Raw genomic sequence first — 422361 nt, 5'->3', positions numbered from 1 at the left:
GCCTTCAATGGCCACAGAACCCTGATCAACCTGAAAACGATCCAGCCGCCCCGCGCCATCCAGCACCGGTTTGCCGGTGGTCAGCGTCACGCGCGGTGCGTTGATGAAGCCGCAGCCATTACAGGTGATGCCATACGGGTTGGCGACGATCACTCGCGCTGACTGCCCTGCCACTTCGGTGTAACCGCGCAACTGGCTCGGGTTGCCGCTGATGACTTCGTTGAGAATCGCTTGCGCCGAGCCGCTGTTTTTCAGGTTCGGGTTGCCAATGATGTGCCCGGCCAACTGGGTGTTCGAGGTCTGCGCCGAGCCGTTGTTGAGGATGACACCCTGCGCGCCGACGTTGTAATCGTGGAACTGGTTATGCGACAGCCCGCTGCCGTTGGGCGTGGCGATGTTGATGATCGGCACGCCATTGCCGGCCCGATCCAGCGCGGTGTTCGGGTTGGCCACGACAATGCCGTCGGCCTGCGCCCACATCGGTTGCCAGAACATGACGTTCGCCAGCAGGAACGCCAGCCCGCGCTTGGGCATGCCCCAGAAATGCTCACGGGTTTTCACGTCAGCAGAAGGCTGACCAGCGAGGAAGGCGTATTGGCGAACGTCCATGTTTGAGCTCTCGTTGCGACAGGCGAGTGAGGTCTGGGTAATCAACAGGCAAAGCGATCCCTGCCTGGCCAAAACACGGGGCCAGGTGAGAGAACAAGCAAAAAGGGGGATAAATGCGCGCCTCGGTCAGAACGTCCAAAGCGTGGCAAAAACGATCGCAGAACCGCTGGCGAATAGTTTGTTCGATCCCTCGAAATCACAATTTGATATCAATGTGATGGCGCGATGGTAGATTGCCATCATTCTGGCGTCAATAAGTCGTACAGCGTCTTTTACAACAACCGCTCTAACCCGTGGCTTTTCCTCAAGAGGTCTGCTTTTCAGGGGAAGATCGCGACCGTTCGGTCACTCTAAATGGACTGGTAAAAACACTGGAACTGAACTTTTCACCGCCCGAAACCCTCCACCGATCAACCCGCCCTACCCGGAACGGAGGCCTACCCCCATGAAAACCCTGCTCAAGCTCACCCTCGCCGCCACCCTGGCCTGCGCTCTGCCGGTCTGGGCCTGCACACCAGAAGAGGCCACCGCCAAACGCGAACAACTGGCCAAGGAAGTGGCCAAGCTCACCGAACAGAATCCGGCCAAGGCCAAGGAAATCAATGCCGAGTTGCAGAAGATGGACTTGGGCACGGCCAGCGCCGATCTGCCGGACAAGTGCCAGTTGATTGATCAGCGCTTGAAGGAACTGGACTCGGCTGAGAAAAAAGCCGACAGCTAAAAGCAAGATCAAAAGATCGCAGCCTGCGGCAGCTCCTATACCAGACCCTGTAGGAGCTGCCGCAGGCTGCGATCTTTTGATCTTAAAAATGCATTTGTGCATTTATTTTCTTGCATAAACGCATATCCAGACTAAGGTTACATCGAGCAAGGAGATCGGCACCGTTCATCGCAGATGAAAACCGTTACCCACCGATCGCTCGGCAATACCGCAACACAATCACAAGCTGGACGCTTGTTTTCATTCATGGAGGACTGAAAAAATGTTAACCACTCAAGCAACATCGTTCACCGGCGAGAGCCTGCCAAGGTGCCTTGTTGGCCACCTGATCGACCCGCAACTGGTCGAGGTTGAAGCCACTGCGCAAACGGCGGCACTGGCCGCTGCCAACCTTAACTTCACGATGCAGAAACAGACTCAGACCAACTGGTGCTGGGCCGCCGTTTCCGCCTCGGTCGGCAATTATTACGGCACCGGCAACTGGACCCAGTGCGGCGTCGCCAGCACCCAACTGGACCGCAATTGCTGCAGCCAGCCGGGGCCGTGCAACGTCTACGGCTATCTGGATTCGGCCCTGCAGACCACCCGCAGCTATAACGGGATGAATCAGGGTTCGCTGCAGATGTCGGCCATTCAGAACCAGATCAACATGGGCCGCCCGGTCGGCCTGCGTTGTGCCTGGTATGGTGGCGGTGCGCACTTCCTGGCGATCTACGGCACCAACGGCAACTACGTGCTGATCGCCGACTCGATCTACGGTTACTCGACCCGCGCGCTGAACTCATTCCCCGGTTCGTACAACGGCGGCGGCAACTGGACTCACACTTACTTCACCGCGAAAAACTAGGAGGGCGACATCATGCAACTGACTTATCCAAAGGCGCCTTCCAACGGCGTACAGACTTTGCGTCCGGTGCTGCAAGCCGCGCTGCAAAACCAGGGCTTCGGCATCAACCGCCAGTTCGCCAACGCGACACCGGCCAAAGTCAGCCTCAGCGAAGCCTATCGCGGCTACTCGCTGACACTCGACGACCTGAGCCAGGGCAAGGGTCTGAAAGACGCACGTATCGGCGACTGGCATTACCTGGTGTTTGCCGACGGCGTAAGCATTGCCGATGCGCAACTGGCCGAGGTGCGTGGCCATGTCGAGTTCGCTTCGCTGAACCACGGCACCCGGGCCGCCGACACCGTGGGCGCGTTGAAACTGGCGGAACAGGCGCCGCAATTGCAGGGCAAGAGCGTTGAACTGCGGCTGCTGTTTGTCTCGGCACTGCACGTCGTGGCGATCTGGCTGCACGCTGACGGTGAAGATGTACTGATCCCGATCGAGCCGACGCCGAAAGAGCTCGGGAACTCGCGGCTGTACAGCGAAGCCGCGTTGCTCGCGCAGCTCAAACCGGCGGCAGGTCGCGCAAAACAGCGCTTTGACGCAGACACCAGCGGAGAGTTGGGGAGCTGACAAACCCTGCGCAAAAAAAACCCGGACACTGTCCGGGTTTTTATTGGCCATTTGTGGCGATTTATTCAGCCGCAGGCTCGGCCGGCTTGCGGCGCTTGAGCGGGGCCATGCCGTCGCTGCTCACCAGAGAATCCGGCTTCGGACGGTTGGCGCTCTTGCGCTTGGTCGGGGTCTTGGCGGCGGTTTTCTTCTTGTCGCCCTTGGCGTCGGTCTTTTTCTTCTTCACGCCGACGGCTTTGCCCGAGGCCTTGACCTTTTTCGGCCCGCCGTAGGTGCCTTTGACTTCCTTGATGGTGCGGCGCTCGAAGCTCTGCTTGAGGTAGCGCTCGATGCTCGACATCAGGTTCCAGTCGCCGTGGCAGATCAGCGAGATCGCCAGACCGTCGTTGCCTGCGCGGCCGGTACGACCGATGCGGTGCACGTATTCGTCGCCGCTGCGTGGCATGTCGAAGTTGATCACCAGATCCAGGCCATCAACGTCCAGACCACGGGCCGCGACGTCGGTAGCGACCAGAATCTTCACGCCGCCCTGCTTCAGACGATCGATCGCCAGTTTGCGATCCTTCTGGTCTTTCTCGCCGTGCAGCACGAACGCCTTGTATTCCTGAGCCACGAGGCGGCCGTAGATGCGGTCGGCCATGGCACGGGTGTTGGTGAAGACGATGGCCTTCTGGTAGGTCTCGTTGGCCAGCAGCCAGTTCACAATCTGCTCTTTGTGCTGATTGTGGTCGGCGGTGATGATTTGCTGGCGGGTGGTCGAGTTCAGCTGGCTGACCGCGTTGAGCTGCAGGTGCTCTGGGTTGTTCAGCACCTTGGCGATCATCTCGCGCAGGCCGGAACCACCGGTGGTGGCGGAGAACAGCATGGTCTGCTGACGGTTCGGGCATTCGTCGACCAGACGTTGCACGTCTTCAGCGAAACCCATGTCGAGCATGCGGTCGGCTTCGTCGAGCACCAGCACTTCGACTTCTTTGAGGTCGAGGTTGCCGGCGTTGAGTTGCTCGATCATCCGGCCCGGCGTACCGATGAGGATGTCTGGCACCTTGCGCAGCATCGCGGCCTGGACCTTGAAGTCTTCACCGCCGGTGATCAGACCGGACTTGATGAAAGTGAACTGCGAAAAGCGCTCGACTTCCTTCAGGGTCTGCTGGGCCAGTTCGCGGGTCGGCAGCAGGATCAGGGTCTTGATGCTGACGCGAATCTTCGCCGGGCCGATCAGGCGGTTGAGGATCGGCAGGACAAAAGCGGCGGTCTTGCCGCTACCGGTTTGCGCCGTCACCCGCAGGTCACGCCCCTGGAGCGCCAGCGGAATGGCCGCTGCTTGCACAGGCGTTGGCTCGACAAATTTCAGCTCGGCCACGGCTTTGAGCAGGCGTTCGTGCAGGGCGAATTGGGAAAACACGGGTGCTACCTCGAAGATATGCAAAAAAACAGCTGCATAGGTTACCGGTTTCGAGCGCTCAGGCCGAGTTTCTTTATACAAACGGGCGTAATCAGTGGCTTTTTTGTTGCTCGATTTGTCTCCAACGGTAATACACAGCGTCTTAAATGCTCTAATCGCCCATCGCGTCTTACAGAAGAATCGTTGCTCACATGGATTTCAAACAGCTCTGGCTCAACGCCCAAGACCTCTGGGGTGCCCTCGAAAAGCACCCATTCCTGCAATCCGGCCTGGCGCTGATGCTGCTATTGGTGATCGCGCTGGTGCTCGGACGAGTGGCACGCTATCTGATCCTGCATGCCAGCCGCATGCTCGGGCGCCAGCCGGCCTTGCACTGGATCAACGACTTTCGCCACAACAAGGTGTTTCAGCGCCTGGCGCAGATGACGCCGTCGCTGGTGATCCAGTTCGGCCTGCACCTGGTGCCGGAACTGAGCAAAACCGCGATGACCTTCCTCGGCAACGTGGCGCTGTCCTTCACCATCCTGTTCCTGCTGCTGTCGGTCAGCGCCCTGCTCAATGCGCTGCTGGACATCTACGCCCGCACCGAACACGCCCGCACCCGTTCGATCAAGGGCTATGTGCAACTGGCGAAAATGGTCTTGTACGTGTTTGGTGCGATCATCATCGTCGCCACCCTCATCGACCGTTCGCCGCTGTTGCTGCTCTCCGGTCTGGGTGCGATGTCGGCGGTGATTCTGTTGGTCTACAAGGACACGTTGCTGTCGTTCGTTGCCAGCGTGCAACTGACCAGCAACGACATGCTGCGGGTCGGCGACTGGATCGAAATGCCGCAAGTCGGCGCCGATGGCGATGTGGTCGACATCACCTTGCACACGGTCAAGGTGCAGAACTTCGACAAGACCATCGTCTCGATCCCGACCTGGCGCCTGATGTCCGAATCGTTCCGCAACTGGCGCGGCATGCAGCAGTCTGGCGGGCGGCGGATCAAGCGCAGCCTGTTCATCGACGCCAGCGGCGTGCGCTTCATTCGTGACGATGAGGAAGAAAAGCTCTCCCAGGTGCACCTGCTGACCGGCTACATGGGCCGCAAGAAAGCCGAGCTCAAGGCATGGAACGAGGCGCAAGGAAACGTCGCGGCGATGTCGGCCAACCGCCGGCGCATGACCAACATCGGCACCTTCCGCGCTTATGCGCTGGCGTATTTGAAGAGTCACCCGGAGGTGCAGCCGAACATGACCTGCATGGTGCGCCAGATGCAGACCACGGCGCAGGGCATTCCACTGGAAATCTACTGCTTCACGACCACCACGGTGTGGGCCGATTACGAGCGGATTCAGGGGGATATTTTCGACTATCTGCTGGCGGTGCTGCCGGAGTTTGGCTTGAGCCTGTATCAGCAGCCGAGTGGCGGGGATTTGCGTACCGGGTTGCTGCCGGCGGTGCTGGGTTCGGCGCACATTCCGGAACCGCAAAAACACCTCATGTAACGCCACCGATCAAAACTGTAGGAGTGAGCCTGCTCGCGATAGCGGTGTATCCGTCAAATCAAAGTTGACTGTCACACCGCTATCGCGAGCAGGCTCACTCCTACGAGGGTTACGCGGTGTGTCTGATACCCAACCGGCTGATCCACACTGCCGCCAGAATCACACTCCCGCCAAGCAACAACCTTCCCAGCTCCTCATGCTGATTCCAGATCAGCAGATTCAGCAGCAAGCCCACTGGCACATGCAGGTTGTTCATCACCGCCAGCGTGCCGCCGTTGACCATGCACGCGCCTTTGTTCCACCAGTATATGCCCAGCGCCGTCGAGACCAGACCGAGGAACAGCAACACGCCCCACTGCAACGGCGCTTCGGGCAGGAAGTTGGACTTGCCGAACAGCAGAAACGCCGGCAATACCACCGCCAGTGCCCCGAGGTAGAAGAAGCCGAAACGCCGGTAATGCGGCAGATCGCTCGGGTGTTTCGCCACCAGATGCTTGTACATCACCTGCCCCGCCGCGTAGGTGAAGTTGGCCAGTTGCAGCAACAGGAAGCCCATGAAGAAGTCCGGACTGACGCTGTCGAAACGAATCACCGCCGCACCGCCCACCGCTACCAACGCGGCGATCAGCGCCCACGGATTGAAGCGGCGGTTCAGCGCATCTTCGATCAACGTCACGTGCAGCGGCGTGAGGATGGTGAACAGCAGCACTTCCGGCACCGTCAACACGCGAAAGCTCAGGTACAGACAGACGTAGGTGATGCCGAACTGCAACGCACCGATCAGCAGCATGCCGCGCATGAACGCCGGTTCCACCGAGCGCCAGCGGGTCAACGGAATGAACACCAGCCCGGCCAGCACCACGCGCACCAGCACTGCAAAGTAGCTGTCGACATGCCCGGCGAGGTATTCGCCGATCAGACTGAAGGAAAACGCCTGGATCAGCGTGACAAAAAGTAGATAGCCCATGGTCGCCTCTGTTTCGAATGGCGGCGACGATAGCGGTTTTCTGGTCTCACTGCGAATAGCCCGAAACACAAAATCCCCCTGTGGGAGCGAGCCTGCTCGCGAAGGCGGAGTGTCAGACGGCAGATACTTGTCTGATGCACCGCTTTCGCGAGCAGGCTCGCTCCCACAAGGAGTTTTGTGTTGTTCAAAAAACACAGGCAAAAAAAAGCCCGATCTCGCTAAAGCGTTCAATCGGGCTACAGCACTCAGGAGCAACAAGTGCAAAGGGAGGTTCGATGCGCGTAGAGCCTTGAAGGGGTTGCGCCAGGTCACTTAAACAAGCGGCGATTATCTGGCGATTAACATATCAAGCGACCTGGGACAGTTTGGCGTTGGCCTGATTCAGGCCCTTCTCCTGGAAGTCGCCGCCCAGGTTCATGCCTTCGGCGTGAATGAAGGTCACGTCGTGGATGCCGATGAAACCCATGACCTGACGCAGGTACGGTTCCTGATGGTCGGCCGGGCCGCCGGCGTAGATCCCGCCGCGAGCGGTCAGCACGTAGGCACGTTTGCCGCTGAGCAGGCCTTGCGGGCCGGTTTCGGTGTACTTGAAGGTCACGCCGGCACGCAGCACGTGGTCGAGCCAGGCCTTGAGGGTGCTCGGGATCGCGAAGTTGTACATCGGCGCAGCCATCACCAGTACGTCGGCAGCGAGCAGCTCGTCGGTCAATTCGTTGGAGCGCTCCAGCGACGATTGTTCGCTGGCGTTGCGCTGCTCGGCAGGCTTCATCCAGCCGCCCAGCAGGTTGGCGTCCAGGTGTGGAACGGGATTCACGGCGAGGTCACGCACGGTGATCTGATCGTTGGGATGCGCCGCTTTCCACTGACCAATGAAGGTCTGGGTCAGTTGACGGGAAACCGAATCTTGCTGGCGGGCGCTGCTTTCGATGATCAGAACGCGGGACATGGTGTGTAGTCTCCATCCGAGAATGTTGTAGGTCGATGGAGTGAAGGTTAAACAGGGTCGTATCGATGAAAAAGCGCAAATAATTGCTGCAAAGGATCGAATAATTCGTTTAGATGCAGTTTGTACCTTGTGGGAGCGAGCCTGCTCGCGAAGGCGGTGCATCAGTCAGAGCAGGTATCGACTGACACGACGCCTTCGCGAGCAGGCTCGCTCCCACAGGGATCGCCGTTATTTCGGGCTGCAGCTCAGGTCGATGCGCAGCCTGATGATCTCGCGGGAGAACTTGGCCGTGGCATTCGTATGCTTGCGGGCCGGGATTTCGATGTTGCGCGTACGCGGTGCTTCCGGGCCATTGTTGAAAACGACTTTGCAGATTGCATCGACATCACCGTAGTTGGCGACCCGGATGGAGCCGATGTCTTTGTCGGTGTCGAAGGTCTCGTAGTCGATCTTCAAGCCATTGAGGTTCTTCTGCACATCGATCGGGTAAGCAAACGCAGTCAGCGGCAGCAACGCGAGCACCACACAACAGAATTTTTTCATTCGCCAGTCTCCATGAGGGACGGCCAGCTTAGGACAAGAGGAGCTATTGATGAAAGCGCCCCGCGTGACCCTTGATCAATGGCGAACATTGCAGGCCGTGGTCGACCACGGTGGTTTCGCCCAGGCCGCCGAGGTTCTGCACCGTTCGCAATCGTCGGTGAGTTATACCGTCGCCCGCATGCAGGACCAGCTCGGCGTGCCGTTGCTGCGCATCGACGGACGTAAAGCGGTGCTCACCGAAGCCGGCGGCGTACTGCTGCGCCGCTCGCGACAACTGGTGAAACAGGCCAGCCAACTGGAAGACCTCGCCCACCACATGGAGCAAGGTTGGGAAGCCGAGGTGCGGCTGGTGGTCGATGCGGCTTACCCAAGCGCACGCATCGTGCGCGCGCTGACCGCGTTCATGCCGCAGAGTCGCGGCTGCCGCGTGCGTCTGCGCGAGGAGGTGTTGTCGGGGGTCGAGGAGGTCTTGCTCGAAGGCGTGGCCGATCTGGCAATCACCGGCCTGAGCATCCCCGGCTACCTCGGCGCGGAATTGAGCGACGTCGAATTTGTCGCGGTCGCCCACCCTGATCACGCGCTGCATCGGCTCAACCGCGAACTGAGCTTCCAGGACCTGGAAACCCAGATGCAGGTGGTGATTCGCGACTCCGGCCGCCAGCAACCACGCGACGTTGGCTGGCTCGGCGCCGAACAGCGCTGGACCGTCGGCAGCCTCGCCACGGCTGCCACGTTCGTCAGCAGCGGCCTGGGCTTTGCCTGGCTGCCACGACACATGATCGAACGGGAATTGAAGGAAGGCACGCTCAAGCTGCTACCGTTGGATCAGGGCGGCAGCCGCAACCCGAGCTTCTATCTGTATTCGAACAAGGACAAACCGCTGGGCCCGGCCACACAAATCCTCATCGAACTGTTGCGCACCTTCGACACTTTGCCGCTTGACGCACCGTTCGCCGCCCCCGAGCAAGCCTGACACGGAGTTCACCGATGGCCTATTTCGAACATGAAGGTTGCAACCTGCACTACGAGGAATATGGCCACGGCACCCCGTTGCTACTGGTTCACGGACTGGGTTCGAGCACCCTGGACTGGGAAATGCAGATCCCGGCGCTGTCGGCGCACTACCGGGTAATCGTTCCGGATATACGTGGTCACGGTCGCTCGGACAAACCTCGCGAGCGCTACAGCATCGCCGGGTTCAGCGCCGATCTGCTGGCGTTGATCGAACACCTGAAACTCGGCCCGGTACATTACGTCGGGCTGTCGATGGGCGGGATGATCGGCTTTCAGTTCGGCGTCGATCAGCCGCACATGCTGAAAAGCCTGACCATCGTCAACAGCGCCCCCGAGGTCAAACTGCGCAGCCGCGACGATTACTGGCAGTGGTTCAAGCGCTGGAGCCTGATGCGCGTGCTCAGCCTCGCGACCATTGGCAAGGCATTAGGCGGCAAACTGTTCCCGAAACCCGAGCAGGCTGATCTGCGACAGAAAATGGCCGAACGCTGGGCAAAAAACGACAAACGTGCTTATCTCGCCAGCTTCGATGCGATTGTTGGCTGGGGCGTTCAGGAACGACTTTCCCGGGTGACCTGTCCAACCCTCATCGTGACTGCCGACCGTGACTACACACCGGTAGCACTGAAAGAAACCTATGTAAAACTGCTGCCCGATGCGCGGCTGGTGGTCATCGCCGATTCGCGCCACGCCACCCCGCTCGATCAACCCGAACGCTTCAATCAAACGCTGCTGGAGTTTCTCGCCGCAGCCGACATTCAATCTCAGGATCACTGACCCATGCTGAAAAAACTCGCCCTCGCCGCCGGCACCGTGCTGTTTGCTGCCAACCTGATGGCTGCCACGCCTGCAAAAGCACCGCACGTGCTGCTGGACACTACCAACGGCCAGATCGAAATCGAACTGGATCCGGTCAAGGCGCCAATCAGTACCAAAAACTTTCTGGATTACGTCAACAGCGGCTTTTACACCAACACCATTTTCCACCGGGTGATCCCGGGTTTCATGGCTCAGGGCGGCGGTTTCACCCAGCAGATGCAACAGAAAGAGACCAAGGCACCGATCAAGAACGAAGCCAGCAACGGTCTGCATAACGTTCGCGGCACTTTGTCGATGGCGCGCACCTCCAACCCGGATTCGGCCACCAGCCAGTTCTTCATCAACGTCGCCGACAACGCCTTCCTCGATCCGGGCCGTGATGCCGGTTACGCGGTATTCGCCAAAGTGGTCAAAGGCATGGACGTGGTCGACATCATCGTCAACTCGCAGACCACCACCAAACAGGGCATGCAAAACGTGCCTGTCGACCCTGTGATCATCAAGTCGGCCAAAGTCATCGACTAAGCTGTACAGGGCATTTCGAGCGGCGCTGGCCTGAAGCCACGCCGCTCACACCGATAAAAGGAGAGCCCGGCATCCGGGCGGTTATCTGATGCTCTATCGCCGTTTCGAACAACTGATCGACATATTCCGAGACGCCCCCACGGCGTCCCCGCCGGATCGTGTCTGGCCCTTCTATACCTATTACCTGAAGCAGGTCTGGCCGAGTTTTGCCGCCCTGCTCGTCGTCGGCCTGTTCGCCGCGTTGATCGAAGTGGCGCTGTTCAGCTACCTGAGCCGCATCATCGACCTGGCCCAGGGCACGCCCAACCCGAATTTCTTCAGCGACCACGCCCTCGAACTGACGTGGATGGTGGTGGTTGCGCTGGTGCTGCGGCCGATCTTTTTCGGCCTGCACGATCTGCTGGTGCATCAGACCCTGAGCCCGGGGATGACCAGCATGATCCGCTGGCAGAACCACAGTTACGTGCTCAAGCAGAGCCTGAATTTCTTCCAGAACGACTTCGCCGGGCGCATCGCCCAACGCATCATGCAGACCGGCAACTCGCTGCGCGATTCGGCGGTGCAAGCGGTGGATGCGCTGTGGCACGTGGTGATCTACGCGATCAGTTCGCTGGTGCTGTTCGCCGAAGCCGACTGGCGCCTGATGATCCCGCTGCTGACGTGGATCGTCGCCTACATCGGTGCGCTGTATTACTTCGTGCCACGGGTGAAAGAGCGTTCGGTGGAAGCTTCCGACGCGCGCTCGAAACTGATGGGACGGATCGTCGACGGCTACACCAACATCGCCACCCTCAAGCTGTTCGCCCACACCAACTTCGAACAGCACTACGCCAAGGAAGCCATCGAAGAACAGACGGTCAAGGCGCAGATGGCCGGCCGCGTGGTGACCAGCATGGACGTGGCGATCACCACCATGAACGGTCTGCTGATCGTTGGCACCACCGCGCTGGCGCTGTGGCTGTGGACGCAGTCGCTGATCACCGTCGGCGCGATCGCCCTGGCCACCGGTCTGGTGATTCGTATCGTCAATATGTCCGGCTGGATCATGTGGGTAGTCACCGGCATCTTCGAAAACATCGGCATGGTGCAGGACGGTCTGCAGACCATCTCGCAACCGGTCAGCGTCACTGATCGCGAGCAGGCCAAACCGCTGGCCGTGGCTCGTGGCGAAGTGCGTTTCGAGCACGTGGATTTTCACTACGGCAAGAAGAAAGGCATCATCGGCGACCTCAACCTGACCATTAAACCCGGCGAAAAAATCGGCCTGATCGGGCCGTCCGGCGCCGGTAAATCGACCTTGGTCAACCTGCTGCTGCGCCTGTATGACGTAGAGGGCGGACGCATCCTGATCGATGGGCAGAACATCGCCGAAGTCGGCCAGGAAAGCCTGCGCGCACGCATCGGCATGATCACGCAGGACACCTCCCTGCTGCACCGCTCGATCCGCGACAACTTGCTGTATGGCAAGCCTGACGCCACCGACGCCGAGCTCTGGGACGCGGTGCACAAGGCTCGCGCCGACGAGTTCATTCCGCTGCTGTCGGACGCTGAGGGCCGTACCGGTTTCGACGCGCACGTCGGCGAACGCGGGGTGAAACTGTCCGGCGGTCAGCGCCAGCGCATTGCGATTGCCCGGGTGCTGCTCAAGGACGCGCCGATCCTGATCATGGACGAAGCGACCTCGGCACTCGACTCGGAAGTCGAAGCGGCGATCCAGGAAAGCCTGGAAACCCTGATGCAAGGCAAAACCGTGATCGCCATTGCTCACCGTCTCTCGACCATCGCTCGCATGGATCGGCTGGTAGTGCTGGAAAACGGCAAGATCGCCGAGAGCGGTACCCACGCCGAACTGCTGGCGCATCGTGGGTTGTATGCGCGGTTGTGGGCGCACCAGACCGGGGGATTTGTCGGGATCGATTGATCATTGAATCAATACAACTCCAATGTGGGAGGGGGCTTGCTCCCGAAAGCGGGGTGTCAGTACCGAACATTTGTCTGACACACCGCATTCGGGAGCAAGCCCCCTCCCACAATATATTGAGAACCGCCACAGCCCTCTAACCACGGGCTCTGGCGGTTTTTTGATGGCTGCTGGAAATCCATCCAAAGCGTGCTGTACTCAGCCAAGGTTCCAGCACGGAACCTGTCGTAAATCTGCAGGGAAGCACAACTCGATACAGTCTCGATAGCACGCCTATCAAGGACTCTCTCATGTCTCTGTTCAAACGTTCAGTTACTGAGTTGTTGGGTACGTTCTGGCTGGTTCTGGGTGGTTGTGGCAGTGCGGTGCTCGCCGCGTCTTCGCCTCTGGGCATCGGAGTGCTGGGGGTGGCCCTGGCGTTTGGTCTGACGGTGCTGACCATGGCGTTCGCCATCGGCCACATCAGCGGATGTCATCTCAATCCGGCGGTATCGGTCGGGTTGGTGGTCGGCGGACGGTTTCCAGCAAAAGAGCTACCCGCCTACATCATCGCCCAGGTGCTCGGCGGGATACTCGCCGCCGCGCTGCTCTACTACATCGCCAGCGGCAAGGAAGGTTTCGACATCGCAGCAGGTCTGGCGTCCAATGGGTACGGCGAGCACTCGCCCGGCAAATACTCGATGGCGGCAGGCTTTGTCACCGAGCTGGTGATGACCGGGATGTTCGTGATCATCATCCTCGGCGCCACCGACAAACGCGCCCCGGCGGGCCTCGCACCGATTGCCATCGGCCTGGGGCTGACGCTGATTCACCTGATCTCGATTCCGGTCACCAACACTTCGGTCAACCCGGCTCGTAGCACCGGGCCGGCGCTGATGGTCGGCGGCTGGGCGATCGCGCAGTTGTGGATGTTCTGGGTCGCGCCGCTGATTGGCGCGATAGTGGGCGGGACGATTTATCGCTGGCTGGGCAAAGAGCAATCCTGAACCCACTGGAAATCCCCTGTGGGAGGGGGCTTGCTCCCGAAGGCGTCGTGTCAGTCATAGCTACCGTACTGACACACCGCATTCGGGAGCAAGCCCCCTCCCACAGTAATAAATCAACCACGCCCGAGAATCGATGTCGGCCCCGTTTAAAGGCAAGCTCAGGCCTGGCGGTATGGCAAGGCTGTTCTGGCTTCCTCGGCGTACGCAAGGACGCCAGCACGTTCCTGTTGCAGGAAGTCTTTGACTGCGGCTTTCAGACCGGGATGACGCAGGTAGTGCCACGAGTGGGTGATCACCGGTTCAAAGCCGCGAATCAGCTTGTGCTCGCCCTGAGCGCCGGCATCAAAGCGCTGATACCCCTGAGCAATCGCATAGTCCATGCCCTGATAGAAACACGTCTCGAAATGCAGCCGGTCAAACTCGGCCAGACAGCCCCAATAGCGCCCATAGAAGCTGTCGCCCCCGACCAGACTGAAGGCCATCGCCACCGGCCGTGAACCCTGTCTGGCGAAGACCACCCGAATCGCCTCCGGCATCCGCGCAGCCAGCAGACTGAAAAACTCGCGCGTCAGGTACGGCGCCTGGCGGCGCACGGCGTAGGTGTTGGCATAGCAGGCGTAGACAAAATCCCATTGCGCCTCGTCCAGCTCACGCCCTTCCAGCCATTCGAATTCGAAGCCCTGCCCCGCCACTTGCTCGCGCTCTTTACGCATTTGCTTGCGCTTGCGCGAACTGAGCGCGTCGAGAAAATCCTGGAAGTCCCGATAACCGCGATTCTGCCAGTGATACTGACAGCCGATACGTTGCAGCCAGCCCGGCTGCTCGGCCATGGCGGCATCGGTGAACGGGTCGGTGAAATTGATGTGCGCGCTGGAAAGCTCTTCGATTTCCAGATAACCCGGCAGGCTCTTGAGCAGTTCGAAACCGTCCTCGACCCGGGCGGCCAGCAAGCGTGGTCCGCTGACCGGGCTGAACGGCACCGCCGTCAGCAGTTTGGGGTAGTAATCGATGCCGGCCCGGGCACAGGCATCGGCCCAGCCGTGATCGAACACGTACTCGCCATAGGAATGCCACTTGCGATAACTGGGCAGCGCCGCGATCAGCCGATCGTCTTCGACGTGCAGCAGATGCTCGGCTTGCCAACCCGTATGCGGGCCAACGCTGCCGCTGTCTTCAAGGGCCGAGAGAAAGGCGTGCCGCAAAAACGGCTGGTTCTCGGGCACCAGTGCATCCCAGGTCGCCGGGGCGATTTCTGACAGGCTTTGCAGGCGTTGCAACGGCATCAACTGACTCTCCACTTCCGGGCTTCAAAGCCCCGCGAGTATCGCTTATCGCTGCCCTTTGCACACGAGCAATCGGACGACAGTGCTCTAGCTCAATAGTTCACGAGGACTTTGTATCGTCATCGACATGACATCACTTAGCCACTGCTCTGTCATAAACCATCGCGATACTCGCTCCTGTTTTTAGAGCGCCGGGTTCTACCCGGACACTGTTTTCCGACGTGCGCGTCGGTGTGCCCCGGATGGTTCTGCCATCCCTCTCATCTTCGGAGATTGCTATGCGTCTTGCTTCCACGAAAACTGCGGCGGCCTTGTGCGGTGGCCTGTTGCTGGCCATGAGCGTTCCGGCCAGTGCTGCAGTCGACGCCAAACTGCTCGACATGCTCAAGGCCAACGGTTCCATTTCCCAGGCGCAGTACATCGAACTGCAAACTGAACTGGCCAAGGATCAGAAGGCTCAGCAAATCGCGCAGCAGGCGCAGCAAGAGACCAACGAGCAAATCGCGGCAACCGCGAAGAAAACCAACGAGCTGAGCTCCTTCGACCAGAAACTCGCCTGGGCCGCCAAGACCCAGTTCAAGGGCGACGTGCGTATTCGTCAGGAGACCGTCAAGATCGACGGCGAATCCAACAATGGTGGCCGTGACAAGGATCGCCAGCGTATCCGCGCACGTCTGGGGGCTTACACCGAGATCAACCCGCAAGTCGACACCGGCATCCGTATTGCCACCGGCGGCGGCGACGATGCCCGTTCGACCAACCAGGACATGGACAACTACTTCGACAAGAAGCAGATCTGGCTCGACCTCGGCTACATCGACTACCACCCCGATGCCATCAAGAACCTGCACGTGATCGGCGGCAAGATGCTGCAACCGTGGGTCAGCATGGGCGACGTGATCTGGGACAGCGACATCAACCCGGAAGGTCTGGCCGTCACCTACAAATATCCACTGGGCAGCAGCGCCGAACTGTTCGGCAGCCTGGGTAACTACACCCTCAAAGACAACGTCGACGGCGAAGGCGTGCAATTCCGTCACGACCTGCGTCTGACTGCCGGGCAGTTGGGCAGCCGCTTCAGCATCACCGACAACCTGAAACTGACCCTGGGCGGCAGCGTCTACGCCTACCAGAACGACGAAGACAGCCGCTGCACCGGGACATCCACACCGTGCGCGCTGTCGGTCAACGGCAACTCGGCCAACAACGAGTTCCGCCTGTACGAAGGTTTCAGCCAGATCGACATTGGCGGTCTGCCGATGCCGCTGTCGTTCTACGGTCAATACGTGAAGAACAACGATGCCGTGACCGACGCCGATACCGCGTGGCTGGTCGGCGCCAAGTCGAAAGTCTTCGGTCTGAACCTGGATTACAACTATCGTGACGTACAGCGTGACGCCGTGGTCGGCGCGTTCACCGACTCCGACTTCGCCAACGGCACCACCGGTTCCCGTGGGCACAAGTTCAAGGTCGGTTACGACATCGACAAGAACTTCGCCATCGGCGCCACGTACTTCCTGACCAAGGCCGACTTCTCCAGCCGTACCCAGCGTGACGCAGACACCAACACTCTGCAGCTGGATGCCGAAGCCAAGTTCTAAAAAGCGTCACCCTATAGCCTGATGCGGGCGGAACGATCCCCATCATCCGTTCGTTTCGTCTGCGTCGGGCTATTTCTGCAGGATGCAAAAACACTGTAGGAGCTGCCGGAGGCTGCGATCTTTTGATCTTGTTTTTGAGGATCAAAAGATCGCAGCCTTCGGCAGCTCCTACAAGTGAGATTCTATTTTTCCTTACGGCGTTGCTCGGCCAAGCGTTCGGCCAGCGCATCCACACCCTCTTGCGGCCTCTCCGGCATCGCCTTCAACGTGGCCTGCATCAAACGCATCTGACGAATGAACCGCCGACAGTTGGGGCAGAACATCAGGTGATGGCGCACCAGCAGTTTCTCGCGAAAGCTCAATTGGCCATCGAGATAATCGCTGGAGCGCGCTACTTGTTCCTTGCAGGTCAGCATTCGCCGGTCTCCTCAAAATGCTCCACCGTGGCGAAGACTTTCAGCCGCGCCCGATGCAGCAGCACACGGACATTGGAGAGCGAGATCTCCAGAAGATTACAGATCTCTTCCAGCTCCAGGCCCTGACGCTCGCGTAGCAGCAACACGCTGCTTTGCAGTTCCGACAGACTGAGCAAGGTGTGCTCCAGGCAGTCACGCAACTCGCTTTCGGTGAGCAAGGCTTCCGGGGTGTCCTGATGCCAGGCGAATGGCGCCACCAGCCAATGGCCGTCACCGGGCGAAAAACGGTCGTCATCGATGGTGCCGTGGGGTGACGGCAGATCATCCATCAACACTTCGCGGCGGTTTTGTTTGTAGCGGCTCTTGGCCGAGTTGGCGGTGATGGTCAGCAGCCAGGTCTTGAGACTGGAACGACCCTCGAAGCTGCCGATGTGGCGCACCACCGAAAGCCAGGCGTCCTGCACCACTTCTTCGACATGGCGCTGGCCGACGATGGCATACGCCACGGCGCGCATGGCGCTCTGGTAGGTGCTGACCAGCTCCTTGAAAGCCTTTTGCTCACCCGCGAGCAGACGTTCGAGCAGTTGGGTGTCGTCGGTTGCGGCCATGCACGCCTCGTTTTCAGATGGTCGAAAGCAAAAGATCGCAGCCTGCGGCAGCTCCTACAGAGATCAGTGTAGGAGCTGCCGCAGGCTGCGATCTTTTCAGGCGCACTCAGCGCTTGCGCAGAATCACGCTGCCGATCGAGTAACCGGCGCCGAACGAGCTCAATACCGCCAGCGATCCACTGGCCAGATCGTCCTGATATTTGTGAAAGGCAATCACCGAGCCGGCAGAGCTGGTGTTGGCGTAGGTGTCGAGAATCACCGGGGCTTCTTCTTCAGTGGCTTCACGGCCCAGCAGCTTGCGCACGATCAGGTGGTTCATGCTCAGGTTGGCCTGGTGCAGCCAGAAGCGCTTGACGTCGCCGACGTTGAGTTTGTTCTCCTCCAGGTGCTCACCGATCAGCTCGGCGACCATCGGGCAGACGTCCTTGAACACCTTGCGACCTTCCTGCACGAACAGCTTATCGCGGGCGCCGATGCCCTCTTCCGCGGCGCGGTTGAGGAAGCCGAAGTTGTTGCGGATGTTGTTGGAGAACTTGGTCAGCAGTTTGGTGCTGACCACGTCGAACTGGTACTTGGACGTCGCCAGGTCAGCGCGCTCGATGATCACCGCCGTCGCGGCGTCACCGAAGATGAAGTGGCTGTCGCGGTCACGGAAGTTCAGGTGACCGGTGCAGACTTCCGGGTTGACCATCAGAATCGCCCGGGCCTGGCCCAGTTGCACGCTGTTGGCCGCGGCCTGAATGCCGAAGGTCGCCGAGGAGCAGGCGACGTTCATGTCGAAACCGAAACCCTGAATGCCCAGTGCTTCCTGGACTTCGATGGCGATGGCCGGGTAGGCGCGTTGCAGATTGGAGCAGGCAACGATCACGCCGTCGATGTCGGCGGCGGTCTTGCCGGCACGTTGCAGCGCCTGTTCAGCGGCGCCGATGGCCATCTGGCACAGCACCGACCATTCGTCGTTGGAACGCTCCGGCAGGCGCGGGGCCATGCGCGCAGGATCAAGGATGCCGTCCTTGTCCATGACAAAGCGGCTCTTGATGCCCGAGGCTTTTTCGATGAATGCAGCACTGGATTCGGTCAGTGCCTGGACTTCACCGCTAGCGATGGCGTCGGCGTTGTCGGCGTTGAACTGCGCGACGTAGGTATTGAAAGACTGCACCAGCTCTTCGTTGGAGATGCTGTTGGCCGGGGTGTACAGGCCGGTGCCGCTGATGACGACGTTATGCATGGTCGTTTCTCTAATCTGTTCAGGCAGAAAGCGCTGGCACCGACGTACCAACACACAAAGGGTCTGTTCCCGTCTGCGGGACGCTGACCTGGCATCGCTTTATTCCGATCACGACCTCACCGAAGGCTCTGGGTCGCGAAAACGGCGTTTATGGTCGCGAAGTTTGCCATAAACCCGAGGTTTTGGCGCCTTTCTCAAGCACCACCCAGATCCAATGTGGGAGCGAGCCTGCTCGCGAAGGCAGTGTGTCAGTCACGAGGATGGTGTCTGATATACCGCTTTCGCGAGCAGGCTCGCTCCCACACGGGATCGTGTACGACTCAAGATCAGGCCTCGACCTGACTCCATTGCTTGCTCAACCGTTTGTCCGAGATCGGCGCTTTCGTCCCCAACTGCTGGGCGAACAGCGACACCCGGTATTCCTCCAGCCACCAACGGTACAGTTCAAGCTGCGGATCGCGTTTGCCTTCCTGGGCATGCTTGGCGGCGCGGGTCTGGTATTGCGCCCAGAGGCCGGCCAGTTCACCGCTCCAGACTCGATCCTTCTGCACCTGCGCGCCGAGCTTCTCGAAACGCTGCTCGACCGCCTTCAGATAACGCGGCAACTCCTTGAGCCATTGCATCGGTGTTTCCCGGACGAAACCCGGATACACCAGATGGCTGATTTGCTGCTTGATGTCATTCAGCGCCACAGCCTGCGCCAGATCGATCTTGCCCTTGAAGCGTTTTTGCAGGCTGTGCCACAGCTTGAGAATCTCCAGCGTCAACCGCGCGACGCGCTCGGCGTGTTCGGTCCAGCTGCCGCGTTTGCGTTCGGCCAATGCCGCCAGCCCGGCGCCATCACGGGGCAACGGGTCTTCGCCTTCCAGAATGCAGCTGTCGAGACTGGCCAGCAGAATGTCTTCGACCAGCGCATCCACTCGGCCCAGCTCGCGATAGAGCAGGCCCAACTCGGTGATACCCGGCAGTTTGCTGCGCAGGAACTTCGCCGGCTCCGCCAGTTGCTGCAGCAGCAGCCGCTGCAAGGCGCGGCGATGCTGGAACTCGGCTTCGGCCGGGGTCGAGAACCGCCCTTCCTTGACCGTGCCGCCCTCTTCCACCAGCGCCGGATAGACCGTCATCGACAGTCCGGCGATCTTCTGCTGAGTCTTTTCCGCCACCGGGGCGAAGACCTTGGCCTCCACCGGTTGCTGACTTTTCGCACTCTGCGGCACGGCCAAAGCCGCCTGGCTGGCTTCGGCAAAACGCGCGGTCAGCTCGGCCAGGTCGCGGCCCTCGCCGAGGAACTTGCCCTGGCCGTCGACGATTTCCAGGTTCATCCGCAGATGGCTTTCGACCTGCTGCGCGGCTTCCGCCCATGCTTCATCGCTGACGCGCGCACCGGTCATGCGCAGCAACTCGCGACCGAGCGCTTGCGGCAATGAGCCTTCAGCGAAGGTCATGCGCTGCAACGCCGCCTTGATGAAATCCGGCACCGGCACGAAGTTCTTGCGCAAGGCTTTCGGCAGATTGCGCACCAGCGCAATGCACTTGGCCTCGATCAGCCCCGGCACCAGCCATTCCAGGCGCTCCGGCGGCAGCATCGGCAGCAGCGGTGCCGGCACGCGCAGGGTCACGCCGTCGCGCGGGTGATTGGGTTCGAAGTGATAACTGAGCGCCAGTTCCAGATCACCGATGTGCAGCGTGTCCGGGTAGTCGCGCGCGGTGACCTCACTGGCCTCGCGGGCCAGCACGTCTTCTTCGCGCATGATCAGCAATTGCGGGTCTTTCTGGCTGTTGACCCGATACCAGCTGTCGAACGTCGCGGTCTGATGAATCTCCGCCGGCAAGCGCGCATCGTAGAACGCGTACAGGGTTTCTTCGTCAGCGAGAATGTCGCGGCGCCGAGCCTTGGCTTCCAGCTCGTCGAGCTGTTCGAGCAACTGCTTGTTGGCGGTCAGGCACTTGGCTTTCGACTGAATCTCGCCACGCACCAGACCTTCACGGATAAACAGCTCACGCGAGACCAGCGGATCCACCGGGCCGTAATGCACCGGGCGGCGACCGACCACGATCAGCCCGAACAGGGTGATCTGCTCGTAAGCCACGACCTGGCCGCGCTTCTTCTCCCAGTGCGGTTCGAAATGGTTTTTCTTGATCAGGTGCCCGGCCAGCGGCTCGATCCAGTCGGCATCGATCTTGGCGACCATCCGCGCGTAAAGCTTGGTGGTTTCCACCAGTTCGGCGGTCATCAGCCACTGCGGACGTTTCTTGCCGATGCCCGACGACGGATGAATCCAGAAGCGCCGCTGACGGGCACCGAGGTAATCGCCGTCCTCGGTTTTCTGGCCGATCTGGCTGAGCAGACCGACCAATACCGCTTTGTGCAGTTTCGGGTAATCCGCCGGCTCTTTATTGAGGCTCAACTGCATGTCGCGGCAGATCAGACTCAGTTGGCGATGGGAATCACGCCACTCGCGCAGACGCAGGTAGTTGAGGAAATTCTTCCGGCACCAGTTGCGCAGCGGACTGGCGGTCAGCGCCTGACGCTGCTCTTCAAAACCGCGCCACAGATTGACCAGTCCGGCGAAGTCCGAATCGCTGTCTTTCCATTGTGCGTGGGCCTGATCGGCTGCTTGCTGACGCTCCGGCGGACGCTCGCGCGGGTCCTGAATCGACATGGCGCTGGCGACGATCAGCACTTCCTGCAAGCTGCCGAGCTTCGCCGCTTCGAGCAGCATGCGGCCCATGCGCGGGTCCACCGGCAGACGCGCCAGTTGGCGACCGAGCGGGGTCAGCTGGCTGTTGCGATCCACCGCCGAGAGCTCTTGCAGCAGGTTGAAACCGTCGCTGATCGCCTTGCCATCGGGCGGTTCGATGAACGGGAACGCAGTGATTTCGCCGAGGCGCAAATGCAGCATCTGCAAGATCACGGCGGCAAGGTTGGTGCGCAGAATTTCCGGATCGGTGAATTCCGGGCGACCGAGAAAATCCTCTTCGCTGTACAAGCGCACGCAAATACCCGGCTCGACCCGGCCGCAACGACCCTTACGCTGATTGGCGCTGGCCTGGGAAATCGCTTCGATCGGCAACCGCTGGACCTTGGCGCGATAGCTGTAGCGACTGATGCGCGCGGTGCCGCTGTCGATCACGTAGCGGATGCCCGGCACGGTCAGCGAGGTCTCGGCGACGTTGGTCGCCAGCACTACGCGGCGCCCCGGATGCGACTGGAAAATCCGCTGCTGTTCGGCCGGCGACAGGCGCGCGTACAGCGGCAGGATTTCGGTGTGTTTGAGCTGGGCCTTGCGCAGCATGTCGGCGGCATCGCGGATCTCGCGCTCGCCGGGCAGGAACACCAGCACATCGCCGGGACTGCGGCGTTCGCTACGCTCGTAGGCGGCAATTTCATCGAGGGTGGCGAGGATCGCCTGATCCACGGTCAGGTCGTCTTCGACACGGTTGCCCTCTTCATCCTGCTCCAGGGTCAGCGGGCGATACCAGGTGTCTACCGGGAAGGTGCGACCGGACACCTCGACGATCGGCGCATCATCGAAATGCTTGGAGAAGCGCTCCAGATCGATGGTCGCCGAAGTGATGATGACCTTCAGGTCCGGGCGACGCGGCAGCAGAGTTTTCAGGTAACCGAGCAGGAAGTCGATGTTGAGACTGCGCTCGTGGGCTTCGTCGACGATGATCGTGTCGTAGCGTTCCAGATAACGATCATTCTGGGTTTCCGCCAGCAAAATACCGTCGGTCATCAGCTTGATCAGGGTGTTGGAATCACTTTGATCCTCGAAGCGCACCTGATAGCCAACCAGCGAACCGAGCGGCGTACCGAGTTCTTCGGCCACCCGGCTGGCGACACTGCGCGCAGCGATTCGGCGTGGCTGGGTGTGGCCGATCAAGCCATGCTGGCCGCGACCGATTTCCAGACAGATTTTCGGCAACTGGGTGGTTTTACCCGAGCCGGTTTCGCCAGCGATGATCAGCACTTGATGCTTCTCCAGCGCCGCCTTGATTTCGTCGCGCTTGGCGGCGATCGGCAGGCTGTCGTCGTAACGAATCACTGGCAGGCTGGCACGGCGCGCCAGCACCTGATCACAGGACGCCTGCATGCGCGCCACCCACTGGACCAGTTTGGCCTCGTCGGGTTTCTTGCGCAGCTCGAGTAACTGCCGCCGCAGCCGGTGACGGTCGGCGAGCATGGCGTGATCGAGGTTTTTCAGCAGTTTGTCGATGGAGGGCGATTCGTCGGTCATCGGGTACGCAATTCGGTCGTCTGTTTATGCAGGGGAGCGATTGTCGCAGATTTGCCTCCTACTGTGGCGAGGGAGCTTGCTCCCGCTCGGTTGCGCAGCAATCGTAATCCGGTTGTCGGGAGGTCACTGTCAGGACGCGGCGGATGGTTTCGGGGCCGCTTCGCAGCCCAGCGGGAGCAAGCTCCCTCGCCACAAATTCGTCATGCTCCGGGATTATTCGTTATCGAGGCCTTTGCGGCGATAGGGGAAGACGTCGATGACTTTGCCGGCGCGAATCGCCTCCTGCAAACCCTTCCAGTAATCGGCGTTGTACAACTCGCCGTGCAGTTGATCGAACAGTTTGCGCTGCCCGGCATCGGCAAACAGAAACGGCGGAAACTCTTCCGGGAACACATCCAGCGGCCCGATCGAGTACCAGGGTTCGGACGCCATTTCGTCCTCGGGGGTGCGCGGCGCGGGGATGTGGCGGAAGTTGGCTTCGGTCAGGAAGCAGATCTCGTCGTAGTCGTAGAACACCACTCGGCCGTGACGAGTGACGCCGAAGTTCTTCAGCAACATGTCGCCGGGAAAGATGTTGGCCGCCGCCAGTTGTTTGATCGCCAGGCCGTAATCCTCCAGTGCCTCGCGCACCTGTGCTTCATTGGCGTTTTCCAGATAGAGGTTGAGCGGGGTCATGCGGCGCTCGGTCCAGCAGTGGCGGATCAGCACCGTGTCGCCCTCGACCGAGACCGTCGACGGCGCGACCTCGAGCAGCTCTTCCAGACACGCCGGATCGAACTTGCTCAGCGGAAAACGGAAGTCGGCGAACTCCTGGGTATCGGCCATGCGCCCGACCCGGTCGACACTTTTCACCAGACGGTATTTTTCGATCACCGTCGCCCGGTCGACGTTTTTCGACGGCGAGAAACGGTCCTTGATGATCTTGAACACGGTGTTGAAGCCCGGCAGGGTAAACACGCTCATGACCATGCCGCGCACGCCGGGGGCCATGATGAACTGGTCGTCGGTGTTGGCCAGGTGATTGATCAGCGCCCGGTAGAACTCGGATTTGCCGTGCTTGTAGAAACCGATCGAGGTGTAAAGCTCGGCGATGTGCTTACCCGGCAGAATGCGCCGCAGGAAGCCGATGAACTCCGCCGGCACCGGCACATCCACCATGAAATACGAACGGGTGAAAGAGAAAATGATCGACACGTCGGCTTCGTCGGTGATCAGCGCGTCGATCTGAATCCCGCGGCCCTCGCGGTGCAGCAATGGAATCACCAGCGGCCACTGCTCGTCGCGGGTGTAGATACGCCCGACCAGATACGCGCCCTTGTTGCGGTACAACACCGAGGAAAACAGCTCGACGCTCAGCTCCGGGTCCTTGCACACCCAGTCCGGCAAATTCTCGCGCAACTGTGCTTCGAGGCGCTGCAGGTCACCGGGCAGATCGGCGTAATCCTCGCTGAAGCGATAGTCGGCAAAGATGCTCGCGAGCATCGACGACAACCGCCCTTGCGGCTTGTAGGTGCGGGTTTGCGCAGCCCGGGCGCGGCGCAGGCTCGGCCGGGTGGTGTGGATGAACATGCAGCCGTCGCTGATCAGGTCGTGACTGAACAGCCCGCAGAAGATCGAGTTGTACCAGGTCTCGGACAATTCATCGTCGAAACGCAGGTCAATGACACTGATGTAAGCGCTCTTCACCAGCGGCCAACTGCCGACATTCATCAGCGTCTCGTCGTCGAAATGCTCGCGCAGGCGGGCGATGGTTTCGCCGACCTTTTCTTCGTAGAGATTGATCCGCGCCGCCGACGCGGTCTGCGTCTCCTGCCAGCGCGCCTGCTCGAAGCGCTCGCGCGCACCGTCGGTGATCCGCCGGAAGTGCTCGCGGTAATCGTCAAAGCCATCGAGGATCATGCGGGCGATGTCGGTGGCTGGCCATTGCTGCGGCATAGAGGAGACCTCGGCGTGCAAGTGGAAATCTGTGCCTGAGCTTAGCCACGGATGCGTGCGCAGGAGAAGTGCAATTTCTGCCAAAAGCGCGGCAGGGTTGTACAGCGACACAGTTTTTATCAAAGTTTTTTGAGTCGACCGTTCGGTCAATTAACCGCCCTCTCAGTCTCGTCTGCCGCCCCGCGCCAGCCCGCGAATTCCCTGGGATTCGGATCCAATCCCTGCCCCACCGCTCTGGCTCGCGGTTTTACCGCTGCGTTCCCGCCTGTCGATGAAAGAGAAGAACTGCTCACAGATTGGTCTTACCAAAATAGTGGCACTTTGATATACAGCCCGCCAGTACCCGCCTCACAACAAGATCCTCGGCCCACGAGGACGACCTCTTCCTCATAGATCAAGGAGCACATTGATGTCTATCCGCAATCTGCGCATCGGTTTGCGCGCCAGTTTGAGTTTTGCCGTATTGGCCGCCCTGCTGGTGGTGGTCGGCCTGTTCGGCCTGGGCCAGATGAAAAATCTGCGTGAGAGCGCAACGGTGATCGAGGAGTCGTGGATGCCCAGCATCGAGAGCATTCACGATGCGGCGGCGAACATCGCCAACATCCGCCTCGAATCCCTGCGCCTGATCACCAGCACCCAGCCGGCGGTACGCGACACAAGCAAAGGCATCATCAAGGTGCAGCGCGAAGAATTGTCGAAGCGCCTGAAGGACCACACCGCTCTGCTGGCCAGCGATGCGGAACGGGCGATGCTCGACGGTTTGAATAGCGACGTCGCCAAGTACATGAGCATCCTGGACCAGATCATCGCTCAGATCGACGCCGGGCAAAGTGAACAGGCCTATGCCCGTCTGAACAATGAACTGGCGCCACAGGGCCGGATCCTCGACAAAGCGCTGGAGCAGATGATCAGCTTCAACCAGCAAGGCGCCGACAGCGCCGCCGAAGCTGCTGCCGGGGTTTATCAGCAGGCGCTGTGGATTGTCGCGACGATCATCATTGTCGCCCTGATCGCTACCCTGCTGCTGGCCTGGCTGCTGACCCGCAGCATCACCGCACCGATCAATCAGGCCCTGTCCGTCGCGCAAAAAATTGCCGCCGGCGACCTCAGCGGCCAGATTGCCGATCACGGTAGCGATGAGGCGGCGCAGTTGCTCAGCGCCCTCGCCGAGATGCAGAACAACCTGCGCTCGACCATCCGTGGCATCAGCGAATCGGCGCAGCAACTGGCCTCCGCCGCCGAAGAAATGAGCTCGGTGATGGAGCAAAGCACCCGTGGCCTGCAACAGCAGAACGATCAAATCGAACAGGCCGCCACCGCCGTCACCGAGATGAGCACGGCGGTGGATGAAGTTGCGGCCAACGCGGTATCCAGCGCCGAGGCCTCCGAAGCCTCGAACGAGGACAGCAAACACGGGCATGTGCAGGTCAGCGAGACCATCAACTCGATTCAGGAACTGGTCAGCGCAGTGCTCGGTGCGTCGGAGCAGGCCGAAGGCCTCGCCACTCAGGCTCAGGACATCAGCAAGGTGCTCGAGGTGATTCGCGGCATCGCCGGGCAAACCAACCTGCTGGCGCTCAACGCCGCCATCGAAGCGGCGCGCGCGGGTGAGGCCGGACGCGGTTTTGCGGTGGTCGCCGATGAAGTGCGTTCGCTGGCGCAACGCACGCAGAACTCCACCGAAGAAATCGAGCTGATGATCAGCAGCATCCAGCAAGGCACCGGCGCCACCGTCGGCGCCTTGCAAAGCAGTGCCGAGCAGGCCAGCCACACGTTGCGCCGGGCGAACAGTGCCGGTCAGGCACTGGAGAAAATCACCGCGTCGATCTCGCAGATCAACCAGCGCAACCTGGTGATCGCCAGCGCGGCCGAGCAGCAAGCGCTGGTCGCGCGCGAGGTTGATCAGAATCTGGTGACCATCCGCGATCTCTCGACCCAGACCGCCGCCGGCGCTACCCAGACCTCCGCTGCCAGTCAGGAACTGTCGCGCCTGGCGATCGACCTCAACGGGTTGGTGACGCGCTTCGTGCTCTGAATGAAAAATTAAATGCCCGATTGACGGTTGCCATCGACAGGGCGCTCGGCAACACTCTCGTCCCGATCAAGGAAGGAGTGCCATCGTGAGCGCTGTCGATATTTTCCGCATGCTGTCGCTGGCAGCCATCTGGGGCGCGAGCTTCCTGTTCATGCGCATTATTGCGCCGGTGATCGGCACCATTCCGACCGCGTTCTTTCGGGTGTCGATTGCTGCCGTCGGTCTGCTGGTGATTCTCGGGCTGATGCGCATCAGCTGGGATTTCAAGGGCAAACTGAAAACCGTGATGTTGCTGGGCGTGATCAACTCGGGGATTCCGGCGACGTTGTATTCGGTGGCGGCGCAAGTGTTGCCGGCCGGTTACTCGGCAATCTTCAACGCCACCACGCCGTTGATGGGCGTGTTGATTGGCGGGCTGTTTTTCAGCGAAAAACTCACTGTCGCGAAACTGACCGGGGTGTTTCTCGGCTTGTTCGGTGTCGGCGTGCTGACGCGCGCAGGTCCGGTCGCGTTCGATCTGCAATTGCTGATGGGCGCCCTCGCCTGCCTGCTCGCTACCACTTGCTACGGCTTCGCCGGGTTCCTCACGCGGCGCTGGCTGGATCACAGCGGCGGGCTCGACAGTCGTCTCTCGGCCGTGGGCAGCATGCTCGGTGCCTCGCTGTTTCTGTTGCCACTGTTCGGCTACAGCGTGATCACCGCCCCTCCGGCAAGCTGGGGTGGGTGGAATGTCTGGCTGTCGCTGCTGGGCCTGGGGCTGGGTTGCACCGCGTTCGCCTACATCATCTATTTCCGCCTGCTCAGTTCCATCGGCCCGGTCAAATCGATGACCGTGACCTTCATGATCCCGGCGTTCGGCGTGTTGTGGGGCGCATTGTTGCTGGATGAGCCGTTGTCGATGGCGCACCTGTATGGCGGGGTGTTGATTGCGCTGGCGTTGTGGCTGGTGTTGAAGCCGGCTGTAGCAACAGCCCGCTGATGTTGCGGCGCTGATAAGTCAGTCTTCGCGAGCAAGCCCGCTCCCACAGGTGAATGCATTCCCCCCTGTGGGAGCGGGCTTGCTCGCGAAGGCGGCCGAACAGCCGCCATCGGTTTACGGATCAGCCGGTTTTACGGAACACAAACGCCAGCCCGACGATGATCAACAGCATCCCCAGCACACTCAACGCCGCCAGACGATTGCCGAAAATCACGTAGTCCATCACCGCCGTCACCGCCGGCACCAGATAGAACAGACTGGTGACATTCACCAGATTGCCCCGGGCGATCAGGCGATAGAGCAACAGTGTCGCCAACACCGACACCACCAGTCCCATCCACAACACCGGCACGATGAAACCCGTGCTCTGTTCAAAGTGGAACGGCTGAAATGGCACAAATATCCCGCACAACAACAGCCCGGCCAGATACTGCACCGGCAATGTGCCGAGGGGATTGTCGGTGATGCGTTTCTGCATGATCGAGCCCACTGTCATGCTCGCCAGCGCCAACAGACCGAACAGCATCCCTGCCCAGGACATCCCCGCCAGTCCGATACCCTGATAAACCACCATAATCAACCCGGCCAGGCCCAGCGCCAGACCGAACATCCGGCTCGCCGAGCGCTGGCGCTCCATCAGCACCACGGTCAGGATCGGCTGCACGCCCATGATGGTCGCCATCACCCCCGGCGTGACTTTGGTGTTGAGTGCCAGCAGATAGAAAATCTGATACGCGCCCAACAACACCACGCCCGTTGCAATCGCAAACAGCATCGGCCGACCGCCCTTGGGCAGCTTCAACTTGAGCAGCGGCGTCAACAGCAGCAGCCCGCACAGTGCGATCACAAAGCGAATCAGCAGAAAGGCAAAGGGCGAGGCATGGGCCAGCCCCCATTTGGAGAAGATCGCTCCGCTGCTCCACAGCAGAACGAACAGGCTCGTGGACGTCGCCGCGAGCGCGGATTTTTTCGAAAGGACAAACATGAATACCACCTGTAGTCAGGCAAATAGCCAACTCAGCCGAGACTGAAATTCAGTAGGTTTTTCTGGCGGGCGCAGGGGTCAGCAAAGAATGCCGATCAGCCCGAAACGCCAACGCCCGGCGGTGATACGACGGCGCACACCGGCGTGCTACTGACAGGTGGAGGGTAATGACTGATCTGCCCAGGCTGCTGATTCCCGCACGGCACGACGCCAGCGTTGACCGCTGAATCGACTACCGCGTTGATGAGGAATGCAGGCATTGGGGCTGATCTTTTTTGAAGGGTTTGGAGAGTGAATCAGATGATTCACGAGCGCCGACTATAACCAGCGTGGGACATGGATTGCAATGATTTGGACAAAGGGCCAGCAGGGACAGCTCGATGGCAGGCGCATAGGCTGATGAGCAACGGATAGGCCCATTGATGGGGAGACAGGGAATGCTCGGGATCACATGCCAAGGGAACGGACGAATTTGCGGTATCAGTTGTACAAATCGCAGGCCAGGAAACAGGCAAGCATCGCCAAAGCTCTATTGCAGCTACCAGCGCGACAAGACTTGTCGAAAGTACGCTTCGAACCCATCGACGCCATAGCACTGAGCGCGTTCGAGCTCTGGGAGAATCCACTTTTTTGCTGGCGAGAGGTTGCCGCATGGAAATCACGAGAACCCCTGTCCCTGGATATCGCGATCTGGTTCGAAGAACAGCTCTGCGGACTGTGCTTCGTCAATCCGAACAAAAGCCGCCAACGTATTCGAATCGTACGATTGGAAGGGCGACCCGGAGATTCTCACCCGCTGAAAAATCGTATCGGGACCTTGGCAATGATGGTCATCGATGAGTTCGCCCAAATAGTCGGCAGCAAGTTCATTGAAGTCCAGGAGCCAATGCAGGGAGCAATTCCTGTTTATACAAAGCTCGGCTTCAAATTTGATTTGGAAGGTCGTCTTGTCCTAGCAGTGGAGAGTAAAGTATCGTGAAAACAGTTCAAGTAATGATCAATGAGGGAGGGAGCATGCGCAAATCAGTCAAGAAATCCCCCGCTAAGAAAAGATCAATCAAAACAGAAGAAAAGATTGTGTCATCCGGGCTATCAGCCAATCAGCAGCGCTTTCTGCAGTTACTGATTACAGGCATTGAAGACGAACCCAACGTTCTCGCCGGGCGCCGCTGACTCACAGACAATAAAAAACCGCTCACAAGGAGCGGTTTTTTCATTTCAACATCCGGCCTCAACCAAACAGCCAATACCCCAGCAGAGTCAGCACCACCACCGCCAATACCGGACGCAGGATGCGGTAGGCCTTGGGATTGCGGCGTTTCCACTGTTTGACCACGCCGCTGAACCGGTCGCTGAAGTTCTTGCTCCAGGCGTAGGCCTGGTTGATGCCGCCGACACGTTCATCATCAAGGTTCTGCGGCGCGGTGGCGCGGCCCAGCCAGGCGCTGATGGCGCGGTTGATGCGGGTCATCAGGCGGTTGCTCAGCGGGCGTTCGACATCGCAGAACAGGATGACGCGGGTTTGTTCGGTCTCGTTCTTGACCCAGTGCACGTAGGTCTCATCGAACATCACGTCTTCACCGTCGCGCCAGGCGTAGACCTGACCATCAACGAAGATCCGGCAATCGTCGGAGTTCGGTGTCGACAGGCCCAGGTGATAACGCAGCGAGCCGGCAAACGGGTCACGGTGCGGGTTCAGATGGCTGCCACCTGGCAACAGCGCGAACATCGCGCCTTTGACGTTAGGGATCGCACTGACCAGCGCCACGGTCTTCGGGCACAGGGTTTCGGCCGACGGCAGCGGTTTGTCGTACCACTTGAGGTAGAAACGTTTCCAGCCCTTCTTGAAGAACGAGCCGAAACCGGCGTCATTGTTCTTTTCGGCGGCGCGGATGTAGCCCTCGTCGAACAGGTGCATGGCTTCGTCGCGAATGGTTTCCCAGTTATCGCGCAACACATCCAGCTCCGGAAACTTGCTGCGATCCAGATACGGTTTGGAGGGAACGCCGGAGAACAGGTACATCAGCGCGTTGTACGGGGCGAACAGCGCCGAGTGGTTGACGAACTGGCGCAGAACCGGCAAACGCGCCTTGCCGCGCAAATGCACATAGAGGATGCTGCCCACAAACAGCAGCAGCACCAATACCTTGGCGGCTAACGAAAAGGTCATCAACGACTCCTTGAATAAAGACAACGCTGCGCAATGCCCTATAGCCGGCATGGCAGCCGGCCATGATAAACACTACCGGCCTCGGGAAAAACCCGCTGAACCCAAGATTCAGTGTTAAGAATTGCGCAACAAAGCATTTATTAGCATAACGATCCTGAACCCTGGCTGATCTGAGTCAATTCGACTACTGCTGATTCTCCTGCTCGGTGAACAGATCGCTGAACAGCATGCTCGACAGATAGCGTTCACCGGAGTCCGGCAAAATCACCACGATGGTCTTGCCCTGCATTTCAGGCTTCTCGGCTAAACGCACTGCCACGGCCATGGCCGCGCCGCAAGAGATACCGCACAAAATCCCTTCTTCCTGCATCAGGCGCAGCGCCATGGCCTTGGACTCGTCGTCAGTGACCTGCTCCACCCGGTCGACCATCGACAGATCGAGGTTCTTCGGCACGAAACCCGCGCCAATCCCCTGAATCTTGTGTGGGCTCGGCTTGATCTCTTCACCCGCCAGCGCCTGGCTGATGACCGGCGAAGACACCGGCTCCACTGCCACCGACAGAATCGGTTTGCCCTGGGTATTCTTGATATACCGCGAAACGCCGGTGATGGTTCCGCCGGTCCCGACGCCAGCCACCAGCACATCGACGGCGCCATCGGTGTCGTTCCAGATTTCCGGGCCGGTGGTTTTTTCGTGGATCGCCGGGTTGGCCGGGTTATCGAACTGCGACGGCATGAAGTATTTGCCGGTGTCGCTGGCAACAATTTCGGCAGCCTTCTCGATCGCGCCTTTCATGCCCTTGGCCGGTTCGGTCAGGACCAGCTCTGCGCCGAGGGCCTTGAGCACCTTGCGCCGCTCGATACTCATTGATGCCGGCATGGTCAGCATCAATTTGTAACCACGGGCGGCGGCGACGAAGGCCAGACCGATGCCGGTATTGCCCGACGTCGGTTCGACGATGGTCATGCCCGGCTTGAGTTTGCCGCTGCTTTCGGCGTCCCAGATCATGTTCGCGCCGATCCGGCACTTGACCGAATAACCGGGGTTGCGCCCCTCGATCTTGGCCAGAATGGTCACGCCGCGCGGCGCGATGCGGTTGATCTGCACCAGCGGCGTGTTGCCGATGGAATGGGCGTTGTCAGCGAAAATACGGCTCATGGCTGGGTCCTTATGCAGCGTTGAATTCAGCCTTTCAAGGTATGCCTGTTGCCGGGCGCAGTCCAGTCGGGTCGAACGTCTGCGCCGCGCCACAGTCAATCGCTTACATCGTTCGGGAATTGTTGTCATGAAGCGTCGTTATAGCTGGCCAATAGGGATTTTTGCCGTCGTGGTTGTGCTGCTGATCGCCCTGCACATCGCCCTGCCCTACGTGGTGCGCGATTACCTGAACGGCAAACTGGCCGACATGGGTGACTACCGCGGCCAGGTCACCGACGTCGATCTGGCCCTGTGGCGCGGCGCCTACCGGATCAACGGCCTGAAGATCGTCAAGGTCGACGGCAAGGTGCCGGTGCCGTTTGTCAACGCGCCCGTGATCGATCTGGCGGTCAGCTGGCATTCGCTGTGGTACGACCATGCCGTGGTGGCGCAGGTGCAATTCTTCAATCCCGAGGTCAACTTCGTCGATGGCGGCCCCAACAAGCAGAACTCGCAGACTGGTAAAGGCACCGACTGGCGGGCGCAACTGGGCAAGTTGCTGCCGATCACTCTCGACGAGGTGCAGATCCACGACGGCAAGATCACTTTCCGCAATTTCAACTCCAAACCGCCGGTCAATATGAACGCCAGCAACGTCGAGGCGAGCATCTACAACCTGACCAACGTGGTCGACAAACAGGGCAAGCGCGATGCCCGCTTCGAAGGCAAGGCCAAGCTGCTCGGCCACGCACCACTGGAAACCACGGCCACTTTCGATCCGCTGAGCAATTTCGAGGACTTCCAGTTCCGCCTGCGCGCCCGCGACATCGAACTCAAGCGCATGAACGACTTCGCCTCGGCCTACGGCAAGTTCGACTTCAACGCCGGCCACGGCGACGTGGTCATCGAGGCCCAGGCGAAAAAAGCCCAGGTCACTGGCTACATCAAACCGCTGCTGCGCGACGTCGAAGTGTTCAACTGGCAGCAGGACGTGGAGAACAAGGACAAGAGCATCTTCCGCTCAGTCTGGGAGGCCATCGTCGGCGGCACGGAAACCGTGCTGAAGAACCAGGCCAAGAATCAGTTCGCCACCAAGGTCGAACTCAGTGGCAACGTGCATCAGCAAAACATCAGTGCGTTCGAAGCGTTTTTGCAGATTTTGCGTAATGGCTTCATTCAGGCTTTCAATGCGCGGTATGAGCGGCCGAAGCCGGATGCGGGCTAATTCTTACGATTAACGACATATCGACCAGATTCTTCAGCCGCCAGCGTGGACTTTTGCTGCAATGAGTCCCAACCAAGACAAGCCAAGGCTAATGACCTTGGCACCGCCTCCCGCCCATTACTGTATCGGCTGATGCTGCGGGCACTGACACCCAGCGCCTCGGCTGCCAGATTCAGTGAGAGTCCGGTACGTGCACGCCAATCGATGAAAATCCGAGTGTTTTCATCGACAGTGTTTTGGGCCAGCGCATCCATATAAAGCGTGTCTGCGCCAATCTGTATATCGGGCTCAAGCCATTCGACCGTCCAGCCATTGTCGTCAAGGGTCGCAGCCGCAAACACTTCGGGATCAAGCAATGGTTGCAGACCTGGATAAGCGTGGATGTCTCGGCTCAGGTCAAGGGTCAGATCCTGACCATCAATAAAGGTCAGTTTCAATCGAAAACCTGACAGTGCCTGCACAGCCGTCAGACGAGGCCTTTTCATGGGTAACATCGTTTCCAGTCCTCCAGCAGTTGCACTTGATGAGCCGCAACCCAAGCCAGCGCTTCCTTGATAATCAGCGGCGGTGCCTTGCCCGTCATGACTTCGACGGTTTCAAGGCTCAGCATCACGTCCACTCCGCCACCGATCAAGTGGACATGGGGTGGCGGGTGATCCTTCTCACGTAACTGAATGCGATATTTGTCGCGAAATCGGTATTTAGTCGTCATGCCCGACAGGCTATCGCCAAATCGGCGATACCTGAATACTGGCCTCTGGCCGAAACCGAGTCAACATGTGACGCCCCATTCAGAGACTGAATAAGCCGTCTGCGTTCACAGTCGACCGGGCTGCGCGTTATAGTCGGGGCATCCGATTTTTTCGCCCCCGCCCTGCCCGTGCAGGTCGGCGTTACCGTTCGAGGATTAGCAGATGAAGTTCGAAGGCACCCAGGCCTACGTCGCCACCGATGACCTGAAGCTGGCGGTCAATGCCGCCATCACCCTGGAGCGGCCGCTGCTGGTCAAGGGCGAACCGGGCACCGGCAAGACCATGCTCGCCGAGCAACTGGCCGAATCGTTCGGCGCCAAGCTGATCACCTGGCACATCAAGTCCACCACCAAGGCCCATCAGGGTCTGTACGAGTACGATGCGGTCAGCCGTCTGCGCGACTCGCAACTGGGCAACGAAAAAGTCCACGACGTGCGCAACTACCTGAAGAAGGGCAAGCTGTGGGAGGCTTTCGAGTCCGAAGAACGGGTGATTCTGCTGATCGACGAAATCGACAAGGCCGACATCGAGTTCCCCAACGACTTGCTGCAAGAACTCGACAAGATGGAGTTCTACGTTTACGAGATCGACGAGACCATCAAGGCCAAGAAACGCCCGATCATCATCATTACCTCCAACAACGAGAAAGAGCTGCCGGACGCCTTCCTGCGCCGCTGCTTCTTCCACTACATCGCCTTCCCGGATCGCAGCACCCTGCAGAAAATCGTCGACGTGCACTACCCGGACATCAAGAAGGATCTGGTCAGCGAAGCGCTGGACGTGTTCTTCGACGTGCGCAAGGTGCCGGGCCTGAAGAAGAAGCCGTCAACCTCGGAACTGGTAGACTGGCTGAAGCTGCTGATGGCCGACAACATTGGCGAAGCAGTGCTGCGCGAGCGCGATCCGACCAAGGCCATTCCGCCATTGGCCGGTGCGCTGGTGAAGAACGAACAGGATGTGCAGTTGCTTGAGCGCCTGGCGTTCATGAGCCGTCGCGGTTCTCGCTAAGAGGCTGATGCCATGTTGCTCAACCTGTTCAATGAAATGCGTGCAGCCAAGGTGCCAGTGTCGGTGCGCGAGTTGCTCGACCTGATCAACGCGCTGAAACAGCGCGTCACCTTCGCCGACATGGACGAGTTCTACTACTTGTCGCGGGCGATTCTGGTGAAGGACGAACGGCATTTCGACAAATTCGACCGTGCGTTCGGCGCCTACTTCAATGGCCTGGAAAAACTCGACGATCACTTGCAGGCGCTGATTCCCGAAGACTGGTTGCGCAAGGAATTCGAGCGTTCGCTGACTGATGAGGAACGCGCGCAGATCCAGTCCCTCGGCGGTCTGGACAAGCTGATCGAAGAATTCAAGAAACGTCTGGAAGAACAGAAGGAACGCCACGCCGGCGGCAACAAATGGATCGGCACCGGCGGCACCAGTCCGTTCGGCTCCGGCGGCTTCAACCCGGAAGGCATCCGCGTCGGCGATGCCGGCAAGCGTCAGGGCAAAGCGGTCAAGGTCTGGGATCAGCGCGAGTACAAGAACCTCGACGATTCGGTGGAGCTGGGTACGCGCAACATCAAGGTCGCCCTGCGTCGTCTGCGCAAATTTGCCCGTCAGGGTGCGGCTGAAGAGCTGGACATCGACGGCACCATCGACCACACCGCCAAGGACGCCGGCCTGCTGAATATCCAGATGCGTCCGGAGCGGCGCAACACGGTGAAGCTGTTGCTGCTGTTCGACATCGGCGGCTCGATGGACGCGCACGTGAAGATCTGCGAGGAACTGTTTTCGGCCTGCAAGACCGAGTTCAAGCATCTGGAGTACTTCTACTTCCACAACTTCATTTATGAGTCGGTGTGGAAGAACAACATGCGCCGCACGTCCGAGCGTTTCTCGACCCAGGATCTGCTGCACAAATACGGCGCCGACTACAAAGTGATCTTCATCGGTGACGCCGCCATGGCGCCCTACGAAATCACCCAGGCCGGCGGCAGCGTCGAGCACTGGAACGAAGAGCCGGGCTACCTGTGGATGCAGCGCTTCATGGAGAAGTACAAGAAGCTCATCTGGATCAATCCGTATCCGAAGGACACCTGGGGCTACACCTCGTCGACCAATATCGTGCGCGATTTGATCGAGGATCAGATGTATCCGCTGACGTTGCGTGGGCTTGAGGAAGGGATGCGATTTCTGTCCAAGTAATCTTTGTTGTCAGTGATGCCCTCTTCGCGAGCAGGCTCGCTCCCACAGGTGAAATGCATTCCAATGTGGGAGTGAGCCTGCTCGCGAAGCCCTTAGCTAATTATGAAACGCTGCAAATACTCGACATGCTCGCGATGTGCGACTTCCTGCACCACCGGCCTAAACCGCACCTGCGCCCCCGGCAAACACTGCGCCAGTCGCGCCAGCGCCAACGGCGTCAACGCTCCCAAGCGCGGATAGCCACCAATCGTCTGCCGATCATTGAGCAGCACAATCGGCTGTCCATCCGGCGGCACCTGCACCGCACCCAGCGGAATACCCTCGGAAATCATCGGCCGGCCCTGATACTGCAACGCCTTGCCCAGCAACCGAATGCCCATGCGATCAGCGCGACTGTCGAGCGTCCACGGACTGTTGAACACATCGAACAGACTCTGCCCGCTGAACTGGCCGATCTGTGCGCCAAGCACCAGATCCAGCGGCGCATTGAGGCGCAGATCAGGTCGATGCGCCTGCGGCACTTCACGCACCTGCAGAACCGCACCGCGATAACTCAGTCTCGCGCCCTTGGTCAGCGGTAACCCCATACCATCCAATCCACCGAGTTCTTCGCGTACCACCGTGGCACTGCTGCCCAGCACCTGCGGCGCATCGAAACCACCGGGCGCCGCCAGATAAGCCCGGGCGCCGAGCAGCGGTTGAGTGAACTTCAATGTCTGGCCTTTGCCCAGTTTGAAACTGCGCCACGGCGCCAGCGCCTGCCCATCGATCTGCGCACCAAGATCAGCGCCGGCCAGCGCCAGCAGGCAATCCTCCTGCGCCACCACGGCAAACCCGCCGAGGGTGATTTCGATCACCGGCAGATCCAGCGCATTACCGAGCAACCAATTGCCCCAACTCATCGAACTCCAATCCGCGGCACCGCCCTGGGTCACGCCCAAATGGCGCACGCCGAAGCGCCCGGCGTCCTGCAACAGGCACAGCGGCGTGCTCGCTTCAATTGTCAGTCGGCTCATGCCAGCGCCTCCAGTGGCGTGTCATCGCCGCCCAGGTTGATGAACTCGGCGTGGCTCACCGCTTCGAAACGCACGGTGTCGCCGGGTTGCATCAGGCTGTAGCCGTCGCGATGACGGTCGAACAGTTTCGCCGTGGTGCGGCCGATCAGGTTCCAGCCACCGGGGGACACCACCGGATAAGCCGCGGTCTGCCGCTCGGCAATCCCGACGCTGCCAGCCGCGACTTTCTTGCGTGGGGTGTCCAGGCGTGGCGCCGCGAGGATTTCTTCCACCAGCCCCATGAAGGCGAATCCCGGCGCGAAGCCGAGGGCGAACACCTGATATTCACGCGCGCTGTGACGGAGGATCACCTCTTGCACCGCCAATCCACTGCGCTGCGCCAACAGACTCAGTTCGGGACCGACACTCAGGTCGTACCAGACCGGCAACACATGGCACTGGCCGCCGGTGCGCGCATTCGGCGACAGGTCGATCAAGGCTTCAGCGATCAATTCACGCGCCTGACTCGGGCTCAGCGCGGTCAGATCGTAATGCACCATCAACGTGGTGTAGGACGGCACCAGGTCGATCAACTGCGCGCCAAACACCGCGCGCAAGCGCTCACTGGCGGCGAGCATCCACGGCATGTTGGATTCGGCAATTTCATCGAACAGGCGCAGCATCAGGCAGTCGAGGGCCACCACTTCAATCCGTGGACTCATGGCGCGCTCTGCTGATTCAGGGCCTCGCGAATGCGCTGCACGGCGGCCACCGAACTGGTGTTGTCGCCATGCACGCACAAGGTGTTGGCCTGCAGGTGCAGCGCGCTGCCGTCGCTGGCGACGAGCTCGCCGCCACGGGCGATGGTCAGCGCCTGTTCGATGATTTTTTCTGCTTCGTGATGCACTGCGCCCGGCAGTTGCCGCGAGACCAGTCGACCTGCGCTGTCGTAGGCGCGGTCGGCGAAGGCTTCGAACCACAGGGTCACGCCGTATTCATCACCAAGCTGTTGCGCCGCCGCGTTATCGCGGGTGGCCATCAGCATCAGCGGCAACGTGCGATCGTAAGCCGCCACAGCTTGAATCACCGCCCGCAATTGCGCCGGGTTGGCCATCATGTCGTTGTACATCGCGCCGTGGGGTTTGACGTAACTGACTCGCCCGCCCTGCGCCTTGCAGATGCCGTCGAGCGCGCCGATCTGGTAATGCAGGATGTCTTGCAGTTCCTGGGCGGAATAGGCCATGGAGCGCCGGCCGAAACCGACCAGATCCTGATAGGCCGGGTGCGCGCCGATCTGCACGCCGTGGCTCAGGGCCAGGCTGACGGTCTTGCGCATGATGCTCGGGTCACCGGCATGGAAGCCGCAGGCCACGTTGGCGCAGTCGATGAAGGGCATGACCTCGGCGTCCAGACCCATGGTCCAGCTGCCGAAACTCTCGCCGATATCACAATTCAATAGCAGGCGGCTCACGGTGAACACTCCTGTAGCTTCTGGTCTTTTTATCTGTAGGACGCTTGCCCGGCAGGTTATCAGTTACTGCGCATCCAGTTGCTTGCCACGGGTCTCCGGCAGGCTCAGTGCGGCGAGAATCACCACGCCGTAGGACACCGCAGCAAACGCGCCGATCCCAACGCTCAACGGCACCTTCTGGCTGAGCAAGCCGATCAGCAGCGGAAACAATGCCGCCAGCGCCCGACCGATGTTGTAGCAGAAGCCCTGCCCCGAGCCGCGAATTCGCGTTGGAAACAGCTCGGTGAGAAACGCGCCCATGCCGCTGAAAATTCCCGAAGCGAAGAAGCCCAGCGGAAAGCCCAGCCACAGCATCACCCCGTTGCTGACCGGCATCTGCGTGTACAGCAGAACGATGGTGAACGAGCCGACCGCGAACAGGATGAAATTCTTTTTACGTCCCAGCAGATCGGTCAGATAAGCGCTGATCACATAGCCGACGTAGGAGCCGACAATTACCATCGCCAGATACCCGCCAGTGCCGAGCACACTCAAGCCGCGTTCATTCTTGAGGAAGGTCGGCAGCCACGAGGTGATCGCGTAGTAACCGCCGAGCGCACCGGTGGTCAGCAAGGAAGCACGGAACGTGGTGAACAGCATGGCGGGGGCAAAGATCTCGTAGAACTTCGCCGGATTCTGCGGAGTTTGTGCAGCCTTGGCTTCGCGATAGATCTCCGGGTCTTTCACCAGCCGCCGCACGAAGATCACGAAAATCGCCGGGACGATGCCGAGAATGAACAGCGCACGCCAGGCATCCTCCGGCGGCAACACCGAGAACAGCAGCGCATAGAGAATCGCCGTCAGCCCCCAGCCCAAAGCCCAACCGCTCTGCACCATGCCCACCGCCTTGCCGCGATCCTTGGCGCGGATCACTTCACCGATCAACACCGCGCCGGCGGTCCATTCGCCACCGAAACCGAAGCCCATCAGGGTGCGGGCGATCAGCAGCTGTTCGTAGCTCTGCGCAAAACCACAGAGGAAGGTGAAGAAGGTGAACCACAGCACCGTCAGTTGCAGGGTGCGCACGCGGCCAATGCGGTCGGAGAGAATCCCCGCCACCCAGCCACCAATGGCCGAGGCGATCAGGGTGCTGGTGTGAATCAGCCCGGCCTGCCCGGTGGTGATGCCCCACATGGCGATCAGGGTCGGCACCACGAAACTGAGCATTTGCGTGTCCATGCCATCCAGGCCATAGCCGATCTTGCAGCTCCAGAAGGTACGACGCTCTTGCTGATTGATGTTGCGATACCAGTCGAACGGTCCGGGGCGGGCCGTGTTCTTGGGGAGGTCGAGGGTGTCGGGCGCACGCATGGCAAGTCTCCGCAGGCTTTTATTGGTCTTGTTCGAAGTTCCGACGACGCCTATCGTGGGAACCGGATGCGCCGATTTTTCGTCGCCCGGCCCTGCTGCGTCCAACGAATAAAAACCCGCCTTAGGCATAAGAAAAATTTGTCACCCGAGCCGTTGCCATGAACCTGAAGTTTCTCGAGACCTTTGTCTGGGTCGCCCGGCTGAAGAGTTTTCGCCTGACCGCCGACAAGCTGTTCACCACCCAGGCGTCGATTTCCAGCCGCATCGCAGTGCTCGAAGGCGAGCTGGGGGTGAAGCTGTTTCTGCGCGATTCACGCGGCGTCAGCCTGACACCCGAAGGCCTGAAAGTGCTGGATTATGCCGAGCAGATGCTTGATACGATGTCGGCGCTGAAGCAATCGATCGAGACCCGTTCGAGCAAGGTCGGGCGAGTGCGCATCGGCGTGATGGACACGGTGATCCACACCTGGCTCAGCCCGTTGGTGGCGCAGATGACCGATCTGTATCCACGGGTAGAAATCGAGCTGGTGGCGGATACTTCGCTTAACCTCTGCGATCAGCTGCAAAAAGGCTTTCTCGACATCGTTCTGCAAACCGATCTGGTGCGCCACGAAAGCGTGCGCAGCCTCGAGCTGGCCAGCCATCCGCTGGGCTGGATCGTTGCGAGCAATTCGATCTACAACCGTGACTACGCCGACCTCGGCGAACTCGCGCAGGAGCGGATCATCACCTACTCGAAGAACTCCCGACCGCATCAGGATCTGCTGGCATTGATGCAGGCCAACGGTGTGTTGGCGCCGCGCCTGAACTGCGTGAATTCGGTGTCGGCGATTACCCGGCTGTTGCGTGATGGTTTTGGGATTGGCGTGCTGCCGCCGGTGCTGGTGGCCGAGGAACTGGCGCGGGGTGAACTGACCTTGCTCGACATCGACCAACGACCGCCGAATCTGCAGGTGGTGGTGTCGTGGCGAGTTGGCGTGGAGTGGGTCGAGGAGATGGTGACGTTGTGTCAGCAGGTGCTGGCGGGGTATGCGCGCAAGGTCGGTGAAAAGTACATCACCCTTACTCAGTAATCACACCTGTGGTGAGGGGATTTATCCCCGATGGGCTGCGCAGCAGTCCTGAAACCTGAGCAATCAGGTTGATCTGACACACCATTGAGGGCCGCTTCGCGCCCCATCGGGGATAAATCCCCTCGCCACGGGGTTTGGCCAGCCTTACAAGCCGCGCACGTCGCGGTCTTCTATCGGTCGGCTCTGGCGCAAACGCCGGCCGCCGAGCACCACCCAGTCAATCAGACGAATCAGGCACTCGATGCCGAACGACAGCAGCAACGCGCCGCTCATGCCCCAGATCATTGCTTCCGGGGTCAGCAGGATCTGGTAGCTGTAGCCGTTCCAGGTTTCCTTGCGAATGTCCGGGTCGGCGGCCAGCACCACTTGCAGGAAGCGGATGTACCACGGCCCCTGCATCGCCTGGAACTGTTTATCCAGCGCCAACTGCCGGTTGAGCAAAGTGCTCAGGCTGTCGGCATCGCTGCGAAACACCGGGTCGTCACTGGCGCGGTAATGCGCGACCAGCGCCTGCAAGTCGCCCTTGAAGAACTGCTCGGCGGTGCCCTGAAAACCGCGCAGACCGGTCTGCGCTTCGATCAGATGGGCTTCGACGCGTTTGGCGTAATCGTTGATGAAACCCGGCACCTGGACACCGATCAACAGGCCCGCCGCAAACAACACCAGCCGTAGATAACTGAGCAACATCGAGGAAAGATCCTTTATTCGGTCGTGCCCTGGCTGACGCATTCGCCGCGTCGCCACAGGCTCCATTGGCCCGGTTGGTAACGGGTCCAGGTTTCGTTTTCGGTCAAAGGCTCGGTGGCGATCACCGTGACCACGTCGTTGGGCGTGGTTTCCGCCTGGAAATCGACGATCACATCGACATCCTTGAGCCGCGCCGGGCCGAACGGTGCGCGCCGGGTGATCTGTGCCAGTTTGGTCGAGCAATAGCAGAACAGCCAGTCGCCGTCGCTGAGCAGACAGTTGAACACGCCTTTGCTGCGGTATTCGGCACATGCAGCGACCAGATCCGGCAGCAGCACTTCTATATCGACCGGTTCCGGGAATGCTGCACGCACGCGGTTGAGCAAATCGCAGAACGCCGCTTCGCTGTCGGTATCGCCCACCGGGCGGTAGAAACTCTTGATCGGGGTGAAATCGGCGAGCTGGCCGTTGTGCGCGAAACACCAGTTGCGCCCCCACAGTTCGCGGACGAACGGGTGGGTGTTGGACAGGCAGACCTTGCCGACGTTGGCCTGGCGGATGTGGCCGATGACCACTTCGCTCTTGATCGGATAGCGCTGCACCAGATTGGCGACTTCCGATTCGCTGCTCGCGGCCGGGTCCTGAAACAGGCGCAAGCCACGACCTTCATAGAAGGCGATGCCCCAGCCGTCGCGGTGCGGGCCGGTACGCCCGCCGCGCTGCATCAGGCCGGTGAAGCTGAACACGATATCGGTCGGCACGTTGGCACTCATGCCCAGTAGTTCACACATGTGCTGACTCTCGTGATTACAGACGCGGCTCGACGCGCATGCGCTGCGGATTGTTCGGCAATGGCGGGCGACCGTAGCGGTCATCACCGGCAGCGCCGAACGGCTGATCGTCGTCGCGATCATCGGCACGCGCCGCCGCTTTGGCCGCCTCGGCCTGCTCGCGGCGGGCGCGCGAGGCGCGTTCGATCGGGAAGCGGATCAGCACGAAAATCAGGTAGATGCCGAACGCAATCATGCCGTACATGAACAGATCGGAAATCGCCCGCCAGGCGTTGTTGCCGACCTTGAAGGCCAGGTCCAGCGCGGTAATGGCGATCGACGGCGCAACCTTGGCTTTCACCGGGTCAATGATGGTCGGGCTGAACAGCAACACTGCCATCAGCACCCGCAGCGGCTCGCGCAGCCAGCGCCACATCCAGCGGGTCAGGCGCATCCATACCAACAGGCAGCCCACAGCGGCAAAGGCGTAGAGGCCCCAGGCGATCAGATAGTCGTTCTCGGTCATGGTGTCCATGGCAAGGCAGGCAAAGAGGCGCTTATAGTAACGACTTTTCGCCCGTCAGGCTTGTCCCAATGCCAGACGGCCCGCAGCATACCCTGTGGGAGCGAGCCAGCTCGCGAAAGCGCCGGGTCAGTGAAACAAATGTCATCTGACAGAACGCTTTCGCGAGCAGGCTCGCTCCCACAGGGGCTGAGGCGGTTTCAACAACCGCGAACACCATTATTCCGAATACTGTCCGAGAGCCTTCCATGCCCGAATCCGCCCACGTCATCCGCGCCCCGATCGCCCGCAAGGCTGCCGGTGCCGACCCGTATGCCTGGCTGCAGGAACGCGACACCGACGCGGTGCTCGACTACCTCAAGGCCGAAAATGCCTATCAGGAAGCACAGACCGCCGATCAGGCCGGCCTGCGCGAAAGCCTGTTCGAGGAAATCAAGGGCCGGATCCTCGAAACCGACCTGTCCCTGCCCTCGCCCTGGGGCCCGTATCTGTATTACACGCGCACCACGGCGGGTGACGAGTACGCCCGCCATTACCGTTGCCCGCGTCCGGCCGACGACAGCCTGATCCTCGACGAAAGCCGCGAGCAACTGCTGCTCGACCCGAACGTTTTGGCCAACGGCGGCTTCTTCTCGCTCGGCGCGTTCAGCATCAGCCCCGACCACCAGCGTCTGGCCTACAGCGTCGATGCCTCGGGCGACGAGATCTACACGCTGTTCGTCAAGGAGCTGGCCAATGACAAGGTCAGCGAACTGGAATTTCAGGACTGCGACGGCAGCATGACCTGGGCCAACGACAGCCTGACGCTATTCTTCAGTGTGCTCGACGACACCCATCGCCCGCACAAACTGTTTCGCTATCGCCTCGACGGCACCGCCGCCGAAGAGGTGTTCCACGAGCCGGACGGGCGTTTCTTCCTGCATTGCTACCGCTCCAGTTCCGAGCAGCAATTGCTGCTGACCCTGGGCAGCAAGACCACCAGCGAAGTCTGGGCGCTGGACGCGCATCAGCCGCACCTGCCCTTCACTTGCCTGGCGCCACGGGTCGAGGATCACGAATACGATGTCGACCACGGCGCGCTGGATGGCGTGTGGACCTGGTTCATCCGCACCAACCGTGACGGCATCAATTTCGCCCTGTATCAGGCGCCGGACACCGGTGTGGTACCGAGCGAAGCCGACTGGCAGAAGCTGATCCCGCACAGCGACACGGTGATGCTCGACGGCGTGACGCTGAACACCGCGGCCATGACCCTGAGCCTGCGCGAAGGCGGTCTGCCGATCATCGAAGTTCATCCGCAAGGCCAGACGGCGTACCGCGTGCAATTGCCGGACGCGGCTTACAGCCTCTATGTGCAGAACAGCCTGGAGTTCGAGAGCGACCGCATCCGTCTGCGTTACGAGGCGCTGAATCGTCCGGCACAGGTGCGCCAATTGCTGCTGGCCAGCGGCGAGCAAACCGTCCTGAAAGAAACCCCGGTGCTCGGCCCGTTCGACGCCGACGCCTACGTCAGCCAACGCCTGTGGGCCACCGCGCCGGACGGCACGCAGGTGCCGATCAGTCTGGTGATGAAACGCGAAATGGTCGGCAAACCAGTGCCGCTGTACCTGTACGGTTATGGCGCCTACGGTTCCAGCCTCGACCCGTGGTTCTCCCACGCACGCCTGAGCCTGCTGGATCGCGGCATGGCCTTCGCCATCGCCCACGTGCGTGGCGGTGGTGAGCTGGGCGAGGCGTGGTATCGCGCCGGCAAACAGGAACACAAGCACAACACCTTCAGCGACTTCATTGCCTGCGCCGAATTCCTGATCCTCAACGGCATCACCACCGCCGAGAAACTGGCGATCAGCGGCGGCAGCGCTGGCGGCCTGTTGATTGGCGCGGTGCTCAATCAGCGCCCGGACCTGTTCGGCGTGGCGATTGCCGAAGTGCCGTTCGTCGACGTGCTCAACACCATGCTCGACCCGGACTTGCCGTTGACCGTCACCGAGTACGACGAGTGGGGCAACCCTGAAGAGCCGGAGGTCTACGAGCGGATCAAGGCGTACGCGCCGTACGAAAATGTCACAGCGCAGGATTACCCGGCAACCCTGGTCATCGCCGGCTACAACGACAGCCGCGTGCAGTACTGGGAAGCGGCCAAGTGGGTGGCGAAACTGCGCGCGACCAAGACCGACGACAACCTGCTGCTGCTCAAGACCGAACTCGGCGCCGGGCATGGCGGAATGAGCGGGCGTTATCAGGGATTACGTGACGTAGCGCTCGAATATGCATTTGTGTTCAAGGTTTTGGGCCTGGCCTGAGGAACTCCGTCGGTCACTTGGGTCTTAACTCCAGACCCCGGTGGTCGATACACCACAGATCCCATTGTGGGAGCGGGCTTGCTCGCGAATGCGGTGGGTCAGTCGACACTGATATTGACTGAACCACCGCATTCGCGAGCAAGCCCGCTCCCACAGGGGTCCGTGTAGTGCCTGAAAACCGTGAAAACAATAAAGACCGCAACGACATGTCAGAACCGACCTTACTGAACAACGAAATTCGCGACTGGCTGATGGATTGTGGCCTGTTCGATCAATTGCAACTGGCGGACTTTGCCGCAGCCTCGGGCTACTTCAGCATCAGCACCGTGGCGGAGGGCGAAGCGATCTTCCGAGAGGGTGATGCCGGCAGTTTCATGTGCATCCTCCACAGCGGCCAGGTCGCCGTGCAAAAGACTGGCCCCGACGGCCAGGTCATCACCATGGCCACCCTGCGCAGCGGTCGGGCGTTCGGCGAAATGGCGGTGCTGGATGGTGAGCGCCGTTCGGCGACCTGCGTCGCGGCGAGCAACTGTCAGTTGCTCAACCTGGGCAAGGACTCGCTGGAAAAAATGCTCAACGACGCACCGAAGATCGCCGCCAAGATCATCCGCGCCCTCGCCGTGTCCCTCTCCAAACGCCTGCGCATGGCCGACGGCCAACTGGCGGCGCAACAGGTTTAACCGCCGGGAGATTTGGTCTTGGTGCTGCCCGGTTCGATGCCCGGCACCGGTTGATCCTTGCTCGGCGGGCTGGGCATTTCGATCGGCACCAGCGGCGGGCTACCACTGCCGGCACCGGCCTTCGGTGCGCTGATCGGGGTGATTTGCGGATACGGGGTCGGCGTGGCGGTTCCCGGCGAGCCGGGTTGCGGCGTCGGGCTGACCGGAATGGTCTGCTGCGCCTGCACTGCAGTAATCGAGAGCGCGGCCAGGGCAATGGCCGTTAGAATGGTGCGCTTCATCAAGGGCTCCGTTTGGCCTTAAGTCTGCGCTCAGGCTACTCCCAACGGGCCTGCTTGCCTTCCCCCTTGTAGAGATTTCCATGAAACGTTTCGTTCTGCTCGACACCACGCCGATCCCTGACAACGGTGGCGCCCTGTGCCTGTTCGAGTATGGCGAGGATTTCGTCATCAAGATCCAGGGTGGCGACGGCGGGCAATTGATGAACACGCGCATGCACGGTTCGGAAGATGCGCTGGCCGAGATCCCTTGCCGCAAGGTCGCCGGCCGGCCGAATTCGCGGGTGCTGATTGGCGGTCTGGGCATGGGCTTCACGCTTGCCTCGGCGCTCAAGCACCTGGGCAAGGGTGCCGAAGTGGTGGTCGCCGAACTGGTGCCCGGCGTGGTCGAGTGGAACCGTGGGCCGCTCGGTGAAAAATCCGGGCGACCGTTGCTCGATCCGCGCACGGTGATCCGTCAGGACGACGTGGCCAATGTGCTGCAAAGCGAGCCAAATGGCTTCGACGCGATCATGCTCGACGTCGACAACGGTCCCGAAGGTTTGACGCAGAAGGCCAACAGCTGGCTGTACTCGGCCGCTGGTCTGAACGCCTGCGCCAAGGCGCTGCGCCCCAAGGGTGTGCTGGCGGTGTGGTCGGCCAGCGCTGACCGGCAGTTTTCCGACAAATTGAAGAAGGCCGGGTTCAAGGCCGAAGAAGTCCAGGTCTTCGCCCACGGCAACAAGGGCACCCGCCACACGATCTGGATTGCCGAGAAGCTCAAGGGCTGAGCTAAACTCTGCACATAACCGTCATTAGTCTTTTTACAAAGGTGAACCCATGAGTTCGTCCATCCCGACCAACACGTCGAAGCTCGATCGCATCCTTGCCGACAACCAGCGCGACAAGGAAATGGGCTACCGCGACAAGGCCCTGAAGATGTACCCGCACGTCTGCGGCCGCTGCGCCCGTGAGTTTTCCGGCAAGCGCCTGAGCGAACTGACCGTGCACCACCGCGACCACAACCACGACAACAACCCGCAGGACGGCTCGAACTGGGAGCTGTTGTGCCTGTACTGCCACGACAACGAACACTCGCGCTACACCGACCAGCAATATTTCGGCGACGGCTCGCTGAGCACGCCAAAAATCGCCAAGGCCACGCATAACCCGTTTGCCGCCCTCGCCGGGTTGATGAAAAAAGAAGACTGAAGATCTTCAGCGCCGGAACCGGCCCTTTCGCGAGCAGGCTCGCTCCCACATTTGATCGGTGGTGTACACAAAATCAATGTGGGAGCGAGCCTGCTCGCGAAGGCGGCCGGCCAGACACAACAGATCTCGAATCTGCCCGCCCTCCCCCAATCCCCGTATAATCGCCCTCTTTTTCCCGAAGGCACCCCGCTCGTGGCAGACAAACGTTACAGCTGCATTGGTTTGTACAACCCCAAATCACCGGAGAACGTCGGTTCGGTGATGCGCGCCGCAGGCTGTTACGGCGTGGCGTCGGTGTTCTACACCGGCAAGCGTTATGAACGCGCCGCCGATTTCGTCACCGACACCAAGCGCGTGCATTACGACATTCCGCTGATCGGCATCGACGACCTGAAAAAGATCCTCCCGCTCAACTGCGTCCCGGTCGCCGTGGAACTGGTCGAGGGCGCCCGCCCGCTGCCGGAATACACCCATCCAGATCGTGCGCTGTACATCTTCGGCCCGGAAGACGGCTCGCTGGATAAAGAGATCCGCGACTGGTGCGAAGACGTCGTGTACATCCCGACCACCGGCTGCATGAACCTCGCAGCCACGGTCAACGTCGTGCTCTACGACCGCATGGCCAAGGGCCTGAATACCCGCTCCGGGCCGAAATTCCGCTGAAACGTCGCACATCCGATGGAACGAGCCGGCCGCTGCGGCAGTCAGCTTATCTATCTATATGCACATTGCCTGGGAGACAGATCATGACCGAACTCAAACGCGTCCAACGTATCGATTCCACCCCGTTCCAGAGCCCGACCGAGCAGAACGTCCAGGGCTGGGAGCGCATCGGCTCCCTGGCCGGTGGCGTGATCATGGTCGGCAAAGGCCTGCGCCGTGGCGGCGTGTTCGGTCTGATTCAGGTGGCGATTGGCGGCGTGGCGATGGCCCGTGGCATCACCGGCCACAGCTCGGTGAAAAGCCTGCTGGAGAAAAGCCGTCAGGACATAAACAACGTGCGGGCGAAGATCGAGCGCGCCGGGGAAGAGCTGAGCCAGCTCAAGGCCAATGCCGAGGCGGCGACCAGCACCGCGACGGTGACTGGCAATGATTCGGTGAAATCGCCGAAGGCCGGGGTTTGAGCCTGAATTTTTGTTGAGGCTTCTGGCCTCTTCGCGAGCAAGCCCGCTCCCACATCGAAAGCTGGAATGCGATCAAAAGTGGGAGCGGGCTTGCTCGCGAAGGCGGTATTACTGAAGTAATGCGCTATCGAGGACTTTGGAAGACTCGCCCAGAACACTCTCGGCCAGTTGCACAAACTCCTTGGTACTCACCGTCCCCAGATGCATCGCCCCGCGCAACACATCATCCAGCGAACGCTTGTTACGGGTCTTCAGGCGAATCTCGCGATCCAGTTCCTGCAAGACAATCACCGCTTTTGCAAGCTGCGCCGGGCTGATCTGTTCGCCGCGCAGGGTCGTGACTTTCTGACTGTCCTTGGTCAATTTCGCCTGCAACGCCTGATAGCGTTCATCGCTCATGCCCCCGGCGCGGCGCACCAGTTCGATCGCGTAGTACTCGGCAAAGCCTTCGCTGATCCAGTCACTGCGCTGCTCGTCATTGATCCGCCCGAACACCTGCGCCAGCTCACGTACCAGCGCACTGCTGCCGCTCTCGCTGACCAGCGGCAGACGCGTGTTCAAGTAGATCGATTCATGTGCGCCCAGACTGCCGCGCCACATCGGGTCGTTGGCGCCGACGATCAGCAGTTTTTTCGGATGCCGGGGATAGACCGCTTGCACCTGCGGCCAGACGAACGTCAGCAGCGTCAGCACATCCATGCGACGCATGCCCTGCCCTTGCGGTGAGGCCACGGTGACTTCGGTTTCGCCCAGGCGCGTGCGGCGGCTGCCAAGGTGACCGGCGAGCATCCAGCCGGTCGGGCGGTCGAACAGGCGTGACGGGTTGTCGATGCGGAATTTGTTCTTGCCGATGCGCGGCCAGGCGGTTTCAACGCTTTGCCAGCCATTGGGCAGTTCGAATTGCAGACGCGACACCAACTCGATGCCATCCTGCTGATCGAGCCTGGCCGGCGGCACCAGATCATCACCTCGCAGCAGCGCCCAGCTCGGGGTCATGCGCGTGTCGAAGCTGCCGCTCTTGCGGCCGTGGCTGATACTGACGCGATAAGTCAGGCTGGGCTTGTCGCCGATCGGGCGCCAGAGGCCCCGGGTCTGTTTGCCCGGGGTCAGTTGCCACTGGCCGTCGGCCTTGAAGTCGCTGTAATGGCTGCCGTCACCGAGGTCAAAGTCGAGACTGCGCACCGCTTCGCCTTTGGCCAGGGTCAGGCGTACTTCGGCCTGATCGCTTTGCGGCAGCAGGCGTACGTGGTAATCGAGGTCGACTTTTTTCGCCGCCCACACTGGTGCGCTTAGCGCCAGCAGGCCGATCAGCGATGCCCGCAGCAATCCCCCAGCCATACACACTCCTTGTTGAATCCTGGAAACCCTTGGTGCTTAACCAGCCCGGAAAATCAGGTGATCTTCCCAGTCGTCCTCCGGCACGCTGCCTTCGGCGAGCATGCGCCCGGACTGGGAAATCCGTTCGTGGTGCACGGCGTCACGATCGCCGCACACCAGGTGGTGCCACAGCGGCAGATCCTTGCCTTCACTGACCAGACGATAACCGCAAGTCGGCGGCAGCCATTTGAATTCTTCGGCCTGGCCAGGAGTGAGCTGGATACAGTCCGGGACAAACTTGATGCGATTCGGGTAGTCGCTGCACTGGCAGGTTTTCAGGTCCAGCAGTTTGCAGGCGATGCGCGTGTAATAGACGCTGTTGTCTTCTTCATCTTCGAGTTTCTGCAGGCAGCACAGACCGCAGCCGTCGCACAGCGATTCCCATTCCTCGTGATCCAGTTGCTCGAGGGTTTTGCGTTTCCAGAACGGTTCGACTTTGGCGGCCATGGCTCAAGCATCAACATCAGGTGGTGAAAAGGCCGCCAGTCTAGTGCCCAAGGCCTTGCGGGCCAAGCGCTGGCGACTGTCGGTAAATCGCGCTTGTCAGCCGAATCGCCGCCCAGTAGGGTTTTGCCACGAATTCATGACTCAAACACAGCAAGGAATCTTTCGATGAGTGCCAACCCTCGCGTCGCCGATTACGCCATTCACCCGCAGTTCACCGACCGCTGGTCGCCCCGCGCCTTCACCGGCGAAGCGATCCCGGAAGAAACCCTGCTGAGCTTTTTCGAAGCCGCACGCTGGGCGCCGTCGGCCTACAACTCGCAGCCATGGCGCTTTCTGTATGCGCGCCGTGACACGCCGAACTGGGAACGCTTCCTGGGTCTGCTGAATGAATTCAACCGCAGCTGGGCGCAACACGCTTCGGCGCTGGTGATCGTGATTTCGAAAACCACCTTCACCGCACCCGGTGCCAGCGAAGAGTCCCCGGCGCTGTGGCACACCTTCGACACCGGCTCGGCCTGGGGCCACCTGGCGCTGCAAGCGAGCATCAGCGGCTGGCACACTCACGGCATGGCCGGTTTCGATCAGGAGCTGACCCGCAAGGAGCTGAACATCCCTGAAGGTTATGCACTGCACGCAGCGGTCGCGATCGGCAAGCTGGGTGACAAGGCGACCCTGGCCGAATACCTGCAGGCTCGTGAAGTGCCGAGCCCGCGTCGCCCGCTGAGCGAGCTGGTGGCGGAAGGCGACTTCACCCTCTAAGCCACCATGCAAAAACCACTGTAGGAGTGAGCCTGCTCGCGATGGCGTAGTGTCAGACAACATCAATGTCGACTGACACACCCTGATCGCGAGCAGGCTCACTCCTACAGGTATCGCGGTGGATTTAATATCCGCGGTTGAAATCCACTTCCCCGCGCAACGCTTCTCCCGCCTGATACGCCTTCAGGTTCTCGACAAACAACTGCACCATCAACGCCGGCGACGTCGGTGCCGAGCTGTGCCCGGTCAGCAGCAGGCCCCAGGCAGTCCAGAACGGATGGCGTTGCGGCAATGGCTCCTGACGGCAAACGTCGATCACCGCACCGGCCAGATGCCCTTCCTTCAGGGCTTCCACCAGATCCGCATCAACCACTGCCACGCCGCGCCCGACGTTGATGAACAACCCGGTCGGCTTGAATTGCTTGAACAGCGCCGCGTCATAAATGTCGTGGGTGTGCTCGGTATTCGGCAGCAGATTGACCACGTAATCGACCGCGCCCACCAGCCGTGGCAAATCCGCCATCGAGCCGACTTCGACGAACGGCGCCTGCTCGCGCGCGCTGCTGGCGATGCCGTACAGCTCGACGCCAAACGGCAGCAGAAACTGCGCCACGCTCTGGCCGATATCGCCGGTGCCAACGATCAATACCTTGCGCCCGACCAGACTCTGGCCGGTGCGGTTGTCCCACTTGCGCTCGACCTGGCTGACCAGGCGCGCCAGCACTTCACGCTCGTGGCCAAGCATGTAGGTCAGCACGTATTCGGCCATCACCTGACCGAAGATTCCCACCGCGCGGGTCAGGCGATAATCGCGGCGCAAGCCGTCAGCGAGCAGCGGCGTGATGCCGGCCCAGGTCGATTGCAGCCATTGCGGCTCATGGCCCTGACGCAGCAGGGTCGCCAGCAGATCCGGCTGCCCCAGCCACACCGGGCAATCGGCCGCCTGCCGGGCCAGTTCGGCGGAGTCGCCACTGGTCAGTACTTCAAGCTCGGGGGCCGCCTGACGCAGCAGCCGGGCGTACACCGCGTGGTCGTGTTCAGCAATCAGAACGCGCATCTTCAAACCTTTCGCAAACCGTGCAGGCAACCGCCGAAGGAGTCGCGCTCCTTCGTGGCGGTCGTCGCCGTAAAATCAGTTCCAGGGTGGCAAGAGGCCCAGAACAGGGCCTCGCAGATCAGACCGGGTCGTTGCGTCGCAGCAATTCTTCGGGCAGGTGTTCGATGTACTCGTCCTCGGCCGGTGGCATCTGCAGGTGATAGCCCTGCTTGTCGAGGTTTTCCAGGACCACGACGATGTCCTCGCTGGCCAGCTTGCGCTCAGGCGACAGCACCAGATCGAAGGCATGTTTCGGCTTGCCGAACGCCAGCATCAGGGGCTCCGGCACACGCTCCAGAGCATCGCTCTTGAGCACATAAAGGTACATTCCGCTTCGCTTGGAGCTTTGATAAATGGAGCAAATACGTTTCAAGGCTGTTCTCCGGCGGTGGCCAGGCTGTCGAGCAGCTTCTGGCCCATGAGTTCGCGGCGCCAGCCACGCAGCGACTCAGGCAATTGATAAGGACCCTCGGGGAAGCCGCTTTTGACCAGCGCTTCGAGGGTTTTCTTGCGCAGCATCAGTTCCGGGGCGATGCCCAGGCGTTCGGCTTCGACCTGGCCGAGGGCGCGCAGTTGCTTGATCAGCGCAGCCGCTTCGACCGGCAATGGCTCCGGCACCGCCGGCGGCCATTGATCAGGCCCCACACTGCCAGAGCGCTTGATCAGATCAAGCAGAAATTGGCCGTCCTGACGCACGGTACGCGGGTGCATGTCTTCGATCTTGCCCAGCGCGGCGAGGTTGTCCGGCTGCGTGCGGGCCAGCGGCCACAGCGAATGCTCACGGACGATGCGGTTGCGCGGCAGATCACGGGCACGCGCTTCTTTTTCACGCCAGGCGCACAGTTCACGCAGCACCGCCAGTTGCGCACGGGACAGTTTCCACGCCAACTTGGCTTCGCGATAGACCTCGTACGGATCGGTCTCGCGGCGCAGGTTGGCGACCAGTTCGGCGCCGTCCTCCAGCACCCAGGCGAATTTGTCGTCGGACAGCTTCGGCCGCAGCTGTACGAAAACTTCCGCCAGATGCACTGCGTCTTCAGCGGCGTAGCTGATTTGTGTGTCGGAAAGTGGACGCTGCAACCAGTCGGAACGGGTTTCACCCTTCGGCAACTCAATGCCCAGCACTTCCTGCACCAGCCGCGAATAGCCCATCGAGAACCCGAGGTTCAGGTAGGCCGCCGCCAGTTGCGTGTCGAACAACGGCGCCGGCAGGCTGCCGGTCAGGCGCAGCAACACTTCGAGGTCTTCGCTGCAGGCGTGCAGGACTTTGAGCACCGCCGGGTTTTCCAGCAACGCCGCCAGCGGCTGCCAGGCGTCGATGCTCAGCGGATCGATCAGGTAGGCGCGTTTGCCGTCGCCGACCTGCAGTAAACCGGCAATCGGGTAGAAGGTGTCGACCCGCATGAATTCGGTGTCGAGGGCAACGAACGGCAGTTGCTGCCACTCGGCGCAAAACTGCGCGAGGCTTTCGTTGTCGCGAATCCAGTGAATATCGATGGCCACACGGCTCTCCCTTGAAGAATGGCGCGCAGTATATATCGCCGCCGGCGTTTTACGCGCCTGCGCTGGGCCAGAGCTGTAACGAAATGTCCTGCCAGAAAGAAAGAATAGTCTTACAGCGTGGTCAGCAAGAGGAATCCGAACCTCCCCATGTAGGAGAGCCATATCTAATTTTTAAATAATGCTCGGGAAATCTGATTTGCCGATAAGTGCTGCGCGCCGCCTAATCGACAGCCTCCGCAATCCAGAGTTTGCCGATGGAACACGTCCGCGCCCCCGCTCGCCCCGCTGCCTGGCTGATGTTCGGGATCATTCTCGTCGCACTCAATCTGCGCCCATCCATGGCCGCCGTCGGGCCGTTGCTGTCGGCAATTCGTGGCGATATCCCGCTGAGTTTCAGCGTGGCATCGCTGCTGACCATGCTGCCGGTGATGGCAATGGGGCTGGCAATGTTTTTCGGTATCGGCATCAGCCGGCGCCTGGGCGAGCAACCCACCGTGATCCTGTCGTTGTTGATCATCGGCCTGGCGACGCTGTCGCGGCTGGTGCTCGATTCGGCACCGCAGTTGATTGGCAGCGCGGTGCTGGCCGGGATGGGTATCGCCCTGATTCAGGCGCTGATGCCGGTGCTGATCAAGTCGCGCTTCCCCGAACATGTGGCGCTGTGCATGGGCTTGTATGTCACATCGATCATGGGCGGCGCCGCGTTGGCCGCCTCATTTTCGCCGCTGGTGCTGGGGCAGACCGGCAGCTGGCGCATCGGGCTGGCAATCTGGGCGGCACTGGCCTTGCTCGCGTTGCTGGTCTGGTGGACACAGTCGATCCCGTCATCCATCCAAAACACGCCTGTAGGAAAAGAGTCCTTCACGCGTAATTCCCGCGCCTGGCTGCTGGCCCTCTTCTTCGGGCTCGGCACGGCGTCCTACACCTGCGTACTCGCCTGGCTGGCGCCGTACTACGTGGAGCAAGGCTGGAGCGAACAGCAGGCCGGGCTGCTGCTGGGTTTTCTGACCGCCATGGAGGTGATTTCCGGGCTGCTGACGCCGGCCATCGCCAACCGCAGCCGTGATCGCCGTGCCGTCCTCGCAGCGTTGCTGTTGCTGATCATCGGCGGCTTCTGCGGATTGATCCTCAGCCCGCAACACCTCAGCCTGCTGTGGCCGTGCCTGTTGGGGCTGGGGATTGGCGGCTTGTTTCCGATGAGCCTTATTGTCTCCCTCGATCACCTCGACAACCCGCAGCGCGCCGGCAGCCTGACCGCGTTCGTGCAAGGCATCGGCTACTTGATCGCCGGGCTTTCGCCGCTGCTGGCCGGAATCATCCGCGACCGTCTCGGCAGCTTCGAATGGGCCTGGTGGTCGCTGACCGCAGTGATGGTGGTGATGCTGCTGATAGTGCTGCGCTTCGACCCTCGGCTGTACGCCCGACACATCCGTTGAAGTCGAATGCCGCCGCCGAGCTAGAGGCCTGTTGCCATATTTTTGCGGTTTATTTGCCGACGTCGTGTTGCTAAAAGTTTCTGTCCCACTGGCGACATTGAAACGTCCTACAGGGCTTTGTCCTGGCACCATCGTTCCGCTACGATCATGCGCACACGTTTGCGCGGATTCAGCGCAAGGAGCACAGCGGGACGGAACGGATGCTGAACAGTAACTTGCTTCGAAAGCTCGACATGCAGGACCTCATGGTGTTTATCGCCGTGTATGAGCAAAGCAGCGTCACGGATGTCTCGGAGACGCTGTGCGTCAGCCAGTCCACTGTCAGCTATTGCCTGAAAAAATTGCGCACCAGTTTTGAAGACGAGTTGTTCATCAACACCCGCACGGGCATGCGTCCCACCTACAAGGCCGGCACCATGTACGGCCATGTGCAGAAGATCCTCGAAAGCATCAACCTGTGCCACGCCGGCGCCCCGGCCTTCGATCCGACCCGGCAAGCGGTGACCTTCAATATCTGTGCCCCGGAATACTTCGAGCAACTGGTGCTGCCACGGCTGTTGAAGCGTTTCGACTTCGACGATTTGCCGGTGGTGGTCAACATGCACAAGTTCGAGACCGATGTGCCCGCCGACGAACTGCGCGACGGCAGCCTCGACCTGGTGATCTGTTTCGGCCCCAACTTCCACCGCAGCCACACCGACCTGAAATCGCGGATGCTGCTGGAGGACGATCTGGTCTGTGTCTTCGACAAACGCGCCACGCCGCTGGAACCGCGCCTGAGCCTGCAGGCCTTCACCGAGCGGCGCCATGTGTTCCCGACACCGTGGACTTCCACCACCAACATGGTCGATGGCTGGCTGGCGCGTCAGGCGCAGAAACGGCAGATCGTCGCGCGCTCCAACAGCTACAGCGCGGCATTGAAGATGATCACCGGCACCGACTTCATCCTCACCCTGCCCCGGCGCATCCAGCGCCTGCTGACCAACGACGCGGTGTTCAATCACTGCGAAGCGCCGAACGGCCTGCCGGGATTCACCCTCGACATGCAATGGAGCCAGAGCGCCGATCAGGACAGCGCCAACGTCTGGCTGCGCGAGCAGGTGATCAAAGTGTGCAGTGAGCTGGAAGCGGCCTGAGTCCTACACGCCGATGGCAGTCTTGGTGTAGGAATCGCGGTCGATATCGAGCAACTCCACACACAACTGCACTTCGACCCCGGCAGGCCACTCGCACAGATCCTGCAACACCGCCAGCAGGCTCTCCGAAAGCTGCTTCTTGATCTGCGGCGAACGACCGCTGAGCAGCGCCAGCTTCACATGAATGAAAGCACGCTCACCCATGCCGGTACCGACCTTGAAGGTCTCGACCTTCACCGCCCGGCTCTTGATATCGAACTCCGCAGCGAACTGACCGGAACCCACCAGGGCGTTGTTGAGCCGGATCAACGCCACATCAGCGTTCAACTGCGGCAGGTTGGCGGTGTATTCCATGTGCAGGTGTGGCATGGGGTGCTCCAGTCAATCGGCAGAAAGGTCGTACATATACCACAGCGTTGCCCTACTCTCCTGTGGCTTTTTCCGAGGTTATCGAGGCCGACGCCTGACGCAATGCCAGGCTTTCCCACAGCGCCACCAGCACCACGATCGACGTGGTCAAAGCCCCGAGCATCAGCGCCGAAAACCAGTGGTTCAACGCCAGCGGCAGCGCCAGCGTGAGCAACATCAGCCCCGCCAGATGCGACAACGGCGGCAGCGCCCGGTCGGACATGACCCACTTGAACAGCGCATTGCCCAACAGAAACAGCCATGGCCCGCCCACGATCACCAGGATCCCGGCGTCACTGGCGTGATCCGGATGCACCAGCACCAGTTCGTCGGCCACCGCACTGACAATCACCCCGGCAACAATCAGCACATGCAGGTAGGTGTAGGCGATGCGCGCCTGGCGCCCGGGATCGCTCGAATGCGCGATGCGGTGATGCGCGCGCTCAGCGCCGCTGTCGAAGTACACCCACCACATGCCGATGCTGCCCAGCACCGCCACCAGAAACGCCATGACTCCGGTGGCGCTCAGCGTCAGTTCAGCGAACGTCGCACCGGTGACCAGCAACGATTCGCCCAGGGCGATGATCACGAACAGCGCGCAGCGCTCGGCCATGTGATTGCCTTCGACGTTCCAGTCACTCAATGACGAACGCCCCAGCCCCGGCACCCAGAAATACAGCGAAGGCGAGATCAGCTCGATCAGCAGCGCCAGCGCCCAACACAGCAGACGTTGCTGCCCGTCAAGAAAGGCCCCGGCGATCCAGAACACGCCGGAGCACATCAACCACGCCAGAATTCGCTGGAAGTTGCGGGTCATGCTCAGCGACTCGCCACGCACCGCCCAGATCGCAAACAGCGTGCGCCCGACCTGCATGAACACGAACGCCGAGGCAAACATCAGCCCGCGCTCGGTGAAAGCCTTGGGGATCGAGGACGACAGCAACAGACCGGCGATCATCAGTCCGAACAGGCCGAGACGGATCGGCAATTTTTCCGGGTCGAGCCAGTTGGTGATCCACGAAGTGAAAATCCACACCCACCACACCGCGACCATCAACAGCGCCACCTGCACCGCGCCCAGAATCGACAACTGCGCAAGCAGCGAATGCGAGAGCTGAGTCACGGCAAACACGAACACCAGATCGAAAAACAGTTCGACCATGCCGACCTTGCCACTGTCGAAACTGCCGCGCCCACGCAGCAACGATCGGGAAATGCTCATCGGGACAGGCCTCCGCCAAGGTTACTGCCATTGAGCAAAGCAGCCAGACCAGACGAACGCAAACCCTTGTAGGAGTGAGCCTGCTCGCGATGGCGTCGTGTCAGACAACATCAATGTCGACTGACACACCCTCATCGCGAGCAGGCTCACTCCTACAGGGGAGATTTGTGGTGGGATTCAGGGGGCGGTCAGTGGCCGCTCACTCATGAACGCCTCAAGCCGCGAACGCAGCCAGCGCTCGGCCGGGTCGCTGTCGACGTGGCTGAGCCAGACCATCGACAGATCCAGCATCGGCGTCTTGAACGGAAACGGTTCCTTGAACAACAGCCCGGAGGCAGCCATGGCTTCGGCGGTGTAGTCCGGCAGGCTGGCGATCAGGTCGGTGCCGGCCAGCAATGCCGGCAGCGCACTGTATTGCGGCACCGACAACACCACATGCCGGGTGCGGCCGATTTCCGCCAGCCACTCATCGGCATAGCCGCTGATGTTGGCGGTGTGCGACACCAGTACGTGTGGGCGCGAACAGTATTCATCGAGGGTCAGCGGCGAATCCGAGGCGTCGGCGCGCAGAATGCTTGGCTGGATATGCCGCAGCAGTTTGCGCTTGGCATTTGCCGGCAGGCCCCGGGTCTGACTGATGCCGACGGTGATGTCGCCGGCGGCCAGCAGGTCGGGTATGCGCCAGTAGTCGACGTGTTGCACCACGAACACTACGCTGGGTGCTTCCTGGCGCAGCGCCCGCAGCAACGGTGGCAGCAGGCCGAATTCGACGTCATCGGACAGGCCGATCCGGAACGTCATGTTGCTCACGGCCGGGTCGAAATCGTGAGTCAGGCTCAGCGCCACCGACAGCGAGTCGAGGGCCGGCGACAGGTACTTGAACAGCTCTTCGGCCCGGGCTGTCGGCTCCATGCGATGGCCGACGCGAATGAACAGCGGATCGTTGAACATCGCGCGCAAGCGATTGAGCGCCGAACTGATGGTCGGCTGGCCGAGAAACAGCTTCTCCGCCGCACGAGTGACGTTGCGTTCGAGCATCAAGGTCTCGAACACCACCATCAGATTGATGTCGGCCTTGCGTAATTCATTTCGATTCATCCATTGCCCCTACTCCCCGGTCTGCGGGCAGTTTAGAAAGGCCCATGGACAGCGTCTATGGGCGAAAGGAACAACACCGGCTCAATTCACCGTCAACGCCTGTATCCCGATCGCCAGCTTGCGCATGTCCTTGCCCATGCCCAACTCCCCCGGACTGATAGCGTTGGCGTATTTGAAACGAATATTCAGCACACCTTGTTGCTCGACACGCTGCTGCACTTCGACCGGCAACTCGACATTCAGGCGATTCGCTTCAGGCTTGACCAGCCGGGTGGACAGCACGCGTACATCGTTGACGAAAATTTCCACTGCTTGCTCGGTGTGTGAAGGGGCCAGCAGCGCAGTGGTTTCCAGCAAGAACGAGTGCACCCGAGCAGTCGGCCGCAGGGCAATTTGCGACTCATTCCCCTCGGACCAGGTGCCCCACGGTTCATTGTTCGCCCACCCTTTACCGAGGAAAAACGTCGCCAGACTGCTGGGATTGAACACGACTCTCTCGCCCGACTTGAGTGGCGGGATCAGCGTCAATGGGTCCGGGGCCGATATCGGCAGGCAGTCGGCGCAACGCTTCCAGCCCGGCGCCAACACGTTCAACCCGTCAATTCTGGCGAGCACATCGGTGTCGCGATTCACGGTCAGAGCTGCTTCCAGCACAGTGCGGTTACTGAGCACGTACAGGGTATCGGCTGCATAGTTTCCAGAACTGACCATTCGATCCGACACCGCTTGAGCGGCTTCAGTGGCAACCGTACTGACGCGCCCAAGGTAGACCGCGTTGGTCGGCAAGTGATGGCGACCCGAGTAGTCGGCCAAGGTCATCCACTGTTCCGGATAATTCTCCGGGCGCAGCCAGCGCACTGCCTGATAACGCTTCGCCGCCTGCTCCCAGAACGGGTCGACCAATGGCGTCTTCCATGTGGGCGACGGCGTGGCCATGAATAAACCGCGCGACACCGCCCAACCGGCGCGCGTGTCTGCCACCTGAACCACCAGCGCCACACTCAGCAGCATCAACGCCACGCGCGAGGAGTGCCCGCGAATCACCACATAAAGGATCGCAAAAATGGCCATGTACATGAGCGGCCAGATCATTCGCCCCGAGCCACGAAAAATCGTGGCCACGGCAACCACCGCATCCGGCAGCGGAATCCTGAATTCGAATGGCCCTACGCCGATATTGTTGGAAACGGCGAATATCGCCAGCCCTGCCAGTGCGAGCAAAACCAACGGGTAACGGCGAGCCTTGGCTCCCAGGTCAGTCGTCCCTTGCAGCACCGGCACCAAGGCAAAGATCCCCAGGCAGATCACGCCCAGGCCCAGAAATGCGAACCCGTCGCCGTCGCCCAGTACACCCGGCATGTCCTGCAAGGTATAGGACCAGACACCCGCATCGAAAAAGGTCAGCACATTAGCCCGGAACAGGCCATACCCCATCAACGCCAGACCGCTGTCGCCTATGCTGAAATAACCCGCCTGCCAGCAGCAGACACTGACCAGCAGAAACAGACCGATCAACTCGATCAAGGCCTTACCCGGCGTCTGGCGCCGCTGAAGGGTTTTGGCGGCAAGGTCGGCAAGCCAGATCAACGCAACCATCGCCAGCAAATAAGCGTGCACCAGCGCAGCCGCCGCCAGCAGCGCGCCCCAGGCGAGGCGGCGTTTCGGCGTAAAGGGGCGCAATGCCAGATATAACCCTGCCAGCAACAGAAAATGCCCAGCCAGGGACAGATGTACGCTCATGCGGACGATCATCGCCGGAATGAACAAAAACATTCCTGCACCAAGCAAACGCAACGCCACGTCGCGACTGAACAGGCCAATCAGCTTCCAGGCAAACCAGCTCTGCAGAATGAAACACGTCAGTAGCCACAGGCCGAAATACTGGAAGGGTTCAGGCAACAGGGCTGAGAACGGTTTGAAGATAAAGGCGAACAACGGATTGGAATCCGAGAAAATTATCCCGTTACCCAACTCCAGCCCATAGCTCGGGTTAAGCCCCAGTGGAAACGTCCAGGGCGAATGACGAAAAAAAACCCAACCCTGATAGTGCGTGGCGGGGTCGCCGTCGCCCAGCCATGCAATGTTCATCGGGTTCAAGGCACGTGGGCCGACCACAATGAAAAACGCCAGAATTCCCAAGAGCACGGGCAGCAGCGCAGTCGCCCGATGGGTTGCGGAGAGCTTCATCGATACGTCCAGAAGTTGTGCAAGACAAACGTGAATGCCGGAATCGTCAGCGCCACCGCGACAATGCCCAACAGATAATTCAACCCGGCAACCTGCGCGGCCCAGGCGACAAACATCGCCAAGAGAAAACCGCACGCCGATACCGATAAAAATCGCAGCAATGTTCTGCCGTGCAGTCGGGCGGAGAAACTCCAGGTGGTGTTGATCACGTAAGACACCACCGTCGCCACGGCAAACGCCACTCCGTTGGCCAGCGGCGGTTGCGGCGCAACGAAATTGATGAACAGTACAGCCACCAGCGCATGCAGCGCGGTGACGAACAGACCGGTCACGGCAAAGCGCAGACCGCGCTGGATCAGCGTTTTCCTTTCAACTGAAGTCACGGTTTTTGCGCCAGCACGAACACGCTCAGCCCGGCCAGACGGTTGTGGCTCATCAGCGGCAGTTCGAGGCTGCACAACGTCTTGAGCACGCCGTTGACCAAGGGATGATGGCGTTTGAGCTGAGACTGCGGCGCTGCGGCCTGCGGCCCTTTGGGCAGCAAACGCAACGCCGCCGCGATCGGAAACACCGCGCCGAAATAGTAGGCACCGCGTTGCACGCTCAAACCGGCATCACGGGCCAGGGTTTCAAACTGCGGCAGGGTGTAGCGGCGCTTGTGTTCGAGGAAGTCGTCGTGACCGCTCCACAGGAACTGAAACGCCGGCACGGTCATCAGGAAACGGCTGCCGGACGGCACCTTGTCAACGTAAGCCTTGAGCAGACCGAGGTCATCGTCGACATGCTCCAGCACATCCATGAGCAGCACCAGATCGGCGTCGATGGCGTCGATATCGCGGCGATAATGCACCGGTTTGCCGGCGGTGGTCGCATCGGAGTCGGCGGGGTAACTGATGTCGACGCACCACGCTTCGCGCGCATCGGTTTGAGTCAGCAGGTGATGGGAGAAGAAACCCGAGCCGGCGCCCACGTCGAGAATCCGCGTGATCGGTACATCACCGAGCAGACGACGAGTCGCCGCCGCTTTGGAGCAGTAATACCAATGCTCACCGATGCTGTCGCCGAGGATATCGGTTTCCTTGAGATCCATGTTTCAGTCCTTGGGGTCGTAGACGCGACGCACCAGAAAAACCGGCCGGCGTTTGGATTCGATATAAGTGCGGCCCAGGTACTCGCCGAGTACGCCGATGCCAATCAATTGCAGGCCACCGAGGAACGTCACGGCCACCATCAGCGAGGCATAACCGGGCATGTCGACGCCGTGGATCAGCGTGCGCAACACGATAAAAATGGCAAAGGCAAAGGACACCAGCGACACCGCGGCGCCGATGTAAGTCCAGATTCGCAACGGTTCGGTACTGAAACTGGTGATGCCTTCCAGGGCAAAATTCCACAGCCGCCAGCCGTTGAATTTACTCTGCCCCGCCACGCGCTCGGGCCGCTCGTAATCAACGTGGGTAGTCCGAAAACCGACCCAGGCGAACAGGCCCTTCATGAAGCGCCGGGACTCGGGCAAAGTCAGCAAGGCATCGACTACACAACGGTCCATCAGGCGGAAATCGCCGACGTTTTCCGGCAGCGGTTGCTCGGCGATCTTGTTGTGCAGGCGGTAAAACCAATGCGCCGACGCCTGCTTGGCCCAGGTGTCGCTGCGGCGGCTGACGCGATGACCGAGCACCACTTCATAGCCCTCGCGCCATCGCTCGATCATTTGCAGAATGACTTCGGGTGGGTCCTGCAGATCGGCATCGATAGGCACCACAATCTGCCCGTTGGCGATTTGCAATCCCGCAGACAACGCCGCCTCTTTGCCGAAGTTACGGCTCAGATCGACGATGCGCAGCCGCGAGTCGTGCCGCTGACGATCCAGCAGCCGCTCAAGTGTGGCATCAGTGCTGCCGTCATTGATGAACACCAGCTCCAAAGCAATTGAGGCTTGGTGCTGGAAGACTTCATCGATGCGCAGAATGAACGCGTCGAGACTGTCCTCCTCGTTAAAAACCGGGACAACCAGCGATAACGTGACCCGTGTGGCCTGTGCCGTTCCATGCTCAGTCAATGGAGTGCTCTTTTTATAGTGTTTGTCGGTCGTCGAAGCATTTTCAACGCCATGAGCCGTCCCGTATTAAGCAGTAGCGTCGATAGCCTTGCAAGGTGCAAAGGGCGACATTCTGGCCAATCCAGACGCCGATGCGTGCGCTCTAGCCCGCACTCTTCAGAAACATCTGCCAACGATTGGAAACAAATACCCGATAGCGAAAAAAACTCGCTCCGCTAGGCTTGCGACGATGCGCCACACAGGTTGTCGCAAACACCATCGCAAGGAGCGAACTGAATGTATTTCGAGATCTACAGGCAATCCCGAGGCACCCCGAGCACCGGCAAAGGCCAATGGCGCTGGAGACTGCGGGCGGGGAACCACGAGACGATTGCCAGTGGCGAGTCGTATGTGAACAAGGCCGATTGTTTACACGTGATCGAGTTGATCAAGGGTGTGCAGGGGGAGACGCCGGTGAAGGAAATCTGATGGCGCCGCGTCCTACAGCCTCTTCCTTTTTCGTCTGAAGCACTGGCAAAGCACTTTTGCGCCCCTACGCTGTTCAGCGTACGGGGCCATCCAGCCCTGTTTCGCCAAATGATGTTCAAACTCAAAAGGAGCCGCACCATGGCTAGAGACAAAGCGAAAGACGACAAGCACTTCAACTGCACCCAAACACACGAAGCCGACTACGTCGCCAGCCTCTATCCGCACGCCAAGGACGAAGTGAAAACCTTCCTGGCCTCGGCTTGCAAGGACAACACCCTGCGCAACTCGACGCACAAGGAAGTGTATGACCTGATCAAACAGAAGCTCGGGCATCCGCAGCCGTGAGTGGCTGAGGCGGGTGCTCGGTAAAACCCGCAGATACAAAAAAGCCCCGTAGCTTCTCAGCTACGGGGCTATTTGCTCTGCTCGGGAACGACGTACATAAGATCTTGTAGTTCCACATCAGAATCAAGCTAGGCATGGGCCTCTCGGTCAAGAACATCCGCAACCCACTGATTAATGCTTTTTTGAGCCAATTGCGCTTTTACGGCAACAGTCGCATGAAGAGCTGGCGCCAAACGCAGACTGAGATTGCCCGAATAAGGCCTTTGCGGGGCACGACCCAGTTTTGCGCAAGTCTCCAGATAGTCAGTAACAGCCTCTTCGAACGCTGACCGAAGCTCTTTCACAGATTCGCCATGAAAACCTACTACGTCCTTGATCCCAGCGATATGACCAACAAAAAGACCATCTTCATCACTGTATTCAATTCGGGCTGCATACCCGTTGTAATTCATCACGTTCATGGAGTGACTCCTGCTTGTTCAAGGAAAGCCCGAGCATCACGAACCTGATAGGGCTTTGCTTCTTTATCCGGGTGAGGTCGGTGGAACGTAGCAACCACACCTCTTAATTCAAACCGAACTCGCGAACCATTGCCTTCCACGGTTCTGGCCCCGACCGCATTGAACAGAGACTCGATGCGCGACCATTCCAACGTGGCGGGTGTGGGTCGTGAAAATATAGCTGCGAGCGTACCGAGTTGTTTGTTGTTCATAGTATTACACCATGATACCGCGCAGGAAAAATTGACAATCGCGATTCATATCGCTGATCCATGAAGCGCCCCCTTGAACAAGCGGACAACGCCACCCTCCAAGCTTGAAAACGGCGTCTTTTTATCCGAATCCGGTCAATATTGGGCACATAGGTCAGGATAAGGAGTGATTGGAAATAGAGCTGTAGGTAGACTCCGAGAGTTACGTACGAACCGGCATCAATCGAGTCACATCCGATTATCGAGTTTTCAACCTCGGGTTCCGGCGACAGGATTTGCTGATTACTCAAGCGAGCAGAAACAAAAAAGCCCCGTAGCTTCTCAGCTACGGGGCTTTTTCTATATATGGCGGAGAGATAGGGATTCGAACCCCTGCCACATCACACTCATGCCGCCTCAGGCCACGAAAGCATTGCCTTGGAGCCATCTGGGTTGGTCTAGAGAGGCCCGGATAGGCCCATGATATGTCCTAAATTTGCCCTAAAAAACGCTGAATAGCGCTCAGCTTTTTTTAGAGTGTGCAGCTCAGGTTAGATCCTAGTGCGAAACACCGCTAGCTAAAGAAAATCCAGGAGGCTACCCTAAGCACTGTCTATTCATACAGTTAAGGACCACCATGATGAGTGCTGAAATTATCGATTTCTATAGAGTTAAATCCGACTCCGAGGCGGCCGAGGACGCCGACCTGTTAGCTTTTTTTCAAAGGCTACCGCTCACCTTTTCTGCAGATCACAGTTCTGTAGCGAGAAAAATGCTGGGCTGGAGCATTGAGGCATTAGCCTTTCGTTCCTCCGTTTCCGTGAAAGCCATCAAAGATCTTGAGAGCGGCACAAGGAAGTTGAATCAGGTAACGATGCAAGCCTTGGCTTACGCCTTCGAGAACGAAGGGCTAATTTTTATGCCAGGTCACCCACCGTCTAAAGGCGAGAACTGCCGAGGCGCGACATCCAATCCCAAGCATCGCGACGATTTCCACTTAATCGAATAACGAACCAATGAAAAGCAGCAGCCAAGGGCGGTGAGTAACAGCCCCGTCGCCAGCCCAGTCGCCCTGTCATTAGCCAAACGGCAGCTAACGGCCAGAAGCGGACATTGGCAAGCCGCCTTTGGCCAAGAGCAGCCCGTCAGGGTCATGGCAAGCACAGCTGAACAATTGAGGCGTCGGGGCTCACTGTCCGACTATACAGGGAAAATTTTTCCCGCCGTTCGGGTACCGACACCTGCAGATGCGGCCGACAGCCATGCGGCAGCCCTTTAGAACACCATACTTTTCGATGGCTTGTTTCGCATAGTTTGAACAGGAAGGCTCAAAGCGGCAGGCATTTCGCAATCGAGAGGAAGCAACTCGCTGATAGCAACGAATTGCTGAGACGGCGCAAAGCTTGATCACCGGGGCTTGCGCATAGAAATCACGTAATATTGGTTCAGAACGTTTTTCTTCCCCATTAACGCGTCGAAACATCCCGATTTGACTGAAACGCCAATCGTGTCTATCCGATAAAACTCCCCCCCATCTTCAGCATGAGTGTTGACCACATTTTATAGATAAACTGCGGCCTCGTTCACTCGGTGCTCCTTCGCACGAACTTCAATGGTTGGCGGCACTTGAACCATTTTGTAGATGTACATCCGTGATCACCTTGTGAATGCTTGTATTCCCATGACGACATCGTCACGCTCACCAAAAGCAAGCAGCGGGAATTACTTGATTGGGTCAGCCTGGGTATCAACCTGATCGGTGTTTTACCAGCCCCTCCGACCATGGCTGCTGCTCGTATGAGTTTGCGCCCTACCTTGTTTTTAGTACATCAGGACTGCGTAACAGCGCCAAGATGTTGTTGGGCGATTCAATGACCGAAGTGCTGGTCGGGCACTTGAACGCCACCATCGTCGGCACGATCGATGACTTCGTAAAACAGGCCCAAGGCAAACTTTCGGGCATTCTTGCCGATGCCGGGAACTTGGGGGCAAGCGCGGTAAAAGAAATTGCGAAAGGGCTTGAAGCCGTCGTCAACGGCAAGCTCGACGCAAAAGGCGATGCGCGCCGCGGGTCAGAAAATCACTGCTGCCGGCAATCAATTGCTTAGCGATCCCAAGGCGGCCATCAGCAATATCTTTGGGGCTGCATTTAGCGCCTACAAAGCCGTAGGTAAAGGAGTTGCCAATAGCGCAGCGAAAAACCTTCTGCCGGACCAGGCTAAAAAACTGGTGATGACGCACACCGGCACATTGAGAGCGATGGGGCCAGAAATCAAAACCCAACTGAGTAAGTTGGTTGATCCGGGAACGCGACACTCCGTCGGTTGGTTGTTGCAAAGGCTCAGCGGCGCTGTGGTGACTTGGCGTAAACGCCGAGGACATGGACAGAGCGCTAGTGTTAAACCTAATGCCACCAGTAAGGCGCAGAGCAGAGCAGGTGAAGGCCGGCTCGAAGCCAGCAGCCGTCAGGCTCCTGCGAATGCTAACGCCAAACCGCCAGGCAGCTTGGGATGAGCCGCTCGACGGTAGGCTTTCTATGAGCTCGCTCCCCTACCACCGAAAACTAGGGGAATGGTGCTCAGGGCAATCAGGTATCCCTACCCCGTTTTTTAGCTTCGGTTATCGGTGGCCCTATCAGACTGAAGAGCTTGTAGCAGGTAAATTTCCAGAGCGGAAACGTTAGCTCAGCTACCCCACTTATACTGAAGAGGTTGTCAGGTTTGCCTGGGCCCAGTTCTCAGCGGTCGTGAGTTGAATCGACTGCTGCTCGTTGAAGGTGCCTGCTTTAGGCCATGACACACCTTTGCCCTGAGCAAATACGGCACGGTACTTCTTGATGTGATGGGTGGGGTCTTTTTCCAATTCTTGGAGCAGGTACGGAACAGTCCACACGTTTCGTTTGAACGGGCGACCCAGCACACGTTCAAGGAGGCTGGCGACCTCTCCGTACGTCACAGTGTCTCCAGATAGATAAACAATTTCATTGCGAAAGCGGGGTTCGAAGAAAACGATTTCCGCTGTCAAGGCGCCGATGTCGTCTGGAGTCGTAAGCGTCACGCTGGTTTCGAGACTGCCTAGTGCGTTCACGGTGTCGTTTTCGAAATCGACCACCTCGAATACAGGCTCGAACAAAAAGCTGGTGAACATACCAGTCGAGATGATTACCCATTCAGTTTTATCCTGGGCGCGAAGCAATTCGCGAACATCAAGCTGAGCATCGAACAGATCCTGAGGACTGCCCCGACCGATTGCCTCGAAGTCGGCACCAAACTGCCACGGGAAGTAGCGCTTCACACCTGACTTCAGAGCAGCGGTAGCCAGTTTCATCGGGGTTTCCCGGCCTGCAACCATGCCTGCACAGCCGATTACGGTATCGTAACGTGCGAATACTTCCGCCAACTGATCGATTGAGTCATTCACGAGGTCTGCGGCTACCATCTGGATGCCTAGGGCCCGAAGCTCATCGATTTCAACCTTTTTCTCAGGAATTTGAGTGTTGATGGTCGAGTCCCTGAGGAGGACGCTGATTGTGGAACCTGGCGCACGCTTTGCTACCCGCGCCAGGTTGCGCAAAACCGGCAGTCCAAGCTCACCGGCGCCTAGAACGAGAATGGATTGGGGGGAAAGCTGGGTCACTTCGGTCATGATTTCTCCTGAGCCCTGTTGCCTGTAAGATGAACAAATGCTTGCACGATTAGGCAACGCTTGTAAGAAGGCACACCGGTGATACCAGACAAAGAAATGTCCAGTCAGGAGGCTCTCAGCCAAGCTGAGACAATCTGCCGAACGCTTAGAGAAGACGATGATGGCGTCAGAAGGGAAGTGCTTGCTCACGCAGGCAGCCGCTGGTCATTAGGCATTCTGCATGCCCTAGGGGTGTACGGCACAATGCGCCATGCCGAAATAAAACGGCAGATGACCGGAGTGACTCAGCGGATGTTGACTAAGACATTGCGCGCCATGGAGCGGGATGGCTTAGTGAATCGGCGGGAGTTTGATGAAATTCCACCACGTGTCGAGTATGAGCTCACGCCGCTAGGCATGGAACTATTGATCCGCATGTCCCCCATCTGGACGTGGGTTGTCGAAAACGTTGAGGATTTCCGCAAGGCGCGGCGTAATTTCGACAATCAGAATGATAAAAAGCCTGTATGGCAAATACCCACGTCGACACCATTAGGCTCAGAAGCGTCTGACTGATTTACTCGCAGCGTACTAGAAGCCCGGTGCTGAGGAATAGCGTAGTAATTAATCAATCGCACTGACGCTCTTTATTGGGCCATCAGCATGACCATGCATTGCACATAGTGACACCAGCACAGGCGACGCCTGCGCTGGCTGTTAATGTTGGGCCCCAATGCTGCTGCTCAGTCGACACTAAAAGGCCAAAGCATCGAAAAAATCAATAGTCTGATTTATTGCCAATAAATTGACTCGATTAGTCTCAGCAGGGTTATCTTCGCAGATGAAGCTGTGTCCTACTTCCTCATATATATAAAAAAGATTTGGCACACCCACACGATCAAGCGCGTCCTTCATTTGCACGCTTTGGAGATATGGAACCTTCCGATCCTTTTTCCCGGCTAAAATCAGCATCGGCGAAGTTCGAGATGTGGGGTGAAAAGCGGGACTGGCTGAGCGAAAACGAGCAGTGCGATCCTGGCCAGGCTCTGCCCCTATAAGCCTCCACTCCGGCGCATCATCTGGAATGTCAATTCCCAGCTGTAGCGCTTGATCACCGAGAGTGGTGAAGTCGAAAACTCCATACCAAGCCGCTACGCCATGAACGCTTGCCGTGACCGGACAATGCTGATCCTGACTACTTACCGATTCAGTTGGATTGCCCAGCGAGGCAGCCAACTGAGCTCCGGCTGACACGCCCCAAGCGTAGACCCTTTGCGGATCTATACCGAATGCATCAGCTTGGTTCAGCAGAAAACTGACAGCAGTTCGAACATCGTCGATTTGCGCTGGCCATTTCGCCTCTGAGCTAAGTCGGTAATTCACCGCTGCGACGACATAACCTCTGCTCGCAATATCGCCCAATAATCTCGGAAAGTCAGTGAAAACACCGCATCGGTGACTGTCACCACGCCTCCAACCTCCTCCGTGGATATAGATCAGCAGGGGTAACTGCCTTGGGTGAGGCTGCCCTTTCTTCAACGGGGAGTAGAGGTCGAGCGTCAGGGGACGGTAGCCATCAACTCTATGATATTGCAGCCCCCCAAGAAGCGTAACGCCGCTCGCAAGCACTGTCTCCATCACAGGGAAAAGATCTTTATAGACCATTGAAGGCTCAGTCACGGGGTTCAGCCAAGTTGTTGATCTGAGCAATTAGATTCATCCTCGGGTAGCGGAGATTGCCAATTGAGGCGGCCATAGCAGAGACGTCCAAGAACGGCATAGGCTCATGAGAGAGGTTATCGCCTCATTCAGCCAGTGCAGATCTGGTTTTTTTCATGAGGATTCAAGCGGGCATGGCGACATGGGCGTCGAACTCGCCACTGTCACCAAGAGCCTTAGCTACGAATCCACTTCGCAATTGGCGGTTAACGAAGCCCTGGACATACTCCGCCGCAATATCGCGGCCTTTAGGCACTGCCAGTGCCTGACGGATTTCTGTGAAGTTATCCATTAACACCCTCACGCCAGTAGTCGACTTGGCGAAACGCTCCAATGGTTGGCGAACACCAGCGGCTGCATCCAGGCCCAACTCCAGGAAGGTGTGGACAGCTTCAGACGAGGTTTCCGCTCGGACGAGGTTAGCATTCTTGAGTGTGCGGGACAGGAACAAGTCGTAGGCGGCACCCTTTCCTACGGCGATACGGTTTCCGCCTGTATCCAGAGCAGAGGCTCGATGGAATTTGCTATCGGTCTTCACAAGATAGGTTCCGTCGATACAAACGTAGGGGTTCGAGAACGCGATTTTCTCGGCCCGAACTGGCTCGATTGCCAGAAATGCAAGATCCCAAGCCTGTTCTTCTAAAGCAGCGAACACCTTGCCGGCAGCATCGTACGTCGCCATCGAAATTTGGATGCCAAGCTCATCGGCAAGGGCCTTTGCCAACGCAACTGACACTCCGGAAAGAACTCCAGTTTGCTCATCTCGCTTCGCCAAGACAGGATTGCCAAGGTTAATGGCCACCCGCAGTGTCCCGTGAGGAGCCAAATCCCTACACACGTTGGCAAGTTCAAATTTCACGATCGCTCGCTCCTTTCCGCTTCTGACTGGCTAGCGCCTGCCCCTTTCCAATGGATAATCATTTTTCCGATAATCAAAATCATGAGCGCACCTAATGCTCCAGCGGCGTAATGAGACCATGTCGGCACTGCCGGCACGCTAATGTCGGTGATCGCCATCCTACCCGCGATCCAGCCCAGCAGTGCCGCTCCCAGCGTGATGACTATCGGGTACCGATCCATGAAGTGCAGCACCAACTTGCTGCCCCAAATGATGATGGGAATGCTGATGACGATGCCGAAGATCACGAGTTCCAGTTGGCCGTTGGATGCTCCCGCCACAGCAACGACGTTATCCAGGCTCATCACCGCGTCGGCGACGATGATCGTTTTGATTGCCCCCAGAAGCTTGGGGCTCGCAGCCAAGTTGTCGTGAGCGTCCTCGCCTTCGGGAACGATCAGTTTGATCCCGATCCACAGAAGGAGCACGGCGCCAACTAGCTTTAGGTACGGCAGCTCCAGCAATTGCAGAGCGAAGAAGATCATGGCGATCCGGAGAAGGATCGCCCCCAACGCGCCACCAATGATGGCGCGATTGCGCTGAGCTTCTGGGAGCTTGCGGCAAGCCAGCGCGATGACCACCGCGTTGTCGCCACCCAGCAAAATATCGATGGCGATGATTTGCATCACCGCCAGCCAGAACCCTGGCGAGTTTATGAGTTCGATCAAAATGAGCTCTCCAAGCCAGGGGGCCGGTTAATCAGACAGTTTTGAAGATCATGCAGACCGGGCTGCCGGTCTTGATCACCTGACCGTTCGAGGTAAGCACCCCGGAAGCCTGATCAACATCAAAGCCGACAATGGTGTCTGTCTCTTCGTTGGCGACAAACAGACGCGTGCCATCCGGCGTCAGGTTCATGAAGCGAGGCTTACGTCCTTGAGACGAAGTGTGAGCCTTGGCAGCAAATGCCCCACTCTCTTCCAGCGCGAAAGTCGTCACACTGTCATGGCCCCGGTTCGACACGTAGAGGTATTTTCCAGACGGCGCCATCACGATGGCCGCGGCACGGCTATTGCCTGTGAAGTTCGACGGCAGAGTGGAGACAATTTCCTGAGGCTTTAGCGAGCCTTGCTCAGGATCGTAGGCGTACCCGGTGACGCTGCTGTCGAGTTCGTTTACGACGTAAGCGCTCTTCCCTACCGGCGTAAATACCACGTGGCGCGGGCCCGAGCCTTCGCGTGCTTTGACCATGCTGACCTGGGTGGCGCCATATTTCGCGTTGTTCTGCTGCACCCGGTAGACGAAGACGCCATCCAATCCTTTGTCGGGAATGACCAAGAATCGTCCGGACGGATCGAAAGGAATCATGTGTGGATGAGAGCTGCGTTGCTCCACTTTATGCGGCCCAGGCTCGCCAGGCAGCGACTCCAGATGAGCCAGCGCGCCGAGGCTACCATCATCCTGAATCGGGAAGATCGCAAAACCGCCAGTGGCATAGTTCGCAACAGCCAGGAACTTACCGGAAGGATCGACGCTGAGATGAACGGGGTTCTTGCCTTGGGTGCCAACTGTATTGAGCTTGGTCAGCTCACCGCTCTTCGCATCAATAGCGAACGAGCTCACCTCGCTGAGATCACCATGTACGCAGTAAAGATGAGTCTGCGAGTGGTCGAAGGTCAGAAACGATGGATTCACAAGATCATTGAGCGCCTGAACCAACGTGCACGCACCCGTTTCAGGCGCATAACGGTATACAGTAATGCCTACGCCACGGGCATTGCGCTCTTTGGTTGTGCGTGATCCAACATAAGCAAACCGAGGGGTATGCGACCGTTTGTTATTGGTCATCTTGCTTTTATCACTGGTAGCAGCAGCGTGTGCCGGGAGGGTGAAGCCACCAGCCAATACACCGCCTGCCGCGAGCGCAGAAAGCTGAATGAATTGGCGGCGGAGCATCGAGTGACGCGGGAATTCGGATGAACTCATGGTGTGGTTCTCTGTTGTTTTTATTATTGATCAGGGTTGTGCTCATGCCGGACGGAAGCCGACATGAGCACGGGCTGGATCAGAGGACTTCAGGAATCCGTACCCAGCCCTCCATCAGCCGGCGAGCACTGCGGCTCATCACAGCCTTGTCCACACTCCAGGCACCGTCCTCCAGCACAGTTTTTGCGCCTACTGCCACACTGCCAGCGGTATGCCCCATACGAACTTGACGATCCCCGATGTCACCCACGATACGATTCACCAGCGTGCCGTCGAGAGCTGCCGCGACGGCGACAGCGACTGCACCCGTACCCGTAATCGCATGGTGAAGTTTGCCCATCGACAAGATCCGGGCGATCACATCGATATCACCAGGCTCAACGAGCTTGCCGCCTGCCGCCTGATAGGCCTGAGGCTTGGCCACGAAGCACAGCTTCGGCGTGTGCGGACGCAGACGAGTTGCCTCTTCGGCGGTGGCGGCCAGTCCCATGGCAACGGTGCAGTGGGCACGGATGGTTTCGCAGCGTGCCAGCAGCTCAGCATCCCCATTGACCTGATCCTGAGTTTCGGTGCCCTTCAGGCCCACTCGGTCAGCTTCAACGAAGATGGTAGGGTTACCAGCGTTCAACAACGTGACGGGCATATTGCCAATGCCTGGAATATTTAGTTCGTCGATGGCGTTACCCGTCGGCAGGATGCTGCCCCCCGAGCCGCCTGGTTTAAGAAACTCCAGCACGACTTCAGCAGCGGGGAACGCCACACCGTCGAGCACGAAATCACCTTCTTCCAGAACCTCGCCGTTGCGCATAGGCACATGCGCGATGATGCGTTTCTGGATATTGGCCTGCCATATACGGACGACGGCGATGCCATCGCGAGGCGCATCTACCAGACCTTCAGAGATGGCGTATGGGCCGACAGCCGAGCTCAGGTTGCCGCAGTTGCCCGACCAGTCGATCACTGGCGTCTCGATGGCCGGAGCCCCGAACAGGTAATCCACGTCACAATCTTCGCGACTAGATTTACCGATGATCACCACCTTGCTGGTACTGGAGGTCGCACCACCCACCCCGTCGATCTGCTTGCCGTACACATCCGGGCTACCGATCACGCGGAGCAGGATGGCATCTCGCTCTTGGCCTGCAGGCGGCAGATCCTTGTCGAGAAAGAACACACCCTTGCTGGAGCCGCCACGCATGTAAACGGCTGGAATACGTCTTTGAGTCATTTGATATCTCCTGCGACAAATCAGCGGCACATCAGTTAGCGGATGCGTTCTTCATGCTTTCGATCAGCAACTGCGGCAACAGACCACCATTGCGGAAGTAACGAACGTCCTCGAAGGTATCCAGACGACTCACCACAGTGACGCGCTCGGTTTCGCCGTTTTCGCGCTCGATCACCAGAGTGACCTTGGCGCCTGGCTGGAAGTCATCGGTGATGCCTTCCACGCTGAACGTTTCGCGGCCATTCAGACCCAGGCTTTGGCGCGAGACACCCTGCTCGAACTGCAGCGGAAGAATGCCGAGACCCGCCAGGTTGGTACGGTGGATACGCTCGAAGCTCTCAGCTACTACCACGCGCACACCCAACAGGCGTGGGCCTTTAGCCGCCCAGTCACGAGACGAACCACTGCCATATTCTTTGCCGGCGACAACGATCAGGGACTGCTTGCGATCTGCGTAGATCTCGGCAGCCTGAAAGATCGTGGTGACCTCTTTCTCAGGCAGCAGCAGCGTCCATGGGCCTTCACGACCATCTTCGAGCAACTCGTTCTTGAGGCGCGGGCTGGCGAAGGTGGCGCGCTGCGCAGCCTCGTGGTTGCCGCGACGTGTGCCATAGGAGTTGAAGTCAGGCACCGCGATGCCGTGCGATTGCAGGTATTGGCCCGCATCGCTTTCCGGCAGGATCGCACCCGATGGAGAAATGTGGTCGGTGGTGATGTTGTCCGACAGCATGGCGAGGACGCGCATGTTGCTCAAGTCTTTGCTGATGTCAGTGGCCGTCACCGCATCGCTCCAGTAGGGAGGTTTGCGAATGTAGGTGCTGTTCGCTTGCCATGCGTATTGGTCGCTGACACCGGCGCGCAGGTCGCTGGCAATCAGTCCGGCTTCGCGCGGGACGTCTTCGTACGCCTTGTCGAACAGGTCGGCGGTGAGGTTTTCAGTCTCGATTGAGGTGAGTTCCTCGTCGCTTGGCCACAGCTCGTGCAGGTAAACAGGCACACCGTTGTCATCCACGCCCAGCGCGTCTTTTTCCGGATCGATCAGATAGGTACCGGCGATGGCGTAAGCAACGATCAGCGGCGGCGACATGATGAAAACTTCGCGAGCCAGCGGATGAACACGGCCTTCGAAGTTACGGTTGCCCGAGGTCGCAGCCACGGTTTCCAGCTTGCGGGTGCGGATCTCCTCTTCGATCTCAGGGCTCAGCAATGGCCCCGACATACCGTTACAAGTGGTACAGCCGTAACCGACCAGGTTGAAGCCCAGTGCATCCAGATCATTGTTCAGACCCGAACGCTCCAGGTAACCAGCAACCACCATCGAACCTGGCGCAAACGAAGTTTTTACCCATGGAGCGCGCTTCAGACCACGCTTGCGGGCGTTGCGTGCTACCAGACCAGCGGCGATCACACCACGGGGGTTGGAGGTGTTGGTGCAACTGGTGATTGCAGCCAATACGACCGAACCATTGTCCAGGCCAGTTGGTAGATTGGTTGCCGGTGCCTTCTGACCCAGCACGATACGCTGGTGAGGCTGTTTCGGGCCGGCGATGGAACGCTCCACGGTGCCGAGATCCAGGGTTACAACGCGGTTGTATTCAACCGCGCCGAGGCTGTCATGCCACAGGCCTTGAGCACGAGCATAGGCTTCAGTCAGCCCCGAGATCTGACCGCCACGACCGGTAATGCGCAGGTAATGCAGCGTGCGGTCGTCGATGGCAAACATGGCAGCGGTAGCGCCGAACTCAGGCGCCATGTTCGACAGGGTGCCTCGGTCAGCAAGAGACAACTGTGGAACACCTGGGCCGAAGAACTCCAGGAAGGAGCCGATCACGCCAGCCTTACGCAGCAGCTCGGTCAGAGCCAATGCGATGTCCGTTGCCAGGTAGCCTTGGGGCAAGGTGCCTTCCAGACGCACACCGACAATTTCAGGCAGACGAAGCATCAGGGATTTACCCAGCATAGCTGCCTCAGCCTCGATACCACCGACACCCCAACCCAGCACGCCGATGGCATTGATCATGGTGGTGTGGCTGTCGGTGCCGACCAGCGTATCCGGGAACGCCCACAGCTCACCATCACGGCGCTGAGTGCCAATTACGGTAGTCAAGCGTTCCAAGTTGATCTGATGAAGGATGCCTTTGCCCGAAGGGATGATCGACAAATTGCTGAACGCCTTGTTGCACCAGTCCAGAAACTGGAAACGTTCGGCGTTGCGCTCACGCTCAATGGCTTCGTTATCGGCGAGTGCACTGGCGTCACCCCAACGCTCTACGTTGAGCGAATGATCCACTACCAAGTGGGTCGGTGTAACAGGGTTAACCAGCCTCGGGTTGCCGCCTTGAGCAGCGACGGCATCGCGCAGACCCGCGAGGTCGACCAGCGCCGGCGTACCGAGCAGATCCTGCAGAACGACGCGAGCTGGACGGAAAGGAATGTCGAATTCTTTAGAGCGGGCGCAGATGACTTTGAGCGCGGCTTCAGGGTCAGCCTCTCCACGCAAAACGTTCTCGGCAAGGATTCGCAAGCTGTAGGGCAGCTTCGCGTAATCACCACCCAGGTCGGTCACGACCCCCCGGATGTCGCTGACACGGTACTCGATTCCGTTGGCGGAAACGATTTGACCCTTTGACTTAGGCATTGACTATTCCTCACAAACAACACGGGTAACGTTCTTGTGGGACGCATATTGCACTTTGTGATGATATAGGTCAATGTTGGGTCATCCGATTCATCTTGTTTGAGTGTCGGACGTACCCAACCAACGATTTCTACTGCGCATGCTCGCTCCTTCGACGTAGCGCCCAGTCAGGTACGGTAGAAAAAATAAAGATAAGAAAAATCGAGGCCCGCCATGATCAAGCTCTTTTGCCCCCGCTCCCCCACCACTCCCATTTGGATCGAGCCGGTCTCGACCTGAGACCTATTGCGCTATCCAGGCCATATGGCCGACCAGAGCCACATAGATCTGAAAAATGGGAGTTCGACCGTGCTAACAGTCCTTGGCTTTTCAATGGTTATCTGTTTCATGTACTTGATCATGACGAAGCGCCTTTCTGCGCTCATCGCGTTGATCTTGATACCTATCGTTTTCGCGCTGATCGGAGGCCATTACGTAGGCCTCGGTGCCATGATGCTCGACGGCGTCAAAACACTTGCTCCAACCGGCGTGATGCTGACCTTCTCGATTCTCTACTTCGGCATAATGATCGACGCTGGGCTGTTCGACGGGCTCGTCCGCTTCATCTTGAAAGTGGTGAAAGGCGACCCTCTCAAGGTCTCGGTAGGCACTGCGGTGCTGACGATGCTGGTGTCGCTGGATGGTGACAGCTCGACTACCTACATGATTGCCTGCGCTGCATTCCTGCCGCTGTATCAGCGACTGGGGATGAGCGTGCTGGGCATGACATGCCTGGTGAACATTGCCAGCGGGATCATGAATATCTCGCCGTGGGGTGGGCCAACTGCTCGCGCAGCAGCAGCGCTGCATGTGGATGCAATGGAGATTTTCCTGCCCATGATTCCTGGCATGCTGCTAGGTTGCGCCTGCCTCATCTTTACTGCCGTAGTCATTGGGCGCAAAGAGCGTGCGCGCATTGGCATTCTTGATATGGACGGTCTTCATCACGGCCCTGTGTCGCTGGGCAATGGATCAGCAGAGCAATGTGATGAAAATCGTCGTCCGAAAATGTTTTGGCCGAATTTGATCTTGACACTAGGCCTCATCACTTGCCTGATCATTGGCGCAATGCCTATCCAGATCCTGTTCATGGTCGGCTTCGCCATTGCCATCATGCTCAACTACCCGAACATTGAGCAGCAAAAAGCACGTATTGCCGCTCATGCGACGAATGTGTTGGCCGTTACAGCAGTCATTTTTGCTGCGGGCATTTTCACGGGGATCCTTTCCGGAACCGGCATGGTGGACTCAATGGCGAAAAGCTTGCTGCATGTAATCCCACCAAGCTTCGGCCCGTTCCTGGCTGTCTTCACCGCCCTCGTTAGCCTGCCGTTTACATTCTTCATGTCTAACGACGCGTTCTACTTTGGCATCCTTCCGGTGATCGCACAGACTGCAGCCCAATACGGGATAACTCCACTGGAAATCGCGCGGGCTTCGGTTGTGGGTCAACCCGTCCACCTACTCAGCCCGCTGGTGCCATCACTCTATCTGCTCGTTGCCTTGGCCAAAGTAGATCTCGGAGATCATCAACGCTTCGCGCTCAAATGGGCTATTTTGGCCAGCCTCGGCCTGTTGGTGGGCGGCCTTCTGTTTGGGGCATTTCCCTTCTATCAGGTTCGGTAAGCCCCGCTGGACGTCATAATTGAGGCGGAGGCCAAACGGTCTCTGCCACAGCGTAAAATGACGCGCTAGAATGGGCTTTCTTCGGTTCAGATCTCTGTGGTTTCCGACCTAATGCCTCTAAGCCCGCTGCAAGCACGCATCGCGCGTGACATCGTTTCCCACGTCCGACGTGAACGCTTCCCTGTTGGCCATCATCTGGTTGAATCACAGCTAGCGAACACACTGAATGTGTCGCGCACGCCTGTGAAGTTTGCCCTGGGCCATTTGGTTGAAAAGGGTATGCTGACCTACGACCGCAACAGGGGATTTTTCCTCGCGCGATCCAGTGACGACTTGAGCGACCTTGTCTCTGAAGTCATGGAGAAGAGCGACGATCCTCTGTACCTGACGCTTGCAGAACTTCGCCTCAGTCGGCAGCTTCCTGAACTGTTTACCGAGATCGAATTCATGCGGCAGTTCGATGTGTCCAGAGCAGCTCTGAGGGCCGTGCTGTCTCGGATGCAGCAAGAAGGGTGGGTTGAACAGCGTGCAGGCCAAGGGTGGCGTCTGCTTCCCATGATCGACTCTGTTGAGGCTTACGAAGAAAGCTACTCCTTCCGAGCGACCGTCGAACCTTCTGGCCTTTTGTCACCGACTTTTCAGATTGATCGCGAGACGTTGGCGGCATGTCGTAAGCAGCAGGAATTCATCGCGAACGGCGGCTACCTGACCATGACGCCTCAGGAGCTTTTTGAGGCCAATTCCCAGTTCCACGAGACATTGGCAGCGTGCTCGGGTAACCGTTTCCTGCAGCAGACTGTCCGCCGTCTCGACCAGTTACGACGCCTGGTGGAATACCGCCAGGCCAGCGCACGCACACCCCGTAAAGGCCAAGCGGAAGAGCACTTAGCGATTCTCGATTGCCTGGAACGTGGCGACCGCTTGGCTGCTGCTGACCAGATGCGGCGCCACCTTGAACAAGCTCGCCGACACAAAGTCGATCCTGCTTTGTTTGAATAAGATTTCCACTCCCTAGCCCCTAGAGCATTGACGCGATCAACCTGGTCGCATGCGCTCACTCCTGGCGCTTGGACGACGCTCTGCCAGCTAGCGGTATCGTCGTAGTCCCATAACGCGCTGATTGACTTATATTTCCATATAAAACATTCGAACTAAGACATCCGAGTGCGCGCTTTCGTGTCATTTTGCACCCAGCTCGATCACGCTGTTAGACGAGGTCGACCTCAAGTTTTGTAACCGTCCGGCAAACATATCTTCCTCGAACGACTGCTAAAGGCCATGGTTTCCACCTAATTTAAGTAGACACCATCTCTGGCCCAGAGAGCGGATTTCCCATGATCCATGGCGACCCGCAACATGTCGCTCATGTGACGGTACAGGCTGTTCGATGCAGCCAGGCCGGCATACAAAAGCCTCTCTCTGGTGCAAAGGCATGAGTAACCTACCGACTGATCGGACATAGACGCGCCCCACATCCCAAAATACGCATTAAGGCTTTTATTGAGTGGCCAAGTGCTATCCTGCCAATCTCCACCTGCCGTCTCACTGGGAGCATGACGTCGGCCAGTGAAACTGAGCAAAACCGATACGTTCCGCATGTCGACGCTCGCTGCTCACCAAGGCCTTTGACTCGCTATGACTTCAGATTACGGCAAAACCTGTTTTCACAGCATGCAAGGAGTGCAAGATGCAGTACGTGGCTTGTTTACGAGTTGGTCAGAATGACGTTAAGGCGCTGATAAATCTGGAAGACCACAGGCGGGAAGTAGTGGCTCCGCTGTTGGACATGCGAGGTGACGACGACAGACACCTTCAAACATTCCTAGCGAGTTGGACTGAGCATCCTTTTTTCCTGGACGTTTCAAGAATAGCTAAGGACGTTGGTGAAGAATTCATTACTACCAATGACCTGCACAATCCTCATGGCGCGTTTGAGAACAAACGTCGCTTCTTTTCCGATGTGGCAGCCATCAACCAGAATGTTATACCGGTGGTCTCCTGGGTTGATGACGATCCCCAACGAGCAGTCATCCAAAGTGCACTTGCTCTCCAGGGCGATTTCCCCCATATAGCCATAAGGGTTACCTGCCCGGAAAACCCCACCTCGACTTCGTGGAGCAGATTGCTATCAATCCTGGATGCTCTTGAACGCCCGGACACCGCGACGGTGATTTTAGACTTCGGTGCCACCGCTCCGGCCAACACCGCCTCAGGGTCAGATTTCAACGTATCCCTGAGACAACTGAACAGCTATCAGATACGAAATCTGATCCTCATGAGCACTTCCTTCCCTATCGATAAGCCGGCTTCAAACACTTCACGTTCCTCCGCCTGTTACGACGTTGCGTGGCAAGCAAGGGTCGATACCAGTGGCATAGAGTTGGATATCGTCTACGGGGATTACGCCGCCACCAATCCGACCGCCTCGATGGAATACATACGAGGCATGCCTGTGCTTCCTTTTGCCTGCTATTACACGCCAACAGAATGGTGGCAACGACGCAAAGGTTCGGACAAGGAGTTTGTACGGTACGTTGAAATCGCCCAAGAAATCAGAGGCCTGCCGGGTTACCACGGTGATGACTTTTGCTGGGCTACTCGTGAGTACAGCAGAATTGTCGCCACATCTACAGGTTACGGGAACAATGGCACATGGAATGGGTACAGGATCAATCAGCATATCTGCGCCATGATCGAGTCCATCGTAGATACGGATAACAGTTTCGATGACTTTGATGCCGACGACTTACTCTAGCGAGCGATAGCGTTGTTTCAAGCTTGCTAGTACATGCGATCTGATCACGTTCATGGGGAGGGCGTCGCATAGCTGGCGACGCACCTCTTTTATGAGGTTGCGACTTTTCGTTGGCACCCCATACTGGGCCGCGAGTGCGTCCAACTCGCTACGCCACAAGAATCCCGTAAGGTGAAATTTATCCTGGAGCTTGTTGGGCTTCGCCCTTCGAATCATCGCCATGCCCGAATAGTCATCGACTACGAGCACTCCAACATGCGGTAGACAGGACTCAAGAGCCTTCACCAAGTGCTTCGAATGGCAGCATAGCCAGACTTCGTCAAAGCATGCCATATAGGCCTGCTGCTGGCCTTCCCAGCGAGCCAAGGTATCAGCATGCGATTTGATTTCGAACGCGGTTAGCTTTCCATTGGCGTGAACGAGATCGGCGCGTCTGGCCTTATCAATGAAGCACAGCTCCTCGATGAAAACGTCACTCTCTTCATGGGACATCGCTTTCGCGACCCACTGCTTGAGGATTGGGCGGATTTCGGTTGGATTCAGCATGCGCGGATTATAGACAGACAGTTGAGGCTTCTCACGCTAAAAAAGCATCCGGTCGTCTAAGGCCACAGAGCCCGCATCTGTATGATAGCCATCTTGCACGAAGTGGGGATGCGCCCGGTAGAAGCTTGGTGGGTTCATTCCGATGCGGCTAGAAATTGGCATTTAGAGCGACGCCCGAGGCTAGAACCCAGTACTCAGCTCAGTAGCCCTGAAAATCGCTCTTCAGAAAGTCCCGCAGCGACAACGGCTTCGGCTTTTATCAGCGCACCATCGGAACATGTCGGCTTGTCCAGGCCTATCAGCGCGCTGGTGCTGTACAGCGTGGTATAAGCGGCGCCCGCTAACACTGGGCAAGTGGTCTGAATACACGGGGAGTCGATTACGCGATCGACTTTTCCATCCGGCGCATAACGCACCACCCTGCTGCCGCCCCATTCGGCATTCCAGAGAAACCCCTGCGCATCAATGCAAGAGCCATCTGGAGCGCCTTGACCGTCAACCGTCGTGAACACACGCTGGTTTTCCAGTGAGGGGTAATCGCAGCAGAAAATACGTCCCTGCAGGGAGTCCGCGTAATACAGAGTGAAGCCGTCCGGGCTGAAACAGATGCTATTCGGGATCGCCACTGCGGGAATGTCCAACGTTTCTGTTTCGAGCGTCGACGCATTGAGGCGGTGAAATCTGCCGATGGTTTGCACCTGCTCACTGGCGTCCATCGTGCTGAACACAAAGTTGCCCATACGGTCGCAGCGGCCATCATTGATTCGGGTTCCGGGTACACCAGGCGTGACTGCAATTCTGCTGAAACGGCCTGTGCTCAGCTGATAGTAGCCCAGGCAGGATGCCAGTCCCATTAGCAATACGTCTTCGTCTGCCGTGAGGGCAAATGAGCCTAGCGACTCGGGCAGCGGCCAGCACTGCACTTCACCGCTTACGAGATCTATAGCACGTAACTCGCAGCTTGGAATGTCCGTCCAGAACAGGCGTTCGGTTCTTTCACACCAGACAGGGCACTCGCCAAGCATGCTGGTGGTGTCGGTTAGAGTTTTAAACATGGTTGCTTCCTACGAAACAGAATGGGGTAAACAAGGTAGTCAGTTGGAGAAAAGCGCTGACCAACGGTCACCGAACAACGCGATAGCCAAACCTGCGAGCATCACCACCGTCCCGACCAACTTGATGGAAGACACCGGCCTCTCCAATGCCCCCATCAATCCGAAGTGATCGATCGCCAGTGACGAAATGATCTGCCCAGCGATAGCGAGGCCAAGCAGTGCTGACAGACCGATTTTCGGTGCCAGCACTACATAACTGAGCAACGCGCTGGCACCCAGCAAACCACCCAACAGGCTCCACCAAGGCTGTGCAGGTATGGCCGCCAGTGAGGCTGCTATCCCCCCGCGCATCAATGAAAAAATGCCCAGGCATACCGCGCCAGCAGTAAAAGAGAACAGCGCCGCCGCTACGGAGTCTCCACCCACACCTTTAGCGAGTTGGCCATTCAGTGTGGTCTGCAGGGTGATGCCAAGCCCCGCGCAGATGGCCAGCAGGTAGTAGGCTGCATTCATCTCACACCTCCTTACTTGGCTGACTCAAGCGGCAGGAATTTCTCGGCAAAGATATCCGGCTGATAGCCTGCAGCAGCAAACAGATGCTCACGGGACTCGTTGATCGCCGCACGCAGCCTTTCGCTATCCACACCTAAAACCTTGCCACCGCGCTTGACGATACGCCCGCCAATCATGACGGTGTCGACATTGCTGCGCTCTGCCGCATGTACCACGGTACCGAAGGCATTGCCTGACGGATAAAGGTTGATGTCCCGCGCGTTTATCAGGATCAGGTCAGCCTGCTTGCCGGGACTCAGGCTGCCGATTTTGTCCTGTAAACCGGCACAGACCGCGCCGTCGACGGTGGCGGATTTGAGCAAACCATGGGCGGGCAGGGTCACCACCGGATGATGGTCTTCACCGCAGCAGCGCTGGTGGTGCATGCCCATGACGCGCTGCAGGTAGAACGCCACCCGCATCTCCATGAACATGTCACCGCTGTAGGAGGTTTCGTTATCGACACTCAGGCCTGGACTGATACCGTGACGTTGGGCCGACTGCATGGCGAACATTCCATCTTCAATGCCGTAGTGGGCATCTGAACGCGGGCATACGTTGACCCGAACGCCAGCCTCGCGAAGGATTTTCCAGCCGGCGTCCGGCAGCGCGGTGCAGTGGTTGAAGATGTTGTCGGAACGCAGCAGCCCCTCGCGATGCAATCCTTCCAACTCAGCCGCCATGTCACCGCCAAAGAACTCGGTGATGATAGGCAGCCCTAGGCGTCGGGCCTCAGCCCACAGCTCAGGCTCCAACTGCGCCATCACCGCCAGAGAGAGCAGCGGGTTGTCGCCTTTCTTGATGTATTTTTCCTGCAGACGCTCCAGATTGCCCGGCCAGTGGGCTTTGTCCCACTCACCCGCAACCGGCGCCCCCGAGGCGTGTACGGCGCGTATGCCTGCATCGAGCAGCGCTTCGACAGCGGCATCGGAGTGCTCACCCGTGCGGCTGTTATGCGAGTTGTCCACCAAGGTCGTTATACCGGCATCGATGCAGCCCAATGCGCTCAGGAGGTTGCCGATATACATGTCCGCCGGGCGATAGTATTTGGCGAACGAGAAGTGGGTTGCGTTGCAGTAGTCCTCCAGGGTTGCGGCGTTCGGATTTATTCGCCGTAGTTGCCCCTCCCAGGAGTGACGGTGGGTATCGACCATGCCCGGCATAGCGATCATGCCGGATGCCTCAATCACGACAGAGTCGCCGGCTTCGAGATTTTCACCGATTGCCGTGATGGTGGTGCCTTCGATAAGAATATCGCCACGCGCCAGATTGCCGATGTCGCCATCCATGCTCAGTACAGTGGCGCCGCGGATAAGTGTGCGTGCGGCCGGAGCGACTGGGGCCTGCACAATGCTGCGGTTGTATTCAGCCATTTCAGTACACCTCTTCCAATTTCGTTGGAAGAAATGTACGCAAGGCGATACTGCGGGAAAAAGATGATTAAACTGTTTTTATTATTCAAGAATGACGAATAATAATGCTTTCCCCGGTCACTGCTTTGAGGCTGCTAACAGTCATGGATCGTATTCAAGCGATGCAGGTATTCGTCCGTGTGGCTGAGGCAGGAAGCTTTATCCAGGCGGCGCAGACGCTCTCTTTGCCGGCCTCGACGGTTACCAGCACCGTCAAGAATCTTGAGAAGTACCTGCAGGTGCGCTTGCTCAACAGAACCACGCGGCGGGTTAGTCTGACGCCTGAGGGCGCACAGTATCTGGCGCAATGCCGGGAAATATTGGAGCTGATAGAACACACAGAGACTAGTCTGACGGATTCCGTAAAACGGCCACAGGGACGTTTGCGGGTTGATATGCCGGGCGGCATTGCACACTTCATCGTCATGCCAAATCTGCAAGCTTTTTACATGCGCTACCCAGATATCTACCTAATGATCGGCGTCAGCGATCGGCAGGTTGACCTTGTTCAAGAGGGTGTAGATTGCGTCATTCGCACAGGCGAGCTCGACGATTCAACGCTTGTTGCGCGCCCCCTTGGCCGATTTCGCTGGGTGACCTGTGCATCTGTTGCCTATCTCGAAGAAAACGGTACTCCGCAAACACCACTGGATTTGTCACACCACCGGGCCATCCATTACTTTTCGGGCCACGCAAGGCACGCGGGCGAAATGCGCTTCGCCAGTGGCTCTGAAAAGCTCTCGGTTCAGGTGAACGGAACAACAGCCGTCAACGAGACTGGGCTCTACATAAAATTGTGCCTTGAAGGCTTTGGGCTGGCGCAACTCGCCGAGAACGTGGTTTCCGAGCACCTGCGAGAAGGGCGGTTGGTGGAAGTACTTGCTGACTGGCAACCGGCTTCGATTCCTGTGCACCTGTTATACCCGCATCAGCGCTTTCTTTCGCCAGCCGTGAGCGCATTCGCTGACTGGATCTCCGAGCTCGTTCGTGACGGGGATTCAGCCTGAGTTCAGTGGCTGCAGGGCTGAACAAACAGGCTCGAATATTCAGCTGGTGCGCCAATAGCGACGAGTAGCCAAGCGCAGCGAAGTGCTCGGCGGCCAGTGTGGCGAACGTATTGTTTAGTTCTCCCTTGGAGATGAGAAATGGCTTGGCACCGTTGATGATCAGTACGTTGCTCGCGAGGCTTAATCACCGACGATGAGGATCGTGATAGGGCCGCTCGGTGGCGATCGACACGTATTTGCCATGTTTGCTGGCCTAGCTGTGTTGCATGGGCGTGCTTCTGTAATGAGTGGGTTCGAGTTGAACATTGCGCCCGGCCAGCATGCCGGTGGATGCGCCGGCAACGGCGATTGCCGCTGTGATCAACAGCGGTGCTGTCCAGCCATCAGTCCAGTCGTGCAGTTGGCCCAGTAGCAATGGGCCTGTGGCCGCCATCAGATAACCCACACACTGCGCCATTCCTGATAGTGCCGCCGTGTCGCCGGCATTTTTTGTACGCAAGCCAATGAACGTCAGGCCAAGCATCATGCTAGCGCCAGAGCCGAAGCCCAGGAAAGCTGCCCACAACATGGCGTAGCTTGGTGCGTAAATGAGCCCGATCAAAGATGAGGCGGTTAACAGGCTAACGGTAGCGGCTGCCAGTTTCTGGTCTTTGAGACGGCGAAGCGTGGCCGCCAGAATCAAGCCGGGAATGGCGGTGGTCAATTGCAGCGTGCCGTGTACCATGCCAGCTTGCTCCGGGGATATACCATGATCCATCAGCATGGTCGGCAGCCAGCCTACGGCGACGTAAAAAGGCATCGCGTTCAGGCCCATAAACAGTGTGACCTGCCACGCCAGCGGTGAACTCCAGACGTTCACGGTTGCCGCTTGTTTGGGGCCGGACAGAACAATATGTTCGTGTTTTTTCAACTGGGGTAGCCACACAATCAGCGCCAACAGCGGGGCTGCTATCAACAAACTCAGGGCAATCGGCCATCCCCATGATTGGGTCAGCGGAATGATAACGGCGGAACCGGCAGCACCTGCTGCCCCCATCGTGATGGAGTAAGCGCCCGTCACAGACGCCATCTTCGTCGAGAAGTCGCGTTTGATCAGGCCAGGCAATAGCACGTTGCCCAGTGCGATCCCGGTGCCTATCAATACCGTACCGGCATACAACGCCCATGCGCTGCCTGCCGAGCGCAGCAGGATGCCTGCTGAAATGACCAACAGTGCACCGAAAAGCGTGCGTTCAATGCCGAACCTGCGGGCAACCGAAGCGCTAAGCGGGGAAAAGGCGGCAAAAGCCAGAAGTGGTAGTGAAGTAAGCAGGCCTAGAGCTGAGGCGCTTAAGCCAAAGTCATTCTGAATGAGCGGTAAAACAGGGGCGATGCCCGTAAAGGGAGCGCGTAGGTTTACGGCAATGAGCAGAATGCCCGCGACGAGCGCGATGGCATGCCACTTGTTTTTTGTATCTGACATATTCTGTAGCTGTCCTCTGAAAAGAAGACCACTGTAGAGAGCTTCAGAATTATCTAATATAGATATCAAGACACCTGATACCTAAATTATGCCAAGCTCAAAAAATGTCGTTACCTCGCCGGAAGATTTCGATTCAAATCTCTTCGCTCAGGCTGCGATTGCGCTCAAGGTTGCGCCTGCCCCCAATGATTCGGTTGCCCGCGCCCATGATCATCGAAAAGGCCAGCTAGTCCTGTCTTTGCACGGAGCGGTGAGCTGTGAGGTGCAGAACGCACTTTGGCTTGTGCCTCCCCAACATGCGGTATGGATTCCCGGCGGCACGCCGCACAGTTGCCGCATGACCGAAAACGCCCGCACTTGTTTTTTGTTTGTTGAACCCGATGCAGCAGAGATGCCTGACGCCTGCTGTACGGTTGCCATTACCCCCATTGTCCGCGAGATGATCCTTCACCTCGCAGAGCAGGAACCCTCCTGTCTTTGCGAGGGTAAAACTGCGCGGCTGGTTGCAGTACTGCTTGAGCAGCTTTCCGATGCTCCGCTGAAAGAGCTGCATTTGCCGATATCCGACCACCCCAAGATCAAACAAATCGCGGATACGCTCTTTGCAGACCCCGGTGACCGAACCACGTTGCGCGAGTGGGCCAATCGGCTTGCAACGAGTGAGCGAACGCTAGCCAGACTTGTGGAAAGTACGACTGGGCTGAGCTTCGGACGCTGGCGCCAGCAACTGCATCTGATGATCGCACTGAGTCATCTGGCAGAAGGCGTATCCGTGCAGCATGTGGCAGGCATCCTGGGCTATGACTCTGTTAACGCCTTTATCACGATGTTCAAGAAAGCTTTGGGAAAACCGCCCACTCTGTACTTTTCCTCTCTGCGATAGTGCTTTGCTTGTTAAATATCCGACCCATTGAGTCGTCGAGCCACCTGCACGATTCTGGGGATCACCCCCTGCTCAGCTTCTCCATCTGGAGTCCTCGTCGCAGACACCCACTGACCATCGGCATCACTAAATTCTGTAAAATGGGAAAGTGCGGTTCTGACACGGCCAGTCGTGAAGTGAGAATGGAGCCATCAAATAGTTAAGGATTGCTGACATGTCACGTTTCAAGGGCCGCCGCCTCAGGCAATACAGGTCGAGTTCGACCATCATAAAGATTTCAACATAGCTCACCCGACCATAGGCCTGTAATCCTAGGGATTGGTGAAGGCACCAGCCAGTTGCTACAACAGCCTGGCGGGAATATCCACCTCAGTGCGGGCACCTATGCCAAGAGCATGGGTACAAATGCTCTGAAGTGTGAACGGTGCGACGCAACAGTAATTCATGTCAATTCCTTCACTCGGGGCTGCTACTACAAAACCTCTAAGGTTCGGGCCTGCTTCCGCCCGCAAGCGAATGGAACGCATGGCCCCAACTGTCGTTTCGGTGTTGATAAGCAAATCGTTGAGCTCGCCAGCACCTCTAACTGCCTGGTCGAAAGCGTCCAGAAAAACCGCTTCCGCATGCGTCGGTCGCGGTGACAGAAGAGTTGAAAGCAAATGCTAGACGACTCAAGAAAGATGACGGTGGTGAGACATCCTCTACTGCCATCTGAACCTACACACCATCATCCAATCGGTTGTCCTCCTATATCAATACCGCACAAAGCGTCCTCAGACTGCGCGCAATGTGCGACGAAGACGCTGACATCGACGAGCACCTAGAACCAGTGTTTGCAGGCAATACCGTTGGCTGGAATCAGTTCTACTTCGACCATGCCCGGCAAATGGAGGCCCACTACGCCGTCTCAAAGAGTTCGACTCAATACCCGATCGCGATCCAAGGACGCGTGGGTAAGATCAAGCGGCGTGTCAACGGCGATACCACGCTCAATGTCATGAATCTCGAACGACTCAGGGTGACCCAGGATCCCAACGAACCCCACATATGGTATTAGCCTAGAAGTGGGTGTATGGGCGGCCTAGGCAAGCTGGTTTGATGGGCTAAGCGAAAACGACGAGTTCATAAAATCTGTCTGTGGAAAGCACCTCCCCCGGCCCGGAGCAAGGCCACCAAGGCGGGGTCTCTTGCATTACCGAATTGGCAAGTGCGTCAGTGTGCCGTGCCGGTTTCGCCAGGGTGGGCAGTCGCTTCTATTTTCTACCAATTGGTGGTCCCAAATGGGATGTCGGTGAGCTGCATGGGATTATCTCGGACGAGGGCGGGGTGGAATCGTACCAAGGTAACAAGGAAGCCAATAGATACAGATCCGGTTGATTTCATCAATGCTCGAGGGAAGTTGTTGCTCTCCCGTCGATTTACGTCCGTGTCCGCCCCCCCTTGACTGGCCGCTTCGGCCGATAGCTGCCGCTCACGAACGGCGGCTTTCGGCCAAAAGCGGACACTCAAAGATGCTAACGAAGCCAGGGAACGCAATCCTCCTGGACGCCAGTAGGATCCCTGGGCAGGAATGCGTTTTCTCCACTACCTACCTATCATCGCCTTCTCGGCTCTGATGGCCAGCTATGCCTAACTGTGGCTGATTATACCGACGTCTCTTTTAAATGATTTGGCTTAAACCAGTAATTACAGGTCATGGCAATCAACGCATCACTTAGAGCAAATGGCTTCTTCGCCGGCCTTTTGGAGTCAGAATTGTTGCTCGCTGCATCGCTCGAGTTACGGCTACTGGTACAAAAGGAAATAAATGAGAAAACAAAGAATGAACTGAGACAAAGATTTCTTTGGTTCGTGGTGGTGATTGCTGAACCCACTTTGGGATTTCGAATAGATAAGGCGTTCTCGATATTAATGGGACTGACTGAGATGAGCGCCTTAATGTCCGTAAAAGCAATTTTAAGAAAGGGCGAACTCTGTCCTATGGAAAACTTCCTCTTCTCCACATCTAAAGCAGGTTGCCTGTCGCCGCACTACAGTATTTCCATACTTAATGTGAGCGACATGACGGCTTGAGAGAGCACCGGTTCAGTTCAACGATGGGCTGCCCCACCTCAGGCCGATAAAAAATAACGTCATGCCCGGGATTACTTAAACGCTACAGACACCATTCCCCTTAATGCTGGAGTTGGAAGGCGAGTTCGCCGGACGCTTACACTAAAAATCTAAAAAAATAGCGAGGGGGGGGCTGCCAACCGGCTAGAAAATGCAAATTTATTTTTATCTCCCTATATAATCAACGTCTGATGTTCGTACAGTTGACTATTCAGAAATGCCATCTTGCGTATCCTAGCTTACTGGTTTTTCTCGGACGAACTGGACGGACAGCTCTCCACTGGTCCAGCGTACAGATAAAACTATTTTATTCACTATGGTGGGTTCTTGTTGATTTTCAAATAGTATTTTTCGACCGGTCGTGAAGTTTAATTTCAGTACCAATGTTGGGTAATCGGTAAGATCTTTTTGTCCGACAGATTTATTAGATTTATTAGATTTATTTTTCGTGGATACGGGGGATGGTTCTTTTATGAGGTTTTCCGCAGCGAGTACATCAGAACGGGCTTTTTGGGATGCCTTGTCGTTTTTTCGTAATAACTTATTAGGCATTGAACCGGAAAGCGCGGTGGGAGTACCGACATCCGAATCAAACAAACCAGCAGTATGAAAAGTTTCGCCAGGAATATAGAGCTCGCTAAATGCGCGCTTTGCTTTTTTGCATTGAAGCTCAATATCTCTTTTCTCTTTGGCTTCGGCGTAATTTTTTTTATAATCATCAAGAAGCAAGTGATTGGTAATTCTTATTTTAACTTTCTCTACGAACTGGGATATTAAAAACGGATAATTGTGGGCAATCCATGTTTCCCCATCAGTTGTCCCGCTCCTGTCAAGTGGCCATGCGTTGTTCGGACTTGCAATGAAAATATCCGCAATTAAAATGTCGTCTGCTAATGGCATTTCACCTTTTTGGCCGGATAATTGAGTGAACGCATCTCTGATGGCATTATTTACTGCTGATGGTGTATCGCAAATGGTATGTTTCAGCTGAATAACCTTTCCTTGGCTTTTTCCCTCCTCGTTGTATTTATTGGTTGTTGTTGTAATGTCACCGCGGTTTTTTTTGACGACCTTGTTATTAACTTTTTCAGAAAAGCCTCCTGCGAAATTTTTTTTCTTAAGATGTTTTAGGCCTTTTGCGGATTCTAAGTAATACCCCATTGCTATGCCAGTTATCGAATTTTCCCAACCATTGTGTTTGTCCAACAGCCAGTCTCGTGACTTTTTGTTTGCCGGCGTTTCCGGGAGTTCCTGCGTAGAAATTAGCATTTTCTCCAGAAGGTTGAGAGCGTTTTTGGCTCCGGGGTAATAAACTGAATCTGGCATTTCACCGACTCCATTACAGAATGGCGTTCAATAAATAATGAACGCCATTCCAAATATTAGTTTCTATAGATTGCTTTGGGCGATAAGACACCGGATGCAGCATCGAAGTGAAGCCCGATGGCCAGAAGGCCCTGATTATCCGGTGACTCTATATTGGAAAGGAAGGTACTGGAAACACTCAGCTGTTGAGGCTCGTCCGATGCATCATCTGCCACAAAGGTCCAAGCACTATCCGGCTTCAATTTGTATTGAAAGCAAAGTCGCTTGCTTTTGGGCTTTACATCGAGCTTGATTGCGTGTATCGGCTCCTCGGGTAAGTATAGAAACTGAGTGTCGATACCCGTGACAGAATCGGAAGTGATTTCTAACACTTGATCATCATCCGGCTCATTATGGGTTTCATAGGCGGGCTTAGCATTTTCCCGCGAAACACCTATCGTCAGCTGAACGGCATAGCCTTCATTGATTGACCAAAAACCACCACGTTTGATGAGCTTAAGCGCAAGCGAAGTCAGATTTCCCGCGATAATTAACTCTCGCCGATCTATCATCTTCGCCCATTCATTACTTCGCTGCGAATTGGCTACTATTTGCTTGTAGCTGGTGTATCCCAGGCTCTTCCCAACTGTGACTTTCGTCCACTTCTGTTTAGAAGCTGTACCACTGACCCTCATGGCTAAAGGGTTACCAGTTTTCGCGTTGTTGGAGTCATTACCGGCCGCGATTACCAAATCCGCCAGCTCTGAATGACGTGACACGATTAGCTGGTCGTTTTGCAATGTCCATCGCTGGGCAAAATTGGGTGACTCTGGGCTCACAACCAGGGCTTTGGTTTTAAGGTCGGCTGACAATAGTAGATCCATGAAGCTCCCAGCATCCTGCGCTTTTACAGCTGAGATCAACCGTCCTTTCGCATCCAGTTGCCATATTTGATGTGCACCATTGATGTCAGGTTGTGTAACTACCGAACATTGTGAAGTCGAAAGCACAGACTCCAGGCCTTCGCCGCCATTGATCGAAAGAACCGGACCGCCGTCGGCTAGCCGAAGTTTGAACCAGAGTGGAGCAGTGTCTTCGTTAGCGGCTTTGATTAGGTTGTCGACAAAATAGAGGGGTATCTCGTCCAGTTGCCATAGTCGATCATTACGGGTGTTATCTGTTCGTGCTTTCAGTAGAATTTTATTTTCCGCTGCAGCAAGCAGTGCGTGGTTTTTCCCAATCCCGACATTGGTGATTTCACCGGAGCCTGCTGATTCCCAGATTTGGTTATCTGCTTTACCAAGCTGATGGGCGATTAGCGTATAAACGGCATCTTGGGTACCAGAGGCCTTTTCGGGAGTGATGGCGAAAGTGATATCCCCGCGGGCGCCCCACGCGCCAGCCTTACGTGTGACCAGGCTCACTATGTGGCCTTCGGCAGTCATACGCCACAGCTGTGATCGCTCTGGCGCATCTTCACTTTTTTTCCAGACGATGGCAGTTCCTTCAAGCTCGGTGTCGGATGCCAAGCTCAATAGTGCGTCGTTATTTTTGTTGCCAATCGTGAAGTAGATATCCTTGGCCAGGCAGCCTACGGAATCTCCATATTCGCCATAAAAAAGGAACCACGCGTTTTCCTCAAATAGCAGAGCGCGTTTCGTTTGAGTTTTTGCATAGCGCTTCAACATTGCCCAGCACTTGCTGGATAACTCATCCGGTAACACGTTGATGCTCGGAATCAGGTTCTCTCTTTGAACTGCTGCCCAGCGTTTGTAATCGTAAAGCGATTCGGCCCATCGAGCCGCATCTTGAACCACGATGCCTTCACCGCCGACGGCATGGAAGGTTGATGATTGCGATTCGTTGCTGGACTTGTTCTTTTCGTCCGCCTGAGTGCTTTTTTCCGCAGATGCGGACAACTGCACATCAACTGTCGGTGCGCTGAGGCTAGCTTGAACCTTCGCTGCGAAACGTTCAGTCAGGCTGGATTTATCTTCCTTTCCGTCAAATACCTTCGACTGCGTTGCGAAAAGGCGTCCTCCTACTAGGGTCCGCGTCGAGACGAAATGCCCGTAATACCCGAGCACCTTTTTCAGAGCTTTGAACTGTTCGGTGTCGTCTTCTTTGTCCATGGCAGCCTGGCATTTTTCGAAAAAGCTCTGACTGGCGCATGGTTTATGTTCGTCGAACGACAATTCGATGCGGGGTAGGAAGAAGTTGGCCGTGGTGTACGACCTCTTTCCAATCATTCCAGCACTCGATTGCTCTTGGCTGGCATAGCTGGCTGCCATCCCGACGCCGACGGTCGTCATAGCTCCGCCCGCGACTGCTAGCGAAAAGGAGAGGTTGGATATTCCGCTTTTTTGCGTTTGATGCACCGCTTCAGAAAAGGTGAATTGGTTCTCAAAATAACCGGAAAACAGCGGTTTCCTGTACAGCACTGTGGCTGGAGACAGTTCATTGTTATCGACCTGTGTCGCACTGAAGTCCGGGCGACGGAGCACTTCTCGAAAGCTGGCATCTATAGACGTCGACGGATCGAGGACGATACCGCGGTAAAAACCAACACGATCGAGTAAGTCATCACGTTGAGCCACTGTCAGGTCAAAAAAATCCTGCGCATCCTTTAGAGGAGCCAATTGCGCCTGAAGCAATGCGACCTTTTCTTGAGGAGAGAACTCGTGTCCTTCGTGCTCAAGGCTTTCCATCTTCTCGAACAGCTTCGCGCTCAAATCCGGCGTTGATGCCTCGACGGCCTTCAACAACTGCGCACGCCTGTCTTTCGCTTCTTTCCGGAACTTCTCCGCTTCGGCCTCGCTTTCTTTCTCCATCTTGCGCACATCCAAAGCATGCTTGCGCAGCAAGATACGGTCGAGTCGTTTATCGATGTCGTCAGCGGAGATAGCATCCAGATCATCCGGTTCTTTGAATCCGTTGCTCTTCCGTTGCGGCGGTTCGTTGGAGAGGGGCCTTCCTCCCTCTGGGTTTTCCGAACCTTCGCCATCTTCAAGTACGTCGTCGACCATGAGCGCTTCTCTACGGATTGAGATTTGCGACTGACAGTGCCATATTGCCATTATCAGGTTCAAGACCCTTGGTGCAATGCCTCGACGTGAATGCGAAACCCGCTTTACTAAATTTCTGCAGATTCGAGCCACATTGCCGATACACGCTGATCCCAGAATAAATTGCAGTCTGAACAGCCCCCTTCACTTGGCTGGCAATTGCGCTTGAAACAGGTTTGTCGGAATGTCCCTGACACGGAAGCTAATTTTCACTGCGGTTGCCAGAAATCTTGCGCTAACTTTGCTAGCGACGGCGTCCCTTTTTGGTTTCTCTCCATCGGTATATGCCCTCTCCGCAGGGTGTACAACCTTGAACGCCCAAAGCGGTACGACGTCTTTCTCGCGATCATTTGCTGCAGGATCTTTCGATCCTGGTGATACCTTGACTGTCTCGTTTTCGGATAACGGTTCAAACGTCGGAAATTCCAATCCCAGTTCTGCAGATTCGGTCATTCTTCGTAATCCGACGACGTTTACCGCCTACTATGATTACCGAAGCAACACCGGTAGCGGAGGTAGTCACACTGGTGGTGCGACATCCTCACAGTTGACCGGTGGCGCGTTCGTCAGCATCAAAGCTGGGACATACTTGAGTGCAGTGTCGATTTCCTGTGGGTCGGCAGTATCCAGTGACGCCACGCTTTCCAATCTCATTCCGTCGACTGGCACGTTGTCTCCATCATTTTCTCCAGGTACCACCAGTTACAGTATTTCTGTTGCTAACAGCGTTTCTTCGATTGGCTTCACGCCGATTGCCAGCAGTGGCAATGCTACGATTAATGTAGGCAGCAATACGGTTGTATCTGGTGCGGCATCTCCCACGATCGGTCTAAGTGAAGGCACAAATCCGATCAGCATTTCCGTCACAGCCCAAGACGGCACCACCACGAATCTCTATTCAGTAAGCGTCTTGCGAGCAGTCGCAGTCCCAATTTCGAATGCAGTGACGGCGACTGTCTCGGCCAACAGTTCGAATAACATTGTCACGCTGTCCAACTCAGGAGGCGCTTATACGTCGGCTGCGGTGTCCGTAAATGCGTCTCATGGCAACGCAGTAGCGACAGGTACATCGATTTATTACACACCTACAGCCGGCTATTCAGGGGTAGATAGCTTCCAGTACACCCTTAGCAATGGAGCTGGTAACTCACAGTCTGCCACGGTGACAGTTACAGTGACGGCGCCACTGTTAGCGCTGTCGCCGGCGGCCGGAACACTAAACTCTGGTCAGATGGGTGTTGCGTACAATCAGTTCTTCAGTGCTTCGAGCGGTACAGCACCCTACAGTTATGTGGCTACGGGAGTTCCGCCAGGTCTTATTTTTGATCCCTCCAATGGGCACCTCAGCGGCATCCCGAGCAGCAGCGGTACCTATAATTTGTCTGTTACCGCTACCGATCATTTCGGTGCCACCGGTAGTGCCAACTACACGTTGAATGTTGCTGCTGCTGCGTTACCTGTCGCCAATCCAGTCTCCGCCACCGTTTCGGCCAATACCAGTAATGCTGTTTCCGTCGCGTTGTCGGGAGGCACAGCGACATTTGTAACGGTAGCGTCTGCACCGATGCATGGCATTGCCGTGGCTAGCGGTACTTCAATCACCTATACGCCGAATGCAGGTTATTCAGGCGTCGACAGTTTTACCTATACAGCAAGCAATGGTTCTGGCACATCTGCGCCGGCAGTGGTCACTTTGACCGTCACATCGCCGACACTTGTTCTGACACCGACTTCAGGCACGTTGACGTCGGCGCAGGTCGGCGGCACTTACAGCCAATCTTTCAGCGCATCCGGCGGTTCGGCTCCCTACAGTTACGTCGGTTCGGGCCTTCCCGTAGGTATGAACCTGGACTCAATCAGTGGACTGCTCAGTGGCTCGCCTACTGGTACAGGCACTTTCAATTTGTCTGTTACGGTGACAGATAGCCATGGCGCAACCGGAAGTGCGAACTACACGTTGAATGTTGCGGCTGGAGCACTACCCGTTGCGAATCCAGTCTCAACCACCGTTGTTGCCAACAGCAGCGGCGCGGTCGCATTGTCGATCAGTGGTGGGACGGCAACTGCTGTGGCGGTAGTAACACCGCCATCACACGGTTCGACGGCAGTCAGTGGAACTTCGATTTTCTACACACCGGTAGTAGGTTTCGCCGGCACAGATAGCTTCCGATACACAGCCAGTAATGCCTCGGGGACATCACCAGCAGCGACGGTCAGCATTACTGTCGCTCCGTCAGTGCTTACAGTTTCGCCGGCGGGGTCGGAGTTACCCAGTGCAACAGTTGGTGTCGCTTATTCGCAGCTCATTAGTGTTTCAGGCGGAGCCACCCCCTATCATTTTGTAGCGGCAGGCCTGCCAGCAGGGCTTATTATCGATGCATCCTCAGGCGTCATCAGTGGCATGCCGACCACCTCTGGTACGGCCAATGTTTTGGTAACAGTGAGCGATAATACGGGCACATCTGCGAAGGTTCCCTATAGCCTGACGGTGAATGGCTCGGTGCCAAGTGGCGCGGATCGTAGTACGTCTTTGTTGGCAGGTCAGTCACTAACGGTTGATCTCACCGATAACATCAGCGGCGGTCCATTTACTCAAGCCTCATTGCTTGATATCCCACCCAGAGCAATGGGACAGGTCAGTCTGAACGGTATGAACCTCACTTTTCTTGCGGCCGCTCAGGCCTCGGGAGCGACAGTGATCCATTACACGTTGAGCAACCGTTGGGGGACTTCTCAACCTATTGCGCTGAGCGTGCAGATTACCGGGCGATCCGATCCAAGCAAGGATCCAGAGGTTATCGGTATGGTCGGCGCTCAAGCACAGAGCTCCACGCGCTTTGCTCGCGCGCAGATCGACAACTTCAATGATCGGCTTGAACAGTTGCACGACGACGAAAGCCGGCGGAATAGAGGCTTCAATTTACAGTTGGGTCTACCGCAGTCCCGCCCATCTCGCACCGGAAATACCAGTGCTGCCGAGATGTATCAGGCACTGTCGTCGCTGAGCGGTAACGATGCTCCGGCAATTGAGCGGCACGCTGCAGCAGGTGAGCAGGATGGTTGGTTGGGAGACGATAACCTCGCGTTGTGGAGCGGCGGTTACGTGAATGTTAGTGATACTCATCGAGATGACGTCAAGTTCGACAGCACGATGGTGGGGGTTAGTGCGGGTGCTGACTATCGTTTCTTCGATACCTTCACCGCCGGCATCGGCTTCGGTTATGGAAGTGATTCGAGCGATATTGGTTCCCGGGATAGTCGCAGTAAGGGGCGCTCATTCAGCACCGCGTTGTATGGCAGCTTGCATCCTGGACGGATATTCGTCGACGGCTTACTCGGCTACAGCAGCTTGTCATTCGATAGTCGGCGCTACGTTACCGATAACGGAGGCCGCGCCAAGGGCAGCCGCGATGGAGATCAAATATTCGGCTCCCTGAGTTCTGGCTATGAGTTCCGGGACGAGAATTGGAAGGTCGCGCCTTATGGCCGCATGGATATTTCTTCGACCAAGCTGGACGGATTTCGCGAGAGCGGTAGCGGCATCTATGACCTGGCTTACGCGGAGCAGCGTATGACAGTGTTTTCTGGCGTTGGTGGGGTGCGCGGGCAATATGGCATACCGTTGACGCAGTCAGCCGTTACTCTGAGAGGTCGAGTCGAATACAGCCATACGTTTAGCGGCGATAGTACTGCACGTGTTGGCTATGCCGATGTCAGCGATTCTACCTATGCCATCTCAACGGTAGGGCAGAGCGAGAACATCATGACGGTGGCGCTGGGATTAGACTTCCTTCTGTCATCGGGCGTGAGTACTGGACTGACGTACCAGGGCTCATATGGACTCGGCGATGACTCAAGATCGAATGCGTTGATGTTTCGGGTCGGCAGCCGTTTCTAACCGCCGACCCAAGCGTCCTGCACACCCCATTACTCGCAGCCCGGCCATCTCTCCAGACAAATTATGTTTTTTTGCATAATTGCGCATAAAGCTAGTCTTTTAGATTTTGCCCGCCCGTTCACCAACCGGATCTCAAAGATCTAACCACATCAAGCGACGCTTTCATTGGCGAGCATGCTAATGCTTCATAGCGTGCTTGCCTCTGTTTCTTTGGCCCCACACTGAGGGTAGAACTGGGGGCCTTGGGCATTATCGCGACTACAAGGCCGCTCGTTGCCGGGCCTCTTCTCGTGCCTGAAGCTGCAACTGAAGCTGGGCTTGAATCTCGGTGTAGAGCTGAGCCTGCTCGTTATCACGGTCGGCTAAGTAACATCACTCAGGAGGATTGTGATCTGATAGACGACTTGATGACACGATACTCTGTGTATGAGCATTCTCAGGCAGACGATCTTCCAGCGGTCCCCCCCGAACTCGCCCAACTCGAAACAGATGTGCGATCGCTTGCGGACTGGATAGAGGGGTACTCGAAGCGAGTGGCCTGACCCACATTGAAACGCCGACTGCTTGTTACCTGTAGCGGTCGCTAGTGAGCGTCCGCTTTTGGCCGAAAGCGGACCATTTGGCTCACCCTGTGAACTCCTCTCGCCTTAGCACTCGTCCGATAAAAGTCCAAAGTCGTCGCTGGACACTTGAGCTGCTTCATTAAGCCGTTGACGTAGCGCAGCGGTCAGCTCCCGCTCCACTTCCCACGGGTCCGATAGCGCAGCAAGTTGAGGCGCCAACTGTGGCGACAGGCTCATCAGGGACTGATTGAGCGAACGCGCCGTTTCATAAGCGGCCTTCTGCACGAAGCTGACTTCCACCAGTTCACCTTGGGCCTTGCGAAACTCCATCTCCGCCATCCGCGCCAAGTAGTGCTCGCGATGCGCTCGTGCTTTCTGAAAGTCCGGGGACTGCCCTTGCGCGGGATCAGCGGGCGGCGGCGCAGCCATGTTAGTCGGCTCGGATTGTGCAGCGACGTGGCTGTACACATCACGCTGAATCCGCTCCTGTTGATGGCGAGCAGCGACGGCAGCCTTGCTCGGGTCGGCGGTATCGCGGATCAACGCTTCAGTGGCCAGCACGTCGACCTGCTTGCCATTGGGAGACAGGACCAGTCGGCCGTTTTCCTTAAGCCAGGTGATGTAACTCGGTGACCGGCCGATGTGCGCAGCGAAGGCGCTCTTGGATAGGTAGGTGGCTACGGTCATAAGCCCTCCTTTTCAGCGGCTTTTCAATGAATCCTTTCAAGATTTCAGTGGATTGAAATTTCAGTAAGCTGGCGGGCCTCCCACTAACAAGATCCCGCGGGTTTCCGACCCCGTGTCCTTTGAAAGTCCCCAGGGTCCCCGGCGGGTTTCTGCCGGGTCCGGCCGGTCGAGCCAGCATCCGAGTGCCATGCCCTGCCCCAATTCCGTTGGAAAGACGGACATCCCTGCAACCATTTCAGCTAGAGAGATTCCGCGAGTTCGATAACCCGTGTAGGAGGCGGCCCTTGGGGAGGACCCGTGAAATCTGCGCCCTACCCGGCCCGCCCGGCTCATGCTTTCGGCTCGGCCTCGCTCAGGTCCAGCCGCTTGGCCACCCAGCGCTCGTACAAGCCGATGGCGACATCGGCGCCGGCCATCGCGGTCAGGCAACCCAGGGCGCCCGCTGTCCAGATCGACAGGCCCGCACCGAACAGCAACATCATCGCCGACACGCCGCACACGATGCAGGCACCGGAGCGAAGTACTAGCCGGCGCAGTAACGCCCAACCTCGTGCCCCGTCCTTGTCGGCGCGCCACATCTCGCCGGACACACCGCCAACCAGGGAAAGAGCAATCACCAACCAGATCGGCATCTCTGCCAGTGCCTGTTGCTCGTTCGTCATTGCCCTGCCCCTTAAACAAAAAGACCCGGCGCAATGGTCGGGTCAGGTGGTGGGTGGCCTGCCGCGCTTTGCGGTCGCACCCATCGAAGATGGCCCCTTTTTACAGGTCGATTCTGGTGGCAGCAAGACCGTTTTAATGCCACCCGGTGAATGTGTGGGTGACACCCGGTGAACGGCTGGCGAATGTCGGTGAATATCTGTCCCGGCTGTCTTTTGCTTTTCTGGCGTCCCATGCGTCCCACCTCTTTAAAACGAGGTGGGACGTCTGAAAGCCCCGCAGATTGGGGCTCTGCCCCACCGTCCTACTTTTATCTCTCTTTTCTCGTGTATAGAAAGAAATTTAAAAAGCACGCGTGCGCGTAAACGCGCGTACCTGTACCCGCTACGCACACACGGGCGGGAGGCATGAAAAAGGTGGGACGGTGGGACAGCCCAACAACGACGCGGCCTGCGCCCGTCCCACCACCGCAAAAAGCGGTGGGACGGAGGCAGGCCAGTGGGACGGCATGAGCCAGAGAGATGCCCACGATCAAGCCGCTTCCCCCAGGAGGAAGTGCTCGACCACGATGTGGGCGTCGTGCAGGCGCTGGTAGTAGACGTTGCGCGTGCAGCCACTGCGGGTCAGACGTGCGGCTAAGGGCGCGTCAGGCTGGAAGTAATGCACCTTGACCACGGTCATCAGCTCGGGGTCGAGGCGTTTCTTGACGATGCGCTCAATGTCCAGCGAGGCTTCCAGCGGCACCCGGCTCCCGCGCCGGCCGCGCACCAGTTGACCACCGCTCTCCATCATCATGGCGACCATGTTGCCGCCCGAATAACCGGCGGCCACTTCGTCGCTGTGCAGCTCCTGGGCCCATTGTTTGAGGGCCATATCGATCGCTTTAATCATCGAAGCACGGCTCCTCGAATTCTTCCTTCTGAAGTGCAGGCGCCCTGCCCCAGTGCTCGGGTTTCTTGTACGCCCATGGCCGCTGACCGCTCTTGTTCAAAGCCCCCAGACGGAACCGTCGCCACCCCAGTCGATGCAGAATCGCACCGACGCGCATCTGCTCGGGTTTGCCCCAATGACCGGGATCGAGCTTGAGCGCCTGACTCATCACCTCACTGCCGGTGGTGGTCTCGCCAATCTGCGACTCTTCGAGCCAGTTCAGAATCGGTGTTTCCCATTCGTCCACCACAAAGCGTTCGTCCTGCTCCTCGCTGAACATCGGTGCTTCCTCTCGTGTCACCCACCAGAGATCGCCGGCCTCGAAGCAGAACACCGCTTCGGCCCACAGCTGGTCGCGGATCTCGCGCAGCAACGGCACATCGACCTTGGTACAGGCCACCGGCCAATAACGCCGGTTGCCGGTGGCGTCCTTGAGGTACTCGTCCTGGTTGGTGGTCCCGACGAAAACACACTGGCGTGGCACGTCCAACGTTCTGCGGCCATAGCTTTCGCGGTAGGTGTCGGTCGACGCCGAGAAGAACTGCTTGGCCTTGGTGCTCTCGGCCTTGTTGAAGCTGTCCAGTTCGCCCAGCTCGACAATCCACTTGCCACGAATCGCCTGAAAGCCGTCCTTGTCGCCGAGGGCAAACGGCGTGTCCATGAACCACTCGCCACCGAGCACGCTCATCGCGGTCGACTTACCGGCGCCTTGTACGCCTTCGAGGATCATCACCGAGTCCGCCTTGCAGCCCGGCTTCATCACCCGCGCCACGGCGGAGATCATCCAGCGCTTGCCGACCTTGGAGGTGTAATCCGTTGCCTTCACCCCCATCACATCCGTCAACCAACGCTCCAGGCGCGGCACACGATCCCATTCGAGTTTTTTCAGGTACTCGCGCACCGGGTGAAAGGCGTGGTCGTGGGCCACGACACTCACCGCCTCGATCACGTGCGACGACTTCACGCGCAGGTTGTACTGCTGCGCGAGCCACTTCATCACCCGCACGTCGTCGATGTCGGCCCACTCGCCGGTACCACCCCCATAAGGAGCAGCCCGCAGCTTGACGATCTTCGAGCTGAAGGCGCAGTAGCTGATCACCCCGGCCCAGCGTTCGTCATGCGCGAGGATCAGTTCGACGTTCTGCATGTGCGCGATCAGGGCCCCGCTCTCGCTGCGAGCCAGCTGATCTTTCCAGCCACCGGCGGCCGGTGGACGCACAACCGCGAGCACTTGTCGGCGAACCGCATCCAAACCTTCGGCGACGTGCAGGTCGTTGAAGTCGGTCCACTTGTCGTGGCGCTCGAGCGCGAAGGTCGGCGCAACCACCTGGGCACCGACAATCAGCGCGGCGTTGCCGGCCTTCTCTTCGCCGGGGTTCCACGCATCACCGTTGGGCTTGGTGGTCTTCCAGTCATCGTCGCGGCAGATGATCAGCGGGCATCCGGCAAAACGCTCACGCATGGCTTTGCACACCGCGAGCAGGTTGCCCGCATCGAAGGCCACCGCCACAGTGAGCGAGGTCGCCATGTGCAGGCTGGCGCCGGTGGCGTAACCCTCACACACCAGCACCGGTTCACCCGGCTCCGGGTGCGGACCGAGCAGGTGAAAGGTGCCCTCCTTCGCCATGCCGTAAGGCCAGTAGGATTTGTCGCGGCCAGTGTCTTCCTGCTTGCTGGGGAAGATCACCTGCAGGCCCATGATTTGATCACGGGCATTTTTCATCGGGACCAGCACGGCGCCGGTGCGCGGCGCGTAACGCACATTGATCCCGACGATCTGTTTGCGGTCCAGGTAGTCGCTGCGTCCGGTGGTCGGCATGCGCTCGAACAAACCCTGCGCCCTTTTCGCCGCCCGCCGCGCAGCGTTGTTCGCGATTTCGGCGGCACGGCGCTTGGCTTCCTCCTGGCGAGCGCGCATCACTTCGCGCTCTTCCGGCGACATGCGCCCGGCCTTGACCTTGATCTTCTGCGTCTCGCCCGAACGCCAATCACCGAAGGCGCCGAAGATCAGCGTGTCGCCCTTCTCCGTGCGCTGCTCGTGAACCACGTACCAGCCGTTCTTTTCCTTGCCCTTGTCCTGCGCTGTCTTGCAGCGGGTCAGCTTGCCGAACACCAGCGGTTGCGCTGGCTCCAGACCGTAGTCGGCGAATTGGCCCAATACCTCATCGAGCATGCTGAATCCCCCGCTCAGACAGGGACTGGCAGCTGATGCACTGCGAGCAACCCGGTTGGGCCAGTCGGCGTGCTTCCGGAATCGGATCGTCACAGGCTTCACAGAACAGCAAGGAATGGGCAGCACTCTCGGCCTTGGCAGCGCTGCGCGCTGCCATGGCCTGATCGATGCGTTCCTGCACCAGATCGTTGGCGAAATCGGCGATGTCAGCCACGGTCGGCACCTCGCGTCGTCTGGTTGACGTAGGTGGCGCGGTTGAACAACCCGAGCAGCCCTTGAATGCCGCGGAACACCTGCAGGCGAATCGCCGCCAGTTCCTGATCAGTCACCACACCGTCGCCAATGCTCTTGGCCCAGGTCTCGGCCAGATCGGCGACCTGACGGAAGTATTCGGCGATACCCGTGGTCAGGGTCTCGGGCATGTCGTTGGTGTAGGTGTCGGCTAGCTCCTGCCAGATCGTATCGCCGACCAGCGCATGCACCGCATCCAGAATGCGGCGATCCTTGGTCAGTTCGAGGATTTCGCCAAACTCCTGAATGTTGATGGAGTGGCTCGGATGGGTTGGCGACAGCTTGTGCTGCAGCGTGGTCGGGTTACGACCGGTCGTGGCAGCGATGGCAGCAGCGCCGCCTGGGTATTCGCGAGCGGCGTGGTACAGCGCTAAATCGAGCGGCAGGATTTCCCGCTGCGCCCGTTCCAGAGAACTGAGAGCGATTCGGCTCATGGCATTAATCCTAAAAGTTGCCAGTGCCATGCGACAGATGTTGGTGATACATTTGCCGCGTGGTCTGGAGAGGCCCAAACGCCGGTAACCCTTGCAGGGGACAACCGGCACCGTGCCGGGGCGAACAATCCGTTGTTCCCCCCTGGCGCAACAGCTGCCAGCTCTGTGGTAAGAACGGCAGCAACACCAAGGCTTCCGAGCCTTGGAAACGCGATGGAGGTCGGCGGCATGTGGTGTGCGCACCTACCGACATCGCGCCCCGGCAGCATGTGATGATGCTAACGGGAGGAACTGGGCGGCCCTTGGGTCGCCTTTTTTCTAGGTTTTATGCAGCGACAGCGGAAATAGCTGGAGCTGGAGCTGGAGCTGGAAAAAGATCAGGTAAATCAGGACGCAATTCGTGGGGTAACACTTTTCCTTCCGATGCCTTAGCAACCGAATGCACACGTTCGGTGGGAACCCGCCCCGCCCTGACCCATTTCCAGACATGCGGTTGCTTGACGTTGCAGCGGCGAGCAAGCTCTGACTGGTTGTTACCGCAAATCTTGATGACCTTTTCTAAGGCCTGCCGACATAGCTCGGCGTCTTTAACGCAGTAAGTCACTGATTAAGCTCTCCCTGATGAACGACGAAGCGAATCTACAACCTTCGTAATAGACAAGTCAACACCCAATAGTTTAGGACGCCCTATAACCGAGGTCGTAGAATTACCCCATGAAATACTTACCGATCGATCTCCTCCCCACGCTCTCCGATCGGCTGAAATATGCCATGGAGCAACTCAACCTCAGTCAAACTGATGTGGCGAAGCTTTCGGGATGCTCTCAAGCGACGATTTTCAAAATCGTAGATGGCCAAACACGAGAAAGCCGCAAAACAGGCGCTATAGCTCGCGGACTTAACCTTTCGTTACCGTGGCTTGAGAATGGCGATATGCCAGCCAGCATAGTGCCCATCACTCGTCGTCAGGAAAAATCACCCCCGCCTCTTATTCTTGAACCGGTATCCGCGTGGGATAACGACACCCCCTTGAATGATGACGAGGTGGAGATACCACTTTTTAAGCAAGTTGAGATTTCAGCTGGGGCAGGGAGAACAGCTGTTCAGGCTGAATATGGCCGTGTGCTTCGTTTTTCCCTTGCAACACTTCGGCAGTGCGGCGTCCACCCTGCTAATGCGTTATGTGCGCCAGTCACAGGTAGGAGCCAGGAACCGTTAATCCTTCACGGTGCGACGGTCGGAATAGACCGCGGCATGACCAAAATCATTTCTGACCATCTCTATGCCATTGAGCAAGAGGGCGCGCTGAGGATTAAATTCCTGGAACGTTTGGAGGGTGGTGGACTGAAGCTCGTGAGCTATAACAGAGCTGAACATCCAGATGAATCCTATACATTTGACCAGTTTGTAGAGCAGCAAATGAAAGTTTTAGGTCGAGTATTTTGGTGGTCGACAATCCGCCCCGTGAATGCTCCTCCTCTTCCAAGAAATTGAAGATCTAAAACCAAAGTAATTGCATCATGCTAACACCTAGGTTATTTTCGCCTCACTCTCCTACCACAGTGAGGCTTCACCATGCGTACCACCGCATCCCTGCATGTCCATCCGGCATGCGTCAGCAATCGAAAACTGATCGAACAGCTGCAGCTCGCCACGGGCTGCCTGGTCGTCATTCATAACAGCAAACCCAAGCTTGTCGCCAAGTCCTGTCAGCCCTCTCCTGTTCATCCGAACGGCGGAGGGCACGCGGCATGATCAAGTTCAAGATCGACAACCGTACCCTGCAGTTGCTCAATGCCCAGGTCAACCTGAGCGAGACCTTCAACCATGTTCTGCGCACAGCGCCGAAGCGCGAGTGCCTGGCATTCCGTCTCAAGGCTGAGCGCGGCCCCGTGGAAAGCACTTTTGTCATCGAGCTGGGCAGTGAACGCCACACGCTGACCCTGCCGAACGACAAGAAGATGCACCTCAAGCTAGCCGACTTCATCGAAGAGATTGCCAACGGCCCGCTTGATCCGAGCAACACCAGCGACCCGGCGCATCGCGCGCATGCCGATCGCCAATACGGCCGCTTTGACGTCCAGGACAAGCAACGGGTGTTCGAGCTGATTCGTACCGGCGGCGTGCTGAGCCTCGACATGGGTTTCGATCTGCCGCTGCACGTGGCTGTTCATCGCCCGCACACTCTCTCCTGCATCACCGCCATCCTCAGCATCGGCAAAAAGAGCCCGCGTACCCGGTGTTTTACCGCGTGCGGTACCGATGTCGAGATCTACGGCAAAGTCAGCGAATCCATCAGCCAAATTGCTGCAGCGGCCACTCCTGCTGCACACGCGGCTTAAGGTGGGCGACATGGAACGTACCCTCGCCCAAACAGCTGCTCATCTCGGCCTGACCCGCCCCAAGCTCATCGCCCGCATGCGCGAAAAGGGTCTGCTCAAGGGAAACCTGCCGGCGGATCTCAACCGTGACGATGATTATCTGCGGATCAAAAGCAGTCCCTGGTACGACGAGAAATACGGCATGCAGTACAGCCAGTCGACTCGGGTCAAGCAGGCCGGAATCCGCTGGCTGGCTGACCAGTTGGGTATCGACCTCCCCGCCATTCCGGCAGGCCGCCGTGACGTGGCCTAGGGAATACGCCCGACAGATCATCGCAATGCGAACACGTGAGGAGCGCAATGCCGCGCTCCAGGAGGTGCCTGAACATCTGCGGGAATTGACCAAACGCCATTGCCTGAACGCCTGGAACCACCCATCACGATCCAAACGCAAGGAGGCTCAATAGCCACATGAACAACGCGAACCAAACACCGCTTCGCCTTCATCCGGCGCCTGAATCGACCACCGTTGAAATGCTCTATCGCACTTTCGGGAATGTGCTGATCCCGCTGGAAAAAATTCGGGAGGCCTATTTTCGCAACCTGAATTCGCAGTTGTTCGTGACTGAGATCTACAACGGCCGGATTCAGCTTCCGATCACCACGATCGACGCCAGTCGCAAGGCACTTAAATACGTCCACATCCGGCACATGGCCTCGTTGATCGACATCTGCGCCTACAAGGCCGATGAAGACATGCAGCGACAGCAGGAAGACCAACCCGATGCTGCACCCACTCCATTAACGGCAGTTACCACTACCCCACGACAACCCCAGGAGCACACCAAATGATGACTCCAATACAAATAGTTGCACTCGTCATCCTGACGGCGCTCGCCGCTCTCCTTATTTGGGGCGATTACATCATGGGCCGCAGAGATGGTCTGGAGGTCGGCCTGCGCGAGAGTGAAGACATTCAGCGCGCCGTGAGCGCCAAAACCATACGCGAGCTTCAGGCCTCCCTGCAGTTCATCAGGGCTGATCACGCGCGCCTGGCACAAACTTGCAAACTTCTTGAAGCAAGTCCGCAGTTCGGCCCGACAGAAAAGCAGACGCTGGTCGCCATCGGCGACCTACTGCGAATTGCCGCCGAAACCTTCAGCGTATTTCGTACTGGCAAGAAGCTCGAGCGCGACGCCAGACCTCTACGAGAACAAGCGCTTCAATTAGCAAAACGCGTAGTAACCCAAAAAAGGACCGATCACATGAAAGGCATTCAGCCAAAAGGAGTGAGAGCATGAGCGCCGCAGAAAAAATTGATTTCCACATAACTCCAGGCGCCTGGTTTCGGCAGGATCTGCTGTATCCAGTTTTTGGATTAAGCACGGAAGCAGTCCGCAAATACCGATCCCGCGGGATCTGGCTAGAAGGGAAGCACTATCGAACCGACCCAGCGAACGTGCTTGTTTATAACAAGGAGGCCATTGAAAAGTGGATGGCAGGCCAACCATGACTGACAAGATGCCCACAGGCGTCGAGATGAATGGCAAGCAATTACGCATCTGGTTCATTTTCAACGGCCAACGTTGCCGAGAACCTCTCGAAGGAATCTCGAAAGTAAACAAAGCCGCAATTGCATACGCCGACAACAAACGGCGCACCATCTTAGCGGAGATTAGAGAGGGCCGTTTCGATTATGCGGCTCACTTTCCCAACTCACCAAGGGCCGCCATGTTCACGGACACCGGCGGCCCGTCCCTAAAGCGTACAGTCAAAGAAGGTATCGACCGATGGCTGGAGGTTCAAAGGGCGCTTAAAGCATCAAGTACCGTCGTTAACTATGTCAGCAAGGCCAAGCACGTCGATAACAAATTTGGCAAACGCCGAATCGTCGACATCAGCAAGAGCGATATAGAGCTATTCCAAGCTCAATTGCTAAAGCAAGGGCTATCCCCTAAGACAGTAAACGACATCTTCACCGTCGTTCGTGGCGTCTGGGCTGACGCCTTTGGCGACGGCATTTTGAAAGCCAACGCACTGGACCGAATCAGTAACGTCGGTTCGGACGTAGACCTTGAGCACGCCGATCCCTTCAGCCGCACCGAGATCGAGCTGATCGGCAAAGCGGATCCGGACAGACGACATGATAGCAGGATGATTGAGTTCAACTGCTGGGCCGGACTTTCGCTATCCGAGCTCATCGCGCTCGCTGTCGAAGATATCGATCTCGATGCCGGCCTAGTGCAGGTTCGTCGTGCGCTGGTCGTTGGTGAGTTCAAAGTCCCGAAAGAGCGCTCCAGGGTTAGGGTGATAGAGCTGATCGATCCTGCACTTGTACTGATGCGAGAGATCGTAGCTGCTGCAAGAGAGGTCCCCGCGGAAGAGATCACCGTTATCCAGCGTGACAACATCACGTCGAAGAAGATGAAAGTCAGGTTTCTTTTCCGCAGCTCCACCAGCGGGCTGCTATGGAGCGGAAAGACCTTGAGCAATTGGTTCACGGCTCACCTGAAGAAGGCAGAGGTCCGACACCGAGGCGCCAACCAATGCCGTCATACCTTCGCGAGCCAGATGCTGTCGAGCTATGTACCAGTGGAATGGGTAGCGAGACAGCTTGGACATGCTGACACCACGATGGTGAGAAAACATTATGGGAGGTGGATACCCAAAGACACCAAGAGCATGGCCGGTGTCGTGTCGAAAATGCTGGGGTTTAGGACGGACTAGAGCGGCATAACGGGCAAGGTTTATGCCCTAGAAATGCCCTAAATGGATCGACAGAAACGAAAAAGCCCCTGTAATCATCAATGATTACAGGGGCTTAGTCTTATTCGATAATGGCGGAGAGATAGGGATTCGAACCCTAGGTACCGGTGAAGGTACAACGGATTTCGAATCCGTCCCATTCGGCCACTCTGGCATCTCTCCAACGGCGCGCATCATAACAACACTTCTGCCGAAAGCAAACCCTCTTTCGAAAATTTTCTTCGTGCTATCAGATGCTTGCGTCGATTAAAGCGGTACACCCAGACGATTGGCGACTTCTTCGTAGGCTTCGATGACGTCACCGAGGCCCTGGCGGAAGCGGTCTTTGTCCATCTTCTTCTTGGTGTCCTTGTCCCACAGGCGGCAGCCGTCCGGGCTGAACTCGTCGCCGAGGACGATCGAGCCGTCGCTGAACACGCCGAATTCAAGCTTGAAGTCCACCAGCAGCAGGCCTGCGTCGTCGAACAGTTTGCTCAGGACTTCGTTGACCTTGAGCGACAGTTCTTTCATGCGTGCCAGTTGCTCGGCGGTGCCCCAACCGAATGCCACGACGTGGGATTCGTTGATGAACGGGTCGCCCTTGGCGTCGTCCTTGAGGAACAGTTCGAAGGTGTACGGGTTGAGCTTCATCCCCTCTTCGACGCCCAGACGTTTTACCAGGCTGCCGGCGGCGTAGTTACGCACGACGCACTCGACCGGGATCATGTCCAGCTTCTTCACCAGGCACTCGTTGTCGCCCAGCAGTTTGTCGAATTGGGTCGGAATGCCGGCCGCTTCGAGTTTCTGCATGATGAAAGCGTTGAACTTGTTGTTCACCATGCCTTTGCGGTCGAGCTGCTCGATGCGCTTGCCGTCGAACGCCGAGGTGTCGTTGCGAAACAGCAGGATCAAACGGTCAGCGTCGTCGGTCTTGTAAACCGATTTGGCTTTGCCGCGGTAGAGTTCTTCACGTTTTTCCATGATGGGCTCCGCTTGCTAAGTAGATGGGCTAGGCGATATGGCGCCAGTCGAGCCCTGAATCTTGATCGGCCAGTTGCAGCCAGTCCGGGTCGCACCCGAGGGTGTCGACGAAACATTGCCGGGCCAGCTGCGGCAGGTTGTTCTTGCTGCTCAGGTGGGCGAGAACCAGATGCTGCAAGCCCTGCCACCCCAACTCGGCCACCAGGAATGCCGCCTGATGGTTGTTCAAATGTCCCAGCTCGCCGCCCACCCGTTGCTTGAGAAAGTACGGATAGTGACCACGGGCCAGCATGTCGCGGCAATGGTTGGACTCGATCATCAACGCATCGAGATCCCGATAGCCGTCCAGCACCCGCTCGCAATAGGAACCCAGGTCGGTCAGCAGGCCGAAGCGCCGCTGCTCGTTATCACTGAATACGTACTGGGTCGGCTCCTGCGCATCATGGGCCACGGCAATGACCCCGATGTTCAGTGCGCCGATCTGCAGTTGCTCGCCGCCGGCCAGAAAGCCTGCGGGTTCGATCGGTTTGCGCATCCCGCGCAGTGTGCCGCGACTGAGGTAGACCGGCAGATTGTAGCGCCGAGACAGCAAACCCACGCCATGCACGTGGTCGGCATGTTCGTGGGTTACGAGTATCGCGCTCAGTTGCGCCGGGTGAACCCCCAGACGCAACAGGCGTTTTTCGGTTTCCCGCAGGGAAAAACCACAATCCACCAGCACATAGGTATCAGCACTGGCAATCAGCGTGCCGTTCCCTTGGCTACCGCTGCCGAGAACGGCAAAGCGCATGTGATCAGCCCAGGTTGTCCTGAATCACGCTCAACACTTTGCGCGCCACATCGGCCGGCGCAACGGTGTTGATGTTCTTCTCGACAGTCACCTGAACGTTCTCACCGACCTTGCTCAGGCGAACCTGATAACGCTCGGCGCGGGCTTCAACTTCTTCCTTGGTCGGCGCACTGCCGAACAGGCTGCTGAAGAAACCAGGCTTGTCGTCTTTCTTCTCGGCTTTTTCGGCCAGGTTGATGTAGTACAGGCCCAGGCTGCGGTTGATGTCTTCAACGCGCCACTGACCTTGCTCCAGTGCACGACCGACGCTCGACCAGGCACGATCCAGGTCGGGACCGACGTTCAATACCGGGTTGCCGCTGCCGTCTTCGCTGAGGCTGACACGGCTCGGAGTATCGAAGTCACGCGAAGCCAGCATCGACACCGAACCACCCTTCTCGGAGATCCGGCTCATGCTCGCAAGCATGTCGTCGACCAGCGCTGCATCCAGGCCAGTGTTGACCGAACGGTTGGTGAAATCGACGTCGGCGGTGCTGCCGGCAGGACGCTCGGCGCTGACCACGTAGATTTCACTGGTGTTGCGCTGCACGCCTGGCTCGATACGCACCCGCACGCGGGTTTCGCTGTCGGCACCGACACCGGCGGCGCTCAGGCGCTTGGCCATGGCGGCGGACAGTTCGTCGGAATGCTGCCAGGTGGTGGTGAATTCGCCGGTTTGCGGACGCTGTTCATCCAGCCGGAAACCATTGTCCTGGAAGAACTGTACCGCCACTGGCCAGACTTCGGCCGGAGGGTGCTGGGCCACGACCCAACGCGAGTCACCGCTCTTCTGCAGCGAGTAGTCGGTCGCCTCGGCAACCGCCGTCAGCGGTTGCGGGCGCGGTACCACGTATTCGCCCTTCGCCGTGTCATCAGCCACGTTGCGCGGGATCGGCAACAGCGGATCCAGACGCTTGGAGGTGCTGACATTCGGTGGCAGTTGCATCGGTGCAGTCTGTTGCGCTTCCAGGTAATCGCTACCACGGTCACGGAAATAACCTTCCGGGCCCCAGACCCATCCGCAGCCACTGGTGCTGGAGATAATCAAGGCAAGTGCGGAAAGTCCGGCCATTCGCTTCATGCGTTGTACTTCCTCAATTAAACCAGGACGCTGCACTGGCGCAGGGCCGTGCGAAGCGTTTCATGACAAGGAGCGCTCAGCCAGGTCAACGGCAGGCGGATGCCTTCGTGCATCAGGCCCATTTCAACCAAAGCCCACTTCACCGGAATCGGGTTGGCTTCGATGAACAGGTCCTTGTGCAGCGGCATCAATTTTTCGTTGATCGCCCGTGCGGTCTCGGCGTCGCCTTTCAGCGCGGCCTCGCACAGGTCAGCCATTTCGCGCGGGGCGACGTTGGCCGTTACGGAGATGTTGCCTTTGCCGCCCAGCAGGATCAGCTCAACCGCGGTCGGATCATCGCCGGACAGCACGATGAAGTCCTTGCTCACGCCGTCGATGATGGCTTTGGCGCGTTTCAGGTCGCCGGTGGCTTCCTTGATGCCGATGATGTTCGGCACGCTGGACAGGCGAATTACGGTCTCGGCCTGCATGTCGCAGGAGGTGCGGCCGGGAACGTTGTAGAGAATCTGTGGAATGTCGACGGCTTCGGCAATGTGCTTGAAGTGCTGGTACAGGCCTTCCTGGGTCGGCTTGTTGTAGTACGGAACTACCAGCAGGCAGGCGTCGGCGCCGGCTTCCTTGGCGTTGCGGGTCAGCTCGACGGCTTCGCGGGTCGAGTTGGCGCCGGTACCGGCGATCACCGGAATGCGCCCGGCTACCTGTTTGACCACGGCTTTGATGACGGCGATGTGTTCTTCTACATCAAGGGTCGCCGACTCGCCGGTAGTACCGACCGCGACAATGGCATGGGTGCCGTTCTTGAGATGGAAGTCCACGAGTTTGCTGAGGCTGTCCCAGTCAAGACGCCCTTGTGCATCCATGGGAGTGACCAGTGCCACCATACTGCCCGCAATCATGAAACCGCTCCTGCCGGAAAAAGAGAGCGGTAATGGTACTGGCGCCAAGATGCTTGCACAAGCGAAGTACTGCGCCGCCATTCCCCTTGGCGTCGGTTTTCGCTACCCTTCAGACTTTGATCGGTACAGATCAGCTTGTACGCCGGGTTCCAGCCTCCCCTTTCGGCCTCCCAGGCCCCGTTCCAGTGTCGCTGCTGCACGCTCCGCCTTTATTGGAGCGAATTGCGAGCCACGGCCCGGGGCTTTCTGAACGGGCACTCGCAGACGCTTCCCGACGGCCAACGCCCATCGACCTACCGACCGCTCATCGCTTTAGGAATGATGCATGTCCACCCCCACAGTTCGCGAACAATTCCTTGTCATCAGTGCCCTTGGCGCCAACCCCATGGAGCTGACTAACGTCCTGTGCCGCGCCAGCCATGAAAATCGCTGCGCCGTCGTCACCTCCCGCCTGACTCGCCATGGCGAATGCAGCGCCCTGGTGCTGGAAATCTCCGGCAGCTGGGACGCGCTGGCCCGCCTCGAAGGCAGCCTGCCGACCCTGGCCAAGCGCCACGCATTCACCGTCAACGTGGTACGCAGCGCGGCTCTGGAAAACCGTCCGCAGGCCCTGCCGTACGTGGCTTATGTCAGCTCGGCGTATCGCCCGGACATCATCAATGAGCTGTGCCAGTTCTTCATGGATCACAACGTCGAGCTGGAAAACCTGACCTGCGATACCTATCAGGCCCCGCAGACTGGCGGCACCATGCTCAACGCCACGTTCACCGTAACGCTGCCGGCCGGCACCCAGATCAGCTGGCTGCGCGACCAGTTCCTGGACTTCGCCGACGCGATGAACCTGGATGCGCTGATCGAACCTTGGCGCCCACAAAACCCAATGTAAGGAAGCTTTCATGGCCGTTGTCATCGACCAACTGGTTGCGGATTTCGAAGCACCTGCCACCAGCGGGCAGACCGTCAGCTTGTCCGCCCTGAAGGGCAAGCAAGTGGTGATCTACTTCTATCCGAAGGACAGCACCCCCGGCTGCACCACCGAAGGCCAGGGTTTTCGTGACCAGTACGCGGCGTTCCAGGCCGCTAATACCGAGATTTTCGGTATCTCCCGCGACAGCCTGAAGTCTCACGAGAACTTCAAATGCAAGCAGGAATTTCCGTTCGAGCTGATCAGCGACAAGGACGAAGCCGTCTGCCAGCTGTTCGACGTGATCAAGCTGAAGAAACTGTATGGCAAGGAATATCTGGGCGTTGATCGCAGCACGTTCCTGATCGACAAGAACGGTGTACTGCGTCAGGAATGGCGCGGCGTGAAAGTGCCGGGGCATGTGGATGCGGTGCTGGCTGCGGCTCAGGCCTTGAATAAAGCCTGAAGGTTTTGCGTCGCCCTCATTGACGCCTTCGCGAGCAGGCTCGCTCCCACATTGAACTTGTGAACGCCACAGATCCAATGTGGGAGCGAGCCTGCTCGCGAATAGCCTTCATCTAAAATCTGGCTCAACCGCTACAGCAGCGGAGCGACAACCGGCTCCTTGCGCGGCCACGCATCCAGCACGGCCTTGAACAGCGTCGCCAGCGGAATCGCGAAGAACACGCCCCAGAACCCCCACAACCCGCCAAACAACAGCACCGCGCAGATGATGGCCACCGGGTGCAGGTTGACTGCCTCGGAAAACAGCAACGGCACCAGCACGTTGCCATCCAGCGTTTGAATGATCCCGTAGACCGCCATCAGATAGATGAACTGATCGCTCCAACCCCACTGGAACAGCGCGATCAGTAACACCGGCACGGTCACCACCACCGCGCCGACGTACGGCACCACCACCGATACCCCGACCAGCAACGCCAGCAGCGCCGCATAGTTGAGGCCAAGCGCGACGAAGGCGATGTAGGTCACGCCGCCACAGATCACGATCTCGATGACCTTGCCGCGAATGTAGTTGGCGATCTGCCGGTTCATTTCCTGCGCCACGCGGGTGATCAGCGCCCGCTCACGGGGCAGATAGCCGCGCACCCACTCGCCGATCATGGCCCGATCCTTGAGAAAGAAGAACACCAGAATCGGCACCAGCACCAGATAGATCATGATATTGACCAGCAGCGGCAGGCTCGACAGCGAAAAGGTCAGCGCCCATTGGCCGAACTTGCCGATTTCGCCACGCGCCGCTTCGATAGCCTGCAGCACCTGCTCGTCAGAGACCAGATGCGGATAGCGCTCCGGCAGCAACAGCAACAGCGACTGCCATTTGGCCAGCATCCCCGGCAGCTCGTTGAACAGCGTGATCAACTGATGCCACAGCAACGGCAACACTACCACGATGAACACTAGCAACACGCCCATGAACAGCGCAAATACCAGCCCCACCGCCGCCGCACCAGGCACGCGCATACGCTCCAGTGCGAGTACCAGCCCCTGCATCAGATACGCCAGCACCATCCCGGCCAATACCGGCGCGAGCATGCCACCGAGCGTGAGCACCGCGGTGAAGGCGAGAAACAGCAGCACCGCCAGCACCACCGCTTCTTCGTCGGAAAAGTAGCGCTGAATCCAGTCGCGTAACACTTTGAACATCAATAATCCTTAGGTCTTTTACGCTGTCGGTTCAGGCTTTTTTCAACCAGTAACGGTAGACGCCCGCTTCGTCTTCTTCGCGCAGCAGCGTATGACCGGCCAGACGGGCAAAGGTGCGGAAGTCGCGCTGCGAACCCGCGTCCGTGGCGATCACCTTGAGCACCGCGCCGCTGGGCAGCTTGTTGAGTTCCATCTTGGCCTTGAGCAACGGCAACGGGCAATTCAGGCCACTGGCGTCCAATTCACAGTCATGGGCTACAGCGTCAGTCATTGCGTCACTCCGGTTCAGGTGGTTGAGGTGCCTAGAATATCTGGTCGCAAGCCCGGTGTCCGGCTACAGTAAGGTCTTTGTCTTCTAAGGCTTTGTGCATGACATTTCTGCGCCCTACCCTGCTGACGCTCGCTTGCCTGCTCGCCTCACCGGGCTTTGCCGACGATCTGCCGTCACTTGGCGACGCCAGTTCTGCCATTGTCTCTCCGCAACAGGAATATCAGCTGGGCCGCGCCTGGCTGGCGATGTTGCGCAGTCAGGTTGCACAGCTCAACGATCCGCAGCTCAAAGACTACGTCGAATCCAGCGTCTACAAGCTGGTGGAAACCAGCCAGGTGACCGATCGTCGCCTGGAATTCATTCTGATCAACAGCCCGCAACTCAACGCTTTTGCGGCGCCGGGTGGCGTGGTCGGGGTCAACGGCGGCCTGTTCCTCAACGCGCAGACCGAAGGCGAATACGCCTCGGTACTGGCCCACGAACTGGCGCACTTGTCGCAACGCCACTTCGCGCGCGGCGTCGAAGCTTCGCAGCGGATGCAGGTACCGATGATGGCGGCGCTGCTCGCGGGGATCGTGATTGCCGCCGCCGGTGGCGGTGATGCCGGGATCGCGACCATCGCCGGCACTCAGGCCGCAGCCATTCAGTCGCAGCGTACCTTCTCGCGCCAGAACGAGCAGGAAGCCGACCGTATCGGCATCCTCAACCTGGAAAAGGCCGGATACGACCCGCGCTCGATGCCGACCATGTTCGAACGTCTGATGCGCCAATACCGCTTCGACGCCAAGCCGCCAGAATTTCTGCTGACTCACCCGGTGACCGAATCGCGTATCGCCGACACCCGTAACCGCGCAGAACAAGCGCCAGCGGGCGGCATTGAAGACAGCATGCGCTATCAGTTGATCCGCGCCCGCGTACAGCTGATCTACGAAGAAACCCCGGGACTGGGCGCCAAGCGCTTTCGTGCACAACTGGACGAGAACCCGAAGAACGACGTGGCGCGTTACGGCCTGGCGATCGCTCAGATCAAGGGCGGCCAGCTCAATGAAGCCAGGGAGAATCTCAAACAGCTGCTGGCCAAGTCACCCAACGAGATCATCTACAACCTCGCGCAGATCGACCTGGACATTACCAACAACCGCCTGCCGGATGCGCAAACGCGGGTTGACCGGATGCTCACCCAGTATCCGGGCAACTACCCACTGAATCAGGTTCGGGTCGATCTGTTGCTGAAACAGAATCGCACCGCCGACGCCGAGAAAGCCCTCGACAGCTTGCTCAAATCCCGTCCGAATGATCCTGACGTGTGGTATCAGGTCGCGGAAACCCGTGGTCTGTCCGGCAATATCATCGGTCTGCATCAGGCTCGCGCCGAGTACTTCGCACTGGTCGGCGATTATCGTCAGGCGATCCAGCAGCTTGATTTTGCCAAGCGCAAGGCGGGCAGCAACTTCCCGCTGTCCTCGCGGATCGATGCACGCCAGCGCGAGCTGATGGAGCAGGAGCGCATGATCAAGGACATGATGGGCTGAGTTTTCATCAGCGACAAAAAATTCAGGTATAAAAAACCGCCTCTTTCGAGGCGGTTTTTATTTCACCGCAACCGGGTTATTCAGCCAGTTTGAAGGTGATGAAGCTCGCGCGACCTTCACGCAGGACGCGCATCGACACCGAACGATTCTTCGGCAGCGCCTTGGCGATCTCGGTGAACTCCTTGGTGGAGCCGATGGCCTGGTTGTTCAGGTGAGTGATCACGTCACCCGGTTGCAGACCGATCAAAGCCGCAGGACCGTCCTGAACTTCCTTGATCACCACTCCGCCCTTGAGGTCGTAGGTTTTCTTCTGCTCAGCGGTCAGTTCCGCCACCGAAACGCCGAGACGGTTGCTGCTGCTTTCCGCACCCGACTTCGGCAGTGCAGCCAGCTCTTTGTCCTCATCCGGAATCGCACCGACAGTCAGCTCGACATTCTTGCGCTTGCCGTCACGGATCACTTCGAGGTTGGCCTTGGCGCCCGCTTTCAGCGCACCCACCAGGTGTGGCAGGTCGGCGGACATGACGATCGGCTGACCGTTCATGCTCAGGATCACGTCGCCCACTTGCAGGCCACCCTTGGCTGCCGGACCGTCATCCTGAATCTGCGCAACCAGCGCACCGGCCGGCTTATCAAGACCGAACGACTCGGCCAGATCCTTGTTCACTTCCTGGATGACCACGCCCAGCCAGCCGCGGCTGACTTTGCCACCGCTTTTCAGCTGATTGGAAACGTCCATCGCCACGTCGATCGGAATGGCGAACGACACACCCATGAAGCCACCGGAACGGGTGTAGATCTGCGAGTTGATCCCGACCACTTCACCGTTCAGGTTGAACAGCGGGCCACCGGAGTTACCCGGGTTGATTGGCACGTCGGTCTGGATGAACGGCACGTAGTTTTCGTTCGGCAGGCTACGGCCGACGGCGCTGACAATGCCTTGGGTCACAGTGTGGTCAAAGCCGAACGGCGAACCGATCGCCACGACCCACTGACCCGCCTTCAGGTCCTGGGACTTGCCGAGCTTGAGCACCGGCAGATCCTTGCCATCGATTTTCAGCAGGGCCACGTCGGAGCGAGGGTCGGTACCGATCAGCTTGGCTTTCATTTCACTGCGATCAGCCAGACGCACGAGGATTTCGTCGGCATCGGCAATCACATGGTTGTTGGTCAGGATGTAGCCATCGGAGGAAATGATGAAGCCCGAACCGAGCGATTGCGCTTCACGCTGACGATCGCCGCGCGGCGAACGCTGCTGAGGCGGCATGCCGCGCTCGAAGAACTCGCGCAACATCGGCGGCAAGCCTTCCAGGTCAGGCATCTGCTGGTTCACCTTGCGGTCCGGCAGCTTCTGCGTGGTACTGATGTTCACCACTGCAGGCGAGGCCTGTTCAACCAGTTGGGTGAAATCCGGCAGGTCGGCCGCCTGGACAGCGGGGACAGCCTGACCCAGCACCAGCACGGTGGCGAAAATGGAGAGATAAGACTTCAAGCTAAGTATCGACATACAGCTCCCGTTACGACGAGCAGGGTTAAGCGATATGGAGCAAGGAACACCGGGAACCGCGGGCCGGTATTTTTGTTCCGGGAACAACAGACAAGGCCAGAGCCGTGAGGCTCTGACCTATAAAAAACTTTCGGGTGATTTGCAAATGAAAATGCTGAGCAAACATTTCATCTACGTCTCGAAGAAGAAGTGGAAATGACTGAAATCAGCTCACTGCTTGCTGGTTGCAGCGCCATCGTTGCGCATCGAAAGGGCAATCCTCTCGGCCGTGCCGATTGGAATTTCGCCGACCACCGTCACCATCATCTCGCCCTCAGGCGTAGTGAGGCGGCGGGAAACAGCGACAGTTGGCCCCAACTGCGTGCGGGTATCGGTCACTGTTGCACCGTTCAACGGCTCAAGAAATACCGAAAACCGTGCCAGCCCGTCGTCATACATCAGGCTACTGACTTGAGTCTTGGTTTCAGAATCTTTGTGTGAAGTGCTGCTGGTCAGCACAAAACCCGGAGGCAGCCAGTCGGAATGCCAGACCTGAGCCGTTTTCACGGCAGAGGCCTTGTCACTATCAATAGTGACGGCCTTGCACTCGGTGCCAGCTTGCAGATCTTTGTCCGACGGGACATCAGCGGTATCGAGGCTGGTGAACTGGAAACGCTCGAGTAGCTGCCCCTTGTCGTTGAGCAACAACGACTTCAGTGGCAAACCGGTCTGTTTATCCAGATGCAGCTCGAAACCATAACGATGCTGGTCGCGGGGCGTCAGCGATACAATGACCGCATCACGCCCGGCCACGCGCGACTTGCCGATGACGGCAAGCTCATACCAGTTTTTCAGCTTTTGGGGATCAAGCGAACGAGCGGTCGAGTTGGGAGAGTCTCCCAACCCCGCAATCAGAGTGCCGCTGACGCATTGAGTATGCCCATCAACACGCACGACTTCCTGAGCCGAGCCGTCGAGCTGAAGCAAACGCTCGCGGACCTGACCGTTCTGGACACGATGCCAGATATTGTGGGTAGAAAAACTACCGTTACGCTCGTATACGAAAGTGCCTTGGAAGCTTTGCTGCTGCTCCGCCTGACCCAGGCGGATCAGCCAGTCCTGGGCCTCGTCGGCATGGGCTGGAACAATGAACCAGCCGCTAAGCAGAAGCGAAAGTAGAGGTATGGCGCGCATGATCCTCCTTAACGGTTTTCCATGCTTGCTGCACGCGCATAAGGCAGAGCGCTTTCAGTACCTTTCAACGCAGCTTGCTGGGCATGCTGACGCAGATAGCCTGGCAGACGCTGATCGTGCCAGCCTGGCTGACCTTGCAGGACGCCGTTGGCCATCGGACCGGTAGTTTCCGAGCTTTCCTTGTAGCCTGCCAGAACAGCCGGGCCTTTGACCTGCGGCGCAACCAGCGAAGGCTGATTGGACTGCTGGGCCAGTTCGACGCCAGCGATTTCGTCCTGGTTGTACAGGCGCACACCAGCCAGTACCGCAACGGTCACCGAAGCCGCAACGGCCAGACGACCCAGGTTGCGCCAAGGGCCGCGGGATACTTTGGCTGGAGCCGTTTCGTCTTCCAGCGCAGCAGAAACTGCCGCAGCAATGTCCAGACGCGGAAGCAGCAGATCCTTGTGCATGGCTGCCCGAGCGATCTGATAACGAGCCCAGGTCTCACGGGTTTCAACATCGTCCAGTGCATTGATCACTCGACGCAATTCCAGTTCGTCCGCTTCGTTATCCATCACTGCGGACAGCGATTCCTGCAGGGCTTCACGACTCATGGCGTTCCTCTCTTGGCTGTCGCCGCTGTCTCAGTTTTCCTGCAACAACGGCTGCAGGGCTTTATCGATGGCCTCCCGGGCGCGGAAAATCCGGGAGCGCACGGTACCCACCGGACACTGCATGACGCTCGCAATGTCCTCGTAACTCAGACCATCGAATTCACGTAAAGTTAAAGCCGTACGTAAATCCTCTGGCAGTTGCTGAATGGTTCGATGGACGGTGCCTTCGATCTCATCCCGCAGCAACGCGCGTTCCGGCGATTCGAGATCCTTCAGGCCGTGATCGCCGTCGTAGAACTCTGCGTCTTCAGAACTTACATCGCTATCCGGCGGCCGGCGGCCGCGTGAAACCAGATAGTTCTTTGCCGTGTTGATGGCGATGCGGTAAAGCCACGTATAGAACGCGCTGTCTCCGCGAAAGTTTCCTAGCGCTCGGTAGGCCTTGATAAAGGCTTCCTGAGCCACATCCTGGGCTTCATGGGTGTCGTGCACGAAACGCACGATCAACCCGAGAATTTTGTGCTGATATTTCAGCACCAGCAGATCGAAAGCTCGCTTGTCGCCACGCTGAACGCGCTCGACCAGCTGCTGATCCTCTTCCTGGGTTAGCATGAACACTCCTCGATAAGCATGGAGGAGGCTTGCATAACTAAACGACCAGACTTGCAAACATAGACTCGGGCTTTTCGCAAAAGTTCTCCCCCTCCAGGCAAGTTTCCTGCGGGCTCTGATTTGGCACGCACGAAAAACGCAGCGCGGGATAAACCGGCTGCGCGAATAATCTTGTCATCGGTTCGCCGGCAAAAACCCAATCGCAGGTTCTGCATTGAAGCCGACACTGTCCCGTGCTTCTGGCAACTGACTATTGATCTTGGGCCTCTGGCAAAAGTTCCAATTATTTATAGCCGTGCTGAAGCGACATTGAGCAACCGCGTGCTGAAAAAGCCTGTTTCATCCTCGATACAGTCGCCTTTTCCCAAAACGACAGAAAAAAACGTCCGACGAAACGTCAAGCTTTTGTCGTCACAGTAGTTTCACAATGCCATACGGGCCCGGCTATTGTGCCGCTCCACCCCTCTATATACTAGTGGGCTGTGTGGCTGTCTTGACTCGCCGATCCAGCTGTCCTGCGCCACCCCCGATCCGGGTCGCTTTGAGCGGAATCCTGAAATGAGCCAACAGTTTCAACACGATGTTCTGGTGATTGGCAGCGGCGCTGCCGGTTTGAGTCTCGCGCTGACCCTGCCGGGTCATTTGCGCATTGCCGTATTGAGCAAAGGTGATCTGGCCAACGGCTCGACTTATTGGGCCCAGGGCGGCGTCGCTGCCGTGCTGGACGATACCGATACTGTCGAATCCCACGTCGACGACACCCTGAATGCCGGCGGCGGTCTGTGCCATGAAGACGCGGTGCGTTTTACCGTCGAGCACAGCCGCGAAGCCATCCAGTGGCTGATCGACCAGGGGGTGCCGTTCACCCGCGACGAACAGTCCGGCACCGAAGACGGCGGTTTCGAATTCCACCTGACTCGCGAAGGCGGCCACAGCCATCGGCGCATCATCCATGCCGCGGACGCAACCGGCGCAGCGATTTTCACCACCCTCCTCGCCCAGGCCAGAGAGCGCAGCAACATCGAACTGCTGGAGCAGCGAGTTGCCGTTGATCTGATCACCGAACGCCGTCTGGGCATGAATGGCGAGCGCTGCCTCGGCGCCTATGTGCTGAATCGCGCGACCGGCGAAGTCGACACCTACGGCGCACGCTTCGTGATCCTCGCGTCCGGCGGCGCCGCCAAGGTCTACCTCTATACCAGTAACCCCGACGGCGCTTGCGGTGACGGCATCGCCATGGCCTGGCGCTCGGGCTGCCGAGTGGCGAACCTGGAATTCAACCAGTTCCACCCTACGTGCCTGTATCACCCGCAGGCCAAGAGTTTCCTGATCACTGAAGCCTTGCGTGGCGAAGGCGCGCACCTGAAGCTGCCCAACGGCGAACGGTTCATGCCGCGTTTCGACAAACGTGCCGAACTGGCGCCACGCGACATCGTCGCCCGCGCCATCGACCATGAAATGAAGCGCCTGGGCGTCGACTGCGTGTATCTCGACATCAGCCACAAGCCTGAAGCCTTCATCAAAAGCCACTTTCCGACGGTTTACGAGCGCTGCCTGGGTTTCGGCATCGACATCACCAGGCAGCCGATCCCGGTCGTACCGGCGGCGCACTACACCTGTGGCGGGGTGATGGTTGACCAGCACGGTCGCACCGACGTGCCGGGGCTGTACGCCATCGGCGAAACCAGCTTCACCGGCCTGCACGGGGCCAACCGCATGGCCAGCAACTCGCTGCTCGAATGCTTCGTTTATGCCCGCTCGGCGGCAGCGGACATTCTTGCACAACTGGATGAGGTCACCGCGCCAACCGCCCTGCCCGAGTGGGACGCCAGCCAGGTGACCGATTCCGACGAAGACGTGATCATCGCCCACAACTGGGACGAGCTGCGCCGCTTCATGTGGGACTACGTGGGGATCGTGCGCACCAACAAGCGTCTGCAACGGGCGCAGCACCGCGTGCGTCTGTTGCTGGACGAGATCGACGAGTTCTACAGCAACTATAAAGTCAGCCGCGACCTGATCGAGCTACGCAATCTGGCGCAAGTCGCCGAACTGATGATCTGCTCAGCCATGGAGCGCAAGGAAAGTCGCGGCCTGCATTACACCCTCGACTACCCGAACCTGCTGCCCGAGGCGCTCGACACTATTCTGGTGCCGCCCACCTACGCCGGCTGAACTTGAGCCGCACTCGCAGGCGTCGGTGCACATCCGCTGCCTGCGAGTCTCGCGGTACACAGATCGAGCGCACCCGCCGCTCCCCGCGCAAACGAAAGCGCAGCACCACGATCAACGGCAACGCCAGGCTGTCAGGGCGCAGCTGGACTGCTTGCCAGCCGCCCGCCTGATTCCACAATTGCCAGCCATCGGCATCGCGGCGCAATCGGCAAAAAGCCTGCGGATGCGTCAGCAGAATCTGCCGTGGCAACACCCACACGGCGTGCAGCAGACAGGCGAACGCCCCGAGCAGACAGGCCCAGAGTGGAATCGACAGGAGAAACAACACACCCAGCGCGAACGCCTGGGTCAACAGATACGCCGCCAGCAACTGCCGAGAGGCATGCCAGCGGCATTCGAACGTATTACTTGGGCTGAACACGGTCCAGGATCATCCGGACCATGCGCTGCAGCTCAGGGTCTTCGGACTCACTGCGCTCCATGAACCAGCCGAACATGTCCTGATCCTCACAGGTCAGCAGACGGACATACAAGTCGCGATCGACCTGGTTGAGGTGCGGATAGACCTCTTTCACGAACGGCACCAGCAGCACGTCAAGTTCCAGCATGCCGCGGCGGCTGTGCCAGAAGAGGCGATTGAGTTCAACTTGTTCGACCATGGAGCCCTCCTCAAATAGGCGCGCAGTATACAGCCCCGGCGCGGGTCGCACAGTCGGCTTTGGTCGGGCACCACCGATCCTTTATCAACTACCCATTTCAACAACGCGCCCTTATGATGTGCCCCAGACTTTTTTACCCTGCGATGACCCATGGCCGATTCTGCTTTTTTCTGCACCCTGTCTCATGAAGGCGTACTCGCGGTTCGCGGCGTGGATGCCGGCAAATTCCTGCAAGGCCAATTGACCTGCAACATCAATTACCTCAGCGACAGCCAGGCCAGCCTGGGCGCGCGCTGCACGCAAAAAGGCCGGATGCAGTCGAGCTTCCGCATTCTGCTCGAAGGTGACGGCGTGCTGCTGGCAATGGCCAGTGAACTGCTGGAGCCGCAACTGGCGGATCTAAAAAAGTACGCGGTGTTCTCCAAATCCAAATTGACCGACGAAAGCGCCGCCTGGGTGCGTTTTGGCCTGGAGCACGGCGACGCCGCGTTGGCCAGCCTGGGTCTGAACCTGCCAGGCGAAACCGACAGCGTGGTGCGCAACGCAAGCCTGATCGCGATTCGCGTCTCGCCGGATCGCGCCGAACTCTGGGTACCGGCCGATCAAGCCGATGCCATCAAAGCCAAGTTGGCCACCGCCCTGCCTGAAGGCAAATTGAACCAATGGCTGCTGGGGCAGATTCGCGCCGGTATCGGTCAGGTCATGCCGACCACCCGCGAGTTGTTCATCCCGCAGATGCTCAACCTGCAGGCCGTCGGTGGCGTGAGTTTCAAGAAAGGTTGCTACACCGGCCAGGAAATCGTCGCGCGCATGCAGTACTTGGGCAAGCTCAAGCGTCGCCTCTATCGCGTAGAACTTGACGCGACTGAACTGCCAGAGCCGGGCACCCCGCTGTTCGCCCCAAGCCACAGCAGCGCCATCGGCGAAGTGGTGATTGCCGCCCGCGCCGCAGAAAAGATTGAACTGTTGGCGGTGTTGCAGGCCGAAGCTGCCGAAGCGGGTGATCTGCACCTGGGCGACCTCGAAGGGCCAGCCCTGCATTTGCTCGACCTGCCCTACGAACTGGATCGCGACCGCGAAATCCAGCGCTGATCGCAGCTTTTGTTGCAACACCCTAGAGAATCTACATGAGCGAGCTGGCGGATAAGGTCCAACAGGATTTGGTTGAGGCCATCGATAACGATGACCTGGTTCTGCCAACGTTACCGGAAGTGGCCCTGCAAATTCGCAAGGCCGCCGAAGACCCGGAGATCAGTGTCAGCGACCTGAGCAAAGTGATTGGCCGCGACACGGCGTTGTCGGCGCGACTGATCAAAGTGGTCAACAGCCCGTTGCTGCGCGCGACCCAGGAAGTCACCGACCTGCACACCGCGATCACCCGACTGGGGGTGAACTACAGCAGCAACCTGGCGATCGGCCTGGTGATGGAACAGATCTTCCACGCCCGCTCCGAGGTGGTCGAACAGAAGATGCGCGAAGTCTGGCGCAAGAGCCTGGAGATCGCCGGCGTCAGCTACGCCCTGTGCCGTCGGCACACCCAACTCAAACCTGATCAGGCGGCGTTGGGCGGACTGGTGCATCAGATCGGCGTATTGCCGATCCTCACATACGCCGAAGATCACTACGAACTGCTGTCGGACCCGGTCAGCCTCAACCATGTGATCGACCACATTCACCCGCTGCTGGGCGACAAGCTGTTGCGGGTCTGGGAATTTCCCGAACAACTGGTGGCGTTGCCGGGGCTGTACCTGGATTTCAAACGCGACTCGGCGCACCTCGATTACGTCGATCTGGTGCAGGTGGCGAGTCTGTATTGTCACAAGGACAGCGATCATCCGATTGCGCGGATTGACCCGCTCAGCGTGCCGGCGTTCAGGAAGCTTGGGATCGATCCGGAGAACAAGGAGTTGTGCGCGGATCTGCAAGAATCGCGGACGATGTTTTACTGATCCGGAACCGCGGCGCGGCCTTCGCGAGCAAGCCCGCTCCCACAGGGGATTTGTGTACCGCGTGGATTCCCTGTGGGAGCGGGCTTGCTCGCGAAGAGGCCCGCACCAAAACCACATTTATCCGGCAATAAAACTCACCCGGACCTTCAAACCGGCCTGCTCTCCATCGTGCAAGGTGATCTGCGCCAGATGCGCCCGGCAGATCTCTCCGACAATCGCCAGCCCCAACCCTGAACCCGCGACCTGCTGATTGCGCCGATAGAAGCGTTCAAACACCCGATCACGCTCTTCCAGCGGAATCCCCGGCCCGTCATCTTCAACCTCAAGCACCGCCGGCGCCGCGACCCGCAGAATCACGTTGCCGCCCGGTGGCGTATGCGCCAGTGCGTTGTCCACCAGATTGCTCAGCAGCTCATTGAGCAACGTCGGCTCACCGCGCAGCCACACCGGCTCATCCGCCTCCAGAGCCAGCGCGACCCCGCGCGCATGAGCCAACGGCGCCATGGCCATGCCCAGCTCGCGGGCCAACTGACTCAGATCGAGCAGTTGCGCGCCGCCCTCGGCAATCGCCCGGGCACCGTTTTCCACCCGCGCCAGCGACAGCAGTTGATTGGCCAGATGGGTCAGGCGATCAGTGCTTTGCGCAGAGGATTCCAGGGTTGTGCGCCAGGTTTCCGCTTCAGTCGAACGCAGCCCAAGTTCCAGCCGCGCCTTCAACGCCGCCAGTGGCGTGCGCAGTTCGTGGGCGGCATCGGCGATGAACTGCGCCTGCCGCTCGAACTGCCCGCGCAAGCGTTCGGTGAAGTGATTGAGCGCGCGCACCAGCGGCCACAATTCATGTTGCACTTCCACCAGCGGCAGCGGCCGCAAATCATCGGGCTGACGCTCCTCCACCGCCGTGCGCAAACGCTCCAGCGGGCGCAGCGCGGCACTCACCGCAAACCACACCAGCAACAAGGCGCCGATCGCGAGCATGCCCAGACGCAGCAGCGTATCGGCCGCCAGACTGCGGGCCATGCTGACTCGCGCCTCATCGGTTTCGGCGACACGGATTTCCGCCATACCGTTCATGTTCGGTTCGGTGACCGCTTTGAGCAGGCTGACCACGCGCACGTTCTGCCCGCGATAGGTCGCGTTATAGAAGCGCGCGAGCGCTGGATAATCGTCGGTTCTCGGCGTACCGGGTGGTGGTCCGGGCAGGTTTTCATAGCCGGAAATCAGCTTCTGATGGATGTCGTTGACCTGGTAGTAAATCCGCCCGGCGCTGTCGTAAGCGAAGGTGTCCAGCGCCACGTAGGGCACGTCGGCGCTGAGCGTGCCGTCGCGCTGCGACAGGCCGGCGGCAATGGTTCGCGCCGAGGCCAACAGGGTTCGGTCATAAGCCGTGTCGGCAGCTTCGCGCCCGTTCCAGTACGCGCTCAGACCACTGGCGAGCATCAACACCACCAGCAACAACGCGAGGTTCCACAGCAACCGCCAGCGCAGGCTGCTGGGCTTATGCATCGCGACTTTCCAGCAGGTAACCGAGGCCACGGAAGGTCACGATCGCCACCGGTTGGCCGTCGAGTTTCTTGCGCAGGCGATGCACGTAGATTTCGATGGCGTCGGGGCTGGCCTCCTCGTCGAGACCGAACACCTGTGCCGCCAGTTGCTCCTTGCTCATCACTCGTCCCGGGCGGGCGATCAACGCTTCGAGCACGGCTTGTTCGCGAGAGGTCAGAGTCAGCAGTTCTTCGCCGAGGCTGAAGCGCCGGGTGTCGAGATCGTAGGCCAGCACGCCACAGCGCTGTTGGCGCTCGCCGCCGAGCACACTGCGCCGCAACAGCGCTTTGACCCGTGCTTCGAGCTCGGTCAGTTCGAACGGTTTGGCCAGGTAATCGTCAGCACCCAGATTCAAGCCGTGCACGCGGTCCTTCACATCGCTGCGCGCCGTCAGCATCAACACCGGCAGGTTTTTGCCGCGTGCGCGCAGGCGTGCCAGCACCTCGAAACCGTCCATGCGCGGCAGGCCGACATCGAGGATCGCCATCGCGTATTCCTCGCTGCCCAGCGCAAGGTCGGCGGCCACGCCATCGTGCAACACGTCCACGGTCAGACCGGTGCTCTTGAGCGCCTGGGCGACGCTTTCGGCCAGTTGCAAATGGTCTTCGACGAGCAGAACACGCATGGATCTCTACCTCATTCAGGGATGGCCGACGCCACTCTTTGCCGCGGAGTTTACAGCCGCAACCGCCGCTGTGAAGCCCGAAACCCGCGAAATCCAGCTGAAAGGTTAGTGAAAGGTTAGCCCGTTAGAGTCCGGTCACGGGCAGTTTCGACTGCCGTCGCTGCTGCCACACAGCGATACGAAAAACGCCTCGAAGCGTTTTCGACCAATAAGAACAATAAACGGAGTACACCCGCATGCCGTCCTTGCAGACCAAGGCTTCTACGCCTGTTCGTCCTTCTCGTTTGCGCCACGCCACCCTCGCCAGCACCGCTGCCCTCGCCGGTTTTTCGCCGCTGAGCTACGCCGACTTCATCAAAGACAGTTCCGCCACCTTCGAAACCCGCAACATGTACTTCAACCGCGACTTTCGCGACGGCACCAGTGCCCAGCAAAGCAAGCGTGATGAATGGGCGCAGGGTTTCATGCTCAACCTGCAATCGGGTTACACCGACGGCACCGTGGGCTTCGGTGTCGATGCGCTGGGCATGCTCGGGGTCAAACTTGATTCGAGTCCGGATCGTACCGGCACCGGCCTGCTGCCGACCCACGATGACGGGCGCGCCGCCAACGAATACTCGAAAGTCGGCCTGACCGGCAAAGTGAAAATCTCCGCCACCGAACTGAAAATCGGCAGCCTGATTCCCGAACTGCCGATTCTCAAACCGAATGACGGGCGCATCCTGCCGCAGACGTTTGAAGGTGGTTTGCTGACCTCCAAAGAGATCAAGAACCTGACCTTCACCGGCGGGCGCCTAGAGAAAGCCAAGGATCGCGACAGCACCGATTTCGAGGACATCGCCCTTAACAACAAGAACAGCCGCTTCGCGGGCACCGTGGCCGGCAAGCATTTCGATTTCGCCGGCGTGGACTACAAGTTCACCGACAAGATCACCGGCAGTTACCATTTCGCCCAACTCGACGAAGTCTATAACCAGCACTTCTTCGGTCTGGTCGCCTCGCGGCCGATGGGCCCGGGCACCTTCGCCACCGACCTGCGCTTTGCCGTCAGTGACGATCAGGGCGCGGCCCGTGGTGGCGAGATCGACAACCGCTCGCTCAACGGTCTGGTCAGCTATGCCCTGAGCGGCCACAAGTTCAGCGCCGGTTATCAGCACATGTCCGGCGACAGCGCGTTCCCGTATGTCGATGGCAGCGACCCGTACCTGGTCAACTTCGTGCAGATCAACGACTTTGCCGGCGCCGAAGAACGCTCCTGGCAGGCGCGTTACGATTTCGACTTCGCCCGCCTCGGCATCCCTGGCCTGTCGTTCATGAGCCGTTACCTGAGCGGTGACAACATCAAGCTCAAGAATGGCGAAGAAGGCAAAGAGTGGGAGCGCAACACCGAGATCAAATATGTAGTACAAAGCGGCGCCCTGAAGGACGTTGCCGTACGCCTGCGTAATGCCACCTACCGTTCCAACTACTCCGCTCGCGATGCCGATGAAGTGCGTCTGCTGGTGAGCTATAGCGTTGCCCTTTGGTAATTCAGTACGTCCATAACAACAACTCCCAAGGAGACATAGATGAACTTATCACTGCGTAAAGTTGCTCTGGCCGCTGGCGTCATGTTGTTCGCCGGCCAACTGATGGCCGAACCGAAACGTCCGGAATGCATCGCCCCGGCCTCCCCCGGCGGTGGTTTCGACCTGACCTGCAAACTGGCGCAGAGCGCGCTGGTCAACGAAAAACTGCTGACCAAACCGATGCGCGTGACCTACATGCCCGGCGGTGTCGGCGCGGTGGCGTACAACGCGGTCGTCGCCCAGCGCCCGGCCGACGCCGGCACGCTGGTGGCGTGGTCCAGCGGTTCGCTGCTGAATCTGGCGCAAGGCAAGTTTGGTCGTTTCGATGAAACCAATGTGCGCTGGCTGGCCGCCGTCGGCACCAGTTACGGTGCCATCGCGGTGAAAAGCGATTCGCCTTACAAGACCCTCGACGATCTGGTCAAAGCCCTGAAGAAAGATCCGAGCTCCGTGGTGATCGGTTCCGGCGGCACCGTCGGCAGCCAGGACTGGATGCAGACCGCACTGATCGCCAAGGCTGCCGGGATCAACCCGCGTGACCTGCGTTACGTCGCCCTCGAAGGCGGCGGCGAAATCGCTACTGCACTGCTCGGCGGTCACATCCAGGTGGGTAGTACCGACATCTCCGACTCCATGCCGCATATCCAGAGCGGTGACATGCGGCTGCTCGCGGTGTTCGCCGATAAACGCATCGACGAACCGGAAATGAAAGACATCCCGACCGCGCGCGAGCAGGGCTACGACATCGTCTGGCCGGTGGTGCGTGGTTTCTACCTTGGGCCAAAAGTCAGCGACGAAGACTACGCCTGGTGGAAAGACGCCTTCGACAAACTGCTGGCCTCCGATGAGTTCGCCAAGCTGCGCGATCAGCGTGAACTGTTTCCGTTCGCTATGACCGGCCCGGAGCTGGACACCTACGTGAAGAAGCAGGTCGCGGACTACAAAGTGCTGGCCAAAGAGTTCGGCCTGATTCAGTGATCGTCTCTGTCTAGCGGCTGCGGCCTCGCGCATCGAGGCCTCGGCACAGGAGTTTCCCATGCTCTTACAACGCATTTTCGCCTCGGTGCTGTTGCTGGCCTGCGTCGGCCTGGCGCTGATGGCGTGGCCGTATCAAGCGGCTTTTTCTTATGAACCGGTCGGCCCACGCGCCTTTCCTCTGCTGATGCTCGGCCTGATGGGCGTGGCGCTGCTGTACATGGTGTTCCGCCCGGCACCGATCAAACACAGCGAAGACGAGCCGCCGCTGGATCGCGAAACCCTGACCAAGATCGGCATCTGCGTGCTGTTGCTGCTGGTCTTCGCCGGCCTGTTCGAACCGCTGGGCTTCATCCTCAGCAGCATCCTGATCGGCATCCCGATGGCGCGCCTGTATGGCGGTCGCTGGTTGCCAAGCATTGTGGTCACGACATTGATGGCCATCGGTCTGTACCTGCTGTTCGACCGTCTGATGGACGTTCCGCTGCCTTTGGGCCTGCTCGACGTTCTGGAGAACTGATATGGATACTCTCGGTTATTTGGGTCAGGGCTTCGGCGTCGCGCTGAGCCCGTACAACCTGGTCACGGCCTTGACCGGCACGCTGATCGGCACCGTGGTCGGGCTGTTGCCGGGCCTGGGTCCGATCAATGGCGTGGCCCTGCTGATCCCGATCGCCTTCGCCCTCGGCCTGCCGCCGGAGTCGGCATTGATTCTGCTGGCGGCGGTGTATCTGGGTTGCGAATACGGCGGGCGGATCAGCTCGATCCTGCTGAACATTCCGGGCGAAGCCTCCACCGTGATGACCACCCTCGACGGCTATCCGATGGCGCGTCAGGGTCTGGCCGGTGTCGCGCTGTCGTTGTCGGCATGGAGTTCGTTCATCGGTGCGTTCATCGCCACCTGCGGCATGGTGCTGTTCGCCCCGCTGCTGGCGAAATGGGCGATTGCCTTCGGTCCGGCGGAATACTTCGTGTTGATGGTGTTCGCGATTGTCTGCCTTGGCGGCATGGCCGGTGATCGACCGCTGAAGACTTTTATTGCGGCGCTGATCGGGCTGTTTCTGTCGACCGTGGGCATCGACGCCAACAGCGGTGTGTACCGTTTCACTGGCGACAACATTCACCTGACCGACGGCATCCAGTTCGTGGTGCTGGTACTGGGTCTGTTCTCGGTCAGTGAAATCCTCCTGCTGCTGGAAAAAACCCATCGTGGCCAGGAAGCGGTGAAAGCCACCGGACGCATGATGTTCAACTTCAAGGAAGCGGCGTCGGTGTTCGTGGTGAACATCCGTTGCGGCCTGCTGGGTTTCATCATGGGCGTGTTGCCGGGTGCCGGCGCAACGCTCGCCAGTGCCGTGGCCTACATGACCGAAAAACGCATCGCCGGTGCCGGCGGCAAATTCGGTCAGGGTGACGCCCGTGGCCTCGCTGCTCCGGAGACCGCAATCGGTGCTTCGGCGTGTGGCGCGCTGGTGCCGATGCTGACCCTCGGCGTACCCGGTTCGGGCACCACCGCCGTGATGATCGGCGCGTTGTCGCTGTACAACATCACCCCGGGGCCGCTGCTGTTCCAACAGCAACCGGACATCGTCTGGGGCCTGATCGCGTCGTTGTTCATCGCCAACATCATGCTGGTGATCCTCAACATCCCGATGATCCGCATCTTCACCCGCATCCTCGCCGTGCCGAACTGGGCACTGGTGCCGGTGATCGCGATCATCACCGGGATCGGCGTCTACGCCGTGCATGCGACCACTTTCGACCTGTTCCTGATGGTCGGCATCGGCATCTTCGGCTACATCCTGCGCAAGCTGGATTTCCCGCTGTCGCCCGTGCTGCTCGGGTTCATCCTCGGTGGGCTGATGGAACAGAACCTGCGTCGTGCACTGTCGATCTCCAACGGTGCGCTGGAAATCCTCTGGTCGAGCCCGATCACTTTCGGCGTGTGGATCCTGACCGCGATCATGTTGCTGATGCCGCTGCTGCGCATCTGGCGCAAACGCTCGGCGGCGCAACGCGCCATCGCCGATGTCTGATCGCTCCTCCCTCCGAAGCTGGTGGGCGACCCCGCTGGTCGGTCTGCTTGGCGGTTTTATCGCCAGCCAGATCGGCTGGCCACTGCCGTGGATGGTCGGCTCGCTGCTGGCGATTATCCTGGTGCGCTGCCTGACACCCTGGCAATTGACCGAGATCCCCGGCGGGCGCAAATGCGGCCAATGGATCGTCGGCATCGGCATCGGCCTGCACTTCACGCCGCTGGTGATGGAGCAGGTACTGAGTCATTTCGGTTTGATTTTCTTCGGCGCGCTGGTCACCAGCCTGTCGGCGGTGGTCGGCGTGTGGTTGATGCGGCGTACCGGCGAAGATCGCGCCACGGCATTTTTCTCGAGCATGCCCGGCGGTTCCGGGGAGATGGTCAACCTCGGCGCGCGCAATGGCGCGCTGCTCAGCCATGTCGCGGCGGGGCAGAGTCTGCGGGTGCTGGTGGTGGTGCTGTGCGTGCCGGCCGCGTTCAAGTATCTGCTGGGCGACGGCACACCGATTTCCCACGCCGGCAACGTCGATTGGCGCTGGCTGGCGATTCTGTTTCCCACGGGCGCCCTGCTCGCCTGGCTCTGGCAGCGTTTGCGTCAACCCAATCCGTGGCTGTTCGGGCCGTTGCTGGTCAGTGCCACGGTGAGCATTGCCTGGGATTTGCACATCGGCCTGCCGGACGGCGGCAGCCAGATCGGTCAGTGGCTGATCGGCAGCGGGCTGGGCTGTCACTTCAATCGACAGTTCTTCCGCCGCGCGCCGTCATTCATGGGGCGTACGCTGATCGGCACGGCGCTGACCATGTTGATCGCCACATTGGCCGCGCTGGGCTTGAGTGCGCTGACCCATCTGGATCTGCGTTCGCTGACGTTGGGCATGATGCCCGGTGGGATTGCCGAGATGAGTCTGACGGCGGAGACCCTGCAACTGTCGGTGCCGCTGGTGACGGCGATGCAGGTGATGCGGCTGCTGTTTGTACTGTTTCTGGCGGAGCCGTTGTTCAAATACTGGAACCGTAATCCCGAGTAATACCGCGCCGCCCTTTTCGCGAGCAGGCTCGCTCCCACAGGGTTTTGAGGTGTTCACACAATCTGTGGCAACCACAGGAACCTGTGGGAGCGAGCCTGCTCGCGAAGGGGCCCGCCCATTCAACCCATCAAATCGGCGGCAGACGCCACTCAATTGGCGCTTCGCCATTCTGCTCGAGAAACTTGTTGGTCCGACTGAAATGCCCGCAGCCGAGGAAGCCACGATAAGCCGACAACGGCGATGGATGCACCGACGTCAGCACCAAATGCTTGGTCGCATCGATCAGCTTCTGCTTACTCTGCGCGTGCGCACCCCACAGCATGAACACCAGATGCGGCTGGCGTTCGCTGACCACCTCAATGATCCGGTCGGTGAAGAACTGCCAGCCCTTGTCCTTGTGCGCGTTGGCATTGGCGCGCTCGACAGTCATGGTGGTGTTGAGCATCAACACGCCCTGATCGGCCCAGCTCTGCAGGTAGCCGTGGTTGGGAATGTCGATGTTCAAGTCGCGCTTCAACTCTTTGTAGATATTGACCAGCGACGGCGGCGCCGGCACGCCGGGTTGCACCGAAAAGCACAAGCCATGGGCCTGGCCCGGGCCGTGATACGGGTCCTGGCCGAGGATCACCACTTTGACTTTATCCAGCGGCGTCGAATTCAGCGCGTTGAAAATCAGCGGGCCCGGCGGGTAGATTTCCTTGCCGGCAGCCCGCTCCTGCTGCAGAAAATTGCGCAACTCTGCCATGTATGGCTGGTCGAACTCAGCACGCAGTGCCTCCTTCCAGCTCGGTTCGAGTTTGATACGGTCGTCAGCAGTCATGGTCATACCCGGCAAAAACAATGGGGCGAACCCTAGGAAAGCCGACCACGCTTGTCAATTGATCTGACACAGATCCGGCACTTTCCCACACAACGATCATACTGAACGCTCAATTTCCCGATCGAGGTCACGATGAATCTGCACTTCGAAGAACTCACCGGCACCGACGGCGCCCGTCTCGGGATCGCCAGCCTGGATGCTGAAAAGTCGCTCAACGCGCTGTCCTTGCCGATGATCAACGCCCTGAGCGACAAACTGAACGCCTGGGCCAAAGATCCACAAATCGTCTGCGTGCTATTGCGCGGCAACGGCGCCAAAGCGTTCTGCGCCGGCGGCGAAGTGCGCAGCCTGGTGGAGGCCTGCCGGACCCATCCCGGTGAAGTCCCACCACTGGCCGCGCAGTTTTTCGCCGCCGAATATCGCCTGGACTACAGCCTGCACACCTACCCCAAACCGCTGATCTGCTGGGGCCACGGTTACGTGCTCGGCGGCGGCATGGGCCTGTTGCAAGGCGCCAGCACGCGGATCGTCACGCCGAGCAGTCGCCTGGCGATGCCGGAGATCACCATCGGTCTGTATCCGGACGTCGGGGCCAGTTGGTTTTTGTCACGGTTGCCGGGCAAGCTCGGCTTGTTCCTCGGTCTGACGGGTGCACATATGAATGGCCGCGATGCGATCGATCTGGATCTGGCCGACCGTTTCCTGCTTGAAGAGCAGCAACCGCAGCTGATCGAAGGCCTGCTGCAACTCAACTGGCAGGAACAGACCGACATGCAGCTCAACAGTCTGTTCAAGGCCCTGCAACAGGAAGCCGTCGGGCAGATGCCCGAGGCGCAGTGGTTACCCCGCCGTCAGCGGATCGACGAACTGCTCGACGTCAGCGACGTCACCTGTGCCTGGAAAGCCATCAGCCTGCAACGCGACAGCAGCGACCCGCTGATCGCCCGCGCCGCGAAAACCCTGAGCGAAGGCTCGCCGCTGACCGCGCATCTGGTCTGGGAACAGATCCTCCGCGCCCGCTATCTGTCGCTGGCTGAAGTGTTTCAGATGGAATACACCCTGAGCCTCAACTGCTGCAGGCACCCGGAATTCAGCGAAGGGGTGCGGGCGCGATTGATCGACAAGGATCAGAAGCCGCACTGGCATTGGCCGGATATCAGCAATGTTCCGGATGCGGTGGTCGAGGCGCATTTTCACAAGGTCTGGGAAGGTCGGCATCCGTTGGCGGATCTGACGCAATACTGAACGCCCGGTAAATCGCAGGCACAAAAAAAGCGGCGCTCAATGCGCCGCTTTTTTGTTTGCGGATGATTACCAGCGACCGCCTCGCCCGCCGTGGTCACCGCGGTTACCGTGATGATCACGGCCGCCACGGTCACGATCCCAACCACCACCGCGGTGCCCGTCCCAGCGCCCGCGATCGTTGTCGTGCCAGCGGCGGCTCTCGTAGTAGCGCGGCGCTGGTTGGTAGTAGCGTGGCGCCGAGTAGTAACGCGGAGCCGGTTGGTAGTAACGCGGGGCCGCCTGATAGTAGCGCGGGGCCGAGTAATAGGTGCTGCCACCGCTGTAATAGGTGCCGCCAGTGTTGTAGTAAGCCGGAGCGGGTGAGGTGTAGACCTCCGAGCTGTAATAACTGTCTGCGTAGGAGTAGGGAGCGCAACCGGCAACGGAAAACATCATCGCAGCAAGTAGAAGAATTCGTCGATACATGGCGGCCTCCTGGACCGCGGGTAGCCACACCAGCGACGCTGGCAGGCATCAGTCGTTTATTCGGTGACTGACGAAACATCTGACAGCGTTTTCCGAATCTGGTGCGCTTCCGTAACAAGTTGAAACATGTGATTGATGAAATCCTGTTCATTTGGAAAACACTGTCATTCAGCCGCTGATCAGTGGTGCCCACCGTGATAGCCGCCGCCGTGATAACCGCGTCCGTAACCGCCGCGATAGCCGTAGCCGCCGTAGTAATAATGAGCACCGCCGTAGTAACGCGGTCCGTAATATCCGCCGTAGTAATAGGGCGAGTAGTAGCCGGGATAATAAGACGTGGCAGGATAAGCATCGTAGGGACCGGCATAGTAGTAACACCCGGACAGGCCTGAACCGAGCACCGCTCCCAGCAGCACTCGACTTAACAGTTTTGAAATACCCATGACGGCCTCCTGAAAGACCCACGGCCGCAGCAGGACAGCGCAGCCGACACAGTTTTTGACTGTCATGTCTGGGGCAAGTGCCGGGCGCGGAAAAGCTTCAGATCAGCGGTGTCAGTCACACTGCCCCCCTGTGGTAGCGAGCCTGCTCGCGAAGAAGGAGTGTCAGACGACATTTACGTTGGCCGACCCACCGCTTTCGCGAGCAGGCTCGCTCCCACAGTTAGCCTGCGTAATGTCCAGGAATACATCGGTGCCACCACCGTACATGCTGATGACACCTTGCATACCCTGCTGTCTCGGGCCGATCATGCGATGTAGCAGGCCAGACAAACTGGTCGTAACCGCAATTGCGTGGAAATGCCTTACTCGTCCTATGCCTGATTCCGACATCAAACCCGACCTCTGCCCAGCCTGTGGCGCGCGCAACGACTGCACCCTGGCCGACCCGCGCACTGCCGACCAGGCCTGCTGGTGCTTTGGCGTGAGCATCGACCCCTCAGTGCTCGAAGCCCTGCCGGCCGAACTGCGCAATCAATCCTGCCTATGCCCGCGCTGCGCTCAGGTCGAAGCGCAACTGCAAGCAGCGGTGCGACCGATCCCGTAAGATACGCGCCCCTTTATCCGCCGATTCCTGACCATGCGCGTCGACCGTTTCCTCAGCAACCTGCCCCGCTACAACCGTCAGCAGGTTCGCCTGTTGCTGGTGGAAAAGCGCGTGCGGATCGACGGAAAAGTCGTCAGCGACCCGCACAGCGAAGTGCTGGAATTCAGCCGCGTCGAAGTCGACGAAGAAGTCCTGCAACTCGGCAAACCGGCACGCTACTTCATGCTGCACAAGCCGCCGGGGTGCGTCAGTGCCACTCGCGATCCGCAGCACCCGACCGTGCTTGATCTGATCGATGAACCGGACAAAGACGACCTGCACATCGCCGGTCGCCTCGACTTCAACACCACCGGGCTGATGCTGATCACCAACGATGGCAGCTGGTCGCGACGCCTGACCCAACCGCAGACCAAACTGCCGAAGGTCTATTACGTCGAGACCGAACAGGAGATCGGGCCGCAATACGCGCTGACGTTTGCCGATGGCATCTACTTCGCCTTTGAAAACCTGACCACGCAACCGGCGCAACTCGAAGTGCTCGGCCCAAGAGCGGCGCGTCTGAGCATCGTCGAGGGTCGCTACCATCAGGTGAAGCGCATGTTTGGTCACTTCAACAACAAAGTGTTGCGCCTGCACCGCGAATCCATGGGCCCGCTGTCGCTGGATAACGCTCTAAAACCGGGCGAGTACCGCGCTTTGCGCACCGAAGAGATCCATTTGTTCTAAGCCGGCGACCGCTCAGCAGAAGTTGTCGAACAATTTACCAACGGCACTTGCGCGATCCCCATCCCACTGCTTGAATCAGGACGTCGGCCAAATTGTGACCGATGAGTCACCACATACTTCCAAGAAACTTTTTGCCGGTCGTCAGCCCCTTGGGTTGCGCCTCAGCCGGCAGACTGCCCGCCAATAACAACACCCGTCGACCGCAGTCATGGATCGACATGGGCCAAGCAAATTCCAGGCGTATGCCTACCTGTCACAAAGCTCGTGCAATCTCTATTTGCGCGCATACCCGCTTGCTTGCCAGGAGTCTTATGACATGAGGCCAGAAATCGCTGTGCTGGATATACAGGGTCAGTATCGGGTTTACACGGAGTTCTATCGCGCAGACGCCGCAGAAAAGACCATCATCCTGGTCAACGGCTCGATGGCCACGACTGCGTCGTTTGCACAGACTGTGAAAAACCTGCACCCGCAATTCAACGTGGTTTGCTACGACCAGCCCTACGCGGGCCGGTCGAAAATCCACAACCGTCACGAGAAACATCTGACCAAGGAAGTCGAAGGGCAGAACCTGCTGGAGCTGATCGACCACTTCGGCGCCGAACACGTGCTGTCGTTTTCCTGGGGCGGCACAGCCACCCTGGTTGCCCTGGCCCATCAGCCGCGGCGTATCGAGAAAGCCGTGATCAGCTCGTTCTCGCCGGTAATCAACGCACACATGCTTGATTACCTGGAGCGCGGTGTCGATTACCTCGGCCAGCGCGATGGCGACCGCGTCGGGCACCTGGTCAACAGCACTATCGGCAAACACCTGCCGTCACTGTTCAAGCGCTTCAACTATCGCCACGTCAGCAGCCTGGCCGAACACGAATACGGGCAGATGCACTTCCACATCAGTGACGTGCTGCACAGCGATCGCCAGTGCTATTTGAATGCGGCGAAAAAGATCAACGTGCCGGTGCTGTTTCTCAACGGCGAATGGGATGAATACACCGCCGCCGAAGACGCCCGGATATTCGGCAACCATGTGGCGCACAGCACCTTCACCACGCTGCAGGCCACCGGCCACTTCCTCGACATGGAACACAAGGCTGCGTGCCGCGATAGCCAGAACGCCCTGCTCGGTTTCCTGAAACCCTCACCGCAGTCGAGCCGAACGCGTTACGCGTTCGTTCAGGATCACCATGCATTGGCCATTTGAAAAAGCGTCGTCGCGAGCGAGTCTGTGGGGCTGAAAGACCAGCATTGATTGTCCTGCAGATTTGCCCGCGAATGACCGTTTTCAATGCTGTAACGCGCTGCGGGCAAAAGAAAAACTTCAAATCCGCGCCCGACTCTGGTACAAAGTCAGCCGCTCTGAGCGGGTATAGTTTAGTGGCAAAACGAAAGCTTCCCAAGCTTTAGTTGAGGGTTCGATTCCCTCTACCCGCTCCACTCATTCAGGTCTCACGTCGTGTTACGACGGGAGATGCAGGAACAGAAAAAACCGGCCTACAGGGCCGGTTTTTTTGTGTCTGCGATTTGAGAAAAAGCAATGCAAGGAGTAATCCTCCTCACAGGAAGCCCCCCTTAATCGAATATGCATAACTCCACTTCTCTGTGTTTTATTGCGATTTCTGAGAGATAAGCCACAATACTCAGGAATAATGTATTGATACCGATCCTCTCACTAATCCAGAATTACCAGCTTTAAAGTAGTTTTTGAGGTGTAAAACCCATTATGTTGGATTTAATCCTTAGCAAACCGAATGAGATCGTCAAGCGGATCTGCGAACGCCTGCGCAATGACCGGCTCGCTCTGGAAATGACACAAGCGGATGTGGCTGCACGTGCCGGCATCGGAACCAACACGGTGTCCAATCTGGAAGCCGGGCGTAATGTGGGTTTCGAAAATCTGGTGCGCGTCGCCATGGTACTTGGACGCAGCAAGGAACTCGAAAATCTGTTCCTGCCAAAGCTTGAAACTCTGGACGACATCCTGCGCTACGAAAACAGCGCCAAGCGTCAACGCATCAAAAGGAAATCCGAAAATGCTTGAGCGAGTGGACGTCTACTACGAAGGCTGGGGTGAACATTGGCAGTGGGGCACGCTGGCTTCCACCACAGCTCTGACCGGTCGGCCGCTGGTGGTGTTTGAGTACAGCGACGAAGCGAAAAAAAGAGGACTCGAACTTTCGTCCCTGAAACTTCCTTTACAAGGCGCAAAATTAAGCCGGGATTTCCCGCAACATCAGTTGGGATTACCAGGCCCCGTCTATGACTCGCTGCCCGACGGTTGGGGCATGCTGCTGATGGATCGTCTATTCAAACGTCGCGGCCTGAATCCCGCACGCATCGGCCCCTTGGAACGACTGGCCTACATTGGCAACAATGCCATGGGATCCATGTCGTTCAAGCCTGTGGCGCCTGACGTACTAGAACCGCAGATGCATGTTCCCATTGAATTGCTTGCAGCCGAAGTGCAGCAAGTGCTCAAAGGTGAAGGGGGTGAGCTTCTTCAGAAGTTGTTGCTGGTGGGAGGATCTCCGCAAGGTGCCAGACCAAAAGCTCTGGTCTATCGCGATCCTGATACCGGGACGTTCACCACTGCCGCCACTCCGGATTTTGAAGCATGGCTGGTGAAATTCCCGGCCCAGCACGAACACCCCGAAGTGTGCGCTATCGAAATGGTCTATGCCGAGTGCTTGCGCCTCTGCGGCATTCAAACACCAGACACGCAATACTTTAGTCTGTCAGACGGAATGGCTGCCTTCGCCAGCAAACGCTTTGATCGACAGGACGGGCTGCGCGTCCCCATGCAAAGTCTCGCAGCTTTCACCGGAGCAGATTTTCGATCCCCTGGAGCATTGGACTACGTCAACTTCCTGCGCGCGACGCAGAGATGCACCAATGATGTACGAGAAAAAGCTCGAGCGTTCGAGCGAGCTGTATTCAACGTTGCGTTCCACAATCGAGACGATCACCCCAAAAACTTTGCCTACACCATGTCACGAACTGGCGACTGGAAATTAGCCCCGGCTTACGATGTGACCTTTTGCGAGGGGCCGGGTGGGTATCACCAGATGGATGTGATGGGCGAAGCGCTGGAAATCGACCGAAAGGCCATGCTTGGACTGGCAGAAGAGGCGGAGGTTGGTGCCTATGAGGCAGGAGTTATAATTGAGCGCTTTTGCGACGTATCCAGCCAATTCTCGACTGTGGCAAATGATCTTTATCCTGGCGTGATCACTCAGGAAACCCTGCGTACCATTCAAAGCCGAATTGATCACAACATCAAGTTGTTGCGATGACTGCATATCCTTGCAAATCACACTTTTTGAAACCCTGAAGATTTTTCCGACATTACAGATCCACAACAAACCACGGTTCTCACCATCCCCACGACCCGCTAGCATTTCCACTTCACCCACCAACCCTCCCCCCTGCGCGGCCATCGACGAATACGCGTTTTGACTTTCGAGGGACTCCATGGCGCGGCCCCTGCGCCGCTGATGACCGAACTCAAAAGAGCACTTTCCCATGACGCAAAACATTTACGACGACCCCGAATTTTTTCACGGTTACAGCCAAATGAACCGTTCAATCGGCGGCCTCGATGCCGCGCCGGAGTGGCCGGCGCTCAAGGCGTTGCTGCCATCGATGCACGACTTGAATGTGGTCGACCTCGGCTGCGGCTATGGCTGGTTCAGCCGTTGGGCCAGTGAACATGGCGCCGCCCATGTGCTGGGGCTGGATGTCTCGGAAAAGATGCTGGAGCGCGCGCGCGAAACCACAGCGGCGGCGAACATCCGCTATGAACGCGCCGATCTCGAACATCTCGACTTGCCGGCCTGCAGTTTCGATCTGGCCTACAGTTCGCTGGCGCTGCACTACATCAAGGATCTGGCCGGACTGTTCGCCCATCTGTACGCGGCGCTGAAACCGGGTTCGCATTTTGTGTTCTCCATCGAGCACCCGATCTTCATGGCCCCGCGCAATCCAGGCTGGCTGGTCGACAGCGACGGTCGCAAGCGCTGGCCGCTGGACAGTTATCAGATGGAAGGCGAGCGAGTGACCCACTGGCTGGCCGACGGGGTGATCAAGCAGCACCGCACGATGGGCACGCTGTTGAATTCGTTGATCACAGCGGGCTTTGCCGTTCGCCATGTCAACGAATGGGGGCCGAGCGATGCGGAGGTGGCCGCGCAACCAGCGCTGGCTGAAGAGCGGGAGCGGCCGATGATGTTGTTGGTGGCGGTGCAGCGCTAATTCGCGGCATATGCATTGTGGCGAGGGAGCTTGCTCCCTCGCCACAGAATGGGTGTTTGCCGTTACCGAGTCGCGACGATAAATAGCCGTGGAAACGGCAACAGCACCGAACCATCCGGCAACGCCGGATACGCCTCGGCAACCGCCGCCAGATACTGCTGCAGATACTGCGCCCGCTCCTCTTCAGTCAGCGGGCTCAGAAACGGAATCAAGCCACTGCCCTTGAACCACTCCACCACCCCCGCCGCTCCACCGGACAACTGATGGTGATAGGTGGTGCGCCACACATCGACCCGCGAACAGTGCAGACGCAACATCGAGAAGTAATCGCTGGCACTCGCCATGTCTGTGCGCTGTCCGGCGGCGCCTGCCAGTTTCGCGGCCCACGGGCCGTTGGCGGCAACTTCGCGCATCAGTCGATGGGAAGGTTCGTTGAGGTTGTCCGGCATCTGGATCGCCAGACTGCCACCGTCCGAAAGTTTAGCCGCCAACGCCGACAGCAATGTCGCGTGATCCGGCACCCATTGCAGCACTGCATTGGCGAAGATCACATCGAACGGGCCTTGATCCCCCCAACTATCGATTTCTGCGACCTCGAACTGCAACTGCGGCAGCCGCTTGAGCGCCGCGTCAATCATGTCCGCCGAGCTGTCCAGGCCCCGGACCTGCGCCTGCTCAAAACGCTGCACCAGCAGCTCGGTGGAGTTACCCGGACCGCAACCGATATCGACCACCGATCGCGCCTGAACCGTGGGAATCGCCGCCAGCAGATCACGGGCCGGGCGAGTGCGTTCATCTTCGAAAGCGACGTATTGTCTGGCGGACCAACTCATTGCGTTCTCCTGTCGGGACATTCCTGCGGTTCGTCACAATACAGGCAGCGCTGCGCGCAGTTCCAGACAGGCTTATTGCAAGGGATGTCTTCACCCTCACAATTATTGGCAGACGTCATTTGTAAGTAGAATTTTCATCGCGCCCCGGATGTCTGAATTTCAAGTTCTCCCAATAAGGAACACGGCAATGAAATTCGCGAAAATCTCCCAGACCCTGGCCCTCTGGGCCGGCAGCCCGAAAACCTTCATGGGCGCGTTGATCCTGATTTTTCTGTGGGGGTTGAGTGGGCCGATTTTTGATTTCAATGACACCTGGCAACTGATCATCAACACCTCGACCACGATCATCACTTTTCTGATGGTATTCCTGATCCAGAATACGCAGAACCGTGATACCGACATCCTGCATCTGAAGCTCGATGAGTTATTGCGGGTGAACAAGGAAGCGCAGAACGCAATGCTCGGGCTGGAATCGCTGGATCTCAAACAACTCGAGGCGCTGCGCAAGCATTACCGTAGCCTGGGGGAAAGCGAGGTGTTCAATCTTGAGGGGCTGGGGGAGAAGAGCAAGCCGAAGCAGGATTTGAATGACTGCTAAGTAGAGTTAAAAAAGCAAAAGATCGCAGCCTGCGGCAGCTCCTACATTGAACGGTGTAGGAGCTGCCGCAGGCTGCGATCTTTTGCTTGGCAGTTGGTATCAGCGACTGGCTTGCAGCGCTCGGGCCATTTCCAGATGGCTTTGCAGTTTTGGCAGCGTCTCGTCGGCAAATGCCTTGATTTCCGGCACGTCGGTCGACTGCGCTTCCTGCTGGATCTGCTGGATGGCCTCTTCGGTCGCTTTCACTTGGCTCGCGGCGTAGGCCTGGTCGAAGGTTTCACCGTCCTTGACCTGAGGGATCATGGTCTTGGCCTTGTCGGCAATTTCTTCACGGGGAGCGACCGGCAGATCGAGTTTCTTCGCGATCTTCGCCAGATGCTGGTTGGCCGTGGTGCGGTCATTGATCACGACAATGGTGTAATCCTTGACCTCTTTGGATTCGGATTTCTGGTGCGCCAGCCGGCTGGCTTCAATGTCGGCCATGCCTTTGGCGGACGCATCGTTGATGAAGTCGGCAGGCGACTGGGCGAATGCTGTGCCCGCGAACAAACCCAACAGCGTGGCAAAACTGAAACGACGTATCTGGGTGGCCATCCGGCTCATGGTCGCGCCCTCCTATCTCTGCAAATTCAAGCGGGGGCTTGCGCCCCCGCCTCTCAATCAAAACTACCTCACCGACTACTTCGACTTCTGAGCTGGCTTGCGGCCCATTTCGGTTTTCGCAGGCTCTTTGTCGACTGTCGTGGTGGTGGTTTTCCCACCTTTGCGACCGGCTTCAGACGCCTTGGTTCGATCGTTGGCGAAGTTTCCCGAGTTCGAGTTTCTTGAATTAGGCATGATTCTCTTCCTCTTGGTGTTGATCGTTGGCGAGCAGATGCCCGCCTAGATTGAGAATTGCCGGACTGCCAAAGGTTTAGAAAAGTTGCCCGCGCCGCGACGAACGGCGCGCACTGTTTCAGCTATCCACCGCCCGATGATTGAGGCGTTTGGCGGCGTACATCGCTTGGTCGGCATGCCGGAACAATTGTTGCTCCTCACTGCCATGTTCGGGATAACGGGCCACGCCGATGCTCGGTTCGATGTACAGGTTGTGACCGTCCAGGCGCATCGGCTGCACCAGCACCTGGCGGATTTTTCCGGCCACGATGTCGGCGTCTTCAGCGGCGTGAACGCTGTGCAACAGCACCACGAATTCGTCGCCACCGATGCGCGCGACGGTATCGGTGTCGCGTACGCAGCCCTTGAGCCGACTCGCCACCGTTTGCAGCAGCATGTCGCCGACCGCATGGCCAAAGGTGTCGTTGACCTGTTTGAAGCGATCCAGATCGACGTACAGCAGCGCCATGTTTCCCGAGGTATCACGGGCAGCGGCCAGCGCAGCCTTGAGGCGGTCTTTGAGCAACCCGCGATTGGGCAACTGGGTCAGTTGATCGTATTGCGCCATGCGCTTGAGCCGCGCGTGCAACTGCTGGCGCTCGATGGCGGTGGCGACCTGGGCGCAGACGTATTGCAGCAGTTCCTTGTCCTGCTCGGTGTAACGCTCGCCGCCCGGCAGGCTTTTGACAATCAGCGCACCGATGGTGCCGTTCTTCGAATTCAGCGGCACACCGAGCCAGCACGGTGAGTCCTGCCCCGCCACCAGCGCGGCGAAGTCGGGCGAGGCGTCGGGGCTGTCCGGCGTCAGCAGAATCGGCTGACCGCTGCGGATGACCTCCGCACACAAACGCCCGGTAACGGTGCCAGGTTGCTCGGGCTGCAATTCGAGATCGTCGACGTGATAGGGAAAATTCAGCTGCGCACAGTGCTCGTCGTACAGCGCCACGGAGAAATTCAGCGCCGGCAGCCATTCGCCGATGATCAGGTGGATGCGTTTGAACAGCGCCAGCAAGTCTTCGGCGACATGCGCCGCCTCGGAAATCGCGTACAGCGCAGCCTGACGCGATTCCGCCTGCTTGCGCTCGGTGATGTCGCGGGCCACGGCGATGCGCAGTTGATCGACCTCCGACCAGCGCGCCGACCAGAGGATGTTGACGATGCGGCCATCCTTGCGCACGTAACGGTTTTCGAAATTGTGCTTGGGTTCGCCGCCCATGATGTCGTGGGCGGCGGCGAGCGTGCGCTGGCGATCTGCGGGATGCACCAGCTCGATCATCGACCGACCGATCAACTCGTCAGGCGTATAACCAAAAATACGCTCGCAGGCAGCACTGACAAAAACGAAACGGCCCTGCCTGTCCACCGCGCAGACGGCATCGAGCAACAGGTCCATATAACTCGCCAACGGCGCGGAATTTCGGCTTTCCATGGTTCAGCGTGGGTGTCCGGACAATGCAGCACTGTTCAACCATCCCTGACCCTTTGTTCACGCATCCCTGCACACAAATTCAAGCCTTGTTCGGCAGCAATCCCGGTAGTGCGTGCATCAGTGCGTTGATCGCAAAACCGATGAACATCACGCCACACAAACGCGTGATCATCAGCTCGTGGCGCTGATACAGCGTGCGCACCCGTCGGGCGCCGACAACGCCGATCAAGATAGCGTAAGCCAGCAATCCGCCGAGAAAGCTCAGGGCGATCAGCCCCGGCAGCATCGACCAGTTGAGCAGTTCGGCGCGGCTCGACAGCAGCGCCGTAAACGTCGCCACCGCCACCGGATACGCCTTGGGATTGGTCAGGCCGAACAGGATGCCGTGCCAGAACGGCTGACGCGCCGCGCCCTGTGGCTGATCAGCGCTGCGCCGCTGGGCTCGCACTGCGCGCCAGCCAAGCCAGAACAGGTACAAGCCGCTGAGCACACCCAGCACATCGAATGCGGTGCTGCCGATCTCGCGGGCACCGACGATGGCGATCAGCGCGGTGCTGCACCAGACCACATCGCCAAGCAAATGCCCACAAAGAAACCCGGCCCCGGCCCGTCGCCCATGCGCCGCACCGATGCCGAACACCGCCAGAACACCCGGCCCGGGCGTGATGCCGTATATGAAACCCGAGGCCAGAACGGCCATTAGCAGCGATGGAGTCATGGAAAACCTGCTGGCGCCAGTACAAATGATGGCCAGTCTATATCAGCCCAATGTGTCTGATCACGACGCGTCGTAAAAACGCATGCCCGTGTACGGTTTCAACCGACAGGCTGCCAGTCGCGAAGCCAGATCACCGACGTGAACCTCAAGCTTGTGGCCATCAGGGTCAAGAAAGTAGAACGACGCACCTTCGCTGCGGTTGTCGCGCCATTCCTTCACATTCGCCGCTTTTAGCGTCTGCACAAACAACGGAAAATCTGCCTCGGCGAGGCTGAACGCGTAATGGGTGTAGTCGACGGACGGCTCGGTGGTGCGCTGCGCATCCAGCGACAGACACAACCACAGCCCCGGCAGCGACAGATAGGCACCGGCGTCCCACGAGGCTTCGACGCGCAGACCCAATACATCGCGATAGAACGCCAGGCTGCGGGGCAAATCACTGACGGCGAGGGTCAGGTGGTTGAGGCCGGTAAGCATGGGGTCAGTAACCTCTGAGGTCTTCAGGGATGTTGTACTGCTGGCCATCGTACGTCAGGGTGATCTGTTTTTTCTTCAGGTCGGTGTTTGTCGAAACGCACTGATTGCCGGACTTGGTGTTTTTCATTTTGCTGCCGGTGGTGGTGACGATCAGATCGGCGAAACCATTGTGGCTCGTTGGAGCGATCTCGAGGGTCCGGCGGATTTTTTTGCTGTAGCCCTCGCAGTCATTCACGAACTCACCGTTGTCCTTGAAGACCACCAGGCCTTCAAGCACCGGACGTAACTCGTCACCCTCGCGCACATACAGCGCCAGATCGGTTTTCTCGTAGGGCATGGCCTGGGAACTGTGCGCAAATTTCGCTCGCAACCCAAAAGCGCGGATATCCGGCGTCAGTCGGTAGCGCGCCGTATCAATGCGCACATCGTCCAACTGCACGGCATCGGAGTTGTAGGCGCCCGGTTTACGGTAGGTGGCGATGGGTTTGGCGTTGCTCGCATTGAGCAGCGCCAACTCCAGATCGAACGCCCCGGCATCGTCGCCACCGGAATCGGCAAGATAGGTGGACTTGACCGAAATCGCCTGACTCGGGAACGCCGGCCAGACGTTGCAGCGTGACATGGATTTGCCGTCGAAACTCTTGGTGGTGCAGGCGGCGTGGGCTTGGGTGGTGATGGCCAGCAAACCGAGGGCGATCAGGAGTCTGGTGGGGTTAAGCATGGTTCTTCCTTGATAAGTGTCGTGTTGGGCTGGCGAGTTACAGGCCTTGGAAACCGTTTGGCAAAACGTAGGATTTTCCGTCGTAGTGCAATGTTGTCAAAACGGGTTTGTTGTCAGTGGTTTCAGTTTTACATGCGTCTCCCGTCCCCACACTTGTTGTGTCTTTCTCCAAGGTTTTGACAATCAGATCTGCATAGCCGTGAGAGCTCGTTTTAGCGATTTCTACCGTTCTTGAAATCTCATATCGCTCGCCTTCGCAGTCACCATCCCACTCGCCGCCATACCGATAAACCACTAATTTATCCAATACCGGGCGCAATTTTTCGCCCTCTTTCACGTAGAGCGAAAGCAGGTTTTCTTCCATCGGATTGATTCGGGATCCGTTAGTGGATAACGCACGTACGCCAAAGGCACGAAGTTCGGCAGTCAGTGCGTAGCGAGCCGTATCGAGCGTTATTTCTCGCAAACTGACGCCATCCAATACAAATGCAGCCGCTTTGTAATAAGTCGCAATGGGTTTCGATTGAGCGGTGTCCAGAACGGACAAGTCGAAATCGTAGGTACTCAGCGCTTCTGGGTCATCAGATGGGGATCCGCGCTTAAACTGTGCAGTGGCGTTGATGGTTAATCCTGGATATGCAGGCCACTCCTTGCAGACAGAAAGATCCAGATCTTCTGCCATCGGTGTTGGCACGCAACCAGCCAACACCTGCCCCGCCATCAACCACCCACTCAGGGCCACCCACCCGATCCATCCAGACTTCACTGTCACATCCCACTCCTTGATAACGTTTTCAGCCGCGCACTATCCCCTCCTCAATCCGGCGATTCAACCAGTTCAACGCCTGACCCCCACCCCGGCGCTTATGCCACGCCAGCACAAACGTGAACGGCGCAATCTCGAACGGTGGCGGCAGCACAATCAGCTCCTGCTGATCAATCTCGCGCACGCTGCGTGACGACACCGTGAGAATCAGATCGGTACCGCTGATCAACTGCGGCGCGACGTTCCAGTGCGGCAGGCTGATGGCGACGCGGCGGCGTTCGCGCAATGAGGTCAGCGCCCGCTCGATTTCCGGGGTGCCGCTGCCGCGCATTTCCAGCAGAACATGCGGGCGCGACAGGTAGGTCGGCAAATCCAGTACGCCGTCGGCCGGCAAGCTGCGGCGATCCAGCAGGCAGACGTAGCGCTCTTCGAACAGCAGCGTGCTGCGCAACTCGTTGGGCATTTCCGGAAACACCCCGGCGGCTACGTCGATGTCACCGTTGAGCACACCCTCCAGCATGCCCTCGCGGCTCGCATGGCTGATCTGCAGGTCGATGCCCGGCGCCTCGCGGCGCAAGATGCGGATCAGCCCGGGCAGGATGATGGCCGCGCCGTAGTCGGACATCGCCACACGAAAGGTTCGCCGCGCAGTGGCCGAATCGAAAGCATTGGGCGCCAGCAGCGATTGCACCTGGGACAATGCTTCGGCGAGCGGTGCGACCAGTTCCAGCGCCCGCGCCGTAGGCACCAGCGTCGAACCGGCGCGCACCAGCAGCGGATCGCCGAGCAAGTCACGCAGCCGCGCCAGCGCATGACTGACCGCCGGTTGACTCAGGTGCAGCCGCTCGGCAGCGCGAGTGACGTGTTGCTCGCTGAGCAAGGCATCGAGGACCACCAGCAGGTTCAAATCAATACGGCGTAGATCATTCATCTCGTGCATGTTCTGGATGACAAAACGGAATTTAAATCTGCTCGACGAATACTCTAGAGTCCAGAAAAACCTGTTGGAGAGTGAGCATGAGTACGTTGCAGTGGGTTGGCTTGTTGCTGCTGGCCGCGTTTGCCGGGGCGGTGGTGCCGTTTCAAAGTGCGATCAACAGCAACCTGGCGCGGGGGCTTGGCCATCCGCTATGGGCAACCTTGGCCTCATTGCTGGTGAGTGTGTTGGTGCTGTTGCCGGTGATTCTAGCGTTGCGCCTGCCGCTGCCGTCGCTGGGTTTTATCAGCAAGGCGCCGTTGTGGATGTGGGCTGGCGGTGCGTTCGGCGTGTGCTTTGTGGCGCTGGCGGTGATGTTGCTGCCGAAGCTCGGCGCGTCGGGGTTTGTTGCGCTGGCCTTGGCCGGCCAGGTGATTGCGTCGATGCTACTGGATCACTTCGGGTTGTTTGGGCTGGTGGAGAAACAGCTGACGGCGTCGCGGGTATTGGGCGCGTTGTTGCTGATTGGCGGGGTGGTGTTGATTCAGTTTGGTGGGGTGTTTGAGCGGAATGTGGCGGCGGTTGGCTGATCTGAGAGCTCATGGTTTTGTGGTGTTGACGAGTCAGTCTTCGCGAGCAGGCTCGCTCCCACAGTTGATCGCATTTCAACTGTAGGAGCGGGCTTGCTCGCGAAAGGGCCGGTGAGTTCGGCTAAAAAATATCAGGACGGCGCATCTCAAAACGCATTACGGAAAATCTCCTCGATCTGCCGCTGATCCGCCGCCCGTGGGTTGGTCAGACCGCACGCGTCTTTCAATGCGTTGGTGGCGAGCACTGGAATATCGCTGAGCTTGGCGCCGAGTTCACGCAGGCCGCCGGGAATATCGACGTCCCTGGCCAGACAACGGATCGCATTGATCGCCGCCTGAGCGCCCTCTTCCGGGCTGAAACCACGGATGTCCGCGCCCATGGCGTGGGCGACGTCAGTCAGGCGTTCGGCGCAGACCAGCGCGTTGAAGGTCTGCACGTGCGGCAGCAACACTGCATTGCACACGCCATGGGGCAAGTCGTAGAAACCACCCAACTGGTGCGCCATCGCATGCACGTAGCCAAGCGACGCATTGTTGAACGCCATGCCGGCGAGGAACTGCGCGTAAGCCATGTTTTCCCGCGCCGCGAGGTCGCTGCCGTCACGCACGGCCAGGCGCAGGTTGTTGCTGATCAGGGTCATGGCCTTCAGCGCGCAGGCGTCGGTGATCGGGTTGGCCGCAGTCGAAACGTAGGCTTCGATGGCGTGGGTCAGCGCGTCCATGCCGGTGGCGGCAGTCAGGCTTTTCGGCATCGCGACCATCAGGGCCGGGTCGTTGACCGACAGCAGCGGCGTGACGTTGCGGTCGACGATGGCCATTTTCACGTGGCGCGATTCGTCGGTGATGATGCAGAAACGGGTCATCTCGCTGGCGGTGCCGGCGGTGGTGTTGATGGCGATCAGCGGCAATTGCGGCTTGCTCGATTGATCGACGCCTTCGTAGTCGCGGATCTGCCCGCCGTTGGTCGCACACAGAGCAATGCCCTTGGCGCAGTCATGGGGCGAACCGCCGCCCAGCGACACCACGAAATCGCAACGACTGTCCTTAAGCAGCGCCAGCCCGGCCTCGACATTGGCAATGCTCGGATTCGGTTTGGCGCCATCGAAGATCACCGAATCGATGTCCTGCATCGCCAGTTTCTCGGCGAGCATGGTCGCCACGCCAGCCTTGGCCAGCCCCGCGTCGGTGACGATCAGCGCCTTGCGAAAACCGTAGTTGCGGATCGCAACCATGGCTTCGTCGAGGCATCCGTTGCCCATGATGTTTACCGCCGGAATGAAAAAGGTGCTGCTCATGCGCGTCTCCTGACTGGGGCCGAATCGACTGCTCCGATCCGGCGGATGTGCACAGGATCGACCGATCGGTCACCACCGATGTTGATCTGGCTCAATGCCCGCTCGTGATAAAGTCGCCGTCCATCCGCCCTTTGTTTTGAGACCGCCCACGCAATGACCGATTTTCTGGACGTCGATGCCACCCTCGAAGACTGGAGCGCCCTGCGCGCCACCGCCGACTTCAACGGTCTGCTGGTGGGCAATGGCGCCAGTCGCGCGGTGTGGGACGATTTCGGCTACGACTCGCTGTTCGAAAACGCGCGCACCGTGGAGGAGAAACCGCTGAGCCCATCGGAGCTGAGCGTGTTCGACGCGATGCAGACGCGCAGCTTCGAGCAGGTGCTCGGTGCGTTGAAAACCACCAGCCGGGTCAACAAGGCCCTGGCCGTCAGTTCGGCGGCACCGCGCAATCGCTACTACGCGATCAAGGAAGCGCTGATCAACACCGTACACGCCGTGCACATTCCCTGGCGCCTGGTGCAGGCCTCGACTCTGGCCACGCTCAATGAAGAACTGGCGCGTTATCGCACGGTGTTCACCACCAATTACGACCTGCTCAGCTACTGGGCGATCCAGCACCGCAGCGAGGCGATCGACGACCTGTTCAACGGTCCCGATGCCAGTTTCGATCTGAGCGCAAGCGCCAGCGCCAAACCGCTTCTGTTGTATCTGCACGGCGGGCTGCACCTGGTGCGCAATCAGGACGGCACCGCGCGCAAACTGACCTCGACCGAGGGCACCCTGCTCGGCAGTTTCGCGATCAACAACACAATCAAGACCCTCGACGACGTGCCGCTGTTCGTCAACGAAGGGCCGAGCGCAGACAAGCTCAAGACCATCCGCAGTTCGGATTATCTGTCGTTCTGTTATGAGCAGTTATTGGGACACGCGCAGAACCTGTGCATCTTCGGTCATGCCTTGGGCGAGCAGGATGCTCACATCGTCAGGGCGCTGCGTCTGGCGAAACCGGCGAGCGTGGCGATCTCGATTTATCCGCGCAGTGCGGCGTTCATTCAGCATCAGAAACGCCATTACGCCAAGGTGTTCGAGGGCACCGGGATTGAGTTGCGGTTTTTTGATGCGAAGACGCATGCGTTGGGTAATCCGAAGTTGTCGGTGCCGGTCGAGGTTTGATGTAAACCGGACTGACGCTTTCGCGAGCAAGCCCGCTCCCACAGGGGGAATGCATTCTAAATGTGGGAGCGGGCTTGCTTGCGAAGCTTTTTCTGGCGGCTCATTCTTCGCTGCTGTGCACCACCACCAGCAACTGCGCCTGCACCTCGCCCACCGATCTGATCCGGTGCGGCTTCTGCGCATTGAAGTGCAGCGCATCGCCACGCTCCAGCAGCACCCGCTCGTTCATGAAATCCACTTCCACCTGCCCTTCGTGGACGAACAGAAACTCCTCGCCCAAGTGTTCTTTGAAGGTTTTGTCGGTGAATTCGCGCGGCGGGTAGATGATGAACGGCAGCAGGTTGCGTTCGCTGACCTGATGCGCCAGCACCGCATACCCCGGGCTCTGATCGTTGGCCGCCAGTGACTGGCGTTCGTGGCTGCGTACCAGGCTATAGCTGTCGAGGCTGACGTTGTCTTCGGAGAACAATTCCTCGACCTTCACGTTCAGTGCCTTCGCCAGTTTCAGCGCGGCCGCAATCGACGGGGTGTTCAGCCCGCGCTCGACCTTCGACAGATAACTCTTGGTCATGCCGGATTTTTCCGCCAGCGCCTCAAGTGTCACGCCAAGTTTTTTTCTCAACAATTTCAAACGGATAGACATGCGCAGCAGTTATTCCATCAAGGAAACGACGATTGATGCTTGCTTATGACACTTTGTGTCATATAGGCTCTTTAGTGTCATTTGCAATCACCCAAAGGACACAGACATGGCCAAGACATTAGCACTACCCAAAGAGCAACTGGTCAAGCAAGCGCTGACCCAGATGCAAAACACCCTGGCGGATAATACGTGGACTGAACGGCAAAAGCTGGCGCTGACCTGCCGGATCCTGTTCGAGAGCGGTCACGACTCCGGTCTGGCCGGACAAATCACCGCTCGCGGCCCACAACCGGGGACCTATTACACTCAACAACTGGGCCTGGGTTTCGATGAAATCACCGCGAGCAACCTGCTGCTGGTTAACGAAGATCTGGAAGTGCTCGAAGGCCACGGCATGGCCAACCCGGCCAACCGTTTCCACAGCTGGGTCTACCGCGCCCGGCCGGACGTGAACTGCATCATCCACACGCACCCGACGCACATTGCCGCGCTGTCGATGCTGGAGGTGCCGCTGCAGATTTCCCACATGGACCTGTGCCCGCTGTACGACGACTGCGCGTTTCTCGAAGGCTGGCCGGGCGTGCCGGTGGGTAACGAAGAGGGCGAACTGATTGCCGGTGCACTGGGCGACAAGCGCGCGATTCTACTGTCGCACCACGGCCAACTGTCGACCGGCAGCACGATCGAAGAAGCCTGTGTCATCGCCCAACTGATCGAGCGCGCCGCCAAACTGCAGCTGCTGGCGATGGCCGCCGGCACGATCAAACCGATCATTCCGGCGCTGGGGCGCGAGGCCCATGACTGGGTGTCGAAACCCAAACGCCACGCCGCCGCCTTCAACTACTACGCCCGGCAGAACCTGCGCCAACACGCCGATTGCCTGAACTGATTTCAGCTTTTTCCGGAGACTCATCATGTCCAATATTCACGGCATCATCGGCTACACCATCACCCCGTTCAGCACCCACGGCGAAGGCCTCGATCTGCCGGCGCTCGGCCAATCGATCGATCGTCTGATCGACAGCGGCGTCCATGCCATCGCTCCGCTGGGCAGCACCGGCGAAGGCGCCTACCTGAGCGACGCCGAATGGGATCAGGTCGCCGAGTTCAGCATCAAGCACGTGGGCAAACGGGTGCCGACCATCGTCAGCGTGTCCGACCTGACCACCGCCAAAGCCGTACGCCGCGCACGCTTCGCTGAAGCCCACGGCGCCGACGTGGTGATGGTGCTGCCGGCGTCGTACTGGAAGCTGACTGAAGCGGAAATCCTCGCGCACTACCGCGCCATCGGCGACAGCGTCGGTGTGCCGATCATGCTCTACAACAACCCGGCCACCAGCGGCACCGACATGTCGGTCGAGCTGATTCTGCGCATCGTCAATGGCGTGGAAAACGTGACCATGGTCAAGGAGAGCACCGGCGACATTCAGCGCATGCACAAGTTGCAATTACTCGGTGAAGGTCAGGTGCCGTTCTACAACGGCTGCAATCCGCTGGCACTGGAAGCGTTTGCCGCCGGCGCCAAGGGTTGGTGCACCGCCGCGCCGAACCTGATTCCGCAGCTGAATCTGGATCTGTATGCGGCTGCGCTGGCCGGTGATCTGGAACGGGCACGGGAGTTGTTCTATCGCCAGTTGCCGCTGCTGGACTTCATTCTCAAGGGCGGTTTGCCAGCGACGATCAAGGCCGGACTGCGCGAGACGGGGCTGGAGGTTGGTGATCCGCGCTTGCCGGTGTTTCCGTTGAGCGAAGCTGGGCAAGCTCAGCTAAAAGCAATCCTCAACACCCTGCGCTAACACACACAACCCCATGTGGGAGCGGGCTTGCTCGCGAGGCGGTGGATCAGTCACTGGAGATGTCGACTGACACGACGCCTTCGCGAGCAAGCCCGCTCCCACATTTTGCTCTTCTGTGTTCTTCAGAGCACCGGCAAGGTCTTGTCCTTGATCACTTTGCTCGGCCCATTGGCCTTGACGCTCGCGATGCCTTTGGCACACGCGGCATCGTTGGAGTACGACTCGCTGCTGCCGATGATCTGGTGGTTGGCGGCCTTGAGGTTGAAGTAAGGATGACCATCCTTGGTGGTCTTTTTCTCATAGCGTTCATCCAGCGGGCTATTGGTCTGCACCGAAGCGATGCCGCTGTCGGCAGCCGCGCGGGTGGTGTAGAGCTCGCTGGTGAGAATGGTTTCGGCGTTGGCGGCTTTCAGCACAAACCTGAACTGGCCGTTGCTGCTTTTGCTCACTTCGTACCATCCGGACATGCGCGTTTCTCCTTGGCGGTTGAGAGGTTTTGCGCTTCAGAGTAAAGACCAGCCCAAGACTTCTGTCGCCTGTAGTGGCCTCTTCGCGAGCAAGCCCGCTCCCACAGTAGATCTCCAGTGATCACAAAAATAGGTGAGCACTCGGCAATCAATGTGGGAGCGAGCCTGCTCGCGAAGGCATCACCCCGGTGTTGGCTATTTCACCCCCGCCCGCACCACCGACAACTCCGGCGCACTCACCCGTCGCTGACTCAGATACCGCGTGCAACTCACCCGCAGGAACGAGGCAAAATTCACCACCTCCCCGCGATAATCCATCACCTCTTCATACAGTCTGGCGATCAGTTGATTGGTGGTCATGCCATCGACTTCGGCGATTTCGCTGAGGATGTCCCAGAACTGGTTTTCCAGGCGCAGCGTCGTCACCACGCCGCAGATGCGCAGCGAGCGCGAGCGGGATTCGTAGAGAATCGGGTCGGCCTTGACGTAGAGCTCGCACATCGGCGAATCCTCGTTACAGGGTGATCTTGGTGCCGAGCAGGCCGAGGAAACCGGCCAGCCAGTTCGGATGCGCCGGCCAGGCTGGCGCAGTTGCCAGATTGCCTTGAACGTGGCCGTCGGTCACCGGGATATCGATGAACGTGCCACCGGCCAGGCGCACTTCCGGGGCGCAGGCCGGATAGGCGCTGCATTCGCGACCTTCGAGAACGCCGGCCGCTGCCAGCAATTGCGCACCGTGGCAGACCGCAGCAATCGGCTTGCCGGCCTTGTCGAAGGCGCGCACCAGCTCCAGGACTTTTTCGTTCAGGCGCAGGTATTCCGGCGCACGACCGCCGGGGATCAGCAGCGCGTCGTAATCGGCCTCGGTGACCTTGGCAAAGTCGAAATTGAGGGCGAACAGGTGACCGGGTTTCTCGCTGTAAGTCTGGTCGCCTTCGAAGTCATGGATCGCGGTGCGCACGGTCTTGCCCGCAACCTTGTCCGGGCACACGGCGTGCACAGTGTGACCGACCATTTGCAGGGCCTGGAACGGCACCATCACTTCGTAGTCTTCGACGTAATCGCCGACCAGCATCAGGATTTTTTTTGCGGCCATGGGAGGACTCCTCTGGGAATGGGCTTGCAGGAGTATTCAAGGTAGACCTTATCCGTTGGGCCGGGTAACAACCGGCTACTACCTCGAAGACCGCGTTATCGTTTTTCGCGAGCAGGCTCACTCCTACAGGGGAATGCATTCCAATTGTAGGAGTGAGCCTGCTCGCGATAGCGTCCGCAAACTGTACGCCTAAGTCTGTGCCTAGCTGTAACAGCCCGAGCCGCCCGGTTTATGGCTTGATTAAGGCAATCCCCTGCCACCTTCTATCTGGTCCCCCATCATGTCCTCGCGCGAAAACACCGGCATGGCCCTCGGCCTGCTCGGGGTTGTGATTTTCAGCCTGACCCTGCCCTTCACCCGGATTGTGGTGCAGGAACTGCATCCGCTGCTCAACGGCCTCGGCCGCGCGCTGTTCGCGGCGATTCCCGCGGCAGCGTTGTTGCTCTGGCGGCGCGAGAAGTGGCCGAGCTGGCAGCAGATCAAAGGCCTGAGCCTGGTGATCGCCGGGGTGATTCTTGGCTTCCCGGTGCTGTCGGCGTGGGCCATGCAGACCTTGCCGGCGTCCCACGGCGCGCTGGTCAACGGTTTGCAGCCGCTGTGCGTGGCGCTGTATGCGGCGTGGCTGTCCCACGAGCGGCCGTCGAAAGCCTTCTGGGCCTGCGCCGCGCTGGGCAGTGCGCTGGTGCTCGGCTACGCGTTGTACACCGGCGACGGGAGCATTCAGGCCGGTGACTTGTTGATGCTCGGCGCAATTGCCGTCGGTGGTCTGGGCTATGCCGAGGGTGGCCGGTTGGCCAGGGAAATGGGCGGCTGGCAAGTGATCTGCTGGGCGCTGGTGCTGTCGACGCCGCTGCTGATCGGCCCGGTGTTGTACCTGGCGCTGCAGCATCACGGTGCAGTGTCAGCCAAGGCCTGGTGGGCGTTCGGCTACGTGGCGCTGTTTTCGCAGTTTCTCGGCTTCTTCGCCTGGTACGCCGGGTTGGCGATGGGCGGGATTGCGCGGGTCAGTCAGATCCAGTTGCTGCAGATCTTTTTCACCATCGCGTTTTCGGCGCTGTTCTTTGGTGAACATGTCGAGCCGATTACCTGGGTGTTTGCCTGCGGGGTAATTGCCACTGTGATGCTCGGGCGCAAGACCGCCATCAAACCCCATGTGGGAGCGAGCCTGCTCGCGAAGGGGCCATAACAGCCAGCAGCATCCTTGGCTGGCAGTCTGCCTTCGCGAGCAGGCTCGCTCCCACAAGGTCAGGCGAGAAAGCCGTCGGCGCGCAGCAGGGTTTCCAGACAGTGCTCGCTGATGTTGTAGAAATCCTTGAGCTCCTGAATCTTCACCAGCAACTGAGCCGGGTCCACCGGCTCGGCGCGTTTCACCGCGAGAATCATCTTGTTCTTGTTGGTGTGTTCCAGCGAGATGAATTCGAACACTTTGGTCTCGTAACCGCAGGCTTCGAGGAACAGCGCGCGCAGGCTGTCGGTGACCATCTCCGCCTGTTGGCCCAGGTGCAGACCGTATTGCAGCATCGGCTTGAGCAGCGCCGGACTCTGGATCTGCAGGCGGATCTGTTTGTGGCAGCACGGCGAGCACATGATGATCGACGCACCCGAGCGAATGCCGGTGTGAATCGCGTAGTCGGTGGCGATGTCGCAGGCATGCAGGGCGATCATCACGTCCAGTTCGCTCGGCGCCACGCTGCGCACGTCACCGCACTTGAACACCAGGCCCGGGTGTTCCAACTTGGCCGCGGCGGCGTTGCACAGGTTGACCATCTCTTCGCGCAGCTCGACGCCGGTGACTTCGCCTTCGGCCTTGAGCGTGTTGCGCAGGTAATCGTGGATGGCGAACGTCAGATAGCCCTTGCCCGAACCGAAGTCCGCCACCCGCACCGGTTTGTCCAGCGCCAGCGGTGACGAGGTCAGCGCGTGGCTGAAGACTTCGATGAACTTGTTGATCTGCTTCCACTTGCGCGACATCGCCGGGATCAGCTCATGCTGCGCGTTGGTCACTCCCAGATCCTTGAGGAACGGTCGGCTCAAGTCCAGAAAACGGTTTTTCTCACGGTTGTGCTCGGCGGACGGTGCTTCACGCAATTGCTGAGGTTTGCTCTTGAACAGTGAACTCTTGCCCTTTTTGCTGTATTCGAGCTGGGCTTCGTCGGTCACGGTCAGCAAATGCGCATTCTTGAACGCCGCCGGCAACAGCTCGGCAATCACCGCCACGCCTTCGCTCAGCGGCAGATTCTTGGTGATGTCGCGGGTCTTGTAGCGATAGACAAACGACAGGTTTGGCTGCGCCTTGACCGTCACCGCTTTGATGATGATCCGCTGCAGATCCGCCTCTTCACCCATGTACTTGGCCAGCACCAGTTTGATGAAGCCGTTGTGTTCGAGGCTGGTTTGCAGCAGCTCGATGAACTCGGCGTGATGATCGGGCGCGGGTTTGGCAGACGGCGCGGATGGGGCGGTAACGGACATGAACAAGCGGCCTCGGGCGGGGCGAAACGGGAATGGCGGGTATTTTAAGGGGGGATGGGAGTTGGGGACACGTTCTTATTTACCCAACGGCTTTAAAAGCGCCCTCACCCTAACCCTCTCCCGGAGGGAGAGGGGACTGATTGGGGGATATTGAAGAGGTTCACCGACTTGAAAGAGTGCCTTTGAATCCATAATCGACTCGGCTTCTGAGGCCGATGTCGAGCGCAAGACATCTCGGTCGGCTCCCTCTCCCTCCGGGAGAGGGCTGGGGTGAGGGGCTTCTAGGCCAGCACCACCAACCGATTGGGCAATTCATTCCTCACCTGCGTCACCGGCACGTGCACCTTGAGCAGTTCCCCACAGGCCTCGATGCAGGTGACAAAGCCCTCGAGCGTGCGTCCCTGCCGCACCTGCTCGGTGAACGCGGCGACGATCGCGTCCCAGCTCTTGTTGTCCAGCCGCCGGGAAATCCCCTCGTCCACCAGAATCTCCACGTAGCGCTCGGCCTCGCAGACAAAGATCAGCATCCCGGTGCTGCCGACGGTGTGGTGCAGGTTCTGTTCGAGGAACTGCCGCCGCGCCAGATTAGATGCCCGCCAGTGGCGCACGCGGCGCGGGATCAGATGGGTGGTGATCTTCGGCAGGCGAAACAGCAGGCACAGGACGATGAACAGCCCCCATTGCACCAGCAACAGGCTGTGCATGGTCAGCCAGCCAGTCAGGTAATGGACGATGCCCGGCACCAGCAGCGCCAGCAGGCTGGCCCACAACAGCGGAATGTACGCGTAGTCATCGGCGCGGGCCGCCAGCACGGTGACCAGTTCGGCGTCGGTGTCGCGCTCGACCCGGGCAATCGCCTCGGCGACTTTGCGTTGTTCGTGTTCAGTCAGTAATGCCATGTCGAAAAGTGCCTGATCATTATTGTTGTGTGTTCACCAGCCGCCGGACGAACCGCCGCCGCCGAAACTGCCCCCGCCGCCGCTGAAGCCCCCGCCTCCACCGCCACCGCCAAATCCACCACCGCCGAAACCGCCCCCGCCTCCGGAGCCGCCACGGCCGGCGGGAAGGATACCGAGCATCTGGCAGACAAACACGGTCAGGATGAACAACACCACCAGAAAAACGAACAACAGCGGATGACGCGAGACAAAATCGCTCTGCGGATCGCCGCTCGACTCGTACACCGTCGATGGTTCGTCCAGAGGATTGCCGCCGAGCACCACCAGCATCGCCGCCACGCCGTCGCTGATGCCCTTGCTGAAATTGCCGGCCTTGAACGCCGGGGTGATCACTTGATGAATGATCACCGAACTCTGCGCATCGGTCAGCCGATCCTCCAGACCGTAACCGACTTCGATGCGCAGTTTGCGCTCGTCCCGGGCGACGATCAGCAGCGCGCCGTTGTTCTTGTCTTTCTGGCCGATGCCCCAGTGCCGGCCCAGTTGCACGCCGTAATCCTCGATGGTGGTGCCCTGCAGATCAGGCACCGTGACCACCACCAGTTGCTCGCCGGTAGCTTGCTCGTGAGCCTGCAATTGCTGGCTCAACTGGGCGCGCACCGACGGCTCGAGCATCTGCGCCTCGTCCACCACCCGCCCGCTCAGCGCCGGGAACGTCAACTCGGCCCGGGCGCTGACGGCGAACAGCCAGAGCATCAGCACCAGGCCTATCTTCAACACACGCATGGGCAACCTCGAATCAGAACTTCACTTCCGGGGCCTTTTCCGCACCGGGGGTGGTGGCTTCGAAGGTTTCGCGAATCGGCAGGTCGCTGTACATCACGCTGTGCCAGAGGCGCCCGGGAAACGTGCGGATCTCGGTGTTGTATTTCTGCACCGCCAGAATGAAATCGCGCCGCGCCACGGCAATCCGGTTTTCCGTGCCTTCGAGCTGCGATTGCAGGGCGAGGAAGTTCTGGTTGGCCTTCAGGTCCGGATAACGCTCGGAGACCACCATCAAACGGCTGAGCGCGCCACTCAACTGATCCTGAGCCTGCTGGAACTGCTTGAGTTTTTCCGGATTGTCGAGGGTGCTGGCATCGACCTGGATCGACGTCGCCTTGGCCCGCGCCTCGACCACCGCGGTCAGGGTCGCCTCCTCGTGCCTGGCGTAGCCTCGGACGGTTTCCACTAGATTGGGGATCAGGTCGGCACGGCGCTGGTACTGGTTCTGGACCTGGCCCCAGGCCGCCTTGGCCTGTTCATCGAGGGTCGGGATATTGTTGATGCCGCACGCGGTCAACAACGTGGCAAGCACCAGCAGCGTGGCGACCTGCAGACGCGAGCGGTAGGTTGGACTGACATTCATCAAAGTGATGCTCCCTGGCATATTTCATAAAAAACCGACCGTGAAACCTTCTGCATCAGCGGTTGGGGCATAATCGGCCGCGCCACTGGATTGCAACGGGCCGATGGGCTAAAAAGAGGCCCTGCGCAAACGCAGCCGAGTGTCGGCGGGCGTTTTTGGCTCGGTCATTTTGAGCCTGCACCCGAACAACAATAGTCGCTCCCTAACTTTTGGCTGGCCGGCATTGCATTGCCGCTTGGGCCCTTGAGAAAAATATTCATGAAGAAGCTGTGTTTGCTGGGCCTGTTCGTCAGCCTGGCCAGTCATCAAGTATTGGCCGCCACGACCCCGGTACCCCTGGAAAACAAGGACGCGTTCATCAGCAATCTGATGAAACAAATGACCCTCGATGAAAAGATCGGCCAGTTGCGCCTGATCAGCATCGGCCCGGAAATGCCCCGTGAGTTGATCCGCAAAGAGATCGCCGCCGGCAACATCGGCGGTACGTTCAACTCGATCACCCGCCCGGAAAACCGTCCGATGCAGGACGCGGCGATGCGCAGTCGCCTGAAGATTCCGATGTTTTTTGCGTACGACGTGATCCACGGTCACCGTACGATTTTCCCGATTCCGCTGGCCCTGGCATCGAGCTGGGACATGGACGCCATCGGTCAGTCCGGGCGCGTTGCCGCCAAGGAAGCCGCGGCCGACAGCCTCGACATCACCTTCGCGCCGATGGTCGACATCTCCCGCGATCCGCGCTGGGGCCGCAGCTCCGAAGGGTTCGGTGAAGACACCTACCTGACCTCGCGCATTGCCAAAGTGATGGTCAAGGCCTATCAGGGCGACACGCCGAGCGCAGCCGACAGCATCATGGCCAGCGTCAAGCACTTCGCCCTGTATGGCGCGGTCGAGGGCGGTCGTGACTACAACACCGTCGACATGAGCCCGGTGAAGATGTACCAGGACTACCTGCCACCGTACCGCGCGGCGATCGACGCCGGTGCCGGCGGGGTGATGGTGGCGTTGAACTCGATCAACGGCATCCCGGCCACCGCCAATACCTGGCTGATGAACGACCTGCTGCGTAAGGACTGGGGCTTCAAGGGCCTGGCCGTCAGCGACCACGGGGCGATCTTCGAGCTGATCAAGCACGGCGTGGCCGCCGACGGTCGTGAAGCGGCGAAGCTGGCGATCAAGGCCGGCATCGACATGAGCATGAACGACACCCTGTACGGCAAAGAGCTGCCGGGGCTGCTCAAGTCCGGCGAGATCGAGCAGAAAGACATCGACAACGCCGTGCGCGAAGTGCTCGCCGCCAAGTACGACATGGGCCTGTTCAAGGACCCATACCTGCGCATCGGCAAGGCCGAGGATGATCCGGCCGACACTTACGCCGAAAGCCGCCTGCACCGCGCCGAGGCCCGTGACGTGGCACGCCGCAGCCTGGTGTTGCTGAAGAACCAGAACGACACCCTGCCGCTGAAGAAAGACGCGAAAGTCATGCTGGTCGGTCCATTGGCCAAGGCGCCGATCGACATGATGGGCAGTTGGGCGGCGGCCGGTAAGCCGGCGCAATCGGTGACGCTGTTCGACGGCATGAGCTCGGTGATTGGCGACAAGGCCAACCTGATCTACGCCCGTGGCGCGAACATCACCAGCGACAAGAAGGTGCTGGATTACCTGAACTTCCTCAATTTCGATGCTCCGGAAGTGGTCGATGACCCGCGCCCGGCCAACGTGCTGATCGACGAGGCGGTGAAAGCAGCCAAGGACGCTGACGTGATCGTCGCCGCCGTTGGCGAGTCCCGTGGCATGTCCCACGAATCCTCCAGCCGCACCGACCTGAACATCCCGGAAAATCAGCGCGAGCTGATCCGTGCCCTGAAAGCCACCGGCAAACCACTGGTACTGGTACTGATGAACGGCCGTCCGCTGACCATCCTCGAAGAGAACCAGTCGGCTGATGCGATTCTGGAAACCTGGTTCAGCGGCACCGAGGGCGGTAACGCCATCGCCGACGTGCTGTTCGGCGACTACAACCCGTCGGGCAAACTGCCGGTGACCTTCCCGCGTTCCGTGGGCCAGATCCCGACCTACTACAACCACCTGAGCATTGGCCGGCCGTTCACGCCGGGCAAACCGGGCAACTACACCTCGCAGTATTTCGATGACACCACCGGTCCCCTGTTCCCGTTCGGTTACGGCCTGAGCTACACCCAGTTCACGCTGAGCGACATGGCGCTGTCGTCAACCACGCTGAACAAGACCGGCAAGCTCGATGCCAGTGTCACCCTGAAAAATACCGGCAAACGTGACGGCGAAACCGTGGTGCAGCTGTACATCCAGGACGTCGCCGGTTCGATGATTCGCCCGGTGAAAGAACTGAAGAACTTCCAGAAAGTCATGCTCAAGGCCGGCGAACAGAAAGTCGTGCACTTCACCATCACCGAGGATGACCTGAAGTTCTACAACGCCCAGCTCAAGTACGCGGCCGAGCCTGGCAAGTTCAACGTGCAGATCGGCCTGGATTCGCAGGATGTGACGCAGCAGAGCTTTGAGTTGCTGTAATTATTCAGTAACCAATCCCCGTGTGAGAGGGGCCTTTGTGGGAGGGAGCTTGCTCCCGAATGCGATGTATCAGCTAAATAAATGCTGAATGACATGCCGCCTTCGGGAGCAAGCCCCCTCCCACATTGGAATCCACTGGTTTCGAAATTGGCGTTAACCGCGTCTGTCGAGGATATTGACCACCAACCGATCCACCCAGCCCCAAACCCGCTGCTTCACCCGCCGCCACAACGGCCGGCGCTGCCACTCCTCCAGACTGACCTGCTGGCTCAGACCGAAATCCTTCTCGAAACTCTGCACCACCGCTGCCGTCAACGACGGGTCCAGTGCCTCCAGATTCGCCTCCAGATTGAAGCGCAAGTTCCAGTGATCGAAGTTGCACGAACCGATGCTCACCCACTCGTCCACCAAGACCATTTTCAGGTGCAGGAAGCACGGCTGATATTCAAAGATCTGCACCCCGGCCTTGAGCAGGCGCGGGTAATAGCGATGGCCGGCGTAACGCACCGATGGGTGATCGGTGCGCGGCCCGGTGAGCAGTAACCGGACGTCGACACCGCGAGCAGCAGCCTTGCGCAGCGAGCGGCGGATTTTCCAGGTCGGCAGGAAATACGGGGTGGCCATCCAGATGCGCTTCTGCCCGCTGTTCAAGGCGCGGAACAGCGACTGCAGAATGTCGCGATGCTGACGGGCATCGGCATAGGCCACGCGGCCCATGCCCTCGCCCATGTCCGGGACCTTGGGCAAGCGTGGCAGGCCGACATGCGCCGAAGGTTTCCACGCCCGGCGATGGCGGTTGGCGATCCATTGACGGTCGAACAGCACTTGCCAGTCGAGCACCAGCGGGCCGCTGATTTCCACCATCACCTCGTGCCATTCGCTGCTGTCCTGCCCCGGCGTCCAGAACTCATCGGTGACACCGGTGCCACCGACCACCGCCAGACGCTGATCGACCAGCAGCAATTTGCGGTGATCGCGATAGAAGTTGCCGACCCAGCGCCGCCAGTTCAGGCGATTGTAGAAACGCAGTTCGACCCCGGCCTTGGTCAGGCGCTGACGCAAGTGCAGGGTAAACGCGAGGCTGCCGTAGTCATCGAACAGGCAGCGTACCCGCACGCCGCGCTCGGCGGCCTGGACCAGCGCCTGAACCACGGCCTCGGCACAAGCGCCCGCCTCCACCAGATACAACTCCAGTTCGACCTGCTCCTCGGCGCGGGCAATTTCCACCAGCATGCGCGGGAAGAATTGCGGGCCGTCAATCAACAGTTCGAACCGGTTGCCGTCACGCCACGGAAACACCGCGCCGCGCATGTCAGCGCGCCGTGAAAATCAGCACCGCACCCACCGGCACCGACAGACTGATGGCCGACAGGCCGGCCAGGTTGCGCAGGGTTTCCAGCCCCGGCGCCAGATCGAAATCCTCGGCGTTGATCACCAACGGCTCCAGGGTCACCACTTGAAAACGCCGGTCGTCGAGACGGGTGGCCAGCAACTCTGCCGGGTATTCATATTGCTTGCCGTGCAGGTTGACGGTCAGCGGCAGACGCAATTCCAGCTGCGCACCGGGGGCCAGATCGTTGATCGGGCGCAGGTCGATCCGGGTGCTGATGGTCGCTTCGGGGAATTGCTCGATCTGGAACAGCTCCTTGCGCATGCGCTCGTCGCGCAGCGGGATGCCGCTGTTGATCGAATCCAGTTCGACTTCGACTTCAGCGCGGCCATCCGGATCGACCTTGCCGTGCAGCACCAGAAAGCGCTGCACTTCAGAAATGTGGGCGTTTTTCGTGCTGACGAACGACAGCCGCGACGACTCGCCATCCAGATACCAGTTGGCCTGCGCCGGCAGCGCGGCGGCAGTCAGCAGCAGACTGGCGAAGGCTGTATAGAGGGAGCGGTTGAACATTGAATACTCGTGGGGGCGATAAACCTGCACGAACCTTAACCGCCCACGCCGTTATTGCAAACTGATCGCCGCAAATCTATCGATTGGTGAAACCTCCTGTGGGAGCTGGCTTGCTCGCGAAGGCGGTGAGTCAGTCAACACAAATACTGAATGGCACACCACATTCGCGAGCAAGCCCGCTCCCACAGGGTTATCTATTGACTTGAGGATTGAGGCGGCAGCCCTGGCGTTCGCCCAGCCACTGGGCACGATTGCTGCGGCCCATGCCGCTGACGGTGATGGTTTTGCTCGCGCTGTCATCGCTAAAGTGGCTGGTTGGCAGCCACTGTTTCACATAACCCCGGCAGTATTCGGCATCGTTGTTCATCACGTAACGACACGAACAATATTCCTTGGCCGTGTACGCGCTGATGATGTCGGGGAACGCCCAGAGGTTTTCCCGTTCGAGCCAGATCCAGCCGAGCAGCACGATCAGCGCCAACAGCAACACCCGCTTCAACAGCTTCATGGCTGCACCGCCTTGAGCACGCGTTTGAGCAGCTCGTTGTGGCGATAGCTGCCGTCGCGGTCATCGGCGTAACGCACGATCACCAGTTTCTCGCTGGGGATCACATACAGCGCCTGGCCCCAGTGGCCGAGGGCGGCGAAGGTGTCGGGCGGCGCGTCGGGCCACGGCGCGGCGGCGCCATCCGCCGGGCGATTGAGCCACCACTGACCACCGGGCACCGCTTCGTCCTGATGCACCTTGTAGCCGGCAAAGGCAGTGCGGTTGAAAGCGACCCAATCCTTGGGCAGCAATTGCCGGTCGTGCCAACGTCCGTCGCGAGCCATCAGCAGACCGACCCGCGCCAGATCCCGCGCCGTGAGATAGGCATAAGAGGACGCGACAAACGTACCGCCGGCATCGGTTTCCCACACGGCGTGGCGGATGCCCAGCGGCTCGAACAACGCGGTCCATGGATAGTCGGGATAACGCTGCGGGCCAACCATGTTCTTCAGCGCCGCCGCCAGCAGATTGCTGTCGCCACTGGAGTAACGGAACGTCTGCCCCGGCGGCGCATAAGCGTCGTGATTGGCAGTGAACGCGGGCATGTCGCGATGCCCACGGGTGTAGAGCATCGCCACCACCGAGGATTTCAGCGGCGCGTATTCGTAGTCTTCCTGCCAGTCCAGCCCGGAAGCCCAGTGCAGCAGATCCGCCACGGTGATCGCCGGATGTTTTTCCAGCGCCGGATAAAACTTCGAAACCGGATCATCCAGTTTGAACAGGTCTTCGCCATACGCCACGCCGAGTACCGTGGCCATCAGGCTTTTGCTGATCGACCAGGTCAGGTGCGGGGTCTCGGCACGGGTCGGGCCGGCGTAGCGTTCGTAGATCAACTGGCTGTCGCGGATGATCAGCAGCGCGTCCGTGCGGATGCCCTGGCGGGTAGTGTCGTCGCGGGGTGGGAAGGCGTAGGTCTCTAATGCCTCGACCGCTGCGCCGCTGATTTTTGCGCCAGTCGGCCATTGCTCACCGGGCCATTGCTCGGCCTGGACCGTGAAGCTGATCAGCAGCAGAAACAGGGAAAGGCTTTTGCGCATGGTGAGGGCTCTTGGGGAGAACCTGCTGAGGGTAGTCTTGCCACATGACAGATGTGTGGTGTTTTTGCCGCCGCCTTCGCGAGCAAGCCCGCTCCCACATTTGAAACGCATTCCAAGGGTGGGAGCGGGCTTGCTCGCGAAGAGGCCAGTCAGCCCACCGCCAAAGCCTTGGCCAAGCGTTTGGCCCGCGCGCCGGCCGCCAACTGCATCACTCCCTGATCACGCTGCCACATCTGCGCCCACTCCGGACTACCCTCGGCCAACGCCTGATCGATCTCGCCCTTCAGCGCATCAAACTGCGCAAACAACCCGCCCAACAGCACATGCCCGGCCGGATTGTTCGGCGGCTGGCGACTCGCCTCCGCGCACCCGGCCAACAGAGCCAGCAAGCGCAGTTGCAGCGGCTGCGACCAGCCGCTGTCCTGACCGACACCGTACAGCCACGCGGTCATCGCGCTCAGCACGTAGACATCTTCCAGGCTACGAAACGGCTTCACATAAGCGTCCCAGCCATCGCCCGCGAGCAACTCGCACAACGCGCCGTCCAGATGCAGCCGACCGTGACTGATGTCCGGCATCAGCGGCAGCGCCGGGAGTTTTTCCACGCGCACGCCGGGCTCGCCGGGATAGACCACCGCCAGACTCAGGCGCGGCGTTTCGCCGGGTTCTTCACTGCGCGCGGCAACGAGCAGCCAGTCCGCCGCGTCCCCGGCGGTGACGAAATCCTTGCGCCCGTTGAGGCGCAAATCCGTCATGCGCGTCTGCATGTCCGCCGGGCGCAGGCTGCGCTGTTCGGTCGCACACAACGCGCCAAGACTCGGCGGCGCGCTCGGCCAGAGCATGCGCAACGCCGCCTGATACCCCACCAGAAATGCCAGCCCCGGCGTCGCCATCCGCCGCCCTCCGGCCACCGCCAGTTCGAACGGCGTCACGTTGCCCAATTGATGCAGCAAGGTAGCGAAACCTTCCGCCAGATCAGTCACGGCGGGCAGGCGTTCATGGCTTTCGAGCAGGCTGGGCCAGGGCATAAGAGGCTCCTTGAGGGCTGTCATACAAGCATCACCAAACGTTCACGGTGATGACACCGGGGCTACATAGCCTGACTTTGCACAACATGGCTGCATAAAGAAAGTCGATCGGCTGCAACCCACGACGGGTTCAAGGCCCGTACGGAGATTCAAATGACTCAGATCGCCCGCATCAGCGACACCGGCAATGAACGCCGCCTGCAAGCCGAACGCCTGATCGGCGCCGAGGCCTTGCAGCAAGCCCAGGCCTTGCGCTTCAGCGTATTCAGCGGCGAGTTCAACGCCAAGCTGAAAGGCGCGGAACTGGGTCTGGACATGGATGACTATGATGTTCACTGCAGCCACATCGGCGTGCGTGACCTGAACACCGGGCGTCTGGTCGCCACCACCCGTTTGCTCGATCACACCGCCGCCAGCAGCCTGGGCAAGTTCTACAGCGAAGAAGAATTCAGTCTGCATGGCCTCGCCCATCTGCAAGGCCCGATCCTCGAAATCGGCCGCACCTGCGTCGACCCGGCCTACCGCAACGGCGGCACCATCGCCGTGCTCTGGGGTGAACTGGCCGAAGTGTTGAATCAGGGCGGCTACAGCTACCTGATGGGTTGCGCGAGCATTCCGATGCAGGATGGCGGCGTGCAGGCCCACGCGATCATGCAGCGTCTGCGCGAGCGTTATCTGTGCACCGAACACTTGCGCGCCGAACCGAAGAAGCCGCTGCCGTCGCTGGATATTCCATCGAACGTGATCGCCGAAATGCCACCGCTGCTCAAGGCCTACATGCGCCTGGGTGCGAAGATCTGCGGCGAGCCGTGCTGGGACGAAGACTTCCAGGTCGCCGACGTGTTCATCCTGCTCAAGCGCGACGAACTCTGCCCACGCTACGCCAAGCACTTCAAGGCGGCCGTGTGATGAGCCGGTTGCGCGTGTACGCGCGGATCACGCGGGTGCTGCTGGTGGTGGCGCTGGGCTTGACCATGGCCAGCGTCTTCGGCGTGTTCGAACGTCTGGGCCTGGCGCACTCGATGCAACGTCGGCAGCGCTGGTCGCGGTTTTTCATGGCGCGTTTGAGCCATGCCCTGCCCTTTCGCGTGACCGTGCACGGCGAGCTGCCGCAGCAGCCGATGCTGTGGGTCAGCAATCATGTGTCATGGACTGACATTCCGCTGCTGGGCATGCTCACGCCGCTGTCGTTTCTGTCCAAGGCCGAAGTACGCACCTGGCCGGTGGCCGGCTGGCTGGCGGCGAAGGCCGGCAGTCTGTTCATCCGTCGCGGTTCGGGTGACAGCCAGTTGATCCGCAAACAGATGACCCGTCACCTGCAAACGCAACATCCGTTGCTGATGTTCCCGGAAGGCACCACCACCGATGGCCGCTCGCTGCGCACCTTTCATGGTCGCCTGCTGTCGGCGGCAATCGATTCGGAGGTGATGCTGCAACCGGTGGCGATCCGTTATCTGCGCAATGGCGAAATCGACGCGCTGGCGCCGTTCATTGGTGACGATGATCTGCTGTCGCACCTGATGCGTCTGTTCAGCCACGACTGCGGCGATGTCGAAGTGCATCTGCTCAAGCCGATCGCCTGTCAGGGCCGCGAACGTGCGGCGCTGGCGTTCGAAGCGCAGCAGGCGGTGCAGAAGGCGTTGTTTGGTGATATCGCCAAAGCGGCCGAACCGCGTCGCGCCGGCGAATTGATCGCTGCCTGAAATACAGGTTCCCCCCCCTGTGGGAGCGAGCCTGCTCGCGAAAGCGGTGGATCAACAACATGAATGTTGAATGGCACTGCGCTTTCGCGAGCAGGCTCGCTCCCACATTTAGATCTTCAGTGGCTCAGCTTTTTGGGCGAAGTCCTGAAGTTGCGGATAGAACAAGCGGAAATCCTCACTCAGCGGCTCATACAAACGCCGCAACTCCTGCATCGCCCCCGCCAGCTCCTCAGGCCGGGTCAGGCGGCGGGAGATCCCGCGCAGCACCTGCTCCAACACTTCAAACTCTTGATACGAACCCAGCCAGTCATTGGCAACCATGTGCGGGGCGATTTTCGCCAGGCGTTCTGGCAATTGCCGTTCATTCGACAGCACCCGGTAAACAGCGCGGGTGAAATGTTCCAGCGGCTGATCGGCGTACAGCGTCCAGTCGCGGGCCAGGCAATGGTCGAAAAACACATCGAGGACAATCCCCGCGTAACGCCGCCGGGTCTCGGTGAAACGCCCGAGGGCGATGTCCACCAATGGGTGGCGATCGGTGAACACATCAATCCGCCGATGCAACTGAATCGCCGCTTCAATCTGCGGCGCAAACTGCCCCTGCAGGCGTCCTTTGACGAAATCGCCATACAGACTGCCGAGTAATTGCTCGGGGTGCTGGCCTCCGAGGTGTAAATGTGCGAGATAGTTCATGGGCGCAGCTTAGCACTGCGCGCTTTCATCGTTACAGCACACGTATCGTTATAACCCGATATACCGATTTATGCGGTCGCCAGATCAAATTCATATTGGTATATCGCGAAATACCGATTTAAAGTTCGCCTCATCGCGATATAGCGCTACACATCACGAGCATAAAGCCATGAACCTCGACCTCGACGAAATAATAAAAGCCCTGGCACACCCAGTACGGCGAGACATTCTCATCTGGCTGAAAGACCCCAAAGCCCAGTTTCCTGAGCAGATTCACAACCACGAGTACGGCATCTGCGCCGGGCAGATCGATCAACGCTGCGGCCTGTCGCAGTCGACCGTCTCCGCCCACCTGGCGACCCTGCAACGCGCAGGTCTGATCAGCAGCCAGAAAGCCGGACAGTGGCACTTCTTCAAACGCAACGAGGACGTGATCCAGGCGTTCCTCGACGCCATCGTCAAAGAGCTCAGCGCTCCCACAAGGAATTGATTCAAATGCCCCTCTCGCTACTCATTCTGGCCTTGAGCGCCTTCGCCATCGGCACCACCGAGTTCGTCATCATGGGCCTGCTGCCCGATGTGGCGGCCGACCTCGGTGTGTCGATTCCCGGCGCCGGCTGGCTGGTGACCGGTTACGCCCTGGGCGTGGCCATCGGTGCGCCGTTCATGGCACTGGCCACTGCCAGACTGCCGCGCAAGGCCGCACTGGTAGCGCTGATGGGCATTTTTATCGTCGGTAACCTGCTGTGTGCCATCGCCAGTGACTACAACGTGCTGATGTTTGCCCGTGTCGTCACGGCGCTGTGCCACGGTGCGTTTTTCGGTATCGGTTCTGTGGTAGCTGCCGGGCTGGTGGCGCCGAACAAACGGGCGTCGGCTGTGGCGCTGATGTTCACCGGCCTGACCCTGGCCAACGTGCTCGGTGTACCGCTGGGCACGGCGCTGGGCCAGGAAGCCGGCTGGCGCTCGACCTTCTGGGCGGTGACCGTGATTGGTGTAGTGGCGCTGATCGGTCTGATCCGCTTCCTGCCGGCCAAGCGTGACGAGGAAAAACTCGACATGCGCGCCGAACTCGCCGCCCTCAAAGGCGCCGGCATCTGGCTCTCGCTGAGCATGACCGCACTGTTCGCCGCGTCGATGTTCACCCTCTTCACCTATGTCGCGCCGCTGCTCGGTGATGTCACCGGTGTCTCGCCAAAAGGCGTGACCTGGACCCTGCTGCTGATCGGCCTCGGTCTGACGGTGGGCAACATCATCGGCGGCAAACTGGCGGACAAGCGTCTCGGCGCGACCCTGATCGGCGTGTTCGTGGCGATGGCGGTGGTTTCCACCGTGCTGAGCTGGACCAGCGTTGCGCTGATCCCGACGGAGATCACCCTGTTCCTCTGGGCCACCGCTTCGTTTGCCGCCGTCCCGGCGCTGCAAGTCAACGTGGTGACCTTCGGCAAGGCCGCACCGAACCTGGTGTCGACCCTGAACATCGGCGCTTTCAACATCGGCAACGCCCTGGGCGCCTGGGTCGGCGGCAGCGTCATCGCCCACGGTTTCGGCCTGACCAGCGTGCCCCTGGCCGCCGCCGCGCTGGCCGTGCTCGCGCTGCTGGTGACCCTGATCACTTTCCGTCAGAACGGCGACGCCGGTCTGGCCCCCGCTACCCACTGATTAACCACTTCACTGACGAGGGTTGTACACATGGCAACTATTTTCGATCCGATCAAACTGGGCGACCTCGAGCTGTCCAACCGCATCATCATGGCTCCGCTGACCCGCTGCCGCGCCGACGAAGGCCGCGTACCGAACGCGCTGATGGCCGAGTACTACGTGCAACGTGCCTCCGCCGGTCTGATCCTCTCCGAAGCCACTTCGGTGACGCCGATGGGCGTCGGCTACCCGGACACCCCGGGCATCTGGTCCAACGACCAGGTGCGCGGCTGGACCAACGTGACCAAAGCCGTGCACGCTGCCGGCGGCAAGATCGTCCTGCAACTGTGGCACGTCGGCCGCATCTCGCATCCGTCGTACCTCAACGGCGAAACCCCGGTCGCGCCGAGCGCCATCCAGCCTAAAGGTCACGTCAGCCTGGTGCGTCCATTGGCCGACTATCCGACCCCGCGAGCTCTGGAAACCGCTGAAATCGCCGAGATCGTCGAGGCCTACCGCACCGGTGCCGAAAACGCCAAAGCCGCCGGTTTCGACGGCGTGGAAATCCACGGCGCCAACGGCTACCTGCTCGACCAGTTCCTGCAAAGCAGCACCAACCAGCGCACCGACAACTACGGTGGCTCCCTGGAAAACCGTGCGCGTCTCCTGCTGGAAGTGACTGACGCAGCGATCGACGTCTGGGGCGCCGGCCGTGTCGGCGTGCACTTGGCACCCCGCGCCGATTCCCATGACATGGGCGACGACAATCTGGCCGAGACTTTCACTTATGTGGCTCGCGAGCTGGGTAAGCGCGGCATCGCCTTCATCTGCTCCCGCGAGAAAGAAGGCGCCGACAGCCTCGGCCCACAGCTGAAAGAAGCTTTCGGCGGCGCGTACATCGCCAACGAACGCTTCACCAAGGACAGCGCCAATGCGTGGCTGGCTGAAGGCAAGGCTGACGCGGTGGCGTTCGGCGTACCGTTCATTGCCAACCCGGATCTGCCGGCACGCCTGAAGGCCGACGCATCGCTAAACGACGCACGTCCTGAGTTGTTCTACGCGAAAGGCCCGGTCGGTTATATCGATTATCCAACGCTGTAAACAACAACTAACAAGCAAGCCCCGCCTCGAAAGAGGCGGGGCTTTTTTTATTTTCATACATTTAAAGATTCGCCATCAGAACAATATAAACCTAAGCTCCGCCCAGCAACTCATCAATTACAACCCACCAACTTAATCTAACAAGGCAATATAAAGATGAATGATATAGATCCAAACAAACTTACATTCCTCCTGCAAATCACCAATGCCACGGACTCTACTTTCTGGCTTGAGGATTCCTCTGCAAAGCACCCACCCTTGACGCGTATCGACAAGATCCTCCCCTACCAGACCGTCTTTATGATGTTTGAAGGAGATCCTCATCTGAAGCAGGACATCGTTATTGATTACGATATCAAAAAGGAGGTATTCAGCACTTACGTCTGCTACACCAACTACAAACAGAAAGTACAATTCGACACTACGCTCAGTTATTGCTACCGACAAATGGCGGGACACCGAGCTCCAAAGGTCGAACTCTTCTGGGATACCAACGCGTTCTCTATTGGCGCCGAACCCATCACCTGCGGCGCGGCATTGGAAAATGAAAACCCGGTTTACCCTTACAGCTATAAGATGATCGCATTCATGACGCCATCGGCCTGATAGAGAGTTACCTGCTCATGCAGTAACGGTACGGACAACGCTGACATTATAGAGGCGCGAGCAAACTAAAGTCCGTGGCTCAAGCCCATCGGAAGTAACGCAGCCTAGTGGTGAGGATCGGGCAAAGGGAACCCGGAAACGAAACGGATCGGTTGGTGCGTATCGGCTGCTCGGCGCCCTTTTAGCCCGAGTCGTTAACATTCATTCACACAGTCGACACAAAACCCCTACAAAATACGTAGCTCGCTACCTATCAACCCGGCCAACGTACGTATATAAAAGCACCCCATTACAAAAAGACTTGAAGCAGGGACATTTCCCCGCTTCAAGTCTTGACACGGATAGATTCAATTACGCATTTTGTTTCATTTGCGCAGGCTGGGGCTCAGGCGCAGCATATCAAGCCCTGTATCGACCCAGCGCTCGGCTTCGGCATGCAATTGAAAGCTGTCCGGCGCCAACAGCCATCCATACAGGAGGCCATCGATATACGCATGAATGCTGATGGCCGCCCGGGCAGTGTCGAGATCTTCCGGCAACTGGCCGCGATTGACCGCATTACGCAGGGTCAGACCGATGCGCAGGTTGCAATCGAGACTGGCCGTGCGGCGCTGCTGGCGCAGATCGCACATTTCATCGGTGAATTCGCACTTATGAAACAGAATCTCGTTGATGCGACGGGTCTTCGGATCCAAGGCTACCTGATGAAACAGATGGATCAACAGCTTGCGCATGCACCCCAACGGGTCGAGTTCGTCCTCGCTCTCGCTGGCCTTGGCCAATTCATCCAGCGGTTCATGCAGGCTGTCGAGCATCGCCTGCACCAGATCGGCCTTGTTGCTGAAATGCCAATAGATGGCACCGCGCGTCACGCCGGCCATCGTCGCGATATCCGCCAGGGTCGTGCGGGCCACACCCCTTTCATAAAACGCTTTCTCGGCCGCTTCGAGAATCTGGCTGCGCGTTTCCTGAGCTTCCTCTTTGGTACGACGGACCATGGCAGTAAAACCTCAAACAGGATGTTTCAGGGATGGCTGAATATCCGCTGAATAAAGAGGGGGCTGATCTCTCACGAATCGGCTCCCCGGCCTACAATTTCAAACCTTGCGACGCATTTTGTAACAGGGTGGGTACGACGCCAAGCTATTTACAAACAACCATGAACGTAAGTATATTCCTTAGCAAGCTACTTATCCACTCGACCCGATTTTTTTACCCTTTCACACTTCTTGTGCGCAATGCGCGCGCCTGACCCGAGGATTTTCATGCAATTCAAGCCAGCTGTTACCGCTCTGGTCACTGCCGTCGCCCTGGCATCGCTGCTCAGCGGATGTAAAAAGGAAGAAGCGGCCCCAGCCGCTCCGCCTCCTCAGGTCGGCGTCGTCACCCTGCAACCACAAGCGTTCACCCTCACGTCGGAACTGCCGGGGCGCACCAGTGCGTACCGCATCGCTGAAGTTCGACCACAGGTCAACGGCATCATTCTCAAACGTCTGTTCAAGGAGGGCGGCGACGTCAAAGCCGGCCAGCAGCTGTATCAGATCGATCCGGCAGTCTATGAAGCGACCCTGAAAAGCGCCGAAGCCAACCTGCGTTCGACCAAGTCGATCTCCGACCGCTACAAGCAACTGGTCGACGAGCAGGCCGTGAGCCGCCAGGAATACGACACCGCCGTGGCCAATCGCATGGAATCGGAAGCGTCGTTGCAGAGTGCGCAGATCAACGTGAAATACACCAAGGTCTACGCGCCGATCTCCGGCCGTATCGGCCGTTCTTCGGTGACCGAAGGCGCACTGGTCAGCAATGGTCAGGCCGACGCGATGGCGACGATCCAGCAACTGGACCCGATCTACGTCGACGTTACCCAGTCCTCGGTTGAGCTGCTGGAACTGCGCCGCGAGCTGGAAAGCGGTCGCCTGCAGAAGGCCGGCGACAACTCGGCAGCGGTCAAGCTGACCCTTGAGGACGGCAGCCAGTACAAGCTCGACGGTAAGCTGGAATTCTCCGAAGTATCGGTTGATCCGACTACCGGTTCCGTGACCTTGCGTGCGGTGTTCCCGAACCCGGATCACACCCTGTTGCCAGGCATGTTCGTCCGCGCCCAGTTGCAGGCCGGGGTCAACGCCGCGGCCATTCTGGCGCCGCAACAAGGCGTGACCCGTGACCTCAAGGGCACTCCGACCGCACTGGTCGTCGGCCCGGACAACAAGGTTGAACTGCGTCAGCTCAAGGCCAGCCGTACCGTTGGCAGCCAGTGGCTGATCGAAGATGGCCTGAAAGCCGGCGATCGTCTGATCACCGAAGGCCTGCAATACGTTCGCCCAGGTGCTCAGGTCAACCCGACCGAAGCGACCAACGTAGCCAAGAACCCGGCCCCCGCTCAAGCAGCTGACAAAGCCGCTGGCGGCAAAGGGGAGTAACTCATGTCGAAATTTTTTATCGACCGTCCGATTTTCGCCTGGGTAATTGCCCTGGTGATCATGTTGGTCGGGGCACTATCGATCCTGAAATTGCCAATCAACCAGTACCCGAGCATTGCACCGCCAGCCATCGCGATCTCCGTGACCTACCCGGGCGCTTCGGCGCAAACCGTGCAGGACACTGTGGTCCAGGTGATCGAGCAGCAGCTCAACGGTATCGACAACCTGCGTTATGTGTCCTCGGAAAGTAACTCCGACGGCAGCATGACCATCACCGCGACCTTCGAGCAAGGCACCAACTCCGACACCGCGCAGGTTCAGGTCCAGAACAAGCTGAACCTGGCCACCCCGCTGCTGCCGCAGGAAGTGCAGCAACAGGGTATCCGCGTGACCAAGGCAGTGAAGAACTTCCTGCTGGTGATCGGCGTGGTGTCGCGTGACGGCAGCATGACCAAGGACGACCTGTCCAACTACATCGTGTCGAACATGCAGGACCCGATCTCGCGGACTGCCGGTGTCGGCGACTTCCAGGTCTTCGGTGCCCAGTACGCGATGCGCATCTGGCTCGATCCGGCCAAGCTGAACAAGTACAACCTGACGCCGTCGGATGTCAGCGCCGCGATCTCGGCGCAGAACGTCCAGGTGTCTTCCGGTCAGCTCGGCGGTTTGCCGGCGCTGCCTGGCCAGCAACTGAACGCCACGATCATCGGCAAGACCCGTCTGCAGACTGCCGAGCAATTCAAGGCGATCCTGCTGAAGGTCAATCAGGACGGCTCCCAGGTCCGTGTCGGCGATGTGGCCGATGTCGGTCTGGGCGGTGAAAACTCGAGTATTTCCGCCCAGTTCAACGGTAGCCCGGCGTCCGGTCTGGCGGTAAAACTGGCCAACGGTGCCAACGCCCTCGACACGGCCAAAGCGCTGCGCAAGACGATTGACGACCTCAAGCCGTTCTTCCCGCAAGGCATGGAAGTGGTGTTCCCGTATGACACCACTCCGGTCGTGACCGAGTCGATCAAGGGTGTGGTTGAAACCCTGGTCGAAGCGATCGTGCTGGTGTTCCTGGTGATGTTCCTGTTCCTGCAGAACTTCCGCGCCACCGTCATCACCACGATGACCGTGCCGGTGGTATTGCTCGGTACGTTCGGCATCCTCGCCGCCGCCGGTTTCAGCATCAACACCCTGACCATGTTCGGTATGGTGCTGGCCATCGGCTTGCTGGTGGACGACGCCATCGTCGTGGTGGAAAACGTCGAGCGGGTGATGGCCGAAGAAGGCCTGTCACCGAAGGAAGCGACCAAGAAGTCGATGGGTCAGATCCAGGGTGCCCTGGTCGGTATCGCCCTGGTGCTGTCGGCGGTACTGCTGCCGATGGCGTTCTTCAGCGGTTCCACCGGTGTGATCTACAAGCAGTTCTCGATCACCATCGTCTCGGCCATGGCCCTGTCGGTAATGGTTGCACTGATCTTCACCCCGGCACTCTGCGCGACCATGCTCAAGCCGATTGCCAAGGGTGACCACGGCACGCCGAAAAAAGGTTTCTTCGGCTGGTTCAACCGCAATTTCGATCGCGGTGTCAGAAGTTATGAGCGCGGTGTCGGCAACATGCTGTCGCGCAAAGCCCCGTACCTGCTGGCGTACCTGCTGATCGTCGTCGGCATGATCTGGCTGTTCACCCGCATTCCAACCGCGTTCCTGCCGGAAGAAGACCAGGGCGTACTGTTCGCCCAGGTGCAAACCCCGGCCGGTTCCAGTGCGGAACGTACTCAAGTCGTGATCGACGAGATGCGTACCTACCTGCTGGATAAAGAAGCGGGTGCGGTGTCTTCGGTGTTCACCGTGAACGGCTTCAACTTTGCCGGTCGTGGTCAGAGCTCGGGTCTGGCGTTCATCATGCTCAAGCCGTGGCACGAGCGTGATTCGGGCAACAGCGTGTTTGCCCTGGCACAGCGGGCGCAGCAACACTTCTTCAGTTTCCGCGATGCGATGGTGTTTGCGTTCGCCCCGCCTGCGGTACTGGAATTGGGTAACGCCACCGGTTTCGACGTGTTCCTGCAGGACCGCGCCGGCATCGGTCACGAAAAACTGATGGAAGCCCGTAACCAGTTCCTCGGCATGGCCGCGCAGAGCAAGGTGCTCTACCAGGTGCGTCCGAACGGTCTGAACGACGAGCCGCAATACCATCTGGAAATCGACGATGAGAAAGCCCAGGCCCTGGGTCTGAGCCTCTCCGACATCAACAGCACCCTGTCGATCTCCTTCGGTAGTAGCTACGTCAACGACTTCATCGACCGTGGTCGGGTGAAGAAGGTGTATGTGCAAGGTCAGGCCGGTGCGCGCATGAGCCCTGAAGACCTGAAAAAGTGGTACGTGCGCAACAGCGCCGGGACCATGGTGCCGTTCTCCGCGTTCGCCAAGGGCGAGTGGATCTACGGTTCGCCGAAACTGGCCCGTTACAACGGCGTCGAAGCGATGGAAGTGCTCGGTTCTCCGGCGCCGGGTTACTCCACCGGTGAAGCGATGGCCGAAGTCGAAGCGATTGCCAAGAAGCTGCCGGCCGGTGTCGGTATCTCCTGGACCGGTCTGTCCTACGAGGAACGTCTGTCGGGCTCGCAAGCGCCAGCGCTGTACGCCCTGTCGCTGCTGATGGTGTTCCTGTGTCTGGCGGCGTTGTATGAAAGCTGGTCGATTCCGATCGCGGTCATGCTCGTGGTACCGCTGGGGATCATCGGTGCGCTGATGGCCACCAGCCTGCGCGGGCTGTCCAACGACGTGTACTTCCAGGTGGGCCTGTTGACGACCATCGGTCTTGCGGCTAAAAACGCCATTCTGATCGTCGAGTTCGCCAAGGAGCTGCATGAACAAGGGCGCAGTCTGCGCGATGCGGCGATCGAAGCGTGCCGCATGCGTCTGCGACCGATCATCATGACCTCGCTGGCGTTCGTCCTCGGTGTAGTACCGCTGGCGATCTCCACCGGTGCCGGTTCGGGTAGCCAGCACGCGATCGGTACTGGCGTGATTGGCGGTATGCTCACGGCCACGATCCTGGCGATCTTCTGGGTCCCACTGTTCTTCGTCACGGTTTCGTCCATCGGCCAGCGTAAAATCGCCGACCCGGACGAGACGACTGAAACTCCTAAAGAGGCTGGCCAATGAGCAAGTCGCTACTCTCCATCGCAGTCGCCGCCTTCGTGCTGAGCGGTTGCTCGCTGATCCCCGATTATCAGCAGCCTGAAGCACCGGTCGCGGGCCAGTACCCGCAGGGGCCGGCGTACTCGCCGGCCCAGGCTCCGGCGCAAGCCGCTGCCGAACAGGGCTGGAAGCAGTTTTTCCATGACCCGGCCCTGCAACAGCTGATCCAGGTATCACTGGAAAACAACCGCGACCTGCGTGTCGCGGCGCTGAACATCGACGCCTATGCGGCTCAATACCGCATCCAGCGTGCCGACCTGTTCCCGGCGGTTTCGGCCAATGCCAGCGGCAGCCGTCAGCGGGTTCCGGCCCGTGCCTCGCAGACCGGTGAAGCGAACATCAGCAGCTCCTACACCGCGACCGTCGGCATCAGCGCCTACGAACTCGACCTGTTCGGTCGGGTGCGCAGCCTGAGCGAACAAGCGCTGCAACAATATTTCGCCACCGAAGAAGCGCGCCGCAGCACGCAGATCAGTCTGGTGGCCAGTGTCGCCAACGCGTACATGACCTGGCAGGCCGACAAGGAACTGCTCAAGCTGACGCAAGACACCCTCGGTGCCTTTGAAGAAAGCTACAAGCTGACCAGCCGCAGCAACGAAGTCGGTGTGGCTTCGGCGCTGGACCTGGCGCAGTCGCGCACCTCGGTGGAAAACGCCCGGGCGCAATTGGCCAAGTACACCCGTCAGGTGGCTCAGGACGAAAACAGCCTGACGCTGCTGCTCGGCACCGGCATCCCGGCCAATCTGCAAGCGGCCAAACCGCTGTCGGATGATCTGCTCAGCGACGTACCGGCCGGTCTGCCTTCGGACCTGCTGCAGCGTCGTCCGGACATCCTCCAGGCCGAGTACAACCTGAAAGCGGCCAACGCCAACATCGGCGCCGCCCGTGCAGCGTTCTTCCCGAGCATCAGCCTGACCGCCAACGCGGGCAGCCTGAGCCCGGACCTGTCCGGTCTGTTCAAGGGCGGTTCGGGGACCTGGCTGTTCCAGCCGCAGATCAACCTGCCGATCTTCAACGCCGGCAGCCTGCGTGCCAGCCTCGACTATGCCAAGATCCAGAAGGACATTGGCGTGGCGAACTACGAGAAGTCGATTCAAACCGCCTTCCAGGAAGTCGCCGACGGCCTGGCTGCCCGCCAGACCTACACCGAGCAGCTGCAAGCGCAGCGTGACTTCGTCGCGGCCAACCAGGATTACTACCGCCTGGCCGAGCGTCGTTACCGCATCGGTGTCGACAGCAACCTGACCTTCCTCGACGCCCAGCGTCAGCTGTTCAGTGCGCAACAGGCACTGATCACCGACCGCCTCGCGCAGCTGACCAGTGCGGTCAACCTGTACAAGGCCCTGGGTGGTGGCTGGAATGCGCAGACCGCGCAGAACGAACCGCTGAAAGAAGAAGCACCGAAGATGAAGCTGTTCTGATCATCCGGTGAACACAAGGAGCCCGCCATTTGGCGGGCTTTTTGTTGCCTGAAACAAATGTGTTGTCTGGAATGGCGCTATCGCGAGCAGGCTCACTCCTACAGGGGAACGCATTCCAATTGTAGGAGTGAGCCTGCTCGCGATAGCGCCTTATCGACCACCACAAAACCCGGCTCAATCTTGCGTTCGATAATCGCCCAAAACCCGCTTTCCCCGATTGAATCCCGCCCATCGCCCCCCGCACCATTCGCTCCACAAAACCAATAACAACAGGTTCGACACCATGCTCCCGCGCCCTGTCCCGTCCGGCTGATCGCCGCCGCTTCATCCCTGATTCTGCAAGCTCGTGCCCGCCCCGAAAATGGCAGTAAGGGCTCCGTTCGACCTAAAAAAAATAACAAGAGACCCTGCGATGACTCATCCAACTGCGCCGTACGCACTCCCCGGCCTGATCGCCCTGGCCCTGACCGGCGTCGCCCTCCCCGCCGCAGCCGAAGAAGCCGGTTTCGTCGAAGGTGCCAAGGTCAACCTCAACCTGCGCAACTTCTACATCAACCGCAACTTCACCAACCCGACCAAGGCTCAGGGCAAGGCTGAAGAGTGGACGCAGAACTTCATCCTCGACGCCAAATCCGGCTTCACCCAAGGCACCGTTGGCTTCGGCATGGACGTGCTCGGCCTGTACTCGGTGAAACTCGATGGCGGCAAAGGCACCGGTGGCACGCAACTGCTGCCGCTGGATCACGACGGACGGCCGGCGGACAACTTCGGTCGCACCAACGTCGCGTTCAAGGCCAAGCTCTCTCAGACCGAAATCAAGGTTGGCGAATGGATGCCGGTGCTGCCGATCCTGCGCTCGGACGACGGCCGTTCGCTGCCGCAAACCTTCCGTGGCGGGCAGATCACTTCGAAGGAAATCAACGGGCTGACCCTGTACGGCGGGCAGTTCCGCGCCAACAGCCCGCGCGACGACAGCAGCATGAGCGACATGTCGATGACCGGCAAAGCGGCGTTCACCTCTGATCGCTTCAACTTTCAGGGCGGCGAGTACGTTTTCAACGAAAAACGCACGCAGATCGGCCTGTGGAACGCCGAGCTCAAGGACATCTACAGCCAGCAATACCTCAACCTGACTCACAGCCAGCCACTGGGCGACTGGACGCTGGGCGCCAACCTCGGCTTCTTCTACGGCAAGGACGACGGCAGCGCCCGCGCCGGCGAACTCGACAACAAGACCTGGTCGGGGATGTTCTCGGCCCGCTACGGCGGCAACACCTTCTACGTCGGCCTGCAAAAACTCACCGGCGACAGCGCCTGGATGCGGGTCAACGGCACCAGCGGCGGCACCCTGGCCAACGACAGTTACAACGCCAGCTACGACAACGCTCAGGAACGCTCCTGGCAGGTGCGCCACGACTACAACTTCGCCGCCCTGGGCATCCCCGGCCTGACCCTGATGAACCGCTACATCAGCGGCGACAACGTGCACACCGGAACCATCACCGACGGCAAGGAATGGGGCCGCGAATCGGAACTGGGCTACACCGTGCAGAGCGGCGCCCTGCGCGACCTCAACGTGCGCTGGCGCAACTCGACCATGCGCCGCGATTTCAGCAACAACGAGTTCGACGAAAACCGTCTGATCATCAGCTATCCGATCAGCCTGCTCTGAACCCGCACGCCGGCGCTGCACAAGCGGCGCCGGCATCAACCACTGGTCAGCCCGGACTGGCGATTTGTCGAGGCGCAGATACAGTCAACAGAGTGTGTAAATTCTCCAGCCTGCTGTAGGAGCCCTTAGTTTTCTTCCGTTATCTCCGGATGCTGTACGCGAAGCTGCCTTGGCCACGGAGGTCAGGTATGAGCAAGCGAATAGTTATCGTCGGTGGCGGTGTAGGTGGAACCATGCTGGCCAATCAACTGGTCGGCAAGCTGTATCCCGAAGTTCTACGCGGCGACGTCTCGATTACATTGCTGTCCAGTTCTCCCGATCATTACTACAAACCTGCGTTCATGTACGTGGCGTTCAGTCAGTTCTTCGAAGAGGAACTCAAACGTGCGGAACGCTCATTGTTGCGCCCGGAAATCCGTTTCCATGTCGAAGAAGTCACCCGTTTCGACTTTTCCGGGCAGCAATTGCGCACCCGAACCGGCAAGCGCTTCGACTATGATTTTCTGGTGATCGCCACCGGCTGCGTGCCGGCGCCGGAACGCATCGAGGGTCTGCAAGAAGCCGGCGACCACTTCTATCAATACCTTCCTGCCCGGCAGCTGGCGCAACGCCTGAACACCATCGAAAAAGGCCGGATCTTCATTACCGTGTCCTTCCCGCAGACACCGAACGTCCCGCACCAATGCGGAATCGCGCCCGTGGAAACGACATTGATGCTGGATGATCTGTTGCGTCGCCGGGGCGTTCGCGAGCAAGTGGAAATCATCTACACCTACCCGACGGTTGCCCAGCTATTGCGCAATTGTCTGTTCTTGCAGCGTCCCACCGGTGAAATTCTGCCGAGCATCTTTGCCCAGAAAAACATTCAATTTCAGCGCGGCTTCACCCTGAGCCATGTGGATCCTGATGCAAAAATCGCCTACTCAATCGAGGGCGATGCGCAACCCTTCGACATCTTGATGGCTACCCCGCCAATCCAGGCCGTCGAGGTGGTGCGTGAGTGCGGCATCTCACAAGCCGCCAATGATGAAGGATGGCTGCCGACCAATCACGAAACGCTGCAGGTCTACGGTCTGGAGAATGTCTACGTGATCGGCGACACCGTCGACCTGCCGGTCAGCAAGGCCGGCGGCGCCTGTCACAACCAGGCGCCGGTGATCGCCAACAACATCACGGCCCAGATCCGTCTTGGCGCACCCAACTCGGTATACGACGGTCGGGTACAGGCGGTAGCACAAATGGGCCTGAATGCCGGGATGCCACTCTGGTACGACTACGCCCACGATGTATTGCCGACACCCCCGACCAAATTGGGCGGTCTGCTCAGAAACGGCTTCAATCGCGGTCTTTACTGGGCAGTGGCCCGGGGAATGCTTTGACCCTGCACAGGGAGGAGTGATTGCTCATGAACATGCCCGAGGAAATGTCAGCCACGCCCGGGTTCACTGCACTGATGGCGAAACTGCAGCCGTTAATCGATGGCGGACGCCTGGAGAATATTGTCGACCTGCTTTCCCTGGTTTCCGATATTGCCGATCTGCTCGACGCGGCCATGGTGGAAAAACTCGCGCAATTGTTCGAGAGCAGCACAGCCGCCACCTGGACAGTCAGTAATGCAGTGCGCGTAGCCAAAGCCGAAGTATCGGCACAGTCAGCGGCGCCGGGCACTCTGGCGTTGCTCAAACTGCTGAATGAAGAGGACACACGCAAAGGCGTGGCCGTTGTCCTGAAAACCCTCAACGTCATTGGACGACAACTGTAATCCGCCAGAGAGGACCTCCTCATGAGCGCCAAACTCGAAACGGCAGGGAACGCCTGCACCCACTGGGACGCCAAGGCGTACCAGCAGTTTTCCCGTCTCAGGCAACGCCCGGTCAACGAATTGCTCGACCGTATCGATCTGCTCGACCCCAGACGAATTTATGACCTGGGCTGCGGCACCGGCATCGCCACTCAACGGCTGGCCGAGCGCTGGCCGCGTGCGCAGTTGCTGGGTGTCGACAGCTCGCGGCAGATGCTTGATCAGGCCCGGTGCCTGCCGATCAACGCCCAATGGCAAGAGTGCGACCTGCTCGACTGGCAACCTGAACAACCGGCCGATCTGCTGCTCGCGGCGGCGGTGCTGCATTTCATTGGCGATCATCAACACCTGCTGCCGCGCCTGCTGGGGTATCTGCGCCCGGGCGGCTGTCTGGCGGTGCACATGCCGGACTGGCGCGATGCCTTGTGGTATCGATTGATGCTCGACACCCTCGACGACGCGGGACCGGGACACACCCCCATCGGCACACCGCAACTGCGCCAGTGCATGGCTGCGCGGTCATTGTTGACACTGGAGGACTATTACCGCGTGCTGGCGCCGCTGACCACGTCGCTGGAGATCTGGGAAACCGAGCAATTGCAGGTGGTTGGCGGCAAATCGCCGGTGTACGACTGGGTGAAGGTCTCGGCGCTGCGGCCGGTGATGCAAACGCTGACGTCTCAGGAACAGGCGCGGTTTATCTATCGCTTCCTGATGCGGGTGCATAAACATTACCCGCCGGAGAAAAACGGGCAGACTCTGTTTCCGTTCAAGCGGATTTTCATTGTAGCCAGGGTGTGATGTGTCACGACAAATATCGCCATCGCGAGCAGGCTCACTCCTACAGATGAACGCGTTCCATTGTAGGAGTGAGCCTGCTCGCGATGGCGTCAGTTCAGACACCATCACTCCCGGGATTCGACTCCCAGTTCATCCCACACCGACTCCGCCAGATGGAACGTTGCATTCGCCGCCGGGATCCCGCAATAAATCGCACTCTGCATGATCACTTCCTTGATCTCGCCCCGGCTCACACCGTTGTTGGCCGCCGCACGCAGATGCAATTTCAGTTCGGCCTCGCGGTTCATCCCGATCAGCATAGCGATGGTGATCAGGCTGCGCGTGTGCCGAGGCAGGCCCGGGCGGGTCCAGATGTCGCCCCAGGCGTGACGAGTGATCATCTCCTGGAATTCCGAGTTGAACTCGGTCAGCGCATTCAGGCTGCGATCAACGTGGGCATCACCCAATACCGCGCGGCGTACTTGCAGGCCTTCGTCGTAACGTTGCTTCTCGTCCACAAAAATTTCCTCACTGAGCGTTCAGAAACGCCAACACACGATCACTGAAAGCGGCACCGGCCTGCACGTTGGACAGGTGCGCGGCATAGAACTCGGCGTACTCGGCGCCGCGCACATGCTCCTGAATGAAATGCCCACCGGACGGTGGCGTCACCGCATCTTCAGTACCGGCAATCACCAACAACGGCAGGTTGATCGAGGCCAGTTGCTCACGGAAATCGGCATCGCGCACTGCCGCGCAATTGGCCGCATAACCTTCAGGCGAAGTCGCCGCGAGCATGTCGGTGATCTTCTTCGCCGCGGCCGGATTGGCCGCGGAAAAATCAGGCGTGAACCAACGGGCAATCGACGCATCACGCAATGCGACCATCGCTGCCGGGCCATCACGCAACACGGTTTCGATGCGCGGGTTCCACACCGATGGATCACCGATCTTCGCGGCGGTGTTGCACACGATCAATTTGTGCAGACGATGACCGGCATTGATCCCCAGCCACTGGCCGATCAAGCCACCCATCGACAGTCCGCAGAAATGCGCGCGTTCGATGTGCAGCGCATCCAGCAAGCCGAGCACGTCGCGGCCCAGTTGCTCGATGCTGTAAGGCCCCGGCGTCACCAGCGACTGGCCGTGACCACGGGTGTCGAAACGCAGCACCCGGAAATACTCGGTGAATGCCGACATCTGCGCGTCCCACATGTGCAGGTCGGTGCCCAGCGAGTTGGACAGCACCAGCACCGGTGCGTCGACCGGACCTTCAATAACGTAATGCAGTTCGCCATCGGCGAGTTGAACGAAAGCCACAGCTCTCTCCTATCAGACAGACAATGCGTTATGTTCGGCCACCGCGCGCTCGACCCAGACTTGCGCCTGGCCGAGGTAATGCGCGGGGTCGAGCAGATGATCGAGTTCGGTGCTGCTCAGTTCGGCGGTCACTTGCGGCACGTCGCCGAGTACCGCACGCAGGTGGCGCTGTTCGGCCACCGCGCGTTTGCAACATTGTTCGAGCAGGTGATGCGCAGTGTCGCGGCCGACCCGCTGCGCGAGGACGATGCTCACCGCTTCGGCCAGAACCAGCCCTTGGGTCAATTCGAGGTTGCGCGCCATGCGCTCGGCATCGACCTCCAGACCATCGGCCAGCAAGCGCGCTTGATGCAGCGCACCGGACACCAGGCAGCATATCTCCGGCAGGGTTTCCCATTCGGCATGCCACAGCCCGAGGCTGCGTTCATGCTCCTGAGGCATGGCGCTGAACAGCGTCGAAACCAGCCCTGGCACCCGCGTCGCCGCGCCGATCAACACCGCCGCGCCGACCGGATTGCGCTTGTGCGGCATGGTCGACGAACCGCCCTTGCCCGGCGCCGACGGCTCGAACACTTCCGCCGCTTCGGTCTGCATCAACAGACTGACGTCGCGCCCGAGTTTGCCGAGGCTGCCGGCGATCAAACCGAGCACCGCGCCGAACTCGACGATGCGATCCCGCTGGGTGTGCCACGGTTGCTCAGGCAAAGTCAGTTGCAGCTCTTCGGCCAGCGCCTGAGCGATCGGCAATGCTTGCTCGCCGAGCGCCGCGAGGGTGCCGGAAGCACCGCCGAATTGCAGCACCAGCAGCCGCGGCTTGAGTTCGCGCAGACGCTGACGGCTGCGGGTTACCGCGCCGAGCCAACCGGCAATCTTCATCCCGAGGGTGACGGGCGTGGCGTGCTGCAGCCAGGTGCGCCCGGCCAATGGCGTCGCCGCATGCCGCTGCGCTTGGGTGGCGAGCGAATCGGCCAGCGCTGCCAGATCGCTTTCAATCAGCTCCAGCGCCTGCCGCAATTGCAGGACCAGCCCGGAATCCATCACGTCCTGACTGGTGGCGCCCAGATGCACATAGCGCTCGGCCTCGGCACTGCTTGCGGCGATCTGCTTGCCCAACGCCTTGACCAGTGGAATCGCCGAGTTGCCGGCCGTGGCAATCGCCTCGCCCAGCGCCGCGAAGTCATACAGACCGGCATTGCAAGCGGCGGCAATCGGCGCCACGGCAGACGCCGGAATCACCCCGACCCGCGCCTCGGCCCGGGCCAGCGCCGCTTCGAAATCGAGCATGGCCTGCACCCGGCCCTGATCGCAGAACACCTCGCGCATATCGCGGGCCGTGAAGTAGGCATCGAACAATTGATTGCCCGGTCGCTGAGTCATAAACAGTCCTTGCCGGCGCGGGCCATCGCGGCCCGCGCTCATCGGTTTACAGATCGTGGTGCAAGTACGCCGCCTGTTTCGGCAGGCGCAGGCTGAACAGGAACGCCACCGCCATCATCACCGTGACGTACCAGTAGAAGGCGTTTTCCATGCCCCCGGCTTTCAGGCTCAGGGCCACGTATTCCGCCGAACCGCCGAAGATCGCGTTGGCCACCGCATAGGCCAGACCGACGCCGAGGGCGCGGACTTCCGGCGGGAACATTTCGGCTTTCACCAGGCCGCTGATCGAGGTGTAGAAACTGACAATCGCCAGCGCCACGGTGATCAGCACAAAGGCCAGAATCGGGCTGCTGATGCTTTTCAGGCTCAACAGGATCGGCACAGTGAACAGCGTGCCGAGCGCGCCGAACCAGAGCATCGAATTACGTCGGCCGATCTTGTCGGCGAGCATGCCGAACAGCGGCTGCATGCACATGTACAGGAACAGCGCGCCGGTCATGATGTAGCTGGCGGTCTTGGCGTGCATGCCGGCGGTGTTCACCAGGTACTTCTGCATGTACGTGGTGAAGGTGTAGAAAATCAGCGAGCCACCGGCGGTGTAACCGAGCACGGTGATGAACGCGGCTTTGTGATCACGGAACAGCGCGCGGATGCTGCCGGCGTCCTTGTTCTCGCGCATTTCCTTGCTGGTGGTTTCTTTCAGGGAGCGACGCAGGAACAGCGAAATCACCGCCGCCACCGCACCGACCACAAACGGAATCCGCCAACCGTAAGCACGCAGTTCATCTTCACTGAGGAACTGTTGCAGGATCACCACCAGCGACACCGCCAGCAGTTGCCCGCCAATCAGCGTCACGTACTGGAACGAGGCAAAAAAGCCGCGCTGGCCCTTGAGCGCGACTTCACTCATGTAGGTGGCGGTGGTGCCATATTCGCCACCCACCGACAGGCCTTGCAACAGCCGCGCGAACAGCAACAGCAGCGGAGCCCAGACGCCGATGCTGGCGTAAGTCGGCAGACAGGCGATGAGCAGGGAGCCGAAGCACATCATCAGCACCGAAATCATCATCGAAGTCTTGCGGCCCTTCTTGTCCGCCAGCCGCCCGAAAATCCAGCCGCCAATCGGGCGCATCAGAAACCCGGCAGCGAACACCCCGGCCGTGTTGACCAGTTGCACCGTGGGGTTGTCGGAGGGGAAAAACGCCGGGGCGAAATAGATCGCGCAGAAGGCATAGACGTAGAAGTCGAACCATTCGACGAGGTTGCCGGACGAGGCACCGACAATGGCGAAGATGCGCTTGCTGCGCTCCTCGCCGGTGTAATGAGCGGTGGTAGTGGTCATTGTTTTTTACTCTGAAGGGACAGGTGAGAGTCTAGACACACTTCGCAACAGTCCCGTTCCACAGATACATCCACGAGGCATTACACAACCCCTCCTCTGAAAGAGGGCTTTTGTGGCGAGGGGATTCATCCCCGATCGAGTGCGCAGCACTCGCAAATCCAGCAGACGCGGCGTGTCAGTTTCACCGTGAACTCCGGTCTTGGGGCTGCTTCGCAGCCCATCGGGGATAAATCCCCTCACCACAAACTCACTCCAATGGAACGAGGTGCGATCAATAATCGAAGAACACCGTCTCAGCCTCAGTGCCCTGCAAAATCACATTCCACTGATAAACCCCCGCCGCATCCGGCTTCGTCAGCAACGTCCCGCGGCGCTCCGCCGGCACACATTCCAGCAGCGGATCATCGACGTTCGCCGGGTCGCCTTCGAAGTAGATGCGTGTCAGCAAGTGCTTGACCAGACCACGGGCAAACACCAGCACCACCAGATGCGGGGCCTGGGTCGAGCCCTTCAGGCCTTCGACCGTGCCCGGTTTGATCGTGGTGAAACGGAAGCGCCCTTCGGCGTCCACCGGCACCCGGCCAAAACCTTCGAAGTGCGGATCCAGCGGTTTGTCCTGCTCGTCTTCCGGGTGCGCGTACTTGCCGGCGGCATTGGCCTGCCAGACTTCGAGCATCGCGTCGTTGACAACATCGCCGTTGCCGTCAACGACTTGGCCGGTGATCGCCACGCGCTCGCCGAGGGTTTGTTCGACCGCGAGGTTTTCGCGGTTCAGCCAGGTCAGGCCGATGTGGTAGTACGGCCCGACGGTGTGGGACGTGGTGGCAGTCAGCGTCATCTTATTTCTCCATCGGCGTGGCGTCGCGGCCGCGCAAGACGATGTCCCAGCGATAGCCGAGGGCGTAGGACGGAATGGTTTTTTCCAGATCGAAAGCGGCGATCAGACGTTCTTTCGCGGAGGTGTCCGGCACGCAGTTGTAGATTGGGTCATAGGCCAGCAGCGGGTCGCCGGGGAAATACATCTGCGTCACCAGACGGGTGAGGATGCTCGGCCCGAACAGCGAGAAATGGATGTGCGCCGGGCGCCACGCGTTGTGGTGGTTACCCCACGGATAGGCGCCGGGCTTGATGGTCTGGAACTGATACCAGCCATCGGCGTCGGTCACGGTGCGGCCGGTGCCGGTGAAGTTCGGGTCCAGCGGCGCGTCGTGCAGGTCGCGCTTGTGGTTGTAGCGGCCGGCGGCGTTGGCCTGCCAGATCTCCACCAGAATCCCCGGCACCGGCAAACCGTTTTCGTCGAGCACACGGCCGTGAATGATGATGCGCTCGCCCAACGGCTCGCCGTCGTGCTGCGCGGTCAGGTCGTTGTCTTTCTCGGCGACGCGTTCGGCACCGATGGTCGGGCCGGTGATCTCCGACAACGAATGCGGCAGAAACACCAACGGCTTGGACGGCGAGCGCAGGTTGGTGGATTGATACGTCGGGTGCAGGTATTCAGGCTGGGTGCCTTCCTGCGGACGACGGTAGCCAGGCTTGTCAGTCATTTCGCTTTCCTCTGTTCTTATCAGTCGACGCGCTGCGTCAGACGCGTTCGATGGCCAGGGCCAGACCCTGCCCTACGCCGACGCACATGGTCGCCAGACCTTTCTTGCCGCCGGTCTTTTCCAGCTGATGCAACGCAGTCAGCACCAGTCGCGCCCCGCTCATGCCCAACGGGTGGCCCAAGGCAATCGCGCCACCGTTCGGGTTGACCTGCGGCGCATCGTCGGCCAGACCCAATTCACGCAGCACTGCCAGGCCTTGGCTGGCGAAGGCTTCGTTGAGTTCGATCACATCGAAATCGCTGACCGCCACGCCGAGACGCTCGATCAGTTTGCGCACCGCCGGCACCGGGCCGATACCCATCACCCTAGGTGCAACACCGGCGCTGGCCATACCCAGCACTTTGGCCCGTGCTGTCAGGCCGTGTTTTTTCACCGCTTCCGCCGACGCGAGAATCAGCGCGGCGGCGCCGTCGTTGACCCCGGACGCGTTGCCGGCGGTGACAGTCTTGTCCGGGCCGTTGACCGGTTTGAGTTTGGTCAGCGCTTCAAGCGTGGTGTCGGCGCGGGGATGCTCGTCCTGGCTGACCACGGTTTCGCCCTTCTTGTGGGCGATCCGTACTTCGACGATCTCCTCGGCGAAATAGCCCGCCGCTTGTGCAGCGGCCGTGCGTTGCTGACTGCGCAGGGCGAAAGCGTCCTGGTCGGCGCGCGACACTTTATAGTCGTCGGCGACGTTGTCGGCGGTCTGCGGCATCGCGTCGACGCCGTACTGGGCTTTCATCAGCGGGTTGATGAAACGCCAGCCAATGGTGGTGTCTTCCAGTTTCATGTTGCGCGAGAACGCTGCGTCCGCCTTGCCCATCACGAACGGCGCGCGGGACATCGACTCGACGCCGCCGGCAATCGCCAGCTCCATCTCGCCGCTGGCGATCGCACGGAAAGCAGTTCCGATCGCGTCCATGCCCGAAGCGCAGAGACGGTTGAGGGTCACGCCCGGCACGCTGTCCGGCAGCCCCGCCAGCAGCAGCGCCATGCGCGCCACGTTGCGGTTGTCTTCACCAGCCTGGTTGGCGCAGCCGAGGAACACTTCGTCGATCGCGTTCCAGTCCACCGAGGGATTGCGTTCCATCAGCGCCTTGATCGGCACGGCGGCCAGATCGTCGGCGCGCACGGCGGACAAACCGCCGCCAAAACGGCCGATGGGGGTGCGAATCGCGTCGCAGATATACACGTCACGCATCATGCTTCTCCCGGTGCCTGGCCGTGGGCGGCGGCGGTGCGCGCTTCGAGATCGCGCAGTGCAGTGAGTTCGACTTCGGTCGGTGCCGCCGTGGTTTCAACGTTGTCGGCAAAGCGGATCGCCCAACCGGTGGCGGCGACCACTTGCTCGCGGGTCACGCCCGGATGCAGGGCGGTGACCACGAATTCGTGGGTGCCCTGCTCCGGTTCCATGATGCACAGGTCGGTAATGATCCCGACCGGGCCGGCACCCGGCAGGCCCAGACGCTTGCGCGAATCGCCGCCCTCGCCATGACCGACCGAGGTAATGAAGTCGAGCTTGTCGACGAACGAACGCGCCGACTGCTTGAGGATGATCAACACGCTCTTCGCCGAACCGGCGATTTCCGGCGCGCCACCGGCACCCGGCAGGCGCACTTTCGGCGCGTGATAGTCGCCGACCACAGTGGTGTTGATGTTGCCGAAACGGTCGACCTGCGCGGCGCCGAGAAAACCGACGTCGATGCGCCCACCCTGCAGCCAATAGCGAAAAATCTCACCGGTCGGCACGACGGTGTCGGCGGTCTCCGCCAGTTCACCATCACCGATCGACAGCGGCAGCACGCTAGGCTTGGCGCCAATCGGGCCGGATTCGTAGATCAGCACCACGTCCGGCGACGAAGTCAGGCGCGCGAGGTTGGCGGCTTTCGACGGCAGGCCGATACCGACGAAGCACACCGAGCCGTTCTTCAGGCGACGGGCCGCCGCGACGGTCATCATTTCATTGGTGGTGTAAGTCATTACTTGGCCTCCGAAGCAGCGGCCAGCTTGGCCTGAAACTCGCTGAAGTCAGCGCAGCCATGGATGTATTCGTTGATCCACGCGGTAAACGTCTCACGGTCGCGGGCGATCGGATCCCACGCCTGATAGAAGCGATTGTCACGCTCGGTGTAACCGTGGGCGTAGGACGGATGCGCGCCGCCGGGTACGTGGCAAACCGCGCTCAAGGCCCAGGTCGGCAGCACGCAAGCGTTCATCGGGGCGTTGAGGTTGTCGACGATTTCCTCGACGGTGACGATGCAGCGCTTGGCCGCCAGTGCCGCTTCTTTCTGCACGCCGAGAATGCCCCACAGCAGCACGTTGCCCTGACGGTCGGCTTTCTGCGCGTGGATCACGGTCACGTCCGGACGCACCGACGGCACGGCCGCCAGCACTTCACCGGTGAACGGGCAGGTCACGGACTTGATCAGCGGGTTGACCTTCGGCAGGTCGGAACCGGCGTAGGCCCGCAGTACGGCGAACGGTAGGCCGGAAGCGCCGGCGACGTAGGCGTTGGCCAGGTCGGCGTGGCTGTGCTCTTCGATTTCCAGGGCATGCGGCCACTGCTTCTCGACCGCATCGCGCAGACGGTGCAGCGAACCCACACCCGGATTGCCGCCCCAGGAAAAGATCAGCTTGCGTGCACAACCGGCACCGATCAGTTGGTCGTAGATCAGGTCAGGCGTCATCCGCACCAGGGTCAGATCTTTCTTGCCCTGCCGAATGATTTCATGACCTGCCGCCGTAGGGATCAGGTGAGTGAAGCCTTCGAGCGCGACGGTGTCGCCGTCGTTGACGAATTGCTTCACCGCGTCGTGCAGCGAAAGGATCTCAGCCATGGAGCAGGCTCCCGTTTTTGTAGTGAATCGCCAGTGATAAAAAGGCGCGAGGTTCAGCGCCGGAGTCACTGAAGATTAAGCCGCTGAAAATCGCCAAACAATCCGATAATCGACTGAGTGTTCGTTTATCGAACGGATTGTTACTCCCCTAACTATCTCCTCATTCGCGAGCAGGCTCGCTTCCACATTGGAATGCATTTCAAAATGTGGGAGCGAGCCTGCTCGCGAAAGGGCCGGAACATTCAACAAATATTCCGACGCTTAAACTCAAGTCGCATCCGCATGACTGACCATGCCTTTGATCACCACCGCAGTCGTCGCCAACGCCGCCGGAATCACCAGCGCCGTCAACACCTGCTCAAAGTTCCAGCCCAACCCCAGCAACGTCGCGCCCATCCACGCCCCGAGAATCGCGCCAAAGCGACCAATCCCGAGCATCCACGAGACCCCGGTCGCGCGCCCCTGGGTCGGATAAAACCGTGCCGCCAGAGACGGCATCGCCGATTGCGCGCCGTTGACACACATACCCGCCACCAACACCAAGGTCGCGAGCAATGTGATATTGCCCAGGCTCTGCCCTACCGCGTAGGCAAACACCCCGGCCAGCAGGTAGAAAGTGCCGATGACCTTGTGCGGATTGAAGCGATCCATCGCCCAACCCACAGCGACCGCACTCAACACCCCGCCAAACTGGAACAACGCGCCAATGAACGCCGCCTGCTCCATGCTCGCGCCGCTGTCACGCATCAGGGTCGGCAGCCAACTGGTCAGCAGATAAACGATGACCAGGCCCATGAAGTAGGTCAGCCACAGCAGCAAGGTACCGACGCTGTAGGTGCCGGAGAAAATCACCGCGAACACATTGCGCGCCTTGACGGTTTTCTGTTCCGGCACGCTGAAACTCGAGGCCTGCGCGACGGTGACCGGATCGATCGGCGACAAGGTCTTGCGTACTTTGTCGGTGCCGCGATTGCGCACTACCAGAAAACGCGCCGACTCCGGCAGCCAGAACAGCAGCACCACCGCGAGGATCAGCGGCAGGATCCCGCCGATCAGCAGCAGGCTGTGCCAGCCGAACGCCGGGATGAGCTTCGCCGAAATGAAACCGCCACCGGCCATGCCAAGGTTGAAGCCGCAGAACATGCTGGTCACCAGCAAGGATTTCTTGCGCTCCGGGGTGTATTCCGAGAGCAGCGTGGTGGCGTTGGGCATGCCGGCGCCCAGACCGAGGCCGGTGAGGAAGCGCAGCACCAGCAATTGTTCGACGTTGGTGCTGTAGGCCGAGGCCAGGCTGAAAGCGCCGAACAGCAGCACCGCGCCAACCAGCACCACTTTGCGTCCGAAGCGGTCAGCCAGCGGGCCGGAACCCAGTGCGCCGAAGACCATGCCGATCAACGCGGCGCTCATTACCGGGCCAAGGCTGGCGCGGTCGATGCCCCAGTCCTGGGACAGTGCCGGCGCGATAAAACCCATCGCCGCGGTGTCGAGACCATCGAGAAATACAATCAGGAAACACAGGATCACCACCCGCCACTGATAGCGCGAGATCGGTTGGGCATTGATGAAGGTCTGCACGTCGAGGCAGTTACCTACAGCGGACTGAGGCTGGTTCATTATTTTTATTCCACGCAAAAAACGCAGTCGAACGGCGGCCGGCCAAAGAGCGGCACGGTCACAAGAATAGAAGATCGAAATCAGGCGTTGCGGTGAATCCGGCAACAGGGAATGGAGCTGAGACAGTCGGGGAGCATGCGCATGGTGAATTGCCTCTTGTCATTATTATGGGAGTCGACAGTCCGGGCTGAGACCTGTGCTCAGCGCGGGATGACGCTGCCGCGACATTAATGATCCGGGGCTTTTAGCGTCAATTCGATAAACGCAACACTGTGCGTTTATCGAACAGCTTCATCAGGCGAACAACTGCGCGCTGAGGTCGCGGCTGGCACTGAGCAGGCCCGGCAGGAAGCGTTGTTCCAGTTCGGTACGGCTGACGCGGCCGGCGTGGGTGCTGACATTAAGCGCCGCCACCACCTGGCCCGACGCATCGTAAACCGGCACGGCAATCGAACGCAGGCCTTGTTCGAGTTCCTGATCGACGATGCACCATCCCTGCTGCCGTACCTCCTGCAGGCATTCGAGCAGACTTTCGGGGGTGTGCAGCGTGCGGCTGGTCTTGGCCACCAGTTCGGCATGGTCGAGGTATTCGCGCAGCGAGGTGTCGTCCAGCGCCGCCAGCAGGATGCGGCCCATCGATGTGCAATAGGCCGGCAGACGCCCGCCCACCGACAGGTCCACCGAGATCAGCCGTTGCGTGGTCGCCGAGCGGGCGATGTACAAAATGTCGTCACCTTCGAGCGTGGCCATGTTGCAGGCTTCGTGCAGTTGCTCGCTCATGCGGTCGAGGTACGGCTGGGCCGACACCGCCAGCGGCGTCGACGACAGATACGCGTGCCCGAGAGTCAGCACTTTGGGCAGCAACGAGTAAGTACGGCCATCAGTGGTGGCGTAACCCAGTTTGATCAGTGTGTGCAGGCAACGGCGCACGGCAGCGCGGGGAATTTCCGTGCGGTGGCTGATCTGGGCGATGGTCAGGTGCCGCTTGCGCTCCTGAAACGCCTGCACCACCGCCAGGCCACGGGCCAGCGAGGTCATGAAATCCGGATCGCCGGTCAGCGCCTGGATGCGTTTGGCCGGCGAAGCGACGATCGGCGGCGCCACGGAGGTGAAGGAGTTGCGCATTTGATCGTTCATTTCTTGTCCTTGTTTCCGGCACGAATCAATGGCTATACAAGCGGCTCGCCAGCAGATGCACAAGAGTCGAGACGCCAAGATTGGGCGATTATCGAACCGCCGACCGATTATCGCAATCCATCAGCCGCTGTCCTTCTTGGCTTCTTCATTCATTCACCTGCCTGTTCATCCAACTTCGCATGCCTCATTAGTTGATCGACTTAATGGCGCCAGAAACTGAACGCGAGTGCTTAAAAGGTTTCGGCGAATTTCAACTAGCGATAAAACTTGTCAGTAACAAAACGATCACACATCCCGAACCGTTTTTAACTTGGCAAAGATAGTCATTCCCGAATCGACCGCTATAATGCACCTCAGTGGCGCCACGTTTTCACTGGCCGAGGGTGCCGCCCGCTGACCCGATGCCTATTGCCGTCAGCCCGGCCAGCGCCTGACGCTCATTATTCATGCACCGCCAGCGCGCTTGCTGAAACAGGAAACTGATGCTGCGTCAGTTTTAATCTGGTGCCGTAGCCGCCTGCAACATGGAAGTCTTGATCGCCTTGCCGATAACGCCAATGCCTGAACCGGCATGGCCCTTTGGTGGACGTGTTCAATCGACTCGTTGCCGTGCGTTTCACCAGATATTTATCTCAACTCAAACAGGTAGCACTGTGACGAAAGACGAACTGCGCGCGGAACTTGAGCGCCAGGAACAACGTTACAAGGAAGTTTACGGCGGGGAAGTCACCACCTACGCCGCGCAACCCGAACCGGAACGCAAGGCATGGCGCAAACGCCCCACCGTTCAGGATCAGGTTTTCCAGCAAGAACTGAAAAAGATGGAAGAAGAACTCAAAACCGAAGAGCCCTGAACGGGCGATCCTGAGATTTTCGAGGGTCTGCGTCGCCACCGGCTAAAAGCACGGTGACCCGACCATGCCTTGCGCGCCCGCTATCCGCGGGCAGCGGCCTACCTCCCCCGGCCTGCACGGGAAAGGAGCGTGTCTGACTCGTTTCAGAGATATTTCACACAGGCGTTTGAGGCTCGCGCGCGCTCGACAAATTGCTTGCTGCCCAAATGTTTTTACAAGCTAATCAATGACTTAAAAAACCCTGCGTCACGCTAGGGCTTTGCACCTTGCAACAATTTAATTCGACATTGATTGCTACCGATGAGCAGGTAGGGGATCGATTTCCAGTCTTTTCTGGCATAATCGCGCCCCCTTATGACCGGGTCAGAAAACCTTCATGATCGATTTATTCAGCGGACTGGATGCTTGGGTGCTTGTGAGCCTCTTGCTCGCCCTGACGTTTGTCCTCGCCTTCGAGTTCATCAATGGATTTCATGACACCGCTAACGCGGTAGCCACTGTTATCTACACCAAAGCCATGCCGCCTCACCTGGCGGTGTTCTTCTCCGGTGTGTTCAACTTCCTCGGCGTGTTGCTGGGCGGCGTTGGCGTGGCGTATGCCATTGTTCACCTGCTGCCGGTAGAACTGCTGATCAATGTGAATACCGGCCATGGCCTGGCGATGGTGTTCTCGTTGCTCGCCGCGGCGATCACCTGGAACCTGGGCACCTGGTACTTCGGTATCCCGGCCTCCAGTTCCCACACCCTGATCGGCTCGATCCTCGGTGTCGGCCTGGCCAACGCCCTGATCAACAACATCCCGTTGGCCGACGGCGTGAACTGGCAGAAAGCGATCGACATCGGCGCCTCGCTGGTGTTTTCGCCAATGGCTGGCTTCCTGATTGCCGCGCTGATCCTGATCGGCCTGAAGTGGTGGCGCCCGCTGTCGAAGATGCACAAGACCCCGGAACAGCGCCGCAAGATCGACGACAAGAAGCACCCGCCGTTCTGGAACCGCCTGGTCCTGGTAATCTCGGCCATGGCCGTGAGCTTCGTGCACGGTTCCAACGATGGTCAGAAAGGCATCGGCCTGATCATGCTGGTACTGATCGGTATCGTGCCTGCGCAGTTCGTCCTCGACCTGAGCAGCACCACCTACCAGATCGAGCGCACCCGCGACGCGACCTTGCACCTGAGCCAGTTCTACAAGCGCAATGCCGATTCTCTGGGCGAATTCCTGGCCCTGGGCAAAAGTGTTGAAGGCGATCTGCCGGAAAAATTCCGCTGCAACCCGCAGCAGACCGAACCGACCATCAACGCCCTGCTTGGCACCCTTAAAGGTGTAGCGGACTACCATTCGCTGTCCTCGGAAAGCCGCATCGAAGTCCGTCGCTACTTGCTGTGCCTAGACGACACCGCGAAGAAAGTCGGCAAGCTGCCAGGCCTGGAAGCGCGTGAGAAGGCTGACCTGGACAAACTGCGCAAAGACCTGACCACCACCACCGAATACGCCCCGTTCTGGGTGATTCTCGCGGTGGCCCTGGCCCTCGGCCTGGGTACCATGGTCGGCTGGAAACGCGTGGTACTGACCATCGGCGAGAAGATCGGCAAGCAGGGCATGACCTACTCTCAAGGCATGTCGGCGCAGATCACTACCGCCAGCTTGATCGGTATGGCCAACATCTTCAGCCTGCCAGTGTCCACCACTCACGTGCTGTCCTCGGGCGTGGCCGGTACCATGGTCGCCAACAAGAGCGGCCTGCAGGGTGGGACTGTTCGCACTATCCTGCTGGCGTGGGTTCTGACCTTGCCGGCGACTGTGGCGCTGTCGGCTGGGTTGTTCTGGTTGGCGTCCAAAGCGTTGGGTAGCTGATAGACCGCAGCACATGAGAAAGGCGCGATTCTTGAGGATCGCGCCTTTTTTTTGGGTTTGGTTTTGTGAGCATATCCGTTGCTGCGGTAACGGCCTCCTATGGTTCCGCCCTTACGGCGGGTCACTTTTTCCAAACGCCGAAAAAGTAACCAAAAAGGCTTCCCCCGGCGTACGGCACTTCGCTTAGGCTCAGTGTTCCCTCGCTACGGTGTCCATCAGGGGGCATCGCCTCCGGTTTGCTTCGCTGCACCTCCTCTCGATGTATGCGGCTTCGCCGCATGGCGCTGCGCGCCTAACCCCCTGATGGACACCTACGCTCGGCCTGCCGAAGGGGCTGAAGATCAAAAGCCATATCAAGAGCCAGAGCAAGAGCCAGAGCCAGAGCCAGAGCCAGAGCCAGAGCCAGATCCAGATCCAGATCCAGATCCAGATCCAGATCCAGATCCAGATCAAAAGATCGCAGCCTTCGGCAGCTCCTACATGGGGTTGGGTGTATTCAGTTAGAGATTGGTCGGCTGTCAGGCCGCCTTCGCGAGCAAGCCCGCTCCCACAGTGGGATTGGGTGTGTTCAGTTAGAGATTGGTCGGCTGGCAGGCCGCCTTCGCGAGCAAGCGCACAACCCATGCGGCAAAGCCGCCCCACTCAACAGGATGAGCGCAAGCTCGGCTGCAGCTCTTGATCTTGATCCACGGGCGACATCGGAAGGCTGAGTGGAGGGATTGATCCGGGGGTGGGAGCGCAGCGACCGTTTGGCGCAGCCAAACACAGCGAGAGGAGGTGCAGCGAAGCAAACCGGAGGCGCTGCGCCCGGATCGATCCCGGAGCGAAGGGACCCCGAGCCCCAGCGAGCGGGCCGAACGTAGGAGCAAGCCTTTTGGGTTACCTTTTCGGCGTTTGGAAAAGGTGACCCGCCGTAAGGGCGGAACCCTAAGCCGCCGTTACCGCAGCAACGGATATTCACAAAGCACACCCAAAGTCTGGTCGGCCCAAAGGCCGCCAAGACACAAAAAAAAGGGCAACCGAAGTTGCCCAAAATGCCTTGCGTGCTCATCAAACCCGGAAAGACCTACTTCTTGCGCTTATTCGCATCCTTCCAGATAAAAAATCCAAACCCTGCAAAAAACAGAACCATGAGACCTACGGTCAGAACCCCGGCAAACACCACGTTATCGAAAAACATGACTGTGGCCTCCTGGCCCCTGCTTTGCTGCGATGGAGCTAAGTTAACCAATCGCGCAGGCGCAGAAATTGACCAGGATCAAGTCCGGTCAACACAGAAGGCAAAGGCGGGAAAATAACTGACCTGCATCAAAGGATGCAGGGGAAGATCAACGCTTTTTCGGTTTCTTTTTCGGCTTTTTCTGGGCTTTTCCCAACGGCATGGCTTGCTCGAAGGCCTTGCGCACTTCGTTCAGCCGCTTTTCGTTGAGATCATGCACACGCTTGGCGCGCTCGGTGCCGAGGTCGATCAGTTTTTCATCTTGGCTCATGACGTTCAGCGCATCACTTGAAGAAAACACAACTGCCGCATCAGAGGCAGGACTGCGCCAATCATGCAGCCTGACGCCAGCGCTCGACAACAATTGATGTAAACAAGCAGACTCAGATCTCGATATCGACCCACAAGCCCTGACGCGGCTGATCTTCCATCAGCGGCACCACCGGCACGGTGTTGTCGGCATTCAGCTCGGTGCCCGGCACGGCGAGGTGTTCTTCCGGATCTTCGTCGGCTTCGCGACGGCGACGATCACGCTCCTGCTGGCGACGCTGTTCTTCGCGCGCCAGCAGTCGATCCTCTTCCGGATCGCGCTTTTGCAGATCGATCGTGCTTTCGTTGGAGCTCTCCTGCACCGGCACCACCGGAGGAATGTCCGGCCGCTGGCGAATCGGATCCTGCTGGGAAGTGATCGGCACAGCGCTCAGGGGGAGCATCGGTGGCAGCATATAAAGGGTCTCCTGTCAGCAGGCTATCGGCTGCGGCAAAGGCGCCTTGAGCCATCCGTCGCAAATCTGTGACGCATTTGGCACCTGTAGGAGCTGCCGCAGGCTGCGATCTTTAATGGAACACCGTAGAACGCAAGCGTTCCCGAAGATCGAAAGATCGCAGCCTTCGGCAGCTCCTACACTCGTAAACCTTTGGTCTGGAGGCCTGCATTCCGTTAAGATAGCCCGCTTTTTCAAGGTGGGAGTCAGGCAGCATGGCGCAGCAGTATCAACCGGGGCAACGCTGGATCAGTGACAGCGAAGCAGAGCTTGGTTTAGGCACCGTTCTGGCACAGGACGGCCGCTTGTTGACCGTGCTTTACCCGGCCACTGGCGAAACCCGCCAGTACGCGCTACGGAATGCGCCCCTCACCCGCGTGCGGTTCTCGCCGGGTGACACCATTACTCACTTCGAAGGCTGGAAGATGACCGTGCGCGAAGTCGACGACGTCGACGGGCTGATGGTCTATCACGGCCTCAACGGGCAGAACGAAGCCGTCACCCTGCCGGAAACCCAGCTGTCGAACTTCATTCAGTTCCGTCTGGCCAGCGACCGTCTGTTCGCCGGGCAGATCGACCCGCTGTCGTGGTTCTCCCTGCGCTACAACACCTTGGAACACACCAGCCGCCAGTTGCAGTCCTCGCTCTGGGGCCTGGGCGGCGTGCGTGCGCAACCGATCGCGCACCAACTGCACATCGCCCGTGAAGTCGCCGACCGCATTGCGCCACGGGTTCTGCTGGCGGACGAAGTGGGTCTGGGGAAAACCATCGAAGCCGGTCTGGTGATCCATCGCCAACTGCTCTCGGGCCGCGCTAACCGTGTGCTGATCCTGGTGCCGGAAAACCTGCAGCACCAGTGGCTGGTGGAAATGCGCCGCCGTTTCAACCTGCAGGTCGCGCTGTTCGACGAAGAACGCTTCATCGAAAGCGATGCCACCAACCCGTTCGAAGACACCCAGCTGGCATTGGTTGCCCTGGAGTGGCTGGTCGAAGACGAGAAGGCGCAGGACGCCTTGTTCGCCGCCGGCTGGGATCTGATGGTGGTCGACGAAGCCCACCACCTGGTGTGGCACGAAGACAAGGCCAGCCCCGAGTACTCGCTGGTCGAACAATTGGCTGAAGTGATTCCCGGCGTGCTGCTGCTCACCGCGACCCCGGAACAACTCGGTCAGGACAGCCACTTCGCCCGTCTGCGCCTGCTCGACCCGAACCGTTTCCATGACCTGGCCGCGTTCCGCGCCGAGAGCGAGAACTATCGCCCGGTGGCCGAAGCCGTTCAGGAACTGCTCGACAAAGGGCGCCTGTCGCCTGCAGCACACAAGACCATCCACGGTTTCCTCGGCAACGAAGGCGAAGCCTTGCTGACCGCGGTCAACGATGGCGATAGCGAAGCCAGCGCGCGTCTGGTGCGCGAGCTGCTCGACCGCCACGGCACCGGCCGCGTGCTGTTCCGTAACACCCGCGCCGCGGTGCAGGGTTTCCCCGAGCGCAAACTGCACCCGTACCCGCTGCCATGCCCGGACGAATACCTCGAACTGCCGCTGGGTGATCACGCCGAGCTGTACCCGGAAGTCAGCTTCCAGGCCCAGCCGGACGCCAGCGAAGAAGAGCGCTGGTGGAAATTCGACCCGCGCGTCGAGTGGCTGATCGATCAGCTGAAAATGCTCAAGCGCACCAAAGTGCTGGTGATCTGCGCCCACGCCGAAACCGCGATGGACCTGGAAGACGCGCTGCGCGTGCGCTCCGGCATCCCGGCCACGGTGTTCCACGAAGGCATGAACATCCTTGAGCGTGACCGCGCCGCCGCCTACTTTGCCGACGAAGAGTTCGGCGCGCAGGTGCTGATCTGCTCGGAAATCGGCAGTGAAGGTCGCAACTTCCAGTTCGCCCATCACTTGGTGCTGTTCGATCTGCCGTCGCACCCGGACCTGCTTGAGCAGCGTATCGGTCGTCTCGACCGGATCGGCCAGAAGCACATCATCGAACTGCACGTGCCGTACCTGGAAACCAGCCCGCAAGAGCGCCTGTTCCAGTGGTACCACGAAGCCCTGAACGCGTTCCTCAACACCTGCCCGACCGGCAACGCCTTGCAGCATCAGTTCGGCCCGCGCCTGCTGCCGCTGCTTGAAGAAGCCGACGACGGTGAGTGGCAAGCGCTGATTGACGAAGCGCGCACCGAGCGCGAGCGTCTGGAAGCCGAGCTGCACACCGGCCGCGACCGTCTGCTGGAGCTGAACTCCGGAGGTTCGGGCGAAGGCGATCAGTTGGTCGAGGACATCCTTGAGCAAGACGATCAGTTCGCCCTGCCGATCTATATGGAAACCCTGTTCGACGCCTTCGGCATCGACAGCGAAGACCATTCGGAAAACGCCCTGATCCTCAAGCCGAGCGAGAAGATGCTCGACGCCAGCTTCCCGCTGGGCGATGACGAAGGCGTGACCATCACCTATGACCGCAACCAGGCGCTGTCGCGCGAAGACATGCAGTTCATCACCTGGGAACACCCGATGGTGCAGGGCGGCATGGACCTGGTGCTGTCCGGTTCGATGGGCAACACCGCCGTCGCCCTGATCAAGAACAAGGCGCTGAAACCGGGCACGGTGTTGCTGGAACTGCTCTACGTCAGCGAAGTGGTTGCACCGCGCTCGCTGCAACTGGGCCGCTACCTGCCGCCGGCCGCCCTGCGCTGCCTGCTCGACGCCAACGGCAACGATCTGTCGGCCCGCGTCTCGTTCGAAACCTTGAACGATCAACTGGAAAGCGTGCCACGCGCCAGCGCCAACAAGTTCATCCAGGCCCAGCGCGATCAGCTGACGCCACGGATCAACGCCGGTGAAGACAAGATCACCCCGCGTCACGCCGAGCGCGTGGCCGAGGCCCGTCGTCGTCTGGCGGCGGACACCGACGAAGAACTGGCGCGCCTGACCGCGTTGCAAGCGGTCAACCCGACTGTACGCGACAGCGAACTGGATGCGTTGCGCAAGCAGCGTGAACTGGGTCTGGCGATGCTGGATAAAGCGGCATTGCGCCTGGAAGCGATCCGGGTGCTGGTGGCGGGTTAAGTCCCCTGCTCTACCGCTATAAATGAAGAGGCCCGCAGCGATGCGGGCCTTTTTGTTTGTCTGTTATTTATCCGGTGATGCTACTGGCCCTTTCGCGAGCAGGCTCGCTCCCACAGGGATTGTGTTCACGCTGGAGATCCAATGTGGGAGCGAGCCTGCTCGCGAAGGCGGTTATGCAGTCGCCACAGAAACATCAGGCTCAACCACCGCAACCAACCCCTCCTTCATCCGCTGCGCATCGCGCACAAAACAGCGCGCCGCCAGAAACAGAAACACCATGGTCAAGAACAGCGCCACCGGAATCAGGTACATCGCGTCATGCAGCCCCACAGCCTTGAACGCCTCAGTCATCTGTTCGGCGCCTGCCGAAATCATCGCCGATTTGGCGAAATGGTCGGACAAGGCCCCCACCACCACTGGCCCCAAGCCGCCGCCGAGCAGGTACAACCCGGCAAAGAACAGCGCCATCGCCGTGGCCCGCAGGCGTGGTTCGACCACGTCCTGAATCGCCGTGTACACGCAGGTGTAGAAGTTATAGGCAAACAGCCAGCCGACGCTGAACACCGCGACGAACACGCCGATCTCGACCCGTCCGGCGTGCAGCGCCCACGCGGTGCACAGGGTCGAGATGATCAGGCTGAAGCCGGCAAACAGCAGCCGACCGTTGGCGACTCGTTGATGAATCTTGTCAGCGATCCAGCCGCCGAGGGTCAGACCGATCAACCCGGTGAAACCGACGATCACGCCGGTCGCCACCGCCGCCTCCTGCAACGGCATCAGGAAGTAGCGCTGCAGCATCGGCACCAGAAACGAGTTGCAGGCATAGGTGGCGAAGTTGAAGCACAAACCGGCCATCACCAGCCACAGGAATGTCGGCACCGCCAGCACCCGGCGGATAGGCTTGTCGACTCTCTCTTGGGACACCTGCACGGTTTCCGCCGCGCCGCGTTTGGGTTCCTTGATGAAGAACATGAACACCGCGAGGATCAGCCCCGGCACCGCCGCGATAAAGAACGGCGCGCGCCAGCTGTCGAAGGCCTTGACCATCGCGCCGATGGTGAAGAACGCCAGCAGCAGGCCCAACGGCAAGCCGAGCATGAAAATACCCATGGCCCGCGCCCGACGGTGCGCCGGGAACAGGTCACCGATCAACGAGTTGGCGGCCGGCGCGTAACTGGCCTCGCCAATGCCGATGCCCATGCGCACCAGCAGAAAACTCCAGAAACTGCCGACCAGCCCGTTGACCGCGGTCAGCGCGCTCCAGGTCGCCAGGCCCCAGCCCATCAATTTGCTGCGCGAACCGGTATCGGCCATGCGCCCCAGCGGCAGGCCGGCGATCGCATAAACCAGGGTGAACGCGGTGCCGACGATTCCCAGTTGAAAATCGCTGAGGTGCCATTCCATGCGGATCGGCTCGATGATGATCGCCGGAATGGTGCGGTCGAAGAAATTGAACAGGTTGGCAAGGAATAACAGGAACAGAATGCGCCAGGCATTCGCCGCTTGGGTCGAGTTCTGCATGGGTCCGTCTCTTTATTGTTATGTGGGCTTCACTGCCGACGCATCCGAGCCCGGAACCTGCAATCTAGACAGGCCTGCCGGGGCTGTCTGTGATCATTCGTCAGCCTGATAACGGGCCATGGCACTGTAACGAAACGTAAGCCCTTGATAACACTGAAATCCCCTATAAACCGGGGGTTTCGCGGCAAAACCCGGCTACAAAAAAATACTTTCGCGCCCCCCTTCCCAAGTTCATGGCGAAGCCTAGAATAGCCGCCGGATCCGTCCGGATTCGCCGATCAACCCCTTTGATACCCTCCCCATGTCCGAAGTCAGTCCGTGTCTGAATTGCGGTGCCTGCTGTTCCCATTTTCGCGTGTCTTTTTTCTGGGGTGAATGCGCCTCCTCCGGCGGTACGGTGCCCGATGAACTGGTGACGCAGATCAGTCCCAGTCGGGTAGCGATGAACGGCACCGACTGCAAATCGCCGCGGTGTACGGCGTTGATCGGTGAAGTGGGCAGTAACGTGCAGTGCTCGATTTACGAGCAACGCTCCAGTCCCTGCCGCGAATTCGATGCTTCCTGGGAATACGGCGAACAGAATGTCGATTGCGACAAGGCGCGCGCCCGCTTCGGCTTGCCGCCGCTCGAACCGGAATGGAATCAGATCCCTTACGACCAAACCGCCTGATGGTTTAGCGCCAATCGCTATAAGGCTCATGCCGAAATGGTTGGCGCCAATGTGCCACTACCGCTTGCATGGCAAAAACCGCCTCTATACTCCTCTCATTCGCCTGCGTTGCTGACGCAGCAGGGACGACTTCACAGACGGGGATGCTATGGAGTGGCTTGGTTTGCAGTTTGTTACCGAGCTGCCGCAGAGCGGGCAGGTCATTCTCGATTGCACACACAATCCCTTGCTGGTGCTGGTGGCCTATCTGGTCGCCTGCGCCGCGAGTTTTGCCACCCTCGACATGGCCGAGCGGGTTGGCCACGCCGAAGATCCGGGATCGCAACGGGTCTGGCGCTGGATCGGCGCCACCTGCCTGGCTGGCGGCATCTGGGCCATGCACTTCATCGCCATGCTGGCATTCCAGGCGCCGCTGGAAATCCATTACGAACTGGCCACCACTCTGTTTTCCCTGGTGATCGCCCTGCTCGCCTCATGGCTGGCGATGCACACCCTGAGCGTGCCTCAACCCTCGCTGATGCAATACCTGAAAACCGCCATCGTTATTGGCCTGGGCATCGCCGGCATGCATTACGTCGGCATGGCGGCGATGCACTCGGTGGCCACTGCGTATTACCAACCGCTGCTGTTCTGCCTGTCGATCGTGATTGCCATCGGCGCCAGCTTCGCCGCGCTGTGGGTCGCCGGTTATCTGCGTGAAGGCAGCGGCCGTTTTCATCAGTTGCTCAAATACACCGCCGCAGTGATCCTCGGCGCCGGCATCATCAGCATGCACTTCACCGGCATGGCCGCGTTGCATCTGGTGGTGCCCGAGGGCGCAGTGCCGCCCCTGAATGGCGAAACCAATTACCTGCAACTGGGCCTGACCGTCGCATTGATCATCCTGCTGATTCTCGGCAGCGCGATCAGCGCGGCACTCGCCGACAAGAAACTGCAGAACAAGGAGCAGGATCTGCGCCGGGTCAACGCCCTGCTCGGCCAGCTCGATCAGGCGCGGATGTCATTGCAGCAAGTGGCCAATTACGACGCGCTGACCAACCTGATCAACCGCCGCGGTTTCAACCAGCTTTTCGCCGAGAAACTCAACCAGAAAACCAGCGAGGGCGGCATGCTCGCGGTGATGTTTCTCGACATCGACCACTTCAAGCGAATCAACGACAGCCTCGGCCATGACGCCGGCGACGCCCTGCTCAAAGTCATCGCCAATCACATCAAAGGCTCGGTGCGCAGCCATGAAGACGTGGTCGCCCGCTTCGGCGGTGACGAGTTCTGCATCCTGATCAGCCTGCGTGAACGTGAGGAAGCGCGCAACATGGCGCAACGGATCATGCTGAAAATGAAGGAGCCGATCGAACTGGCCGGCCGCCGTATGGTGATGACCACCAGCATCGGCATTAGCCTGTTCCCCGACGACGGCACCACCTGCGAAGAACTGCTCAAGCACGCGGATCTGGCGCTGTATCAATCCAAGGGCGCCGGGCGTAACGGCCTGCATTTTTTCAGTGCCAACATGAAGACCCGCGCCAGCCTCGAACTGCAACTGGAAGAAGAACTGCGCCAGGCCCTGCGCGAAGAAAACGGGCTGACGCTGTATTACCAACCGATCTTCGAACTGAAAACCGGTCGAGTGACCAAACTCGAAGCGCTGATCCGCTGGCAGCATCCGGTGCATGGCTTGCTGGCCCCGGATCGCTTCATCGCGATCGCCGAAACCAATGGCCTGATCGCCGAACTGGATAACTGGGTGTTGCGCCGGGCCTGCACTGACCTTGGCGAACTGACGCGGCATGGCTGCAACGACCTGAAAATCGCCTGGAACTGCTCGCCGCTCAACCTTGCCCGGGAAGAGCTGGCCGATGAGATCGAAAGCGCACTGCGCAGCGCTGGCGTTGCGCCGGAACGGCTGGAACTGGAAGTCACCGAAAACGCGCTGATGGGCAACATCGCCAACACCCTGGTGCTACTGCGGCAGATCCGCGCCCTCGGGGTGTCGCTGTCGATCGACGACTTCGGCACTGGCTATTCGTCGCTGGCCTACCTCAAGCGCCTGCCGCTCAATACGCTGAAAATCGACCGTTCCTTCATCCTCGACATTCCCACGGCGACCGCCGACATGGAGATCGTCCAGGCGATCATCGTCATGGCCCACACCCTGCATTTGCAGGTGGTGACCGAAGGCGTGGAGAGCCTGGAACAGTACGAATTCCTCGAGCGCTCAGGCTGCGATTTCATTCAGGGCTACCTGCTCAGCCGCCCGGTGCCGCTGGACGAGTTACGCCCGGTGCTGGAAGAAATCAATCAGCGCAAACACTCGCATGCAGTCAATCCGTTGAGTCTGGCGCGCGGTACATTTGTACCAGTGTCGCTGGATCCTTCTGCAAAAAGCCCTGCGCCCCATGCAGGCGCATCAATTGTGCGGCCAATCCGCTGATCGGCGTGGCCGAGCCTTGTTCGCGGGAGAATTTCACTGCGGTATCGAGGTCCTTGAGCAGCGTGCGCACGTGCCATTTCACCGGTTCAAAACGGCTCTCGGCCATTTGCGGGGCGAGGATCTGCAACGGTTTCGAATCGGCAAAACCACCGGCCAGCGCTTCGGCAATCAGGCTCGCATCGACTCCGGCCTGTTCGGCCAGCGCCACTACTTCGGCGATCACCAGCGCATTACAGGCGACGATCATCTGGTTGCAAGCCTTGGTGACCTGCCCGGCGCCGATGCCACCCATGTGCGTGACCCGTTGACCAAGGTTGAGCAGCACCGGGTGCACCCGCTCCAGATCCGCCACCGCGCCGCCGACCATGATCGCCAGACTGCCGGCCTCGGCACCCACCACGCCGCCGGACACCGGTGAGTCGAGCCAGCTCATCCCGGTCTTGTCGGCCAACTCGGTTGCCATCTCGCGGGTAGCGGTCGGTTCGAGGCTGGAAAAGTCCACCAGCAACTGGCCGCTTTTCGCACCTTCAGCGACACCCCCGGCGCCAAACACCACCTCGCGCACCACCGCCGTGTCGGCCAGACAGAGCATCACCACGTCCGCGTGTTCGCACAGTTCAGCGGGGCTTGCCACCTGCCGGGCGCCGGCTTCGACCAGTGGCGCGCACTTGGCCGGGTTGCGATTCCACACGGTCAACGGGTAGCCGGCAGCCAGCAAACGGCGGCACATCGGCAGGCCCATCAGGCCGATTCCGGCAAAACCCAACGAAGGGAGCGTTGACATCATTTCGCCTCTTTTTGATTAAAGATCACTGAATAATGGCCGATTCATGAGCGATCAGGAAAGGATTCCCCCGTGCGACGATCAGGCCAAGCCCCTGACGCCCGGGCCAAATTCGCGCAATAAAAGACGCGAGATCTTATTCCGTGAGGCTCGCTGACACTGGTCAGCGGACCAACCAGTCCAGGTATATGGCGCACAATGACTTCTAAAAACAATCCCGCCACTGCGGTATCCGATCTGACCCTGAGCCCTGCCGCAAACAGCCCGTCATCATCGAAGCCATTGCCTCCCTCGCGCCCGCTGGGCACTCAGCAATATCTGTACTACACCGAAACCAACACCGACCGCATCCTCGACAACCTCGATGGCCTGCGTGATCTGGTGTTCCCGCGTCCACCGCATCTGGAAGGCGACAACGAACAGCACAACGATCAGGAGTTTCCGTCGGTGTGCCTGATCGGCCTCGGTCGCTGCGGCTCGAACATCGCACTCGACGTCGCGGAGCTGGTGTACAACGCGCGCAAGTTCTACCTCAACGAATTCAACAACGAAGACCGCGCTGCTGACCGCCGTCTGGCCGACAAGGGCTACAGCCCGGCGCAGTGGATCAAAAACAACCTGCGGATCGGCACCAACAAGTCGAGCAAACCGGTGTTCCTCGTCGAACCGCTGGTGATGCTCGGCGACCTCGACAAGGACATCGCCGGGCGCATCCGCTTCTCGCGCAAGGGCGAGAAAAGCGGCTTCCTGCGCGATTACAGCAAAATGAAGATCATGGACTTGTCCGAAGTCCACGCCGGTGGCGCCGGTAACGCGCCGATCCTCGGCCAGTATCTGGCGAAGATCATCCTCAACAAGGACACCCAACGCTTCTCCAGCCCTGACTGGAAAATGATCCACTCGTACCTGATCGACAGCTGCGGCATCAAAGCCAACCAGTCGCGCCTGTACTTCTCGATCTTCAGTGCCGGCGGCGGTACCGGTTCGGGCATGGCCTCGGAATTCGGCCTGGCCCAGCAGCACTCGTACATGAACAAGACGTTCGACACCAAGCCGATGGACGAACACGACGGCAAGAGCGGACATTCGTTCGTGTTCGAGCCGATCTTCACCAGCGGCATCTGCGTGCTGCCGAACATTTCCGATCACCGCAGTGAAATGTCCGAGGCGCTGCACATCAACGCCGGACGCCTGCTGTGCAAATACCTGTCGGAGGAATGGGATTTCTCCTACAACTTCGCCAATGAAGACAGCAGCGAAGCCAGCGTCATGGGCCGTATCCGCCCATGGAACGCGATGATGCTGATCTCCAACGACATCATGCGTTACGCCGAAGAGAGCGATGACGGCAACATCCAGAACATTGATGTCAATGCGATGGAGAAGCACGCCAACCAGTACATCTCGCAGCAGATTTTCAACATTCTGACGGCGCAGGCGGTGACCACCGACTACGACCAGAACTACTTCCGCCGCGCCGGCATCGACATCGGCGAAACCATTCGCCTGGATGCCAACGACCTGTTCATGAGTCTGGCCGGCCCGGTGGCGATTGCCTACGCCGAATCGGTGGTGCCGGAAACCCCGCCGCCGAGCAGCGACAAGTTCAAGGTGTTCGACAAAGAGCCACAGCGCCTGAACATCGACGACCTGTTCTTCCGCTCGATCGACCTGCCGCACTTCAACAAGGTCACCCAGGCCATCGAAGGCATCAGCCTGCTGCCGATCGAATCCAAGCGCTATCGCGCCTCGCTCGAGCAGTACAAGAATTCCGGCTACGACGCCGCGGCGCTGCACGACCTGCACTTCTTCAAGAACTGCTCGTCGGTGGTCTCGATCGTCTCGTTGCCCAAAGACTACAAACTGTCGTACATGGACCTGAACCGGTTGAAGACCCACCTCAACAGCCTGTTCCCCAACACCACGCTCAAGCGTTATGCGCTGGTGATCGGTGCCTCGGCCAACCTGTCGCTGACCACCCTGATCGCCAAGAGCCCGTGCCTGTCGGACGACTTCCTGACGTTGATCGTGGCGTTCATCAAGCGCTGCTTCGCCAAGACCCCGTTCCGTTTTGACGAGACTTTGGACAACTCGATCCTCGACTTCATCATTAATGAAGAGTTCGACGAAGACCGCATCGACGATCTGCTCAACGAGTTCGAGAACCCGGCGAAGATCCTCGACACCAACTGGTACGCGATCAAGCCGATGTACGAGAAGAAGTACCGCGAGCTGATCAACGACAAGGACAAGTTCGTCTCGATCAACGACATTCGCCTGTCGCGCGATTGCGTGAAGAAGTCGATCAAGTACCTGCGCGAGATCTACCGTCACCGGATCGGCAAGACCAAGGTTATTTCGCTGAATAACCATACGGGCAAGACTTACTCGGTCTGATCCCAGACCGAGTTGTCCTACTCGCGAGCAGGCTCACTCCTACAGTTGAAATGCGTTCCCCTGTAGGAGTGAGCCTGCTCGCGATGGGGCCCTCAAATTCCCTGAAAATCTCAGCCCTTCCAATATCCAGAAACAATTAAGCAGCCCTCAGGCTGCTCAATAAACTGTTCCCGTTACGTTTACGTCACCGTGAGGCCACCCACGCTTGTGGCCTTTCTCTACGGCAACGTGCCATCACGCTACTCGGCTACACACTTTTCGCCGCTGGCCAGGCGCACCATAAAGGTGCACAGCCTCAGATGGCCGCCCTTTCCTGGATCATAATCCACGGACTCACCACCACCGCCCACAGCTGTGGATCACGCTCGAAAATATCCAGCGCCCGCGTTTCAGACAGCTTGGCGACCTTGTCCTCGGCCAGCCAGGCGGCGACTTTCTCGCCATCATCCGAGGCCACGGCCTCGGCGGCGGCGATCAAATCCAGAGCCGGGTCGACCCACAATAGGGCACCCTTGGCGAAGAACGGCTCCAGCTCTTTCCAGGTAATAGATGCGGTTTCACCAAGCAGCTTGGCATAGAGGGTGCTAGGTTCTTGATTCATGGGACTGTCCGGAAAAGAAATCGACGCGAATGATAACGTCGGTGGTCCGGCAGAAAAACCCGGTTGCAAATGGCTTCACCGAACGAAAAGAGCAGGAACGCCAAGGAATGCTGGTGTTTGGGATATATGCCCGCGAAAACCCCGCCGCAATTCTGTCTTTTTCATTCAAAAATGCGACACCCCCAAGTTTTGTCCCTCGGCGCCTGCTTCCCAGGCCAACAACCGGCGCTCTACACTGTACCGGTACAGTTGCCGGGGGCATTTCCGGAGGGTATCGCAAAGATATCTGACCCGGTTCTGCTGCTACGGCGCCAGAACTCAAAAAAATTACAACAGTAAGAGTGGAGCACTATGACTAAGGCTACTAAGCAGATTTCCAAACTGTTTGCCGCTATGGTTCTGGCCGGGGTTGCCAGCCATTCGTTCGCCGCTGACACCATCAAGATCGGTATCGCCGGCCCTAAAACCGGTCCTGTAGCCCAATACGGCGACATGCAGTTCAGTGGCGCGAAAATGGCCATCGAGCAGATCAACGCCAAGGGCGGCGTCGACGGCAAGAAACTCGAAGCCGTTGAATACGATGACGCGTGCGATCCGAAACAAGCGGTAGCGGTGGCGAACAAGGTCGTCAACGACGGCGTCAAGTTCGTGGTCGGTCACCTGTGCTCCAGCTCCACTCAGCCTGCTTCGGACATCTACGAAGACGAAGGCGTCGTGATGATCACCCCGGCTGCCACCAGCCCGGACATTACCGCCCGTGGTTACAAAATGGTCTTCCGTACCATCGGTCTGGACAGCGCCCAGGGCCCTGCCGCCGGTAACTACATCGCCGACCACGTGAAGCCGAAAATCGTCGCCGTACTGCACGACAAGCAGCAATACGGTGAAGGCATCGCCACCGCCGTCAAGGCGACTCTTGAGAAGAAAGGCGTGAAAGTCGCTGTGTTCGAAGGCGTCAACGCCGGCGACAAAGACTTCTCCTCGATGATCGCCAAGCTCAAACAAGCCAACGTCGACTTCGTCTACTACGGCGGCTACCACCCGGAGCTGGGTCTGATCCTGCGTCAATCCCAGGAAAAAGGCCTGAAAGCCAAGTTCATGGGTCCGGAAGGCGTGGGTAACGACTCCATTTCGCAGATCGCCAAAGAGTCCTCCGAAGGCCTGCTGGTGACCCTGCCGAAATCCTTCGACCAGGATCCCGCCAACGTTGCCCTGGCTGATGCCTTCAAGGCGAAGAAAGAAGACCCGAGCGGCCCGTTCGTGTTCCCTTCCTACTCGGCGGTTGAAGTGATTGCCGAAGGCATCAAGGCAGCCAAATCCGAAGACGCGGCCAAAGTGGCCGAAGCCATCCACGCCGGCACCTTCAAGACCCCTACCGGCGACCTGAGCTTCGACGCCAAGGGCGACCTGAAGGACTTCAAATTTGTGGTTTACGAGTGGCACTTCGGCAAACCGAAAACTGAAGTTTCGCCTCAGTAAGGCGCGCCCTGACTGACTGCCAATAAAGCCCACGGCGTGCCGTGGGCTTTGTTTTACGAATGTATGGGCCGCGCTGGCGTGATCCGCCAGTCTCCCCACCTGAAAATCTCAAAACCGTCATCAGCGGTTCGCTGGCAAAACCCGGATTCGAAGTGGATAAAGATCCACGGGGCCGGGCGGGAAAATGACTCCACCAGTGAAATGCGTATCAGGTTTTTAGGAGCGTTGTAATGCCTGACATCTATCACTTCTTCCAACAGCTGGTTAATGGCCTGACCATTGGCAGCACGTATGCCCTGATCGCCATCGGCTATACGATGGTTTACGGCATCATTGGAATGATCAACTTCGCCCACGGCGAGGTGTACATGATCGGTTCCTACGTGGCGTTCATCGCTATCGCCGGGCTGGCCATGATGGGAATCGACAACGTCCCGCTGTTGATGACCGCCGCGTTCATCGCGAGCATCGTCGTCACCAGTTCCTACGGTTACAGCATCGAACGGATCGCCTACCGCCCCCTGCGCGGCAGCAACCGTCTGATCCCGCTGATTTCCGCAATCGGTATGTCGATCTTCCTGCAGAACACGGTTCTGCTCGCGCAAGACTCCAAGGACAAATCCATCCCCAACCTGATCCCCGGCAACTTCTCCATCGGGCCAGGTGGTGCACATGAAGTGCTGATTTCCTACATGCAAATCGTGGTGTTCGTGGTGACCCTGATCGCCATGCTCGGCCTCACGCTGTTCATCTCCCGCTCTCGCCTGGGGCGCGCCTGCCGCGCCTGCGCCGAAGACATCAAGATGGCCAACCTGCTGGGCATCAACACCAACAACATCATCGCCCTGACCTTCGTCATCGGTGCTGCGCTGGCAGCCGTCGCCGCTGTGCTGCTGAGCATGCAGTACGGCGTGATCAACCCCAACGCCGGTTTCCTCGTCGGCCTCAAGGCCTTCACCGCTGCGGTACTCGGCGGGATCGGCAGCATCCCCGGCGCCATGCTGGGCGGGCTGGTGCTTGGGGTGGCGGAAGCCTTTGGCGCCGATATCTTCGGCGACCAGTACAAGGACGTCGTGGCTTTCGGCTTGTTGGTTCTGGTGCTGTTGTTCCGTCCGACCGGCATTCTGGGCCGTCCGGAGGTTGAGAAGGTATGACTAAAAATCTTAAGCAAGCACTCTTCAGTGCGCTCTTGGTTTGGGCGGTTGCGTATCCGGTACTCGGTCTGAAACTGACCATCGTCGGCATCAACCTCGAAGTGCACGGCACCAGCCCGGCCATTCTGGCGACCATCGCCGTGTGCTCGGTGCTGATGTTCCTGCGCGTGCTGTTCAACCAGCAGATCAGCAAGGCGTGGAAATCCTCGCCGGGCCTGCCGTTGATCCCGGCCAAAGCCAGCAACTTCCTGACCCTGCCGACCACGCAACGCTACATCATCATTGCGCTGATCCTCGGTGCACTGGTGTGGCCGTTCTTCGGCTCCCGTGGTGCGGTGGACATCGCCACGCTGATCCTGATCTACGTGATGCTCGGCCTCGGTCTGAACATCGTCGTCGGTCTGGCCGGTCTGCTTGACCTGGGTTACGTCGGCTTCTACGCCGTCGGCGCCTACAGCTACGCGCTGCTGTCGCACTACTACGGCCTGAGCTTCTGGATCTGCCTGCCGATTGCCGGCCTGATGGCGGCGACGTTCGGCTTCCTGCTGGGCTTCCCCGTGTTGCGTCTGCGCGGTGACTATCTGGCGATCGTGACCCTGGGTTTCGGCGAAATCATTCGTCTGTTCCTGCGTAACCTGACCGACATCACCGGTGGCCCGAACGGCATTAGCAACATCGAGAAACCGACGTTCTTCGGCCTGACCTTCGAACGTAAAGCGGCGGAAGGCATGCAAACCTTCCACGAGTATTTCGGCCTCGAATACAACTCGATCAACAAGGTGATCTTCCTCTACCTGGTTGCCCTGTTGCTGGCACTGGCAGCGCTGTTCATCATCAACCGCCTGCTGCGCATGCCGATCGGCCGTGCGTGGGAAGCGCTGCGTGAAGACGAAATCGCCTGCCGTGCACTGGGTCTGAATCCGACGATCATCAAGCTGTCGGCGTTCACCCTGGGTGCGAGCTTCGCCGGTTTCGCTGGTAGCTTCTTCGCTGCCCGTCAGGGTCTGGTGACGCCGGAATCGTTCACCTTCATCGAGTCGGCGATCATCCTCGCCATCGTCGTGCTGGGTGGCATGGGCTCGCAACTGGGCGTGATTCTCGCGGCCGTGGTGATGATCCTGTTGCCGGAAATGATGCGTGAGTTCAGCGAATACCGGATGTTGATGTTCGGTGCGCTGATGGTGTTGATGATGATCTGGCGTCCACAAGGTCTGCTGCCGATGCAACGCCCACACATGGAGTTGCGAAAATGAGCCGCGAGATCCTTAAAGTCGAAAACCTGAGCATGCGCTTCGGCGGCTTGCTGGCGGTCAATGGCGTGGCCCTGACCGTCAAGGAAAAACAAGTGGTGGCGCTGATCGGGCCGAACGGCGCGGGCAAGACCACCGTGTTCAACTGCCTGACCGGTTTCTACCAGCCATCGGGCGGCAGCATCCTGCTGGACGGCGAGCCGATCCAGGGCCTGCCGGGGCACAAGATCGCCCTCAAGGGCGTGGTGCGCACCTTCCAGAACGTGCGGTTGTTCAAGGACATGACGGCGGTCGAGAACCTGTTGATCGCCCAGCACCGTCACCTGAACACCAACTTCCTGTCCGGCCTGTTCAAGACCCCGGCGTTCCGCAAGAGCGAACGCGAGGCCATGGAATACGCCGAATACTGGCTGGAAAAGGTCAACCTGAAAGAGTTCGCCAACCGTACCGCCGGCACCCTGGCCTACGGTCAGCAACGACGTCTGGAAATCGCCCGCTGCATGATGACCCGTCCGCGGATCCTCATGCTCGACGAACCGGCCGCCGGTCTGAACCCGAAGGAAACCGAAGACCTCAAGGCGCTGATCAGCGTACTGCGTGAAGAGCACAACGTCACCGTGCTGCTGATCGAACACGACATGAAACTGGTCATGAGCATTTCCGACCACATCGTCGTGATCAACCAGGGCACACCTCTGGCTGACGGTACGCCGGAACAGATCCGCGACAATCCTGAAGTGATCAAAGCCTACCTGGGGGAAGCGTAAATGCTGCAGTTCGAAAACGTTTCCACCTTTTACGGCAAGATCCAGGCCCTGCACAGCGTCAACGTCGAAGTCCGCCAGGGCGAGATCGTGACCCTGATCGGTGCCAACGGTGCCGGCAAGTCCACGCTGCTGATGACGCTTTGCGGTTCGCCGCAGGCGCACAGCGGCAGCATCCGCTACATGGGTGAGGAGCTGGTCGGCCAGGACTCGTCGCAGATCATGCGCAAGAGCATCGCCGTGGTGCCGGAAGGTCGTCGGGTATTCGCCCGGCTGACCGTCGAAGAGAACCTGTCCATGGGCGGCTTCTTCACCGACAAGGGCGACTATCAGGAGCAGATGGACAAGGTCCTCGGCCTGTTCCCGCGCCTGAAAGAACGCTTCAACCAGCGCGGCGGCACCATGTCCGGCGGCGAACAGCAGATGCTCGCCATCGGCCGAGCGCTGATGAGCAAGCCGAAACTGCTGCTGCTCGACGAGCCATCGCTGGGCCTGGCACCGATCATCATCCAGCAGATCTTCGACATCATCGAACAGCTGCGCAAGGACGGTGTAACGGTGTTCCTGGTCGAGCAGAACGCCAACCAGGCGCTGAAAATCGCTGACCGTGCGTACGTTCTGGAGAACGGTCGCGTGGTCATGCAAGGCACCGGTGAAGCGCTGCTGACCGACCCGAAAGTGCGCGAGGCGTACCTCGGCGGTTGATCCTTTTCGCTGAACAAAAAACGGCCTTCGGGCCGTTTTTTTTGTGCCTGGCAGATAGATTGAATCCAACACAGATCCCCTGTGGGAGCGGGCTTGCTCGCGAAAGCGGTGCGTCATTCAGCAAATGGGCTGACTGAAACTCCCTCTTCGCGAGCAGGCTCGCTCCCACAGGGAAGATTTATAGCAACCGCTTAGTACGGGTTGCAGTGTTGGGCTACAGCGGTGGCCTGATCGACATAAGGCCGTGCCGGCTCAAGGTTCCACTCAGGCTTGTTCCTCACAGGCTTGCCCTCGTAGGTAGCTGCCAGATGGCAGACCATCTGCCGCCGCAATGACCCGCCATTGACGCTGTACTCACGCCATTGCGCATCGTCCTTGTGCTTGTTGTACAGCTCGGCAAACATCCGGTCGGTCTGGTCGTCCTTGATCGCCCGACCACACGCGGTCGGTACTACCGAGAGCGACCAGGTCTTCGGCCCCAGTTTCGGATCGGGACGCTGTACCCAGGTGCTGGACTCGATGTACTTGTCGCAGAATTTCGGTTCTGTCGGCGTCGAGGTCTGGATGCACGAGAAAGAGGCCTTGGCCACCGGCGTTCTCGGGAAGTCGATCTTGATGATGTTGCGATCCTTGCCGGTCTTGGCCTTGTAATCCTTTTGATTGGCCAAGGCATCATTCAAGCCGCGCTGATCGCTGTAGAAAAACGCCAGAATCGGCAGTTCATCGGTTTTCGGATTGCCCAGGCGCAGCTCCGTCTGAGTCTGAAACTCGCGACTGTTGATGACTTTGCGCGCGCCCATGAAGTTACGAAAGGCGTCGACCCGCTCCTTGCTGCTCATCGGATTGCGCATGTTGAAACCGCACTGCAACTGGTCCTGCTGGCGATTGTTGTTGTACTGGGTGAAGTGCGCCACCCAGGCATTCGGACTCGTGATAGGTGGCTTCATGGCCTGGCAGACTGCCTCGGTCGGGGCGGTGTTCTTGTTGTCGCCACAGCCACGATCGTTGCGAAAGTCGGTCCAGGCATCGTTGGGAAACGCGCAATAGACATGCACCGGCGTCTCGGGGTCTTTCACCAGATCCCGTGGCGTAATCAGGTAGCCGTTCTGCGTGCTCATGCCAGGGTCTTCATAACTGATGCCGTCGGCGCGCATGAACGAGGCGGCAAACGTGCCCAGCTCCACGGCTTTCGGGCTGGGGTTCCAGACGTCCCACTTTTGCCCCTTGGCCGGATCGGCCCGGTGCGTGCCGCGCACCAGCAGCCCCGAGCAGTCCGAGGCGGGGTCCTGACCGCAACTGTCGACGGTATTGTTGTAGAGTTTTTCAACCTTCCTCAGCGTTTCCTCGCATGACTCGGCATTGGCCCATGCCGCATGCACCAACAGCGGCAACACGAGCAACGGGGCGATCCTGTTCAGACGTTTCTTCATGGCTTGCATCTCCTTGATTAGCCAACACACTCAACGCGGGACCGGGTTGCAACCCGCGGCGCGAGTCTCGCTGTCCGACAACGCTGGCCTGAACGGTTCCAGATTCCATGGCGTCTTGTTGCGGTAATTGACCAGCACGCAGCGCAGTTGCTGACGCATGCTGCCAGCGGACTTTTCGTTGTCGCGCCAGTTGCTGTCCGGCCCCTTGAGGGCGAACAACTGATCGTACAGAGCGCCGACCTGCTCACCGGGCAAGGCGCGCCCCGCCGCGGTGGGCACGATGCTCAGGCTCCATTCATCCTTGCGGGTGCCGGGGTCGTAACGTTTGATCCAGTCGGCGGAGGCGATGTATTGCGGCACCGGGGCCCCACCCACCACCATTTCGGCGATCGCCTGATCGGCAGCGACATAGCTGAAACGCTGTTCGGCTGGCTTGGTGAAGTCCAGACGCAGGATCGGCACGCTGTAGCCCTGGGCCTGGAGTTTTTTCTGGAAATTGCGCGCGCTGTTCAGACCGTTCTCCGGTTTCGGCGGCGCCTGATCACCGCGGGTGGCGAAATTCTGCGTGCTGTTGACGTTGTAGATGAAGGCATCGATGTACTTCATGTTTTCGCTGCCATCGTTGCTCGCGGTGGCGTTCTTCAACATGAATTCGTTGACCTGGGCACTGAAGGCAAAGGGGTCCTTGTTGGTGGTGTTCGGGCGCGACTCGTGCACGCGGATCATCGCGTGCCAGTCGCTGGGTTTTTCCGCGTTCCACGAACATTGGCTGTACTGAATCGGCCCCTTCATCAGCCCGGTGTATTTCTGCGTCCACTGCTCGGCGGTGGTGACACCGGCCTCGTCACAGGTGCCGTATGCCAGCGCGGCATTGCGATTGTTCAGCGTGCCTTGCGCCGCACGCGGCGGTTCGCGGCTGTCGAAGAAACCGCAGCCATACCATTTGCGCTCCGGCCCGGTGCCGCCATCAAACGCATAGATGCAGGTGAAACCCTGCTCTTTGACCGGCAGCTTCAACGCCGCCGCATCGGTGGGTGTGCGCAGGATGAAACCGGCCGGATGAATCAGAATCCGCGTGCTCAGATCCTTGCGGATCCACGAGTAGGACGTCGCGCCGATCTTGATCGCATAGGGGCTGTAATCCCACGGATTGAACGGCCCGTCATTGACCATGCGCAAGGTCACGCCGCTGCAGTAATACAGCCCGCGCGCAGCACCGGTATCGGGTTCCTGGCAGCTGTTCTTGAGGGTGTTGTAATTACTGTTGATGCGTTTGAGCGTGTCCAGCGGATCAACCTGCGTCTGGGCGCAAACCGTGCCAAACAGCAAGGGCAGCGTGCAGGCGAGCGCAAAAGATGAAGTCCTGCGCAATAGCGCAGCGCGGGCTGAGCGATCCTTCGTCATGAGATACCGTCCTGGTAAATCGGCCTGTCAGAGTGGCCGTTGAAATGACTATAGAACAGGCGAGAGTGAACACAATCCAGTGTGGGAGCGGGCTTGCTCGCGAAGGCGTAGTGTCAGACGCCATTGATGTTTGATGACACACCGCCTTCGCGAGCAAGCCCGCTCCCACAGTGGATTGCAGTGTTCGAAAATCTTTTCGAAAAAACTTTGCACTGCGCTGTAACGCATCGCCATGAGCGTTCTCTAGTGGGGTAAGCAAGCGCACTTCGCTTGTAAAACCCAAGCTCAAATCTGGAGAAACATCATGACTGCTACCACTCGCACCCTGTCCGCCGCGGCACTGGTTCTGGCTCTTGGTTCCGCCCTGAGCATGACTGCCGTTTCCAGCGCCAATGCCGCCGACAACAGCAACATGGAAAAATGCTTCGGCGTGGCCATGAAGGGTCACAACGATTGCGCCGCGGGCGCGGGCACTACCTGTGCCGGCACAGCGAAGATGGACTACCAGGCCAATTCGTGGAAGTTCGTGCCGAAAGGCACCTGCACCACCACCGAGAGCAAGACCTCGCCGACCGGTTTCGGTCAGATGGAAGCCTTCAAAGCCAAGTCCTGATCCATTGCCTGCCCGAGTGACGCCCATGTTCACCACCAACGAACCTGTCCCACCGCGCACTCGGGCAGCCCTCTGCGGGCTCCCGCCCCGCGCGGGGCTGGGGCTCAAGACCGGGCACTTTGTTGAAGTGCTCGGCACCCAACCGGACATCGGTTTCTTTGAAGTCCACGCCGAAAACTACATGGTCGACGGCGGTCCGTTTCATCATTTTCTCGGCTTGATCCGCGAGCAGTATCCGCTGTCGCTGCACGGTGTCGGGCTGTCCATCGGGGCCGAAGGGCCACTGGACGTTCAGCACCTGCAACGCCTGCAAACACTGATCGAGCGCTATCAACCGCAAGCCTTTTCCGAACACCTGGCCTGGTCGAGCCACGGCCCGGTGTTCCTCAATGACCTGCTGCCGCTGGCGTATGACACGCCGACGCTGAACCGCGTCTGCGAACACATCGATCAAGTGCAGAACAGCCTCAAGCGGCCGATGCTGCTGGAGAATCCAGCGACCTATCTCGGCTTCGAACGCTCGACCATCGATGAGCCGGAGTTCATTACCGAGGTGATCCGCCGCAGCGGCTGCGGTTTGCTGCTCGACGTCAACAACGTCTACGTCTCGTGCGTCAATCATCAACGCGATCCACTGACCTACCTCGACGCGCTGCCGTTGCACGCGGTTGGCGAGATTCATCTGGCCGGGTTCGCCGAAGACGCCGACAGCCTCGGCGACCGCTTGCTGATCGATGATCACGGCGCGCCGATTGATGACGCGGTCTGGGCGCTATACCGACAGGCGCTCGAACGCGTTGGCCCGGTGGCAACCTTGATCGAGCGGGACAATCAGGTCCCGGCGTTCAATGTGCTGCTGGCCGAGGCGCAGCAGGCCGAAGCGTTGTTGCTGCACGCTGGGAGTCGGCCATGAGCACGCAAGCCGACTTCAGCGCCGCCCTGCTCGACACTCGCCTACCCTGCCCCGCCGGCCTGTGCAGCGCCAACGGTGCCGATCCTGCCAGCCGATTCTCGGTGTATCGCAATAACGTGCAAGGTTCGTTGATCAACGCGCTGGCCGACAGTTATCCGGTGGTGCAGCAGTTGGTCGGCGAGGAATTCTTCCGTGGCATGGCCGGCATATTCATCCAGCAGCAGCCGCCGCACAGTCCGTTGATGAGCCGTTACGGCGACGGTCTGGCGGACTTCATTGACGCATTCGAAGCGGCGGCCGAGGTGCCGTATCTGGCCGATGTCGCACGGCTCGAACGCTTGCGCACCCGCGCTTATCACGCCGCCGATGCCGCGACGGTCAGTGCGCAACAGATCAGCGCTGCACTGGCCGATCCGCAAACACTCGCCGAACTGGACATCCCCCTGCATCCCTCGCTGCACCTGCTCGATTCGGCTTACGCGGTGGTTTCGATCTGGGCGGCGCATCAAGGAGAAGCGACGCTGGCAGGCATCGACATCCATCAAGGGCAACACGCACTGGTGCTGCGCAACACTCTGGAGGTCGAGGTGTTTGCCCTCGATCACGGCGCCAGCGTGTTCATCCGCCATCTGCTCAACCACCGACCGCTGCTGCAAGCGGCGCAAGACAGTCCACCTTTCGATCTGCCGCAGACCCTCGCCCTGCTGATCGGCCACAACGCCATCACCGACCTGAACACCAAGGTATCGCCATGAACAACCTCATCACTCGCGCCATCGGATTAATGGAAAAAATCCCCCACAGCCTGATCGCCTTCATCGCGCGGTTCTCGATTGCCGCGGTGTTCTGGAAGTCCGGGCAGACCAAGGTCGAGGGGCTGGCCATCGACTTGATCGACGGCACCTTGCAACTCGGCTGGCCACATTTGGCGGACTCGACGATTCCGTTGTTCCAGAGCGAATACCACGTACCGCTGCTGTCACCGGAAATCACCGCGCACATGGCGGCGTTTGCCGAACACTTCTTTCCGGTGCTGATATTGATCGGCTTCGCCACGAGGTTTTCGGCGCTGGCGCTGCTGGGCATGACGCTGGTCATCGAGGTGTTCGTCTATCCCGATGCCTACCCGACCCACGGCACCTGGGCGGCAGTGTTGCTGTACCTGATGGCGACCGGGCCGGGGAAATTGTCGATCGATCACATGATCGCTCACCGCTTCGTAAAATAAAAAATCCATGTGGGAGCGAGCCTGCTCGCGAATGCGGTTTCACAGTCACTCCATGTGTTGACTGAACCAACGCATTCGCGAGCAGGCTCGCTCCCACAGAAGAATTAGACTCAGCGCTGAAGGCGATCCAGCGCCTCGCCGCTGCGTTTGAACCAGCCAATCAGATAATCCGCCAGCACCTGCGTGCGCTTGGGCAAGCCGCCCTGATAGGGATGCACCAGATACATCGGCATCCGCCGCGTCTGAAAATCGCGCAGCAGCCAGCGCAACCGGCCATCAGCCAACTCCGTTTGCAGCAGGTACGACGGCAACCGAGCGATACCGGCGCCGGCCAGTGCGGCTTTCTTCAGCAGGTTGTAATGGTTGCTGGCGAACGGCCCCGACACCCGCACCCGCAGCAATTCGTGCTGTTGGTGATACAGCCATTCCTCGCGGCCACTGTAGTGGCTGTTGAGCAGGCAACGGTGTTCGGCCAGCTCCTGCGGGGTCAGCGGTTCGCCGAACTGCGCTAGATAGGCCGGGCTGGCGCAGGTCATTTCCTGCCAAGCCAGCAGCGGCTTGGCCACCAGCCGCTCGTCATTGGCCACCTCGGAGCGAATCGCCAGATCGAAGCCATCCCGGGACAGGTCGCGATAGTGGTTGTTCAGCTCCAGCTCGATCTGCACCTCGGGGTATTGCTGCGAGAACTCCACCAGCACGCCATCGAAAAACGTTTCCCCCAGCGACACCGGCACCGTCATCCGCACCGGCCCGGCCATGTCGTCTTTCAAACGCGCCAATGCCTGCCGCGCGCGCTCCACCTGAACGACCAGCGCTTGCGCCTGCGGCAGCAAAGCGGCGCCGGCGGCAGTCAGGCTCAGACGGCGCGTCGTGCGTTGCAGCAGCACCACGGAAAACTGTGCTTCCAACTGGCTGATGCGCTTGGACAACTGGCCCTTGCTGCAACCCAGTTGCTGCGCCGCCAGGGTAAAGCTGCCGGCCTCGATCAACACCGCAAACGCCGCCAGATCATCCATTTCACTCATGGATTGTTTCCATTTGAAAACCAAAGGTTGCCTATTAGTGCGCTTATCCGCAGAAAAAACCACTCTAGACTGAACCTCGTTCAACCCATTGAGGAACAGTCCCATGAAGATTCTGTTGATCGGTGCTGCCGGCACCATCGGTTCGGCCGTGGATAAAGAGCTGAGCCAGCGTCACGAAGTGATTCGCATCGGTCGCAGCAGCGGCGACTTCCAGGTGGACATCAGCGACAGCGCCTCGATTCGCAAACTGTTCGAGCAGACCGGCAAGTTCGACGCGCTGATCTGCGCCGCCGGTAACGTGACCTTCGCCCCACTCGGCGAGATGAACGCTGACAGTTTCGCTTTGGGCCTGAAAGACAAGCTGATGGGCCAGGTCAACCTGCTGCTGATCGGCCGCGAATACGCCAACGACGGTGCCTCGTTCACCTTCACCACCGGCGTGCTCAGCCACGACCCGATCCGTACCGGCGCCTCGGCGGCACTGGTCAACGGCGCTCTGGACAGCTTCGTCAAAGCCGTCGCCATCGAATTGCCGCGTGGCCTGCGCATCAACTCGATCAGCCCGACCGTGCTGCTGGAAGCGATGGGCAGCTATGCCGCGTACTTCCGCGGCTACAAGCCGGTTCCGGCAGCCGATGTGGCATTGGCCTACGCGAAAAGTGTCGAAGGCCTGCAAACCGGTCAGACCTTTCACGTGGGCTAAACCCTTGTGATCAACGGTCAGCCTGCGTAACGTGGCGGCACTTGTCTGGAGAGCCGAAGATGCGTGTTGCCCGTTCGTTGATCGTTGTTGCCCTGCTGCCGTTGTTCGCCGCCTGCCAATTTCTCGATGGCCCGCGTGAAAGCGCGTCCCACGTCGGGCAATCCCGAATGCAGGGGCAGTTGACGGCAGCCGACGGCAAACTGGTGTTCCAGCCGTGTGGCGAACAGCGTCAGTACGTGGTCAACGACATCGGCGGCACCAGCGTGCTGCAAGAGGCTGCGACCCTCGCCGATCAGCAGGGCAAGCTGTTTGCCGATGTGCGCGGCAAGCTCGTCGGTGACCGCCTCGACCTCGGCCAGTTGTATCGCGTCGAGCGTTCCGGCACCGCGTGCGATGACCCGAATTTCAAACTGTTGATCCTGCGTGCCGCCGGCCACGGTCCCGAATGGAACGTCAAAGTCAGCGGCAAGGGCATGGTCATCGACCGCGAAGGCCAGCCGGCACTGGCCGTGCCGTATGTCGAGGAGCAACTGGGCGACGGCCGCTTCAACCTGAGCAGCGAAGCCAACAACCAGCGCATCGAGTTGTGGGTCGCGCCGCAGCGCTGCGTCGACAGCAGCACCGGCAGCGTGCAGCACATGAGCGCCGAGCTGCGCATCGACGGCAAGGTCGAGCGTGGTTGCGGGTATTTCGGCGGATCGCGCAACGACTGAGCGTTTTAGCCTCACCGGATCCGGCCTTTGCGGCTTATAATCGCGGCCTTCAAACGCCTTGGCGCAGTTGTGCGCCCCGCGAATCCGGATCCTCGCCATGTTACGAATCACCGAACTCAAGCTGCCAATCGACCATCCCGAAGAAGACCTGCGTGCCGCCATCGTGCAGCGCCTGGGCATCGCCAGCGATGACTTGCTCGATTTCACCTTGTTCAAGCGCAGCTACGACGCGCGCAAAAAGTCCTCCGAACTGTGCTTCATCTACACCATCGACCTCACCGTACGCGACGAGGCCAAGGTGCTGGGCAAGTTCGCCGACGACCGTAACGTCAACGTGGCGCCGGATGTCAGCTACAAATTCGTCGGTCAGGCGCCGAGCGACCTGAGCCAGCGCCCGATCGTGGTCGGTTTCGGCCCGTGCGGGATTTTCGCCGGCCTGCTGCTGGCGCAGATGGGCTTCAAACCGATCATCCTTGAACGCGGCACCGAAGTTCGTCAGCGCACCAAGGACACCTGGGGCCTGTGGCGTAAAAGCGTGCTCAACCCCGAGTCCAACGTGCAGTTCGGCGAAGGCGGCGCGGGCACGTTCTCCGACGGCAAGCTGTACAGCCAGATCAAGGATCCGAAGTTCCTTGGCCGCAAAGTCCTGCACGAGTTCGTCAAGGCCGGTGCGCCGGAAGAGATTCTCTACGTCAGCAAACCGCACATCGGTACGTTCCGTCTGACCGGCATGGTCGAGACCATGCGTGAAGAGATCCGCGCCCTGGGTGGCGAAGTACGCTTCCAGGAACGCGTCACCGACGTGCTGATCGAAGACGGTCAACTGGTCGGCGTCGAGCTGGCGAGCGGTGAAACCCTGCATTCGAAACACGTGGTTCTGGCCCTCGGCCACAGTGCCCGCGACACCTTCCGCATGCTTCACAGCCGTGGCGTGTTCATGGAAGCCAAGCCGTTCTCGGTGGGTTTCCGCATCGAGCACCCGCAATCGCTGATCGACCGTGCGCGGCTGGGCAAGTACGCCGGCCACCCGAAGCTGGGCGCCGCCGACTACAAACTGGTGCACCACGCCAAGAACGGCCGTTCGGTCTACAGCTTCTGCATGTGCCCGGGCGGCACCGTGGTGGCGGCGACTTCCGAGCCGAACCGCGTGGTCACCAACGGCATGAGCCAGTACTCGCGTAACGAGCGCAACGCCAACTCCGGGATCGTCGTCGGCATCACCCCGGAAGTCGATTACCCGGGCGGCCCGCTGGCCGGGATCGAGTTGCAGGAGCGTCTGGAATCCCACGCGTTCATCCTCGGCGGCAGCGACTACAAGGCCCCGGCGCAACTGGTCGGCGACTTCATCAACGGCACCCCGTCCACCGAACTGGGCGAAGTCGAGCCGTCGTACAAACCGGGCGTGGCCCTGGGCGACCTGGCCTTGGCGCTGCCGGACTTTGCCATCGAAGCGATTCGTGAAGCGTTGCCGGCGTTCGAGAAACAGATTCGCGGCTACTCGCTGCACGACGCGGTGTTGACCGGGATCGAAACCCGTACCTCGTCGCCGCTGCGCATCACGCGTAACGAATCGCTGCAGAGCATGAACGTCAAAGGTCTGTTCCCGGCGGGTGAAGGTGCGGGTTATGCCGGTGGCATTCTGTCGGCGGGTGTGGACGGGATTCGGATTGCGGAAGCTGTGGCGCGCGATATTCTCGGTTTGGAAGCCTGATACCTCTGTTTTGAAGTAACACCAACCTCCTGTGGGAGCGGGCTTGCTCGCGAATGCGGTGGGTCAGTCGACGACAATGTTGACTGACCCACCGCATTCGCGAGCAAGCCCGCTCCCACATTGGTTTCCGAGTCTGGCTTTAGATATTTGCCCGCAGCACTGTGGTTGGCAGCGCCTCACCCCGTTCGGCACTCGCCGCCACCGCCGCAATCAATCCCTCCAGCTCATAGCCCTGCGCCTTGAGCCACGTCTGATCGTAATAGGTGTCGGCATAACGCTCGCCGCCATCGCACAGAATCGCCACGATCGACCCCGACTCCCCCGCCGCTTTCATCTGCTGCGCCGCCATCAGCGCGCCGATCAGGTTGGTGCCGCTCGACCCGCCGACATGCCGTCCCAGACGCTGCGCCAGATAATGCATGGCCGCCAGCGACAAGGCGTCCGGCACCTTGACCATCGCATCGATGACCTTCGGCAGGAACGACGCCTCGACCCGTGGCCGGCCGATGCCTTCAATTCGTGAACCGCAGTCCAGACGCAGACTGGCGTCGCCAGTCTGGTAGTAATCGAAGAACACCGAGCGCTCGGCGTCGGCGCACAACACCCGGGTGCAATGCTGGCGATAACGCACGTAACGACCGAGGGTAGCGGTGGTGCCGCCGGTGCCGGGGCTGGAAATCAGCCAGCTCGGTTCCGGGTGTTTCTCGAAACGCATCTGCTGGAAGATCGACTCGGCGATGTTGTTGTTCGCCCGCCAGTCGGTGGCCCGCTCGGCGTAGGTGAACTGGTCAATGAAGTGGCCGCCATGCTCGCGGGCCAGACGTTCGGATTCGGCGTAAATCTGCGTCGGATCCTTCACCAGATGGCTCTGGCCACCGTAGAAGGCGATCTGCGCGATCTTCTCTTTCGAGGTGGTCGCCGGCATCACCGCAATGAACGGCAAACCGAGCATGCGCGCGAAATACGCTTCGGAAATCGCCGTCGAACCGCTGGACGCCTCGATCACCGGCGCGCCGGGTTTGAGCCAGCCGTTACACAATGCATACAGGAACAGCGAACGTGCCAGACGATGTTTGAGGCTGCCGGTGGGATGGCTCGACTCGTCCTTGAAATACAACTCGATGCCTGCAAACCCCGGCAGCGGCAAGGGGATCAGATGGGTGTCGGCGCTGCGCTGGAAGTCCGCTTCGATGATGCGGATGGCTTCGCGGGCCCACTGGCGGTTGTCGCTCATGGTCATGCTCTCGTTGAGTCGGGCAGGAGTAGCCTTGTCACAGGCTCAGTCCCCCAGCATAGGAAAAAACCGGCAAGGCTCACAGATACAGCTGAGGCTCAATTCATCCACCAACTGCCAGGTTCTGGGCAAATGGGTATCAGGCTTTTGCAGTAATTGCGCAGAACCCATCTCCCCGTTCTTTGAACTGAAGCGGCCTGCTCGCCCCCCTGCCAGACAAATAGCGAACAATCCGCACTTAATCAAAGATCCGTCCTACAGCCAGCAATTGTCCGCTTCGTTAACGTCGTGCAGCCCTTTCGAAGGGTTGTCGATGGATGAACGAAAGGACGCTCAGTGGCTCGCAACAAGGACATTCCCCGGGTTCCCAACCCGCCGGCGGGCGACGGTCATCACGTCACCTGGCGCTACATGACGGCCACTGAACTGGCCGAGCGCGACGCCCGACAAAATGCATACGACGCCATGCTGGCGCGGCAGGAGGCTTTCGAGCGCAGTCGAGAGGTTGCGGCGAAAAAGCCTGATCCCGTACGCGCCGGGTGCGTGTTCGCCAAGTCCTGCAAATTGCCGGACGCGATCATCGACTACGCGAATCCTTCGGGGATGGTACCCACCGACAGCCTGAAAGATTACGGAGATCTGGTCCTGCTCGGCGGCCGTGAAGCCGATGACAGCGGCGGCGTTCCACTCAAGAAAATCAGCGGCACTGCCATCCCGGCAGGCCTGGGCACCTTCGCCTTTGCGGGTGAGGCGTTCAAGGCATTGCCCGCCATCGCTTCCGCCGCCGTTGTGACACCTTTGGTCGGGCTGGTGGCGTTGCTCATGCCATCGAACCTGGGCGACAGCGCCCTCTACACCGAAGACCAGTTGCTCGCCCTCAGACAGGCACGCACCCGCGTGCGCCTGCACGTCGAACAACAGGCCGACGGCAGCCTGCGGGGCTACGGCTTCTACACCGGCAGGAATCGCGATTGGGAAATGGTCGATGTCGTGCAGTTCACCGCGCGCGGCAACCGGTTCGTCGCCGACCTGGGTGAAGGGGTCGAACTGCTCTGGACGCCGGCGGTGAATGGCTCGGACGTTCTCGGTATTCCGGCGCTGGAGGCTGCACCGCAAGCACCGCACATCTGGGTGTATCCGCCGACGAAAGCGGCGGACGGGATTCTGGTGAATCCGGTTTATCCGCCGGAGTATCGGGATTTCATTCTGGTGTTTCCGGCGGATTCGGGGGTTCGGCCTCTATACATCGTGGTCAACACCTCGCGCAAAGGCTTACCACCAGCAGGACACAGCTATCATAAACCTCCGAAAGCAGAGGAAATTACCGCGTTTCCCGGCCTGAAAAAGGCACAGAAAATGAATCCCGTACAAGGAGGTGGCGGACTTCGGGAGCGATGGAAGGATGCAAAAGGCAGGAGAATTTATGAGTGGGACTCGATGCACGGCGAGTTGGAAGTTTACCGTGCAAGTGACGGAACTCACCTAGGCGCTTTTGACCCTTTTACAGGAGAGCGACGAGAAGACCCGAAAGATGAAAGAAGCATCAGAAAAAAATACTTGTGAGGGTGATGATGGGATTAAAACTAAGGCTGGAGTGGTACGACAAGCAAACCCATCTATGCGAGGGCGAAGAATATTCCGAGGATTTAGGCGACGATGAAACCGTTTTGAATGCCTTGGGTATACCGGTGGAAAACAACATTAATAATGGCGGCTTCAACGTACTCGAAAGTTGGAAACCTGTCCTTCAACCTTACTTTCAAAATAATATTTCCCTAACGACTTACGACTATCAAATTTCGTTCGACTACAGCGACGTCTGGTAAGCGGCACCTCAGATCATAAAAAACCCCGACCAGTCACCTGATCGGGGTTTTTCTTTACCGCTCGTTGTCGCTTAGTGCGAAACGCGGCTGGTGCCACCGACGGTGGAGATGCGCACGCGCTCACCGACACGGAACACTTCGTTTTCCTGAACCTGTTGCACGTAGGCGCGCATGCTGCCGTCGTCTTCGCGCACGGTGATTTCCACGCCCTGGGTGCGGGTCAGGCCTTCTTCGGTGGCCGAACCGATCAGACCACCGGCCACAGCACCGATGACCGCCGCGACGATGCTGCCTTTGCCGCCACCGATGGCGCTGCCGCCTACACCGCCGACCACTGCGCCTGCAGCGCCGCCGATCGGGGTCTTGGTGCCTTCGATTTTCACCGGACGCAGGGATTCGATGGTGCCCATGCGAATCGTCTGCACACGACGCGCTTCGTCACGGGAGTAGGAGTCACCGGTCAGGCTCGACTGGCAGCCGGTCAGCAACATCGCCATCGTGGAAAAGGAAGCAACCAGCAGAACAGACTTACGCATAGCATCAACTCCAAAAGAACATGTGTTCATTAAACCCCGCTGCTTGACGCCTGTCACGACGCAGCCCGGATAAACTTGATTTTATTCAGGCCCGGTACAGGCACCTGCAAACTCACCCAACAGTAGCGCCAAATCGCCTAATCCGCCCTGCCGACCCAAGGATTTTCATGGATTACCTGATCATTTTCGTCACCACCGTCGCCGGTCTGTACTTCCATTGGTGGCTGTACGTGCGGATCAAACGCTGGATGGATCGTGATCTGGCCCTGTCGCTGGCGGGCAAGGATGAAGACAAACGCGTCTTCATGCTGGAACGACTGGCCGATGCCCGCTTGCAGAAGATCAAGCGTCGGGACCTGCCGAAGTGGCTTGAGGCCGCTGCGGCAGGCTATCCCGCTCGGTAGACTGCTCAGGGCGCCAGACGTTCAAGAATCCAGTTGGCGCCCTGCTGACGGTAGTTCAGGCGATCGTGCAGACGACTTGGACGGCCCTGCCAGAACTCGATGCGCTCAGGCAGCAGGCGATAACCGCCCCAATGTTCCGGGCAATCCGGCTGAGTGTCGCTGAAGCGCTGCTCGGTGGCCTTGAGCAGATCTTCCAGCTCGCCGCGCCCGTTGATCACCCGGCTCTGCGGTGAGGCCCAGGCGCCGAGCCGGCTGCCCAGCGGTCGCACCTGATAATACGCGTCGGACTCTTGCGGCGTGACCTTGACCACCCGCCCTTCGATGCGCACCTGGCGCTCCAGGGTTGGCCAGAAAAATGTCATGGCCGCGAAAGGATTCGCTGCCAGATGCTGGCCCTTGGCGCTGTCGTAGTTGGTGAAAAAGGTGAAGCCCTGCGCGTCCAGGCCCTTGAGCAGCAGAATGCGGCAATGCGGTCGACCGTCCGCATCGACCGTGGCCAGGGTCATGGCGTTGGCCTCCACCGGTGCCTGTTCGGTTTTTACCGCGTCGGCAAACCACTGGTGGAACAACGCAAAGGGTTCAGCCGGGGCTTGCGCCTCGGTCAGTCCGTCCCGGGTGTAATCACGACGCATATCTGCCAGAGCCTGGGTCATGGCGCATTCCTTTTCGTTAGCGGATCACTGCTTGGAAGTATCGCTTGCAGCAACTTTCTTGTCAGTCGCTGCGGCTTTGGCCGGGGCGGTTTTCTTGGCAGGGGTTTTTGCCGGTGCCTTGGTCGCCGCTTTTTTCGCAGGCGCCTTGGCGGCGGCTTTCTTCGCTGGAGCCTTTTTGGTTGCAGGTACGGCGGCCTTCGAAGCAGCCGGCGCCGGAGTTACCGGTTTGGCTGCAGGCTTGACGTCCTGTGCCGCGATCATCGTGGTCGGTGCCGGCGCCGGCATGTTGTACTTGCTCAGCAGCGCAACCATGGTGTTCTGCGGGGTCACCAGCAGTTCGACGCGACGGTTGAGGGCACGGCCTTCGGCGCTGTCGTTGGCCGCACGCGGGGCATCGCCACCCATGCCACGCAGCATCAGGCGATCACGCTGCAAGCCGCTCAGGCGGAAGATCGCCGCTACGGACTGGGCGCGCTCTTGGCTGAGTTTGACGTTGGCCGGCGCGGCACCGGTGTTGTCGCTGTGACCGAGTACCAGGACTGCGGTTTTCGGGTCAGCTTCGAGGATTTTCGCGACGTTGGTGAACGGGCTGAGGGTCACCGGCAGCAGCATCGCTGGACGCTTCGGGTTGAACGAGCCTTCAACCGGCGCGATCACCACCAGCACGTTGTCACGGCGCTCGAGTTGCAGGTTGCTGTCCTTGATCGCCGCACGCAGGCGCGGTTCGTAGTCATCCAGCCAGGCCTGGGTGACTTTCGGGTCAGGCATCGGCACCACTTTGGCAGTCGATTGATCCTTGCCGCCGAACGGCCACCACCACTTCGTGCCGGTGTCGGCATCGGCCTTGGCCACTACCGCCGGTTTGGCTTCTGGTTTGACTTCGGGTTTCACCTCGGCTTTGGCCGCCGCATCATCGGAACCGCCGAACGGCCAGTACCAGTGGCTGCTGCTTTCAGTCTTGGCCACCGGTGCGGTCGCGGCAGGTTTGAGCGGCGCCGGGGCTACGGCAGGAGCCGGAGCCGGGGCCGGCTCTTTGGCCGCCACTTTGTCGGAGGACCCGAACGGCCACCAGCTACCGCCGTCCGCATCGTTTTTAGGAGTCTGTGCACAACCGGTGATCGCAACACACAGGGCCAGGGCGAGAGTTTTTTTGGATGACATTGAAAATCCACAAAGTGAAGTAATGAAAAATCAGAGCTCTTTTGCCCGGATAAACTGACGCTTTGAATCGAAAAACCGGATCTGGTTCCAACCCTGGAACCTCATGTAAAGCTTTACAGACAAGTGGCAAGTACCCGCGCCAGTTGCTGCGCGCGCGGATCCATCAAGACGTACGGCCCAAGGGTATTTGTCACAAAACCGAACGCGACATCGTGCTCGGGATCAGCAAAACCCACTGAACCGCCCGCCCCCGGATGACCAAACGCCCGCGGGCCGAGGCCGTAGGTGGCGTTCGCCATGTCCGGTTGATCGAGCATGCAGCCCAGACCGAAGCGGGTGCGGGTCAGCAGGGTCTTGTCCTCGCCGTAGCTGTGTTCGCGGGTCAGCTCTTCGAGCATTTCGCTTTCAAGCAGGCTGCCGTCGAGCAAACCGGCGTAGAAACCGGCCAGGCTGCGCGCGTTGCCGTGACCGTTGGCGGCCGGCTGCTGCATGCGGCGCCATTCCGGTTTGTTGGTGCTGGTGAGCACCGACGGCGGATTGGTGAAGGCGCGAGTGGTCATGGCGGTCGGTTCGCGCATGGTCACTTGCAACAGGCGCTGGGCCGCGGCATCGCCGACGTTGCCCTTGCCCCGTGCAATATGCGCCACGCGGTGGAACTCTTCGTCAGGCAGGCCGACGTGGAAATCCAGCCCCAGCGGCTTGGCGACGCGGGCGACAATCGACTCGCCCGGCCCACAACCGTCAGCGCGACGCAGCAACTCCCCGACCAGCCAGCCATAGGTGATGGCGGCATAGCCGTGGCCGGTGCCCGGCGTCCACCACGGCGCTTCGGCCGCAAGGGCGTCGACCATGGTCTGCCATTCGTAGAGGGCGGCAGGCGCCAGCAACTCGCGCAGGGCCGGCAGACCGGCCTGATGGCAGAGCAGTTGGCGCAGGGTGACGGATTCTTTACCGGCGGCAGCGAATTCCGGCCAGTAGCGGGCAACCGGTGCATCCAGTTGCAGTTTGCCTTCGGCCACCAGTTGCAGCGCCGTGACCGCGGTGAAGGTCTTGGTGCAGGAAAACAGGTTGGCGATGGTGTCGCTGTGCCAGGCTTCGGTACCATCCTTGTCGGCCGTACCGGACCAGAGGTCGAGGACGGTTTCTCCGCCGACCTTGATGCACAGGGCTGCGCCGCGTTCCTGGGGATCGTCGAACAGTGCCGCGAAAGCCTCGCGCACCGCTTCGAATTGAAGCTCGTAATGTCCCTGAATCTGCACCCGCAACTCCCCCGCGAAAACGCTCTACAAAGTGGCCCGCATTGTTCCAGCCCTTGAGGGATTTGGGAACAGCTGCGGGCCGGACGGTTGAATGCTGTAGTGAGGCGGCTGACGCCTTCGCGAGCAGGCTCGCTCCCACACTGGATCGATGGTGTTCACAAATCCGATGTGGGAGCGAGCCTGCTCGCGAAGAACGATGACGCGGTCTAAACCTTAATGACCATTGCCCGAGTGCCCACCGGCATGCCCGCCCCCCGGGCCTTTGCCGGCTTCAGCCTTGCGCCCGCCTTCGGCTTCATGACCGGCGGCGGCCGCTTTCTCAGCCTCCTTGCCCAACTGATCGATCGCCTGCAAATTGCTCTTGCGCACCGCCTCGACAAAGCCCTGATACGGCAGATCGGTAATCCCCACCAGGCCGAAGTGCCCGTTCTCGCCATCGAGCAGACGCCCGGTCACCGGTTGATCCAGATACTGGAACCAGTGCACGCCGACAATCGACGGTTCACTCAGCGCCTGTTTGAGGAAATTGGCGTACGCCGGGCCACGATCTTCTTCCCGCGCCAGTTGCGTCACGCCACCCCAGAACGGGCCACGATCACTGGAGCCGAAGTTGAATTCGGTGATCAGTACCGGTTTGTCGAGGGCGCGCAGAGCGGCGAAGTCATAGCCGTCCTGTGGTTTCAGCGTGTACATGTTGAAACTCAACACGTCGCAATACTGCGCGCAGGACGCAACCGCTTCCGGAGTGCTGGTGGCGAAACGGCCACCGAGCAGCAACTGATTCGGCGCGTGCCACTTCAGCGAATCGGAGATGGTTTTGAAGTAAGTGTCGGCGAACACTTTCTGGAAGTATTTGAAGTCGTTTTCGATTTCCGGGTGCTCCGGATTCGGCATCGGTGGCACGAAACCCGGGTCTTCCATCAATTCCCACGCCGGCAGATCAATGCCCCACGCTTTCGACAGCCCCGCCTGGTTGCGGTACTTGTCGCGCAGTTGCTTGAGGAATGCGCGCTTGGCCGGCACGTCGGTGGTCATTTTCAATGTGCCGTAGGCCAGAGCGTAGCGCGACTGCGGGTCGTCGCCGGGGCCGGCCCAGGCCAGTTCGTTGTCGGCGTAGTAGCCGATCAACCACGGATCATCACGATGATCGCGGGCAGCAATGGCCACGGCACGCTCGGTGGCCATGGCGAAACGCGGGTCGAACGGGTCAGGCATGCCGCCCCACCAGTCGCTGCCGGTGCTGATGCTGGTGTAGTCGCCGACGATCGACAGCGGCAAGGTGTACGGCACCCGCTCGGCGTCGGCGAGCGAGTCGGCACTCCAGTTGCCGACGGTGTTGAAACCCCAGGCCTGCAGGCGTTCGAGGGTGTGCGTGGCCCACTTCTGCTGATCGACCGTGGCCTTGCACGGCGCAGCGACGGGTTGATCGGCAGCCTTTTCAGCAGTCGTCGCTACGGCGTCTGTTTTCGCCGCTGCGGCGACACCGGCCTTCGCCTCGTTTGACTTTGGCACAGGCTCGGCAGCTTTTAATGCTGTTTCTTCAACCGCACCAGCCTTGGCCGCTTCAGCAATTCCGGCCTTGGTATCGCTGTCCGGTTTGCAGGGCTCGCCGTAAACCCGCTGCAGGTTGGCGCCATAGAAGTCATACCAGCGCCCGTTGCCATAGCCGCGGCCCTGATCGGCGCCGTTGCCGCCACGGTTATCGCCTTCGCCGAAATGGCTGGCGAGCGGCTCGTCGGCCTTGGGCAGGGATTCGAACATCCACTCACGCCCGGCCACGTAAGTCTGGTTGACCTGCGGGCTGACGGTGTTCACCCCCAGCGAATAGAACGGATGCCCTTCCGGCGTCACCAGATACCAGCGACCGTCACGCTTTTCGGTGCGGAAAAAACCGCTGGCCTTGAACGCCGGGCCTTTATTCCAGCCACCGAACTTGTCCAGCGAGGACTTTTCGCGCTCGGCCAGCCAGGTTTTCAGCTGTTGCTGTTCCTTGGCGGCGGCGGATTTCAGTTGTTCGTCGTTGCTGATTTTTTCCGGCCATTTGCTGCGGGTCGATTGACCGTAGGCGTCCACCAGATTGCCGTAGACGGCCTGGGTCACAGCATCGCCGTCCTGCACGCCGAATCGCTCGAGCAGCAGGCTCTGCGCGGCTTTCGGCTGATCCATCCACAGACTCACCGACACCACCTGGCTGCGATCCAGTTCACCGCTGCTGCTGGCCAGCAGAATTCGCTGGCCATCGACAGTCATCGGCATCGGCGGCCCGGCCTTCATGCCCTGGCTCAGTGGCGAAGTCGCCACCAGCGGCACCAAAAGGGTTTGCGCGGGTCCGGCCGGCAGGTCGACGCGGCTGGTCAGGGTCTGGCCGTTGTTACTCTGGATTTGCACATAGACCGTCACGGCCCAGTTCATTGCGCTTTGCAGACGCAGGCTCATCATGCCCGACTGCGACCAGTCCCAGGCGCCGGTTTGCGGAGTCAGACGCAGGGTCGGGCGAGCCACCGGGTTGAACGTCACCCGGCGCAGCACTTCACCTTCGGGGGTTTGCTCGGCGTTGGCTTGTGGCAGGTCAGTGTTTTCGGTGACGACTTTCACCACGTCGGCAGGACGGACGAAGTTGAACAGGGTCTGCTGACCCGCAGGCGCCGCCAGTAACGGGGCAGCGAAAATCAAGGCGAATACGGCAGGCAACGAACGGCGAATCATAAGAACGGAGTTCTCCCTAACGACCAACTAAGGCCAATGGAAAAGCATGGCAGAGAGATAGACAGCGCGGCGGGCAAAACTGCCCACCGTTGTCTCAGGATATTTCACGACGGAATGGCGGCAACGCATTGAGGATCGCCTTGCCGTAGCGCTGGGTGACCAGGCGCCGATCGAGCAAGGTGATGGTGCCGCGGTCCTCTTCGGTACGCAGCAGACGCCCGCAGGCCTGAACCAGTTTCAGCGAGGCATCGGGCACCGAGATTTCCATGAACGGATTGCCGCCCCGGGCCTCGATCCACTCCGACAGCGCCGCCTCGACCGGATCGTCCGGCACCGAGAACGGGATCTTGGCGATCACCACGTGTTCGCAGTACGCCCCCGGCAAGTCCACCCCTTCGGCGAAACTGGCAAGACCGAACAGCACGCTGGAATCGCCGCCATCGACCCGCGCCTTGTGCTTGTTCAGGGTTTCCTGTTTCGACAGGTTGCCTTGAATGAACACTTGCTTGCGCCAGTCGCGGTCGAGGCCGTCGAACACGTCCTGCATCTGTTTGCGCGAGGAGAACAGCACCAGCGTGCCGCGCGAGCCTTCGACCAGATCCGGCAACTCGCGGATGATCGCCGCGGTGTGAGCCGCGGCGTCGCGTGGGTCGGCCTTCAGATCCGGCACCCGCAGCACACCGGCGTCGGCGTGATGGAACGGGCTCGGCACCACGGCGGTGACGGCTTTTTTCGGCAGACCGGCGCGCATGCGGAAACGGTCGAAGGTGCCCAGTGCCGTCAAGGTTGCCGAGGTCACCAGGCAGCCGTAAGCCACGTTCCACAGGCTGCGACGCAGGGTTTCTGCGGCGAGAATCGGGCTGGCGTTGACCTCGATGTCGAACAGCGAACCGCTTTCCGCCAGCGTCAGCCAGCGCGCCATCGGCGGGCTGTCTTCCGGGTCTTCGGCGGTGAACGCGGTCCACAACTCCCAATTGCCCGACGCCCGCGACAACAGGCTGCCGAACAGCGGATACCACTCCTCGGCCTGATTGCTGGCGATGCCGATGTTGACCTCGCCGTCCATGCCTTCCTTGAGCAGGTCGGTCAGGCGGGTGAACAGATCGTTGAGCCGCGAATAACCCTTTTTCAGCTCAATGCCCATTTCGCGCATGTGCTCGGGAATCACCCCGCCGACGAAACGATGGCGGGGCCGCTCGCGACCTTCGACGTCTTCGCCGGGCTTGAAATCGGCAATCTGCTCGCACGCGGTGAACATGAACTGCTGCTGGGTCTTGATCTCGCGCGCCAGCTCGGGCACTTGCTCGATCAGCTTGCCGAGGTCGCCCGGCAACGGATGCTGGGCCAACAGTTTGGTGAGGTTCTTCGCGGTGGTTTCCAGCCAGTCGGCAGTGGAACGCAGACGCGTGTAGTGGGCGAAGTGGCCGATGGCCTTGTCCGGCAGGTGGTGACCTTCGTCGAATACGTAAATGGTGTCACGCGGATCCGGTAGTACCGCGCCGCCGCCCAAAGCGAGGTCAGCCAGCACCATGTCGTGGTTGGTGACGATCACGTCGACCTTGCCCATGCCTTCGCGCGCCTTGTAGAAAGCGCATTGGCCGAAGTTCGGGCAGTGGCGATTGGTGCACTGGCTGTGATCGGTGGTCAGGCGCGCCCAATCGGCGTCTTCCAGCGCGTTGGGCCAGCTGTCGCGGTCGCCGTCCCATTTATTGCCGGCGAGCTTCTCGATCATGCTGGTGAACAGCTTCTGACTGGCCTCGTCGACCTCGATCTTGAAACCTTCCTCTTCGAACAACTGGGCGGTGGCAGTTTGCGCGTGGCCTTCCTGCAGCAGCATGTCGAGCTTGGACAGGCACATGTAGCGGCCACGGCCCTTGGCCAGCGCGAAGCTGAAGTTCAGCCCGCTGTTGCGCATCAGGTCGGGCAAGTCCTTGTAGACGATCTGCTCTTGCAGAGCCACGGTCGCGGTGGCGATCACCAAGCGTTTGCCGGCCAGCTTCGCCGTCGGAATCGCGGCCAGGCTGTAGGCCACTGTCTTGCCGGTACCGGTGCCGGCTTCCACCGCGACAATCGCGGGGTCGCCACTGCGCCGGCCTTCGTCGTCGGTGTCGATATCCCCGAGGACTTTGGCGATTTCAGCGATCATCAGGCGCTGGCCGTAACGCGGTTTGAGGCTCTTGGCTTCAAGAAAACGCGAATAGGCGCCCTGGATCGTGGTTTTGAGTTCAGTGCTGATCATTGATTGTCGGGCGCTAAAAACGCTGGATAAATTTTCAGTGGTTTCGGATGGCGGCTATCATACCCCGCTAATTAATCCTGCGCAGAACGGAGTGCCCCAATGACACCTTTTAGCCTCGTTTATCCGCTGCATGTCCTGTCCGCCCTGGTCTGGGTCGGCGGCATGTTTTTCGCCTGGATGGTCCTGCGCCCGGCGGCGGTAAAGGCTCTCGACGGCCCTGGCCGCCTGACCTTGTGGGTGGAAGTGTTTCAAGGTTTTTTCCGCTGGGTCCGGGTCGCGGTGATTCTGCTGCCGATCAGCGGCGTCGGCATGCTGCATCTGCAGCAGGTCGGTTTCGAGACCGCGCCGAAGTACGTGCAGGTGATGATCGGGCTATACGTGGTGATGACGGCGCTGTTTATCCGGATTCAGGGTTTGATGCTGCCGGAATTGCGTAAAGCGGTGGAAGCCAAGGACTGGCCGGCGGGTGCGGCGGTATTGGGGCGGATTCGCCGAGTGGTGGGGATCAACCTGATCGTCGGGTTGGTGCTGGTGGCGATTGCGGCGGCGCGGCCGATGTTCTGACCCACCCTATTTTTTTGCGCTGTGAACACTGTTGTGGTGAGGGGATTTAACCCCTCACCTCAATTGTGAACAGTGCTGTTATTCAGAGGCGCTGTACGGTCACAGCCCCCGCCGCACCCACCGGCCCAGGCTGACCATCCGCCCCGGCCTTGCCGTTCTTGCCGCCATCGGCGCGATACACCAGGCAGCCCTTGGACTGGCCGCCCTTGCCCGCCTTACCGCCAACACCCGCTGGACCACCGGCGCCGCCCGCAACGTTGACCTTGATCAGCTCGGCCGGAAACTCGCGCGGCACTTCCAGACGCACCAACGCACCCGGTGCACCCGGCTGGCCGTCACTACCATTGCTGCCGTCAAAACCATGACCGGCCGCGCCCCAGGTGCAGCCCGGATCTTCGCCGTTGCCGCCATCCAGGCCGACGAAACCCGGTGCGCCGGTGCCGCCACGGGCATCGACAAACAGTTTTGGCGCGTTCAGTGCCTTGAACTGCAAATTCAGATTGCGCCCGGCACGGGCAGCTTTTTCATAGGTGCCCGGCGCGCCGCGTGCGGTGATCAGGCTGCCTTCGGACAGTTCGGCACGAATGACTTTCATGTCCAGCGCCTGTTCACTCGGGACGATCGCGATGCGCGCTTCATGGCCCAGACGCAATTCACCGACGGTCAGCTCGGTCACATTGGCAGGAATCAGCAAGGTGCCGTAGTCCGCCACTTCCAGGCGTTCCAGCTGCAAGGTGCTGGCGGTGTTGGGCAAACGCATCAGGGAGTTGGTTTCGACGCTGACCACCTGGGCGCAGGCCAGAGGACTGATGAGTGCAGCGAGCAGGCAAAGTTTACGCATGGGAAGAAGCCTCCGGAGCGGCCGGGGCCGGGATGGTTTGCAGGTGAAAAACGCCGAACAGCAGGATGCGCAGACGGTCGCGCCACGGGTTGGGACGCCCTTTGAGGCGCGAGAAAAGCAACTCCAGCACATGCAGCGCCAGCAGCGAGGCACCGGCCAGATTGACCAGCGCATGCAGCGGATGCACAAACGGCAGCAGCAGATTGACCACCACCACGCACCAGAACAGCAGGGTCAGCAAACGCCCCAGCCCCCAGAAAACCTTCATACGCTCCCCCGTGTCGGAATTATTCTTTGGGCGCACAGTAACGGCTTACGCGGGGGATAAGCCAGAGGGGCAAAAGAAAAAACATTTGTCAGTCGTCGGATCGCCGCCGGTTCGACGACGATCGTCGACCGGCAGCTCTAGCCTGCGGACTACAGACAAGTCCTAGCGATTGATATGCAACTCCACCCGACGGTTTTTTGCCCGTCCCTCGTCCGTTGCGTTGTCAGCCACCGGCTCGCTCTCGCCGCGCCCTTCACTGGTCAGTTTGTCCGGCGCCAGGCCCTGACTCAGCAGGTACGCCGCCACGCTGCTGGCGCGTCGTTCCGACAGTGCCTGGTTGTAGGCGTCCGAACCTTTGCTGTCGGTATGGCCGATAACCTTGATGCTGACCACGTCGGCATTGCGCAATTTGTCCATCAGCGTATCGAGCTGGGCCTTGGCGGCCGGGGTCAGATCCGACTTGTCGAAATCGAACAACACATTGCCGGCATCGCTGAGGGTGATGACTTCCGATTGCGGCGCAGGCTCGGGGGCTTTTGCAGTGACCGGATATTGCGGCAGCGGACAGCCGCGATGATCGACCGGGGTATTGGCCGGGGTGTCAGGGCAACGGTCGCGGCGGTCGAACACGCCATCGCCGTCTTCATCGCCATCCTGGGCATAACAGATCAGCCCGCCAGTCAGAATCCCCAGCGCCGCACCGCCACCGGCCCAGCCGCCACTTTCAATGGCGCCAAGACCGCCACCGACCAGCCCGCCGATCAGGCTGCAGATCGGCCACGTACGTTGATTGAGGGGGGCATCGCCATCGCTATGAGTGGCGCAACCGGTGAGCAGGCTGCCCAGCAGCAGCACCGGCAAGACGGACCTTGAGAAAACAGTCATTGTGAAAGCTCCTGTGTCACCGGCCCATACCGGTTACACAGGAGTAAAGACCCGCATCCGCGACTGCACAAGCCGCGGATGCGAGAGGGGCTAGCGGACGATTTTGATTTCGGTACGACGGTTCTGTGCGCGACCGTCTGCGGTTTTGTTATCCGCCACTGGCTGGCTTTCACCCATGCCCGAGACCGAAACGAAGCTGGCACGCGGCACACCCTGCTGGATCAGGTATTCCACCACCGAGTGCGCACGGCGATCCGACAGTTTCTTGTTGTAGGCATCGCTGCCGACGCTGTCGGTGTGGCCGGTCACGGTCAGTTGCGCCGTGGACGACTCTTGTTTCAGGCGCGTGGCGACTTTATCCAGCACCTGTTTGTCGGAGCCGGTCAGGGTGGCTTTGTCGAACTGGAAGTGCACATCGCGAATGACGATAGTTTCTTCCTTGACCACAACCGCCTCTTCTACCACTGGCGCAGGGGCAGGTGGTGGGCAGCCGTCAGCATCGACCTGCACGCCTTTAGGCGTGTGCGGGCACTTGTCGCGACTGTCCGGCACACCATCTCCGTCTTCGTCGCCATCACCGTGCACCCAGCAATAGGCCGCTGCCGTACCACCGACAATCAGCGCGCCGTAGCCGGCCCACGACGAACTCTCCGTCGCGCCGAGACCGGCACCGACCACACCACCGACCGCCGCACAGGTCGGCCAGTCGGTTTTCTGCAAACCTGCGCAACCAGTCAACACACTGGTTAGCAGAATCAAAGGTAATGCTGTCCGAACTATGCTCATCTGGTTTTCTCCTGAGGGATCGGCTTAGAACCGATTCACGGAGTAAAGACCGGAGTTTTAATCTCCGCCAGCAATAGGCCACTGGCATTTGGGACCGTGTTCACAGGGATTCGGCACTTTTGCCGCCCGCGGCAAATCGGGGTCTAGGCCGGATCCGTCTGGCGCGCTAGTCTTGGCGATCTGATTGAGGAGCTTCGATGAACGTCGCCATTTCTTCGCGCACGCCGCAACAGGCGCTGGCTGCTTTACTGGATCGCTATGCCCCGGCGCGCTTGCTGCTGATCGGCGCCAGCGAATTTCCGGCGCTCGCCGCTTTCAAGCAGGCACATCCGGACACCTGCGTGGCCCACGCCGCACCCGGTGCATTGCCCGCCGAACTGGCGGCGCGACGCTTCGACCTGGCGCTGGTGGTCGATTGCCTGGAGCACCTGCCCAAGCGTGACGGCTTGAATCTGCTGGGCGGGATTCGCAACCTCAACGCCAGTCGCATTGCAGTGCTGGCGGATCTGCCGGCCAGCGGCTGGCAGGAAACCGATTTCTACTCGCTGGCGCTGCAGGCCAGTGAACGCTTCCAGCGTGACGATCAGGTACTGACCCTGTTCACCTATGATCTGCTTGACTACAAACAAGTCCCCGACTGGCTCAACTCGCGATTCTGGGCCAATCCGGAAAACTTCGGCAAATACTGGTGGTAATGCAATGAGTACAGCCATTTGCCCGTGCGGCAGCGGCAACCTGCTGGAGGCCTGCTGCGGCCACTATCACGAAGGCCACCCGGCGCCTTGCGCCGAAGCGCTGATGCGTTCGCGCTACAGCGCCTACGTGCTGGGGCTGATCGATTATCTGGTGGCCACCACCCTGCCCGCCCAGCAGGCCGGTCTGGATCGCCAGTCGATCAGCGCCTGGAGCGCGCAGAGCACCTGGCTCGGCCTTGAGGTCGAAAGCTCGGAAGTGTTCGGCGGCCAACCCGAGCATGCCTTCGTCACCTTTACCGCACGCTGGCACGACAGCCAGGGCGAACACAGCCACCGCGAGCGCTCCTCGTTCGTGCAAAACGCCGGGCGCTGGTACTTCATCGACCCGACCGTGCAGTTGAAGCTGGGGCGCAATGACGCGTGCCCGTGTGCCAGCGGGCAGAAGTTCAAGAAGTGCTGTGCGGGGTATTTCGGCGCATAAAGGGAAGTGCCGACTAGACTGGGCACAAAGGGAGTTTTTTCGATGCTCGGTCACTGTCGCACACTGCATGGCTTGTTATTGATGCTGATCCTGAACCTCGGCGGTTGCGCCTCATGGTTCAGCGACGACAGCGTCGACCCCGCCGTGCACCTGGTAAAAGTCGAGGTGGTGCGGGCCAAGCTGCTCGAACAGAAATTCATCCTGCACTTTCGCATCGACAACCCCAACGACAGCGACCTGACGGTGCGCGGCATGGAATATCGCATTCATCTGGCAGACCTGTTGCTGGCCGAAGGCGAGCATGAACACTGGATCACGGTAGGGCCGAAAAGCAGCGCGTTCTATCGGATACCGATTCGCACCAACCTGTGGCCGCGGGTCAAGGACGTGGTGAAAATGCTGAAAAGTCAGCACCAGCAGGTGCCCTATCGATTGCAGGGCGAGATGGAAACCGGTTTATTCATCGCCCACTACGTGCACCTGGAGCGCAATGGCGTGATAATCCCCGCCGATTTAATTCCGGAGCACAACCGATGACTCAGCAACCTCATGTCCATGGCCCTGACTGCAACCACGATCATGACCATCATCACGATCACGACCATGGCCATGTCCACGGCCCGAACTGCGGCCACGCCCACCAGGAACCGGTGCGCAACGCCCTGAAAGACGTCGGCCGCAACGACCCTTGCCCATGCGGCAACGGCAAGAAATTCAAGAAGTGCCACGGCGCTTGATGCTTCAGGTGAAGATATTCTTCGCCTGACACATTGCCTTCGCGAGCAAGCCCGCTCCCACATTCGACCGCATTCCTACTGACTGAACGCGGTCGACTGTGGGAGCGGGCTTGCTCGCGAAAGGGCCGGCACATTCACCCCAAACTGTTCAGACAGCCGCCAGAATCTGCTTCGCACTGACCACCGTCGCATACTCCCCCTGCAAATTCCCCAGCGACATCCCGTGCACTTCTTCGGCTGAACGCGGTGTGCCGAAATAATCGGCCTTGTCGAAGGTGAAACACGCATCCTCCGCCACCCACGCCTCAAACCCCAGATTGCCCGCCGTGCGCGCTGTGGATTCCACCGAGTTGTTGGTCGCTACACCAACAATGATCAATTGCCCGATCCCCGCCTCATGCAGCTGCGCTTCCAGCCCCGTGGCACAAAACGCATCCGGTACCTGTTTCTGGATCAGCCATTCACCGTCCTGCGGCATGAATCGCTGCTGAAATTCCACCCCTGACTGCCCGGGCCAGAACACCGAATCCGGTTCACGCGACAGATGCTGCACATGAATCACCGGCCGCCCGCTACTGCGCCACGCCCTCAGTAAATCGAGCATGCGCTCTTCAGCCTGCGGATTATTCCGCCGCCCCAGGCGCGGCTGCAGAATGCCTTGTTGCTGGTCGATGATGATCAGTGCAGCGTTGGCCTTGAGCTCCATGGCGTCTTCTCACGAGAGTCATTTGATTCCCGCACTTCATCACCCACCCCTGCAAATAAGCAAGCCATCAGACAATCATCGATCAATGGCAAGAAATAACCACTCGCCCCGCTTGCGCGGCCATCTCCTGCTCACTAACGTAGCGGCTTTATTGCGCCCCCAGCCTCTACACCCCCGCAGGAGCTTTGCCATGGCCTCGCCAGCCCTTACACATTTTCTACCCCGGTTCGGCGTTGCCGCAGCAGTGACCGGTGTCTTGAGCCTGTCCGGTTGCCAGACCTGGAACGCGCAGGACACCGTTCCTCCCACCTCCGGCGTGCAACCGCTCAAGGGTCTGGCACAGAACGTCTCGGTACGACGCAATGCCATGGGCATGCCGTTGATCGAAAGCAACAGCTTCCACGACGCGCTGTTCACCCTCGGTTACGTGCATGCCAGCGACCGCATCAACCAAATGGTCACCCTGCGCCTGCTGGCCCAGGGCCGACTGGCGGAAATGTCCGGCGCCTCGATGCTCGACGCCGACCGCTACATGCGCGCGGTCAACCTGAAGAAAAGCGCCGACGAGCTGTACAAGGCCTCGTCGCCACGCCTCAAGCGTTTCTTCGAAGTCTATGCGCGGGGCGTCAACGCCTACCTGTTCCGCTACGCCGACAAACTGCCGGGCGATCTCGCCGCCAGTGGCTACAAGCCGGAATACTGGAAACCGGAAGATTCGGCACTGATGTTCGCGTTGCTGAACTTCAGCCAGTCGGCCAACCTGCCGGAAGAGATTGCCTCGCTGGTGCTGGCGCAAACCGTGAGCAGCGACAAACTCGCCTGGCTGACCCCGTCCGCACCGGATGAAAACCTGCCACTGGCCGAGGCTGACAAGCTGCAAGGCCTCAAGCTCAACGGGCAGATTCCCGGCCTGACGGAGCTGAGCAACGCCAGCCAACAACTGGCGGCAGTGAATCTGCTCGGCGCCAGCACCTCGAACAACTGGGCCATCGCCCCGCAACGCAGCCGCAGCGGCAAGAGCATTCTCGCCAGTGACAGCCACGGCCCACTGGCGGCACCGTCGCTGTGGACCTTCGTGCAGATCCGCGCGCCGAAGTATCAGGCTGCCGGTGTCACCGTTGCCGGTTTGCCGATGGTCCTCGGTGGCTTCAACGGCAAAGTCGCGTGGAGCGCCACCAGCGTGCTCGGCGACAATCAGGACCTGTTCCTGGAAAAAATCCGCCGTCAGGGCAACAGCCTGACCTATGAGGTCAATGGCAAATGGCAGCCGCTGGGCGTGCGCAACGAAACCTATTTCGTCAAAGGCCAGCGACCAATTCGCGAAGCGGTGTACGAAACCCGCCACGGCGCGCTGCTCAACAGTGCTCAGGCCATACAGGGCAACGGTTTTGGCCTGGCCCTGCAAACCCCGAGCTTCACCGACGACAAATCACTGGACGCATTTTTTGACCTGACCCGCGCGCAGAACGTTGAACGCGCGTCAGACGCCAGTCGCGAGATCCGCGCCATCGCCCTGAACATGGTATTCGCCGACGCCAGCAACATCGGCTGGCAGGTCACCGGGCGTTTCCCCAACCGTCGCGAAGGCGAAGGTTTGCTGCCATCGCCGGGGTGGGAAGGTCGTTACGACTGGGACGGTTACGCCGACCCGATGTTGCACCCGTACGATCAGGACCCGACCCAGGGCTGGCTCGGCACCGCCAACCAGCGGGTCATTCCTCACGGCTACGGCATGCAGTTGTCCAACTCGTGGGCGGCGCCGGAGCGCGGTGAGCGCTTGGCGGAACTGGCCAACAGCGGCAAACAGGACGGTCGCAGCGTGATCGCCATGCAGTACGACCAGACCACCACCTTCGCTGCCAAGCTGAAGAAAATGTTTGAAGCGCCGGGCATGAAGCAGCCGCTGAAACAGGCGATCGACGCCCTGCCGGAAGCCGATCGCAGCAAGGCGCGCGAGGCCTTCACCCGGTTGATGGCGTTCGACGGCAAGCTCAACCCGACCTCGGCGGATGCGGCGATCTATGAACTGTTCCTGCAAGAAAGCATGAAGCAGATCTTCCTCGATGAGCTCGGCCCGGAGTCGAGCCCGGCGTGGAAAGCCTTTGTTGCCAATGGCGACTTGTCCTACGCGGCGCAGGCCGATCACCTGCTCGGGCGCGAAGACAGCCCGTTCTGGGATGACTTGCGTACACCGCAGAAAGAAGACAAAGCCGTGATTCTGGCGCGCAGTCTGGCCGCCGCGATCAACGCTGGCGACAGTCAGTTGGGTGGCGATCGCAAGGCCTGGCAGTGGGGCAAACTGCACAGCTACACGTGGAAAAACGCCAACGACCAGACCGTTCGTGGCCCGCTGGCAGCCGGTGGCGATCACACCACGCTCAATACCGCGGCGTTTGCCTGGGGCAAGGACTTCAACACCACGCGGGCGCCGTCGATGCGTTTCATCGTCGATTTCAGCCAGGCTGAGCCGCTGATGGGGCAGAACGGCACCGGCCAGTCCGGCAACCCGGCCAGCCCGAACTACCTCAACGGCATCGACGCTTGGCTCAAGGGTCAGTACATCGGCTTGCCGATGCAGCCGCAGAACTTTGACCGGGTGTATGGCAAGACGCGTTTGACCCTGACCCCGGGCAAATAATGGCCGTCCCTTTGTAGGAGTGAGCCTGCTCGCGATCACGGTCTGACCTTCAAAATTGAAGCGTCTGACACACCGCGATCGCGAGCAGGCTCACTCCTACAGGGGCTTTGTGTCGCCCCGGAAAATAATCGATAGAACTTCCGGACTCGCGCCAACCTCATAGCTAACAAGCCCCCCATTTTGGTAACGACATGGACCTTGTTATCGCCCGCCCCGAAGGTTTGTATTGCCCTGCCGGGGATTTCTACATTGATCCGTGGCGCCCGGTCGAGCGCTCGGTGATCACCCATGCCCACGGCGATCACGCCCGTAACGGCAATCAGCACTACCTTGCCAGCAGCGCCAGCGAAGGGATTTTGCGTGCGCGTCTGGGTCAGGACATCAACCTGCAAACCCTCGCCTACGGTCAGAGGCTGACCCATCACGGCGTGACCTTGAGTTTCCATCCCGCCGGGCATGTGCTCGGTTCGGCCCAGGTGCGTCTGGAATACGGCGGCGAAGTCTGGGTCGCATCGGGAGATTACAAGATCGAACCCGACGGCACCTGTGCGCCGTTCGAACCCGTGCGCTGCCACACCTTCATCACCGAATCGACTTTCGGCCTGCCGATCTACCGCTGGCAACCACAGGCGCAGGTGTTCAGCGAGATCAACCAGTGGTGGCAGGCGAACATCGCGGCGGGCAAGGCCAGCGTGCTGTTCTGTTATTCGTTCGGCAAGGCTCAGCGGATTCTGCACGGCATCGACGCCAGCCTCGGCCCGATCCTCAGTCACGGCGCCGTCGAGCCGTTGAACCGGGTCTACCGCGAGGCCGGCGTGTACCTGCCGCCGACGATCTACGCCGGCGACATCAAAAAATCCGACCCGATCATGCGTCAGGCGCTGGTCATCGCCCCGCCCTCGGCCGGTGGCAGCACCTGGATGCGCCGGTTCGGTGACTACAGCGACGCCTTCGCCAGCGGCTGGATGCGCCTGCGCGGCACTCGCCGGCGGCGTGGCGTGGACCGTGGTTTCGTGCTGTCGGATCACGCCGACTGGCCCGGCCTGCTCTGGGCCATCGAACAGACCGGCGCCGAACGGGTGATGGTCACCCACGGCTCGATCGGCGTGCTGGTCCGGCATCTGCGCGAACAAGGCCTGGACGCGCAGGGTTTCAACACCGAATACGGCGACGACGAAGAGGAGAACATTGGCGCCGAGCCGGTTATCGCCGAGGTGCAAGCATGAAAGCCTTCGCCGAGCTGTACGCCGAACTCGACGCCACCACGTCGAGCAACGCCAAACTGGCAGCGATGCAAACCTACTTCGCTCAAGCAGCACCGCAGGACGCGGCGTGGGCGGTGTACTTTCTGTCTGGTGGACGTCCGCGGCAACTGGTGCCGGTGCGCATCCTGCGCGAACTGGCGGTGGAAGTCTCGGGACTGCAACCGTGGCTGTTCGAGGAAAGCTATCAATCCGTTGGCGATCTGGCGGAAACCATTTCCCTGGTGCTGCCGGAAAATTCGCACAGCTCCGAGGCCGGTCTTGCCGAATGGATTGAAGACAAGCTGCTGCCGCTGCGCGGTGAAACCCCGGAGTACCTCGCCCGCCACCTGCCAGCGCTGTGGGCGCAACTGGATCGGCCGAGCCTGATGCTGTGCATCAAGCTGATCACCGGCAGTTTCCGCGTCGGCGTGTCGAAATTGCTGGTCACCCGCGCATTGGCGTCGATGGCCGGCCTCGACAGCAAACGCGTGGCGCAGCGGTTGGTGGGGTACACCGACCTGTCAAACCGGCCGAACGCGGCCAGCTACCTGAAACTGATCGCGCCGGAATCCGCCGATGAACATGCGCAACGTGGCGGCCAACCCTACCCGTTCTTCCTTGCGCATGGCTTGTCACAACCGGTGGAGGAGTTTGAAGCGCTGCTAGGGCCGGCGAGCAACTGGCAAGTGGAATGGAAGTGGGATGGCATCCGCGCGCAGGTGGTCAAGCGCGAGGGTCGGCTGTGGGTCTGGTCGCGGGGTGAAGAACTGGTGACCGAGCGTTTCCCCGAGTTCGACACACTGGTCCACGCGTTACCCGACGGCACGGTAATCGACGGCGAAATCGTGGTCTGGAAAAGCACCCATCCGAGCACCGAAGACGCCTTCGATCCGCAATCGAGCGCACCGCCGGCGGTGCAACCGTTCGCGCTGCTGCAGCAGCGCATCGGGCGCAAAACCCTCGACAAGAAAATCCTTGAAGAAGTGCCGGTGGTGGTGCTCGCCTACGATTTGCTGGAGTGGCAGGGCGAAGACTGGCGCAACCGTCCGCAGGCCGAACGACGCGCACAACTGGAGCAGGTCATCGCTCACGGTAACAACCCGGTGTTACTGGCCTCGCCGATTCTCACTGGCAGTGACTGGTTCGACCTCGCCCAGCAGCGCGAAGCCTCACGGCGCCTCGGTGTCGAGGGCATGATGCTCAAGGCCCGCGACGCCCTGTATGGCGTAGGCCGGACCAAGGACATGGGCGTGTGGTGGAAGTGGAAGGTCGACCCATTCAGCGTCGATGCGGTGTTGATTTATGCCCAGCGCGGACATGGCCGGCGCGCCAGTCTGTACAGCGATTACACCTTCGCCGTGTGGGACGGCCCGCCCGAGTCCAGCCAACGAGCGCTGGTGCCGTTCGCCAAGGCCTATTCGGGGCTGACCGACGAGGAAATGCGCCAGGTCGACAGCATCGTGCGCAAGACCACCGTGGAAAAGTTCGGCCCGGTCAGCAGCGTCAAGCCGAGTCTGGTGTTCGAACTGGGTTTCGAAGGCATCGCCCTGTCGCGGCGACACAAGAGCGGGATCGCCGTGCGTTTTCCAAGGATGCTGCGCTGGCGGCAGGACAAGACGGTGGATGAGGCCGATAGCCTGGCAACGTTGCAGGATTTGCTGGCCTGACCCGGTTTCCGGGGACAAACCTCCAATCATCCTGAATGAACATCCTGTAGTGAGTGGATTTTCTGGTGAGGAGATCTTGTGGTGAGGGGATTTATCCCCGATGGGCCGCGAAGCGGCCCCCCATCATTCTTTCAGTAAACCGCGTGTACCGGATTTGCGACTGCTGCGCAGCCGATCGGGGATAAATCCCCTCTCTACAAGTATTCTGAATCACTTAAAAATGCGTGCATCGACCCAACTTGGTGCAGCTCATTCCCCGCGCCCATTCCCGTGCACCAATCCCTCTCCCTCCTCCCTCCCCCAACCTTTTAAAACACTTGTTCGGGACTCTGGTTCGGAAATTGCTACTTTCTATAGGTCGTACGCGTTCCAGTAACAATAATTCTGCGCCACAAGCGCTCATATTGGTTCTTAGGGATTGAATAATGAAAAAAGCATTGCTGACCCTTTCTGCACTGGCGTTGTGCATGGCTGCCGGCTCCGCGCTGGCCAAGGAATACAAAGAGCTGCGTTTTGGCGTTGATCCTTCCTACGCACCGTTCGAGTCGAAAGCGGCCGACGGCAGCCTGGTGGGCTTCGACATCGACCTGGGCAACGCAATCTGCGCCGAGCTGAAGGTCAAGTGCAAATGGGTTGAAAGTGACTTCGACGGCATGATTCCGGGCCTCAACGCCAACAAATTCGACGGTGTGATCTCGTCGATGACCGTGACCCCGGCCCGTGAAAAGGCGATCGACTTCTCCAGCGAGCTGTTCTCCGGCCCGACTTCCTACGTGTTCAAGAAGGGTTCCGGCCTGAGCGATGACGTCGCGTCCCTCAAGGGCAAGTCCGTCGGTTACGAGCAAGGCACCATCCAGGAAGCCTACGCCAAGGCCGTACTGGAGAAGGCCGGGGTGAAAATCCAGGCGTACGCCAACCAGGATCAGGTCTACGCCGACCTGAAAAACGGCCGTCTCGACGCCTCGATCCAGGACATGCTGCAAGCCGAACTGGGCTTTTTGAAGTCGCCGGATGGCGCCAACTACGAAGTCAGCAAGCCGGTCGACAGCGAATTGCTGCCAGCCAAAACCGCTGTCGGTATTAAGAAAGGTAACAAAGAGCTGAAGGCGCTTTTAGATAAAGGTATCAAAGCGTTACACGATGACGGCAAATACGCCGAGATTCAAAAGAAACACTTTGGCGATCTGAATCTGTACAGCGGTAAATAATGCCCTGGCGCCCATCAGTCGATGGGCGCCTTTTCCATCCGCTCAGGTTGCTGATTTATGTTCGAAAACCTCTTACAAAATCTGGGGCTCTCCGCCTTCAGCCTCAAGGGCTTCGGCCCGTTGCTGTTGGAAGGCACCTGGATGACCATCAAATTGTCCGCGTTATCGCTGCTGGTGGCCGTGTTGCTCGGTCTCTTGGGCGCCAGTGCCAAACTGTCGAAATCCAAACTGCTGCGCCTGCCTGCCCAGCTTTACACCACGCTGATTCGCGGGGTGCCGGATCTGGTGCTGATGCTGCTGATTTTCTACAGCCTGCAAACCTGGCTGACCGCCCTGACCGACGTCATGGAGTGGGACTACATCGAAATCGACTCCTTTACCGCCGGGGTGATCACCCTGGGCTTCATCTATGGCGCGTATTTCACCGAAACCTTCCGTGGGGCAATCCTCGCCGTACCACGCGGTCAGGTCGAAGCGGCCACCGCCTACGGTCTCAAACGTGGCCAGCGTTTTCGCTTTGTGGTGTTCCCGCAAATGATGCGCTTCGCCTTGCCGGGCATCGGCAACAACTGGATGGTGATGCTCAAGGCCACCGCACTGGTGTCGATCATCGGTCTGGCGGATCTGGTCAAAGCCGCGCAGGACGCCGGTAAAAGCACCTATCAACTGTTCTACTTCCTGGTACTCGCCGCCTTGATCTATCTGCTGATCACCAGTGCATCCAACGTCATCCTGCGCTGGCTTGAGCGTCGCTACGCCGCCGGTGCCCGGGAGGCCGTACGATGATCGAACTCCTGCAGGAATACTGGAAACCCTTCCTTTATACCGACGGCACCAACATCACCGGTCTGGCGATGACCCTGTGGCTGCTCAGCGCCTCGATCTTCATTGGCTTTCTGGTGTCGATCCCGTTGTCGATCGCCCGTGTGTCTTCGCATTTCTATGTGCGCTGGCCGGTGCAGTTCTACACCTACCTGTTCCGTGGCACGCCGCTCTACATCCAGTTGCTGATCTGCTACACCGGGATCTACAGCCTGGCCGCCGTGCGCGCGCAGCCGTTGCTCGACAGTTTCTTTCGCGATGCGATGAACTGCACGATCCTCGCGTTCGCCCTCAACACCTGCGCCTACACCACGGAGATTTTCGCCGGGGCGATCCGCAGCATGAACCATGGCGAAGTCGAAGCGGCCAAGGCCTACGGCCTGACCGGCTGGAAGCTGTACGCCTACGTGATCATGCCGTCGGCGCTGCGCCGGTCGTTGCCGTATTACAGCAACGAAGTGATCCTGATGCTGCACTCGACCACCGTGGCCTTCACCGCGACCATCCCCGACATCCTGAAAGTTGCGCGGGACGCCAACTCGGCGACCTACCTGACCTTTCAATCGTTCGGCATCGCCGCGCTGATCTACCTGACCATTACCTTCGCGCTGGTCGGCCTGTTCCGCCTCGCCGAACGCCGATGGCTGGCATTCCTCGGGCCGACCCACTAGGAAAACCTGTAATGCGACACCAGATCCATGACCTGTTGGCCCCGGTGCCGGGGACCGCACGACAGATCCACAGCTTCCACTTCGGCCCGGAGCAGGCCCAAGGCAAGATCTACATCCAGTCCTCGCTGCATGCCGACGAAATGCCCGGCATGCTCGTGGCCTGGCACCTCAAGCAGCGACTGGCGGAGCTGGAAGCCGCCGGGCGCCTGCGCAGCCAGATTGTGCTGGTGCCGGTGGCCAACCCGGTCGGCCTCGAACAAGTGCTGATGGACGTGCCGCTGGGCCGGTACGAGATGGAGAGCGGGCAGAATTTCAATCGCTGGTTCGTCGACCTCAGCGAAGAAATCGGCAACGACATCGAGGGCAAACTGGGCGACGACCCGCAGCGTAACCTTGAGCTGATCCGCGCCAGCCTGCGCAACGCCCTCGCCCGTCAAACGCCCGGCACACAACTGCAATCCCAGCGCCTGACCTTGCAACGGCTAGCGTGCGATGCCGACATGGTGCTGGATCTGCACTGCGATTTCGAATCCGTGGTTCATCTCTACACCACGCCCGAAGCGTGGCCGCAGGTCGAGCCGCTGGCGCGTTACATCGAAGCTCAGGCCAGTCTGCTGGCCACCGATTCCGGCGGCCAGTCATTCGACGAATGCTTCACCCTGTTGTGGTGGCAACTGCAGGAGCGCTTTGGCGAACACTTCGAGATTCCGCTGGGCAGCTTTTCGGTGACCGTGGAATTGCGCGGCCAGGGTGACGTCAATCACCCAATGGCCAGTCGTGACTGCCAGGCCTTGATCGATTACCTGATCCAGTTCGACGCAATCGTCGGCGAGACCAAGCCGCAGCCGCCCCTGCCGTTCCCCGCCACACCGCTGGCCGGCGTCGAACCGGTGACCACGCCGGTGGGCGGCTTGCTGGTGTACACCGCTACGGCCGGGCAATACCTGCAAGCCGGGCAACAGATTGCCGAAATCATCGACCCGATCCACGACCGGGTCACCCCCATTCATTGCACTGCCGCCGGCCTGCTGTACGCCCGCTCGCTGCGGCGCATGGCTACTGCCGGCATGGTGATCGCCCACGTGGCGGGCGCCGAAGCCTATCGCAGCGGCTACCTACTTTCGCCTTGAGGATGTCTGTCCCATGTACAAATTGACTGTTGAAGGTCTGCACAAAAGCTATGGCGACCATCAGGTACTCAAAGGCGTTTCGCTCAAGGCCAAAACCGGCGACGTGATCAGCCTGATCGGCGCCAGCGGCTCGGGTAAAAGCACCTTTTTGCGCTGCATCAACTTCCTCGAACAACCCAACGACGGCGCCATGAGCCTCGATGGCCAAGCGATCCGCATGGTCACCGACCGCCACGGCATGCACGTCGCCGACCCGAATGAACTGCAACGCCTGCGCACGCGACTGGCCATGGTGTTCCAGCACTTCAACCTGTGGAGCCACATGACCGTGCTGGAAAACATCACCATGGCCCCGCGCCGGGTGCTGGGTTGCAGCAAGCAGGAAGCTGAAGACCGCGCCCGCCGTTATCTGGATAAAGTGGGCCTGCCGGCGCGGGTTGCCGATCAGTACCCGGCGTTTCTCTCCGGCGGCCAGCAACAGCGGGTGGCAATTGCCCGGGCGCTGGCGATGGAGCCGGAAGTGATGCTGTTCGACGAACCGACCTCGGCACTCGACCCGGAGTTGGTGGGTGAGGTGTTGCGGGTGATTCAGGGTCTGGCTGAAGAAGGTCGGACGATGATCATGGTGACCCATGAAATGAGCTTCGCCCGCAAGGTCTCCAGCCAGGTGTTGTTCCTGCATCAAGGGCTGGTGGAAGAAGAAGGCGCGCCGGAAGATGTGCTGGGCAATCCGAAGAGCGAACGGCTGAAGCAGTTCCTCAGCGGGAACCTCAAGTAACAGACGCAGATAAAAACCTGTGGGAGCGGGCTTGCTCGCGAAAGCGGTGTGTCAGTCAAAACTGTTCTAACTGGCACACCGCTTTCGCGAGCAAGCCCGCTCCCACAATGGTGTAGGTAATCGCACAAAATTAAACTTGTCCCGCAACGGCGCGGTCACTGAAGGAACACTTTCAGAGCGCACGCCGCCGGTATGCCCACCTCCACCGACTTCGCAAAACTCTGGTTCAGCGCACGCAACTGGAAGCCGTTCGCCTTTCAAAAGCAGGTGTGGGCCGCCGTCAAACAAGGTCAGTCGGGGTTGCTCCACGCCAGCACCGGCGCCGGTAAAACCTATGCGGTGTGGTTCGCCGCGCTCAACCGCTTCGCCCGCATCAAACCCAGCGTTGCAGACAGCAAAAAACGCAAAGCACCAGCCGAACCACTGACCGTGCTGTGGATCACGCCGATGCGTGCCCTCGCCGCCGACACCGCACGCGCCTTGCAAACGCCGGTCAGCGATTTGCAGATTCCGTGGAGCATCGGTCTGCGCACCGGCGACACCAGCAGCGCCGAACGCGCGCGACAGGGCCGACGCCTGCCGACCACGCTGATCACCACCCCGGAAAGCCTGACCCTGCTGCTCGCCCGTGCCGATGCCAGGACTGCGTTGTCGAGCCTGCGGATGATCGTTGTCGATGAATGGCACGAACTGCTCGGCAACAAACGCGGCGTACAACTGCAACTGGCCCTCGCCCGTCTGCGCCATTGGCAACCCGAACTGATCGTCTGGGGCGTGTCCGCCACCCTCGGCAATCAAGCCCACGCCGAACAGGTGCTGATCCCACAGGGCGGCGGGATCAGCGTGCAGGGCCAGAGCGAAAAATCACTCAAGGTCGACACCTTGATCCCACCGGCCATCGAGCGGTTTCCGTGGGCCGGGCACATCGGTCTGAAGATGCTGCCGCAGGTGGTCGCCGAACTGGACGCCTGCGCCAGTAGCCTGGTGTTCACCAACACCCGGGCGCAGTCGGAAATCTGGTATCAGGCATTGCTCGAAGCGCGGCCGGACTGGGCCGGGCTGATCGCGTTGCACCACAGCTCGCTGTCCCGCGAGACCCGCGACTGGGTCGAGCAAGCGTTGAAGGACGGGAATTTGAAAGCCGTGGTCTGTACCTCGAGTCTGGATCTGGGCGTGGACTTTTTACCGGTGGAACGGGTGCTGCAAATCGGCTCGGCCAAAGGCGTAGCGCGGCTGATGCAACGCGCCGGGCGCTCCGGTCACGCGCCGGGGCGCACCTCACGAGTAACGCTGGTGCCGACCCACAGCCTGGAACTGATCGAAGCCGCCGCCGCAGGTGACGCGGTGGAGCAACGACTCATCGAACCGCGTCTGTCGCCGCACAAACCGCTGGATGTGCTGGTGCAGCATCTGGTCAGCATGGCGCTGGGCGGTGGCTTTATTCCCGAAGAGCTGTACGAAGAAGTGCGTGGTGCCTGGGCTTATCGTGATCTGACACGGGCAGATTGGGCCTGGGCGCTGGCTTTCGTACGTCACGGCGGGCTTTCTCTGACGGCCTATCCGGATTACCGCCGGGTCGAACCGGATGAACACGGTGTCTGGCGCGTGCCCGATGCGCGATTGGCGCGCCGTCATCGCATGAGCATCGGCACCATCGTCAGCGACGCGAGCATTAATCTGAAATTCTGGAGCAAGGGTGGCGGCGGCAAGCAGTTAGGCAGTGTCGAGGAAGGTTTTATCGCGCGGCTGAAACCGGGCGATGGCTTTCTCTTTGCCGGGCGCCTGCTGGAGTTGGTGCGGGTGGAAAACATGACCGCGTACGTCAAACGCAGCACCGCGAAAAAAGCCGCCGTGCCGCGCTGGAATGGCGGGCGGATGCCGCTTTCCAACGAATTGGCCGCCGCTGTGGTCAGCCGCTTCACGGCGGCAGCGCGCGGTGAGTTCGTCGGCCCGGAAATGCAGGCGCTGCAACCGTTGCTGCAAACCCAGGCGCGCTGGTCGGGTCTGCCCACCTCCGACAGTCTGTTGGCCGAAGCGCTGAAATCCCGGGAAGGCTGGCACCTTTTCCTTTATCCGTTTGCCGGGCGCCAGGTGCATCTGGGGCTCGCCAGCCTGTTGGCGTGGCGCGTGAGTCAGCGCCAGCCGCTGACGTTCTCGATTGCGGTGAATGATTACGGGCTGGAGTTGCTCAGCGCCACGCCGGTCGATTGGTTCGAGCAACTCGATACGGCGCTGCTCAGCCCCGAGCATCTGCTGCGCGACGTGCTGGCCAGCCTCAATGCCGGGGAGTTGGCGTTGCGGCGCTTTCGCGAGATCGCGCGGATCGCCGGGCTGGTGTTCGCCGGCTATCCCGGCGCGCCGAAAAGTACCCGACAGGTACAGGCCTCCAGCGGATTGTTCTTCGAGGTGTTCAAGCAGTACGACGCCGACAACCTGCTGCTGGCCCAGGCCGGGGAAGAAGTCCTGCGCGAAGAACTGGATATTCGTCGTCTGGAACAGACATTGGAGCGGATCAACCGGATGAAACTGGACATGCACCTGATCAAACGTCCTACACCGCTAGGCTTTCCGTTGCTGGTGGAGCGCATGCGCGAAAGCATGAGTTCGGAAAAACTCGCTGACCGCATCCGGCGCATGGTCGGCGATCTGGAGAAATCCGCCGACAAGGGTCAAGCCTCATGAGTGCAGCGTATCCCGTGCGCCTGGCTGGTGAAGAACTCTGGCTGCTGCCGGAAAAGGCCCTGTACTGGCCGGCGCAGCAAGCACTGCTGATCGCCGATGTGCATTTCGGCAAGGCCGCGGCCTATCGCAGCCTCGGCCAGCCGGTACCACAAGGCACCACGACGGCGAATATCGAAGTGCTCGACCGCTTGCTGGCCAGACTGCCCTGTCGGCAATTGATTTTCCTCGGTGACTTTCTGCACGGCCCCGGTTCGCATGCGGCGGGCACGCTGAATGCACTGGCCGAATGGCGTGCACGGCACGCGGATCTGCCGATGACGCTGATTCGCGGCAACCACGACAAACGTGCCGGCGATCCACCGGCGGCGCTGAATATCCGCGTGGTTCCGGAGCCCCTGCTGCTCGGGCCGTTTGCCCTGCAACACGAACCCGACCCGCATCCCGAACGACACGTGCTGGCCGGGCATGTGCATCCGGTCTATCGGCTCAACGGCAAGGGGCGGCAGCGTTTGCGGCTGGCATGTTTTCGACTGGGTGAGCGATTGAGCCTGCTGCCGGCCTTTGGTGCCTTTACCGGTGGTTATCAGGTCGAGAAAGACGCTCAGTGCAGGATTTTCGTCATCGGCGACAACGAAATATGGCCCGTCAGTTGAGGTCTTGGGCAAACCTCAGCCGACTGGCCATTCATGGAGTAGCGACTCAGGCCACTGGCGCGGGTGGCGGCTCGTCCGGCAGCGTCGGCTCGCCGGGTTCGGTCGGTTGTTCGTTAGGGGTGTCGGGATCAGGCTGACCGGGAATGCCGCCTGCCATATGGAAAGCCGGGTGTGCCAACAATGACCAGGCCAAAACGCCAACCTGATTGGGCTCAAGCCTTGCCAGTTGGGCGGTGATATGCGGATCGATCTTCATGCAACCTCCTCGGCGAAGGCCCGCTTTGCCAGAAGCAAAAACGGGCAGTACACCCCATAGAGTGTCTGCCCGCCAAAGAATTCCCGCGAACTGCCGGATGGATCAGGTACGCGGCAGGGTCACGCCACGCTGGCCCTGATATTTGCCGCCGCGATCCTTGTACGAAACTTCGCATTGCTCGTCGGATTCGAGGAACAGCATCTGCGCCACGCCCTCGTTGGCGTAGATTTTCGCCGGCAGGTTGGTGGTGTTGGAGAATTCCAGGGTCACGTGGCCTTCCCACTCAGGCTCGAGCGGGGTGACGTTAACGATGATACCGCAGCGCGCGTAGGTGCTTTTACCCAGGCAGATGGTCAATACGTTGCGCGGAATGCGGAAGTATTCGACGGTGCTGGCCAGGGCGAAGGAGTTCGGCGGGATGATGCAGACGTCGCTGTGGATGTCGACAAAGCTGCCGGCATCGAAGTTCTTCGGATCGACGATCGCCGAATTGATGTTGGTGAACACCTTGAAATGGTTGGTGCAGCGCACATCGTAGCCGTAGCTCGACACACCGTAGGAAATCACACGGCTGTCGTCGCTGCCGCGCACCTGGCGCTCGACGAAGGGCTCGATCATGCCGTGTTCCTGCGCCATGCGGCGAATCCACTTGTCCGATTTGATGCTCATGGCGGGTGTCCTGAATAGCGAGGTGGAAAAAATCTGTCCGGCATCTTACCGGGCGCGCCGCCGGGTTCAAAGTCCGCGCTGCAATTCTCGCCGAACACCCTGGAAATACAGGCCCTGGCGACGAACCGTCACACCGTCGATCCCTAAAACAGAGAAACCTTCGCAAGAAACATTGGCACGTTCCGGAAAAAGGGTTAAGGTGGCGCCACTGTGTTGCTTGTGTCACTGAGAATCTCTACACGATATGTTGAATTTCGATCCAACCATCTACAAGAATTTTTCCTGCTCTTTGCACTCAGTCTCGGCCAGGGTTCTTCCTGAGTCGCAGTTATCTTTGTTCAAGGAGTTACACCATGTCTAATCGCCAAACCGGTACCGTTAAGTGGTTCAACGATGAAAAAGGCTTCGGCTTCATCACTCCACAATCCGGTGACGACCTGTTCGTTCACTTCAAAGCTATCCAATCCGACGGCTTCAAAAGCCTGAAAGAAGGCCAACAGGTTTCTTTCATCGCTACCCGCGGTCAGAAAGGCATGCAAGCTGAAGAAGTACAAGTTATCTAACTTGTAGCTTCTTTAGAAAAGAGCCCCGCCCTCAAAGCGGGGCTTTTTTGTGGGCGTGTGTTTTTTAACGGCCACAAAAAAGCAGCCCTCACGGCTGCTTTTTTTTCGACTTGCCTTACCAGGCCACGCCAAACCCTGCGGTGTAGCGGGTTTTGTTCAAGTCCGCATCCTTGGTACCACTGATGATGTCGCGTTCGGCCTTGAGGTTGAGCGAGGCCCAGTCGGTGACCTTGTAGCGCAAGCCCATCTCGGCATCGAGCGCATAGTTGGCTACGTCAGACAGCGGCTTTCCCAGTTCGCCATTGGTGAAGAACTCGACTTTTTTGCCGATCAGGTAACGGTTGTAATCCCACTTCATGGCGACCGAATAGAAGTTATCCTTGCCGCCATCGCTGTACTCGTAATCGGTGCGGTTGAGCAGCGAACCGAGCGAGAACGCGCCCAGCTCGTCGTCCCAGAACTGGTAACCCGGACCGGTACCGACCACACGCTGACGCGACAGCTCTTCAACGTAGTCGCGCTTGTAGTTCAGACGGCCCTGCCAGAACCATTTGTCGGTGAGGAAGCGGTCAAGTGCGTATTCGGCGCGCCAGTTATTGGTGGTGACCTGCTCGTCCTGCACTTCGCGGTTGTATTCGCCCTCGGCGGTGTGCCGCCAGCGGCCATGACGCGCGGTGGTCTTGAAGTCGATGTCGTAATCGTCGGTGTCCTTTTCCGCCCGTTGATAATCCATCGCCAGGCCTATATTGCCTTTCCATACCAGATCCTCGACCACCGGTTTGGGTTTGAGAATCTGCTGAATGCTCGCCAGCTCGACGGTCTTCGGCGCCTCGCCGTTGGCCAGGGTGACCTTGCCGTCATCGGCAGCGGTCAGCGACTTGGCTTTTTCACCATTGTAGGCGTCCTGTTTGACCAGCAGTTCCTGATCGCTTTGCAGGGTCTTGACCTCTTTCCAGTCGATGCTGACCGCACCCGCATACTGGGTCTGAATCAGCAATTTGCCGCCATCGAAAACGGAGATCTTACCGCTCAGCTTGTCACCGTTCTTTAACCAGACGGTATCGGCAAGCAGCGGCGTGGAGGCACTGAAAACAGCAAGGCACAGCAAGGTTCTGGACAACATAAGCGGATCGAGGGCTCAAGTTTGCGAAAAAGGTCGGCATTATCCGTAGGAATAAGACCCTGACAAGGACTGACCGAGCGATTTCCATTGAGTTCATTTCTCATCTGGCCAACGAGCGATTACGCTTGAGCCCATCGATACGACTATTGTTCAGGAACCGCGCAGGTGAAAGAGCCGAATCATCCCGAGGAAAGCCAAGCGCAAATCCGACGCACGGCGCTTTATTCCACCCTTGCCCAAGTGCCTGAGGGCAAGGTGGTCAGCTATGGTCAGTTAGCTGAACTCGCAGGGTTGGGGCGCGCCGCCCGCTGGGTCGGTCGGACCCTGAGCCAATTGCCCGGCGATACCAAACTGCCGTGGCACCGGGTATTGGGTGCCGGCGGTCGGATCAGCCTGCCGCCGGGCAGCCCTTCGGGGGACGAACAACGGGCACGATTGCGTTCTGAAGGCGTCACCGTCCTGAACAATCGTGTGGATATTCAGCGCCACGGCTGGCGTCCGGTAGAGCACAGCGGTTAGAGTGCGCGCTTTGTTTTCGCAATCTTGAGGCAGACTTCAGCCCATGCCCCGTAAAACCTGGCGCGCCGCGCTCGCCGCCTATGCCAGTCCCTCGACGCTCGTACTGTTGTTGCTCGGTTTTGCTGCCGGCCTGCCGTACATGCTGGTGTTTTCGACGCTTTCCGTCTGGCTGCGTGAGGCCGGCGTTGCCCGTGAAACCATCGGCTACGCCAGCCTGATCGGTCTGGCGTACGCCTTCAAATGGGTCTGGTCACCGCTGCTCGACCAATGGCGCCTGCCTTTATTGGGCAAGCTGGGCCGCCGCCGTTCGTGGCTGGTGCTCTCGCAGACGCTGGTGATTCTGGGCCTGATCGGCATGGGCTTCTGTGATCCACAGAAACACCTGTCCTGGCTGATCGCCATTGCCGTTATCGTCGCTTTCGCTTCCGCCACCCAGGACATTGCGGTAGACGCCTATCGCCTGGAAATCGCCGACGACAGCCGCCAGGCCGCGCTGGCCGCCAGTTACATGTCCGGCTATCGCGTCGCCGCCCTGCTGGCCACCGCGGGCGCACTGTTCTTCGCCGAAGGCTTCGGCTCCACCGGCTTCAACTATCAACATTCGGCCTGGACCGGCACCTACGCGCTGTTCGGCGTGTTGATGGTGCCTGCCCTGCTGACTTCGCTGCTGATGCGCGAGCCGCCAGTGCCACTGCGCACGCAGCTGCAGGCCGGCCGCTACAGCTTCGCGCATCAACTGGCCTCGGTATTCGTACTGATCGTGTTGCTGGTGTCGGTTCCGGCGATGTTCACCCAGCTCTACAACACCGATTTCGCCAGCGTATTGTTCGGCCAGATGAGTCCGCTCGACCTGCTGCTCGAAGACCGCGCTTTCCTGCGCGCGATCCTCTATACCCTGCTCACCGGCCTGTGCCTGTCGACCATGGGCCGTCGCGGCCTGGCGCCGGTGCTGACCCCGGTCAACGATTTCATCCTGCGCTACCGCTGGCAGGCGTTGTTGTTGCTCGGACTGATCGCCACCTACCGGATGTCCGACACGGTGATGGGCGTAATGGCCAACGTGTTCTATATCGATCAGGGCTTCACCAAAGACCAGATCGCCAGCGTCAGCAAGATCTTTGGCCTGATCATGACCCTGGTCGGCGCCGGGATGGGCGGCCTGCTGATCGTGCGCTTCGGCATCCTGCCGATCCTGTTCATCGGTGGCGCGGCGTCGGCGGCGACCAACTTGCTGTTCGTGATGCTCGCCGATATGGGGCCGAACCTGAAGATGCTGGTGGTCACCATTTCGCTCGACAACTTCAGTTCCGGGCTTGCGACCTCGGCGTTCGTCGCCTATCTGTCGAGCCTGACCAACCTCAAGTTTTCGGCCACCCAGTACGCCCTGCTCAGTTCGATCATGCTGTTGCTGCCACGCCTGATGGGTGGTTACTCCGGAGTGATGGTCGAGAAGTTCGGCTACCACAGCTTCTTCATGATCACGGCGCTGCTCGGCGTGCCGACACTGCTGCTGATCGCCCTGCACTGGTTCCAGGAAAATCGCCGTGCGGGCCCGACGCCAACGCCAAAGCCTGCACCAACCTCCGTCGTCGAGGAGTCGTAGGACATTTCAGCAACGGCGGGAGGATTCCCGCCGTTGAGCCTCACCGCCGAGCGCAATCCTGTACGTCGGCAAATCTCGCCGGTACACTGCTCCGTCATTTCCAGTCATAGCAACCGACAACGGCCAACCATGCGCACCAGTCAATTTTTGCTCGCCACACAGAAAGAAACGCCTTCCGATGCGGTCGTCGTCAGCCACCAGCTGATGCTGCGCGCCGGCATGATCCGCAAACTTGCTTCGGGCCTGTACACCTGGCTGCCAATGGGCTTGCGGGTAATGCGCAAGGTTGAAGCCATCGTTCGCGAAGAAATGAACGCTGCCGGTTCTCTTGAAGTGTTGATGCCGAGCACCCAACCGGCCGAGCTGTGGCAGGAATCGGGGCGCTGGGAAGAATACGGCCCTGAGCTGCTGCGCATCAAAGACCGCCACGGTCGCGACTTCTGCGCGGGCCCGACCCACGAAGAAGTGATCACCGATCTGATGCGCAACGAGTTGAGCAGCTACAAACAGCTGCCAATCAACCTGTACCAGATCCAGACCAAATTCCGTGACGAAATCCGCCCACGCTTCGGTTTGATGCGCGGCCGCGAATTCATCATGAAGGACGCCTACTCGTTCCACGCCGATCAGGCGTCGCTGCAGGTCACCTACGACCGCATGCATCAGGCGTACTGCAACGTGTTCACCCGTCTGGGCCTGAAATTCCGTCCGGTTGAAGCCGACAACGGCTCGATCGGTGGCGCTGGCTCCCACGAGTTCCACGTACTGGCCGAGTCCGGCGAAGACGACATCGTCTTCAGCAATGGTTCCGACTACGCGGCGAACATCGAGAAAGCCGAAGCCGTGCCACGCGAAACCTCGCGTCCAGCGCCGGCCGAAGAGCTGCGCCTGGTCGACACTCCAGACACCAAGACCATTGCCGCGCTGGTGGAAAAATTCAATCTGCCGATTGAAAAGACCATCAAGACCCTGATCGTCCATGCCGAAGAGCCAGGCAAGCTGATTGCCCTGATCATCCGTGGCGACCACGAGCTGAACGAAATCAAGGCTGCCAACCAGCCAGGCGTGGCCAGCCCGCTGGTCATGGCTTCCGATGCCGAGCTGCGTGACGCCATTGGCGCCGGCGCCGGTTCGCTCGGCCCGCTGAACCTGCCACTGCCAATCATCATCGACCGCTCGGTCGAGCTGATGAGCGACTTCGGTATCGGCGCGAACATCGACGACAAGCACTACTTCGGCGTGAACTGGGAACGCGATCTGCCGGTTCCAACCGTTGCCGACCTGCGTAACGTCGTGGCCGGTGACCCAAGCCCGGACGGCAAAGGCACCCTGGAAATCAAGCGCGGCATCGAAGTCGGGCACATCTTCCAGTTGGGCAACAAGTACAGCAAGGCAATGAAGTGCGAAGTACTGGGCGAGAACGGCAAGCCGGTCACCCTGGAAATGGGTTGCTACGGTATCGGCGTATCCCGCGTGGTCGCTGCCGCCATCGAGCAGAACAACGACGACAAAGGCATCATCTGGAGCGACACCCTGGCGCCGTTCCAGATCGCTCTGGTACCGCTGCGTTATGAAACCGAGCAGGTGCGCGAAGCCACTGACAAGCTGTACGCAGAACTGACGGCGGCCGGTTTCGAAGTGTTGCTGGACGATCGCGACAAGAAAACCAGCCCGGGCATCAAGTTCGCGGACATGGAGCTGATCGGCATTCCTCACCGGATCGTGGTCAGCGACCGCGGCCTCGCCGAAGGCAACCTGGAATACAAGAGTCGCACCGAGGCCGAAGCGCAAGCGCTGCCGGTTGCCGATGTGCTGTCCTTCCTTCAGGCCCGTATCCGCCGCTGAATCCAGATAGAGACCTCATGTTCAAGCGAAACACCTTGGGCCTCGGTGGCGCCGCCTTGTGCGGCGCCCTGCTGGTCAGCGGCTGTGCCAATCAGATGTCACAGCGCAGCGAGCACGAAGAGCGGGTCGAGCGCAAACTGCTCGATCACAGCCTGCAGATCGATGTCGGTGAGCCTAAGGTGCTCGAACTGCCGCAGCGTCGCGTGAAAATCAACGAACAGAAGACCTTCGAAGTCACCGAGTTTGAGGTCACCCGCCGTTACGATCGCTACACGCCTTACCAACCCTGGCGCGAAATCTACGAGATTCCGCTGGGCGCGGTGGCCGTGGTTGCCGGTATCGGCGCCAATGTGGTCAACGTATTCGCTCTGGGCAACCTGCCGGACAGCGTGACCAAGGACTGGTTGAACTACGGCATTGCCGGGGTCAACCCGTTCATGAACGTGCAGTCCCACGGTCGTGCGCAACAGAATCTGGCCGGTATCGATGAAGTCCAGCGCGACAAGCGCACGGAGTATTCGAGCCTGCCGTGGAGCGAGCGTCCGGTGCAAGTCAAGGCCGGCAAGCAGACCTTCGACATGACCACCGACCGCAACGGCGTGCTGCGCCTGAACCTGCTGGACAGTCCGTTCGCCGAAAATGACCTGAATCATATCGGCAAACTGCAGATCAGCGTCGAAGACGGCAAGGATGACGTGCACAGCGATTCATCCCTGGCGATCAGCAGCCATTTGCGCAGCAAGTTGCTGGAAGCGCACGGGCTGATTTACGACGATCTGGAAGACGACGAAGTGAGCCAGTGGGTCCACCGGGTCAAGCGTCTGTCGGAGCTGGGTCTGGAAGAAGAAGCCAGCGAGCTGGAGCAGAGCCTGATCGAACTGACGCGTAACGATCCTGAGTTGCAGGCGGAATTTCTCAAGTCGCTGACCAAGGATGCGGGGCGTCTGGTCGCTGATCCTGGACCGAATTAAGCCTGAAAAGCTTCGCGAGCAAGCCCGCTCCCACATTTGATCGAGTTCCTTCAGATGGAATGCAATCAAATGTGGGAGCGGGCTTGCTCGCGAAAGCGGCATCAGCAACACCACAGGCATTAGCGCTCAAACAACTCCATCTGCTCAAACCCGCCGCGCAAATCCTCCAGCCTCACCCCTACCCCCAACAACCGCACCGGTTTCCCACCCCGGTTGAACGCCTGCGTCAGCATCAACTGATAACTGCCCAGATCGCGCCCTGCCCCGGCTTGCTCCAGTGTGGTCTGGGTAAAGTCATGGAACTTCACTTTGACGAACGGCTTGCCCGGGCGATAACTGCTGTCGATCCGCTCCATGCGGGTTTTCAGGGTTTCCAGCAGCTCCGGCAGCTTGTCGAGGCAACTGCGCAGATCCGGCAGATCGACGTCGTAGGTGTTTTCCACACTGATTGACTGACGGCGGCTGTCGTTGTGCACCAACCGGTCATCAATCCCACGGGCCAGACTCCAGAGTCGCTCACCGAAACTGCCGAATTCGCGCACCAGCGCCAACTTGTCCCACTCGCGCAGTTGCAGGCAATCGACGATGCCGAGCTTGCCCAGTTTGTCGGCAGTGACTTTGCCGACGCCGTGCAACTTGCTCACCGGCAAGCCACTGACGAAATCCTCGACCTGATCCGGGGTAATCACGAACAACCCGTTGGGCTTCTTCCAGTCACTGGCGATCTTGGCCAGAAACTTGTTCGGGGCCACGCCCGCAGACACGGTGATGTGCAACTGATTGGAGATCCGCCGGCGGATATCTTGCGCGATGCGCGTGGCACTGCCGCCAAAATGCGCGCTGTCGGAGACGTCGAGGTAGGCCTCATCCAGCGACAGCGGCTCGATCAGGTCGGTGTAATCGCGAAAGATCGTATGGATTTCCTTCGAGGCTTCGCGATAGGCCTCCATGCGCGGCTTGACGATGGTCAGGTCGGGACACAGCTTCAAGGCATGCCCGGACGACATTGCCGAACGTACGCCATACGCCCGCGCTTCATAGTTGCAGGTGGCAATCACCCCACGCCGATCCGCCGACCCGCCCACCGCCAGCGGTTTGCCGGCCAGGTTCGGGTCGTCGCGCATCTCGATGGCGGCGTAGAAACAGTCACAGTCGACGTGGATGATTTTTCGCTGGGTCATGACAGAAAAGGAAACATGGCGAGCCGGAAACGCAGTATCTCACTGACACCTGTATATAGCACCAGTGGTCTGAATGTTCTTTTCAGCCTGTGGGAAAACCACGATGAATTTATTTTCTCAATCGAGAATCACCGACCGATAGAGCTGAAAGCCTTGCCCCGCCTGCCCTGCGCGCCCGTCTCCTGCACTGGAAAAAGCGCTAACCGATTGAACAGGAACAGATTTATCCAGATTCAAGGTTGACACCCCGGCGATCCTCTGTAGAATGCCGACACACAGACGCGGGATGGAGCAGTCTGGTAGCTCGTCGGGCTCATAACCCGAAGGTCGTCGGTTCAAATCCGGCTCCCGCAACCAAACATCAAAAAAGGCTACTCGAAAGAGTGGCCTTTTTTGTGTCTGTCTGTTTTTCAGACCAGCCTCTGCATCACGCACATCCGGGCGAACAGGAATTCGTTGCATTTCCGAAACTTACCGCGCCGCCGCGACCGTTTGACGCAAATTCACACTTATTTGACCCTTTACGGGATTAGCGGTTGACACCTCGCCGTTCGCCTGTAGAATGCCGCCACACAGACGCGGGATGGAGCAGTCTGGTAGCTCGTCGGGCTCATAACCCGAAGGTCGTCGGTTCAAATCCGGCTCCCGCAACCAAACATCAAAAAAGGCTGCTCGAAAGAGTGGCCTTTTTTGTATCTGTGGAAAAAGTCCTTTCGCAACAATGATCTGTCACGCTGCAGTGAAACGCTCAGGATCATCAGACCCGCCCAGTTGCGACTATGCTTGAGTCGCAGGCAAGACGTCTGCAATCCATGACCCGCCCTCGCCGATCCCGGATGAGAGGCGTAGTATTTTGTGATTATTTTTTTCTACAGGGATTGGTAACTTGGCTGGATACCTCCATCCTGTCGCGCACAATCCAAGAGGTGATTGATGCGCGCCAACTCGTCTGATTCACAAGACACCGTCACAGCAGAACATCCGATCAAACCCGAGCGCCTGCGCTTGCTGGATCGGTTGAGCAAATATCGCCAGCCGATCGGTCTGGCGGTCACGTTGCTGCTGTTTGCCATTGCGCTGATTGCCTGCCGCCATCTGCTGAGCGAACTCGATCTGTATGCCCTGCATGACTCGATCCTGGCGGTGCCGAAACCGGCCCTGCTCGGCGCAGTGGCTGCTACGGTGGTCGGCTTCATCATATTGCTGGGCTATGAATGGTCGGCCAGCCGCTATGCCGGCGTGACACTGCCGCCGCGCACTCTGGCGCTGGGTGGCTTCACCGCATTTGCGATTGGCAACGCCATCGGCCTGTCGCTGCTGTCCGGCGGCTCGGTGCGCTACCGTTTATATGCACGCCATGGGCTGGGCGCCTCCGAAGTCGCGCACATGACGCTGTTCGCAAGCCTGTCGCTGGGTTGCGCCCTGCCACCGCTGGCGGCTCTCGCGACCCTGAGCGACCTGCCCGCCGCCTCCGCCGCACTGGGCCTGTCAGAAGGCTTGCTCGGCACGATTGCCATGGTGGTGCTGGGTCTGGGCGCGATTCTGGCGATCGGCATCTATCGCCGCCGTCTGCCGGAGCAACCGTACCGCGACAACCTGCTGGTCAGGGCCGGTCGCCGGACGCTGCGCCTGCCCGGCCGACGCCTGACCTTCCTGCAACTGATCATCACCGCCCTCGACGTCGCCGCAGCGGCCACCGTGCTTTATCTGCTGCTGCCGGAAGCCCCGCCGTTCGGCGCCTTCCTGCTGGTGTACCTGCTGGCCCTGGCCGCCGGCGTCCTCAGCCATGTGCCGGGGGGTGTCGGGGTTTTTGAAGCGATCCTGCTTGCCGCGTTTGCCGACACCCTCGGGGCCGCGCCACTCGCCGCCGCCCTGCTGCTCTATCGTCTGATCTACGTCGTGCTACCGCTGCTGGTGGCCTGCCTGTTTTTGCTGATCAACGAAGGCCAGCGCCTGTTCCAGACCCAGACCATGCGCGCCGCATCCGGTCTGGCCGCGCCGATTCTGGCGGTGCTGGTGTTCCTGTCCGGCGTGGTGCTGCTGTTTTCCGGCGCCACCCCGGAGATCGACACCCGTCTTGAACACATCGGTTTTCTGATCCCGCATCGCCTGGTTGACGCCTCGCACTTCGGCGCCAGCCTGATCGGTGTGCTGTGCCTGATGCTGGCGCAGGGCCTGCGCCGTCGCCTGTCAGCCGCGTGGATGCTGACCACCATTCTGTTGCTGGTCGGCGCCCTGCTCTCGCTGCTCAAAGGCTTCGACTGGGAAGAAGCCACGCTGATGACACTCACCGCTGCGTTGCTCGGAGTGTTCCGTCGTTCGTTCTATCGTCCGAGCCGCCTGACCGAACTGCCGTTCTCGCCGCTGTATCTGGTGGCCAGCCTTTGCGTCCTGGGCGCCTCGACCTGGTTGCTGCTGTTCGCCTATCAGGACGTGCCGTATAGCCATCAACTGTGGTGGCAGTTCACCCTAGACGCTGACGCCCCGCGCGGCTTGCGTTCGCTGCTCGGCGCCGCCGTGCTGTTACTGGTGATCGCGCTGACCTGGCTGCTGCGCACCGCGCGCCCGGTGATCCACCTGCCGACCCCGGACGAACTGGATCGCGCCGCGAAAATCCTGATGGCTTCGTCGCAACCCGATGGCGGCCTCGCGCTGACCGGTGACAAGGCGTTGCTGTTTCACCAGAACGACGAAGCCTTCCTGATGTACGCCCGCCGTGGCCGCAGCCTGGTGGCGCTGTACGACCCGATCGGCCCCGGCCAGCAACGCGCCGAGATGATCTGGCAGTTCCGCGACCTGTGCGACATCCATCACGCTCGCCCGGTGTTCTATCAGGTACGTGCGGAAAACCTGCCGTACTACATGGACATCGGCCTGACCGCGATCAAGCTCGGCGAAGAAGCCCGGGTCGATCTGCAGCGCTTTGACCTGGAAGCCAAGGGCAAAGAGATGAAGGACCTGCGCTACACCTGGAACCGTGGTACCCGCGATGGTCTGTCGCTGGAAATCCATGAACCGGGCCAGGCGCCGATGGACGAGTTGAAAGTGATTTCCGATGCGTGGCTGACCGGCAAGAACGTGCGCGAGAAAGGTTTCTCCCTCGGTCGGTTCAGCGACGATTACCTGAAGCATTTCCGCATTGCGGTGATTCGCTTCGAAGGTCGCCCGGTGGCGTTCGCCAACCTGCTCGAGACTTTCAGCCATGACCTGGCCAGTCTGGACCTGATGCGCTCGCACCCGGACGCCCCCAAGCTGACCATGGAGTTCCTGATGGTCGGTTTGATTCAACACTATAAGAGTCACGGATACGCGCGTTTCAGCCTGGGCATGGTGCCGTTGTCGGGGTTGCAACCCCGGCGTGGTGCACCGCTGACCCAGCGCCTGGGCTCGATGGTCTTCCGCCGTGGTGAGCAGCTGTACAACTTCCAAGGCTTGCGCCGCTTCAAAGACAAGTTCCAGCCTGACTGGGAACCCCGTTATATGGCAGTGCCCGCCGGACTCGATCCGCTGGTGGCGCTGGCCGATACTGCTGCCCTGATCGCGGGCGGCTTGACTGGATTGGTGAAACGCTGATGATTCAACGCTCCCTGAAGTACATCCTGGCCGCACTGATCGTGCTGGCCGTGATTGCCGGCGGCGGTTACTGGTACCTCAAACGCCCGGCACCGCAACCGACTCTGCAACCACTGACGGCCGCCGACGGCACGGTAATGACCCGCGTCATTCCCGGCACCCAGCCCAAGGCTCAGGTGCTGGTCGCGGTCAATGACGACCAGAAGCTGACCGACAACCAACTGAGCACCCTGAGCCGCAGCGCCTCGGCGCAGATCGTTCAAGTGATTCTGCCCAAGGACTGCCTGCAACAGAGCCGCGCCCTGCAGACCGGCCTGCGCGAACTGAACGGCCCGGCCACGCTGGTCAGCGGTATCGGCCCTGGCGCCGTGCTGGCCTGGCGCTGGTTGTCCGAGCAGAAGGACGACAAGGCCCAGGCGATCTCGGTCGACCTGGCGCTGGAAAAACCCGGTTGCACTCACCTGCTGCCGAAATCCGCGACTCATGGCCACTGGCTGGTGGCGTGGAACGACAACCCGGACGACACCAGCGCCGGTTTCGTGCGCGATCAACCGAACGCCGAAACCAGCATCAGCGACTACGACATCAACCTGCCGCAAGTGCTGAACAACGAGCTGCGCAAGATCCTCGTCGGCGGCGACAAGGCCAACGGCGGTCTGGCGATCCCGGTGGTGGAAGTGCCGGCCGGTCAAGCCAAGGACACCGTGACCCTGTTCCTCTCCGGTGACGGCGGCTGGCGCGACCTCGACCGCGACGTAGCGGGCGAGATGGCCAAGATTGGCTACCCGGTGGTCGGCATCGACACCCTGCGCTACTACTGGCAGCACAAGAGCCCCGAGCAAAGCGCGCTGGACCTGACCGAACTGATGCAACACTACCGGCAGAAATGGGGCACCAAACGCTTCATCCTGACCGGTTACTCGTTCGGTGCCGACGTCCTGCCAGCGATCTACAACCGCCTGCCGGACACCGAGCAACAGCGCGTCGACGCCATCATCCTGCTGGCCTTCGCCCGCACCGGCAGCTTCGAAATCGAAGTCGAAGGCTGGCTCGGCAACGCCGGCAAAGAAGCCGCCACCGGCCCGGAAATGGCCAAGCTGCCAGCGGCCAAAGTAGTGTGCATCTACGGCGCCGAAGAAACCGACGAAAGCGGCTGCACCGACAAGACGGCAGTCGGCGAAGCGGTGAAACTGCCTGGCGGCCACCACTTCGACGAGAACTACCCGGCGCTGGCCAAGCGTCTGGTGGACTTGATCGAGAAGCGTCAGAGCAAGGATCAGCCGGCAGAGTGATCTGAGCCGGCCAAACAAAAAGCCCCCGCAGCCTTACGCTTGCGGGGGCTTTTTACATTCCAGCAATCCACACATTTCCCTGTGGGAGCGAGCTTGCTCGCGAAGGCGGCGTTTCAGCTAACGGGTTCGTCGACTGACACTACGCCTTCGCGAGCAAGCCCGCTCCCACAGGGTCAGTTTCGTGCCGGATGTTTAGTTTCGCTTACTTCCAGTTTCGCAATATCAGATGACGCCACAGACCTTGTAGGCAAACTCCGAAACTCGTGTTCGGGCGCTTTGCGGCTCTATTGCGCTGTTTTTCGACGGGATACTCTCTGGACGTCGCTGACCCATTCAGCACCACGCCTGGGCTGCGCATTACCTGACCGTGATGGGCAAAGCCTTGATTGATGACGTGATCCAAGCGCTGATGCCGCGACCTGCGCGGACGAAGACCGAATCTGAAGAAGAATTGCCTGAAAGCCACTGACACCACAGAATCCTTGTGGGAGCGAGCTTGCTCGCGAATGCGGTGGATCAGCCACCACATGTCTCGACTGACACTCGGCCTTCGCGAGCAAGCTCGCTCCCACAGGGGATTTGCAGTGGGTTAGAGGTTTGTGTGCGGGCACAAAAAAGCCCCCGCCAGCCTTGAAGCTGACGGGGGCTTTTCAGTTGAGGCGGGGTTACATCTCGACCTGAGTCCCCAGTTCAATCACCCGGTTCAGCGGCAGATTGAAGAACCGCAAGTTGCCGTTGGCATTCTTCAACATGAACGCAAACAGCGCCTCGCGCCAGCGGGCCATGCCTTCGAGTTTCGAGGCGATCACCGTTTCGCGGCTGAGGAAGTAAGTGGTGCGCATCGGGCTGAAGTCCAGTTCATCCAGATGGCACAGTTTCAGCGCCTGCGGCACATCCGGCTCGTCGGTAAAGCCGAAGTGCAGGATCACCCGGAAGAAGCCTTCGCCGTGGGCCTCGACTTCGAAGCGGCGCGATGGCGGCACGCGCGGGATGTCTTCGTAGACCACGGTCAGCAGCACCACTTGCTCGTGCAGCACCTGGTTGTGCAGCAGGTTGTGCAACAGCGCATGCGGCACGGCGTCGGAGCGCGCAGTGAGGAACACTGCGGTGCCCTGCACGCGGTGCGGCGGCTGCACGCGGATGCTGCTGATGAAGATCGGCAGCGGCAGCGCGCCTTCGTCGAGGCGCTCGACCAGCAATTGCTTGCCGCGCTTCCAGGTGGTCATCAGCACGAACAGCGCAATACCGGCGATCACCGGAAATGCACCGCCCTGCACGATCTTCGGCACGTTGGCGGCGAAATACAGGCCGTCCACCAGCAGGAAACCGATCAGCACCGGCACCGCGAGGACCGGCGGCCATTTCCACAGCAGCAGCATGACGGCCGACACCAGAATGGTGGTCATCAGCATCGTGCCGGTCACCGCCACGCCGTAAGCCGAGGCCAGTGCGCCTGAGGATTCGAAGCCGAGCACCAGCAGCACAACGCCGACCATCAGCGACCAGTTCACCGCGCCGATGTAGATCTGACCTTGTTCATCGCTGGAGGTGTGCTGAATGTACATGCGCGGGATGTAACCGAGCTGGATCGCCTGACGAGTCAGGGAGAACGCGCCGGAAATCACCGCTTGCGAGGCGATCACTGTGGCCAGCGTCGACAGCCCCACCAGCGGAATCAGCGCCCAGCTCGGCGCCAGCAGGTAGAACGGGTTACGTGCCGCTTCCGGGTTTTCCAGCAGCAGCGCGCCCTGACCGAAGTAGTTCAGCACCAGCGCCGGCAGCACCAGCAGGAACCAGGCACGGGCAATCGGCTTGCGACCGAAGTGGCCCATGTCGGCGTACAGCGCTTCAGCGCCGGTCAGCGCCAGCACTACCGCGCCGAGGATCGCCACGCCCATGCCAGTGTGAACCATGAAAAAGCGCACGGCCCAGACCGGGTTCATCGCATGCAGCACTTCCGGGTAATGGCTGATGCCGTAAACGCCGAGAGCGCCGAGCACCAGGAACCAGGTGACCATGATCGGCCCGAACAGAATGCCGATCCGCGCCGTACCGTGGCTCTGGATCAGAAACAAGCCGACCAGCACCACCAGCGACAACGGCACCACCCAATGGTCGATGCCGTCGAACGCCAGGCCCAGGCCTTCGATCGCCGACAACACGGAAATCGCCGGGGTGATCATGCTGTCGCCGTAAAACAGCGCCGCGCCGATCAGTCCGCAAACCACCAGCAACGAACGCAACCTCTTGCGCTTGCCCGCCGCACGACGTGCCAGTGCGGTGAGCGCCATGATGCCGCCCTCGCCCTGGTTGTCGGCGCGCAGGACGAACATCATGTATTTGATCGAAACGACCCAGATCAGCGACCAGAAGATCAACGACAGAATGCCCAGCACCCCATCGTGATTGACGGGCACGCCATACGCGCCGGAAAACACTTCTTTGAGGGTGTACAACGGGCTCGTGCCGATGTCGCCGTAAACTACCCCGACTGCCGCGACCAGCATGCTCAGCGGTTTTGCAGCCGAATGCTCGGCGCCCGCCGCCTGACTACTTGCCTGACCCATCCAACACTCCTGATTCTCGAACCGGCTTCTTTGAATGAAGCACTATGCTTTGTGGTGCAGCATGCGCTGTTTTACCTGTTGTTACAGACGTTTTGTTGACTGTAAAAAATTGGTAAAGCTCAACGGCGCGAAGCATAGCGCAGCACTCGTCGTATTTCCCTGCATAAAGCTGGTCAAGTGCGTTGCTCATCGCTAGAATTGCGCACTTTTTGATCAGAGGCGCACCCTAAGCGCCCATCCGTCGGCTTTCCCACACGGCAAGCGACGTCACAAAACACCGAGGTTAGACATGTCCACCACTCCTGCGCCGGCCAATCCAAAGGTTGGCTTCGTATCTCTGGGTTGCCCGAAAGCACTGGTCGACTCCGAGCGCATCCTGACCCAGCTGCGTATGGAAGGCTATGACGTGGTGTCCACCTACCAGGACGCCGACGTGGTGGTGGTCAATACCTGCGGTTTCATCGACTCGGCCAAGGCTGAGTCGCTGGAAGTGATCGGTGAAGCGATCAAGGAAAACGGCAAGGTGATCGTCACCGGTTGCATGGGCGTGGAAGAAGGCAATATCCGCGACGTACACCCGAGCGTGCTGGCCGTGACCGGCCCGCAGCAGTACGAGCAAGTGGTCAACGCCGTGCACGAAGTGGTGCCGCCGCGTCAGGATCACAACCCGCTGATCGACCTGGTACCGCCGCAAGGCATCAAGCTGACTCCGCGTCATTACGCCTACCTGAAGATTTCCGAAGGCTGCAACCACAGCTGCAGCTTCTGCATCATCCCGTCGATGCGCGGCAAACTGGTCAGCCGTCCGGTGGGTGATGTGCTCGACGAAGCCCAGCGTCTGGTCAAATCCGGCGTCAAAGAGCTGCTGGTGATTTCGCAAGACACCAGCGCCTACGGCGTCGACGTAAAGTACCGCACCGGTTTCTGGAACGGCGCGCCGGTGAAAACCCGCATGACCGAACTCTGCGAGGCGCTGAGCACCTTGGGCGTGTGGGTCCGTCTGCACTACGTTTACCCGTACCCTCACGTCGACGAGTTGATCCCGCTGATGGCCGCCGGCAAGATCCTGCCGTATCTGGACATCCCGTTCCAGCACGCCAGCCCGAAAGTGCTGAAGGCGATGAAACGCCCGGCGTTCGAAGACAAGACTCTGGCGCGGATCAAGAACTGGCGCGAGATCTGCCCGGACCTGATCATCCGTTCGACCTTCATCGTCGGCTTCCCGGGCGAAACCGAAGAAGACTTCCAGTACCTGCTGAACTGGCTGACCGAAGCCCAGCTCGACCGCGTCGGCTGCTTCCAGTACTCGCCGGTCGATGGTGCGCCCGCCAATGATCTGGACCTGGAAGTAGTGCCGGACGACGTCAAGCAAGACCGTTGGGAGCGTTTCATGGCGCACCAGCAGGCGATCAGCTCGGCCCGTTTGCAAATGCGCATCGGCCGCGAGATCGAAGTGCTGGTGGACGAAGTCGACGAGCAAGGCGCCGTCGGCCGCTGCTTCTTCGATGCCCCGGAAATCGACGGTAACGTATTCATCGACAACGGCAGCAACCTCAAGCCGGGCGACAAGGTCTGGTGCAAGGTGACTGACGCTGACGAATACGACCTGTGGGCTGAGCAGATCTGATCTGAAGATCAAAAGCCCCTCACCCTAACCCTCTCCCTGAGGGAGAGGGGACTGATTGAGTTGCTCTCTCGAATGACGGCGACTTGAAATATCGAGTCGACCTCAGATTTTGAACAGCATGAAGATCAGCTCCCTTCCCCCCTCGCCCCCCTTGGGGGGAGAGGGTTGGGGTGAGGGGGAAGCTCTTGCAGGCAACATTAACAGCCAGCCAGACACCGAAATAAATACAAAAAGCCCCGCTCTTTTTACGAGATGCGGGGCTTTTTTGCGTCTATCGTTTGCAGTGGGAAGGAATCCCGCTCACCCATTTGAAAAGAGGCAGCCGGGCATGCGTCAGCATTCGGTCATTCACACGCCGAAACTCAGCGATTATCAGGAACTGACCCGGGTCTGGGAGGCCTCGGTCCGCGCGACCCATGATTTTCTGCCGGACAGCTACATCGAGTTGCTGCGCAATCTGGTGCTCACCCGTTATCTGGACGCGGTGATGCTGATTTGCACCAAGGATCATCAGCAACGCATCACCGGATTCGCCGGGGTGGCGGCGGGCAAAATCGAAATGCTGTTCATCGATCCCGAGTATCGTGGCCAAGGCTTGGGCAAGAAACTGCTCAACTACGCCATGCAACATCTGAATGCCGATGAACTCGACGTCAACGAACAGAACCCGCAGGCGCTGGGGTTCTACTTCAAGCAGGGTTTTGAAGTGATCGGCCGCTCGGAGGTGGATGGCATGGGCCAGCCGTACCCGTTGCTGCATATGCGCCTGCGGCAGAACCAGCAGCGCTCAAGCCATGCCTGACACACCAGAATCCCACTGTAGGAGCTGCCGGAGGCTGCGATCTTTTTGCTTTTTGAAGATCAAAAGATCGCAGCCTTCGGCAGCTCCTACAAATGGAACCGGGCTTAACCGGCGCCAGGCAGGTACAATGCCCACCCCTTTTTTGTTACGGCCCTGTCATGACTGACCCGATTCGCCTCTCCAAACGCCTCATCGAACTGGTCGGTTGCTCCCGCCGGGAGGCCGAGCTGTTCATTGAGGGCGGCTGGGTCACCGTGGACGGCGAAGTGATCGACGAACCGCAATTCAAGGTCGGCGACCAGAAGGTCGAGCTCGACAAGGACGCTCAGGCCTCCGCGCCGGAGCCGGTCACGATTCTGCTCAACGTGCCGGCCGGCATGGATGTCGACACCGCCATGCAGTCGCTCAGCGCCGACACCCTCAGCGACGAGCACCGCTACGGCAAACGCCCGCTGCGCGGGCACTTCCTGCGCTTGACCGCCAGCGCCGATTTGCAGCCCAAGGCCAGCGGCCTGCTGGTGTTCACTCAGGACTGGAAAGTGCTGCGCAAACTGACTGCCGACGCGGCCAAGATCGAGCAGGAATACGTGGTCGAGGTCGAAGGCGACATGGTTGCCCACGGCCTCAATCGCCTGCAGCACGGCCTCACCCACAAGGGCAAGGAGCTGCCGCCGGTCAAGGCCAGCTGGCAGAACGAAAACCGCCTGCGCTTCGCCATGAAGAACCCGCAGCCGGGGATCATCGCGCAGTTCTGCGAAGCGGTTGGCCTGAAGGTCATCGGCATCCGCCGCATCCGCATCGGCGGCGTGTCGATTGGCAAGGTTCCGGTGGGCCAATGGCGCTACCTGTCCGGCAAAGAGAAGTTCTAAAGCTTCCACTGCCGCCACACATTCCGGCAGCGCGCCTGCGTGCTGCCCACAACGATTATCAGGATTACCCACATGATTCATAACGACGTATTGCGCAGCGTGCGCTACATGCTCGACATCAGCGACAAGAAAGTCATCGAGATCATCAAGCTCGGCGGCCTGGACGTGGAGCTCAAAGACGTCGTCGCATACCTCGACAAGAAAGAAGAAGACGAAGAAGGCTTCGTGCGCTGCCCGGACGAAGTCATGGCGCACTTCCTCGACGGTCTGGTGGTGTTCAAGCGCGGCAAGGACGAAAGCCGTCCGCCGCAGCCGATCGAAGTGCCAGTGACCAACAACATCATCCTGAAGAAGCTGCGCGTGGCCTTCGAACTCAAGGAAGACGACATGCACGCGATCCTCAAGGCAGCCGAGTTCCCGGTGTCCAAGCCTGAGCTGAGCGCACTGTTCCGCAAGGTCGGCCACACCAATTACCGCGCGTGCGGCGACCAGTTGCTGCGCAACTTCCTCAAGGGCTTGACCCTGCGCGTTCGTGGCTGATCTGCGCCACAAGCTCTGAATCGGCGGCGCGGCCTTCGCGAGCAAGCCCGCTCCCACAGGTTTTGTGGCTGACACAAAACCGGACTCCACTCGAGATCCCTGTGGGAGCGAGCTTGCTCGCGAAGGCGTCGGCCCGGCCACTCCGGGTTATCATCCCCACCCCGCTCCCACCTTGACTCCAGACCATGACATACAACGTCTCACCCATTGGTTTCGTGCGCTCCTGCTTCAAGGAGAAGTTCGCCATCCCGCGGCAGCCGCAACTGGCCCCCGCCGCCCGTGGCGTGCTGGAACTGGTGGCGCCGTTCGATCAGGGTGATGCCGTGCAAGGGCTGGAGCAGGTCAGCCATGTCTGGCTGCTGTTCCTGTTTCATCAGGCGCTGGAAGAAAAGCCGCGCCTGAAGGTGCGGCCACCGCGTCTGGGCGGTAACAAGTCCATGGGCGTGTTCGCCACCCGTGCGACCCACCGTCCCAATGGCATCGGGCAGTCTGTGGTGAAGCTGGACAAGGTCGAGGCCCATCGGCTGTTCATTTCGGGGATCGATTTGCTCGATGGCACACCGATTCTCGACATCAAACCCTATGTACCTTACGCCGACATCATCGCTGACGCCTCCAACAGCATCGCCAGTGCCGCGCCACAGCTGATTGACGTGCGGTGGACGGACGCCGCACTGCAACAGGCGCACGGCCATGCTCAGCGCCTCGCCGAGCCTCTGGTCGAGTTGATCGAGCAGTGCCTGGCCCAGGATCCGCGTCCGGCGTATCAGACGCCGACACCAGAGCGCGAATACGGTGCGCAGTTCTGGGATCTGGACGTGCGCTGGCATTACCCGACGCCGGAGCAGATCCGGGTACTGGAAGTCATCCCCGCCAACACCTGAACCCCGGAAACGCAAAAGCCCGCGCTGCCTTCTCAGGCAACGCGGGCTTTTCTGTGTAGCACGAAACCATTGTGGGAGCGGGCTTGCTCGCGAAAGCGGTGCGCCATTCAACATTGACGTCGACTGACAGCCCCCCTTCGCGAGCAAGCCCGCTCCCACAGGTATTGCGGGTTACTTCTCGACGAATGCACGCTCGATCAGGTAGTCACCCGGCTCGCGCATCCGCGCCGAGATCTTCAGGCCGAAGCTGTCGAGCACTTCGCTGGTCTCGTCGAGCATGCTCGGGCTGCCGCAGATCATTGCGCGGTCGTCCTGCGGGTTGATCGGTGGCAGGCCGATGTCGCTGAACAGCTTGCCGCTGCGCATCAGGTCGGTCAGACGGCCCTGATTCTCGAACGGCTCGCGGGTCACGGTCGGGTAGTAGATCAGCTTGTCACGCAGCGCTTCACCGAAGAACTCGTTCTGCGGCAGGTGCTCGGTAATGAATTCGCGGTAGGCTACTTCGTTGACGTAGCGTACGCCGTGCACAAGGATCACTTTTTCAAAGCGCTCGTAGGTTTCCGGGTCCTGGATCACGCTCATGAACGGCGCCAGACCGGTGCCGGTGCTCAGCAGATACAGATGCTTGCCCGGGTTCAGGTCGTCCAGCACCAGGGTGCCGGTAGGCTTCTTCGAGATGATGATCTCGTCGCCTTCCTTCAGGTGCTGCAGCTGCGAGGTCAGCGGACCATCAGGCACTTTGATGCTGAAGAACTCGAGATGCTCTTCCCAGTTCGGGCTGGCGATCGAGTAAGCGCGCATAAGCGGGCGGCCGTTGGGCTGTTGCAGGCCGATCATCACGAACTGACCGTTCTCGAAGCGCAGGCCCGGATCACGGGTGCACTTGAAGCTGAACAGAGTGTCGTTCCAGTGATGAACACTGAGGACACGCTCGTGGTTCATGTTGCTCATGTACGTGGGACTCCTGGATATTGGGTCTGCGCTCGCCTTTGCGGCCAACAGTGCGCAATTGCATCGCATTCTAATAGCGACGACAATATCTGTTAACTGGATTATTAAGATAAGGGTTATCGGTTATATCGATATGCGATTTACTCTTCGTCAACTGCAAGTCTTCGTCGCCGTCGCCCAGCAGGAGAGCGTATCCCGTGCTGCGGGTCTGCTCAACCTCTCGCAGTCGGCGGCGAGCACCTCGATCACCGAACTGGAGCGCCAGTCCAGCTGCCAGCTGTTCGATCGCGCCGGCAAACGCCTGAGCCTGAACGCCCTCGGTAAACAGCTGTTGCCGCAAGCGGTGGCACTGCTCGACCAGTCCAAGGAAATCGAAGACCTGCTCAACGGCAAATCCGGTTTCGGCTCACTCTCGGTGGGCGCCACCCTGACCATCGGCAATTACCTGGCGACCCTGCTGATCGGCGGCTTCATGCAGCGCCACCCGGAAAGCCAGGTGAAGCTGCATGTACAGAACACTGCCAATATCGTGCATCAAGTCGCTCATTACGAAATTGATCTGGGTCTAATCGAAGGCGACTGCAGCCATCCGGACATCGAAGTGCAGAGCTGGGTGGAAGATGAACTGGTGGTGTTTTGCGCGCCGCAGCACCCACTGGCCAAACGTGGCAGCGCGACCATGGAAGAGTTGACGCACGAAGCGTGGATTCTGCGTGAACAGGGTTCCGGCACACGCCTGACCTTTGATCAGGCCATGCGGCACCATCGCAGTGCGCTGAATATCCGCCTGGAGCTGGAGCACACCGAAGCGATCAAACGCGCGGTGGAATCAGGGTTGGGGATTGGCTGTATTTCGCGGCTGGCGCTGCGTGATGCGTTTCGACGCGGCAGCCTGGTGGCGGTGGAAACCCCGGATCTGGATCTGGCCCGGCAGTTCTACTTCATCTGGCACAAGCAGAAATACCAGACTTCGGCCATGCGCGAGTTTCTCGAGCTGTGCCGCGCCTTCACCGCCGGGGTGCAGCGCAGCGACGAGATCGTCTTGCCGAGTATCGCTTAAAGCAGAATCACCGCCCACACCAGGGCAATCATGCTCAGGGCCACGAATTGCGCGGCGCTGCCCATGTCCTTGGCGTTCTTCGACAGCGGGTGCAGTTCCAGGGAAATGCGGTCAATCGCCGCTTCCACCGCCGAATTCAGTAACTCGACGATCAGCGCCAGCAGGCACACAGCGATCAGCAGCGCCTGTTCAACGCGACTGACATTCAGGAAGAACGTCAGCGGAATCAGCACCACATTGAGCAGCACCAGTTGGCGAAATGCGGCTTCGCCGGTGAAGGCTGCGCGCAGGCCGTCCAGCGAGTAGCCGGATGCGTTGAGGATGCGTTTCAGGCCGGTCTGGCCCTTGAAAGGTGACATAACGTAAAAACCAACCAGAAAGGAGTGGGAAAGCTAGAGCAACAAAAGTCAAAAAAGCGTGAAGACGCCAGCCTTTATTGGCTCGGAATTGACTCAAGTTGTTGCAGAAGTAATGCCGCCTGAGTCCGGGTGCGCACATTCAACTTGCGAAAGATCGCCGTGACGTGGGCCTTGATGGTCGCTTCGGACACGCTCAACTCGTAGGCAATCTGCTTGTTGAGCAGGCCTTCACAGACCATGGTCAGTACGCGGAACTGCTGCGGGGTGAGACTGGCCAGGCCGTCGCTGGCGGCTTTGGCTTCATCGGAGACACTGACGGCTTCGAACGCCTGCGGGGGCCAGAACACATCGCCATCGAGGACCTTGCGCACGGCTTGCTGAATCACATTCAGGTCGCTGGACTTGGGAATGAAGCCACTGGCGCCGAATTCCCGGGACTTGACCATGATCGAAGCTTCTTCCTGGGCCGAGACCATCACCACCGGAATCTGCGGGTACTGCCCGCGCAGCATGACCAGACCGGAAAACCCGAACGCGCCGGGCATGTTCAGGTCCAGCAGGACCAGATCCCAGTCGGACTTTTCGGTCAGGCGCGCTTCCAGCTCGGCGATGCTCGCCACCTCCACCAGTCGCACATCCGGGCCAAGGCCCAGTGTCACCGCTTGATGCAGCGCGCTACGAAACAGAGGGTGATCATCGGCAATCAGGATGTCGTATGTGGCCATTTTTCAAATGATCCTGTTTTTTGATGGCAGACCCGACGCATTCGGGCCTCGCCAAAGCAACTCGAGATACCGCCGCACAGCGCTATCCACAGGGGCACGTTCAACGCCAATCACGAGCAAGCACGGCGTTTCAAACCCTGGCCGCACCCCAATCGGCGCCAAGCATGCCCAGCGTGGCCGGGGTGGTCAAGCAGCACGGCCGCCGCTGGGTGAAGTATGGGCCACTATGGGGCCAACACCGCTTGCGGCTTTCGTATGTAAGGCAAGAGCTCGGCGTGGGCCGGAGTCGACTCGTTGAGCGGCAACTGTTGTTTGGCGCCCAGATAGTGCTGGCTGAACACATCGAAGTAAGCGTCCAGCGCCGACGCTGCATCGCTGTCCCCGGCCAGTTCCAGGCACAAAGCCGCGACTTCGGCGGTGCACAGGTGCTCGCTGCGGGTCGAGCGGCGCAGGCGATAACGCGAGAGTCTGTCGGGCAGCAGGCTGAGAATCGGCAAACGGTCGAAGTACGGACTCTTGCGGAAAATCTTGCGCGCCTCGGTCCAGGTCGCATCCAGCAGGATGAACAACGGACGCTTGCTGCTATCGGGCACGACGGTGTTGGTCACCCGCGACGGTTCTACATATTCGCCGGGAAATACAAGGTACGGCTGCCATTGCGGGTCGTTGAGCAGCGCCAGCATCCGCGGGTCGGGTTCGGTGCGCGACCAGATGAACGCGTGATTGTCGCGCACCACATCGGCGATCAACCAGCCGGTGTTGCTCGGCTTGAACACTTCCTTGCCGGTCATGATCAGACACACACCGGAACGGGTTTCGACGGTCGGCCGCCAGGCGCACAGGCAGTGGCTGATGATCACCCGGCAGTCGCGGCAACGCTCGGAGCGAAAACCACGGGCCTGAATCGGCTTGATACCTTCGTCCTCGCGCTGGTCACGCAAGCGGGCTACGGCGTTGGGGGCATGATGGATCACGGGCAACGCCTTATGGCAGGAAAACTCAACACACACAGCACTCGGCAAGGCAATAAAGGCCGGCAGTTTACCAGAGCGACGAGCGCAAACCTGTACCGTCCCGACCGGCTCCCCTATAATCCGGCGCCACTGAACGCACAGCCACGGGGCTGGTCGAACCACCAGTCACTGAATCAGGAGAGTTTCATGCTGCGCCTTATCGTTCCTACCGCGGCCATCGCACTGGCGTTGTCCTTCAGCGCACAAGCGGCGTCCTTGAAAGAGCAGAATCTGAACAAAGAACTGCGCAACATCGCCGAGCAAAGCAGCGTCGGCACGCCGCGGGCGATCAATGAAGACATTCTCGATCAGGGCTACACCGTTGAGGGCGTTACCCTGATCAACCACCTGAGCGTCCAGGCCAGCCACGCCGAAAAGATGCGCGCTGACCCAAAAGCCGTGTATTTCCAGCTGGGTGCTTCGGTGTGCAATAACCCGTCGTACCGCAAGCTGATGGCCAAGGGTGCGATCATGCGTTACGACTTCAGTGAATATAAAACCAACAAGGCCATCGGCTCGGCCAGCTACCAGGATTCCGATTGCCCGAAAGCTGCCCCGGCGAAGAAGAAGTAATCATCGGGTATTGGCGCGCCGTTGTTCATCTTCGGCGCGCAATTCGGCCACCAGGGCCTGCAAGTAGCGAGAACGTCGTTCTCCACCTGCCAACCGACGGCAGCACTCCTCTTCGAGACTCACTTGATTGGTCTCGGCTGATGCTTTCAGCATCCGATACAACTGCGTATCGATTTCCAGAACCACTCTGGCCATCTTTCCCGCCTCCATGCCTGCTACCCGCGAATCCTTGAAAAGCGCGCATCCTGCGTACGGTTGCCGACTCAAAGCTGTCGTACAGTGCCTGTAGGTTAGTAAATCAGAGTGATTGCTCTACGGCGTACGTTCGGACGAGTGGTGAATATTCATTGCCAGCCAGCCCGCAACGGTTGCCAGGAAAGCCTGCGCGGCGTAAAGATCAACTCAGCGCAATGGCTCGCAAGGGTCTAGATTCAAAGTATTCCCGATCACCTGTTCACGGCAGAAAAAGGAGCTGCCGAGTGTGTGTTTTTTTGCAGCGCGGCACTGACGCCGCACGTCAGGGCCACCCGCTCTGTGCAGAAGGAGACGTTGAATGCCTTACCAACCGAATGACCTGCTCAGCCGGCATTTTCAGGAAAGCGGCCCCGACCTCATCAGCAAGGTCGAAGAACAGCTCAAACAGATTTCCCCCGACAGCCCGAACCTGCCGATTTATCGCGACATGATCCTGACCGTGCTGCGCATGGCCCAAGAGGATCACAACCGCTGGAACGCCAAGATCACCCTGCAGGCCCTGCGTGAACTGGAGCAGGCGTTCCGGGTGCTGGAACAATTCAAGGGACGACGCAAAGTCACGGTATTCGGCTCGGCGCGCACGCCGGTCGAGCACCCCCTGTATGCAATGGCGCGTGAACTCGGCGCGGCCCTGACGCGATCAGACATGATGGTCATCACCGGTGCGGGTGGCGGGATCATGGCCGCCGCGCACGAAGGCGCCGGGCGTGACCACAGCCTCGGGTTCAACATCACCCTGCCCTTCGAGCAGCATGCCAACCCGACTGTGGACGGCACCGGCAATCTGCTGCCGTTCCATTTTTTCTTCACCCGCAAACTGTTCTTCGTCAAGGAAGCCGATGCGCTGGTGCTGTGCCCTGGCGGGTTCGGCACCCTGGACGAGGCACTGGAAGTACTGACGCTGATCCAGACCGGCAAAAGCCCGTTGGTGCCAGTGGTGCTGCTCGATGTGCCGGGCGGAACATTCTGGCAAGGCGCCCTGGATTTCATTCGCCAGCAACTCGAAGAAAACCACTACATCCTGCCCACCGACCTGAAACTGATGCGTCTGGTCTATAACGTCGATGAGGCGGTGGAGCAGATCAACCAGTTCTACAGCAACTTCCACTCCAGTCGCTGGCTCAAGCGTCAGTTCGTGATTCGTATGCATCACAAGCTCAGTGACGTGGCGATGGCGCATATGCAGGAGGCTTTCGCCGATCTGTGCCTGAGTGACCAGTTCCATCAACACGCTTACAGCGGCGAGGAACATGACGAAGCGCAGTACAGCCACCTGGTGCGGTTGGCTTTCGCGTTCAATGCCCGAAATCATGGCCGTCTCAGGGAACTGGTGGATTACATCAACCTCCCCGAAAACTGGGCTCACACCCAACCCCAGACCGCCCAACGTGCACGTGAGCCATCAAAGGTAATTTGAAGGCAAAAAAAAACGGCCCGCTATTTTCATAGCGGGCCGTTTCTATTTAAACCGATTTAATCGTCCATCCCTCTGCCGCTGAACAAGCGGTTGATCATCTCCATCGAAAAACCCCGATAGGCGAGGAAGCGGCCTTGTTTGGCGCGCTCCTTGGCGTCAATCGGCAAGTGTCCGGAGAACTTGCGTTGCCACGTCTCGCGAAGCTGCTCCTGCCAGTCGATACCGCTTTCACGCAGGGCGAGTTCGATATCGGCGCGTTGCAAACCACGCTGACCCAGCTCTTCGCGAATGCGCAAGGGGCCATAGCCGGAGCGGGCACGGTAGGAAACAAAGCTTTCAAGGTAACGGGCTTCGGAAAGCAGTCCCTCTTCCGTCAACCGGTCGAGGGCTGTTTCGATCATTTCCGCCTCAGCGCCGCGCTGACGCAGTTTACGCGTCAGTTCGACTCGACCGTGCTCGCGTCGAGCGAGCAGGTCCATGGCGGTTCGCCGCACCGCGACGAGGGTATCGAGTACAGCGGTGGTCATCGCTGCGATCAGATATCAGCGTCAGCCAGGTCGTCTTCGGTCTCTTTGACCGCAGAAGCCTTGGAGTCGGCGATCACCGCTGGCGACAGCAGTTTGTCACGCAGCTGCTTCTCGAGCTTGGCAGCGACTTCCGGGTTGTCTGCCAGGAACTTGGCCGAGTTGGCCTTGCCCTGACCGATCTTGGTGCCTTCATAGGCATACCAGGCGCCGGATTTCTCGACGAAACCATGCAGCACGCCCAGGTCGATCATCTCGCCATTGAGGTAGATGCCCTTGCCGTAAAGAATCTGGAACTCAGCCTGACGGAACGGCGAAGCCACCTTGTTCTTCACAACCTTGACGCGGGTTTCGCTGCCGACCACTTCGTCGCCTTCCTTCACCGCGCCGGTACGGCGGATGTCGAGACGAACCGAGGCGTAGAACTTCAGCGCGTTACCACCGGTGGTGGTTTCCGGGCTGCCGAACATCACGCCGATCTTCATGCGGATCTGGTTGATGAAGATCACCAGGCAGTTGGCGTTCTTGATGTTACCGGTGATTTTACGCAGCGCCTGGGACATCAGACGGGCTTGCAGGCCCACGTGCATGTCACCCATTTCGCCTTCGATTTCAGCCTTCGGTACCAGTGCCGCCACGGAGTCGACGATGATCACGTCAACCGCGTTGGAACGCACCAGCATGTCGGTGATTTCCAGTGCCTGTTCGCCGGTGTCCGGCTGGGACACCAGCAGGTCGTCGACGTTGACGCCCAGCTTGCCGGCGTACTCAGGGTCGAGGGCGTGTTCGGCGTCGACGAATGCGCAGGTCGCGCCGGCTTTTTGCGCCTGGGCGATCACGGACAGTGTCAGTGTGGTTTTACCGGAAGATTCAGGACCGTAGATTTCAACGATACGGCCTTTTGGCAGACCGCCGATGCCGAGTGCGATGTCCAGACCCAGAGAGCCGGTGGAGATAGCCGGGATCGCCTGACGGTCCTGATCGCCCATACGCATTACGGCACCCTTGCCGAATTGACGTTCGATCTGACCCAGGGCCGCAGCCAAGGCTTTCTTCTTGTTGTCGTCCATTAAAGTCCTCACGTAATCAATAAGGCCTGACGGCCAACACCTGTATAAGTAGCCAGTATTATTCCACAGCGTTCGCGGATCGCCTACCCCTGATTTTCGATTTCTCGTGCCGCTAGTCGCAACAGCCCCTCTAGCGCGGCCTTCACCGTTTGTCGGCGGACTTCATCGCGGTTGCCGGGGAAGTGCTGAACCTCACTGGAAACCGCATCGCCCACGCCCCAGGCCAGCCACACCGTGCCCACCGGTTTGTTCGGTGTACCGCCATCGGGCCCCGCCACGCCGCTGACCGCCACGGCAAACCGCGCCAGACTGTGCTTCTGCGCACCACGCACCATCGCCTCGACGACTTCGCGACTGACCGCACCCACCGTGCCGAACAATTCGGTGGGGACATTCAGCTGCCGGGTCTTCTGCCGGTTGGAGTAGGTCACGTAACCGGCCTCGAACCACGCCGAGCTCCCCGGAATCCGCGTGATCGCTTCAGCAATTCCGCCACCGGTGCACGACTCGGCCGTGGTGACGTGGGCGTTGAGCAACTGCAAACGTCGGCCGAGCTCGGCAGCCAGTTGAGTGATCTCTTTCACGGTGCGCTCCGGATCGGATGGAATGACTACCACCGTACACGACCCGGTTGCGCTTTCAATACACAGACTCATTCAAAATGTTCGGGCGCCAGCGCTCTGACATAGGCCTGACAGGCCTGCAAGGCAATCAGTCCGCGGTCACCGGTGTCGGTGATGGCGATAATTCGTTGAGCATGCGCCGGGTCAAGTCGGGCGCGTACGGCTGCATGATCCACGCCGCCGGGGCCGGCGGTGGCTGGCACCCCGCAGCCTTGGGCAACGTCGCCAGCGTCGATGAGGACTGACAGGCGCAAATCAGCAGTGGCAAGACGATCGCGCAGGCGATCCTGATCACGTTGGGCATCACTGAGTGCTCGATAGTGGGTTTGTTCACTGGCTGCGAGGCGTTGCTCAAGGGCCAGACGTTTATCCTGCTCGACCTGCTGCGCGCTGGCTGCGGCCACATTCAGCTGATTGAGAGTGTCGGCGTTTAACCGCGCCTGCTCCGCGAGTTGTCGCCCGTAACGCCAGTCCTGAAACTGCCAGGCCAGCGCAGCGCCCCCCAAGGTCAGTAACAAAAAGCCGGTTAAACGCCAGGAGACGGACATAGCACCGCCCTCGCCCGCGCCCAGATGTCGAGCCGATCCTGCAGGCCATTCAACCCGCCGTTGATTCGGCGGGTGATGCTGTTGAACTGGTCGCGGTCGGCCAGATCGTTCAGGCCGTTCTGCTCCCAGAACCATGCCGCCGATTCCGCTGCCCATTGCGGTTGCTCAAGCAATTCCGGCAAGGACAGCAGACGTTCATCGCCGAACAGGCCGAGACTGCACTGCCGATAGTTGCTGCGCCCGGTGATCTGGATCAGCCCGCGACCGCGGTACTTCTGCCCGTCGCCGTCGGCCTCGGGCGTGTTGCCCAGACGTAACGCCAGCGTGCCAGTGTCGTATTTGCTCAGGTACTGGTTGTTGCCCAGCTCGCGCACGTATTGCAACTGGCCCGACTCGTGACCGATCTGCGCAAGAAACGCAGCGATACGTTTTGGCGAGTCGATATGTCGGCGAGTCATTGCATTGTTGAGTGCAGAAACAAAAACGCCCGCTTGGGAGCGGGCGTTGGGCATGATGGTTTTAAGGTTGTCTTCAGTGATTTGCATGATGCGTAATCCTCCCTGGATGCTCCGATTGAATCATGGTTGACGGGCAACAACCCCCAGCCATTTTTTTGCCAGAGTTGTCAGGGTGTTGTTCGGGGCCGCGACCTCGGGGGCCGTGAACACCCAGCCGAGAGTGCCGAAGTTGGCGTTCCAGTCGATTTGCGGTGTCGGTGTCACGTCGGTGATGTCGACCCACAGCAGTTCCGGATGGAACATATTGGCCATGTTGCCGTCAGTCGAGAACAGTTCGGCCACAGTGTTGTTGACGATGCGTGCGTAGGTTTTCATCAGGCGTACTCGTAGATGATCACTGCACCAGGGGCACCGGAAGCCCCCGGTCTGCCAGATTGACTGGGGGCGTTGGCAATGCCGCCCGCTCCGGAACCGAACCCGGAACCAGGGGCCGCGATTGCTCCCTGCGCACTGCTGGCAACACCACCATTGCCCAAGGGCGAGTTGGCACCATGTCCGGCCAGGGTCGACGCATTGATGGAAATACCTGTCGAACCGGCAGAACCCGCCATGCTGACGATGTTCCCGCCTTTCGCAGCTTGGCCGGGATACCCACCAACATACAGACCGGTCCCTGGGAAGCTGGTGTAACCCAACGAGGTCGAACCAGCACCGCCAGGCGCTGAAACCAACGATCCCAAGGAGCTGGTTCCGCCCGTTCCAGCGTCGGATGCGATCAAACCTGCGGCGCCACCAACGCCCACCGTGACGATCTGACTGGCTCCAACCGTTGCGGCCGAAAGCCAGGCTTCCGCGTAACTACCAGAGGCCCCTCCACCTGCAAGCGAATACTGGGAAGCAGTTGTCCCAACAATGCCTGCACTCCCGCCCCCTCCGCCGACAACTTTCACCAACACATTCTTCATCCCCACCGTCGGCACATAAGTGCCAGACGAGGTGAACGTCCTCACACTCAACAACCGCCCACTGGCACCACTGCCACCGCCGGCATACACCAGCACCCAACTTTCCAACGCCGCGCTGTACACCACCGAACAAACACTGCCGCCGACAATCTCGGCAGGCCGCAATGCACTCGATGCAAGATTTACCAGCGGCTTGGGCATCAACCCGTTCGGTGCAAAGGTACTCGCTCCGGTATTGGCATTACCGGCGGTAAAGCGCAGCGCCAAGCCGTCCTTCAATGCGGTGACGGGAGGCACATAATTGGCCATGTATAGATTGGCGGCGCCGATGTCAGTGGCATGTTTGTCTTCACCTGCCTGATTGAGTTTTTGCACCGCTTGCAACAATTGGGTTGCATCGGCTTCGCTTGGCTCAAGGCCGGCGGATTTGACGACGTTCAACAACTCATCGGTGACGCTGTTGCCCCAGGTCGCCGGGATCAACGATCCGGGCAATCCCGCGACAACATCTTCATTGACGAACTTGCCGTTCACCAGCCCGACGCTGGGAACACTTTTTGGATAATCCATGTATGTTTCCTCTACGGCTCAAACCGCATTTGCCAACCAACGCGGCGCTACAGGCCGATGCTCACTGAAAGGAAAAAAAGAACCCTGCGGCCAATCGCGCAATTCGCGGCGATAGGTTTGCAGCTCGGCATATTGCTCGCTGGTCAGCGTCGTGCCACCACCGTCTTCAAGCTCATCACGATCACGTGCAACCAGACCATCGGTGGCAGCCAGTTGTGCTGTACGCCAGCTACGTTCAGCATCTGCCGCTTCTTCTGCCGAATAAGGTGGTGGATCAACCAGAGTCGGATAACCGTTATCCGCGTGCACACCGACCACTTTTGCACTCACCGCCAGTTGCTGCAGCAGTGAGATCCAATAGGTCTGGGGAATTTCAATGACGTCATCCGGAATATCCGATGAGTTGATAGCGGGAACATAAACCCCACGGGTGCTGGCGCTGAACAAGACATTGAACGGATTCATTTAATAACCCTTTGCGAAGAAGTTGATACCCCAGCCTGCAGACACTTCGCCGCTGTAGCTTCGAACTTTCAGACGGCACCCCTGCTTCGACGCAGAGTTCGCGTACATGACGACCATCGCTCCATCGCCTCCTACGTGCATGGCGATGATCGAAGAAAACGCGGTAGGGAAAGAGATCGGAAAGACGACGTTGACATCGCCATTGGCATCCGTCGTGCCAACACCCCATTGATCGATATTGCCGCTGGCATAACGCTGGTAGCCAATGTTGCCGTACACACCGGAGTGCGCCGACGCATATCGATCACTCACCGAGCCGCCATAGAGGCGCCACTGTCCCGTGAGTTTGATCAGGTAGGCAGTGTCACCAATACCCAACTTGAGCGGGCCGGATGTGCCATTACAGGTGAGAAGCCCATCGTTACCGGAAGGATTGACGGTCAACACGCCGGTACCTGCGTTGATTACGTGAATGGTGCTCGCATGGGCCACACCATTGGTAGACGGCAGCGTCGCAGTCAGCGCGCTGGCACTGGAGAAACTCGCGACACCGCCAATATTCGCAGCGTTCAATACCGTGCTGGCGGCGTAAGAAGCAAAACCGGAGAACTGTAATCCCGCCCGCGTAACAAACTCAGTGGTGGCCATCGACTGATCATTGGAGAACTGCGGTGAAGTCAAAAACAACTTGTTGCTGCGTAATGCGGTTAACACCTGATCATCTTTCGCTTCCGTCGGAGCGGTGCCGCCAGCATTGATGATATTCAACAACTCTTGGGTAACGCTGTTGCCCCATTTCGCCGGAATCAACGACCCCGGCTTGCCGGTCAGCGGGTCTTCATCGACAAACCGGCCGTTGACCAGGCCGGCACTAGGGACACTGTTTGGGTAGTCCACGGTACTTTTCCTTATGTGTGAGTCAGGTGTTTACTGCTGATTCGGGCGCAACCGGCCAGGTAATTTCGTCAGGAAAACCAGCCTGTTTTTCGATCCGGTTCAGCTCGACGCTGTAGAGCTTCCATTCGATCAGCAGCAGTTGTTCGTCGTGGCTGGCATCGCCAATATCCTCGGCGTATTGCAGCGGGGCGATGCGCAGGACGGCGTCGCGCAGCAGTGCGTCGCGCTTGCCGAGACATTGCTGTCTGATGCTCGCCAAACGAGCCTGCTCATCCAGCACCCAGGCGTTGTCGCGCCAGATGTGGAATTCACCTGGCCATGGCTGTGCGGTCAGGGTATCCGGCAACTCACCCAGGTCGGTCCAAATCTGCTGCGCACCGCCTTCCTTGCGATAAACCACGCCACGGCGATCGATCACCTCACGCGGTACGCCGTTGATCAGTGCCCAGCTACGGCCGGTTTCCGGCTCAGGCAACTCGTACGCCAGCTCAACAGCATTACCGGGTAACTGGATGCCAATGCCCGGCGTGACAATGAACTCGACAGGCCCGGACAGGGCGCCCGAGCCATCAAATAGATAATTGAACATGAAATGCCTCAGATGAGTTTGATGCGGCCGGGATAGGCGATGTTGCGCGGGCGGGATTTGAAGGCGTAGAGCAATGTTGCTGCGGTATCTCTCTGGTAAGAGGTGTTCACCGGAAAGATCGGGCCGCCATTGACCAGCCCTGTAACGTATTGCGGTTCTTCTCGGGTATCCGCGCCAAAACTGGTCAGGCTATCTGACCAGTACGCGCCCACAGCGCCTGCGCCATTGGTACCTTGCGCATAGGAATGCATCGATCCAGTCTGAAAAGTGCCCATGGCACGCCCGGCATCCACACCACGACCTTCATCCAGAACCCGCAGGAACTCCCCTCGCCCTTCCGGGCCACGAAAGGTCGTCGCACCGTCACCCGTGGTCCATTTCCCCTCGGAGCCCACACGTAAGGCTTCAGTCCCCAGCATTCCCGATTGCTGGGCGTGATCCCACAGCCACGGCCATTCCGCACGCTTCATCACGGTGCCATTCAATGCACCGTATCCGCCGGGACTGAGCATCAGGGTCGTCTCGAAAAATGGCCGCCCCAACGGCGTATTGTCAAAGCGCCCGACCGGCCACCAACTCCCCGCCCCATCACTGCGCAGGTGCCACCAGTCACCGCCGCCCATCAATACGAAGAACGGATAACCGCTGGCCGACAGATGGGTGTGAAAACGAATCCCGTCAGTACCGGACGCCTGGATGACCATGCGATTGCCGCTGTTGTCCACTCGCCGGACAATCACATCGCGCACACCGAGTGCGGCGTTGGCCGGAGGCAGCAGCACGGTCACAGGCCCCGGGCTGCCGTCGATCAGCACCAGGCCAAGCTCGGCCTCGGTCAGGGCTTTCGACGCGGCCAGTCGGGTGATGACCGAACGCATCGGGCTGGCTCTGCCAATGATCGACTGAATCGCCTTGTACAACTGACCGGTATCGGCTTCAGAAGCCACCAGCCCGCCACCGTTAATCACACTCAGGATCTCCTGAGTCACGCTGTTGCCCCACACCGCCGGAATCAACGAACCCGGGGTTCCCGCCACCGGGTTTTCATCGACGAAGCGGCCATCGACGAGGCCGACGCTGGGGACGCTTTTTGGATAATCCATAGGTTTTTCGTTCCTCTGAAATACAAATGAACCGCGTCGCGGCGATCGCGAGTGCGAGCCTGCGGCGGTCTGTTTTCTGAAAATAAAAAGCCCACGGTGAGGTGGGCTTGGTGGTCAGGATCCAGCCGGTAGACATCGAAGTACCGGTCAGCGGATTTCATCGACGAATTGGCCGTTCACCCGCCCGCAACCGGGCACGCTTTTCGGGCGCTCCCTCAACTTCGCTGCTGCACGCTTGCGTCATGAGCATCATGGTTTGGCTCTGGACCTTGCCCGGGGCTTTTTCACCCCAACGGCGCTCGTGACTGACATCACGGGGCGTTGTGCAATGGCTGGAAACGGTGCCGATGAAGGCCAGTTGCGCAGGTCGCGGCGGTACTGCTGCAACGCTGTGTACTGCTCGGCGGACAGCGTAGTTTCCTGCGCGTTTTCCAACTCGTCGCGATGACGTGCAACCAGGGGATCCGTTTCGCTCAATTGCGTATCGCGCCACTGACGCTCGGTGATCGCAGCCTCTGCCGAGGTCGCGGACGCTGCATCAGCCAAAATGGGAAAGCCATTGGCGCGACATACAATCACCTGATTGCGCTTGCACCCTTCGATCAACTCGTTGCGGTGCGATGGCGAGATCTCAACGGCGTCTTTGGGAATCGTCGAATTGACACGAGAATCAAAAAATCCCTGAACCGAGGGACTCCAATAAATTTTCATGAATGACCTACTTGCCTATGGCGATGTATTGCGCGCCCAGAGACGCGCTAGAGCCCCGGGAAACAATGGTGGACAAACTCCGGGTGCTGGCCGCGATATAGCCGATCGATCCGGACGCCGCCGTGTAATCGTTGCAGACCATCACCCGAAAAAAGTTTGAATTGAAACTGACCGGAAGCGTGGTAATCACATCGGTCGTGGCGCTGTTGATCCAGCCCCACTGGATGATCAAGCCGCCCATCCAGGACGGGAAGGCGAGGTATCCGGTGCCTCCACTGTTAGCCAGACTGAACCCGAGCTTGAGCTTCTTCGGGGTCACTGCCACCGTGTCATCTACCCCGCTTCCTACCTGATCCTGAGTCGCGACTTTCATCACTCCGGCAGCGGTTTCGCTCGCCTGTCCAGGCAACCGGTCGCTGATGCTTTTTGTAATCGCCTGCTGCAGCTGAGCGTGATTCTGTTCATCCGGCACGATGGCAGCTGCCTTGATGACATTGACGATTTCTTCCGTCACGCCATTGCCCCACGCAGCCGGAATCAACGAACCCGGTTTGCCGTTGATGGCGTCCTCATCCACAAATTTCCCATTCACCAGACCGGCGCTGGGCACACTTTTCGGATAATCCATCCCGTCATTCCTCCCTAGTCATAATTGATGTGCACTTTGGTATGCGCCGGGGCACTGCGGTGGATCAGGCATTCCAGCGCCGAGCCCGGGTTGACGCCGAAGCGCTCGCCCCAGTAGCTCGCACCATAGCGCCGGCCGAGCAGCAGGCGGCCGCCGGTGTTGAGCGTCCACATGAATTGCGCTTCCCAGGTGCCCCAGTGCGCTGCGCCGAAACGCGCGCGGCCCATACGGGGGGCTTCGTGTTCGGTGATGCTGGCGTTGGGGTAGCCCTGGCTTTTGGCGATGTCGAGGTAGTAACCGACAGCCTGACTGCCGACCGCGAGCAAGCGTCGGCGCACGGCGAGACGGCGGTCGTCAAACAGCGGTGTGGCGCCCAGGCACGGGTCGGGCAGTTCCATCACCCGCTCCCAGTCCGGCACCAATTCGCTGACGCCCGCCGGGTCCATCTCGTTGAGCAGGTCGGCAGCGCGGGCGTCGAGGCGCGCCAGTTCGACGGCCACGCCTTGCAGCACTTCCTCCAGTTCCGGAACGCGCTCCGGATCCCACGCTGGGCCGCTCGGCAGCAACGCGCGCAGCTGCGCCTGATATTGCGCGGCGGTTCTTATGCCCCCCATACGCAACCTCCGAAGGTCAGCAGTTCGCTTTGCCCGGCAGGCACGTCAGCGGCCGGCGCGGTCAGCGTGTGATCGTACTCACCGCCGGCGCTGCTGATGGCTTCGCGGATATGGCTGATCAGCAGCGGCACACCCAGATCGGCCTCGCGGTTGTGCAGGTCGCGCAGTTGCGCTTCAACGGCGGCGCGCACAGCAGTGGTGTCCGGCTTGACGCTCTTGAAGCGATACACCACCGGCACCTGAATCGGCCGCTGCACGTGTACTTCCGCCGTCACCGGGCGCAGCGGTTCGATGTACTCCTGAACCTCCGCCAATTGCTCATCGTTGGGCACCGGTTGCGGGTCTTCATCACGCATGATGAACACCGTCACTGTGCCTGGCCCGAGCAGGCCGCCACGACACCAGGCCCGCGTCACACCCGGCACTTCCAGCGCCCAGGTCTCGTAATCGCTGGCCGAACCGCCATGGGGGATCACGCGATAAGAACGGATCACCCGCGAGCGCAACGACTCCAGACTTTCCCGCGCCACGCCACCACTGAGGCCGGGCGCGAGCACCACAAAACTGTTACCGACTACGCCGGCGATCGGCTGCACCGGGTTCAGCGCCAGACCGGCGTCGGCATTGCCCAGGCTGCCAGCATCCAGCGCCGCGATGGTGGTGGTGTTGCTGCCATTGACGGTGGTGCGCGCGGCGGTGACTTTGTAAGTACGGCCATCGCTCGCTTGCAGCAGCGTGTCGACATCCAGCACCGCACCGGCGGTCGCGGTAAAACTGACGCTGCCGGTGGCGACTTGCGCCGGTTTGCGTGGCTGATTCAGGCGCAGCGCGGCGATGCGTTCCAGGGTCGACTCGTCGGCCTTGTCCGGCAGGATCTGCTCGGCAATCCAGTCGAGATAACCGTACAGGCCATAGGCGGCGCCACCGAGGGTGCGGGCCAGCACTTGCGCATCGGACTGGCGCAGCGAATCGCCGGCCAGGTCGCTTTGGGTGCGCTTGATCAGCACCGGCAGCGAAGGGGTTTCAAACGGCATAGATCACCTGCCAACTGTTATCGGGGTTGATGTCCAGACGTTCGCCATCGGCCAGGGTCAGGACCGTGCGCAGGTTCAGGCGCTGGGCGTCGAGGCGTTCGCTGATGATGTCGATGGCGCTGCAGTGGCCGTCGTCGATCAGCCATTGCAGGGCTTCGCGGGCATAGAACTCGGCGTCCATCTGGGTCTGTCGGGTGAGCTTGACCCGACGCAAAAGCCACAGCCGCGAACCGATGCGATCGTCGGCGACGGTGGGAAAGCTGTCGCCCCACCAGCCGAAGCGCTCCTCGTCGTCGAGGGCGTCGTCATCGGCGGCGCGGCGCCAGGTGAACAGGCTGATGAGCACGGCGCGGGTCAGTGCGGCGTGGAGGTTCTGGCTGACAAGCATTATTTGCCTCCTGCCGGCGCACCGGTCTGGCCGCTACCGGCCTGCACGCCGACGTGCACGTGTTTGATCTGGCTGATGCCGCCGGCGAGTTGGTCGCCGGTGGAAACGATCTTGCCGGTCTGGTTGATCACCGGCGTGTCGAAGTTCACCGCGCTGCTGGCGCGGATGTTCAGGGTGGCGGTTTCGATGTCGATGATCCGCCCGCGCTTGAAGTGAATTTTGTCGCCCTCGTCGGTGTAGATCGCCACTTCGCCAGAGGCCAGCGACTGCAAGCGATAGCGGCGGTCGGCGACCACCAGGGCGATGGCGTGAGACCGGTCACCGCCGAGAAACGTGACGATGCCTTCGGCGCCGGCCAGCGGGTTGCTGGTGAAACCGTAGGGTTCGAAATGCTCCATGTCGTCGTTCACCTCGCCGGCGGTGAGGCGCATTTGCAGCGATTGCAGCTTGGATGCCGAATGGGCGAGCACGACAGTGCCGCGCGCCAGCAGGCGTGTCAGTAGGCTCATGAATTGTCCTTCAAAAGATGGGCACGACGCGGTCAACTGTAGGAGTGAGCCTGCTCGCGATGGCGTCAGTGCAGTCGACCTTTCAGTGGCCGGTCTACCGCTATCGCGAGCAGGCTCACTCCTACAGGGGCGGTGTCAGGCCTAAGATTTTTTCGGGGGGGTGGGATCAGGATCGAAGGTATGCGGTGGCGCCACTTGCAGCGTGGTCACCGAGCCCTGCGCCGAGAGCGAATACGTGACTTTGGAGATCAGCATGTCGCCGTCAAAGCCGAGCACCGGATCCGTGACCTTCACCAGCGTGTTGTGGCGCCACAGATCGCCATTGGCCTGACGCCAGCCCTGCACCTGATAGGTGGTGGTCTGCGCCCGGCCCATGCGGGTGGCGCTTTCCCATTGGGCGCGTTGCTGGGCCAACTCGAACGTCAGCGCGGTGCCCTCGTTGATGATCGTGGTGCGGCGGCGCTTGAAGCTCAGATCAGCCGCGCTGGATTGAACCTCGCTGACGGCCGCCCCGCTCTTATTGTCCGAGCCTTTCTGCTGACCGATCACTCGGTATTCAGAAAACACCTGGCTCTGATCCATCGGCGCGTTCGCCGACAGAATGTTCTTGCCCAACTCCAGCGCGTCACTGGCCCGACCACCACTACCGGGCTTGGCCAGCACCAGCCGGCCCTGCTCGTCATCGGTGGAAAACACCCGGAACAGCGAGAGCAATCGGTCGATCGACTGGAACACCGTTTCGCCCGGCACGATGGTGTGTTTGGCGAGCCGCGCGGTCTCGGGAATTTCGTTGACCACGTACAGCGAGTATTCCGCCGCCAGAGCCTGGACGATGCTCAGCAGCGGTTGCTCCTGCCATTGGTTCGGCCGGTTGGTGGCTGCGCAATCGACCAGATCCTGAGTCTTGGAGCTACCCTCGATGCTCAGGCTGATCTGGCGTCCGTCGTAACTGATCGGGGCCTTGAACACGTAGCCAGTGAGCACCAGGTCCTGGCCAATTTTCACTTCGCACGGGTCACCCGGTTTAATCCGTTGATCCACCGTCTGCCCCGGCCACTGCCAGGTGATGTCGAGTTTGAAGGTGCGAAACTGGCGCTCAAGATCGGCGGTGATTTCCACGCTTTTCCAGCCGCCGTATTCCATGTTGTTGACGGTCAGCGTGACATGGTTATCCATCTCGCTCATGGCTCACTCCCTGGACACTTTTACGTCGTTGGGAGAAAAGCCCGGATGGTTCATCGCGTTGCTCTGCGTCACTTGAGTCACCCGTGTGGCATCGGCAAATTGCTTGTAGGCCACCACCAGCGCCGGCAGGCTTTCCTGAAACGATTTGGTGACCTGGCGCACACCGGATGACGCCACTGCCTTGAGATGCGCAATCAGCGCTTCCTTCACATCGTTAATTGCCTGGTGATGTTTGGGATCGGCCTTGTCCAGCATCGGGTCAATTGCCACCCCGACCGCCTTCTGCAGTGCTTTCATTTCTTCGGTCACCGGCACTTCCTGACGAGTCACCGGTTGATCCGCCTGATGCGCCACCGAAGGTGTCGACGACAGCTTCACCGCCGGAGTCGCCACCGGCATCGACGCTACCCACTGCGCCACTTTCACCAGCATGGTGTCCTGCACCAGATCGGCCATGGCTTGTGCCGCCGCGTTGGTGTCCTTGCCGGTGGTGATCTTCGGCGCATCGGCCTTGCGGATGGCTTCGAGTTGTTGGGACACGTCGGCAATCACGCCACGGTAGCCCTCCTTCGCGAATTCCTTGAGCTCCTTGATATCGCCGAGCAAGCCCTTGAACTCCGCCGCCACTTCCTTGGGCAACTCCTTGACCGCTTTGACCAGTTCGGTGATCTGCCGATACTGCTCGATCAGCGGTTTGAGCTGCTCTTTGATCACCTCATACACGCCGGTCAGGCTGTTGCGCAGATTGGCGATGCCGATCCGCGCAGCCTTGATCAACGTCATCGCCTGCTCGAAACGCGCCACCGCAGAACCCAGCAAAGTGTCAGCCTTGGCCAACAGAACTTTTTGCGTACTGACCGTGGCAGTCGGAAACGGCAGCGGCCGGTCCGGGTAAAACTTCAGACTGAACGTCACCAGCCCGCCGTCCTGGCGGGTGTGGGTCATGTCGCATTCGCCGACCTTGACTTGCAAGCGTCCGAGCCACGGATGCACCAATTCACCACTGCCCGCCTCCAAGGCCTTGAGCAGCTTGTCGCGCTGCTCCAGGCAATCGGCGCCGATGATGAACGCCGTGATGTCGTGGGTCTTGGCCTGCTGGCCGAGATCCTCGAAATACGGCAGGTCGCGTTGCGGGTATTCGTGCAACTGACCTTTGCGACCGACCGGAGTTTTCGCCTGATCGATCCAGAATCCGACACCGCGAAACGATGCCGGCAACAAGCGGTCACGCCAGTTCATTGGAACCTCCTGCCGACAGCGAGCGATAGCCGATGCGCGAAGACAGCGCCAGGCCCGGTTGATTGGTTTGTGGTTGATCGGTGCGCAGCCCCGCCGGTGCATTTTCGAAGCGCACGGTCAGGCCGCCCTCGAGTTGCGTGCGGTTGTTGGCGGCACTTTGCTGGATCAGGGCGCTGGAGGTTTGTGGCAGCGAACTGCTTAACTTCGGGGCACCGGCAGGCGCTGCCGGGGCGGTACCGGTGAGGGTTGCAAAGACACCGGAGAAATTGCCACCGAACAGTTCTTTAAGCTGCCCGAAAATCCCTTGCAGGTTTTTCCACATGTCGCTGAACCAGGTCAGTACCGGCTGCCATTTCTGCTGGATCGACTCCAGCGGCGACTGGCTGAACAGATCGCCGAAGAAGCTCTTCACCACTTGTGCATCCGTGGTCAACGATGCCCACAGACCGGAGAAGTACGCGCTCACGCCATTCCACTTCGCCATGACCGCTTCCACAGGCGCGCTGCCAAACAGGTTTTGAAACTCGTCTTTCAACGGCTGGGCTCCAGCCCTGAGTACGTCCCACAGCGCGGAAAAAACCGGCGCCAAGGGTTGCCATGCCGATTCAATCATCGCCACCGGCGATTGCGTGAAGATCGATTTAACCTGCTCCCACTGCGCCGCGGCGTTATCGGCAACACCGCCAACAAGATTGCCAAACACATTGTTCAGCGAACCCCAGGCGTCAGTAATCGTCTGCACTGGCGACCAACTGAACTTCGCCTTGAGCGCGTCCACACCGGCAGCAGCTTTGGCCTGTGCGCCAGCGAAGAAATCACTGACGACATTGCTCGCGGTTGCAAAAGCCTTGCTCATCACTTCACTCGGCGAGAAATCGAATTTCGCCCTGAGCCTGTCGATACCCGCTTGCGTATCCGCCATGGTGCCAGCGAAGAAATCACTGACAACGCTACTGGCCTTCGCCAACGCCTTGTTCCACACCTCACGCGGTGAGAAATCGAACTTCGCCCTGAGCTTGTCGATCCCTGCTTGTGCATTCGCCATCGTGCTGGCGAAGAAATCACTGACAACGCTGCTGGCTTTCGCCAACGCCTTGTTCCACAGCTCACTCGGCGAGAAGTCGAAAGCCGCCGCGAGCTTGTCAGTGCCTGCCTGCGCTTTCGATACCAAGCCGTTGTAAATATTGACGACGCTGTCGACGCCGGCAAAAAATTCCGCGCTGATCTCTCCCCAAGTTTTGCTGATCAATGCGCCCATCGATTCGATTGCCTGCGTGGTCGCCGCAACTCCAGCGTTGAATTTCGTCGAAACGTAGTCCCACATCCTGCCGAAGAATCCGGAAATCGACGCCCAGTTATTGGTAATCAACCGTGCGCCAATCACGATGATGGCCACCGCTGCCGCGATAGCCGCCGCAATCAGCCCGATGGGCGAGGTCAGAATCCCCAGCACCGCGACCAGCCCCATCGCCCCGACCGTGACCACCGTAAACGCTACGGCAGCGGCCGCCAGCCCTTCGACCAGATACGGATTGTTGGCGACAAACTGGCCAATCGAAGTCATCACCGGTATCAGCGCCGTGACGATGCCGTTAACCGCCGGCAACAACGCCTGACCGATTTTCAGCGAGATGTTATCCAGCGCCTTGTTGAATTTTTCCAGGTTGGCCGAGGTTTCCCCCTGGACCACCTTCGGCACTTTAAGGCCCTTGAGTGCCCTGGCTTTCTTCGCCAGCGCATCCTGCGCTTCGATGGCTTTTTTGATGCCGTCCTGAAACGGCTTGAGCAAACCACCTTCGGCAATGAAGCCGGCCACGTCCAGCGGCTCGAGGCCGCTGTCTTCCATGCTTTTCTTGAATGCTGCGACCTTGCCGCGCAGCCCCTTCATCTCGGTCTCCATTTTCTCGGCGCCCTTGAGCACCACGAGCATGTTGACCGTGACGGGAAAGTTCTGCGGGATCAGGCTCAAATTTGTATTCGCCATCACTGCACCTGCTGCATCGCATTGATCCGTTGCGCGTGCTCCAGCGATTCGCGGAGCACATCCAGTGGCCTGGCCATCATCTGTTCGGGGTCAACCTTCCAGAACCAGGCCAGGTCATAGGCGACTGCGATCAGGTCGGTGATGGCTCCGACGCCGCACTCATGAAAAAACTCGCAACGGCCCAGCTCAGCGCGTTGAGGTCAGCCAGATCGAGCTGGTTGACCGACGACGGCGGGATGCCGGCGCACACGGCGATGTATTTGGCCGCCACGTCCATGTCGAGGCTGACTTCTTCGCTTTTGTCGATCTTGTACGGCAGCGCCTTGATCGCTCGCACTTCCTGCACCGTCGGACGGCGCAGGACGAGTTCGGTCAGAGGCTCGCCGTGAGCTTCGATCGCAACCTGAAGCTTCACGGCGCCGCTCATTGCCAGGTCCCCTTGATGCCTTCGAATTTCAGTTCGATGGTGGCGTCATCGCCCTTGGAAACCGGCTCTTCGACCAGATAGGCACCGGCCAGCACGTAGACTTTGCCGTTGCTGAATTCGCAGGTGACGGTGATGTCGGTGCCTTCGATCAGCTTCTTCAGCGGAAAGTCGGCGGTGTGCAGCGCGGTCACTTTGAAGGACGGCGCGACGTCGGTTTCCTTGTAGAAACCCGGTACGACGGTTTCGCGTTTGACGGCCATCAGCGGGGCTTCGCAGCCGCCGTTGATAGTCAGTTGTGCACCGTCGACTTTGACGTAGCAGGTGCCTGCAATCACTTGACCCATGGTGTTACTCCCTTCAAATAAAAAAGCCCACCGGAGTGGGCTGAATGCTTACGGCCAAACGCGGCGATCAGGCCGCGTCGTCGTATTGCAGACGGAACTGGTTGAGCAGTGCGAACACGCGCAGACCGTTGATGTAATCCGGCGGGAACAGCACGTTCACGCGGCTCGGATCCTGTACGTCGCGCTCGACGATCAGGTGCTCGGCGAACAGCTCGGCATTCTCCACGTGGCCTTCCAGTTCCAGCTTGGCGTACTGCGCGATCAGCTCGCCGCGAATGGTCGCCGGGGTGACGATCGGCTGGCCGGCGCCGAAACGGGTGCCGTCGGAAGCCAGTTTGTGGCGCCCGTACTTGCTGGTGATCACGCTTTGCAGACGACGCACGATGAACGCCGACTGGTGCATGGTTTCGCTGTCCAGGTAGGAGTTGTCGGCCTGACCGTAAGCGTTCTTCTGGTAGGTGGTGATCGAACGCTGGATGCGCACGTAGCCGCCTTCGTAGTACGCGGTGGCGATGCCGTAGTTGAGCAGCGACTGACGCTCGGTCAGGGTGAAACGCTCGCTGGCCGGCGCCGGATCAACACCCGGCAGGCTGCCGCTTTGGGTCGGACGGCTGGCATCGGCGGAGATGAACACCGCGGTGCGCGCAGCCAGTGCTGCCGCCTGGACCCAGAACGGTTGCGGTACGCCCGGCTCCAGCGCCTGAATGGTCATGTGCTGATCGTTGCGTGCCTGGCCAGCAGCAACCAGGGTGCCGACGGTGCCGCGCTTGGCGCTGTAGACGTGACCGAACAGTTGCTTGGCCCAGGACCAGCGACCGGTGCTGTCATCCATCACTGCTTGCCAGGTATTGAGGGTCGACAGATCCGACCACGGCAGAGCGATGAACTCGAACGGCTCGTCGCCCAGTGCAGCCACGGCTGCGACCTGGTCCGGTACACCGGCGCCGCCGGTCATGGCGGTGATCGCAGTGGTCAGGCCGGCCGGGGTTTCTTCGCCGTTGCTCTTGCCCAGGCGATTGAATTGCAGGCTGATGTCGTTACCGCTGTCGCCGGTCCATTTGGCGGTCAGGGTGACCACACCTTCAGCAGCCGCCGCGCTCACCGGCAGATCGGCGGTGGCGTTGATTTTCTGTGCCAGTGCGGTAGCCGCTTGAGCAGCGGTGGCACCGTTGACCACGGTGGCCTGCACACGCACACCAGCGACGTACAGGTTGAGCACGCCAGCCTGAGTCGCAGTGCCAGTCAGGGTCAGCACGCCTTTGGCGATGGCGCCTTCAGTGTTGTGCAGCGGCAGGCACCAGATCTCGCCGATCGGGTCGGCCTTGCGGAAGGTCTCGTACATCGAGGCGAGCATCGAGCCCTGACCGCCGATGCTTTTTGCCAGAGCGACGCTGGAGACCAGCACCAGTTTGCCGACTTCAGTCGGGGCGATGTTGTCGTTGACCTGAGCGACGATCAGACGGCGCATGGCCGAAGTCGCGCTATTGGCGGCCGAGTTGTCCATTTCGGCATAGAACAGCGGTACACGAATGTCCGCGGGGATGTTGCTGAATCCGATCGCCATTATTTGGCTCCCTGTGCTTTGACTTTTACGGTTTTGAGAGTGATATCGCCGTCGGCCAGACGTCGGCGCCACCAGGCGCTGTCCAGCACTTCACGGCCTTCTTTGGGCAGCAGATCGCCCGCTTCCGGGTCAGGCACGGCACGGCCAGCGGCCGGCAGTACGGTGATGCGATTGCTCATGGGGTTACGCCTCCAGAGAAAGTCAGTTCCACGCGCCCGTCAGGGCCCGGGTGTTTCAGATTGGGGTCGGCCGGGTCGATCGCATCGACCCGCACGGTGACCCCGGTAAAGGACGACAAACCGTCCAGTTCACGTTCGTGCCAACTCTCCGCAGGCTGACTCGGCAGATTGCGGCCGAGCTGGAACTCGGTAAAAAAGCGCAGCCGATAGAAGGCCCGGCTGCTGTTGATCGAGACCATCTCGCCGCCGTCGTAGACGATGGCGCTGTAGTCATTTCCCGGCTTGAATCCCACCAGCGCGCGCCACAGTTCGGCGCGCAGGTCGTGCAACAGATCCAGCGCTTTTGTGCTGTCGCTGGCGTCGAGCGCCAGGACGATTTCGAAGCGGTCGCGGATCGGTTGGGCGGTGAGGTTTTGTGCGGTGCTGTTGCTGGCCACATCGGCCAGCGGCAGCACATGGGCCGAGGGTGTCGGCAGATCAGCGTTGCCTTGCAGCAACGCCAGATCGACACCCACCGCAATGTGGTTGGCAAGGCTTGGGCATTGCCCACGCAGCTGCGTGAGGATCGGGGTGATCTTCATGGTGGTGTTCCAGAGTGTGGGGGAGTTACCGCAGGACCAATGTGGGAGCGAGCCTGCTCGCGAAGGCGGACTTACATTCAAAAACAGTGTTGATTGATCCACCGCTTTCGCGAGCAGGCTCGCTCCCACAGGGGTTTGTGTCGCTCTGAGAAAGAGTGAATCAGTCTTTGGCGCCCGCCTTGGGATCAAGGCCGCTGGCATCGATCACGCAGCGATAGCTGTTCTCGCGATTGCCGCTGGCGGTGACTTTTTCGATCGACCAGCGACCGCGCATGAAGTCTGGCCAGGTCTCATCGAGCAGCACCAGCCCTTCGGCCGCCAGCAGTGGATTGCCGGGACAGGTGATCTTCACCTTGTACTTCTGCCGGAGCATCTTGCGCACTTCGCCTTCGCCGACGGCGATCGCATCGGCTTCGCTGGGTTGTTTCTGGCGGAGGGTCTTGAACGGCGCAAGCCCCGTTTCAACCCAGCGCAACACGCCGGCAGCACCATCCCAGAAACAGGTCTTGCAACCCTTGGTCTGCTCGCGGGCAGACTCCTCCAGCGTGGCGCTGACGAACGCGTGATCGCCGGGACGGTTGTTGCTGGTAACCGACAAGGTCACGTCCGCCAGCACCTGGCCCGACAACGATTTGGTCTGGCCGGGACGGGCCAGCACGTACACGTCGTTGTAGGGTTTGGTCACCGCGTTGTACTTTTTCGCCAGGCGCGTCAGAAAGCTCATATCGGTTTCGTTGGACTGGTCGACGTGCTCGATTCTGATCATCGCCACCTCGGGCGCAACGCGCGGCGAAAAGCCATGGCTCGACACCAGCTTGCGAAACAGCGCACCCAAGGTGGTCGGGCCATGACTGGCCGTGCGACGTTGCTTGAAGCCCGTCTCATCATCCTTGCTGAACGGCGCCGCCGTGGCCACCAGCGTCAGGCGAAACGGGAACAGCGTCGGCGTCAGGCGCGTCACTTTGAACTGGCCCTTGTCGACCATTCCCGACTCTAGATAACCGACCTCAAGGCCGATTTTTCCACCCAGATTCGGCAGCCCTTCGAGGCCTTCAAGATCGATGGTCAACGTCAGTTGATCGGACTCGAAACCGGCTGCATCGATGTGTTCCCAACTGATCAGGCGTTGATTGAGCAGGGCCGAATGGGCCCCATAGAGTCTTACCGTTGGGGTGAAACCCAATGCCATGCAACCTCCTTAATCCCAGGCCGTGAGCGGTTTGATCGTGGCCGGTTTCGAGTCGAGTTCCGCCAGCGTGACCCAGACGCCCGCAGGCAGGATCGGACCGTGTTCGGCCAGGGTCGGGTTGAGTGTCCACAGAGCTTCTTCGGCGGCGTCATCACTGCGCCCGGTTTCGCGGTAGAGCAGCAGATTCACTGAATCACCGGCCACGCTTCGTACCTTACGCATTGTTGAACTCCGTTAATCCGACCACCCACTTGATCACCATCGCGGTGCCGTCATCGATGACCTCGCTCTGGTTCTCGTCGATGCTGTTGATCCGCCACAGACCCCAGTTGCGCCCGATACCGTCAATCAACGGCAACGGCACACGCTGTGCCTGAAGCGCGCGCAATTCATCGAGTCGATCCATGGCCACGGCATACATCGAGGTGCCGCTGATGGTCAGCGATTCCGCTTTCTGCCCGGTCTGACTGGACTTCGGTTTGCTGGTCAGGATCTGGATTTCGCTCCAGCCACCGTCGGACTTTCGCGCCAGCGTGCTGTAGGCGAAGTTGCGCGACAGGCCGAAGATGAAACTGCCTAGAGCCATTTGTTGTTTCATCAGTCGACTCCATCGGTCAGGGCTGCGTCACGGCGGGTGGCGAGGCTGTTGGTGTTCATCAGTGGAATGAATTCGTTGCTGAATTGGGATCTCAGGTGAAAGTCGACCAACTGACCGATCTTTTCCACACTGCCCGGGTCGCTGCAATACACCTGAACTGTGGGCGCGTAGGGGGCTGGCACGGTGGGCGCCGGGGCGCTGGCCAGCGCCTGACTGACCTGAGCCGGTGCTGCGAGTTTGTCCGGTGGGGTACTGCCGAGTTTTTCACCCAGAAGGGAACCGCCCTCACTGCCCAGCCAACCGCCAAGCAATCCACCGAGAAGGCCGCCTATGGCCATGCCGGGTGGGCCACCCAAGGCTCCGAGTGACGCACCGAAAGCAGAGCCTGCAAGAGCGCCGGCCATTCCACCGCCCGCTGCGCCGACGCTTTTGGCTATCTGGGTTTCGTCACCAGTGGCCACCCCGGCCGCCAGGCCTGCGAGGGCAGCGACGGTTTTTACAGGCCAGGGCATTGCGCGTGACAGAGGGCGCATGGCAGCGGTGGTCGACTCCAGGAGCGGAGCCCGCACCCGCGAAGTTTGCTCGAGGATCTTCAAACCGCTGCCAGCAGCGGCGGCCCCCGCTGTGCCGGTGGCGGCGCCAGTGAAAACGGACAGGCCCTTATCCACGACTTTCTTGCCAACCCGGCCTTTGATATCGCTGCCAATGGCATCGAGCGCTTGATCGAGCAACGGTTTGAGAAACGCGCTCACCGTCAACACCACGCCAGCAGTTTTCGGATAGGTTTCAGTCAGTTCACTGAGCTTGTCGACCCCGGCAGAGGCCAGCGAATCGCTGGAGGGTGCCAACGCGTTGCCTTTGGCGACGGCCAATCGTTCGCTACGGGCATTCAGAATATTCAGCTGTCCTTGCTGAGTACCGGAAAGCGCCAGGGCAGCCTGTTTTACCGACCCTTTCTCGCCCAGCTCCGACGTCGCGTATCGCTGCTTGTCCTTGACCTGCCAGAACGTCTCATTAACCTCGCCGAGGTTTTGCGAGAGATTCTGCGCAGCATCACCGCCATCGGAGAACAACGTCCTGGCCAACACTGCGCGTTGTTCTGGCGGTCTGGCGTTCAATGCGGCCAACACTGTCAGCAACGTACCTTGCGCATTGTCCTTGTTCGGATCACGCATCGCCGCAGACACGGCCTTGGGATCGAGCCCCAGTTGTTTCCACGCACCCTGTTCGGCGACAGAGACCTGGTCTCCCTTGCTCAAGGCTGTGGAAATGCTCTTCAACGCGACGCTTGCTTCACCTTCTTTCGTTCCGGTGTTCAGCAAGGCTGCCGACAGCGCTGCGGCTTGCTCGGGTTGCAACCCCGCAGCAATTGCCGCGTCGCCGGAACGCTGCAACACCGAGCCGATGTCTGCCGCGTTTACATCTCCGGGCATTTTGCCCAAGTGGTGAGCCGCATCTGCCAGATCGATGGCCTGATCACGGGTCAGTTTCATTGAGGTACGCCAGGCCGCCATCATCTCGGCGACTTGTAGCGCAGGCACCTTGAATGCTGACGCGGTGAGCGCAGCGTCATCGGCAAACTTCAGCAGTTCGAACTGCTTGTCCGAGGCATTGGGCAAGTCGATGCCAATCCCCGCCTTGGCACCCAACGCCGCGGCATTGAGCAATTCAACCCCGGTGGTTCCTCCGGCAGCCACCAACGGCGCACTGGCCGTGATCAGGCTTGCCTGAGCCATTTCCTTGCCCTGAACCGGAGTCAGTCGAGCGACTTCGCTCAGGTTCGCAGCGGCTGTGTCCATCGCGACAGCGGCTTTGAGCAACTCGGGAGGGGCGGCGCCGGCTACCTTGTCTGCAGCCTTCTGCGCGGAAGATCCGACGTCGCCATTGACCGCGCTCTTCGACAAAGAACGCTGGGTCGCCAAGGTGAGGATCAGCGAATCGATGGCTGCAGTCAGCGAAACGATTCGGTCACTTGCCGTGCTCAACGCTTGCCTCAGATCGGTGACCTTATCCCGATCCAGGCCTGCTGCAGTCGTGCCCGTTGCTGCAGTGGTCAAGCCGATATTGCGGCTCGCGGAATCCGTGCTCTCACCGGCGTACATGAGCGCGTTTTTACTCTCTGCCATGCCGCTCTACTCCTGTTTCACGCCAAGGCGAGTGATCGCTATGTCGTAGCGGCGCAACGCCTTTTCGGCGTCCCATTCCAGAATCTCCGCTTCACTTACCGGGTAAATGAGCGGGACGATATCGAGGATTACTTCGATGTCGCGTTCCGAAAGTAGGCCGCCGGCTGGTTTAAAAAATCGTCGATGCGCACCTGCAATTGGGTCCAGTCAGGGACGCTCAGTTGGGCCAGATCGGGGATCATCAGACCGGTGCAATGGGCAGTGATGAACTCGGCGCGTTCCTTGGCCGTTTTCAGTTTCTTCATCACTTTGGTGGCGCGCAGTGCGGGCATTTCCAGCGACAGCGAGGTCACGGTGCGGCCGGTCACGGCGAGCGGTTGCAGCAGCTGCACCTGGTCAGGATCGTCGGACTTTTCCGCGTCCGCCACCTGCTCCAGAAAGTACGCCGTCGGACGGGTCGACATCTCGTGCACGTACTGGGCGATGCTCACGTAGTCCGGGCGTTTGAGCTGGTCGAGTTCCTTGACCGACAGGCCGGTGGCGAGCAGCGCCAGTTCGAAGAACTGATCGTCTTCATCATCGCCGGCCCGCTCCAGCGCTTCTTTCTGCGCAGCGTAGAACAGTGGCTTGAGCTGGATCTGTTCGATCTGCGAGCCGTCGTCACCGGTGATCGGCGACAGCAGGTCATGCTTGGGTGGCATCCACGACATGTATGAATTCCTTGGTGATTCTTGAGGGGGTATTGCTAAACATCGGCCAGTCACACTGGCCCAATGTGGGAGCGGGCTTGCTCGCGAAGGCGGCCTGTCAGATAAATGAGCGTCGACTGTCACACCGCATTCGCGAGCAAGCCCGCTCCCACAGGGTCAGGTGCCTGGCTGGCTTACAGCGTTACGGCATCAGCACCGCACGGCGCGCATCACCAAGGATGTCGACGCCGTTGAGCACGAATTTCTGGGTGCGTACGTCGATGTCGATCACCGGGATGCCGTTTTCCAGGCGGTTGTAGGTGCGGCAGGAGAACTCCAGAGTCGTCAGGGCTTTGCCGCCCATCTTGATCGCGTCTTCACCCATGGTTTTGAGCTTGCCGCCGATGGTGTGATAGGTGAACCAGGTGTTGCCGTCCTGATCCTGACCGGCTTCACGCACGTTCAGCAGGATGTCGTCGCCCAGCTTCACCCCCATCGCCAGCAACACTTCTGCACCGGTGCCTTGCAGCTTGAGCATGGCGTTCAGAGCCTTGGCACTCTTGGCCATTTCCTCAACGATGAAGCGCCCGCCCGTCATGCTTTCCATGTCGAAATCGATTTTCGGCGGGGTGAACTCCTCAACGGTCGCCGACAACGGCAGGCCTTGCAGGGTGGCCGCGATGGCCTGTCTTACGCGGTTGGTAAACATTAGAGAACGTCCTCCAGGAACTGCTCGATGATTTCATCGCGGGCGTTGAGTTGATAAACCATGTGTTCGTTCGGCGCGTAGCGGCCGTAGTCGATGACCACGTACCAGGTGCCGTTCTTGTACTTCTCGACGCTGTTGAGTTCCGGGTGCAGATAGACGCTGCCGCCAGGAATGGTTTCGTCGGCGACCAGGGTCTGCAGCCAGTCGTTGATGCGCTTGACCTCCTGATCCATGAACGATTTGGTCAGGTTCTTGGCCATGGCTTTCTGGCCGGCCTTGACCAGCTTGCGGCTGATCGCATCTTCGAGGCCGACGTAGCTGATGAACTTGCCGGTGATCGAGCGGTTACCCAGCAGCGAGAAGCCGCCCAGCACGGTGCGGGCGTAGTAGCTGACGCCGTAGCGGTTGAGCAGATCGCCTTCGGTGGAGGTGTCGAGAATGTTGTATTCAACGACGCGGGACACGTCTTCGGCGTAGGTCACCTGGTTGCCCGGGCTTTCCCACTGCTTGACCTTGGCCAGTGCGGCAATCGCCAGACTGGACGGCGCGAGGAACACATTTTTCTTTGCCGCTTTCGAGTACACGGCCGGCATGTTGTGCACCACCAGGCAACGGTCGAAACCGAGGTCGGCGCCACCCAGTTCCTGGCTGTAAGTCACTTGATCAGCGACCGACGCGTCCTTGCCATCCAGTACCACACGGGCCTTGATGCGCTTGCCGAACGAAGCGAACTCGCTGGCCACTGCTTTGGTACCGGTGAAGCCCGGCGCGCCGATGATGGTCAGGTCTTCCGGGACACTGCCCAGTGCCGCCAGACCGAGCTTGCGGCCGGTGGTTGGATCGACACCGCCAATCACTGCGTTAACGGTGTCGGCCGGGGTCGCGCCCGCTTCGACGATCACCACGTACACCGGCACCTTGACCACTTTGAGGATCTGGTAAACCGCGTGATACAGCGTGCCCTCTTCGGCGCCGGTCGGATCGAGCAGCGCGTGGGTGGTGAAGCTGTTGATGCGGAACGGTGCGTTGCGCGGAATCAGCGGATCGGCTTTCGGCGCGGTGCCGACCAGACCGATGACGTTGTCACCCAGGCCACCCATGGCCTCGGGGGATTCAGTGGCATTGACGGTAATGCCGTTGTGCTCGAAGTTCAAAACCTCAGCCATGGTTAGTCAGCCTTCTTGGCAGCGGCCTTTTTGGCCTGGGTGGTGGGTGTTTTCAGTTCAAGTCGACCGGCGCTGTGCAAGGCACTGGCTTCGACGTCGAGCAGATCAAGGTCTTGACCGACGCTCGACCAGTGCCCACCGCCGGTGGGGAATGGGACGAGCACGGTGTAGGTTTGGCGGGTTGCCATTTTTCGTTTCTCCATAAACGGGAAAGCCCCTCTTGGGGAGGGGCTTGGCGGGTGTTGAAATGTTTTTTGGCGGGAAAGAAAACGCCCCGGGGTGCGGGGCGTTTACTGAGGCTGCTCAGCGATCCAGGAGGGCACGACCGGACGCGATTCTGGCGATGGAAAAGCTGCCGATTGGGGCCAGTCGCGCAAGTTGCGAATGTAGATCAACAGTTCACTAAACTGCTCAGTTGTCAGCGATGCTGTCTGGTTCAGATCGAGTTGGTCGCGATGACGTTCGCGCAACCAAAGAACACTATTGATCTGTTTGTCTCGCCAACTGCGTTCCTGCTTTGCTCGCTCTTCTGAAGTCAATTCCGGCGGATCAATCAAGATCGGCAGTCCGTTTTCATCCTGACTTCGGACTTTTCCGAACGCGGGATTGGCAAAGACTTCCTGATAGAGGGCATCACTGATTTGAATTACGTCATCCGGCATCACCGAATGCACACGGTCCAAATAAGTGCAGTCTGTTGATTTGCTGTAATAACGCATTTTAGTTACCTATGGCCAGATAGCGGAGGTTCGTCGTCGCCACGTTACTCCAAGCGGTGAAGCCGGTCGTTACTGGACTTACACCCAAAGGATGGGCACCACCGCCCCCATCAGTAGCTATCATTTGAAAGACGTTGTTACGGAAGGCAATTGGGAAACTGAAGTTTGCGGATGTCCCCGGCATGTTCGCCAACCCCCATTGCAGCATCAAGCCACCGAGCCACGAGGGGAAAATGATGTATCCATTGGTGGCGAGATTGATCTCGAATCCGAGGCGCAGCTTTTTCGGCGATACGATGACTGTATCGTCGGTTCCTGCATTGGTTTGATTCTGGGTAGCGACTTTCGCTGTGCCTTGGTTGGTTTCAGTGGCCTGTTGCGACAGAACGGCCAGAGCCGCGATATCGATGCCTCCCTGATTGACCGGTGCGTTCCAGGCCTTGATGCACCACATGACGGCGAGGTTGCGGGGGCGGGTTTCAGTTCCGCCAGTGTTCACCGTATTCTGGGCGTTCACCATCTGCATAGTGGAACCGCTATCTACCGTGGAAAGAAATGCACCCACTGAGATACTCGCTGCCGCACCATTAATATTGCCTGCCTGCCAATTACCTGCAGGATCAAAGGTCGCAGCAGTGCCATCAAAATAGCGGTGGTTGTGCGCAGCAAATGCCTCTGCTTGAGTCGTGCCGACACCCCTTCCAGCATCCACACCACGCCCATGGTCCCAGCCACGCAGGAACTCACCGCGCGACTCCGGCAAGCGGAAGTTACCCGCCCCCTCGTTACCCTTGTTGTAAGTGGTACCGAGAAAAGCCGCCAGATCCGGATAAGTCGCAATGCTCTGTACGCTGCCATCCAGCTCCAGATAACCGGGAGCGACGATGCCTGTCGGGAAGGCCAGAACAGCGCCCACCGGAACGGCGGATTTGAGCCGTTCGACTTCCTTCGCCAATGCGGCTACATCGATGGTTCCCTGATTGACCGGGGCGTTCCAGGCTTTGATGCACCACATGACGGCGATGTTGCGTGGGCGGGTTTCACCACCGCCTGTTGCGTTGATGCGCGTCGTGACCCCCGAGGCATTGTTATCTTCTCGAGCGGCGGCATAAGACACACCACCGCTGATTCCCGAGTTTACGGTAGTCGTCGCAATCGCAGACATGTCATGAACATGCTGCTTGATTAAATCAGCCTGCCAACTTCCAAGAGCTCGCCCGGCATCCACCCCACGCCCATGATCCCATCCGCGCAAGAACTCACCACGCGCTTCAGGCAAACGGAAATTGCCAACCCCCTCATCACCCTTGTTGAACTTGCCACCCAGATAAGCGCTCAAGTCCGGGTAAGTCGCACTGCTCTTGACGCTGTTATCCAGCTCCAGAAAACCCGGCGGCGGTGCATCAACCGGAAACGCGACAATCGAACCCACGGGCAATGCCGATGCCTTGGCAATCAACGCCTCGACTTCAGCCTTGGTGTAGGAATCTTTGATCCCAAAACCGGCGAGGGTTTCAGGGTTAGCCCCAGCAGTCGCCCGACCATATTCATCAACCGTCAGGCTCTTGTAAGTCCCGGCAGCAATCCCGGTGCGCCCCGCCAACATCTTGAACGTGAGTGCGGTGGTACCAAGGGTGATCGGCGCATTCGTGGTCAGGTGCCACAGCGAATCACCGTTCGCCATGCCCTCCTCCACCATGACCGTCAGGCCCGGCGTGACCTTGGCGCTGCTGTTGGCATCAGTCGCCCGCACCCAGTCGCCATTGGCGACGATCCACAGGCCGTTGTCCTTGGCCAGGGTCTGGTTCGCCAGCAGCACGCGGTCACCGGCAATCACGGCGACACCGTCAATTTGCTGCGCACCGTTCAACACAATGTTGCTGGACGCCGCGACGCGCACCGATTGCTTGCCATCCAGCTTGCCGAGTTCTTCGGCGAGGTAACTCATGACCCAGGCACGTGTGGCCTTGACCACCGTGTCATCGATCAGCAGCGTTACCAACGACGCATTGCTGGTCTCGAAAATCGAGCGAATATAGAACTCTTTACCCGAACCCGACGTGGCCAGCACTGGCTTGAACGACTCCGGATATTTGACGATGGCGTAGAGGATCCCGGTGTCGGTCCACAACCCCGCTTCACGCACGTACCAACCGCCAACGTCCGGCGGAATGGTCACTTCGGCGAGCAGCCAGCTCGGATTTTTCTCGTCCTGGAACAGCGCATTGAGCGGCCCGCGCCAGACTTCACGCTTCAGCGCGGTGGCGGTCGCGGCCGGGTTGTAGACCGCCCCGCCGCCGTCGCCGACGGAAATCTGTGTCAACTTGATCGGCGTACCCGCGGCCTTGCACGCCGTTTCGTAGGCAATCCCTGCGTTGGTGAGCAGGGTGTAATAGTCAGCCATTCAGGCCCCCTGAGGATAAATAGTGGATGTTTCGACGGTGTACAAAGCAGCGGCCATGAACGCCTCGCCAGAGGTTTCGAGCCCTTCGATGAACACCGGATAAACCGTCGTCAGCTCACCGCAAAAGGTCGCAGCGGCGATGGAATGACTGCCGAACGCGCTCAAGCCAACCGTCACCGAGAGAATGTCCCGTTCGCTCTTGGCATCGGCCAGGCGTCGGTCGAGACGGGCGTCGATTTCTGCGCTGTAGGGTTGCTCGCTGAAGGCCCGCACGGAGAAGCTGTAAGGCACGCCGGGCGGCGTCTGTTCGTACCAGGCGCGGACTTCGGGGCGCAGTTGCAAACCCTTGGCCGCGTTCTCCAGCGCCTTGCGAGTGCCGGCCTGGCGTGCAGTGGGCCAGGCCAGTTCGACGGTCAGGCGCTTTTCCGCTTCCGGTGCGCTGGTGCTCCATTCGGCGACACCGCGATCCGCTGCCAGATACGGCAGGAATGCGACCGGTGTTTCGCTCGGATTCATCAGTTCGGGGAACGGCGGCGCGATGCGATCCAGCAGTGCGCCAAAGCCCAGATCCAGACCGCGTTCGAGTGCCGAGCTGTTGGCTGGCAACAAGGTCGGGCGTTGTATTGGCTCACTCATAACGTCAGCACCTCGACCTCGACCGCCGTGCAGTACGGTGCCTGAAACGCCGTAGTGACGATCGGCGCCAGCGGTTCAAGAATCTGCAGTTGCACGGCGCCAGCACTGTGCAACGTGTAGTCGATCCAGCTCGGGTCGACCCGTCCTTCCAGGCGATGACAACTGTCGGCGTAGGCCTGCAATTGCTGTTGTGCGGCAACTTTGGTCAGGCCCGAGTCGGGGCCGGAATTGATCTTCGCCACCACGCGGATTTTGTAGCGCTGAATGTCGGCTGCCTTGACCGTGACGAGGTCGGTTTCCGGTCGCACATCGGGTCGGGCGAAGTGCTGGCGTACACCGTCAAGCAACGCTGCAGACGGGGTGCCATCGCCGTCGCGGGACAACACCGTGACCTGCACTTCGCCCGGCGCAGTACGCCGACCGTTGCCGTCCTTGACCTGTGCAGCGAGGCCGTCTGGGTTGAAGGTGTAGGTGACGTTCACCACACCGCCATCGCTGGATTCGACCTTCACCGTTGGCCGTTCACCCAGGGTGAATACCTCGCGGCGATACTGCATCCGCGAGCCCGCAGCCGGCGCATGTGGCGCCAGGTAGTAGCGCAACCGGGCGTCGTCGTCGCTTTCATAAATCGGTGGTATTGGCGGGAAGGCTGCCGGGTCACCCGCATCGAGCAACTGTCGCTCCAGGCCCATGTCCGCCAGCCGTGCATCGAGGTTGCTGCCGGTCGCCCACCACGCCAGCATCTGCTTGATACGAGCGTTGTATTTGCGCTCGTGGGATTGCAGACGCACGCAAAAAGCTTCGAGCGCCAGGGTCAGCAATTCGCTCTCGTTTTCCAGGCTGGTCTTGAGTTTCGCCGCGCTGTCCGGCGCTCGGGCGCCAACGTACTCGACGACGAAGGTCTTGAACTCGGCGAGCAGGTCTTCGAAGGCGTCGACGGTAATCAGCGCCGGTTCGGCCAATTGGTTCTGGCCGGGGATCAACATGCTCATGTCACGACCTCGAATGTCTGTTGACGGTTTTTCCAGGTGCCGGCGAAACGCAGCAGCAGACCGGCGCCCTGACGGCTGGCGACGATCACGCTCGGCTGAAAATCGCTGATCCCGTTCTGCGCGTTGTAGAACGCCTGAGCCGCGTGGCTCTGGGCCAGAAGCAGAACGTCGTCACCGAGGTTCTGCCCCAGCAGCGTGGGGATCAGCGAGCCATAAAGGGGCCTTTTTTGCCGGGTGCCCAGCGGCGTGGTCAGGGCCCGGGTCGCGCGCTGCACAAACTGCAGCCAGTCGTCGACCGTGGCCCCGGAGTCTCTATCGATTCCGATCATGGGAAGCTCTTGATTCAGGGGCTGATGACACGGCCCTGGTGATCCACCAACGGGCCGCTGAAGTGCACGCCCGAGGCGTCGATGCTCAGGCCGACGCCGCCCAGTTGCAGGCTGATCAGCTGTGGCGTCATCGTCAGTTGTGCCGGGCCGATGCTCAGTGCAAGCGATTCGCGAGAACCGGTGAAAGCCGCCGGGCCGTTCTGCCAGTGCAGAATGTGTGTGGCGTCGTCGTAGCCGCTTTCACTGCCATCAACGTGCACCCGGCGCGTCAGCGTCGGTACCGTTGCCGTCGGTGGAAAGCGGTCACTGTTCAAACCAAACAACGCCACGCTTTGCGCGCCACTTTCACCGCTGCCGTAGTTGAATAGCAGGCACTGCTCGCCCACGCTCGGAATCCGCGACTCGCTCTGCGCTCCGGCGCTGGGGTTGAAGAACTTGATCGACGGCGTGAGCAATCCTCCGTGGCTGACTTGGCAGGTGTTGCTCGCGGCATCGACTGCCTGACAGACGCCGATGCGACAGAAACTCTCGGCTCGGCGGTGCAGGTCGTCGATTTCCGCTTCCATCTCGGCCAGCCGCTCGATAATCGGCCCCAGTTGCATGCGCAGTAGTGCGTCGAACATCGGTCAGGCCTCCAGCGCGGTGTATTGGTCGGGGTCGTCGATGTCGCTGACTTCCCAGGTACGGGCGAATTTCGGCGTGCCGAGCGGGTCGTCGAGCAGCGTCGGGCCTAGGTAGAGGGTCTGGGTGAAGGTCAGCGTCCATGCCTTGTATGGCTGGTCGGCGCGGACCAGCACTGACGGCAAACCATCAATGTTCATCGGCAAATCGCATTGATCGCCGGGCAGGCCCCAACGGTTGTCGGTGATCAGGTTTTTCAGTACGGCGATCAGATCGCAGGCGGCAAATGCACTCGCAGAAAGTGCCGGAATGACTTGCAGCGATACCGTCATGACGTGGGCAATACGCCCGTCAGCGGCACGTGCGCCCGGTGCATTACGGTCGAAGTCGATCAACGCCCAGGCCTGAGCGCCGGGTGCCGTGAAGTCGTCATGATTGCCAACCTGCAGATTCAGGCCGGCGCTGTTGCGCAGGGTTGTCGCCATCGCCGTGAACAGCTGCGAAGGCTGCTGGATCGGTGCGGGCATGCATGACCTCCTTTTCAATTGTCCACGCGCAGCCCCGCCGCATCAGTTGCAGCGAGGCAGGAAAGTGTTGAGTTACTGGGGATCGCGCGGCGGGGGAACTTCGCAGACGCCGATGCGCTTGGCGGCCCAGCGTTCGTACAGACCGATGGCCACGTCGGCCCCGGCCATGGCGGTCAGGCAACCGAAGGCACCGGCGGCCCAGATGGATAGCCCGGCGGCGTAAAGCAGCATGATCGCCGAGACGCCGCAGATCATGCAGGCGCCGGAGCGCAGGGCCAGACGCCGCAGCAATGACCAGCCGCGGGCGCCCTCCTTGTCGGCGCGCCACATTTCGCCGGACACCCCGCCCACTACAGCGAGGAGGATGACCAGCCAGATCGGCATGTCCGCCAACGCTTGTTGCTCGTTTGTCATGTCACGCCTCCTGGTTCTAGTTGATGAGTGTTGTGTGTTGGGTTCAAGCGATGTCTCTTCAGGTAGGCATTCCGAAAAGCCCGGCGTTGAGGCAGGGCTTTTCAGTAATGCGCTCCAGATTTTGATAACGATGGATTTGAATCAGAAGGGGGCGACTGGCCACACGATAGTGGCGGGATAATCCGGCTGTTTATCGACGTCGCTGACGGCGATGCAATATTGTTTGTACGCCAGCAGCAGGGCTTGCTCTGTTGGAGTGGCAATGCCGGTGTCAACTTTGTAATTCAGCGAGTTGAGCAGCAGCCAGCCCGCAGCGAAATTCAGCAACTGCCATTTCTGCTGTTCAGCTTCATTGCGCAGGTCTTGCTCGGAGGGCGGCGTGAACGTCCAGACGCCATCGAATGTTGCGCCCCAGCCGACGCGAATCTGCGTATTACCTGTTACATCAACCCAAAACGAAGTTGGCGAAGCAGGTGCTTCCGGTCTGACTTCACTTTCCTTGAGCTGGGTAACTTTGCTGTACTCAACCAGTGCATAGAGATTCATTTAGTCTTCCTTTGTGTAGTGTTAGCGATGAACGTCGTGATGAAACCTGGCAGGCATTCCAAAAAGCCCGGCACTGAACACCGGGCTTTTCAGTAATGCGCTCCTTCGCCTTCCTTCAAATCCTGTATCCGAGAAGGAAGCTGACTTTTCGGCGCTACTGGCGCGGTACGAGTCCATTCAAATTGTTTTTCCGACCGCGGTCCCTGCCCGCCGGATAACTGCTCTTGGTGCTTTACGCTGCACACCCGGGTCAGTTGCCAACCCTCTGAACCGTTGAGGCCGGTTCATCGCTGCCTGTTCTTGTGGAACTAAAGAGCTGTTGTTGCCAGCCGCTTTGTTGAGCGGCTTGGTGGCAAGAATATGCATGAATGCATATACAGTCAATGCATAAATGCATTTATTTATGCGTAAGAAATGCACAGCTGCATGCGGCCCGCATAAATAAAGGGTTCGAGGGTTTTCTTAAGACGAAAAAAAACCCGTCATGAGACGGGTTTGCTGTGGAGGGGATTGCCTATCGGGCATACATGCCCCACCAGAAGACGTGACCAAGGATGACTATCTGCTCGTCCTGCATATCCTGGAAGCTGTAGTCCTCGTCCGGATGTTCATCACGGTTGAAACTGCGCAGACGGATACCGGTCGGCAGGCGATAGAGCTGCTTCACGCGCAACTGACCGTTGTGATTGATCGCGTACAGGTCGCCATCAATGATGTCGCCGATTCCGCACTTGCCAGCGTTCACCCCGACCGTGGCGCCATCACGCAACACCGGCATCATACTGTTACCGCGCACCGTCACGCATTTGGCCTGGTCGAACTGCACACCGTTATGGCGCAGGCTGCGTTTGCCGAAGCGCAGGCTAGAGCGTTCGCTCTCTTCGATGACGAATCTTCCTGATCCAGCAGCCAATTCAACCTCACGAAGAAAGGGCACCGACACCTCGTCGTCATCGACAGGGGTATCGTCGTCCCACAGGCTTATGTCCTTGAGTTCCGCATGCACGTCATCGCGCGCGCCACCGGTCGCGATCGCGACATCGGCGCGGCCACGTAATTGATCAGTGCTCACATTGAAGTATTCGGCGATCTTCGAGATGTGTTTATCCGAAGGATCGACGATCTTCCCGCTGAGAATCCGCGAGAGCGTTGATTGAGGCACGCCGGTGCGACGGTGGAGCTCCGTGGGGGAGATCCCGTGCTGGTCGAGCAGTGCTCTTAAGACGGAGGATACGTTGCGTTTTTGCATAACGCGCATAGTGCTTGAAGTTTTTTCCGAAGACAAATGCTGATTTGCATAAATCGTGCATAAATCACAATTAAACGCAAAAAGTGTCAGCCGGCCGTCATGCCTGCGTCGAGCCGACCGCCCATGGTAACCTTGCGCCCATCGCGGAAAAGCCCGGCGGTTGCCCTCGCTTTTGCCCTACATCATTTAACGAGTTACCTGACAATCCGATGAATAAAGCCGTCTCCGACCTGTCCTCCCACACCCCGATGATGCAGCAATACTGGCGCCTGAAGAATCAGCACCCGGATCAGCTGATGTTCTATCGCATGGGCGACTTCTACGAGATCTTCTATGAAGACGCGAAGAAGGCGGCCAAGTTGCTCGACATCACTCTGACCGCGCGCGGCCAGTCGGCGGGGCAAGCGATCCCGATGTGCGGGATTCCTTACCACGCGGCGGAAGGTTACCTGGCGAAACTGGTCAAGCTCGGCGAGTCGGTAGTGATCTGCGAGCAGGTCGGCGACCCGGCCACCAGCAAGGGCCCGGTAGAACGTCAGGTGGTACGGATCATTACCCCGGGCACGGTCAGCGACGAAGCGCTGCTCGATGAACGTCGCGACAACCTGATTGCCGCCGTGCTGGGCGACGAGCGTCTGTTCGGTCTGGCGGTGCTGGACATCACCAGCGGCAACTTTACTGTGCTCGAGATCAAGGGCTGGGAAAACCTGCTGGCGGAGCTGGAGCGAGTCAACCCGGTGGAACTGCTGATCCCGGACGATTGGCCGAAAGACCTGCCAGCGGAAAAACGCCGTGGTGTGCGTCGTCGCGCGCCGTGGGATTTCGAGCGTGATTCAGCGCTGAAAAGTCTCTGCCAGCAGTTTTCCACACAAGACCTGAAAGGCTTCGGTTGCGAAACCCTGACCCTGGCCATCGGCGCCGCCGGTTGCCTGCTGGCCTACGCCAAGGAAACCCAGCGCACCGCCCTGCCCCATCTGCGTAGCCTGCGTCATGAGCGTCTGGACGACACCGTGGTGCTCGACGGCGCGAGCCGCCGCAACCTCGAACTCGACACTAACCTGGCTGGTGGTCGCGACAACACCCTGCAATCGGTGGTTGATCGCTGCCAGACCGCCATGGGCAGCCGCTTGCTGACCCGTTGGCTGAACCGTCCGCTGCGCGATCTGACCGTGCTGCTGGCGCGCCAGACCTCGATCACTTGTTTGCTCGACGGCTATCGCTTCGAAAAGCTGCAGCCGCAGCTCAAGGAAATCGGCGACATCGAGCGGATTCTCGCGCGGATCGGTCTGCGCAATGCGCGCCCTCGTGACCTCGCTCGCCTGCGCGATGCGCTCGGTGCCCTGCCGCAACTGCAAGTGGCGATGACCGACCTCGAAGCACCGCACCTGCAACGCCTGGCGACTACCACCAGCACCTACCCGGAACTGGCGGCGCTGCTGGAAAAAGCCATCATCGACAACCCGCCAGCGGTGATCCGCGACGGCGGCGTGCTGAAAACCGGTTACGACAGCGAACTCGACGAGCTGCAGTCGCTGAGCGAAAACGCCGGCCAGTTTCTCATCGATCTGGAAGCCCGGGAAAAAGCCCGCACCGGTCTGGCCAACCTGAAAGTTGGCTATAACCGCATTCATGGCTACTTCATCGAACTGCCGAGCAAGCAAGCGGAATCGGCTCCGGCAGACTACATCCGTCGCCAGACGCTCAAGGGCGCCGAGCGTTTCATCACGCCCGAGCTGAAAGAATTCGAAGACAAGGCGCTTTCGGCCAAGAGCCGTGCCCTGGCTCGCGAGAAAATGCTCTACGAGGCGCTGCTGGAAGACCTGATCAGCCAGTTGCCACCGCTGCAGGACACTGCCGGCGCATTGGCCGAGTTGGACGTGCTGAGCAACCTTGCCGAGCGTGCGCTGAACCTTGATCTGAACTGCCCACGCTTCGTCAGCGAGCCGTGCATGCGCATCACCCAAGGGCGTCACCCGGTGGTCGAGCAAGTGCTGACTACGCCATTCGTGGCCAACGACCTGAGTCTGGATGACAACACCCGGATGCTGGTGATCACCGGCCCGAACATGGGTGGTAAATCCACCTACATGCGCCAAACCGCATTGATCGTGCTGCTGGCGCATATCGGCAGCTTCGTGCCGGCGGCCAGTTGCGAGTTGTCGCTGGTGGACCGGATCTTCACCCGAATCGGTTCCAGCGATGACCTGGCCGGTGGCCGTTCGACCTTCATGGTCGAGATGAGCGAAACCGCCAACATCCTGCACAATGCCACCGAACGCAGTCTCGTGCTGATGGACGAAGTCGGTCGCGGCACCAGCACCTTCGACGGTCTGTCCCTGGCATGGGCCGCCGCCGAGCGTCTGGCGCATCTGCGTGCCTATACTCTATTTGCCACGCACTATTTCGAACTGACCGTGTTGCCGGAAGCCGAGCCGCTGGTGGCCAACGTGCACCTCAACGCCACTGAGCACAACGAGCGCATCGTGTTCCTGCACCACGTGTTGCCGGGGCCTGCCAGCCAGAGCTACGGCCTGGCGGTGGCGCAACTGGCCGGCGTGCCGAGTGAAGTGATCGTGCGTGCCCGTGAGCACCTGAGCCGACTGGAAGACACCGCATTGCCGCATGAAGCGCCCAAGCCTGCCGTCAAAGGCAAACCGGCCGTTCCGCAGCAGAGCGACATGTTCGCCAGCCTGCCGCACCCGGTGCTCGATGAGTTGGCGAAAGTGGATCTCGATGACCTGACCCCGCGTCGAGCGCTCGAATTGTTATATGCACTTAAGAACCGGATCTAAGCAGCGAAGAACCGGATATAACGCAAACGGCTTCAAGCTGTTAGAATCTCGCGCGGTTTGGGATGCTGCTGGCTAATAGCCTGGCTGGCAGACATCGCTCCCGAACCTGGCGACCCCAACCGTGAAGGGGCTACGCTGCCGCCGCCTGAGGAGAAAATTAGAAATGACCTTCGTCGTCACCGACAACTGCATCAAGTGCAAGTACACCGACTGCGTAGAAGTCTGTCCGGTGGACTGCTTTTACGAAGGCCCGAACTTCCTGGTGATTCACCCGGACGAGTGCATCGACTGCGCCCTGTGCGAACCGGAATGCCCGGCCGTCGCGATTTTCTCCGAGGACGAAGTTCCGGAGGATATGCAGGAGTTCATTCAACTGAACGTTGAATTGGCCGAAATCTGGCCGAACATCACCGAGAAGAAAGAATCGCTGCCGGATGCCGAAGAGTGGGATGGCGTCAAAGGCAAGATCAAAGATCTCGAACGCTGATCTGTCGCGCGTTACCAAAAGGCCCCTTGCGGGCCTTTTTGCTTTTTCGGATTTTACTTTTCTACAGGCAAAAAAAGGGGCGGTTTGACCCGCCCACATTTTTTCCCTATTCCCTGTATTCCTTTTCATCGTCCTGATGAATCGCGTCCTGCGATGTCCATTCCCCTCTTCCCTGAAGGGCGTGTCTGTCCGTCGACACAGTGCTGATACTAGAGAGTTCCCTGCCGAGAGCAATCGGCCCGGCGGGGTGAAAGTCGCTGTAATAAGCACTTCATATTAAAAAATAAGCATATAAATCAATTGGTTAAATACGACTCTCGGCAGAAGTCGACGTCTACCGTCCTGCAAAAATGGGGAACGCTTACGAAAGAGTAAGCCAAGGCTTACACCGCGAGACTACAAACGATGGAAATGCTGACCATTTGTCCGGCAATGAACTTTGTGGCGAGGGAGCTTGCTCCCGCTTGAGTGCGTAGCGCTCATGAATTTTTGGGGTTGCTGCGCAACCCAGCGGGAGCAAGCTCCCTCGCCACAGACAGTCATCAGCCAATATCCGAGCAATAAAAAAGCCCCGAACCAGTCGGGGCTTCTTGCGGCAGGCGTGTGAGGCGCTTACTGAAACAGCGACTCGCTCGACAGGCCATTCTTCTCGAGGATTTCGCGAAGGCGCTTGAGGCCCTCCACCTGGATCTGCCGCACCCGTTCACGGGTCAGGCCGATCTCCAGGCCTACGTCTTCCAGCGTGCTGCTCTCATGGCCGCGCAGGCCGAAACGGCGTACGACCACCTCGCGCTGCTTGTCGGTCAGTTCCGAGAGCCATTGATCAATGCTCTGCGACAGGTCGTCATCCTGCAGCAGTTCACATGGATCGGTCGGACGGTCATCCGTCAGGGTGTCCAGCAGGGTTTTATCCGAATCCGGACCCAGCGAGACATCGACCGAAGAAACCCGCTCGTTCAGGCCGAGCATGCGCTTGACCTCGCCCACCGGTTTTTCCAGCAGGTTGGCGATTTCTTCGGGTGAGGGTTCGTGATCGAGCTTCTGCGTCAGCTCCCGTGCGGCCCGCAGGTACACGTTGAGTTCCTTGACCACATGAATCGGCAACCGGATGGTCCGGGTTTGATTCATGATCGCGCGCTCGATGGTCTGACGGATCCACCAGGTCGCGTAGGTCGAGAAGCGGAAGCCACGCTCGGGATCGAACTTTTCCACTGCGCGGATCAGGCCGAGGTTACCCTCTTCGATCAGATCGAGCAGCGACAGCCCCCGATTGACGTAACGCCGGGCGATCTTCACGACCAGCCGCAGGTTACTTTCAATCATGCGCTTGCGCCCGGCAGGGTCGCCACTTTGCGACAGACGCGCAAAATGAACTTCTTCCTCCGGGGAGAGCAGTGGTGAAAAGCCGATTTCGTTGAGATACAGCTGCGTGGCATCGAGTGCCCGAGTGTAGTCGATGTACTTGTGTTGTTTAAGTGAAGCGGATTGTCTGGATTTGGAACGAACGGAAGGTGGAGCAGCCCCTTCATCATTCGACATCGAAGATTCCGAATCGATGCCGGCCTCCATAAGGAGAACCTCATCGTCGATGTCAAACTCCGGCACTTCTTTACTGAGAGCCATTGTTATAGTCCTTTGGTGAGTTCGACCCCAAGCTCAAGCGACGCCTTTATCCTTGGCAGCGCTGGAGCCTGTCCCCTCTACGCGACGGAACAGGCTGGCCTCAAATCAACGTTTGGGCAGGAACTGCAGCGGATCTACAGGTTTACCTTGGCGGCGAATCTCAAAATGCAGTTTCACCCGGTCTGTACCCGTGGACCCCATTTCGGCAATTGTCTGTCCGACCTTGACCTGCTGCCCCTCCCGTACCAACAGCCTGCGGTTATGTCCGTAGGCACTGACGTAGGTTTCGCTGTGTTTGATGATGACTAATTCGCCGTAGCCCCTTAAGCCACTCCCGGCGTAAACCACCGTCCCATCAGACGCAGCTAAAACAGGCTGTCCCAAATCTCCGGCGATATCAATTCCTTTATTCAAACTACCGTTTGAAGAGAATTTTCCAATCAGAATGCCATTAGATGGCCATCCCCAGCCGGTCGGGGCCGGGCCCGGTGGAGGCATCGGAGCCGGAGCCGATTTGTTCGCGACGGACGGTGCAGCCCCCGCAGCAGCGGCTCCGGAGCCGGTCACGGTGGTGGTCGTCGTGCCATTCGCCTGGCGCCGGATTACCGTGGTTTTGCTCGACGATGATGGCGCGGAACTGCCGTTGCTCACCACCGCTGTCGGTGTTGAACCGGTGCGGCCGTCAAAGCGAATTGTCTGACCCGGGTGGATCGTATACGGCGTAGGAATATTGTTGCGGGCCGCGAGGGCTTTGTAGTCCCAGCCATAGCGAAAAGCGATGGAAAACAGCGTATCGCCCGGACGGACTACATACTGCCCGGTCGTGACGGCAGGACGCTGGGCCGCCGCGCTGTTGCGATCGACCACCCGCACGTTGCTCGATTTGGTGCTGGAGCAACCGACCAGCAGGGTGCTCAATACAAGGCCAGTCACCAGGCGCTGAAAGCTCGTGTTACCCATACGCTGCGCAATGACTGTGAGACTCACCCGCCGCTCCCTTTGTGGTGGCTGAAATATGTGGAATGCCGAATCGCGGCAAGTAGTGTCGCAAGTATAACGGGCCGAACCGGCTTTACCGTTAAAGATGCGAAAACGCTTCACGCACACGTTTGCCCTTGGACAATTCGTAGCGTTTAAACCATCGCTGCCGATGTAAGACACAGGCCAGCGCGAGGAATTCAGCGTCCGCAAACAAATGCTCAGGCCAGCGGGCCATTGAGCAATGGCACGAAGCGCACAGCTCCCAATACGTGACGGGAAAAGCCGTGTTCTTCACGCACGATCAGCATCAGTTGCTGCACTTCCCCCGAGCCGACCGGAATCACCATCCGCCCACCCGGTGCCAGTTGATCGAGCAAGGCCTGCGGCACGTCGGTCGCGACTGCGGTAACGATGATACCGTTGTAAGGCGCCAGCGCCGGCCAGCCTTCCCAGCCATCACCCCAGCGGAACACCACGTTGCGCAGGTTGAGTTCGACCAGGCGTTCCTTGGCCCGATCCTGCAGGACCTTGATGCGTTCGACCGAAAATACCCGCTCGACCAGTTGCGACAGCACGGCTGTCTGATATCCCGAACCGGTCCCGATCTCCAGCACCTTGTCCAGCGGCCCCGCCTCCAGCAGCAGCTCGCTCATGCGCGCCACCATATAAGGCTGGGAGATGGTCTGGTTGTGGCCGATCGGCAGTGCGGTATCTTCGTACGCGCGGTGCGCCAGCGCTTCATCGACAAACAGATGACGCGGCGTACGGCGGATCACTTCCAGCACCTTGGCGTTGGACAGGCCTTCTTCATACAGGCGCTGGATCAGACGTTCACGCGTTCGCTGCGACGTCATGCCGATGCCACTGCGCAGTCTGTCTTCGTGTTCACGAGCCATCAGCGCAGTTCCTCCAGCCAGCCGTCGAGACTCCTGAAGGCATCATTGAAAGTGCGATCGAGCTGCAACGGCGTGATCGACACATACCCCTGCATCACCGCATGAAAGTCAGTGCCCGGGCCGCCGTCTTCGGCATCACCGGCCGCAGCAATCCAGTAGCCGGCCTTGCCACGCGGGTCGACCACTTTCATCGGCGCCGCAGCACGGGCGCGATGGCCCAGACGGGTCAGTTGAATGCCACGAATATGATCGATCGGCAGATTGGGAATGTTCACGTTCAGCACCGTGCGCGGCGGCAGGTCCAGCCCGGCGTGGGCTTCGACCAGTTTGCGCGCGAAATGTGCGGCTGTCGCCAGATTGTCGACCTGTCGTGAGCACAGCGAGAACGCAAACGAAGGGCGCTCGAGAAAGCGCCCTTCAAGGGCAGCCGCCACAGTGCCGGAATACAGCACGTCATCGCCCAGATTGGCACCGAGGTTGATCCCGGAAACCACCATGTCCGGCTCGCGCTCCAGCAGGCCGTTGAGGCCCAGGTGCACACAGTCGGTCGGCGTACCGTTGAGGCTGATGAAACCGTTTGCCAGGTATTGCGGGTGCAACGGACGGTCGAGCGTCAGCGAACTGCTGGCGCCGCTTTTGTCCTGCTCCGGGGCGATAACCACGCACTCGGTGTAATCCGCCAGCGCAGCATAAAGCGCGGCGAGACCGGGTGCGGTTACCCCATCGTCGTTAGAAATCAGAATACGCATGGGCTGTCCGTCTGCCCCACCGGCACCAGATCAACGAGTTCGCGCACCAATACGGTGGCGAAGCATCCGGCCGGGAGGACGAATTCCAGTTGCAGAATGTCAGGCTGGGGATAATGCCACGACAACCCGCCAATGGGCAGCCGCAGGATGCGACGTTCGTGGTTCATTCCGGCATTGATCAACCAATCGCGCAGATCCGCCTCACGCTCGGCAATCCCCTGCTCCAGATCATGGACAGCGCCAGCGGCCGGTGAGTCACCTTCGCCCCACTGCGGACCGGTCGGGTGCAGGTCGAGAATCGCCAGGCGCGGATCGCTGCATTCGGCCTCACCGGCCGGGAAAAAACTGCGGCTGTCGGTGAACGCCAGCAGATCGCCGACTTGCGCCTGCTGCCAGGTGCCATCGGCCACCCGGGCGGCCAGTACCTGATTGAACAGAAAACTGCGCGCCGTCGATAGCAGCCGCGAGCGCACATTGCGCTGCTCCGGTAGCGCCTTGCGCGCCGCCCAGGCACGCGCATCAACGACGTTACCGCCGTCATGGCCGAAACGCTGGGCGCCGAAATAATTGGGAATGCCTTGCCTGGCGATCAGTTGCAGACGCTGCTCGATCGCATCCTTGTCGCCGGCAAACTGGGTCAGGCGCAAGGTGAAGCCGTTCGCCGAATGCGCGCCGCGTTGCAGCTTGCGCTTGTGCCGCGTGGTTTTAAGGATCTTCAGCGTGTCGTTTTCCGCCGCCGACAGATCCGGATCAGCCTTGCCCGGCAGTTGCACGCTGAACCACTGACGGGTCAACGCCTGACGATCCTTGAGCCCGGCATAACTGACGGTGCGCAACGGCACGCCGGCGGCCTTGGCAATTCGGCGCGCTGCTTCTTCGGTGTTCAGGCCACGTTTTTCGACCCAGATCCACAGGTGCTCACCATCGCCGCTGAACGGGATGTCGAGCACTTCATCGACCTGAAAATCTTCGGCGATGGCTTTCAGAACCGCAGTGCCGAGTGGTTCGCCATAGGCCCGCGGGCCAAGCAATTGCAGTTCGTTCATGCGCGCAGCAACAAGGCAACGGAATGCACGGCGATGCCTTCTTCGCGACCGACAAAGCCGAGCTTTTCGGTGGTGGTAGCTTTCACGTTCACTTGATCCAGTTCAACTTGCAGATCGGCGGCGATCAACGCGCGCATCGCTTCGATATGCGGGGCCATTTTCGGTGCCTGAGCGACGATGGTGTTGTCGACGTTGCCGACTTTCCAACCCTTGGCGTGGATCAGCGCGACCACATGCCGCAGCAGGACACGGCTGTCGGCGCCCTTGAATTGCGGGTCGGTGTCCGGAAAGTGCTTGCCGATATCGCCCAGCGCGGCCGCGCCGAGCAAGGCATCGCTCAAGGCATGCAGCAGGACGTCACCGTCGGAATGAGCGAGCAGCCCGAAGCCGTGTGCAATACGCACGCCGCCCAGAGTAATGAAATCGCCTTCAGCGAAACGGTGAACATCGTAGCCGTGGCCAATACGCATAAAAAAACGCCCCGATTTTTGTCAGGGCGTGATTCTACCTGCATTAACCGCGCAGGGCGCGTGCGTGATGCTGCAAGTGGTCATCAATGAAGCTTGAGATGAAGAAATAGCTGTGGTCGTAGCCCGGTTGCAGGCGCAGCGTCAGCGGATGACCCGCTTGTTTTGCAGCTTGTTGCAGGGCTTCGGGTTTGAGCTGCGTGGCGAGGAAGTCATCGCGATCCCCCTGATCGACCAGCAACGACAGTTTCTCGTCGGCTTCAGCAATCAGCGCGCAGGCATCCCATTCTTTCCACTTGGAACGGTCTTCGCCCAGATAGCGGGAGAATGCTTTCTGCCCCCACGGACAATCCATCGGGTTGTTGATCGGCGAAAACGCCGACACCGACTGATAACGCCCCGGGTTGCGCAGCGCGCAGACCAGTGCACCGTGACCGCCCATGGAGTGGCCGCTGATGCTGCGTTTGTCCGACGCCGGGAAATGCGCTTCAACCAGTGCAGGCAATTCCTGCACGACATAGTCATGCATCCGATAGTGCCGCGACCATGGTTCCTGCGTGGCATTCAGATAGAACCCGGCGCCAAGGCCGAAATCCCAGGCGCCATCTGGATCACCCGGCACATCCGGGCCGCGCGGACTGGTGTCCGGCGCGACGATGATCAGACCGAGTTCGGCGGCCATGCGCATCGCCCCGGCCTTCTGCATGAAGTTCTCGTCGGTGCAGGTCAGGCCGGACAGCCAGTACAGCACCGGCAGCTTGCCACCCTGCTCCGCTTGCGGCGGCAGGTACACGGCAAACACCATGTCGCAGCCGAGCACGTCGGAACGGTGGCGATAGCGCTTGTGCCAGCCGCCGAAACTTTTCTGACAGGAGATATTTTCCAGACTCATGTAAAGACTCCTACGCGGCCCCGGCTATAAACCTTCAAGGTCTGTAGCCGTGGCGTCGCGAATGATCAGAAATGAATGACGGTACGGATGCTCTTGCCTTCGTGCATCAGATCGAAGGCCTTGTTGATATCTTCCAGCCCCATGGTGTGGGTAATGAAAGTATCCAGCGGAATCTCGCCGCTCTGCGCCATGTCGACATAGCTTGGCAGCTCGGTACGGCCACGCACGCCACCGAACGCCGAACCACGCCAGACGCGACCGGTCACCAGTTGGAACGGACGGGTCGAAATTTCCTGACCGGCACCGGCAACACCGATGATCACCGATTCGCCCCAGCCCTTGTGGCAGCATTCCAGCGCCGCGCGCATCAGTTGCACGTTGCCGATGCACTCGAAAGAGAAATCGACGCCGCCGTCGGTCATGTCGACGATCACTTCCTGGATCGGACGATCGAAGTCTTTCGGGTTGACGCAATCGGTGGCGCCCAACTGCTTGGCGATCTCGAACTTGGCCGGATTGATGTCGATGGCGATGATCCGCGCAGCCTTGGCTTTCACTGCACCGATGACGGCCGACAGACCGATGCCGCCGAGACCGAAGATCGCCACAGTGTCACCCGGCTTGACCTTGGCGGTGTTGATCACCGCACCGATACCGGTGGTTACACCGCAACCGAGCAGGCAGACCTTTTCCAGCGGCGCATCCTTGGCGATTTTCGCCACGGAGATTTCCGGCAGTACGGTGTATTCCGAGAACGTCGAAGTACCCATGTAGTGGAAAATCGTTTGGCCCTTGTAGGAAAAGCGCGAAGTGCCGTCCGGCATCAGGCCTTTGCCCTGAGTGGCTCGAATCGCCTGGCACAGGTTGGTCTTGCCCGACTTGCAGAATTTGCACTGGCCGCATTCCGGGGTGTACAGCGGAATCACGTGGTCACCGACGGCGACCGAGGTGACGCCCTCGCCGATGGCTTCAACGATCGCGCCACCTTCGTGGCCGAGGATCGACGGGAAGATACCTTCCGGATCCGCGCCGGACAGGGTGTAGGCGTCAGTGTGGCAAACCCCGGAAGCCACCACGCGCAGCAACACTTCACCGGCCTTGGGCATGGCCACATCGACTTCTACGATTTCCAGCGGCTTCTTGGCCTCGAAGGCAACGGCGGCGCGCGACTTGATCATGCTGACTCTCCAGTGAATCCAATGAATAAAAAACCAGACAGGCAGTGTAGTTCAGCGCCAACTGATTAATAATCCGGACAAATGCAAAATATTATTGCTGTACAGGGATAATCAAATGTCCGAAAACCGCTGGGAAGGTATCGACGAGTTCGTCGCCGTCGCCGAATGCAGCCAATTCACCGCTGCGGCCGAACGCCTTGGGGTTTCCTCCTCACACATCAGTCGACAAATCGTACGGCTGGAGGATCGATTACAGACGCGCCTGCTCTACCGCAGCACCCGTCGTGTGACCCTGACCGAAGCCGGTCAGACCTTTCTGCAGCATTGTCAGCGCCTGCAGGACGGTCGCGAAGAAGCTCTGCGCGCGGTCGGCGACCTGACCAGCGAACCGAAAGGCATGCTGCGCATGACCTGCGCCGTGGCCTATGGCGAGCGGTTTATCGTGCCGTTGGTGACGCGGTTCATGGGGCAATACCCGCAACTGCGCGTTGATATCGAGCTGAGTAACCGCCAACTCGATCTGGTGCATGAGGGACTGGATCTGGCGATCCGTCTGGGCCGATTGCAGGATTCTCGATTGGTCGCCACCCGCCTGGCGCCGCGTCGGATGTACCTGTGCGCGTCTCCTTCCTACGTGGAACGGTATGGCCGCCCACACAGCTTGTCGGAACTGAGCCGGCACAATTGCCTGATCGGCAGCTCGGACCTGTGGCAACTGGAACAGAACGGCCGGGAGTTTTCCCAGCGCGTACAGGGAAACTGGCGCTGCAACAGTGGGCAAGCGGTGCTGGATGCTGCGTTGCAAGGGGTAGGCTTATGCCAGTTGCCGGACTATTACGTACTCGAACATTTGCACAGTGGGGCACTGATTTCTTTATTGGAGGCGCATCAGCCGCCGAACACGGCGGTGTGGGCGTTGTATCCACAGCAGCGGCATTTGTCGCCGAAGGTGCGCAAGCTGGTGGATTTCTTGAAGGAAGGGTTGGCCGAGCGGCCGGAGTATCGGGGCTGAGTGATGGGATGTCTGTGCGACCGCCTTCGCGAGCAAGCCCGCTCCCACAGGGGATTGGCGGTGAATGCAAAATTTGTGTTCGGCGCAATTCAAGGGTGGGAGCGGGCTTGCTCGCGAAAGCGATCGAACAAGCGCCACAGCAATCAGCGACGGTTAGCCCAACGCTGACGCAACCACTCCAGGTCTTCCGGCCGGGTGACCTTGAGGTTGTCCGCCCGCCCTTCGATCAGGCGCGGCGCCAGACCGGCCCACTCCATCGCCGAGGCTTCATCGGTAATCACCGCATCCGCCACCAGACTGTCGGCCAACGCCCGATGCAAGGCACCGAGACGGAACATCTGCGGCGTATAGGCTTGCCAGATCACGCTGCGATCCACGGTTTCAAGCACACGACCGTGCTTGTCGACCCGCTTCAGGGTATCGCGCGCCGGCACGGCCAGCAGACCGCCGACGGCATCATCCGCCAGTTCAACCAGCAACTTGTCGAGATCGTCGCGACTCAGGTTGGGCCGTGCCGCATCGTGCACCAGCACCCAGTCATCGTCATCGGCACCCTGAGCATGCAAATGCAGCAAAGCGTTCAGCACCGACCCGGAACGCTCCGTGCCACCCTCGACCCGCTGAATCCGCGAGTCGCTGGCGCAAGCCAGGTTTGGCCAATAAGGATCATCAACCGCCAGACTGACCACCAGCCCCTTGAGGCTCGGGTGATCAAGGAAACAGCCGAGGCTGTGTTCGAGAATTGTGCGCCCGCCCAGTTGCAGATATTGCTTGGGACGGTCCGCGGCCATTCGGGCACCGACGCCCGCGGCAGGAATCACGGCCCAGAAGGCCGGCAGGGAATCGATCATTGCGCGAGCTGGTAAAGGGTTTCACCGTCCTTGACCATGCCCAGCTCATGGCGAGCCCGTTCTTCAACGGTCTCCATGCCTTTCTTCAACTCGCTGACTTCGGCGTCCATCACCCGATTGCGCTCCAGCAGGCCTTCGTTCTCGGCGTGCTGATCAGCAATCTGCTGCTTCAGCTCGGCGACCTGCGCCAGACTGCCATTGCCCACCCACAGGCGGTACTGCAGACCGGCCAGCAGCAAGAGCAAAACGAGAAACAACCAGTAAGGACTGCGCATCGAATATCAGGTATCCAGTGAAAAAAGACAGCCACGCCAAAACTTTGAAACGTCTGATAGCACGAAGCCTGGAAGATCCAGGCTTGTGCATGTAAGGCATCAGATTAGTGGCAAATCCATCGCTGTCACGACTTTTCCGACACAATCCGGTGTCTTTTTACCATCTACTGCTTAACCGCGGAACTCGGAGCGACCGTTGTACTTGGCTTTGCCATTCAACTGCTCTTCGATACGCAGCAGTTGGTTGTACTTGGAAACGCGGTCGGAACGGCACAGCGAACCGGTCTTGATCTGGCCAGCCGAAGTGCCCACGGCCAGGTCGGCGATGGTCGAATCTTCGGTTTCGCCCGAACGGTGCGAGATCACCGCGGTATAACCGGCAGCCTTGGCCATCTGGATGGCTTCCAGGGTTTCGGTCAGGGTGCCGATCTGGTTGAACTTGATCAGGATCGAGTTGGCGATCTTTTTATCGATGCCTTCTTTCAGGATCTTGGTGTTGGTCACGAACAGGTCGTCGCCGACCAGTTGGGTCTTCTCGCCGATCTTGTCGGTGAGGATCTTCCAGCCAGCCCAGTCGGACTCGTCCAGACCGTCTTCGATCGAGATGATCGGATAACGTTCGGTCAGGCCTTTCAGATAATCGGCGAAACCTTCAGCGGTGAACACCTGGCCTTCACCGGACAGGTTGTACTTGCCGTCTTCGTAGAATTCGCTGGCCGCGCAGTCCAGCGCCAGGGTCACGTCAGTGCCCAACTTGTAACCGGCGTTGGCCACGGCTTCGGAGATCACTTTCAGCGCGTCTTCGTTGGATGCCAGGTTCGGTGCGAAACCGCCTTCGTCGCCAACAGCGGTGCTCAGACCACGGGCCTTCAGCACAGCTTTGAGGTGATGGAAAATCTCGGTGCCCATACGCAGACCTTCCGAGAACGTCTTGGCGCCAACCGGCTGCACCATGAATTCCTGGATGTCGACGTTGTTATCGGCGTGCTCGCCACCGTTGATGATGTTCATCATCGGCACCGGCATCGAGTACACACCCGGGGTGCCGTTCAGGTTGGCGATGTGTGCGTACAGTGGCAGATCCTGGTCCTGTGCAGCCGCTTTGGCCGCAGCCAGGGAAACGGCGAGGATGGCGTTGGCGCCCAGGGTTGCCTTGTTTTCGGTACCGTCGAGCTTGATCATCGCGTGGTCGAGGGCTTTCTGGTCGCTTGGGTCAGTGCCCAGCAGCAGATCGCGGATCGGACCGTTGATGTTGGCTACCGCCTTGAGCACACCTTTGCCCAGGTAACGGCTCTTGTCGCCATCACGCAGCTCGAGCGCTTCACGCGAGCCAGTGGATGCACCGGACGGCGCGCAGGCGCTGCCGATGATGCCGTTGTCGAGAAGCACGTCCGCTTCCACGGTGGGATTGCCACGGGAGTCGAGAACTTCACGACCTTTGATGTCGACGATTTTTGCCATTGTTGTAAACACTCCAAAGTTGACGAAAACGACGCAGCTAGAGGAAATCTTTTGACCGTCGGCAAGTGGTGTGCAGCGGGCAGCTTGCAGACGACAACGCACATGCCCGAGGGCATGTGCGACAAATCGTGCGGTACTTTACCGGAGAAATGAGCTTTACGCGGTTTCTACCGTCGGAAAACTCTTCACCAGTTCGTCCAAAGCTTTGAGCTGGGCCAGAAATGGCTCCAGTTTGTCCAGACGCAAGGCGCAAGGGCCGTCGCATTTGGCGTTGTCCGGATCCGGATGCGCTTCGAGGAACAGGCCGGCCAGCGACTGGCTCATGCCCGCCTTGGCCAGATCGGTGACCTGTGCACGGCGCCCGCCGGCGGAGTCGGAACGACCGCCAGGCATTTGCAGCGAGTGGGTCACGTCGAAGAATACCGGGTACTCGAACTGCTTCATGATGCCGAAGCCGAGCATGTCGACCACGAGGTTGTTATAGCCGAAGCTCGAACCACGCTCGCAGAGGATCAATTGATCGTTACCCGCTTCCACGCACTTGTTCAGGATGTGTTTCATTTCCTGAGGCGCGAGGAACTGGGCTTTCTTGATGTTGATCACAGCGTTGGTCTTGGCCATCGCGACGACCAGATCGGTCTGGCGCGACAGGAAGGCCGGCAGCTGGATGATGTCGCAGACTTCAGCGACGACCGCGGCCTGATCAGGCTCGTGGACGTCGGTGATGATCGGCACGCCGAAGGCTTGTTTGATGTCCTGGAAGATGCGCATGCCCTCTTCCAGGCCAGGACCGCGATACGAGGTCACAGAAGATCGGTTGGCCTTGTCGAAGCTGGCCTTGAACACGTAAGGGATACCGAGTTTCTCGGTGACCTTCACGTACTCTTCGCAAACCTGCATGGCCATGTCGCGGCTTTCCAGCACGTTCATGCCGCCGAACAGCACCATGGGTTTGTCGTTGGCGATTTCGATGTCGCCGACGCGGATGATCTTCTGTGCCATCGGGTTACGCCTTCTTCTGGTGTTGAGCCAACGCAGCTTTCACGAAACCGCTGAACAGCGGGTGACCGTCACGTGGCGTCGAGGTGAACTCCGGGTGGAACTGGCAAGCGACGAACCAAGGATGATCCGGTGCTTCGACCACTTCAACCAGCGCGGCATCAGCGGAGCGACCGGAGATTTTCAGGCCGGCTTCGATGATTTGTGGCAGCAGGTTGTTGTTCACTTCGTAGCGGTGACGGTGACGTTCAACGATCACGTCCTTGCCGTAGCAATCGTGCACCTTGGAGCCGGCTTCGAGCAGGCATTCCTGAGCGCCGAGGCGCATGGTGCCGCCCAGATCGGACGCTTCGGTACGCACTTCAACTGCGCCGGTGGCGTCTTCCCACTCGGTGATCAGACCCACGACCGGATGGCCGCTGGCGCGATCGAATTCGGTGGAGTTGGCGTCTTTCCAGCCCAGCACGTTACGGGCGAACTCGATAACCGCCACTTGCATGCCCAGGCAGATGCCCAGGTACGGAACCTTGTTTTCACGAGCGTACTGAACGGCAGTGATCTTGCCTTCCACGCCACGCAGACCGAAGCCGCCCGGAACGAGGATCGCGTCGACACCTTCGAGCAGCGCAGTGCCCTGGTTCTCGATGTCTTCGGAATCGATGTAACGCAGGTTGACCTTGGTACGGTTGGTGATGCCGGCGTGACTCATCGCTTCGATCAGCGACTTGTAGGCGTCCAGCAGTTCCATGTACTTGCCGACCATCGCGATGGTCACTTCGTGCTCTGGATTGAGCTTGGCATCGACGACCTTTTCCCACTCGGACAGGTCGGCGCCATTGCATTGCAGGCCGAAACGCTCGACGACGAAATCGTCCAGACCCTGAGCGTGCAGCACGGCCGGAATCTTGTAGATGGTGTCGACGTCTTCCAGGGAGATCACCGCACGCTCTTCAACGTTGGTGAACAGCGCGATCTTGCGACGCGACGACACATCCACCGGATGGTCGGAGCGGCAGATCAGCACGTCTGGCTGCAGGCCGATCGAACGCAGCTCTTTGACCGAGTGCTGGGTTGGCTTGGTTTTGGTCTCGCCAGCGGTGGCGATGTACGGAACCAGCGTCAGGTGCATCAGCATCGCGCGCTTGGAACCGACTTCCACACGCAGCTGACGGATGGCTTCGAGGAACGGTTGCGATTCGATGTCGCCAACGGTACCGCCGATTTCCACCAGGGCCACGTCGGCATCGCCGGCACCCTTGATGATGCGACGCTTGATTTCGTCGGTAATGTGCGGAATCACCTGGATGGTTGCACCCAGGTAGTCACCACGGCGCTCTTTGCGCAGCACGTGCTCGTAGACACGGCCAGTGGTGAAGTTGTTGTTCTGGGTCATGGTCGTGCGGATGAACCGCTCGTAGTGGCCCAGGTCCAGGTCGGTCTCGGCGCCGTCGTGGGTGACGAACACTTCACCGTGCTGGAACGGGCTCATGGTGCCCGGGTCGACGTTGATGTACGGATCCAGCTTAAGCATGGTGACCTTAAGCCCCCGCGCCTCCAGGATGGCCGCCAATGAAGCCGAGGCAATGCCTTTCCCCAATGAAGAAACAACACCGCCCGTGACGAATATGTAGCGCGTCATGAAAAACCCTAGAAGTCTGCGTTAAAGCGGTACGAGCCGCCGGGGAAAGCGAAGGAAGGCCGAAGCCCCCGATCACCTGCATTAATCACAGTGCACCTTTCAAAAAAACCGCCGCGTTGGGACAGACCGGCAGATGAAACACCGGTACGTTGCTCGCTACACATTTTTTGGAATCGCCCAGCAAAGACTGCTTGGTAATCGGCAACTCCTGCAATTCAGGCGAATCCACAGAAGTTGTATCAAGAAGGGAGCGTAGTCTACCGGAATGCCCCTTTCATCTCAAACCTTGATCTTCGTCTGTTGGCTGCCAATGCAATTTCCAGCCGTCCGACTCCTGCCCGTCAAGCCCCGGCAGGTTCGCCACGGCGAGCAATTCTGCGCCGCGAAACAGCAGCGGCAATCTGCCACGGACGAAGCCCGGCACCGCGCGCTCATTGAGCAGGCGCTTGAGATCGCGGTGGCCGCGCCCCGCCAGATGCATCAGCTCGCCGCCCTGCCGATAGCCAATGCGCAGCGGCCCGACGGGAGTCTGCCCGCTGAACATGACACGCCCGTTATTCGCCAAGCGTAGCGTTGTCGACGGGTCAGGCCACTCGACGCTGACCGCTGGCGCGCGCAGCCAGTCGCCGCTCAACCACCATACCCGGCCGGCGCTGCGCTGCAGCTCACCGTCGGCCAGACGCCAGACCGGGGATGCATCGCTGGCAGCACCGCACAGGTCGTTCCAACCCGACCAATGGTCAGTGTCGGGCAGCCGGGTCAGCGGTTCGAGCCAGTGGCTGAGTGCATTGCGCTGACGAGCGGCGGACAGACTCGTCAGCGGCGCCAGCTCCAGCGACGGCAGGCCCAGCCATGAAAACTCGCTCGGCGTGGCGGTTTGCGCCAGATCGAGCTGCGCCAGCTCATCGAGCAAGCCTTGCGCCTCACGCAGGTGCGCCGCGCTGCGGGCCATGCTCGCCTGCGCCTGCGGCCAGCGCGCGGTGAGCAACGGCAGCACCTGATGGCGTAGATAGTTGCGCGAGAACTGCCGATCCTGGTTTGACGGGTCTTCGATCCAGCGCAACTGATGCGCGCGGGCGTAAGCCTCAAGCTCGGCGCGCGTGACGTCGAGCAATGGCCGCACCAGCGTGCCCTGCCCCAACGGTCGCTGCGCCGGCATCGCCGAAAGACCGCGAACACCGGCACCGCGCATCAGGCGAAACAGCAGGGTTTCGGCCTGATCATCACGGTGTTGCCCGGTCAGCAGCACCTCATCCGCCTCGGTCAGCGAGGTGAACGCCGCATACCGCGCCTCCCGCGCCGCCCGCTCCAGACTGGCGCCGAGTTGTACTGACACCCGAATCACTTGCAAAGAAACGCCCAGCGTATCGCAGACCGACTGACAATGCGCCGGCCACGCATCAGCCGCAGCCTGGAGGCCATGGTGGATATGGATGGCGCTGAGCGCCGGCAGGGAATGGTGTTTAGCGAGATGCGCAAGCAGATGCAGCAGGACGGTGGAATCGAGACCACCGGAGAAAGCCACGCGCCAGGTCCTGGCATTGCGCCAGGCTGCAAGGTTCAGCAGAAGCCGGGACGGCAGATCACTCACGGACTGACCCCTATCTAACTGTTTGCCCAAATCAAATGTGGGAGCGGGCTTGCTCGCGAAGGCGTTTCAACAATCAACACATCTGTCGACTGTTATACCGCTTTCGCGAGCAAGCCCGCTCCCACATTGGGTATTGCGAGATCTGTCAGAGACCGTAGCTCATCAGACGATCGTAACGACGCTTGAGCAGCGCTTCGTTGTCGAACTTCTTCAGCATCGCCAGCTGCGAGCTCAGCTCGGCACGGATCGATGCAGCGGCAGCCGCCGGATCACGGTGAGCGCCGCCCAGTGGTTCACCGATCACCTTGTCAACGATACCCAGACCTTTCAGGCGCTCGGCGGTGATGCCCATGGCTTCAGCGGCATCCGGCGCTTTTTCGGCGGTTTTCCACAGAATCGAAGCGCAACCTTCCGGCGAGATCACCGCGTAGGTCGAATATTGCAGCATGTTCAGTTGATCGCAGACGCCGATGGCCAGTGCACCACCGGAACCACCCTCACCGATGACGGTGGCGATGATCGGGGTCTTCAGACGCGACATCACGCGCAGGTTCCAGGCAATCGCTTCGCTCTGGTTGCGCTCTTCAGCGTCAATGCCCGGGTAAGCACCCGGGGTGTCGATGAAGGTCAGGATCGGCATCTTGAAACGCTCGGCCATCTCCATCAGACGGCAGGCCTTGCGGTAGCCTTCCGGACGCGGCATGCCGAAGTTGCGGCGTACCTTCTCACGCACTTCACGGCCCTTCTGGTGGCCGATGATCATCACCGGCTGGTCTTCCAGACGTGCAACGCCGCCCACAATGGCCGCGTCGTCGGAGAAGTGACGGTCACCGTGCAGTTCGTCGAACTCGGTGAAGATGTGCTCGATGTAGTCGAGGGTGTACGGGCGTTTCGGGTGACGCGCCAGGCGTGCGATCTGCCAGCTGGTCAGCTTGCCGAAGATGTCTTCGGTCAGCGTGCGGCTCTTGTCCTGCAAGCGGGAGATCTCATCGCCGATATTCAGCGAATTGTCATTACCGACCAAGCGCAACTCTTCGATCTTGGCTTGCAGGTCGGCGATCGGCTGTTCGAAATCTAGAAAATTCGGGTTCATAGGCGTCCGTCTTGGGTCGTGTCCCAAATGAGCTTGGGCCGGCCGGTTGTCTATTCGCGCCCTACCTTAAGGGAGAGGCGCGCTGAGGTCGAGATTAAAAATTCAGGTTGTGGGCAAGCGCAATGATGGCACTTGCCGGTCAACGGTATTGGAGGAAGACGTTGTCTCGCCCGAACTGGTCACGCAGGGCTTGAATCAACGCATCCGCCGGGTCGATTCGCCACGTCTCGCCGAACTGCAGCAAGGTCTTCGCATCGGGGCTGGTGTACTCCATGGTGATCGGGCACGCCCCGCGGTGACGCTTGAGCAGCTCACCCAACCAGCGTAGCTGATCGCCTTTCAAGTCCTGAGTGTGCAGCTTCAGGCGCAGGCTCTCGGCCAGATTGGTCCGTGCATCTTCCATGCTCATCACCCGTTTGACCCGCAGGCGCAGGCCGCCGGAGAAGTCGTCGTTGCTGACCTCGCCTTCGACCACCACCATCGCGTCGGTCTGCAGCAGTGACTGCGCGGAGTGGAACGCATCGGCGAACAGCGACGCCTCGATCCGCCCCGAGCGGTCGTCGAGGGTGATAAAGCCCATCTTGTCGCCCTTCTTGTTCTTCATCACCCGCAGGGCAATGATCATCCCGGCCACGGTTTGCGTGTCGCGGGCCGGTTTCAGGTCGATAATGCGCTGCCGGGCGAAACGGCGAATCTCGCCTTCGTACTCGTCGATCGGGTGACCGGTCAGGTACAGGCCCAGAGTGTCTTTCTCACCCTTGAGCCGCTCCTTGAGGGTCAGCTCCTTGGCCTTGCGGTGCGTCGCGTAGACGTCCGCGTCTTCCTCGACAAACAGCCCGCCGAACAGGTCGGCATGGCCGCTGTCGCGGGTGCGTGCGGTCTGCTCGGCCGACTTGATCGCCTCTTCCATCGCGGCCAACAGCACGGCGCGGTTGCGGTCGATATTGGCCTGATAAGCCTTTTGTTCATCGTGGAAGTACGGCCCGAGGCGATCCAGCGCGCCGCTGCGGATCAAACCGTCCAGCGTGCGCTTGTTGATGCGCTTGAGGTCGACCCTGGCGCAGAAGTCGAACAGATCCTTGAATGGACCGGCCTGACGAGCCTCGGTAATCGCTTCCACCGGACCTTCACCGACACCTTTGATCGCGCCCAGGCCGTACACGATGCGGCCTTCGTCGTTCACCGTGAACTTGAACTCCGAAGTGTTCACGTCCGGCGCGTCGAGGCGCAGCTTCATCGTGCGCACTTCCTCGATCAAGGTCACGACCTTGTCGGTGTTGTGCATATCCGCCGAAAGCACCGCCGCCATGAATGGCGCCGGGTAGTGGGCTTTCAGCCAGGCAGTCTGGTACGACACCAGGCCGTAAGCAGCGGAGTGGGACTTGTTGAAGCCGTAACCGGCGAATTTTTCCACCAGGTCGAAAATGTTACCGGCAAGATCCGCGTCGATATTGTTCGACGCACAACCTTCAATAAAGCCGCCGCGCTGCTTGGCCATTTCCTCGGGTTTTTTCTTACCCATCGCCCGACGCAGCATGTCCGCACCACCGAGGGTGTAACCGGCCATGACCTGGGCGATCTGCATCACCTGTTCCTGATACAGAATGATGCCGTAAGTCGGCGCCAGTACCGGCTGCAGGCCTTCATACTGGTAATCCGGATGCGGATAAGCCAATTCGGCGCGACCGTGCTTACGGTTGATGAAGTCATCCACCATGCCCGATTGCAGCGGGCCCGGACGGAACAGGGCCACCAGTGCGATCAAGTCTTCGAGACAGTCAGGCTTGAGCTTTTTGATCAGCTCTTTCATGCCCCGGGATTCGAGCTGGAATACCGCGGTGGTTTCAGCTTTTTGCAGCAACTGATAAGTCGGTTTGTCATCCAGCGGGATAAACGCGATATCCAGCGGCGGCTCGTTGACCTTGGCGCGGTCACGGTTGATGGTTTTCAGCGCCCAGTCGATGATCGTCAGGGTCCGCAGGCCGAGGAAGTCGAACTTCACCAGACCGGCCGCCTCGACGTCGTCCTTGTCGAACTGGGTCACCAGACCATCGCCAGCCTCGTCGCAATAGATCGGCGAGAAGTCGGTCAGCTTGGTCGGGGCGATTACCACACCACCGGCGTGCTTGCCGACGTTACGCACCACACCCTCGAGCTTGCGCGCCATCTCCCAGATTTCCGCCGCTTCCTCATCGACCTTGATGAAGTCGCGCAGGATCTCCTCCTGCTCGTAGGCTTTTTCCAGGGTCATGCCGACTTCGAACGGAATCATCTTCGACAGACGATCCGCCAGGCCGAATGACTTGCCCTGGGCCCGTGCCACGTCGCGCACCACAGCCTTGGCGGCCATGGAACCGAAGGTGATGATCTGGCTTACCGCGTTGCGACCGTATTTCTCGGCCACGTAGTCGATCACCCGGTCACGACCGTCCATGCAGAAGTCGACGTCGAAGTCGGGCATCGAGACCCGTTCCGGGTTAAGGAAACGTTCGAACAGCAGGTCGTATTCCAGCGGATCGAGGTCAGTGATCTTCTGCACATAGGCCACCAGCGAGCCGGCACCCGACCCACGGCCCGGGCCCACCGGCACACCGTTGTTCTTGGCCCACTGGATAAAGTCCATCACGATCAGGAAATAACCGGGGAAGCCCATCTGGATGATGATATCCAGCTCGAAATTCAGCCGGTCGACATAGACCTGACGCTTGGCCTCGTAGTCTTCGGTGGTGTCCTTGGGCAGTAGTACGCTGAGGCGGTCTTCCAGACCGTCGAACGACACCTTGCGGAAATATTCGTCGATGGTCATGCCATCGGGAATCGGGTAGTCGGGCAGGAAGTGCTTGCCCAGCTTCACGTCGATGTTGCAGCGCTTGGCGATCTCGACGGTGTTTTCGATCGCGTCGGGAATGTCGCTGAACAGCTCGGCCATTTCCTCGGCGCTTTTGAGGTATTGCTGGTCGCTGTAATTCTTCGAACGCCGCGGATCGTCGAGGGCACGGCCCTCACCGATGCACACGCGGGTTTCGTGGGCAGCGAAGTCTTCCTGCTTGATGAAACGCACATCGTTGGTCGCCACCAGCGGCGCGCCGAGCTTGTCGGCCAGGGCCACGGCACCGTGCAGTTGCTCTTCGTCGTTGGGACGATTGGTGCGCTGGATCTCCAGATAGAAACGATCCGGGAACACCGCCATCCATTCGCGCGCCAGCGTTTCGGCTTCGTCCGGGTTGCCACTGATCATGGCCATGCCGATCTCGCCTTCTTTGGCGGCGGACAGCATGATCAGGCCTTCGTTGGCCTCGGCGACCCATTCACGCTCGATGATGATCATGCCGTTGCGCTGGCCATCGATGAAGCCGCGCGAGATCAACTCGGTGAGGTTGCGATAACCCTTGGCGTTCATCACCAACAGGCTGATCCGGCTCAATGGCCCGTCCGGATCCTTGTTCGACAGCCACAGGTCGGCACCGCAGATCGGCTTGATGCCGGCGCCCATGGCGTTTTTATAGAATTTGACCAGGGAACACATGTTGTTCTGATCGGTGACCGCCACGGCCGGCATGTTCATGCCGGTCAGCGCCTTGACCAGTGGCTTGATCCGCACCAGCCCGTCGACCAGGGAGTATTCAGTGTGCAGGCGTAGATGAACGAATGAAGCCGGCATAGTGATCCTGTCCAGTTACATAGAGACAACAAGGCCCGGATTGTACCGGGCCTCGAACAAAACATCAGCCTTGCGCCTAAACCTGCGTCAGGCCTTCGAGCGCCTCGTAAGCCTGACGCACCGGGGCGAAGGAGCGCCGGTGAATCGGGGTCGGGCCAAGGCGCACCAACGCTTCCAGATGAACGGGCGTCGGGTAGCCTTTATGACCGCCGATGCCGTACCCCGGGTAGATCAATTCGAATGCAGCCATTTCACGGTCGCGGCTGACTTTGGCCAGAATCGACGCGGCAGCGATGGCCGGTACCTTGCCGTCACCCTGCACCACCGCTTCGGCGCGCATCGGCAGTTTCGGGCACCGGTTGCCGTCGATCATCGCCAGTTTCGGCTGAATATGCAGCCCGGCCACCGCGCGTTGCATGGCGAGCATGGTCGCGTGGAGGATGTTCAGCTCGTCGATTTCCTCGACTTCGGCGCGTGCAATGCACCAGCTCAGGGATTTCTCGATGATCTCGTCGTAGAGTTTCTCGCGCTTGGCTTCAGTGAGTTTCTTCGAGTCGTTGAGGCCGAGGATCGGCCGGTTCGGATCGAGGATCACCGCCGCCGTCACCACTGCGCCGCACAACGGGCCACGACCGACTTCGTCGACACCGGCCACCAGTTCTTCGACTTCGGCGACCAGGGTGAAATCCAGGCCCATCTGCATCGTCTTGCTCATTGTTTCTGACCGATCAGGTTGAGGACGGCATCCGCCGCCTGATTGGAAGCATCCAGCCGCAGGGTGCGGTGGATCTCGTCGAAGCCTCGGGTCTGCTCTTCGCCGCCTTCGATCAATGGCAACAGTGTCTGGGCCAGGGCCTCGACTGTCGCATCATCCTGCAACAATTCCGGCACCAACAGACGCTGGGCCAGCAGGTTCGGCAGCGACACGTACGGGCTCTTGACCATGCGCTTGAGAATCCAGAAGGTCAGCGGTGCCAGGCGATACGCAACGACCATTGGCCGCTTGTACAGCAACGCTTCCAGCGTCGCCGTGCCCGAAGCGATCAGCACCGCGTTACACGCCGCCAAGGCCAGATGCGACTTGCCGTCGAGCAGGGTTACTGGCAAGTCGCGGCCAACCAGCAACTCTTCGAGCTGAGCGCGACGCTCGGCATTGGCGCACGGGATGACGAAGCGCAGCCCGGGGCGCATGGCCCGCAGACGTTCGGCAGTATCCAGGAACAGCGCACCGAGACGGCCGACTTCACCACCGCGACTGCCGGGCATCAATGCCACCAGCGGCCCGTCGGGCAAGCCGAGTTCGGCACGCGCTGCGGCGCGATCGGCCTGCAACGGAATGGTATCGGCCAGCGTATGACCGACGAACCGCACTGGCACGCCCTGCTCTTCGTAAAATTTTGCTTCGAACGGCAACAGGGTGAGCATCAGATCGCAGCCTTCGCGAATCTTCAGCACACGCTTCTGGCGCCACGCCCACACCGAAGGGCTGACGTAATGCACGGTCTTGATCCCGGCCTGACGCAGCTTGAGTTCGATGTTGAGGTTGAAATCGGGAGCGTCGATGCCGATGAACACATCCGGTTTCTCGGCGATCAGCGCGGCGATCAGGTCCTTGCGGCGCTTGAGCAGCTCGCGCAGCCGCCCAAGGACTTCCACCAGCCCCATGACCGACAGACGTTCCATGGGGAAATAAGACGTCAGGCCCTCGGCCTGCATCAACGGACCGCCGACACCGATGAACTCGACTGCCGGATGTTGAGCCTTGAGGGCGCGCATGAGGCCGGCGCCCAGAATGTCACCGGAAGCTTCGCCCGCCACCAGCGCAATACGCAGACTGGCCATGATCAGCGGGTGATGCCGCGAGTCGACGACTGGATCGAGTCACGAAACAGCGCAACTTCCGGGAACTGCGCAGCAGATTCGGCCAATTCGGCCAACGCTTGCTCCACGGTCAGGCCCTGGCGATACACGGTCTTATAAGCGCGGCGCAGCGCGTGAATCGCGTCTTCGCTGAAACCACGACGGCGCATGCCTTCGAAGTTCATGCTGCGCGCTTCGGCCGGGTTGCCGAACACGGTGACGAACGCCGGAACGTCCTTGCCGATGGCAGTGCCCATGCCGGAAAAACTGTGGGCGCCGATGTGGCAGTACTGATGCACCAGGGTGAAACCGGAAAGGATCGCCCAATCGTCAACGTGGACATGCCCGGCCAACGCGGTGTTGTTGACCAGGATGCAGTGGTCGCCGATGACGCTGTCATGCCCGATGTGGGCGTACGCCATGATCAGGTTGTGATCGCCCAGCGTGGTTTCCGAACGGTCCTGCACGGTGCCACGGTGAATCGTCACGCCTTCGCGAATGACGTTGTGATCACCGATCACCAGACGGGTTTCTTCGCCTTTGTACTTCAGATCCGGCGTGTCTTCGCCTACCGAGGAAAACTGGTAGATGCGGTTGTGCTTGCCGATGCGGGTCGGGCCTTTGAGGACCACATGCGGCCCGATCACGGTACCCTCGCCGATTTCCACACCTGCGCCGACGATCGACCACGGGCCGACCTCGACGCCGTCAGCCAGAACGGCCGACGGATCGATGATTGCGCGAGGGTCAATCAAACTCATAGCTTGCGTTCCGCACAGATGATTTCAGCCGAGCAGACTGGCTTGCCGTCGACCGAAGCCTGGCATTCGAATTTCCAGATCTGGCGCTTGCAGCTGATGAACTTGGCTTCCAGGATCAACTGGTCACCCGGCAGCACCGGCTGACGGAAACGCAGCTTGTCGGAACCGACGAAGTAGTAAAGGGTGCCATCGGCCGGTTTCACGTCGAGCATTTTGAAACCGAGGATCCCGGCAGCCTGGGCCATCGCTTCGATGATCAGTACGCCCGGCATGATCGGGTGCGCCGGGAAGTGGCCGTTGAAGAATGGCTCATTGATGCTGACATTCTTGTAGGCGCGAATGCGCTTGCCTTCAGTGTCCAGTTCCACCACCCGGTCCACCAGCAGGAACGGGTAACGGTGAGGCAGGTATTCGCGAATCTCGTTGATGTCCATCATTTCGGGGGGAAGCCTATGTAAAGATTGGGAGCGCGACTGACGCGCACTCCTCTAGCAAATCAAGGAGGCAGTCTAGAGGCTGTGCACACTTGATATGGAAATGGTATCAGCCATCAGATGAAGCATTGCTGCCGGGGGTCACTTCCCCGACGCGCTTTTCCAGTTGCTTCAAACGTCGCGCGAGGTCATCGAGCTGACGGATGCGGGCCGCGCTTTTGCGCCATTCGGCCGCCGGTTGCATGGCTGTGCCGGAAGAATAGGCGCCTGGCTCGGTAATCGAGTGGGTCACCATGGTCATCCCGGTCAAGAAAACGTTGTCGCAAATATCGATGTGCCCCACCAGGCCGACACCACCGGCGAGCATGCAGTGCTTGCCGATTTTGGTGCTGCCGGAGATACCGACACAGGCCGCCATGGCGGTGTGATCACCGACCTGGACGTTGTGCGCGATCTGGATCTGGTTGTCGAGTTTCACGCCGTTGCCGATCACGGTATCCGCCAGCGCGCCACGGTCGATGGCAGTGTTCACGCCGATCTCGACATCGTCGCCGATGGTCACGCCGCCGATCTGGGCGATCTTTTGCCAGATACCTTTCTCGTTGGCAAAACCGAAGCCTTCACCACCGAGAACGGCACCGGACTGGATCACTACACGCTTGCCGATGCGCACGTCGTGGTACAGCGTCACCCGAGGAGCGAGCCAGCCGCCCTCGCCGATTTCACTGCGGGCACCGATGACGCAATGGGCGCCCAGGGTGACCTGCGCACCGATGCGCGCACCGGCCTCGATCACCACAAACGGACCGATGCTGGCGCTTGGATCAACCACCGCATCCGGTGCAATCACCGCCGTGGGATGAACACCCGCAGTGGCTTTCGGTTTGGGATCGAACAGATGGGAGATACGGGCGTAAGCCAGATAAGGATCCGGCACCACCAGCGCGTTACCGGCAAAACCTTCGGCGTCGGCTTCCTTGAGCAATAGCGCAGCCGCCTGGGAACTTGCCAGGTATTTACGGTATTGAGGATTTGCCAGAAAGCTCAACTGAGCTGGGCCAGCCTCCTGCAAGGTGGCTAGCCCAGTAATTTGCGTCTCGGGGTCGCCACGCAGGGTGGCGCCGAGGAACTCGGCCAACTGGCCGAGCTTGATAGTCACGGTCATGGGTTACTTCAGCTGATTCATGCGCTCGATAACCTGGCGCGTGATGTCGTACTGAGGTTTGACATCGATCACTGCGCCACGCTCGAACACCAGGTCAAAACCACCTTTTTTGATGACTTCTTCCACTGCGCTATCCAGTTTCGGCTTCAGTTGCTTGAGCATTTCGCGGTCGGCAACTGCCTTGGCTTCGTTCAGTTCCTTGGACTGGAACTGGAAGTCACGGGCCTTTTGCTTGAATTCAAGCTCCAGACGCTCACGCTCGCCCTGCTGCATCTTGTCGCCACCGGCCATCAGACGGTCCTGAATGCCCTTGGCGCTGCTTTCCAGCGTCTTGAGCTTGGTCAGTTGCGGACCGAACTTCTTCTCGGCATCCACGGCGTATTTCTTGGCCGCATCGGATTCCAGCAATGCCATCTGATAGTTCAGAACGGCGATTTTCATGTCGGCGAACGCCGGGCCTGCCACCAGTACGGAGGCCAGGAGAACCAATTGAGTCAACTTACGCACGATGCACTCCTACAAAATCCATTGTCGTTATCTTGGGTCAGACGCTTAGAACGTCTGGCCGAGGGAGAATTGGAACACTTGAGTTTCAGCGTCATCCGGTTTCTTGATCGGCATGGCCAACGCGAAGCTCAAAGGCCCCAGTGCGGTTACCCACGTCACGCCCACACCGACGGAACTGGCCATGTTGCTCAGGCTGATGTCGTTGCACTGAGTGTTGGCTTTTGTACCGTCAGCGTTGCTGGTCGACTTGCAAGTCGAATCGAACACGTTACCCACATCCCAGAATACCGAGGTGCGCAGGGAGCGTTGATCTTTCACGAACGGCAGCGGGAACAGGACTTCAACACCACCCTGAATCAATACGTTGCCACCGAACGGCAGTGGATCCTGATCCGGGTCGGCGATAGTGCCAACATTACCAGTCTTGTCGAAACCGCGACTCGGGGTACTGCGAGGACCCAGCGTACTGTCCTTGAAGCCACGTACCGAGTTGAAACCACCAGCATAGTAGTTTTCATAGAACGGCAAGCCGTCGGTCGAACCATAACCGTCGCCATAACCCAGTTCGGTGTGCAGACGCAGGGTGTAGTTTTCGGTGATCGGCTGGAACAACTGACCACGGTAGTCGAGTTTGTAGAACGACAGGTCGCTGCCCGGGATCGTGGTTTCCAGCGTCAGGCTCTGCGAACGGCCACGGGTCGGCAGCACGCCCTTGTTCAGGGTCGACTCGGACCAGCCGGCCGAAGCCTTGAAGTTCAGGTAGTTGTCGCCTTCCTTGTTAACGAAGTCGAAAATCTCGTCAACGGTGTATTGACCGGTCTTGATCTTGTCCTGCTGAGCGGACAGACCGAAGGTCAGACGCGAAGTCTCGCTGATCGGGTAGCCAACGTTGACGCCGGCACCCAGGCTGTCTACCGCATAGCTCGCTACGTCGACGTCGAGGTCTTTGTAGTCGGTGGTGCGATAGAACGCGTTGTAACCCAGGCTCACGCCATCGGCGGTCCAGTAGGGGTCAACGTAGCCGAAGTTGTAGCGACTCTGGTATTCGCTGCGAGTAAGGCCCACGCTCACACGGTTACCGGTACCGAGGAAGTTGTTCTGGGTGATCGAACCACCGAGGATCAGACCGGCACTCTGCGCGAAACCGACACTGGCAGTGATCGAACCGGAAGCTTGTTCTTCAACGGCGTAGTTCACGTCAACCTGGTCGTCGACACCCGGTACAGCCGGCGTTTCAACGTTCACTTCCTTGAAGAAGCCCAGACGCTCCAGACGGGTCTTGGACTGGTCGATCAGGTAGGTCGAAGCCCAGCCACCTTCCATCTGACGCATTTCACGACGCAGCACTTCGTCCTCGGACTTGGTGTTGCCGCGGAAGTTGATGCGATTGACGTAGGCACGTTTGCCCGGATCGACGGCGAACAGGATGTCCACAGTGTGATCGTCGTCATGCGGCTGAGGTACGCCGTTGACGTTGGCGAAGGTGTAACCCTCGTTACCCAGACGGCGGGTGATCAGTTCGGAGGTGGTGGTCATCAGCTTGCGCGAGAACACCTGGCCTTTCTGCACCAGCAACAGCGACTTGACCTGGTCTTCAGGCACTTTCAGGTCACCGCTGAGCTTGACGTCACGAACGGTGTACTTCTCGCCTTCGGTGATGTTGACGGTGATGTAGACGTGCTTCTTGTCCGGGGTGATGGACACCTGGGTCGAAGCGATATCCATGTTGATGTAGCCACGGTCCAGGTAGTAGGAACGCAGGCGCTCCAGGTCACCGGAGAGTTTTTCACGGGCGTACTTGTCGTCGTTCTTGAAGAACGACAGCCAGTTGGTGGTTTTCAGCTCGAACAGGTCGATCAGATCGTCATCAGGGAAGACCGTGTTACCCACCACGTTGATGTGCTGGATGGCCGCCACGGTGCCTTCGTTGATCTTCACTTTCAGCGCGACGCGGTTGCGCGGCTGCGAGACCACTTCGGTGTCGACGGTCGCCGAGTAACGGCCTTGGGCAACGTACTGACGTTGCAGCTCGTTACGGACACCTTCGAGGGTGGCGCGCTGGAAGATTTCACCTTCGGACAGACCGGACTGCTTGAGGCCCTTCATCAGGTCTTCGGTGGAGATCGCCTTGTTGCCTTCGATCTCGATACTGGCGACCGACGGACGTTCGACGACCGTGATCACCAGAACGTTGCCTTCGCGGCCCAGCTGGATATCTTGAAAGAAACCGGTTTTGAACAACGCACGAGTGGATTCCACCAGGCGACGATCATCCGCCTGCTCGCCGACGTTCAACGGCAAGGCACCAAAGACGCTACCCGCGGAGACCCGCTGGAGGCCATTGACGCGAATATCAGAGATAGTGAAGGACTCGGCGTGAACTTCGGCGATCATCAATACGGTGAGAACCGCAGTTAGCAGCAGACGTTTCATGAAGTCCTTTCTTATTCCAACTGGCAATAAACAAACTGCCGCAAAATGCGGCAGATTCGCAATTCAGCGAAGCTTTACAGTCGACTCAGATCATTGACCAGAGCAAGCAACATCACTCCGACCACCAAACTGATACCGATCTGCACCCCCCAACCTTGCACCCGATCCGACAAGGGGCGACCACGCACCCACTCAATCAGATAAAACAACAAATGCCCCCCATCCAGTACAGGAATGGGCAGCAAATTCAGAACCCCCAGGCTAATACTCAGATAAGCAAGGAAATTCAGGAAATCAGCAACGCCCGACTGGGCAGAAGCGCCCGCCACTTTAGCAATGGTTATCGGCCCACTCAAGTTTTTTACCGAGAGCTCGCCAAACAGCATTTTCTTCAGTGAGTCCAGCGTCAGGATGCTCATGGTCCAGGTACGCCGGGCACCCTCGCCAATCGCGGCCAACGGGCCATAACTGACCTCGCGGATCATTTCCGGCGGCCAGTCCACTGCTTTCACGCCAGCACCCAGATAACCGCTCGGCGCCTTGCTTTCGCCACGCGCAGCCAAGGTCACCGGGACGTCGATTTGAGCACCGTCGCGCTCGACGCGCAGCAAGATTTTGGTATCAGGACGCGTACGAACGGTATCAACCACTTGCTGCCAGTCACTCAGCGCCTGGCCATCGAGCGACAACAGGCGGTCGCCGGTTTTCAGACCAGCGGCCTGCGCCGGACCTTTTGGATCGAGCTCGGCCAGCACCGGCGGCAACGCCGGGCGCCATGGGCGAATACCCAGCGAGCGAATCGGATCGGGCTCATCGGCGCCTTTGAGCCAGTGATCCAGCGCCAGTTCGCGCGGCGTGTCAGCGGTAGAGCCCTGCTCGCGCACGAGCAATTGCAGGGAACCGCTTTCCCCAAGACGACGGACCAGCTGCAAATTGACGGCCGCCCAGCCGGAAGTCGGCTCGCCATCGATGGCGACGATCTCCTGACCGGCATTCAAACCGGCCTTGGCCGCGATGCTGCCGGACTCGACCGCACCGATGACCGGACGGATCTGCTCACTGCCGAGCATCGCCAGCACCCAGAAAAACACCAGGGCCAGCAGGAAGTTGGCGATCGGTCCCGCCGCGACAATGGCGATGCGCTGGCGAACCGATTTGCGATTGAAGGATTGATGAAGCTGATCGGCCGGTACTTCGCCCTCACGCTCATCGAGCATTTTGACGTAGCCACCCAGCGGAATCGCGGCGACGACAAATTCGGTGCCCTGCTTGTCGTGCCAGCGCAACAACGGCATGCCGAAGCCAACGGAAAAACGCAGAACCTTGACGCCACAGCGACGCGCGACCCAGAAGTGGCCGAATTCGTGAAAGGTGACCAGTACACCCAAAGCGATCAGGGTGCCGGCAATCATATAGAGCGCGCTCATCTACTTTCTCCGCAATCCTGTTCAGTGCCGCGTGACGCCATGGTTCTGCAACGGCTATCGGCCGTGACGATCAAGCCATTGTTCCGCCAGAATCCGCGCTTTCGCGTCTGCGGTAAACACCGCATCCAGATCCTCAAGCGCAACCACTGGCTCGAGGTTCAGCACGTCCTCGATAATACTCGCGATTTCCAGATAGCCAACGCGTCCGTCAAGAAACGCCGCGACTGCCACTTCGTTGGCCGCATTGAGCATGGCCGGTGCGCTGTTGCCGGTTTCCGCCGCCTGTCGCGCCAGGCGCAGGCAGGGGAAGCGCTGCTCGTCCGGTGCCTCGAAATCCAGGCGCGCAACGGCAAACAGATCCAGCGGTGCCACACCCGAGTCGATTCGCTCAGGCCAGGCCAATGCGTTGGCAATCGGCGTGCGCATGTCAGGGTTGCCCAACTGCGCCAATACCGAGCCATCCACATAGTCGACCAGCGAGTGAATCACACTCTGCGGATGGATCACCACCTCGACCTGCGACGGCTTGGCATCGAACAGCCAGCAGGCCTCGATCAACTCCAGGCCCTTGTTCATCATGCTGGCCGAGTCCACCGAGATCTTGCGTCCCATCGACCAGTTCGGGTGCGCACACGCCTGATCAGGCGAAACATGCACCAGCTCGCTCAACGGTGTCTGCCGGAAAGGCCCGCCCGAAGCCGTGAGCAGAATCCTTCTTACACCGACGGCGCCCAGCCCACGGGCGAAATCCTGCGGCATGCACTGGAAGATCGCGTTGTGCTCGCTGTCGATCGGCAGCAGCACCGAACCGCTCTTGTGCACCGCCTGCATGAACAGCGCGCCGGACATCACCAGCGCCTCTTTATTGGCCAGCAGGATTTTCTTGCCAGCTTCCACCGCCGCCAGCGTCGGGCGCAAGCCTGCCGCACCGACGATGGCCGCCATCACGGCATCCACTTCAGGCGCGGAAGCGACCTGGCACAGGCCCTCCTCCCCCACCAACACGCGAGTGGGCAGACCGGCAGCCCGCAAGTCGTCCTGCAGACCACGCGCCGCCGCCACTTCAGGCACTACCGCGAATTGCGGCACATGGCGAACGCACAAGGCGAGCAACTCGCTCAGGCGCGTGAAACCGCTCAGGGCGAAAACCTGATAACGCTCGGGATGCCGAGCGATAACGTCGAGGGTGCTCAGGCCAATCGAACCGGTAGCCCCCAGAACAGTGATCTGTTGCGGGCGGCTCACGGTGCAGCCATCCACAGCAATACAGCGAAAATCGGGATCGCAGCGGTCAGGCTGTCGATGCGATCAAGCACACCGCCATGACCGGGCAGCAGGTTGCTGCTGTCCTTGATGCCGGACTGGCGCTTGAACATGCTTTCGGTGAGGTCGCCCACCACCGAAATGAATACGATCAATGCAGCGCCGATCAGGCCCTTGAGCAGTTCGGCCACGGTCCAGTCACGCACCAGGCCGACGATCGCGGTGATCACCAGACTCAGCGCCAGACCACCATAAACGCCTTCCCAGCTCTTACCCGGGCTGACTTGCGGCGCCAGCTTGCGCTTGCCGAAAGCACGGCCGGAGAAATAGGCACCGATGTCGGCCCCCCAGACCAGCACCATCACCGCCATGATCAGCCAGTTACCCAGCGGGTACTGTTTGATCTGCACCAGCCCTTGCCAGGCCGGCAACAGGATCAGCAAGCCGATCACCAGTTTGGTGGCCGCCGTGGACCAGTGCTCGCTCGAACGCGGGTACGTCAGCACCAGGTACGTCGCCACCGCCCACCACAACACCGAAGCGCCCAACACCCAAGGGGCGAGGCCCGGCAGGACGTACATGACGAACAGCATCAGCGCGACGACAGCGGCAAAGCCGACACGGAACGACTGTGCGGTAAAGCCCGCCAGGCGTGCCCATTCCCAGGCGCCCAGGCTTACGACCAGACCGATGAACAGCGCAAAACCGGAGCCTTCGAGCAGGAAAAACCCGCACAAAGCGATCGGCAGCAGGATCAGCGCAGTGATGATTCGTTGTTTAAGCATTAAACCCGGGCTCCAGCTTCGACCTGTTCGCTCGTTTTACCGAAGCGACGCTGGCGCGAAGCGAAATCGGCCAGCGCGGTGCGCATGGCTTCGTGTTTGAAGTCCGGCCAGAACAGGTCGGAGAAGTACAACTCGGCATACGCCAGTTGCCACAGCAGGAAGTTGCTGATGCGGTGCTCGCCACCGGTGCGGATGCACAGGTCCGGCAACGGCAGGTCGCCGGTGGCCAGACAGGTTTGCAGCAGATCCGGTGTGATGTCTTCCGGACGCAGATGCCCGGCCTGAACTTCACGCGCCAGACGCTGCGCCGCCTGGGCAATATCCCACTGACCGCCGTAATTGGCGGCGATCTGCAGGATGAAACGGTTGGCACCGGCGGTCATGGCTTCCGCTTCGCGCATCGCTGCCTGAAGCTCAGGATGGAAACGCGAGCGATCGCCGATGATGCGCAAGCTGATGTTGTTGTCGTTCAGACGCTTGGCCTCACGACGCAGCGCCTTGAAGAACAGATCCATCAAGGCGCTGACTTCATCGGCCGGGCGCTGCCAGTTTTCACTGGAAAAGGCGAACAGGGTGAGCACTTCGACCTTGGCCTCGGCGCACACCTCGATTACCGCCCGCACAGCATCCACGCCGGCCTTATGCCCGGCGACACCCGGCATAAAGCGTTTTTTCGCCCAGCGATTATTGCCATCCATGATGATCGCGACATGGCGCGGCACCGCGGACGGCGCAGACTGCTTGGTCTTGTCCATTTAAAACTCGACCCTTATACGGCCATCAGGTCTTTTTCTTTCTCGTCCGTGGCCTTGGTGATCTGGGCCTCGAAGTCTTTGGTCAGCTTGTCGATATCAGCGGTGGCACGACGCTCTTCGTCTTCACTGATTTCCTTGTCCTTGACCAGCTTTTTAAGCTCACCCAATGCGTCACGACGAATGTTGCGCACGGCAACGCGCGCATCTTCCGCTGCGCTACGAGCCTGCTTGGTGAAGCCCTTGCGCGTTTCCTCGGTGAGGGCAGGCATCGGGATCAAAAGCAACTCACCCAGGTTGGTCGGATTGAGGTTCAGACCGGCGCTCTGGATCGCCTTGTCGACGGCAGCGAGCATGTTGCGCTCGAAGGCCACGACTTGCAGGGTACGCGAATCTTTCACGGTGACGTTGGCCACGCTGCTCAGCGGGGTGTCAGTGCCGTAGTAAGGCACCATGACGCTGCCGAGGATGCTCGGGTGAGCCTTGCCGGTACGAATCTGGCCGAACGCGTGGTTCAGAGATTCCAGGGATTTCTGCATACGCGCTTGGGCGTCTTTCTTGATTTCGTTGATCATTGTTGGCCTTCCTCGATCAAAGTCCCTTCAGCGCCGCCGTGCACAATGTTCAGCAGGGCGCCGGGCTTGTTCATGTTGAATACGCGCAGCGGCATCTTGTGATCGCGGCACAGGCAGATAGCAGTCAGATCCATCACGCCCAGCTTGCGATCCAGCACTTCATCATAAGTCAGATGATCGAACTTCTCGGCATGCGGGTCTTTGAACGGGTCTGCGGTGTAAACGCCATCAACCTTGGTCGCTTTCAGCACGACGTCGGCATCGATTTCGATGGCACGCAGGCAGGCTGCCGAATCCGTGGTAAAGAACGGATTGCCGGTACCGGCCGCGAAGATCACCACGTCCTTGGAGTTCAGGTGGCGCATGGCTTTGCGGCGATCATAGTGATCGGTCACGCCAACCATGGAAATGGCCGACATCACGATGGCTGAGATATTGGCACGTTCCAGCGCATCGCGCATGGCCAGGGCGTTCATCACAGTGGCCAGCATGCCCATGTGGTCGCCTGTCACCCGATCCATGCCAGCCTTGCTCAAGGCCTCGCCACGGAACAGGTTGCCACCGCCGATCACCAGACCGACCTGTACGCCGATGCCGACCAGTTGGCCGACTTCCAGCGCCATCCGATCCAGCACTTTTGGATCGATCCCGAACTCTTCCGAGCCCATCAGGGCCTCGCCGCTAAGCTTGAGTAGAATGCGTTTATAGCGAGCCTGATAACCACTGCCCTGCTGAGCCATTGCGAATCTCTCCTGCGGCGTATTTAAAAAATTCTGTGCAAGCTGTTTTACAGCTGCCGTTCACTCTAGCTTGGCGCTGCTTCAGCGCCATCGGAACCTGGCTTTGTAAGTCAGTTCCCAGTGGAAACCAATTAAAAAATGGTAACCCCATCTGAAAAGAGGCTGCGCGCGTGAGCGGGCAGCCTCTTTCGGGCGACAGTTGAAAAACCGTCTTATTGCTTGGCGGCAGCCAGCTGGGCAGCAACTTCTTCAGCGAAGTTGTCGACCGGCTTCTCGATGCCTTCGCCTACTTTGAAGTAGGTGAAGGAAACGATTTCTGCGCCGCCTTTCTTGGCCAGCTCGCCAACCTTGATTTCAGGGTTCTTGACGAACGCCTGCTCAACCAGGCTTGCTTCTGCCAGGAACTTGCTGATACGGCCTTTAACCATGTTCTCAACAATGTTTTCTGGCTTGCCTTTGATCTTCTCTTCGTTCAGCTGCAGGAACACAGCTTTTTCACGCTCGATCGCTTCAGCCGAAACTTGCGAAGGCAGCAGGAACTCAGGGTTGCTGGCAGCTACGTGCATCGCGATGTCTTTGGCCAGCTCGACGTCACCGCCTTTCAGAGCCACAACCACGCCGATCTTGTTGCCGTGCAGGTAAGAACCGACAACGTCACCTTCGATACGGGCCAGACGACGGATGTTGACGTTCTCGCCTACTTTGGCAACCAGTGCTTCGCGAGCAGCTTCTTGCGAAGCGATCAGCGGAGCAGCGTCGGTCAGCTTGTCAGCGAAAGCTTTTTCAACGCTGGCAGCGACGAAGTTTTTGAAGTCGTCTTGCAGAGCCAGGAAGTCGGTCTGCGAGTTCACTTCCAGGATAACGGCAGCTTTACCGTCGTCCTTGATTGCGATTGCGCCTTCAGCGGCAACGTTGCCAGCCTTTTTCGCAGCCTTGATCGCGCCCGAAGCACGCATGTCATCAATGGCTTTTTCGATGTCGCCGTCAGCCTTTTCCAGGGCTTTCTTGCAGTCCATCATGCCTTCGCCGGTACGCTCGCGCAGTTCTTTAACCAACGCTGCAGTAATTGCTGCCATTTTCAAATTCCTCTTGGATAGGTTTTCAACCATTCCACCCGATCGAACGGGCGTTCAATTCTTCCCGAAACACCTTGTAGCTGCTGCACGTTACAAATGCAGGAGGTGCGCTGCCACAAGTGGGCGCCAACAAACGGTTTTCGAGGTGGCAAAAAGGGGGCCAAGCCCCCTTTTTGCTTACTGAGTCAACGCCAGGGCGTCGATTACTCAGCTGCAGCCTGAGTTTCTTCAGCTGCGAATTCAACAGTGCCGCCAGCAACATTGTTGCGACCACGGATCACTGCGTCAGCCATCGAACCCATGTACAGCTGGATAGCGCGGATTGCGTCATCGTTGCCTGGGATGATGTAGTCAACGCCTTCCGGGCTGCTGTTGGTATCGACAACGCCGATGACCGGGATGCCCAGCTTGTTGGCTTCGGTGATCGCGATGCGCTCGTGGTCAACGTCGATCACGAACAGTGCGTCTGGCAGACCGCCCATGTCCTTGATGCCGCCCAGCGAACGATCCAGCTTTTCCAGGTCACGGGAGCGCATCAGCGCTTCTTTCTTGGTCAGCTTGGCGAAGGTACCGTCTTCGGCTTGAACTTCAAGGTCACGCAGACGCTTGATGGAAGCACGAATGGTTTTGAAGTTGGTCAGCATGCCGCCCAACCAGCGGTGATCGACGTACGGCGAACCGCAACGTGCTGCTTCTTCAGCAACGATCTTGCCAGCGGAACGCTTGGTGCCGACGAACAGAATCTTGTTTTTGCCCTGGGCCAGACGCTCTACGAAAGTCAGAGCTTCGTTGAACATTGGCAGGGTTTTTTCAAGGTTGATGATGTGAATCTTGTTACGCGCGCCGAAAATGTACTTACCCATTTTCGGATTCCAGTAACGGGTTTGGTGACCGAAGTGCACACCGGCCTTCAGCATATCGCGCATGTTGACTTGGGACATGATAGTTCCTTAATAAGTCGGGTTTGGCCTCCACGTATCCCAATGACCAACCAGTGGCATAAAGCCAAAAGCACCCAGGTCATCGTGTCGACACGTGTGTGGATTTAAGCTTTTCGGGGTATCCCCGGAAAGCGGCGCATTTTATACCACAGGGTGCACAGAAACGGAACCCGGAATCTGCAATCGCACCAGGGACATGGGCGCAGCCCCCTTGGAATCGCCTTCAAGCGCACCATTGTATAGACAGACGCGATGCACGCAGGCGCGGATTTGCGCCTTTCGTCTGGTAGAATCGCGTTTTTCAGGGTCGCAAATCCCACACCTGCCACCCTATCCGTATCAGCAAGCGCCGCCGAGCGCAGAGAGAGCCTGTATGACCGTCAACCTCAAAACCCCCGAGGACATCGCTGGCATGCGTGTCGCCGGCAAACTGGCCGCCGATGTGCTGGAAATGATTGCCGAACACGTCAAACCGGGCGTGACCACCGATCAACTGAACCAGATCTGCCACGACTACATCGTCAACGTGCAGCAGGCCATCCCTGCCCCGCTCAACTACAAGGGCTACCCGAAGTCGATCTGCACATCGATCAATCACGTGGTCTGCCACGGCATCCCGAATGACAAGCCGCTGAAGAATGGTGACACGCTGAACATCGACGTCACCGTGATCAAGGACGGCTACCACGGCGACACCAGCCGTATGTTCCACGTTGGCGAAGTGCCGGTCTGGGCCGAACGCCTGTCGCAGGTCACCCAGGAATGCATGTACAAGGCGATCGAAATCGTCAAACCTGGCTGCCGTCTCGGCGACATCGGTGAAATCATCCAGAAGCACGCGGAAAAGAACGGTTTCTCGGTGGTTCGCGAGTTCTGCGGCCACGGCATCGGCAAGGTGTTCCACGAAGAGCCGCAGATCCTGCATTACGGTCGCGCCGGCACCGGCATGGAACTGAAGGCCGGCATGACCTTCACCATCGAACCGATGATCAACCAGGGCAAGGCCGACACCAAGGTACTGGGCGACGGCTGGACCGCGATCACCAAGGACCGCAAACTCTCGGCGCAGTGGGAACACACCCTGCTGGTGACCGACACCGGCTACGAGATCTTCACCCTGCGCGCCGACGACACCATCCCGCGCGTCTCGGCCTGATCCCAAGAACGCTCCCAGCCCTATAGAAGGAAAGCCAATCGATGCCGCAGGTGGATCCCGAACTCTTCGACCGCGGCCAGTTCCAGGCTGAACTGGCCCTGAAAGCGAGTCCCATCGCGGCGTTCAAGAAGGCGATCCGCCAGGCGCGCGAGGTCCTCGACACGCGTTTTCGCAGTGGCCGCGACATCCGCCGACTGATCGAAGACCGTGCGTGGTTCGTCGACAACATCCTGCAAAAAGCCTGGGAGCAGTTCAACTGGAGCGAAGACGCCGATATCGCACTGGTCGCGGTCGGCGGCTACGGCCGTGGTGAGTTGCACCCCTATTCCGACATCGACCTGCTGATCCTGCTGGACAGCGCCGATCACGAAGTCTTCCGCGATTCCATCGAGCGTTTTCTGACGCTGCTGTGGGACATCGGCCTGGAAGTCGGTCAGAGCGTACGCTCGGTCGACGAATGCGCCGAAGAGGCCCGCGCCGACCTGACGGTGGTCACCAACCTGATGGAAAGCCGCACCATCTGCGGCCCCGAGCGCCTGCGCCAGCGCATGCTCGATGTCACCAGCACCGCGCACATGTGGCCGGCCAAGGAGTTTTTCCTGGCCAAACGCGCCGAGCAAAAGGCCCGTCACCACAAGTACAACGACACCGAATACAACCTGGAACCCAACGTCAAAGGCTCGCCCGGTGGCCTGCGGGATATCCAGACGATTTTGTGGGTGGCCCGGCGTCAGTACGGCACCCTGAACCTGCGCGCCCTCGCCGGTGAAGGTTTCCTGGTCGAGAGCGAAAACGCCCTATTGGCGTCATCCCAGGAGTTCCTCTGGAAAGTGCGTTACGCCCTGCACATGCTCGCCGGGCGCTCGGAAGACCGTCTGCTGTTCGATCATCAACGGACCATCGCCGGCCTGCTCGGTTTTGAAGGCGACGACGCCAAACAGGCGGTCGAAAACTTCATGCAGCAGTACTTCCGCGTGGTGATGAGCATCGCCCAGCTCAGCGACCTGATCATCCAGCACTTCGAGGAAGTGATCCTCGCCCCGGAAGACGAAGCACCGCCGCAGCCGATCAACTCGCGCTTCCAGTTGCACGACGGCTACATCGAAGCACGCAACGACAACGTATTCCGCCGCACGCCGTTCGCCATGCTCGAGATCTTCGTGCTGATGGCCCAGCAACCGGAAATCAAAGGCGTGCGCGCTGACACCATTCGTCTGCTGCGCGAGAACCGGCACCTGATCGACGACAACTTCCGCAACGATATCCGCAACACCAGCCTGTTCATCGAGCTGTTCAAGTGCAAGATCGGCGTGCACCGCAACCTGCGCCGGATGAACCGCTACGGCATCCTCGGGCGCTATCTGCCGGAGTTCGGCTTCATCGTTGGGCAGATGCAGCACGACCTGTTCCACATCTATACGGTCGATGCGCATACCCTGAACCTGATCAAGCACCTGCGTAAGTTGCAGTACACCCAGGTGTCGGAAAAATTCCCGTTGGCCGCCAAGCTAATGGCCAAACTGCCCAAGCCCGAACTGATCTACATGGCCGGCCTGTATCACGACATCGGCAAGGGCCGGCATGGCGATCACTCGGACATCGGCGCAGTCGATGCCGAAGCGTTCTGCCAGCGCCATCAGTTGCCGCTGTGGGACAGCCGCCTGATCGTCTGGCTGGTGCAGAACCATCTGGTGATGTCGACCACCGCGCAGCGCAAGGATCTGTCCGATCCACAGGTGATCCACGACTTCGCGCAGATCGTCAGCGACGAAACCCGTCTGGATTACCTGTATGTGCTTACCGTGGCCGACATCAACGCGACCAACCCGACGCTTTGGAATTCGTGGCGCGCCAGCCTGCTGCGCCAGCTCTACACCGAGACCAAACGCGCTCTGCGCCGTGGCCTGGAAAATCCGGTGGATCGCGAAGAGCAGATCCGCCAGACCCAGAGTGCGGCGCTGGACATCCTGGTGCGCGGTGGCACTGATCCGGACGATGTCGAGCAGTTGTGGGCACAGTTGGGCGATGACTATTTCCTGCGTCACACAGCCGGCGATGTGGCCTGGCACAGTGACGCGATCCTGCAGCAGCCGGCCGATGGCGGTCCGCTGGTGCTGATCAAGGAAACCACCCAGCGCGAGTTCGAGGGCGGCACGCAGATCTTCATCTACGCCCCGGACCAGCACGACTTCTTCGCCGTAACCGTGGCCGCGATGGACCAGCTCAACCTGAACATTCACGACGCCCGGGTCATCACTTCGAGCAGCCAGTTCACCCTCGACACCTACATCGTGCTCGACACCGACGGCGACTCGATCGGCGACAACCCGGCGCGGGTCAAACAGATTCGCGACGGCCTGACCGACGCCCTGCGTAACCCCGACGACTACCCGACGATCATCCAGCGCCGGGTGCCGCGCCAGCTCAAGCACTTCGCCTTCGCGCCGCAGGTGACGATCCACAACGACGCCCAGCGTCCGGTGACAGTGCTGGAACTGACGGCACCGGATCGCCCGGGCCTGCTGGCACGGATCGGCGGGATCTTCCTCGAGTTCGACCTGTCGCTGCAGAACGCCAAGATTGCGACCCTGGGCGAACGCGTAGAAGACGTGTTCTTTATCACCGACGCCCACAACCAGCCGCTCTCCGACCCGCTGCTGTGCAGTCGCCTGCAGGACGCAATCGTCGAGCAACTGAGCGTCAATCAGGAACCGGATATCAAGCTTTCGCGCATCAGTATTTGATCCAGCAATTCCCCCCTGTGGGAGCGAGCAAGCTCGCTCCCACATTGAACGAGGCCCCCCATGAACAACGCTCTGACGCAGCTCCAGCCCTACCCGTTCGAAAAACTCCGCGCGCTGCTTGGCACGGTCACGCCGAACCCGGACAAACGCCCGATCGCCCTGTCGATCGGCGAGCCGAAACATCGCTCGCCAAGCTTTGTCGCCGAAGCGCTGGCGAACAATCTGGATCAGATGGCGGTGTATCCGACCACCCTCGGCATCCCGGCCCTGCGCGAAGCCATCGCCGGCTGGTGCGAACGTCGTTTTGGCGTACCGAGCGGCTGGATCGATCCGGCGCGCAATGTGCTGCCGGTCAACGGTACCCGCGAAGCGCTGTTCGCCTTCACCCAGACTGTGGTCAACCGTGGCGACGATGCACTGGTGGTCAGCCCGAACCCGTTCTATCAGATCTACGAAGGCGCAGCGTTCCTCGCCGGGGCCAAGCCGCACTACCTGCCTTGCCTGGACGAAAACGGCTTCAACCCGGATTTCGACGCCGTGTCACCGGACATCTGGAAACGCTGCCAGATCCTGTTTCTGTGCTCGCCAGGCAACCCGACCGGCGCACTGATCCCGGTTGATGTACTGAAAAAACTCATCGCCCTGGCCGACGAATACGACTTTGTGATCGCCGCCGACGAGTGCTACAGCGAACTGTACTTCGACGAACAGACCCCGCCGCCGGGCCTGCTCAGCGCCTGCGTCGAACTGGGCCGCAAGGACTTCAAGCGTTGCGTGGTGTTCCACAGCCTGTCCAAGCGCTCCAATCTGCCGGGCCTGCGCTCCGGGTTCGTCGCCGGTGACGCGGATATCCTCAAGGGTTTCCTGCTGTACCGCACCTACCACGGTTGCGCGATGCCGGTGCAAACCCAACTGGCCAGCGTTGCGGCGTGGAATGACGAAGTGCATGTACGCGCCAACCGTGCGCTGTACCGCGAGAAGTTCGACGCAGTGCTGGCAATTCTCAGCCCGGTGATGGACGTACAGCGTCCGGACGGCAGCTTCTACCTCTGGCCGAACGTGGCCGGTGACGATGCCGCATTCTGCCGCGACCTGTTCGAGCAGGAACATGTGACTGTCGTGCCAGGCTCGTATCTGTCGCGCGAGGTCGACGGCGTGAATCCGGGCGCCGGGCGCGTGCGCATGGCACTGGTTGCGCCTTTGGCTGAATGTGTTGAAGCTGCAGAACGGATCCGCGACTTCATCACCCGCCAACACTGAGTTTTTAATATCCGTGCCAGTCATCTGGCACGGACATACCCCTCAAGTTACATTTAAAACCACTTTACGACTACTCCAGACACTGCCCGAAGCTTAATCTCGCGCAGTGGTTTTTTGCATGCGCGAAACAACCAAAAAGACAAATCAAGGAGCAAGACAAAGCATGGACAACTTTCAATATTGCACGCTGCAAAAACCGGCTAAAGAACTCAAATCCAGCGCCCTTAACAACAGCCGAAAAAAACGCTCGTTGGTACACTACGACAAACTTTGGCCAAGCCGACACACTCTTAAAATAGCTTTCATGGATAACCCAACTCCGGAACACAAAGATAAAATCATTGCCGCCGCCGAAAAATGGCTTCCTTATATCAGTTTGAAGTTTGAGTTCGTTGAAGGCGTAGAGGGTGAGATCCGAATCGCCACCGAGGGTGTGGTGAACAGTTCATTTCTGGGTACCGATGCACTGGATATGTTTCCTGACACGCCAACCATGAACCTTGGCATCGACCCCGAACACGAAGACTTCGAGACGGTCGTCATCCACGAGTTTGGCCACGCACTCGGCGCGATGCACGAACACCAGCACCCCAAGGCGCAAATCCCCTGGAATAAAGAAAATGTTTACAACTACTACCAGAACAGACCGATGAATCCACTGTCGCGAGCCGAAGTTGACGACAATATATTTACGCCTTTTGACGATGCCGACGCGCTTTACTTGCCATACGATCGAAAATCCATCATGCACCATCCTGTTCCCAACAATTTGACGCTTGGCAATTGGGCGAATCCGATCAATCGCGAAATCAGTGATAAAGACAAACAGCTCATGCGGTTGATTTACCCACGTTGAATCACATCTTTACCGTGCCAGTTCTGTTGGCACGGTAATCCGTCATAGAATCGTACACATATCCAATTTACCTGCTCAGGCGCAGCAACTAGCATCCTTCATTCAAAGCGACTTTCCGGGAACAAAAAGCAGCCCGAGAAGTTACATATGACGAACGAAAACATGGATGTTCAGTTATGCACTCAACCCGGCTTCAGCCAAACAAAAAAACCGAAACCACACGCACCTCCCGCAACATCAAATGCACTTCGGAGGTTCAGTAAAATGTGGGCTAAAAACAATCCGGCAAAATTCTGGACTCCCGGCAGCACTCTCCGCATCGCCTTCCTCAACGGTACGCAGGAATTCAAGGACGCGACCATTGCCGCTGCCAGCAACTGGTTGCCGCACATCAACTTGAAATTCGATTTCGTTGAAGGTGAAGTGGGCGACATCCGCATACTCAGTCAGGAAGGAACGTTTTCCTCCCGGATAGGTACGGATGCTCTGCTACACCCCGATGAGCCGACCATGACACTCTGGCCCCATCCACCCAGTCAGGCACGTTACTTCGCAGCCAATGTCATGCATGAGTTCGGTCACATGCTGGGCGCGGAGCATGAACAGACCAATCCCACGGCAGATATTCCTTGGGACAAGCCAGCCATCTATGCACAATTTGGAATCACCGCCGACCCGGAAGAAGACGACTCCCAGGCCAGCGTGACGCGCAAACGCCTGCACGACTGGTACTTTGACCGCGGCAATCCCGACGAAAGCATTTATTCGGAATACGATCCAAAGTCGATCATGCACTATCGCATCAGCCAGTCCTGGACCATCGGAGACTTCCAGCTCTTCATTAATCTGGATCTCAGCGAAAAGGACAAAATCTTCATGGCGAACGCTTATCCCTGCCCCGCGAGTGAGTGATCGCATCAGGTCCGTGTCAGGCTATTTGACCTGACCCAGATTCGCCTCACTCAAATCCAGCTCACCCAATACCTCACGCAACACGTCATCACCGATCTGGTGCTGACGACTGAGGCTATACAACTCCAGGCGCTGCGCCCGCAACGCCTTCAAGCGCAAGCGGCGTTCCAGCAGATCCATCTGGAACGCCAGCGCCTGGGCTTCGGCCGAATCATTGAACACGTCGAGCTGATGACGATACTCGGACATGATCCGCGCCTTGAGTTCCGCCGAGAGTGCGGCCTGCGCCGCATCCTGCGGGCCGACCTCTTCGGTTTCCAGCGCATGGATCGCCGCCTCGGCGGTCTTGCGCCAGGCGTCGCGCACTTCCTGGCGGCGTTTGTCGTCCGGGCTTTTCTCGATGCCGCGCAGCAGCAACGGCAGGGCGATGCAGGCGCAAATCAGCGACAACAGAATCACCCCGGCGGCGATGAAAATCAGCAGATCACGCTCGGGGAACGCCTCGGCCCCCATCAACATCGGTACCGACATCACACCGGCCAGCGTCACCGCCCCGCGCACTCCGCCGACAGTCAGCAGCCAGCAAGATCGAGCGGTCGGCACTTGCGTCAGGTCGCCCTTGCCGCGCAGCCGTCGCAGCAGCACCGACAAACGCCAGATGCTCTGCACCCAGATAAAGCGCAACAGCACCAGCGCGAGGAAAATCGCCACCACGTCGAGGCCACGGTACATCAGCGTCGGCCACAACGTCGGTTCGTGGCTGACCACGGCCTTGATGATGTCCGGCAATTGCAGACCCAGCAGCAGAAAGATCAGGCCGTTGAAGGCAAACTCAAGCAGCGACCAGACGCTGCGATTGAGTAGCCGGGTGCTGGTCTGCCGCGGCAGCAGATCGAGCCAGCTCTGCATCATCCCCGCCGCGACAGCCGAAAGAATCCCCGATGCACCCAGTCGCTCGGCCAATACATAGGCGGCGAACGGCAGCAGCAACATGAACACCACGTGGGTGGCCGGATCATCCCAGCCACGGGCGATCATCCACGCGCGCAAGCGCCCGACCAGCCAGCTCAGCGCGACGCCGACGGCCAAGCCCCCGACCGCCACCAGTACGAACGTCAGGCTGGCATTGGCCAGCGAGAACACCCCGGTCACCGCCGCCACCAAGGCAAACTTGAACGTCACCAGACCCGAGGCATCGTTCATCAACGCCTCGCCTTGCAGGATGTGCATCAGCGGTGTCGGCAAGCGGTTCTGCGAGATCGCCGAGACCGCCACGGCGTCGGTCGGCGAGAGCACGGCGGCCAGCGCGAAGGCCACCGGCAGCGGAATGCTCGGCAACAGCCAGTGAATGAAGTACCCGGCGCCGACCACGGTGAACAGCACCAGGCCAACCGCCAGCGTCAGGATCGGCCCGCGCAGATGCCAGAACTCGCGTTTGGGCATGCGCCAACCGTCGGAAAACAGCAGCGGGGGCAGGAACAGAAACAGGAACAATTCGGGGTCCAGCGCGACGTGCAGGCCCAGTGTCGGCCAGGCCAGCAAGGCACCGGCGGCGATTTGCACGAGGGGCAGCGGCAGCGGGACGACCCGTCCGACCAGCCGGGAGACGCTGACCAGCATCAGCAGGATCAGGACGGTATAAGCGGTTTGCATAAAGCGGAAATCTCAGACAATCGACAGCGTTGAACTGCCATATTAGCCGCTTAGGATGCGTCTGGCGTTTGCACCTATGTCGCACTGCCCTTGTGGGAGCGAGCCTGCTCGCGAATGCGGTGTCTCCTTCAACAGAAATATTGCCTGTCATGGCCCCTTCGCGAGCAGGCTCGCTCCCACAGGTTTTGCAGCGTTACGACAACCGTGGCCGACGAAACGCTTTGGTCATGGCATAATCCGACACCATTTTTTTCCAGCACCTGTAAAGGGGGCGATTCCTTGACCGTTTCAAGTAAAACGTTGCACCTTTTCGGCATCAAAGCCTGCGACACCATGAAGAAGGCGCGCACCTGGCTCGATGAACACGCTGTCAGCTACGACTTCCACGATTACAAAACCGCCGGTATCGACCGTGAGCACCTGACCCAATGGTGTGACGAGCACGGCTGGCAAACGGTGTTGAACCGTGCAGGCACGACCTTTCGCAAACTCGACGACGAACGTAAAGCCGATCTCGACCAGTCGAAAGCCATCGAACTGATGCTCGCTCAACCCTCGATGATCAAGCGCCCGGTGCTCGATCTCGGTGACCGAACCCTGATTGGCTTCAAGCCAGACATCTACGCGGCCGCACTCAAGTAAGCAGCCCGTCACTTATTGCTAGAGGTATTCACATGTCCAACTCTCTGTTCAGCATCGCCTTTGGTGTCGGCACGCAAAACCGTCAAGGCGCCTGGCTGGAAGTGTTCTACGCTCAGCCACTGCTCAACCCGTCGGCCGAACTGGTCGCCGCTGTTGCGCCGATCCTCGGTTACACCGAAGGCAACCAGGCCATCACCTTCACCACTGCACAGGCTGCGCAACTGGCTGAAGCAGTCAAAGGCATCGACGCCGTTCAAGGCAAGCTGCTGACCCGTCTGGCCGAGAGCCACAAGCCGCTGGTCGCCACCCTGCTGGCCGAAGACGCACAGCTGACCTCGACGCCTGAGGCCTACCTCAAGCTGCACCTGCTGTCGCATCGTCTGGTCAAGCCACACGGCGTAAGCCTGGCCGGGATCTTCCCGCTGCTGCCGAACGTGGCCTGGACCAGCCAGGGTGCAATCGACCTGAGCGAACTGGCCGAATTGCAACTCGAAGCGCGTCTGCGCGGCGAGCTGCTGGAAGTGTTCTCGGTGGACAAGTTCCCGAAAATGACCGACTACGTGGTACCGGCCGGTGTGCGTATCGCTGACGCGGCACGTCTGCGTCTGGGCGCTTACGTGGGCGAAGGCACCACCGTGATGCACGAAGGCTTCATCAACTTCAACGCCGGCACCGAAGGCCCAGGCATGATCGAAGGCCGCGTGTCCGCTGGCGTGTTCGTCGGCAAGGGTTCGGACCTTGGCGGCGGCTGCTCGACCATGGGCACCCTGTCGGGCGGCGGCAACATCGTGATCAAGGTCGGCGAAGGCTGCCTGATCGGCGCCAACGCCGGTATCGGTATCCCGTTGGGCGACCGCAACACCGTCGAGTCGGGCCTGTACGTGACCGCCGGCACCAAGGTCGCGCTGCTGGACGAGCACAACAACCTGGTCAAGGTTGTGAAGGCGCGCGAGCTGGCCGGTCAGACCGATCTGCTGTTCCGTCGCAACTCGGAAACCGGTGCCGTGGAGTGCAAAACCCACAAATCGGCGATCGAGCTGAACGAAGCGCTGCACGCTCACAACTAAGTGCCGCAGGCACTTGTGGGAGCGAGCCTGCTCGCGAAGGCGTCCTTGAGGTCGCAAAAAGCTTCGCGAGCAGGCTCGCTCCCACAGTGCCTTGTGTACACCCCGCCCAAGTTCACAGGGCTGAACCTATGATGATTCCCTCCCCCTGGCGCGCCGACTTTCCGGCCATCGCCGCCCTGCAACGGCAAGACCAGACCTATCTGGACAACGCCGCCACCACGCAAAAACCCCAGGCCCTGCTCGACGCACTGACGCATTACTACGCCAACGGCGCGGCCAATGTGCATCGTGCGCAGCATCTGCCCGGCGCCCACGCGACGCAGGCGTTCGAAGACAGTCGGCTCAAGGTTGCCCAGTGGCTGAATGCCGGTGACAGCGGGCAGATCATCTTCACCCATGGCGCCACCAGTGCGCTGAATTTCCTGGCCTATGGCCTGGAACATCTTTTCCACCCGGGCGATGAAATTGTCATCAGCGCCCTGGAGCATCACGCCAACCTGCTGCCGTGGCAGCAACTGGCACAGCGTCGCGAGCTGAAACTGGTGATCCTGCCGCTGGACGCCGACGGCGTGATCGACCTCGGCGCCGCCGTGCGTTTGATCACCCCGCGCACTCGCTTGCTGGCGGTCAGTCAGCTGTCCAACGTGCTCGGTGCCTGGCAACCGCTACCAGCGCTGCTGGCGATGGCCAAGGCGCACAACGCGCTGACCGTGGTCGATGGCGCCCAGGGTGTGGTGCATGGTCGCCACGATGTGCAGGCGCTGGGTTGCGACTTCTATGTGTTTTCCAGCCACAAGCTGTACGGCCCCGATGGCCTCGGCGTGCTGTTCGGGCGCAACAAGGCGCTTGAGCAACTGCAGCCGTGGCAGTTCGGCGGCGAAATGGTGCTGGAAGCCAACTATCACGATGCACGCTTCCGCCCTGCCCCGCTGGGCTTCGAAGCGGGCACGCCGCCGATTGCCAGCGTGATCGGCCTCGGCGCGACCCTCGATTATCTGGCTGGCCTGGATCAGGACGCGGTGTCGGCCCATGAAGCGGCGCTGCACGCCTACCTGCTGCAAGGCCTGGCCGCGCGCAACGGCATTCGTCTGCTGGGCAAGCCGCAATTGGCGCTGGCGAGTTTCGTCGTCGAGGGTGTGCACAACGCCGATCTGGCGCACTTGCTGACCGAGCAAGGTATCGCCGTGCGCGCCGGGCATCACTGCGCCATGCCGTTGCTGAAAAGCTTCGAACTGGCCGGGGCGATTCGCGTGTCGCTGGCGCTGTACAACGATTCCGAGGATCTGGAGCGTTTCTTCGAGGCGTTGGATCAGGCCCTGGAGTTGCTGCGATGAGCCTGCCGCTCCCCGCCGCCGAAGCGCTGCAGACCTTTCAGAATGCCGCCGGTTGGGAACAACGCGCGCGGTTGCTGATGCAGTTTGGCGATCGTCTGCCGCCGCTGGATGACGCGGACAAATGTGAAGCCAATCGCGTGCATGGCTGTGAGAGCCAAATGTGGCTGGTGGGTGAGTTGCAGGACGGTCACTGGCAGTTCAGCGCTGCCAGCGATGCGCGGATGATTCGTGGGTTGGTGGCGTTGCTGCTGTTGCGGGTCAACGGCTTGAGCGCTGCCGAGTTGCGGCAGGTGGATTTGCCCGAGTGGTTCAATCAGCTGGGACTTTCGCGGCAGTTGTCGCCGTCGCGCAGTAATGGCTTGAATGCCGTGCTCCAGCGGATGAATGAGTTGGCTAAATAAAGCGGCTGCTTCGCAGCCATCGCGAGCAGGCTCACTCCTACAATTGGAATGCGTCCCCCTGTAGGAGTGAGCCTGCTCGCGATGAGGCCATCAGCCCCAGAATCAAACCTGAGGCTTCACCCGATCCGCTGGCCGCCGCACACCCGCCACAATCTTGTCCACCGCCTTGGTCGCCGCGACCATGCCGAACGTCGCCGTGACCATCATCACCGCGCCAAAGCCACCAGCGCAGTCGAGCTTCACCCCGTCGCCGACAAAACTCTTCTGCAAACAGATGCTGCCGTCCGGTTTCGGATAGCGCAGTTGTTCGGTGGAGAACACACACGGCACGCTGTAATGCCGGGTCACGGTGCGCGAAAAGCCATAATCACGACGCAACGTCGAGCGCACTTTCGAGGCCAGCGGGTCATTGAACGTGCGGTTGAGGTCGCAGACCTGAATCAGCGTCGGATCAATCTGCCCACCGGCACCGCCAGTGGTGATGATCTGGATCTTGCGGCGTTTGCACCAGGCGATCAGCGCAGCCTTGGCGTTGACCGCGTCGATGCAGTCGATCACGCAGTCGATGTTCGGTGTGATGTACTCGGCCATGGTGTCGCGCGTCACGAAGTCCGCCACCGCATGCACGGTGCAATCCGGATTGATCCCGCGCAGGCGCTCGGCCATCACTTCGACCTTGGGTTTGCCGACGGTGCTGTCCAGCGCGTGCAACTGGCGGTTGGCGTTGCTGACGCAGACGTCATCGAGGTCGAACAGCGAAATCTCGCCGACGCCACAGCGGGCCATGGCTTCCGCCGCCCAGGAACCGACGCCACCGACGCCGACAATCGCCACATGGGCCGCACGCAGGCGCTCGAGGCCCTCGATGCCATACAAACGGGCGATGCCTGCAAACCGCGGATCTTCTGTACTCATGACCATTACCCCAAAAACCGGCGCGCATTATAGGGCCGTCGGCGGCCAAGAGCATCTTTGACGCTATGAACGGTGAACGCAGCCGTTTTGCGCAAGCCTTGTGGCGAGGGAGCTTGCTCCCGCCGGGTCGCGAAGCGGCCCTTTGAAAGCGGCCTGCTTCGCAGTCCAGCGGGAGCAAGCTCCCTCGCCACTGGGAATTGCTATAACTAAGCAACAAAGTTTTCTCTTACAAGCTGTTACTAAAGAACTTAAATCAGGTTGGACTGCCCAATGTCGGGCATTTTCCTGCCCGGTGTACGAGCAGTGAACTGCCGGTGTAGGATTCGCGCCCTTTTGGCGTAAGCCGATCCGTTCCTTCGTTCCACAGCCTTTGGAACCCGAAATAGCTATGTCATCGCGTAAATTTGGTCTCAACCTGGTGGTGGTTCTGGCAATCGCCGCCCTGTTCACCGGTTTCTGGGCGCTGATCAATCGCCCGGTCTCCGCGCCCAACTGGCCGGAGCAGATCTCCGGTTTCTCTTATTCGCCATTCCAGCAGGGCCAGTTCCCGCAGAAGGATCAGTATCCGACTGACGACGAAATGCGCCGCGACCTGGAGATCATGAGCAAGCTGACGGACAACATCCGCATCTACTCGGTCGACGGTTCGCTGCAGGACATCCCGAAACTGGCGGAAGAATTCGGTCTGCGCGTGACCCTCGGGATCTGGATCAGCCCCGATCAGGAACGCAACGAGCGCGAGATCCAGCGCGCCATCGAACTGGCCAACACCTCGCGCAGCGTGGTTCGTGTGGTGGTCGGTAACGAGGCGATCTTCCGCAAGGAAATCACCGCCGAGCAACTGAGCGTGCTGCTGGATCGCGTGCGCGCGGCGGTGAAAGTGCCGGTGACCACCTCCGAGCAGTGGCACGTCTGGGAAGAACACCCGGAACTGGCCAAGCACGTTGACCTGATCGCTGCGCACGTCCTGCCTTACTGGGAATTCATCCCCGTGGACAAGGCCGGACAGTTCGTCTTCGACCGCGCCCGTGACCTGAAAAAGCTGTTCCCGAAAAAACCGTTGCTGCTGTCCGAAGTCGGCTGGCCGAGCAACGGTCGCATGCGTGGTGGCGCCGATGCGTCGCCGGCGGATCAGGCTATCTATCTGCGTACGCTGGTCAACAAACTCAACCGTCAGGGCTTCAACTACTTCGTGATCGAAGCCTTCGACCAGCCGTGGAAGGCCAGTGACGAAGGTTCGGTGGGCGCCTACTGGGGCGTGTTCAACGCCGCGCGCCAGCAGAAATTCAACTTCGAAGGCCCGGTGGTCGCCATCCCGCAATGGCGCGTGCTGGCCATCGGTTCGGTGGTGCTGGCGCTGCTGTCGCTGACCCTGCTGATGATCGACGGCTCGGCCCTGCGCCAGCGTGGCCGCACCTTCCTGACCTTTATCGCGTTCCTTTGCGGTTCGGTGCTGGTGTGGATCGGTTACGACTACAGCCAGCAATACAGCACGTGGTTCAGCCTGACGGTGGGTTTCCTCCTGGCACTGGGTGCGCTCGGGGTGTTTATCGTGTTGCTGACCGAGGCGCATGAACTGGCCGAAGCGGTCTGGACCCACAAGCGCCGGCGTGAATTCCTGCCGGTGGTGGGCGACTCGGACTACAGGCCGAAAGTCTCGATCCACGTCCCTTGCTACAACGAGCCGCCGGAGATGGTCAAACAGACCCTCGATGCCCTGGCCGCCCTCGATTACCCGGACTACGAAGTCCTGATCATCGACAACAACACCAAAGACCCGGCCGTGTGGGAGCCGGTGCGCGACTACTGCGCGACTCTTGGTCCGCGTTTCAAGTTCTTCCACGTTGCGCCATTGGCCGGGTTCAAGGGCGGTGCGCTGAACTACCTGATTCCGCACACCGCCAAGGACGCCGAAGTGATCGCGGTGATCGACTCCGACTACTGCGTGCATCCGAACTGGCTCAAGCACATGGTGCCGCACTTCGCCGATCCGAAAATCGCCGTGGTGCAGTCGCCGCAGGATTACCGCGACCAGAACGAAAGCACCTTCAAGAAGCTCTGCTACGCCGAATACAAGGGCTTCTTCCACATTGGCATGGTCACCCGTAACGACCGCGACGCGATCATTCAGCACGGCACCATGACCATGACCCGCCGTTCGGTTCTGGAAGAGCTGGGCTGGGCCGACTGGTGCATCTGTGAAGACGCCGAACTCGGCCTGCGCGTGTTCGAAAAAGGCCTGTCCGCGGCGTATTACCACGACAGCTACGGCAAGGGTCTGATGCCGGACACCTTCATCGACTTCAAGAAGCAGCGTTTCCGCTGGGCCTATGGCGCGATCCAGATCATCAAGCGCCACACCCGCAGCCTGCTGCGCGGCAAGGACACCGAACTGACCCGTGGCCAGCGTTACCACTTCCTCGCGGGCTGGCTGCCATGGGTCGCGGACGGCATGAACATCTTCTTCACCGTCGGCGCCCTGCTGTGGTCGGCGGCGATGATCATCGTGCCGCAACGGGTCGATCCGCCGCTGCTGATTTTCGCAATCCCGCCATTGGCGCTGTTCGTGTTCAAGGTCGGCAAGATCATCTTCCTCTACCGTCGCGCCGTCGGCGTGAACCTCAAGGATGCGTTCTGCGCCGCACTGGCTGGCCTGGCGTTGTCGCACACCATCGCCAAAGCGGTGCTGTACGGCTTCTTCACCAGCAGCATTCCGTTCTTCCGCACGCCGAAAAACGCCGACAACCATGGTTTCTGGGTGGCGATTTCCGAAGCGCGCGAAGAGCTGTTCATCATGCTGCTGTTGTGGGGCGCGGCGCTGGGGATCTACCTGGTGCAGGGCATTCCGAGCAACGACATGCGCTTCTGGGTCGCAATGCTGCTGGTGCAGTCGCTGCCATACCTGGCCGCGCTGATCATGGCGTTCCTCTCGTCGCTGCCAAAACCTGCGACAGCGCCTGAACCGGCGCCTGTCGTCTAATTCCTCTTTGATCCACTAAACGGCGGCCAATGGTCGCCGTTTTGCTTTAAGATAACCGCCATTTTGCGGGGCACTCCTCTAATCCCTGTGGGAGCGAGCCTGCTCGCGAAAGGTTTGTAACATTCACCGATTATGTTGACTGATACACCGCATTCGCGAGCAGGCTCGCTCCCACATTGTTAGTCCGCGCCCACATTCATGACTCCGGAGTTTTCCATGACGGCCCACGCCGACCTTTCGCCGACCCTTCAACTCGCCATCGACCTGATCCGCCGTCCGTCCGTGACGCCGGTCGACGCCGATTGCCAGAAGCAGATGATGCAGCGCCTGGGCGATGCCGGTTTCACCCTGGAGCCGATGCGCATCGAGGACGTGGACAACTTCTGGGCCACCCACGGCAACGACGACGGCCCGGTGCTGTGCTTCGCCGGCCACACCGACGTGGTGCCGACCGGTCCGGTGACCGCCTGGCAGATCGACCCGTTCAACGCGGTGATCGATGAACACGGCATGCTCTGCGGTCGCGGCGCGGCGGACATGAAAGGCAGCCTGGCGTCGATGACCGTCGCCGCCGAGCGCTTTGTCGCCGACTACCCGAACCACAAGGGCAAGGTCGCGTTCCTGATCACCAGCGACGAAGAAGGCCCGGCGCACCACGGCACCAAGGCTGTGGTGGAACGTCTGGTGGCGCGCAAGGAGCGTCTGGACTGGTGCATCGTCGGCGAACCGTCGAGCACCACACTGGTCGGTGACGTAGTGAAAAACGGTCGTCGCGGCTCGCTGGGCGCCAAGCTCACCGTGCGCGGTGTGCAGGGTCACGTGGCCTACCCGCATCTGGCGAAGAACCCGATCCACCTCGCCGCCCCGGCACTGGCCGAGCTGGCCGCCGAGCACTGGGATCACGGCAACGATTTCTTCCCGCCGACCAGTTTCCAGATTTCCAACCTCAACTCCGGCACCGGCGCGACCAACGTGATCCCGGGTGATCTGGTGGCGGTGTTCAACTTCCGCTTCTCCACCGAATCCACCGTCGAAGGCCTGCAGAAACGCGTGGCCGACATCCTCGACAAACACAATCTGGATTGGCACATCGACTGGGCGCTGTCCGGCCTGCCGTTCCTCACCGAGCCGGGCGCGCTGCTCGACGCGGTGTCGTCGAGCATCAAGGACATCACCGGCCGTGAGACCAAGGCGTCGACCAGCGGCGGCACTTCCGATGGCCGCTTCATCGCGACCATGGGCACGCAGGTTGTTGAACTGGGCCCCGTCAACGCGACCATCCACCAGGTCAACGAGCGTGTGCTGGCGGCCGATCTCGACGTGCTGACCGAGATCTACTACCAGACCCTGATCAAGTTGCTCGCCTGATGCTCGCGTGCCCGATCTGCAGTGAACCGCTGAACAGCGTCGACAACGGCGTGGTCTGCCCCGCCGGCCACCGCTTCGACCGCGCGCGTCAGGGCTACCTGAACCTGTTGCCGGTGCAGCACAAGAATAGCCGTGACCCTGGCGACAATCAGGCGATGGTCGAGGCGCGCCGCGACTTCCTGAATGCCGGGCATTACGCGCCGGTGGCCAAGCGTCTGGCCGAGCTGGCGGCGAGTTATGCGCCGGCACGCTGGGTCGATATCGGTTGCGGCGAGGGTTACTACACCGCACAGATCGCCGATGCCCTGCCGGACGCCGATGGCTACGCACTGGACATCTCCCGCGAGGCGGTCAAACGCGCCTGCAAGCGTAATCCGGCAATCACCTGGTTGATCGCCAGCATGGCCCGCGTGCCATTGGCGTCGGGCAGTTGCCAGTTTCTCGCCAGCGTTTTCAGCCCTCTGGACTGGGCGGAAGCCAAGCGCCTGCTCAGCGTCGGCGGCGGCCTGATGAAGGTCGGCCCGACCAGCGGCCACCTGATGGAACTGCGCGAATGTCTGTACGACGAAGTGCGCGAATACACCGACGACAAGCATCTGGCCCTGGTGCCGGAAGGCATGGCGCTGGCGCACAGCGAAACTCTGGAATTCCAACTGACGCTGGACAAGCCCGAGGATCGCGCCAACCTGCTGGCGATGACGCCCCACGGCTGGCGCGCCAGTGCCGAACGCCGCGCCGCCGTGATCGAACAGGCCGAGCCGTTCGTGACCACCGTATCGATGCGCTACGATTATTTCGTTCTTCAATAACTTTTGGTCTCGGGCAAGTGCCCGGGGCCGGCTAAATCCGCGAATGGATTTTTCAGACCCGCAGTGAGGACATCCATGCGCCAACCGGATATCGAGATTTACCTGAAAGACGCCGACGTCGACCACAAGGCGATTTCCGCCTGGCTCGGTGAGGCTCTGGGCCCGTGCAGCGACTGGGTACAGAAAGGCCAGACCTACAAGTGCAAGGCCGGCAACATCCCGGTGACCTGGCTGCCGAAAGCCGTGGGCAAGTGGAACAGCCTGTACCTGGAAAGCGATGCGACTCCATGGGACGACGACATCGCCTGCGCCCGTGCAGCTTTCGCCGCGCTGAACGTCGAAGTGCGTTGCGCACCGGGCACGTGGGTCGAGGAAGAGGGTGAGGAAACGGCTGATCGCTGGATTCGCATCAGCGCCGACGGTGAAGAAGAGATCACCTGGAAAACCGCGTAATCCCGGACAACGCAGATCCAAATGTGGGAGCGGGCTTGCTCCGGGCGGCGTTCCGACGAATGCGGTGTATCAGCTACACATGTGCTGAAGACACGACGCATTCGCGAGCAAGCCCGCTCCCACAGTGGTTTTGGGGTGTTTTGGAGGGTTGTGTTACAGACCTACCACATCCTCAGCCTGCAAACCCTTCTCGCCGGTCACCACCGCATATTCAACCTGCTGACCTTCAGTCAGCGAGCGATGCCCTTCGCCACGGATCGCGCGGTAGTGCACGAACACGTCCACCCCGTCGTCGCGCTGAATGAAGCCGTAGCCCTTGGCGTCGTTGAACCACTTCACATTGCCGGTTTCACGTGTTGCCATCTGTTCATACTCCTTTTTTATTATTGAACAGGCTTTTCGCAGGAAAGCCTTTGCGGAACGTCAGACTGCGCCCGACGTCCATAAAGGGCCCCGGCGACAGATTGCCGAGTATATGACAGGCGCAAAAAGTCTCAACAGGAGATTACTTCGCCGCTTTTTTGCCGATTTTCGGTGAATACGGCAAACTGTCAACCGCCCGAGCAAACGCTCGGTTTTATTCACTCACGCAGAAGCCGTATGACCCGTTCCCCGTTCCGCCGTCTTGTGTTTGGCACCTTGCGCCGACTGTTGTACCTCTGGGTTCGCTCCGAGACGATCAACCAGTCGTCGTTCACCCTCAACCTCGACCGCAGTCGTCCGGTGTTCTACGTCCTGCAAAACCCTTCGCTCACCGATCTGGCGGTGGTCGACACCGAGTGCACCAAGGCCGGTCTGCCGCGTCCGGTGCTGCCGGTGTCGGTGGGGCCGTTGATCGAACCGGCGGCGTTTTTCTATCTGACGCCGGACCCGGACTGGCTCGGCCGTCAGGACAAGCGCGGCGCACCGCCGACCCTGACCCGTCTGGTCAGCGCCCTGACCCAGAATGCCGCCGAAGACGCGCAGATCATTCCGGTCAGCGTGTTCTGGGGCCAGTCGCCGGACAGCGAAAACAGTCCGTGGAAGCTGCTGTTCGCCGACAGCTGGGCGGTCACCGGGCGCTTGCGTCGACTGCTGAGCATCATCGTTCTGGGGCGCAAGACTCGCGTGCAGTTCTCGGCGCCGATCCACCTGCGCGAACTGATCGAGCACAACAAGGGCCACGAACGCACCGTGCGCATGGCCCAGCGCATCCTGCGCGTGCACTTCCGCAATCTGAAAGCCGCCGTCATCGGCCCGGACATCTCGCACCGTCGTAACCTGGTCAAAGGCCTGCTCAACCAGCCACTGGTCAAGCAAGCGATCCTCGACGAAGCCGAACGCGAGAACATCTCCCCGGAAAAAGCCAAGGCTCAGGCCCTGCGCTACGGCAACGAGATCGCCTCGGACTACACCTACACCGCGATCCGCTTCCTCGAAGTGGTGCTGAGCTGGTTCTGGAACAAGATCTACGACGGGATCAAGGTCAACCACATCGAAGGCGTGCAGAAGGTCGCCCAGGGTCACGAAGTGATCTACGTGCCGTGCCACCGCAGCCACATCGACTATCTGTTGCTGTCGTACTTGCTGTTCCGCAACGGCCTGACCCCGCCGCACATCGCCGCCGGGATCAACCTGAACATGCCGGTGATCGGCAGCCTGCTGCGTCGTGGCGGCGCGTTCTTCATGCGCCGCACATTCAAGGGCAATCCGCTGTACACCTCGGTGTTCAACGAATACCTGCACACCCTGTTCACCAAAGGTTTCCCGGTCGAGTACTTCGTCGAGGGCGGCCGCTCGCGCACCGGGCGCATGCTGCAACCGAAAACCGGGATGCTCGCGATCACGATGCGCAGCTTCCTGCGTTCGTCGCGGATGCCGATCGTTTTCGTGCCGGTGTACATCGGTTACGAGCGCGTGCTGGAAGGCCGCACCTACCTCGGCGAACTGCGTGGCGCGAGCAAGAAGAAAGAGTCGATCTTCGACATTTTCAAAGTCATCGGCGCGCTCAAGCAGCGCTTCGGTCAGGTCGCGGTGAACTTCGGCGAGCCGATCAAACTCGCGGAATTCCTCGACAGCGAACAGCCAGACTGGCGCCAGCAGGAACTCGGCCCGCAGTACAAACCGGCGTGGCTCAACGAGACCACCAACCGCCTTGGCGAGAAAGTCGCGCAGCACTTGAACGAAGCAGCGGCGATCAACCCGGTCAACCTGGTGGCGCTGGCGCTGCTCTCGACTACGCGTCTGGCACTGGACGATCGGGCCATGGCGCGGGTGCTGGATCTGTATCTGGCGCTGCTGCGCAAAGTCCCTTACTCGCCGCACACGACCCTGCCGGAAGGCGATGGTCGCGCGCTGATCGAGCATGTGAAGGACATGGATCTGCTGTCCGAACAGAACGATGCGTTGGGCAAGATTCTCTATCTGGACGAGCAGAACGCCGTCCTGATGACCTACTACCGCAACAACGTGCTGCACATCTTCGCCTTGCCGGCGCTGCTGGCGAGCTTCTTCCAGAGCACCTCGCGCATGAGCCGCGAACAGATCCTGCGTTACACCCGCGCGCTGTATCCGTACCTGCAGGCGGAGCTGTTCATTCGCTGGTCGCTGGAGGAACTGGACGGCGTGGTCGACCAATGGCTGGAAGCCTTCGTCGAGCAAGGCCTGCTGCGTTTCGAGAAGGACGTGTACATGCGCCCGGCGCCAAGTTCGCGGCACTTTGTGCTGCTGACCCTGCTGTCGAAAAGCATCGCGCAGACCCTGCAGCGCTTCTACATGACCGTGTCCCTGCTGCTCAACAGCGGCCAGAACAGCATCAGCGCCGAAGAGCTGGAGGATCTGTGCACGGTCATGGCCCAGCGCCTGTCGATCCTCCACGGTTTGAACGCCCCGGAGTTCTTCGACAAGAGCCTGTTCCGCCACTTCATCCAGACCCTGCTCGACCTCGACGTGCTGCGTCGCGACGAAGCCGGGAAGTTGAGCTACCACGAACTGCTCGGCGAATTGGCCGAAGGCGCTGCCAAACGCGTGTTGCCGGCGGAGATTCGCCTGTCGATTCGTCAAGTGGCCTTGCATCGCAGTGAAGATGCCGCCGAAACAGCGGATACACCACAAGTCTGAAACTTGCTGACAACTAACGGGCGCGCACTTCAATGGCCCCGTTAGTTGATTCATGGATTAATAGGCTCACTCCACCAATCACGATACGGATATCGAGATGAGCCTGTTAACCGAAGAAACTTGCGCAGTAATCCTGGACTTCCGCCTACCGCCCGAATTCCATGCGCCTGCTGATGGTGTCAATGAAACCATTGTCAGCGTCAAAGTTTTCAATTCCCAATCGCCTGTTAACATCAAGGACTGGCACCGTGCTGCGATCTTCGACGCCGGCTGGAAATTTGACTTCTCTCATCACTACGGCGATGTAGGCGTCAGGTACCAAGTCAATGTGCAGATCCTTCATGACCAAATACCCTTGCTGATCGAGCAGGACTACTTCGTCACTGTCAACAACACTCCCCATCGCCAAACCCTGCACCTGAGCCCGATCGGTTTTCTATATGTCGAGGCTCAAGAAGCCGAAATTGTTGCGCCAGAAGAAGCGGTCACCATCAGTCTGCATGAAGCAGAGTCTCCCGAAGTTGAGCTGGTGCATGTCAAACAGGACGAACAGTCAGTCTCCGGGTTTTATCTGAAATATGATCCTGACAGCGTTATACCCGGTAAACGCTATGCACTGACGGGTATTGAAAACCGCTACCATCAACGTCTTGTGATCTCGCCTGAACAAGTCGAACTGGCTCCCGCGATGCCCAGCACAAGCGCGCTGTCGTTTCAGAAATTAATGCAGTGGCTGGAAAAACCCTTACGTTTGTTCACTGACGCTGGCACCAAAATCCGCTAGATTTCCTTCGGCGCCGGGATTCTTCCGGCGCAACCGTCTCAGAGGTCCCGATGAAAAAACTCACCCTTCTCGCCGCAGCCACCCTGTTGAGCGCCTGCCAGTCGACCACCCCCGCCGGCAAAGTCGGCCTCGACGGCGAAGTGTTCTACCTGCAACGCATCGCCCTGCCACCGAGCGCGACTTTGAGCGTGAGCCTGCAGGACGTATCGCTGGCCGACGCCCCGGCGGTGGTCCTCGACGAACAGAAAGGCCCGGTCAAAGGCCAGGTGCCGCTGCCGTTCCACTTGAGTTACGATCCGGCCCAGGTCAAACCCGGCCACCGCTACTCGGTCAGCGCGCGCATCGAAGTCAACGGCGAGTTGATGTTCATCACCACCGAAAACCACGCCGTGCAACTGGACGGCAACGATCCGCAGCCGCTGAAAATCCGCGTCGACGCGATTCGCTAATTGTCTTTCAAGGAAGCTGCCATGCTCCGCCCTACCCTTCGCTTCGCCGGCCTGTGCGCGGGCTTGATGATCTCTGCCAGCGCTCTGGCACTGTCGCTCAGCGACCTCTCGCAACAAGACGCCACCGGCGGCCTCAAGGACGCCCTGACCCAAGGCGCGCAAATCGCCGTCAAACAACTCGGCACCCCGGGCGGCTTCAGCAACAACCCGGAAGTGAAAATCGAACTGCCGGGCAAACTCGGCAAAGTCGCCGGCAAGATGAAAGCCTTCGGCATGGGCGCCCAGGTCGACGAACTCGAAACCGCGATGAACAAGGCCGCAGAAAGCGCCGTGACCCAGGCCCAACCGATCCTCGTCGACGCCGTGAAAAAAATGACCGTGGCCGACGCCAAAGGCATCCTCAGCGGCGGCACCGACTCGGCCACCCAATACCTGGACAAAACCAGCCGCGAACAGATCCGCGCCAAGTTTTTGCCCATCGTCAAACAAGCCACCGACAAGGTCGGCGTAGCGCAGAAATACAACGCCTTCGCCGGCCAGGCCGCGACCCTCGGCGTGGTGGATGCGAAGAGCGCCAACGTCGAAAGCTACGTCACCGAGCAAGCACTGAACGGCCTGTTCGAAATGATCGGCAAACAGGAAGAAACCATCCGCAAGAATCCCGCTGCTGCGGCGACGGGCCTTGCGAAGAAAGTGTTCGGCACTTTGTAATTTTTGCCGCACGAAAAAGCCCGCTGAACCGGTGAAGGTCAGCGGGCTTTTTGTTGCGTGTCAGCCTTGCGGATCGACCTGATCGAGGACGCGGTTAACCGACAGCTCAGCGAGCGATTTTTAAACAGACCAAAGAGATTGGGTGGCTGGGCGGGCCTCTTCGCGAGCAAGCCCGCTCCCACAGTTGGATTGAGTGCAGGCAGTTGGAGATTAGTCGGCTCATAGGCCGCCATCGCGAGCAAGCTCACTCCTACAGTGGGATTGGGTGCAGGCAGTTGGAGATTGGTCGGCTCATAGGCCGCCATCGCGAGCAAGCTCACTCCTACAGTGGGATTGGGTGCAGGCAGTTGGAGATTGGTCGACTGTCAGGCCGCCTTCGCGAGCAAGCCCGCTCCCACATTTGGATTGGGTGCAGGCAGTTGGAGATTGGTCGGCTACTAGGCCGCCATCGCGAGCAGGCTCACTCCTACAGAAAAGCAAAAGCCGACCGCATGCTCTTCACCACTCAACAGGATGAGCGCAAGCTCGGCTGCAGCTTTTGATCTTGCCGTGCCGGCCCCTTCGGCAGGCTGAGTGGAGGGGTTTATCCGGGGGTGGGAGCGCAGCGACCGTTCGACGAAGTCGAACACATCGAGAGGAGGTGCAGCGAAGCAAACCGGAGGCGATGCCCCCGGATGAACCCCGCAACGAAGGAACCCGAGCCTAGGCGAGGGCCGTACGCCGGGGCCAAGACCTTTGCTTCCTTTGGGGCGTTTGCCAAAGGGAGTCGCCGTAAGGGCGAAACCGCCAGCCGCAACCCCCGAAGAAACGGATATACACCCAAAACCCCAGGAACATGGTCGGCCCAAAGGCCGCCACGTCCAAAACCATCAAGCGTCGCGACGCACTCGGAACCAGGCCGCATACAAAGCAGGCAAAAACAAAAGCGTCAAAGCCGTAGCCACAATCAACCCCCCCATGATCGCCACCGCCATCGGCCCGAAAAACACACTGCGCGACAAAGGAATCATCGCCAGCACCGCCGCCAAAGCCGTCAACACAATCGGCCGAAACCGCCGCACCGTCGCCTCGATAATCGCCTGCCAAGGCTTGAGACCAGAGGCAATATCCTGCTCGATCTGATCCACCAGAATCACCGAGTTGCGCATGATCATCCCCGACAGCGCAATCGTCCCCAGCATCGCCACAAACCCGAACGGCTGGCGGAACACCATCAGAAACAACACCACCCCGATCAACCCCAGCGGCGCCGTCAGAAACACCATCGCCGTACGCGAAAAACTGCGCAGTTGCACCATCAGCAACGTCAGCACCACCACGATAAACATCGGCACCCCGGCATTCACCGACTTCTGCCCACGCTCCGAATCCTCCACCGTCCCGCCAACATCCAGCAGATATCCGTCAGGCAATTCGGCACGGATCGGATCCAGCGTCGGCTCGATCTGCTTGACCAGGGTTGCCGGTTGCTCCTTGCCATAAATGTCCGCACGCACCGTCACCGTAGGCAGACGATTACGGTGCCAGATGATCCCTTCCTCAAACCCGTACTCCAGCGTGGCAATCTGCGACAGCGCCACACTGCGACCGTTATCGGTCGGCACCGCCAGACTCGGCAGCAACGTCAACTCGGTGCGCTCATGCACCGTGCCGCGCAGCAGAATCTCGATCAACTCGTTGTCCTCGCGGTACTGGCTGACACTCGAGCCGGTCAGCGAACTCTGGAGGAATTTCGCCAGATTGGCCGTGCTCACACCGAGCGCCCGCGCACGATCCTGATCGATGTTCAGGTACACCACTTTGCTCGGCTCTTCCCAATCCAGGTGCACGTTGACCACATGCGGGTTTTCGCGCACCTTGGCCGCCACTTTGCGCGCCAGCGCACGGACTTCCTCGATGTGTTCACCGGTGACGCGGAACTGCACCGGATAGCCAACAGGCGGGCCGTTTTCCAGACGCGTGACCCGCGAACGCAGGGTCGGGAATTGCTCGTTAAGGGTCTCGATCAACCAAGTGCGCAGGGTCTCGCGCTCCTCGATGTTTTTCGCCAACACCACAAACTGGGCGAAGCTCGCCGCCGGCAGTTGTTGATCCAGCGGCAGGTAGAAACGCGGCGAGCCGGTGCCGACATACGCTACGTAGTTATCGATGCCGGCGTGATCCTTGAGCATCGCTTCCAGGCGTTTGACCTCCGCCGTGGTGTTGGCCAGCGACGCACCTTCAGCCAGCTTCAGATCGACCATCAATTCCAGTCGGTTGGAGGCCGGGAAGAACTGCTGCGGGACGAAACGGAACAGCATCACCGACGCAATAAACAGCCCCACTGTCAGCACAATCACGGTTTTTCGATGCGCCACGCACCACTCCACCAGACGTCGAACCCGTTGATAAAACGGCGTGCCATACGGGTCGGCTTGCCCGTCAGTCGTGCCGTGTTTGGCCGCATGAATCTTTGCCAGATCCGGCAGGAGTTTTTCCCCCAGATACGGCACGAACATCACCGCTGCCACCCATGAGGCGAGCAAGGCGATGGTCACTACCTGAAAGATCGAACGGGTGTATTCGCCGGTGCCGGACTGCGCGGTGGCGATCGGTAGAAAACCCGCGGCGGTGATCAGCGTACCGGTGAGCATCGGGAACGCGGTGCTGGTCCAGGCGTAGCTCGCAGCCTTGATCCGGTCGAAGCCCTGTTCCATTTTGATCGCCATCATTTCCACGGCGATGATCGCGTCGTCCACCAGCAAGCCCAGCGCCAGCACCAGCGCGCCGAGCGAGATCTTGTGCAGACCGATGCCGAGGTAATACATGCAGGCGAAGGTCATCGCCAGCACCAGCGGAATGGTCAGCGCAACCACCATGCCGGTGCGCACGCCGAGGGAGAAGAAGCTCACCAGCAACACGATCGCGAGTGCCTCGACCAGCACCTGGACGAACTCGCCGACCCCGGTTTTCACTGCCGCCGGTTGGTCGGACACCTTGCGCAATTGCATGCCGGCCGGAAGGTTTTTCTGCAGGCGCGAGAACTCGCCTTCCAGCGCTTTGCCCAGCACCAGAATGTCGCCGCCGTCCTTCATCGCTACTGCGAGGCCAATGGCATCTTCACCCATGAAGCGCATGCGCGGCGCCGGTGGATCGTTGAAACCGCGATGCACATCGGCGACATCGGAGATGCGGAACGTCCGGTCACCGACACGGATCGGGAAGTTCTTGATCTCCTCGACCGTCTGAAAATTCCCCGAGACCCGCAGTTGCACGCGCTCGCTGCCGGTTTCAAAGAACCCGGCGGTGGACACCGCGTTCTGCTCTTGCAGCGCTTGCTGCACGGCCGCCAGTGGCAAGCCAAGGGTGGCGAGTTTGACGTTGGACAACTCGACCCAAATCTTCTCGTCCTGCAAACCGAGCAGATCGACCTTGCCGACATCTTTGACTCGTTGCAGCTGAATCTGGATGCGATCGGCGTAATCCTTGAGCACCGCGTAATCGAAACCGTCGCCGGTCAGCGCATAGATGTTGCCGAACGTGGTGCCGAATTCATCGTTGAAGAACGGTCCCTGAATATCCGGCGGCAAGGTCTGACGAATGTCACTGACCTTCTTGCGCACCTGGTACCAGAGGTCGGGAATTTCCTTGGAATGCATCGAATCGCGGGCAATAAACGTGACCTGCGACTCACCCGGGCGGGAGAACGACACGATGCGTTCGTACTCGCCGGTTTCCATCAATTTCTTTTCGATGCGTTCAGTGACCTGACGCGAGACTTCCTGCGCGGTCGCCCCCGGCCAGCGGGTCTGAATGACCATGGCCTTGAAGGTGAACGGCGGGTCTTCGCTCTGGCCGAGCTTGGTGTAGGACAAGGCGCCGACGATGGCCAGCAAAAGCATCAGGAACAGTACGATCTGGCGATTACGCAGCGCCCATTCAGAGAGGTTGAAGCGCATCGGGACTTACTCCTTGTCCGCCAGATTGACCACTCGGTTGGAGCGATCCACAGGCCGCACCTGCTGACCTTCGAGCAATACGTGAACCCCGGCGGCGACTACCCAGTCGCTGGCATTCAGGCCTTCGAGCACCGGCACGCTTTTCTCGCCGAACGGGCCGATGCGCACCGGGGTCTTTTTCAAGGTGTTGTTGGCGTTGACGACCCAGACGTAGGTCGCGCCGTTCTCGGCAGTCAGGGCCGAAAGCGGCACCGACAGCGGCACAGCATCCGCCGATTGCACGAACACCCGGGCGCTCTGCCCGAGCTCAGCCGGGACTTTGCCGCTGGTGAACGAGATGCGCGCAGCGAAGGTGCGGGATTTCGGGTCGGCTGCCGGAGACAGTTCACGAATCTGCCCGGCGAAGCGCTGGTTCTGCTGGGTCCACAGTTCAACGGTCACTGGCTGGCCGACCTTGAACCGTCCGAAGCTCTGTTCCGGCAGGCTGATCGACACTTCGCGCTCGCCATCGGTGGCGAGGGTGAACACGGTTTGCCCGGCGGCGACTACCTGCCCGACTTCCACCGCACGCTTGGCCACCACGCCGTCCTGCGGCGCGCGCAACACGGCGTAACTGGCCTGGTTGGTCGAGACGTTGAATTCGGCCTTGATCTGCTTAAGACGCGCTTCGCCGGAACGATAGAGGTTTTCCGCGTTGTCGTAGGCCGAACGACTAACCATCTGCCGCTCCATCAAGGTTTTGTAGCGGTCACGCTCGGCGCGTACCAGATTCAGATTGGCTTCAGCGGCAGCGACCTGTGCGCGGGTGGCTTCCAGTTGCAGGCGCACATCCTGCGGATCGAGCTCGGCCAGTGGCTGATCGGCCTTCACGCGCTGACCTTCTTCGACCAGTCGTCGGCTGACTTTGCCGCCAATGCGGAACGCCAGATCCGGTTCGTAACGGGCGCGCACCTCGCCCGGATAACTTTCCATCGCCTGCGCTGAAGGCTCTGGCTGCACCACCATGGCCGGTCGAATGCTGACTTGCGTCGCCTCTTCCTGACCGCATGCGGACAATAAAACAGCCAGGCTGACTGGCACGGCAAACGACAACGCATGGCGGAACATGGTGACGGACCTTTCGCTAATGGTGCTTGGAATATTTATACTGGCCGGTATGGTATTAATAGCAAACTCACCAGTCCAGTATTAAAAGCGAAGAATGTCGAACAATCTTGCAGCTCCAAACGGCCCGGGCCGTCCGAAGGATCCGGCCAAGCGCCGGGCGATCCTCGACGCGGCGAAAACCCTGTTTCTGAGTCACGGCTACGCCAACACCAGCATGGACGCGGTCGCCGCCGAGGCTGGCGTGTCGAAACTGACGGTTTACAGCCACTTCAACGACAAGGAGACGCTGTTCTCCTCCGCGGTGATGGCCAAATGCGAGGAGCAGTTACCGCCGCTGTTCTTCGAATTGCCCGCCGGAATCCCCGTGGAAAATGTGTTGCTGAACATTGCTCGAGGCTTTCATCAACTGATCAACAGCGACGAGTCGGTGAATCTGCATCGCTTGATGATGGCGCTGGGCACGCAGGATCCGAAGCTGTCACAGATTTTCTTCGAGGCCGGCCCCGAGCGCATGGTGCAAGGCATGGAGCGGTTGCTGAAACGCATCGACGAGACCGGCGCGCTGAGCATCGACCTGCCGCGTAATGCGGCCGAGCATTTCTTCTGCCTGCTCAAGGGTGCGGGGAATTTTCGTTTGCTGTATTGCTGCGGCGAGCCGCTGAGCGAAGAGGCCTCAGAGAGTCATGTGCAGGAGGTAGTGGGGTTGTTCATGCGGGCTTACAGACCCTAGAGACCTGGTGATTGGTCTACCCCCTTCGCGAGCAGGCTCGCTCCCACATTTGAAATGCATTCCAATGTGGGAGCGAGCCTGCTCGCGAAGGCGGCGACGCGGTCTCAGGGTTTGAGTGCTTTCTTCGGGTAGATGTCATACCGGCTCGACTTGCCATCCAGCGCATGGCTCGGCTTCGGCCCCTCGATGCACGGCGCCTTGCGCGGGCGCTTGACCACCACCCGGTGTGTCGCCAGGGCCAGCGCCGCTTCGAGCAATGCCGGCGCATCCGGATCATCCCCGACCAGCGGCCGGAACAGGCGCATTTCCTTCTTCACCAGCGCGGTTTTCTCGCGGTGCGGGAACATCGGGTCGAGGTAGATCACCTGCGGTGGCTCGCCCTCCCAGTTGCGCATGACCTCGATCGAGTTGCCCTTGAGCAACTTCATCCGCGCGACAATCGGCGCCACGTCGAAATCTTCCGCCGCCCGCGCCAGACCATCCTCCAGCAACGCCCCAATCAACGGCTGGCGTTCGATCAGGCTCATCTCGCAACCCAGACTGGCCAGCACGAACGCGTCCTTGCCCAGCCCCGCCGTGGCATCCAGCACCCGTGGGCGCACGCCTTGAGCAATGCCGACCGCCTTGGCGATCATCTGCCCGCTGCCGCCACCGTACAGACGCCGATGCGCCGCGCCGCCCTCGACAAAGTCCACCCGCACCGGCCCTGGTGCATCCGGGCCGAGCTGCTGCAGCTGCAAACCCTGCTCGCCGACCTGCAAGGCGAACTCACCGTCGTCCACCTGCAGCGGCAGGTCCAGACGCTTGGCCCACTGCTCGGCTTGCGCTTCAAACGTCGGGCCGAGGGCCTGGACATGGATGCGGCAGGCCGCGGGTTGCTCAATCATGAAAACACGCTCAAAAAAGTTAAGGATCGGCAAAAAGTGGCCGATAAAACAATCAACGCGCATTTTGCCAGAGCTGAGCGTCAACCGAAAAAAATGTCAGGCATTCTTCCCACATCGATTGGCTACATTTCGCCCAAGGGCGACTTCAGCCGTCATAACACTCAAGCATTGGGCGGCGTCAGTCACCTGTGGCAGGATTTCTTTGCCCAGGCGATGGCCGAACAAACGAGTGATGTGGTGCCGGCCTGTGGCACCTTTCCACCGGTTGACCTGAACAGCCCGGAAGAACCGACCCTGGGCAGCGAGCTACACGCGCACATCGTCGAGCAGCGTCAGTGCGACGTGGTCGAGACCGAAGTGCGTCCGCCGGAGCCGCTGTTCCTGCCGATCGCCGAGTTCGAAACCGATCTGCTGGACAAGCCGTTCCCACCGTTCCCGCCAGAAGAACTCAAAGCTCAGCAAGAGCAGCAGGACTTCGACAGCAGTTGGGTCCGTCCAATCGTGATCAACAATGGTCAGCCGCTTCCCGAGCCTGGCCCGGCGCCGCAGAAGAAGCCGCTGTACCTGCCAATTGCCGAATTCGACCTCGATCTGCTGCAAAAACCTTATCCACCGTTCCCGCCGGAAGAAATCGTCGAGCAGCAGAAGGCTTTGGACTTCGATAACGGTTGGGCGCGCCCGATCGTCTTGCAGAACCTGCGCCTCGCCGCCTGATCCCTCAGCGACACACGCTCCAGCGCCCGACATCGACATGAAAGTGATTGCGGTGGGCGACGTTGTAATCCGGACTCAACACCACACTGAACGCCTCACAGGCGCCATCGCGCACCTGCCGCAGAAACCGCGCGTCCTGATTCTGTTTCGGCCAGTCCTTGAGCACGCTGATGCTGCGCCCGTCGGCCAGCCGAAAACCGCTGATATCCAGCGCATCGGCACTGGCATGCCGACTGAGCGCCCCGCTCTCGCGGTTATAGACATTGCGACAGGCAAAGCTGCCGAGGTGATCAAGCCGCGCCACCCTCTGCCCGTAAACAGATTGCGCGGCGGGTTGCAGGGTATGCCGTTCAAATAGCGCGTAAGCCACCGCCAGCGGGCAACTGGCGAGGAAGCTGCTGCTCAGCGCCACCTCGCCGCCCTGCACGCGCACGGTGCCGATCAGCGGGCACTTGGCATCGGGACTGTCGGCTTGCGCGGTGACGCGCAGACCCGAGTTGCTCAGGACTTGTGAGCATAATTCGGGATTGCCGCGCAGGCGCATCAGCTTGAAACCGGTCAACCAGTTCGGCGCGGCCTTCACGTCCAGCGGCGCCCACGGGTTCCACTCGGCCGGGACGTCGAGCCAGCCGCGCCAGACGCTGAGCACGGCACCCGCGATGATCAGCAGTAACGACAGCGCGATCCAGCGACCCATGCTCAGCCTTTGAAAAACTGATTGGCCTTGGCGTACGGCATCGACTGCGACGTAAAGCCGAACGTCCCGCGCTGCTGGATCTCTTCAGCCGCGCGGAAGAACTCGCCGAACGCTGCCAAGGCCAGCGCCGAGCCGGTGCTGATCCTGCGCACGCCCATTTCTTCCAACTCCTGTACGGTCAGTTTCAAACCGCCGGACATGAGCACGTTGACCGGTTTTGGCGCCACCGCGCGCACCACCGCCAACACCTCTTCGGCGCTACGCAAACCCGGCGCATACAGCACGTCGGCGCCCGCCTCGGCAAAGGCTTGCAGGCGGCGAATGGTGTCGTTGAGATCGGGATTGCCGTGCAGATAGTTTTCCGCGCGGGCGGTCAAGATGAAGGGAAATGGCAGCGTGCGCACCGCAGCGACGGCGGCTTCGATGCGTGCTACGGCGTGTTCGAAGCAGTAGATCGGCGCATCGGCACGGCCCGTGGCGTCCTCGATCGAACCACCGACCGCGCCGGCCTCGGCCGCACGCAGCAGGCTTTTCGCGCATTCGGCGGGGTCATCGGCGAAACCGTTTTCCAGATCCACCGCTACCGGCAAATCCGTGGCCGCGACAATCGCCCGGACGTTGGCCAAAGTGTCATCGAGACTCAGGGCGCCGTCAGCCTTGCCCTGGGAAAACGCGTAACCAGCGCTGGTGGTCGCCAACGCCTGATAGCCCAGACTGGCGAGCATCTTCGCCGAGCCGGCATCCCACGGATTGGGAATCACAAAAATCCCCGGACGCTCGTGCAGGGCCTTGAAGGCCTGGGCTTTGCGGGTTTGTTCTTGAAGGGCGTGGGCGTCCATCGGCAGGCTCCTGGGCAGGGGAAAAATCCGCATTCAGAGCAAGCCGAGTTGCTCGGCGGCGGGTTCTCTGTATAGCTCAGGCAGGGATGGCAGGCCAGGCAAACGTTGCATCAATTGTGCGTGAAAACGTTGCGCCAGCTTCGCCGCCATGACGTTGTCGGCGGTGTGCAGGAAGATGTACGGCGTGCGGCCCTCTTCGATCCACTCGGCGATTTTAGCCACCCACGGCACCAGGAACGGATCATTGGCTTCCAGCTCCGGGTGGCCGATAAAGCGCACCTGCGGGAACTGGGTAAACGCCGCCGGCCGCGTCGGCACCCGCGGCTTTTTCGATTGCGCGTGGATCACCGAAGACTCGGTCGACAGGCAACTGAACAGCGCCCGTGGATCGAGGCAGATGCGTTCTACGCCACGGTCGAGCAGCAAGCGATTGAGCAGGCGTTCGCTCTCACCCTTGGCGAAGAACTGCTCGTGACGCACTTCCACCGCCAGCGGTCGGTCCAGCGCGTCGATGAACGAGGTCAGCTCCGGCAGTCGATGCGGGGTGAAGCTTTTCGACAGTTGCAGCCACAGCGGCGAAACACGTTCGCCGAGCGGGCTGAGAAGATTTACGAAGGTTTCGGCGGCGGTCAGTTGATCGCGCAGATCACCGCTGTGGCTGATATCGCCGGGAAACTTGGCGGTGAAGCGAAAGTGTTCGGGCATGGTCTCGGCCCAGCGCTGCACGGTGGCCGGCGAGGGGCTGGCGTAGAAGGTCGTGTTGCCTTCGACGGCATTGAATACTTGGGAGTAGAGAGCGAGGAAGTCGGAAGTCTTGGCGTCTTCGGGGTACAGATACTCGCGCCAGGCGTTTTCACTCCAAGACGGACAACCAAGATAGTAAGGCAGATCCATCAGATGTACAGGTCGAGGCCCAGCACATCCGCATCCCAATCGACAAAACCGGCGGTGCTCAGGTAGCTGGCCAAGGCCATCGCTACGCTTTTGCTCATGGCACGGTGATAAATCATGTCTTGCTGACGGGCGGGCAGATTGGCCAGGCGTTGTGCGGAGGCTTTGGCAGCGCGGGCGGCCAGTTGCTCTTCAGTCGGGAATTCCAGCTCGCCGTCGATATCGTCGACGGATTCATCCAGCGCCACATTGCCTTTGCGAGGCTTGCGCTTGATGGGGTAGGACTGAGAGGAGAGGCCGTCTATACGCATAATTTCATGCTCGGTATCGATGATGGCAATTTAGCGGCACTTGACCGACTTAGCAAATTGCCGAGTGATAACTAGAACACATAAAGCGCAAAAGGTTTAAAGCCCGGGGTTGGAAACTGACGATTGGCAGTGACTTTAAGTGAACACCGAACCTGTGGGAGCGGGCTTGCTCGCGAAAGCGGTGTGTCAGGCACTTGGATAGAGACTGACATGGCCTCTTCGCGAGCAAGCCCGCTCCCACAGGTTTTGTGGTGAATCAGCGAGCCTTGGGGGTGGCGACTTTGTCGCGCAGGTAAACCGGTTGCGCGTCATCGGCAGGGATCGACTCGCCGCGTTCCCAGGCAAACCGCGCCAGGGTCAGCAGGTCTTCGGCGTGAGGCAGCATGCCGGCATCGGAACCGCTCGGTTTGACCGCGATCCGCTCACCGTAACCCCAACCGGTACCGGCACCGAACCATTCGCCGCTGGCATCGGCCGGCAGCGCCGCGACTTCCGGCGGCAGCACCGCCTCGGCACCGAGCAGACGCATCTCCCCCGCCGTCTCGCGATAGCAGCCCCAATACACTTCGTCCATACGCGCATCGATGGCGGCGGCGACCTGGCTGACGCCGTGTTCGCGATACGCACGTTGCGCCAGTACGGCGAGGTTCGACACCGGCAACACCGGACGATCCAGCGCGAACGCCAGCCCCTGCACCACGCCGATGGCAATCCGTACACCGGTAAACGCACCCGGCCCACGACCGAACGCGATCGCATCAACCGCTTGCAGCGTGGTGCCGGCGTCGGCCAGCAGTTGCTGGATCATCGGCAGCAGTTTCTGCGCGTGCAGACGCGGGATCACCTCGTAATGACTCGTGACCTTGCCGTCATGCAGCAAGGCAACGGAGCAAGCTTCGGTCGCGGTGTCCAGGGCCAGCAAGGTGCTCATCGATGTATCCAAAACAGGTGAGGGAAAAAGTGCGTCAGTATAAACAACTACGGCCCGCAAGCGGGCCGTGGATGATGCAGCCAATCAGCTTTTTCAGCTCAGCGCTTCAAGCACCTTGGCGGTGATCGCTTCAACCGAACCAACGCCCGGAATGTGGCTGTACTTTGGCTTGCCAGCGTTTTTGGCGGACAGGCTCTGATAGAACTCCACCAGTGGCTTGGTCTGCGAATGGTAGACCGACAGGCGATGACGCACGGTTTCTTCGGTGTCGTCCTTGCGCTGCACCAGCTCCTCGCCAGTGATGTCGTCTTTGCCAGCGATTTTCGGCGGGTTGTAGACGATGTGGTAAACGCGGCCGCTGGCCTCGTGAACGCGACGACCGGCGATACGCTGAACGATTTCTTCGTCTTCAACAGCAATTTCAACCACGGCGTCCAGCTCGACACCGGCGGTTACCAGTGCTTCGGCCTGTGGAATGGTGCGCGGGAAACCGTCGAACAGAAAGCCGTTGGCGCAATCCGGTTGAGCGATGCGATCCTTCACCAGCGCGATGATCAGGTCATCCGACACCAGGCCGCCGGCATCCATGATGCTCTTGGCTTGAACGCCCAGCGGAGTGCCAGCCTTGACCGCTGCACGCAGCATGTCGCCGGTGGAGATTTGCGGAATGCCGAATTTCTCGGTGATGAACTTAGCCTGAGTACCTTTACCGGCCCCGGGAGCTCCCAGCAGAATGACGCGCATCGATGTGCTCCTCAATTTTTTATATAGAAAACAACGGGATTCGCCTCTTTGGGCCAATCTCAAAAAAACGGGTCGTGGCCGCACAAACGGCCAAAGGCTGATCAAGATACACAGCAGGCTGCGCCCACACAAGACGCCAAAAGTCGGAGAAACCGGCGCCTGCCGCGACCTTGCGACGCGGTAACCCAAGTCGCAACCCCATCATTAACTGTCGCCTGCCCGCACTTTGTGCCTGTGTACAAAGCAGCACCCGGCCTGTGCACCGGGCGCCTGATACCACCGCAAAAACCTTAGCCGGTATTTCGCAAACCGGCGGCAATCCCCGCCACAGACACCAGCAGCGCCTGCTCCACCGGGCTGCCCTGCTCGACATTTTGCTGCCGTGATCGGGCCAACAGCTCAGCCTGCAATAGATGTAGCGGATCAAGATAAGTGTTGCGCAGACGGATGAATTCCAGGGTGTCTGGGCTATGTGCCAGCAGTTGCGACTGCCCGGTCAGGCCGAGCACCACCGCACACGCCTGCGACAATAGGTCGCGTAACTGCGCGCCCAACGGCAGCAAGTCCGGCTCGACCAGACGCTGGTCGTACGACAGCGCGATGTCGGCGTCGGCCTTGGCCAAAACCATTTCCAGCATGTCGATACGGGTGCGGAAGAACGGCCACTGTTCGCGCATCTGCCCGAGCAGTTCGCCTTCGCCGCGCTCCAGCGCCTTGCTCAGCGCAGTTTCCCAGCCGAGCCACGCCGGCAGCATCAGCCGCGTTTGCGTCCAGCCAAAGATCCACGGAATCGCCCGCAGGCTCTCGATCCCGCCGGCACGGCGCTTGGCCGGACGGCTGCCAAGGGGCAAGCGCCCCAGTTCCTGCTCCGGCGTCGATTGGCGGAAATACTCGACGAACTGCGGATTCTCCCGCACCACGGCGCGGTACGCGGCGACGCCATCGGCGGCCAGTTCATCCATCAGGTGTCGCCATTCGGGCGTCGGTGGCGGTGGTGGCAACAACGTCGCTTCCAGCACGGCAGCCAGATACAGATTGAGGTTCTGTTCGGCGATGTCCGGCAGGCCGAATTTGAATCGAATCATTTCGCCCTGCTCGGTGGTGCGGAAACGCCCCGCCACCGACCCCGGCGGCTGCGACAGGATCGCCGCGTGCGCCGGACCGCCGCCACGGCCCACGGTGCCACCGCGACCGTGGAACAACAGCAGTTCGACTTGCTGCTCGCGGCAGATCTCCACCAGCCGCTCCTGCGCGCGATATTGCGCCCACGCCGCCGCGGTGGTGCCGGCGTCCTTGGCCGAGTCGGAATAACCGATCATCACTTCCTGCGGGCCTTGCAGCCTCGCGCGGTAGCCCGGCAGCAGCAACAGACGCTCCATCACCGGCCCGGCGTTGTCGAGGTCGGCGAGGGTTTCGAACAGCGGCACCACGCGCATCGGCCGCAGCACGCCGGACTCTTTGAGCAGCAGTTGCACCGCCAGCACGTCGGAGGCGGCGCCCGCCATCGAGATCACGTAGGAACCCAGCGAGGCGCCCGGTGCGGCAGCGATTTCCTTGCAAGTGGCGAGCACTTCAGCGGTGTCGGCGGACGGTTTGAAATGCGCCGGCAACAACGGGCGACGATTGCTCAATTCGCGGGAGAGGAAGCTGATGCGCTGTTCTTCATCCCAGTCTTCGTAGCGACCGAGGCCGAGGTAGTCGGTGATTTCGGTCATCGCCGAGCTATGCCGCGTCGAGTCCTGACGCACATCGAGGCGCACCAGGAACAGGCCGAAGGTTACCGCCCGGCGCAGACAATCGAGCAACGGCCCGTCGGCGATCACGCCCATGCCGCACTCGTGCAGCGAGTTGAAGCACAGCTCCAGCGGATCGAGCAGATCGCGGTTGTTGTGCAACACGTCGGCTGGCGCTGGCGTTGTTGCGCTCAGCGAGGCGTGCGCCCAGTTGCGCGTGGCGCGCAGGCGTTCGCGCAATTGCTTGAGCACCGCCCGGTAAGGTTCGGCGCTGTCGCCGGCCTTGGCCTTGAGCGCATCGCTGGCCTGCTGCATCGACAGCTCGGCGGCCAGGTGATCGACATCGCGCAGATACAGGTCGGCAGCCATCCAGCGCGCCAGCAACAGCACTTCGCGGGTCACTGCGGCCGTGACATTCGGGTTGCCGTCACGGTCGCCACCCATCCACGAGGCAAAGCGAATCGGCGCCGCCTCCAGTGGCAAGCGCAGGCCCGTCGCTTCATACAGCGCCTTATCGGCCTTGCGCATGTGGTTGGGAATCGCCTGCCACAGCGAGTGTTCGATCACCGCAAAGCCCCATTTCGCTTCGTCGACCGGGGTCGGCCGGGTGCGGCGGATTTCTTCGGTGTGCCAGGCTTCGGCGATCAGCCGTTGCAGGGTGTTCTGGATCTGTTCGCGCTCGGCGCTGGTCAGATCGCGATGATCCTGGGCGGCCAGTTGCGCAGCGATCGCGTCGTACTTCTGGATCAAGGTGCGCCGCGCCACCTCGGTCGGGTGGGCAGTCAGCACCAGTTCGATTTCCAGGCGCGCCAGTTGTCGGGCCAGGGATTCGGCGCTGTGGCCTTCGTTGCGCAGGCGGGCGAGCAGTTCCGGCAGTACGCGAGACTCGAACGGCGCCGGTTGCGACTCTTCGCGGCGATGAATCAATTGATACTGCTCGGCGATGTTCGCCAGATTGAGAAACTGGTTGAACGCCCGCGCCACCGGTAGCAGTTCGTCTTCGCTCAACTGATTGAGGCTGGCACTGAGTTCGGCGTCCATCGAGCCACGGCGGTCGGCCTTGGCGCCCTTGCGGATCTGCTCGATCTTGTCGAGAAATTCCTCGCCGTACTGGTCGCGGATGGTATTGCCCAACAGCTCACCCAACAGGTGAACGTCCTCGCGCAAGCGTGCATCAATATCGGTCATCAGCAGTTCTCCAGCGTTAATCGGGACGGCGCAGAAACGAATGCTTTGCCCAGAGAGTGCCGCTCTACGGCGCTTCTTACAAGCAGACGACGAAGGGACTTTAAACCTTGGGGCTTGGAGCTAGTCTCAACAGTAAGCCGCACAACGGCTTGCCGCCGGCCCCGCCGGACACTCACCCAGGCCTGCCACGAGCAGGCGCGAAATGAGGTCATCATGAAAATTCGTGAACTCGCCCAGCATTGGGAAGAAAACGCCAAGGGTCGACTGACCGACACTGGCTACACGATTCATCTGGACGTCGAGGCCGCTGCACGACTGGCGGCGATCGCCGAGATGTACCCCAAACGCCACCCGGAAGAACTGCTCGGCGAACTGATCGGCGCCGCGCTCGAAGAATTCGAGGCGAGCCTGCCGTATGTGAAAGGTTCGACGGTGGTGGCGACTGATGAGGAAGGTGATCCGCTGTATGAAGATGTCGGGCCGACACCGCGGTTTCTGGCGCTTTCTCGCCGGCATCTGCAGGATTTGTCCGCCGCTGCCGGCAAGCAAAAGCACTGACACAACAAAGATCAAACTGTAGGAGTGAGCCTGCTCGCGATAGCGGTGTATCTGTAGTTTTTGATGCTGACTGACACAATGCTATCGCGAGCAGGCTCACTCCTACAGGGTCGTGTTTCCTTTTGAAAAGTTGTCTGACTTTTCCCCGCGCGTACCTCTCCCCGCCTCCAAAGTTCCCGGTTTAGAGCCTTGTCCATCTGGTCAAAAAAAAATTTGGCGATAGGCCATCTTTTCTGAACTTTTGAAAAACGCCTCCGGTCGGAAGCTGTAACCACGCCTGGAACGAGCGTTTCAAAAACGCGCTTTTACACGACGCTTGCGGCTCCTCGACCAGGATGGATTTTCGGTTTTATCAGGAGTTAAACAATGGAGTTGAAGACCATGAAGACCCAAACCTCGTTCTCCCACCTGCGCGGTCTGAAACTGGCCGCTCTGGCCATCGGCACCAGCTTCGTACTGGCCGGTTGCGCCGGTAACCCGCCGACCGAGCAGTACGCCGTGACTCAATCGGCCGTCAACAGCGCCGTCAGCGCCGGTGGTACCGAGTTCGCTGCAGTGGAAATGAAGCAGGCTCAGGACAAGCTCAAGCAAGCCGAAATTGCCATGCACGACAAGAAGTATGAACAGGCTCGCACCCTCGCCGAACAAGCTGAATGGGACGCTCGCGTAGCAGAACGCAAGGCTCAGGCTGCCAAGGCCGAACAGGCTGTGAAGGATTCCCAGAAAGGTGTTCAGGAACTGCGTCAGGAAAGTCAGCGCACCGTGCAGTAAGCGCGCATCCCGAATCGCAAAGCTGAAACTTTTATCGATAGAAAGGACGACAAATTATGCGTAAGCAACTGATGATCCCCGCTCTTCTGGCCGCAAGCGTTGCCCTGGCTGCCTGCTCTACTCCGCCTAACCCGAACCTGGAACAGGCGCGCACCAACTACGCCGGCCTGCAGGCCAACCCACAGGCGAGCAAAGTCGCTGCCCTGGAAACCAAGGACGCCAGCGATTACCTGGACAAGGCCGACAAGGCTTATCTGGACAAGCAAGACGCAGCCAAGGTTGACCAACTGGCCTACCTGACCAACCAGCGCGTGGAAGTGGCCAAGCAGACCATCGCCCTGCGCACCGCTGAAAACAACCTGAAAAACGCTGCCGCGCAACGTGCCCAGGCGCGTCTGGACGCTCGTGATCAGCAGATCAAACAACTGCAGCAGAGCCTTAACGCCAAGCAGACCGATCGCGGTACCCTGGTGACCTTCGGTGACGTGCTGTTCGCCACCAACAAGGCTGACCTGAAATCCAGCGGTCTGGTGAACATCAACAAACTGGCGCAATTCCTTCAGGAAAACCCTGATCGCAAAGTGATCGTCGAGGGTTACACCGACAGCACCGGCGCGGCTTCGTACAACCAGTCGCTGTCCGAGCGTCGTGCCACCTCGGTACAAGTCGCTCTGATCAAGATGGGCGTCGATCCTTCGCGCATCGTGGTTCAAGGTTATGGCAAGGAATACCCGGTTGCCGATAACAGCAGCGTTTCCGGTCGTGCGATGAACCGTCGTGTGGAAGTGACCATTTCCAACGACAACCAGCCAGTGATGCCACGTTCGGCGGTCAGCTCGAACTAAGCAACACGCGTTAACGCAAAAGCCCCGCCTGAGTGATCAGGCGGGGCTTTTTTTGGCCTTACACATTCCCCCCTTGTGGGAGCGGGCTTGCTCGCGAAAGCGCTGGATCAGTCGGAATATAGAGTGACTGACACACCGCTTTCGCGAGCAAGCCCGCTCCCACAGTTTTTATCGGGTTATGGTTCGAGTTTCTGCGGCGTTTCCTGGCCCATGCAGCGCACGGCTTTTTTCTGCGCATTGATCAGCACCCCGGTCAGGCCTTTCTGTTCGGTGTCGAACAGCACCAGCACGCCGTCGATGCACTGTGCCACTTGCGGCGCCGGGTCCAGCGAGACTTTGTAGTCTTCGCCCGGCACGGTCTTGAGCATGGTGAATTCGTTGAGCAGCAGCGCATCCTCGGGTTTGGCGAAGTGCAGGTAGCCGTAGTACCACAGCGCCCCGACCGTGCCGAGGATGCTGCAGATACCGGTGATGATCAGTGGGATGGCGTTACGTTCTTCAGTCATTGCGGACTCTCATCTTCAGAATTCGGAGGTTGCGGATAATTCGGGATCTCGCCGAGGCGGCGCAGGCCGTTGAAGTGTTCGGGATCTTCCAGATAGCGCAGCATTACCTGGCGCCAGACCGGGTCGCCGAAGGTCTGCACGTGACCGCCGCGGGTCAGCTGCAGCACGCGCGGTGGCGGCGCAGCCTGATACAGGCGGATGCCGTTGGACATCGGCACCAGCGGGTCGTCGATGCTGTGAAAGATCAGTTTCGGCACGCCGTTAAGCTGCGGCATCGAGTTGATCGCGCTGTGACTGTCCGGCACCAGCCACGACAGCGGCACCTGCAACGGCCAGGTCAGCCACGAGGTGCTGAGGGCGTACTGGCCGACACTGCGGTAACTGGCGGGCACACCGTCGAGTACCAAGGCCTTGAGCTGTTTCTGCCGCTCGGGATGCTGCACCAGCCAATGCACGGCCATCGAGCCGCCGAGGCTCTGGCCGAGCAGGATCAGCGGCTTGCCTTTGACCTCTGGCGCCTTGTCGAGCCAAGAGAACGCGGCGTCGATGTCCTGATAGATCGCCGGCAGGCTCGGTTCGCCCTCGGACAAGCCGTACCCGCGATAGTCCACCAACAGCACCTGATAGCCGTTTTTCGGCAACCACCAGCTGCCGCCGAGGTGCATCGGCAGGTTGCCGCCGTTGCCGTGCAGGTGCAGGACTGTGCCTTTGACTTCGACGCCAGGTTTGGCCGGTAGCCACCAGGCGTTCAGCTTCAAACCATCCGCCGTGACCAATGTGACGGTGCGGTATTCGAGCTTGGCTTTTTCCGGGGTGAAGATCTGGCCCGGCTCGGGGTAGAACAACAACGAACTGCAACCACTGAGGGTCAGGAGCAGGCAAAGGATGCCGAGGATTCTCATCCGGTGAAACCTCGCGAAAAAGTGGAATTAACGCAATCAAATGTGGGAGCGAGCCTGCTCGCGAAAGCGGTGTGTCAGCCAACAATCATGTTGAATGTTAAATCGCATTCGCGAGCAGGCTCGCTCCCACAGGAAATATTGGTTGTTCAGAGGATATTGGAGTAATCCGCCTCGATCCGGTCCAGGCTCAGGTGATTGAGGAAGTTGGAGAAGCACATCCACGCCGACAGCGCGTTCATGTCGCGGAACTGTTCCGGCAAATATTTCGGCGGCACCACCAGACCTTCATCGACCAGTTGACGCAGGGTACGCATGTCCTCCAGCGTGGTCTTGCCGCAGAATAGCAGCGGTACCTGCTCAAGCTTGCCCTTACGCACGGCCAACTGAATGTAGTTGTAAACCATGATAAAGCCCTTGAGATAGGACAAGTCTTTGGTGAATGGCAGACCGGTCGGGGTCGAACCACGGAACACCCGGCTGGCGTTGCCGTAGCTTTCGGCCATTTCAAAGCCCTGCTCGCGGAAGAACTCGAACACCTGCAAAAAGTCCGCGCCCTCCTCGACCATGTGAATGGCGCGGGTGCGGTTGGTCAGTTTGCGCAGGCGACTCGGGTAGGAGGCGAAGGTGATGATTTCCATCAAGATCGCCAGGCCTTCCTGGGTCACCGTCGACGACGGTGGGCCTTTGGACAGGAAGGTGCAGATCGGCTGGTTCAAGCCATTGAGCGTGGTGCCGACGTGCACCAGACCTTCGTGGACTTCCAGTGCACGCACGTCGCGGTCGTTGAACAGCGCGTCAGTGCGGATCTTGATGTAGTCGGCGCCTGCCGCCGCGTCGGCGACGATGCCGTCGGACTCGAACACGCGGATGGTTTCCTCGGCCTCGCCAAACACCTTGTTCAACCGGGTTTGCAGCAGATGCACGGCATCCTTGGCGGTGAGGATCTTCGGTTCGTCCTTCAGGTCGCCACGGCCATCAATGTTGTTCAGGTAGTCGGACATCATCAGGCCGAGGTCGGCCAGGGTCGGGTCGCCGGCGTGGAACGCATCGGAGGCGGCGCCGTAGAGTTCCTGGGAGATCAGGCCGAAATCCTCGGTGCCGCGCGCTTCGAGCATGCGCACCACCATGCGGTATTCCTTGCACATGCGCCGCATGATCTGCCCGACCGGGTTGAACTGGCCGAGCTGGCGGGTGATGTCGCGCTCGATGTTCTGGAATTCCAGTTTGACCTTGCTCGAATCGAAGGACAGCGGCCGATTGAGGTAGTAGTCGCGATCCACCGCCGGCATTTCCTTGCCCTTGGCCTTGAGAAAGCCCTTGCGGATGTTCTCGTCCCACTTCACCGCATCGAGCACGCGGATCGGCGTCTGCGCCAGCACAATGCGATCGGACAGCGTGCGTATCGTCTGCTGGTAATCGTCCACCCGAAACTCCTGTAGAAAACTGAATTATTTGGCGCGGGCCTGGCGCTGATAGCGCGCGGCCTCGACGAAGACATCGGAATTGGCCGGATCGTCGAGGTAAGCAAAGACCTTGTCGAGGCTACTGTCGACCTGCACGCCGTCGCCGTCGTCTTCAGTCTGGAAAGCCTTGCCGTCGAGGGTTTGCTGTTTGATCGCCTGATTGATCTGTTCGAGGTCGAGGTTGTACACCACCAGCTCGTGTTTGTCGGTGAGTTCGAAACCGGCGATGGTGTATTGGCCACCGTAACGCGCCGGCACTTTCGCCGACAGGTACCAGCGACTGCCATGGCGCGACACGGTGAACGGGTACGCCTCGCGCTCGTGAGGCCGGGCCTTGAACCAGGTGATGGCCTGATAGCGATCGTTGCCGACGCGGGTCAGCTCAAGGTTCATCGGCTCGCCCCAGGCATTGGTGCTCGACCACGTGCCCAGCAGGCCCCTGGGCGCCGGGTCACTGGCAGGCAGCGGGTCCTTGAAGGTCACCAGACAGCCACTGAGCAGCAGGAACGACAAGGCGATCAGCACGCCACGCCAGGCTTTCATTCAATACTCCCTATGAACATATCCCGCCCTGACGATCACCACTTTCACCTGTGGGAGCGAGCCTGCTCGCGAAAGCGGTGTGTCAGGCAACAAAGATGTTGAATGTCAGACCGCATTCGCGAGCAGGCTCGCTCCCACAGGGATTGGCGTCAGACCGAGGCCAGGACCAGATGCATATACCGCGTCAGAATCCCGAGCATGTCCTGTTCGGCCAAAGGCTCGGCGTCGTTGAGCAGGCCCTGATATTCCATCCGTCCGATAATCGCCGTCAACACCTTGGCATCCTGCTGCGGTTCACGCGAGCCCAGCACCTGGAACAACTGGCAGGTGCCTTGCAGCAGAATCTGCTGATGCGAGCGCACCAGATCCGCCAGCCGCGGGTTGAGCAGCGCTTCCTGGCGGAACGCCTGCTCGGCCATCAGGTGTTCGCGGCGATTGACCAGTTGCCGGTGCACATAGTCGGCCATCAGCCGCGCGATGTCGTCGGCCAGTTGCGAGCGCGACTCGGGGCTGCCGTCACCACTGACGACCATCTCGCGCAGCAGGCCTTCGTTGTTGATCCACAGCTTGGCCATGTAGGCCGCGCTGCGTTCGACGTATTGGGCGAAGGTATCGGTGAGCAGGTCATCGATATCCTTGAAGTAATAAGTAGTGGCCGACAGTGGCACACCGGCCTCGGCCGCCACCGCACGGTGGCGCACGGCGCGCACGCCGTCACGCACGACAATGCGCATCGCCGCGTCGAGAATGTCCTGTCGACGCTGCTCACTGCCCTGTCGGCTGGCCTTGCGGCCCTGGTACTGAACACTTTCAGCGACCGCAGTGGCGATACCCGCTGCACCTTCTTGAGCGATTGCAACCATCACGACTGGACTTCCTCTGCTATTGCAAAATTAACCAATTGATACATTTGTACCAGACAGGCAATAAAAAGCCGCCTGTTTTAGGCGGCTTTTTAACTGAAACGTTTACGCTTGCGGTCGCATGTGCGGGAACAGGATCACATCGCGGATCGACGGCGAGTTGGTCAGCAACATCACCAGACGGTCGATGCCGATACCTTCACCGGCAGTTGGCGGCATGCCGTACTCCAGCGCGCGCACGAAGTCGGCGTCGTAGTGCATGGCTTCGTCGTCGCCAGCGTCCTTGTCGGCCACCTGCGCCATGAAGCGCTCGGCCTGGTCTTCCGCGTCGTTCAACTCGGAGTAGGCGTTGGCGATTTCACGGCCGCCGATGAACAGCTCGAAACGGTCGGTGACGTTCGGGTTCTCGTCGTTACGACGGGCCAGCGGCGACACTTCGAACGGGTACTGAGTGATGAAGTGCGGCTGCTCCAGCTTGTGCTCGACCAGCTCTTCGAAAATCATCACCTGCAGCTTGCCCAGACCTTCGAAGCCCAGCACCTTGGCGCCGGCCTTCTTGGCGATGGCGCGCGCCTTGTCGATGTCGTTCAGGTCATCGGCGGTCAGCTCAGGGTTGTACTTGAGGATCGAGTCGAACACCGACAAACGGGCAAACGGCTCGCCGAAGTGGAACACCTTGTCGCCGTACGGCACGTCGGTGCTGCCCAGCACCATCTGCGCCAGTTCACGGAACAGTTCTTCGGTCAGGTCCATGTTGTCTTCGTAGTCGGCGTAAGCCTGGTAGAACTCCAGCATGGTGAATTCAGGGTTGTGACGCGTCGAAACGCCTTCGTTACGGAAGTTGCGGTTGATCTCGAACACTTTCTCAAAACCGCCAACCACCAGACGCTTCAGATACAGCTCAGGCGCGATACGCAGGAACATTTCCATGTCCAGCGCATTGTGGTGGGTTTCGAACGGCTTGGCTGCGGCGCCGCCAGGAATGGTCTGCAGCATCGGCGTTTCGACTTCGAGGAAGTCGCGCTTCATCAGGAAGCTGCGGATGTGCGCGATCACTTGCGAACGCACGCGGAACGTCTGGCGCACGTCTTCGTTGACGATCAGGTCAACGTAACGCTGACGGTAGCGCTGTTCGGTGTCGGTCAGGCCGTGATGCTTGTCCGGCAGCGGGCGCAGCGACTTGGTCAGCAGGCGCACGTTGGTCATTTCGACGTACAGGTCGCCCTTGCCGGAACGCGCCAGGGTGCCTTCGGCGGCAATGATGTCGCCCATGTCCCAGGTCTTGACGGCGGCCAGGGTGTCTTCGGACAGGGTTTTACGGTTGACGTAGACCTGGATGCGACCGGTCATGTCCTGGATCACCATGAACGAGCCACGGTTGAGCATGATGCGACCGGCAACCTTGACCGGGATTGCAGCCTCGGCCAGCTCTTCCTTGGTCTTGTCCGCGTATTTCTTCTGCAGATCTTCGCAGTAGTTTTCGCGGCGGAAGTCGTTCGGGAAGGCGTTGCCCTTGGCGCGCTCGGCAGCCAGCTTTTCCTTGCGCAGGGCGATCAGGGAGTTTTCTTCCTGTTGCAGGGCTTGCGGGTCGAGTTGTTGGTCGCTCATGTCTTCAGATATTCCATCAGGTTCGTTGCCCCCGGACCTGACGGCCCGGGAATCGCCAGCTGAGCTGGCTCCTACAGGGATCGCGTTGCATCAGCGACCCTGTGTGCGTCTTTTACAGCCCCGATTTCAGGCTGGCTTCCAGGTATTCGTCGATGTCGCCGTCGAGCACCTTGTCGCAGTCGCTGCGTTCAATGTTGGTGCGCAGGTCCTTGATCCGCGACGCGTCGAGCACGTACGAACGGATCTGATGACCCCAGCCGATGTCCGACTTGGTGTCTTCCAGCGCCTGGGAAGCGGCGTTGCGCTTCTGCATTTCCTGCTCGTACAACTTGGCCCGCAGCATTTTCATGGCGGTGTCCTTGTTGGCGTGCTGGGAACGTTCGTTCTGGCAGCTGACCACGGTGTTGGTCGGTACGTGGGTGATACGCACGGCCGAGTCGGTGGTGTTTACGTGCTGACCACCGGCACCGGAGGAACGATAGGTGTCGATCCGCAGGTCTGCCGGGTTGATTTCGATTTCGACCTTGTCGTCGATCTCTGGCGAGACGAAAACCGCAGAGAACGAGGTGTGGCGACGGTTGCCGGAATCGAACGGGCTCTTGCGCACCAGACGGTGCACGCCGATCTCGGTACGCAGCCAGCCAAAGGCGTATTCGCCCTTGATGTGCACGGTCGCGCCTTTGATACCGGCGACTTCACCGGCCGACAGTTCCATGATGGTCGCGTCGAAACCGCGTTTGTCCGCCCAGCGCAGGTACATGCGCAGCAGGATGTTGGCCCAGTCCTGGGCCTCGGTGCCGCCGGAGCCGGCCTGGATGTCCAGGTAGGCGTTGTTCGGGTCCATCTCGTGGCTGAACATGCGGCGGAATTCAAGCTTGGCCAGTGACTCTTCAAGCCCTTGAAGCAGTTCAACGACGTCGTTTACCGCGCCTTCGTCGTTTTCTTCAACGGCCATGTCGAGCAGCTCGCGGGAATCGGCCAGACCGCTGGACAGCTCATCCAGGGTGTCGACGATCTGCGCCAGCGATGCTCGCTCGCGGCCCAGTTCCTGGGCGTATTCAGGTTTGTTCCAGACTGCAGGATCTTCAAGCTCGCGATTGACTTCGATCAGACGCTCATGCTTTTGATCGTAGTCAAAGATACCCCCGAATAGTTTCGGAGCGCTCGGACAGGTCCTTGATGGTGTTCAGGATCGGGTTGATTTCCATGACGGGCAGCACTCGTTGGCGAACTTTTGAAAGCCGGCGAGTATAACGTAATCACGCTGTCACGGCAGCCCGTCTGGCGGCTGTTAAGGCGATTCACTTGACATCGCCTGGTGCGCATCCTCTGTGGGAGCGGGCTTGCTCGCGAAGGCGGTGTGTCATTAAGCATTGATGTCGAGTGATACTCCGCCTTCGCGAGCAAGCCCGCTCCCACAGGGGATTTGCAGGTTCGAGAGACCTATTCGATACCCACCTGATTACGCCCGTTGTTTTTCGCCAGATACAACCCGCGATCCGCCGCCGAAATCAGCAGCCGGCAATCGCTGCCCGCCTGCGGCACCATGGTCGCCAAACCGATGCTGATGGTCAGGCTCGCCCCTTCGCTCGGGGTGTTGTGCGGAATCTTCAGCGCCGCCACGGTCTGGCGCAGTTTCTCCGCCACCAGGCGTGCGCCGCCCGGCGAGGTGTTCGGCAGCACCAGGGCGAACTCTTCACCGCCGTAGCGTGCCGGCAGGTCCGACGGTCGGGCGCTGGCGTCGCGGATCGCCGTGGCGACCTTGCGCAGCGCCTCATCGCCTTCGACGTGGCCAAAACTGTCGTTGTAGGACTTGAAGTAATCGACGTCGATCATCAGCAACGACAACTGGCTCTGGTCGCGCAGCGAGCGGCGCCATTCCAGCTCCAGGTACTCGTCGAAGTGCCGGCGGTTGGACAGCCCGGTCAGGCCGTCAGAGTTCATCAGCCGTTGCAGCACCAGGTTGGTGTCGAGCAACTGCTGCTGGCTGACGCGCAACGCACGGTACGCCGCATCGCGCTGCAGCAGGGTCATGTAGGAGCGCGAGTGATAGCGGATGCGCGCCACCAACTCGATGGTGTCCGGCAGTTTCACCAGATAGTCGTTGGCCCCGGCCGAGAACGCCGCGCTCTTGATCAGCGGGTCTTCCTTGGTCGACAGGACGATGATCGGGATGTCCTTGGTCGCCGGATGATTGCGGTATTCGCGCACCAGGCTCAGGCCGTCGAGGCCGGGCATCACCAGATCCTGCAGAATCACCGTCGGCTTGATCCGTACCGCCTGGGCGATGGCCTGGTGCGGATCGGAGCAGAAGTGGAAGTCGATGTTCTCTTCATTCGACAGCCCACGGCGCACGGCTTCGCCGATCATCGCTTGATCGTCCACCAACAACACCATGGCGGCGTTTTCGTCGGTTTTAATGTCGTCGATCTGTAAATCATTCATGGGCGGTCACCTGAGTACTGCGGGGGCCAGGATTGCGGAATAGCCTGTTCATTTGGGGAAAACCTCCAGCAATCGTGGCGCTATCTTTTCCAGTGGACGGATTTCGACGGCCGCATCGATCGCCGCTGCTGCCTTGGGCATGCCGTACACCGCACTGCTTTGCTGATCCTGCGCGATGGTCAGATAACCCTGCTGGCGCATGAGCTTAAGCCCTTGCGCCCCGTCGCGTCCCATCCCGGTCAATAAAACCCCGATGGCATCACCGTTCCAATAGCTGGCGACACTTTCGAAAAACACGTCGATCGAAGGCCGGTAGATCTCGTTGACCGGCTCGGCGGTGTAGGCCAGCGTGCCGTTTTTCAATAAGCGAATATGGTGGTTGGTGCCGGCCAGCAGCACCGCGCCGGCCTGCGGTGGCTCGCCCTCGCGGGCCAGGCGTACATCGAGGCCACTGGCGCTGGCCAGCCATTCGGCCATGCCCGCGGCAAACACCTGATCCACGTGCTGCACCAGCACGATGGCGGCCGAGAAATGGCGTGGCAGGCCCTTGAGCAGCACTTCCAGCGCGGCCGGTCCGCCGGCAGACGAGCCGATCGCCACCAGCCGCTTGCACGACGCCGAACTGCGGTGGGGCGTCGGCACCGGGCGCGAGCGCGGGGTTTTCTCGCCGATCAGCCAGCCGATGTTGAGGATCTTGCGCAGCAACGGCGCCGCCGCTTCCTGCGCGTTCCCCGCACCAATGGCCGGGGTATCGACCACGTCCAGCGCGCCGTGGCCCATGGCTTCGAAGACCCGGTGCACGTTCTGCTGACGGTCGACCGTGACGATAACGATCGCGCACGGGGTTTCGGCCATGATCCGTCGCGTGGCCTCGACGCCATCCATGACCGGCATGATCAGGTCCATCAGGATCAGATCCGGGGTGTTTTCGGCGCACAACCGCACCGCCTCGGCGCCGTTGTTGGCGACCCAGACCACCTGATGCGCCGGCTCGAAGGCCAGCGCACGGCGCAAAGCCTCCACCGCCAGGGGCATGTCGTTGACGATTGCGATTTTCATGCCCGCGCTCCTCCAATGAGCTCAACCACTGCATCAAGCAGGGCGTCGTCATGAAAACTGGCCTTGGCTAAATAATAGTCGGCGCCAGCGTCCAGTCCACGACGCCGATCCTCTTCACGATCCTTGTACGAGACCACCATCACCGGCAGCGATTGCAGGCGGTTGTCACGGCGCAACAGGGTCACCAGTTCGATGCCATCCATGCGCGGCATGTCGATGTCGGTGATCAGCAAATCGAAGTCCTCCGAACGCAGCGCGTTCCAGCCGTCCATGCCGTCCACCGCGACCGCCACGTCGTAGCCGCGATTGAGCAGCAACTTGCGTTGCAACTCGCGCACGGTCAGCGAGTCATCGACCACCAGAATCCGTTTGCGCGCCACTTCGGCGGCCTGATTGCCATGGCGAGCAATACGCTCCAGACGCCCGGTGTTGAGCAGTTTGTCCACCGAGCGCAGCATGTCTTCGACATCGACGATCAGCACCACCGAACCGTCGTCGAGCAGCGCCCCGGCGGAAATATCCTGAACCTTGCCCAGTCGCTCATCCAGCGGCAGCACCACCAGCGTGCGCTCGCCGACAAACCGCTCGACCGCCACCCCGTAGACCGCGTCACGCTCGCGGATCACCACGACCTTGAGGGTTTCGCCGCTGCTCTGACTGGCCGGACGATTCAGCAACTGACTGGCCGCGACCAGCCCGACATGCCGACCTTCGTGCCAGAAATGCTGACGGCCCTCGATCTGCACGATGTCCTGTGGCTCCAGGTCGCACATGCGCTCGATGTGCGCCAGCGGAAACGCATAAGCCTCCTCGCCGACTTCGACCACCAGACTGCGCACCACCGACAGGGTCAGCGGCACTTCCAGATGAAAGCGGCTGCCCTCGCCCGCCGTCTGCTCCAGCACCACCGCGCCGCGCAGTTGCCGCACCATGTGCTGCACCGCATCAAGACCGACGCCACGCCCGGACACTTCGGTCACCGTGTCGCGCAGGCTGAAGCCCGGCAAGAACAGGAAGGTCAGCAGTTCTTCTTCGCTCAACTGCGCGGCAGTTTCTGCCGGTGACAATTGGCGTTCAACGATGCTGCGGCGGACCTTTTCCAGATCGACGCCATTGCCGTCATCGCTCAACTCCAGCACCAGCAAACCGGCCTGATGCGAGGCACGCAGGCGGATCAGGCCTTCTTCGGACTTACCCTTGAGCAAGCGTTGTTCCGGGGTTTCGATGCCGTGATCGACCGCGTTGCGTAGCAAATGAGTCAGCGGCGCTTCGAGCTTTTCCAGCACGTCGCGATCGACCTGGGTCTTCTCGCCTTCGATCTCCAGCCTTACCTGTTTGCCGAGGCTGCGCCCCAGGTCTCGAACCATGCGCACCTGACCGGTGAGCACGTCGGCAAACGGGCGCATGCGGCAGGCCAGCGCGGTGTCGTAGAGCACTTGGGCGCGCTGGCTGGCTTGCCAGGCGAACTCGTCGAGCTCGGCGTTCTTTTCCGCGAGTAATTGCTGAGACTCGGCCAGCAAGCGCCGCGCATCTTCAAGGGCTTCCTGGGCCTCAAGGCTCAGCGCATGTTCCTTGAGATGCACGTTGAGGCTTTCCAGTGCCCGCAGGCCATTATTCTGCATGCGTTTGAGACGCTGCATGGTCGCCAGATGCGGCTTGAGGCGCTGGGTTTCGACCAGCGATTTACTCGACAGGTCGAGCAGGCTGTTCAGGCGTTCGGCGGTGACCCGCAGCACGCGCTCGCCGCCCTCGGTGGTGCGCTTGTTCTTGCGCGGTGCCGGGTCGGAGGTTTCCAGCGGTGTCTCGATCACTTGCGCCGGAGTTTCAATCGGTGCAGGCGCAGGCGGCGGCGCCTGCATCTGCAACTCGGCCATCGGCGGTGGCGCCACTGTGGGCGCTGCCGAAGGGTCGAGCAGGAGTCCCATCAACGCCACATACGCTTCGATGTCCGCTGCTTGCGGAGCATTCGCTGGCGTGGCGATGCGCATCAACAGATCGGTGCCTTGCAACAGCGCATCGATGTGCTCCGGACGCAACAACAGCCGACCTTCCTGCGCGCTGACCAGGCAATCTTCCATCACATGGGCGACGCTGACACCGCTGTCGATGCCGACGATCCGCGCCGCGCCCTTGAGCGAGTGCGCCGCACGCATGCACGATTCCAGATAGTCGGCCTGAGTCGGGTTGCGCTCCAGCGCCAGCAGCCCGCTGCTGAGCACCTGGGTCTGGGCTTCGGCTTCCAGGCTGAACAGCTCCAGCAGCGAGGCGTCGCGCATTTGCTCGGGGGTCATGTGAGGCTCCGGGTCACGGCGGACAGCAGCTGTTCTTCATCCAGCCAGCGCAGGCTGCGCCCCCGGAATTGCAGGACACCACGGGTGTATTTGGCGCTGGCCGTGCTGTTGTGCTCACCGCCGGCACGCGACGCGGCGTCGAGAATTTTTTCATCGATGGCGTGGATGCCGTCGACCTCGTCCACCGGCACCACCACCGGTCCGCCGTGGGCGGCGATGATCAGCATGCGCGGCATGATCCGCGCGCCAGTGGCCGGTGCGGCGTTGCCATCCAGATCGAGCAACTCGACCAGCGACAGGCACGCGACCAGCGCGCCGCGCACGTTCGCCACGCCGAGCAAGGCCCGCGAACGCTGGTGCGGCAACGAGTGAATCGCCTGCAGCGGCGCTACCTCCACCAGGCTGCGGGTGGCCAGCCCCAGCCATTCCTCGCCGAGGCGGAACATCAGCAGCGAACGGGTTTTCACATCGGTTTCGACCGCCACGGCGACCGGGTCGCGTTCGTCCTGCTGCAATGCATAACGGTCAAGCAGGCGCGTGGCGGCGGCGGAATACACCGCGCAGTTGCGGCAATGAATATGCTCGGCCAGCAACGGGCACGACTTGTCGCCATGAATACCGATACGGTTCCAGCAATCATCGATGGCCCGGGCGTCTTCGTGGGTGACGTTCAAGGTGTCGGACGGGATCATCGTTTACGCTCACTGTCGGCGGTGCGGCCGCTGCGGGCGGCACGTTCCTGCAATCGTCTGGCACCGGCGCTGTCGCCCTGGGCCTGCAGCAAGGCGGCCAGGTGCATCAACGCTTCGGGGTGTTGCGGTTCAAGGTACAAGGCCTTGCGGTAATGACTCTGGGCTTCGAGCGCGGCACCGGCAACATCGCTGAGCAGACCGAGCCAGTAAAACACCTGCGCCACCGGTTCGTGACTGCGCAGATACTGCTCGCATGCCGCGCGGGCCTCGGCGCTTTTGCCTTCGTTGGCCAGCGCGGCGATGTTGGCGAGCAAGGTCGCCGCGTCCGGGTTGGCGCTTTTGCTGTTGACGGGCAACGATGCAACGCTGGCAAACGGCCGCGGACGCACCGGCGGTGATACTGGCGGCGGACTGCGCAACGGTTGGCGCACCGGCAATGGCGTCGGGGTCGGCAACGACAGCGGTTCCGGCGCCGGATCATTATGTCGACTGAAGGCAAACGACTGCGGGATGCCGATCGAACGCATGCCCAGGCGCCCGAGCAGACTGCCCTCGGCCGGGCCGATGAACAACACGCCATCAACGTGCGTCAGACGCTTGAGCACTTCAAAGACTTGCTTCTGCGTCGGCTGGTCGAAATAGATCAGCAGGTTGCGGCAGAACACGAAATCGAACGGCGGCTCACCCGCCAGCAGCGTCGGATCCAGCACATTGCCGGCCTGCAGGCGCACCTGCTCACGCACCGCTTCGCTGACCCGATGGCCGTCCTGCTCGGCCGTGAAATGACGCTCGCGAAAATCCAGATCCTGACCCCGAAACGAGTTCTTGCCGTACAGCCCCCGTCGCGCCTTGTCCACCGACAGCGGGCTGACGTCCATGCCGTCGACCTTGAACTGATGCGGCTTGAGCCCGGCATCGAGCAAGGCCATGGCAATCGAATAGGGTTCTTCGCCGGTGGAGCACGGCAGGCTGAGAATGCGCAGTGCGCGCATGTTGTTCAATTGGTCCAGACGCTTGCGCGCCAGCTTGCCGAGGGTGGAGAAAGATTCCGGATAACGGAAAAACCACGTTTCGGGGACGATCACCGCTTCGATCAACGCCTGCTGTTCGTCCCGCGAACCTTGCAGCAGTTGCCAGTATTCATCGCTGTGCGCCGCTTGCGAGAGCGTGGTGCGTTGGCGCACCGCGCGCTCGATGATCGCCGGCCCCACCGAAGTGACATCCAGGCCGATGCGTTCCTTGAGGAAATCGAAAAAACGCTGGTCGCTGCTCATGACTGCGCCTCAAGTGGCGCCGGGAACAGCAGGCTGCGCACCGCGTCATCCAGCAAGTCGTTGACCCGCACCCATTGCACCAGCCCCTGGGCGTCTTCGCGCACCGGGCCGAGGTACGGCGCCTGACGATTGTCCAGGCCATACGGCTGAAAATCTTCGGGATTGCAGCGCAGGGTGTCGGTCGCCTGCTCAAGGATCAGCCCGAGCCAACGCGGCGGCTGCAGTTCATCCGGACGGTAATGCACCAGCACCAGCCGCGTACTGGTGCGCGCCTCGGCGGGATGGCCGAAAGTCAGCGCACTGAGGTCGATCGCCGGCACCACCGCACCGCGATAGGCGAACACCCCGGCGACCCAGTTCGGCGCTTGGGCAATCGGCTTCAACGGCAGGCGCGGCAACACTTCCGCCACCTCGGTGGCGCGCAAGGCGTAACGCTCGCTGCCGATGCGAAACAGCAGGAACAACGCCTGCTTCGCCACCGGCGCAGCGCTGCGTTTGGCGGTGACTTCGCTCATCAGACTTTGAATCGCGAAACGCCGCTGCGCAGCCCGACGGCCACCTGGCTCAGTTCGTCGATGGCGAAACTGGCCTGACGCAGCGACTCGACGGTCTGGCTGCTGGCGTCGCCCAACTGCACCAGCGCATGGTTGATCTGTTCGGCACCGGTGGCCTGGGCCTGCATGCCTTCGTTGACCATCAACACCCGCGGCGCCAGCGCCTGCACCTGATGGATGATCTGCGACAGTTGCTCGCCGACCTGCTGCACTTCGGCCATGCCCCGGCGCACTTCTTCGGAGAACTTGTCCATGCCCATCACGCCAGCAGACACCGCCGACTGGATCTCGCGGACCATCTGCTCAATGTCGTAAGTGGCGACGGCGGTCTGATCCGCCAGACGCCGTACTTCGGTGGCGACCACGGCAAAACCACGCCCGTACTCGCCGGCCTTCTCGGCCTCGATGGCAGCGTTGAGCGACAGCAGGTTGGTCTGATCGGCGACCTTGACGATGGTCACCACCACCTGATTGATGTTGCCGGCCTTCTCGTTGAGGATCGCCAGTTTGGCATTGACCAGATCGGCTGCGCCCATCACCGAGTGCATGGTGTCTTCCATGCGCGCCAGGCCTTGCTGGCCGGAACCGGCGAGTACCGAGGCCTGATCGGCGGCGGTGGACACTTCGGTCATGGTGCGCACCAGATCCCGCGAGGTGGCGGCGATTTCACGTGAGGTCGCGCCGATTTCGGTGGTGGTGGCCGCGGTTTCGGTGGCGGTGGCCTGTTGCTGCTTGGAGGTGGCGGCAATTTCGGTCACCGAAGTGGTCACCTGCACCGAGGAGCGCTGGGCCTGGGACACCAGCGAGGTCAGCTCGGTCATCATGTCGTTGAAGCCGGTTTCCACCGCGCCGAACTCGTCCTTGCGATCCAGATTCAGCCGGCTGCTCAAGTCGCCGGTACGCATGATTTCGAGGATTTTCACGATGCGGTTCATCGGCGCCATGATCGCGCGCATCAGCAGCAGACCGCAGGCACCGGCCGCGAGCACGGCCACCAGCAGCGAGACGAACATGCTGACCTTGGCCGCCGCCACGGCTTCGTCGATGTTGGCCATGGCCTGATCAGCGACCCGTTTGTTTTCGCCGATGATGTCGTTGAGTTTCATGCGGCCGGTGTACCAGGCCGGGGTCAGCTTCTCGGTGAACAGCTTGACCGCTTCGGCTTCCAGATTGCGCTTGTGCAGATCGAGTACCTGATCCTGAATCTGCATGTAGGTGTCGTGATCCTTCTCGAACGCGGCGAACTCGACCCGGTCTTCGTCGGTGGTGACGGTGTTGCGGTAGTTGGCCATCTGCTCTTGCAGACGGTTTTCGAACGCCTTGTAGTCCGCCGCATCTTCACTGCTGATACCCTGCCCTTCCTTGAGGCCGAGCAGTTCCTGGGTCTGCAGATAACTGTCGACCCACGCGCCGCGGATCATCGAGCTGTAATAGACGCCGGGAACGGCGTCATCACGCACGCTGCTTTCACTGGCTTCGATTTTCAGCAGGCGGGAATACGAAACGACGACCATCAGCAACATGATGGCGATAATCACCGCAAAGCTCGCCAAAATGCGTTGGCGCAACGTCCAGTTCTTCACAGTGATTCCTCGTGCCTAAGTCGAAATGCGGGGAGTATAGCCGAGGGCGGTGTTTCATTTATAAGACGCTTTTTAACCCTCGGGCCGGCCCGACTTGGTTCGCGGGAAGGCTCTGGGGTGGGACTGTCCGACAATCCGGGGCTGGCGTGCCAGTGATGGAATGGCAAAAAGGGGCGCTGGATCGGCCATTGCTGTGGATGCGCGGCTGAAAACGCAATCGTGAGCAGGCTTCGGCGTCTGGCCCAAAACCTTGTAGGAGCTGCGGCACGCTGCGATCTTTTGCTGTTGGCTTAAAAAATCAAAAGATCGCAGCGTACCGCAGCTCCTACATGAATACCGTGCTAAGGCAGTTCTATTGCGATGCCAGGCGCACCTGCTTCTCCAGCTCCACCTTCAACCCCGGCTCCAGTTTCAGTTGCTTGGCCAACTCCTCCAGATACGCCTTTTCCATAAAGCTCTCCTCATCCACCAGCATCACGCTGGCGATGTACATTTCCGCCGCCATTTCGGGGGTGCTGGCGGCGCGGGCGACATCTGCGGGATCGAGGGGTTTGTTGAGTTCGGCGTGGAGCCAGTGCTGTAGCTCCTGATCGTTGTCGAGTTTGGTGAATTCGCCTTCAATCAGTTGACGTTCGCGGTCATCGATATGGCCGTCAGCCTTCGCGGCGGCGACCAGCGCCTTGAGAATGGCCTGGCTGTGTTGTTCGGCTTGCGCCGGTGGCAGTCGATCCAGGGTCTGCGGTTCGGTTTGTGGGGCGGTGCCTTTCTGGGCGTTCCAGTTGCCGTAAGCCTTATAGGCCAGCACACCAAGGGCAGCGAGGCCACCGTAGACCGCAACTTTGCCGCCGACCTTGCGCGCCTTTTTGCTGCCGAGCAGCAGGCCCATGGCCCCGGCCGCCAGAGCACCACCGCCTGCACCCGAGATCAGGCCTCCCAGAGCACCGGAGCCTGAAGACCCACCCAGCAAACCGCCCAGCCCGCCAGCCGCGGGTTTGTTCTGCGCGCCACCGGCCTTGTTCTGCAAAAGATCCTGGCCAGACTTGAGTAGTTGATCGAGCAATCCACGGGTGTTCATGTTCCGCCTCCAAAACAGGGGTTATCCGGATCTATCAGGCCCTCAGCCTAGTTCGAAAGTGCCCCGCCCCTGCTTGCGAGTGTGCTTCCAGATGTTGCTCCGCCTGCAGCAGCCCTTCGCGAAAATAGATATACACTCAGGCCAATCTATAAAAACCGCCCACCGGGTACCCTCCTCATGATGACCCTGCGTCAGATCCGTCACTTCATCGCGGTGGCCGAGACCGGCTCTATTTCCGCCGCCGCGCAAACCGCGTTCATTTCCCAATCGACCCTGACCCTGGCGATTCAGCAACTGGAAGAGGAAATCGGCGTCAGCCTGTTCAGCCGCCACGCCAAGGGCATGACCCTGACTCACCAGGGCCATCAATTCCTGCGGCAGGCGCATCTGATTCTGGCAACGGTGGATAACGCCAAACGCAGCTTGCAACAGAGCACCGATCAGGTCGCCGGACAGTTGATCGTCGGCGTAACCAGCCTGGTCGCCGGTTACTACCTCGCCGATTTGCTTACCCGATTCCAGCGCGCCTATCCCAACGTCGAGATTCGGGTGATGGAGGACGAGCGGCCGTACATCGAGCATTTGCTGGTCAGCGGCGAGATCGATGTCGGCGTGCTGATTCTCTCCAACCTTGAAGACCGCCACGCCCTGCAGACCGAAGTGCTGACTCACTCGCCGCATCGTCTGTGGCTGCCGGCCCAGCATCCACTGCTGGAACACGACAGCATCAACCTCGCCGATGTCGCTCGCGAACCGCTGATTCAACTGAATGTTGATGAAATGGATCGCAACGCCCAAAGACTTTGGCGCGGCGCCGGGCTGCAACCGAAGATCACTCTGCGCACCGCCTCTACCGAAGCCGTGCGAAGTCTGGTGGCGGCGGGTTTGGGTGTGTCGATCCAGCCGGACATGACTTATCGCCCATGGTCACTGGAGGGCGACATCATCGAAGCGCGGCCGATTGCCGACCTCAACCAGACCCTCGATGTCGGTCTGGCCTGGCGCCGTGGGACCGCGCGCCCTGCCCTGGTTGATCCATTTCTGACCGTGGCCCGCGAGCAGCCGCACGGCGGACGCAAGCCATCTATTTAATCGAATGCCACCTTCAGTATTTAGAATTTGTCGACCTCGGAGCCGCGCACTAGTCTTGCTGCATCTATAAGACGGTCGGCTCCCGGGCACGGGAGCAACAATGACCACACAAGAAAAGAGATCGCGGAAAATGGCTGGCGTGCAGACCCCGATGTGTACCGCGTTGCTGATCGACGGCGAACTGGTCGCCGGGCAAGGTTTTGTCGAACCGATCCTCAACCCGGCCACCGGTGAAGTCCTCACCCACATCGCCGAGGCCAGCACCGAGCAGGTCGAAACGGCGATCCTCGCCGCCCACCGCGCCTTTGCCGAATGGTCACGCACCACGCCGCAACAACGTTCCAACCTGCTGCTGGAAATCGCCAGCGCGGTGGAAAAACACGCTGACTACCTCGCCCGTCTCGAAGCGCTGAACTGCGGCAAGCCGCTGCACCTGGCGCGTCAGGACGATCTGACCGCCACCGTCGACGTGTTCCGCTTCTTTGCCGGTGCCGTGCGCTGCCAGACCGGCCAGCTCAGCGGCGAATACCTGCCGGGCTACACCAGCATGGTGCGCCGCGATCCGATCGGCGTGGTGGCGTCGATTGCGCCGTGGAACTACCCGATCATGATGGCCGCGTGGAAAATCGCCCCGGCCCTCGCCGCCGGCAATACGCTGGTGTTCAAGCCGTCCGAACACACGCCGCTGTCGATCCTCGCACTGGCGCCAGCACTCGCCGAGATCCTGCCACGCGGGGTAATCAACATCATCTGCGGCGGCGGTGAAGGCGTCGGCAGTCATCTGGTCGGGCACGCCAAGGTGCGCATGGTCTCGCTGACCGGCGATATCGTCACCGGGCAGAAGATTCTCCAGGCTGCAGCGAAAACCCTGAAACGCACACACCTGGAACTCGGTGGCAAGGCCCCGGTGATCGTCTGCAATGATGCCGACATTCAAGCGGTGGTCGACGGCGTGCGCACCTACGGTTACTACAACGCCGGGCAGGACTGCACCGCCGCGTGCCGGATCTACGCGCAAACAGGCATTCACGACAAATTGGTCGCCGAGCTCGGCGCAGCGGTCAGCAGCCTGCGCTTCGCCGGCAAGCGCGATGCCGACAACGAGATCGGCCCGCTGATCAGCACCCGCCAGCGCGACCGCGTCGCCAGTTTCGTCGAACGCGCCCTCGGCCAGCCGCACATCGAGCGGGTGACCGGCGCGGCGGTGCATTCCGGTGCCGGGTTCTTCTACCAGCCGACGTTGCTGGCCGGTTGCAAACAGACTGATGAAATCGTCCAGCGCGAAGTGTTCGGCCCGGTGGTCACCGTGACCCGCTTCGACGAACTCGCGCAAGCCGTGGACTGGGCCAACGACTCCGAATACGGCCTCGCCTCGTCGGTGTGGACGCAGAATCTGGATAAGGCAATGCAGGTCGCCGCCCGCTTGCAGTACGGCTGCACCTGGATCAACAGCCATTTCATGCTGGTCAGCGAAATGCCCCATGGCGGGCTGAAACGCTCGGGATACGGCAAAGACTTATCCAGTGATTCGTTGCAGGACTACAGCGTGGTGCGGCACATCATGGCCCGCCACGGCCAGCATCTCTGACTACGCTAATAACAAGCCGCCAACGGCATGCTTCACCACGTTCACAACTGCCCCGACCATAATTTAAAGAAGAGGGTTCAACCATGTTCGTGCACAAGACCGCACTGCTCAGTGCAATCACCACAGCCTTGCTGGCCAGCGCCAGCCTGCAAGCTGCCGAGCCGCTGAAGGCGGTCGGCGCCGGCGAGGGTCAGCTGGATATCGTGGCCTGGCCGGGCTACATCGAACGTGGCGAGAGCGACAAGGCTTACGACTGGGTGAGCGGTTTCGAGAAGGAAACCGGCTGCAAGGTCAACGTCAAGACCGCCGCGACCTCCGACGAGATGGTCAGTCTGATGGCCAAAGGCGGTTACGACCTGGTCACCGCATCGGGTGATGCCTCGTTGCGCTTGATCGTCGGCAAGCGCGTGCAGCCGATCAACACCGCATTGATCCCGAACTGGAAAACCCTCGACCCACGTCTGAAAGATGCGCCGTGGTACGTGGTCAACAACCAGACCTACGGCACCCCGTATCAGTGGGGCCCGAACGTGCTGATGTACAACACCAACGTGTTCAAGACGCCGCCGACCAGCTGGAACGTCCTGTTCGACGCGCAGAATTTCCCCGACGGCAAACCGAACAAGGGTCGCGTGCAGGCCTATGACGGCCCGATCTACATCGCCGACGCGGCGCTGTACCTGAAGACCGCCAAACCTGAGCTGGGGATCAAGGATCCGTATCAACTCACCGAAGCGCAGTACAAGGCTGTGCTTGATCTGTTGCGCGCGCAGCAGCCATTGATTCACCGTTACTGGCACGACACCACGGTACAGATGAGCGACTTCAAGAACGAAGGCGTGGTGGCGTCGAGCGCCTGGCCGTATCAGGTCAACGGCCTGATCAACGAGAAACAGCCGATCGCTTCGACCATCCCGAAAGAAGGCGCTACCGGTTGGGCCGACACCACCATGCTGCACGCCGAAGCCAAGCATCCGAACTGCGCGTACAAGTGGATGGACTGGTCGTTGCAGCCGAAAGTCCAGGGTGACGTGGCGGCGTGGTTTGGTTCGCTGCCAGCCGTGCCGGCGGCGTGCAAGGAGAGCGAACTGCTCGGCGCCGAGGGTTGCAAGACCAATGGCTTCGACCAGTTCGACAAGATCGCCTTCTGGAAAACCCCGCAGGCCGAGGGCGGCAAGTTCGTGCCTTATAGCCGCTGGACTCAGGACTACATTGCGATCATGGGCGGCAGGTAAGCCCGAGAGCAACTTGGTCTAACTCCCTTTCCCCTCTCCCCCCTGGGGGAGAGGGCTGGGGTGAGGGGGTGGCTTTTGACTTTGCTCTTGATTGAAGGGCGACGGCCAATGAGGCCACTCTCACCCCCCGCCCTCTCCCGGAGGGAGAGGGAGCTAAAAGCGGATCGCATTCACCGTTAGATGTTTCAGTTTTTTCAGAAGTCCAGGCGAGGGCCGCTGCGACGGCCCGCGCCTTTTTGGAGCACCGCACCATGACGCTTGCAGTCCAATTCACCAACGTTTCCCGGCAGTTCGGCGAGGTGAAGGCCGTTGACCGGGTTTCCATCGATATCCAGGACGGCGAGTTCTTTTCCATGCTCGGCCCTTCCGGCTCGGGCAAGACCACCTGCCTGCGCCTGATCGCCGGTTTCGAACAACCGAGTGCCGGCTCGATCCGCATTCACGGCGCCGAAGCCGCCGGTCTGCCGCCGTATCAACGTGATGTGAACACCGTGTTCCAGGATTACGCGCTGTTCCCGCACATGAACGTGCTGGACAACGTCGCCTACGGTTTGAAGGTCAAGGGCGTGAGCAAAACCGAACGCCACAAGCGCGCCGAAGAGGCGTTGGACATGGTCGCCCTCGGCGGCTACGGCGCGCGTAAACCGGTGCAGTTGTCCGGCGGTCAACGCCAGAGAGTGGCCCTCGCCCGCGCCTTGGTCAATCGCCCACGGGTGCTATTGCTTGATGAGCCGTTGGGCGCGCTCGATTTGAAATTGCGCGAGCAGATGCAGAGTGAACTGAAGAAGCTGCAACGCCAGCTCGGCATCACTTTCATCTTCGTCACTCACGACCAGACCGAGGCGCTGTCGATGTCCGATCGCGTCGCTGTATTCAACAAGGGCCGCATCGAACAGGTCGACACCCCGCGCAATCTGTACATGAAACCCACCACCACATTCGTCGCCGAATTCGTTGGTACTTCGAATGTGATTCGTGGCGATCTCGCACGGCAAATCAGCGGCCATCCGCAGCCGTTTTCGATCCGCCCCGAGCACGTGCGTTTCGCCGAAGGGCCGCTCGCCAGCCATGAAATCGAAGTCAGTGGTCTGCTCCACGACATCCAGTATCAGGGCAGCGCCACGCGCTATGAACTGACGCTGGAAAACGGCCAGACCCTGAGCATCAGTCACGCCAACAATCAGTGGATCGACAGCAGCGCACAACACCAGACCGGCCAGCGCCTGAGCGCACGCTGGGCGCGGGAAGCGATGATTCCGCTGCACGACACCGTCGCGAGCGGGGTCTGAAATGAGCACGCTCGCAATGACCCAGGCACCGCCGTTGCGGCGGTTCTCCAACCTGCTCTATCGCAAACCGAACCTGTATTTGTCGCTACTGCTGGTGCCGCCGTTGCTGTGGTTCGGCGCGATCTACCTCGGCTCGTTGCTGGTGCTGTTGTGGCAGGGGTTCTACACCTTTGACGACTTCACCATGGCGGTCACCCCTGACCTGACCCTGGCGAATTTTGCCGCGCTGTTTCAGCCGTCGAACTTCGACATCATCCTCCGCACGCTGAGCATGGCCATCGT

413 protein-coding genes, 4 tRNA genes and 1 pseudogene (1 of these 418 cut by a window edge) are annotated in these 422361 nt (G+C 59.9%); 171 read left to right on the top strand and 247 right to left on the bottom strand.

Features of this window, described 5'->3' with window-relative positions; genetic code table 11:
- Positions 1-609, bottom strand: a 609-nt coding sequence (locus tag CRO59_RS05400) for a filamentous hemagglutinin N-terminal domain-containing protein (protein ID WP_143503041.1), incomplete at its 3' end; no start/stop codon positions are given.
- A 445-nt stretch (positions 610-1054) separates the two neighbouring features.
- Between CRO59_RS05400 and CRO59_RS05390 the strand changes: the two genes are divergently transcribed.
- The 3 genes from CRO59_RS05390 (at position 1055) to CRO59_RS05380 (ending at position 2789) form a co-directional block, all read left to right on the top strand.
- Positions 1055-1330 carry a hypothetical protein gene (locus tag CRO59_RS05390; RefSeq protein WP_097086740.1) on the top strand — a complete coding sequence of 92 codons (276 nt, stop codon included), beginning with the start codon at positions 1055-1057 and terminating at the stop codon, positions 1328-1330.
- 262 nt (positions 1331-1592) lie between these two features.
- On the top strand, positions 1593-2177 hold the full coding sequence (locus CRO59_RS05385; protein ID WP_097086739.1) for a papain-like cysteine protease family protein: 585 nt from the start codon (positions 1593-1595) through the stop codon (positions 2175-2177).
- A 12-nt stretch (positions 2178-2189) separates the two neighbouring features.
- On the top strand, positions 2190-2789 hold the full coding sequence (locus tag CRO59_RS05380; protein WP_097086737.1) for a hypothetical protein: 600 nt from the start codon (positions 2190-2192) through the stop codon (positions 2787-2789).
- Between the two features lie 61 nt (positions 2790-2850).
- Here CRO59_RS05380 and CRO59_RS05375 read toward each other — a convergent pair whose 3' ends face one another.
- The gene (locus tag CRO59_RS05375; protein ID WP_041070247.1) at positions 2851-4191 is read right to left on the bottom strand and encodes a DEAD/DEAH box helicase; all 1341 of its coding nucleotides are present in this window, start codon (positions 4189-4191) and stop codon (positions 2851-2853) included.
- A gap of 191 nt (positions 4192-4382) precedes the next feature.
- On the opposite strand from CRO59_RS05375, the gene CRO59_RS05370 reads away from it, so the two are divergent.
- Positions 4383-5681 carry a mechanosensitive ion channel family protein gene (locus CRO59_RS05370; RefSeq protein WP_097086735.1) on the top strand — a complete coding sequence of 433 codons (1299 nt, stop codon included), beginning with the start codon at positions 4383-4385 and terminating at the stop codon, positions 5679-5681.
- Positions 5682-5790: 109 nt separating this feature from the next.
- Here the strand turns inward: CRO59_RS05370 and CRO59_RS05365 are convergent, their stop codons facing one another.
- The 3 genes from CRO59_RS05365 to CRO59_RS05355 all read right to left on the bottom strand — a co-directional run bounded on the left by CRO59_RS05365 (position 5791) and on the right by CRO59_RS05355 (position 8137).
- The gene (locus tag CRO59_RS05365) at positions 5791-6648 is read right to left on the bottom strand and encodes a carboxylate/amino acid/amine transporter (protein ID WP_097086733.1); all 858 of its coding nucleotides are present in this window, start codon (positions 6646-6648) and stop codon (positions 5791-5793) included.
- 346 nt (positions 6649-6994) lie between these two features.
- The gene (locus CRO59_RS05360; RefSeq protein WP_096796629.1) at positions 6995-7594 is read right to left on the bottom strand and encodes an FMN-dependent NADH-azoreductase; all 600 of its coding nucleotides are present in this window, start codon (positions 7592-7594) and stop codon (positions 6995-6997) included.
- Positions 7595-7822: 228 nt separating this feature from the next.
- Entirely contained in the window at positions 7823-8137 is a 315-nt protein-coding gene (locus CRO59_RS05355; protein WP_097086732.1) for a 3-phosphoglycerate kinase, read from the bottom strand.
- 49 nt (positions 8138-8186) lie between these two features.
- On the opposite strand from CRO59_RS05355, the gene CRO59_RS05350 reads away from it, so the two are divergent.
- From CRO59_RS05350 to aqpZ, 5 genes are all read left to right on the top strand, one after another.
- Positions 8187-9110, top strand: a complete 924-nt coding sequence (locus CRO59_RS05350; protein WP_027614550.1) for a LysR family transcriptional regulator — start codon at positions 8187-8189, stop codon at positions 9108-9110.
- 14 nt (positions 9111-9124) lie between these two features.
- Positions 9125-9928: an alpha/beta fold hydrolase gene (locus CRO59_RS05345; RefSeq protein WP_097086730.1), complete on the top strand. Its 804-nt coding sequence runs from the start codon at positions 9125-9127 to the stop codon at positions 9926-9928.
- 3 nt (positions 9929-9931) lie between these two features.
- A complete protein-coding gene (locus tag CRO59_RS05340) occupies positions 9932-10495 on the top strand; it encodes a peptidylprolyl isomerase (RefSeq protein WP_027614548.1) in 564 nt (187 codons plus the stop codon).
- Between the two features lie 88 nt (positions 10496-10583).
- Positions 10584-12416, top strand: coding sequence for an ABC transporter ATP-binding protein (locus CRO59_RS05335; RefSeq protein ID WP_095138579.1), 1833 nt, complete (start codon positions 10584-10586; stop codon positions 12414-12416).
- Between the two features lie 290 nt (positions 12417-12706).
- Positions 12707-13402: an aquaporin Z gene (aqpZ, locus tag CRO59_RS05330; RefSeq protein WP_027614546.1), complete on the top strand. Its 696-nt coding sequence runs from the start codon at positions 12707-12709 to the stop codon at positions 13400-13402.
- 158 nt (positions 13403-13560) lie between these two features.
- Here the strand turns inward: aqpZ and CRO59_RS05325 are convergent, their stop codons facing one another.
- Entirely contained in the window at positions 13561-14685 is a 1125-nt protein-coding gene (locus CRO59_RS05325) for a GNAT family N-acetyltransferase (RefSeq protein ID WP_027614545.1), read from the bottom strand.
- Between the two features lie 278 nt (positions 14686-14963).
- Between CRO59_RS05325 and CRO59_RS05320 the strand changes: the two genes are divergently transcribed.
- Positions 14964-16286: a putative porin gene (locus CRO59_RS05320; protein WP_097086729.1), complete on the top strand. Its 1323-nt coding sequence runs from the start codon at positions 14964-14966 to the stop codon at positions 16284-16286.
- A gap of 182 nt (positions 16287-16468) precedes the next feature.
- On the opposite strand, the gene CRO59_RS05315 is transcribed toward CRO59_RS05320, so the two are convergent.
- From CRO59_RS05315 to aceK, 5 genes are all read right to left on the bottom strand, one after another.
- Complete coding sequence (locus tag CRO59_RS05315; RefSeq protein ID WP_027614544.1) at positions 16469-16702, bottom strand: anti-sigma factor; 234 nt, start codon at positions 16700-16702, stop codon at positions 16469-16471.
- Positions 16696-17310: an RNA polymerase sigma factor gene (locus CRO59_RS05310; protein WP_003222662.1), complete on the bottom strand. Its 615-nt coding sequence runs from the start codon at positions 17308-17310 to the stop codon at positions 16696-16698. Before CRO59_RS05310 ends, CRO59_RS05315 begins: the two co-directional genes overlap by 7 nt.
- A 106-nt stretch (positions 17311-17416) precedes the next feature.
- Positions 17417-18538, bottom strand: a complete 1122-nt coding sequence (locus tag CRO59_RS05305) for a beta-ketoacyl-ACP synthase III (protein ID WP_007969627.1) — start codon at positions 18536-18538, stop codon at positions 17417-17419.
- 326 nt (positions 18539-18864) lie between these two features.
- On the bottom strand, positions 18865-22776 hold the full coding sequence (gene hrpA / locus CRO59_RS05300; protein ID WP_097086727.1) for an ATP-dependent RNA helicase HrpA: 3912 nt from the start codon (positions 22774-22776) through the stop codon (positions 18865-18867).
- A gap of 213 nt (positions 22777-22989) precedes the next feature.
- Positions 22990-24711 carry a bifunctional isocitrate dehydrogenase kinase/phosphatase gene (aceK, locus tag CRO59_RS05290; RefSeq protein ID WP_097086725.1) on the bottom strand — a complete coding sequence of 574 codons (1722 nt, stop codon included), beginning with the start codon at positions 24709-24711 and terminating at the stop codon, positions 22990-22992.
- Between the two features lie 409 nt (positions 24712-25120).
- Here aceK and CRO59_RS05285 point away from each other — a divergent pair, with 409 nt between their 5' ends.
- Positions 25121-26746, top strand: a complete 1626-nt coding sequence (locus tag CRO59_RS05285) for a methyl-accepting chemotaxis protein (protein ID WP_097086724.1) — start codon at positions 25121-25123, stop codon at positions 26744-26746.
- Between the two features lie 85 nt (positions 26747-26831).
- The gene (locus tag CRO59_RS05280; RefSeq protein WP_027614539.1) at positions 26832-27725 is read left to right on the top strand and encodes a DMT family transporter; all 894 of its coding nucleotides are present in this window, start codon (positions 26832-26834) and stop codon (positions 27723-27725) included.
- A gap of 121 nt (positions 27726-27846) precedes the next feature.
- Here CRO59_RS05280 and CRO59_RS05275 read toward each other — a convergent pair whose 3' ends face one another.
- On the bottom strand, positions 27847-28710 hold the full coding sequence (locus tag CRO59_RS05275; protein WP_097086722.1) for a DMT family transporter: 864 nt from the start codon (positions 28708-28710) through the stop codon (positions 27847-27849).
- A 451-nt stretch (positions 28711-29161) separates the two neighbouring features.
- Between CRO59_RS05275 and CRO59_RS05270 the strand changes: the two genes are divergently transcribed.
- Entirely contained in the window at positions 29162-29689 is a 528-nt protein-coding gene (locus tag CRO59_RS05270; protein ID WP_027614537.1) for an N-acetyltransferase, read from the top strand.
- A gap of 35 nt (positions 29690-29724) precedes the next feature.
- The gene (locus tag CRO59_RS28725) at positions 29725-29883 is read left to right on the top strand and encodes a hypothetical protein (protein WP_167734099.1); all 159 of its coding nucleotides are present in this window, start codon (positions 29725-29727) and stop codon (positions 29881-29883) included.
- A 58-nt stretch (positions 29884-29941) separates the two neighbouring features.
- Here the strand turns inward: CRO59_RS28725 and CRO59_RS05265 are convergent, their stop codons facing one another.
- Positions 29942-30880 carry an aspartyl/asparaginyl beta-hydroxylase domain-containing protein gene (locus CRO59_RS05265; protein WP_027614536.1) on the bottom strand — a complete coding sequence of 313 codons (939 nt, stop codon included), beginning with the start codon at positions 30878-30880 and terminating at the stop codon, positions 29942-29944.
- A gap of 184 nt (positions 30881-31064) precedes the next feature.
- Positions 31065-32039 carry a cysteine synthase A gene (gene cysK, locus CRO59_RS05260; protein WP_041070300.1) on the bottom strand — a complete coding sequence of 325 codons (975 nt, stop codon included), beginning with the start codon at positions 32037-32039 and terminating at the stop codon, positions 31065-31067.
- Between the two features lie 127 nt (positions 32040-32166).
- Here cysK and CRO59_RS05255 point away from each other — a divergent pair, with 127 nt between their 5' ends.
- The gene (locus tag CRO59_RS05255) at positions 32167-33243 is read left to right on the top strand and encodes a DUF748 domain-containing protein (RefSeq protein ID WP_096796619.1); all 1077 of its coding nucleotides are present in this window, start codon (positions 32167-32169) and stop codon (positions 33241-33243) included.
- Here CRO59_RS05255 and CRO59_RS05250 read toward each other — a convergent pair.
- Positions 33240-33737, bottom strand: coding sequence for a DUF2442 domain-containing protein (locus CRO59_RS05250; RefSeq protein WP_097086719.1), 498 nt, complete (start codon positions 33735-33737; stop codon positions 33240-33242). The two genes, CRO59_RS05255 and CRO59_RS05250, sit on opposite strands and share 4 nt — an antisense overlap.
- Positions 33725-33955, bottom strand: a complete 231-nt coding sequence (locus CRO59_RS05245) for a DUF4160 domain-containing protein (protein WP_097086717.1) — start codon at positions 33953-33955, stop codon at positions 33725-33727. Before CRO59_RS05245 ends, CRO59_RS05250 begins: the two co-directional genes overlap by 13 nt.
- A 202-nt stretch (positions 33956-34157) precedes the next feature.
- On the opposite strand from CRO59_RS05245, the gene CRO59_RS05240 reads away from it, so the two are divergent.
- Both CRO59_RS05240 and CRO59_RS05235 read left to right on the top strand, forming a co-directional pair.
- Positions 34158-35003, top strand: coding sequence for a MoxR family ATPase (locus CRO59_RS05240; RefSeq protein WP_003222636.1), 846 nt, complete (start codon positions 34158-34160; stop codon positions 35001-35003).
- Between the two features lie 12 nt (positions 35004-35015).
- Positions 35016-36194 (top strand): VWA domain-containing protein, encoded by a 1179-nt coding sequence (locus CRO59_RS05235; protein ID WP_027614532.1) that lies wholly within the window; start codon positions 35016-35018, stop codon positions 36192-36194.
- Between the two features lie 92 nt (positions 36195-36286).
- Here the strand turns inward: CRO59_RS05235 and CRO59_RS05230 are convergent, their stop codons facing one another.
- The 4 genes from CRO59_RS05230 to CRO59_RS05215 form a co-directional block, all read right to left on the bottom strand.
- Positions 36287-37210, bottom strand: coding sequence for a biotin-dependent carboxyltransferase family protein (locus tag CRO59_RS05230; protein ID WP_097086715.1), 924 nt, complete (start codon positions 37208-37210; stop codon positions 36287-36289).
- The gene (locus CRO59_RS05225) at positions 37207-37911 is read right to left on the bottom strand and encodes an allophanate hydrolase subunit 1 (protein WP_097086713.1); all 705 of its coding nucleotides are present in this window, start codon (positions 37909-37911) and stop codon (positions 37207-37209) included. Before CRO59_RS05225 ends, CRO59_RS05230 begins: the two co-directional genes overlap by 4 nt.
- The gene (locus CRO59_RS05220) at positions 37908-38660 is read right to left on the bottom strand and encodes a 5-oxoprolinase subunit PxpA (protein WP_097086712.1); all 753 of its coding nucleotides are present in this window, start codon (positions 38658-38660) and stop codon (positions 37908-37910) included. The genes CRO59_RS05225 and CRO59_RS05220 overlap by 4 nt, the downstream gene beginning before the upstream one ends.
- 63 nt (positions 38661-38723) lie before the next feature.
- A complete protein-coding gene (locus CRO59_RS05215; RefSeq protein WP_097086710.1) occupies positions 38724-40010 on the bottom strand; it encodes an MFS transporter in 1287 nt (428 codons plus the stop codon).
- A 158-nt stretch (positions 40011-40168) separates the two neighbouring features.
- On the opposite strand from CRO59_RS05215, the gene CRO59_RS05210 reads away from it, so the two are divergent.
- On the top strand, positions 40169-41083 hold the full coding sequence (locus tag CRO59_RS05210) for a LysR family transcriptional regulator (RefSeq protein ID WP_097086709.1): 915 nt from the start codon (positions 40169-40171) through the stop codon (positions 41081-41083).
- Between the two features lie 144 nt (positions 41084-41227).
- Here CRO59_RS05210 and CRO59_RS05205 read toward each other — a convergent pair whose 3' ends face one another.
- From CRO59_RS05205 to CRO59_RS05195, 3 genes are read right to left on the bottom strand one after another with little or no spacing between them, the layout of a single operon-like run.
- Positions 41228-41770, bottom strand: coding sequence for a DUF2937 family protein (locus tag CRO59_RS05205; protein WP_096796613.1), 543 nt, complete (start codon positions 41768-41770; stop codon positions 41228-41230).
- 14 nt (positions 41771-41784) lie between these two features.
- Positions 41785-42561 (bottom strand): class II glutamine amidotransferase, encoded by a 777-nt coding sequence (locus CRO59_RS05200; RefSeq protein ID WP_007969599.1) that lies wholly within the window; start codon positions 42559-42561, stop codon positions 41785-41787.
- 16 nt (positions 42562-42577) lie between these two features.
- On the bottom strand, positions 42578-43075 hold the full coding sequence (locus tag CRO59_RS05195; RefSeq protein WP_086791999.1) for an MFS transporter: 498 nt from the start codon (positions 43073-43075) through the stop codon (positions 42578-42580).
- Between the two features lie 236 nt (positions 43076-43311).
- Here CRO59_RS05195 and CRO59_RS05190 point away from each other — a divergent pair, with 236 nt between their 5' ends.
- Together CRO59_RS05190 and CRO59_RS05185 are read left to right on the top strand one after the other, a co-directional pair.
- Positions 43312-45366: a S9 family peptidase gene (locus CRO59_RS05190; RefSeq protein WP_097086707.1), complete on the top strand. Its 2055-nt coding sequence runs from the start codon at positions 43312-43314 to the stop codon at positions 45364-45366.
- A gap of 206 nt (positions 45367-45572) precedes the next feature.
- Positions 45573-46046 carry a cyclic nucleotide-binding domain-containing protein gene (locus CRO59_RS05185; RefSeq protein WP_097086754.1) on the top strand — a complete coding sequence of 158 codons (474 nt, stop codon included), beginning with the start codon at positions 45573-45575 and terminating at the stop codon, positions 46044-46046.
- Here the strand turns inward: CRO59_RS05185 and CRO59_RS05180 are convergent.
- Positions 46043-46327 (bottom strand): hypothetical protein, encoded by a 285-nt coding sequence (locus CRO59_RS05180; protein WP_097086705.1) that lies wholly within the window; start codon positions 46325-46327, stop codon positions 46043-46045. The genes CRO59_RS05185 and CRO59_RS05180 overlap by 4 nt on opposite strands.
- Positions 46328-46407: 80 nt before the next feature.
- Between CRO59_RS05180 and CRO59_RS05175 the strand changes: the two genes are divergently transcribed.
- The 4 genes from CRO59_RS05175 to CRO59_RS05160 all read left to right on the top strand — a co-directional run bounded on the left by CRO59_RS05175 (position 46408) and on the right by CRO59_RS05160 (position 48639).
- Entirely contained in the window at positions 46408-47094 is a 687-nt protein-coding gene (locus CRO59_RS05175) for a spermidine synthase (protein WP_097086703.1), read from the top strand.
- 49 nt (positions 47095-47143) lie between these two features.
- On the top strand, positions 47144-47515 hold the full coding sequence (locus CRO59_RS05170; protein ID WP_097086702.1) for a YajD family HNH nuclease: 372 nt from the start codon (positions 47144-47146) through the stop codon (positions 47513-47515).
- A 192-nt stretch (positions 47516-47707) separates the two neighbouring features.
- Entirely contained in the window at positions 47708-48178 is a 471-nt protein-coding gene (locus CRO59_RS05165; protein ID WP_007911337.1) for an RNA methyltransferase, read from the top strand.
- Between the two features lie 83 nt (positions 48179-48261).
- A complete protein-coding gene (locus CRO59_RS05160; RefSeq protein WP_047598116.1) occupies positions 48262-48639 on the top strand; it encodes a DUF2892 domain-containing protein in 378 nt (125 codons plus the stop codon).
- A gap of 108 nt (positions 48640-48747) precedes the next feature.
- Here CRO59_RS05160 and CRO59_RS05155 read toward each other — a convergent pair whose 3' ends face one another.
- Both CRO59_RS05155 and CRO59_RS05150 read right to left on the bottom strand, forming a co-directional pair.
- Positions 48748-49977 carry a hypothetical protein gene (locus tag CRO59_RS05155; protein WP_097086700.1) on the bottom strand — a complete coding sequence of 410 codons (1230 nt, stop codon included), beginning with the start codon at positions 49975-49977 and terminating at the stop codon, positions 48748-48750.
- 36 nt (positions 49978-50013) lie between these two features.
- Positions 50014-50463 carry a YcgN family cysteine cluster protein gene (locus CRO59_RS05150; protein WP_027614519.1) on the bottom strand — a complete coding sequence of 150 codons (450 nt, stop codon included), beginning with the start codon at positions 50461-50463 and terminating at the stop codon, positions 50014-50016.
- A 165-nt stretch (positions 50464-50628) separates the two neighbouring features.
- On the opposite strand from CRO59_RS05150, the gene CRO59_RS05145 reads away from it, so the two are divergent.
- Positions 50629-51222 carry a nitroreductase family protein gene (locus CRO59_RS05145; RefSeq protein ID WP_097086699.1) on the top strand — a complete coding sequence of 198 codons (594 nt, stop codon included), beginning with the start codon at positions 50629-50631 and terminating at the stop codon, positions 51220-51222.
- A 124-nt stretch (positions 51223-51346) separates the two neighbouring features.
- Here the strand turns inward: CRO59_RS05145 and CRO59_RS05140 are convergent, their stop codons facing one another.
- The 3 genes from CRO59_RS05140 to rnd all read right to left on the bottom strand — a co-directional run bounded on the left by CRO59_RS05140 (position 51347) and on the right by rnd (position 53821).
- Positions 51347-52279 carry a D-2-hydroxyacid dehydrogenase gene (locus tag CRO59_RS05140; protein WP_027614517.1) on the bottom strand — a complete coding sequence of 311 codons (933 nt, stop codon included), beginning with the start codon at positions 52277-52279 and terminating at the stop codon, positions 51347-51349.
- Positions 52280-52397: 118 nt separating this feature from the next.
- The gene (locus CRO59_RS05135; protein ID WP_097086697.1) at positions 52398-52691 is read right to left on the bottom strand and encodes a YcgL domain-containing protein; all 294 of its coding nucleotides are present in this window, start codon (positions 52689-52691) and stop codon (positions 52398-52400) included.
- Positions 52688-53821, bottom strand: coding sequence for a ribonuclease D (rnd, locus tag CRO59_RS05130; protein ID WP_097086696.1), 1134 nt, complete (start codon positions 53819-53821; stop codon positions 52688-52690). Before rnd ends, CRO59_RS05135 begins: the two co-directional genes overlap by 4 nt.
- A gap of 254 nt (positions 53822-54075) precedes the next feature.
- On the opposite strand from rnd, the gene CRO59_RS05125 reads away from it, so the two are divergent.
- Complete coding sequence (locus CRO59_RS05125) at positions 54076-55257, top strand: cyanate transporter (RefSeq protein WP_097086694.1); 1182 nt, start codon at positions 54076-54078, stop codon at positions 55255-55257.
- A 200-nt stretch (positions 55258-55457) separates the two neighbouring features.
- A complete protein-coding gene (locus CRO59_RS05120; RefSeq protein ID WP_097086692.1) occupies positions 55458-56393 on the top strand; it encodes a LysR family transcriptional regulator in 936 nt (311 codons plus the stop codon).
- Between the two features lie 3 nt (positions 56394-56396).
- Here the strand turns inward: CRO59_RS05120 and CRO59_RS05115 are convergent, their stop codons facing one another.
- The 7 genes from CRO59_RS05115 to CRO59_RS05085 all read right to left on the bottom strand — a co-directional run bounded on the left by CRO59_RS05115 (position 56397) and on the right by CRO59_RS05085 (position 63367).
- The gene (locus tag CRO59_RS05115; RefSeq protein ID WP_097086689.1) at positions 56397-56762 is read right to left on the bottom strand and encodes a 5-carboxymethyl-2-hydroxymuconate Delta-isomerase; all 366 of its coding nucleotides are present in this window, start codon (positions 56760-56762) and stop codon (positions 56397-56399) included.
- 52 nt (positions 56763-56814) lie between these two features.
- Positions 56815-58023: a low temperature requirement protein A gene (locus CRO59_RS05110; protein WP_097086687.1), complete on the bottom strand. Its 1209-nt coding sequence runs from the start codon at positions 58021-58023 to the stop codon at positions 56815-56817.
- 177 nt (positions 58024-58200) lie between these two features.
- Positions 58201-59121 (bottom strand): LysR substrate-binding domain-containing protein, encoded by a 921-nt coding sequence (locus CRO59_RS05105; protein ID WP_027614510.1) that lies wholly within the window; start codon positions 59119-59121, stop codon positions 58201-58203.
- Between the two features lie 81 nt (positions 59122-59202).
- Entirely contained in the window at positions 59203-61308 is a 2106-nt protein-coding gene (locus CRO59_RS05100) for a DUF6311 domain-containing protein (protein WP_097086686.1), read from the bottom strand.
- Positions 61305-61691, bottom strand: a complete 387-nt coding sequence (locus CRO59_RS05095; RefSeq protein WP_027614508.1) for a GtrA family protein — start codon at positions 61689-61691, stop codon at positions 61305-61307. Before CRO59_RS05095 ends, CRO59_RS05100 begins: the two co-directional genes overlap by 4 nt.
- Entirely contained in the window at positions 61688-62398 is a 711-nt protein-coding gene (locus tag CRO59_RS05090; protein ID WP_027614507.1) for a bifunctional 2-polyprenyl-6-hydroxyphenol methylase/3-demethylubiquinol 3-O-methyltransferase UbiG, read from the bottom strand. The genes CRO59_RS05095 and CRO59_RS05090 overlap by 4 nt, the downstream gene beginning before the upstream one ends.
- A gap of 3 nt (positions 62399-62401) precedes the next feature.
- The gene (locus tag CRO59_RS05085; protein WP_097086684.1) at positions 62402-63367 is read right to left on the bottom strand and encodes a glycosyltransferase family 2 protein; all 966 of its coding nucleotides are present in this window, start codon (positions 63365-63367) and stop codon (positions 62402-62404) included.
- A gap of 276 nt (positions 63368-63643) precedes the next feature.
- Here CRO59_RS05085 and CRO59_RS05080 point away from each other — a divergent pair, with 276 nt between their 5' ends.
- A complete protein-coding gene (locus CRO59_RS05080; RefSeq protein ID WP_007963291.1) occupies positions 63644-63835 on the top strand; it encodes a DUF1508 domain-containing protein in 192 nt (63 codons plus the stop codon).
- A gap of 138 nt (positions 63836-63973) precedes the next feature.
- A complete protein-coding gene (locus tag CRO59_RS05075) occupies positions 63974-64180 on the top strand; it encodes a hypothetical protein (RefSeq protein ID WP_027614505.1) in 207 nt (68 codons plus the stop codon).
- A gap of 128 nt (positions 64181-64308) precedes the next feature.
- Here CRO59_RS05075 and CRO59_RS05070 read toward each other — a convergent pair whose 3' ends face one another.
- A complete protein-coding gene (locus CRO59_RS05070; protein WP_027614504.1) occupies positions 64309-64641 on the bottom strand; it encodes a type II toxin-antitoxin system HicB family antitoxin in 333 nt (110 codons plus the stop codon).
- A complete protein-coding gene (locus CRO59_RS05065) occupies positions 64638-64892 on the bottom strand; it encodes a type II toxin-antitoxin system HicA family toxin (protein ID WP_097086682.1) in 255 nt (84 codons plus the stop codon). Before CRO59_RS05065 ends, CRO59_RS05070 begins: the two co-directional genes overlap by 4 nt.
- Positions 64893-65511: 619 nt before the next feature.
- On the opposite strand from CRO59_RS05065, the gene CRO59_RS05060 reads away from it, so the two are divergent.
- Entirely contained in the window at positions 65512-65880 is a 369-nt protein-coding gene (locus CRO59_RS05060; RefSeq protein ID WP_049827965.1) for a helix-turn-helix transcriptional regulator, read from the top strand.
- A 180-nt stretch (positions 65881-66060) separates the two neighbouring features.
- On the opposite strand, the gene yidD is transcribed toward CRO59_RS05060, so the two are convergent.
- The gene (gene yidD, locus CRO59_RS05055) at positions 66061-66354 is read right to left on the bottom strand and encodes a membrane protein insertion efficiency factor YidD (RefSeq protein WP_219738115.1); all 294 of its coding nucleotides are present in this window, start codon (positions 66352-66354) and stop codon (positions 66061-66063) included.
- Positions 66355-66742: 388 nt separating this feature from the next.
- Here yidD and CRO59_RS28895 point away from each other — a divergent pair, with 388 nt between their 5' ends.
- The gene (locus tag CRO59_RS28895; RefSeq protein WP_226939984.1) at positions 66743-66979 is read left to right on the top strand and encodes a hypothetical protein; all 237 of its coding nucleotides are present in this window, start codon (positions 66743-66745) and stop codon (positions 66977-66979) included.
- Entirely contained in the window at positions 66930-67385 is a 456-nt protein-coding gene (locus tag CRO59_RS28890) for a hypothetical protein (RefSeq protein WP_226939985.1), read from the top strand. Before CRO59_RS28895 ends, CRO59_RS28890 begins: the two co-directional genes overlap by 50 nt.
- A 183-nt stretch (positions 67386-67568) precedes the next feature.
- Here the strand turns inward: CRO59_RS28890 and CRO59_RS05040 are convergent, their stop codons facing one another.
- Positions 67569-68516, bottom strand: coding sequence for an aromatic alcohol reductase (locus tag CRO59_RS05040; RefSeq protein ID WP_027614501.1), 948 nt, complete (start codon positions 68514-68516; stop codon positions 67569-67571).
- A 96-nt stretch (positions 68517-68612) separates the two neighbouring features.
- On the opposite strand from CRO59_RS05040, the gene CRO59_RS05035 reads away from it, so the two are divergent.
- Positions 68613-69071 (top strand): helix-turn-helix domain-containing protein, encoded by a 459-nt coding sequence (locus CRO59_RS05035; RefSeq protein WP_027614500.1) that lies wholly within the window; start codon positions 68613-68615, stop codon positions 69069-69071.
- A gap of 177 nt (positions 69072-69248) precedes the next feature.
- Here the strand turns inward: CRO59_RS05035 and CRO59_RS05030 are convergent, their stop codons facing one another.
- The 6 genes from CRO59_RS05030 to CRO59_RS05005 all read right to left on the bottom strand — a co-directional run bounded on the left by CRO59_RS05030 (position 69249) and on the right by CRO59_RS05005 (position 76904).
- A complete protein-coding gene (locus CRO59_RS05030; RefSeq protein ID WP_065899395.1) occupies positions 69249-70160 on the bottom strand; it encodes an alpha/beta hydrolase in 912 nt (303 codons plus the stop codon).
- 178 nt (positions 70161-70338) lie between these two features.
- Positions 70339-71073: a transporter substrate-binding domain-containing protein gene (locus CRO59_RS05025; protein WP_027614498.1), complete on the bottom strand. Its 735-nt coding sequence runs from the start codon at positions 71071-71073 to the stop codon at positions 70339-70341.
- Entirely contained in the window at positions 71070-71780 is a 711-nt protein-coding gene (locus CRO59_RS05020; RefSeq protein ID WP_027614497.1) for a TerC family protein, read from the bottom strand. The genes CRO59_RS05025 and CRO59_RS05020 overlap by 4 nt, the downstream gene beginning before the upstream one ends.
- 31 nt (positions 71781-71811) lie before the next feature.
- A complete protein-coding gene (locus tag CRO59_RS05015; protein ID WP_256578366.1) occupies positions 71812-73038 on the bottom strand; it encodes a lactonase family protein in 1227 nt (408 codons plus the stop codon).
- Between the two features lie 79 nt (positions 73039-73117).
- Positions 73118-74266: a 2-methylaconitate cis-trans isomerase PrpF gene (prpF, locus tag CRO59_RS05010; RefSeq protein WP_027614494.1), complete on the bottom strand. Its 1149-nt coding sequence runs from the start codon at positions 74264-74266 to the stop codon at positions 73118-73120.
- A 31-nt stretch (positions 74267-74297) separates the two neighbouring features.
- Entirely contained in the window at positions 74298-76904 is a 2607-nt protein-coding gene (locus CRO59_RS05005; protein WP_027614493.1) for an aconitate hydratase, read from the bottom strand.
- A 348-nt stretch (positions 76905-77252) separates the two neighbouring features.
- On the opposite strand from CRO59_RS05005, the gene CRO59_RS05000 reads away from it, so the two are divergent.
- The 3 genes from CRO59_RS05000 to CRO59_RS04990 all read left to right on the top strand — a co-directional run bounded on the left by CRO59_RS05000 (position 77253) and on the right by CRO59_RS04990 (position 81324).
- Entirely contained in the window at positions 77253-78569 is a 1317-nt protein-coding gene (locus CRO59_RS05000; protein ID WP_026019990.1) for a CitMHS family transporter, read from the top strand.
- Between the two features lie 111 nt (positions 78570-78680).
- A complete protein-coding gene (locus tag CRO59_RS04995) occupies positions 78681-79568 on the top strand; it encodes a GntR family transcriptional regulator (protein ID WP_027614492.1) in 888 nt (295 codons plus the stop codon).
- 688 nt (positions 79569-80256) lie between these two features.
- Entirely contained in the window at positions 80257-81324 is a 1068-nt protein-coding gene (locus tag CRO59_RS04990; RefSeq protein ID WP_027614491.1) for a hypothetical protein, read from the top strand.
- On the opposite strand, the gene CRO59_RS04985 is transcribed toward CRO59_RS04990, so the two are convergent.
- The 4 genes from CRO59_RS04985 to CRO59_RS04970 form a co-directional block, all read right to left on the bottom strand.
- Complete coding sequence (locus tag CRO59_RS04985; RefSeq protein ID WP_027614490.1) at positions 81316-81870, bottom strand: sce7726 family protein; 555 nt, start codon at positions 81868-81870, stop codon at positions 81316-81318. The two genes, CRO59_RS04990 and CRO59_RS04985, sit on opposite strands and share 9 nt — an antisense overlap.
- A gap of 194 nt (positions 81871-82064) precedes the next feature.
- Positions 82065-82925 (bottom strand): SMP-30/gluconolactonase/LRE family protein, encoded by an 861-nt coding sequence (locus CRO59_RS04980; protein WP_027614489.1) that lies wholly within the window; start codon positions 82923-82925, stop codon positions 82065-82067.
- Between the two features lie 39 nt (positions 82926-82964).
- Positions 82965-83438, bottom strand: a complete 474-nt coding sequence (locus tag CRO59_RS04975) for a DMT family transporter (protein ID WP_027614488.1) — start codon at positions 83436-83438, stop codon at positions 82965-82967.
- Positions 83439-83449: 11 nt separating this feature from the next.
- Entirely contained in the window at positions 83450-84850 is a 1401-nt protein-coding gene (locus CRO59_RS04970; protein ID WP_027614487.1) for an amidohydrolase family protein, read from the bottom strand.
- Positions 84851-84993: 143 nt separating this feature from the next.
- On the opposite strand from CRO59_RS04970, the gene CRO59_RS04965 reads away from it, so the two are divergent.
- A complete protein-coding gene (locus CRO59_RS04965) occupies positions 84994-85896 on the top strand; it encodes a LysR family transcriptional regulator (RefSeq protein WP_027614486.1) in 903 nt (300 codons plus the stop codon).
- A gap of 253 nt (positions 85897-86149) precedes the next feature.
- On the opposite strand, the gene CRO59_RS04955 is transcribed toward CRO59_RS04965, so the two are convergent.
- Positions 86150-87358, bottom strand: coding sequence for an MFS transporter (locus CRO59_RS04955; protein ID WP_027614485.1), 1209 nt, complete (start codon positions 87356-87358; stop codon positions 86150-86152).
- 88 nt (positions 87359-87446) lie between these two features.
- On the opposite strand from CRO59_RS04955, the gene CRO59_RS04950 reads away from it, so the two are divergent.
- Positions 87447-88241, top strand: a complete 795-nt coding sequence (locus CRO59_RS04950) for a helix-turn-helix domain-containing protein (RefSeq protein WP_049827964.1) — start codon at positions 87447-87449, stop codon at positions 88239-88241.
- A gap of 1695 nt (positions 88242-89936) precedes the next feature.
- A complete protein-coding gene (locus CRO59_RS04940) occupies positions 89937-90314 on the top strand; it encodes a hypothetical protein (RefSeq protein ID WP_027614482.1) in 378 nt (125 codons plus the stop codon).
- A 273-nt stretch (positions 90315-90587) separates the two neighbouring features.
- On the opposite strand, the gene CRO59_RS04935 is transcribed toward CRO59_RS04940, so the two are convergent.
- Positions 90588-91679 carry a hypothetical protein gene (locus CRO59_RS04935; protein ID WP_097086680.1) on the bottom strand — a complete coding sequence of 364 codons (1092 nt, stop codon included), beginning with the start codon at positions 91677-91679 and terminating at the stop codon, positions 90588-90590.
- 56 nt (positions 91680-91735) lie between these two features.
- Entirely contained in the window at positions 91736-94684 is a 2949-nt protein-coding gene (locus CRO59_RS04930; RefSeq protein WP_158248890.1) for an RICIN domain-containing protein, read from the bottom strand.
- Between the two features lie 223 nt (positions 94685-94907).
- On the opposite strand from CRO59_RS04930, the gene CRO59_RS04925 reads away from it, so the two are divergent.
- Entirely contained in the window at positions 94908-98621 is a 3714-nt protein-coding gene (locus CRO59_RS04925; protein WP_083221299.1) for an autotransporter domain-containing protein, read from the top strand.
- Between the two features lie 647 nt (positions 98622-99268).
- Here the strand turns inward: CRO59_RS04925 and CRO59_RS04915 are convergent.
- From CRO59_RS04915 to CRO59_RS29190, 7 genes are all read right to left on the bottom strand, one after another.
- Positions 99269-99871, bottom strand: a complete 603-nt coding sequence (locus CRO59_RS04915) for a hypothetical protein (protein WP_027614479.1) — start codon at positions 99869-99871, stop codon at positions 99269-99271.
- A gap of 329 nt (positions 99872-100200) precedes the next feature.
- The gene (locus tag CRO59_RS04910) at positions 100201-100533 is read right to left on the bottom strand and encodes a phage holin family protein (RefSeq protein WP_027614478.1); all 333 of its coding nucleotides are present in this window, start codon (positions 100531-100533) and stop codon (positions 100201-100203) included.
- Between the two features lie 529 nt (positions 100534-101062).
- The gene (locus CRO59_RS04905) at positions 101063-101422 is read right to left on the bottom strand and encodes a hypothetical protein (protein ID WP_027614477.1); all 360 of its coding nucleotides are present in this window, start codon (positions 101420-101422) and stop codon (positions 101063-101065) included.
- Positions 101415-103634, bottom strand: a complete 2220-nt coding sequence (locus tag CRO59_RS04900; protein WP_027614476.1) for a VapE domain-containing protein — start codon at positions 103632-103634, stop codon at positions 101415-101417. The genes CRO59_RS04905 and CRO59_RS04900 overlap by 8 nt, the downstream gene beginning before the upstream one ends.
- Positions 103624-103848: a TraR/DksA family transcriptional regulator gene (locus CRO59_RS04895; RefSeq protein WP_008080171.1), complete on the bottom strand. Its 225-nt coding sequence runs from the start codon at positions 103846-103848 to the stop codon at positions 103624-103626. The genes CRO59_RS04900 and CRO59_RS04895 overlap by 11 nt, the downstream gene beginning before the upstream one ends.
- The gene (locus CRO59_RS04890) at positions 103841-104359 is read right to left on the bottom strand and encodes a phage regulatory CII family protein (protein ID WP_025112490.1); all 519 of its coding nucleotides are present in this window, start codon (positions 104357-104359) and stop codon (positions 103841-103843) included. The genes CRO59_RS04895 and CRO59_RS04890 overlap by 8 nt, the downstream gene beginning before the upstream one ends.
- A gap of 325 nt (positions 104360-104684) precedes the next feature.
- Complete coding sequence (locus tag CRO59_RS29190; RefSeq protein WP_081730301.1) at positions 104685-104963, bottom strand: YdaS family helix-turn-helix protein; 279 nt, start codon at positions 104961-104963, stop codon at positions 104685-104687.
- Positions 104964-105073: 110 nt separating this feature from the next.
- On the opposite strand from CRO59_RS29190, the gene CRO59_RS04880 reads away from it, so the two are divergent.
- From CRO59_RS04880 to CRO59_RS04845, 8 genes are all read left to right on the top strand, one after another.
- On the top strand, positions 105074-105853 hold the full coding sequence (locus CRO59_RS04880; RefSeq protein WP_081730300.1) for a S24 family peptidase: 780 nt from the start codon (positions 105074-105076) through the stop codon (positions 105851-105853).
- An 81-nt stretch (positions 105854-105934) separates the two neighbouring features.
- Positions 105935-106114, top strand: a complete 180-nt coding sequence (locus CRO59_RS04875; protein ID WP_081730299.1) for a hypothetical protein — start codon at positions 105935-105937, stop codon at positions 106112-106114.
- Positions 106111-106701: a hypothetical protein gene (locus tag CRO59_RS04870; RefSeq protein WP_027614474.1), complete on the top strand. Its 591-nt coding sequence runs from the start codon at positions 106111-106113 to the stop codon at positions 106699-106701. The genes CRO59_RS04875 and CRO59_RS04870 overlap by 4 nt, the downstream gene beginning before the upstream one ends.
- Positions 106702-106711: 10 nt before the next feature.
- Positions 106712-106993, top strand: coding sequence for a phage antirepressor KilAC domain-containing protein (locus CRO59_RS04865; protein ID WP_027614473.1), 282 nt, complete (start codon positions 106712-106714; stop codon positions 106991-106993).
- Between the two features lie 158 nt (positions 106994-107151).
- On the top strand, positions 107152-107532 hold the full coding sequence (locus CRO59_RS04860; RefSeq protein WP_027614472.1) for a pyocin activator PrtN family protein: 381 nt from the start codon (positions 107152-107154) through the stop codon (positions 107530-107532).
- On the top strand, positions 107529-107981 hold the full coding sequence (locus tag CRO59_RS04855) for a hypothetical protein (RefSeq protein ID WP_049827962.1): 453 nt from the start codon (positions 107529-107531) through the stop codon (positions 107979-107981). Before CRO59_RS04860 ends, CRO59_RS04855 begins: the two co-directional genes overlap by 4 nt.
- Positions 107978-108193, top strand: a complete 216-nt coding sequence (xisR, locus tag CRO59_RS04850; protein ID WP_027614470.1) for an excisionase family protein — start codon at positions 107978-107980, stop codon at positions 108191-108193. Before CRO59_RS04855 ends, xisR begins: the two co-directional genes overlap by 4 nt.
- A complete protein-coding gene (locus CRO59_RS04845) occupies positions 108190-109407 on the top strand; it encodes an Arm DNA-binding domain-containing protein (RefSeq protein WP_065899397.1) in 1218 nt (405 codons plus the stop codon). Before xisR ends, CRO59_RS04845 begins: the two co-directional genes overlap by 4 nt.
- A 111-nt stretch (positions 109408-109518) precedes the next feature.
- Here CRO59_RS04845 and CRO59_RS04840 read toward each other — a convergent pair.
- The 5 genes from CRO59_RS04840 to dapA all read right to left on the bottom strand — a co-directional run bounded on the left by CRO59_RS04840 (position 109519) and on the right by dapA (position 113212).
- A tRNA-Ser gene (locus CRO59_RS04840) sits at positions 109519-109608 on the bottom strand.
- Positions 109609-109692: 84 nt separating this feature from the next.
- A complete protein-coding gene (gene purC / locus CRO59_RS04835; protein WP_007963288.1) occupies positions 109693-110406 on the bottom strand; it encodes a phosphoribosylaminoimidazolesuccinocarboxamide synthase in 714 nt (237 codons plus the stop codon).
- A gap of 28 nt (positions 110407-110434) precedes the next feature.
- Positions 110435-111196: an MBL fold metallo-hydrolase gene (locus CRO59_RS04830; RefSeq protein ID WP_047598088.1), complete on the bottom strand. Its 762-nt coding sequence runs from the start codon at positions 111194-111196 to the stop codon at positions 110435-110437.
- Positions 111197-111200: 4 nt separating this feature from the next.
- Entirely contained in the window at positions 111201-112316 is a 1116-nt protein-coding gene (gene bamC / locus CRO59_RS04825) for an outer membrane protein assembly factor BamC (protein ID WP_027614466.1), read from the bottom strand.
- Between the two features lie 17 nt (positions 112317-112333).
- Complete coding sequence (dapA, locus tag CRO59_RS04820) at positions 112334-113212, bottom strand: 4-hydroxy-tetrahydrodipicolinate synthase (RefSeq protein ID WP_027614465.1); 879 nt, start codon at positions 113210-113212, stop codon at positions 112334-112336.
- A gap of 325 nt (positions 113213-113537) precedes the next feature.
- Between dapA and CRO59_RS04810 the strand changes: the two genes are divergently transcribed.
- A complete protein-coding gene (locus CRO59_RS04810) occupies positions 113538-114098 on the top strand; it encodes a glycine cleavage system protein R (RefSeq protein WP_007963284.1) in 561 nt (186 codons plus the stop codon).
- 10 nt (positions 114099-114108) lie between these two features.
- Positions 114109-114582: a peroxiredoxin gene (locus CRO59_RS04805; protein WP_097086678.1), complete on the top strand. Its 474-nt coding sequence runs from the start codon at positions 114109-114111 to the stop codon at positions 114580-114582.
- A gap of 131 nt (positions 114583-114713) precedes the next feature.
- On the opposite strand, the gene CRO59_RS04800 is transcribed toward CRO59_RS04805, so the two are convergent.
- Together CRO59_RS04800 and CRO59_RS04795 are read right to left on the bottom strand one after the other, a co-directional pair.
- Positions 114714-115784 carry an AI-2E family transporter gene (locus CRO59_RS04800; protein WP_027614463.1) on the bottom strand — a complete coding sequence of 357 codons (1071 nt, stop codon included), beginning with the start codon at positions 115782-115784 and terminating at the stop codon, positions 114714-114716.
- Between the two features lie 31 nt (positions 115785-115815).
- Positions 115816-116055, bottom strand: coding sequence for a sulfurtransferase TusA family protein (locus tag CRO59_RS04795; RefSeq protein WP_007963279.1), 240 nt, complete (start codon positions 116053-116055; stop codon positions 115816-115818).
- Positions 116056-116153: 98 nt separating this feature from the next.
- On the opposite strand from CRO59_RS04795, the gene CRO59_RS04790 reads away from it, so the two are divergent.
- Positions 116154-117587 carry a M48 family metalloprotease gene (locus CRO59_RS04790; RefSeq protein WP_007963277.1) on the top strand — a complete coding sequence of 478 codons (1434 nt, stop codon included), beginning with the start codon at positions 116154-116156 and terminating at the stop codon, positions 117585-117587.
- 76 nt (positions 117588-117663) lie between these two features.
- Here CRO59_RS04790 and CRO59_RS04785 read toward each other — a convergent pair whose 3' ends face one another.
- From CRO59_RS04785 to rpoE, 4 genes are all read right to left on the bottom strand, one after another.
- Complete coding sequence (locus CRO59_RS04785; RefSeq protein WP_097086675.1) at positions 117664-119094, bottom strand: DegQ family serine endoprotease; 1431 nt, start codon at positions 119092-119094, stop codon at positions 117664-117666.
- Between the two features lie 210 nt (positions 119095-119304).
- Positions 119305-120267, bottom strand: a complete 963-nt coding sequence (locus CRO59_RS04780; protein WP_097086674.1) for a MucB/RseB C-terminal domain-containing protein — start codon at positions 120265-120267, stop codon at positions 119305-119307.
- Between the two features lie 8 nt (positions 120268-120275).
- A complete protein-coding gene (locus CRO59_RS04775) occupies positions 120276-120863 on the bottom strand; it encodes a sigma-E factor negative regulatory protein (protein WP_003222558.1) in 588 nt (195 codons plus the stop codon).
- Between the two features lie 30 nt (positions 120864-120893).
- Positions 120894-121475 carry an RNA polymerase sigma factor RpoE gene (gene rpoE / locus CRO59_RS04770; protein WP_003172477.1) on the bottom strand — a complete coding sequence of 194 codons (582 nt, stop codon included), beginning with the start codon at positions 121473-121475 and terminating at the stop codon, positions 120894-120896.
- A 558-nt stretch (positions 121476-122033) separates the two neighbouring features.
- On the opposite strand from rpoE, the gene nadB reads away from it, so the two are divergent.
- Positions 122034-123650: an L-aspartate oxidase gene (gene nadB / locus CRO59_RS04765; protein ID WP_097086672.1), complete on the top strand. Its 1617-nt coding sequence runs from the start codon at positions 122034-122036 to the stop codon at positions 123648-123650.
- Here nadB and CRO59_RS04760 read toward each other — a convergent pair.
- Both CRO59_RS04760 and CRO59_RS04755 read right to left on the bottom strand, forming a co-directional pair.
- Positions 123619-124071, bottom strand: a complete 453-nt coding sequence (locus CRO59_RS04760; RefSeq protein ID WP_097086670.1) for a protein YgfX — start codon at positions 124069-124071, stop codon at positions 123619-123621. The genes nadB and CRO59_RS04760 overlap by 32 nt on opposite strands.
- Positions 124055-124309: a succinate dehydrogenase assembly factor 2 gene (locus CRO59_RS04755; RefSeq protein WP_003222550.1), complete on the bottom strand. Its 255-nt coding sequence runs from the start codon at positions 124307-124309 to the stop codon at positions 124055-124057. The genes CRO59_RS04760 and CRO59_RS04755 overlap by 17 nt, the downstream gene beginning before the upstream one ends.
- Positions 124310-124459: 150 nt before the next feature.
- Here CRO59_RS04755 and CRO59_RS04750 point away from each other — a divergent pair, with 150 nt between their 5' ends.
- Both CRO59_RS04750 and CRO59_RS04745 read left to right on the top strand, forming a co-directional pair.
- A complete protein-coding gene (locus tag CRO59_RS04750; RefSeq protein ID WP_097086668.1) occupies positions 124460-125401 on the top strand; it encodes a folate-binding protein YgfZ in 942 nt (313 codons plus the stop codon).
- 35 nt (positions 125402-125436) lie between these two features.
- On the top strand, positions 125437-126258 hold the full coding sequence (locus CRO59_RS04745; RefSeq protein WP_097086666.1) for an HDOD domain-containing protein: 822 nt from the start codon (positions 125437-125439) through the stop codon (positions 126256-126258).
- Between the two features lie 117 nt (positions 126259-126375).
- Here the strand turns inward: CRO59_RS04745 and CRO59_RS04740 are convergent, their stop codons facing one another.
- Positions 126376-127761 (bottom strand): sensor histidine kinase, encoded by a 1386-nt coding sequence (locus CRO59_RS04740; RefSeq protein ID WP_027614456.1) that lies wholly within the window; start codon positions 127759-127761, stop codon positions 126376-126378.
- A complete protein-coding gene (locus CRO59_RS04735) occupies positions 127754-128425 on the bottom strand; it encodes a response regulator (RefSeq protein ID WP_003222545.1) in 672 nt (223 codons plus the stop codon). Before CRO59_RS04735 ends, CRO59_RS04740 begins: the two co-directional genes overlap by 8 nt.
- A gap of 236 nt (positions 128426-128661) precedes the next feature.
- Here CRO59_RS04735 and CRO59_RS04730 point away from each other — a divergent pair, with 236 nt between their 5' ends.
- The 5 genes from CRO59_RS04730 to CRO59_RS04710 are packed head-to-tail and all read left to right on the top strand — an operon-like array spanning position 128662 to position 134031.
- Positions 128662-129954, top strand: coding sequence for an OprD family porin (locus CRO59_RS04730; RefSeq protein WP_097086665.1), 1293 nt, complete (start codon positions 128662-128664; stop codon positions 129952-129954).
- Positions 129955-129993: 39 nt separating this feature from the next.
- The gene (locus tag CRO59_RS04725) at positions 129994-130971 is read left to right on the top strand and encodes a tripartite tricarboxylate transporter substrate binding protein (RefSeq protein WP_027614454.1); all 978 of its coding nucleotides are present in this window, start codon (positions 129994-129996) and stop codon (positions 130969-130971) included.
- A gap of 58 nt (positions 130972-131029) precedes the next feature.
- A complete protein-coding gene (locus tag CRO59_RS04720; protein WP_027614453.1) occupies positions 131030-131488 on the top strand; it encodes a tripartite tricarboxylate transporter TctB family protein in 459 nt (152 codons plus the stop codon).
- 1 nt (position 131489) lies between these two features.
- The gene (locus CRO59_RS04715; protein ID WP_027614452.1) at positions 131490-133004 is read left to right on the top strand and encodes a tripartite tricarboxylate transporter permease; all 1515 of its coding nucleotides are present in this window, start codon (positions 131490-131492) and stop codon (positions 133002-133004) included.
- A complete protein-coding gene (locus CRO59_RS04710; RefSeq protein WP_027614451.1) occupies positions 132997-134031 on the top strand; it encodes an AbrB family transcriptional regulator in 1035 nt (344 codons plus the stop codon). The genes CRO59_RS04715 and CRO59_RS04710 overlap by 8 nt, the downstream gene beginning before the upstream one ends.
- A 127-nt stretch (positions 134032-134158) precedes the next feature.
- Here CRO59_RS04710 and ung read toward each other — a convergent pair whose 3' ends face one another.
- Positions 134159-134851, bottom strand: coding sequence for a uracil-DNA glycosylase (ung, locus tag CRO59_RS04705; RefSeq protein ID WP_097086750.1), 693 nt, complete (start codon positions 134849-134851; stop codon positions 134159-134161).
- A gap of 132 nt (positions 134852-134983) precedes the next feature.
- Between ung and CRO59_RS04700 the strand changes: the two genes are divergently transcribed.
- A complete protein-coding gene (locus CRO59_RS04700) occupies positions 134984-136096 on the top strand; it encodes an enoyl-CoA hydratase/isomerase family protein (protein WP_097086662.1) in 1113 nt (370 codons plus the stop codon).
- A gap of 66 nt (positions 136097-136162) precedes the next feature.
- Here CRO59_RS04700 and CRO59_RS04695 read toward each other — a convergent pair whose 3' ends face one another.
- Together CRO59_RS04695 and CRO59_RS04690 are read right to left on the bottom strand one after the other, a co-directional pair.
- Positions 136163-136561, bottom strand: a complete 399-nt coding sequence (locus tag CRO59_RS04695; protein ID WP_007963255.1) for a hypothetical protein — start codon at positions 136559-136561, stop codon at positions 136163-136165.
- A gap of 179 nt (positions 136562-136740) precedes the next feature.
- A complete protein-coding gene (locus CRO59_RS04690) occupies positions 136741-137004 on the bottom strand; it encodes a hypothetical protein (RefSeq protein WP_097086661.1) in 264 nt (87 codons plus the stop codon).
- Between the two features lie 373 nt (positions 137005-137377).
- Here CRO59_RS04690 and CRO59_RS04685 point away from each other — a divergent pair, with 373 nt between their 5' ends.
- The 7 genes from CRO59_RS04685 to CRO59_RS04655 all read left to right on the top strand — a co-directional run bounded on the left by CRO59_RS04685 (position 137378) and on the right by CRO59_RS04655 (position 142582).
- Complete coding sequence (locus CRO59_RS04685; RefSeq protein ID WP_097086659.1) at positions 137378-137608, top strand: cysteine-rich CWC family protein; 231 nt, start codon at positions 137378-137380, stop codon at positions 137606-137608.
- Positions 137609-137641: 33 nt separating this feature from the next.
- Positions 137642-138334 carry a pseudouridine synthase gene (locus tag CRO59_RS04680; protein ID WP_097086657.1) on the top strand — a complete coding sequence of 231 codons (693 nt, stop codon included), beginning with the start codon at positions 137642-137644 and terminating at the stop codon, positions 138332-138334.
- A 316-nt stretch (positions 138335-138650) separates the two neighbouring features.
- Positions 138651-139535, top strand: coding sequence for an alpha/beta fold hydrolase (locus CRO59_RS04675; protein ID WP_097086655.1), 885 nt, complete (start codon positions 138651-138653; stop codon positions 139533-139535).
- Between the two features lie 159 nt (positions 139536-139694).
- Positions 139695-139768: transfer RNA gene (locus CRO59_RS04670), tRNA-Gly, on the top strand.
- A 286-nt stretch (positions 139769-140054) separates the two neighbouring features.
- Positions 140055-140372, top strand: coding sequence for a helix-turn-helix domain-containing protein (locus CRO59_RS04665; RefSeq protein WP_097086653.1), 318 nt, complete (start codon positions 140055-140057; stop codon positions 140370-140372).
- Positions 140365-141624 (top strand): type II toxin-antitoxin system HipA family toxin, encoded by a 1260-nt coding sequence (locus CRO59_RS04660; protein WP_097086651.1) that lies wholly within the window; start codon positions 140365-140367, stop codon positions 141622-141624. The genes CRO59_RS04665 and CRO59_RS04660 overlap by 8 nt, the downstream gene beginning before the upstream one ends.
- 229 nt (positions 141625-141853) lie before the next feature.
- Complete coding sequence (locus CRO59_RS04655) at positions 141854-142582, top strand: class I SAM-dependent methyltransferase (protein ID WP_097086649.1); 729 nt, start codon at positions 141854-141856, stop codon at positions 142580-142582.
- 62 nt (positions 142583-142644) lie between these two features.
- Here CRO59_RS04655 and tam read toward each other — a convergent pair whose 3' ends face one another.
- The gene (gene tam / locus CRO59_RS04650; protein WP_097086646.1) at positions 142645-143415 is read right to left on the bottom strand and encodes a trans-aconitate 2-methyltransferase; all 771 of its coding nucleotides are present in this window, start codon (positions 143413-143415) and stop codon (positions 142645-142647) included.
- Between the two features lie 187 nt (positions 143416-143602).
- On the opposite strand from tam, the gene CRO59_RS04645 reads away from it, so the two are divergent.
- Positions 143603-144013 carry a low affinity iron permease family protein gene (locus CRO59_RS04645; RefSeq protein ID WP_047598058.1) on the top strand — a complete coding sequence of 137 codons (411 nt, stop codon included), beginning with the start codon at positions 143603-143605 and terminating at the stop codon, positions 144011-144013.
- 99 nt (positions 144014-144112) lie between these two features.
- On the opposite strand, the gene CRO59_RS04640 is transcribed toward CRO59_RS04645, so the two are convergent.
- The 8 genes from CRO59_RS04640 to CRO59_RS04605 form a co-directional block, all read right to left on the bottom strand.
- The gene (locus tag CRO59_RS04640; protein WP_027614439.1) at positions 144113-144616 is read right to left on the bottom strand and encodes a DUF4142 domain-containing protein; all 504 of its coding nucleotides are present in this window, start codon (positions 144614-144616) and stop codon (positions 144113-144115) included.
- Between the two features lie 75 nt (positions 144617-144691).
- The gene (locus CRO59_RS04635; protein ID WP_003222499.1) at positions 144692-144850 is read right to left on the bottom strand and encodes a KGG domain-containing protein; all 159 of its coding nucleotides are present in this window, start codon (positions 144848-144850) and stop codon (positions 144692-144694) included.
- A 118-nt stretch (positions 144851-144968) separates the two neighbouring features.
- The gene (locus CRO59_RS04630) at positions 144969-146318 is read right to left on the bottom strand and encodes a bifunctional diguanylate cyclase/phosphodiesterase (protein WP_097086644.1); all 1350 of its coding nucleotides are present in this window, start codon (positions 146316-146318) and stop codon (positions 144969-144971) included.
- A gap of 79 nt (positions 146319-146397) precedes the next feature.
- Complete coding sequence (locus CRO59_RS04625; RefSeq protein WP_097086642.1) at positions 146398-147036, bottom strand: LysE family translocator; 639 nt, start codon at positions 147034-147036, stop codon at positions 146398-146400.
- Positions 147037-147096: 60 nt separating this feature from the next.
- Positions 147097-147513, bottom strand: a complete 417-nt coding sequence (gene fos / locus CRO59_RS04620) for a fosfomycin resistance glutathione transferase (RefSeq protein ID WP_027614435.1) — start codon at positions 147511-147513, stop codon at positions 147097-147099.
- 4 nt (positions 147514-147517) lie between these two features.
- A complete protein-coding gene (locus tag CRO59_RS04615) occupies positions 147518-148234 on the bottom strand; it encodes a hypothetical protein (RefSeq protein ID WP_097086640.1) in 717 nt (238 codons plus the stop codon).
- 37 nt (positions 148235-148271) lie between these two features.
- Positions 148272-149006 carry a hypothetical protein gene (locus tag CRO59_RS04610; protein WP_097086638.1) on the bottom strand — a complete coding sequence of 245 codons (735 nt, stop codon included), beginning with the start codon at positions 149004-149006 and terminating at the stop codon, positions 148272-148274.
- Between the two features lie 22 nt (positions 149007-149028).
- Positions 149029-149940 carry a LysR substrate-binding domain-containing protein gene (locus CRO59_RS04605; protein ID WP_177408944.1) on the bottom strand — a complete coding sequence of 304 codons (912 nt, stop codon included), beginning with the start codon at positions 149938-149940 and terminating at the stop codon, positions 149029-149031.
- Between the two features lie 77 nt (positions 149941-150017).
- Between CRO59_RS04605 and CRO59_RS04600 the strand changes: the two genes are divergently transcribed.
- The gene (locus CRO59_RS04600; RefSeq protein WP_027614431.1) at positions 150018-150506 is read left to right on the top strand and encodes a DMT family transporter; all 489 of its coding nucleotides are present in this window, start codon (positions 150018-150020) and stop codon (positions 150504-150506) included.
- Positions 150507-150652: 146 nt separating this feature from the next.
- Here the strand turns inward: CRO59_RS04600 and yiaY are convergent, their stop codons facing one another.
- Positions 150653-151801, bottom strand: coding sequence for an L-threonine dehydrogenase (yiaY, locus tag CRO59_RS04595; protein WP_097086634.1), 1149 nt, complete (start codon positions 151799-151801; stop codon positions 150653-150655).
- 153 nt (positions 151802-151954) lie between these two features.
- On the opposite strand from yiaY, the gene CRO59_RS04590 reads away from it, so the two are divergent.
- Positions 151955-152974, top strand: coding sequence for a DUF4917 family protein (locus CRO59_RS04590; RefSeq protein WP_097086632.1), 1020 nt, complete (start codon positions 151955-151957; stop codon positions 152972-152974).
- Between the two features lie 100 nt (positions 152975-153074).
- On the opposite strand, the gene CRO59_RS04585 is transcribed toward CRO59_RS04590, so the two are convergent.
- On the bottom strand, positions 153075-153617 hold the full coding sequence (locus CRO59_RS04585; protein ID WP_027614428.1) for a helix-turn-helix domain-containing protein: 543 nt from the start codon (positions 153615-153617) through the stop codon (positions 153075-153077).
- A 106-nt stretch (positions 153618-153723) separates the two neighbouring features.
- Between CRO59_RS04585 and CRO59_RS04580 the strand changes: the two genes are divergently transcribed.
- Positions 153724-154506, top strand: a complete 783-nt coding sequence (locus CRO59_RS04580) for an aldolase (RefSeq protein ID WP_097086630.1) — start codon at positions 153724-153726, stop codon at positions 154504-154506.
- A gap of 22 nt (positions 154507-154528) precedes the next feature.
- Positions 154529-155413 carry a dihydrodipicolinate synthase family protein gene (locus CRO59_RS04575; protein WP_177408952.1) on the top strand — a complete coding sequence of 295 codons (885 nt, stop codon included), beginning with the start codon at positions 154529-154531 and terminating at the stop codon, positions 155411-155413.
- Positions 155414-155535: 122 nt separating this feature from the next.
- On the opposite strand, the gene CRO59_RS04570 is transcribed toward CRO59_RS04575, so the two are convergent.
- From CRO59_RS04570 to CRO59_RS04560, 3 genes are all read right to left on the bottom strand, one after another.
- Positions 155536-155880, bottom strand: coding sequence for a YegP family protein (locus CRO59_RS04570; RefSeq protein WP_041070456.1), 345 nt, complete (start codon positions 155878-155880; stop codon positions 155536-155538).
- 195 nt (positions 155881-156075) lie between these two features.
- Positions 156076-156381, bottom strand: a complete 306-nt coding sequence (locus CRO59_RS04565; protein ID WP_097086627.1) for a ribbon-helix-helix domain-containing protein — start codon at positions 156379-156381, stop codon at positions 156076-156078.
- A 13-nt stretch (positions 156382-156394) separates the two neighbouring features.
- Positions 156395-156976, bottom strand: a complete 582-nt coding sequence (locus tag CRO59_RS04560; protein ID WP_027614423.1) for a DJ-1/PfpI family protein — start codon at positions 156974-156976, stop codon at positions 156395-156397.
- A gap of 280 nt (positions 156977-157256) precedes the next feature.
- Between CRO59_RS04560 and CRO59_RS04555 the strand changes: the two genes are divergently transcribed.
- Positions 157257-158162: a DMT family transporter gene (locus CRO59_RS04555; RefSeq protein ID WP_097086625.1), complete on the top strand. Its 906-nt coding sequence runs from the start codon at positions 157257-157259 to the stop codon at positions 158160-158162.
- A gap of 59 nt (positions 158163-158221) precedes the next feature.
- On the opposite strand, the gene CRO59_RS04550 is transcribed toward CRO59_RS04555, so the two are convergent.
- The 4 genes from CRO59_RS04550 to CRO59_RS04535 form a co-directional block, all read right to left on the bottom strand.
- Positions 158222-159448: an SAM-dependent methyltransferase gene (locus CRO59_RS04550; protein WP_097086623.1), complete on the bottom strand. Its 1227-nt coding sequence runs from the start codon at positions 159446-159448 to the stop codon at positions 158222-158224.
- A 281-nt stretch (positions 159449-159729) separates the two neighbouring features.
- Entirely contained in the window at positions 159730-160347 is a 618-nt protein-coding gene (locus tag CRO59_RS04545; RefSeq protein ID WP_095138499.1) for a TPM domain-containing protein, read from the bottom strand.
- Positions 160348-160380: 33 nt separating this feature from the next.
- Positions 160381-161133, bottom strand: coding sequence for a YgcG family protein (locus CRO59_RS04540; RefSeq protein ID WP_097086621.1), 753 nt, complete (start codon positions 161131-161133; stop codon positions 160381-160383).
- 13 nt (positions 161134-161146) lie between these two features.
- Positions 161147-161755 carry a LemA family protein gene (locus CRO59_RS04535; RefSeq protein WP_097086619.1) on the bottom strand — a complete coding sequence of 203 codons (609 nt, stop codon included), beginning with the start codon at positions 161753-161755 and terminating at the stop codon, positions 161147-161149.
- Between the two features lie 258 nt (positions 161756-162013).
- Between CRO59_RS04535 and bglX the strand changes: the two genes are divergently transcribed.
- On the top strand, positions 162014-164305 hold the full coding sequence (gene bglX, locus CRO59_RS04530) for a beta-glucosidase BglX (RefSeq protein WP_097086617.1): 2292 nt from the start codon (positions 162014-162016) through the stop codon (positions 164303-164305).
- Positions 164306-164458: 153 nt separating this feature from the next.
- Here bglX and CRO59_RS04525 read toward each other — a convergent pair whose 3' ends face one another.
- The 5 genes from CRO59_RS04525 to CRO59_RS04505 form a co-directional block, all read right to left on the bottom strand.
- Entirely contained in the window at positions 164459-165616 is a 1158-nt protein-coding gene (locus CRO59_RS04525) for a phosphatidylserine/phosphatidylglycerophosphate/cardiolipin synthase family protein (RefSeq protein ID WP_096797057.1), read from the bottom strand.
- A 1-nt stretch (position 165617) separates the two neighbouring features.
- Positions 165618-166208: a YceI family protein gene (locus CRO59_RS04520; RefSeq protein ID WP_097086615.1), complete on the bottom strand. Its 591-nt coding sequence runs from the start codon at positions 166206-166208 to the stop codon at positions 165618-165620.
- A gap of 190 nt (positions 166209-166398) precedes the next feature.
- Positions 166399-166716, bottom strand: coding sequence for an amidase (locus CRO59_RS04515; RefSeq protein ID WP_096797055.1), 318 nt, complete (start codon positions 166714-166716; stop codon positions 166399-166401).
- The gene (locus CRO59_RS04510) at positions 166713-167792 is read right to left on the bottom strand and encodes a serine hydrolase (protein WP_096797054.1); all 1080 of its coding nucleotides are present in this window, start codon (positions 167790-167792) and stop codon (positions 166713-166715) included. The genes CRO59_RS04515 and CRO59_RS04510 overlap by 4 nt, the downstream gene beginning before the upstream one ends.
- A 149-nt stretch (positions 167793-167941) precedes the next feature.
- Positions 167942-168820, bottom strand: a complete 879-nt coding sequence (locus tag CRO59_RS04505) for an acyl-CoA dehydrogenase family protein (protein ID WP_097086613.1) — start codon at positions 168818-168820, stop codon at positions 167942-167944.
- 153 nt (positions 168821-168973) lie between these two features.
- Here CRO59_RS04505 and olsB point away from each other — a divergent pair, with 153 nt between their 5' ends.
- Both olsB and CRO59_RS04495 read left to right on the top strand, forming a co-directional pair.
- Positions 168974-169729, top strand: a complete 756-nt coding sequence (gene olsB, locus CRO59_RS04500; protein ID WP_027614412.1) for an L-ornithine N(alpha)-acyltransferase — start codon at positions 168974-168976, stop codon at positions 169727-169729.
- Positions 169729-170523: a 1-acyl-sn-glycerol-3-phosphate acyltransferase gene (locus tag CRO59_RS04495; RefSeq protein WP_097086611.1), complete on the top strand. Its 795-nt coding sequence runs from the start codon at positions 169729-169731 to the stop codon at positions 170521-170523. Before olsB ends, CRO59_RS04495 begins: the two co-directional genes overlap by 1 nt.
- Before the next feature lie 108 nt (positions 170524-170631).
- On the opposite strand, the gene CRO59_RS04490 is transcribed toward CRO59_RS04495, so the two are convergent.
- On the bottom strand, positions 170632-171216 hold the full coding sequence (locus CRO59_RS04490; protein ID WP_097086610.1) for an ACP phosphodiesterase: 585 nt from the start codon (positions 171214-171216) through the stop codon (positions 170632-170634).
- Between the two features lie 169 nt (positions 171217-171385).
- On the opposite strand from CRO59_RS04490, the gene CRO59_RS04485 reads away from it, so the two are divergent.
- The 4 genes from CRO59_RS04485 to CRO59_RS04470 all read left to right on the top strand — a co-directional run bounded on the left by CRO59_RS04485 (position 171386) and on the right by CRO59_RS04470 (position 174564).
- Positions 171386-171706 carry a helix-turn-helix transcriptional regulator gene (locus tag CRO59_RS04485; RefSeq protein WP_003222436.1) on the top strand — a complete coding sequence of 107 codons (321 nt, stop codon included), beginning with the start codon at positions 171386-171388 and terminating at the stop codon, positions 171704-171706.
- Between the two features lie 5 nt (positions 171707-171711).
- Positions 171712-172878, top strand: a complete 1167-nt coding sequence (locus CRO59_RS04480; RefSeq protein ID WP_003222434.1) for an MFS transporter — start codon at positions 171712-171714, stop codon at positions 172876-172878.
- Between the two features lie 30 nt (positions 172879-172908).
- Positions 172909-173958 (top strand): alkene reductase, encoded by a 1050-nt coding sequence (locus tag CRO59_RS04475; protein ID WP_097086608.1) that lies wholly within the window; start codon positions 172909-172911, stop codon positions 173956-173958.
- A 156-nt stretch (positions 173959-174114) separates the two neighbouring features.
- A complete protein-coding gene (locus CRO59_RS04470) occupies positions 174115-174564 on the top strand; it encodes a hypothetical protein (RefSeq protein ID WP_097086606.1) in 450 nt (149 codons plus the stop codon).
- Positions 174565-174929: 365 nt separating this feature from the next.
- On the opposite strand, the gene emhR is transcribed toward CRO59_RS04470, so the two are convergent.
- The gene (gene emhR / locus CRO59_RS04465) at positions 174930-175562 is read right to left on the bottom strand and encodes an efflux system transcriptional repressor EmhR (RefSeq protein WP_027614407.1); all 633 of its coding nucleotides are present in this window, start codon (positions 175560-175562) and stop codon (positions 174930-174932) included.
- Between the two features lie 267 nt (positions 175563-175829).
- Between emhR and emhA the strand changes: the two genes are divergently transcribed.
- The 7 genes from emhA (at position 175830) to CRO59_RS04430 (ending at position 185868) form a co-directional block, all read left to right on the top strand.
- Positions 175830-176984, top strand: a complete 1155-nt coding sequence (gene emhA / locus CRO59_RS04460; RefSeq protein WP_027614406.1) for an efflux RND transporter periplasmic adaptor subunit EmhA — start codon at positions 175830-175832, stop codon at positions 176982-176984.
- A 3-nt stretch (positions 176985-176987) separates the two neighbouring features.
- Positions 176988-180137, top strand: a complete 3150-nt coding sequence (gene emhB / locus CRO59_RS04455) for an efflux RND transporter permease subunit EmhB (protein WP_027614405.1) — start codon at positions 176988-176990, stop codon at positions 180135-180137.
- Positions 180134-181594 carry an efflux RND transporter outer membrane subunit EmhC gene (emhC, locus tag CRO59_RS04450; RefSeq protein WP_027614404.1) on the top strand — a complete coding sequence of 487 codons (1461 nt, stop codon included), beginning with the start codon at positions 180134-180136 and terminating at the stop codon, positions 181592-181594. The genes emhB and emhC overlap by 4 nt, the downstream gene beginning before the upstream one ends.
- Positions 181595-182006: 412 nt before the next feature.
- Positions 182007-183266, top strand: a complete 1260-nt coding sequence (locus tag CRO59_RS04445) for an OprD family porin (protein ID WP_097086604.1) — start codon at positions 182007-182009, stop codon at positions 183264-183266.
- Positions 183267-183454: 188 nt separating this feature from the next.
- Entirely contained in the window at positions 183455-184645 is a 1191-nt protein-coding gene (locus CRO59_RS04440; RefSeq protein WP_095138481.1) for an FAD/NAD(P)-binding oxidoreductase, read from the top strand.
- 26 nt (positions 184646-184671) lie between these two features.
- Positions 184672-185028, top strand: coding sequence for a DUF1641 domain-containing protein (locus CRO59_RS04435; RefSeq protein ID WP_027614401.1), 357 nt, complete (start codon positions 184672-184674; stop codon positions 185026-185028).
- 21 nt (positions 185029-185049) lie between these two features.
- Positions 185050-185868 (top strand): methyltransferase domain-containing protein, encoded by an 819-nt coding sequence (locus tag CRO59_RS04430; RefSeq protein ID WP_097086602.1) that lies wholly within the window; start codon positions 185050-185052, stop codon positions 185866-185868.
- Between the two features lie 104 nt (positions 185869-185972).
- Here the strand turns inward: CRO59_RS04430 and pcaC are convergent, their stop codons facing one another.
- The 11 genes from pcaC to pcaR form a co-directional block, all read right to left on the bottom strand.
- Positions 185973-186365, bottom strand: coding sequence for a 4-carboxymuconolactone decarboxylase (gene pcaC / locus CRO59_RS04425; RefSeq protein ID WP_003222417.1), 393 nt, complete (start codon positions 186363-186365; stop codon positions 185973-185975).
- A gap of 10 nt (positions 186366-186375) precedes the next feature.
- Complete coding sequence (gene pcaD / locus CRO59_RS04420; protein ID WP_097086600.1) at positions 186376-187167, bottom strand: 3-oxoadipate enol-lactonase; 792 nt, start codon at positions 187165-187167, stop codon at positions 186376-186378.
- Between the two features lie 12 nt (positions 187168-187179).
- Positions 187180-188544: a 3-carboxy-cis,cis-muconate cycloisomerase gene (locus tag CRO59_RS04415; RefSeq protein ID WP_097086598.1), complete on the bottom strand. Its 1365-nt coding sequence runs from the start codon at positions 188542-188544 to the stop codon at positions 187180-187182.
- Between the two features lie 46 nt (positions 188545-188590).
- Positions 188591-189886 carry an MFS family transporter gene (locus tag CRO59_RS04410; RefSeq protein WP_041070509.1) on the bottom strand — a complete coding sequence of 432 codons (1296 nt, stop codon included), beginning with the start codon at positions 189884-189886 and terminating at the stop codon, positions 188591-188593.
- Between the two features lie 271 nt (positions 189887-190157).
- On the bottom strand, positions 190158-190724 hold the full coding sequence (gene pcaG, locus CRO59_RS04405) for a protocatechuate 3,4-dioxygenase subunit alpha (RefSeq protein ID WP_097086596.1): 567 nt from the start codon (positions 190722-190724) through the stop codon (positions 190158-190160).
- A 1-nt stretch (position 190725) separates the two neighbouring features.
- Positions 190726-191430: a protocatechuate 3,4-dioxygenase subunit beta gene (gene pcaH / locus CRO59_RS04400; RefSeq protein WP_027614394.1), complete on the bottom strand. Its 705-nt coding sequence runs from the start codon at positions 191428-191430 to the stop codon at positions 190726-190728.
- A 37-nt stretch (positions 191431-191467) separates the two neighbouring features.
- On the bottom strand, positions 191468-192673 hold the full coding sequence (pcaF, locus tag CRO59_RS04395; protein WP_177408942.1) for a 3-oxoadipyl-CoA thiolase: 1206 nt from the start codon (positions 192671-192673) through the stop codon (positions 191468-191470).
- A complete protein-coding gene (locus tag CRO59_RS04390) occupies positions 192670-193449 on the bottom strand; it encodes a CoA-transferase subunit beta (RefSeq protein ID WP_027614392.1) in 780 nt (259 codons plus the stop codon). The genes pcaF and CRO59_RS04390 overlap by 4 nt, the downstream gene beginning before the upstream one ends.
- Positions 193449-194306: a CoA transferase subunit A gene (locus CRO59_RS04385; RefSeq protein WP_003222404.1), complete on the bottom strand. Its 858-nt coding sequence runs from the start codon at positions 194304-194306 to the stop codon at positions 193449-193451. Before CRO59_RS04385 ends, CRO59_RS04390 begins: the two co-directional genes overlap by 1 nt.
- A 267-nt stretch (positions 194307-194573) precedes the next feature.
- On the bottom strand, positions 194574-195920 hold the full coding sequence (locus CRO59_RS04380) for an MFS transporter (RefSeq protein WP_027614391.1): 1347 nt from the start codon (positions 195918-195920) through the stop codon (positions 194574-194576).
- A gap of 294 nt (positions 195921-196214) precedes the next feature.
- Positions 196215-197057 (bottom strand): pca regulon transcriptional regulator PcaR, encoded by an 843-nt coding sequence (gene pcaR, locus CRO59_RS04375; RefSeq protein WP_007963153.1) that lies wholly within the window; start codon positions 197055-197057, stop codon positions 196215-196217.
- A gap of 653 nt (positions 197058-197710) precedes the next feature.
- Here pcaR and CRO59_RS04370 point away from each other — a divergent pair.
- Together CRO59_RS04370 and CRO59_RS04365 are read left to right on the top strand one after the other, a co-directional pair.
- Complete coding sequence (locus tag CRO59_RS04370; protein ID WP_003222398.1) at positions 197711-197911, top strand: hypothetical protein; 201 nt, start codon at positions 197711-197713, stop codon at positions 197909-197911.
- A 376-nt stretch (positions 197912-198287) separates the two neighbouring features.
- Positions 198288-199763, top strand: coding sequence for an inorganic phosphate transporter (locus tag CRO59_RS04365; protein ID WP_003222397.1), 1476 nt, complete (start codon positions 198288-198290; stop codon positions 199761-199763).
- A 1066-nt stretch (positions 199764-200829) separates the two neighbouring features.
- On the opposite strand, the gene ccoM is transcribed toward CRO59_RS04365, so the two are convergent.
- From ccoM to CRO59_RS04350, 3 genes are all read right to left on the bottom strand, one after another.
- Complete coding sequence (ccoM, locus tag CRO59_RS29110; protein ID WP_003222396.1) at positions 200830-200943, bottom strand: cytochrome c oxidase subunit CcoM; 114 nt, start codon at positions 200941-200943, stop codon at positions 200830-200832.
- Positions 200944-201091: 148 nt separating this feature from the next.
- A complete protein-coding gene (locus CRO59_RS28720; protein ID WP_096797040.1) occupies positions 201092-201253 on the bottom strand; it encodes a hypothetical protein in 162 nt (53 codons plus the stop codon).
- Between the two features lie 112 nt (positions 201254-201365).
- Positions 201366-201707: a hypothetical protein gene (locus CRO59_RS04350; protein WP_003222394.1), complete on the bottom strand. Its 342-nt coding sequence runs from the start codon at positions 201705-201707 to the stop codon at positions 201366-201368.
- A gap of 254 nt (positions 201708-201961) precedes the next feature.
- On the opposite strand from CRO59_RS04350, the gene rapA reads away from it, so the two are divergent.
- Positions 201962-204808, top strand: a complete 2847-nt coding sequence (gene rapA / locus CRO59_RS04345) for an RNA polymerase-associated protein RapA (protein WP_097086592.1) — start codon at positions 201962-201964, stop codon at positions 204806-204808.
- A 171-nt stretch (positions 204809-204979) separates the two neighbouring features.
- Here the strand turns inward: rapA and CRO59_RS04340 are convergent, their stop codons facing one another.
- A complete protein-coding gene (locus CRO59_RS04340; protein WP_097086590.1) occupies positions 204980-206329 on the bottom strand; it encodes an MFS transporter in 1350 nt (449 codons plus the stop codon).
- Positions 206330-206630: 301 nt separating this feature from the next.
- Between CRO59_RS04340 and CRO59_RS04335 the strand changes: the two genes are divergently transcribed.
- Both CRO59_RS04335 and CRO59_RS04330 read left to right on the top strand, forming a co-directional pair.
- On the top strand, positions 206631-206999 hold the full coding sequence (locus CRO59_RS04335) for a YkgJ family cysteine cluster protein (RefSeq protein ID WP_027614387.1): 369 nt from the start codon (positions 206631-206633) through the stop codon (positions 206997-206999).
- A gap of 148 nt (positions 207000-207147) precedes the next feature.
- Entirely contained in the window at positions 207148-209430 is a 2283-nt protein-coding gene (locus CRO59_RS04330; protein ID WP_097086588.1) for a bifunctional diguanylate cyclase/phosphodiesterase, read from the top strand.
- Here CRO59_RS04330 and CRO59_RS04325 read toward each other — a convergent pair.
- Complete coding sequence (locus tag CRO59_RS04325) at positions 209321-210217, bottom strand: NAD(P)-dependent oxidoreductase (RefSeq protein ID WP_177408940.1); 897 nt, start codon at positions 210215-210217, stop codon at positions 209321-209323. The genes CRO59_RS04330 and CRO59_RS04325 overlap by 110 nt on opposite strands.
- Positions 210218-210412: 195 nt before the next feature.
- Between CRO59_RS04325 and CRO59_RS04320 the strand changes: the two genes are divergently transcribed.
- On the top strand, positions 210413-212611 hold the full coding sequence (locus CRO59_RS04320) for a hypothetical protein (RefSeq protein WP_097086586.1): 2199 nt from the start codon (positions 210413-210415) through the stop codon (positions 212609-212611).
- A 295-nt stretch (positions 212612-212906) separates the two neighbouring features.
- On the opposite strand, the gene CRO59_RS04315 is transcribed toward CRO59_RS04320, so the two are convergent.
- Positions 212907-213212: a DUF2288 domain-containing protein gene (locus tag CRO59_RS04315; protein WP_097086583.1), complete on the bottom strand. Its 306-nt coding sequence runs from the start codon at positions 213210-213212 to the stop codon at positions 212907-212909.
- Between the two features lie 351 nt (positions 213213-213563).
- Here CRO59_RS04315 and CRO59_RS04310 point away from each other — a divergent pair, with 351 nt between their 5' ends.
- From CRO59_RS04310 to CRO59_RS04290, 5 genes are all read left to right on the top strand, one after another.
- Positions 213564-214691, top strand: coding sequence for a branched-chain amino acid ABC transporter substrate-binding protein (locus tag CRO59_RS04310; RefSeq protein WP_047292128.1), 1128 nt, complete (start codon positions 213564-213566; stop codon positions 214689-214691).
- Positions 214692-214921: 230 nt separating this feature from the next.
- On the top strand, positions 214922-215845 hold the full coding sequence (gene livH, locus CRO59_RS04305) for a high-affinity branched-chain amino acid ABC transporter permease LivH (protein WP_047601144.1): 924 nt from the start codon (positions 214922-214924) through the stop codon (positions 215843-215845).
- Positions 215842-217098 (top strand): high-affinity branched-chain amino acid ABC transporter permease LivM, encoded by a 1257-nt coding sequence (locus tag CRO59_RS04300; RefSeq protein WP_096797533.1) that lies wholly within the window; start codon positions 215842-215844, stop codon positions 217096-217098. Before livH ends, CRO59_RS04300 begins: the two co-directional genes overlap by 4 nt.
- Entirely contained in the window at positions 217095-217862 is a 768-nt protein-coding gene (livG, locus tag CRO59_RS04295) for a high-affinity branched-chain amino acid ABC transporter ATP-binding protein LivG (RefSeq protein WP_007969480.1), read from the top strand. The genes CRO59_RS04300 and livG overlap by 4 nt, the downstream gene beginning before the upstream one ends.
- Positions 217863-218564 carry an ABC transporter ATP-binding protein gene (locus CRO59_RS04290; RefSeq protein ID WP_003222380.1) on the top strand — a complete coding sequence of 234 codons (702 nt, stop codon included), beginning with the start codon at positions 217863-217865 and terminating at the stop codon, positions 218562-218564. It abuts the gene before it with no gap.
- A 191-nt stretch (positions 218565-218755) separates the two neighbouring features.
- On the opposite strand, the gene CRO59_RS04285 is transcribed toward CRO59_RS04290, so the two are convergent.
- Together CRO59_RS04285 and CRO59_RS04280 are read right to left on the bottom strand one after the other, a co-directional pair.
- Positions 218756-219994, bottom strand: coding sequence for a DUF2599 domain-containing protein (locus tag CRO59_RS04285; protein ID WP_097086581.1), 1239 nt, complete (start codon positions 219992-219994; stop codon positions 218756-218758).
- Between the two features lie 30 nt (positions 219995-220024).
- On the bottom strand, positions 220025-221398 hold the full coding sequence (locus CRO59_RS04280) for a DUF2599 domain-containing protein (RefSeq protein WP_097086579.1): 1374 nt from the start codon (positions 221396-221398) through the stop codon (positions 220025-220027).
- Between the two features lie 304 nt (positions 221399-221702).
- Here CRO59_RS04280 and CRO59_RS04275 point away from each other — a divergent pair, with 304 nt between their 5' ends.
- From CRO59_RS04275 to CRO59_RS04260, 4 genes are read left to right on the top strand one after another with little or no spacing between them, the layout of a single operon-like run.
- Positions 221703-222011 (top strand): DUF2282 domain-containing protein, encoded by a 309-nt coding sequence (locus CRO59_RS04275; RefSeq protein WP_007969475.1) that lies wholly within the window; start codon positions 221703-221705, stop codon positions 222009-222011.
- 25 nt (positions 222012-222036) lie between these two features.
- The gene (locus tag CRO59_RS04270) at positions 222037-222924 is read left to right on the top strand and encodes a DUF692 domain-containing protein (protein ID WP_097086577.1); all 888 of its coding nucleotides are present in this window, start codon (positions 222037-222039) and stop codon (positions 222922-222924) included.
- Positions 222921-223679: a DNA-binding domain-containing protein gene (locus CRO59_RS04265; RefSeq protein WP_097086575.1), complete on the top strand. Its 759-nt coding sequence runs from the start codon at positions 222921-222923 to the stop codon at positions 223677-223679. Before CRO59_RS04270 ends, CRO59_RS04265 begins: the two co-directional genes overlap by 4 nt.
- Positions 223676-224152: a DoxX family protein gene (locus CRO59_RS04260; RefSeq protein WP_097086573.1), complete on the top strand. Its 477-nt coding sequence runs from the start codon at positions 223676-223678 to the stop codon at positions 224150-224152. Before CRO59_RS04265 ends, CRO59_RS04260 begins: the two co-directional genes overlap by 4 nt.
- 110 nt (positions 224153-224262) lie before the next feature.
- Here the strand turns inward: CRO59_RS04260 and CRO59_RS04255 are convergent, their stop codons facing one another.
- Positions 224263-225177: a LysR family transcriptional regulator gene (locus CRO59_RS04255; protein WP_097086571.1), complete on the bottom strand. Its 915-nt coding sequence runs from the start codon at positions 225175-225177 to the stop codon at positions 224263-224265.
- A gap of 103 nt (positions 225178-225280) precedes the next feature.
- On the opposite strand from CRO59_RS04255, the gene CRO59_RS04250 reads away from it, so the two are divergent.
- The 3 genes from CRO59_RS04250 to CRO59_RS04240 all read left to right on the top strand — a co-directional run bounded on the left by CRO59_RS04250 (position 225281) and on the right by CRO59_RS04240 (position 228304).
- Complete coding sequence (locus tag CRO59_RS04250) at positions 225281-225880, top strand: short chain dehydrogenase (RefSeq protein WP_097086569.1); 600 nt, start codon at positions 225281-225283, stop codon at positions 225878-225880.
- Between the two features lie 59 nt (positions 225881-225939).
- Complete coding sequence (locus CRO59_RS04245) at positions 225940-226593, top strand: COG3650 family protein (RefSeq protein WP_097086567.1); 654 nt, start codon at positions 225940-225942, stop codon at positions 226591-226593.
- A gap of 97 nt (positions 226594-226690) precedes the next feature.
- Positions 226691-228304 carry an NAD(P)/FAD-dependent oxidoreductase gene (locus CRO59_RS04240; RefSeq protein ID WP_003222357.1) on the top strand — a complete coding sequence of 538 codons (1614 nt, stop codon included), beginning with the start codon at positions 226691-226693 and terminating at the stop codon, positions 228302-228304.
- 139 nt (positions 228305-228443) lie between these two features.
- Here the strand turns inward: CRO59_RS04240 and CRO59_RS04235 are convergent, their stop codons facing one another.
- Positions 228444-229538, bottom strand: coding sequence for a PLP-dependent cysteine synthase family protein (locus tag CRO59_RS04235; protein ID WP_097086565.1), 1095 nt, complete (start codon positions 229536-229538; stop codon positions 228444-228446).
- A 336-nt stretch (positions 229539-229874) separates the two neighbouring features.
- Between CRO59_RS04235 and CRO59_RS04230 the strand changes: the two genes are divergently transcribed.
- Positions 229875-231101, top strand: coding sequence for an S-type pyocin domain-containing protein (locus CRO59_RS04230; RefSeq protein ID WP_097086563.1), 1227 nt, complete (start codon positions 229875-229877; stop codon positions 231099-231101).
- Positions 231102-231106: 5 nt separating this feature from the next.
- Positions 231107-231364 (top strand): colicin E3-like toxin immunity protein, encoded by a 258-nt coding sequence (locus tag CRO59_RS04225; protein ID WP_371917799.1) that lies wholly within the window; start codon positions 231107-231109, stop codon positions 231362-231364.
- 71 nt (positions 231365-231435) lie between these two features.
- Here CRO59_RS04225 and CRO59_RS04220 read toward each other — a convergent pair whose 3' ends face one another.
- Positions 231436-231900, bottom strand: coding sequence for a glycine zipper 2TM domain-containing protein (locus CRO59_RS04220; protein WP_007969461.1), 465 nt, complete (start codon positions 231898-231900; stop codon positions 231436-231438).
- Positions 231901-232067: 167 nt separating this feature from the next.
- Between CRO59_RS04220 and CRO59_RS04215 the strand changes: the two genes are divergently transcribed.
- Entirely contained in the window at positions 232068-232304 is a 237-nt protein-coding gene (locus CRO59_RS04215; RefSeq protein ID WP_097086561.1) for a hypothetical protein, read from the top strand.
- 5 nt (positions 232305-232309) lie between these two features.
- On the opposite strand, the gene pdxH is transcribed toward CRO59_RS04215, so the two are convergent.
- The 5 genes from pdxH to dinG all read right to left on the bottom strand — a co-directional run bounded on the left by pdxH (position 232310) and on the right by dinG (position 240322).
- Complete coding sequence (pdxH, locus tag CRO59_RS04210; RefSeq protein ID WP_097086559.1) at positions 232310-232957, bottom strand: pyridoxamine 5'-phosphate oxidase; 648 nt, start codon at positions 232955-232957, stop codon at positions 232310-232312.
- A 24-nt stretch (positions 232958-232981) separates the two neighbouring features.
- Positions 232982-234118 (bottom strand): OmpA family protein, encoded by a 1137-nt coding sequence (locus CRO59_RS04205; protein WP_097086557.1) that lies wholly within the window; start codon positions 234116-234118, stop codon positions 232982-232984.
- 113 nt (positions 234119-234231) lie between these two features.
- Complete coding sequence (locus CRO59_RS04200) at positions 234232-235377, bottom strand: serine hydrolase domain-containing protein (RefSeq protein WP_097086555.1); 1146 nt, start codon at positions 235375-235377, stop codon at positions 234232-234234.
- Between the two features lie 213 nt (positions 235378-235590).
- Positions 235591-238083, bottom strand: coding sequence for a beta-galactosidase (locus tag CRO59_RS04195; RefSeq protein WP_097086553.1), 2493 nt, complete (start codon positions 238081-238083; stop codon positions 235591-235593).
- A gap of 94 nt (positions 238084-238177) precedes the next feature.
- Entirely contained in the window at positions 238178-240322 is a 2145-nt protein-coding gene (gene dinG / locus CRO59_RS04190; protein WP_003222341.1) for an ATP-dependent DNA helicase DinG, read from the bottom strand.
- 99 nt (positions 240323-240421) lie between these two features.
- Between dinG and CRO59_RS04185 the strand changes: the two genes are divergently transcribed.
- Entirely contained in the window at positions 240422-240886 is a 465-nt protein-coding gene (locus CRO59_RS04185) for a CopD family protein (RefSeq protein WP_097086551.1), read from the top strand.
- A gap of 82 nt (positions 240887-240968) precedes the next feature.
- On the opposite strand, the gene CRO59_RS04180 is transcribed toward CRO59_RS04185, so the two are convergent.
- The 4 genes from CRO59_RS04180 to CRO59_RS04165 all read right to left on the bottom strand — a co-directional run bounded on the left by CRO59_RS04180 (position 240969) and on the right by CRO59_RS04165 (position 243666).
- Positions 240969-241727 carry a collagen-like protein gene (locus CRO59_RS04180; RefSeq protein ID WP_027614361.1) on the bottom strand — a complete coding sequence of 253 codons (759 nt, stop codon included), beginning with the start codon at positions 241725-241727 and terminating at the stop codon, positions 240969-240971.
- Positions 241720-241995: a DUF1145 domain-containing protein gene (locus CRO59_RS04175; protein ID WP_027614360.1), complete on the bottom strand. Its 276-nt coding sequence runs from the start codon at positions 241993-241995 to the stop codon at positions 241720-241722. The genes CRO59_RS04180 and CRO59_RS04175 overlap by 8 nt, the downstream gene beginning before the upstream one ends.
- 162 nt (positions 241996-242157) lie before the next feature.
- Positions 242158-242880 (bottom strand): OmpA family protein, encoded by a 723-nt coding sequence (locus CRO59_RS04170; RefSeq protein WP_007961895.1) that lies wholly within the window; start codon positions 242878-242880, stop codon positions 242158-242160.
- A 90-nt stretch (positions 242881-242970) separates the two neighbouring features.
- Positions 242971-243666, bottom strand: coding sequence for an OmpA family protein (locus tag CRO59_RS04165; RefSeq protein ID WP_027614358.1), 696 nt, complete (start codon positions 243664-243666; stop codon positions 242971-242973).
- Between the two features lie 197 nt (positions 243667-243863).
- Here CRO59_RS04165 and CRO59_RS04160 point away from each other — a divergent pair, with 197 nt between their 5' ends.
- From CRO59_RS04160 to CRO59_RS04145, 4 genes are read left to right on the top strand one after another with little or no spacing between them, the layout of a single operon-like run.
- On the top strand, positions 243864-244361 hold the full coding sequence (locus CRO59_RS04160; protein ID WP_027614357.1) for a DUF6231 family protein: 498 nt from the start codon (positions 243864-243866) through the stop codon (positions 244359-244361).
- 4 nt (positions 244362-244365) lie between these two features.
- Positions 244366-244842: a YchJ family protein gene (locus CRO59_RS04155; RefSeq protein ID WP_027614356.1), complete on the top strand. Its 477-nt coding sequence runs from the start codon at positions 244366-244368 to the stop codon at positions 244840-244842.
- 42 nt (positions 244843-244884) lie between these two features.
- A complete protein-coding gene (locus CRO59_RS04150) occupies positions 244885-245379 on the top strand; it encodes an LEA type 2 family protein (protein ID WP_027614355.1) in 495 nt (164 codons plus the stop codon).
- The gene (locus CRO59_RS04145) at positions 245376-245579 is read left to right on the top strand and encodes an SEC-C metal-binding domain-containing protein (protein ID WP_003198420.1); all 204 of its coding nucleotides are present in this window, start codon (positions 245376-245378) and stop codon (positions 245577-245579) included. Before CRO59_RS04150 ends, CRO59_RS04145 begins: the two co-directional genes overlap by 4 nt.
- Positions 245580-245727: 148 nt before the next feature.
- Here the strand turns inward: CRO59_RS04145 and CRO59_RS04140 are convergent, their stop codons facing one another.
- Positions 245728-246285 carry a cysteine hydrolase family protein gene (locus CRO59_RS04140; RefSeq protein WP_097086548.1) on the bottom strand — a complete coding sequence of 186 codons (558 nt, stop codon included), beginning with the start codon at positions 246283-246285 and terminating at the stop codon, positions 245728-245730.
- Between the two features lie 190 nt (positions 246286-246475).
- Between CRO59_RS04140 and CRO59_RS04135 the strand changes: the two genes are divergently transcribed.
- The 10 genes from CRO59_RS04135 to pdeM all read left to right on the top strand — a co-directional run bounded on the left by CRO59_RS04135 (position 246476) and on the right by pdeM (position 259778).
- Positions 246476-248923, top strand: coding sequence for a penicillin acylase family protein (locus tag CRO59_RS04135; protein WP_097086546.1), 2448 nt, complete (start codon positions 246476-246478; stop codon positions 248921-248923).
- 191 nt (positions 248924-249114) lie between these two features.
- Positions 249115-250149 carry a ligase-associated DNA damage response exonuclease gene (locus tag CRO59_RS04130; protein WP_097086545.1) on the top strand — a complete coding sequence of 345 codons (1035 nt, stop codon included), beginning with the start codon at positions 249115-249117 and terminating at the stop codon, positions 250147-250149.
- Complete coding sequence (locus CRO59_RS04125) at positions 250146-251834, top strand: ATP-dependent DNA ligase (RefSeq protein ID WP_097086543.1); 1689 nt, start codon at positions 250146-250148, stop codon at positions 251832-251834. Before CRO59_RS04130 ends, CRO59_RS04125 begins: the two co-directional genes overlap by 4 nt.
- Positions 251835-252259: 425 nt before the next feature.
- Entirely contained in the window at positions 252260-253042 is a 783-nt protein-coding gene (locus tag CRO59_RS04120) for a transporter substrate-binding domain-containing protein (protein ID WP_003222321.1), read from the top strand.
- 57 nt (positions 253043-253099) lie between these two features.
- Positions 253100-253828: an ABC transporter permease gene (locus tag CRO59_RS04115; protein ID WP_003222319.1), complete on the top strand. Its 729-nt coding sequence runs from the start codon at positions 253100-253102 to the stop codon at positions 253826-253828.
- Positions 253825-254535, top strand: a complete 711-nt coding sequence (locus CRO59_RS04110; RefSeq protein WP_097086541.1) for an ABC transporter permease — start codon at positions 253825-253827, stop codon at positions 254533-254535. Before CRO59_RS04115 ends, CRO59_RS04110 begins: the two co-directional genes overlap by 4 nt.
- Before the next feature lie 11 nt (positions 254536-254546).
- Entirely contained in the window at positions 254547-255665 is a 1119-nt protein-coding gene (locus CRO59_RS04105) for a succinylglutamate desuccinylase/aspartoacylase family protein (protein WP_097086538.1), read from the top strand.
- Positions 255666-255678: 13 nt separating this feature from the next.
- Complete coding sequence (locus CRO59_RS04100; RefSeq protein ID WP_003222314.1) at positions 255679-256443, top strand: ABC transporter ATP-binding protein; 765 nt, start codon at positions 255679-255681, stop codon at positions 256441-256443.
- A 192-nt stretch (positions 256444-256635) separates the two neighbouring features.
- Positions 256636-259125 carry a ligase-associated DNA damage response DEXH box helicase gene (locus CRO59_RS04095; protein WP_097086536.1) on the top strand — a complete coding sequence of 830 codons (2490 nt, stop codon included), beginning with the start codon at positions 256636-256638 and terminating at the stop codon, positions 259123-259125.
- The gene (pdeM, locus tag CRO59_RS04090) at positions 259122-259778 is read left to right on the top strand and encodes a ligase-associated DNA damage response endonuclease PdeM (protein ID WP_097086534.1); all 657 of its coding nucleotides are present in this window, start codon (positions 259122-259124) and stop codon (positions 259776-259778) included. The genes CRO59_RS04095 and pdeM overlap by 4 nt, the downstream gene beginning before the upstream one ends.
- Before the next feature lie 46 nt (positions 259779-259824).
- Here pdeM and CRO59_RS04085 read toward each other — a convergent pair whose 3' ends face one another.
- Together CRO59_RS04085 and dcd are read right to left on the bottom strand one after the other, a co-directional pair.
- Entirely contained in the window at positions 259825-260034 is a 210-nt protein-coding gene (locus CRO59_RS04085) for a hypothetical protein (protein ID WP_027614346.1), read from the bottom strand.
- Positions 260035-260136: 102 nt separating this feature from the next.
- A complete protein-coding gene (gene dcd / locus CRO59_RS04080) occupies positions 260137-260703 on the bottom strand; it encodes a dCTP deaminase (RefSeq protein WP_003222308.1) in 567 nt (188 codons plus the stop codon).
- A 353-nt stretch (positions 260704-261056) separates the two neighbouring features.
- Here dcd and CRO59_RS04075 point away from each other — a divergent pair, with 353 nt between their 5' ends.
- Positions 261057-261266: a cold-shock protein gene (locus tag CRO59_RS04075; RefSeq protein ID WP_002554837.1), complete on the top strand. Its 210-nt coding sequence runs from the start codon at positions 261057-261059 to the stop codon at positions 261264-261266.
- A gap of 115 nt (positions 261267-261381) precedes the next feature.
- On the opposite strand, the gene CRO59_RS04070 is transcribed toward CRO59_RS04075, so the two are convergent.
- Positions 261382-262389, bottom strand: a complete 1008-nt coding sequence (locus CRO59_RS04070; RefSeq protein ID WP_027614345.1) for a DUF481 domain-containing protein — start codon at positions 262387-262389, stop codon at positions 261382-261384.
- Between the two features lie 165 nt (positions 262390-262554).
- Here CRO59_RS04070 and CRO59_RS04065 point away from each other — a divergent pair, with 165 nt between their 5' ends.
- From CRO59_RS04065 to CRO59_RS04050, 4 genes are all read left to right on the top strand, one after another.
- Positions 262555-262908 carry an MGMT family protein gene (locus tag CRO59_RS04065; RefSeq protein ID WP_097086531.1) on the top strand — a complete coding sequence of 118 codons (354 nt, stop codon included), beginning with the start codon at positions 262555-262557 and terminating at the stop codon, positions 262906-262908.
- 43 nt (positions 262909-262951) lie between these two features.
- Entirely contained in the window at positions 262952-264511 is a 1560-nt protein-coding gene (locus tag CRO59_RS04060) for an AmpG family muropeptide MFS transporter (RefSeq protein ID WP_097086529.1), read from the top strand.
- 129 nt (positions 264512-264640) lie between these two features.
- Positions 264641-266356 (top strand): proline--tRNA ligase, encoded by a 1716-nt coding sequence (locus CRO59_RS04055; RefSeq protein ID WP_041070725.1) that lies wholly within the window; start codon positions 264641-264643, stop codon positions 266354-266356.
- Positions 266357-266373: 17 nt separating this feature from the next.
- A complete protein-coding gene (locus CRO59_RS04050) occupies positions 266374-267327 on the top strand; it encodes a hypothetical protein (protein ID WP_027614341.1) in 954 nt (317 codons plus the stop codon).
- A 119-nt stretch (positions 267328-267446) separates the two neighbouring features.
- On the opposite strand, the gene dinB is transcribed toward CRO59_RS04050, so the two are convergent.
- Positions 267447-268508: a DNA polymerase IV gene (gene dinB, locus CRO59_RS04045; RefSeq protein WP_097086527.1), complete on the bottom strand. Its 1062-nt coding sequence runs from the start codon at positions 268506-268508 to the stop codon at positions 267447-267449.
- Positions 268509-268788: 280 nt separating this feature from the next.
- On the opposite strand from dinB, the gene CRO59_RS04040 reads away from it, so the two are divergent.
- From CRO59_RS04040 to CRO59_RS04020, 5 genes and pseudogenes are all read left to right on the top strand, one after another.
- A tRNA-Met gene (locus CRO59_RS04040) sits at positions 268789-268865 on the top strand.
- A gap of 220 nt (positions 268866-269085) precedes the next feature.
- Positions 269086-269162 (top strand) — tRNA-Met (locus tag CRO59_RS04035).
- Between the two features lie 279 nt (positions 269163-269441).
- Positions 269442-272081, top strand: coding sequence for a bifunctional lysylphosphatidylglycerol flippase/synthetase MprF (mprF, locus tag CRO59_RS04030; protein WP_007964392.1), 2640 nt, complete (start codon positions 269442-269444; stop codon positions 272079-272081).
- Entirely contained in the window at positions 272081-273373 is a 1293-nt protein-coding gene (locus CRO59_RS04025; protein ID WP_097086525.1) for a virulence factor family protein, read from the top strand. Before mprF ends, CRO59_RS04025 begins: the two co-directional genes overlap by 1 nt.
- A 340-nt stretch (positions 273374-273713) precedes the next feature.
- Positions 273714-273842, top strand: a pseudogene (locus CRO59_RS04020) (DUF3077 domain-containing protein); the annotation flags it as partial.
- 196 nt (positions 273843-274038) lie between these two features.
- On the opposite strand, the gene CRO59_RS04015 reads toward CRO59_RS04020, so the two are convergent.
- Positions 274039-275880, bottom strand: coding sequence for a potassium transporter Kup (locus CRO59_RS04015; RefSeq protein WP_371917801.1), 1842 nt, complete (start codon positions 275878-275880; stop codon positions 274039-274041).
- Positions 275881-276229: 349 nt separating this feature from the next.
- Between CRO59_RS04015 and rimO the strand changes: the two genes are divergently transcribed.
- The 5 genes from rimO (at position 276230) to tsaA (ending at position 280662) form a co-directional block, all read left to right on the top strand.
- Positions 276230-277567 (top strand): 30S ribosomal protein S12 methylthiotransferase RimO, encoded by a 1338-nt coding sequence (rimO, locus tag CRO59_RS04010; protein WP_003222282.1) that lies wholly within the window; start codon positions 276230-276232, stop codon positions 277565-277567.
- A 328-nt stretch (positions 277568-277895) separates the two neighbouring features.
- On the top strand, positions 277896-278369 hold the full coding sequence (locus CRO59_RS04005) for a GNAT family N-acetyltransferase (RefSeq protein ID WP_097086521.1): 474 nt from the start codon (positions 277896-277898) through the stop codon (positions 278367-278369).
- 158 nt (positions 278370-278527) lie between these two features.
- Positions 278528-279238 carry an rRNA pseudouridine synthase gene (locus tag CRO59_RS04000; RefSeq protein ID WP_027611094.1) on the top strand — a complete coding sequence of 237 codons (711 nt, stop codon included), beginning with the start codon at positions 278528-278530 and terminating at the stop codon, positions 279236-279238.
- Between the two features lie 72 nt (positions 279239-279310).
- Complete coding sequence (locus CRO59_RS03995) at positions 279311-279778, top strand: DUF1456 family protein (protein WP_027611093.1); 468 nt, start codon at positions 279311-279313, stop codon at positions 279776-279778.
- Between the two features lie 185 nt (positions 279779-279963).
- The gene (gene tsaA, locus CRO59_RS03990) at positions 279964-280662 is read left to right on the top strand and encodes a tRNA (N6-threonylcarbamoyladenosine(37)-N6)-methyltransferase TrmO (protein ID WP_097086519.1); all 699 of its coding nucleotides are present in this window, start codon (positions 279964-279966) and stop codon (positions 280660-280662) included.
- A 171-nt stretch (positions 280663-280833) separates the two neighbouring features.
- Here tsaA and fpr read toward each other — a convergent pair whose 3' ends face one another.
- Complete coding sequence (gene fpr / locus CRO59_RS03985; protein WP_003222277.1) at positions 280834-281613, bottom strand: ferredoxin-NADP reductase; 780 nt, start codon at positions 281611-281613, stop codon at positions 280834-280836.
- Positions 281614-281746: 133 nt separating this feature from the next.
- Here fpr and CRO59_RS03980 point away from each other — a divergent pair, with 133 nt between their 5' ends.
- Positions 281747-282673, top strand: a complete 927-nt coding sequence (locus CRO59_RS03980; protein ID WP_027611091.1) for a LysR family transcriptional regulator — start codon at positions 281747-281749, stop codon at positions 282671-282673.
- On the opposite strand, the gene CRO59_RS03975 is transcribed toward CRO59_RS03980, so the two are convergent.
- The 3 genes from CRO59_RS03975 to CRO59_RS03965 form a co-directional block, all read right to left on the bottom strand.
- Complete coding sequence (locus tag CRO59_RS03975; protein WP_003222276.1) at positions 282670-283032, bottom strand: diacylglycerol kinase; 363 nt, start codon at positions 283030-283032, stop codon at positions 282670-282672. The two genes, CRO59_RS03980 and CRO59_RS03975, sit on opposite strands and share 4 nt — an antisense overlap.
- Before the next feature lie 74 nt (positions 283033-283106).
- Positions 283107-283757 carry a response regulator transcription factor ErdR gene (gene erdR, locus CRO59_RS03970; RefSeq protein WP_097086517.1) on the bottom strand — a complete coding sequence of 217 codons (651 nt, stop codon included), beginning with the start codon at positions 283755-283757 and terminating at the stop codon, positions 283107-283109.
- A gap of 224 nt (positions 283758-283981) precedes the next feature.
- Positions 283982-284728 (bottom strand): tRNA-uridine aminocarboxypropyltransferase, encoded by a 747-nt coding sequence (locus tag CRO59_RS03965; RefSeq protein WP_177408950.1) that lies wholly within the window; start codon positions 284726-284728, stop codon positions 283982-283984.
- Positions 284729-284917: 189 nt separating this feature from the next.
- On the opposite strand from CRO59_RS03965, the gene CRO59_RS03960 reads away from it, so the two are divergent.
- A complete protein-coding gene (locus tag CRO59_RS03960; protein ID WP_027611088.1) occupies positions 284918-285343 on the top strand; it encodes a PA3611 family quorum-sensing-regulated virulence factor in 426 nt (141 codons plus the stop codon).
- On the opposite strand, the gene CRO59_RS03955 is transcribed toward CRO59_RS03960, so the two are convergent.
- Positions 285344-285538, bottom strand: a complete 195-nt coding sequence (locus CRO59_RS03955; protein ID WP_027611087.1) for a hypothetical protein — start codon at positions 285536-285538, stop codon at positions 285344-285346. It abuts the gene before it with no gap.
- A gap of 358 nt (positions 285539-285896) precedes the next feature.
- Between CRO59_RS03955 and CRO59_RS03950 the strand changes: the two genes are divergently transcribed.
- The gene (locus tag CRO59_RS03950; protein ID WP_097086513.1) at positions 285897-287015 is read left to right on the top strand and encodes a TIGR00730 family Rossman fold protein; all 1119 of its coding nucleotides are present in this window, start codon (positions 285897-285899) and stop codon (positions 287013-287015) included.
- Between the two features lie 56 nt (positions 287016-287071).
- Here CRO59_RS03950 and recX read toward each other — a convergent pair whose 3' ends face one another.
- The 43 genes from recX to CRO59_RS03735 all read right to left on the bottom strand — a co-directional run bounded on the left by recX (position 287072) and on the right by CRO59_RS03735 (position 321128).
- The gene (gene recX, locus CRO59_RS03945) at positions 287072-287542 is read right to left on the bottom strand and encodes a recombination regulator RecX (protein WP_003222270.1); all 471 of its coding nucleotides are present in this window, start codon (positions 287540-287542) and stop codon (positions 287072-287074) included.
- Between the two features lie 8 nt (positions 287543-287550).
- Positions 287551-288609 carry a recombinase RecA gene (gene recA, locus CRO59_RS03940; protein ID WP_003222269.1) on the bottom strand — a complete coding sequence of 353 codons (1059 nt, stop codon included), beginning with the start codon at positions 288607-288609 and terminating at the stop codon, positions 287551-287553.
- A gap of 83 nt (positions 288610-288692) precedes the next feature.
- Complete coding sequence (locus tag CRO59_RS03935) at positions 288693-289193, bottom strand: CinA family protein (protein WP_096795871.1); 501 nt, start codon at positions 289191-289193, stop codon at positions 288693-288695.
- Between the two features lie 68 nt (positions 289194-289261).
- Positions 289262-289780: a lysis system i-spanin subunit Rz gene (locus CRO59_RS03930; RefSeq protein ID WP_097086511.1), complete on the bottom strand. Its 519-nt coding sequence runs from the start codon at positions 289778-289780 to the stop codon at positions 289262-289264.
- Complete coding sequence (locus tag CRO59_RS03925; protein ID WP_097086509.1) at positions 289759-290325, bottom strand: glycoside hydrolase family 19 protein; 567 nt, start codon at positions 290323-290325, stop codon at positions 289759-289761. Before CRO59_RS03925 ends, CRO59_RS03930 begins: the two co-directional genes overlap by 22 nt.
- A 33-nt stretch (positions 290326-290358) precedes the next feature.
- On the bottom strand, positions 290359-290613 hold the full coding sequence (locus CRO59_RS03920) for a hypothetical protein (RefSeq protein ID WP_097086507.1): 255 nt from the start codon (positions 290611-290613) through the stop codon (positions 290359-290361).
- A complete protein-coding gene (locus tag CRO59_RS03915; protein WP_097086506.1) occupies positions 290613-291773 on the bottom strand; it encodes a hypothetical protein in 1161 nt (386 codons plus the stop codon). Before CRO59_RS03915 ends, CRO59_RS03920 begins: the two co-directional genes overlap by 1 nt.
- 18 nt (positions 291774-291791) lie before the next feature.
- A complete protein-coding gene (locus CRO59_RS03910) occupies positions 291792-292238 on the bottom strand; it encodes a phage tail assembly chaperone (RefSeq protein WP_097086504.1) in 447 nt (148 codons plus the stop codon).
- Positions 292239-293135 carry a phage tail protein gene (locus CRO59_RS03905; protein WP_097086502.1) on the bottom strand — a complete coding sequence of 299 codons (897 nt, stop codon included), beginning with the start codon at positions 293133-293135 and terminating at the stop codon, positions 292239-292241.
- Positions 293136-293157: 22 nt separating this feature from the next.
- Positions 293158-293724, bottom strand: coding sequence for a tail fiber assembly protein (locus tag CRO59_RS03900; RefSeq protein ID WP_097086500.1), 567 nt, complete (start codon positions 293722-293724; stop codon positions 293158-293160).
- Between the two features lie 8 nt (positions 293725-293732).
- A complete protein-coding gene (locus tag CRO59_RS03895; RefSeq protein ID WP_097086497.1) occupies positions 293733-294827 on the bottom strand; it encodes a phage tail protein in 1095 nt (364 codons plus the stop codon).
- Positions 294828-295076: 249 nt separating this feature from the next.
- The gene (locus CRO59_RS03890; RefSeq protein ID WP_097086495.1) at positions 295077-295538 is read right to left on the bottom strand and encodes a phage tail assembly chaperone; all 462 of its coding nucleotides are present in this window, start codon (positions 295536-295538) and stop codon (positions 295077-295079) included.
- A 7-nt stretch (positions 295539-295545) separates the two neighbouring features.
- Positions 295546-296166, bottom strand: coding sequence for a hypothetical protein (locus CRO59_RS28880; protein ID WP_256578357.1), 621 nt, complete (start codon positions 296164-296166; stop codon positions 295546-295548).
- A gap of 14 nt (positions 296167-296180) precedes the next feature.
- Complete coding sequence (locus CRO59_RS03880) at positions 296181-296780, bottom strand: YmfQ family protein (protein ID WP_003222238.1); 600 nt, start codon at positions 296778-296780, stop codon at positions 296181-296183.
- Positions 296768-297814: a baseplate J/gp47 family protein gene (locus CRO59_RS03875; RefSeq protein ID WP_097086493.1), complete on the bottom strand. Its 1047-nt coding sequence runs from the start codon at positions 297812-297814 to the stop codon at positions 296768-296770. The genes CRO59_RS03880 and CRO59_RS03875 overlap by 13 nt, the downstream gene beginning before the upstream one ends.
- Positions 297804-298202 carry a phage GP46 family protein gene (locus tag CRO59_RS03870; RefSeq protein WP_007964342.1) on the bottom strand — a complete coding sequence of 133 codons (399 nt, stop codon included), beginning with the start codon at positions 298200-298202 and terminating at the stop codon, positions 297804-297806. Before CRO59_RS03870 ends, CRO59_RS03875 begins: the two co-directional genes overlap by 11 nt.
- Positions 298202-298711: a phage baseplate assembly protein V gene (locus CRO59_RS03865; protein ID WP_027611071.1), complete on the bottom strand. Its 510-nt coding sequence runs from the start codon at positions 298709-298711 to the stop codon at positions 298202-298204. The genes CRO59_RS03870 and CRO59_RS03865 overlap by 1 nt, the downstream gene beginning before the upstream one ends.
- 141 nt (positions 298712-298852) lie before the next feature.
- Positions 298853-299896 carry a phage baseplate assembly protein gene (locus CRO59_RS03860; RefSeq protein WP_097086491.1) on the bottom strand — a complete coding sequence of 348 codons (1044 nt, stop codon included), beginning with the start codon at positions 299894-299896 and terminating at the stop codon, positions 298853-298855.
- A 3-nt stretch (positions 299897-299899) separates the two neighbouring features.
- Positions 299900-301135, bottom strand: coding sequence for a DNA circularization protein (locus tag CRO59_RS03855; protein ID WP_097086489.1), 1236 nt, complete (start codon positions 301133-301135; stop codon positions 299900-299902).
- Complete coding sequence (locus CRO59_RS03850) at positions 301122-303119, bottom strand: hypothetical protein (RefSeq protein ID WP_097086487.1); 1998 nt, start codon at positions 303117-303119, stop codon at positions 301122-301124. Before CRO59_RS03850 ends, CRO59_RS03855 begins: the two co-directional genes overlap by 14 nt.
- 130 nt (positions 303120-303249) lie before the next feature.
- Positions 303250-303546 (bottom strand): phage tail assembly protein, encoded by a 297-nt coding sequence (locus CRO59_RS03845; protein ID WP_003222226.1) that lies wholly within the window; start codon positions 303544-303546, stop codon positions 303250-303252.
- Positions 303543-303890 (bottom strand): phage tail tube protein, encoded by a 348-nt coding sequence (locus CRO59_RS03840; RefSeq protein WP_007964335.1) that lies wholly within the window; start codon positions 303888-303890, stop codon positions 303543-303545. Before CRO59_RS03840 ends, CRO59_RS03845 begins: the two co-directional genes overlap by 4 nt.
- 67 nt (positions 303891-303957) lie before the next feature.
- The gene (locus CRO59_RS03835; RefSeq protein ID WP_041072261.1) at positions 303958-305454 is read right to left on the bottom strand and encodes a phage tail sheath subtilisin-like domain-containing protein; all 1497 of its coding nucleotides are present in this window, start codon (positions 305452-305454) and stop codon (positions 303958-303960) included.
- Positions 305454-305633: a DUF2635 domain-containing protein gene (locus tag CRO59_RS03830; protein ID WP_027611066.1), complete on the bottom strand. Its 180-nt coding sequence runs from the start codon at positions 305631-305633 to the stop codon at positions 305454-305456. Before CRO59_RS03830 ends, CRO59_RS03835 begins: the two co-directional genes overlap by 1 nt.
- Positions 305630-306214, bottom strand: coding sequence for a hypothetical protein (locus tag CRO59_RS03825; RefSeq protein WP_097086485.1), 585 nt, complete (start codon positions 306212-306214; stop codon positions 305630-305632). Before CRO59_RS03825 ends, CRO59_RS03830 begins: the two co-directional genes overlap by 4 nt.
- Positions 306215-306374: 160 nt before the next feature.
- Positions 306375-307403 (bottom strand): phage tail protein, encoded by a 1029-nt coding sequence (locus CRO59_RS03820; protein ID WP_097086484.1) that lies wholly within the window; start codon positions 307401-307403, stop codon positions 306375-306377.
- Positions 307404-307412: 9 nt separating this feature from the next.
- Entirely contained in the window at positions 307413-307625 is a 213-nt protein-coding gene (locus CRO59_RS03815; protein ID WP_097086482.1) for a tail protein X, read from the bottom strand.
- The gene (locus CRO59_RS03810) at positions 307618-308001 is read right to left on the bottom strand and encodes a phage tail protein (protein ID WP_097086480.1); all 384 of its coding nucleotides are present in this window, start codon (positions 307999-308001) and stop codon (positions 307618-307620) included. Before CRO59_RS03810 ends, CRO59_RS03815 begins: the two co-directional genes overlap by 8 nt.
- The gene (locus CRO59_RS03805; RefSeq protein ID WP_097086477.1) at positions 308001-310127 is read right to left on the bottom strand and encodes a phage tail tape measure protein; all 2127 of its coding nucleotides are present in this window, start codon (positions 310125-310127) and stop codon (positions 308001-308003) included. The genes CRO59_RS03810 and CRO59_RS03805 overlap by 1 nt, the downstream gene beginning before the upstream one ends.
- Positions 310128-310255: 128 nt before the next feature.
- Positions 310256-310837 (bottom strand): phage tail assembly protein, encoded by a 582-nt coding sequence (locus CRO59_RS03800; protein WP_097086475.1) that lies wholly within the window; start codon positions 310835-310837, stop codon positions 310256-310258.
- Positions 310838-311018: 181 nt separating this feature from the next.
- Complete coding sequence (locus CRO59_RS03795; RefSeq protein ID WP_097086473.1) at positions 311019-311525, bottom strand: phage major tail tube protein; 507 nt, start codon at positions 311523-311525, stop codon at positions 311019-311021.
- A complete protein-coding gene (locus CRO59_RS03790; RefSeq protein ID WP_047291938.1) occupies positions 311525-312691 on the bottom strand; it encodes a tail protein in 1167 nt (388 codons plus the stop codon). The genes CRO59_RS03795 and CRO59_RS03790 overlap by 1 nt, the downstream gene beginning before the upstream one ends.
- Before the next feature lie 2 nt (positions 312692-312693).
- A complete protein-coding gene (locus CRO59_RS03785; RefSeq protein WP_047291936.1) occupies positions 312694-312879 on the bottom strand; it encodes a hypothetical protein in 186 nt (61 codons plus the stop codon).
- A 102-nt stretch (positions 312880-312981) separates the two neighbouring features.
- Positions 312982-313410, bottom strand: a complete 429-nt coding sequence (locus CRO59_RS03780; RefSeq protein ID WP_097086471.1) for a phage tail protein — start codon at positions 313408-313410, stop codon at positions 312982-312984.
- A gap of 1 nt (position 313411) precedes the next feature.
- Positions 313412-315814, bottom strand: coding sequence for a phage tail protein (locus CRO59_RS03775; protein ID WP_097086469.1), 2403 nt, complete (start codon positions 315812-315814; stop codon positions 313412-313414).
- A complete protein-coding gene (locus tag CRO59_RS03770; RefSeq protein ID WP_097086467.1) occupies positions 315815-316450 on the bottom strand; it encodes a phage tail protein I in 636 nt (211 codons plus the stop codon).
- Positions 316447-317442, bottom strand: coding sequence for a baseplate J/gp47 family protein (locus CRO59_RS03765; protein ID WP_097086465.1), 996 nt, complete (start codon positions 317440-317442; stop codon positions 316447-316449). The genes CRO59_RS03770 and CRO59_RS03765 overlap by 4 nt, the downstream gene beginning before the upstream one ends.
- Complete coding sequence (locus CRO59_RS03760; RefSeq protein WP_003222189.1) at positions 317439-317771, bottom strand: phage baseplate protein; 333 nt, start codon at positions 317769-317771, stop codon at positions 317439-317441. Before CRO59_RS03760 ends, CRO59_RS03765 begins: the two co-directional genes overlap by 4 nt.
- A 14-nt stretch (positions 317772-317785) precedes the next feature.
- The gene (locus CRO59_RS03755) at positions 317786-318394 is read right to left on the bottom strand and encodes a phage baseplate assembly protein V (protein WP_097086463.1); all 609 of its coding nucleotides are present in this window, start codon (positions 318392-318394) and stop codon (positions 317786-317788) included.
- Positions 318395-318397: 3 nt separating this feature from the next.
- Positions 318398-318919, bottom strand: coding sequence for a hypothetical protein (locus CRO59_RS03750; RefSeq protein WP_097086461.1), 522 nt, complete (start codon positions 318917-318919; stop codon positions 318398-318400).
- A 72-nt stretch (positions 318920-318991) separates the two neighbouring features.
- Positions 318992-319333 carry a phage holin family protein gene (locus CRO59_RS03745; RefSeq protein WP_003222183.1) on the bottom strand — a complete coding sequence of 114 codons (342 nt, stop codon included), beginning with the start codon at positions 319331-319333 and terminating at the stop codon, positions 318992-318994.
- 141 nt (positions 319334-319474) lie between these two features.
- Complete coding sequence (locus CRO59_RS03740) at positions 319475-319879, bottom strand: tail fiber assembly protein (RefSeq protein ID WP_097086459.1); 405 nt, start codon at positions 319877-319879, stop codon at positions 319475-319477.
- 514 nt (positions 319880-320393) lie between these two features.
- The gene (locus CRO59_RS03735) at positions 320394-321128 is read right to left on the bottom strand and encodes an XRE family transcriptional regulator (RefSeq protein ID WP_027611049.1); all 735 of its coding nucleotides are present in this window, start codon (positions 321126-321128) and stop codon (positions 320394-320396) included.
- Between the two features lie 209 nt (positions 321129-321337).
- Here CRO59_RS03735 and mutS point away from each other — a divergent pair, with 209 nt between their 5' ends.
- Together mutS and fdxA are read left to right on the top strand one after the other, a co-directional pair.
- Positions 321338-323920, top strand: coding sequence for a DNA mismatch repair protein MutS (gene mutS / locus CRO59_RS03730; RefSeq protein ID WP_027611048.1), 2583 nt, complete (start codon positions 321338-321340; stop codon positions 323918-323920).
- A gap of 163 nt (positions 323921-324083) precedes the next feature.
- Positions 324084-324407, top strand: coding sequence for a ferredoxin FdxA (gene fdxA, locus CRO59_RS03725; RefSeq protein ID WP_003222178.1), 324 nt, complete (start codon positions 324084-324086; stop codon positions 324405-324407).
- 612 nt (positions 324408-325019) lie between these two features.
- Here the strand turns inward: fdxA and rpoS are convergent.
- The 8 genes from rpoS to CRO59_RS03685 all read right to left on the bottom strand — a co-directional run bounded on the left by rpoS (position 325020) and on the right by CRO59_RS03685 (position 332239).
- Positions 325020-326030 (bottom strand): RNA polymerase sigma factor RpoS, encoded by a 1011-nt coding sequence (rpoS, locus tag CRO59_RS03720; protein WP_007964304.1) that lies wholly within the window; start codon positions 326028-326030, stop codon positions 325020-325022.
- Between the two features lie 105 nt (positions 326031-326135).
- Entirely contained in the window at positions 326136-327017 is an 882-nt protein-coding gene (locus CRO59_RS03715) for a peptidoglycan DD-metalloendopeptidase family protein (protein ID WP_027611047.1), read from the bottom strand.
- Between the two features lie 212 nt (positions 327018-327229).
- Positions 327230-327865 carry a protein-L-isoaspartate(D-aspartate) O-methyltransferase gene (locus CRO59_RS03710; protein WP_169841266.1) on the bottom strand — a complete coding sequence of 212 codons (636 nt, stop codon included), beginning with the start codon at positions 327863-327865 and terminating at the stop codon, positions 327230-327232.
- Between the two features lie 41 nt (positions 327866-327906).
- A complete protein-coding gene (gene surE / locus CRO59_RS03705) occupies positions 327907-328656 on the bottom strand; it encodes a 5'/3'-nucleotidase SurE (protein WP_047601272.1) in 750 nt (249 codons plus the stop codon).
- Positions 328644-329702, bottom strand: coding sequence for a tRNA pseudouridine(13) synthase TruD (gene truD / locus CRO59_RS03700; protein ID WP_097086457.1), 1059 nt, complete (start codon positions 329700-329702; stop codon positions 328644-328646). The genes surE and truD overlap by 13 nt, the downstream gene beginning before the upstream one ends.
- Positions 329699-330172, bottom strand: a complete 474-nt coding sequence (ispF, locus tag CRO59_RS03695) for a 2-C-methyl-D-erythritol 2,4-cyclodiphosphate synthase (RefSeq protein ID WP_027611044.1) — start codon at positions 330170-330172, stop codon at positions 329699-329701. Before ispF ends, truD begins: the two co-directional genes overlap by 4 nt.
- 43 nt (positions 330173-330215) lie before the next feature.
- Positions 330216-331061 (bottom strand): S-formylglutathione hydrolase, encoded by an 846-nt coding sequence (fghA, locus tag CRO59_RS03690; protein ID WP_097086455.1) that lies wholly within the window; start codon positions 331059-331061, stop codon positions 330216-330218.
- A 65-nt stretch (positions 331062-331126) separates the two neighbouring features.
- A complete protein-coding gene (locus tag CRO59_RS03685; protein WP_027611042.1) occupies positions 331127-332239 on the bottom strand; it encodes an S-(hydroxymethyl)glutathione dehydrogenase/class III alcohol dehydrogenase in 1113 nt (370 codons plus the stop codon).
- Positions 332240-332354: 115 nt separating this feature from the next.
- On the opposite strand from CRO59_RS03685, the gene CRO59_RS03680 reads away from it, so the two are divergent.
- On the top strand, positions 332355-333251 hold the full coding sequence (locus CRO59_RS03680; protein WP_007964295.1) for a LysR substrate-binding domain-containing protein: 897 nt from the start codon (positions 332355-332357) through the stop codon (positions 333249-333251).
- A gap of 143 nt (positions 333252-333394) precedes the next feature.
- Here the strand turns inward: CRO59_RS03680 and ispD are convergent, their stop codons facing one another.
- The 23 genes from ispD to rpsB all read right to left on the bottom strand — a co-directional run bounded on the left by ispD (position 333395) and on the right by rpsB (position 359540).
- Entirely contained in the window at positions 333395-334102 is a 708-nt protein-coding gene (ispD, locus tag CRO59_RS03675; protein WP_027611041.1) for a 2-C-methyl-D-erythritol 4-phosphate cytidylyltransferase, read from the bottom strand.
- Positions 334099-334377 (bottom strand): cell division protein FtsB, encoded by a 279-nt coding sequence (gene ftsB / locus CRO59_RS03670; protein WP_007964293.1) that lies wholly within the window; start codon positions 334375-334377, stop codon positions 334099-334101. Before ftsB ends, ispD begins: the two co-directional genes overlap by 4 nt.
- 171 nt (positions 334378-334548) lie before the next feature.
- On the bottom strand, positions 334549-335838 hold the full coding sequence (gene eno / locus CRO59_RS03665) for a phosphopyruvate hydratase (protein WP_003222156.1): 1290 nt from the start codon (positions 335836-335838) through the stop codon (positions 334549-334551).
- A 156-nt stretch (positions 335839-335994) separates the two neighbouring features.
- Positions 335995-336840 (bottom strand): 3-deoxy-8-phosphooctulonate synthase, encoded by an 846-nt coding sequence (gene kdsA, locus CRO59_RS03660; RefSeq protein WP_007954807.1) that lies wholly within the window; start codon positions 336838-336840, stop codon positions 335995-335997.
- A gap of 4 nt (positions 336841-336844) precedes the next feature.
- On the bottom strand, positions 336845-338476 hold the full coding sequence (locus CRO59_RS03655) for a CTP synthase (RefSeq protein ID WP_003222153.1): 1632 nt from the start codon (positions 338474-338476) through the stop codon (positions 336845-336847).
- Between the two features lie 274 nt (positions 338477-338750).
- Complete coding sequence (gene tilS / locus CRO59_RS03650; RefSeq protein WP_256578356.1) at positions 338751-340067, bottom strand: tRNA lysidine(34) synthetase TilS; 1317 nt, start codon at positions 340065-340067, stop codon at positions 338751-338753.
- Positions 340068-340212: 145 nt separating this feature from the next.
- Positions 340213-341160 (bottom strand): acetyl-CoA carboxylase carboxyltransferase subunit alpha, encoded by a 948-nt coding sequence (locus CRO59_RS03645; protein ID WP_064586192.1) that lies wholly within the window; start codon positions 341158-341160, stop codon positions 340213-340215.
- Positions 341161-341299: 139 nt separating this feature from the next.
- A complete protein-coding gene (gene dnaE, locus CRO59_RS03640) occupies positions 341300-344821 on the bottom strand; it encodes a DNA polymerase III subunit alpha (RefSeq protein ID WP_097086450.1) in 3522 nt (1173 codons plus the stop codon).
- Between the two features lie 76 nt (positions 344822-344897).
- Positions 344898-345524 carry a ribonuclease HII gene (gene rnhB, locus CRO59_RS03635; RefSeq protein WP_027611036.1) on the bottom strand — a complete coding sequence of 209 codons (627 nt, stop codon included), beginning with the start codon at positions 345522-345524 and terminating at the stop codon, positions 344898-344900.
- 8 nt (positions 345525-345532) lie between these two features.
- Positions 345533-346663, bottom strand: a complete 1131-nt coding sequence (gene lpxB, locus CRO59_RS03630; protein ID WP_097086448.1) for a lipid-A-disaccharide synthase — start codon at positions 346661-346663, stop codon at positions 345533-345535.
- A 2-nt stretch (positions 346664-346665) separates the two neighbouring features.
- A complete protein-coding gene (gene lpxA, locus CRO59_RS03625) occupies positions 346666-347442 on the bottom strand; it encodes an acyl-ACP--UDP-N-acetylglucosamine O-acyltransferase (RefSeq protein WP_097086446.1) in 777 nt (258 codons plus the stop codon).
- Positions 347439-347879 (bottom strand): 3-hydroxyacyl-ACP dehydratase FabZ, encoded by a 441-nt coding sequence (gene fabZ, locus CRO59_RS03620; protein WP_003222142.1) that lies wholly within the window; start codon positions 347877-347879, stop codon positions 347439-347441. The genes lpxA and fabZ overlap by 4 nt, the downstream gene beginning before the upstream one ends.
- A 106-nt stretch (positions 347880-347985) precedes the next feature.
- On the bottom strand, positions 347986-349041 hold the full coding sequence (lpxD, locus tag CRO59_RS03615; RefSeq protein ID WP_096795835.1) for a UDP-3-O-(3-hydroxymyristoyl)glucosamine N-acyltransferase: 1056 nt from the start codon (positions 349039-349041) through the stop codon (positions 347986-347988).
- 3 nt (positions 349042-349044) lie between these two features.
- Complete coding sequence (locus CRO59_RS03610; protein WP_003222140.1) at positions 349045-349548, bottom strand: OmpH family outer membrane protein; 504 nt, start codon at positions 349546-349548, stop codon at positions 349045-349047.
- A gap of 45 nt (positions 349549-349593) precedes the next feature.
- Positions 349594-351981: an outer membrane protein assembly factor BamA gene (bamA, locus tag CRO59_RS03605; RefSeq protein WP_027611032.1), complete on the bottom strand. Its 2388-nt coding sequence runs from the start codon at positions 351979-351981 to the stop codon at positions 349594-349596.
- A 74-nt stretch (positions 351982-352055) separates the two neighbouring features.
- Entirely contained in the window at positions 352056-353408 is a 1353-nt protein-coding gene (gene rseP / locus CRO59_RS03600; protein ID WP_097086445.1) for a sigma E protease regulator RseP, read from the bottom strand.
- A gap of 54 nt (positions 353409-353462) precedes the next feature.
- Complete coding sequence (gene ispC, locus CRO59_RS03595) at positions 353463-354653, bottom strand: 1-deoxy-D-xylulose-5-phosphate reductoisomerase (protein WP_097086443.1); 1191 nt, start codon at positions 354651-354653, stop codon at positions 353463-353465.
- Positions 354650-355456, bottom strand: a complete 807-nt coding sequence (locus CRO59_RS03590; protein WP_007964272.1) for a phosphatidate cytidylyltransferase — start codon at positions 355454-355456, stop codon at positions 354650-354652. The genes ispC and CRO59_RS03590 overlap by 4 nt, the downstream gene beginning before the upstream one ends.
- The gene (uppS, locus tag CRO59_RS03585) at positions 355456-356211 is read right to left on the bottom strand and encodes a polyprenyl diphosphate synthase (RefSeq protein ID WP_003222128.1); all 756 of its coding nucleotides are present in this window, start codon (positions 356209-356211) and stop codon (positions 355456-355458) included. The genes CRO59_RS03590 and uppS overlap by 1 nt, the downstream gene beginning before the upstream one ends.
- 14 nt (positions 356212-356225) lie before the next feature.
- A complete protein-coding gene (frr, locus tag CRO59_RS03580) occupies positions 356226-356783 on the bottom strand; it encodes a ribosome recycling factor (protein WP_027611028.1) in 558 nt (185 codons plus the stop codon).
- Entirely contained in the window at positions 356780-357523 is a 744-nt protein-coding gene (gene pyrH, locus CRO59_RS03575; protein WP_003222124.1) for a UMP kinase, read from the bottom strand. The genes frr and pyrH overlap by 4 nt, the downstream gene beginning before the upstream one ends.
- Before the next feature lie 212 nt (positions 357524-357735).
- A complete protein-coding gene (gene tsf, locus CRO59_RS03570; RefSeq protein WP_027611027.1) occupies positions 357736-358599 on the bottom strand; it encodes a translation elongation factor Ts in 864 nt (287 codons plus the stop codon).
- Between the two features lie 203 nt (positions 358600-358802).
- Entirely contained in the window at positions 358803-359540 is a 738-nt protein-coding gene (gene rpsB / locus CRO59_RS03565) for a 30S ribosomal protein S2 (RefSeq protein ID WP_003222119.1), read from the bottom strand.
- 373 nt (positions 359541-359913) lie between these two features.
- Here rpsB and map point away from each other — a divergent pair, with 373 nt between their 5' ends.
- From map to CRO59_RS03540, 5 genes are all read left to right on the top strand, one after another.
- A complete protein-coding gene (map, locus tag CRO59_RS03560) occupies positions 359914-360696 on the top strand; it encodes a type I methionyl aminopeptidase (protein WP_007964271.1) in 783 nt (260 codons plus the stop codon).
- 41 nt (positions 360697-360737) lie between these two features.
- Entirely contained in the window at positions 360738-363440 is a 2703-nt protein-coding gene (locus CRO59_RS03555; protein ID WP_097086441.1) for a [protein-PII] uridylyltransferase, read from the top strand.
- Positions 363441-363500: 60 nt separating this feature from the next.
- Complete coding sequence (gene dapC, locus CRO59_RS03550; protein WP_097086439.1) at positions 363501-364700, top strand: succinyldiaminopimelate transaminase; 1200 nt, start codon at positions 363501-363503, stop codon at positions 364698-364700.
- A gap of 163 nt (positions 364701-364863) precedes the next feature.
- Positions 364864-365556 (top strand): M12 family metallopeptidase, encoded by a 693-nt coding sequence (locus CRO59_RS03545; RefSeq protein WP_097086437.1) that lies wholly within the window; start codon positions 364864-364866, stop codon positions 365554-365556.
- 147 nt (positions 365557-365703) lie between these two features.
- Positions 365704-366468 carry a hypothetical protein gene (locus tag CRO59_RS03540; RefSeq protein ID WP_256578353.1) on the top strand — a complete coding sequence of 255 codons (765 nt, stop codon included), beginning with the start codon at positions 365704-365706 and terminating at the stop codon, positions 366466-366468.
- 21 nt (positions 366469-366489) lie between these two features.
- Here CRO59_RS03540 and CRO59_RS03535 read toward each other — a convergent pair whose 3' ends face one another.
- Entirely contained in the window at positions 366490-368121 is a 1632-nt protein-coding gene (locus CRO59_RS03535) for a Na+/H+ antiporter (RefSeq protein ID WP_027611022.1), read from the bottom strand.
- Between the two features lie 279 nt (positions 368122-368400).
- Here CRO59_RS03535 and CRO59_RS03530 point away from each other — a divergent pair, with 279 nt between their 5' ends.
- The 4 genes from CRO59_RS03530 to CRO59_RS03515 all read left to right on the top strand — a co-directional run bounded on the left by CRO59_RS03530 (position 368401) and on the right by CRO59_RS03515 (position 371565).
- The gene (locus tag CRO59_RS03530; RefSeq protein WP_003222107.1) at positions 368401-368763 is read left to right on the top strand and encodes an ArsC family reductase; all 363 of its coding nucleotides are present in this window, start codon (positions 368401-368403) and stop codon (positions 368761-368763) included.
- A 32-nt stretch (positions 368764-368795) separates the two neighbouring features.
- Complete coding sequence (gene dapD / locus CRO59_RS03525) at positions 368796-369830, top strand: 2,3,4,5-tetrahydropyridine-2,6-dicarboxylate N-succinyltransferase (RefSeq protein ID WP_007954762.1); 1035 nt, start codon at positions 368796-368798, stop codon at positions 369828-369830.
- A gap of 128 nt (positions 369831-369958) precedes the next feature.
- Positions 369959-371164, top strand: coding sequence for an aminotransferase class V-fold PLP-dependent enzyme (locus CRO59_RS03520; protein ID WP_097086433.1), 1206 nt, complete (start codon positions 369959-369961; stop codon positions 371162-371164).
- A complete protein-coding gene (locus CRO59_RS03515; protein ID WP_097086431.1) occupies positions 371161-371565 on the top strand; it encodes a SufE family protein in 405 nt (134 codons plus the stop codon). The genes CRO59_RS03520 and CRO59_RS03515 overlap by 4 nt, the downstream gene beginning before the upstream one ends.
- A 102-nt stretch (positions 371566-371667) precedes the next feature.
- Here the strand turns inward: CRO59_RS03515 and tcdA are convergent, their stop codons facing one another.
- Entirely contained in the window at positions 371668-372486 is an 819-nt protein-coding gene (gene tcdA, locus CRO59_RS03510) for a tRNA cyclic N6-threonylcarbamoyladenosine(37) synthase TcdA (RefSeq protein WP_003222099.1), read from the bottom strand.
- 382 nt (positions 372487-372868) lie between these two features.
- On the opposite strand from tcdA, the gene CRO59_RS03505 reads away from it, so the two are divergent.
- From CRO59_RS03505 to CRO59_RS03490, 4 genes are all read left to right on the top strand, one after another.
- Positions 372869-375460: a glycosyltransferase gene (locus CRO59_RS03505; protein WP_096795823.1), complete on the top strand. Its 2592-nt coding sequence runs from the start codon at positions 372869-372871 to the stop codon at positions 375458-375460.
- A 216-nt stretch (positions 375461-375676) separates the two neighbouring features.
- Complete coding sequence (dapE, locus tag CRO59_RS03500) at positions 375677-376828, top strand: succinyl-diaminopimelate desuccinylase (RefSeq protein ID WP_027611017.1); 1152 nt, start codon at positions 375677-375679, stop codon at positions 376826-376828.
- A complete protein-coding gene (locus tag CRO59_RS03495) occupies positions 376828-377637 on the top strand; it encodes a putative RNA methyltransferase (protein ID WP_097086429.1) in 810 nt (269 codons plus the stop codon). Before dapE ends, CRO59_RS03495 begins: the two co-directional genes overlap by 1 nt.
- A gap of 75 nt (positions 377638-377712) precedes the next feature.
- Positions 377713-378090 carry a hypothetical protein gene (locus tag CRO59_RS03490; protein ID WP_007964251.1) on the top strand — a complete coding sequence of 126 codons (378 nt, stop codon included), beginning with the start codon at positions 377713-377715 and terminating at the stop codon, positions 378088-378090.
- A 153-nt stretch (positions 378091-378243) separates the two neighbouring features.
- On the opposite strand, the gene CRO59_RS03485 is transcribed toward CRO59_RS03490, so the two are convergent.
- Entirely contained in the window at positions 378244-378453 is a 210-nt protein-coding gene (locus CRO59_RS03485) for a cold-shock protein (protein WP_003222087.1), read from the bottom strand.
- 237 nt (positions 378454-378690) lie between these two features.
- On the opposite strand from CRO59_RS03485, the gene plsB reads away from it, so the two are divergent.
- The 4 genes from plsB (at position 378691) to CRO59_RS03465 (ending at position 383133) form a co-directional block, all read left to right on the top strand.
- Positions 378691-381189: a glycerol-3-phosphate 1-O-acyltransferase PlsB gene (gene plsB / locus CRO59_RS03480; protein ID WP_097086427.1), complete on the top strand. Its 2499-nt coding sequence runs from the start codon at positions 378691-378693 to the stop codon at positions 381187-381189.
- A gap of 97 nt (positions 381190-381286) precedes the next feature.
- Entirely contained in the window at positions 381287-381973 is a 687-nt protein-coding gene (locus CRO59_RS03475; protein ID WP_097086425.1) for a hypothetical protein, read from the top strand.
- 50 nt (positions 381974-382023) lie between these two features.
- Positions 382024-382422 carry a YbaY family lipoprotein gene (locus tag CRO59_RS03470; RefSeq protein ID WP_003222082.1) on the top strand — a complete coding sequence of 133 codons (399 nt, stop codon included), beginning with the start codon at positions 382024-382026 and terminating at the stop codon, positions 382420-382422.
- A gap of 21 nt (positions 382423-382443) precedes the next feature.
- Positions 382444-383133, top strand: coding sequence for a DUF4197 domain-containing protein (locus tag CRO59_RS03465; protein WP_097086423.1), 690 nt, complete (start codon positions 382444-382446; stop codon positions 383131-383133).
- Positions 383134-384002: 869 nt separating this feature from the next.
- Here the strand turns inward: CRO59_RS03465 and CRO59_RS03455 are convergent.
- Positions 384003-387071: an efflux RND transporter permease subunit gene (locus tag CRO59_RS03455; RefSeq protein WP_096795818.1), complete on the bottom strand. Its 3069-nt coding sequence runs from the start codon at positions 387069-387071 to the stop codon at positions 384003-384005.
- A 6-nt stretch (positions 387072-387077) separates the two neighbouring features.
- Positions 387078-388178, bottom strand: a complete 1101-nt coding sequence (locus CRO59_RS03450; RefSeq protein WP_097086420.1) for an efflux RND transporter periplasmic adaptor subunit — start codon at positions 388176-388178, stop codon at positions 387078-387080.
- A 94-nt stretch (positions 388179-388272) separates the two neighbouring features.
- Here CRO59_RS03450 and CRO59_RS03445 point away from each other — a divergent pair, with 94 nt between their 5' ends.
- Complete coding sequence (locus CRO59_RS03445; protein ID WP_097086418.1) at positions 388273-388908, top strand: TetR/AcrR family transcriptional regulator; 636 nt, start codon at positions 388273-388275, stop codon at positions 388906-388908.
- 104 nt (positions 388909-389012) lie between these two features.
- Here CRO59_RS03445 and CRO59_RS03440 read toward each other — a convergent pair whose 3' ends face one another.
- Positions 389013-389795, bottom strand: coding sequence for a class I SAM-dependent methyltransferase (locus tag CRO59_RS03440; RefSeq protein WP_097086416.1), 783 nt, complete (start codon positions 389793-389795; stop codon positions 389013-389015).
- 93 nt (positions 389796-389888) lie between these two features.
- On the opposite strand from CRO59_RS03440, the gene CRO59_RS03435 reads away from it, so the two are divergent.
- Positions 389889-390509: an energy transducer TonB gene (locus CRO59_RS03435; RefSeq protein ID WP_086792244.1), complete on the top strand. Its 621-nt coding sequence runs from the start codon at positions 389889-389891 to the stop codon at positions 390507-390509.
- A 4-nt stretch (positions 390510-390513) separates the two neighbouring features.
- On the opposite strand, the gene CRO59_RS03430 is transcribed toward CRO59_RS03435, so the two are convergent.
- From CRO59_RS03430 to ppc, 7 genes are all read right to left on the bottom strand, one after another.
- Positions 390514-391206, bottom strand: a complete 693-nt coding sequence (locus tag CRO59_RS03430; protein WP_097086414.1) for an extensin family protein — start codon at positions 391204-391206, stop codon at positions 390514-390516.
- A gap of 2 nt (positions 391207-391208) precedes the next feature.
- Complete coding sequence (locus CRO59_RS03425) at positions 391209-392045, bottom strand: oxaloacetate decarboxylase (RefSeq protein WP_097086412.1); 837 nt, start codon at positions 392043-392045, stop codon at positions 391209-391211.
- Between the two features lie 33 nt (positions 392046-392078).
- On the bottom strand, positions 392079-392939 hold the full coding sequence (locus CRO59_RS03420; protein ID WP_096795812.1) for a DUF72 domain-containing protein: 861 nt from the start codon (positions 392937-392939) through the stop codon (positions 392079-392081).
- Positions 392939-393247 (bottom strand): hypothetical protein, encoded by a 309-nt coding sequence (locus CRO59_RS03415; protein WP_003222071.1) that lies wholly within the window; start codon positions 393245-393247, stop codon positions 392939-392941. The genes CRO59_RS03420 and CRO59_RS03415 overlap by 1 nt, the downstream gene beginning before the upstream one ends.
- Positions 393248-393503: 256 nt before the next feature.
- On the bottom strand, positions 393504-394178 hold the full coding sequence (gene tsaB / locus CRO59_RS03410; protein ID WP_097086409.1) for a tRNA (adenosine(37)-N6)-threonylcarbamoyltransferase complex dimerization subunit type 1 TsaB: 675 nt from the start codon (positions 394176-394178) through the stop codon (positions 393504-393506).
- A 93-nt stretch (positions 394179-394271) separates the two neighbouring features.
- Positions 394272-394922: an adenylate kinase gene (adk, locus tag CRO59_RS03405; protein ID WP_095138326.1), complete on the bottom strand. Its 651-nt coding sequence runs from the start codon at positions 394920-394922 to the stop codon at positions 394272-394274.
- A gap of 290 nt (positions 394923-395212) precedes the next feature.
- Positions 395213-397843, bottom strand: coding sequence for a phosphoenolpyruvate carboxylase (gene ppc, locus CRO59_RS03400; protein ID WP_097086407.1), 2631 nt, complete (start codon positions 397841-397843; stop codon positions 395213-395215).
- Positions 397844-398056: 213 nt separating this feature from the next.
- Between ppc and CRO59_RS03395 the strand changes: the two genes are divergently transcribed.
- From CRO59_RS03395 to CRO59_RS03385, 3 genes are all read left to right on the top strand, one after another.
- Positions 398057-398401 (top strand): hypothetical protein, encoded by a 345-nt coding sequence (locus tag CRO59_RS03395; protein WP_003222064.1) that lies wholly within the window; start codon positions 398057-398059, stop codon positions 398399-398401.
- 366 nt (positions 398402-398767) lie between these two features.
- A complete protein-coding gene (locus tag CRO59_RS03390) occupies positions 398768-399172 on the top strand; it encodes a DUF4398 domain-containing protein (protein ID WP_007964219.1) in 405 nt (134 codons plus the stop codon).
- 56 nt (positions 399173-399228) lie between these two features.
- Complete coding sequence (locus CRO59_RS03385) at positions 399229-400017, top strand: OmpA family protein (protein ID WP_007964218.1); 789 nt, start codon at positions 399229-399231, stop codon at positions 400015-400017.
- 176 nt (positions 400018-400193) lie between these two features.
- On the opposite strand, the gene CRO59_RS03380 is transcribed toward CRO59_RS03385, so the two are convergent.
- The 15 genes from CRO59_RS03380 to CRO59_RS03310 all read right to left on the bottom strand — a co-directional run bounded on the left by CRO59_RS03380 (position 400194) and on the right by CRO59_RS03310 (position 416875).
- Complete coding sequence (locus tag CRO59_RS03380; protein ID WP_007964217.1) at positions 400194-400523, bottom strand: hypothetical protein; 330 nt, start codon at positions 400521-400523, stop codon at positions 400194-400196.
- On the bottom strand, positions 400520-401425 hold the full coding sequence (locus CRO59_RS03375; protein ID WP_097086405.1) for an alpha/beta hydrolase: 906 nt from the start codon (positions 401423-401425) through the stop codon (positions 400520-400522). Before CRO59_RS03375 ends, CRO59_RS03380 begins: the two co-directional genes overlap by 4 nt.
- Positions 401426-401571: 146 nt before the next feature.
- Positions 401572-402849, bottom strand: coding sequence for a flavohemoglobin expression-modulating QEGLA motif protein (locus tag CRO59_RS03370; protein ID WP_003222055.1), 1278 nt, complete (start codon positions 402847-402849; stop codon positions 401572-401574).
- A gap of 24 nt (positions 402850-402873) precedes the next feature.
- Positions 402874-403431, bottom strand: coding sequence for a hypothetical protein (locus tag CRO59_RS03365; protein ID WP_096795807.1), 558 nt, complete (start codon positions 403429-403431; stop codon positions 402874-402876).
- 149 nt (positions 403432-403580) lie between these two features.
- A complete protein-coding gene (locus CRO59_RS03360) occupies positions 403581-404294 on the bottom strand; it encodes a TetR/AcrR family transcriptional regulator (RefSeq protein WP_007964212.1) in 714 nt (237 codons plus the stop codon).
- A 105-nt stretch (positions 404295-404399) separates the two neighbouring features.
- Positions 404400-405902 carry a lysine--tRNA ligase gene (gene lysS, locus CRO59_RS03355; RefSeq protein WP_097086403.1) on the bottom strand — a complete coding sequence of 501 codons (1503 nt, stop codon included), beginning with the start codon at positions 405900-405902 and terminating at the stop codon, positions 404400-404402.
- 112 nt (positions 405903-406014) lie between these two features.
- Positions 406015-407110, bottom strand: a protein-coding gene (gene prfB / locus CRO59_RS03350; protein ID WP_096795805.1) for a peptide chain release factor 2 whose coding sequence is annotated in 2 segments (ribosomal slippage) — positions 406015-407037 and positions 407039-407110 — 1095 coding nt in all. Because the reading frame shifts where the segments join, the coding sequence is not laid out codon by codon here.
- Positions 407111-407345: 235 nt separating this feature from the next.
- Positions 407346-408347 (bottom strand): PleD family two-component system response regulator, encoded by a 1002-nt coding sequence (locus CRO59_RS03345; RefSeq protein WP_007964207.1) that lies wholly within the window; start codon positions 408345-408347, stop codon positions 407346-407348.
- A 48-nt stretch (positions 408348-408395) separates the two neighbouring features.
- Positions 408396-409406: a chemotaxis response regulator protein-glutamate methylesterase gene (locus CRO59_RS03340; RefSeq protein WP_007964205.1), complete on the bottom strand. Its 1011-nt coding sequence runs from the start codon at positions 409404-409406 to the stop codon at positions 408396-408398.
- The gene (locus CRO59_RS03335) at positions 409403-411697 is read right to left on the bottom strand and encodes a hybrid sensor histidine kinase/response regulator (protein ID WP_097086402.1); all 2295 of its coding nucleotides are present in this window, start codon (positions 411695-411697) and stop codon (positions 409403-409405) included. Before CRO59_RS03335 ends, CRO59_RS03340 begins: the two co-directional genes overlap by 4 nt.
- The gene (locus tag CRO59_RS03330; RefSeq protein WP_007964201.1) at positions 411694-412389 is read right to left on the bottom strand and encodes a chemotaxis protein CheW; all 696 of its coding nucleotides are present in this window, start codon (positions 412387-412389) and stop codon (positions 411694-411696) included. The genes CRO59_RS03335 and CRO59_RS03330 overlap by 4 nt, the downstream gene beginning before the upstream one ends.
- A complete protein-coding gene (locus CRO59_RS03325) occupies positions 412386-413663 on the bottom strand; it encodes a protein-glutamate O-methyltransferase CheR (protein ID WP_097086400.1) in 1278 nt (425 codons plus the stop codon). The genes CRO59_RS03330 and CRO59_RS03325 overlap by 4 nt, the downstream gene beginning before the upstream one ends.
- On the bottom strand, positions 413660-414178 hold the full coding sequence (locus CRO59_RS03320) for a chemotaxis protein CheW (protein WP_097086398.1): 519 nt from the start codon (positions 414176-414178) through the stop codon (positions 413660-413662). Before CRO59_RS03320 ends, CRO59_RS03325 begins: the two co-directional genes overlap by 4 nt.
- Positions 414178-415800 (bottom strand): methyl-accepting chemotaxis protein, encoded by a 1623-nt coding sequence (locus CRO59_RS03315; protein WP_097086396.1) that lies wholly within the window; start codon positions 415798-415800, stop codon positions 414178-414180. Before CRO59_RS03315 ends, CRO59_RS03320 begins: the two co-directional genes overlap by 1 nt.
- Before the next feature lie 352 nt (positions 415801-416152).
- A complete protein-coding gene (locus CRO59_RS03310) occupies positions 416153-416875 on the bottom strand; it encodes a tellurite resistance TerB family protein (RefSeq protein WP_027610992.1) in 723 nt (240 codons plus the stop codon).
- Positions 416876-417052: 177 nt separating this feature from the next.
- Between CRO59_RS03310 and CRO59_RS03305 the strand changes: the two genes are divergently transcribed.
- From CRO59_RS03305 to CRO59_RS03285, 5 genes are all read left to right on the top strand, one after another.
- Positions 417053-417967, top strand: coding sequence for a LysR family transcriptional regulator (locus CRO59_RS03305; RefSeq protein WP_007967749.1), 915 nt, complete (start codon positions 417053-417055; stop codon positions 417965-417967).
- Between the two features lie 130 nt (positions 417968-418097).
- Positions 418098-419555 (top strand): gamma-aminobutyraldehyde dehydrogenase, encoded by a 1458-nt coding sequence (locus CRO59_RS03300; protein WP_097086394.1) that lies wholly within the window; start codon positions 418098-418100, stop codon positions 419553-419555.
- Positions 419556-419638: 83 nt separating this feature from the next.
- The gene (ydcS, locus tag CRO59_RS03295) at positions 419639-420790 is read left to right on the top strand and encodes a putative ABC transporter substrate-binding protein YdcS (RefSeq protein ID WP_096795797.1); all 1152 of its coding nucleotides are present in this window, start codon (positions 419639-419641) and stop codon (positions 420788-420790) included.
- A 251-nt stretch (positions 420791-421041) separates the two neighbouring features.
- A complete protein-coding gene (locus CRO59_RS03290; protein WP_096795796.1) occupies positions 421042-422079 on the top strand; it encodes an ABC transporter ATP-binding protein in 1038 nt (345 codons plus the stop codon).
- A gap of 1 nt (position 422080) precedes the next feature.
- Positions 422081-422361, top strand: partial view of an ABC transporter permease gene (locus tag CRO59_RS03285; protein ID WP_097086391.1) — the beginning only. Its footprint extends 655 nt past the window's final position; the window shows 281 of its 936 coding nt (coding positions 1-281); its start codon is at positions 422081-422083; the stop codon falls past the right edge of the window.

Origin of the sequence: Pseudomonas sp. LAMO17WK12:I5, from assembly GCF_900215165.1 — a bacterium.
GTDB lineage: Bacteria > Pseudomonadota > Gammaproteobacteria > Pseudomonadales > Pseudomonadaceae > Aquipseudomonas > Aquipseudomonas putida_A.
This window is presented reverse-complemented; position numbering and strand designations above follow the sequence as displayed.

What these genes read in the sequence shown, in the direction of transcription:
- recX (WP_003222270.1), bottom strand. Translation starts at nt 287,542, where the DNA reads ATGACCACCGCTGTACTCGATACCCTCGTCGCGGTGCGGCGAACCGCC.
- CRO59_RS03915 (WP_097086506.1), bottom strand. Translation starts at nt 291,773, where the DNA reads ATGGATTATCCAAAAAGTGTTCCCAGCGTCGGGCTGGTGAACGGCAAG.
- CRO59_RS05115 (WP_097086689.1), bottom strand. Translation starts at nt 56,762, where the DNA reads ATGCCACACCTGCACATGGAATACACCGCCAACCTGCCGCAGTTGAAC.
- eno (WP_003222156.1), bottom strand. Translation starts at nt 335,838, where the DNA reads ATGGCAAAAATCGTCGACATCAAAGGTCGTGAAGTTCTCGACTCCCGT.
- CRO59_RS05270 (WP_027614537.1), top strand. Translation starts at nt 29,162, where the DNA reads ATGCCAAGGGAACGGACGAATTTGCGGTATCAGTTGTACAAATCGCAG.
- CRO59_RS04490 (WP_097086610.1), bottom strand. Translation starts at nt 171,216, where the DNA reads ATGAACTATCTCGCACATTTACACCTCGGAGGCCAGCACCCCGAGCAA.
- fabZ (WP_003222142.1), bottom strand. Translation starts at nt 347,879, where the DNA reads ATGATGGACATCAACGAGATTCGCGAATACCTGCCTCACCGTTACCCG.
- CRO59_RS04970 (WP_027614487.1), bottom strand. Translation starts at nt 84,850, where the DNA reads ATGGCTGAATACAACCGCAGCATTGTGCAGGCCCCAGTCGCTCCGGCC.
- CRO59_RS05370 (WP_097086735.1), top strand. Translation starts at nt 4,383, where the DNA reads ATGGATTTCAAACAGCTCTGGCTCAACGCCCAAGACCTCTGGGGTGCC.
- CRO59_RS05070 (WP_027614504.1), bottom strand. Translation starts at nt 64,641, where the DNA reads ATGAACGTGATGAATTACAACGGGTATGCAGCCCGAATTGAATACAGT.
- CRO59_RS03465 (WP_097086423.1), top strand. Translation starts at nt 382,444, where the DNA reads ATGCTCCGCCCTACCCTTCGCTTCGCCGGCCTGTGCGCGGGCTTGATG.
- CRO59_RS03790 (WP_047291938.1), bottom strand. Translation starts at nt 312,691, where the DNA reads ATGGCTGAGGTTTTGAACTTCGAGCACAACGGCATTACCGTCAATGCC.
- CRO59_RS04940 (WP_027614482.1), top strand. Translation starts at nt 89,937, where the DNA reads ATGGCAATCAACGCATCACTTAGAGCAAATGGCTTCTTCGCCGGCCTT.
- CRO59_RS04950 (WP_049827964.1), top strand. Translation starts at nt 87,447, where the DNA reads ATGCCAAGCTCAAAAAATGTCGTTACCTCGCCGGAAGATTTCGATTCA.
- CRO59_RS03805 (WP_097086477.1), bottom strand. Translation starts at nt 310,127, where the DNA reads ATGGCAGAGAGTAAAAACGCGCTCATGTACGCCGGTGAGAGCACGGAT.
- CRO59_RS04120 (WP_003222321.1), top strand. Translation starts at nt 252,260, where the DNA reads ATGAAAAAAGCATTGCTGACCCTTTCTGCACTGGCGTTGTGCATGGCT.
- CRO59_RS04845 (WP_065899397.1), top strand. Translation starts at nt 108,190, where the DNA reads ATGACTGACAAGATGCCCACAGGCGTCGAGATGAATGGCAAGCAATTA.
- CRO59_RS03590 (WP_007964272.1), bottom strand. Translation starts at nt 355,456, where the DNA reads ATGCTTAAACAACGAATCATCACTGCGCTGATCCTGCTGCCGATCGCT.
- CRO59_RS03910 (WP_097086504.1), bottom strand. Translation starts at nt 292,238, where the DNA reads ATGAATCCGTTCAATGTCTTGTTCAGCGCCAGCACCCGTGGGGTTTAT.
- CRO59_RS04830 (WP_047598088.1), bottom strand. Translation starts at nt 111,196, where the DNA reads ATGCGCTTTGCCGTTCTCGGCAGCGGTAGCCAAGGGAACGGCACGCTG.
- ftsB (WP_007964293.1), bottom strand. Translation starts at nt 334,377, where the DNA reads ATGCGCAGTCCTTACTGGTTGTTTCTCGTTTTGCTCTTGCTGCTGGCC.
- CRO59_RS05385 (WP_097086739.1), top strand. Translation starts at nt 1,593, where the DNA reads ATGTTAACCACTCAAGCAACATCGTTCACCGGCGAGAGCCTGCCAAGG.
- lysS (WP_097086403.1), bottom strand. Translation starts at nt 405,902, where the DNA reads ATGAGCGACCAACAACTCGACCCGCAAGCCCTGCAACAGGAAGAAAAC.
- olsB (WP_027614412.1), top strand. Translation starts at nt 168,974, where the DNA reads ATGACTCAGATCGCCCGCATCAGCGACACCGGCAATGAACGCCGCCTG.
- CRO59_RS03755 (WP_097086463.1), bottom strand. Translation starts at nt 318,394, where the DNA reads ATGTTCGACGCACTACTGCGCATGCAACTGGGGCCGATTATCGAGCGG.
- CRO59_RS03865 (WP_027611071.1), bottom strand. Translation starts at nt 298,711, where the DNA reads ATGAGCCTACTGACACGCCTGCTGGCGCGCGGCACTGTCGTGCTCGCC.
- CRO59_RS04525 (WP_096797057.1), bottom strand. Translation starts at nt 165,616, where the DNA reads ATGCGCGGCGCGGTGTTTCCGTGGCGTGACGGCAACCGGTTCGAACTG.
- fos (WP_027614435.1), bottom strand. Translation starts at nt 147,513, where the DNA reads ATGCTTACCGGCCTCAACCACCTGACCCTCGCCGTCAGTGATTTGCCC.
- CRO59_RS04135 (WP_097086546.1), top strand. Translation starts at nt 246,476, where the DNA reads ATGGCCTCGCCAGCCCTTACACATTTTCTACCCCGGTTCGGCGTTGCC.
- CRO59_RS05145 (WP_097086699.1), top strand. Translation starts at nt 50,629, where the DNA reads ATGAGTGCCAACCCTCGCGTCGCCGATTACGCCATTCACCCGCAGTTC.
- CRO59_RS04745 (WP_097086666.1), top strand. Translation starts at nt 125,437, where the DNA reads ATGAGCGAGCTGGCGGATAAGGTCCAACAGGATTTGGTTGAGGCCATC.
- rimO (WP_003222282.1), top strand. Translation starts at nt 276,230, where the DNA reads ATGTCCACCACTCCTGCGCCGGCCAATCCAAAGGTTGGCTTCGTATCT.
- emhR (WP_027614407.1), bottom strand. Translation starts at nt 175,562, where the DNA reads ATGGTCCGTCGTACCAAAGAGGAAGCTCAGGAAACGCGCAGCCAGATT.
- adk (WP_095138326.1), bottom strand. Translation starts at nt 394,922, where the DNA reads ATGCGCGTCATTCTGCTGGGAGCTCCCGGGGCCGGTAAAGGTACTCAG.
- CRO59_RS03785 (WP_047291936.1), bottom strand. Translation starts at nt 312,879, where the DNA reads ATGGCAACCCGCCAAACCTACACCGTGCTCGTCCCATTCCCCACCGGC.
- CRO59_RS03415 (WP_003222071.1), bottom strand. Translation starts at nt 393,247, where the DNA reads ATGCGTATAGACGGCCTCTCCTCTCAGTCCTACCCCATCAAGCGCAAG.
- CRO59_RS04440 (WP_095138481.1), top strand. Translation starts at nt 183,455, where the DNA reads ATGAGCAAGCGAATAGTTATCGTCGGTGGCGGTGTAGGTGGAACCATG.
- CRO59_RS03485 (WP_003222087.1), bottom strand. Translation starts at nt 378,453, where the DNA reads ATGGCAACACGTGAAACCGGCAATGTGAAGTGGTTCAACGACGCCAAG.
- CRO59_RS04160 (WP_027614357.1), top strand. Translation starts at nt 243,864, where the DNA reads ATGAACGTCGCCATTTCTTCGCGCACGCCGCAACAGGCGCTGGCTGCT.
- CRO59_RS05155 (WP_097086700.1), bottom strand. Translation starts at nt 49,977, where the DNA reads ATGGCTGGGGGATTGCTGCGGGCATCGCTGATCGGCCTGCTGGCGCTA.
- CRO59_RS04975 (WP_027614488.1), bottom strand. Translation starts at nt 83,438, where the DNA reads ATGAATGCAGCCTACTACCTGCTGGCCATCTGCGCGGGGCTTGGCATC.
- yiaY (WP_097086634.1), bottom strand. Translation starts at nt 151,801, where the DNA reads ATGAGCAGCACCTTTTTCATTCCGGCGGTAAACATCATGGGCAACGGA.
- CRO59_RS03310 (WP_027610992.1), bottom strand. Translation starts at nt 416,875, where the DNA reads ATGAACACCCGTGGATTGCTCGATCAACTACTCAAGTCTGGCCAGGAT.
- CRO59_RS04750 (WP_097086668.1), top strand. Translation starts at nt 124,460, where the DNA reads ATGGCCGATTCTGCTTTTTTCTGCACCCTGTCTCATGAAGGCGTACTC.
- CRO59_RS04430 (WP_097086602.1), top strand. Translation starts at nt 185,050, where the DNA reads ATGAGCGCCAAACTCGAAACGGCAGGGAACGCCTGCACCCACTGGGAC.
- CRO59_RS04070 (WP_027614345.1), bottom strand. Translation starts at nt 262,389, where the DNA reads ATGTTGTCCAGAACCTTGCTGTGCCTTGCTGTTTTCAGTGCCTCCACG.
- CRO59_RS03830 (WP_027611066.1), bottom strand. Translation starts at nt 305,633, where the DNA reads ATGAGCAATCGCATCACCGTACTGCCGGCCGCTGGCCGTGCCGTGCCT.
- CRO59_RS03685 (WP_027611042.1), bottom strand. Translation starts at nt 332,239, where the DNA reads ATGATCAAGTCGCGCGCCGCCGTTGCCTTCGAGGCCAAGAAGCCGCTG.
- CRO59_RS03890 (WP_097086495.1), bottom strand. Translation starts at nt 295,538, where the DNA reads ATGAAAATTTATTGGAGTCCCTCGGTTCAGGGATTTTTTGATTCTCGT.
- CRO59_RS05030 (WP_065899395.1), bottom strand. Translation starts at nt 70,160, where the DNA reads ATGGTCTATAAAGATCTTTTCCCTGTGATGGAGACAGTGCTTGCGAGC.
- CRO59_RS05210 (WP_097086709.1), top strand. Translation starts at nt 40,169, where the DNA reads ATGAACCTGAAGTTTCTCGAGACCTTTGTCTGGGTCGCCCGGCTGAAG.
- CRO59_RS04185 (WP_097086551.1), top strand. Translation starts at nt 240,422, where the DNA reads ATGACACCTTTTAGCCTCGTTTATCCGCTGCATGTCCTGTCCGCCCTG.
- aceK (WP_097086725.1), bottom strand. Translation starts at nt 24,711, where the DNA reads ATGCCGCAGCAATGGCCAGCCACCGACATCGCCCGCATGATCCTCGAT.
- CRO59_RS04280 (WP_097086579.1), bottom strand. Translation starts at nt 221,398, where the DNA reads ATGACGAAGGATCGCTCAGCCCGCGCTGCGCTATTGCGCAGGACTTCA.
- CRO59_RS04285 (WP_097086581.1), bottom strand. Translation starts at nt 219,994, where the DNA reads ATGAAGAAACGTCTGAACAGGATCGCCCCGTTGCTCGTGTTGCCGCTG.
- CRO59_RS04180 (WP_027614361.1), bottom strand. Translation starts at nt 241,727, where the DNA reads ATGCGTAAACTTTGCCTGCTCGCTGCACTCATCAGTCCTCTGGCCTGC.
- CRO59_RS05100 (WP_097086686.1), bottom strand. Translation starts at nt 61,308, where the DNA reads ATGAAGCTCTCCGCAACCCATCGGGCGACTGCGCTGCTGCCCGTGCTC.
- CRO59_RS03330 (WP_007964201.1), bottom strand. Translation starts at nt 412,389, where the DNA reads ATGATCCCGTCCGACACCTTGAACGTCACCCACGAAGACGCCCGGGCC.
- CRO59_RS05320 (WP_097086729.1), top strand. Translation starts at nt 14,964, where the DNA reads ATGCGTCTTGCTTCCACGAAAACTGCGGCGGCCTTGTGCGGTGGCCTG.
- recA (WP_003222269.1), bottom strand. Translation starts at nt 288,609, where the DNA reads ATGGACGACAACAAGAAGAAAGCCTTGGCTGCGGCCCTGGGTCAGATC.
- ppc (WP_097086407.1), bottom strand. Translation starts at nt 397,843, where the DNA reads ATGACCGATATTGATGCACGCTTGCGCGAGGACGTTCACCTGTTGGGT.
- CRO59_RS03750 (WP_097086461.1), bottom strand. Translation starts at nt 318,919, where the DNA reads ATGCCCGCACCGATCCAGCAGCCTTCGCAGCTGTTCACGGCGATGGCG.
- CRO59_RS04265 (WP_097086575.1), top strand. Translation starts at nt 222,921, where the DNA reads ATGAGCACGCAAGCCGACTTCAGCGCCGCCCTGCTCGACACTCGCCTA.
- dapA (WP_027614465.1), bottom strand. Translation starts at nt 113,212, where the DNA reads ATGATTGCGGGCAGTATGGTGGCACTGGTCACTCCCATGGATGCACAA.
- CRO59_RS03900 (WP_097086500.1), bottom strand. Translation starts at nt 293,724, where the DNA reads ATGTTCAATTATCTATTTGATGGCTCGGGCGCCCTGTCCGGGCCTGTC.
- CRO59_RS05180 (WP_097086705.1), bottom strand. Translation starts at nt 46,327, where the DNA reads ATGAAGCGCACCATTCTAACGGCCATTGCCCTGGCCGCGCTCTCGATT.
- CRO59_RS04855 (WP_049827962.1), top strand. Translation starts at nt 107,529, where the DNA reads ATGATGACTCCAATACAAATAGTTGCACTCGTCATCCTGACGGCGCTC.
- CRO59_RS04930 (WP_158248890.1), bottom strand. Translation starts at nt 94,684, where the DNA reads ATGGTCGACGACGTACTTGAAGATGGCGAAGGTTCGGAAAACCCAGAG.
- rseP (WP_097086445.1), bottom strand. Translation starts at nt 353,408, where the DNA reads ATGAGCGCGCTCTATATGATTGCCGGCACCCTGATCGCTTTGGGTGTA.
- CRO59_RS03520 (WP_097086433.1), top strand. Translation starts at nt 369,959, where the DNA reads ATGATGATTCCCTCCCCCTGGCGCGCCGACTTTCCGGCCATCGCCGCC.
- fghA (WP_097086455.1), bottom strand. Translation starts at nt 331,061, where the DNA reads ATGAGTCTGGAAAATATCTCCTGTCAGAAAAGTTTCGGCGGCTGGCAC.
- CRO59_RS04105 (WP_097086538.1), top strand. Translation starts at nt 254,547, where the DNA reads ATGCGACACCAGATCCATGACCTGTTGGCCCCGGTGCCGGGGACCGCA.
- CRO59_RS04795 (WP_007963279.1), bottom strand. Translation starts at nt 116,055, where the DNA reads ATGACTGACGCTGTAGCCCATGACTGTGAATTGGACGCCAGTGGCCTG.
- CRO59_RS05285 (WP_097086724.1), top strand. Translation starts at nt 25,121, where the DNA reads ATGTCTATCCGCAATCTGCGCATCGGTTTGCGCGCCAGTTTGAGTTTT.
- CRO59_RS03645 (WP_064586192.1), bottom strand. Translation starts at nt 341,160, where the DNA reads ATGAACCCGAATTTTCTAGATTTCGAACAGCCGATCGCCGACCTGCAA.
- CRO59_RS03450 (WP_097086420.1), bottom strand. Translation starts at nt 388,178, where the DNA reads ATGTTCCGCCATGCGTTGTCGTTTGCCGTGCCAGTCAGCCTGGCTGTT.
- CRO59_RS04570 (WP_041070456.1), bottom strand. Translation starts at nt 155,880, where the DNA reads ATGTCCGGATGGTACGAAGTGAGCAAAAGCAGCAACGGCCAGTTCAGG.
- CRO59_RS03300 (WP_097086394.1), top strand. Translation starts at nt 418,098, where the DNA reads ATGGCTGGCGTGCAGACCCCGATGTGTACCGCGTTGCTGATCGACGGC.
- CRO59_RS03980 (WP_027611091.1), top strand. Translation starts at nt 281,747, where the DNA reads ATGCGATTTACTCTTCGTCAACTGCAAGTCTTCGTCGCCGTCGCCCAG.
- CRO59_RS05125 (WP_097086694.1), top strand. Translation starts at nt 54,076, where the DNA reads ATGGAACACGTCCGCGCCCCCGCTCGCCCCGCTGCCTGGCTGATGTTC.
- CRO59_RS03335 (WP_097086402.1), bottom strand. Translation starts at nt 411,697, where the DNA reads ATGACCCCCGAGCAAATGCGCGACGCCTCGCTGCTGGAGCTGTTCAGC.
- CRO59_RS04600 (WP_027614431.1), top strand. Translation starts at nt 150,018, where the DNA reads ATGAGTACGTTGCAGTGGGTTGGCTTGTTGCTGCTGGCCGCGTTTGCC.
- bglX (WP_097086617.1), top strand. Translation starts at nt 162,014, where the DNA reads ATGAAGAAGCTGTGTTTGCTGGGCCTGTTCGTCAGCCTGGCCAGTCAT.
- CRO59_RS05365 (WP_097086733.1), bottom strand. Translation starts at nt 6,648, where the DNA reads ATGGGCTATCTACTTTTTGTCACGCTGATCCAGGCGTTTTCCTTCAGT.
- erdR (WP_097086517.1), bottom strand. Translation starts at nt 283,757, where the DNA reads ATGGCCACATACGACATCCTGATTGCCGATGATCACCCTCTGTTTCGT.
- rapA (WP_097086592.1), top strand. Translation starts at nt 201,962, where the DNA reads ATGGCGCAGCAGTATCAACCGGGGCAACGCTGGATCAGTGACAGCGAA.
- CRO59_RS05065 (WP_097086682.1), bottom strand. Translation starts at nt 64,892, where the DNA reads ATGAACAACAAACAACTCGGTACGCTCGCAGCTATATTTTCACGACCC.
- pdxH (WP_097086559.1), bottom strand. Translation starts at nt 232,957, where the DNA reads ATGACCCAGGCTCTGGCAGATATGCGTCGTGATTACACCCGGGACGGA.
- CRO59_RS03825 (WP_097086485.1), bottom strand. Translation starts at nt 306,214, where the DNA reads ATGAAGATCACCCCGATCCTCACGCAGCTGCGTGGGCAATGCCCAAGC.
- CRO59_RS04720 (WP_027614453.1), top strand. Translation starts at nt 131,030, where the DNA reads ATGCTCTTACAACGCATTTTCGCCTCGGTGCTGTTGCTGGCCTGCGTC.
- CRO59_RS04875 (WP_081730299.1), top strand. Translation starts at nt 105,935, where the DNA reads ATGCGTACCACCGCATCCCTGCATGTCCATCCGGCATGCGTCAGCAAT.
- prpF (WP_027614494.1), bottom strand. Translation starts at nt 74,266, where the DNA reads ATGACTCAAAGACGTATTCCAGCCGTTTACATGCGTGGCGGCTCCAGC.
- ispD (WP_027611041.1), bottom strand. Translation starts at nt 334,102, where the DNA reads ATGATCGATTCCCTGCCGGCCTTCTGGGCCGTGATTCCTGCCGCGGGC.
- CRO59_RS05040 (WP_027614501.1), bottom strand. Translation starts at nt 68,516, where the DNA reads ATGACCGAAGTGACCCAGCTTTCCCCCCAATCCATTCTCGTTCTAGGC.
- plsB (WP_097086427.1), top strand. Translation starts at nt 378,691, where the DNA reads ATGACCCGTTCCCCGTTCCGCCGTCTTGTGTTTGGCACCTTGCGCCGA.
- CRO59_RS03425 (WP_097086412.1), bottom strand. Translation starts at nt 392,045, where the DNA reads ATGGACGCCCACGCCCTTCAAGAACAAACCCGCAAAGCCCAGGCCTTC.
- CRO59_RS05325 (WP_027614545.1), bottom strand. Translation starts at nt 14,685, where the DNA reads ATGCCGTTGCAACGCCTGCAAAGCCTGTCAGAAATCGCCCCGGCGACC.
- CRO59_RS04605 (WP_177408944.1), bottom strand. Translation starts at nt 149,940, where the DNA reads ATGCACGAGATGAATGATCTACGCCGTATTGATTTGAACCTGCTGGTG.
- CRO59_RS03995 (WP_027611093.1), top strand. Translation starts at nt 279,311, where the DNA reads ATGATTCATAACGACGTATTGCGCAGCGTGCGCTACATGCTCGACATC.
- CRO59_RS04260 (WP_097086573.1), top strand. Translation starts at nt 223,676, where the DNA reads ATGAACAACCTCATCACTCGCGCCATCGGATTAATGGAAAAAATCCCC.
- pcaH (WP_027614394.1), bottom strand. Translation starts at nt 191,430, where the DNA reads ATGACTGACAAGCCTGGCTACCGTCGTCCGCAGGAAGGCACCCAGCCT.
- CRO59_RS04580 (WP_097086630.1), top strand. Translation starts at nt 153,724, where the DNA reads ATGGCCAAGACATTAGCACTACCCAAAGAGCAACTGGTCAAGCAAGCG.
- CRO59_RS03855 (WP_097086489.1), bottom strand. Translation starts at nt 301,135, where the DNA reads ATGAACTGGCGTGACCGCTTGTTGCCGGCATCGTTTCGCGGTGTCGGA.
- CRO59_RS03360 (WP_007964212.1), bottom strand. Translation starts at nt 404,294, where the DNA reads ATGGTTGCAATCGCTCAAGAAGGTGCAGCGGGTATCGCCACTGCGGTC.
- CRO59_RS03960 (WP_027611088.1), top strand. Translation starts at nt 284,918, where the DNA reads ATGCTGCGCCTTATCGTTCCTACCGCGGCCATCGCACTGGCGTTGTCC.
- CRO59_RS03955 (WP_027611087.1), bottom strand. Translation starts at nt 285,538, where the DNA reads ATGGCCAGAGTGGTTCTGGAAATCGATACGCAGTTGTATCGGATGCTG.
- ispF (WP_027611044.1), bottom strand. Translation starts at nt 330,172, where the DNA reads ATGCGTATTGGCCACGGCTACGATGTTCACCGTTTCGCTGAAGGCGAT.
- CRO59_RS04155 (WP_027614356.1), top strand. Translation starts at nt 244,366, where the DNA reads ATGAGTACAGCCATTTGCCCGTGCGGCAGCGGCAACCTGCTGGAGGCC.
- CRO59_RS04735 (WP_003222545.1), bottom strand. Translation starts at nt 128,425, where the DNA reads ATGCGTGTTCTGCTCGTCGAAGACCATTTGCAACTGGCCGAAAGCGTC.
- CRO59_RS04505 (WP_097086613.1), bottom strand. Translation starts at nt 168,820, where the DNA reads ATGCCCTGGCCCAGCCTGCTCGAAAGCCATGAACGCCTGCCCGCCGTG.
- ydcS (WP_096795797.1), top strand. Translation starts at nt 419,639, where the DNA reads ATGTTCGTGCACAAGACCGCACTGCTCAGTGCAATCACCACAGCCTTG.
- CRO59_RS03795 (WP_097086473.1), bottom strand. Translation starts at nt 311,525, where the DNA reads ATGTTTACCAACCGCGTAAGACAGGCCATCGCGGCCACCCTGCAAGGC.
- CRO59_RS04560 (WP_027614423.1), bottom strand. Translation starts at nt 156,976, where the DNA reads ATGGCCGCAAAAAAAATCCTGATGCTGGTCGGCGATTACGTCGAAGAC.
- pcaF (WP_177408942.1), bottom strand. Translation starts at nt 192,673, where the DNA reads ATGATGCGTGACGTGTATATCTGCGACGCGATTCGCACCCCCATCGGC.
- CRO59_RS04660 (WP_097086651.1), top strand. Translation starts at nt 140,365, where the DNA reads ATGCTTGAGCGAGTGGACGTCTACTACGAAGGCTGGGGTGAACATTGG.
- CRO59_RS04555 (WP_097086625.1), top strand. Translation starts at nt 157,257, where the DNA reads ATGTCCTCGCGCGAAAACACCGGCATGGCCCTCGGCCTGCTCGGGGTT.
- CRO59_RS04125 (WP_097086543.1), top strand. Translation starts at nt 250,146, where the DNA reads ATGAAAGCCTTCGCCGAGCTGTACGCCGAACTCGACGCCACCACGTCG.
- CRO59_RS05225 (WP_097086713.1), bottom strand. Translation starts at nt 37,911, where the DNA reads ATGAGTCCACGGATTGAAGTGGTGGCCCTCGACTGCCTGATGCTGCGC.
- CRO59_RS04150 (WP_027614355.1), top strand. Translation starts at nt 244,885, where the DNA reads ATGCTCGGTCACTGTCGCACACTGCATGGCTTGTTATTGATGCTGATC.
- CRO59_RS04630 (WP_097086644.1), bottom strand. Translation starts at nt 146,318, where the DNA reads ATGGAAAGCCGAAATTCCGCGCCGTTGGCGAGTTATATGGACCTGTTG.
- tsaB (WP_097086409.1), bottom strand. Translation starts at nt 394,178, where the DNA reads ATGAGCACCTTGCTGGCCCTGGACACCGCGACCGAAGCTTGCTCCGTT.
- CRO59_RS04330 (WP_097086588.1), top strand. Translation starts at nt 207,148, where the DNA reads ATGGAGTGGCTTGGTTTGCAGTTTGTTACCGAGCTGCCGCAGAGCGGG.
- CRO59_RS04865 (WP_027614473.1), top strand. Translation starts at nt 106,712, where the DNA reads ATGGAACGTACCCTCGCCCAAACAGCTGCTCATCTCGGCCTGACCCGC.
- CRO59_RS05215 (WP_097086710.1), bottom strand. Translation starts at nt 40,010, where the DNA reads ATGCGTGCGCCCGACACCCTCGACCTCCCCAAGAACACGGCCCGCCCC.
- CRO59_RS05110 (WP_097086687.1), bottom strand. Translation starts at nt 58,023, where the DNA reads ATGAGCATTTCCCGATCGTTGCTGCGTGGGCGCGGCAGTTTCGACAGT.
- CRO59_RS05175 (WP_097086703.1), top strand. Translation starts at nt 46,408, where the DNA reads ATGAAACGTTTCGTTCTGCTCGACACCACGCCGATCCCTGACAACGGT.
- CRO59_RS04990 (WP_027614491.1), top strand. Translation starts at nt 80,257, where the DNA reads ATGCAGTACGTGGCTTGTTTACGAGTTGGTCAGAATGACGTTAAGGCG.
- CRO59_RS03840 (WP_007964335.1), bottom strand. Translation starts at nt 303,890, where the DNA reads ATGGGTCAAGTGATTGCAGGCACCTGCTACGTCAAAGTCGACGGTGCA.
- CRO59_RS05240 (WP_003222636.1), top strand. Translation starts at nt 34,158, where the DNA reads ATGAAGTTCGAAGGCACCCAGGCCTACGTCGCCACCGATGACCTGAAG.
- CRO59_RS05265 (WP_027614536.1), bottom strand. Translation starts at nt 30,880, where the DNA reads ATGACCTTTTCGTTAGCCGCCAAGGTATTGGTGCTGCTGCTGTTTGTG.
- CRO59_RS04775 (WP_003222558.1), bottom strand. Translation starts at nt 120,863, where the DNA reads ATGAGTCGTGAAGCCCTGCAGGAATCGCTGTCCGCAGTGATGGATAAC.
- livH (WP_047601144.1), top strand. Translation starts at nt 214,922, where the DNA reads ATGCCTGACATCTATCACTTCTTCCAACAGCTGGTTAATGGCCTGACC.
- CRO59_RS04780 (WP_097086674.1), bottom strand. Translation starts at nt 120,267, where the DNA reads ATGCGCGCCATACCTCTACTTTCGCTTCTGCTTAGCGGCTGGTTCATT.
- CRO59_RS04215 (WP_097086561.1), top strand. Translation starts at nt 232,068, where the DNA reads ATGGATTACCTGATCATTTTCGTCACCACCGTCGCCGGTCTGTACTTC.
- CRO59_RS03535 (WP_027611022.1), bottom strand. Translation starts at nt 368,121, where the DNA reads ATGCAAACCGCTTATACCGTCCTGATCCTGCTGATGCTGGTCAGCGTC.
- CRO59_RS05235 (WP_027614532.1), top strand. Translation starts at nt 35,016, where the DNA reads ATGTTGCTCAACCTGTTCAATGAAATGCGTGCAGCCAAGGTGCCAGTG.
- rpoS (WP_007964304.1), bottom strand. Translation starts at nt 326,030, where the DNA reads ATGGCTCTCAGTAAAGAAGTGCCGGAGTTTGACATCGACGATGAGGTT.
- CRO59_RS04085 (WP_027614346.1), bottom strand. Translation starts at nt 260,034, where the DNA reads ATGAAGATCGATCCGCATATCACCGCCCAACTGGCAAGGCTTGAGCCC.
- CRO59_RS04495 (WP_097086611.1), top strand. Translation starts at nt 169,729, where the DNA reads ATGAGCCGGTTGCGCGTGTACGCGCGGATCACGCGGGTGCTGCTGGTG.
- CRO59_RS03445 (WP_097086418.1), top strand. Translation starts at nt 388,273, where the DNA reads ATGTCGAACAATCTTGCAGCTCCAAACGGCCCGGGCCGTCCGAAGGAT.
- pcaG (WP_097086596.1), bottom strand. Translation starts at nt 190,724, where the DNA reads ATGACGCTGACTGCCACCACGTCCCACACCGTCGGGCCGTACTACCAC.
- CRO59_RS04235 (WP_097086565.1), bottom strand. Translation starts at nt 229,538, where the DNA reads ATGAGCGACAACCGCCAGTGGGCCCGCGAAGCCATCCGCATCATCGAA.
- CRO59_RS04520 (WP_097086615.1), bottom strand. Translation starts at nt 166,208, where the DNA reads ATGTTCAACCGCTCCCTCTATACAGCCTTCGCCAGTCTGCTGCTGACT.
- CRO59_RS05340 (WP_027614548.1), top strand. Translation starts at nt 9,932, where the DNA reads ATGCTGAAAAAACTCGCCCTCGCCGCCGGCACCGTGCTGTTTGCTGCC.
- CRO59_RS04625 (WP_097086642.1), bottom strand. Translation starts at nt 147,036, where the DNA reads ATGACTCCATCGCTGCTAATGGCCGTTCTGGCCTCGGGTTTCATATAC.
- CRO59_RS03930 (WP_097086511.1), bottom strand. Translation starts at nt 289,780, where the DNA reads ATGTCCGTCTCCTGGCGTTTAACCGGCTTTTTGTTACTGACCTTGGGG.
- CRO59_RS04550 (WP_097086623.1), bottom strand. Translation starts at nt 159,448, where the DNA reads ATGTCCGTTACCGCCCCATCCGCGCCGTCTGCCAAACCCGCGCCCGAT.
- CRO59_RS03490 (WP_007964251.1), top strand. Translation starts at nt 377,713, where the DNA reads ATGCGCCAACCGGATATCGAGATTTACCTGAAAGACGCCGACGTCGAC.
- lpxA (WP_097086446.1), bottom strand. Translation starts at nt 347,442, where the DNA reads ATGAGTTTGATTGACCCTCGCGCAATCATCGATCCGTCGGCCGTTCTG.
- CRO59_RS03380 (WP_007964217.1), bottom strand. Translation starts at nt 400,523, where the DNA reads ATGACTGAAGAACGTAACGCCATCCCACTGATCATCACCGGTATCTGC.
- CRO59_RS04240 (WP_003222357.1), top strand. Translation starts at nt 226,691, where the DNA reads ATGTTACGAATCACCGAACTCAAGCTGCCAATCGACCATCCCGAAGAA.
- CRO59_RS04680 (WP_097086657.1), top strand. Translation starts at nt 137,642, where the DNA reads ATGCGCGTCGACCGTTTCCTCAGCAACCTGCCCCGCTACAACCGTCAG.
- CRO59_RS03375 (WP_097086405.1), bottom strand. Translation starts at nt 401,425, where the DNA reads ATGAGAATCCTCGGCATCCTTTGCCTGCTCCTGACCCTCAGTGGTTGC.
- CRO59_RS04255 (WP_097086571.1), bottom strand. Translation starts at nt 225,177, where the DNA reads ATGAGTGAAATGGATGATCTGGCGGCGTTTGCGGTGTTGATCGAGGCC.
- bamA (WP_027611032.1), bottom strand. Translation starts at nt 351,981, where the DNA reads ATGAAACGTCTGCTGCTAACTGCGGTTCTCACCGTATTGATGATCGCC.
- CRO59_RS04225 (WP_371917799.1), top strand. Translation starts at nt 231,107, where the DNA reads ATGATGGGATTAAAACTAAGGCTGGAGTGGTACGACAAGCAAACCCAT.
- CRO59_RS03925 (WP_097086509.1), bottom strand. Translation starts at nt 290,325, where the DNA reads ATGCAAATCACTGAAGACAACCTTAAAACCATCATGCCCAACGCCCGC.
- CRO59_RS04390 (WP_027614392.1), bottom strand. Translation starts at nt 193,449, where the DNA reads ATGACTTACACCACCAATGAAATGATGACCGTCGCGGCGGCCCGTCGC.
- tsf (WP_027611027.1), bottom strand. Translation starts at nt 358,599, where the DNA reads ATGGCAGCAATTACTGCAGCGTTGGTTAAAGAACTGCGCGAGCGTACC.
- cysK (WP_041070300.1), bottom strand. Translation starts at nt 32,039, where the DNA reads ATGAGCCGTATTTTCGCTGACAACGCCCATTCCATCGGCAACACGCCG.
- CRO59_RS05205 (WP_096796613.1), bottom strand. Translation starts at nt 41,770, where the DNA reads ATGTTGCTCAGTTATCTACGGCTGGTGTTGTTTGCGGCGGGCCTGTTG.
- livG (WP_007969480.1), top strand. Translation starts at nt 217,095, where the DNA reads ATGAGCCGCGAGATCCTTAAAGTCGAAAACCTGAGCATGCGCTTCGGC.
- CRO59_RS05090 (WP_027614507.1), bottom strand. Translation starts at nt 62,398, where the DNA reads ATGGATCTCAAGGAAACCGATATCCTCGGCGACAGCATCGGTGAGCAT.
- CRO59_RS03760 (WP_003222189.1), bottom strand. Translation starts at nt 317,771, where the DNA reads ATGATCGGAATCGATAGAGACTCCGGGGCCACGGTCGACGACTGGCTG.
- CRO59_RS03440 (WP_097086416.1), bottom strand. Translation starts at nt 389,795, where the DNA reads ATGATTGAGCAACCCGCGGCCTGCCGCATCCATGTCCAGGCCCTCGGC.
- CRO59_RS04585 (WP_027614428.1), bottom strand. Translation starts at nt 153,617, where the DNA reads ATGTCTATCCGTTTGAAATTGTTGAGAAAAAAACTTGGCGTGACACTT.
- CRO59_RS03775 (WP_097086469.1), bottom strand. Translation starts at nt 315,814, where the DNA reads ATGGCTGACTATTACACCCTGCTCACCAACGCAGGGATTGCCTACGAA.
- pdeM (WP_097086534.1), top strand. Translation starts at nt 259,122, where the DNA reads ATGAGTGCAGCGTATCCCGTGCGCCTGGCTGGTGAAGAACTCTGGCTG.
- CRO59_RS28725 (WP_167734099.1), top strand. Translation starts at nt 29,725, where the DNA reads ATGCGCAAATCAGTCAAGAAATCCCCCGCTAAGAAAAGATCAATCAAA.
- CRO59_RS05035 (WP_027614500.1), top strand. Translation starts at nt 68,613, where the DNA reads ATGTCCAGTCAGGAGGCTCTCAGCCAAGCTGAGACAATCTGCCGAACG.
- nadB (WP_097086672.1), top strand. Translation starts at nt 122,034, where the DNA reads ATGAGCCAACAGTTTCAACACGATGTTCTGGTGATTGGCAGCGGCGCT.
- CRO59_RS28880 (WP_256578357.1), bottom strand. Translation starts at nt 296,166, where the DNA reads ATGGATTATCCGAAAAGTGTGCCCAGCGCCGGTCTGGTGAATGGGAAA.
- rnhB (WP_027611036.1), bottom strand. Translation starts at nt 345,524, where the DNA reads ATGCAGATGGGCCTGGATTTCACCCTGGTCGCCGAAGTCGAAGAACTG.
- fpr (WP_003222277.1), bottom strand. Translation starts at nt 281,613, where the DNA reads ATGAGCAACATGAACCACGAGCGTGTCCTCAGTGTTCATCACTGGAAC.
- CRO59_RS04535 (WP_097086619.1), bottom strand. Translation starts at nt 161,755, where the DNA reads ATGAATGTCAGTCCAACCTACCGCTCGCGTCTGCAGGTCGCCACGCTG.
- map (WP_007964271.1), top strand. Translation starts at nt 359,914, where the DNA reads ATGACCGTCAACCTCAAAACCCCCGAGGACATCGCTGGCATGCGTGTC.
- CRO59_RS03420 (WP_096795812.1), bottom strand. Translation starts at nt 392,939, where the DNA reads ATGGATCTGCCTTACTATCTTGGTTGTCCGTCTTGGAGTGAAAACGCC.
- CRO59_RS04335 (WP_027614387.1), top strand. Translation starts at nt 206,631, where the DNA reads ATGTCCGAAGTCAGTCCGTGTCTGAATTGCGGTGCCTGCTGTTCCCAT.
- CRO59_RS05230 (WP_097086715.1), bottom strand. Translation starts at nt 37,210, where the DNA reads ATGAGCCGACTGACAATTGAAGCGAGCACGCCGCTGTGCCTGTTGCAG.
- CRO59_RS05315 (WP_027614544.1), bottom strand. Translation starts at nt 16,702, where the DNA reads ATGCTGACCTGCAAGGAACAAGTAGCGCGCTCCAGCGATTATCTCGAT.
- CRO59_RS04645 (WP_047598058.1), top strand. Translation starts at nt 143,603, where the DNA reads ATGAAATTCGCGAAAATCTCCCAGACCCTGGCCCTCTGGGCCGGCAGC.
- CRO59_RS04615 (WP_097086640.1), bottom strand. Translation starts at nt 148,234, where the DNA reads ATGCTTAACCCCACCAGACTCCTGATCGCCCTCGGTTTGCTGGCCATC.
- CRO59_RS04880 (WP_081730300.1), top strand. Translation starts at nt 105,074, where the DNA reads ATGAAATACTTACCGATCGATCTCCTCCCCACGCTCTCCGATCGGCTG.
- CRO59_RS05080 (WP_007963291.1), top strand. Translation starts at nt 63,644, where the DNA reads ATGTATTTCGAGATCTACAGGCAATCCCGAGGCACCCCGAGCACCGGC.
- CRO59_RS04980 (WP_027614489.1), bottom strand. Translation starts at nt 82,925, where the DNA reads ATGTTTAAAACTCTAACCGACACCACCAGCATGCTTGGCGAGTGCCCT.
- CRO59_RS04325 (WP_177408940.1), bottom strand. Translation starts at nt 210,217, where the DNA reads ATGATGTCAACGCTCCCTTCGTTGGGTTTTGCCGGAATCGGCCTGATG.
- dnaE (WP_097086450.1), bottom strand. Translation starts at nt 344,821, where the DNA reads ATGCCGGCTTCATTCGTTCATCTACGCCTGCACACTGAATACTCCCTG.
- CRO59_RS04005 (WP_097086521.1), top strand. Translation starts at nt 277,896, where the DNA reads ATGCGTCAGCATTCGGTCATTCACACGCCGAAACTCAGCGATTATCAG.
- CRO59_RS04320 (WP_097086586.1), top strand. Translation starts at nt 210,413, where the DNA reads ATGACTTCTAAAAACAATCCCGCCACTGCGGTATCCGATCTGACCCTG.
- CRO59_RS03880 (WP_003222238.1), bottom strand. Translation starts at nt 296,780, where the DNA reads ATGGGGGGCATAAGAACCGCCGCGCAATATCAGGCGCAGCTGCGCGCG.
- rpsB (WP_003222119.1), bottom strand. Translation starts at nt 359,540, where the DNA reads ATGTCCCAAGTCAACATGCGCGATATGCTGAAGGCCGGTGTGCACTTC.
- CRO59_RS03390 (WP_007964219.1), top strand. Translation starts at nt 398,768, where the DNA reads ATGGAGTTGAAGACCATGAAGACCCAAACCTCGTTCTCCCACCTGCGC.
- CRO59_RS04695 (WP_007963255.1), bottom strand. Translation starts at nt 136,561, where the DNA reads ATGTATCGACGAATTCTTCTACTTGCTGCGATGATGTTTTCCGTTGCC.
- CRO59_RS03385 (WP_007964218.1), top strand. Translation starts at nt 399,229, where the DNA reads ATGCGTAAGCAACTGATGATCCCCGCTCTTCTGGCCGCAAGCGTTGCC.
- emhC (WP_027614404.1), top strand. Translation starts at nt 180,134, where the DNA reads ATGAGCAAGTCGCTACTCTCCATCGCAGTCGCCGCCTTCGTGCTGAGC.
- CRO59_RS04700 (WP_097086662.1), top strand. Translation starts at nt 134,984, where the DNA reads ATGAATCTGCACTTCGAAGAACTCACCGGCACCGACGGCGCCCGTCTC.
- CRO59_RS04445 (WP_097086604.1), top strand. Translation starts at nt 182,007, where the DNA reads ATGACTCATCCAACTGCGCCGTACGCACTCCCCGGCCTGATCGCCCTG.
- CRO59_RS05005 (WP_027614493.1), bottom strand. Translation starts at nt 76,904, where the DNA reads ATGCCTAAGTCAAAGGGTCAAATCGTTTCCGCCAACGGAATCGAGTAC.
- CRO59_RS04380 (WP_027614391.1), bottom strand. Translation starts at nt 195,920, where the DNA reads ATGAACCAGCCTCAGTCCGCTGTAGGTAACTGCCTCGACGTGCAGACC.
- CRO59_RS03815 (WP_097086482.1), bottom strand. Translation starts at nt 307,625, where the DNA reads ATGCGTAAGGTACGAAGCGTGGCCGGTGATTCAGTGAATCTGCTGCTC.
- hrpA (WP_097086727.1), bottom strand. Translation starts at nt 22,776, where the DNA reads ATGACCGACGAATCGCCCTCCATCGACAAACTGCTGAAAAACCTCGAT.
- CRO59_RS04905 (WP_027614477.1), bottom strand. Translation starts at nt 101,422, where the DNA reads ATGATTAAAGCGATCGATATGGCCCTCAAACAATGGGCCCAGGAGCTG.
- uppS (WP_003222128.1), bottom strand. Translation starts at nt 356,211, where the DNA reads ATGGACAAGACCAAGCAGTCTGCGCCGTCCGCGGTGCCGCGCCATGTC.
- CRO59_RS28720 (WP_096797040.1), bottom strand. Translation starts at nt 201,253, where the DNA reads ATGAGCCAAGATGAAAAACTGATCGACCTCGGCACCGAGCGCGCCAAG.
- CRO59_RS04910 (WP_027614478.1), bottom strand. Translation starts at nt 100,533, where the DNA reads ATGACGAACGAGCAACAGGCACTGGCAGAGATGCCGATCTGGTTGGTG.
- tsaA (WP_097086519.1), top strand. Translation starts at nt 279,964, where the DNA reads ATGACATACAACGTCTCACCCATTGGTTTCGTGCGCTCCTGCTTCAAG.
- CRO59_RS05275 (WP_097086722.1), bottom strand. Translation starts at nt 28,710, where the DNA reads ATGTTTGTCCTTTCGAAAAAATCCGCGCTCGCGGCGACGTCCACGAGC.
- CRO59_RS04270 (WP_097086577.1), top strand. Translation starts at nt 222,037, where the DNA reads ATGTTCACCACCAACGAACCTGTCCCACCGCGCACTCGGGCAGCCCTC.
- CRO59_RS04640 (WP_027614439.1), bottom strand. Translation starts at nt 144,616, where the DNA reads ATGAGCCGGATGGCCACCCAGATACGTCGTTTCAGTTTTGCCACGCTG.
- CRO59_RS03765 (WP_097086465.1), bottom strand. Translation starts at nt 317,442, where the DNA reads ATGAGCATGTTGATCCCCGGCCAGAACCAATTGGCCGAACCGGCGCTG.
- yidD (WP_219738115.1), bottom strand. Translation starts at nt 66,354, where the DNA reads ATGTTTCGACGCGTTAATGGGGAAGAAAAACGTTCTGAACCAATATTA.
- CRO59_RS03860 (WP_097086491.1), bottom strand. Translation starts at nt 299,896, where the DNA reads ATGAGCGAGATGGATAACCATGTCACGCTGACCGTCAACAACATGGAA.
- CRO59_RS04205 (WP_097086557.1), bottom strand. Translation starts at nt 234,118, where the DNA reads ATGTCATCCAAAAAAACTCTCGCCCTGGCCCTGTGTGTTGCGATCACC.
- tam (WP_097086646.1), bottom strand. Translation starts at nt 143,415, where the DNA reads ATGAGTTGGTCCGCCAGACAATACGTCGCTTTCGAAGATGAACGCACT.
- CRO59_RS04665 (WP_097086653.1), top strand. Translation starts at nt 140,055, where the DNA reads ATGTTGGATTTAATCCTTAGCAAACCGAATGAGATCGTCAAGCGGATC.
- CRO59_RS03920 (WP_097086507.1), bottom strand. Translation starts at nt 290,613, where the DNA reads ATGAAAACCTACGCACGCATCGTCAACAACACTGTGGCCGAACTGTTC.
- frr (WP_027611028.1), bottom strand. Translation starts at nt 356,783, where the DNA reads ATGATCAACGAAATCAAGAAAGACGCCCAAGCGCGTATGCAGAAATCC.
- surE (WP_047601272.1), bottom strand. Translation starts at nt 328,656, where the DNA reads ATGCGTATTCTGATTTCTAACGACGATGGGGTAACCGCACCCGGTCTC.
- kdsA (WP_007954807.1), bottom strand. Translation starts at nt 336,840, where the DNA reads ATGGCACAGAAGATCATCCGCGTCGGCGACATCGAAATCGCCAACGAC.
- CRO59_RS03710 (WP_169841266.1), bottom strand. Translation starts at nt 327,865, where the DNA reads ATGACGTCGCAGCGAACGCGTGAACGTCTGATCCAGCGCCTGTATGAA.
- CRO59_RS04220 (WP_007969461.1), bottom strand. Translation starts at nt 231,900, where the DNA reads ATGCGTAAGTCTGTTCTGCTGGTTGCTTCCTTTTCCACGATGGCGATG.
- dapC (WP_097086439.1), top strand. Translation starts at nt 363,501, where the DNA reads ATGAACAACGCTCTGACGCAGCTCCAGCCCTACCCGTTCGAAAAACTC.
- CRO59_RS03470 (WP_003222082.1), top strand. Translation starts at nt 382,024, where the DNA reads ATGAAAAAACTCACCCTTCTCGCCGCAGCCACCCTGTTGAGCGCCTGC.
- CRO59_RS04635 (WP_003222499.1), bottom strand. Translation starts at nt 144,850, where the DNA reads ATGCCTAATTCAAGAAACTCGAACTCGGGAAACTTCGCCAACGATCGA.
- CRO59_RS03820 (WP_097086484.1), bottom strand. Translation starts at nt 307,403, where the DNA reads ATGGCATTGGGTTTCACCCCAACGGTAAGACTCTATGGGGCCCATTCG.
- CRO59_RS05160 (WP_047598116.1), top strand. Translation starts at nt 48,262, where the DNA reads ATGACCGAACTCAAACGCGTCCAACGTATCGATTCCACCCCGTTCCAG.
- CRO59_RS04110 (WP_097086541.1), top strand. Translation starts at nt 253,825, where the DNA reads ATGATCGAACTCCTGCAGGAATACTGGAAACCCTTCCTTTATACCGAC.
- pcaR (WP_007963153.1), bottom strand. Translation starts at nt 197,057, where the DNA reads ATGAACGATCAAATGCGCAACTCCTTCACCTCCGTGGCGCCGCCGATC.
- emhB (WP_027614405.1), top strand. Translation starts at nt 176,988, where the DNA reads ATGTCGAAATTTTTTATCGACCGTCCGATTTTCGCCTGGGTAATTGCC.
- CRO59_RS04310 (WP_047292128.1), top strand. Translation starts at nt 213,564, where the DNA reads ATGACTAAGGCTACTAAGCAGATTTCCAAACTGTTTGCCGCTATGGTT.
- CRO59_RS04060 (WP_097086529.1), top strand. Translation starts at nt 262,952, where the DNA reads ATGCCCCGTAAAACCTGGCGCGCCGCGCTCGCCGCCTATGCCAGTCCC.
- aqpZ (WP_027614546.1), top strand. Translation starts at nt 12,707, where the DNA reads ATGTCTCTGTTCAAACGTTCAGTTACTGAGTTGTTGGGTACGTTCTGG.
- CRO59_RS05390 (WP_097086740.1), top strand. Translation starts at nt 1,055, where the DNA reads ATGAAAACCCTGCTCAAGCTCACCCTCGCCGCCACCCTGGCCTGCGCT.
- CRO59_RS03680 (WP_007964295.1), top strand. Translation starts at nt 332,355, where the DNA reads ATGTCCGAAAACCGCTGGGAAGGTATCGACGAGTTCGTCGCCGTCGCC.
- CRO59_RS04710 (WP_027614451.1), top strand. Translation starts at nt 132,997, where the DNA reads ATGTCTGATCGCTCCTCCCTCCGAAGCTGGTGGGCGACCCCGCTGGTC.
- CRO59_RS28895 (WP_226939984.1), top strand. Translation starts at nt 66,743, where the DNA reads ATGACCGAAGTGCTGGTCGGGCACTTGAACGCCACCATCGTCGGCACG.
- CRO59_RS05120 (WP_097086692.1), top strand. Translation starts at nt 55,458, where the DNA reads ATGCTGAACAGTAACTTGCTTCGAAAGCTCGACATGCAGGACCTCATG.
- CRO59_RS03455 (WP_096795818.1), bottom strand. Translation starts at nt 387,071, where the DNA reads ATGCGCTTCAACCTCTCTGAATGGGCGCTGCGTAATCGCCAGATCGTA.
- CRO59_RS04340 (WP_097086590.1), bottom strand. Translation starts at nt 206,329, where the DNA reads ATGCAGAACTCGACCCAAGCGGCGAATGCCTGGCGCATTCTGTTCCTG.
- CRO59_RS05305 (WP_007969627.1), bottom strand. Translation starts at nt 18,538, where the DNA reads ATGCATAACGTCGTCATCAGCGGCACCGGCCTGTACACCCCGGCCAAC.
- CRO59_RS03810 (WP_097086480.1), bottom strand. Translation starts at nt 308,001, where the DNA reads ATGAAACAACAAATGGCTCTAGGCAGTTTCATCTTCGGCCTGTCGCGC.
- CRO59_RS04350 (WP_003222394.1), bottom strand. Translation starts at nt 201,707, where the DNA reads ATGCTGCCACCGATGCTCCCCCTGAGCGCTGTGCCGATCACTTCCCAG.
- CRO59_RS04245 (WP_097086567.1), top strand. Translation starts at nt 225,940, where the DNA reads ATGCGTGTTGCCCGTTCGTTGATCGTTGTTGCCCTGCTGCCGTTGTTC.
- pyrH (WP_003222124.1), bottom strand. Translation starts at nt 357,523, where the DNA reads ATGGCTCAGCAGGGCAGTGGTTATCAGGCTCGCTATAAACGCATTCTA.
- CRO59_RS04000 (WP_027611094.1), top strand. Translation starts at nt 278,528, where the DNA reads ATGACTGACCCGATTCGCCTCTCCAAACGCCTCATCGAACTGGTCGGT.
- dapE (WP_027611017.1), top strand. Translation starts at nt 375,677, where the DNA reads ATGACGGCCCACGCCGACCTTTCGCCGACCCTTCAACTCGCCATCGAC.
- CRO59_RS03495 (WP_097086429.1), top strand. Translation starts at nt 376,828, where the DNA reads ATGCTCGCGTGCCCGATCTGCAGTGAACCGCTGAACAGCGTCGACAAC.
- CRO59_RS05060 (WP_049827965.1), top strand. Translation starts at nt 65,512, where the DNA reads ATGAGTGCTGAAATTATCGATTTCTATAGAGTTAAATCCGACTCCGAG.
- CRO59_RS04590 (WP_097086632.1), top strand. Translation starts at nt 151,955, where the DNA reads ATGACCGATTTTCTGGACGTCGATGCCACCCTCGAAGACTGGAGCGCC.
- CRO59_RS05015 (WP_256578366.1), bottom strand. Translation starts at nt 73,038, where the DNA reads ATGAGTTCATCCGAATTCCCGCGTCACTCGATGCTCCGCCGCCAATTC.
- CRO59_RS04545 (WP_095138499.1), bottom strand. Translation starts at nt 160,347, where the DNA reads ATGGCATTACTGACTGAACACGAACAACGCAAAGTCGCCGAGGCGATT.
- CRO59_RS04290 (WP_003222380.1), top strand. Translation starts at nt 217,863, where the DNA reads ATGCTGCAGTTCGAAAACGTTTCCACCTTTTACGGCAAGATCCAGGCC.
- CRO59_RS04675 (WP_097086655.1), top strand. Translation starts at nt 138,651, where the DNA reads ATGAGGCCAGAAATCGCTGTGCTGGATATACAGGGTCAGTATCGGGTT.
- CRO59_RS04165 (WP_027614358.1), bottom strand. Translation starts at nt 243,666, where the DNA reads ATGAGCATAGTTCGGACAGCATTACCTTTGATTCTGCTAACCAGTGTG.
- CRO59_RS04685 (WP_097086659.1), top strand. Translation starts at nt 137,378, where the DNA reads ATGCCTGATTCCGACATCAAACCCGACCTCTGCCCAGCCTGTGGCGCG.
- CRO59_RS03845 (WP_003222226.1), bottom strand. Translation starts at nt 303,546, where the DNA reads ATGAGCGGCGCCGTGAAGCTTCAGGTTGCGATCGAAGCTCACGGCGAG.
- CRO59_RS04145 (WP_003198420.1), top strand. Translation starts at nt 245,376, where the DNA reads ATGACTCAGCAACCTCATGTCCATGGCCCTGACTGCAACCACGATCAT.
- CRO59_RS03835 (WP_041072261.1), bottom strand. Translation starts at nt 305,454, where the DNA reads ATGGCGATCGGATTCAGCAACATCCCCGCGGACATTCGTGTACCGCTG.
- CRO59_RS04015 (WP_371917801.1), bottom strand. Translation starts at nt 275,880, where the DNA reads ATGCTGGTCGCGGCAGTCGGGGTAGTTTACGGCGACATCGGCACGAGC.
- CRO59_RS03800 (WP_097086475.1), bottom strand. Translation starts at nt 310,837, where the DNA reads ATGTCGTGGATGCCACCCAAGCATGACCTGCTGTCGCCGATCACCGGT.
- CRO59_RS04470 (WP_097086606.1), top strand. Translation starts at nt 174,115, where the DNA reads ATGAATGATATAGATCCAAACAAACTTACATTCCTCCTGCAAATCACC.
- CRO59_RS03340 (WP_007964205.1), bottom strand. Translation starts at nt 409,406, where the DNA reads ATGAAAATCGCAATCGTCAACGACATGCCCCTGGCGGTGGAGGCTTTG.
- CRO59_RS05355 (WP_097086732.1), bottom strand. Translation starts at nt 8,137, where the DNA reads ATGAAAAAATTCTGTTGTGTGGTGCTCGCGTTGCTGCCGCTGACTGCG.
- dapD (WP_007954762.1), top strand. Translation starts at nt 368,796, where the DNA reads ATGTCCAACTCTCTGTTCAGCATCGCCTTTGGTGTCGGCACGCAAAAC.
- CRO59_RS04965 (WP_027614486.1), top strand. Translation starts at nt 84,994, where the DNA reads ATGGATCGTATTCAAGCGATGCAGGTATTCGTCCGTGTGGCTGAGGCA.
- lpxB (WP_097086448.1), bottom strand. Translation starts at nt 346,663, where the DNA reads ATGGCCAGTCTGCGTATTGCGCTGGTGGCGGGCGAAGCTTCCGGTGAC.
- purC (WP_007963288.1), bottom strand. Translation starts at nt 110,406, where the DNA reads ATGGAAAAACGTGAAGAACTCTACCGCGGCAAAGCCAAATCGGTTTAC.
- dcd (WP_003222308.1), bottom strand. Translation starts at nt 260,703, where the DNA reads ATGAGCATCAAATCGGACAAGTGGATTCGCCGCATGGCGCAGGAACAC.
- CRO59_RS04785 (WP_097086675.1), bottom strand. Translation starts at nt 119,094, where the DNA reads ATGTCGATACTTAGCTTGAAGTCTTATCTCTCCATTTTCGCCACCGTG.
- CRO59_RS28890 (WP_226939985.1), top strand. Translation starts at nt 66,930, where the DNA reads ATGCGCGCCGCGGGTCAGAAAATCACTGCTGCCGGCAATCAATTGCTT.
- CRO59_RS04860 (WP_027614472.1), top strand. Translation starts at nt 107,152, where the DNA reads ATGAACAACGCGAACCAAACACCGCTTCGCCTTCATCCGGCGCCTGAA.
- tcdA (WP_003222099.1), bottom strand. Translation starts at nt 372,486, where the DNA reads ATGGTCATGAGTACAGAAGATCCGCGGTTTGCAGGCATCGCCCGTTTG.
- CRO59_RS04365 (WP_003222397.1), top strand. Translation starts at nt 198,288, where the DNA reads ATGATCGATTTATTCAGCGGACTGGATGCTTGGGTGCTTGTGAGCCTC.
- ung (WP_097086750.1), bottom strand. Translation starts at nt 134,851, where the DNA reads ATGACTGCTGACGACCGTATCAAACTCGAACCGAGCTGGAAGGAGGCA.
- CRO59_RS05190 (WP_097086707.1), top strand. Translation starts at nt 43,312, where the DNA reads ATGCCCGAATCCGCCCACGTCATCCGCGCCCCGATCGCCCGCAAGGCT.
- CRO59_RS03780 (WP_097086471.1), bottom strand. Translation starts at nt 313,410, where the DNA reads ATGCGTTATTACAGCAAATCAACAGACTGCACTTATTTGGACCGTGTG.
- CRO59_RS04715 (WP_027614452.1), top strand. Translation starts at nt 131,490, where the DNA reads ATGGATACTCTCGGTTATTTGGGTCAGGGCTTCGGCGTCGCGCTGAGC.
- CRO59_RS03870 (WP_007964342.1), bottom strand. Translation starts at nt 298,202, where the DNA reads ATGCTTGTCAGCCAGAACCTCCACGCCGCACTGACCCGCGCCGTGCTC.
- CRO59_RS05245 (WP_097086717.1), bottom strand. Translation starts at nt 33,955, where the DNA reads ATGACGACTAAATACCGATTTCGCGACAAATATCGCATTCAGTTACGT.
- CRO59_RS05105 (WP_027614510.1), bottom strand. Translation starts at nt 59,121, where the DNA reads ATGAATCGAAATGAATTACGCAAGGCCGACATCAATCTGATGGTGGTG.
- xisR (WP_027614470.1), top strand. Translation starts at nt 107,978, where the DNA reads ATGAGCGCCGCAGAAAAAATTGATTTCCACATAACTCCAGGCGCCTGG.
- dinG (WP_003222341.1), bottom strand. Translation starts at nt 240,322, where the DNA reads ATGATCAGCACTGAACTCAAAACCACGATCCAGGGCGCCTATTCGCGT.
- mprF (WP_007964392.1), top strand. Translation starts at nt 269,442, where the DNA reads ATGCGCGCCAACTCGTCTGATTCACAAGACACCGTCACAGCAGAACAT.
- CRO59_RS03395 (WP_003222064.1), top strand. Translation starts at nt 398,057, where the DNA reads ATGAAAATTCGTGAACTCGCCCAGCATTGGGAAGAAAACGCCAAGGGT.
- CRO59_RS03320 (WP_097086398.1), bottom strand. Translation starts at nt 414,178, where the DNA reads ATGAGCGAAGTCACCGCCAAACGCAGCGCTGCGCCGGTGGCGAAGCAG.
- CRO59_RS05150 (WP_027614519.1), bottom strand. Translation starts at nt 50,463, where the DNA reads ATGGCCGCCAAAGTCGAACCGTTCTGGAAACGCAAAACCCTCGAGCAA.
- CRO59_RS03325 (WP_097086400.1), bottom strand. Translation starts at nt 413,663, where the DNA reads ATGAGCAGCGACCAGCGTTTTTTCGATTTCCTCAAGGAACGCATCGGC.
- CRO59_RS04485 (WP_003222436.1), top strand. Translation starts at nt 171,386, where the DNA reads ATGAACCTCGACCTCGACGAAATAATAAAAGCCCTGGCACACCCAGTA.
- CRO59_RS05255 (WP_096796619.1), top strand. Translation starts at nt 32,167, where the DNA reads ATGAAGCGTCGTTATAGCTGGCCAATAGGGATTTTTGCCGTCGTGGTT.
- CRO59_RS03875 (WP_097086493.1), bottom strand. Translation starts at nt 297,814, where the DNA reads ATGCCGTTTGAAACCCCTTCGCTGCCGGTGCTGATCAAGCGCACCCAA.
- ccoM (WP_003222396.1), bottom strand. Translation starts at nt 200,943, where the DNA reads ATGTTTTTCGATAACGTGGTGTTTGCCGGGGTTCTGACCGTAGGTCTC.
- CRO59_RS04725 (WP_027614454.1), top strand. Translation starts at nt 129,994, where the DNA reads ATGAACTTATCACTGCGTAAAGTTGCTCTGGCCGCTGGCGTCATGTTG.
- CRO59_RS04995 (WP_027614492.1), top strand. Translation starts at nt 78,681, where the DNA reads ATGCCTCTAAGCCCGCTGCAAGCACGCATCGCGCGTGACATCGTTTCC.
- CRO59_RS04870 (WP_027614474.1), top strand. Translation starts at nt 106,111, where the DNA reads ATGATCAAGTTCAAGATCGACAACCGTACCCTGCAGTTGCTCAATGCC.
- CRO59_RS03770 (WP_097086467.1), bottom strand. Translation starts at nt 316,450, where the DNA reads ATGAGTGAGCCAATACAACGCCCGACCTTGTTGCCAGCCAACAGCTCG.
- CRO59_RS03545 (WP_097086437.1), top strand. Translation starts at nt 364,864, where the DNA reads ATGGACAACTTTCAATATTGCACGCTGCAAAAACCGGCTAAAGAACTC.
- CRO59_RS03430 (WP_097086414.1), bottom strand. Translation starts at nt 391,206, where the DNA reads ATGGGTCGCTGGATCGCGCTGTCGTTACTGCTGATCATCGCGGGTGCC.
- mutS (WP_027611048.1), top strand. Translation starts at nt 321,338, where the DNA reads ATGAATAAAGCCGTCTCCGACCTGTCCTCCCACACCCCGATGATGCAG.
- CRO59_RS03435 (WP_086792244.1), top strand. Translation starts at nt 389,889, where the DNA reads ATGTCAGGCATTCTTCCCACATCGATTGGCTACATTTCGCCCAAGGGC.
- CRO59_RS04955 (WP_027614485.1), bottom strand. Translation starts at nt 87,358, where the DNA reads ATGTCAGATACAAAAAACAAGTGGCATGCCATCGCGCTCGTCGCGGGC.
- CRO59_RS03475 (WP_097086425.1), top strand. Translation starts at nt 381,287, where the DNA reads ATGAGCCTGTTAACCGAAGAAACTTGCGCAGTAATCCTGGACTTCCGC.
- CRO59_RS04075 (WP_002554837.1), top strand. Translation starts at nt 261,057, where the DNA reads ATGTCTAATCGCCAAACCGGTACCGTTAAGTGGTTCAACGATGAAAAA.
- CRO59_RS04690 (WP_097086661.1), bottom strand. Translation starts at nt 137,004, where the DNA reads ATGGGTATTTCAAAACTGTTAAGTCGAGTGCTGCTGGGAGCGGTGCTC.
- CRO59_RS03745 (WP_003222183.1), bottom strand. Translation starts at nt 319,333, where the DNA reads ATGACAAACGAGCAACAAGCGTTGGCGGACATGCCGATCTGGCTGGTC.
- CRO59_RS05310 (WP_003222662.1), bottom strand. Translation starts at nt 17,310, where the DNA reads ATGGCCGCAACCGACGACACCCAACTGCTCGAACGTCTGCTCGCGGGT.
- CRO59_RS04985 (WP_027614490.1), bottom strand. Translation starts at nt 81,870, where the DNA reads ATGCTGAATCCAACCGAAATCCGCCCAATCCTCAAGCAGTGGGTCGCG.
- CRO59_RS04790 (WP_007963277.1), top strand. Translation starts at nt 116,154, where the DNA reads ATGACATTTCTGCGCCCTACCCTGCTGACGCTCGCTTGCCTGCTCGCC.
- CRO59_RS04755 (WP_003222550.1), bottom strand. Translation starts at nt 124,309, where the DNA reads ATGGTCGAACAAGTTGAACTCAATCGCCTCTTCTGGCACAGCCGCCGC.
- CRO59_RS04435 (WP_027614401.1), top strand. Translation starts at nt 184,672, where the DNA reads ATGAACATGCCCGAGGAAATGTCAGCCACGCCCGGGTTCACTGCACTG.
- lpxD (WP_096795835.1), bottom strand. Translation starts at nt 349,041, where the DNA reads ATGACCGTGACTATCAAGCTCGGCCAGTTGGCCGAGTTCCTCGGCGCC.
- CRO59_RS05350 (WP_027614550.1), top strand. Translation starts at nt 8,187, where the DNA reads ATGAAAGCGCCCCGCGTGACCCTTGATCAATGGCGAACATTGCAGGCC.
- CRO59_RS03365 (WP_096795807.1), bottom strand. Translation starts at nt 403,431, where the DNA reads ATGAAAGCCTGGCGTGGCGTGCTGATCGCCTTGTCGTTCCTGCTGCTC.
- CRO59_RS04935 (WP_097086680.1), bottom strand. Translation starts at nt 91,679, where the DNA reads ATGCCAGATTCAGTTTATTACCCCGGAGCCAAAAACGCTCTCAACCTT.
- CRO59_RS04730 (WP_097086665.1), top strand. Translation starts at nt 128,662, where the DNA reads ATGCCGTCCTTGCAGACCAAGGCTTCTACGCCTGTTCGTCCTTCTCGT.
- CRO59_RS05360 (WP_096796629.1), bottom strand. Translation starts at nt 7,594, where the DNA reads ATGTCCCGCGTTCTGATCATCGAAAGCAGCGCCCGCCAGCAAGATTCG.
- CRO59_RS04275 (WP_007969475.1), top strand. Translation starts at nt 221,703, where the DNA reads ATGACTGCTACCACTCGCACCCTGTCCGCCGCGGCACTGGTTCTGGCT.
- CRO59_RS04475 (WP_097086608.1), top strand. Translation starts at nt 172,909, where the DNA reads ATGGCAACTATTTTCGATCCGATCAAACTGGGCGACCTCGAGCTGTCC.
- CRO59_RS05345 (WP_097086730.1), top strand. Translation starts at nt 9,125, where the DNA reads ATGGCCTATTTCGAACATGAAGGTTGCAACCTGCACTACGAGGAATAT.
- CRO59_RS04540 (WP_097086621.1), bottom strand. Translation starts at nt 161,133, where the DNA reads ATGCGTGTGTTGAAGATAGGCCTGGTGCTGATGCTCTGGCTGTTCGCC.
- CRO59_RS04050 (WP_027614341.1), top strand. Translation starts at nt 266,374, where the DNA reads ATGTTCAAGCGAAACACCTTGGGCCTCGGTGGCGCCGCCTTGTGCGGC.
- CRO59_RS03735 (WP_027611049.1), bottom strand. Translation starts at nt 321,128, where the DNA reads ATGCAAAAACGCAACGTATCCTCCGTCTTAAGAGCACTGCTCGACCAG.
- CRO59_RS04175 (WP_027614360.1), bottom strand. Translation starts at nt 241,995, where the DNA reads ATGAAGGTTTTCTGGGGGCTGGGGCGTTTGCTGACCCTGCTGTTCTGG.
- CRO59_RS04925 (WP_083221299.1), top strand. Translation starts at nt 94,908, where the DNA reads ATGTCCCTGACACGGAAGCTAATTTTCACTGCGGTTGCCAGAAATCTT.
- CRO59_RS05250 (WP_097086719.1), bottom strand. Translation starts at nt 33,737, where the DNA reads ATGTTACCCATGAAAAGGCCTCGTCTGACGGCTGTGCAGGCACTGTCA.
- CRO59_RS04515 (WP_096797055.1), bottom strand. Translation starts at nt 166,716, where the DNA reads ATGAAGCTGTTGAAGCGGGTGTTGCTGTTGGCGCTGATCGTGCTGCTC.
- CRO59_RS04800 (WP_027614463.1), bottom strand. Translation starts at nt 115,784, where the DNA reads ATGTTCAAAGTGTTACGCGACTGGATTCAGCGCTACTTTTCCGACGAA.
- CRO59_RS04300 (WP_096797533.1), top strand. Translation starts at nt 215,842, where the DNA reads ATGACTAAAAATCTTAAGCAAGCACTCTTCAGTGCGCTCTTGGTTTGG.
- CRO59_RS03505 (WP_096795823.1), top strand. Translation starts at nt 372,869, where the DNA reads ATGTCATCGCGTAAATTTGGTCTCAACCTGGTGGTGGTTCTGGCAATC.
- CRO59_RS04195 (WP_097086553.1), bottom strand. Translation starts at nt 238,083, where the DNA reads ATGATTCGCCGTTCGTTGCCTGCCGTATTCGCCTTGATTTTCGCTGCC.
- CRO59_RS04655 (WP_097086649.1), top strand. Translation starts at nt 141,854, where the DNA reads ATGACGCAAAACATTTACGACGACCCCGAATTTTTTCACGGTTACAGC.
- CRO59_RS04410 (WP_041070509.1), bottom strand. Translation starts at nt 189,886, where the DNA reads ATGACCACTACCACCGCTCATTACACCGGCGAGGAGCGCAGCAAGCGC.
- CRO59_RS04170 (WP_007961895.1), bottom strand. Translation starts at nt 242,880, where the DNA reads ATGACTGTTTTCTCAAGGTCCGTCTTGCCGGTGCTGCTGCTGGGCAGC.
- CRO59_RS03655 (WP_003222153.1), bottom strand. Translation starts at nt 338,476, where the DNA reads ATGACGCGCTACATATTCGTCACGGGCGGTGTTGTTTCTTCATTGGGG.
- CRO59_RS05380 (WP_097086737.1), top strand. Translation starts at nt 2,190, where the DNA reads ATGCAACTGACTTATCCAAAGGCGCCTTCCAACGGCGTACAGACTTTG.
- CRO59_RS04055 (WP_041070725.1), top strand. Translation starts at nt 264,641, where the DNA reads ATGCGCACCAGTCAATTTTTGCTCGCCACACAGAAAGAAACGCCTTCC.
- CRO59_RS05200 (WP_007969599.1), bottom strand. Translation starts at nt 42,561, where the DNA reads ATGTGTGAACTACTGGGCATGAGTGCCAACGTGCCGACCGATATCGTG.
- CRO59_RS04115 (WP_003222319.1), top strand. Translation starts at nt 253,100, where the DNA reads ATGTTCGAAAACCTCTTACAAAATCTGGGGCTCTCCGCCTTCAGCCTC.
- CRO59_RS03305 (WP_007967749.1), top strand. Translation starts at nt 417,053, where the DNA reads ATGATGACCCTGCGTCAGATCCGTCACTTCATCGCGGTGGCCGAGACC.
- CRO59_RS04385 (WP_003222404.1), bottom strand. Translation starts at nt 194,306, where the DNA reads ATGGCTGAGATCCTTTCGCTGCACGACGCGGTGAAGCAATTCGTCAAC.
- rpoE (WP_003172477.1), bottom strand. Translation starts at nt 121,475, where the DNA reads ATGCTAACCCAGGAAGAGGATCAGCAGCTGGTCGAGCGCGTTCAGCGT.
- CRO59_RS04740 (WP_027614456.1), bottom strand. Translation starts at nt 127,761, where the DNA reads ATGCATAAGCCCAGCAGCCTGCGCTGGCGGTTGCTGTGGAACCTCGCG.
- CRO59_RS03740 (WP_097086459.1), bottom strand. Translation starts at nt 319,879, where the DNA reads ATGAATCTCTATGCACTGGTTGAGTACAGCAAAGTTACCCAGCTCAAG.
- CRO59_RS03290 (WP_096795796.1), top strand. Translation starts at nt 421,042, where the DNA reads ATGACGCTTGCAGTCCAATTCACCAACGTTTCCCGGCAGTTCGGCGAG.
- CRO59_RS04900 (WP_027614476.1), bottom strand. Translation starts at nt 103,634, where the DNA reads ATGCTCGATGAGGTATTGGGCCAATTCGCCGACTACGGTCTGGAGCCA.
- truD (WP_097086457.1), bottom strand. Translation starts at nt 329,702, where the DNA reads ATGAACGAACTGCAATTGCTTGGCCCGCGGGCCTATGGCGAACCACTC.
- CRO59_RS04890 (WP_025112490.1), bottom strand. Translation starts at nt 104,359, where the DNA reads ATGAGCCGAATCGCTCTCAGTTCTCTGGAACGGGCGCAGCGGGAAATC.
- CRO59_RS04130 (WP_097086545.1), top strand. Translation starts at nt 249,115, where the DNA reads ATGGACCTTGTTATCGCCCGCCCCGAAGGTTTGTATTGCCCTGCCGGG.
- CRO59_RS03555 (WP_097086441.1), top strand. Translation starts at nt 360,738, where the DNA reads ATGCCGCAGGTGGATCCCGAACTCTTCGACCGCGGCCAGTTCCAGGCT.
- CRO59_RS03515 (WP_097086431.1), top strand. Translation starts at nt 371,161, where the DNA reads ATGAGCCTGCCGCTCCCCGCCGCCGAAGCGCTGCAGACCTTTCAGAAT.
- CRO59_RS05195 (WP_086791999.1), bottom strand. Translation starts at nt 43,075, where the DNA reads ATGGACACCATGACCGAGAACGACTATCTGATCGCCTGGGGCCTCTAC.
- dinB (WP_097086527.1), bottom strand. Translation starts at nt 268,508, where the DNA reads ATGACCCAGCGAAAAATCATCCACGTCGACTGTGACTGTTTCTACGCC.
- CRO59_RS05335 (WP_095138579.1), top strand. Translation starts at nt 10,584, where the DNA reads ATGCTCTATCGCCGTTTCGAACAACTGATCGACATATTCCGAGACGCC.
- CRO59_RS05140 (WP_027614517.1), bottom strand. Translation starts at nt 52,279, where the DNA reads ATGCGCGTTCTGATTGCTGAACACGACCACGCGGTGTACGCCCGGCTG.
- CRO59_RS04805 (WP_097086678.1), top strand. Translation starts at nt 114,109, where the DNA reads ATGGCCGTTGTCATCGACCAACTGGTTGCGGATTTCGAAGCACCTGCC.
- CRO59_RS05185 (WP_097086754.1), top strand. Translation starts at nt 45,573, where the DNA reads ATGTCAGAACCGACCTTACTGAACAACGAAATTCGCGACTGGCTGATG.
- CRO59_RS04565 (WP_097086627.1), bottom strand. Translation starts at nt 156,381, where the DNA reads ATGTGCGAGCTCTACGTCAAGGCCGACCCGATTCTCTACGAATCCCGC.
- CRO59_RS04415 (WP_097086598.1), bottom strand. Translation starts at nt 188,544, where the DNA reads ATGACTCAGCGACCGGGCAATCAATTGTTCGATGCCTACTTCACGGCC.
- CRO59_RS04810 (WP_007963284.1), top strand. Translation starts at nt 113,538, where the DNA reads ATGTCCACCCCCACAGTTCGCGAACAATTCCTTGTCATCAGTGCCCTT.
- CRO59_RS03540 (WP_256578353.1), top strand. Translation starts at nt 365,704, where the DNA reads ATGACGAACGAAAACATGGATGTTCAGTTATGCACTCAACCCGGCTTC.
- CRO59_RS03850 (WP_097086487.1), bottom strand. Translation starts at nt 303,119, where the DNA reads ATGGCGAATACAAATTTGAGCCTGATCCCGCAGAACTTTCCCGTCACG.
- CRO59_RS04315 (WP_097086583.1), bottom strand. Translation starts at nt 213,212, where the DNA reads ATGAATCAAGAACCTAGCACCCTCTATGCCAAGCTGCTTGGTGAAACC.
- bamC (WP_027614466.1), bottom strand. Translation starts at nt 112,316, where the DNA reads ATGAAGCGAATGGCCGGACTTTCCGCACTTGCCTTGATTATCTCCAGC.
- fdxA (WP_003222178.1), top strand. Translation starts at nt 324,084, where the DNA reads ATGACCTTCGTCGTCACCGACAACTGCATCAAGTGCAAGTACACCGAC.
- CRO59_RS04100 (WP_003222314.1), top strand. Translation starts at nt 255,679, where the DNA reads ATGTACAAATTGACTGTTGAAGGTCTGCACAAAAGCTATGGCGACCAT.
- CRO59_RS03950 (WP_097086513.1), top strand. Translation starts at nt 285,897, where the DNA reads ATGCCTTACCAACCGAATGACCTGCTCAGCCGGCATTTTCAGGAAAGC.
- CRO59_RS04510 (WP_096797054.1), bottom strand. Translation starts at nt 167,792, where the DNA reads ATGCGCAAAAGCCTTTCCCTGTTTCTGCTGCTGATCAGCTTCACGGTC.
- CRO59_RS04025 (WP_097086525.1), top strand. Translation starts at nt 272,081, where the DNA reads ATGATTCAACGCTCCCTGAAGTACATCCTGGCCGCACTGATCGTGCTG.
- CRO59_RS03895 (WP_097086497.1), bottom strand. Translation starts at nt 294,827, where the DNA reads ATGGATTATCCAAAAAGCGTCCCCAGCGTCGGCCTCGTCGATGGCCGC.
- CRO59_RS04250 (WP_097086569.1), top strand. Translation starts at nt 225,281, where the DNA reads ATGAAGATTCTGTTGATCGGTGCTGCCGGCACCATCGGTTCGGCCGTG.
- CRO59_RS05075 (WP_027614505.1), top strand. Translation starts at nt 63,974, where the DNA reads ATGGCTAGAGACAAAGCGAAAGACGACAAGCACTTCAACTGCACCCAA.
- CRO59_RS03345 (WP_007964207.1), bottom strand. Translation starts at nt 408,347, where the DNA reads ATGAATGATTTACAGATCGACGACATTAAAACCGACGAAAACGCCGCC.
- CRO59_RS03975 (WP_003222276.1), bottom strand. Translation starts at nt 283,032, where the DNA reads ATGTCACCTTTCAAGGGCCAGACCGGCCTGAAACGCATCCTCAACGCA.
- CRO59_RS04140 (WP_097086548.1), bottom strand. Translation starts at nt 246,285, where the DNA reads ATGGAGCTCAAGGCCAACGCTGCACTGATCATCATCGACCAGCAACAA.
- CRO59_RS05170 (WP_097086702.1), top strand. Translation starts at nt 47,144, where the DNA reads ATGAGTTCGTCCATCCCGACCAACACGTCGAAGCTCGATCGCATCCTT.
- emhA (WP_027614406.1), top strand. Translation starts at nt 175,830, where the DNA reads ATGCAATTCAAGCCAGCTGTTACCGCTCTGGTCACTGCCGTCGCCCTG.
- CRO59_RS04480 (WP_003222434.1), top strand. Translation starts at nt 171,712, where the DNA reads ATGCCCCTCTCGCTACTCATTCTGGCCTTGAGCGCCTTCGCCATCGGC.
- CRO59_RS04915 (WP_027614479.1), bottom strand. Translation starts at nt 99,871, where the DNA reads ATGACCGTAGCCACCTACCTATCCAAGAGCGCCTTCGCTGCGCACATC.
- CRO59_RS04095 (WP_097086536.1), top strand. Translation starts at nt 256,636, where the DNA reads ATGCCCACCTCCACCGACTTCGCAAAACTCTGGTTCAGCGCACGCAAC.